The organism is Erwinia sp. HR93, assembly GCF_034555055.1.
Lineage (GTDB): Bacteria > Pseudomonadota > Gammaproteobacteria > Enterobacterales > Enterobacteriaceae > Apirhabdus > Apirhabdus apintestini.
In genome coordinates this window covers 2,874,943-3,336,315 of sequence record NZ_JAXUDP010000001.1, presented here as the reverse complement: position 1 = coordinate 3,336,315, position 461,373 = coordinate 2,874,943, and the positions used below count along the sequence as shown (strand labels likewise).

Annotated in this window: 401 protein-coding genes, 5 tRNA genes, 1 other RNA gene, 17 pseudogenes and 2 other annotated features (2 of these 426 cut by a window edge); of the genes and pseudogenes, 188 read left to right on the top strand and 236 right to left on the bottom strand. The window is 51.3% G+C overall.

Going from position 1 to position 461,373, the window contains the following annotated elements; all coding sequences use genetic code 11:
• The 5 genes in view from prfA to kdsA are tightly spaced (at most 46 nt apart) and all read left to right on the top strand, a layout consistent with a single transcriptional unit that may run on beyond the window.
• Nucleotides 1-129, top strand: partial view of a peptide chain release factor 1 gene (gene prfA / locus SFA31_RS15565; RefSeq protein WP_322838804.1) — the end only. It extends 954 nt beyond the left edge of the window; 129 of the gene's 1,083 nt are visible here — the last part of the coding sequence; the start codon falls outside the window, past its left edge; it ends in the stop codon at nucleotides 127-129.
• The gene (gene prmC / locus SFA31_RS15560) at nucleotides 129-971 is read left to right on the top strand and encodes a peptide chain release factor N(5)-glutamine methyltransferase (protein ID WP_322838803.1); all 843 of its coding nucleotides are present in this window, start codon (nucleotides 129-131) and stop codon (nucleotides 969-971) included. Before prfA ends, prmC begins: the two co-directional genes overlap by 1 nt.
• Nucleotides 972-974: 3 nt before the next feature.
• On the top strand, nucleotides 975-1,364 hold the full coding sequence (sirB2, locus tag SFA31_RS15555) for an invasion regulator SirB2 (protein WP_322838802.1): 390 nt from the start codon (nucleotides 975-977) through the stop codon (nucleotides 1,362-1,364).
• 2 nt (nucleotides 1,365-1,366) lie between these two features.
• Entirely contained in the window at nucleotides 1,367-2,176 is an 810-nt protein-coding gene (gene sirB1, locus SFA31_RS15550) for an invasion regulator SirB1 (RefSeq protein WP_322838801.1), read from the top strand.
• 46 nt (nucleotides 2,177-2,222) lie between these two features.
• Nucleotides 2,223-3,077, top strand: coding sequence for a 3-deoxy-8-phosphooctulonate synthase (gene kdsA / locus SFA31_RS15545; protein ID WP_322838800.1), 855 nt, complete (start codon nucleotides 2,223-2,225; stop codon nucleotides 3,075-3,077).
• 627 nt (nucleotides 3,078-3,704) lie between these two features.
• On the opposite strand, the gene chaA is transcribed toward kdsA, so the two are convergent.
• Entirely contained in the window at nucleotides 3,705-4,808 is a 1,104-nt protein-coding gene (gene chaA / locus SFA31_RS15540) for a sodium-potassium/proton antiporter ChaA (RefSeq protein WP_322838799.1), read from the bottom strand.
• A gap of 297 nt (nucleotides 4,809-5,105) precedes the next feature.
• Here chaA and chaB point away from each other — a divergent pair, with 297 nt between their 5' ends.
• A complete protein-coding gene (gene chaB / locus SFA31_RS15535) occupies nucleotides 5,106-5,333 on the top strand; it encodes a putative cation transport regulator ChaB (protein WP_322838798.1) in 228 nt (75 codons plus the stop codon).
• Between the two features lie 33 nt (nucleotides 5,334-5,366).
• On the opposite strand, the gene SFA31_RS15530 is transcribed toward chaB, so the two are convergent.
• The gene (locus tag SFA31_RS15530; protein WP_322838797.1) at nucleotides 5,367-5,720 is read right to left on the bottom strand and encodes a DsrE/DsrF/TusD sulfur relay family protein; all 354 of its coding nucleotides are present in this window, start codon (nucleotides 5,718-5,720) and stop codon (nucleotides 5,367-5,369) included.
• Nucleotides 5,721-5,983: 263 nt separating this feature from the next.
• On the opposite strand from SFA31_RS15530, the gene SFA31_RS15525 reads away from it, so the two are divergent.
• Nucleotides 5,984-7,426: a YchO/YchP family invasin gene (locus tag SFA31_RS15525; RefSeq protein ID WP_322838796.1), complete on the top strand. Its 1,443-nt coding sequence runs from the start codon at nucleotides 5,984-5,986 to the stop codon at nucleotides 7,424-7,426.
• On the opposite strand, the gene narL is transcribed toward SFA31_RS15525, so the two are convergent.
• Together narL and narX are read right to left on the bottom strand one after the other, a co-directional pair.
• Complete coding sequence (gene narL, locus SFA31_RS15520) at nucleotides 7,423-8,073, bottom strand: two-component system response regulator NarL (protein ID WP_322838795.1); 651 nt, start codon at nucleotides 8,071-8,073, stop codon at nucleotides 7,423-7,425. The genes SFA31_RS15525 and narL overlap by 4 nt on opposite strands.
• Complete coding sequence (gene narX, locus SFA31_RS15515; protein ID WP_322838794.1) at nucleotides 8,066-9,847, bottom strand: nitrate/nitrite two-component system sensor histidine kinase NarX; 1,782 nt, start codon at nucleotides 9,845-9,847, stop codon at nucleotides 8,066-8,068. The genes narL and narX overlap by 8 nt, the downstream gene beginning before the upstream one ends.
• Before the next feature lie 309 nt (nucleotides 9,848-10,156).
• Here narX and SFA31_RS15510 point away from each other — a divergent pair, with 309 nt between their 5' ends.
• The 5 genes from SFA31_RS15510 (at nucleotide 10,157) to narI (SFA31_RS15490) (ending at nucleotide 18,591) form a co-directional block, all read left to right on the top strand.
• A complete protein-coding gene (locus SFA31_RS15510) occupies nucleotides 10,157-11,554 on the top strand; it encodes a NarK family nitrate/nitrite MFS transporter (protein ID WP_322838793.1) in 1,398 nt (465 codons plus the stop codon).
• Nucleotides 11,555-11,928: 374 nt separating this feature from the next.
• Nucleotides 11,929-15,675 carry a nitrate reductase subunit alpha gene (locus SFA31_RS15505; protein ID WP_322838792.1) on the top strand — a complete coding sequence of 1,249 codons (3,747 nt, stop codon included), beginning with the start codon at nucleotides 11,929-11,931 and terminating at the stop codon, nucleotides 15,673-15,675.
• The gene (gene narH / locus SFA31_RS15500; protein WP_322838791.1) at nucleotides 15,672-17,207 is read left to right on the top strand and encodes a nitrate reductase subunit beta; all 1,536 of its coding nucleotides are present in this window, start codon (nucleotides 15,672-15,674) and stop codon (nucleotides 17,205-17,207) included. Before SFA31_RS15505 ends, narH (SFA31_RS15500) begins: the two co-directional genes overlap by 4 nt.
• Nucleotides 17,204-17,914: a nitrate reductase molybdenum cofactor assembly chaperone gene (gene narJ, locus SFA31_RS15495; RefSeq protein ID WP_322838790.1), complete on the top strand. Its 711-nt coding sequence runs from the start codon at nucleotides 17,204-17,206 to the stop codon at nucleotides 17,912-17,914. Before narH (SFA31_RS15500) ends, narJ (SFA31_RS15495) begins: the two co-directional genes overlap by 4 nt.
• Nucleotides 17,914-18,591 (top strand): respiratory nitrate reductase subunit gamma, encoded by a 678-nt coding sequence (gene narI, locus SFA31_RS15490; RefSeq protein WP_322838789.1) that lies wholly within the window; start codon nucleotides 17,914-17,916, stop codon nucleotides 18,589-18,591. Before narJ (SFA31_RS15495) ends, narI (SFA31_RS15490) begins: the two co-directional genes overlap by 1 nt.
• Nucleotides 18,592-18,861: 270 nt before the next feature.
• Here the strand turns inward: narI (SFA31_RS15490) and SFA31_RS15485 are convergent, their stop codons facing one another.
• Nucleotides 18,862-20,112, bottom strand: coding sequence for a NupC/NupG family nucleoside CNT transporter (locus tag SFA31_RS15485; protein WP_322839394.1), 1,251 nt, complete (start codon nucleotides 20,110-20,112; stop codon nucleotides 18,862-18,864).
• A gap of 105 nt (nucleotides 20,113-20,217) precedes the next feature.
• The gene (gene rihB / locus SFA31_RS15480; protein WP_322838788.1) at nucleotides 20,218-21,150 is read right to left on the bottom strand and encodes a ribosylpyrimidine nucleosidase; all 933 of its coding nucleotides are present in this window, start codon (nucleotides 21,148-21,150) and stop codon (nucleotides 20,218-20,220) included.
• Between the two features lie 132 nt (nucleotides 21,151-21,282).
• Here rihB and yeiL point away from each other — a divergent pair, with 132 nt between their 5' ends.
• A complete protein-coding gene (gene yeiL, locus SFA31_RS15475; protein ID WP_322838787.1) occupies nucleotides 21,283-21,975 on the top strand; it encodes a transcriptional regulator YeiL in 693 nt (230 codons plus the stop codon).
• Between the two features lie 269 nt (nucleotides 21,976-22,244).
• Here the strand turns inward: yeiL and SFA31_RS15470 are convergent.
• The 3 genes from SFA31_RS15470 to SFA31_RS15460 form a co-directional block, all read right to left on the bottom strand.
• A tRNA-Tyr gene (locus tag SFA31_RS15470) sits at nucleotides 22,245-22,329 on the bottom strand.
• Between the two features lie 156 nt (nucleotides 22,330-22,485).
• Complete coding sequence (purU, locus tag SFA31_RS15465; RefSeq protein ID WP_322838786.1) at nucleotides 22,486-23,328, bottom strand: formyltetrahydrofolate deformylase; 843 nt, start codon at nucleotides 23,326-23,328, stop codon at nucleotides 22,486-22,488.
• A 45-nt stretch (nucleotides 23,329-23,373) separates the two neighbouring features.
• Nucleotides 23,374-23,832, bottom strand: coding sequence for a YchJ family protein (locus SFA31_RS15460; RefSeq protein ID WP_322838785.1), 459 nt, complete (start codon nucleotides 23,830-23,832; stop codon nucleotides 23,374-23,376).
• Nucleotides 23,833-23,932: 100 nt separating this feature from the next.
• Here SFA31_RS15460 and rssA point away from each other — a divergent pair, with 100 nt between their 5' ends.
• The 5 genes from rssA to SFA31_RS15435 all read left to right on the top strand — a co-directional run bounded on the left by rssA (nucleotide 23,933) and on the right by SFA31_RS15435 (nucleotide 28,802).
• A complete protein-coding gene (rssA, locus tag SFA31_RS15455) occupies nucleotides 23,933-24,808 on the top strand; it encodes a patatin-like phospholipase RssA (protein ID WP_322838784.1) in 876 nt (291 codons plus the stop codon).
• Nucleotides 24,809-24,892: 84 nt separating this feature from the next.
• Nucleotides 24,893-25,912, top strand: a complete 1,020-nt coding sequence (gene rssB, locus SFA31_RS15450; protein ID WP_322838783.1) for a two-component system response regulator RssB — start codon at nucleotides 24,893-24,895, stop codon at nucleotides 25,910-25,912.
• Between the two features lie 199 nt (nucleotides 25,913-26,111).
• Nucleotides 26,112-27,017: a UTP--glucose-1-phosphate uridylyltransferase GalU gene (gene galU, locus SFA31_RS15445; RefSeq protein ID WP_322838782.1), complete on the top strand. Its 906-nt coding sequence runs from the start codon at nucleotides 26,112-26,114 to the stop codon at nucleotides 27,015-27,017.
• Nucleotides 27,018-27,042: 25 nt separating this feature from the next.
• Nucleotides 27,043-28,386, top strand: coding sequence for a UDP-glucose/GDP-mannose dehydrogenase family protein (locus SFA31_RS15440; protein ID WP_322838781.1), 1,344 nt, complete (start codon nucleotides 27,043-27,045; stop codon nucleotides 28,384-28,386).
• A gap of 152 nt (nucleotides 28,387-28,538) precedes the next feature.
• Complete coding sequence (locus SFA31_RS15435; RefSeq protein WP_322838780.1) at nucleotides 28,539-28,802, top strand: hypothetical protein; 264 nt, start codon at nucleotides 28,539-28,541, stop codon at nucleotides 28,800-28,802.
• On the opposite strand, the gene hns is transcribed toward SFA31_RS15435, so the two are convergent.
• A complete protein-coding gene (hns, locus tag SFA31_RS15430) occupies nucleotides 28,792-29,205 on the bottom strand; it encodes a histone-like nucleoid-structuring protein H-NS (protein ID WP_322838779.1) in 414 nt (137 codons plus the stop codon). The two genes, SFA31_RS15435 and hns, sit on opposite strands and share 11 nt — an antisense overlap.
• Before the next feature lie 539 nt (nucleotides 29,206-29,744).
• Here hns and tdk point away from each other — a divergent pair.
• A complete protein-coding gene (tdk, locus tag SFA31_RS15425) occupies nucleotides 29,745-30,359 on the top strand; it encodes a thymidine kinase (RefSeq protein ID WP_322838778.1) in 615 nt (204 codons plus the stop codon).
• A 1,546-nt stretch (nucleotides 30,360-31,905) separates the two neighbouring features.
• Here tdk and adhE read toward each other — a convergent pair.
• On the bottom strand, nucleotides 31,906-34,584 hold the full coding sequence (adhE, locus tag SFA31_RS15420; RefSeq protein WP_322838777.1) for a bifunctional acetaldehyde-CoA/alcohol dehydrogenase: 2,679 nt from the start codon (nucleotides 34,582-34,584) through the stop codon (nucleotides 31,906-31,908).
• 433 nt (nucleotides 34,585-35,017) lie between these two features.
• Between adhE and SFA31_RS15415 the strand changes: the two genes are divergently transcribed.
• From SFA31_RS15415 to oppF, 6 genes and pseudogenes are all read left to right on the top strand, one after another.
• Nucleotides 35,018-35,653, top strand: coding sequence for a YchE family NAAT transporter (locus SFA31_RS15415; RefSeq protein ID WP_322838776.1), 636 nt, complete (start codon nucleotides 35,018-35,020; stop codon nucleotides 35,651-35,653).
• A gap of 562 nt (nucleotides 35,654-36,215) precedes the next feature.
• Nucleotides 36,216-37,838 (top strand): oligopeptide ABC transporter substrate-binding protein OppA, encoded by a 1,623-nt coding sequence (gene oppA / locus SFA31_RS15410; protein WP_322839393.1) that lies wholly within the window; start codon nucleotides 36,216-36,218, stop codon nucleotides 37,836-37,838.
• 59 nt (nucleotides 37,839-37,897) lie between these two features.
• Complete coding sequence (oppB, locus tag SFA31_RS15405; RefSeq protein WP_322838775.1) at nucleotides 37,898-38,818, top strand: oligopeptide ABC transporter permease OppB; 921 nt, start codon at nucleotides 37,898-37,900, stop codon at nucleotides 38,816-38,818.
• 16 nt (nucleotides 38,819-38,834) lie between these two features.
• Nucleotides 38,835-39,743 (top strand): oligopeptide ABC transporter permease OppC, encoded by a 909-nt coding sequence (oppC, locus tag SFA31_RS15400; RefSeq protein WP_322838774.1) that lies wholly within the window; start codon nucleotides 38,835-38,837, stop codon nucleotides 39,741-39,743.
• 12 nt (nucleotides 39,744-39,755) lie between these two features.
• Nucleotides 39,756-40,744 (top strand): annotated as a pseudogene (locus SFA31_RS15395) (ABC transporter ATP-binding protein).
• Nucleotides 40,741-41,739 carry a murein tripeptide/oligopeptide ABC transporter ATP binding protein OppF gene (gene oppF, locus SFA31_RS15390; RefSeq protein ID WP_322838773.1) on the top strand — a complete coding sequence of 333 codons (999 nt, stop codon included), beginning with the start codon at nucleotides 40,741-40,743 and terminating at the stop codon, nucleotides 41,737-41,739. The pseudogene SFA31_RS15395 and the gene oppF overlap by 4 nt, the downstream one beginning before the upstream one ends.
• Nucleotides 41,740-42,104: 365 nt before the next feature.
• Here oppF and SFA31_RS15385 read toward each other — a convergent pair whose 3' ends face one another.
• On the bottom strand, nucleotides 42,105-42,440 hold the full coding sequence (locus SFA31_RS15385; protein WP_322838772.1) for an HI1450 family dsDNA-mimic protein: 336 nt from the start codon (nucleotides 42,438-42,440) through the stop codon (nucleotides 42,105-42,107).
• A 41-nt stretch (nucleotides 42,441-42,481) separates the two neighbouring features.
• Nucleotides 42,482-43,942: a cardiolipin synthase gene (cls, locus tag SFA31_RS15380; RefSeq protein ID WP_322838771.1), complete on the bottom strand. Its 1,461-nt coding sequence runs from the start codon at nucleotides 43,940-43,942 to the stop codon at nucleotides 42,482-42,484.
• Nucleotides 43,943-44,084: 142 nt separating this feature from the next.
• On the opposite strand from cls, the gene SFA31_RS15375 reads away from it, so the two are divergent.
• Nucleotides 44,085-44,258: a YciY family protein gene (locus tag SFA31_RS15375; protein ID WP_322838770.1), complete on the top strand. Its 174-nt coding sequence runs from the start codon at nucleotides 44,085-44,087 to the stop codon at nucleotides 44,256-44,258.
• Between the two features lie 222 nt (nucleotides 44,259-44,480).
• On the opposite strand, the gene SFA31_RS15370 is transcribed toward SFA31_RS15375, so the two are convergent.
• Entirely contained in the window at nucleotides 44,481-44,777 is a 297-nt protein-coding gene (locus SFA31_RS15370) for a YciI family protein (protein ID WP_322838769.1), read from the bottom strand.
• Between the two features lie 203 nt (nucleotides 44,778-44,980).
• Here SFA31_RS15370 and SFA31_RS15365 point away from each other — a divergent pair, with 203 nt between their 5' ends.
• Nucleotides 44,981-45,709, top strand: a complete 729-nt coding sequence (locus SFA31_RS15365; RefSeq protein WP_322838768.1) for an energy transducer TonB — start codon at nucleotides 44,981-44,983, stop codon at nucleotides 45,707-45,709.
• 71 nt (nucleotides 45,710-45,780) lie between these two features.
• Here the strand turns inward: SFA31_RS15365 and yciA are convergent, their stop codons facing one another.
• From yciA to SFA31_RS15350, 3 genes are all read right to left on the bottom strand, one after another.
• Nucleotides 45,781-46,185: an acyl-CoA thioester hydrolase YciA gene (yciA, locus tag SFA31_RS15360; RefSeq protein ID WP_322838767.1), complete on the bottom strand. Its 405-nt coding sequence runs from the start codon at nucleotides 46,183-46,185 to the stop codon at nucleotides 45,781-45,783.
• Nucleotides 46,186-46,419: 234 nt separating this feature from the next.
• Nucleotides 46,420-46,956 (bottom strand): septation protein A, encoded by a 537-nt coding sequence (locus SFA31_RS15355; RefSeq protein ID WP_322838766.1) that lies wholly within the window; start codon nucleotides 46,954-46,956, stop codon nucleotides 46,420-46,422.
• Between the two features lie 59 nt (nucleotides 46,957-47,015).
• Nucleotides 47,016-47,762, bottom strand: a complete 747-nt coding sequence (locus SFA31_RS15350) for a YciC family protein (RefSeq protein ID WP_322838765.1) — start codon at nucleotides 47,760-47,762, stop codon at nucleotides 47,016-47,018.
• Between the two features lie 705 nt (nucleotides 47,763-48,467).
• Here SFA31_RS15350 and ompW point away from each other — a divergent pair.
• Nucleotides 48,468-49,100, top strand: coding sequence for an outer membrane protein OmpW (gene ompW / locus SFA31_RS15345; RefSeq protein ID WP_322838764.1), 633 nt, complete (start codon nucleotides 48,468-48,470; stop codon nucleotides 49,098-49,100).
• A 208-nt stretch (nucleotides 49,101-49,308) separates the two neighbouring features.
• On the opposite strand, the gene SFA31_RS15340 is transcribed toward ompW, so the two are convergent.
• The 6 genes from SFA31_RS15340 to SFA31_RS15315 form a co-directional block, all read right to left on the bottom strand.
• Complete coding sequence (locus tag SFA31_RS15340) at nucleotides 49,309-49,644, bottom strand: hypothetical protein (protein WP_322838763.1); 336 nt, start codon at nucleotides 49,642-49,644, stop codon at nucleotides 49,309-49,311.
• Nucleotides 49,645-49,941: 297 nt separating this feature from the next.
• The gene (gene trpA, locus SFA31_RS15335; RefSeq protein WP_322839392.1) at nucleotides 49,942-50,748 is read right to left on the bottom strand and encodes a tryptophan synthase subunit alpha; all 807 of its coding nucleotides are present in this window, start codon (nucleotides 50,746-50,748) and stop codon (nucleotides 49,942-49,944) included.
• On the bottom strand, nucleotides 50,748-51,941 hold the full coding sequence (trpB, locus tag SFA31_RS15330) for a tryptophan synthase subunit beta (RefSeq protein WP_322838762.1): 1,194 nt from the start codon (nucleotides 51,939-51,941) through the stop codon (nucleotides 50,748-50,750). Before trpB ends, trpA begins: the two co-directional genes overlap by 1 nt.
• Before the next feature lie 10 nt (nucleotides 51,942-51,951).
• A complete protein-coding gene (gene trpCF, locus SFA31_RS15325; RefSeq protein WP_322838761.1) occupies nucleotides 51,952-53,313 on the bottom strand; it encodes a bifunctional indole-3-glycerol-phosphate synthase TrpC/phosphoribosylanthranilate isomerase TrpF in 1,362 nt (453 codons plus the stop codon).
• Between the two features lie 4 nt (nucleotides 53,314-53,317).
• Nucleotides 53,318-54,913: a bifunctional anthranilate synthase glutamate amidotransferase component TrpG/anthranilate phosphoribosyltransferase TrpD gene (gene trpD, locus SFA31_RS15320; RefSeq protein WP_322838760.1), complete on the bottom strand. Its 1,596-nt coding sequence runs from the start codon at nucleotides 54,911-54,913 to the stop codon at nucleotides 53,318-53,320.
• Nucleotides 54,913-56,475: an anthranilate synthase component 1 gene (locus tag SFA31_RS15315; RefSeq protein WP_322838759.1), complete on the bottom strand. Its 1,563-nt coding sequence runs from the start codon at nucleotides 56,473-56,475 to the stop codon at nucleotides 54,913-54,915. Before SFA31_RS15315 ends, trpD begins: the two co-directional genes overlap by 1 nt.
• A gap of 28 nt (nucleotides 56,476-56,503) precedes the next feature.
• Nucleotides 56,504-56,597 (bottom strand) — a sequence feature (Trp leader region).
• 153 nt (nucleotides 56,598-56,750) lie between these two features.
• On the opposite strand from SFA31_RS15315, the gene rnm reads away from it, so the two are divergent.
• The 7 genes from rnm (at nucleotide 56,751) to SFA31_RS15280 (ending at nucleotide 62,819) form a co-directional block, all read left to right on the top strand.
• The gene (gene rnm / locus SFA31_RS15310) at nucleotides 56,751-57,629 is read left to right on the top strand and encodes an RNase RNM (protein WP_322838758.1); all 879 of its coding nucleotides are present in this window, start codon (nucleotides 56,751-56,753) and stop codon (nucleotides 57,627-57,629) included.
• The gene (locus tag SFA31_RS15305; RefSeq protein ID WP_322838757.1) at nucleotides 57,626-58,246 is read left to right on the top strand and encodes an L-threonylcarbamoyladenylate synthase; all 621 of its coding nucleotides are present in this window, start codon (nucleotides 57,626-57,628) and stop codon (nucleotides 58,244-58,246) included. The genes rnm and SFA31_RS15305 overlap by 4 nt, the downstream gene beginning before the upstream one ends.
• Before the next feature lie 216 nt (nucleotides 58,247-58,462).
• A complete protein-coding gene (locus SFA31_RS15300; protein WP_416208359.1) occupies nucleotides 58,463-59,764 on the top strand; it encodes a carbohydrate porin in 1,302 nt (433 codons plus the stop codon).
• A 344-nt stretch (nucleotides 59,765-60,108) separates the two neighbouring features.
• A complete protein-coding gene (locus SFA31_RS15295) occupies nucleotides 60,109-60,318 on the top strand; it encodes a hypothetical protein (RefSeq protein ID WP_322838755.1) in 210 nt (69 codons plus the stop codon).
• A gap of 162 nt (nucleotides 60,319-60,480) precedes the next feature.
• Nucleotides 60,481-61,461 carry a vitamin B12 ABC transporter permease BtuC gene (gene btuC / locus SFA31_RS15290; protein WP_322838754.1) on the top strand — a complete coding sequence of 327 codons (981 nt, stop codon included), beginning with the start codon at nucleotides 60,481-60,483 and terminating at the stop codon, nucleotides 61,459-61,461.
• Nucleotides 61,462-61,537: 76 nt separating this feature from the next.
• Nucleotides 61,538-62,284, top strand: a complete 747-nt coding sequence (gene btuD / locus SFA31_RS15285; protein ID WP_322838753.1) for a vitamin B12 ABC transporter ATP-binding protein BtuD — start codon at nucleotides 61,538-61,540, stop codon at nucleotides 62,282-62,284.
• A 70-nt stretch (nucleotides 62,285-62,354) separates the two neighbouring features.
• Nucleotides 62,355-62,819, top strand: coding sequence for a C40 family peptidase (locus SFA31_RS15280; protein WP_322838752.1), 465 nt, complete (start codon nucleotides 62,355-62,357; stop codon nucleotides 62,817-62,819).
• Nucleotides 62,820-63,209: 390 nt separating this feature from the next.
• Here SFA31_RS15280 and SFA31_RS15275 read toward each other — a convergent pair whose 3' ends face one another.
• Nucleotides 63,210-64,259 carry a 3-deoxy-7-phosphoheptulonate synthase gene (locus SFA31_RS15275; RefSeq protein WP_322838751.1) on the bottom strand — a complete coding sequence of 350 codons (1,050 nt, stop codon included), beginning with the start codon at nucleotides 64,257-64,259 and terminating at the stop codon, nucleotides 63,210-63,212.
• A 163-nt stretch (nucleotides 64,260-64,422) separates the two neighbouring features.
• A complete protein-coding gene (locus tag SFA31_RS15270) occupies nucleotides 64,423-65,256 on the bottom strand; it encodes a pyruvate, water dikinase regulatory protein (protein WP_322838750.1) in 834 nt (277 codons plus the stop codon).
• A 319-nt stretch (nucleotides 65,257-65,575) separates the two neighbouring features.
• Between SFA31_RS15270 and ppsA the strand changes: the two genes are divergently transcribed.
• Entirely contained in the window at nucleotides 65,576-67,954 is a 2,379-nt protein-coding gene (ppsA, locus tag SFA31_RS15265) for a phosphoenolpyruvate synthase (RefSeq protein ID WP_322838749.1), read from the top strand.
• A 322-nt stretch (nucleotides 67,955-68,276) separates the two neighbouring features.
• On the opposite strand, the gene rprA is transcribed toward ppsA, so the two are convergent.
• Together rprA and ydiK are read right to left on the bottom strand one after the other, a co-directional pair.
• An RNA gene (gene rprA / locus SFA31_RS15260) (antisense sRNA RprA) lies at nucleotides 68,277-68,384 on the bottom strand.
• Between the two features lie 204 nt (nucleotides 68,385-68,588).
• On the bottom strand, nucleotides 68,589-69,707 hold the full coding sequence (ydiK, locus tag SFA31_RS15255) for an AI-2E family transporter YdiK (RefSeq protein ID WP_322838748.1): 1,119 nt from the start codon (nucleotides 69,705-69,707) through the stop codon (nucleotides 68,589-68,591).
• A gap of 208 nt (nucleotides 69,708-69,915) precedes the next feature.
• Here ydiK and SFA31_RS15250 point away from each other — a divergent pair, with 208 nt between their 5' ends.
• Nucleotides 69,916-72,972, top strand: a complete 3,057-nt coding sequence (locus SFA31_RS15250) for an FAD-binding and (Fe-S)-binding domain-containing protein (protein ID WP_322838747.1) — start codon at nucleotides 69,916-69,918, stop codon at nucleotides 72,970-72,972.
• On the top strand, nucleotides 72,969-73,379 hold the full coding sequence (menI, locus tag SFA31_RS15245; RefSeq protein WP_322838746.1) for a 1,4-dihydroxy-2-naphthoyl-CoA hydrolase: 411 nt from the start codon (nucleotides 72,969-72,971) through the stop codon (nucleotides 73,377-73,379). Before SFA31_RS15250 ends, menI begins: the two co-directional genes overlap by 4 nt.
• 43 nt (nucleotides 73,380-73,422) lie before the next feature.
• Here the strand turns inward: menI and SFA31_RS15240 are convergent, their stop codons facing one another.
• From SFA31_RS15240 to SFA31_RS15230, 3 genes are read right to left on the bottom strand one after another with little or no spacing between them, the layout of a single operon-like run.
• Nucleotides 73,423-74,589, bottom strand: a complete 1,167-nt coding sequence (locus SFA31_RS15240; protein ID WP_322838745.1) for a DUF4056 domain-containing protein — start codon at nucleotides 74,587-74,589, stop codon at nucleotides 73,423-73,425.
• Entirely contained in the window at nucleotides 74,586-75,725 is a 1,140-nt protein-coding gene (locus SFA31_RS15235) for a BamA/TamA family outer membrane protein (protein ID WP_322838744.1), read from the bottom strand. Before SFA31_RS15235 ends, SFA31_RS15240 begins: the two co-directional genes overlap by 4 nt.
• Complete coding sequence (locus SFA31_RS15230; RefSeq protein ID WP_322838743.1) at nucleotides 75,725-76,822, bottom strand: hypothetical protein; 1,098 nt, start codon at nucleotides 76,820-76,822, stop codon at nucleotides 75,725-75,727. The genes SFA31_RS15235 and SFA31_RS15230 overlap by 1 nt, the downstream gene beginning before the upstream one ends.
• A gap of 818 nt (nucleotides 76,823-77,640) precedes the next feature.
• Between SFA31_RS15230 and SFA31_RS15225 the strand changes: the two genes are divergently transcribed.
• On the top strand, nucleotides 77,641-78,675 hold the full coding sequence (locus SFA31_RS15225; protein WP_322838742.1) for a L,D-transpeptidase family protein: 1,035 nt from the start codon (nucleotides 77,641-77,643) through the stop codon (nucleotides 78,673-78,675).
• 59 nt (nucleotides 78,676-78,734) lie between these two features.
• On the opposite strand, the gene SFA31_RS15220 is transcribed toward SFA31_RS15225, so the two are convergent.
• Both SFA31_RS15220 and pykF read right to left on the bottom strand, forming a co-directional pair.
• A complete protein-coding gene (locus SFA31_RS15220) occupies nucleotides 78,735-78,971 on the bottom strand; it encodes a major outer membrane lipoprotein (RefSeq protein ID WP_002908860.1) in 237 nt (78 codons plus the stop codon).
• Between the two features lie 415 nt (nucleotides 78,972-79,386).
• Nucleotides 79,387-80,799: a pyruvate kinase PykF gene (gene pykF, locus SFA31_RS15215; protein ID WP_322838741.1), complete on the bottom strand. Its 1,413-nt coding sequence runs from the start codon at nucleotides 80,797-80,799 to the stop codon at nucleotides 79,387-79,389.
• A gap of 1,529 nt (nucleotides 80,800-82,328) precedes the next feature.
• Between pykF and tssL the strand changes: the two genes are divergently transcribed.
• Together tssL and SFA31_RS15205 are read left to right on the top strand one after the other, a co-directional pair.
• Nucleotides 82,329-82,967 (top strand): type VI secretion system protein TssL, short form, encoded by a 639-nt coding sequence (tssL, locus tag SFA31_RS15210; protein WP_416208337.1) that lies wholly within the window; start codon nucleotides 82,329-82,331, stop codon nucleotides 82,965-82,967.
• Entirely contained in the window at nucleotides 82,968-84,671 is a 1,704-nt protein-coding gene (locus SFA31_RS15205) for an OmpA family protein (RefSeq protein WP_322838739.1), read from the top strand.
• Nucleotides 84,672-84,887: 216 nt separating this feature from the next.
• Here the strand turns inward: SFA31_RS15205 and SFA31_RS15200 are convergent.
• The 3 genes from SFA31_RS15200 to mdtK all read right to left on the bottom strand — a co-directional run bounded on the left by SFA31_RS15200 (nucleotide 84,888) and on the right by mdtK (nucleotide 86,661).
• A tRNA-Val gene (locus SFA31_RS15200) sits at nucleotides 84,888-84,964 on the bottom strand.
• 3 nt (nucleotides 84,965-84,967) lie between these two features.
• A tRNA-Val gene (locus SFA31_RS15195) sits at nucleotides 84,968-85,044 on the bottom strand.
• Nucleotides 85,045-85,287: 243 nt separating this feature from the next.
• Nucleotides 85,288-86,661, bottom strand: a complete 1,374-nt coding sequence (gene mdtK / locus SFA31_RS15190) for an MdtK family multidrug efflux MATE transporter (protein ID WP_322838738.1) — start codon at nucleotides 86,659-86,661, stop codon at nucleotides 85,288-85,290.
• Between the two features lie 205 nt (nucleotides 86,662-86,866).
• On the opposite strand from mdtK, the gene SFA31_RS15185 reads away from it, so the two are divergent.
• Entirely contained in the window at nucleotides 86,867-87,520 is a 654-nt protein-coding gene (locus SFA31_RS15185; protein ID WP_322838737.1) for a riboflavin synthase subunit alpha, read from the top strand.
• A 153-nt stretch (nucleotides 87,521-87,673) separates the two neighbouring features.
• On the opposite strand, the pseudogene cfa reads toward SFA31_RS15185, so the two are convergent.
• Nucleotides 87,674-88,822, bottom strand: a pseudogene (gene cfa / locus SFA31_RS15180) (cyclopropane fatty acyl phospholipid synthase).
• Nucleotides 88,823-89,123: 301 nt separating this feature from the next.
• Nucleotides 89,124-90,314, bottom strand: a complete 1,191-nt coding sequence (punC, locus tag SFA31_RS15175) for a purine nucleoside transporter PunC (RefSeq protein WP_322838736.1) — start codon at nucleotides 90,312-90,314, stop codon at nucleotides 89,124-89,126.
• Nucleotides 90,315-90,434: 120 nt separating this feature from the next.
• Between punC and punR the strand changes: the two genes are divergently transcribed.
• On the top strand, nucleotides 90,435-91,343 hold the full coding sequence (punR, locus tag SFA31_RS15170) for a DNA-binding transcriptional activator PunR (RefSeq protein WP_322838735.1): 909 nt from the start codon (nucleotides 90,435-90,437) through the stop codon (nucleotides 91,341-91,343).
• Nucleotides 91,344-91,360: 17 nt separating this feature from the next.
• Here punR and purR read toward each other — a convergent pair whose 3' ends face one another.
• Nucleotides 91,361-92,389, bottom strand: coding sequence for an HTH-type transcriptional repressor PurR (gene purR / locus SFA31_RS15165; protein WP_322838734.1), 1,029 nt, complete (start codon nucleotides 92,387-92,389; stop codon nucleotides 91,361-91,363).
• Nucleotides 92,390-92,659: 270 nt separating this feature from the next.
• On the opposite strand from purR, the gene SFA31_RS15160 reads away from it, so the two are divergent.
• Both SFA31_RS15160 and SFA31_RS15155 read left to right on the top strand, forming a co-directional pair.
• On the top strand, nucleotides 92,660-92,749 hold the full coding sequence (locus SFA31_RS15160; protein WP_322838733.1) for a YnhF family membrane protein: 90 nt from the start codon (nucleotides 92,660-92,662) through the stop codon (nucleotides 92,747-92,749).
• 263 nt (nucleotides 92,750-93,012) lie between these two features.
• Nucleotides 93,013-94,178: pseudogene (locus tag SFA31_RS15155) on the top strand (MFS transporter).
• A gap of 22 nt (nucleotides 94,179-94,200) precedes the next feature.
• Here the strand turns inward: SFA31_RS15155 and SFA31_RS15150 are convergent.
• Nucleotides 94,201-94,944 (bottom strand): C40 family peptidase, encoded by a 744-nt coding sequence (locus tag SFA31_RS15150; RefSeq protein ID WP_322838732.1) that lies wholly within the window; start codon nucleotides 94,942-94,944, stop codon nucleotides 94,201-94,203.
• 311 nt (nucleotides 94,945-95,255) lie between these two features.
• Between SFA31_RS15150 and SFA31_RS15145 the strand changes: the two genes are divergently transcribed.
• Complete coding sequence (locus tag SFA31_RS15145; RefSeq protein ID WP_322838731.1) at nucleotides 95,256-95,603, top strand: Grx4 family monothiol glutaredoxin; 348 nt, start codon at nucleotides 95,256-95,258, stop codon at nucleotides 95,601-95,603.
• 109 nt (nucleotides 95,604-95,712) lie between these two features.
• On the opposite strand, the gene rnt is transcribed toward SFA31_RS15145, so the two are convergent.
• The 4 genes from rnt to SFA31_RS15125 all read right to left on the bottom strand — a co-directional run bounded on the left by rnt (nucleotide 95,713) and on the right by SFA31_RS15125 (nucleotide 98,723).
• Nucleotides 95,713-96,360: a ribonuclease T gene (gene rnt / locus SFA31_RS15140; protein ID WP_322838730.1), complete on the bottom strand. Its 648-nt coding sequence runs from the start codon at nucleotides 96,358-96,360 to the stop codon at nucleotides 95,713-95,715.
• A gap of 92 nt (nucleotides 96,361-96,452) precedes the next feature.
• Nucleotides 96,453-96,860, bottom strand: coding sequence for a lactoylglutathione lyase (gloA, locus tag SFA31_RS15135; protein ID WP_322838729.1), 408 nt, complete (start codon nucleotides 96,858-96,860; stop codon nucleotides 96,453-96,455).
• A 91-nt stretch (nucleotides 96,861-96,951) separates the two neighbouring features.
• Nucleotides 96,952-98,049, bottom strand: a complete 1,098-nt coding sequence (locus SFA31_RS15130; protein ID WP_322838728.1) for an alkene reductase — start codon at nucleotides 98,047-98,049, stop codon at nucleotides 96,952-96,954.
• 77 nt (nucleotides 98,050-98,126) lie between these two features.
• Nucleotides 98,127-98,723, bottom strand: a complete 597-nt coding sequence (locus tag SFA31_RS15125) for a TetR/AcrR family transcriptional regulator (protein WP_416208336.1) — start codon at nucleotides 98,721-98,723, stop codon at nucleotides 98,127-98,129.
• 450 nt (nucleotides 98,724-99,173) lie between these two features.
• Here SFA31_RS15125 and SFA31_RS15120 point away from each other — a divergent pair, with 450 nt between their 5' ends.
• The 3 genes from SFA31_RS15120 to sodC all read left to right on the top strand — a co-directional run bounded on the left by SFA31_RS15120 (nucleotide 99,174) and on the right by sodC (nucleotide 101,081).
• Nucleotides 99,174-99,419, top strand: a complete 246-nt coding sequence (locus SFA31_RS15120; protein WP_322838727.1) for a DUF1289 domain-containing protein — start codon at nucleotides 99,174-99,176, stop codon at nucleotides 99,417-99,419.
• 125 nt (nucleotides 99,420-99,544) lie between these two features.
• Entirely contained in the window at nucleotides 99,545-100,438 is an 894-nt protein-coding gene (locus SFA31_RS15115) for an aldo/keto reductase family oxidoreductase (protein ID WP_322838726.1), read from the top strand.
• A 121-nt stretch (nucleotides 100,439-100,559) separates the two neighbouring features.
• A complete protein-coding gene (gene sodC / locus SFA31_RS15110; protein WP_322838725.1) occupies nucleotides 100,560-101,081 on the top strand; it encodes a superoxide dismutase [Cu-Zn] SodC in 522 nt (173 codons plus the stop codon).
• Here sodC and SFA31_RS15105 read toward each other — a convergent pair.
• From SFA31_RS15105 to SFA31_RS15095, 3 genes are read right to left on the bottom strand one after another with little or no spacing between them, the layout of a single operon-like run.
• A complete protein-coding gene (locus SFA31_RS15105; RefSeq protein WP_322838724.1) occupies nucleotides 101,071-103,107 on the bottom strand; it encodes an FUSC family protein in 2,037 nt (678 codons plus the stop codon). The two genes, sodC and SFA31_RS15105, sit on opposite strands and share 11 nt — an antisense overlap.
• Nucleotides 103,108-103,110: 3 nt before the next feature.
• Nucleotides 103,111-103,968 (bottom strand): HlyD family secretion protein, encoded by an 858-nt coding sequence (locus SFA31_RS15100; RefSeq protein ID WP_322838723.1) that lies wholly within the window; start codon nucleotides 103,966-103,968, stop codon nucleotides 103,111-103,113.
• Nucleotides 103,969-103,972: 4 nt separating this feature from the next.
• A complete protein-coding gene (locus SFA31_RS15095) occupies nucleotides 103,973-104,206 on the bottom strand; it encodes a DUF1656 domain-containing protein (RefSeq protein ID WP_322838722.1) in 234 nt (77 codons plus the stop codon).
• A 177-nt stretch (nucleotides 104,207-104,383) separates the two neighbouring features.
• On the opposite strand from SFA31_RS15095, the gene slyA reads away from it, so the two are divergent.
• On the top strand, nucleotides 104,384-104,818 hold the full coding sequence (slyA, locus tag SFA31_RS15090; RefSeq protein ID WP_322838721.1) for a transcriptional regulator SlyA: 435 nt from the start codon (nucleotides 104,384-104,386) through the stop codon (nucleotides 104,816-104,818).
• Nucleotides 104,819-105,055: 237 nt separating this feature from the next.
• On the opposite strand, the gene SFA31_RS15085 is transcribed toward slyA, so the two are convergent.
• Nucleotides 105,056-105,523, bottom strand: coding sequence for a glycine zipper 2TM domain-containing protein (locus SFA31_RS15085; RefSeq protein ID WP_322838720.1), 468 nt, complete (start codon nucleotides 105,521-105,523; stop codon nucleotides 105,056-105,058).
• Between the two features lie 275 nt (nucleotides 105,524-105,798).
• Between SFA31_RS15085 and anmK the strand changes: the two genes are divergently transcribed.
• From anmK to pdxY, 5 genes are all read left to right on the top strand, one after another.
• On the top strand, nucleotides 105,799-106,914 hold the full coding sequence (gene anmK / locus SFA31_RS15080; protein ID WP_322838719.1) for an anhydro-N-acetylmuramic acid kinase: 1,116 nt from the start codon (nucleotides 105,799-105,801) through the stop codon (nucleotides 106,912-106,914).
• Between the two features lie 149 nt (nucleotides 106,915-107,063).
• Nucleotides 107,064-107,393: a C-type lysozyme inhibitor gene (gene mliC, locus SFA31_RS15075; RefSeq protein ID WP_322838718.1), complete on the top strand. Its 330-nt coding sequence runs from the start codon at nucleotides 107,064-107,066 to the stop codon at nucleotides 107,391-107,393.
• 64 nt (nucleotides 107,394-107,457) lie between these two features.
• Entirely contained in the window at nucleotides 107,458-108,114 is a 657-nt protein-coding gene (gene pdxH, locus SFA31_RS15070; RefSeq protein WP_322838717.1) for a pyridoxamine 5'-phosphate oxidase, read from the top strand.
• A 136-nt stretch (nucleotides 108,115-108,250) separates the two neighbouring features.
• The gene (gene tyrS, locus SFA31_RS15065; protein ID WP_322839390.1) at nucleotides 108,251-109,525 is read left to right on the top strand and encodes a tyrosine--tRNA ligase; all 1,275 of its coding nucleotides are present in this window, start codon (nucleotides 108,251-108,253) and stop codon (nucleotides 109,523-109,525) included.
• Nucleotides 109,526-109,600: 75 nt separating this feature from the next.
• Nucleotides 109,601-110,464: a pyridoxal kinase PdxY gene (gene pdxY, locus SFA31_RS15060; protein WP_322838716.1), complete on the top strand. Its 864-nt coding sequence runs from the start codon at nucleotides 109,601-109,603 to the stop codon at nucleotides 110,462-110,464.
• A gap of 230 nt (nucleotides 110,465-110,694) precedes the next feature.
• On the opposite strand, the gene gstA is transcribed toward pdxY, so the two are convergent.
• The 10 genes from gstA to SFA31_RS15010 all read right to left on the bottom strand — a co-directional run bounded on the left by gstA (nucleotide 110,695) and on the right by SFA31_RS15010 (nucleotide 120,273).
• A complete protein-coding gene (gene gstA, locus SFA31_RS15055; protein ID WP_322838715.1) occupies nucleotides 110,695-111,297 on the bottom strand; it encodes a glutathione transferase GstA in 603 nt (200 codons plus the stop codon).
• 242 nt (nucleotides 111,298-111,539) lie between these two features.
• The gene (gene dtpA / locus SFA31_RS15050; protein WP_322838714.1) at nucleotides 111,540-113,048 is read right to left on the bottom strand and encodes a dipeptide/tripeptide permease DtpA; all 1,509 of its coding nucleotides are present in this window, start codon (nucleotides 113,046-113,048) and stop codon (nucleotides 111,540-111,542) included.
• A 553-nt stretch (nucleotides 113,049-113,601) separates the two neighbouring features.
• Nucleotides 113,602-114,237 (bottom strand): endonuclease III, encoded by a 636-nt coding sequence (nth, locus tag SFA31_RS15045; protein ID WP_322838713.1) that lies wholly within the window; start codon nucleotides 114,235-114,237, stop codon nucleotides 113,602-113,604.
• Nucleotides 114,234-114,932: an electron transport complex subunit E gene (locus SFA31_RS15040; RefSeq protein WP_322838712.1), complete on the bottom strand. Its 699-nt coding sequence runs from the start codon at nucleotides 114,930-114,932 to the stop codon at nucleotides 114,234-114,236. The genes nth and SFA31_RS15040 overlap by 4 nt, the downstream gene beginning before the upstream one ends.
• Complete coding sequence (gene rsxG / locus SFA31_RS15035; protein WP_322838711.1) at nucleotides 114,929-115,555, bottom strand: electron transport complex subunit RsxG; 627 nt, start codon at nucleotides 115,553-115,555, stop codon at nucleotides 114,929-114,931. The genes SFA31_RS15040 and rsxG overlap by 4 nt, the downstream gene beginning before the upstream one ends.
• 9 nt (nucleotides 115,556-115,564) lie before the next feature.
• A complete protein-coding gene (rsxD, locus tag SFA31_RS15030) occupies nucleotides 115,565-116,617 on the bottom strand; it encodes an electron transport complex subunit RsxD (RefSeq protein ID WP_322838710.1) in 1,053 nt (350 codons plus the stop codon).
• A complete protein-coding gene (gene rsxC, locus SFA31_RS15025; protein WP_322838709.1) occupies nucleotides 116,618-118,606 on the bottom strand; it encodes an electron transport complex subunit RsxC in 1,989 nt (662 codons plus the stop codon).
• Complete coding sequence (rsxB, locus tag SFA31_RS15020; RefSeq protein WP_322838708.1) at nucleotides 118,599-119,177, bottom strand: electron transport complex subunit RsxB; 579 nt, start codon at nucleotides 119,175-119,177, stop codon at nucleotides 118,599-118,601. The genes rsxC and rsxB overlap by 8 nt, the downstream gene beginning before the upstream one ends.
• The gene (gene rsxA / locus SFA31_RS15015) at nucleotides 119,177-119,758 is read right to left on the bottom strand and encodes an electron transport complex subunit RsxA (protein WP_322838707.1); all 582 of its coding nucleotides are present in this window, start codon (nucleotides 119,756-119,758) and stop codon (nucleotides 119,177-119,179) included. Before rsxA ends, rsxB begins: the two co-directional genes overlap by 1 nt.
• Before the next feature lie 74 nt (nucleotides 119,759-119,832).
• On the bottom strand, nucleotides 119,833-120,273 hold the full coding sequence (locus SFA31_RS15010; RefSeq protein WP_322838706.1) for a DUF2569 domain-containing protein: 441 nt from the start codon (nucleotides 120,271-120,273) through the stop codon (nucleotides 119,833-119,835).
• A 423-nt stretch (nucleotides 120,274-120,696) separates the two neighbouring features.
• Here SFA31_RS15010 and SFA31_RS15005 point away from each other — a divergent pair, with 423 nt between their 5' ends.
• Nucleotides 120,697-121,737 carry an oxidoreductase gene (locus SFA31_RS15005; RefSeq protein WP_322838705.1) on the top strand — a complete coding sequence of 347 codons (1,041 nt, stop codon included), beginning with the start codon at nucleotides 120,697-120,699 and terminating at the stop codon, nucleotides 121,735-121,737.
• Between the two features lie 108 nt (nucleotides 121,738-121,845).
• Here the strand turns inward: SFA31_RS15005 and add are convergent, their stop codons facing one another.
• Complete coding sequence (add, locus tag SFA31_RS15000; RefSeq protein ID WP_322838704.1) at nucleotides 121,846-122,847, bottom strand: adenosine deaminase; 1,002 nt, start codon at nucleotides 122,845-122,847, stop codon at nucleotides 121,846-121,848.
• Nucleotides 122,848-123,536: 689 nt separating this feature from the next.
• On the opposite strand from add, the pseudogene tnpA (SFA31_RS14995) reads away from it, so the two are divergent.
• Nucleotides 123,537-123,975 (top strand): annotated as a pseudogene (gene tnpA, locus SFA31_RS14995) (IS200/IS605 family transposase).
• 390 nt (nucleotides 123,976-124,365) lie between these two features.
• Here tnpA (SFA31_RS14995) and SFA31_RS14990 read toward each other — a convergent pair.
• The gene (locus SFA31_RS14990; protein ID WP_322838703.1) at nucleotides 124,366-125,547 is read right to left on the bottom strand and encodes a MalY/PatB family protein; all 1,182 of its coding nucleotides are present in this window, start codon (nucleotides 125,545-125,547) and stop codon (nucleotides 124,366-124,368) included.
• A 46-nt stretch (nucleotides 125,548-125,593) separates the two neighbouring features.
• Nucleotides 125,594-127,183 (bottom strand): maltose/glucose-specific PTS transporter subunit IIBC, encoded by a 1,590-nt coding sequence (gene malX / locus SFA31_RS14985; protein WP_322838702.1) that lies wholly within the window; start codon nucleotides 127,181-127,183, stop codon nucleotides 125,594-125,596.
• Nucleotides 127,184-127,356: 173 nt separating this feature from the next.
• Here malX and malI point away from each other — a divergent pair, with 173 nt between their 5' ends.
• A complete protein-coding gene (malI, locus tag SFA31_RS14980) occupies nucleotides 127,357-128,388 on the top strand; it encodes a Mal regulon transcriptional regulator MalI (protein ID WP_322838701.1) in 1,032 nt (343 codons plus the stop codon).
• Nucleotides 128,389-128,418: 30 nt separating this feature from the next.
• On the opposite strand, the gene SFA31_RS14975 is transcribed toward malI, so the two are convergent.
• Nucleotides 128,419-129,954, bottom strand: a complete 1,536-nt coding sequence (locus SFA31_RS14975) for a YdgA family protein (RefSeq protein ID WP_322838700.1) — start codon at nucleotides 129,952-129,954, stop codon at nucleotides 128,419-128,421.
• Between the two features lie 141 nt (nucleotides 129,955-130,095).
• Nucleotides 130,096-131,274, bottom strand: a complete 1,179-nt coding sequence (gene manA, locus SFA31_RS14970; protein ID WP_322838699.1) for a mannose-6-phosphate isomerase — start codon at nucleotides 131,272-131,274, stop codon at nucleotides 130,096-130,098.
• A gap of 349 nt (nucleotides 131,275-131,623) precedes the next feature.
• On the opposite strand from manA, the gene fumA reads away from it, so the two are divergent.
• Together fumA and fumC are read left to right on the top strand one after the other, a co-directional pair.
• Complete coding sequence (gene fumA / locus SFA31_RS14965; RefSeq protein WP_322838698.1) at nucleotides 131,624-133,270, top strand: class I fumarate hydratase FumA; 1,647 nt, start codon at nucleotides 131,624-131,626, stop codon at nucleotides 133,268-133,270.
• A gap of 155 nt (nucleotides 133,271-133,425) precedes the next feature.
• Nucleotides 133,426-134,826, top strand: coding sequence for a class II fumarate hydratase (gene fumC, locus SFA31_RS14960; protein WP_322838697.1), 1,401 nt, complete (start codon nucleotides 133,426-133,428; stop codon nucleotides 134,824-134,826).
• Here fumC and tus read toward each other — a convergent pair.
• The 4 genes from tus to ydgH all read right to left on the bottom strand — a co-directional run bounded on the left by tus (nucleotide 134,823) and on the right by ydgH (nucleotide 139,579).
• Entirely contained in the window at nucleotides 134,823-135,761 is a 939-nt protein-coding gene (gene tus / locus SFA31_RS14955; RefSeq protein WP_322838696.1) for a DNA replication terminus site-binding protein, read from the bottom strand. The genes fumC and tus overlap by 4 nt on opposite strands.
• Before the next feature lie 408 nt (nucleotides 135,762-136,169).
• The gene (gene folM, locus SFA31_RS14950; RefSeq protein WP_416208358.1) at nucleotides 136,170-136,898 is read right to left on the bottom strand and encodes a dihydromonapterin reductase; all 729 of its coding nucleotides are present in this window, start codon (nucleotides 136,896-136,898) and stop codon (nucleotides 136,170-136,172) included.
• A gap of 14 nt (nucleotides 136,899-136,912) precedes the next feature.
• Nucleotides 136,913-138,295, bottom strand: a complete 1,383-nt coding sequence (locus SFA31_RS14945) for an amino acid permease (RefSeq protein ID WP_322838694.1) — start codon at nucleotides 138,293-138,295, stop codon at nucleotides 136,913-136,915.
• Between the two features lie 333 nt (nucleotides 138,296-138,628).
• Nucleotides 138,629-139,579 carry a DUF1471 family protein YdgH gene (gene ydgH, locus SFA31_RS14940; protein ID WP_322838693.1) on the bottom strand — a complete coding sequence of 317 codons (951 nt, stop codon included), beginning with the start codon at nucleotides 139,577-139,579 and terminating at the stop codon, nucleotides 138,629-138,631.
• A 501-nt stretch (nucleotides 139,580-140,080) separates the two neighbouring features.
• Between ydgH and pntA the strand changes: the two genes are divergently transcribed.
• Together pntA and pntB are read left to right on the top strand one after the other, a co-directional pair.
• The gene (gene pntA / locus SFA31_RS14935) at nucleotides 140,081-141,616 is read left to right on the top strand and encodes a Re/Si-specific NAD(P)(+) transhydrogenase subunit alpha (RefSeq protein WP_322839389.1); all 1,536 of its coding nucleotides are present in this window, start codon (nucleotides 140,081-140,083) and stop codon (nucleotides 141,614-141,616) included.
• An 8-nt stretch (nucleotides 141,617-141,624) separates the two neighbouring features.
• Entirely contained in the window at nucleotides 141,625-143,013 is a 1,389-nt protein-coding gene (pntB, locus tag SFA31_RS14930; RefSeq protein WP_322838692.1) for a Re/Si-specific NAD(P)(+) transhydrogenase subunit beta, read from the top strand.
• A 52-nt stretch (nucleotides 143,014-143,065) separates the two neighbouring features.
• On the opposite strand, the gene uspE is transcribed toward pntB, so the two are convergent.
• The 3 genes from uspE to ogt all read right to left on the bottom strand — a co-directional run bounded on the left by uspE (nucleotide 143,066) and on the right by ogt (nucleotide 145,540).
• Nucleotides 143,066-143,995 (bottom strand): universal stress protein UspE, encoded by a 930-nt coding sequence (gene uspE, locus SFA31_RS14925; RefSeq protein WP_322838691.1) that lies wholly within the window; start codon nucleotides 143,993-143,995, stop codon nucleotides 143,066-143,068.
• Nucleotides 143,996-144,122: 127 nt separating this feature from the next.
• Nucleotides 144,123-144,875 carry a fumarate/nitrate reduction transcriptional regulator Fnr gene (gene fnr, locus SFA31_RS14920; protein WP_322838690.1) on the bottom strand — a complete coding sequence of 251 codons (753 nt, stop codon included), beginning with the start codon at nucleotides 144,873-144,875 and terminating at the stop codon, nucleotides 144,123-144,125.
• Between the two features lie 149 nt (nucleotides 144,876-145,024).
• Nucleotides 145,025-145,540, bottom strand: a complete 516-nt coding sequence (gene ogt / locus SFA31_RS14915; protein ID WP_322838689.1) for a methylated-DNA--[protein]-cysteine S-methyltransferase — start codon at nucleotides 145,538-145,540, stop codon at nucleotides 145,025-145,027.
• A gap of 326 nt (nucleotides 145,541-145,866) precedes the next feature.
• Between ogt and SFA31_RS14910 the strand changes: the two genes are divergently transcribed.
• Together SFA31_RS14910 and smrA are read left to right on the top strand one after the other, a co-directional pair.
• Nucleotides 145,867-146,217: a hypothetical protein gene (locus tag SFA31_RS14910; protein WP_322838688.1), complete on the top strand. Its 351-nt coding sequence runs from the start codon at nucleotides 145,867-145,869 to the stop codon at nucleotides 146,215-146,217.
• Nucleotides 146,218-146,294: 77 nt separating this feature from the next.
• Complete coding sequence (gene smrA, locus SFA31_RS14905) at nucleotides 146,295-146,870, top strand: DNA endonuclease SmrA (RefSeq protein ID WP_322838687.1); 576 nt, start codon at nucleotides 146,295-146,297, stop codon at nucleotides 146,868-146,870.
• Nucleotides 146,871-147,052: 182 nt separating this feature from the next.
• Here smrA and SFA31_RS14900 read toward each other — a convergent pair whose 3' ends face one another.
• On the bottom strand, nucleotides 147,053-147,724 hold the full coding sequence (locus tag SFA31_RS14900) for a glycosyltransferase family 25 protein (protein ID WP_322838686.1): 672 nt from the start codon (nucleotides 147,722-147,724) through the stop codon (nucleotides 147,053-147,055).
• Nucleotides 147,725-148,244: 520 nt separating this feature from the next.
• Between SFA31_RS14900 and SFA31_RS14895 the strand changes: the two genes are divergently transcribed.
• The 3 genes from SFA31_RS14895 (at nucleotide 148,245) to mdtI (ending at nucleotide 150,376) form a co-directional block, all read left to right on the top strand.
• Nucleotides 148,245-149,066, top strand: a complete 822-nt coding sequence (locus tag SFA31_RS14895) for a Cof-type HAD-IIB family hydrolase (RefSeq protein ID WP_322838685.1) — start codon at nucleotides 148,245-148,247, stop codon at nucleotides 149,064-149,066.
• 634 nt (nucleotides 149,067-149,700) lie between these two features.
• The gene (gene mdtJ, locus SFA31_RS14890; RefSeq protein ID WP_322838684.1) at nucleotides 149,701-150,060 is read left to right on the top strand and encodes a multidrug/spermidine efflux SMR transporter subunit MdtJ; all 360 of its coding nucleotides are present in this window, start codon (nucleotides 149,701-149,703) and stop codon (nucleotides 150,058-150,060) included.
• Nucleotides 150,047-150,376 (top strand): multidrug/spermidine efflux SMR transporter subunit MdtI, encoded by a 330-nt coding sequence (gene mdtI, locus SFA31_RS14885; RefSeq protein WP_322838683.1) that lies wholly within the window; start codon nucleotides 150,047-150,049, stop codon nucleotides 150,374-150,376. Before mdtJ ends, mdtI begins: the two co-directional genes overlap by 14 nt.
• Nucleotides 150,377-150,390: 14 nt before the next feature.
• Here mdtI and SFA31_RS14880 read toward each other — a convergent pair whose 3' ends face one another.
• The 3 genes from SFA31_RS14880 to SFA31_RS14870 form a co-directional block, all read right to left on the bottom strand.
• Nucleotides 150,391-151,230: a serine protease gene (locus SFA31_RS14880; protein ID WP_322838682.1), complete on the bottom strand. Its 840-nt coding sequence runs from the start codon at nucleotides 151,228-151,230 to the stop codon at nucleotides 150,391-150,393.
• Nucleotides 151,231-151,925: 695 nt separating this feature from the next.
• Entirely contained in the window at nucleotides 151,926-153,155 is a 1,230-nt protein-coding gene (locus SFA31_RS14875) for an amino acid permease (protein WP_322838681.1), read from the bottom strand.
• A 122-nt stretch (nucleotides 153,156-153,277) separates the two neighbouring features.
• Nucleotides 153,278-154,504 carry an MFS transporter gene (locus SFA31_RS14870; RefSeq protein ID WP_416208335.1) on the bottom strand — a complete coding sequence of 409 codons (1,227 nt, stop codon included), beginning with the start codon at nucleotides 154,502-154,504 and terminating at the stop codon, nucleotides 153,278-153,280.
• A gap of 106 nt (nucleotides 154,505-154,610) precedes the next feature.
• Here SFA31_RS14870 and SFA31_RS14865 point away from each other — a divergent pair, with 106 nt between their 5' ends.
• The 3 genes from SFA31_RS14865 (at nucleotide 154,611) to bioD (ending at nucleotide 157,671) form a co-directional block, all read left to right on the top strand.
• Entirely contained in the window at nucleotides 154,611-155,534 is a 924-nt protein-coding gene (locus tag SFA31_RS14865) for a LysR family transcriptional regulator (protein WP_322838680.1), read from the top strand.
• Nucleotides 155,535-155,610: 76 nt separating this feature from the next.
• Nucleotides 155,611-156,840 carry an ROK family protein gene (locus tag SFA31_RS14860; RefSeq protein WP_322838679.1) on the top strand — a complete coding sequence of 410 codons (1,230 nt, stop codon included), beginning with the start codon at nucleotides 155,611-155,613 and terminating at the stop codon, nucleotides 156,838-156,840.
• 126 nt (nucleotides 156,841-156,966) lie between these two features.
• Complete coding sequence (gene bioD / locus SFA31_RS14855; protein ID WP_322838678.1) at nucleotides 156,967-157,671, top strand: dethiobiotin synthase; 705 nt, start codon at nucleotides 156,967-156,969, stop codon at nucleotides 157,669-157,671.
• Nucleotides 157,672-158,048: 377 nt separating this feature from the next.
• Here the strand turns inward: bioD and osmV are convergent, their stop codons facing one another.
• From osmV to SFA31_RS14810, 9 genes are all read right to left on the bottom strand, one after another.
• The gene (gene osmV, locus SFA31_RS14850) at nucleotides 158,049-159,194 is read right to left on the bottom strand and encodes an osmoprotectant ABC transporter ATP-binding protein OsmV (RefSeq protein ID WP_322838677.1); all 1,146 of its coding nucleotides are present in this window, start codon (nucleotides 159,192-159,194) and stop codon (nucleotides 158,049-158,051) included.
• A gap of 62 nt (nucleotides 159,195-159,256) precedes the next feature.
• Complete coding sequence (gene osmW / locus SFA31_RS14845) at nucleotides 159,257-159,895, bottom strand: osmoprotectant ABC transporter permease OsmW (RefSeq protein WP_322838676.1); 639 nt, start codon at nucleotides 159,893-159,895, stop codon at nucleotides 159,257-159,259.
• Between the two features lie 9 nt (nucleotides 159,896-159,904).
• Entirely contained in the window at nucleotides 159,905-160,780 is an 876-nt protein-coding gene (gene osmX, locus SFA31_RS14840; RefSeq protein WP_322839387.1) for an osmoprotectant ABC transporter substrate-binding protein OsmX, read from the bottom strand.
• A gap of 49 nt (nucleotides 160,781-160,829) precedes the next feature.
• Nucleotides 160,830-161,540: an osmoprotectant ABC transporter permease OsmY gene (gene osmY, locus SFA31_RS14835; protein WP_322838675.1), complete on the bottom strand. Its 711-nt coding sequence runs from the start codon at nucleotides 161,538-161,540 to the stop codon at nucleotides 160,830-160,832.
• Nucleotides 161,541-161,856: 316 nt separating this feature from the next.
• Nucleotides 161,857-162,486 carry a Tat proofreading chaperone DmsD gene (gene dmsD / locus SFA31_RS14830; RefSeq protein WP_322838674.1) on the bottom strand — a complete coding sequence of 210 codons (630 nt, stop codon included), beginning with the start codon at nucleotides 162,484-162,486 and terminating at the stop codon, nucleotides 161,857-161,859.
• 73 nt (nucleotides 162,487-162,559) lie between these two features.
• Complete coding sequence (ynfE, locus tag SFA31_RS14825) at nucleotides 162,560-164,998, bottom strand: selenate/tellurate reductase subunit YnfE (RefSeq protein ID WP_322838673.1); 2,439 nt, start codon at nucleotides 164,996-164,998, stop codon at nucleotides 162,560-162,562.
• A gap of 225 nt (nucleotides 164,999-165,223) precedes the next feature.
• Nucleotides 165,224-165,505 carry a DUF1161 domain-containing protein gene (locus tag SFA31_RS14820; RefSeq protein WP_322838672.1) on the bottom strand — a complete coding sequence of 94 codons (282 nt, stop codon included), beginning with the start codon at nucleotides 165,503-165,505 and terminating at the stop codon, nucleotides 165,224-165,226.
• Between the two features lie 116 nt (nucleotides 165,506-165,621).
• Nucleotides 165,622-166,182 (bottom strand): spermidine N1-acetyltransferase, encoded by a 561-nt coding sequence (gene speG / locus SFA31_RS14815; RefSeq protein ID WP_322838671.1) that lies wholly within the window; start codon nucleotides 166,180-166,182, stop codon nucleotides 165,622-165,624.
• Nucleotides 166,183-166,227: 45 nt separating this feature from the next.
• Entirely contained in the window at nucleotides 166,228-166,575 is a 348-nt protein-coding gene (locus SFA31_RS14810) for a DUF1283 family protein (protein ID WP_322838670.1), read from the bottom strand.
• A 321-nt stretch (nucleotides 166,576-166,896) separates the two neighbouring features.
• On the opposite strand from SFA31_RS14810, the gene manD reads away from it, so the two are divergent.
• The 4 genes from manD to SFA31_RS14790 all read left to right on the top strand — a co-directional run bounded on the left by manD (nucleotide 166,897) and on the right by SFA31_RS14790 (nucleotide 172,553).
• Nucleotides 166,897-168,111, top strand: coding sequence for a D-mannonate dehydratase ManD (manD, locus tag SFA31_RS14805; RefSeq protein WP_322838669.1), 1,215 nt, complete (start codon nucleotides 166,897-166,899; stop codon nucleotides 168,109-168,111).
• 269 nt (nucleotides 168,112-168,380) lie between these two features.
• Nucleotides 168,381-169,388 (top strand): Zn-dependent oxidoreductase, encoded by a 1,008-nt coding sequence (locus tag SFA31_RS14800; RefSeq protein WP_322838668.1) that lies wholly within the window; start codon nucleotides 168,381-168,383, stop codon nucleotides 169,386-169,388.
• 195 nt (nucleotides 169,389-169,583) lie between these two features.
• Nucleotides 169,584-170,972, top strand: coding sequence for an MFS transporter (locus SFA31_RS14795; RefSeq protein ID WP_322838667.1), 1,389 nt, complete (start codon nucleotides 169,584-169,586; stop codon nucleotides 170,970-170,972).
• A 114-nt stretch (nucleotides 170,973-171,086) separates the two neighbouring features.
• The gene (locus SFA31_RS14790) at nucleotides 171,087-172,553 is read left to right on the top strand and encodes a fructuronate reductase (RefSeq protein ID WP_322839386.1); all 1,467 of its coding nucleotides are present in this window, start codon (nucleotides 171,087-171,089) and stop codon (nucleotides 172,551-172,553) included.
• A 169-nt stretch (nucleotides 172,554-172,722) separates the two neighbouring features.
• Here SFA31_RS14790 and SFA31_RS14785 read toward each other — a convergent pair whose 3' ends face one another.
• The gene (locus tag SFA31_RS14785; RefSeq protein ID WP_322838666.1) at nucleotides 172,723-173,406 is read right to left on the bottom strand and encodes a GntR family transcriptional regulator; all 684 of its coding nucleotides are present in this window, start codon (nucleotides 173,404-173,406) and stop codon (nucleotides 172,723-172,725) included.
• Nucleotides 173,407-173,489: 83 nt separating this feature from the next.
• A complete protein-coding gene (gene ydfG / locus SFA31_RS14780; RefSeq protein WP_322838665.1) occupies nucleotides 173,490-174,239 on the bottom strand; it encodes a bifunctional NADP-dependent 3-hydroxy acid dehydrogenase/3-hydroxypropionate dehydrogenase YdfG in 750 nt (249 codons plus the stop codon).
• A gap of 166 nt (nucleotides 174,240-174,405) precedes the next feature.
• Between ydfG and dcp the strand changes: the two genes are divergently transcribed.
• Nucleotides 174,406-176,448, top strand: coding sequence for a peptidyl-dipeptidase Dcp (gene dcp / locus SFA31_RS14775; protein ID WP_322838664.1), 2,043 nt, complete (start codon nucleotides 174,406-174,408; stop codon nucleotides 176,446-176,448).
• Between the two features lie 271 nt (nucleotides 176,449-176,719).
• On the opposite strand, the gene dsbG is transcribed toward dcp, so the two are convergent.
• Nucleotides 176,720-177,490: a thiol:disulfide interchange protein DsbG gene (gene dsbG, locus SFA31_RS14770; RefSeq protein ID WP_416208334.1), complete on the bottom strand. Its 771-nt coding sequence runs from the start codon at nucleotides 177,488-177,490 to the stop codon at nucleotides 176,720-176,722.
• 307 nt (nucleotides 177,491-177,797) lie between these two features.
• On the opposite strand from dsbG, the gene SFA31_RS14765 reads away from it, so the two are divergent.
• Nucleotides 177,798-178,385, top strand: a complete 588-nt coding sequence (locus SFA31_RS14765; protein ID WP_322838663.1) for a TIGR00730 family Rossman fold protein — start codon at nucleotides 177,798-177,800, stop codon at nucleotides 178,383-178,385.
• Nucleotides 178,378-178,791: an NUDIX domain-containing protein gene (locus tag SFA31_RS14760; RefSeq protein ID WP_322838662.1), complete on the top strand. Its 414-nt coding sequence runs from the start codon at nucleotides 178,378-178,380 to the stop codon at nucleotides 178,789-178,791. The genes SFA31_RS14765 and SFA31_RS14760 overlap by 8 nt, the downstream gene beginning before the upstream one ends.
• A 135-nt stretch (nucleotides 178,792-178,926) precedes the next feature.
• Here SFA31_RS14760 and SFA31_RS14755 read toward each other — a convergent pair.
• A pseudogene (locus SFA31_RS14755) lies at nucleotides 178,927-179,055 on the bottom strand (helix-turn-helix domain-containing protein); the annotation flags it as partial.
• A 98-nt stretch (nucleotides 179,056-179,153) separates the two neighbouring features.
• On the opposite strand from SFA31_RS14755, the pseudogene SFA31_RS14750 reads away from it, so the two are divergent.
• The 3 genes and pseudogenes from SFA31_RS14750 to proP form a co-directional block, all read left to right on the top strand.
• A pseudogene (locus SFA31_RS14750) lies at nucleotides 179,154-179,438 on the top strand (hypothetical protein); the annotation flags it as partial.
• 93 nt (nucleotides 179,439-179,531) lie between these two features.
• Nucleotides 179,532-179,912 (top strand): annotated as a pseudogene (locus SFA31_RS14745) (Tn3 family transposase); the annotation flags it as partial.
• An 817-nt stretch (nucleotides 179,913-180,729) separates the two neighbouring features.
• Nucleotides 180,730-182,235: a glycine betaine/L-proline transporter ProP gene (proP, locus tag SFA31_RS14740; RefSeq protein WP_322838661.1), complete on the top strand. Its 1,506-nt coding sequence runs from the start codon at nucleotides 180,730-180,732 to the stop codon at nucleotides 182,233-182,235.
• 52 nt (nucleotides 182,236-182,287) lie between these two features.
• Here proP and SFA31_RS14735 read toward each other — a convergent pair whose 3' ends face one another.
• Nucleotides 182,288-182,503 carry a KTSC domain-containing protein gene (locus SFA31_RS14735; RefSeq protein WP_322839384.1) on the bottom strand — a complete coding sequence of 72 codons (216 nt, stop codon included), beginning with the start codon at nucleotides 182,501-182,503 and terminating at the stop codon, nucleotides 182,288-182,290.
• A 162-nt stretch (nucleotides 182,504-182,665) separates the two neighbouring features.
• Here SFA31_RS14735 and SFA31_RS14730 point away from each other — a divergent pair, with 162 nt between their 5' ends.
• On the top strand, nucleotides 182,666-182,848 hold the full coding sequence (locus SFA31_RS14730) for a hypothetical protein (protein ID WP_322838660.1): 183 nt from the start codon (nucleotides 182,666-182,668) through the stop codon (nucleotides 182,846-182,848).
• Between the two features lie 44 nt (nucleotides 182,849-182,892).
• Here SFA31_RS14730 and ydfZ read toward each other — a convergent pair whose 3' ends face one another.
• The gene (ydfZ, locus tag SFA31_RS14725) at nucleotides 182,893-183,096 is read right to left on the bottom strand and encodes a putative selenium delivery protein YdfZ (RefSeq protein ID WP_322838659.1); all 204 of its coding nucleotides are present in this window, start codon (nucleotides 183,094-183,096) and stop codon (nucleotides 182,893-182,895) included.
• A gap of 201 nt (nucleotides 183,097-183,297) precedes the next feature.
• Here ydfZ and SFA31_RS14720 point away from each other — a divergent pair, with 201 nt between their 5' ends.
• Nucleotides 183,298-184,932, top strand: a complete 1,635-nt coding sequence (locus SFA31_RS14720) for an ABC1 kinase family protein (protein WP_322838658.1) — start codon at nucleotides 183,298-183,300, stop codon at nucleotides 184,930-184,932.
• A gap of 332 nt (nucleotides 184,933-185,264) precedes the next feature.
• Here the strand turns inward: SFA31_RS14720 and SFA31_RS14715 are convergent, their stop codons facing one another.
• From SFA31_RS14715 to ptrR, 5 genes are all read right to left on the bottom strand, one after another.
• Nucleotides 185,265-186,176, bottom strand: a complete 912-nt coding sequence (locus SFA31_RS14715) for a DMT family transporter (RefSeq protein ID WP_322838657.1) — start codon at nucleotides 186,174-186,176, stop codon at nucleotides 185,265-185,267.
• 364 nt (nucleotides 186,177-186,540) lie between these two features.
• A complete protein-coding gene (gene marA, locus SFA31_RS14710) occupies nucleotides 186,541-186,933 on the bottom strand; it encodes an MDR efflux pump AcrAB transcriptional activator MarA (RefSeq protein ID WP_322839383.1) in 393 nt (130 codons plus the stop codon).
• Nucleotides 186,934-186,958: 25 nt separating this feature from the next.
• The gene (locus SFA31_RS14705; RefSeq protein ID WP_322838656.1) at nucleotides 186,959-187,396 is read right to left on the bottom strand and encodes a MarR family transcriptional regulator; all 438 of its coding nucleotides are present in this window, start codon (nucleotides 187,394-187,396) and stop codon (nucleotides 186,959-186,961) included.
• 657 nt (nucleotides 187,397-188,053) lie between these two features.
• Entirely contained in the window at nucleotides 188,054-189,265 is a 1,212-nt protein-coding gene (locus SFA31_RS14700) for a sugar transporter (RefSeq protein WP_322838655.1), read from the bottom strand.
• A gap of 373 nt (nucleotides 189,266-189,638) precedes the next feature.
• Nucleotides 189,639-190,508: a putrescine utilization regulator PtrR gene (ptrR, locus tag SFA31_RS14695; RefSeq protein WP_322838654.1), complete on the bottom strand. Its 870-nt coding sequence runs from the start codon at nucleotides 190,506-190,508 to the stop codon at nucleotides 189,639-189,641.
• 98 nt (nucleotides 190,509-190,606) lie between these two features.
• Between ptrR and SFA31_RS14690 the strand changes: the two genes are divergently transcribed.
• From SFA31_RS14690 to SFA31_RS14680, 3 genes are all read left to right on the top strand, one after another.
• On the top strand, nucleotides 190,607-192,004 hold the full coding sequence (locus SFA31_RS14690; protein WP_322838653.1) for an aldehyde dehydrogenase family protein: 1,398 nt from the start codon (nucleotides 190,607-190,609) through the stop codon (nucleotides 192,002-192,004).
• A gap of 29 nt (nucleotides 192,005-192,033) precedes the next feature.
• Entirely contained in the window at nucleotides 192,034-192,990 is a 957-nt protein-coding gene (gene glsB, locus SFA31_RS14685; protein ID WP_416208333.1) for a glutaminase B, read from the top strand.
• 193 nt (nucleotides 192,991-193,183) lie between these two features.
• Entirely contained in the window at nucleotides 193,184-193,552 is a 369-nt protein-coding gene (locus SFA31_RS14680) for a DUF4186 domain-containing protein (RefSeq protein WP_322838651.1), read from the top strand.
• 585 nt (nucleotides 193,553-194,137) lie between these two features.
• Here the strand turns inward: SFA31_RS14680 and SFA31_RS14675 are convergent.
• From SFA31_RS14675 to SFA31_RS14650, 6 genes and pseudogenes are all read right to left on the bottom strand, one after another.
• Nucleotides 194,138-194,409, bottom strand: a pseudogene (locus SFA31_RS14675) (arylsulfatase regulator).
• Between the two features lie 56 nt (nucleotides 194,410-194,465).
• Entirely contained in the window at nucleotides 194,466-194,945 is a 480-nt protein-coding gene (locus SFA31_RS14670) for an Hcp family type VI secretion system effector (protein ID WP_322838650.1), read from the bottom strand.
• 46 nt (nucleotides 194,946-194,991) lie between these two features.
• Nucleotides 194,992-195,180 (bottom strand): hypothetical protein, encoded by a 189-nt coding sequence (locus tag SFA31_RS14665; RefSeq protein WP_322838649.1) that lies wholly within the window; start codon nucleotides 195,178-195,180, stop codon nucleotides 194,992-194,994.
• A 2-nt stretch (nucleotides 195,181-195,182) separates the two neighbouring features.
• The gene (locus SFA31_RS14660; RefSeq protein WP_322838648.1) at nucleotides 195,183-195,875 is read right to left on the bottom strand and encodes a hypothetical protein; all 693 of its coding nucleotides are present in this window, start codon (nucleotides 195,873-195,875) and stop codon (nucleotides 195,183-195,185) included.
• A gap of 39 nt (nucleotides 195,876-195,914) precedes the next feature.
• Nucleotides 195,915-196,272, bottom strand: a pseudogene (locus tag SFA31_RS14655) (recombinase family protein); the annotation flags it as partial.
• A 217-nt stretch (nucleotides 196,273-196,489) separates the two neighbouring features.
• Nucleotides 196,490-196,996: an Rrf2 family transcriptional regulator gene (locus SFA31_RS14650; protein ID WP_322838647.1), complete on the bottom strand. Its 507-nt coding sequence runs from the start codon at nucleotides 196,994-196,996 to the stop codon at nucleotides 196,490-196,492.
• A 177-nt stretch (nucleotides 196,997-197,173) separates the two neighbouring features.
• Between SFA31_RS14650 and SFA31_RS14645 the strand changes: the two genes are divergently transcribed.
• Entirely contained in the window at nucleotides 197,174-198,391 is a 1,218-nt protein-coding gene (locus tag SFA31_RS14645; protein WP_322838646.1) for an NAD(P)/FAD-dependent oxidoreductase, read from the top strand.
• A 42-nt stretch (nucleotides 198,392-198,433) separates the two neighbouring features.
• Here SFA31_RS14645 and SFA31_RS14640 read toward each other — a convergent pair whose 3' ends face one another.
• Nucleotides 198,434-198,772, bottom strand: a complete 339-nt coding sequence (locus tag SFA31_RS14640; RefSeq protein WP_322838645.1) for a RamA family antibiotic efflux transcriptional regulator — start codon at nucleotides 198,770-198,772, stop codon at nucleotides 198,434-198,436.
• A gap of 214 nt (nucleotides 198,773-198,986) precedes the next feature.
• On the opposite strand from SFA31_RS14640, the gene SFA31_RS14635 reads away from it, so the two are divergent.
• A complete protein-coding gene (locus SFA31_RS14635) occupies nucleotides 198,987-199,517 on the top strand; it encodes a TetR/AcrR family transcriptional regulator (protein WP_322838644.1) in 531 nt (176 codons plus the stop codon).
• A pseudogene (locus SFA31_RS14630) lies at nucleotides 199,450-200,777 on the top strand (glycoside hydrolase family 10 protein). The gene SFA31_RS14635 and the pseudogene SFA31_RS14630 overlap by 68 nt, the downstream one beginning before the upstream one ends.
• Before the next feature lie 388 nt (nucleotides 200,778-201,165).
• Here the strand turns inward: SFA31_RS14630 and SFA31_RS14625 are convergent.
• From SFA31_RS14625 to SFA31_RS14615, 3 genes are all read right to left on the bottom strand, one after another.
• Entirely contained in the window at nucleotides 201,166-202,011 is an 846-nt protein-coding gene (locus SFA31_RS14625; protein ID WP_322838643.1) for an arylamine N-acetyltransferase, read from the bottom strand.
• A gap of 92 nt (nucleotides 202,012-202,103) precedes the next feature.
• Nucleotides 202,104-202,886: an alpha/beta hydrolase gene (locus tag SFA31_RS14620; protein ID WP_322838642.1), complete on the bottom strand. Its 783-nt coding sequence runs from the start codon at nucleotides 202,884-202,886 to the stop codon at nucleotides 202,104-202,106.
• 16 nt (nucleotides 202,887-202,902) lie between these two features.
• Nucleotides 202,903-203,472, bottom strand: coding sequence for a 3-oxoacyl-[acyl-carrier-protein] synthase III C-terminal domain-containing protein (locus SFA31_RS14615; RefSeq protein WP_322838641.1), 570 nt, complete (start codon nucleotides 203,470-203,472; stop codon nucleotides 202,903-202,905).
• Between SFA31_RS14615 and SFA31_RS14610 the strand changes: the two genes are divergently transcribed.
• Nucleotides 203,380-203,805, top strand: coding sequence for a RidA family protein (locus SFA31_RS14610; protein WP_322839382.1), 426 nt, complete (start codon nucleotides 203,380-203,382; stop codon nucleotides 203,803-203,805). The genes SFA31_RS14615 and SFA31_RS14610 overlap by 93 nt on opposite strands.
• A gap of 183 nt (nucleotides 203,806-203,988) precedes the next feature.
• Here the strand turns inward: SFA31_RS14610 and SFA31_RS14605 are convergent, their stop codons facing one another.
• On the bottom strand, nucleotides 203,989-204,213 hold the full coding sequence (locus SFA31_RS14605) for a YdcH family protein (protein ID WP_322838640.1): 225 nt from the start codon (nucleotides 204,211-204,213) through the stop codon (nucleotides 203,989-203,991).
• Between the two features lie 270 nt (nucleotides 204,214-204,483).
• Here SFA31_RS14605 and nfsB point away from each other — a divergent pair, with 270 nt between their 5' ends.
• The 3 genes from nfsB (at nucleotide 204,484) to SFA31_RS14590 (ending at nucleotide 210,446) form a co-directional block, all read left to right on the top strand.
• The gene (gene nfsB, locus SFA31_RS14600) at nucleotides 204,484-205,128 is read left to right on the top strand and encodes an oxygen-insensitive NAD(P)H nitroreductase (RefSeq protein ID WP_322838639.1); all 645 of its coding nucleotides are present in this window, start codon (nucleotides 204,484-204,486) and stop codon (nucleotides 205,126-205,128) included.
• Nucleotides 205,129-205,531: 403 nt separating this feature from the next.
• Nucleotides 205,532-207,016, top strand: coding sequence for an L-asparagine permease (gene ansP / locus SFA31_RS14595; protein ID WP_322838638.1), 1,485 nt, complete (start codon nucleotides 205,532-205,534; stop codon nucleotides 207,014-207,016).
• 400 nt (nucleotides 207,017-207,416) lie between these two features.
• Nucleotides 207,417-210,446: a S8 family serine peptidase gene (locus tag SFA31_RS14590; RefSeq protein ID WP_322838637.1), complete on the top strand. Its 3,030-nt coding sequence runs from the start codon at nucleotides 207,417-207,419 to the stop codon at nucleotides 210,444-210,446.
• 36 nt (nucleotides 210,447-210,482) lie between these two features.
• Here the strand turns inward: SFA31_RS14590 and SFA31_RS14585 are convergent, their stop codons facing one another.
• Both SFA31_RS14585 and SFA31_RS19115 read right to left on the bottom strand, forming a co-directional pair.
• Entirely contained in the window at nucleotides 210,483-210,827 is a 345-nt protein-coding gene (locus SFA31_RS14585; RefSeq protein ID WP_322838636.1) for a hypothetical protein, read from the bottom strand.
• A 23-nt stretch (nucleotides 210,828-210,850) separates the two neighbouring features.
• Nucleotides 210,851-211,147: an ATP-binding cassette domain-containing protein gene (locus SFA31_RS19115; RefSeq protein ID WP_416208357.1), complete on the bottom strand. Its 297-nt coding sequence runs from the start codon at nucleotides 211,145-211,147 to the stop codon at nucleotides 210,851-210,853.
• A 486-nt stretch (nucleotides 211,148-211,633) separates the two neighbouring features.
• Here SFA31_RS19115 and SFA31_RS14580 point away from each other — a divergent pair, with 486 nt between their 5' ends.
• The 9 genes and pseudogenes from SFA31_RS14580 to SFA31_RS14540 all read left to right on the top strand — a co-directional run.
• On the top strand, nucleotides 211,634-213,025 hold the full coding sequence (locus tag SFA31_RS14580) for a NarK family nitrate/nitrite MFS transporter (RefSeq protein ID WP_322838635.1): 1,392 nt from the start codon (nucleotides 211,634-211,636) through the stop codon (nucleotides 213,023-213,025).
• A 103-nt stretch (nucleotides 213,026-213,128) separates the two neighbouring features.
• Nucleotides 213,129-216,869, top strand: coding sequence for a nitrate reductase subunit alpha (locus SFA31_RS14575; RefSeq protein ID WP_322838634.1), 3,741 nt, complete (start codon nucleotides 213,129-213,131; stop codon nucleotides 216,867-216,869).
• Nucleotides 216,866-218,410 (top strand): nitrate reductase subunit beta, encoded by a 1,545-nt coding sequence (gene narH, locus SFA31_RS14570; RefSeq protein WP_322838633.1) that lies wholly within the window; start codon nucleotides 216,866-216,868, stop codon nucleotides 218,408-218,410. Before SFA31_RS14575 ends, narH (SFA31_RS14570) begins: the two co-directional genes overlap by 4 nt.
• The gene (narJ, locus tag SFA31_RS14565; RefSeq protein WP_322838632.1) at nucleotides 218,410-219,105 is read left to right on the top strand and encodes a nitrate reductase molybdenum cofactor assembly chaperone; all 696 of its coding nucleotides are present in this window, start codon (nucleotides 218,410-218,412) and stop codon (nucleotides 219,103-219,105) included. Before narH (SFA31_RS14570) ends, narJ (SFA31_RS14565) begins: the two co-directional genes overlap by 1 nt.
• Nucleotides 219,105-219,782 (top strand): respiratory nitrate reductase subunit gamma, encoded by a 678-nt coding sequence (gene narI / locus SFA31_RS14560; protein ID WP_322839381.1) that lies wholly within the window; start codon nucleotides 219,105-219,107, stop codon nucleotides 219,780-219,782. The genes narJ (SFA31_RS14565) and narI (SFA31_RS14560) overlap by 1 nt, the downstream gene beginning before the upstream one ends.
• An 878-nt stretch (nucleotides 219,783-220,660) precedes the next feature.
• Nucleotides 220,661-220,924: a hypothetical protein gene (locus SFA31_RS14555; protein ID WP_322838631.1), complete on the top strand. Its 264-nt coding sequence runs from the start codon at nucleotides 220,661-220,663 to the stop codon at nucleotides 220,922-220,924.
• Between the two features lie 221 nt (nucleotides 220,925-221,145).
• Nucleotides 221,146-222,795, top strand: a complete 1,650-nt coding sequence (locus SFA31_RS14550) for an alpha,alpha-trehalase (RefSeq protein WP_322838630.1) — start codon at nucleotides 221,146-221,148, stop codon at nucleotides 222,793-222,795.
• A 252-nt stretch (nucleotides 222,796-223,047) separates the two neighbouring features.
• Nucleotides 223,048-223,587, top strand: a complete 540-nt coding sequence (locus tag SFA31_RS14545; RefSeq protein ID WP_322838629.1) for an Ail/Lom family outer membrane beta-barrel protein — start codon at nucleotides 223,048-223,050, stop codon at nucleotides 223,585-223,587.
• Nucleotides 223,588-223,772: 185 nt separating this feature from the next.
• A pseudogene (locus SFA31_RS14540) lies at nucleotides 223,773-224,545 on the top strand (IS3 family transposase); the annotation flags it as partial.
• Nucleotides 224,546-224,948: 403 nt separating this feature from the next.
• Here SFA31_RS14540 and SFA31_RS14535 read toward each other — a convergent pair.
• From SFA31_RS14535 to SFA31_RS14520, 4 genes are all read right to left on the bottom strand, one after another.
• Entirely contained in the window at nucleotides 224,949-226,529 is a 1,581-nt protein-coding gene (locus SFA31_RS14535; protein WP_322838628.1) for a methyl-accepting chemotaxis protein, read from the bottom strand.
• A 289-nt stretch (nucleotides 226,530-226,818) separates the two neighbouring features.
• Nucleotides 226,819-227,856, bottom strand: a complete 1,038-nt coding sequence (locus SFA31_RS14530) for an NADP-dependent oxidoreductase (RefSeq protein ID WP_322838627.1) — start codon at nucleotides 227,854-227,856, stop codon at nucleotides 226,819-226,821.
• A gap of 743 nt (nucleotides 227,857-228,599) precedes the next feature.
• Nucleotides 228,600-229,436: an ergot alkaloid biosynthesis protein gene (locus SFA31_RS14525; protein ID WP_322838626.1), complete on the bottom strand. Its 837-nt coding sequence runs from the start codon at nucleotides 229,434-229,436 to the stop codon at nucleotides 228,600-228,602.
• Nucleotides 229,429-229,890 carry a nuclear transport factor 2 family protein gene (locus tag SFA31_RS14520; RefSeq protein WP_322838625.1) on the bottom strand — a complete coding sequence of 154 codons (462 nt, stop codon included), beginning with the start codon at nucleotides 229,888-229,890 and terminating at the stop codon, nucleotides 229,429-229,431. The genes SFA31_RS14525 and SFA31_RS14520 overlap by 8 nt, the downstream gene beginning before the upstream one ends.
• Nucleotides 229,891-229,953: 63 nt before the next feature.
• Here SFA31_RS14520 and SFA31_RS14515 point away from each other — a divergent pair, with 63 nt between their 5' ends.
• From SFA31_RS14515 to SFA31_RS14510, 3 genes and pseudogenes are all read left to right on the top strand, one after another.
• A complete protein-coding gene (locus tag SFA31_RS14515) occupies nucleotides 229,954-230,568 on the top strand; it encodes a TetR/AcrR family transcriptional regulator (protein ID WP_322838624.1) in 615 nt (204 codons plus the stop codon).
• A gap of 289 nt (nucleotides 230,569-230,857) precedes the next feature.
• A pseudogene (locus SFA31_RS19110) lies at nucleotides 230,858-231,315 on the top strand (DDE-type integrase/transposase/recombinase); the annotation flags it as partial.
• A gap of 178 nt (nucleotides 231,316-231,493) precedes the next feature.
• Nucleotides 231,494-232,027: an N-acetyltransferase family protein gene (locus SFA31_RS14510; RefSeq protein WP_322838623.1), complete on the top strand. Its 534-nt coding sequence runs from the start codon at nucleotides 231,494-231,496 to the stop codon at nucleotides 232,025-232,027.
• Between the two features lie 343 nt (nucleotides 232,028-232,370).
• Here the strand turns inward: SFA31_RS14510 and SFA31_RS14505 are convergent, their stop codons facing one another.
• The 6 genes from SFA31_RS14505 to tehA all read right to left on the bottom strand — a co-directional run bounded on the left by SFA31_RS14505 (nucleotide 232,371) and on the right by tehA (nucleotide 239,601).
• Nucleotides 232,371-233,474 carry a mechanosensitive ion channel family protein gene (locus SFA31_RS14505; RefSeq protein ID WP_322838622.1) on the bottom strand — a complete coding sequence of 368 codons (1,104 nt, stop codon included), beginning with the start codon at nucleotides 233,472-233,474 and terminating at the stop codon, nucleotides 232,371-232,373.
• 240 nt (nucleotides 233,475-233,714) lie between these two features.
• Nucleotides 233,715-233,960 (bottom strand): DUF2526 family protein, encoded by a 246-nt coding sequence (locus SFA31_RS14500; RefSeq protein WP_322838621.1) that lies wholly within the window; start codon nucleotides 233,958-233,960, stop codon nucleotides 233,715-233,717.
• 374 nt (nucleotides 233,961-234,334) lie between these two features.
• Entirely contained in the window at nucleotides 234,335-234,901 is a 567-nt protein-coding gene (locus SFA31_RS14495; protein ID WP_322838620.1) for a GNAT family N-acetyltransferase, read from the bottom strand.
• Between the two features lie 34 nt (nucleotides 234,902-234,935).
• Entirely contained in the window at nucleotides 234,936-236,912 is a 1,977-nt protein-coding gene (locus tag SFA31_RS14490) for a U32 family peptidase (protein WP_322838619.1), read from the bottom strand.
• A gap of 1,072 nt (nucleotides 236,913-237,984) precedes the next feature.
• On the bottom strand, nucleotides 237,985-238,575 hold the full coding sequence (gene tehB / locus SFA31_RS14485; RefSeq protein WP_322838618.1) for a tellurite resistance methyltransferase TehB: 591 nt from the start codon (nucleotides 238,573-238,575) through the stop codon (nucleotides 237,985-237,987).
• A gap of 3 nt (nucleotides 238,576-238,578) precedes the next feature.
• Complete coding sequence (tehA, locus tag SFA31_RS14480) at nucleotides 238,579-239,601, bottom strand: dicarboxylate transporter/tellurite-resistance protein TehA (RefSeq protein WP_322838617.1); 1,023 nt, start codon at nucleotides 239,599-239,601, stop codon at nucleotides 238,579-238,581.
• 130 nt (nucleotides 239,602-239,731) lie between these two features.
• Here tehA and ydcK point away from each other — a divergent pair, with 130 nt between their 5' ends.
• Complete coding sequence (gene ydcK / locus SFA31_RS14475) at nucleotides 239,732-240,709, top strand: YdcK family protein (RefSeq protein WP_322838616.1); 978 nt, start codon at nucleotides 239,732-239,734, stop codon at nucleotides 240,707-240,709.
• Here the strand turns inward: ydcK and SFA31_RS14470 are convergent.
• From SFA31_RS14470 to SFA31_RS14455, 4 genes are all read right to left on the bottom strand, one after another.
• The gene (locus tag SFA31_RS14470) at nucleotides 240,694-240,912 is read right to left on the bottom strand and encodes a hypothetical protein (RefSeq protein WP_322838615.1); all 219 of its coding nucleotides are present in this window, start codon (nucleotides 240,910-240,912) and stop codon (nucleotides 240,694-240,696) included. The genes ydcK and SFA31_RS14470 overlap by 16 nt on opposite strands.
• Nucleotides 240,913-240,940: 28 nt before the next feature.
• A complete protein-coding gene (rimL, locus tag SFA31_RS14465) occupies nucleotides 240,941-241,513 on the bottom strand; it encodes a 50S ribosomal protein L7/L12-serine acetyltransferase (RefSeq protein ID WP_322838614.1) in 573 nt (190 codons plus the stop codon).
• Nucleotides 241,514-241,686: 173 nt separating this feature from the next.
• Nucleotides 241,687-243,345 (bottom strand): glucan biosynthesis protein, encoded by a 1,659-nt coding sequence (locus SFA31_RS14460; RefSeq protein ID WP_322838613.1) that lies wholly within the window; start codon nucleotides 243,343-243,345, stop codon nucleotides 241,687-241,689.
• A 517-nt stretch (nucleotides 243,346-243,862) separates the two neighbouring features.
• Nucleotides 243,863-244,804 (bottom strand): amidohydrolase family protein, encoded by a 942-nt coding sequence (locus SFA31_RS14455; RefSeq protein WP_322838612.1) that lies wholly within the window; start codon nucleotides 244,802-244,804, stop codon nucleotides 243,863-243,865.
• Nucleotides 244,805-244,921: 117 nt separating this feature from the next.
• On the opposite strand from SFA31_RS14455, the gene SFA31_RS14450 reads away from it, so the two are divergent.
• Both SFA31_RS14450 and SFA31_RS14445 read left to right on the top strand, forming a co-directional pair.
• The gene (locus tag SFA31_RS14450; RefSeq protein ID WP_322838611.1) at nucleotides 244,922-245,824 is read left to right on the top strand and encodes a LysR substrate-binding domain-containing protein; all 903 of its coding nucleotides are present in this window, start codon (nucleotides 244,922-244,924) and stop codon (nucleotides 245,822-245,824) included.
• Between the two features lie 98 nt (nucleotides 245,825-245,922).
• A complete protein-coding gene (locus SFA31_RS14445) occupies nucleotides 245,923-246,246 on the top strand; it encodes a hypothetical protein (protein ID WP_322838610.1) in 324 nt (107 codons plus the stop codon).
• Here the strand turns inward: SFA31_RS14445 and SFA31_RS14440 are convergent.
• Nucleotides 246,235-247,755: a carboxylesterase/lipase family protein gene (locus tag SFA31_RS14440; RefSeq protein ID WP_322838609.1), complete on the bottom strand. Its 1,521-nt coding sequence runs from the start codon at nucleotides 247,753-247,755 to the stop codon at nucleotides 246,235-246,237. The two genes, SFA31_RS14445 and SFA31_RS14440, sit on opposite strands and share 12 nt — an antisense overlap.
• 41 nt (nucleotides 247,756-247,796) lie before the next feature.
• A complete protein-coding gene (locus SFA31_RS14435) occupies nucleotides 247,797-249,131 on the bottom strand; it encodes a VOC family protein (protein WP_322838608.1) in 1,335 nt (444 codons plus the stop codon).
• A 425-nt stretch (nucleotides 249,132-249,556) separates the two neighbouring features.
• On the opposite strand from SFA31_RS14435, the gene SFA31_RS14430 reads away from it, so the two are divergent.
• Complete coding sequence (locus tag SFA31_RS14430) at nucleotides 249,557-250,480, top strand: LysR substrate-binding domain-containing protein (RefSeq protein ID WP_322838607.1); 924 nt, start codon at nucleotides 249,557-249,559, stop codon at nucleotides 250,478-250,480.
• A 529-nt stretch (nucleotides 250,481-251,009) separates the two neighbouring features.
• Nucleotides 251,010-251,300 carry a DUF1471 domain-containing protein gene (locus SFA31_RS14425; protein ID WP_322839380.1) on the top strand — a complete coding sequence of 97 codons (291 nt, stop codon included), beginning with the start codon at nucleotides 251,010-251,012 and terminating at the stop codon, nucleotides 251,298-251,300.
• 191 nt (nucleotides 251,301-251,491) lie between these two features.
• On the opposite strand, the gene SFA31_RS14420 is transcribed toward SFA31_RS14425, so the two are convergent.
• On the bottom strand, nucleotides 251,492-252,610 hold the full coding sequence (locus tag SFA31_RS14420) for an S-(hydroxymethyl)glutathione dehydrogenase/class III alcohol dehydrogenase (RefSeq protein ID WP_322838606.1): 1,119 nt from the start codon (nucleotides 252,608-252,610) through the stop codon (nucleotides 251,492-251,494).
• A gap of 579 nt (nucleotides 252,611-253,189) precedes the next feature.
• Between SFA31_RS14420 and SFA31_RS14415 the strand changes: the two genes are divergently transcribed.
• The gene (locus SFA31_RS14415; protein ID WP_322838605.1) at nucleotides 253,190-253,402 is read left to right on the top strand and encodes a hypothetical protein; all 213 of its coding nucleotides are present in this window, start codon (nucleotides 253,190-253,192) and stop codon (nucleotides 253,400-253,402) included.
• 86 nt (nucleotides 253,403-253,488) lie between these two features.
• Here SFA31_RS14415 and SFA31_RS19105 read toward each other — a convergent pair whose 3' ends face one another.
• From SFA31_RS19105 to hrpA, 4 genes are all read right to left on the bottom strand, one after another.
• Complete coding sequence (locus tag SFA31_RS19105; RefSeq protein ID WP_416208332.1) at nucleotides 253,489-254,010, bottom strand: TetR-like C-terminal domain-containing protein; 522 nt, start codon at nucleotides 254,008-254,010, stop codon at nucleotides 253,489-253,491.
• Between the two features lie 290 nt (nucleotides 254,011-254,300).
• Nucleotides 254,301-255,743: an aldehyde dehydrogenase gene (gene aldA / locus SFA31_RS14410; RefSeq protein ID WP_322838604.1), complete on the bottom strand. Its 1,443-nt coding sequence runs from the start codon at nucleotides 255,741-255,743 to the stop codon at nucleotides 254,301-254,303.
• Between the two features lie 211 nt (nucleotides 255,744-255,954).
• Nucleotides 255,955-256,758, bottom strand: coding sequence for a YdcF family protein (locus tag SFA31_RS14405; protein WP_322838603.1), 804 nt, complete (start codon nucleotides 256,756-256,758; stop codon nucleotides 255,955-255,957).
• A gap of 279 nt (nucleotides 256,759-257,037) precedes the next feature.
• Nucleotides 257,038-260,937 (bottom strand): ATP-dependent RNA helicase HrpA, encoded by a 3,900-nt coding sequence (hrpA, locus tag SFA31_RS14400; RefSeq protein WP_322838602.1) that lies wholly within the window; start codon nucleotides 260,935-260,937, stop codon nucleotides 257,038-257,040.
• Between the two features lie 203 nt (nucleotides 260,938-261,140).
• Between hrpA and SFA31_RS14395 the strand changes: the two genes are divergently transcribed.
• The gene (locus tag SFA31_RS14395; RefSeq protein WP_322838601.1) at nucleotides 261,141-261,746 is read left to right on the top strand and encodes an FMN-dependent NADH-azoreductase; all 606 of its coding nucleotides are present in this window, start codon (nucleotides 261,141-261,143) and stop codon (nucleotides 261,744-261,746) included.
• Nucleotides 261,747-261,873: 127 nt separating this feature from the next.
• On the opposite strand, the pseudogene SFA31_RS14390 reads toward SFA31_RS14395, so the two are convergent.
• The 5 genes and pseudogenes from SFA31_RS14390 to SFA31_RS14370 all read right to left on the bottom strand — a co-directional run bounded on the left by SFA31_RS14390 (nucleotide 261,874) and on the right by SFA31_RS14370 (nucleotide 266,901).
• A pseudogene (locus SFA31_RS14390) lies at nucleotides 261,874-262,301 on the bottom strand (transposase).
• Nucleotides 262,302-262,728: 427 nt separating this feature from the next.
• A complete protein-coding gene (locus tag SFA31_RS14385) occupies nucleotides 262,729-263,178 on the bottom strand; it encodes a hypothetical protein (RefSeq protein ID WP_322838600.1) in 450 nt (149 codons plus the stop codon).
• 553 nt (nucleotides 263,179-263,731) lie between these two features.
• The gene (locus SFA31_RS14380; RefSeq protein WP_322838599.1) at nucleotides 263,732-264,061 is read right to left on the bottom strand and encodes a YdbL family protein; all 330 of its coding nucleotides are present in this window, start codon (nucleotides 264,059-264,061) and stop codon (nucleotides 263,732-263,734) included.
• Between the two features lie 9 nt (nucleotides 264,062-264,070).
• A complete protein-coding gene (locus SFA31_RS14375; RefSeq protein ID WP_322838598.1) occupies nucleotides 264,071-264,262 on the bottom strand; it encodes a YnbE family lipoprotein in 192 nt (63 codons plus the stop codon).
• Nucleotides 264,259-266,901: a YdbH family protein gene (locus SFA31_RS14370; protein WP_322838597.1), complete on the bottom strand. Its 2,643-nt coding sequence runs from the start codon at nucleotides 266,899-266,901 to the stop codon at nucleotides 264,259-264,261. The genes SFA31_RS14375 and SFA31_RS14370 overlap by 4 nt, the downstream gene beginning before the upstream one ends.
• A 322-nt stretch (nucleotides 266,902-267,223) precedes the next feature.
• On the opposite strand from SFA31_RS14370, the gene SFA31_RS14365 reads away from it, so the two are divergent.
• Both SFA31_RS14365 and hslJ read left to right on the top strand, forming a co-directional pair.
• Nucleotides 267,224-268,213 (top strand): 2-hydroxyacid dehydrogenase, encoded by a 990-nt coding sequence (locus SFA31_RS14365; protein ID WP_322838596.1) that lies wholly within the window; start codon nucleotides 267,224-267,226, stop codon nucleotides 268,211-268,213.
• Between the two features lie 239 nt (nucleotides 268,214-268,452).
• A complete protein-coding gene (gene hslJ / locus SFA31_RS14360; RefSeq protein WP_322838595.1) occupies nucleotides 268,453-268,887 on the top strand; it encodes a heat shock protein HslJ in 435 nt (144 codons plus the stop codon).
• Here the strand turns inward: hslJ and SFA31_RS14355 are convergent.
• Nucleotides 268,881-269,150, bottom strand: a complete 270-nt coding sequence (locus SFA31_RS14355) for a DUF333 domain-containing protein (RefSeq protein WP_322838594.1) — start codon at nucleotides 269,148-269,150, stop codon at nucleotides 268,881-268,883. The two genes, hslJ and SFA31_RS14355, sit on opposite strands and share 7 nt — an antisense overlap.
• A 309-nt stretch (nucleotides 269,151-269,459) precedes the next feature.
• On the opposite strand from SFA31_RS14355, the gene nifJ reads away from it, so the two are divergent.
• Nucleotides 269,460-272,990, top strand: a complete 3,531-nt coding sequence (gene nifJ, locus SFA31_RS14350) for a pyruvate:ferredoxin (flavodoxin) oxidoreductase (RefSeq protein ID WP_322838593.1) — start codon at nucleotides 269,460-269,462, stop codon at nucleotides 272,988-272,990.
• A gap of 174 nt (nucleotides 272,991-273,164) precedes the next feature.
• Here the strand turns inward: nifJ and SFA31_RS14345 are convergent, their stop codons facing one another.
• Complete coding sequence (locus SFA31_RS14345) at nucleotides 273,165-274,484, bottom strand: APC family permease (protein WP_322838592.1); 1,320 nt, start codon at nucleotides 274,482-274,484, stop codon at nucleotides 273,165-273,167.
• Nucleotides 274,485-274,867: 383 nt separating this feature from the next.
• Here SFA31_RS14345 and SFA31_RS14340 point away from each other — a divergent pair, with 383 nt between their 5' ends.
• On the top strand, nucleotides 274,868-276,187 hold the full coding sequence (locus SFA31_RS14340) for a serine hydrolase (RefSeq protein ID WP_322838591.1): 1,320 nt from the start codon (nucleotides 274,868-274,870) through the stop codon (nucleotides 276,185-276,187).
• 368 nt (nucleotides 276,188-276,555) lie between these two features.
• Here the strand turns inward: SFA31_RS14340 and SFA31_RS14335 are convergent, their stop codons facing one another.
• Together SFA31_RS14335 and SFA31_RS14330 are read right to left on the bottom strand one after the other, a co-directional pair.
• On the bottom strand, nucleotides 276,556-276,741 hold the full coding sequence (locus tag SFA31_RS14335) for a hypothetical protein (RefSeq protein ID WP_322838590.1): 186 nt from the start codon (nucleotides 276,739-276,741) through the stop codon (nucleotides 276,556-276,558).
• 290 nt (nucleotides 276,742-277,031) lie between these two features.
• Nucleotides 277,032-277,760, bottom strand: a complete 729-nt coding sequence (locus SFA31_RS14330) for a CatB-related O-acetyltransferase (protein ID WP_322838589.1) — start codon at nucleotides 277,758-277,760, stop codon at nucleotides 277,032-277,034.
• 890 nt (nucleotides 277,761-278,650) lie between these two features.
• Here SFA31_RS14330 and ttcA point away from each other — a divergent pair.
• Complete coding sequence (ttcA, locus tag SFA31_RS14325; protein WP_322838588.1) at nucleotides 278,651-279,589, top strand: tRNA 2-thiocytidine(32) synthetase TtcA; 939 nt, start codon at nucleotides 278,651-278,653, stop codon at nucleotides 279,587-279,589.
• A 96-nt stretch (nucleotides 279,590-279,685) separates the two neighbouring features.
• Here ttcA and SFA31_RS14320 read toward each other — a convergent pair whose 3' ends face one another.
• From SFA31_RS14320 to SFA31_RS14305, 4 genes are all read right to left on the bottom strand, one after another.
• Nucleotides 279,686-279,814, bottom strand: coding sequence for a hypothetical protein (locus SFA31_RS14320; protein ID WP_322838587.1), 129 nt, complete (start codon nucleotides 279,812-279,814; stop codon nucleotides 279,686-279,688).
• Between the two features lie 292 nt (nucleotides 279,815-280,106).
• Entirely contained in the window at nucleotides 280,107-281,090 is a 984-nt protein-coding gene (gene zntB, locus SFA31_RS14315; protein ID WP_322838586.1) for a zinc transporter ZntB, read from the bottom strand.
• A 106-nt stretch (nucleotides 281,091-281,196) separates the two neighbouring features.
• Nucleotides 281,197-281,463, bottom strand: a complete 267-nt coding sequence (locus tag SFA31_RS14310; protein WP_322838585.1) for a DksA/TraR family C4-type zinc finger protein — start codon at nucleotides 281,461-281,463, stop codon at nucleotides 281,197-281,199.
• Nucleotides 281,464-282,023: 560 nt separating this feature from the next.
• The gene (locus SFA31_RS14305; RefSeq protein ID WP_322838584.1) at nucleotides 282,024-282,272 is read right to left on the bottom strand and encodes a GlsB/YeaQ/YmgE family stress response membrane protein; all 249 of its coding nucleotides are present in this window, start codon (nucleotides 282,270-282,272) and stop codon (nucleotides 282,024-282,026) included.
• 519 nt (nucleotides 282,273-282,791) lie between these two features.
• Between SFA31_RS14305 and SFA31_RS14300 the strand changes: the two genes are divergently transcribed.
• The gene (locus SFA31_RS14300; RefSeq protein ID WP_322838583.1) at nucleotides 282,792-283,238 is read left to right on the top strand and encodes an ECs1072 family phage-associated protein; all 447 of its coding nucleotides are present in this window, start codon (nucleotides 282,792-282,794) and stop codon (nucleotides 283,236-283,238) included.
• A gap of 201 nt (nucleotides 283,239-283,439) precedes the next feature.
• Here SFA31_RS14300 and SFA31_RS14295 read toward each other — a convergent pair whose 3' ends face one another.
• On the bottom strand, nucleotides 283,440-285,074 hold the full coding sequence (locus tag SFA31_RS14295) for a peptide ABC transporter substrate-binding protein (protein ID WP_322838582.1): 1,635 nt from the start codon (nucleotides 285,072-285,074) through the stop codon (nucleotides 283,440-283,442).
• A gap of 358 nt (nucleotides 285,075-285,432) precedes the next feature.
• Complete coding sequence (gene ycjG, locus SFA31_RS14290; protein WP_322838581.1) at nucleotides 285,433-286,395, bottom strand: L-Ala-D/L-Glu epimerase; 963 nt, start codon at nucleotides 286,393-286,395, stop codon at nucleotides 285,433-285,435.
• Nucleotides 286,396-286,518: 123 nt separating this feature from the next.
• On the opposite strand from ycjG, the gene tpx reads away from it, so the two are divergent.
• From tpx to SFA31_RS14275, 3 genes are all read left to right on the top strand, one after another.
• Nucleotides 286,519-287,025 (top strand): thiol peroxidase, encoded by a 507-nt coding sequence (tpx, locus tag SFA31_RS14285; protein WP_322838580.1) that lies wholly within the window; start codon nucleotides 286,519-286,521, stop codon nucleotides 287,023-287,025.
• A gap of 257 nt (nucleotides 287,026-287,282) precedes the next feature.
• Nucleotides 287,283-288,983: a ShlB/FhaC/HecB family hemolysin secretion/activation protein gene (locus SFA31_RS14280; RefSeq protein ID WP_322838579.1), complete on the top strand. Its 1,701-nt coding sequence runs from the start codon at nucleotides 287,283-287,285 to the stop codon at nucleotides 288,981-288,983.
• 64 nt (nucleotides 288,984-289,047) lie between these two features.
• Nucleotides 289,048-290,448 carry a filamentous hemagglutinin N-terminal domain-containing protein gene (locus SFA31_RS14275; RefSeq protein ID WP_322838578.1) on the top strand — a complete coding sequence of 467 codons (1,401 nt, stop codon included), beginning with the start codon at nucleotides 289,048-289,050 and terminating at the stop codon, nucleotides 290,446-290,448.
• A 44-nt stretch (nucleotides 290,449-290,492) separates the two neighbouring features.
• Here the strand turns inward: SFA31_RS14275 and tyrR are convergent, their stop codons facing one another.
• From tyrR to pspA, 7 genes are all read right to left on the bottom strand, one after another.
• Nucleotides 290,493-292,040 (bottom strand): transcriptional regulator TyrR, encoded by a 1,548-nt coding sequence (tyrR, locus tag SFA31_RS14270; protein ID WP_322838577.1) that lies wholly within the window; start codon nucleotides 292,038-292,040, stop codon nucleotides 290,493-290,495.
• A gap of 141 nt (nucleotides 292,041-292,181) precedes the next feature.
• Nucleotides 292,182-293,243: a TIGR01620 family protein gene (locus SFA31_RS14265; RefSeq protein WP_322838576.1), complete on the bottom strand. Its 1,062-nt coding sequence runs from the start codon at nucleotides 293,241-293,243 to the stop codon at nucleotides 292,182-292,184.
• Nucleotides 293,240-294,637: a YcjX family protein gene (locus SFA31_RS14260; protein WP_322838575.1), complete on the bottom strand. Its 1,398-nt coding sequence runs from the start codon at nucleotides 294,635-294,637 to the stop codon at nucleotides 293,240-293,242. The genes SFA31_RS14265 and SFA31_RS14260 overlap by 4 nt, the downstream gene beginning before the upstream one ends.
• 273 nt (nucleotides 294,638-294,910) lie before the next feature.
• A complete protein-coding gene (gene pspD / locus SFA31_RS14255) occupies nucleotides 294,911-295,144 on the bottom strand; it encodes a phage shock protein PspD (protein ID WP_322838574.1) in 234 nt (77 codons plus the stop codon).
• 26 nt (nucleotides 295,145-295,170) lie between these two features.
• The gene (pspC, locus tag SFA31_RS14250) at nucleotides 295,171-295,521 is read right to left on the bottom strand and encodes an envelope stress response membrane protein PspC (RefSeq protein WP_322838573.1); all 351 of its coding nucleotides are present in this window, start codon (nucleotides 295,519-295,521) and stop codon (nucleotides 295,171-295,173) included.
• Nucleotides 295,521-295,748 (bottom strand): envelope stress response membrane protein PspB, encoded by a 228-nt coding sequence (gene pspB / locus SFA31_RS14245; protein WP_322838572.1) that lies wholly within the window; start codon nucleotides 295,746-295,748, stop codon nucleotides 295,521-295,523. Before pspB ends, pspC begins: the two co-directional genes overlap by 1 nt.
• A gap of 51 nt (nucleotides 295,749-295,799) precedes the next feature.
• A complete protein-coding gene (gene pspA, locus SFA31_RS14240) occupies nucleotides 295,800-296,468 on the bottom strand; it encodes a phage shock protein PspA (protein WP_322838571.1) in 669 nt (222 codons plus the stop codon).
• Nucleotides 296,469-296,624: 156 nt separating this feature from the next.
• On the opposite strand from pspA, the gene pspF reads away from it, so the two are divergent.
• Nucleotides 296,625-297,617 carry a phage shock protein operon transcriptional activator gene (gene pspF, locus SFA31_RS14235; protein ID WP_322838570.1) on the top strand — a complete coding sequence of 331 codons (993 nt, stop codon included), beginning with the start codon at nucleotides 296,625-296,627 and terminating at the stop codon, nucleotides 297,615-297,617.
• A gap of 501 nt (nucleotides 297,618-298,118) precedes the next feature.
• Here pspF and SFA31_RS14230 read toward each other — a convergent pair.
• Entirely contained in the window at nucleotides 298,119-298,322 is a 204-nt protein-coding gene (locus SFA31_RS14230; RefSeq protein ID WP_322838569.1) for a hypothetical protein, read from the bottom strand.
• A complete protein-coding gene (locus tag SFA31_RS14225) occupies nucleotides 298,322-298,498 on the bottom strand; it encodes a hypothetical protein (RefSeq protein ID WP_322838568.1) in 177 nt (58 codons plus the stop codon). The genes SFA31_RS14230 and SFA31_RS14225 overlap by 1 nt, the downstream gene beginning before the upstream one ends.
• Nucleotides 298,499-299,336: 838 nt before the next feature.
• On the opposite strand from SFA31_RS14225, the gene sapA reads away from it, so the two are divergent.
• From sapA to osmB, 8 genes are all read left to right on the top strand, one after another.
• Nucleotides 299,337-300,977 (top strand): ABC transporter substrate-binding protein SapA, encoded by a 1,641-nt coding sequence (gene sapA, locus SFA31_RS14220; RefSeq protein ID WP_322838567.1) that lies wholly within the window; start codon nucleotides 299,337-299,339, stop codon nucleotides 300,975-300,977.
• Nucleotides 300,974-301,939: a putrescine export ABC transporter permease SapB gene (gene sapB / locus SFA31_RS14215; RefSeq protein ID WP_322838566.1), complete on the top strand. Its 966-nt coding sequence runs from the start codon at nucleotides 300,974-300,976 to the stop codon at nucleotides 301,937-301,939. The genes sapA and sapB overlap by 4 nt, the downstream gene beginning before the upstream one ends.
• The gene (gene sapC / locus SFA31_RS14210; protein WP_322838565.1) at nucleotides 301,926-302,816 is read left to right on the top strand and encodes a putrescine export ABC transporter permease SapC; all 891 of its coding nucleotides are present in this window, start codon (nucleotides 301,926-301,928) and stop codon (nucleotides 302,814-302,816) included. The genes sapB and sapC overlap by 14 nt, the downstream gene beginning before the upstream one ends.
• Nucleotides 302,816-303,808 (top strand): putrescine export ABC transporter ATP-binding protein SapD, encoded by a 993-nt coding sequence (sapD, locus tag SFA31_RS14205; RefSeq protein ID WP_322838564.1) that lies wholly within the window; start codon nucleotides 302,816-302,818, stop codon nucleotides 303,806-303,808. Before sapC ends, sapD begins: the two co-directional genes overlap by 1 nt.
• Before the next feature lies 1 nt (nucleotide 303,809).
• Nucleotides 303,810-304,616 carry a putrescine export ABC transporter ATP-binding protein SapF gene (sapF, locus tag SFA31_RS14200; protein WP_322838563.1) on the top strand — a complete coding sequence of 269 codons (807 nt, stop codon included), beginning with the start codon at nucleotides 303,810-303,812 and terminating at the stop codon, nucleotides 304,614-304,616.
• A 408-nt stretch (nucleotides 304,617-305,024) separates the two neighbouring features.
• The gene (fabI, locus tag SFA31_RS14195) at nucleotides 305,025-305,813 is read left to right on the top strand and encodes an enoyl-ACP reductase FabI (protein ID WP_322838562.1); all 789 of its coding nucleotides are present in this window, start codon (nucleotides 305,025-305,027) and stop codon (nucleotides 305,811-305,813) included.
• A 748-nt stretch (nucleotides 305,814-306,561) separates the two neighbouring features.
• Nucleotides 306,562-308,490, top strand: a complete 1,929-nt coding sequence (locus tag SFA31_RS14190; RefSeq protein WP_322838561.1) for an exoribonuclease II — start codon at nucleotides 306,562-306,564, stop codon at nucleotides 308,488-308,490.
• Between the two features lie 355 nt (nucleotides 308,491-308,845).
• Entirely contained in the window at nucleotides 308,846-309,061 is a 216-nt protein-coding gene (osmB, locus tag SFA31_RS14185; protein ID WP_322838560.1) for an osmotically-inducible lipoprotein OsmB, read from the top strand.
• 138 nt (nucleotides 309,062-309,199) lie between these two features.
• On the opposite strand, the gene yciH is transcribed toward osmB, so the two are convergent.
• The 5 genes from yciH to pgpB form a co-directional block, all read right to left on the bottom strand.
• Nucleotides 309,200-309,529 carry a stress response translation initiation inhibitor YciH gene (gene yciH / locus SFA31_RS14180; protein ID WP_322838559.1) on the bottom strand — a complete coding sequence of 110 codons (330 nt, stop codon included), beginning with the start codon at nucleotides 309,527-309,529 and terminating at the stop codon, nucleotides 309,200-309,202.
• A gap of 1 nt (nucleotide 309,530) precedes the next feature.
• A complete protein-coding gene (gene pyrF / locus SFA31_RS14175; protein WP_322838558.1) occupies nucleotides 309,531-310,262 on the bottom strand; it encodes an orotidine-5'-phosphate decarboxylase in 732 nt (243 codons plus the stop codon).
• Nucleotides 310,263-310,421: 159 nt separating this feature from the next.
• On the bottom strand, nucleotides 310,422-311,591 hold the full coding sequence (lapB, locus tag SFA31_RS14170; protein ID WP_322838557.1) for a lipopolysaccharide assembly protein LapB: 1,170 nt from the start codon (nucleotides 311,589-311,591) through the stop codon (nucleotides 310,422-310,424).
• A gap of 6 nt (nucleotides 311,592-311,597) precedes the next feature.
• A complete protein-coding gene (locus SFA31_RS14165) occupies nucleotides 311,598-311,897 on the bottom strand; it encodes a LapA family protein (RefSeq protein ID WP_322838556.1) in 300 nt (99 codons plus the stop codon).
• A 144-nt stretch (nucleotides 311,898-312,041) separates the two neighbouring features.
• Nucleotides 312,042-312,809: a phosphatidylglycerophosphatase B gene (gene pgpB / locus SFA31_RS14160; protein ID WP_322838555.1), complete on the bottom strand. Its 768-nt coding sequence runs from the start codon at nucleotides 312,807-312,809 to the stop codon at nucleotides 312,042-312,044.
• 207 nt (nucleotides 312,810-313,016) lie between these two features.
• On the opposite strand from pgpB, the gene ribA reads away from it, so the two are divergent.
• Nucleotides 313,017-313,607 (top strand): GTP cyclohydrolase II, encoded by a 591-nt coding sequence (gene ribA / locus SFA31_RS14155; RefSeq protein WP_322838554.1) that lies wholly within the window; start codon nucleotides 313,017-313,019, stop codon nucleotides 313,605-313,607.
• 226 nt (nucleotides 313,608-313,833) lie between these two features.
• On the opposite strand, the gene acnA is transcribed toward ribA, so the two are convergent.
• The 5 genes from acnA to topA all read right to left on the bottom strand — a co-directional run bounded on the left by acnA (nucleotide 313,834) and on the right by topA (nucleotide 321,319).
• Nucleotides 313,834-316,512, bottom strand: a complete 2,679-nt coding sequence (gene acnA, locus SFA31_RS14150) for an aconitate hydratase AcnA (RefSeq protein WP_322838553.1) — start codon at nucleotides 316,510-316,512, stop codon at nucleotides 313,834-313,836.
• A 137-nt stretch (nucleotides 316,513-316,649) separates the two neighbouring features.
• Nucleotides 316,650-316,745: a small membrane protein YmiC gene (gene ymiC / locus SFA31_RS14145; RefSeq protein ID WP_322838552.1), complete on the bottom strand. Its 96-nt coding sequence runs from the start codon at nucleotides 316,743-316,745 to the stop codon at nucleotides 316,650-316,652.
• A gap of 161 nt (nucleotides 316,746-316,906) precedes the next feature.
• Nucleotides 316,907-317,035, bottom strand: a complete 129-nt coding sequence (locus SFA31_RS14140; RefSeq protein ID WP_322838551.1) for a YmiA family putative membrane protein — start codon at nucleotides 317,033-317,035, stop codon at nucleotides 316,907-316,909.
• Nucleotides 317,036-317,340: 305 nt separating this feature from the next.
• Nucleotides 317,341-318,315, bottom strand: a complete 975-nt coding sequence (gene cysB, locus SFA31_RS14135; RefSeq protein WP_322838550.1) for an HTH-type transcriptional regulator CysB — start codon at nucleotides 318,313-318,315, stop codon at nucleotides 317,341-317,343.
• A gap of 406 nt (nucleotides 318,316-318,721) precedes the next feature.
• Complete coding sequence (gene topA, locus SFA31_RS14130) at nucleotides 318,722-321,319, bottom strand: type I DNA topoisomerase (RefSeq protein ID WP_322838549.1); 2,598 nt, start codon at nucleotides 321,317-321,319, stop codon at nucleotides 318,722-318,724.
• 381 nt (nucleotides 321,320-321,700) lie between these two features.
• On the opposite strand from topA, the gene SFA31_RS14125 reads away from it, so the two are divergent.
• Nucleotides 321,701-321,952 carry a YciN family protein gene (locus SFA31_RS14125; RefSeq protein ID WP_322838548.1) on the top strand — a complete coding sequence of 84 codons (252 nt, stop codon included), beginning with the start codon at nucleotides 321,701-321,703 and terminating at the stop codon, nucleotides 321,950-321,952.
• A 613-nt stretch (nucleotides 321,953-322,565) separates the two neighbouring features.
• Here the strand turns inward: SFA31_RS14125 and sohB are convergent.
• Nucleotides 322,566-323,615, bottom strand: a complete 1,050-nt coding sequence (gene sohB, locus SFA31_RS14120; RefSeq protein WP_322838547.1) for a protease SohB — start codon at nucleotides 323,613-323,615, stop codon at nucleotides 322,566-322,568.
• A 252-nt stretch (nucleotides 323,616-323,867) separates the two neighbouring features.
• On the opposite strand from sohB, the gene SFA31_RS14115 reads away from it, so the two are divergent.
• On the top strand, nucleotides 323,868-324,629 hold the full coding sequence (locus tag SFA31_RS14115) for a YciK family oxidoreductase (protein ID WP_322839379.1): 762 nt from the start codon (nucleotides 323,868-323,870) through the stop codon (nucleotides 324,627-324,629).
• Nucleotides 324,626-325,216, top strand: coding sequence for a cob(I)yrinic acid a,c-diamide adenosyltransferase (gene cobO, locus SFA31_RS14110; RefSeq protein ID WP_322838546.1), 591 nt, complete (start codon nucleotides 324,626-324,628; stop codon nucleotides 325,214-325,216). The genes SFA31_RS14115 and cobO overlap by 4 nt, the downstream gene beginning before the upstream one ends.
• Before the next feature lie 85 nt (nucleotides 325,217-325,301).
• On the opposite strand, the gene rluB is transcribed toward cobO, so the two are convergent.
• Nucleotides 325,302-326,189 (bottom strand): 23S rRNA pseudouridine(2605) synthase RluB, encoded by an 888-nt coding sequence (gene rluB, locus SFA31_RS14105; protein ID WP_322838545.1) that lies wholly within the window; start codon nucleotides 326,187-326,189, stop codon nucleotides 325,302-325,304.
• Nucleotides 326,190-326,710: 521 nt separating this feature from the next.
• Between rluB and SFA31_RS14100 the strand changes: the two genes are divergently transcribed.
• Nucleotides 326,711-327,130, top strand: a complete 420-nt coding sequence (locus SFA31_RS14100; protein WP_322838544.1) for a hypothetical protein — start codon at nucleotides 326,711-326,713, stop codon at nucleotides 327,128-327,130.
• Nucleotides 327,131-328,422: 1,292 nt separating this feature from the next.
• On the opposite strand, the pseudogene tnpA (SFA31_RS14095) reads toward SFA31_RS14100, so the two are convergent.
• The 10 genes and pseudogenes from tnpA (SFA31_RS14095) to SFA31_RS14050 all read right to left on the bottom strand — a co-directional run bounded on the left by tnpA (SFA31_RS14095) (nucleotide 328,423) and on the right by SFA31_RS14050 (nucleotide 337,842).
• A pseudogene (tnpA, locus tag SFA31_RS14095) lies at nucleotides 328,423-328,868 on the bottom strand (IS200/IS605 family transposase).
• 320 nt (nucleotides 328,869-329,188) lie between these two features.
• Nucleotides 329,189-329,488, bottom strand: a complete 300-nt coding sequence (ihfA, locus tag SFA31_RS14090; RefSeq protein ID WP_322838543.1) for an integration host factor subunit alpha — start codon at nucleotides 329,486-329,488, stop codon at nucleotides 329,189-329,191.
• Nucleotides 329,489-329,492: 4 nt separating this feature from the next.
• Nucleotides 329,493-331,880 carry a phenylalanine--tRNA ligase subunit beta gene (gene pheT, locus SFA31_RS14085; protein WP_322838542.1) on the bottom strand — a complete coding sequence of 796 codons (2,388 nt, stop codon included), beginning with the start codon at nucleotides 331,878-331,880 and terminating at the stop codon, nucleotides 329,493-329,495.
• Nucleotides 331,881-331,895: 15 nt separating this feature from the next.
• A complete protein-coding gene (pheS, locus tag SFA31_RS14080; RefSeq protein ID WP_322838541.1) occupies nucleotides 331,896-332,879 on the bottom strand; it encodes a phenylalanine--tRNA ligase subunit alpha in 984 nt (327 codons plus the stop codon).
• Between the two features lie 61 nt (nucleotides 332,880-332,940).
• Nucleotides 332,941-333,062, bottom strand: a sequence feature (Phe leader region).
• A complete protein-coding gene (gene pheM / locus SFA31_RS14075; protein ID WP_322839378.1) occupies nucleotides 333,013-333,057 on the bottom strand; it encodes a pheST operon leader peptide PheM in 45 nt (14 codons plus the stop codon). (Overlaps the previous feature by 45 nt.)
• Before the next feature lie 220 nt (nucleotides 333,063-333,282).
• The gene (gene rplT / locus SFA31_RS14070; protein ID WP_017372915.1) at nucleotides 333,283-333,639 is read right to left on the bottom strand and encodes a 50S ribosomal protein L20; all 357 of its coding nucleotides are present in this window, start codon (nucleotides 333,637-333,639) and stop codon (nucleotides 333,283-333,285) included.
• Between the two features lie 135 nt (nucleotides 333,640-333,774).
• Nucleotides 333,775-333,972 carry a 50S ribosomal protein L35 gene (gene rpmI / locus SFA31_RS14065; protein WP_001124225.1) on the bottom strand — a complete coding sequence of 66 codons (198 nt, stop codon included), beginning with the start codon at nucleotides 333,970-333,972 and terminating at the stop codon, nucleotides 333,775-333,777.
• A 104-nt stretch (nucleotides 333,973-334,076) separates the two neighbouring features.
• Complete coding sequence (gene infC, locus SFA31_RS14060) at nucleotides 334,077-334,616, bottom strand: translation initiation factor IF-3 (protein ID WP_322839377.1); 540 nt, start codon at nucleotides 334,614-334,616, stop codon at nucleotides 334,077-334,079.
• Between the two features lie 3 nt (nucleotides 334,617-334,619).
• Entirely contained in the window at nucleotides 334,620-336,548 is a 1,929-nt protein-coding gene (thrS, locus tag SFA31_RS14055) for a threonine--tRNA ligase (RefSeq protein WP_322838540.1), read from the bottom strand.
• An 853-nt stretch (nucleotides 336,549-337,401) separates the two neighbouring features.
• Entirely contained in the window at nucleotides 337,402-337,842 is a 441-nt protein-coding gene (locus SFA31_RS14050) for a cupin domain-containing protein (RefSeq protein WP_322838539.1), read from the bottom strand.
• A 798-nt stretch (nucleotides 337,843-338,640) separates the two neighbouring features.
• Between SFA31_RS14050 and SFA31_RS14045 the strand changes: the two genes are divergently transcribed.
• The gene (locus SFA31_RS14045) at nucleotides 338,641-339,501 is read left to right on the top strand and encodes a fructosamine kinase family protein (protein WP_322838538.1); all 861 of its coding nucleotides are present in this window, start codon (nucleotides 338,641-338,643) and stop codon (nucleotides 339,499-339,501) included.
• Nucleotides 339,502-339,750: 249 nt separating this feature from the next.
• On the opposite strand, the gene SFA31_RS14040 is transcribed toward SFA31_RS14045, so the two are convergent.
• Nucleotides 339,751-340,287, bottom strand: a complete 537-nt coding sequence (locus SFA31_RS14040) for a YniB family protein (protein ID WP_322838537.1) — start codon at nucleotides 340,285-340,287, stop codon at nucleotides 339,751-339,753.
• 160 nt (nucleotides 340,288-340,447) lie between these two features.
• On the opposite strand from SFA31_RS14040, the gene hxpB reads away from it, so the two are divergent.
• The 3 genes from hxpB (at nucleotide 340,448) to SFA31_RS14025 (ending at nucleotide 343,386) form a co-directional block, all read left to right on the top strand.
• Complete coding sequence (gene hxpB / locus SFA31_RS14035) at nucleotides 340,448-341,125, top strand: hexitol phosphatase HxpB (protein ID WP_322838536.1); 678 nt, start codon at nucleotides 340,448-340,450, stop codon at nucleotides 341,123-341,125.
• 146 nt (nucleotides 341,126-341,271) lie between these two features.
• Complete coding sequence (locus SFA31_RS14030) at nucleotides 341,272-341,859, top strand: metal-dependent hydrolase (protein ID WP_322838535.1); 588 nt, start codon at nucleotides 341,272-341,274, stop codon at nucleotides 341,857-341,859.
• A 135-nt stretch (nucleotides 341,860-341,994) separates the two neighbouring features.
• On the top strand, nucleotides 341,995-343,386 hold the full coding sequence (locus tag SFA31_RS14025; protein WP_322838534.1) for an L-cystine transporter: 1,392 nt from the start codon (nucleotides 341,995-341,997) through the stop codon (nucleotides 343,384-343,386).
• Nucleotides 343,387-343,895: 509 nt separating this feature from the next.
• On the opposite strand, the gene cedA is transcribed toward SFA31_RS14025, so the two are convergent.
• Nucleotides 343,896-344,129 (bottom strand): cell division activator CedA, encoded by a 234-nt coding sequence (gene cedA, locus SFA31_RS14020; protein ID WP_322838533.1) that lies wholly within the window; start codon nucleotides 344,127-344,129, stop codon nucleotides 343,896-343,898.
• 346 nt (nucleotides 344,130-344,475) lie between these two features.
• Here cedA and SFA31_RS14015 point away from each other — a divergent pair, with 346 nt between their 5' ends.
• Nucleotides 344,476-345,309, top strand: coding sequence for a methyltransferase domain-containing protein (locus tag SFA31_RS14015; RefSeq protein WP_322838532.1), 834 nt, complete (start codon nucleotides 344,476-344,478; stop codon nucleotides 345,307-345,309).
• A 312-nt stretch (nucleotides 345,310-345,621) separates the two neighbouring features.
• On the opposite strand, the gene osmE is transcribed toward SFA31_RS14015, so the two are convergent.
• Nucleotides 345,622-345,969 (bottom strand): osmotically-inducible lipoprotein OsmE, encoded by a 348-nt coding sequence (gene osmE / locus SFA31_RS14010; protein ID WP_322838531.1) that lies wholly within the window; start codon nucleotides 345,967-345,969, stop codon nucleotides 345,622-345,624.
• Between the two features lie 308 nt (nucleotides 345,970-346,277).
• Here osmE and nadE point away from each other — a divergent pair, with 308 nt between their 5' ends.
• The gene (gene nadE / locus SFA31_RS14005; RefSeq protein ID WP_322838530.1) at nucleotides 346,278-347,105 is read left to right on the top strand and encodes an ammonia-dependent NAD(+) synthetase; all 828 of its coding nucleotides are present in this window, start codon (nucleotides 346,278-346,280) and stop codon (nucleotides 347,103-347,105) included.
• 25 nt (nucleotides 347,106-347,130) lie between these two features.
• Nucleotides 347,131-348,027 (top strand): aromatic amino acid DMT transporter YddG, encoded by an 897-nt coding sequence (yddG, locus tag SFA31_RS14000; protein WP_322838529.1) that lies wholly within the window; start codon nucleotides 347,131-347,133, stop codon nucleotides 348,025-348,027.
• A gap of 583 nt (nucleotides 348,028-348,610) precedes the next feature.
• Here the strand turns inward: yddG and spy are convergent.
• The 3 genes from spy to SFA31_RS13985 all read right to left on the bottom strand — a co-directional run bounded on the left by spy (nucleotide 348,611) and on the right by SFA31_RS13985 (nucleotide 351,238).
• Entirely contained in the window at nucleotides 348,611-349,081 is a 471-nt protein-coding gene (gene spy, locus SFA31_RS13995; RefSeq protein WP_322838528.1) for an ATP-independent periplasmic protein-refolding chaperone Spy, read from the bottom strand.
• A 592-nt stretch (nucleotides 349,082-349,673) separates the two neighbouring features.
• Nucleotides 349,674-350,699 carry an arginine N-succinyltransferase gene (gene astA, locus SFA31_RS13990; RefSeq protein ID WP_322838527.1) on the bottom strand — a complete coding sequence of 342 codons (1,026 nt, stop codon included), beginning with the start codon at nucleotides 350,697-350,699 and terminating at the stop codon, nucleotides 349,674-349,676.
• Complete coding sequence (locus tag SFA31_RS13985) at nucleotides 350,696-351,238, bottom strand: hypothetical protein (protein ID WP_322838526.1); 543 nt, start codon at nucleotides 351,236-351,238, stop codon at nucleotides 350,696-350,698. Before SFA31_RS13985 ends, astA begins: the two co-directional genes overlap by 4 nt.
• A 366-nt stretch (nucleotides 351,239-351,604) precedes the next feature.
• Between SFA31_RS13985 and xthA the strand changes: the two genes are divergently transcribed.
• The 6 genes from xthA (at nucleotide 351,605) to SFA31_RS13955 (ending at nucleotide 358,001) form a co-directional block, all read left to right on the top strand.
• Entirely contained in the window at nucleotides 351,605-352,411 is an 807-nt protein-coding gene (xthA, locus tag SFA31_RS13980) for an exodeoxyribonuclease III (protein ID WP_322838525.1), read from the top strand.
• A 7-nt stretch (nucleotides 352,412-352,418) separates the two neighbouring features.
• Nucleotides 352,419-353,093, top strand: coding sequence for a TVP38/TMEM64 family protein (locus tag SFA31_RS13975; protein ID WP_322838524.1), 675 nt, complete (start codon nucleotides 352,419-352,421; stop codon nucleotides 353,091-353,093).
• Nucleotides 353,094-353,104: 11 nt separating this feature from the next.
• Nucleotides 353,105-354,265, top strand: coding sequence for an ABC transporter substrate-binding protein (locus tag SFA31_RS13970; protein ID WP_322838523.1), 1,161 nt, complete (start codon nucleotides 353,105-353,107; stop codon nucleotides 354,263-354,265).
• Entirely contained in the window at nucleotides 354,238-355,773 is a 1,536-nt protein-coding gene (locus SFA31_RS13965) for an ABC transporter permease subunit (protein ID WP_322838522.1), read from the top strand. Before SFA31_RS13970 ends, SFA31_RS13965 begins: the two co-directional genes overlap by 28 nt.
• Before the next feature lie 223 nt (nucleotides 355,774-355,996).
• The gene (locus SFA31_RS13960) at nucleotides 355,997-356,629 is read left to right on the top strand and encodes an ATP-binding cassette domain-containing protein (RefSeq protein ID WP_322838521.1); all 633 of its coding nucleotides are present in this window, start codon (nucleotides 355,997-355,999) and stop codon (nucleotides 356,627-356,629) included.
• 73 nt (nucleotides 356,630-356,702) lie between these two features.
• The gene (locus SFA31_RS13955; protein WP_322839376.1) at nucleotides 356,703-358,001 is read left to right on the top strand and encodes a sulfurtransferase; all 1,299 of its coding nucleotides are present in this window, start codon (nucleotides 356,703-356,705) and stop codon (nucleotides 357,999-358,001) included.
• A 401-nt stretch (nucleotides 358,002-358,402) separates the two neighbouring features.
• Here the strand turns inward: SFA31_RS13955 and SFA31_RS13950 are convergent, their stop codons facing one another.
• The 3 genes from SFA31_RS13950 to SFA31_RS13940 form a co-directional block, all read right to left on the bottom strand.
• Nucleotides 358,403-358,738 carry a hypothetical protein gene (locus SFA31_RS13950; protein ID WP_322838520.1) on the bottom strand — a complete coding sequence of 112 codons (336 nt, stop codon included), beginning with the start codon at nucleotides 358,736-358,738 and terminating at the stop codon, nucleotides 358,403-358,405.
• A 125-nt stretch (nucleotides 358,739-358,863) separates the two neighbouring features.
• Nucleotides 358,864-359,481 (bottom strand): CDP-alcohol phosphatidyltransferase family protein, encoded by a 618-nt coding sequence (locus tag SFA31_RS13945; protein ID WP_322838519.1) that lies wholly within the window; start codon nucleotides 359,479-359,481, stop codon nucleotides 358,864-358,866.
• Entirely contained in the window at nucleotides 359,474-360,040 is a 567-nt protein-coding gene (locus SFA31_RS13940) for a carboxymuconolactone decarboxylase family protein (protein ID WP_322838518.1), read from the bottom strand. Before SFA31_RS13940 ends, SFA31_RS13945 begins: the two co-directional genes overlap by 8 nt.
• Before the next feature lie 78 nt (nucleotides 360,041-360,118).
• Here SFA31_RS13940 and SFA31_RS13935 point away from each other — a divergent pair, with 78 nt between their 5' ends.
• Nucleotides 360,119-360,520, top strand: a complete 402-nt coding sequence (locus SFA31_RS13935; RefSeq protein WP_322839375.1) for a pyrimidine (deoxy)nucleoside triphosphate diphosphatase — start codon at nucleotides 360,119-360,121, stop codon at nucleotides 360,518-360,520.
• 170 nt (nucleotides 360,521-360,690) lie between these two features.
• Here SFA31_RS13935 and SFA31_RS13930 read toward each other — a convergent pair whose 3' ends face one another.
• The 4 genes from SFA31_RS13930 to SFA31_RS13915 form a co-directional block, all read right to left on the bottom strand.
• Nucleotides 360,691-360,978 (bottom strand): DUF1496 domain-containing protein, encoded by a 288-nt coding sequence (locus tag SFA31_RS13930; RefSeq protein ID WP_322838517.1) that lies wholly within the window; start codon nucleotides 360,976-360,978, stop codon nucleotides 360,691-360,693.
• 151 nt (nucleotides 360,979-361,129) lie between these two features.
• The gene (locus SFA31_RS13925; RefSeq protein ID WP_322838516.1) at nucleotides 361,130-363,100 is read right to left on the bottom strand and encodes a DNA topoisomerase III; all 1,971 of its coding nucleotides are present in this window, start codon (nucleotides 363,098-363,100) and stop codon (nucleotides 361,130-361,132) included.
• Nucleotides 363,101-363,104: 4 nt separating this feature from the next.
• Nucleotides 363,105-364,148 carry a selenide, water dikinase SelD gene (gene selD / locus SFA31_RS13920; RefSeq protein WP_322838515.1) on the bottom strand — a complete coding sequence of 348 codons (1,044 nt, stop codon included), beginning with the start codon at nucleotides 364,146-364,148 and terminating at the stop codon, nucleotides 363,105-363,107.
• Nucleotides 364,149-364,271: 123 nt separating this feature from the next.
• On the bottom strand, nucleotides 364,272-364,823 hold the full coding sequence (locus tag SFA31_RS13915; RefSeq protein ID WP_322838514.1) for an NAD(P)H nitroreductase: 552 nt from the start codon (nucleotides 364,821-364,823) through the stop codon (nucleotides 364,272-364,274).
• 169 nt (nucleotides 364,824-364,992) lie between these two features.
• Here SFA31_RS13915 and sppA point away from each other — a divergent pair, with 169 nt between their 5' ends.
• The 3 genes from sppA (at nucleotide 364,993) to pncA (ending at nucleotide 368,755) form a co-directional block, all read left to right on the top strand.
• The gene (gene sppA, locus SFA31_RS13910) at nucleotides 364,993-366,846 is read left to right on the top strand and encodes a signal peptide peptidase SppA (protein WP_322838513.1); all 1,854 of its coding nucleotides are present in this window, start codon (nucleotides 364,993-364,995) and stop codon (nucleotides 366,844-366,846) included.
• A gap of 241 nt (nucleotides 366,847-367,087) precedes the next feature.
• Nucleotides 367,088-368,104, top strand: a complete 1,017-nt coding sequence (ansA, locus tag SFA31_RS13905; protein ID WP_322838512.1) for an asparaginase — start codon at nucleotides 367,088-367,090, stop codon at nucleotides 368,102-368,104.
• Between the two features lie 6 nt (nucleotides 368,105-368,110).
• The gene (gene pncA / locus SFA31_RS13900) at nucleotides 368,111-368,755 is read left to right on the top strand and encodes a bifunctional nicotinamidase/pyrazinamidase (protein ID WP_322838511.1); all 645 of its coding nucleotides are present in this window, start codon (nucleotides 368,111-368,113) and stop codon (nucleotides 368,753-368,755) included.
• A 351-nt stretch (nucleotides 368,756-369,106) separates the two neighbouring features.
• Here the strand turns inward: pncA and SFA31_RS13895 are convergent, their stop codons facing one another.
• A complete protein-coding gene (locus SFA31_RS13895; RefSeq protein ID WP_322838510.1) occupies nucleotides 369,107-369,385 on the bottom strand; it encodes a YeaC family protein in 279 nt (92 codons plus the stop codon).
• 39 nt (nucleotides 369,386-369,424) lie between these two features.
• Nucleotides 369,425-369,841: a peptide-methionine (R)-S-oxide reductase MsrB gene (gene msrB / locus SFA31_RS13890; RefSeq protein ID WP_322838509.1), complete on the bottom strand. Its 417-nt coding sequence runs from the start codon at nucleotides 369,839-369,841 to the stop codon at nucleotides 369,425-369,427.
• A 341-nt stretch (nucleotides 369,842-370,182) separates the two neighbouring features.
• Between msrB and gapA the strand changes: the two genes are divergently transcribed.
• Nucleotides 370,183-371,178 (top strand): glyceraldehyde-3-phosphate dehydrogenase, encoded by a 996-nt coding sequence (gapA, locus tag SFA31_RS13885; RefSeq protein WP_322838508.1) that lies wholly within the window; start codon nucleotides 370,183-370,185, stop codon nucleotides 371,176-371,178.
• A 124-nt stretch (nucleotides 371,179-371,302) separates the two neighbouring features.
• Entirely contained in the window at nucleotides 371,303-372,190 is an 888-nt protein-coding gene (locus SFA31_RS13880; RefSeq protein WP_322838507.1) for a D-hexose-6-phosphate mutarotase, read from the top strand.
• 168 nt (nucleotides 372,191-372,358) lie between these two features.
• Here SFA31_RS13880 and SFA31_RS13875 read toward each other — a convergent pair.
• Nucleotides 372,359-373,098, bottom strand: a pseudogene (locus SFA31_RS13875) (MipA/OmpV family protein).
• 390 nt (nucleotides 373,099-373,488) lie between these two features.
• On the opposite strand from SFA31_RS13875, the gene yeaG reads away from it, so the two are divergent.
• Both yeaG and SFA31_RS13865 read left to right on the top strand, forming a co-directional pair.
• Nucleotides 373,489-375,423, top strand: a complete 1,935-nt coding sequence (gene yeaG, locus SFA31_RS13870) for a protein kinase YeaG (protein WP_322838506.1) — start codon at nucleotides 373,489-373,491, stop codon at nucleotides 375,421-375,423.
• 78 nt (nucleotides 375,424-375,501) lie between these two features.
• A complete protein-coding gene (locus SFA31_RS13865) occupies nucleotides 375,502-376,785 on the top strand; it encodes a YeaH/YhbH family protein (RefSeq protein WP_322838505.1) in 1,284 nt (427 codons plus the stop codon).
• Nucleotides 376,786-376,841: 56 nt separating this feature from the next.
• On the opposite strand, the pseudogene SFA31_RS13860 reads toward SFA31_RS13865, so the two are convergent.
• A pseudogene (locus SFA31_RS13860) lies at nucleotides 376,842-377,665 on the bottom strand (AraC family transcriptional regulator).
• Between the two features lie 98 nt (nucleotides 377,666-377,763).
• Here SFA31_RS13860 and SFA31_RS13855 point away from each other — a divergent pair.
• Both SFA31_RS13855 and SFA31_RS13850 read left to right on the top strand, forming a co-directional pair.
• Nucleotides 377,764-378,960: an MFS transporter gene (locus SFA31_RS13855; protein WP_322838504.1), complete on the top strand. Its 1,197-nt coding sequence runs from the start codon at nucleotides 377,764-377,766 to the stop codon at nucleotides 378,958-378,960.
• A gap of 270 nt (nucleotides 378,961-379,230) precedes the next feature.
• Nucleotides 379,231-379,578, top strand: a complete 348-nt coding sequence (locus SFA31_RS13850) for a DUF488 domain-containing protein (RefSeq protein WP_322838503.1) — start codon at nucleotides 379,231-379,233, stop codon at nucleotides 379,576-379,578.
• Nucleotides 379,579-379,823: 245 nt separating this feature from the next.
• On the opposite strand, the gene SFA31_RS13845 is transcribed toward SFA31_RS13850, so the two are convergent.
• Nucleotides 379,824-380,147: a hypothetical protein gene (locus tag SFA31_RS13845; RefSeq protein WP_322838502.1), complete on the bottom strand. Its 324-nt coding sequence runs from the start codon at nucleotides 380,145-380,147 to the stop codon at nucleotides 379,824-379,826.
• 842 nt (nucleotides 380,148-380,989) lie between these two features.
• On the opposite strand from SFA31_RS13845, the gene SFA31_RS13840 reads away from it, so the two are divergent.
• Complete coding sequence (locus SFA31_RS13840; protein WP_322838501.1) at nucleotides 380,990-381,685, top strand: DUF1120 domain-containing protein; 696 nt, start codon at nucleotides 380,990-380,992, stop codon at nucleotides 381,683-381,685.
• Between the two features lie 382 nt (nucleotides 381,686-382,067).
• On the opposite strand, the gene SFA31_RS13835 is transcribed toward SFA31_RS13840, so the two are convergent.
• The 4 genes from SFA31_RS13835 to icd form a co-directional block, all read right to left on the bottom strand.
• A complete protein-coding gene (locus SFA31_RS13835) occupies nucleotides 382,068-383,336 on the bottom strand; it encodes a Y-family DNA polymerase (protein WP_322838500.1) in 1,269 nt (422 codons plus the stop codon).
• 2 nt (nucleotides 383,337-383,338) lie between these two features.
• A complete protein-coding gene (gene umuD, locus SFA31_RS13830) occupies nucleotides 383,339-383,758 on the bottom strand; it encodes a translesion error-prone DNA polymerase V autoproteolytic subunit (protein ID WP_322838499.1) in 420 nt (139 codons plus the stop codon).
• Between the two features lie 856 nt (nucleotides 383,759-384,614).
• Complete coding sequence (locus SFA31_RS13825; protein WP_322838498.1) at nucleotides 384,615-384,761, bottom strand: hypothetical protein; 147 nt, start codon at nucleotides 384,759-384,761, stop codon at nucleotides 384,615-384,617.
• Between the two features lie 517 nt (nucleotides 384,762-385,278).
• Nucleotides 385,279-386,529 (bottom strand): NADP-dependent isocitrate dehydrogenase, encoded by a 1,251-nt coding sequence (gene icd / locus SFA31_RS13820; protein ID WP_322838497.1) that lies wholly within the window; start codon nucleotides 386,527-386,529, stop codon nucleotides 385,279-385,281.
• A gap of 115 nt (nucleotides 386,530-386,644) precedes the next feature.
• Here icd and rluE point away from each other — a divergent pair, with 115 nt between their 5' ends.
• From rluE to SFA31_RS13775, 9 genes are all read left to right on the top strand, one after another.
• The gene (gene rluE / locus SFA31_RS13815; protein ID WP_322838496.1) at nucleotides 386,645-387,310 is read left to right on the top strand and encodes a 23S rRNA pseudouridine(2457) synthase RluE; all 666 of its coding nucleotides are present in this window, start codon (nucleotides 386,645-386,647) and stop codon (nucleotides 387,308-387,310) included.
• The gene (locus tag SFA31_RS13810; protein ID WP_322838495.1) at nucleotides 387,307-387,648 is read left to right on the top strand and encodes a lysozyme inhibitor LprI family protein; all 342 of its coding nucleotides are present in this window, start codon (nucleotides 387,307-387,309) and stop codon (nucleotides 387,646-387,648) included. Before rluE ends, SFA31_RS13810 begins: the two co-directional genes overlap by 4 nt.
• A 238-nt stretch (nucleotides 387,649-387,886) precedes the next feature.
• Nucleotides 387,887-388,345, top strand: coding sequence for an NUDIX hydrolase (locus SFA31_RS13805; RefSeq protein WP_322838494.1), 459 nt, complete (start codon nucleotides 387,887-387,889; stop codon nucleotides 388,343-388,345).
• 57 nt (nucleotides 388,346-388,402) lie between these two features.
• Entirely contained in the window at nucleotides 388,403-389,503 is a 1,101-nt protein-coding gene (gene mnmA, locus SFA31_RS13800; protein ID WP_322838493.1) for a tRNA 2-thiouridine(34) synthase MnmA, read from the top strand.
• A 27-nt stretch (nucleotides 389,504-389,530) separates the two neighbouring features.
• Entirely contained in the window at nucleotides 389,531-390,160 is a 630-nt protein-coding gene (gene hflD / locus SFA31_RS13795) for a high frequency lysogenization protein HflD (RefSeq protein ID WP_322838492.1), read from the top strand.
• 18 nt (nucleotides 390,161-390,178) lie between these two features.
• Entirely contained in the window at nucleotides 390,179-391,549 is a 1,371-nt protein-coding gene (gene purB / locus SFA31_RS13790; protein WP_322838491.1) for an adenylosuccinate lyase, read from the top strand.
• A gap of 315 nt (nucleotides 391,550-391,864) precedes the next feature.
• Nucleotides 391,865-392,536, top strand: a complete 672-nt coding sequence (gene phoP, locus SFA31_RS13785; RefSeq protein WP_322838490.1) for a two-component system response regulator PhoP — start codon at nucleotides 391,865-391,867, stop codon at nucleotides 392,534-392,536.
• The gene (gene phoQ, locus SFA31_RS13780) at nucleotides 392,537-393,997 is read left to right on the top strand and encodes a two-component system sensor histidine kinase PhoQ (RefSeq protein WP_322838489.1); all 1,461 of its coding nucleotides are present in this window, start codon (nucleotides 392,537-392,539) and stop codon (nucleotides 393,995-393,997) included. It begins immediately after the preceding gene.
• Between the two features lie 287 nt (nucleotides 393,998-394,284).
• Nucleotides 394,285-395,406, top strand: coding sequence for a cupin domain-containing protein (locus SFA31_RS13775; RefSeq protein ID WP_322838488.1), 1,122 nt, complete (start codon nucleotides 394,285-394,287; stop codon nucleotides 395,404-395,406).
• A 492-nt stretch (nucleotides 395,407-395,898) separates the two neighbouring features.
• On the opposite strand, the gene pepT is transcribed toward SFA31_RS13775, so the two are convergent.
• On the bottom strand, nucleotides 395,899-397,131 hold the full coding sequence (gene pepT / locus SFA31_RS13770; RefSeq protein WP_322838487.1) for a peptidase T: 1,233 nt from the start codon (nucleotides 397,129-397,131) through the stop codon (nucleotides 395,899-395,901).
• 329 nt (nucleotides 397,132-397,460) lie between these two features.
• Here pepT and potA point away from each other — a divergent pair, with 329 nt between their 5' ends.
• From potA to potD, 4 genes are all read left to right on the top strand, one after another.
• Complete coding sequence (gene potA / locus SFA31_RS13765; RefSeq protein ID WP_322838486.1) at nucleotides 397,461-398,597, top strand: spermidine/putrescine ABC transporter ATP-binding protein PotA; 1,137 nt, start codon at nucleotides 397,461-397,463, stop codon at nucleotides 398,595-398,597.
• The gene (potB, locus tag SFA31_RS13760) at nucleotides 398,581-399,438 is read left to right on the top strand and encodes a spermidine/putrescine ABC transporter permease PotB (protein WP_322838485.1); all 858 of its coding nucleotides are present in this window, start codon (nucleotides 398,581-398,583) and stop codon (nucleotides 399,436-399,438) included. The genes potA and potB overlap by 17 nt, the downstream gene beginning before the upstream one ends.
• Complete coding sequence (gene potC / locus SFA31_RS13755) at nucleotides 399,435-400,247, top strand: spermidine/putrescine ABC transporter permease PotC (RefSeq protein WP_322839374.1); 813 nt, start codon at nucleotides 399,435-399,437, stop codon at nucleotides 400,245-400,247. Before potB ends, potC begins: the two co-directional genes overlap by 4 nt.
• A gap of 78 nt (nucleotides 400,248-400,325) precedes the next feature.
• Nucleotides 400,326-401,375, top strand: coding sequence for a spermidine/putrescine ABC transporter substrate-binding protein PotD (gene potD, locus SFA31_RS13750; RefSeq protein ID WP_322838484.1), 1,050 nt, complete (start codon nucleotides 400,326-400,328; stop codon nucleotides 401,373-401,375).
• Between the two features lie 84 nt (nucleotides 401,376-401,459).
• Here the strand turns inward: potD and SFA31_RS13745 are convergent, their stop codons facing one another.
• The 6 genes from SFA31_RS13745 to lolC all read right to left on the bottom strand — a co-directional run bounded on the left by SFA31_RS13745 (nucleotide 401,460) and on the right by lolC (nucleotide 406,772).
• Nucleotides 401,460-401,699: a DUF2164 family protein gene (locus tag SFA31_RS13745; RefSeq protein WP_322838483.1), complete on the bottom strand. Its 240-nt coding sequence runs from the start codon at nucleotides 401,697-401,699 to the stop codon at nucleotides 401,460-401,462.
• Between the two features lie 155 nt (nucleotides 401,700-401,854).
• Entirely contained in the window at nucleotides 401,855-402,688 is an 834-nt protein-coding gene (gene cobB / locus SFA31_RS13740; protein WP_322839373.1) for a Sir2 family NAD+-dependent deacetylase, read from the bottom strand.
• Nucleotides 402,689-402,703: 15 nt separating this feature from the next.
• Entirely contained in the window at nucleotides 402,704-403,615 is a 912-nt protein-coding gene (gene nagK, locus SFA31_RS13735; RefSeq protein WP_322838482.1) for an N-acetylglucosamine kinase, read from the bottom strand.
• 16 nt (nucleotides 403,616-403,631) lie between these two features.
• A complete protein-coding gene (gene lolE / locus SFA31_RS13730; RefSeq protein WP_322838481.1) occupies nucleotides 403,632-404,876 on the bottom strand; it encodes a lipoprotein-releasing ABC transporter permease subunit LolE in 1,245 nt (414 codons plus the stop codon).
• Complete coding sequence (gene lolD, locus SFA31_RS13725) at nucleotides 404,876-405,580, bottom strand: lipoprotein-releasing ABC transporter ATP-binding protein LolD (protein ID WP_322838480.1); 705 nt, start codon at nucleotides 405,578-405,580, stop codon at nucleotides 404,876-404,878. Before lolD ends, lolE begins: the two co-directional genes overlap by 1 nt.
• Nucleotides 405,573-406,772: a lipoprotein-releasing ABC transporter permease subunit LolC gene (gene lolC, locus SFA31_RS13720; protein WP_322838479.1), complete on the bottom strand. Its 1,200-nt coding sequence runs from the start codon at nucleotides 406,770-406,772 to the stop codon at nucleotides 405,573-405,575. The genes lolD and lolC overlap by 8 nt, the downstream gene beginning before the upstream one ends.
• Before the next feature lie 305 nt (nucleotides 406,773-407,077).
• On the opposite strand from lolC, the gene SFA31_RS13715 reads away from it, so the two are divergent.
• Nucleotides 407,078-408,142, top strand: a complete 1,065-nt coding sequence (locus tag SFA31_RS13715; protein ID WP_322838478.1) for an acyltransferase family protein — start codon at nucleotides 407,078-407,080, stop codon at nucleotides 408,140-408,142.
• Between the two features lie 245 nt (nucleotides 408,143-408,387).
• Entirely contained in the window at nucleotides 408,388-411,834 is a 3,447-nt protein-coding gene (mfd, locus tag SFA31_RS13710) for a transcription-repair coupling factor (protein WP_322838477.1), read from the top strand.
• Between the two features lie 505 nt (nucleotides 411,835-412,339).
• Here the strand turns inward: mfd and SFA31_RS13705 are convergent.
• The 22 genes and pseudogenes from SFA31_RS13705 to yceD all read right to left on the bottom strand — a co-directional run bounded on the left by SFA31_RS13705 (nucleotide 412,340) and on the right by yceD (nucleotide 431,166).
• Entirely contained in the window at nucleotides 412,340-412,879 is a 540-nt protein-coding gene (locus SFA31_RS13705; RefSeq protein ID WP_322838476.1) for a glycine zipper 2TM domain-containing protein, read from the bottom strand.
• A gap of 283 nt (nucleotides 412,880-413,162) precedes the next feature.
• Complete coding sequence (locus SFA31_RS13700) at nucleotides 413,163-414,455, bottom strand: NAD(P)/FAD-dependent oxidoreductase (protein WP_416208331.1); 1,293 nt, start codon at nucleotides 414,453-414,455, stop codon at nucleotides 413,163-413,165.
• Between the two features lie 422 nt (nucleotides 414,456-414,877).
• Nucleotides 414,878-415,420, bottom strand: coding sequence for an alpha/beta hydrolase YcfP (gene ycfP / locus SFA31_RS13695; protein ID WP_322838474.1), 543 nt, complete (start codon nucleotides 415,418-415,420; stop codon nucleotides 414,878-414,880).
• Between the two features lie 46 nt (nucleotides 415,421-415,466).
• The gene (gene nagZ / locus SFA31_RS13690) at nucleotides 415,467-416,480 is read right to left on the bottom strand and encodes a beta-N-acetylhexosaminidase (RefSeq protein ID WP_322839372.1); all 1,014 of its coding nucleotides are present in this window, start codon (nucleotides 416,478-416,480) and stop codon (nucleotides 415,467-415,469) included.
• 14 nt (nucleotides 416,481-416,494) lie between these two features.
• Nucleotides 416,495-417,331 (bottom strand): thiamine kinase, encoded by an 837-nt coding sequence (gene thiK, locus SFA31_RS13685; protein ID WP_322838473.1) that lies wholly within the window; start codon nucleotides 417,329-417,331, stop codon nucleotides 416,495-416,497.
• A complete protein-coding gene (gene lpoB / locus SFA31_RS13680) occupies nucleotides 417,312-417,941 on the bottom strand; it encodes a penicillin-binding protein activator LpoB (protein WP_322838472.1) in 630 nt (209 codons plus the stop codon). The genes thiK and lpoB overlap by 20 nt, the downstream gene beginning before the upstream one ends.
• A 10-nt stretch (nucleotides 417,942-417,951) precedes the next feature.
• Nucleotides 417,952-418,326: a YcfL family protein gene (locus SFA31_RS13675; RefSeq protein WP_322838471.1), complete on the bottom strand. Its 375-nt coding sequence runs from the start codon at nucleotides 418,324-418,326 to the stop codon at nucleotides 417,952-417,954.
• A gap of 1 nt (nucleotide 418,327) precedes the next feature.
• Nucleotides 418,328-418,690: a purine nucleoside phosphoramidase gene (gene hinT, locus SFA31_RS13670; protein ID WP_322838470.1), complete on the bottom strand. Its 363-nt coding sequence runs from the start codon at nucleotides 418,688-418,690 to the stop codon at nucleotides 418,328-418,330.
• Nucleotides 418,691-418,837: 147 nt separating this feature from the next.
• Nucleotides 418,838-420,270: pseudogene (ptsG, locus tag SFA31_RS13665) on the bottom strand (PTS glucose transporter subunit IIBC).
• A 296-nt stretch (nucleotides 420,271-420,566) separates the two neighbouring features.
• Nucleotides 420,567-421,355, bottom strand: a complete 789-nt coding sequence (locus tag SFA31_RS13660; protein ID WP_322838469.1) for a metal-dependent hydrolase — start codon at nucleotides 421,353-421,355, stop codon at nucleotides 420,567-420,569.
• Nucleotides 421,356-421,369: 14 nt separating this feature from the next.
• Nucleotides 421,370-422,377 (bottom strand): DNA polymerase III subunit delta', encoded by a 1,008-nt coding sequence (gene holB / locus SFA31_RS13655; RefSeq protein ID WP_322838468.1) that lies wholly within the window; start codon nucleotides 422,375-422,377, stop codon nucleotides 421,370-421,372.
• The gene (gene tmk / locus SFA31_RS13650; protein ID WP_322838467.1) at nucleotides 422,377-423,015 is read right to left on the bottom strand and encodes a dTMP kinase; all 639 of its coding nucleotides are present in this window, start codon (nucleotides 423,013-423,015) and stop codon (nucleotides 422,377-422,379) included. The genes holB and tmk overlap by 1 nt, the downstream gene beginning before the upstream one ends.
• Complete coding sequence (gene yceG / locus SFA31_RS13645; protein ID WP_322838466.1) at nucleotides 423,005-424,027, bottom strand: cell division protein YceG; 1,023 nt, start codon at nucleotides 424,025-424,027, stop codon at nucleotides 423,005-423,007. Before yceG ends, tmk begins: the two co-directional genes overlap by 11 nt.
• A 10-nt stretch (nucleotides 424,028-424,037) precedes the next feature.
• Nucleotides 424,038-424,838 carry an aminodeoxychorismate lyase gene (gene pabC, locus SFA31_RS13640; RefSeq protein ID WP_322838465.1) on the bottom strand — a complete coding sequence of 267 codons (801 nt, stop codon included), beginning with the start codon at nucleotides 424,836-424,838 and terminating at the stop codon, nucleotides 424,038-424,040.
• 94 nt (nucleotides 424,839-424,932) lie between these two features.
• The gene (fabF, locus tag SFA31_RS13635) at nucleotides 424,933-426,174 is read right to left on the bottom strand and encodes a beta-ketoacyl-ACP synthase II (protein WP_322838464.1); all 1,242 of its coding nucleotides are present in this window, start codon (nucleotides 426,172-426,174) and stop codon (nucleotides 424,933-424,935) included.
• Nucleotides 426,175-426,259: 85 nt separating this feature from the next.
• Nucleotides 426,260-426,496: an acyl carrier protein gene (acpP, locus tag SFA31_RS13630; RefSeq protein ID WP_322838463.1), complete on the bottom strand. Its 237-nt coding sequence runs from the start codon at nucleotides 426,494-426,496 to the stop codon at nucleotides 426,260-426,262.
• Between the two features lie 154 nt (nucleotides 426,497-426,650).
• The gene (gene fabG / locus SFA31_RS13625) at nucleotides 426,651-427,385 is read right to left on the bottom strand and encodes a 3-oxoacyl-ACP reductase FabG (RefSeq protein ID WP_322838462.1); all 735 of its coding nucleotides are present in this window, start codon (nucleotides 427,383-427,385) and stop codon (nucleotides 426,651-426,653) included.
• 8 nt (nucleotides 427,386-427,393) lie between these two features.
• Nucleotides 427,394-428,329, bottom strand: coding sequence for an ACP S-malonyltransferase (fabD, locus tag SFA31_RS13620; protein WP_322839371.1), 936 nt, complete (start codon nucleotides 428,327-428,329; stop codon nucleotides 427,394-427,396).
• Between the two features lie 20 nt (nucleotides 428,330-428,349).
• Nucleotides 428,350-429,303, bottom strand: coding sequence for a beta-ketoacyl-ACP synthase III (locus tag SFA31_RS13615; RefSeq protein WP_322838461.1), 954 nt, complete (start codon nucleotides 429,301-429,303; stop codon nucleotides 428,350-428,352).
• A 71-nt stretch (nucleotides 429,304-429,374) separates the two neighbouring features.
• Nucleotides 429,375-430,445, bottom strand: a complete 1,071-nt coding sequence (gene plsX, locus SFA31_RS13610) for a phosphate acyltransferase PlsX (protein ID WP_322838460.1) — start codon at nucleotides 430,443-430,445, stop codon at nucleotides 429,375-429,377.
• Nucleotides 430,446-430,457: 12 nt separating this feature from the next.
• Nucleotides 430,458-430,628, bottom strand: a complete 171-nt coding sequence (rpmF, locus tag SFA31_RS13605) for a 50S ribosomal protein L32 (RefSeq protein ID WP_322838459.1) — start codon at nucleotides 430,626-430,628, stop codon at nucleotides 430,458-430,460.
• Between the two features lie 16 nt (nucleotides 430,629-430,644).
• A complete protein-coding gene (gene yceD, locus SFA31_RS13600) occupies nucleotides 430,645-431,166 on the bottom strand; it encodes a 23S rRNA accumulation protein YceD (protein ID WP_322838458.1) in 522 nt (173 codons plus the stop codon).
• Nucleotides 431,167-431,306: 140 nt separating this feature from the next.
• Here yceD and SFA31_RS13595 point away from each other — a divergent pair, with 140 nt between their 5' ends.
• The gene (locus SFA31_RS13595; protein WP_322838457.1) at nucleotides 431,307-431,894 is read left to right on the top strand and encodes a nucleoside triphosphate pyrophosphatase; all 588 of its coding nucleotides are present in this window, start codon (nucleotides 431,307-431,309) and stop codon (nucleotides 431,892-431,894) included.
• Here the strand turns inward: SFA31_RS13595 and rluC are convergent.
• Entirely contained in the window at nucleotides 431,891-432,856 is a 966-nt protein-coding gene (gene rluC / locus SFA31_RS13590; protein ID WP_322838456.1) for a 23S rRNA pseudouridine(955/2504/2580) synthase RluC, read from the bottom strand. The two genes, SFA31_RS13595 and rluC, sit on opposite strands and share 4 nt — an antisense overlap.
• 577 nt (nucleotides 432,857-433,433) lie before the next feature.
• On the opposite strand from rluC, the gene rne reads away from it, so the two are divergent.
• The gene (rne, locus tag SFA31_RS13585; RefSeq protein ID WP_322838455.1) at nucleotides 433,434-436,670 is read left to right on the top strand and encodes a ribonuclease E; all 3,237 of its coding nucleotides are present in this window, start codon (nucleotides 433,434-433,436) and stop codon (nucleotides 436,668-436,670) included.
• A gap of 653 nt (nucleotides 436,671-437,323) precedes the next feature.
• Here rne and murJ read toward each other — a convergent pair.
• Together murJ and rimJ are read right to left on the bottom strand one after the other, a co-directional pair.
• Entirely contained in the window at nucleotides 437,324-438,865 is a 1,542-nt protein-coding gene (gene murJ, locus SFA31_RS13580) for a murein biosynthesis integral membrane protein MurJ (protein WP_322838454.1), read from the bottom strand.
• A gap of 185 nt (nucleotides 438,866-439,050) precedes the next feature.
• Nucleotides 439,051-439,635: a ribosomal protein S5-alanine N-acetyltransferase gene (rimJ, locus tag SFA31_RS13575; protein ID WP_322839370.1), complete on the bottom strand. Its 585-nt coding sequence runs from the start codon at nucleotides 439,633-439,635 to the stop codon at nucleotides 439,051-439,053.
• Nucleotides 439,636-439,910: 275 nt separating this feature from the next.
• Here rimJ and grxB point away from each other — a divergent pair, with 275 nt between their 5' ends.
• The 10 genes from grxB to SFA31_RS13525 all read left to right on the top strand — a co-directional run bounded on the left by grxB (nucleotide 439,911) and on the right by SFA31_RS13525 (nucleotide 448,043).
• Nucleotides 439,911-440,558: a glutaredoxin 2 gene (grxB, locus tag SFA31_RS13570; protein ID WP_322838453.1), complete on the top strand. Its 648-nt coding sequence runs from the start codon at nucleotides 439,911-439,913 to the stop codon at nucleotides 440,556-440,558.
• Nucleotides 440,559-440,670: 112 nt separating this feature from the next.
• Nucleotides 440,671-441,231 carry a lipoprotein gene (locus SFA31_RS13565; protein WP_322838452.1) on the top strand — a complete coding sequence of 187 codons (561 nt, stop codon included), beginning with the start codon at nucleotides 440,671-440,673 and terminating at the stop codon, nucleotides 441,229-441,231.
• Between the two features lie 126 nt (nucleotides 441,232-441,357).
• Nucleotides 441,358-442,410, top strand: a complete 1,053-nt coding sequence (pyrC, locus tag SFA31_RS13560) for a dihydroorotase (protein WP_322838451.1) — start codon at nucleotides 441,358-441,360, stop codon at nucleotides 442,408-442,410.
• A gap of 100 nt (nucleotides 442,411-442,510) precedes the next feature.
• On the top strand, nucleotides 442,511-442,753 hold the full coding sequence (dinI, locus tag SFA31_RS13555; protein ID WP_322838450.1) for a DNA damage-inducible protein I: 243 nt from the start codon (nucleotides 442,511-442,513) through the stop codon (nucleotides 442,751-442,753).
• A 251-nt stretch (nucleotides 442,754-443,004) separates the two neighbouring features.
• Nucleotides 443,005-443,259, top strand: coding sequence for a biofilm formation regulator BssS (bssS, locus tag SFA31_RS13550; protein ID WP_322838449.1), 255 nt, complete (start codon nucleotides 443,005-443,007; stop codon nucleotides 443,257-443,259).
• A gap of 345 nt (nucleotides 443,260-443,604) precedes the next feature.
• Nucleotides 443,605-444,726 (top strand): N-methyl-L-tryptophan oxidase, encoded by a 1,122-nt coding sequence (gene solA / locus SFA31_RS13545; protein WP_322838448.1) that lies wholly within the window; start codon nucleotides 443,605-443,607, stop codon nucleotides 444,724-444,726.
• A 421-nt stretch (nucleotides 444,727-445,147) separates the two neighbouring features.
• A complete protein-coding gene (locus SFA31_RS13540; protein WP_322838447.1) occupies nucleotides 445,148-445,693 on the top strand; it encodes a cytochrome b in 546 nt (181 codons plus the stop codon).
• Between the two features lie 22 nt (nucleotides 445,694-445,715).
• Nucleotides 445,716-446,288, top strand: coding sequence for a YceI family protein (locus tag SFA31_RS13535; RefSeq protein WP_322838446.1), 573 nt, complete (start codon nucleotides 445,716-445,718; stop codon nucleotides 446,286-446,288).
• Between the two features lie 310 nt (nucleotides 446,289-446,598).
• Nucleotides 446,599-447,519 carry a Kdo(2)-lipid IV(A) acyltransferase gene (locus SFA31_RS13530; protein ID WP_322838445.1) on the top strand — a complete coding sequence of 307 codons (921 nt, stop codon included), beginning with the start codon at nucleotides 446,599-446,601 and terminating at the stop codon, nucleotides 447,517-447,519.
• A gap of 161 nt (nucleotides 447,520-447,680) precedes the next feature.
• Complete coding sequence (locus SFA31_RS13525) at nucleotides 447,681-448,043, top strand: MysB family protein (RefSeq protein ID WP_322838444.1); 363 nt, start codon at nucleotides 447,681-447,683, stop codon at nucleotides 448,041-448,043.
• Between the two features lie 16 nt (nucleotides 448,044-448,059).
• Here SFA31_RS13525 and SFA31_RS13520 read toward each other — a convergent pair whose 3' ends face one another.
• The 3 genes from SFA31_RS13520 to mdoG all read right to left on the bottom strand — a co-directional run bounded on the left by SFA31_RS13520 (nucleotide 448,060) and on the right by mdoG (nucleotide 452,496).
• Nucleotides 448,060-448,287 (bottom strand): YceK/YidQ family lipoprotein, encoded by a 228-nt coding sequence (locus SFA31_RS13520; RefSeq protein WP_322838443.1) that lies wholly within the window; start codon nucleotides 448,285-448,287, stop codon nucleotides 448,060-448,062.
• A 149-nt stretch (nucleotides 448,288-448,436) separates the two neighbouring features.
• Nucleotides 448,437-450,968 carry a glucans biosynthesis glucosyltransferase MdoH gene (mdoH, locus tag SFA31_RS13515; RefSeq protein ID WP_322839369.1) on the bottom strand — a complete coding sequence of 844 codons (2,532 nt, stop codon included), beginning with the start codon at nucleotides 450,966-450,968 and terminating at the stop codon, nucleotides 448,437-448,439.
• A complete protein-coding gene (gene mdoG, locus SFA31_RS13510; protein WP_322839368.1) occupies nucleotides 450,961-452,496 on the bottom strand; it encodes a glucans biosynthesis protein MdoG in 1,536 nt (511 codons plus the stop codon). Before mdoG ends, mdoH begins: the two co-directional genes overlap by 8 nt.
• A 273-nt stretch (nucleotides 452,497-452,769) precedes the next feature.
• On the opposite strand from mdoG, the gene mdoC reads away from it, so the two are divergent.
• Nucleotides 452,770-453,918 carry a glucans biosynthesis protein MdoC gene (gene mdoC, locus SFA31_RS13505; RefSeq protein ID WP_322838442.1) on the top strand — a complete coding sequence of 383 codons (1,149 nt, stop codon included), beginning with the start codon at nucleotides 452,770-452,772 and terminating at the stop codon, nucleotides 453,916-453,918.
• Nucleotides 453,919-453,947: 29 nt separating this feature from the next.
• Here the strand turns inward: mdoC and SFA31_RS13500 are convergent, their stop codons facing one another.
• The 4 genes from SFA31_RS13500 to ghrA all read right to left on the bottom strand — a co-directional run bounded on the left by SFA31_RS13500 (nucleotide 453,948) and on the right by ghrA (nucleotide 457,979).
• The gene (locus tag SFA31_RS13500; protein ID WP_322838441.1) at nucleotides 453,948-455,444 is read right to left on the bottom strand and encodes a phospholipase D family protein; all 1,497 of its coding nucleotides are present in this window, start codon (nucleotides 455,442-455,444) and stop codon (nucleotides 453,948-453,950) included.
• 196 nt (nucleotides 455,445-455,640) lie between these two features.
• Complete coding sequence (locus SFA31_RS13495) at nucleotides 455,641-456,207, bottom strand: molecular chaperone (RefSeq protein WP_322838440.1); 567 nt, start codon at nucleotides 456,205-456,207, stop codon at nucleotides 455,641-455,643.
• Between the two features lie 11 nt (nucleotides 456,208-456,218).
• Nucleotides 456,219-456,962 (bottom strand): phosphatase, encoded by a 744-nt coding sequence (locus SFA31_RS13490; protein WP_322838439.1) that lies wholly within the window; start codon nucleotides 456,960-456,962, stop codon nucleotides 456,219-456,221.
• Nucleotides 456,963-457,040: 78 nt separating this feature from the next.
• The gene (gene ghrA / locus SFA31_RS13485; RefSeq protein WP_322838438.1) at nucleotides 457,041-457,979 is read right to left on the bottom strand and encodes a glyoxylate/hydroxypyruvate reductase GhrA; all 939 of its coding nucleotides are present in this window, start codon (nucleotides 457,977-457,979) and stop codon (nucleotides 457,041-457,043) included.
• Nucleotides 457,980-458,477: 498 nt separating this feature from the next.
• Here ghrA and SFA31_RS13480 point away from each other — a divergent pair.
• Nucleotides 458,478-458,565: transfer RNA gene (locus tag SFA31_RS13480), tRNA-Ser, on the top strand.
• 422 nt (nucleotides 458,566-458,987) lie between these two features.
• A tRNA-Ser gene (locus SFA31_RS13475) sits at nucleotides 458,988-459,075 on the top strand.
• Nucleotides 459,076-459,211: 136 nt separating this feature from the next.
• Here SFA31_RS13475 and phoH read toward each other — a convergent pair.
• Nucleotides 459,212-460,003: a phosphate starvation-inducible protein PhoH gene (gene phoH, locus SFA31_RS13470; RefSeq protein WP_322838437.1), complete on the bottom strand. Its 792-nt coding sequence runs from the start codon at nucleotides 460,001-460,003 to the stop codon at nucleotides 459,212-459,214.
• Nucleotides 460,004-460,520: 517 nt separating this feature from the next.
• Nucleotides 460,521-461,373, bottom strand: partial view of a sodium/proline symporter PutP gene (gene putP, locus SFA31_RS13465; protein ID WP_322838436.1) — the 3' portion only. Its footprint extends 656 nt past the window's final position; 853 of the gene's 1,509 nt are visible here — the last part of the coding sequence; its start codon lies beyond the right edge, outside the window; the stop codon is at nucleotides 460,521-460,523.

Genomic DNA, 461,373 nt, shown 5'->3' with positions numbered 1-461,373 from the left:
GATCATCGTATTAACCTGACGCTATACCGGTTAGATGAAGCGATGGAAGGCAAACTGGATATGCTGATAGAGCCTATTGTGCAGGAGTATCAGGCCGATCAGCTGGCGGCGCTGGCCGGTCAGGAGTAATGGATTATCAATCCTGGCTGCGTCAGGCGGCGCAGCGGCTGACGCACAGCGACAGTCCCCGACGCGATGCGGAGATACTGCTGGCGCATGTGTCGGGAAAGGCGCGCACTTTCATTCTGGCGTTCGGAGAGACGGTACTTAAGCCTGACGATCTTGCGCTGCTGGAGGCGTTACTCATCCGGCGGGAAGCCGGAGAGCCCGTTGCGTATTTAACCGGTGAGCGCGAATTTTGGTCGCTGCCGCTAAGCGTTTCGCCAGCCACGCTTATTCCGCGTCCGGATACCGAGTGTCTGGTTGAACAGGCGCTATTGCGCCTGCCCGCGCGCCCTTGTCGTATTCTGGAGCCAGGGACCGGCACTGGCGCAATTGCGCTGGCGTTAGCCAGCGAACGTCCGGACTGTGCGATTTTGGCCTGCGATCGGGTTCCTGAAGCGGTAGCGCTGGCGCGGCATAATGCCCACAAACTTGGGCTAAACAATGTTCAGGTTATTCAGAGCGACTGGTTTAGCGCCATTAGCCAAAGCGACTTTGATCTGGTGATTAGCAATCCGCCGTATATTGACGCTCGCGATCGGCACCTGACGTTAGGCGATGTGCGCTTTGAGCCGCACAGCGCTTTGGTTGCCGCGGAAGAAGGGCTTGCGGATTTACGCGTGCTGATTGATGAAGCCAGAGCGTATCTAAAGTCAGGCGGCTGGTTGCTTTTGGAACACGGCTGGACTCAGGGGAAAGCGGTGCGCGCGTTATTTCGGCAGGCGGGATATGAGCAGGTAGAAACTTATCGCGACTATGGCCACAATGAGCGCCTGAGTATCGGGCAATTTAGGTTTCAACAGAGGTAGAATATGGGCGCATATGCGGCGATTAAACATCTGCATATCCTGACCGTGGTAATTTCAGTTTCACTTTTCGTGCTGCGCTATTGGTGGCAGTATCGCGCTTCGCCCGTCGGACAAAAGCGCTGGGTGCGCATTGTGCCACATATCAATGATACCGTTTTGCTGTTAAGCGGCGCGGCGTTGATGACAATTGCGCGCTTTTGGCCGTTTACGCCGCAGGGGGCGTGGCTGACTGAAAAACTGTTTGGCGTTATTATCTACATCGTTTTGGGCTTTATTGCGCTGGGGCGACGCCCGCGCAGTCAGCAAATCCGCTGGTTCGCGTTTCTGCTGGGATTGGTGGTGTTGTACGTCATCATTAAGCTCGCCACCACAAAAATACCGTTACTGGGGTAAGTATGGAGTCGTTGGCCGATTTCGAATTCAATCAGGCGCCGCTGTGCGAGGGCATGATTTTAGTTTCTCAGCTTATTCGTGAGGATTTTCCGACACAGCACGTTCGTAGCCAGCTTGAACAATTAGCGCGGCTCGCCAGGGAAGAGATCTGTGAAGGATTACATCATGATGTTCAACTGGAGAAACTGTTGGCGCTGTTTTACGGCGAATGGGGCTTTCGCGATGCAGACGGCGTTTATCGTCTTTCCGATGCGCTCTGGCTCGATGAAGTCCTGAAAAAACGGCAGGGCAGCGCTGTGTCGCTGGGGGCTATTTTGCTGTGGGTGGCAGAACGTCTGGGGATCCCGCTTATGCCGGTTATTTTTCCGACTCAGCTTATCCTGCGCGCAGACTGGATGGACGGCGAGATGTGGCTAATTAATCCATTTAACGGCGATACGCTGGATGAGCATACGCTTGAAGTGTGGCTTAAAGGGAATATTGGGCCTGCGGCACAGCTTTACGATGAAGATTTAGATGAAACGGACAATGCGGGCGTTATTCGTAAACTTCTGGATACGCTGAAAACGTCGTTAATGGAAGAGCAGCAAATGGAAATGGCGCTGCGAGCCAGCGAAGTTTTATTGCAATTTAACCCGGAAGATCCGTATGAAATTCGCGATCGCGGTTTGATTTACGCGCAGCTTGACTGTGAGCATGTTGCGCTCAGTGACTTAAGCTATTTTGTTGAGCACTGCCCGGAAGATCCTATCAGCGAAATGATTAAAGCGCAGATACATTCTATTTCACATAAACAGATTACGCTGCACTAAGCAGCCGGGCGCGGCCCGTTTCCAATTTGATCAGTAAGGCGGACGTATGAAACAGAAAGTGGTTAGCATTGGCGACATTCAGGTGGCGAACGACCTGCCATTTGTGCTGTTTGGCGGCATGAATGTACTTGAATCACGTGAACTGGCAATGCGAGTTTGCGAGCATTATGTCAATGTGACGGACAAGCTGGGAATACCTTACGTATTTAAGGCGTCTTTTGATAAGGCTAACCGTTCTTCTATTCACTCATACCGCGGCCCGGGTCTGGAAGAGGGGCTAAAAATCTTTCAGGCGCTAAAAGACGCTTTCGGCGTCAAAATTATTACAGATGTTCATGAGCCGCAGCAGGCAGCGCCGGTGGCAGAAGTCGTCGATGTTATCCAGCTCCCCGCTTTTCTCGCGCGCCAAACCGACCTGGTGGAAGCCATGGCAAAAACCGGGGCGGTGATAAACGTGAAGAAGCCTCAGTTCGTCAGCCCCGGTCAAATGGGTAACATCGTGGATAAATTCCATGAGGGCGGTAATGACAAGGTGATTCTGTGCGATCGCGGTAGTAACTTCGGCTATGACAACTTGGTGGTTGATATGCTGGGCTTTGGCGTGATGAAAAAAGCGACCCACAATGCGCCGGTTATTTTTGACGTCACTCATGCGCTGCAGTGCCGGGATCCGTTTGGCGAAGCGTCCGGTGGCCGCCGCGCCCAGGTAGGGGAGCTGGCGCGTGCCGGTATGGCCGTTGGCATTGCCGGGCTGTTTATCGAAGCGCATCCCGATCCATTACACGCGAAATGTGACGGTCCTTCCGCGCTGCCGCTGGATAAACTGGAGCCATTCCTGCTACAAATGAAAGCGATTGACGATCTGGTAAAAAGCTTTCCGGCACTGGATACCAGCAGCTAACCCTGGCCGATATGCGTTGCCAAAATGAAAAGGAGCCGATGGCTCCTTTTTTGCTGTTCCATGCAAAGGCCACAGCCGCAGCCTGATGCTGGCTAACTTTGTTAAAGGCTGGCCTGAACGAACTCTGACTGCCTTCCTGGTAACGGATGATATTCATTGAATAAATTTTAATGAACGTGCCTGCCTGATGGCATGACCTGATTTATGACGCCTGGGGTTTACTTCACTGGCTGTTAAACCCGTGATGGACTGTAAGAAGATACCGGGTAATTAGCATAACCTTGACGGCTGTCGTACCCGTAGCGCTTCGGGGGCATGTATAGGTAATAAGGTGATGATATATTCGGCCCATTTGCCAGGCTCGGCTAATATTTCTTAACCTCGGAACCCATCTATATCAGTGCGGCGGTTCTTCGTTTATTTAGCTCTGGCTTTTTGCATGTTAAAAAAAACAGAGGGTTGGATTAAAGATATGTAGTGACAACGTCACGCGCAATAGTGTGTGGATTGTTGGTAAAACCATGGGGCAAACCAGTAAGGTACTCAAATAGTCAGAAGCCATATCGGCTGTAGCAAAGGCAAGGGGCGACCTCCACGCGGTAGCGGGAGGTCTGGAGCAATAATTCGTCAGGCAAAAATTGTCATGAGGTAAGCGGCAAACAGCGCCAGATGCGCTGCGCCGTTCAGGACATTGGTTCTTCCGGTAGAGAATGCGATTTGGCATAGCATAAGCGCAGAGAGCATGACAACAATCTCAGAGGTATTTAGCGCAAACTGCAGGGTATTGCCGGTGATAATCGCGATAATGGTGACCGTGGGCACGGTTAACGAAATCGTGGCCAGCACCGAGCCGAAAAACAGATTCATTGCCCGCTGCGCCTGATTATTCATTACGGCACGAATTGCGCCTAGCCCTTCCGGTGAAAGTATTAGCAGTGCTATCAGGAAACCTGAGAAAGCGGCGGGAGCATGTAGCCTGTTCAGTAACCCTTCAAGCGGCACTGCGTTCATTTTGGTCACGGCAATAACGGCAACCAAATGTACAATCAGCCATATCGCATGCCAGGCGCTACTGTGGGCAGACGGCTTACCGTGGTGCGGGTCGTCGTCGTCGGCTTCATCTTCATGCTCATACACAAACAGGCTTTGGTGAGTCCGCGTCTGAATGAGTAAGAAAATACCGTACATGGCGGCGGAAATCGCGGCAACTAACAGCGACTGCCCGATGGTAAAGTTGCCGCCCGGCAATGTTGCCGGGAAAACCAGCACGATAACAGCGAGCGGAAACAGTGCGATAAGATATTGCTTGATGCCATACAGATTGACGTACTGCGTGGCAAATTTTCGCCCCCCCATCAGGAGTGCGAAGCCAACCAGTCCGCCGGTTACAATAAGAATAATGGAGTATAGGGTATCGCGCATTAGCGTTGGTGCGGCTCCGCCCGTTGCCATGAGGGCGGAGATAAGACTTACTTCCAGAATCACGACAGACAGACTCAGAATGAGCGATCCAAACGGTTCCCCCAGCCGATGCGCCAGCACATCGGCGTGGCGCACAACGCTAAAAGCGCTGCTTAAGATACCAATAAGCGCTAAAAGGTTAATTCCGATAAGCATCGCCATCGACTGACTGGAGCTCCAAAATAGCAGCACCGTTAGTGCGGCGATCGGGAAGATAAGCGATGTTTCCTTGTGACGAGTTTTCACCGCTTCCGCGGGCGCTTTTGTCATTCTGTATGCTCCATAATATCGGTGTTTGGCTTATACCATTATCAAGATGAGTGATTATCACATCACCTTAGCAAAAGAAGCTATTTCTTGCGACATTTTTACGAATATTTACCGCATACGGCAGTTGAATAATATGAGGCTCTGATAATGTCCTCTTATCCTGATTTTATACTTTATTAACATTTAGTTGCAGAATTGATTTTCTAAATTTTGCCAGACGCTGGCGCCAGGCGTTCTCGCTGACCATACTAACTCTTATGGCGCTATTACTAGTGAATCAGGCTCAGGAGAATAAGTATGCCGTACCGCTCAACCCAGCAGCTTCCGGATGGAGTCAAACATGTTCTGCCCGCTCACGCGCAGGAAATTTATAAAGAGGCGTTTAACAGCGCATGGGAAGAATATAAGGATAAGTCTGCGCGGCGGGATGACGCCAGCAGGGAAGAAACCGCGCATCGGGTTGCCTGGGGCGCGGTAAAGCAAGTTTATGAAAAAGGCGATGACGGTAAATGGCATTCCCGTTAGCCTGAGCGCCGTGTAATGGGCGAGGGCAGTGAGTTAGAATGTCAGCACTTTATCAGCTTCTAGTGTCCAGGCTGCCAGTTCTGTTAACGTGCCGATTGTTACACCGTCAATTAACGGCAGGGCGCTCACGCCGCGCGCATCGGCGCATGTCTTACACACTTTTACTGGAATGTTCTGGGCAGTAAGTATTTCCAGCATTTGCTGAATATTATATCCTTCATGAGGCGTCTGGCCGTTCAGCCCGGCAGTCACTGCATCTGACATTAAAAATAGTCGTAATGTTAGCGCGGTATCCTGCTCACGTAGTGCGATTGCGAGACGCAGGCTATTAAATAGTGCTTCGCTGCCGTAGGCTGCGCCATTGGCGATAATAACCATATTTTGCATGTTAACTCCTGTTTAACGTGGGCGATATATAAGGCAAAGGGAAGGATGAGTATAAGCCGCCTTGCCGGGCGTCACCAGACGGCAGGAGGCGTGAGGTGCGGTATAACCCGGTTTAACCCGATATGGATTAAGCTTTATCACTTACTGATTAACAGTGCGCTAACCCATTGTGTTTTCAGAGAGATGTACCCTGGCTGTACGGGAGAGAATGATATACTGGATGGAAGTTTATTCACCTGAAATCCTGATATCTTAATGACGTAATGCCCTATTTTTATCGATTAATCGCCGTGTGCGCTGCTTTATTAAACGCTTCCCCCTGCGGCGCTATTCAGCCTGCGACTTTTATTCAGGAAGCGGAAAATCCCTTTGACAACGACGGCGATAATCTGCCCGATCTCGGCTATGCGCCGGTACAGCGTTCCGACGCGTTAGAAAATAGGCTGGCGACAATGGCAAAAGCCTTTGGTGAAGCCAGTATGAAAAAAAGCGATCTCGATACCAGCGACAGAGCTCGTCAGTTTGCCTTTACACATCTTCGTGATGTATTAGCCAGCCATATTACATCCGGCGCGAAGTCATTACTTTCGCCGCTAGGTAAAGCTGATGTTGCGCTGCAAATGGATCAGGAGGGTAATTTTAACGGTAGCCGGGGGTCATTGTTTACGCCATTACTGGATAATGAAAAGGTGCTTACCTGGAGCCAGGTCGGTGTGAGCCAGCGTACACAAGGGTTAGTTGGAAATATCGGCCTCGGGCAGCGCTGGGTTGCGGGAGACTGGCTGCTCGGTTACAACACTTTTTATGACAGCACGTTACGCGATAATTTGCAGCGGGCGGGATTCGGCGCCGAGGCCTGGGGCGAATATTTACGCCTCTCTGCGAATTATTATCAACCGCTAAACGACTGGCAGCTGAGCGAATATACCCAGGAACGGCGCAGTGCGCGCGGCTACGACGTCACGGCCCTGGCGTGGCTACCCTTTTACCGCCATATCCAGACGAGTCTGAGCCTTGAGCAATATTTTGGCGACAGCGTCGATTTGTTTAATAACGGCGCTGGCGCGCGCGATCCCATGGCCGTGAAATTGGGGGTAAATTACACGCCGGTCCCACTCTTGACCTTTACTGCCATGCACAAACAGGGCGAAAACGGTGATACGCAGGATAACCTGGGGCTGAAATTCAACTATCGCTTTGGCGTTCCGCTCTCAAAGCAGTTATCGGCAGATGAAGTCGCGGCAGCAAGCTCCCTGCGCGGCAGCCGCTATGATGCGGTAACGCGCTCAGCGACGCCGGTTGTTTCACTGCGTAAAACTAAAACGTTATCGGTCTATTTGGCAACGCCGCCCTGGCAGCTAAACTCCGGCGAAACGGTGGCGCTGAAAATTCAGGTACGCTCACGCTTCGGGATCCGGCAAATTTCCTGGGAAGGCGACACTCAAACGTTAAGCCTGACCGCACCCGCGAAAACAAATAACCCTGACGGCTGGACCGTTATTATGCCTGTGTGGCGTGATGAAGCCGGTGAGAAAAATAGCTGGCGGCTGGCGGTAACCGTTGAGGATGGGGAGGGGCAGCGTGTGACGTCTAACTGGATAACGCTGCGGCTTGATGAACCTCTGCGGGCTTTCCCAAAAGAAGATACCCGCTGGCAGTTAATTCCCGGTAGCGACGAATTAACGGGTTACCGGGACGTGGACTAAAAAATACGCTCCTGGTGAACCCAAACCGCGGCTTCAACCCGTGATTTTAGCTTCATCTTTTTCAGCAAATGCTTAACGTGAACTTTAACCGTACTTTCGGTGATATCCAGCCGACGGGCGATCATTTTGTTAGGCAAACCCTGAGCGATTAACTTAAGAATATCTCGCTCGCGCGGGGTAAGCAGAGAGACGTCGCGGTCGGAGGTTGAACGATTGGCACGCAGGCTGGCAGCCAGTACTGGCGTTAACGTTTCGCTTAACACCATTTCCCCAGCCGCAGCTTGCTGTAGCGCCTTAAGCAGCTCTTCAGGCTCCATATCTTTAAGCAGGTAGCCGTCGGCACCGCGTTTTAACGCGGTAACGACGTCCTCTTCGTGATTGGAAACGCTAAACACGACGATACGACCAGACAGGGTTTTCTCACGCAGCCTGTCGAGCGTTTCAAGGCCGTTCATACCGGGCATGTTCAAATCCAGCAGAATCAGATCCGGATCGAGGCTCTCCGCCATTTCCACACCCTGTTCGCCGTTGCCGGCCTCACCCACGACCCGGATGTCCGGTGCCATGCTGATAAGCTGCTTGACGCCGGTGCGCAGCATGGGGTGATCGTCAATCAGCAAGATGGTTGCTGCGTCCTGATTACTCATTTTTTGCTCCTGTAACGGAAGAGGTTTGAGGTCCGGGAATAAAGTCCACGATGACTTCAGTTCCCCCGCCATCGCGTGGCCGAACCTGGCAACTGCCTTTCAGGCTGTGCGCGCGGTCACGCATAATAATTAGACCATAGTGATTGCTGCGCTCACCGTTACCGGTAATCCCACAGCCGTTGTCCCATATTATAAGGCGTACCTGACCACCTTCCTGTGATACGGATATGCCTGCCGCGCTTGCGTGCGCGTGTTTAAACGTATTGTTAAGCGCTTCGCGCGCAATTTGAACCAAGTGGATAGCCTGATTTCCCGGCACACAGCGTGGGGGCAGCCGATAATCCAGCGTAACCGGAAAACCAAGACGTGCGGAAAACTCCTGACTGCTTGATTCAAGGGCAGGGCGCAGGCCCGGCTCTGTCAACTGCAGGCGAAATGTGGTGAGCAATTCGCGTAGCTGACGCCATGATGTATTCAACTCACCGCGGATTTGACTTAGAAGCTCGCGGCTGGACGCTGGGATTGTGTCTCCCTGCATTTGCAGGCAGCTTACCTGCATTTTCATACAGGAGAGCGATTGTGCGATGGAGTCGTGCAACTCACGGGCGATTGCCGCACGTTCTTCCATAACAATCAGCTGCTGCTGGCGCTCATTCTGTCGCTCCAGCGCCAGCGTCGTAGTGAGCAGTTCTATTAGCGTTTCTAGCATTTGCTGCTGATCGTTATTTAACGTATTTCCAATCGGAAGCTGGGCTAAAATCAGGCCGTATTGAGTATGGCTATCCGTCAGGCGCCACTTCAGCGAGGTGCGCTCTTCTAGCGATGATACAATTTCTTTACCCTGATGATGATAATCGTTATCCGGGCGAAGCGTGTATTCCTGATAATTTTCTTCATCATTATGTTCGTAAACCCGCAGCTCAATATCACGCAGGGGAGTGAGTTGTTGCAAGTCGTTAAGCACTGGGGTGACGCGTTGGGTAAATGTGGCGGGTGAATGAAGATGGCGACTTGATTGATATAAGAAAGACAGCATTTGATTGGTACGCTCAAGCCCCCGGGTTTTCTCCATTACGCGCTGTTCCAGAACCGCGTAGCTTTCGGCCAGTTCTGTCGACATGGTATTAAGGGCGCTGGCGAGCGTCGCCATTTCATCGCGTCCACTCAGTTTTACCTGATAGCTAAAATTACGGCGCCCAATGGCGTTAGCCATAGAGAGTAATTTTTTCCAGGGCTGTAGCAGGCGCTTACGAAGCCATATCACCGTGAAAATCAGCAGCAAGCCCATAAAGACGATCATGACCTGTTGCAGTATGACAATACGCTGAATGCGCTGCTCGGTTGTTTTATCGAAAGAAGAGACCAGGCTGTCGATTTGATTAACGAAGACGGTTATTTTATTTCTGACTTCATCTCTGTCGCGAGCGCGCTTAAGCGCCGGTGCCAATACGCCGCGCCAGTAATCACTTAGTGCGTTAAGCTGGCGAATCTGACCGTCCCGCTCCGCTGCGCGGCGCAGTTCACCGCTGTCCGCTGTGCGCGACATCTCTTCGAACAGACCTGCATCTTGTGGGCCAATCGGCACCGTGGCCAGCAACCGATAACTTTGCATACGCAGCGAGCCTGCTTTGTTGATCGCGTGAGCGCTGCCGCGAATACCCTGGCCGAGCCATCCGGCGGTACCCAGCCCGGTGACGCCGAGTGCGGCAAGTAGAAATACAACCAGTGCGAGTTGATTGGCAAGAGTGAGCGGGGTAAAGTCGCGTCTGAGCATGGCGTGTGTGCTCCGGTTGATTGAGGGCAGGCCGGTCGGAGTATTCTTAAACATCCCCGGGAGTATACCCATACCTACAAAGTACTACTCCTTAATTGCCAATGGTGGCATAAGGTAATCCTGTAAGTCATGGAAAAAGGCCAGTGTCGTGAAAGAAAACGGCTTTTTCCGGTCAACTTTCTACCCATTAAGGGTCATGGTGTATTTTTGAGCGCCGGAAAGAGCGCTTATCCCTTGATTTGCATCAACTTCACTTCATTCGTTGCGCCTATCGTGGCGACAGATATTCCTAATAATTTCGAGGTGTGTATGTCTCAGCCTGCCGTTACCACCAGGTCATCCGGCGCAATGATTACCGACTGGCAACCAGAAGATGCCGCATTCTGGCAGTCTCGCGGTCATCGTATCGCAAGTCGTAACCTGTGGATTTCAGTTCCATGTTTACTTCTGGCGTTCTGCGTCTGGATTTTATTTAGCACGGTTGCCGTTTACCTCAATCGCGCGGGGTTTAACTTTACCACCGACCAGTTATTCATGCTGACGGCGCTGCCGTCCGTATCGGGGGCACTGCTGCGCGTACCGTACTCCTTTATGGTACCGCTGGTCGGCGGTCGCCGCTGGACCGCATTGAGCACCGGGATCCTAATTATTCCCTGTGTCTGGCTTGGATATGCGGTGCAGGATACCAGCACGCCTTTCCAGACCTTCATCATCATTGCTCTATTATGCGGCTTTGCCGGTGCTAACTTTGCTTCCAGTATGGCAAATATCAGCTTCTTTTTCCCAAAACAGAAGCAGGGCGGAGCGCTGGGGATTAACGGCGGCTTAGGCAATATGGGCGTGAGCGTGATGCAGCTGGTTGCACCGCTGGCTATCTCAATGTCTATTTTTGCATTTGCCGGGGGTGGTCAGGGCGTTACGCTGGAAGACGGTTCTCGCCTTTATCTGGAAAATGCCGCATGGGTTTGGGTCATTCCGCTGGCAATTTTTACTCTTGCAGCATGGTTTGGTATGAATGACCTTGCGACCTCAAAAGCATCATTAAAAGAGCAGTTGCCGGTGCTGAAACGGGGCCATCTGTGGATAATGAGCCTGCTCTATCTGGCTACTTTTGGCTCATTTATCGGTTTTTCAGCAGGGTTTGCGATGCTGTCTAAAACGCAGTTCCCTGAGGTCAGCGTCATGCAATTTGCCTTCTTTGGTCCGTTCGTCGGCGCGCTGGCGCGTTCCGCTGGCGGGGCTATTTCTGACCGCTTTGGTGGGACGAAAGTTACGCTGATAAACTTTATATGTATGGCTGTTTTCAGCGCACTGCTATTCCTTACGCTGCCAGGTGCCGGCAATAGCGGTAATTTCACCGCGTTTTTTGGCGTTTTCCTGCTGTTATTCCTGACGGCGGGTCTGGGCAGTGGCTCAACCTTCCAGATGATTTCCGTTATTTTCCGTAAGATTACGATGGAGAGCGTCAAAGCAGCCGGTGGAAGCGATGAGCAGGCAACGCGTGAAGCGGCGACGGATACGGCGGCGGCGCTTGGATTTATTTCGGCGATCGGTGCGATCGGCGGATTCTTTATCCCGAAAGCATTCGGTACTTCCCTGGAGTTAACCGGTTCCCCGGCCGGCGCCATGAAAATATTTCTAGTGTTTTACATTGTCTGCGTCATCGTGACGTGGGCCGTGTATGGACGCAAAGCGAAAAATAAATAATTTCTGTTATATAGCGCGGCTTTTGCCGCGCTTTTTTATGTCTGCAAATAGTTACAACATACTAAAAATTATGCGTGATTTCATACCGCTAACGTATGCGCTCTTAACAACAATACAGAAATACCCCTAAATACCTAAGATTGAAAAAATGGCTTACTAAAATAAAGTAATTTCAATTTTAAATCATATATTTCAATTAGTTAATTGGGTTATTTGGCTACCACTTAGGTGGTAGTGTGTTTGGCGGGGCATTAAGACATACCCGAAGGCGTTGATCGTCATCAATTCCACTAAACGTCGCGCGCGCTAACGTGCGGGCCAATCCAGCCATGCCGATTTATGAGAGCCTCAGGCTCCACATCAGGAGACTTCCGATGAGCAAATTTCTTGACCGGTTTCGTTACTTCAAACAGAAGGGCGAAACCTTTGCCGATGGTCACGGCCAGACGCTAACGACCAATAGGGATTGGGAAGAGGGGTACCGCCAACGTTGGCAGCACGATAAAGTCGTGCGTTCCACCCACGGCGTTAACTGTACAGGCTCATGTAGCTGGAAGATCTTCGTAAAAAATGGATTAGTCACTTGGGAAATGCAGCAGACGGATTATCCCCGCACTCGCCCTGATATGCCTAATCATGAACCGCGCGGCTGCCCACGCGGTGCCAGCTATTCCTGGTATTTGTATAGCGCAAATCGCCTAAAATATCCGTTAATGCGTAAGCGTTTGATTAAGCTATGGCGTGATGCGAAGACGCGCCACAGCGATCCCGTAGACGCCTGGGCGTCAATTGTCGAAGACACCGCTAAAGCAAAAAGCTATAAACAGGCGCGCGGTCGCGGAGGGTTTGTGCGCTCCTCCTGGCAGGAAGTGAATGAGCTGATTGCCGCTTCTAACGTCTACACGGCTAAAACATACGGGCCGGACCGTATCGCCGGCTTTTCTCCGATCCCGGCGATGTCGATGGTTTCTTACGCCTCCGGCGCTCGCTATCTTTCGCTGATTGGTGGTATTTGCCTGAGCTTCTACGACTGGTATTGCGATCTGCCGCCCGCGTCGCCAATGACCTGGGGTGAGCAGACCGACGTACCTGAATCCGCAGACTGGTATAACTCCAGCTACATAATGGCATGGGGTTCCAACGTACCGCAGACCCGCACACCGGACGCCCACTTCTTTACAGAAGTTCGCTACAAAGGGACTAAAACGGTTGCCATCACGCCAGATTATGCGGAAATCGCTAAACTCTGCGATCTGTGGCTTGCGCCGAAGCAGGGAACCGACAGCGCAATGGCGCTGGCGATGGGACACGTGATGCTACGTGAGTTTCATCTGGACAACCCGAGCCAATATTTTACTGACTACGTCCGTCGCTACACGGATATGCCGATGCTGGTCATGCTTGATGAGCGCGATGGCTATCATGTCCCAGGTCGCATGCTGCGCGCTGCCGATCTTGTGGATGCCCTCGGCCAGGAAAACAACCCAGAATGGAAAACGGTTGCCTGCGATGAGCGCAGCGGTGATTTAGTCGCGCCGCAGGGCTCCATTGGTTTCCGCTGGGGAGAAAAAGGCAAATGGAACCTGGAACAGCGCGATGGCGCTTCAGGTAACGATACTGAGCTGCGCCTGAGCTTACTGGGAAGCCATGATGAAGTCGCTGAAGTCGCGTTCCCTTACTTCGGCGGAGAAGGCACCGAGCATTTTAATCGCGTCGAGCTGGAAAATGTGCTGATGCATAAACTGCCGACTAAGCGCCTGACGCTGGCCGACGGCAGTAGCGCGCTGGTGGCAACGGTATATGACCTCACACTGGCAAACTACGGTCTGGACCGCGGTTTGGATGACGCCAACTGCGCCAGCAGCTATGACGATATCAAGGCTTACACGCCCGCATGGGCTGAGCAAATTACCGGCGTTTCCCGCCAGCAGATAATTCGTACCGCCCGCGAGTTCGCGGTAAACGCGGATAAAACGCACGGCCGCTCAATGATTATCGTCGGCGCGGGGCTGAACCACTGGTATCACCTCGACATGAATTATCGCGGCCTGATCAACATGCTGATTTTCTGCGGTTGTATCGGCCAGAGCGGAGGCGGCTGGGCGCACTATGTTGGCCAGGAGAAATTGCGTCCGCAAACCGGCTGGCAGCCGCTGGCGTTTGCACTGGACTGGCAGCGGCCGCCGCGTCACATGAACAGTACCTCTTTCTTCTATAACCATTCCAGCCAGTGGCGCTATGAGACGCTGACGGCGCAGGAATTGCTGTCGCCGCTGGCGGATAAATCCCGCTATACCGGGCATCTGGTTGACTTCAACGTGCGCGCTGAGCGCATGGGCTGGCTGCCGTCCGCGCCGCAGTTAAACACTAACCCACTGCATATCAAAGCAGCGGCGGAAGCGGCAGGCATGTCGCCGGCGGAATACACGGCGAGCGCGCTGAAATCCGGCAATATCCGCTTTGCTTCTGAGCAGCCGGATGAAGGCGGCAACCATCCGCGGAATCTGTTTGTCTGGCGCTCAAACCTGCTCGGTTCTTCCGGTAAGGGCCATGAGTATATGCTGAAATACCTGCTGGGTACCGACCACGGTATTCAGGGGAAAGATTTAGGGCAGCAGGGCGGCGTAATGCCGGAAGAAGTGGAATGGAAAGATAATGGTCTGGAAGGAAAACTGGACCTGGTTGTGACGCTGGATTTCCGTCTGTCCAGTACCTGCCTGTATTCAGACATCGTGCTGCCAACCGCGACCTGGTATGAAAAAGACGACATGAATACCTCGGATATGCATCCGTTTATTCATCCACTGTCTGCCGCGGTCGATCCCGCCTGGGAGTCTAAAAGCGACTGGGAAATCTATAAAGGCATTGCGAAGAAATTCTCAGAAGTCTGCGTGGGGCATCTGGGCAAAGAAACCGACGTGGTTACGCTGCCAATCCAGCACGACTCCGCCAGCGAACTTGCACAGCCGCTGAGCGTGCAGGACTGGAAAAAAGGTGAGTGCGACCTGATACCAGGTAAAACGGCGCCGCATTTAATGGTGGTGGAACGCGATTATCCAGCAACCTATGAGCGCTTTACTTCCATTGGTCCGCTGTTGGAAAAAATCGGTAACGGCGGTAAAGGCATCGCCTGGAACACCCAGAGCGAGATGGACCTGCTGCGTAAGCTGAATTACGAGAAAGCGGATGGCCCCGCGAAAGGGCAGCCGATGTTAAATAGTGCGATTGATGCGGCTGAGATGATTCTGACGCTGGCGCCGGAAACCAATGGCCAGGTTGCGGTTAAAGCCTGGTCAGCGCTGAGTGAGTTCACCGGGCGCGATCACACGCATCTGGCTCGTCCTAAGGAAGAGGAGAAGATCCGCTTCCGCGATATTCAGGCACAGCCGCGTAAAATTATCTCTAGCCCGACCTGGTCAGGCCTGGAAGATGAACACGTTTCTTATAACGCCTGTTATACCAACGTACATGAGCTTATTCCGTGGCGCACGCTTTCCGGTCGCCAGCAGTTGTATCAAGACCATCCGTGGATGCGCGATTTTGGCGAGAGCCTGTTGGTTTATCGTCCGCCCATCGACACCCGTTCCGTAAAAGCGGTTATGGGCAACAAATCGAACGGCAACCCTGAAAAGGCGCTTAACTTCCTGACGCCGCACCAAAAGTGGGGGATCCACTCGACCTACAGCGACAACCTGATGATGCTGACGCTGTCGCGCGGCGGGCCGATTGTGTGGATGAGCGAGGTAGATGCAAAAGAGCTTGGTATTGCTGATAACGACTGGATTGAAGTCTTTAACAGCAACGGCGCATTAACCGCTCGTGCGGTGGTGAGCCAGCGTGTACCGGCGGGAATGACCATGATGTATCACGCTCAGGAACGTATCGTGAACTTGCCGGGTTCTGAAATTACCGGCCAGCGCGGCGGTATCCACAATTCGGTAACGCGTATTAGCCCGAAACCGACGCATATGATTGGCGGTTATGCCCAGTTAGCGTATGGCTTTAACTATTACGGCACGGTGGGTTCAAACCGCGATGAATTCGTAGTGGTACGTAAAATGAAAAATATTGACTGGTTGGATGGCGAAGGCAACGACCAGAAACAGGAGAGCGTAAAATGAAAATTCGTTCACAAGTTGGCATGGTGCTGAATCTGGACAAGTGCATCGGATGCCATACCTGTTCGGTCACCTGTAAAAACGTCTGGACCAGCCGAGAAGGTACTGAATACGCCTGGTTTAACAACGTTGAAACTAAGCCCGGCGTTGGTTTCCCGAACGACTGGGAAAATCAGGAAAAATGGAAAGGCGGCTGGATCCGTAAAATCAACGGCAAACTCACGCCGCGCATGGGTAACCGCGCCATGCTGCTGGGTAAAATTTTCGCCAACCCGCATTTACCCGGCATTGACGATTACTATGAGCCGTTTGATTTTGATTATCAGCACCTGCACGGCGCGCCGGAAGGAAAGCATCAGCCGATTGCGCGTCCGCGTTCGCTAATAACCGGCAAACGAATGGATAAAGTTACCGCCGGGCCAAACTGGGAAGACGATTTAGGCGGTGAGTTTGACAAACTGTCTCGCGATCGGAACTTCCAGAATATCCAGAAGGCGATGTACGGCCAGTTTGAAAACACCTTCATGATGTATTTGCCGCGCCTGTGCGAACACTGCCTGAACCCGGCATGTGTCGCGACGTGCCCGAGCGGTGCCATCTATAAGCGTGAAGAAGACGGCATTGTTCTTATCGATCAGGATAAGTGCCGTGGATGGCGTATGTGCATCACTGGCTGCCCGTACAAGAAGATTTACTTTAACTGGAAGAGTGGGAAGTCAGAAAAATGTATTTTCTGCTATCCGCGTATTGAGGCCGGCATGCCGACCGTATGTTCTGAAAGCTGCGTTGGGCGTATCCGCTATCTGGGCGTATTGCTGTATGACGCGGACGCGATTGAGAATGCGGCCAGTACGGAAAGCGAAAAAGATCTGTATCAGCGCCAGCTTGACGTGTTCCTTGACCCGAACGATCCGCAAGTCATTGCGCAGGCGCTGAAAGACGGTGTGCCACAAAGCGTTATCGATGCGGCTCAACAATCGCCGGTCTATAAAATGGCGATGGAGTGGAAGCTGGCGCTGCCGCTGCATCCCGAATACCGTACCCTGCCGATGGTCTGGTACGTGCCGCCGTTATCGCCAATCCAGTCAGCCGCTGACGCAGGCGAATTGCCGCACAGCGGCATACTGCCGGACGTTGAGAGCCTGCGCATTCCGGTGCAGTATCTGGCTAACCTGCTGACTGCCGGAGACGTTGAGCCAGTCCTGCTGGCGCTGAAACGTATGCTGGCGATGCGCCACTTCAAGCGCGCAGAAACGGTGGATGGCGTTATGGATACCCGTGCGCTGGAAGAAGTTGGATTAACTCAGGCCCAGGCACAGGAGATGTATCGCTACCTGGCCATTGCGAACTATGAAGATCGCTTTGTAGTCCCGACCAGCCATCGTGAACTGGCGCATGATGCATTCCCTGAGCGCAATGGCTGTGGATTCAGCTTTGGCGACGGCTGCCACGGTTCTGATAGCAAATTCAACCTGTTTAACAGCCGCCGTATTGATGCCGTTGACGTAACGGTAAAAACGGAGCCGCATGCATGATTGAGCTACGAGTCCTCTCCCGGTTACTGGAGTATCCGGATACTGAGCTTGTACAGCATCGGCAGGAGATGTCAGACGCGCTTAGCGCGTCTGATGTGCTGGATGCGGGCGAGGTAAATCGAGTCTGTGCCTTCATAAACGAACTGCTAACGCGGGATGTACTGGATATTCAGGCGGAGTATAGCGAATTGTTTGACAGAGGGCGTGCTACTTCACTGCTGCTGTTTGAGCACGTGCACGGCGAGTCGCGCGATCGCGGGCAGGCAATGGTCGATTTAATGGCCCAGTACGAGAGTGCAGGGCTACACCTGGACAGCCGTGAACTGCCGGACCATTTGCCACTGTATCTGGAATATCTGGCGCAGTTGCCGGAAGCCGAAGCGCGCGCCGGTTTAACGGACATCGCACCGATCCTGGCGCTGCTGAGCGCGCGGTTAAAGCAGCGTGAAAGCCGCTATGCGGTGTTGTTCGATCTCCTGCTATCGCTTGGGCACAGCGCCGTAGACGCGACGAAAGTCGGTGAGCAAATTGCCAGCGAGTCGCGCGACGATACCCCACAGGCGCTGGACGCCGTATGGGAAGAGGAGCAAGTGAAGTTCCTTGCGGACAATGGATGCGCTGAGTCTGATATCACCGCGCATCAGCGTCGTTTTGCGGGGGCCGTTGCGCCACAGTATCTGAATATTACTTCCGGGGGACAGCAATAATGCAATTCCTGAACATGTTCTTTTTCGATATCTATCCATACATTGCCGGGACTGTCTTTCTGGTAGGGAGCTGGCTGCGCTACGATTATGGGCAATATAGCTGGCGTGCCGCTTCCAGCCAGATGCTGGATCGTAAAGGGATGAATCTGGCTTCCAATCTGTTTCACATCGGGATATTGGGTATCTTTGCCGGGCACTTTTTAGGCATGCTGACGCCGCACTGGATGTACGAGGCCTTTCTTCCGATTGAGGTGAAACAAAAAATGGCGATGTTCGCCGGCGGTGCCAGCGGCGTGCTGTGCTTGGTTGGCGGGCTGCTATTGCTTAAACGGCGTCTGTTCAGCCCGCGGGTGCGGGCAACGACTACCGGTGCAGATATCCTGATCCTGACATTGTTAGTCATTCAGTGTGCGTTAGGTCTGCTGACGATACCGTTTTCGGCCCAGCATATGGACGGCAGTGAAATGATGAAGCTGGTGGGATGGGCGCAATCAGTAGTGACTTTCCACGGTGGTGCATCTACTTATCTGGAAGGCGTCGCGCCGATATTCCGCGTGCACCTGGTGCTAGGAATGACGCTGTTCCTGTTATTTCCGTTCTCGCGGCTGGTGCATATCTGGAGCGTACCGGTTGAGTATCTGACTCGGAAATATCAGCTGGTTCGCGCGCGTCGCTAACCGCCGTTTTTGCGTAACAATCTGTGAAACCCGATCTACACGATCGGGTTTTTTATTGTCAGCCAAAAATCATGTGGTTCACCGTGGCTGGCAACCGTCTGGCTCTGTTCTGGTTGCTTTGTATCCGTTATCAATAAGAAACGCCTGGCGATGGGCAATTTCTGTATTCTGGCGGTATTAATTGCCGGGCAGATGCGCTTTATTGAGGGCTGACAGTAAGACGCCTGTAATCTGGAGAATGGTCGATTGAGTCTGGTAGCCCGCCGGAATTCACCCAATACCGATAAAAAAACCTGCGATAGTGGCGCTCATTAAGTTAGAAAGCGTTGCCGCAATCAGGGCGCGCACGCCCAGGCGCGCTATTTCAGAGGTACGCTCTGGCGCTACCGCTGAAAACGTACCGACGACTACGCCAATCGAACCAACGTTTGCAAATCCGCACAGAGCGAATGAGATAATGGCGATGGTTTTACCGCTGAGCGCGTTCGTCTCAACCAAATAGGGGGCAAAATTGATATAGGCTACAAACTCATTCACCACTAGTTTTTGCCCAATCAGGCTGCCCGCCAGCGTCGCATCCTGCCAGTCAACGCCCATCATCCACGCCAGCGGAGCCAGTATATAACCGAAGATACCTTGTAGACTGATGCCACCGTAGCCAAACCAGCCGCCCACGCCGCTTAGTATCCCGTTCAGCATGGCGATAATGCCGACGAAAGCAAGCACTACCGTCGCCAACCCGGCGGCAATTTTTAGTCCGGTCATGGCGCCGGTTGCAGCGGCTTCAATCAGGCTGCGGGCGGGAACCTCATTGAAGGAAAGCTCATTAAATTTTACCCGTGAGATTTCCATCGCCGGGCTTAGCAGACGGGCAAACAGAATGCCACCGGGGATCGCCATTAGGGACGCTGCCAACAGATATTCGATAGGAACACCCAGGCCGGCATACCCTAGCATCGTTGAGCCTGCAATAGAGGCCATACCGCTACAAATAACGGTAAAAAGTTCGTTACGGTTCAGGCGATTAATAAATGGTTTAACGATGGCCGGAATTTCATTCTGCCCCAGGAAGATCGTGGTGACGGCCACGAAAGATTCAATTTTACTGATTTTTAGTGCGCGCTGGAAAATACCACCCAATATGCGGATGATACCCCCCATCACGCCCATGTAATAAAGTGCACTTACCAGCGCGGTGATAAAGATAATTGCGGGTAAAACATGAAAGGCAAAAACAAATCCCGCGCCATTAAATACCTTATTCATTTGCGGCCCGGCTAGCGGCCCGAAAATAAATGCGCTGCCTGCGTCGCTATAAGCCAGGGTCTGATTCACGCCATAAGCGATTTTTTCTGCAAGCCATTTCCCCGCAGGCAAATACAGGATGGCACCGCCAATAGCGATTTGGATTAACAGCGCTGCCCCCGTGGTACGCAGGCTAATATGTTTTTTATTGGCTGAGAGCAGAAATGCAATCGCCAGTAAAACCATCATACCCAGAACACTTCTTATTATATCCATCATGATGTCCGTTGCTGTCAGCCCAATCTGTAGCGCCATATGAGCAGCGGTATACTGCTCATAGTGTTAAATATGCCCCGGCGGGGCACTTTACCTGGCGCCGGGTTAGTGGTACATGCGCACGCACTCTTCCACCAAATCCCAAAACCATGGGACATCCAGCGTGATGCCCACTTTTGTGTTGGCCGGTTTGCCTAGCACGCCGAGGACATCGCACACGGTGCGGCCATAGCAAGGGCCGCTATTGACGTCTATCTCGACATACATATCCTGAACGTTAAAGGCACCGGGATTAATCAAATAAGCGACGCAGGTTGCGTCATGGACCGGCCCGCCTTCAAGGCCATAATTGGCATACTGGGTTTTTAGCGTGAAATTCATGATGGCGCTAAAGAGCTTGCCCGCAGGACCACCGGCGTTATCCATACGTGAAATAATATTTGGGGTACAAACTGTCTGGTGGGTTAAGTCGAGGCCCATCATCACCAGCGGTGCACCGGATGTGAATACCACGCGCGCGGCCTCCGGGTCAGCAAAAATATTAAACTCGGCAGAGGGCGTGAAATTACCCGTTCCATAAGCGCCGCCCATTAATACTATTTCGCGGATTTTCGGGATAATTTGGGGCTGCATGCGCATTGCGACCGCAATATTAGTTAGCGGTCCGGTGGGTACCAGCGTAATGTCTCCATCGCTGGCCATTAGGGTATCGATAATAAAATTAATTGCGTGTTGAGACTGTGCTTTGCGGGTTAGTGGTGCAAACACCGGTCCGTCCAGTCCGGTTTCACCGTGAATGTTATCGGCAATAATTTGTTGGCGCATAATGGGCTTCGGCATGCCGGAATACACGGGCGTATCAATATTCAGCGCCTGACAGACGTGTAAGCCATTCACCAGCGTTTTATCCAGTGTCTGATTCCCTGCCACGATAGTGATACCGAGCAGGTTAATGGAGGGATGCCGGGCGGCCAGCATAATGGCGATGGCGTCATCATGCCCGGGATCGCAATCCAGAATAATTTTGCGAGCTGTCATATCTTTTCTCCTCAGGGATTTTATTTCACTGATTTTATTGTATAAATTGCTCTACAGGCTGCGTGCTGCTGATTACCATACCAGTGGCCGGGCGAGGTAAAGTATGAGAAATCTCATTGCGAGAAAAGAGTGATGAAGGAAATTCAAAATAAGATCTTGAAACAAAAGCTCATTACAGAATCTGACTACGTTGGGCAATTTGCTACAGATGTGATGTGCCACACACATTTGTTCCAGATTCTGGCAGGGGACTTTGTAGTACGTGAAGGGAATTTGCCCGCCTATCTGTTTTATCTGGCAAAGGGGCGTGCCAAACTGTATGTCACGCTGGCGAATGGCCGCATTGCGCTGGTGGATTTTTTAAGCGCGCCTTGTTTTATTGGGGAGATAGAGGTGCTTGACGATATGCATCAATCGCGGGCAGTACAGGCGATTGAAGAGTGCTGGTGTCTGGCGCTGCCGATAAAACAGTGCCGCGCACAATTGCTGGATGACGCATTATTTTTGCGCCACGTTTGCCTGGGACTGGTGAAGAAGAATATCCGTAATATTGTCACCTCAACGCGTAATCAATCTTTTCCGCTGATAAATCGCCTGGCAGCGTTTATTTTATTGACGCAGAATGCAGAGGTGTATAAAGAGAAACACACTCAGGTAGCAGAGTACCTTGGGGTAACTTATCGCCATTTACTGTATGTGTTTGCGAAGCTTGGCGAACAGGGAATTTTAAGCAGGCAAAAAGAAGGTTACCTGATAAAAAATCGCGCGGCGCTAACCGCCTTAGCCCGTGAAATGGAGCCAGGCGGAATACCACGGCAACGCTAACGTCAGGGGAAAGTTACCGCCTGGCGTGAGGGCAATATTGCCTCCACCGTAATATTCGGTTAACGCTATTTTGTTTTCGGCATTATACCGTACCTGCGTTTAGCTGGAGCAGAGCTCAGATCCTTAATGCCGGTGGTGAAATCACTTCAGGCACCGGTAGAAACACATGAAAACGGCGATGACGGTATAAATAATTAGGGGATATTGAAGTAAATAATTGGCAGAAGGGGACATTCGCTATCCATTTCACCCGTAAACCCGGCGTGAAATGGTGGTGGGGGAAGGATTCGAACCTTCGAAGTCGATGACGGCAGATTTACAGTCTGCTCCCTTTGGCCGCTCGGGAACCCCACCACTGGCCTTAACTGCTTCCTGTTAGAAGCGGGACGCATCATACCAAATGAAACGTCCCTGTAAAGCCCCTAATTCGATGCGTAATGCTGTTTGCGTACTTTTTACGCGTAATGTCTGAAGGTTAGACAAACGCGCGCCGCAGGCAAATCCGGGAAGTCACAGCACAATGGTCCGGTTGCCGTACACGAAAACGCGCTGCGCCAGTACCATCCAAAGCGCCCGGCTGAGTACATTCTTTTCGACGTCGCGACCGGCGCGCATCATATCCTCAGCGGTATAGCGGTGATCGACATGAATTACATCCTGCGTGATGATGGGGCCTTCATCCAGATTGTCATTGACATAGTGCGCCGTGGCGCCGATAAGCTTGACGCCACGCTCATAGGCCTGGTGATAGGGACGAGCGCCAATAAACGCCGGCAGGAAAGAGTGGTGAATATTAATGATTTGATTAGGAAAACGTGCCACAAACTCAGGTGTTAGTACGCGCATATATTTTGCCAATACCACATAATCCGGCTGATGGGCTTCAATGGCTTCCGCCATGCGGAGATCGTGCTCTTCGCGAGTAAGCCCTTCATGGCTAACCAGTTCGAAAGGTATATCAAAACGCTCAACCAGCGTACGCAGCGTATCATGGTTGCCGATAACCGCCGCAATTTCCATTTCCAGCCCGCCAAAGCAGGCTTTCATTAATAGGTCGCCCAGACAGTGAGCTTCTTTCGTTACCAGAATGACCACCCGGCGTCGCCCGGCGGGGTTCAGCTCGCGCACTGAACCTTCAGGCAAGGCTCCGTCGAGATCGGCAAGGAAGGTTTCATCGTTAAAGAATCCCTCAAGTTCCGTGCGCATAAAAAAGCGCCCGGTACGGTGATCGACGAACTCATTGTTTTGCACAATATTCAATTCGTGTTTGTAGCAAATATTAGTAATACGTGCGATGAGCCCCTTTTGATCGGGACAGAGAGTGCGCAATATTTTACGTTGTGTAGCTTGCATTGCCGACGATATTCCTGTTGTAAGCTGATATATGCGCCAGGGACTTTAGCACCCGCAGCACTTTTTAAATTTTTTACCCGATGCGCACGGGCACGGGTCATTACGTCCAAAGATAGGGCGTATGCCATCGATGTAATACCAGCGCCCATTTTCACGGAGAAAACGCGAGCGTTCAATGATAGCGCCAGGCGTACCTTTATCTTGATAGCGGGCGACAAAACTGACGAAACCTTCGTCTTTCTCTGAGGATTCGCAGGACTCGAATAGCGTTAATCCTAACCATTGCGTGGTGGTAAAACCCGCGTCGAGATCGGCGCGCAGACGCTCTGGCTGACATTGCGGATGCCAGCTTTGAATAAGCCATTCTGCATCGTGCATGACAAATGCCGTATAGCGGCTGCGCATGAGTTGTGACGGGGCCTGCGGTAAGCGCTCTCCGCTTAGGTAAGGCCGGCAACATAAGCTATAATCCATTCCGCTGCCACAGGGACAAAGTTGCGACACGGCGTCTCCAGAGTAAGAACAATCAGGCGGCTATGTTAACTGAGCGCAGTAGTTAACGTCACGCTGCGTTTTACCGCCGGGGAAGTAAAACCGAGGCCCGATGAGAAAGAGTAAAATTGGACTGGCGCCGAGGCCGGGCGCCGCCAAAGGCTGCGCCCACAAGGCTGCGATTAATGCGCTGATGCAAGTGGGGATAAAATCTGACATTAAAGCGGGTTGCTCCGCGGGTGCGCGAGTCGGTGCCGCTTATGCCTGTGACCAACTAACATCGCGGGAAAGCTGGGGTAGAGCGTTCCGCTATCGGAATGCATGGCTCTTGATGAATGCTTTCCGGCAGTGCGCAGGCCCGCTGCGCGAAGCGCGCGTATTTAACCAACTCCATCTGCTCGCGTCCCTCGCGTCTGTTGGAGCGATTAAGCGCTTTGGCACCGCGGCGGAAAATTTGAGCATCGAAGGTGAATTTTGGTTAAAAAAAAGGGATTTGCATATGGCTGTGCGGTCGCCGTGCAGCATGCCGGGAGCGCTCGCGTCGGCACTCCATAACGGCTACCCTCTGGTTGACGGCGCTGCGGTAAGTCCGATATCGCTGACGCGCGCGCCAGGGGCCGATATTGTAATTGCCGATGATTTACAGCACGATGCGTATCTCAAGCAGCAAAAGCCGTTGTCAGAGGCATCGCTTCGGGGATCTTTGCCTGACGCTGGCCGGCGTAAACTCCTGCGTGGTTTGGTTACCGGCAGAGCAACCCTGCCGTCAACGGCAATGGAAATCATGCGCCCTTCCATACAGGTGCTGGAAAACCGAGTAAAGCGCAATCGAATGGCAGAGAGCCCGCCGGATATTTTACTGCAACCCTATTGTCCACAAATATCCACGCTGGATTTTCATCGCGCAGAGGAGGCGATTAACGCCGGGACGCTGACGGTTGATAAACGTCGGGATGAATTTCTGCCTTTAGTTCACGTCAATGACTAAACAGAACAATCTTCGGGCAAATCCGACAGGCGCCTGCGGTTATTGCATGCCAATATATATCTATTGTGGGTTTGGGGAGCGAATATGACACAGCCTTTGGTCGGAAAACAGATTCTGATAGTGGAGGATGAGTACGTTTTTCGCTCACTCATTGAAAGTTATTTGCGCTCTCTCGGCGCGGAAATTCGTCTGGCAGCGGATGGCGTTGAGGCACTGGAAAGAATGTCGTCAGGATCGCCGCCGGATTTGTTGATTTGCGATCTTGATATGCCGCGGATGAATGGCCTGATATTGGTGGAAACGTTACGTAACCACGGAAACCAAACCCCAATTCTGGTGATATCGGCAACGGACAAAATGTCGGATATCGCGAGTGCGCTGCGGCTTGGCGTTCAGGACGTATTGCTCAAACCCATCGGTGATTTAAACCGGCTGCGTGAAACCGTACTGGCCTGTATTTATCCCGGTTTCTTTAATTCTCGGGTTGAGCAGGAGGAGAATCTGTTTCAGGACTGGGATGCGTTGGTAAGCGATCCGCAGGCGGCGGTGCAATTATTACAACAACTCCAGCCGCCCATTTCGCAAGAAATTAATGGCTGTAAAATTAATTACCGCCAGCTTATTGCTGCAGATAAACCGGGCCTGGTGCTGGATATCGCCCCGCTTTCAGAGAACGATCTGGCCTTTTATTGTCTGGATGTTACGCGTGCCGGGGATAACGGGGTGCTGGCCGCGTTATTACTGCGGGCATTATTTAATGGCTTGGTGCAGGAACAGCTTGCCGGCCGTGCACAAAGTCTGCCCGAGTTGGGCGTATTATTAAAACAGGTTAACCAGTTATTAAGGCAGGCTAATTTACAGGGGCAGTTTCCTTTATTAGTTGGTTATTATCATAGCGGTTTAGAAAATCTCATTTTAGTTTCTGCAGGGCTTAACGCGACGTTAAATATGCAGAATGGGCAAACTATTCAAGTGAGCAACGGTGTTCCACTTGGGACATTAGGAAATGCTTATCTTAATCAAATTAGCCAACACAGCAATGCGTGGGAGTGCCAAATCTGGGGGCCTGGTGGACGATTGCGCCTTATGCTGAGCGCAGAATAAACGATTGATTATCTAACCTTTGAATATTTTTTATCACGCCAAATCGCGGTGGTAATATCTATAAAACCGTATTCGTATTTTTCTTAATTTACCAACGGCTCGGGTGTTTGGGCAATGATTTCGTTTTTAAGCTGATATACTCGACCCCGATTTTAATTGACTAACAGGCATTATGCCTGAACGGTCCAGGAGAATTTCAATGGCTGCTCTAAATTCAAAAGTGAGAAAAGCGGTGATCCCGGTTGCGGGATTAGGGACTCGAATGCTGCCTGCAACAAAGGCCATTCCTAAAGAGATGCTGCCGCTGGTGGATAAGCCGTTAATTCAGTACGTCGTCAATGAATGCATTGCCGCCGGAATTACGGAAATAGTACTGGTTACCCACTCTTCTAAAAATTCAATTGAAAACCATTTTGATACCAGTTTTGAACTGGAGGCTATGCTGGAAAAACGCGTGAAACGCCAGCTGTTAGCTGAAGTTCAGTCAATCTGCCCGCCGCACGTCACTATTATGCAAGTGCGCCAGGGGTTGGCGAAAGGATTAGGCCACGCGGTGTTATGCGCCCATCCCGTGGTGGGTAATGAGCCCGTCGCCGTTATCCTGCCTGACGTGATTCTGGATGAATATGAATCTGATTTGAGCCGCGATAACCTGGCTGAAATGATCCAGCGCTTTAATGACACCGGTCATAGCCAGATCATGGTGGAGCCCGTCGCAGATGTTACGGCTTACGGCGTCGTAGATTGTAAAGGCGAAAAGCTGCAGCCTGGTGACAGCGTGCCAATGGTCGGTATTGTCGAAAAACCGAAGGCATCGGAGGCGCCGTCTAATCTCGCGGTTGTCGGGCGCTATGTACTAAGCGCAGATATCTGGCCTCTGCTGGCCAAAACACCGCCAGGCGCTGGCGATGAAATCCAGCTTACCGACTCTATCGCGATGCTTATGGATAAAGAAGCCGTTGAGGCATATCACATGAAAGGGAAAAGTCACGATTGTGGTAACAAGCTCGGATATATGCAGGCCTTTGTGGAGTATGGGATCCGCCATGACAGCCTGGGCCCCGATTTTAAAGCCTGGCTGGCGGAAAACCTGGGCGAGAAATAAACATTTATTGCAACCGGGATAAGCTATGAAAGTGGCGGTATTTGGCATTGGCTACGTAGGACTCGTGCAGGCCGCTGTGCTCGCTGAAGTCGGTCATGATGTGATGTGCATTGATGTCGATGAAGCCAAAGTAGAGAATCTAAAGAAAGGGAATATCCCTATTTATGAGCCGGGACTGACGCCCCTCGTGGCTAAAAATTACGAGGAAGGGCGGCTGCGTTTCAGTACTAATGCGCATGAAGGGGTTGAGCATGGGATGATGCAGTTTATTGCCGTTGGTACTCCCCCTGATGAGGACGGCTCTGCGGATTTGAAATACGTCACCGCCGTGGCGCGGACCATTGCTGAACATATGAGTTCGCATAAAGTGATCCTGGATAAATCAACGGTACCCGTCGGGACTGCGGATAAAGTGCGAAATGTCATAGACGAGACGCTAAAGGCGCGCGGTGTGGAGATCCCCTTTGATGTTGTCTCCAACCCCGAGTTTTTAAAAGAAGGTGCTGCGGTGGCCGATTGCAAACGCCCTGAGCGTATTGTTATCGGCACCGACAATGAAGACGTGGTGGTGGATCTATTACGGGAGCTATATGAACCGTTTAACCGCAATCACGACCGCATGATTTTCATGGATATTAGAAGCGCTGAACTCACTAAATATGCGGCTAATTGCATGCTGGCGACGAAAATCAGCTTTATGAATGAAGTTGCCAATTTGGCTGAGTATCTTGGCGCGGATATTGAAAAGGTGCGCCAGGGTATTGGCTCTGATTCTCGTATCGGTTATCACTTTATTTATGCAGGCTGTGGTTACGGCGGCTCCTGTTTCCCTAAAGATGTTCAGGCGCTAATTCGTACCGCTGAACAGATAGGCTATAAACCACGCTTATTAAAAGCGGTAGAAGATATTAATAACGACCAGAAGCTAAAACTGCCTCAGTATATCACCCGGCATTTTGGTGAGGATTTACGCGGTAAAACTTTTGCTTTGTGGGGGCTTTCATTTAAACCTAATACGGACGATATGCGTGAAGCATCAAGCCGGGTATTAATGGAAGAGCTATGGAAACGCGGCGCCTGCGTTCAGGCTTACGATCCTGAAGCAATGGATGAAACGCAGCGTATATATGGTCATCGCGATGACTTACGTCTGGCGGGAACAAAAGAGGCGGCTTTACATAAGGCGGATGCGCTGATTATTTGTACCGAGTGGCAAAGCTTTCGGGCGCCAGATTTAACGTTCATCCAGCAGGCGTTAAATCAGCCGGTAATATTTGATGGCCGCAATCTGTTTGATCCTGAGCGCTTGAAGCGCCGTGGATTTACTTATTATGCGATTGGGCGGGGCGCATCGTTACTTAACGCCTGATTAATATTTTCTTTCTGTCAAGCCATCTCACCGCAATTTCGGGATGGCTTTTTATGTCTTGTACGCCATTATCTGACGTAGTCTTAAGGCAAATCGATAGCCAGTAAAAAGATATGGAGATTAACCACTACCTCTCATACTTCTGATAGCGCGTGGATAAACACCTCTGTGGCAGCGTATACGCTTTTACAGATAGCGGCGTTGGGGTAGGCGGAATTGTAGAGCAAGGAAAGGCAGAATTTTGCCGTAATACGTATTCTAATAACCGACGAACACGGCTTGCTGCATTGAGATACAAAGAAACTTTAGCCAGAGGGATTAAAAGGGGTGAGATAATATTCTTATATATTGAATGGATTGAATATGTAAATAAAAAACCCGCCGAAGCGGGGTTTTTTAAGGGGCTTATTCTTTAATAAGGAAATCGTCTAGTGATTTACCTTGTTCTTCCAGCGCCTTTTTGATTACTGCCGGAGTGCGGCCCTGGCCAGTCCAGGTTTTGCTTTCACCGTTCTCATCAATATAGCTATATTTTGCAGGACGGGCGGCGCGTTTAGATTTGGTTCCGGTTTTTGTCCCACCCATTGCATTTAACAGGTCGTTAGGGTCAATACCGTCAGCAATAAGCATTTCACGATATTGTTGTAGTTTACGGTTACGCTCTTCAATTTCTGCAGCAGCGGCGCTTTCTTCTTCACGACGCTCATTAACAACGACTTCCAGTTTTTCCAGCATTTCTTCCAGAGTTTCCAGAGTACATTCTCTGGCCTGCGCACGAAGAGTACGGATGTTGTTCAGAATTTTAAGTGCTTCGCTCATTGTAGTAATCTCGAACTTATATTGGGGTGGTTTGTTTGACTAATAATAGAGCCTTAATTGTAGTTCTGCAATAGGGTGAAATGTGTGGATTGAAAAATGTCATGTTATTTCCCCGGTTTTAATATTCCTTTAAGTTAAATTGGCTTGAACTATCTCACAGAAAAACTGTTGCAAATCAATTTTTCTACATTATAGAAGAGAAAGAAAATGTATGAGAAAGAGAAACATGTGTTTATTTAGTGATTCTAGTGAGATTAAGCGTTTAACTAACATTGTTTTTAGTAGCAGAATCTGAGGGTTATATAATAATTAATGTTCAAGTCAGCGCAGGGATTAGCCGGTTAATGCATTAATCCTCGGTATAACCGCTCTTTTCTGGTTAAAAGTCTTCTTACCCTCTGCCGGGAAATCATTCGCGCTGGCTTATATATAGGGAAAGTCGCCGGCCAAACGTATATTGTTAGCGATATACGAGTTAATGGATATGCTACAATCATTACCTTTCGTTATTACGCTACTCTAGTTGGGGTTTTTCTGCGATGGCGCAGCTCTATTTTTACTACTCTGCAATGAATGCGGGGAAATCAACCGCATTACTTCAGTCATCATACAACTATCAGGAACGCGGAATGCGTACTTTGGTATACACCGCCGAAATAGATAATCGTTTTGGCGCAGGCAAAGTGAGTTCCCGTATTGGACTTTCTTTGCCTGCCAGGTTGTATAATCCACAGACACCGTTACTGGAAGATATAAAAACAATACACGATCAAGAAACTATTCATTGCGTATTGGTAGATGAGAGCCAGTTTTTGACGCGTCAGCAGGTATACGACCTTTCTGAAGTCGTCGATAAACTGGATATTCCCGTTTTATGCTATGGGCTGCGTACAGACTTTCGTGGAGAACTCTTTACCGGCAGTCAATATCTTTTGGCATGGTCTGATAAGTTGGTTGAATTAAAAACAGTTTGTTTCTGTGGGCGCAAGGCCGGAATGGTGCTGCGATTGAATCAGGACGGGAAACCTTATGAACAAGGAGAACAAGTGGTTATTGGCGGTAATGAGCGTTATGTTTCAGTATGCCGTAAACATTATAAAGATGCGCTGAATCAGGGTTCCTTAAAAGATATTCAGGCATCGGCTCGGGGGTGATTCTATGGCTGCCTCTATTTTGCACTGGATTTTGCCCTATCGGGAGAGTTAATTGCGTAAAGCGCTGTTTCCCACATTAACAGCGCTGATAATGTCTAAATCCAACAAAGAACGAATAACCCTTCATTATAGTGATGAAAAATAATGCTTCTTTCCTGAGTCCTGAATAAGTTTCTATTATCTGTTTTTGTCATCAACGGAAGATGTGATGTATGACGGAGCCGCGCGATTAATAAAATGGCGAATAGTTGATTCAGTCGGGATGTCCGGTTTAAGTATCATCATAGAACCTTATAACAAGTATGGTTATAAGGCGCTAAGGGAAGCATCAGTACAGGCTTGAGCTCGATATAGATTAATAGTTTCATCAGGAAAGATAAAACCAGTGTCATGGAAAATATGAATAACTGATGAGAATTATAATTTAATGAGTTTTTAATTTGTTGGTTTTTGACTCTGACTGGTAATTCGCTTTCCCTTTCAGGCTTTCTGCCGCCAGACCAGTGTCGGTTGCGATACGCGCAGCTTTGCGAACCGCAGTTTATGGCATAACGCGATTATCTTTATTACGGTGGCTTAGCGAGCGGTACAGGGCTGTTACGACGTATTTTGATGCACGGGGTTCAGCGAGCGCCTGCTGCTATGAGAACTGACCTGTCAGACGGCATGCCATAAAAAGTTTCAGGGGCAGGGTGAGGGCCATAGCCGGCTTACATCAAAAGAGCATACCAAGTAGGGCTCCAATGAAAAAGCGGCTAACACCACGCCCATTATTCAGCCAACTTTCGCGTTAACGCACGCTATCGTGCTTAACGGGTTCTTTCTACCAAAGCCGTCTTTCATATCGAGTTATAAGGCTGTGCCTAAATGTTTAAAAAGAGATATTGGACGTTTTGCCCGCTCGCGTTCTAAAAGTAGATCAGCAGCAAAATCTATTGATAGTCAGCCATTTCTGAAGATAGTGATTTCTCGTAGAGGTTCAAAATCGCCTCCTGTCAACGTTGCGCTAATTTTGTTCCAGAGCCGCATATTAAAATATCGTGAGTGGCATCGGGCGTTACTCTATAAAAGGAATCGGAGAGCGGGGAATCACCGGGCCTTCAACGCGTAAATTTCCGTTAATGGTAAAACCTGCTTTTATAGAGGAGGCGCCGATTGCGGCAGGTAACCGCTCACGGCGCGTAAATGATTAGCGATATTTCCATGGGGTGCCCGGCGTTTAGATTTAACGGCTCAACTTTGGCACCGCTTACTCAAAACCCCGGGTCGTCGCTAAACGTTTCACGAAGTGGTGTTCAGGAGCTCAATACAAGCTTCTGGGGGGACCAGCGCTCCGGGAAGTGGCAATATCCTGTGTGCAGGGAAGCTTTAGGTTCTGGCTATAGTGATTTTTTTCTTCGCTATTAGAATAACAAAATGAATTTTAGTATCGCCAGGCAGTATCCGAGCGGGCAGGTCATTACGCTTACGGGATAGGTTTTATAAAAAGGAATAAAAAAGGCCACCTCCTCGGGAGGTGGCCTCAGCCGGGGTTTAGTTTATCTTATTAAGCTGTTTTTTTACTCTTTTTGTCCGCTTTGGCAGGCGCAGCCACGGGCCTGGAGGCTGTGTCGATGCCTTCGTTATATTCACGGCCGTAGTAGGTATCGAGTAAGATTTGCTTCAGTTCAGCGATTAGCGGATAACGCGGGTTAGCCCCGGTGCACTGATCGTCAAACGCATCTTCCGACAGTTTATCTACCTGCGCCAGGAAATCGGCTTCCTGAACGCCAGCTTCGCGAATTGATTTCGGGATCCCCAGATCTGCTTTAAGGGCATCCAGCCACGCCAGCAATTTCTCGATTTTAGCGGCGGTGCGATCGCCTGGTGCGCCTAAACCGAGGTGGTCGGCAATTTCAGCGTAACGACGACGCGCCTGCGGGCGATCGTACTGACTGAATGCGGTCTGCTTAGTCGGATTGTCATTTGCGTTATAGCGGATGACATTACAGATAAGCAGCGCGTTTGCCAGACCGTGAGGAATATGGAACTGAGAGCCTAGTTTATGGGCCATAGAATGGCATACGCCCAGGAAGGCGTTTGCGAAGGCAATGCCGGCAATGGTTGCTGCGCTGTGTACGCGTTCACGGGCTACCGGGTTTTTCGCACCTTCGTGATAAGAAGCCGGCAAATATTCTTTCAGCAATTTCAGCGCCTGCAGTGCCTGACCGTCAGAAAATTCTGAGGCCAATACAGAGACATAGGCTTCAAGCGCATGGGTTACCGCGTCCAGTCCGCCGAAGGCGCACAGGGATTTTGGCATATCCATCACCAGATTAGCGTCAACAATCGCCATATCGGGAGTCAGTGCATAATCCGCCAGCGGATATTTTTGGCCGGTGGTATCGTCGGTAACAACGGCAAACGGAGTCACCTCTGAGCCCGTTCCGGATGTCGTTGTTACTGCGATCATCTTGGCTTTTACGCCCATTTTCGGGAATTTATAGATACGTTTGCGAATATCCATAAAGCGCAGAGCCAGTTCTTCGAAATGGGTTTCCGGGTGCTCATACATTACCCACATGATTTTCGCAGCATCCATCGGGGAGCCGCCGCCCAGCGCGATAATGACGTCTGGCTTGAAGGAGTTCGCCAGCTCGGCCCCTTTACGCACCACGCTCAGCGTAGGATCGGCTTCAACCTCAAAGAATACTTCCGTTTCCACGCCCGCGGCTTTCAGCACGGAAGTGATTTGATCGGCATAGCCATTATTAAATAAGAAGCGGTCAGTCACAATCATTGCACGTTTATGGCCGTCGGAAACGACCTCATCCAGCGCAATGGGTAAGGACCCGCGACGGAAGTAGATAGATTTAGGAAGTTTATGCCACAGCATATTCTCTGCTCGCTTAGCCACGGTTTTCTTATTGATAAGATGTTTCGGCCCGACGTTTTCGGAAATAGAGTTGCCGCCCCATGAACCGCAGCCCAGCGTTAAAGATGGCGCCAGTTTGAAGTTATACAAGTCGCCTATCCCGCCCTGGGAAGCCGGGGTATTAATCAAAATACGCGCCGTTTTCATCTTATCGCCGAAATAGGTAATGCGGGACTGCTGGTTATCCTGATCGGTATACAGGCAAGATGTGTGACCAATGCCCCCCATCGCAACCAGTTTTTCGGCTTTATCAACTGCATCTTCAAAATCTTTAGCGCGGTACATAGCGAGCGTAGGCGACAGTTTTTCATGTGCAAAAGGCTCGCTGTCATCCACCAGTTTAACTTCGCCAATCAAAATTTTCGTGCTGGCCGGTACATTAATACCTGCCATTTCGGCAATTTTAACCGCCGGTTGGCCGACAATGGCTGCGTTTAACGCGCCGTTTTTCAGGATGATGTCCTGCACGGTCTTTAACTCTTTACCCTGCAGCAGATAGCCACCGTGTGTGGCAAAACGCTCGCGCACCGCATCGTAGACTGAGTCAACGACAACCACGGATTGTTCTGAGGCACAGATAACACCGTTATCAAACGTTTTAGACATCAAAATAGAGGCCACGGCGCGCTTAATGTCGGCGCTCTCATCGATAACGACCGGGGTATTTCCGGCGCCAACGCCGATGGCCGGTTTACCTGAACTGTAAGCCGCTTTTACCATTCCCGGGCCGCCGGTAGCCAGAATAAGATTGATATCCGGGTGGTGCATCAGAGCATTAGACAGTTCTACAGAAGGCTCATCTATCCAGCCGATAATGTCTTTTGGCGCGCCCGCGGCGATGGCGGCCTGCAGTACGATATCCGCCGCTTTATTCGTGGCATTTTTAGCGCGCGGGTGCGGGGAGAAAATAATGCCATTACGGGTTTTAAGGCTAATAAGAGATTTAAATATCGCCGTAGAGGTCGGGTTGGTTGTCGGAACGATGCCGCAGATAATACCGGTTGGTTCGGCGATAGTGATGGTACCGAAAGTTTCATCTTCATCCAGAATGCCGCAGGTTTTCTCATCCTTATAGGCGTTATAGATATATTCGGACGCAAAGTGGTTTTTAATCACTTTATCTTCCACAATCCCCATGCCCGACTCGGCAACGGCCATTTTCGCCAGCGGTATGCGCGCGTCTGCTGCAGCCAGCGCTGCAGCGCGGAAAATTTTATCAACTTGTTCCTGAGTGAAGTTGGCGTATTCACGCTGGGCTTTTTTGACGCGCTCAACCAGAGCGTTCAGTTCAGCGATGTTTGTAACGGCCATAATACTCTCCTGATGAATGTTAAACTCTTTTACTAAATCAGCTGCCACTACCTAGAGTATAGCCATCGATTCTGCCGGGGCAGGCGATGGCGGGCGCCAATTAATTTACTAAAAGAGCCTTATCGGCCTCTTTTTTACCGAAGTCAGAGTTTTTGCTGCTGTCGATAAGGTTACTCACTTGTGAGTAATTGTTTTGTGATGCACTTCAAATATACGCGATGCTGACACCATTCAGCAAGGCTTTTTGTTTATTTTTTGCACTAAGTGCACGCATTAAGTGGTATTCATCAGGAGTGAGGGGCTGTGACATCTGAAGAGAATAATTGGTCGTAATCCGCTTTTTCCCAGAGATAAAATAGAGAAAGGAAATGACATAAGCCCTTTTTTTCAATTACATTGTGCGTGTTTCACCATTTATTCGGAGCGTCGAACGGTGTTCGATATAGCGACCTATTTTAAGTTTTTCATTGGGCTTTTTGCGCTGGTAAATCCGGTGGGTATCATCCCGGTTTTTATCAGTATGACCAGCTACCAAAGCGCGCAGGCCCGGCATCGCACCAATCTAACCGCTAACCTCTCTGTTGCTATTATTCTCTGGAGTTCGCTATTTCTGGGGGATGCTATATTGCAGTTGTTCGGCATTTCTATTGACTCTTTTCGCATAGCAGGGGGGATTTTGGTGGTGTCGATTGCCATGTCGATGATCAGTGGCAAACTGGGAGAGGACAAACAAAACAATCAGGAAAAATCAGAAACGGCTATCCGCGAAAACGTTGGCGTGGTTCCTTTAGCTTTGCCGCTAATGGCGGGGCCGGGCGCTATCAGTTCAACCATCGTTTGGGGAACGCGATATCATAACTGGCCTCATTTGCTAGGTTTTGCGACTGCAATCGCAGTCTTCGCAGCGTGTTGCTGGCTGCTATTTCGCATAGCGCCATGGCTGGTACGCCTTCTCGGTCAGACCGGCATTAATGTCGTAACGCGCATTATGGGTCTTTTACTTATGGCTTTGGGCATCGAGTTTATTGTCACTGGAATAAAAGGTATTTTTCCAGGGTTGCTCAGTTAACGAATATGCGGCGATGTGGCCGCCCAGCCATTTTTGCTCAGAAAAGATTGTCCAAAATTAGGTTTTTATAATCTTCCTTTTTTAACGCCCGTCACCAGCATATTCTCCGCATAAATCGGTCAGCCATTAGATCGGATATCTGCAAAAAAGTATTTGTTAAATTTATTGTGTTGTTTTCACTCTTCTTGTTTGTAAATCATTGTCAATTTTAGGTTTCATTGTATTGATTTTTATGGTTAATTTCTAGGTGATGGCTTTACGGTTTGCTGAAAAAGCTGATTATGGGGAAATAATTAACAAAATTGAAAAATAGATTGGCGTGTTTACGATGCTTTTGGTAGCTTCCGATAAAGATGCTTTTGTATTTTAGGCTAACAATTTTCCATGTAGCAAAATTAAAAACCTATTCATGCGTAACTTTAAGAGATAAATGTTGCGATGGGTAGGGCCATCGGCTGGCTATACATTTTCATCTGGCGCTGAAAATAAAAATGTATACAAACACAACTAGCTCGTTAATCGTGAAAATAATAATGAATGGAGCATCTATATCATGAAGTTTATTACTAACATCACTCCCGTTGCCGCCGTTCTGTTAAGCGTCGCGCAGTTTAGCGCCCAGTCTCAGGCCGCAGAGATCCCTGCAGGCACTGCCCTGGCGCAAAAGCAAACGCTGGTTCGTAATAACGGCTCCGAAGTGCAATCTCTCGATCCGCATAAAATTGAGGGCGTGCCTGAGTCTAATATCAGCCGGGATTTATTTGAAGGGCTGATAATCTCGGATACGCAAGGCCATCCCATCCCCGGGGTTGCTCAGAAGTGGGAGAATGACGGCTTTAAAGTTTGGACATTCCATCTACGCCCTGAGGCAAAATGGTCAAACGGCGAGCCCGTCACTGCCCAGGATTTTGTATACGCCTGGCAGCGTTTAGCCGACCCCGCAACCGCATCGCCTTATGCGAGCTACCTGCAATATGGGCACATTGAGAACGTTGATGCGGTAATTGCCGGAAAAATGAAGCCCTCAACGCTGGGCGTTAAAGCGCTGGATGCGCATACGCTTCAGGTGACGCTCAGCGAGCCGGTGCCTTATTTCTATAAATTACTGATCCATCCTTCCATGTCGCCAGTGCCAAAATTGGCGATTGAAAAATTCGGTGAAAAATGGACGCAGCCTGCCAATATCATCACTAATGGCGCCTATACCCTGAAAGATTGGGTTGTGAACGAACGGATTGTGCTGACCCGTAGCCCAGCTTACTGGGATAACGCACGCACGGTAATTGAACAGGTTACGTGGCTGCCTATTGCTTCGGAAGTTACCGATGTTAACCGCTATCGCAGCGGCGAAATTGATGTTACCAACAATTATTTGCCGGTCGAAATGTTCCAGATGTTGAAAAAAACGCTGCCTAAGGAGCTGCGCGTTACTCCCTATATGTGTTCGTATTATTTTGAGATTAATAATAAGAAGCCGCCGTTTAATGATGTGCGGGTGCGTACGGCACTCAAGTTAGGGCTTGATCGCGACATTATCGTGAATAAAGTTAAAAATCAGGGTGACTTGCCCGCCTATGGCTATACGCCACCTTACGCAGACGGTGCGAAATGGACCGTGCCGGAATGGTTTAACTGGAGCCAGCAGAAACGTAATGAAGAAGGGCGCAAACTGCTGAGTGCCGCAGGGTTCGATAAGGTAAAACCGCTTACCGTTCATCTGCTATATAACACGTCCGATCTGCATAAAAAAATGGCCATCGCTACCGCGGCTATCTGGAAGAAAAATCTGGGCATCGACGTAAAACTAGTCAATCAGGAATGGAAAACATTTTTGGATACCCGGCATCAGGGGAATTTTGACGTTGCGCGTGCTGGGTGGTGCGCGGATTACAACGAGCCTTCTTCATTTTTGAACACCATGCTGTCAGATAGCTCGAATAATACAGCGCATTATGCCAGTAAGGCGTTTGATACACTGCTGACTAAAACGCTTCAGACCACTGACGATGGTGAACGCACCGCGTTATATAATCAGGCCGAGCAGCAATTGGATAAAGATTCAGCAATAGTGCCCGTTTACTATTACGTAAATACCCGGTTAGTTAAACCCTGGGTAGGGGGCTATACCGGTAAAGATGCATTAGATAATACTTATACCAAAGACATGTACATTATTAAGCATTAATTAATAGCGGCCTGCGGGGTGATATTTTGCCGCGTAGGCCGCAATAAAAGGCGTAAGCAATGTTGAAATTTATATTACGGCGCATACTTGAAGCCATTCCGACGCTCTTTATTTTGATTACTCTCTCATTTTTTATGATGCGCCTTGCGCCGGGAAGCCCCTTTACCGGTGAGCGTAATTTACCACCTGAAGTGATGGCAAACATTGAGGCTAAGTATCATCTTAATGATCCCATTCTGACGCAGTATGCCAGTTATCTGAAGCAACTGGCGCACGGTGATTTCGGCCCTTCTTTTAAATACAAAGACTATTCGGTAAATGATTTAGTCGGCGCAGCCTTTCCGGTGTCGGCGAAGCTGGGCTTTGCCGCATTTTTGGTGGCCGTGGTATTGGGAATAAGTGCAGGCACGCTGGCAGCGTTAAAACAAAATAGTCTATGGGATTATTTGGTCATGAGCTTTGCCATGACCGGTGTGGTTATTCCGGCGTTTGTCGTAGCGCCGCTATTAGTATTAATTTTTGCTATTACATTGGGCTGGCTACCGGGCGGAGGATGGAACGGCGGTGCGGCAAAATTCATGATACTGCCAACGATTGCACTGTCGCTGGCTTATATTGCCAGTATTGCGCGCATAATGCGTGGCTCCATGATTGAAATATTACACTCACATTTTATTCGTACCGCCCGCGCAAAGGGGTTACCCGCATGGCGCATTATTTTGCGCCATGCGCTACGCCCAGCGCTGTTACCGGTACTGTCCTATATGGGGCCGGCGTTTGTCGGCATTATTACCGGTTCAATGGTGATTGAAACGATTTACGGTTTACCGGGGATTGGACAACTTTTTGTCAATGGGGCGCTGAATCGTGATTATTCGTTAGTTCTGAGTCTGACAATTTTGGTTGGGGCGCTGACGATTTTATTCAATGCGATTGTTGATGTGTTATATGCACTGATCGATCCCAAAATTCGCTACTAAGTAAGGGCGTATCACTATGAGATTGACGAATAATAACAGCGCCGCACTGGAACACTTAAATGAACGACTGGACGTAGAGGGGCGCAGCCTATGGCAGGATGCGCGCCGGCGTTTCATACATAACCGCGCTGCGTTAATCAGCCTGGTGACGCTAATAGTGATTGCTGCCTTTGTGATTATCGCGCCATTTTTGTCGCCGTTTACCTATGACGATACCGACTGGATGATGATGTCGGCCGCGCCTGATAGTGCATCGGGCCACTATTTTGGTACGGACTCTTCGGGGCGCGATCTGCTGGTGCGCGTGGCTATCGGTGGGCGTATTTCACTGATGGTCGGAATTGCGGCCGCGCTGGTGGCTATTCTCCTTGGTACGCTGTATGGCGCACTTTCAGGTTATCTGGGGGGGCGCATTGATGCGGTGATGATGCGCACGCTTGAAATTTTGAACGCATTTCCTTTTATGTTTTTTGTGATTTTGCTGGTGACATTCTTTGGTCAGAACATTTTCCTGATTTTTGTCGCTATCGGCGCGGTGTCCTGGCTGGATATGGCGCGCATCGTTCGTGGGCAAACGCTGAGTTTAAAAGGTAAGGAGTTTATTGAGGCGGCGCGGGTGAGCGGCGTTGCGACCCGAGGCATTGTGTTACGCCATATTGTGCCGAACGTATTGGGCGTAGTGGTGGTGTACGCCTCATTATTAGTGCCGGGGATGATCTTGTTTGAATCTTTTCTTAGCTTTCTCGGGTTAGGGACGCAGGAGCCGCTTAGTAGCTGGGGGGCATTATTAAGCAATGGTGCAAACTCGATGGAAGTTTCCCCGTGGCTATTGCTGTTTCCGGCCGGCTTTCTGGTTGTCACACTTTTCTGTTTTAACTTTATTGGCGATGGCCTGCGCGATGCGCTGGACCCGAAAGACCGCTAAAGGAGCGCGTAAATGACAGGCAACAATAGCGGGAGCCCGCTTCTTGAGGTGACAGATTTAAGCGTTACATTCTCGACGCCGGATGGTGATGTGACGGCGGTTAACGATCTTAATTTTACGCTGCGAGCAGGGGAAACGCTGGGGATTGTCGGTGAGTCCGGCTCCGGGAAATCCCAGACGGCGTTTGCGCTAATGGGGTTACTGGCGAATAACGGGCGTGCCGCAGGCTCGGCGCGCTTTAACGGTAAAGATATCCTGAATCTGCCGGAAAAAAGATGAATAAGATCCGGGCAGAGCAAATTGCCATGATTTTTCAGGACCCGATGACGTCGTTAAATCCCTATATGCGCATCGGCGATCAGCTTATTGAAGTGTTAATGCTACATAAAAAAATGAGCAAAACGCAGGCTTTTAGTGAAGCGGTACATATGCTTGATGCCGTAAAAATGCCGGAAGCGCGTAAGCGAATGCGCATGTTCCCACACGAGTTTTCCGGCGGAATGCGGCAGCGGGTGATGATTGCGATGGCGCTGCTTTGTCGCCCTAAACTATTAATTGCCGATGAGCCGACAACGGCGCTGGATGTCACGGTACAGGCGCAAATAATTAAGCTATTAAATGAGTTACAGAATGAGTTTAATACTGCAATCGTCATGATTACCCATGATTTGGGGGTAGTTGCCGGTATCTGCAATAAAGTGTTAGTCATGTACGCCGGGCGTACAATGGAATATGGCAGCGCGCGCGATATTTTTTATCAGCCGACGCATCCCTATTCGCAGGGCCTGTTGAGCGCCATTCCACGTCTTGATAATGATGACGAGGCGCTGCTGACTATCCCAGGTAATCCGCCTAATCTGCTGCGCCTTCCTCAGGGCTGTCCTTTCCGGCCACGCTGTCCGTATGAAATGAACTGCTGCCAACAAACGCCGCCGCTGGAGGCATTTGCCGCAGGGCGGTTACGCGCCTGCTTTCGGCCGCTGGAGGAATACGCATCATGACCGCAGAGCGTAAAGTCTTACTGGAAGTTGCTGATTTAAAAGTTCACTTTCCTGTCAGCGACGGGCGCCGCTGGTTTTGGCAGCCGCTACCTACCCTTAAAGCCGTTGATGGCGTAACGCTGAGATTGTATGAGGGAGAAACGCTGGGGATTGTCGGTGAATCGGGCTGTGGAAAATCGACGCTCGCCAGGGCGCTAATTGGGTTGGTGAAAGCGACAAGCGGCCGGGTGGCCTGGCTTGGGCAGGAACTTATGCATCTGGACGCCCGGGCGTGGCGCGGAGTACGGCGCGATATACAAATGATTTTTCAGGATCCGCTGGCGTCGCTGGACCCCCGAATGACCATCGGCGATATTATTGCCGAACCGCTGCGGACTTATCATCCGCGCATGCCTCGCCGTGAGATAACGGAGCGCGTGAAAACGATGATGGCACGAGTTGGGCTGTTGCCCAACTTAATCAACCGCTATCCTCACGAGTTCTCCGGTGGGCAGTGCCAGCGTATTGGCATCGCACGAGCGCTAATCCTTGAGCCGAAGCTGGTTATCTGCGATGAACCGGTTTCGGCGCTGGATGTGTCTATTCAGGCGCAGGTGGTGAATTTATTGCGTGAGTTGCAGCAGGAGATGGGGCTGTCGCTGATTTTTATCGCCCACGATCTGGCGGTGGTGAAACATATTTCCGATCGCGTTCTGGTGATGTATTTAGGTCATGCCGTAGAGCTTGGGACTTACGACGAAGTTTATCAACGTCCGCTGCATCCCTACACCCAGGCGCTGATGTCGGCCGTTCCCGTTCCCGACCCTGATATTGAGCGAGATAAACGCATTGCGCTACTGGAAGGTGAATTACCGTCACCGATCCATCCGCCATCCGGCTGTGTTTTTCGCACCCGCTGTCCCCAGGCCGGCGTAGAGTGCGCGCAAACCGCGCCGCTGCTGGAAGGGAGCTTTCAGCATGCCGTCTCCTGCCTGAAGGTGGACCCGTTATCGTGACGTCGGCATCGCCGCGTGGGCGCAGTGTTATACATCCTGCGGCGGTGGGTATTTAATACGGCTGCGGTAGCCTTGGTGTTTCCTTTATCCGTTTATCGGGTAAAAGAGCGGGCGCTTCGGCGCTCGAATGAAAAGCAGTGGGAACCAGGAGGTGCCCGGGCAGCGAAATGGCTATACGCGCTGGCTGGTGATACAGCGTTACAGATGGTGCGGAGCACCGGAGTTTTATCGGGCCAAGCCTTACTTTGCGGTTGGTAACAGAAGCTGAACCGGGCTAAGACTACGCGGTAAATTCACCTGGTAAAATCAATACAGTGTACGAACTGAGTAATTACCTGGCAGTATCGTACACGGTCAAATCGGCCTCAGGCCTCTTCTCGCCACAGGATATGACATAGCTTGTGGCTTTTCTCCCGGCATAGCAGCACGCGAGCGAAAACGTCGTTGATGTCGCCGCCGTCCTCATCGGCAAGCCCAATCACGACTTCTGCGAAGAAGTCCGGATTTAACTCATAATCCACGTGCTCTGCCCACTCGGGAGACGGATCAAATAGTTCAGCGCCGCCGCGCTCTTCAAATTGCAGATTAAATAATAGGATATCGGCCGGTTCCAGATTATCCGGCGCCAGTTCCAGAAAAATATCATAGGCCTGTTCCAGCGTTTCATCTTCGCTCAGGCGATTATTTAGATCCATGTCCATACTGTTAACCGTCTAATTCGTATGTGGGAGTGGCGCTCGTTTTACAGCAATGGGCTAAAGAAGTAAAACAGTCGCTCGACTATTCGCTGCCAGAGCGGGCGTTTTAACCAGCGCGTTTCATCTACCTGCCGTGAGTGGGAAATATAATCATCCTGGACCGTCGCCAAATCGGCGCCGAAACCGTCGTCGTCAATAACCAGCGTAATTTCGAAGTTTAGCCATAAGCTGCGCATATCCAGGTTAACGGTACCCACCAGGCTCAACTGCCCGTCGACGAGTACGCTCTTTGTATGCAATAAACCGCCTTCAAACTGATAGATTTTTACCCCGGCGAGCAGCAATTCGGTAAAAAATGCGCGGCTGGCCCAGCCGACCAAAATAGAGTCATTTTTACGCGGAATAATAATACTAACGTCTACTCCACGCTGAGCTGCGGTGCATATTGCGTGCAGCAGATCGTCGCTGGGCACGAAGTAGGGCGTGGTCATGATAAGGCTTTCTGTGGCGGCATAAACCGATGTTAGTAACGCCTGGTGAATCAAGTCCTCAGGAAAACCCGGCCCGGATGCGATAGTCTGGATGGTATGCCCGCTGGCCTGCTCAAACGGCATTAGGTTGGTGTCCGGCGGCGGCGGTAAAATACGCTTCCCGGTTTCGATTTCCCAGTCGCAGGAATAAATAATGCCCATTGAGGTGGCGACCGGCCCCTCCATGCGTGCCATTAAATCGACCCACTGGCCTACGCCGGCACTTTGTTTGAAGTAGCGTGGGTCGACCATATTCATACTGCCGGTGTAGGCGATGTAATTATCAATCATGACCATTTTCCGATGCTGGCGCAGGTCCATACGCCGTAAAAAAACGCGCATCAGGTTCACTTTTAGGGCTTCGACCACTTCAACGCCGGCGTTGCGCATCATATTCACCCAGGGGCTTCGAAAAAACGCAACGCTTCCTGCGGAGTCCAGCATCAACCGGCAGTGCACGCCGCGACGCGCCGCCGCCATCAGGGATTCTGCGACTTTATCCGCTAGCCCGCCGGGCTGCCATATATAAAACACCATCTCAATGTTATGGCGCGCAAGCTGGATATCGCGAATCATTGCCTGCATAACATCTTCAGAACTGGTCAAAAGCTGTAATTGATTTCCTTTGACCTCGCCGATACCCTGCCGGCGTTCACAAAGCTGAAACAGTGCACGAGCGACATCGCTATTTTCGGTAGCGAAAATGGGTTTACAGGTCTTCAGCTCCTGCAGCCATTTTGCTGTGGAAGGCCACATCGCTCGCGCTCGCTCCGCGCGACGTTTGCCAAGGTGTAGCTCCCCTAGCGACAAATAGGCGACAATACCGACCAGCGGCAAAATATAAATAATCAGCAACCATGCCATGGCGGAAGGAACTGCACGGCGTTTCATCAAAATACGCAATGTCACGCCGGCAATTAACAACCAGTAGCCTAAAATGATCAGCCAACTCACGACGGTGTAGAAGGTGGTCATAGTTTAAAATCCTTTCGAAAGCGGTCGTTAAGAGTGTACGCACAACGTCGGCGTCAGGAAACCTAAACCATGCCTTAAAACGGCTGGTTTGGTGGATTAAACGGATTATAATGAGCCGTCATGACACAAAAGAGTATAAATAATGAGACGTAGTCGAACAGAAGTGGGGCGCTGGCGGATGGTGCGGCAGTCTCAGCGGCGCAAAACGCGCTGGCTTGAGGCGCAGTCACGGCGCAATATGCGTATCCATGCTATCAGAAAGTGTTTGGTCTCACGACAGCGTTTAACGCTGCTATTTGCCATCCACGATGATTAGGCCGATGCCAGAGTGGGAATAACCGCAGCTCTGGCACACCCTTATAAGCCTTTGCTTCACGCGCATTCCCCTGGTTTCTCATATCGTTATCATGCTTCATGCGCCTGTAGGATACTTTACTTTTTATCGCCAAAGTCCGGCCCGGAAGATTTGCTAACGCGGGGGCAGTGCACAGAGGAGGCGGAAAGCGTAAAACTTGATGCTGCTTTTCCGCCAGTATATTCAGAAGGTACGGCGAAAGGGTTTAACTGATACTTGCCGATACACGCCCGCGGCCAGATAGGGATCGTCCTGCGCCCATCGTTCGGCCTGTTCCAGAGTTTCAAATTCAGCCACGATCAGTGAACCTGTAAACCCGGCGGCACCGGGGTCATTACTGTCAACGGCCGGAAGCGGCCCGGCGGCGAGTAATCGTCCTTCATCCCGGAGCAGCTGAAGGCGAGCCAGATGGGCTGGACGCGCGGCCTGGCGCTTCTCCAGCGAATCTGCATTATCCTCTGCATAAATGACATACAGCACGGGGAACTCCTTGTGTAGGGTAAAATTGCGCTTACGTTATGTGAAACCGCGTGAGCGTGCAACGGAAAGATAACATGCCAGACATACATCTTTCGCTGAAGCGGTAAAAACTACGGTGCAGAGTCAGTTAATTGGCAACGGTTGTTGAATATGATTGCTATTTGCATTTAAAATCACGTTCCTGCTTTTCGTTCGGGATAACTATGACCGCAATGACTTTTGACTCACCTCGCCGTTTTCCCTGGCCTGCACTCTTGTCCGTAGCGCTACATGGTGCTTTGGTGGCAGGGCTTTTATATATTTCAGTGCATCAGCCCATTGAAATAGCGGTGCCGTCGCCAAAGGCCATTAGCGTAACGATGGTTTCCCCACAGGCGTTAGAGCCACCGCAGCCGGCGCCTGAGCCGGTGGCAGAGCAAAAAACAGAGCCACAGCCTGCGCCGGAACCGCCTAAAGAAGCGCCCGTCGTGATTCATAAACCTCAGCCAAAGCCGCGACCTAAGCCCAAACCGAAGCCTGAAGCTGAGAAAAAAGTAGCAACGCCGCGCCCGGTACGAAGAGAACCGCCTAAAGCGGCCTCACCGTTTAGCCAGAGTACGCCGGCCGCCAGCACGCCAGCGCAGCAAACTGCGCCGGTGAATGCGCCTGCGGCCACAGTGTCGGCTGGTCCGAAGGCGCTGCGCCGCAATCAGCCTCAGTATCCTGCCCGTGCCTATGCGCTGCACATGGAGGGGAAGGTGAGAGTGAAATTTGATGTCGCAAGGGACGGTAGCGTGGAAAATATCGAGATCCTATCGGCAAAACCCGCCAACATGTTTGAACGAGAAGTGAAACAAGCAATGCGGCGCTGGCGCTATGAGTCTGGGAAACCGGGAAAGGGATTAATTGTGAATATTGTGTTCCGCATTAACGGCGGAGCCAGTATGCAATAGTCGGCACACGTTCGCACTGCACGCATTTTACGTTAATAACGCCGCCGGTAAGGTAATTGCCGGCGGTTTTTTTATGCCTGAACGGGAGGCAAAGGACGGGGCCGACCTTCATTGTCTACGGCCACGTAGATAAATTCGGCTTCCGTGGCCTTATAGCGCTGACCGACCGGCTCCGTTGACACCTTTTTCACCCACACTTCAATATTGATAGTAATCGACGTTCTACCGCGCTTAACGCAGCGGGCGTAGCAGCACACCACGTCACCAACGACAACCGGCTTAAGAAACGTCATGCCGTCAACCCGCACGGTAACTACGCGGCCAAGGGCAATTTCTTTGGCCAGAATAGCGCCACCCATATCCATCTGCGCCATTAGCCATCCCCCAAAAATATCGCCGTTGGCGTTGGTATCAGCGGGCATTGCCAGCGTGCGTAACACGAGATCGCCCTGTGGCAATAAAGGATTTGTCATCATGTCTTCCTGAATAAAGTGACTTTTGCAGCGGCGAAGTATATCCAGAAGAGGGGTAAAGCGTGAAGCAGGCGTTGGCGTGAATAGCGGAGATTCACAGCGAGAAAGCCATAATTGTTTAAATGCCCATAGCCCGTACCATAATGCAATAAACCCTAATCGGGTGAGAAATAGTGACGGCGGTTTATATCCAGGGGAAGAGGTTGTGAATGGGCGGCGATAGCCGCCCGAAAGGCATTATTTATTTTCGTGAGGCATATGGCGATACATATAAGCGCCACTGAGTACGGTAAATAATAGCGTCAGCGCCGTAAGCCCGAAGACTTTAAAATTTACCCAAATATTTTGCGGTAACCAAAACGCTACATAAATATTAGCAATCCCGCAGGCAAGGAAGAACAGCGCCCAGGCAACGTTAAGGCGCTTCCAGGCTGTTTCCGGGAGCGAAATCTCTTTGCCCAGCATACTTTGAATGAGGTTTTTCTTTAGCAGCCACTGACTGATGAGCAACGCCGCTGCAAAAAGACCGTAAATCGCCGTCACTTTCCATTTTATAAATTCATCGGTATGGAAAAATAGCGTTAGCCCGCCAAAAACGGCGACCAAAATAAAGGTGATAAGCGTCATCTTTTCAACTTTACGATACTTATACCAGCTAAAAATGAGCGCCAGCGCGGTAGCAACGATCAGCGCTGCGGTCGCGGTATAAATATCGTAAATCTTATAAAAAGCGAAAAAAACGATGAGCGGAAGAAAGTCGAGCAGTTGCTTCATAATCAATTCCATTGCAGAGGGATGCCCGACTATAACGCGTTGTCGGACATCCGAAAAGGTTACTGGCGTATCAGCATATACAGTCGATATAAATAGACAATCAGCGCGGCAGAGACCAGATTACTGAGCGTATTAAGGAGAATAGATGCGATAGTGGGATTCGCTGAATTGAGCAATGAAGAGGCGAAAACCAGTAATAACAGCTTTACCAACAGCCAGCCGCCGACGGCGGGAGCGACCAGCCGTATGTTATCCCACGCCAGGCGCAGGCTAAAGCGCATGGCGGTGAATATGCCTGATTTGTTTTTAAACAGAATAACCGGTGCCAGTGACAGCAGGATAGTCAAAATTATGCCTGGAACGATGACCAGCATAAATCCAAGCTGTACGATAAACATTGTTAACAATATCAAAATGAATAAGCGCGGTAGCTGCGGCGCGGCGGCGCCCAGCGCACGCAGCGCGCTTACCCGATGGCCGCCGGATATGAGAGCGATAAGCGCTAACATACCGCCGATAAGCAGCGTATTGCCAATAAGCGCAGAGAATGTGGAAGCCGCAGAGGCACGCAGCAGCACCTGTTGCTGCTCAGGCGTCATATTTTGCACCATCTCAAATAGCCCGCTGCTGCCGGAGAGATTATCCACATTATTAAGAAGCGCAAGCTGCTCCTCACCGGGCGTAAACGCGTGCCCTAATACAAGTGTAATGAAGGTACATAACAGAGCGATCAGCAAAATGGTGATGAACTGATTGCGAAAGAAATTACCCGCGTCACGGTAAACGGATCCCGCCGTGATAGACATGCATACTCCTTTGGGGCTGATCTGAATGATACTGTGCGGATTGTACCCTGAAACACGTGGTGTAGCACCAGGCAAACGGCTTAAGGCCCGCAATGTAAAGGCGCGTCGTGGTTTTTGATAAAGATGGTATAGGCCGCCTTCCGCGTTAGTTTGAGCAAAAAAATGAATCTCTGATGAGACCGATTTTTTTCAAAAAATAATGGGTTACCTAAAACCCAATCCTTGATCAAGTTCGGATGCCAGCGGCTCAGAGCGTATTTTATCTCGCCGCACGGAGGCGGCAATTCAGGTGTAGCAATAAGCCCTGAAGTGAGCGGCATTATGCACTGAGCTATCAGGAAAAATAACGCGTTCTGCACAGAGCTTACCAAAGCGAACCTGCTGTGCGTGGGTAACTCCGCTAATGGGTGCATATTTGCCCGGTAAGGGCAGGTATTCGTGAAGGCTGTCTTCTGAGGCATTCCCGGCAAAACCGAGGTCGCTAAAACCGATAGCAGATAATCTGTGACAGAAAATATGAAACTGGAGCTTTAATCAAAAATGCGGTTTATCAGTAAACTCGTTAATCTTAATTCAGATCATATTTAAAATTAATTTGGATCATGGAATGTGAAAATAGCCACTAAAGTGTGAGCAATTTACATCCAATGTTACTTCCTTATAGGTATATTCCGATTGGCGAATACCATAATAAGGAAAGGGATAATGAAGAAGATTGCAGCAGCGCTTTTAGCGGTAAGTTGTTTTTCCAGCAGCGTGGTTGCGCACGAAGCGGGAGAGTTTTTCTTCCGCGTGGGAAGTGCGACCGTCCGCCCAAATGAAAGCTCAAATAACGTATTGGGTATGGGCAGCTTTAACGTTGATAACAATACGCAGCCGGGTTTTACTTTCACTTATATGGCGACCGATAATATCGGCGTTGAATTACTGGCGGCTACGCCTTTTAAACATAAAGTGGGGTTAGGGCCAACCGGTGATTTAGCAACGGTCCACCATTTGCCGCCAACATTAATGGCGCAATGGTATTTCGGCGATGCGGGCAGTACTTTTCGCCCCTATTTAGGCGTTGGCGTTAACTACACCATGTTCTTCGATAATAAATTTAACGACACGGGTAAAGAGAGTGGGTTGAGCGATTTAAGCCTGAAAAACTCCTGGGGAGTGGCCGGTCAGGCCGGCGTTGACTATCTGATTGATAAAAACTGGTTGATTAACGCCTCAGTGTGGTACATGGATATTGATACCGAAGTCAAATTCAAGGCAGGTGGAGCGCGTCAGAGTATCAGTACTCAGCTTGATCCATGGGTCTTTATGTTCTCAGCCGGTTACCGTTTCTAACGCTGAATATTCACCAGGTTATAAGGCCAGCTAAGCTGGCCTTTATTTTATCCGTTGTAAATATTCTTTATTCAGTGACTTTTGAAGCAAAAGTGCCGGCGAGATAGCAAAAGTACGCAGGCTTTTTTAGCCTTATGGCATGAATATTTGCAGACAAGATTTATGCGCCCGGAATTAAGAAACTAACGCTAAAGCACGCAGAAAACCCTTAATGATATGAAACTGTAACCACGCCGGTAGTACGCGAGTTATCAAGCCACTCCATCTCGGTTGTGCCTCTGTTACCCGGCAGCGGCTGGGGTGAATACGCCTTTGTCGCAATTTGGGCCGTTTTTATCTGGTGCTGACTGTCAAAACAAGAGATGTGAATATTGTTTTGCCGTGGGGCAACCGCACAGCCATCTTCAACGATTTCTCCGCTGAAATAAATTATCCCGCTTGCAGCGCTATGGGTTTGAGCAAATAAAGAAGGGGAGATAAAAAAACCGATGCCGCCGATTACCGCAGCGACAAGTTTAGGGGTAAGAAAACTAACGTTAAGCATAACATCCTCTCTATTATTATTAATCGGCCTGTCATGCGTACGCACCTCGCCGGGAGCGCTATCGTTTTGCGGTTTACCGTTAAAACCATTCCTTTTATTCCGCCTGAGTCCTTTCTTTATTTATATAAATCGCAGCGTGTAGCGATCGGGCCAGACAGGCGAACGCATGTTAATGGTGATAGGAAAAGGCAATCGCAGAAATAGGCAGAGTTTTTTTAAGAGATGATGAAAAAGAGCACAACCAATGAACAAAAAGAGCGAAACAGCCGGTAAAGGCGGCTTCGCTGTAGTGTAGTGCTAGTCGCGGGTTGCCGCTTTCATACGCTGAACAAATTGCGTTAATTCTGTAAGCATTTGCTGGGGCTGTTCAAGATGCCTTTCAACCCGTTTTACTACCGCCGAGCCGGAAATTGCCCCGGCGGCGCCGGCTGCTAACGCGGCGCGCACTTGCGCTGGTTCTGAGATACCAAAACCCTGTAGTGCAGGGGGCGCCTGATATTCCGCTAGCTTTTCAATTAAATGGTGCAGCGGCTGGCTGGCTTTATTCTCGGCGCCGGTTACGCCAGCCCGGGAAAGTAAATAGGTATAGCCACGGCCATGGGAAGCCAACAAACGTAGCAGTTCATCGTCAGCATTTGGCGGACAGATAAAAATCGGCGCTACCCCACTGCGCAGCGCGGCCTGATGGAACGGAGCCGATTCTTCAAGGGGAACATCGGCAATCAGTACGGAATCTACGCCGACCCGTGCGCACTGGGCGTAAAAATTATCGATGCCGCGGTTCCACACCAGATTGGCATACATCAACAGGCCTATCGGCAATTCAGGATACTTCTGGCGGACAAGCGCCAGCATCTCAAAACACTGCGCCGGCGTAACCCCAGCGGCGAAGGCGCGAAGTGTGGCATTTTGAATCGTCGGGCCATCCGCCAGCGGATCGGAAAATGGGATGCCTAGCTCCAGCGCGTCGGCGCCGCCGGCAACCAGCGCGTCGATAATCTGTAGCGACCGCTCTGGCGATGGATCGCCCAGAGTGACAAACGGAACAAATGCGCCTTCCTGGCGGTCTTTAAGCCGTTTGAATAGTTGCTCATAACGTTCCATCACATCGCTCCCCTGGCTTTCAAAATATCGTGAACGGTAAAAATATCTTTGTCGCCACGTCCGGATAAATTTACTACCAAAACCTGCTCTTTTTCCGGCGCTTCGCGCATCATTTTTAGGGCGTAAGCCAGCGCGTGGGAGGATTCCAGCGCCGGGATAATGCCCTCATGGCGACACAGCTGTTGGAAGGCTTCCAGCGCTTCGTCATCGGTAATAGAAACATAGTCCGCGCGCCCTGTGCTGTTCAGCCAGGCATGCTGCGGCCCAACGGAGGGAAAGTCCAGCCCTGCGGAAACGGAGTAAGATTCTTCGATTTGGCCTTCTTCCGTTTGCATCATGGGGGCTTTCATACCGAAGTAAATCCCGGTACGGCCATGCTTAAGCGGCGCGCCGTGTTCACCCGTTTCAATGCCGTGGCCTGCCGGCTCGACGCCAATCAGGCGAACATCTGCATCATCGATAAAATCGGCGAACATCCCAATGGCGTTAGAGCCGCCGCCAACGCAGGCGATAACCGCATCCGGCAAACGGCCTTCGCGTTCCAGCAGCTGTTTTTTGGTTTCTTCGCCAATCATGCGCTGGAATTCCCGAACAATAGTGGGGAAGGGATGTGGGCCAGCGGCGGTGCCCAGCATATAATGCGCATTTTCGTAGCTGCCGGACCAGTCGCGCAGTGCTTCGTTACACGCGTCTTTCAGCGTGGCAGAACCGCTGTATACCGGGATTACCTCGGCCCCCATAAGGCGCATACGGAAAACATTGGGCGACTGTCGCTCAACGTCCTTAGCGCCCATATAGATACGGCACTTCAGACCGAGCAGCGCGCAGGCGAGCGCAGAGGCCACGCCGTGCTGGCCCGCGCCCGTTTCAGCGATAATTTCTGTCTTGCCCATTCGCTTCGCCAATAGCGCCTGGCCCAGAACCTGGTTTGTTTTATGCGCGCCGCCGTGGAGTAAATCTTCACGTTTGAGATACAGCGTGGAACGGGTTCCGCTCGTAAGATTACGGCAGCGGGTTAACGCGGTGGGGCGCCCCGCATAGTTCTTCAGTAAATCGGAAAACTGCGTCTGAAACTCCGGATCGCGTTGTGCGTGTACGAACGCGGCTTCCAGTTCTCGCAGCGCAGGCATGAGTATCTGCGGCACATACATGCCGCCAAATTCACCAAACCATGGGTTGAGTAACGTTTTCATCGTCATTTCCTTAGTAGGCCCGCAGCGTCTGGAAAACCGCGGTAATCTTTTGGGTATCCTTCACGCCTGGCGCTGACTCTACGCCAGAGTTGAAATCCAGGCCGACGCAGCCGGCATTGGCCGCATCCACGCAGTTGTCTGCGCTGAGTCCGCCTGCGAGCATCACATTACTTAGTTCTGCATCCGCCAGCAGCGACCAGTTAAAACGCTGACCGGTACCGCCCTGACCGTTATCAAGAACATAACGGTCAACGTGTCGCAGCGTTCGCGCTGGCAGCGAATGTGAAACGCTCAGCGCTTTCCAGATTTGCACTTCAGGCGGCAGCGCTTCACGCAGCGCATCAATAGCGCTCTGATTTTCTGTTCCGTGAAGCTGAACGGCGTAAAGATTCAGCCCGCCCGCGTACTCAGCGATGACCTCGGGTGTGGCGTTACGGAATACCCCGACATAGCGCAGCGGCGCGCCGTTAATTACCGCCTGCGCCGCCTCTTGCGTCAGGGCGCGGGGAGATTCAGGCACAAAAATCAGGCCACCGTAGATAGCCCCCGCCTGATGCGCGGCGCGGGCATCTTCTGGTCGCGTGAGTCCACAAACTTTGTTGTCGCCCAGCAGCACGCGGCGCACCGCCATTTCCAGGTCTGGCTCGCTCATCAGCGCGGAGCCTATTAAAAAACCGTTGGCGAACCGGCTTAATTCACGAATTTGCGCGTGGCGATGAATACCGGATTCGCTGATGACAGTGACATTGTGTCCCAGACGCGGTGCAAAGCGACGCGTACGATCCAGATCGATTGAGAGATCGCGCAGATCGCGATTGTTAATGCCAACCACTTTGGCTTCAAGGCGAATGGCGCGCTCCAGTTCATCCTCGGTGCTCACCTCCGTTAATACGCCCATGCCCAGACTATGGGCGACGGCGGCAAGCTGGCGATACTGGTCGTCATCCAACACGGAAAGCATCAGCAGACAGGCGTCAGCCTGGTAGTGCCGGGCCAGATAAATTTGGTATGGGTCAATAATAAAGTCTTTGCACAATACCGGCTGGGGGATCGCGCGGCTGACCGCGGGCAAATAGTCAAAACTGCCCTGAAAATATTTCTCGTCCGTCAAAACCGACACGGCGGCGGCGTAACGCTGATAAACGCCGGCGATTTGCACAGGATCGAAATCCTCGCGAATAAGGCCTTTTGACGGCGAGGCTTTTTTACATTCCAGGATAAACGCGGTGCGCGTTCCCTGCAGCGCGTGATAAAAATTACGCGAACTGACGACAATCGTATTTTGAAACGACGCCAGCGGCTGCTGCGCTTTACGGGCTTCCACCCATAGGCGTTTATCTGCAACGATTTGAGCTAATACAGTACCTTGCATAAGATTATCCTCTTGCGGCAAGTGCGGTAACGCAATCAAAAGCGGTGCCGCTACGGAGCACATCGAGAATCTGTCGCACATTTGCTTTTAAATCTTCCTGCCCGTGCAGGCGCATTAGCATAGCGACATTTGCCGCAACGGCGGCTTCATGGGCGGCCTCACCTTTACCTTGTAATAAGCGCGTGAGGATGTCACGGTTTTCTTCCGGCGTGCCGCCAGCCAGTTGATCCTGATGGTAGGGCGTTAATCCAAAATCAGCGGCGGTTAGTTGATAGCTGTGAATTTCCCCCTGGTTGAGTTCCGCGACCACGGTGGGGGCATGTAGCGATACTTCGTCCATGCCGCCGCTGTGGACGACCGCAGCGCGGCGATAACCCAGCATTCGCAGCGTTTCGGCCACGGGTAATACCAGCTCCGGGCTGTAAACGCCAATGAGCGCCAGCGGCGGATGCGCTGGATTAATCAACGGCCCAAGGACATTAAACAGCGTGCGCGTTTTAAGCTGTTGGCGTACCGGCATGGCGTGGCGAAATCCCGTATGGTATTTCGGTGCGAATAAAAAGCAGATCCCCAGTTCGTCAAGCGCGGTGCGCGATCGTTCTGCATTCATATCCAGATTAATACCAAAAGCGGCCAGCAAATCAGATGACCCGGACTTACTGGATACGCTGCGGTTGCCGTGTTTCGCTACTTTAAGCCCGCAGGCGGCCGCAACGAAGGCGCTGGCCGTGGATATATTGATACTGTTGCTCCCGTCGCCGCCGGTGCCAACAATGTCAGCGAAGTCGTATTCGGGGCGAGGAAACGGTAGCGCATTTTCCAGCAGGGCCGTCGCCGCGCCGGCGATTTCATGGGGATGTTCGCCGCGGACTTTCATACTGACCAGCGCTGCGGCGAGCTGTTCCGGTTTAACTTCGCCGCGCACGACGGCGGAAAACAGACGGTGACTTTCCGGCTGTGTGAGGGTCTGAGCCTGATAAAGCTTTTCCAGAATCGGTTGTAACGTATTGGCTGGCTCCAGTTTCTGTAACGCCCAGCCGATGGTCTGATCCAGCAGGAGCGCTCCCTGCGGGGTTAAAATGGACTCCGGGTGAAACTGAAATCCGCAAACGCGATCGGCATCGTGACGTACTGCCATGACCATGCCGTTCACGTGCGCGCTAATCGTAAGCCCGGCGGGAATATCGCTCCCAACCAGCGAATGATAGCGGGCGACGGGAAAAGGATTTGGCAATCCGGCAAACATCGCCTGTGCATCATGCTCAATATGGGAGGCTTTACCGTGCAAAATCTCACCGGCCTGCCCGACATAGCCGCCATAGGCTTCGACGATGGCCTGATGTCCCAGACAAATGCCAATGATCGGCAGCTTGCCGCGCAGGCGGGTCAGCAATTCTGGCATACAGCCCGCTTCAGACGGGGCGCCCGGCCCGGGAGACAGCATCAGCACCGGGTTTTCCATGGTACTTAGCCGGTCGATCAGCGTTTGTGCCGGTACGCGGTTGCGGTAAATGACCACGTTATGCCCATTGGCGCGTAGCTGATCCGCAAGGTTCCAGGTAAACGAGTCGATGTTGTCGAGCAGCAAAATATCGGCCATTAGAATATCTCCTGTGCGCCGTGCGCTTTAGCAATAGCGCGCAGCACTGCGCGAGCTTTATTGCGGGTTTCATCGGCTTCCGCCTGCGGAATAGAGTCCAACACCACACCTGCGCCAGCCTGTACCGTGGCGATGCCGTCTTCAACAAAGGCGGAGCGAATAACGATGCACGTATCGAGATCGCCATGCCCGGTAAAATAACCTACCGCACCGCCGTAGCTGCCGCGCCGCGTACCTTCTTCCTCCGCGATGAGCTGCATGGCGCGGACTTTAGGGGCGCCGCTGAGCGTGCCCATATTCATACAGGCCCGATAGGCGTGCAGTACGTCCAGATCGCGGCGTAGCTCGCCTACCACGCGGGACACCAGATGCATCACGAATGAATAGCGGTCAACCTTCGTCAGGTCGGCGACATAGCGCGTTCCCGGGGTACAAATACGCGCCAAATCGTTGCGTGCCAGATCGACCAGCATTAAGTGTTCAGAAAGTTCTTTATGGTCAGTGCGCATTTCTAATTCGATGCGGCTGTCCAGGTCGTTATCTAATGAGCCGTCCGGCCGACGACCGCGCGGACGAGTGCCGGCGATGGGATAAATTTCAATCTGGCGGCTGCGGGCGTCATATTTAAGAGAACTCTCCGGCGAGGCACCAAACAGCGTGAACGCTTCATCCTGCATAAAAAACATATACGGGCTGGGGTTGCTCTTTTTAAGCACATCATAAGCAGCGAGCGGTGAAGGGCAGGGTATGGAGAAGCGGCGCGACGGGACGACCTGAAAAATTTCTCCGGCGCGAATCGCTTTTTGCAGGCGGCGCACGGTGCTGCCGAAGGCATCATCGCTTTGATTGCATTCACATGGCATCTGCGAAAGAGCAGTAACAGGCAGCGTTGCCGGCGGCTCATTCAGTTTTTGGCGCAGTTCTGAGACGCGCCCGATGAGACGCGCTCTTTCCTGTTCGTCGGGGGTAAACAGGCTGGCCTGGATGCGCGTGCTTCTGGTCTGATGGTCGATAATCAATAGCGTTTCGGCCAGATAAAAACAGAAGTCCGGGCAAACATCATCAGAAGCCAGCGTTGGGAGATCCTCAAAACCCGCCACCAGGTCATAGGCAAAAAGCCCCCCGAAGAACATGGCTTCGCGTTCCTGCTCCGGTAAGGTGACGAGCGTCTGCAACAGACGAAAAGCATCGAATACGGATGGGGAGCACAGGCGCGCGTCCTCATCGAGGAGCTGGCTGGCGGCAGGGAAGGATAGAATCCGCGCGCTGGCCCGTTTTTCATTGATGATGCCGCAGGGCAAAGCGTTGTCCAGCAATGTCAGCAGGGCAAGCCCGTTACCGGAAAACGCTTCAAGCGTTACGCGGTCATTGCGGGCGGTAATACGCAGCGCGCTGTCGACTAACAGCAAGCTTTTCAGGTTGTCTTTACTGTCGATGTCCGCGGATTCAAGGAGCAGGGTCGCCGGACGATCGGCACAGATTTGATGAAATAGAGCGGTGGGGTTTTCCCGATAGATTGCGTTATCCGCAATGATTTCCAGCGCTGGTTTAGCTATAAACATTTTACTTGCCGCCTGAATCAGAGTGTTCAAAAAAAAGCCCGCTTGATGGCGGGCCAGATATTCGTGTGCAGTACGCAGACATGCAGCATGGCCCGAAATCAGGTCATGCGCCACCAACGATTAACGGTAAAAGATTGAGTAATCATAACGAATATCCTGCGAGGTGAACTTGTGTACTAGTTAACTGGTTCGTAACGGGAATGTCAATAGCGATTTTTTATTATTCTCTGGTTATCATGGCGCGGCGATAATGCATTCCGCGACCGGGAGACGCTGTGAAAGAGACCGAAGCTGCACTGATGTTTGACTTACATAGTCATACTACCGCTTCAGATGGCATGCTCACACCCGATGCACTGGTAGCACGGGCCGTTGAGCAGCAGGTTGATGTGTTGGCCATTACCGATCACGACACGGTAGACGGCGTGAATGCAGCGCGAGAGGCGATTGAGCAGGCGTCACTGCCATTACATCTGGTGAGCGGCGTAGAGATGTCGACATTATGGGAAAACCAGGAGATCCATATTGTCGGCTTAAACATTGATATCGGGCACCCTGCGTTAACGGCGTTTTTGCAGCATCAGCAAGGGCTGCGTCACCAGCGTGCCCGGGATATAGCAGCCCGGCTGGAAAAAGCACGCATACCTGGCGCCTGGGAAGGGGCATTGCGATATGCCGGGCAGGGTGCGATCACGCGAGGGCATTTTGCCCGTTTTCTGGTGGAGGATGGACGTGCGAATTCAATGGCAGATGTATTCCGGCACTATCTCGCACGCGGTAAAACGGGTTATGTCCCTGCGCAATGGTGTACAATAGAGCAGGCTATTCACGTTATTCATTTGGCAGGCGGGCAGGCCGTGATAGCCCATCCGGGGCGCTATCGTTTATCGGCAAAATGGCTAAAACGCCTGCTGGCGCATTTTTCTGAGGCCGGCGGTGACGCTATGGAAATCGCTCAATGCCAGCAGGCGCCGGGCGAACGGCAGCAATTATCGCTGTACGCCCGCCAGTTTTCGCTGCGGGCATCACAAGGGTCTGATTTTCACCAGCCCTGCGCGTGGATTGAGCTGGGGCGGCGCCTGGCGCTTCCAGAGGGGGTAATTCCCGTATGGCAAGACTGGGCCTGGGCCAAACATATTAAGAGGGCGGTATGAGCCAGTTTTTTTATATCCATCAGGACAACCCACAGCCGCGACTCATTACTCAGGCGGTGGAAATTGTACGCAAAGGCGGCGTAATTGTTTATCCAACCGATTCCGGGTATGCGCTGGGCTGTCAGTTAGAAAATAAGCATGCGATGGAGCGGATTTGTCGCATCCGTCAACTGGACAGTAACCACAATTTTACCCTGATGTGTCGCGATCTTTCCGAGCTTTCCACCTATGCCTGGGTCGATAATATTGCGTTTCGGTTAATCAAAAATAATACGCCGGGTAATTACACGTTCATATTAAAAGGCACGAAGGATGTTCCGCGCCGCTTATTGCAGGAGAAACGGAAAACTATCGGACTGCGCGTGCCGTCTAACCCAATAGCGCTGGCGCTGCTGGAGGCGCTGGCGGAACCCATGCTGTCGACATCGTTAATGCTGCCAGACAGCGAGTTCACTGAGTCCGATCCGGAAGAGATAAAAGACAGGCTGGAAAAGCAGGTTGATTTAATTATCAACGGCGGCTATTTGGGGCAGCAACCGACAACCGTTATCGATTTAACTGAAGATACGCCGGTGATTATCCGCGAAGGGCAAGGCGACGTATCGCCATTTCTTTAGTCAATTAAGCTTAGTTCACCTTAAAAGGCGCTGTATAATGCGCCTTTTTGTTTTCTTGATCTCATTTTTCTGCAAAAGTTCCCTCTAATTTATTTAGCCGCACGAATCCGTAACTAAGGCATTCCTTAGGCCTCGTACACTCGATTTTCAGGTTTAAAAACTGTTAAAAGAAAAAATATGAAACATTTAATGGCAGTGACGAAAAGAAACGGCGGTATGGCGCTTAGCGCACTGTGCCTGGCTCTATTTGCTGGCAACAGCATGGCGGCGGGAGAGCCTCTTAGCTACGACTCTCCGTGGATGTTTGGCGACTGGGGCGGAACCCGCAGCGCCCTGATAGACGATGGGGTGGATTTCCAGCTCAACTACACCATGGAGGCTGCGTCTAACTGGGGCGGTGGCTATCACAGCTCGACGACCGCACGCTATTCCGACCAGTGGGCATTTGGTGTCAATCTCGACCTTGAGAAGTTATTGAACTGGCAGGACACTGAATTCCAAATGACCATCACCAACCGTGACGGTCAGAATTTATCCGACCAGGTTGCCGACCCGCGTACTGGCACACTTTCTTCAGTGCAGGAAGTTTATGGTCGCGGGCAAACCTGGCGTTTGACTCAGTTCTGGCTGCGTAAAGGCTTTTTCGATGACACGCTGGACGTGAAGGCGGGTCGCGTTACCGTAGGCGAAGACTTCGATAATTTTGACAGTAAATTCCAGAATCTGGCATTCGGCAGCGGGCAGGCGGGTAACTGGCGTGGCGACCACTGGTACAACTGGCCGGTGTCGCAGTGGGGCGGTCGCGTAAAACTCAACCTGACGCCGGATGTATTCCTGCAGGTCGGTTTTTATAACCAAAATCCTTATAACTATGCGCGCGGCGATGGTTTCCGCCTTGAATTTAACCCGACGCAGGGCAACCTGGTGCCGGTAGAATTGGGCTGGAAGCCGACGCTGGGAGCGGATAAATTACCGGGCAACTATCGCATCGGCTATTACTATTCATCGGTTAACGATAATGTTTACGATAGCTGGCGCAACGACGGTTTCCACAATACGAAGCATGCCTACGGTGGCTATATTCTCGCCCAGCAGCAGCTTACCAGCCAGGGCGGTAGCGCGGATCGCGGTTTGACGCTGACTTTACAGGCAGTGATGAACGACCACAGGACATCGAAAACGGATAATTATCAGGCGATCGCACTCACCTGGAAAGGGCCGTTCGATGCGCGTCCTGAAGATGAAATCGGCGTTGGCGCGGCGCGTATTCACGTAAACTCCGACTATACCCGCATGCTGCGGGCAGAAAACCGTGCGAATGGCGAAGTGGATTATCATAGCCCTACGTACCTGCCGATTCAGGAAGGGGCAGAGTACAACTATGAAGTTTACTATAACGTCCATGTAACTAACTGGCTCCAGCTGCGGCCTAATCTGCAATACGTATCGGCGCCGGGCGCGGTGAGTAAAGTCGACAACGCCTTTGTGGGCGGTCTCAGCGCTAATCTGAGTTTCTGATAGCCCTTAACCGCTATCAAAGCCGGCTGGCGTAAAATTACTCATGGATATACCTGCATATCGTCGCTGCTCAAATAGCGTTAAAGACGGTATGCAGGGTTAGCTGCCGCTTCATTGTAATAACCCGCTAACGTTAGGGCTGGATAAACCATCGGCAAGCGCAGCCTGGCGCTCATCTATACATAAAAGCGCCTAATCTTACAGACGTTGCCTTTCCCCCGCTTTGACACGCCGGAATTCTGTGACTATACCCAGCTATTAGGGAGTATGTTTGTTTGCCCCCTGCCTGAGCGCGCAGCCGCGTTATATCCGGCTCGCGAATTATTTATTCACGGAGTATGACTATGACAACCACAGACAGAGAACTTATTAATTTTTCTGAAGATCATGAATTGAATTCGCTATTACGCAAATTAGGGAAAAAGCAGTCACAGGCTAACCGCGCCGTGTTACAGGAAGAAGGGAAGAAGCTGAAAGCCTCTTCGGGAAAGCGTGTATTAACGCATGCGGAATTTGAAGCACATTTAACCTCTTCTGGCGCATCTCTGGAGTAATGAACGCTAAAGCCGCGTTTATTCGGAGATATTCTGGTAACGCTGCTTATTACCGCAGCAGAGTTGATAATATAGCGACTCTGCATTGCTGATTTTTTCTTTTCCCCCACCGCAACTCTCCGTAAAATCATGCGACAACTCGATAAATGTGATGAGTCCTGCATGCTTTCATTTATTTCCCGCCAGCGTCGCTATGAATATCGTTGGCTCTGGGGGCTCGCTCTGGCGCTGTGCGTCTCCACCGGCTTAAGCTTATGCGTGGGCGAAATCTGGATCGGGCCGACGCGCTGGCTTAGCGCCGAAGGGCGCCTGTTTGTCGGGGAACTGCGGCTGCCGCGGACGCTGGCTGTCGCGCTGGCTGGAGCCGCGCTGGCCGTGACAGGCGCGGTGATGCAGGCGTTATTTGCCAACCCGCTGGCTGAGCCCGGCCTTTTGGGCGTTACGAACGGCGCTGGCCTGGCGCTGGTGGCGGGCATTTTACTGGGACACGGGGAAACGCCCGACTGGATGCTGGGGCTATTTGCCATCGGCGGTGCGCTGGTGATTACTGCTCTGCTGCTGCATTTTGCTCTGCGCTACGCCTCCATAAGCCGTCTGCTGCTGTGCGGTGTGGCGCTGGGAATTGTGTGCAGCGCCGCCATGACCTGGGCCGTGTACTTCTCAACTGCGGTAGACCTGCGTCAATTGATGTACTGGATGATGGGCGGTTTTGGCGGTATCAGCTGGGGACAAGGCTGGCTGATGGCGCTGTTGGTTCCGGGTATCATCTGGCTCACCCGCTGCGGTGATGAACTCAACCTGCTGGCTCTTGGCGCCGCTACTGCGCGCCAGCTTGGGCTGCCGCTGTGGCTGTGGCGCAATTTACTGGTTGCCGTCACCGGCTGGCTGGTAGGGATCGGCGTGGCGCTCGCCGGTGCGATAGGGTTTATCGGGCTTATCGTTCCTCACGCGCTGCGTCTGTGCGGGCTTAGCGATTATCGCGTTTTACTGCCCGGCAGCGCGCTTGCCGGCGCGACGCTGTTAACGCTGGCCGATATCGTTGCGCGCCGCGCGCCGGGCGTAGGTGAATTGCCGATAGGCGTCGTTACCTCCACTCTTGGTGCGCCTCTATTCATATGGCTATTATTGCGTGGACAGAAATGACGACGTCCGGGTATTTATTGTGCCGCTTTCCCGCCGTATCGGTATCGGAAAACGGCGCCAGCTTATTTGAGGTTCAATGCCAATAATACTGCGCCTGCGCCAGGCAAGTTACATACCGCGCCTGCTGTCGCTGAACGGGGAAATTCACCGGGGCGAGTGTGTGCACCTTGTCGGCCCTAATGGCGCGGGGAAAAGTACTCTGCTGGCCTTGATGGCAGGAATGCTGCGCGGGAGCGGGCAGCTTGATTTCGCCGGTTCCCCGCTGCACGTGTGGGAGCCCGCCGCGCTGGCACGCCGTCGCGCCTGGGTGACGCAACAGCATACGCCGCCGTTTTCCATGCCGCTGTGGCGCTATCTTCAGCACCATCAGGCCATACCGGATGACCAGAGGCTGGAATCAGTAGCGCATCGATTTAGTTTGCAAAATAAATGGCAGTGCCACGTATCGGCGCTGTCCGGCGGTGAATGGCAGCGCGCCAGGCTCTGCGCGGCCTTGCTGCAAATCGAGGCGCCGCATGAGGGGAATCTGTTACTGCTGGATGAGCCGCTTAATAACCTGGATATCGCTCAGCAGCAGGCGCTGGCTCAGGCGCTATCCGCTCATCGCGCGGTCGGCGGGAGCGTAGTGCTATGCAGCCACGATTTGAATTACAGCCTGCATCACGCGGACAGAGTCTGGTTATTACAACAGGGTCGCTGCCTGATTCAGGGGCGCGCCGCAGAAGTACTTACTCCGGCGCGCCTGGAGTCAGTTTACAAGGTGCCGTTCCGGCTACTCGAGGCGGACGGAGAGCGCATTTTATTACCTGCGCCTGTGTTTTGAAGCTCTTGCACCCTGTTCAAGGAGCAGGCTACAGTAGCGGCATAATAGACGGAATGAAGGAGCAAGCCGAATGCGGCAGTGGTTATTTATTATCGCGGTATTAGTACTGGCAGGGTGTAGCCATCATCGCGCGCCGCCGCCGAATGCTCGCCTCTCTGATTCAATTATGGTACTTGCCCAGCTTAACGAGCAGCTTGCCCACTGGCATGGCACTCCTTACCGCTATGGCGGCATGAGCCGCCGCGGGGTCGATTGCTCCGGTTTTGTCGCGTTAACGTTTAGCCAGCGGTTCGCTCTACAATTGCCGCGCGAGACGCGCGCCCAGGCGGAATACGGCACCCGGATCGACAGAGAAGATCTTCTGCCCGGCGATTTGCTCTTTTTTAAAACCGGGCGCGGTGATAATGGCCTGCACGTAGGCATTTACGATAGCGACAATCAATTTATTCATGCCTCTACCAGCCGTGGCGTTATCCGCTCTTCGCTGGATAATGAATACTGGCGCGATACCTTTTGGCAGGCGCGGCGGATTTAGTGAACGCGGTTAGCTCCTGAAAGCAGTGCGTATACAAGACGCTGACCTGAGCGCCGCAGAAGACGGCAATCTTCAACTGAAGGTCGTGGGGGGCGCGAATAATGATTGTCGTTACTTTTCAACTTCTCTGGGAGATAACATTTTGTTCGTCCGGAAGGAATGGCTATTTTTACTGCACAATCAACTTTAAATAAATTGGCTTCGTCAAAAGCGGCATCAGACGCTAACCAGAAATTACGGCGTAGAAGCTGGTGGGTAACGGGTTGAGACGATATCTCGCTGTGGGGGAAAATCTGACAAAACCGAACGCCGTTTTTCTGGCTTGTTAGACGCGGGATATAACGCCGCCTCTGCCAGGGGCGGCGTTGAAATTATCGCGGTTGCCGTGGGTCAGGCAAAGCGGCTGTCCACGGCGCTGGCAAGCGAGGCCAGCAGTACTTCACTTTGCTCCCAGCCCAGGCACGGGTCGGTGATTGATTGTCCGTACGTCGGCAAAACGCCAGGCATTATTGCCTGTTGCCCTTCCTGCAGAAAGCTTTCCACCATCACACCGGCTATGGCCTGAGAGCCGCTGCGGATTTGCTGGCATATGTCTTCGCAAACCTCAAGCTGGCGGCGATGCTGTTTCTGGCAATTACCGTGGCTGAAATCAACGACGAGGCGCTCCGGCAGCGAAAAGGCTCGCAGTGCGCTACAGGCGGCGGCGAGATCGCTGGCGTGGTAATTAGGCGTTATGCCACCGCGCATAATAATGTGTCCCCACGGGTTGCCGCTGGTTTGATAGGCGGTCATTTGCCCCTGTTTATCCGGGGAGAGAAACAGATGTCCGGCGCGGGCGGCGCGGATGGCATCAATGGCAATGCGCGTATTGCCGTCCGTGCCGTTTTTAAATCCAATCGGGCAGGAGAGCGCGGACGCCATTTCACGATGTACCTGGCTTTCCGTAGTGCGTGCGCCAATCGCGCCCCAGCTTATCAAATCGGCAATATACTGCCCGATCACCATATCCAGAAATTCTGTTGCAGTAGGAACGCCGAGCAAATTGATGTTTAGCAGCAGGCGCCGCGCCAGCTCCAGCCCTTGATTGATACGAAAACTACCGTTGAGATCGGGATCGGAGATGAGCCCCTTCCAGCCAACGACGGTGCGGGGTTTTTCAAAATAGGTGCGCATCACAATTTCAAGACGCGAACGGTAACGCTCGCGCATTGCGCCTATGCGGCGGGCATATTCCAGCGCAGCGTCAGGATCGTGGATTGAACAGGGGCCAATAATGACTAATAAACGCTTATCTTTACCGTCGAGGATGCGTTCGATGCGGTGGCGAGAGGCGTTAATATGGTCGGCCAGCTCGGTACTAACCGAATAGCGCTGCGCCAACTCGCCTGGGGTGATGAGCTTATCGATGCGCGTAGTGCGCATTCCATCAGTGTTGTTCATTATAAGGGCAATCCCGAAATTGAATAGCTTCGCGCCGGCACCGGGCCGGGAAGTGATGACGATCACAATAAACCAATTTGTGCTGAATTTAAACTCAACCAAAGGGGCATGTGTTGATTTCGGGAGAGCGTAACATATTAAAGTGCGCCATTGAACTAGTTTTCTAGTACATGCGGCGACTGAGACCTGCGATATCCATAATTTTAGTGGCGATTTCTTCAACGGAATAATTGGTGCTATTGAGATAGCGCACATTATATCTGCGATACAGCGCCTCGACTTCTGCAACTTCCAGGCGACACTGGCGCAGTGAGGCATAGCGGCTATTTTCCCGTCGCTCTTCGCGGATAGCCGCCAGGCGCTCCGGATCGATAGTCAGGCCGAATAATTTGTGCTGTAACGGTTTCAGAGCGGCCGGTAACTGTATGTTATCCATATCATCTGCAATGAAAGGATAATTGGCGGCGCGGATGCCGTACTGCATCGCCAGATATAAGCTGGTGGGCGTTTTACCGCAGCGCGATACGCCTAATAAAATAATCTGCGCCCGATCGAGGTTGCGCAGAGAAACGCCGTCATCGTGAGCAAGCGTGTAATCAATGGCCGCAATACGCGCGTCGTAACGGTTAAGATTGCCCGGCGTCAGCCCATGGGTGCGATGCGCTATCGGCGTCGGGTCCAGCCGTAGCTCCTGCTGCAGCGGCCCCACCAGCGTCTGCACAATATCCTGACAAAATCCTGCACTTTGCAAAATGATGGCGCGTATTTCCGGTAATACAATTGAGAAAAAAACCAGCGGCCGTTCGCCGGTTTGCTGCCAGATGGCGTCGATCTGCTCTTTCACCGCCCGGGCGCGGCTTTCCGTTTCTACAAACGGCAGGGTAATACTGTTAATCGCCACAGGGAATTGTGACATCACGGCGTGGCCTAATACTTCGGCGGTAATCGCCGTACCGTCGGAAATATAGAAAACATGGCGATCGACAGCAGCATCCATAGATATATTCCTCAATGATAATCGGTAAACCAGAATGGAAAAGCAGCAACTGAAACTAGCCTGGTTTAATGGGAGGCTGAAATAAAGTTTTATTTTCCAATACGCAAAATTTTCTCATTCATATATTGCTATAGGCGTAGATATTTTAAGGTTTTATTGAATAATCATGAGGTTATGGTAATTACGGAATCTATCCGAAAAAATTATATTTTTTAGTTGCTTGAACGATTCACCGTTTTTACTGCGTAAACAAATATGCCAGGCTAATAAAGAATTATCGCAATTCTGTGTCCATTCATATTCAAAAAGGATTGTTTCGATGTCCAATAACGGCTCGTCGCCGCTGGTGCTTTGGTATAACCAACTCGGCATGAATGATGTAGACAGGGTCGGGGGGAAAAATGCTTCCCTCGGTGAAATGATTACTAATCTCTCTGACTTGGGGGTTTCCGTACCCAACGGATTTGCCACTACCGCAGAGGCGTTCAATCAGTTTTTGGATAGTCGCGGCGTTAATGAGCGCATTTATGCGCTGCTGGATAATACGAATATTGATGATGTTGATGAGCTTGCCCGCGCCGGGGCTCAAATTCGTCAATGGATTATTGACACGCCTTTTCAGCCCGCGCTGGAAGAGGCCATCCGCGATGCCTATCACCAGCTTTCAGCCGATGATGCACAGGCGTCGTTTGCCGTACGCTCATCCGCGACCGCTGAAGATATGCCGGATGCGTCTTTTGCCGGGCAGCAGGAAACCTTTCTGAACGTGCAGGGGCTTGATGCCGTGATGATTGCGGTTAAGCACGTTTTTGCGTCGCTATTTAATGACAGAGCCATCTCTTATCGCGTACATCAGGGGTATGATCACCGCGGCGTAGCGCTCTCTGCAGGGGTCCAGCGCATGGTGCGCTCAGATTTAGCCTCATCGGGCGTAATGTTTTCCATTGATACCGAGTCGGGATTCGACCAGGTTGTGTTTATCACCGGCGCCTGGGGGCTGGGCGAAATGGTGGTTCAGGGCGCAGTCAATCCGGATGAATTTTATGTGCATAAACCGACGCTTTCCGCCGGGCGCCCGGCTATTGTGCGGCGCACAATGGGCTCGAAGAAAATTCGTATGGTGTATGCGGATAATCAGGAGCACGGTAAGCAGGTGCGTATCGAAGATGTTGCTCAGGAGGAGCGCGATCGCTTTTGCCTGAACAACGAGGAAATTCAGGCGCTGGCTACCCAGGCTATCCAAATTGAGAAGCATTATGGGCGCCCGATGGATATTGAATGGGCGAAAGATGGGCATACCGGGCAGCTTTTTATCGTACAGGCTAGACCGGAAACGGTGCGTTCTCGCGGGCAGGTAATGGAGCGCTATACCTTAAACGCGCAGGGCAAAGTTATCGCTGAAGGGCGCGCTATCGGGCATCGCATCGGTGCCGGTCCGGTGAAGGTTATCCATAATATTAGCGAGATGAACCGTATCCAGGCGGGAGATGTTTTGGTCACGGATATGACCGACCCCGACTGGGAGCCGATTATGAAGAAAGCCGCGGCGATCGTAACCAATCGCGGCGGGCGAACCTGCCATGCGGCAATTATTGCCCGTGAACTGGGTATTCCCGCCGTAGTAGGCTGTGGCGATGCGACTGAGCGGATGCAGGACGGACAGGCGGTCACGGTCTCCTGCGCTGAAGGGGATACTGGCTATGTATATGCAGAAAATTTGGACTTCAGCGTACAAAGTTCGAACGTGGAAAGCCTGCCGGAACTGCCGCTGAAGATTATGATGAATGTCGGTAATCCGGATCGCGCCTTTGATTTCGCCTGCCTGCCAAATGAGGGCGTGGGACTGGCGCGCCTTGAATTTATTATTAACCGTATGATTGGCGTGCATCCGCGCGCGCTACTGGAGTTTGAACAGCAAGAACCGGCCCTGCAGGCTCAAATTCAGGAGATGATAAAAGGGTATGATTCGCCGGTAGAATATTACATTGCGCGCCTGACTGAGGGCATTGCCACCTTAGGGGCTGCGTTCTGGCCGAAGCGTGTGATTGTCCGCCTGTCTGACTTTAAATCAAATGAGTATGCCAACCTGGTTGGCGGCGAGCGCTATGAGCCGGCAGAAGAGAATCCTATGCTGGGTTTTCGCGGTGCCGGGCGCTATGTTTCAGAAAGCTTCCGCGACTGCTTTGCGCTGGAGTGCGAGGCGGTGAAACGCGTGCGTAATGAGATGGGGCTTACCAACGTTGAGGTCATGGTGCCGTTTGTGCGCACGGTCGACCAGGCTCAGGCGGTAGTAGCAGAGCTGGCAAAGCAGGGGCTGAAACGCGGCGAGAACGGCCTGAAAGTCATCATGATGTGTGAAATCCCTTCTAATGCGCTGCTGGCAGATCAGTTTCTGGAGCATTTTGACGGGTTTTCCATCGGTTCAAATGATATGACGCAGCTTGCGTTAGGCCTGGACCGGGATTCCGGAGTCGTTTCTGAGCTCTTCGATGAGCGTAATTCCGCCGTGAAGGCGCTGCTATCAATGGCGATTAAAGCGGCAAAACGCCAGGGTAAGTATGTGGGAATTTGCGGGCAAGGGCCGTCCGATCACGAGGATTTTGCAGCGTGGTTGATGGAAGAAGGAATTGATAGTTTGTCACTCAACCCAGATACCGTTGTGCGGACCTGGCTGAAGCTTGCTGAAATGCGCGCGTAACCTGCTTGCTGCCTTTCCGCTGTTACAAACCAGCCCTCTGGGCTGGTTTTTTTACTCCAATGAAAAGATGTTCAGGTTTTGGATTTAATTGAATAAATTACTTTTCTAACCGCAGGCCGAAGGCTGGCTTGTTGATGCATTTTCCATCGGTTTGAATGATATGACACAGCTTGTATGAGGTGCGTTTTTCATTCTGAGCCATCTGTGATTAATGACGCTGTATGCAGCAATATAGGCATTAAGATTATTTACAGGGCAGGGTATCAGCGTTAAGCGTGAATTTCACGTGACGTTGTCACAGAAAATTGTCGCTAAATGCAGGATAAAAAAAAGCCCATCGTGGGAGATGGGCAAAGACTACACACAGCAATTCGTTGTTTCACTCAGGGGATTTCCATGCTTATAAATCAAGGTGTTGATTCATAACCGTGTTATCGATGATAGCGAGGAGAAATGAAAGCGTCGATCGGATTCCTCCCAATAGTTAAAGAATAATGAAGATTTTAGCAGGAAATACGTATACAAAAGGTAAAATTATCGGTAATAGCGCTTAAAAATAGGAATTTTGATAAGTTTTATTAATAAATTCGGGCCCGCGATGGGCCCGTTAATGAAGGCAGAGCGCAACGCGCCCTTATAGGGCGGTTGTTGTCACATCAGGTTCGTCAAGCTGTTCAACGGCTTCTTCAGGGGTTTCTGTCGGCGTTGGAATTTCATGTACCCACACGGAATAGATGCGCCAGGACACAGCCAGAACTACCGGGCCGATAAACAGACCTATCATACCAAAGGCAAACATGCCGCCAATGACGCCTGACAGAATAAGCACTAGCGGTAAGTCGGCGCCCATACGAATAAGCATTGGGCGAATAACGTTATCCATCATTCCAACTACGCAGCTCCAGACTAATAAAACAGTTCCCCATGTCGTATCACCGGACCAGTAAAGCCAGATGATGGCTGGAACTAACACGGGAAGCGGGCCGAGTTGCACCAGGCAGCTCAGGATCATGGCTACGGCAAGCAGTGTGGCATAAGGAATGCCGGAAACCGCCAGCCCTATCCCACCCAAAATGCCCTGAACCAGCGCGGTTACTACTACGCCGAGCGCAACGGCGCGGATGGCCTGAGCGGCTAATACCACCGCGGCATCGCCGCGCTGTGACGCTAACCGATAGCCGAAATGGCGGAATCCAAGCGCAACGCGCTCGCCGCGCCAGTAGAGCAAAATGCTAAACAGTAGCATCAGGCCGCAGTGCATCAGAAATCGCCCAACGTGTGCCGCCTGGCCAAGGAACCAGGTCGTAGTCGTCCCGACATAGGGGCGCACTTTTTCCATCATTGCGCTGCCACCGCTATTAACCAGCGTATGCCAGCTACTATAAAGTTTAGATCCTACCAGCGGTATCGAGTTCAACCATTCCAGCTGTGGCAATGCAAGATGGCCGGCAGTGGCCCATTTTACGAGGGGAGCGCTGTTTTCAACGAAACTATTCACCAGCAACGCAATGGGAAGCACAAACAGCAGCAGTAATAAAAGCGTCATTACCAGCACGGCCAGGGCGCGTTTCCCCCATAGCAAACGCTGTAGCCGTAACATCATTGGCCAGGTGGCGATAACAACGGTCCCAGCCCAGGCAAAGCCTAAAATAAAAGGGCGCACTACCCAAAAGCAGGCGACGATCATTATTAAAAGAAAGAGAACGGACAGCAATATCTGCGTGACGTCCACGGATTGTCGATTTTTTTCCATACCACTTACCATTAACTTGAGCGCCACACTCTGGCGCAGAGAACTTTATCCAGTCGGATGTGTTTAATGATGATGTATTTCAGGCAGATTGCACAGAAAGTTTGCTTCACAATACTGACGACGGATAACAAAAAAATATGATACAACACGAAGATACAACGCAAACAAGAACTTCACACTTCAACTCTCTAAATGGACCGGGCAGGCAATGATCCCACAAATTTCTCAGGCGCCGGGCCTGTTACAGGCGGTGCTTGATTTTTTACAGGAACTGGAGCAGCAAGGATTTACCGGTGACGCCACAACGCGCTACGCCGAAAGGCTGACTATGGCGACGGATAATAGCGTATACCAGCTATTACCCGATGCTGTGCTTTTCCCTCGTTCAACGGCGGACGTCGCACTAGTGGCGCGCATTGCCGACGATGCGCGCTTTCAGTGCCTGGCTTTTACGCCGCGCGGTGGCGGAACGGGCACCAACGGACAGGCGCTTAACCACGGTATAGTGGTCGATATGTCGCGCTATATGAATAGGATTATTGAGATTAATCCTGAAGAAGGCTGGGTACGCGTGGAAGCTGGCGTGATTAAAGATCAATTAAACCTGTCTCTGCGCCCGTACGGTTTTTTCTTCTCACCGGAGCTATCAACCAGCAACCGCGCTACGCTTGGTGGAATGATCAATACGGATGCATCCGGGCAGGGTTCTTTGGTGTACGGTAAAACGTCCGATCATGTATTGGGAGTACGCGCCGTGCTGCTAGGCGGCGAAATACTTGATACTCGCCAGATGCCCGCCGCGCTGGCACGGGTGCTCGGCAAAGAAAATACGCAGACCGGGCGAATATATCGAACGGTATTTGATCGTTGCCAGGCGCAGCGCTCACTGATTCTTGAAAAATTTCCGCAGCTAAACCGTTTTCTAACCGGCTACGATCTTCGACACGTTTTTAATGAGGATATGACCCAGTTTGATCTGACGCGCATTCTCACCGGTTCTGAAGGCACGCTGGCATTTATTACCGAAGCGCGGCTGAATATTACGCCGATACCTAAGGTGCGCCGCCTGGTGAATGTGAAATATGACTCGTTCGATGCCGCGCTGCGCAGCGCGCCTTTCATGGTTGATGCCGCCGCGCTTTCCGTAGAAACCATTGACTCCACGGTACTTAATCTCGCGCGCGAGGACATCGTCTGGCATTCGGTGCGGGAACATATCTCGGACGTGCCGGGAAAAACCATGGCCGGATTAAATATCGTCGAGTTCGCTGGCGATGATGAGGTGCAGATAGATGCACGGGTATCCGCATTATGCGCCCGGCTGGATGCCGGCATCGCGAGCCAGGAAAGCGGGATCATTGGCTGGCAGTTGTGTCGCGATATTGCGAGCATTGAACGTATATATGCTATGCGCAAAAAAGCCGTTGGTCTGTTAGGCAATGCGCCAGGTCAGGCAAAACCAATTCCTTTTGTGGAAGACACTTGCGTACCGCCGCAGCATTTAGCCGATTATATTACCGAATTCCGGGCGCTGCTGGACCAACATGGTTTGAATTACGGTATGTTCGGGCACGTTGACGCCGGGGTTTTGCACGTGCGCCCGGCGCTGGATATGTGCGATCCACGGCAAGAAGCGCTGTTAACGCAAATTTCGGATGCGGTAGTGGCGCTAACGGCTAAATATGGCGGATTACTGTGGGGGGAACACGGCAAAGGGTTTCGTGCGCAGTATAGCCCGGCTTTTTTTGGTGAGACGCTGTATGCGGAACTGCGGGAAATTAAAGCGGCTTTTGATCCCTATAATCGGCTTAACCCCGGGAAAATCTGCCCGCCTGCGGGAATAGATACACCAATGTGGCAGGTCGATGCGATTAAACGCGGCACCTACGATCGGCAAATTCCCGGAGCGGTACGCAATGCCTGGCGCGGCGCGATGACCTGTAATGGCAACGGACTATGTTTCAATTTTGATGTTCGCAGCCCCATGTGCCCATCGATGAAAATCACCCGTGAACGGGTACATTCGCCCAAAGGCCGCGCCGGGTTGATCCGCGAATGGCTGCGGCTGCTGGCAGAAGAGGGCGTTAACCCAGTTCAGCTGGAACAGGCGCTGGCGCATCAAAAAACCAGCCTGCGTCATTTGATCAAGCGGGTGCGTAATACCTGGTATGCGCGCAGAGGGGAGTATGATTTCTCTCATGAAGTTAAAATTGCAATGTCGGGTTGCCTGGCTTGTAAAGCCTGCTCTACGCAGTGTCCGGTAAAAATCGACGTGCCGGAGTTTCGTGCGCGCTTTCTGCAGCTTTATCATACGCGCTATTTGCGGCCGCTACGCGATCGCGTTGTGGCCAACGTTGAAAGCTATGCGCCTTTGATGGCGCGCGCGCCGCGCGCGTTTAATGCCGTGCTTTCTCAGCCGTGGGTGCGCCATTTCACGGCGCGCCGCATTGGTATGGTGGATTTACCTGCATTATCGGTGCCTTCGCTGCAGCGGCAACTGGTCAAACATCCCAGTGCGAATATGACGCTAGAGCAATTAGAAAGGCTAAGTTCGCAAGAGCGCAGTCGGACCTTACTTATCGTGCAGGATCCGTTTACCAGCTATTATGATGCGCCCGTGGTGGCTGATTTCGTCGCCCTGGCGGATAAGCTCGGCTGGCGCCCCGTACTACTTCCTTTTTCACCCAACGGTAAAGCCGCGCATATTAAAGGATTTTTACAGCAATTCGCTAAAACGGCCCGTAAAACCGCAGATTTTCTTAATCGCATCGCCAGGCTGGGGATGCCGATGGCCGGCGTGGATCCTGCGTTGGTGCTATGTTATCGCGATGAATATCGTCAGGCGCTGGGCGAGGCGCGCGGTGATTTCCAGGTCCAGCTGGCACAGGAATGGCTGCTGTCTGCTCTGGCGGAGCGTTCGCGGCAAACGGCAGGAGGGGAACCCTGGTATTTGTTTGGCCACTGCACCGAATCGACGGCGCTTCCCGATACGGGAAAGCAGTGGGCTGAGATTTTTGCCCGCTGCGGCGCTGTCCTGGAAAATGTCCAGGTTGGCTGCTGTGGAATGGCAGGCACATATGGCCATGAGGCGCAGCATCTTCAGAACTCATTGGGGATTTATGCGCTTTCCTGGCATCAGGCGCTGCAGCGATTGCCGCGCGACCGCTGCCTTGCAAGCGGCTACTCATGCCGCAGCCAGGTAAAACGTACGGAGGGCAACGGCATTCGCCATCCTTTACAGGCTTTACTGGAGATTTTGACATGATTTGGCGGCGAGAAATTACCCTTGAGGCCCTGAACGCGCTTGGCAGCGATAATATGGTCGGGCACGTTGATATTCGGTTTGAACGCATTGATGCGCAAACGCTGGAAGCCAGCATGCCGGTTGATTATCGCACCCGCCAGCCGTTTGGCTTATTGCACGGTGGCGCATCGGTGGTTCTGGCGGAAACGCTTGGGTCGGTTGCAGGTTGGTTGAGTACGGAAGGGGAACAAAAAGTGGTTGGGCTTGAGATTAACGCCAATCATATACGCCCGGTTCATGAGGGGCGCGTGCGCGGCGTTTGCCGCGCCATTCACGTGGGGCGCCGTCACCAGGTATGGCAAATTGATATTTTCAATGCGCAAAATGAAATGTGCTGTACTACGCGATTAACCACGGCGGTGATTTAGGCTTATGCGCTGAAAGGCGGGGCGCAGGTTTCGAAGCTGCGCTTTACTTAGCTTCCGTACAGCCTTTGCCCGCCTTCGACATCATACTCAACGTAAAGTCATCGCTTTTGTGGGCAAACGCGGCCAGAGTGGGAAAGTCTGCCCAGTGGTAAAACTGCGCTGGCGGCGGCAGGGCTTTCATATGGCGTGAGGGGAAAAGGCGCAGTTCCCCCGCTTTATCAAGGTCCAGGCCCGCGACGGAGGCGGGTAAAGACAGTAATACAGGAGGGCTTCGCTCGCCCGGCACGGACGTTGGCAAGCGACTATTGCCGACAAAATAGTTGCGATATAAAACCAAAAACTTATCTGGCACCGCGCGTTTACTGCACCACCATACTCCATCCAGCATATCGAACTGAAAGCGGGTCAGCCTTGCGGGCTGTGCGCCTAATTGCCTGAGCGCGGCAGGTAAGGCTTTTGACAGCGCCGCATTAAATTCCCCCTTTGACGCGCCTTCGCCGCTAAGAAGCAAAGAGGCGGATAGCCGGGCACCTAACAAATTAGAGTAGAGATCTTCCGGTGAAAATGCAGAAATTTCCTCAGAGAAACCAGGCACAGAGCGGAAACCGTACCACTGAGCTATTTCATGCCAGGCGGCAACCTGGAATGCGATATGCGCTGATATCCATACTGCCAGCGTATAAGCCTGCGCGGCGTCTTCCGGAATAGCAAAAGGAAAAAAGATAATCTGGCGCTGCGCCAGCTCATCATCAAGCCGTAGGGTAAAAGCCTTGCCAAGGCGTGGATAGAGCTGGCTGAACAAGTAGAATGTCATGTCCGCCGTATCGCGCACGTGGGCAATATCAATAAAGCCCCCTCGCTGTGTATACAAAATACCGTTTTTTTCCTGGCTCATCCCGGCAATTTGTCTGGCAGCGCCCAGCAGGCTGTCATTATAGGCATGATGACCCAGGCTTTCTGTGTCAACGACATTATTAACCCGATACAAAGGTACAGGAATAAACCCCAGTTTGGCTTTCAGGTTGTAACCAAATGCACAGCAGGGGCGGAGCCCGCCTGGGGCTGACAGAGGGGCTGTGACGGGCCAGGCTTGTGTAGCCTGAAGTTGAGGGACGGCAGCAAGAGCGGCTTCTGTCGTGAGAGCCTGAAGACTTAAAGGAAATATCAACAGTGCCAGAGCAAGCGTCCGACCGGTATTCGAAAAAATCAAAATGCCTCCCCGGCCTGGAAATAAAATCCGCTGCTGTTTTTCCCAAGGCCATAATCGAGACGGACATTGAAGCCGGGTTTGAAGGTGAAGCGATATCCGGTGCCGACGGTAGGGAGCCAGGGGTTTCGCGTTAGTCCGTGCCATCTCGATGCCATGGTGCCTGCTCCTGCCCAGAGTACATATCCATGCCGCCAGTTAAGTTTCTGACGATATTCGAGCTGAGTACTGAGCGTATTACGATCCCGGTAACGCCCTTCGTAGTATCCGCGCATTCTGTGGCTGTTTCCCAGCGATGGTAGTTGATTCCAGGGAACGTTTCCCTGTGTAAATGCGCCGTTAGTCTCCCAGGCTAATTCACGCATGTTGCCCAGCGCGAAATAGCTTCTCAATTGGGCTTCATAGCGTTCAAAGCGGCTATCGCTGCCGGTGTCCGGTGAAAAATGGGCATAGCCAAGCTGAGCTAACACGCCATGGCGCGGATTAGGAATGAAATCGCGCGTGTCATAGCGCAGGCTGGTAGCAAACCCGCTACTGAACACGCTCTCACCAGCGCGTTCATCGGTAATGGTGTGTTTTTGTTTATGCTGAATGCGCGCGGCGTGCATCGAGGCTAAAGACCAGCCTAAACCAAGCCAACTATTCGGCGCGAACTCAGTTAGCCATTCCGGATGCAGGGCAAATGTTTTATCCGTATATTGTTGACGCCGATGATTATCCCGCGCGGAGGAAAACCCTGAACCCCAGTACCATGTCGGTGTGTTATTCAGGCTGCCACTAATAAAAAAACGCTGCCTGTCCCCGGCAAGAAAAGTGTGATTATCAAGCGTTAGTCCAAAGGCACCGGTAGAGCTGGCGTAAGTGTTTAACGTCACCGTAGAGTTTTGACTGACAGAATCTTTGGGCGAGGGGCGATAAAGACCAACTACGGCGGCACCAAGGCCTATCCCAAGCTCCGGGGTATAAAAAGGCCCGGGCATGACTCCCCAGTCAATACCTTTTGAAGCATCAAATTTACCATCAGCGCCAAGGGAATTTAGCCATGAATCGATTTGCTGATGAGAGGGAAGCGCCGCGTGGCTATAACAGGAAAATGCGCTGACGAAAATCACCAGCGCATTGAAGTGCACTCGCGTCATTAGAAACGGAACTCGCCGGAAACAAAGACGCTATTACGTTTCGCAAAACCCACTTCAGTCGTGACATTAAAGTGGCGGGTAATTTCGTACTGCGCGCCGACCAGCATATTCCACTGGGACTGGAGGTGCTGTTTTACGTTAAAGCGCCCTTTGTTTTCACCATTAGCAATATTCATTAGGCCGCTTAATTCAGCAGGCATGGTCAAATCGTTAAGGTCGCCCTTAAAAGTCTGCTGAATGTCCTGATACATAGTGCCAACCCACAGGTTGAGATGACCGGGAGCAAGATGTAAGCGCGATGCACCGGGTGTCGTAAAGCGGTATCCGATGCGCGGGGAAACGGTTAAAGCATCAATACTGCCATCAAGAACATCAAAGTGGGTTTGGGTATAATTTAAATCGACTAAGCCGAACCAGTTATCATAACCGCTTGTTAAAACGGTACCGACCCCATAAGTCGTGCCCTTAAATTTAAGCGTAAAGTTAAGGTCCTTTAATTGCCCGCTTTCGTACATATTGTGAACGGCACCGGCAATAATTTTACCCATAAAATCGCCGCTGGGTATGCTATCCGGGTTAGAGTCCACTGAAACGTGAGATACTGAGCTGCCGCGCGTTTTACCTACCAAAGCGTAAACATTCATAAACGGTAATACCCAGGCGTCCAGTTTTACCGTGCGCGTTTTGCTTTTTTCGCGGGTTTTCCCGACTTTAATATCAAATAAATCGGAGGGCAGATTATAGCTGTCCCAGCCCAGCCCGGAAAATCGAATGCTATCGACGTTAATATCCTGACGCATATTCATATAGTTAATATTAATGCCGAAAGGTTCCGGGAGTTCATAACCCATTGCGCGGGCTTTAGCCCCCCAAAAAGGCAATAACGTATCGTTCTGCGTCGGTATTGAATTATTCGCCGCTGTTTTTTGCGCTGCTGCGCCCACGGCTTCAAAAGATTGCGTCGGCTCTGATTTATTTTTCAGTGCACTATAGGAGAACGACTCCGGTTCTGGGGTGGCTGCCAGGCTGGCCGAAGAATAAGCAACTATGCCCAGTAGCGTAAATGACAGGCAGGCCGAAAGAGGTTTCACGTTCATGTAGGAGTTATCGCCATTTTCTTTGATGAGTGCATTGCGCATGGAGGATGCAAAGACGGGGATTATATTCGGAATAAATACGATAGACACGGCATATTGTGCTGATATAAGCCAAGGCTAAATGCGATTAACTAAAATCGTGTATTCTCCATTTTCATAAACTTTATTTTTACTTATTATATAAATCATTATTACCTTTATTTTTCATTTTCCGTGTCGATCAAACTATTTTATTATCGCGAATGTGTTCTTAATATCCGAAGGTTGTCGTGTTTTGTGAAGAATTATACGAGCACGCGATTAGCCACTAAGTGCCCCGCCAGAACCTTATTGATCCTTTATCCCTTATCCCTTTAACAAATTATGGCAGTGCTTAAGTAACAGGGAATGGTCTTTGGCGTTAATTATTTGCGCTAAGCGCGCTGACGCGAGCTGAACCAATTTATTGTCTGCTGATTACTGGCGTAAAGGCAGCGCGATCGCTATGCAAAGGAAGCGTATCCGACAAACATAAGCAATCTGTTGATGGGGATGAGCCTTGAGAATAAGTGGGAAACTATTCATGGGCGAAAATGACGATGTAGGGAGCAGGTTTATCAAGACCGCCGTTAGGCCCTGGACAGGCGCCTTATTGATAGCATGGCGAGTCATTCGCCTATTTCTTCCCCGTCAGGGTCGTATGTTTCACTGCCCGACTGTGGCTAATTAAGCGTTTATGCCTAAACTTCAAAGAACACTTGTATGGTGTTAACGGCTGCGTAAGCGGTCTTTTGCCTTTCAGCATTCCGGTTGATTCCGGTGAACACAGGAATGTCAATATGAAAAGCGCGACTTCTCTTCTTATCCCCATGACGTTTTGTTCGCTGATGTTTAGCACTACGGCACTGGCCGTCGAATATCCATTGCCGCCGCCGGGTAGTCGGCTGATTGGGCAGAATATCTCTTATGTTGTTCCTGAGGATGGTTACAGCCTGGCTGATATCGCTGCTCGCTATCAGACCGGCGTGCTGTTGATGTTAGAAGCGAATAATACCGTCGACCCCTGGCTGCCTAAGCCAGGGAGTACACTGACCATTCCAGCGCAGATGCTGCTGCCTGATACTCCACGCGAAGGGATTGTTATTAATCTGGCGGAACTACGGCTGTATTATTATCCGCCCGGGAGCGGGCGAGTAGATGTCTATCCAATCGGCATCGGTCAATTGGGCAGAGAAACACCGGTGATGGTGACGCGCATTAGTCAGAAAATCCCCAATCCAACGTGGACCCCAACGGCTAATATACGCGCTCGTTCTCTTGCTCAGGGAATTAAACTCCCTGCGGTTGTCCCTGCAGGGCCGAACAATCCACTGGGTCGCTATGCGTTGCGCCTGGAGCAGGGCGGTGGCGAGTATCTGATTCATGGCACAAATGTGGCGCGCAGCGTGGGCCTGCGAGTGAGTTCTGGCTGTATACGGCTGCGCAGTGCGGACATAAAAGCGCTTTTTTCCAGAGTTGCCGCCGGTACCCGTGTGCAAATTATCAATGAACCTATTAAATACTCCGCCGAGCCAAACGGGCGGCGCTACATTGAGGTACATCAGCCGCTTTCAAGTAACGACTGGGAAAATCCGCAGACAGTCCCTCTGGCCCCGAGCGCTTCTTTTCAGCGCTTTTTAGCGGCAGCAGATATTAATAAGGCGGAAATGGATGCCGTTTTGAGGCGCAGAGCAGGGTATCCCGTACCCGTGACGGTTAACAGTGGCTCTGTGCCGCTATATGAGAATGCGAAGAGAGAGTCACGGCAGCCAGGGCTGGTGGAAGCAAAACAGGATGGGGATCGGTTAACCGGAAATAATGATGGTTTGCTGTAGAGCTGTTGATACAACAAAAAAATGGCGCATTGAATGCGCCATTTTTATTACCCAAACTCTTACTTACGGTAAGAGTGAGCCTGGTTGTCCAGACGCTGGTTAGCGCGAGCTGCATCGTCTTTAGCAGCCTGAACGTCAGAACGCATAGCGTTAACGTCGTTGCTCAGCTGGTCAACTTTAGCGTTCAGAGTCTGAACGTCAGAAGACAGTTGATCGATTTTAGCGTTGCTTGAGCAACCAGCCAGCAGAGTAGAACCCAGAATTACCGCGCCCAGTACCAGTTTAGTACGATTCATTATAAATACCCTCTAGATTGAGTTAATCTCCATGTAACGTTACAAGTATTACACAAAGTTTTTTCGGTTGAGAATATTTTTTTGTTGGGATTAAGCTTAAATTTGACCGTTCGCTCAAAGAAGCAGCGACTTGCCTCAAAATGTTCAAAAATCAATATGAAAACCACTAATGTTAATCGGATTCATCTTAACTTTTCGGGCGTTAAATAGCCAATTCCGATTGGCGTTTTGTTGAATACAGGCTACAGAAAAGTAAAATGTGGCTGGAACTGGATGACCGGAAAGCGGCTTTTTCTTAACGCGTGTTAATAAATACTCTGACCGGAGCGCTCGCTAAAGCTATGCGGGATCGGGATATAGTACCAGGCATTCATATTGAAAAGGCGCCCGATTGAGCGCCTTAACAGTGTAAAAATTACAGTACGTGTACCGATGACGTGTTAGTTGTACCACTTGGTACCAGCGCGCCTGAAACCATTACTACTACGTCGCCTTTGTGCGCCAGCCCGCTCTCCAGCGCCGCAGCCTTACCTAAATGATAAAAATCGTCGGTCGAGGCGATTTTTTTCACCAGCAGAGGAACAACGCCTTTGCTAAGCAGCAATTGACGACAGGTGATTTCATTCGTCGTCAGCGCTAAAATTGTGGCATTAGGGAAGTATTTGCGTACGGATTTCGCTGACTTGCCTCCTTCAGTGGCAACAACGATAAGCGGTGCTTCCAGTTTTTCCGCCGTTTCAACCGCGCCGCGGCAAACAGCCTCGGTGATGCGCATTTTACGTCCGTCGTGGTTATACTCAAGGCGGCTGCTCATGACTCGATCGGTACGTTCGCAAATCGTTGCCATAATTGACACAGATTCCAGCGGATATTTCCCTTTGGCAGACTCTCCGGAAAGCATCACGGCATCGGTACCGTCTAAAATGGCATTCGCGACATCGCCGGCTTCAGCGCGCGTTGGGCGCGGGTTTTTAATCATCGAATCCAGCATCTGCGTAGCGGTAATCACGATTTTGCGGGCGCGAACGCATTTTTCAATCATCATTTTCTGCGCGAAGATAACTTCTTCAACGGGGATTTCTACACCAAGGTCGCCGCGGGCCACCATAATACCATCCGACGCTTCCAGAATTTCGTCGAAATTATTAAGACCTTCCTGGTTTTCGATTTTGGAAATGATTTTAATATGTTCGCCGCCGTGGGCTTTCAGATGTTCGCGTATTTCAACTACATCAGAGCGTTTACGAATAAAGGATGCGGCAACAAAATCGACGCCCTGCTCACAGCCAAAAATTAAGTCTTTTTTATCCTTTTCTGCCAGGGCGGGCAAAGCAATCGAGACGCCGGGTAAATTTACCCCTTTATTTTCGCCAAGATCGCCATTGTTAAGTACTTTACAAGTGACGTTATTGCCTTCTATAGACGTCACTTCCATCCCAATCAGTCCATCATCCACAAGAACCGTATTACCGATAGAGAGATCGCTGGTTAGCCCTTCATAAGTAACGGCAACTTTCTCTGTGTTACCCACTACTGATTTATCGGTGGTGAAGGTGAAGGTTTGTCCCGCTTTTAGCGACACATCTTTACCACCTTCCAGCTTCATTGTCCGTATTTCCGGTCCTTTAGTGTCGAGAAGTATCGCTGCATTATGTCCTGTGTTAGCCACTACGTTGCGCAGATTTTTTATGCGCTGGCCATGTTCTTCATAGTCCCCGTGAGAGAAGTTTAAACGCATGACATTCATGCCTGCGTCGAGCAGCCGGGTTAACATCTCTTCGGATTCGGTTTTCGGACCAATGGTGCAAACAATTTTCGTCTTTTTCATGACAGTCTTAATCTTTAGTTGTGAAGGATGAGGAAGGGTAGCGCCGATTCGCCCAGACATTGCCGCGACGCCAGAATCTGTGTTGCGTGGGGGATGAATGCCACACACTCAAGGATAGGTGACATAAATAAAGCGTGCAGAAGAATATGTTCATCAATTTAGAAGATAATGAACAATATCGTCGCTGCGTTGAGTGCGTGCTGTTCAATATGCTGAAACCATTCAAGTTCACACTTTGCGTAGTATACGCCAATTTTAACGAGAAAAGGAATGGAAAACCACCCGCGTGCAAAGTACTGCGCTCTTGCTCTCATACTGACATGTATATGAAAAATAAACTGACACAGATAAATCCCCCGTGAATGCAGCAGCCTATAAGTCAAGGGCCTAAGAAGAGGGGATATATGCGTTAGGTGAATCATTTTTTTTATGTCTTTTTCTGTGAAAATATACGGGTAGGCGGCATTGTTAGTGCGAATTTTTGTTTAAAAACTAACAATAGCCATGGCCTTCTTCAGAGTAAGGGGAAATATAAAAGTTCTTGCATAATGAAGATTCAAACATCTTGTCGTGGCAATCAATCCTCTGTATTTTAAGGCCATAAAGTTTTCGATAGAGCATTTAACCTAATTATCGATTATTATCGCTCTACATATCAGGATCCCGAGTTGTAAGTTTATTCACTATATCTAATATTCAGATTATTCGAAATCAACCTAAGAATGACGCCCGGTTTTCTATTAGTGTAGTTTTCGAGAAAATCGTATAATTTGTACTTTGCTTACTCTAATCGCATTAGCGTCGCTATGAGTTGACGGGAGTAGATGCCTGCGCAACCCTTGCTTTAAGGGATTTTAAGACTCCTTACGTTAGAGGTGGTAATTTATTTATTAATATCAATAAGTTGCTTGGTTATTAAATGGTTTGATATTAGCCTGATCTTCCTGAAGTGGCGGATAAGGCTTATCCATGTAAAAATGCATATAGGTATTATCTGTATAACGCTGGCAGTTATCTGCAAATAATCATTGATGCTTGCATTAAAAATGATGTATTCCTTTACCTGATATAACATTCTTTGGCGAAATATCTGAAATAGTAGCAGGGCTGCAGTTTGGTGACATAGCGTGCGTATAACAATATGTTTAAGTTATTGTCTGATAGGGTGTAATGTTCTTACTAAAAATAATAAGAATTTTCTCGGCTAATTTGCGACGTTATTGATATATGTCTGGTGCAAGGTAGACTGTGAATAATCTTGTAAATCCTGCACTAATCAATATTTTCAGATTTCGCGTCATATTCATTTCGGGAATATATTTAGCAGGTGATGATTTTTCGCAAGGAGCAAAGGCACAGCGCGATGGTAATTTACGCTACTCATTACAATAACCTTTATTCAGAACGTGTCAGTTCGGTAGCGACGGCCTTAGTGTATACAAAGCGTTCAGACGAAGGGCGGGCAGATTCGGCTCGGCCTGGTTTCTTATTTCTTGTCGGTCGGGCGGCTGTTATCTATGGATAATCAGATGCCCAACATCGATCACCTGTTCTGGCCGCTGTGGTTGATGGTCAGCCAGCTTCGAAATGGTCAGGTGATTGAAAACGGAGATGCTTTGTATCAGCGAGCCTGCCTGTGGATTGAGGAGGGCAGGACCCGACTGACCGAAGCCGGCGTTAGTAAAGGTAGCGTTGAGCGAATGATTTATACCCTTTGTATTTTATTGGATGAGAGCGTCCTTAGCCGTAAACACTTCGACAGTGGCACTGAGAGGTGGCGGCGAGCACCGCTTCAGGTCAGATTTTTTAGCACGCTGTATGCCGGAGAAGCGCTGTGGGAGCGTATTAAAAAAGATCTGCATACACCGCAGCCGGATGTCGCTTTTTTAACCTGTTTTGCACGCGCGCTGGCGCTGGGATTTGTAGGGAATTACCGCGAGAGAGGCGATGAACGTCGTGAAGATGTAATTAAAGCACTCAGCGAACATGTTTCCCCTTTTGCAATGGCTACTTCACTGCCGGAAATGCGAAAACCTCAGCGTGTGCGTACCGGTAGGATACTTTGGTGGGGGGGATGGCTTTTGGGCGGGGTTGTTATCACAGGCTCCTGGCTTTTTTTTACATCAATGCTGCAGCAGTTGGTGTCACAATTCACAGGATTGAAGTAAATGCGAGCGGTGGGTCGGGTTTGGCCGGGGCTATTGAGTTTAATACTGGCGCTTTGCTTATTATGGCTTTTTATGCCATTAACCTGGCGGTCGCGAGTATTTTTAAGTGCACTTATTTTAGCGAGCACGTTTGGGTATACCCTGTGGTATTGGCTACGATTACACCGGCATTATGAAGCTGTTTCTGACATAGAAGAAAAACATTTCCCACCGGATTCTTACGCGGGTGCGGTGGTTTTAGTCTGTGGGGATAGCGCTCTTTTATTCGGTAACGCTCACTCACATGAGACGGCGCAGGGCTGGTATTTACATATACGCACCCCTGAAATGCTGCTATTGACCGTCCAGCGTTTGGCGCTGTCGCGGCCTGCGCTGCTGTGGCGAGTATCAGTAATGATTGCGGCGATACCTGAGTGCCACCGCGACGGTGAGCGCTATATGCAAACTATTCGACGCTGGCATCGCGCAATCTCACAGTGTCACAACTGGTTACCCGACACACCGCCCGTTTGGGGCTGCTGCTATCTAAATCCTCCTGATATTGAATATTGCAGCGACAGGCGCTGGTTCACATTGCACTATGAGCGGCAGGAGATGCATATCTGGAACGATAATCAGGGCAATATTTCTCTTCAGGACTGGAGTGCTCAACCCATCTCTCGGCAGTCTCGTTTTAGCCAGGCGCTGTGGTTGAATAATGGGTTACGTTGGGCGGAGCGGAGAATATTTTCCGTGTTAAAAAATGAGGGGCAAAATACCAATAATCTGGTGCCTGTTCTCTGGACCTGGCATTTGTCTCCTTTTGTGGCGTTACTTGATAATGACTGGCAGCGAGAAGTAGCCGCAATTACATCATTAACGCCAAATTTGCCCGATACCGAACGGAAAATGTTACCGTTTCCCGATGCGCTATTGCCTCTGTTGCCCCAAAATTCAGGGCTTTCTTTTATTGAACGGCAGTGCAGTATGGCCGGTATTATACTCGTCAGTTTTATATTACTGGCGATGTTGACCTCTTTTATAAATAACCAGCGTCTGGTGCAACATATATATCAGCATCTCTTGGTTTATCAGCGACTAAGCGGCACGCCGTCTCAGCCCAATTTATCTGTACAGAAACAGTTGCAGAGTGATATACGCATACTTGAGTCCTGGCAGCGGGAAGGTGTGCCCGTGAAATATGCACTGGGTATGTATCAGGGAGATAAACTTTTACCCATCTTACGTCTTGCCGTTAAACGCTGGGCATCATCGCCGCCCGTTCAGGCTGAGCCTAAAAGAGTACGCTTAAGCGGGATGGCGCTATTTGAGGCAGGTAAAACCGAGCTGAAATCGGGTTCAGCCAGTATTCTTAACGATGCGCTGTTTGATATTAAGGCGCGTAAAGGGTGGCTTATTGTAGTGTCAGGGTATACGGATAATACTGGAAATGAACGCCTTAATCAGTTGCTCTCACTTCGGCGCGCAAGGGCTGTGCGCGACTGGATGATATCCAATAGTAATATTCCCGCCTCGTGTTTTGCCGCTCAGGGTCTAGGCTCGGCGAGCCCAATAGCGTCGAATGACTCAGCGGCGGGGCGTGCTGAAAATCGACGTATAGAGATTACGTTAATACGCCAGACGGGTGCCTGCCAGACTATAGGTGCAGAGCAGGGAAGTGAAGAGAAAATGAACCCATCGCTGCTACAGATCAATCACGCTTAAATGATTTTCTAAGCTCTGTACACTAACTGACAGTTCAGGAGGAGCTCGAACTCATTGAGTCCATCATTGCCAGCCAGATAGTCGGTGTGATTAAAGAAAGCATATAGTCGGCACGTGGGCAATATGAACCTGCGCTGTTTTTTTTAAGGTAGCGTAGAAAAATGAGATTGTCAGGGTGCATATTGAGACATGAGCGGTATTAACCGCTATAAGAAATGGTGCGTCCGAGTGGACTCGAACCACCGACCCCCACCATGTCAAGGTGGTGCTCTAACCAACTGAGCTACGGACGCACATGGTGCGTTCAATTGGACTCGAACCAACGACCCCCACCATGTCAAGGTGGTGCTCTAACCAACTGAGCTATGAACGCATTGCCGCCGATGGCAGCGGGACGAATATTAACGACACACAGAGCGCCTGGCAAGGGAAAATTCGCTGTTTTATCTCTTATTTCGCGTGACTGCTGGGCTTATGAGCAGTCTGCTGCAAAACTAGTCGCGCGAGTTATTGGATGCAAGGGATAGCCATTTAACGACGGGTGATAATGAAGTCGTTAAATGGCTACCTGAATAAGTAAGACCCACCGTTTAATAAAAACGGTGGGTAATAATAGCTAGCGAGCCGCGCGCTGGAGGATGGCCGTGGATGGCTGACGCTGGAGCCAGCGGATCCGCAGAGCCATCATGGCCGCTGCGGCGCTGAGTCCAATAATAAATCCGGTCCAGAATCCCGCAGGCCCCATACGCGGCACTAAAATATCGGTAAGGGCCAGAATATATCCGCTGGGTAAGCCCAGCACCCAGTAAGCCGTGAAAGTGATAAAAAAGATGGCGCGCGTATCTTTGTAACCCCGCAGTACCCCGCTGCCAATTACCTGAATAGAGTCGGAAATCTGATAAAGCGCGGCCAACAGCATCAGCTGAGCCGCCAGGTGAACTACGGCGGGGTTGTCATTATATAAAAGGGCGATTGGTTCACGCATAAGCGCTGTAAATAGAGCCGTCATCATCGCCATACCAATGCCTACGCCTATACCGGTCCAGGCGGAGATCCGCGCTTCCAGCGTAGAGCCTCGGCCAAGACAAAAACCAACCCGAATGGTAACGGCCGCACCCAGTGACATCGGGAGAACAAACATAAGAGAGCTAAAATTCAGTGCGATTTGATGACCGGCAACATCGATAATGCCCAGCGGCGAAACCAATAGCGCGACAACGGCGAAAAGCGTTACTTCAAAAAAGAGCGCCAGCGCTACGGGAAGGCCAAGTTGAATTAAACGATGCATCATTGGCCAGTTAGGGCGTCCAACGCGGCTGGTGTTGCGAATATCGCGCATAGACGGCGCGCGTTTAATCCAAATAAACATGCTAAAGAACATGACCCAATATACAGACCCGGTAGCCACGCCACAGCCAACGCCGCCAAGTTCAGGCATACCAAAATGGCCATAGATAAAGATATAGTTAACGGGAATATTAACTATCAGGCCTATAAAACCCATCACCATCCCCGGTTTAGTTTTTGCGAGCCCTTCGCATTGATTTCGGGCAACCTGAAAGAAAAGATAGCCGGGCGCGCCCCAAAGTAGGGCGCGTAGATAGCCTACCGCGATATCAGCCAGCTTCGGGTCGATATTGTGCATTGAGCGAATAATATAACCCGCGTTCCATAATACAATCATGATGATGAGACTAACAAAGCCGGCCAGCCAAAATCCCTGCCGCACCTGTGGCGCAATACGTTCCCGACGCCCAGAACCATTTAGTTGGGCGATGACCGGCGTCAGAGCCAGAAGTAGGCCATGCCCAAACAAAATAGCCGGCAGCCAGATAGAAGTTCCGATGGCGACCGCCGCCATATCCGTTGCGCTGTAGCCACCGGCCATTACAGTATCCGCAAAGCCCATGGCCGTTTGCGCCACCTGAGCCAGGATAACGGGAATGGCCAACGCTAATAATTGACGCGCTTCAGCGACAAACTTTTGCACGAAACACCTTTATATTGTTGTTCTACAGGAGACAAAAAGGCCGCCGGAAGGGGCAGCCTGATAAACGCCTAAAATATAGGCTGTTTATTGTAACGAACCTGACCAATTTCGCCAGCGAAATCTAAAGCCGTAGCACGACACTGGCAACCGCCTTTTCCACCTGTTATCTTGCCCCTATCAGAGAGATGTGGGGTGAGGGTATCGCATGTTTACAGGTATTGTTCAGGGCACTGCTGAAGTCGTGTCTATAAAAGAAAAAAATAATTTTCGAACTCATATCATTGAGTTGCCCGATGCACTCATTCAGGGGCTGGAGACCGGCGCATCCGTTGCCCACAACGGCTGTTGCTTAACGGTGACTGAAATAACGGGTAATCGCGTTAGTTTCGATCTTATGAAAGAAACGCTGCGCATTACGAATTTAGGTGATATCCAGGTGGGCGACCGGGTGAATATTGAGCGGGCGGCTAAATTCGGAGATGAAATTGGCGGTCATTTAGTGTCCGGGCATATTATTACCACGGCAGAAATTGTGAAGATTTTAACCTCAGAGAATAATCGTCAGATTTGGTTTAAACCGGCCGATCTCGAACAAATGAAATATATTCTCTATAAAGGATTCATCGCCATTGATGGAATTAGCCTGACGGTAGGAGAGGTCACCCGCGGCCGTTTTTGTGTGCATTTAATTCCGGAAACATTAATACGTACTACGCTGGGAGCAAAAAAACTCGGGCAGCGAGTGAACATTGAGATTGATCCGCAAACTCAGGCCATTGTGAATACCGTTGAGCGGGTACTGGAACACCGTGAGGCGCAGGTGCGGGAAGCGGCGAATAACGACGTAGTTCAGCCTTAATTTTTTATCGCAAGCTGACAATATTGCAGGCCGGCATCGCGAAATGTGTTTATGACCTAAGATGCCGGGTAAGTAGAGATGCTGGCCGGAGATCCGTTTTAGTTAATATGATGGATGAGCGTTTAACGCAGGGTTATTCGCTCATCACAAAAACTAACGCGGTACGCGCAGCCCGTCTTCAATACCCCGGGTAAAAACGACTTGCCACAGCTGTATATCTCGCGCACGAAACGCACCGGCACACGCATTGAGATAGTAACTAAACATCCGCTTAAAGCGGGGGGAGTAATTATCTTCAATTTCCGGCCATGCTTTCAGAAAACGGGCATGCTAGGCCATTAATGTTTTGTCGTAATCGGCGCCGAAATTGTGCCAGTCTTCCATTACTAGCCGGCCTTCGCTCGCCTGTGCAATATGCTGTACGGAAGGCAGACAGCCGTTGGGGAAAATATATTTATTAATCCAGGGGTCGACGTTATGATCGGTTCTGTTTGAACCTATAGTGTGTAACAGAAATAGCCCACTGGGTTTCAGGTTGCGATCGACAACAGTAAAATAGTCGTCATAATTTTTAGGCCCTACGTGCTCGAACATACCAACGGAAACAATGCGGTCGAATTGTTCGTTGAGATCGCGATAATCCTGAAGCAGGATCGTAACATCAAGGCCTTCGCAGCGGGCCTGAGCCATTTTCTGCTGCTCCGCTGAAATAGTGACTCCGAAAACAGAAACCCCATAGTTACGCGCTGCAAACTCAGCCAGCCCGCCCCAGCCGCAGCCGATATCCAGTAGCGTCATGCCCGGCTTAAGCTGAAGCTTTTCACAAATCATCTTCAATTTAGCCTGCTGTGCGTCTTCCAGATTCTCCGCATCCTTCCAGTAACCGCAGGAGTATTGCATATAGGGGTCAAGCATGCGGCTGAATAAGTCATTGCCTAAATCGTAGTGTTCTTTACCCACTATCCAGGCGCGCTTACGTGACTGAAGATTCATCAGGCGTGCCGTGGCAATACGCAGTGTATCTTTTAGATGATGCGGTAATTGGTTCTCCAGACCGGCGCGTAAAACTTTCGAAAAGAAGATATCGAGCCTGTCGCATTCCCACCAGCCGTCCATATAGCTTTCACCCAGCCCAAGAGATCCTTCTTGTAATACGCGCTTGAAAAAGTGTGGGTTTGTCACACGAATATCAAAAGGGGAAGGACCATTGATTGTGATACCAGCCCGGCTTAACATCTCATTTGCTATACGGTACCACTCATTTTTTTGTATGCCGGTTTCTTCTATACATGATGAACTCATAGCTTCTCCATCACCTTATGTGATCAGATCCATCAAACAGCCTGAACGCTATTCAATAGCGTAGACGCTCATTGGGGCTTGTGAGAAATCCCACGGAAAATTCCGCGCGCCTGATATTCGACGTAAAAAGAGAAGAGAGAATTCTCCCTTGCCGGAAGGCCTTTAAAGGCAAAATATAAAAGCTTTCGCTTCTGTTACTACATAATATTTATGATATTTATACAGATCCGCAACAGTATATTCCTCTGCTATAAGCGATTCAATAGAAAATTGTTAGCATGCTAATGGGATTAAGGGGTCTTTATATACTGTCGGGCTTACGCTTGATTTCGCAATATTTGCCCGAACGGCGCATTTTATAGCCCCAAAAGGCGAGAATTACCGTACACCCCATTACTTCGGTAGTCGTCAGCATGGCGTGCTCAACACCGCTGGATACCAGCAGGCTGGCAGCAAAGCATAATCCCAACTGTAAGGTATTTTGTAAGGCGGCAGCGCGCCCGGCTGCCTGAGAAAAGGGACGAAGCGCTGCCGCGACGGCAATGGGATATATTGCACCGTTAGCGACGGCGACGATACAGAAGGGAATTAACAAGAGTGTCAGAGTGGCATGGCCCGATAATGCAACGCCTAATGTCCCGAAGACGCCTATCGCATAGACCGACAGTAACCATGGAAGGAGTTTATCGCCTGACACGCGCAATAAAACGCTACGACAGCCGTAACCCCCCACCAGAAAAGCGATGGTTTGAGGAACATAGCTGAGACCAGTGACCGCTGGCCCATAGCCCAGATCGTGTAATAAAAACGGCGAGCCGGTTAACCAGGCGAAGAAACTGGCCGAACAGGCGGCATAAATTAAAACATTACCCCGATATTCAGGATGCTTTAACAGCGTGGGGTAGCGGATGGTCGATGCTGGCCTATTGCCACGTTTGCCTGCCGCAGTTCGTAATGTCAGCGCGGGCAGCATCAATATAAGGGTAATCGCAAACAGCACCAGAAAGATAGCGCGCCAGTCAAAATGCACCAGCAGCCAGCTTCCTAGCAGCGGCGCCAGGGCCGGGGAGAGTGCGACCAGCGGCATTATTGTTGCGAAAATGCGGTTGGCCTGGCTCGCTGGATAGCGGTCTGCGACCAATGCCTGCCAGCTTACGGTTGCCGCACACACACCTACGGCCTGCACAAAACGTAATACGAGCAACTCCTTCGCTGTTTCAATCCATAGTATCCCAAGACAGCCTGTGGCGAAGAGTGTCAAGCCGGTCAGTAATATCGGTCGTCTGCCAAAACGATCGGAAAGCGGCCCCCAGGCAAGCTGAGCAATGGCAAACCCGGCCAGAAACAGACTTAATGAAGCGCTGATTTCTCCTGGCGATGAATTCAACTCTTGCTGCATTGTGGCGAAAGCGGGCAGGTACATATCCGTGGCTAAAAAGCCCAGCACGCTCAGGCCGGCAAGCCAGGCCAGAAATCCTTTGGGTGGTTGCATAACATTCTCAATTTTGGTCTAAAGCTTAACGCAATGAATGCCCGAGAGTGTAAGGAGTGGTTTTCTCCTTGTAAAACGCTAATATTTGCCAGATGCGTTCAAATATTTTGCAGGCAAATTATGTGGTCGGAATATACCCTTGATGTGCTGGATAGCGTTGCCCGTACCGGGAGTTTCAGCGGGGCAGCCCAGGAATTGCATCGGGTACCTTCAGCAATTAGTTATACGGTTCGTCAGCTTGAATCATGGCTGGCTACGCCTCTGTTTATACGCCGGCATCGCGATGTGGAACTCACGGCAGCGGGCGTTTATTTTCTTAAAGAGGGGCGTTCTGTTATCAAAAAAATGCAGGCAACGCGTCTGCAGTGTCAGCAAATCGCCAACGGCTGGCGCGGTCGTCTTTCCATTGCGGTAGATAATATTGTTAAACCTGCGCGAACCCGCCAGTTAGTGCTGGATTTTTATCGGCATTTTCCCGATGTAGAACTGTGTTTGTCGAAGGAGGTTTTCAATGGCGTTTGGGATGCGCTGGCGGATGAACGCGTTGAAGTGGCTATTGGTGCCACTCAGGCGGTCCCCGTTGGAGGGCGCTATGCGTTCCGTGATATGGGAGCACTGCGCTGGCGATGCGTAGTTTCTCATCTTCATCCTTTGGCACACTCAAGGCAAAAACTCAGTGATGAACAGCTTCGACCGTGGCCGTCACTGGTACTGGAAGATACTTCGCGGACATTGCCGAAACGCGTGACGTGGCTATTAGATAACCAGCGGCGTATCGTCGTGCCCGACTGGGCATCGGCGGCAGATTGTATCAATGCCGGGCTGTGTACTGGAATGGTTCCTGCCCATATGGCGCAGCCGTGGATTGAGAGCGGGGACTGGCGCGTTTTGCAACTGGAAAACCCCTTCCCGGATGCGGCTTGCTGTGTAAGCTGGCGGCAGGATAATCCGTCTCCGGCCCTGAACTGGCTATTAGCCTATCTGGGCGATAGTGAGACATTAAATCACGAATGGCTACGGGAGCCCTGAATAGAGCTCCGGAATCGTTACTGGCGGCGATAATCGCGGAAGGGACCATCGGCCACAGAACGGCGTTCTACCAGCCGTGGATGCACTTCAATTGTCTTTGATTGTTCGCGTTTATTAATAATGCGATCGAGCAGCATATTAAATGCCGTTTCGCCCAAAGAGTCTTTTGGCTGATGCACCGTGGTCAGCGCGGGCGTAAAGTAGCGGGCGTTGCGGACGTTATCATAACCAATAATGGAAATATCCTGTGGAACACGCAATCCCATTTCATCCGCCGCGCAGATGGCGCCCATTGCCATAATGTCGCCACCGCAGAATATTGCGGTGGGGCGCTGCGGTTTTGAAAGAATTTGCTGCATTGCCCGATAGCCGGACTCTGGTTCAAAATCACCTTGCACAATCCAGTCTTCATTCACTGTGATTTGAGCCTCTTCCAGCGCCTTCATAAATCCAGCTAGCCTCCCGGCACCGGTGTTACGATGCAGGGAGCCGGGGATCGCGCCAATATCGCGATGCCCGCGTTCAATTAAATAGCGCCCGGCTATATAACCGCCAGAGAAGGAGTTATCGACGACGGAGTCAGTAAAGTCGGCTTTGGCTTCGCCCCAGTCCATGACCACCATTGGAATATGACGATACTCTTCAAGCGTTGCGAGTAAGGGATGTGGGTATTCGGAGCACATAACCAATAGTCCATCGACGCGCTTTTGCGCCATCATAGATAAGTAAGCCCGCTGTTTTTCCAAATTATTCCAGGCGTTACCCAGAATAAGCGTGTAGCCTTTGGCAAAGCAGTTTTTTTCCACGCCTTCAATGATTTCAGCGAAATAAGGCGCTTCACTGCTGGTGGCAAGCAGACCTATTGTTTTCGTGTGATTCACTTTCAGGCTGCGCGCTACGGCGCTGGGGGAATAATGCAGTTCTTTAATTGCTGTCCAAACCGCGTTTCGCGTCTCTTCTGCAACGAAGCGAGTTTTGTTAATTACGTGAGATACGGTAGTGGTGGAAACGTTTGCGCGCTTAGCGACATCTTTAATGGTGGCCATCAGGCGTTTCTCCCAGCCATAGCGTATTCTCCTGAAAATGGGGTTAAACGTTTGCTAAGCCTGATTTACACCGAATAGCAGATATCACGGAAGTTCAGGCGAAGGAAACAGGGAATCAACAAATAATTAGCGGAGGATTTTGTCCGATCTATAGCAAAAGGGGAAGAGGCAAATTGCGCAACCGATGAATTCCAGTAAGATTTACGCTATTTTTATGGGGAATAGCGTAATAGACGCTGAAATAAGAGAATAACCAAAGGAGCTGACAATATGAACGCTGAATTAAAATACGCATTAATTACGACCATAGCCGCATTAGGCGTTATCGTCATTGGTGCGTTAACTGCCGTTACTCATTAATTATTGACCAGGCCAGTGAGCGTTGCCGCTGGCCCGGTCATTGTTCATTCACTGCGCGCACAGCTATTTTTTTGAAATAGCTGTCTCCCGAGTTCCTCAATATTATTGCCGCTTATGCAATACTGTTTTGTCGCTTACAACTCTTTAACTTTTCTGTATGCCCTGACATCATATGCGCGACATAGCGACGATGTCGCCTAAATCATCAACGTGTTGGGGCTATAAATTTCACTTCAGCGCCTGATACATCCAGAGAGTCAATCATGAAATTAAATTATCCTTTGCTGGCGCTTGCCGTCGGCGCATTTGGCATTGGAACAACTGAATTTTCTCCAATGGGCCTGTTGCCCACTATCGCGGAAGGCGTCGGGGTTTCTATTCCAGTTGCAGGAATGCTGATTAGCGCATATGCCATTGGAGTTATGTTTGGCGCGCCGCTGATGACGTTACTTCTATCTCACAGAGCCAGGCGCAGCGCGCTGCTATTTCTAATGGGGATTTTCACCCTTGGGAACATACTGTCAGCGATTGCGCCGAATTATACGCTGCTGTTGATTTCGCGCATTATCACCAGTTTGAATCATGGGGCATTTTTTGGTTTAGGTTCAGTGGTGGCTGCCGGTCTTGTGGCAAAAGAAAAACAGGGAAGCGCGGTGGCGACCATGTTTATGGGGCTGACGATTGCAAATATTGGCGGGGTACCAGCAGCAACGTGGCTAGGGAATACGATAGGCTGGCGAATGTCTTTTCTGGCAACCGCAGGATTGGGCGTATTGGCGATGATAGGCCTGTGGGTCTCTCTGCCTAAGGGAGGAGAAGGGGTGAGGCCTGATGTGCGACGCGAGCTTGCAGTCATGCTGCGCCCGCAGGTGCTAACCGCGCTGCTCACTACGGTATTAGGCGCAGGGGCGATGTTTACGCTGTATACCTATATCGCTCCGGTCTTACAGCGAGTGACTCACGCCAGCGCAGGATTTATTACTGGTATGTTAGTACTCATTGGTATTGGTTTTTCTTTAGGGGCGGCGCTTGGAGGAAAATTCTCTGACAGGTCGATTGCAGGCACGTTAAAAGCATTTCTATTACTGTTATGATCATTATGTCGGTAATCCCATGGCTGGCTAAAACAGAAATTGGGGCCGCGGTAGCAATGGTTATATGGGGAACCGCAACCTTTGCCGTGGTGCCACCGCTGCAAATGCGCGTAATGCAAGTTGCACATGAGGCGCCGGGGCTTGCTTCTTCTGTCAATATTGGCGCATTTAATCTGGGCAATGCTTTAGGCGCAGTGGCTGGTGGTGCCGTTATTTCTCAGGGGTTGGGTTATAGCTTTGTTCCGGTTGCGGGGGCGATTATTGCCGCGCTGGCATTATCCCTGGTTATTTTCTCCGGCAGGTGTGAGTCGTCGAAAGCCGCATGGGTGGAGTAACAGGAACGCGAAAATGGTGGGGTTAGCGTAGCGTATGCGGCATCATCACTCTGCGCGCACCGACATAGTGCTGTTGCCAATAATTCTCATTGAGCGAAGTTATGCGGATATCTTTGCCCGTGCGCGGTGACTGAATAAACTTACCGTTACCGAGATACACGCCAACGTGATCGGCGGCTCCTCGCCCCTGAATACGAAAGAAAACCAGATCGCCACGCTGAAGTTCAGACTGGGCGATAAAAGGGGCGTCGCGTAAATGGTACATTTCGTTGGCAGTGCGTGGGATGGGGATCTTTAACAGATCTTTATAGGCGTAATACACTAAGCCACTACAGTCGAAGCCGGTTAGTGGGGAAGCGCCCCCCCAGCGATAAGGCTTACCGAGCTGCCGCATCAGCGTTGCCATTGCTTTTTCCCGGGCTAGCACTACCCGAGCCTTGTGTGCACTGGCGATACTGTTTTCCTGGATGCTTTCCTCAATGCAACTGTTACCGCTGCAAAGCGCTGGCGCTGTTTCTGCCCTTATATGTTGATTTTTGGGAAGATGCGTAAGGCGAGATGAATGACCTTTAGGCATTGAGGATAAGTTACGCGTCAGGCGCGACTTCGTTTTTTGCTGTAATGGTTTAATGTCATGAACGGAACGTAATGAATACGTTTTTGGAGGGAGAGTCCGGGTATTTTTACTTGCCTGAGCCTTGTGAGGCAGCGCGCCCGCAATAAAAAGGGCTACTAAAGTAAACGTGAGGCGTTTTTTTCCTGCCACCCGGGGCTCTCCTGCGATATTCAGGGTTAACTTAGACTTTACCTGTCAGACAATCCGGCAATTCTAATGCAGAATATTTATTCAGGTGAACATTCTTTTGTATCGAAACGCAACGGAGAGGACATTTTCAGAAAAGTAAAGCAGTTAACAACTCTTTGATTACAATAAAATTCATAATAATTAACTTACATGAAGACTTGAATAACACTTTATCGTGAGTGGATACCCTTACAAAAACGGGTGTTTTCTGGCGTTGCCTGAATGGCTACAATATACGGCTAATGCCGCAAGAAGCTTGAGGAAGCATAGCAATGAGCGAGACTATCGAAAAGATCCAGCGCCAAATCGAAGAGAACCCTATTTTACTGTATATGAAAGGTTCGCCCAAATTACCGAGCTGCGGTTTTTCTGCTCAGGCGGTTCAGGCACTTGCCGCATGCGGTGAGCGCTTTGCCTACGTGGATATCCTGCAAAACCCTGACATTCGCGCCGAACTGCCTAATTATGCCAACTGGCCGACCTTCCCGCAGTTGTGGGTGGATGGTGAATTGGTTGGGGGCTGCGATATTATTATTGAAATGTATCAGCGCGGCGAACTACAGGCGCTGATTAAAGACGCTGCGGCGAAGTACAACACCGAGACGCCTGACGCGCAATAAAACTATTGGCTAATGTTGATTTACAAACGCAGCCCCAGCAGGGCTGCGTTTGCTATAGTTCTAACCCACCGTCAGCGCGCTGACGATACTCCCTAAAAACTCGAATCTGTCAGGATTCCTCAGGCTGCGGTAGCGGCCAGCCACCCAGACGCTTCCAGCGATTAACTATTTCGCAAAACAATTCTGCGGTACGTTCTGTGTCATAAAGTGCCGAATGCGCCTGGCTTGCATCAAAAGAAATTCCTGCCGAAATACAGGCTTTTGCCAGCACGGTTTGCCCCAGTGCCAGCCCGCTAAGCGCGGCGGTGTCAAAAGTTGCAAATGGGTGAAACGGGTTGCGTTTTAGGCCCGCGCGTTCGGCCGCTGCCATAGTAAAACCGTGATCGAATGTTGCGTTATGCGCAACAATGATAGCGCGATTGCAGCTTGCATCTTTCATACCTTTGCGTACGGCTTTAAAGATAGCGTGCAGCGCCTCGTATTCGGTAACCGCGCCGCGCAGCGGATTATGTGGGTCAATACCATTAAATGCCAGAGCGTCCTGATCAAGGATGGCGCCTTCAAAAGGTGCAACGTGAAAGTGCAGCGTCTCATCAGGCGATAGCCAGCCGTTCTCATCCATTTTTAACGTGACGGCGGCGATTTCGAGCAGGGCATTGGTCTTAGCGTGAAAACCAGCGGTTTCTACATCGATGACGACGGGGTAGAAACCGCGAAAGCGATCGCAAAGCGCGGCACGTTGAGCATTATCTGGCATGGGAATCTCTTGTAACGAAAAAACGGCGGATATTATGGCAAATTTTATAATGAGTTGCAGCATGCGAGGGAATAATCCCCCGCTGATATTAATTAATTACCCAGACCTTTCCCGGCGTCCTTTTCTTCAATCAACTCAATTTTATAGCCGTCAGGATCTTCTACAAACGCAATTATCGTTGCGCCACCTTTGACCGGACCAGCTTCGCGGGTAACATTACCGCCATTCTGGTGAATGCGCTCACAGGCTTCAGCCGCGTTATCGACGCTAATAGCGATATGGCCATAAGCATTACCTAAATCGTAGCTATCGACGCCCCAGTTATAGGTGAGTTCCAGCACCGTTTCTTCACTTTCGGCACCATAGCCCACGAAAGCGAGAGAATATTTATATTCAGTATTTTCACTGGTACGCAGTAGTTTCATCCCCAAAATATGCGTGTAGAAATGGATAGATCGCTGTAAGTCACCGACACGTAACATTGTATGAAGAAGCCGCATAAATTCCTCTTAAAATAATAAGTTAGATCATGAGTTATCTGTCATTGTACAGTATAGCGGCGCTGGCGCGCCGCTATCAATGCGTACAATCTTAGAGCGTTGGATAATCGATATATCCCTCTTCGCCACCGCCGTAAAAAGTCTCCGGGCGCGGTGAGTTCAGAGGAGCGTTATGATGCAGGCGATTAACCAGATCGGGGTTAGCGATGTAAGTACGCCCAAAGGCAACAGCATCGATATAGCCTTTATCCAGTAACGTTTGGGCTTTCTCCTGCGTATACGAACCCGCACCGATAATCACGCCGCTGTATTGTTGACGTATTTGCTGACGGAAAGCATCTGAATAAGGTTGGCCACCAGCCCAGTCAGGCTCAGAAATGTGTAAGTACGCCAGGCCGCGTTTACTAAGCTCCTTAATAAGCCATAGCGCCGCCTCTTCCTGCCCCTCGCTGTTATCGATACCATTGAACGGGCCCAGCGGGGAAATGCGGATGCCGATACGATCGGCAGACCATGCTGCAATTGATGCATCTACAACTTCCAGCGTCAGCCGCGCACGGGCTTCAACGCTACCGCCATAATCATCAGTGCGTTTATTCGCTGCAGGTGACATAAACTGATCTAATAAATAGCCATGGGCTGCATGCAGCTCTACCAGATCGAAATTGGCCTCGCGCGCATTGCAAACCGCCTGAGCAAAGTCATGAATAATTCCTGGAATTTCTTCGCGTTCCAGCGCTCGGGGAATATCGGTATCGACGCGCACGGCTTTACCGTCTTTATCGCGAAGCGTTGTTCGCGTTGGTGCCTGAATCGCGGAGGGGGCGACCGGAGCCTGTCCGCCCGGCTGTAAACTGGAGTGAGAAATGCGCCCGGTGTGCCATAACTGTACGGCTATGCGGCCGCCTTCAGCGTGTACCCCCCGCGTTATTTGCTGCCAGGCGGCTATTTGTTCTGCGCTGTGCAGGCCGGGTGCGCCGGCATAGCCTTTCGCCTGTGCGGATATCTGTGTGGCTTCGCTAATGATCAATCCTGCGCTTGCTCGCTGGCGATAATATTCCGCCATGAGCGGGGTTGGGATATCGCCCGGTTCGATGCTCCGAAGGCGAGTTAATGGAGCCATGAAAATACGATTTGGCACGGTGATAGCGCCAATGCGCAGCGGCGTAAATAGTATTTGGGTTGTCATCGTAACTCCTTTAATCATCCAGTGAGTGGTTAGCTGAAACGTGTGAAATCGAGGCAGACTTCAGATAAGGAATATGGCTAAGCAATGGGCGAGGGCAGCATACGTGCGACGTGCGATATGGCTTCATCCAGCGCTTTACTATTTCGAAATATTTTTGTTTGCAAACAGGCGCCAAGCCACAGGGCATGGAATACGTGTGCCAAGGCGTAAGGGGTATCGGGCAATGTAAAACATCTCATCTGTACGCCGCGAATAAGCGCTTCTGACAGTATCGTGATGAGCTGTGCGGCTCCATCCTGTAACGTTGCGCGCATCTCGTCTGAGAGATCGCATACTTCAGCCGACAGTTTTACGGTTAAACATTCTCCACAGGGATTGAGCGGGGTGAAATTTTTGCGCTGCAGACTGTACCATTCCAGAATCAAATCACGCATATTGCGGTCGCGGCGCGTAAAATGTGCTGTCAGGTGCGCGTTTGATTTATCGTTGTATCGCCTGAGTAATGCGACGCCAAAAGCCTCTTTTGACTGGAAGTAATGATAAAACGATCCCTTTGGTACACCCGCCTGATGTAATAATTTACTTAACCCCATGCCGGTAAAGCCCAGCTTCAGACTAAGTTCCTCACCAATATCTAACAAATGATCGCGGGTTGAATGTTCGGTTTTTTGCATTATAGAGACAATGTAATAGACCGGTCGGTCTAGGGCAAGTGAAAATGTTATTTTTTTGTACCATCATGTTTAAAAAGCATTAGGAAAACGAGTGAGTTTTATATCTCGTAATCAAAGAGGACTAGATAAGATCAATTGCACAGGCAAGCGTTAAGAAAAGCACTCAGATTTTTCTACAACTCAGCGTTGACGAAGAGCCTCAGGCCCTAAGCTTTGGATTAGAGCGACGCTTTAATACTTATTGTATTGATGAGATCTTATTGTAGATATTTTATTAAATGGAATTTAAAAAAAATGAGATATATGTGTTTTCATTAATAGTAAGGTGTGCTCCCGGGAAAGGCTTCCTTACTTTCCCGTCAATGAAGTGAGCGGCATTCTGTGCTCAGCTTGCAAGAGCGGAAATAAAGGGCTTGAATGATATATATACGTTGGCAGGAGGTGAAATGAATGCCGGAACAATTGGAGTTTTTCCCAATCCCCAGCCCCTGCCGCGGTATTTGTCAATCCGATGAACGGGGCTACTGCCGCGGTTGTATGCGCAATCGGGAAGAGCGTTTTCAGTGGCAAAGCATGAGCGACGCACAAAAATATCACGTTTTGCGTCTTTGTCGCCAGCGTTGGGCTAGACGGTTGCGCGCTGAAAAAGCTGCCTCAACGCGTGAAGAAGAACCGACGCAATCCTCGCTGTTTTAGTTTTATTCTAAATATATATTTTTAACCTAATCCTGAGATCTTTCACGCATTTACGACTTTTGTAGCTGCCTCTGCGCGGCTTAGCTGGATATACTGCACCTTAGTTTATTCAGGAGATAGTCGTCATGCAGCGTATTGGTATCGCTCCGCAAGGTCCTGTGTTCTCACGCATGGTTATGGGTTACTGGCGCTTGATGGACTGGGGAAAATCAGCGCGACAATTAGTGGATTTCATCACCGAGCATCTGGAATTAGGCATAACAACGGTCGATCATGCAGATATTTATGGCGATTACCGCTGTGAAGCGGCATTTGGCGAAGCGCTAAAGCTAGCTCCGGCGCTCAGAGAACGCTTAGAGATTGTCACTAAATGCGGTATCGCAACGTTGTCGAAACCGGGTAATACCATAGGTCACTACATCACTACGCGGCAGCATATTATACAAAGCGTTGAATCGTCTTTATCCCGGCTGGCGACGGATAATATTAATTTGCTGTTAATTCATCGCCCCGATCCGTTAATGGATGCCGATGAGGTTGCAGACGCGTTTGTCTCTTTGCGCCAGAGCGGTAAAGTACGCCATTTTGGTGTATCGAATTTTTCTCCTGCCCAGTTTTCGCTACTTCAATCCCGCCTGCCTTTTGGGTTAGTGACTAATCAGGTTGAGATTTCTCCCCTGTGTCAGGATCCGCTGTTGGACGGTACCCTTGATTTGATGCAGCAATTGCGGGTTCATCCTATGGCCTGGTCGTGTCTGGGAGGCGGGCGTCTGTTTAGCGCCCCAGAATATATCACTCTGCGTTCGGAACTGGAGCAGATCGGGCAAGAATTGGATGCTAAATCTATTGAGCAGGTGGTGTATGCCTGGGTAATGCGTTTACCGTCACAGCCTTTGCCAATTATTGGCTCAGGTAATAGTAGCCGTGTTCGGGCCGGGGCAGCCGCGATAGATCTAACCCTTACCCGTGAGCAGTGGTTCCGTATCCGCAGGGCCGCACTGGGATACGATGTACCTTAATATCTGGATGCGTTCACGGGCAAAATAAGCGCGGTGGGATAATATTAATACGAAGGTAGCGTACTTATTGGTTTTCGTCGCAAAGATAGCGTAATGCAATATCTTTAATGAAGGAGTGAGTATGAAATATGTTCTGTCAACTTTTGCTTTACTGGTAGCCTGCGGTAGCGCGCATGCCGCCAGTGAAGAGATTAAGATGAATATGGTCACCGCGCAGGGCATTGGCCAGGAAATTGGTAGCGTTAAAATTGAAGAAACATCGGCAGGGTTGACGTTTACACCAGATTTAAAAGCATTGCCTGCGGGTAAACATGGGTTTCATATTCACGCTGAAGGGAGCTGTGAGCCTAAATCCATCAAAGGAAAAACGGTTGCTGCCGGCGCGGCTGGTGGTCATTTTGATCCACTCAATACCGGAAAGCATCTTGGCCCGCAGGGCAATGGGCATTTAGGTGATTTACCGGCGCTGTTGGTTAATGAGCAGGGCAGAGCGACGGCGCCCGTTGTCGCACCACGTCTCAAAAAACTTGAGCAAATTGAAGGGCTGGCTTTAATGGTTCATGTAGGCGGAGACAATATGTCCGATCATCCTAAACCACTGGGCGGTGGCGGCGAGCGCTTTGCCTGTGGCGTTATCCATTAATCGGGCTTTGAGTATCAGGAATTACCACGGCATGCTCCAGCTGCTGTAACGAACAGTATAAGCGCCAGATTATCCCTGCTAAATCGCGGGCCGCGGGGTTATGATGGCGCGATAATGTATCGCAGATAAGCTGAAGCTCTGCCAGCGATTGTTCCAGAGGCCTTTGGCGCACGCCTTTTTCGCTCATGATATTACGTAGAGTAGCAATACAGACATCTCTTACCTGCGATAGCGGATCTGACCGTGTTTCCCAATCGCGTAACTGCCAGACTACGTGAGTACAGTTGAGTAGTACAACCCCCCAACGCAATAACCAGCGGCGGGTAAGCTCGTCTTTACTATTACTTAATTGACTGATGTGGTGATAAACCAGTGACTCGAAATTACCTTCGCTGCGCTGAGGGCGCCGACTGAGTTGATCTATAAATGCCCGGCGAATGGCGCGGATATGGCGACGGCCTTTACGCTTATCTGAGCTGGGGCGCAGAACTGAAAATGCTACCCAACAAAGGGCCACTCCGACAACTTTGGAAAGATTCTCGTTTAAATAGCTGGCAAAGTCATACTCCGGTGGATTAGTAACCGAAATAAACGACCCCATAAATACAATCAATTGTCCCCATAGCCCGGCGTATTTTTTATGCTGTAATTTGAGTAATTGCATTGTCGTGAGCAGTGGGAAAAGGAAGATTAAGAACTGCCATAGCTCACTTATTTGTACCATAAGGCCAAATTTAACAACAAAACTAAACAACGACAGCAATAGCAGGGTTCTTAGCAGCATATTGACGGACCCCACGGGCGACGGTGAGGCGGAATAGAGAACGCAACAAATTGCGGCAAGCGTCATGGCCGCATCGCCGGTTTCCCAGGTAGTAGCGATGGTCCATGCACCTGTGACTACAATCACGCAGAAAGTGCGAAAAGCGCTCCAGCTATTCTCTGCATTATCCGTATGGCGGGCAAGAGAAGGGGCGCCGGGCGGCGTTAAGTCGGTCACCGGCGTTGCATTCTCAAGCCGATTAAGCCAGCGGCTACTATCAAGATATAGCCAGCAGAAATAACGTAGCCTTAACCAAAAAGCGCGATGGCGGTAATCATCTGCATTATCCGGATCCGGCGCGAGCCGTTGCAATAGGCGTGCGATACTGTATTTATTTGCATCAGGCCGGGTTAATTCCTGCGTGAGTTCAGTTAACAGCGGGGCTATGGAGGCCGGTGCATCGGGCCAGTTATGCAATAAACGCCTGACGCTTGAGATAATACTAGTGAGTCGTAATTGTTGATGCAGCAAATAGTTAAGCAGCGCATTTTGCTGGCGGAAACGATAATGGCTCCAGAATGCCTGAATGCGCAGTAAATTCATGGTGAGGATCTGCCCGATGATATTTTCATGGGCAGAACGGATAGCATCCGACGTTTGCGGTTGCCATAGTAGGGCTGCATGATCTAATAAGCGATTATGCATATTGCGCAATGCTGTGATGAGCGCTGAGCCATCAGAGGTACTGGGCAGGACCATCATCATGAAACCACCGCTCAGGATACCGACAATAACTTCACAGACGCGTGATTGCGCAATATTCCAAAGCTCAGTTGTTTCAGTCGTATTGACCAGGGGAAATGCGATAATTGCCGCAGTGTATCCCGCCAGAGCAAATGCATAGGCGGCATTATTTTGATACTGGCTTGAAATCCATGTACAAAGCGCCAGCCAAAAAGCCATCGAAAATGTGAATAACCAAGGGTCATTTAAGGTATGTCCGGCAATAATTAGCGAGGCGGTAGCACCTATCAGACTCCCGGCGATGCGCCCGAGACTCTTACTAATAACGCCGCCGACGGTCGGAAAGCTGACCACTGCCGCAGAGGTCATTGCCCAATACGGTTCATCCAGTTCCAGCGCATAGGCGATACTCAGAGCGAGACACATTGCAATACTGTTGCGTAGCGCATAGCGCCACTGTCCGCTCGTCGCTTTACCCCATGGCATATTGCGCCATTCCAGCCAGTTTAAATTCACCATAATCTAACGCTGAATAGAAACGGTACAGGTGGTGCCGGATACCAGCGTCATTGAATCAGGAATTCGCTCAAGGTTAATGCGTACCGGTACGCGCTGCGCAAGCCTGACCCAGGGAACGTTGGGTTTGATATCCGCAACCAGACGGCTATCGGTCTCGACGCTTTGATCGTAAATGGCTCTGCCAATGCTTTCTACCTGGCCCGTTAGTTTTTGATGGCCGCTATATAAAACGATATTGGCACGGGCTCCCGGGTGAATGTTGCGCAGTTTGGTCTCTTCAAAATAGCCAATGACGTAAAATGAGTGACTGTCAACCAGCGCGAAAACCGGTTGCCCGCTGCTGGCATAGTTGCCCGCGCGCGCAGAAAGGTTGGTGACCCAACCGTCAACGGTCGCGCGAACCGTCGTCTGTTCAAGCTGCCAGCGAGCCCTATCGAGGGAAGCCTGAGCTTCTTTTACGCTCGCCTGGGTGGCACGCACATTAATATCAGCGGTATCCATATCTTCGGCGGAAATATAATTATGCGGAAGGTGATGGCGGCGACTGGCTTCATTTTTGGCTTTTGCCAAATCGGCTTCGGCTCTGGCTAATTGTGCTTCAGCATTGAGTACCGCAATTTGATAAGGTGTTTTATCAATAGTGAACAGCGTATTTCCTGCGCGAACGTACTGATTATCTTTTACCATCAGCGCTGTAATCGTACCGGAGACCTGCGGTGCGACGCTTACTTGTTCTGCGCGGACTTTTCCATCGCGAGTCCAGGGTGATTGCATATAGTAATTCCACAGTAACCAGCCGGCGGTTACTGCAAAAGCCACCACGAATAGCGTGGAGAAATATTTTATTGTTTTAAAGTTCATAGTGTCATAAGATCAAAATAATCAAAGCGAAACAAATAGACAGCATAAATAAAGAAAGATCCATTAAAGTTGGGTGCCAGATTTCCCCGGAATACATCCAGTCGCGCAGCAGGCGATGAATAAATAACCAGAAGAAAAAGCCCAGCAGTACGGCTTTAAATAACGGTGGGAAATAGATAGAAGAGCCGGCGATAAGATCCTGAAGCGGCATACCAGAAGGTGAAAGCAGGTCGCTCATGCAAGATAATCCTTTAAAATAAGTATCATGACTGCCGTTTCCTGACTCATGGTTGTAGAATACTACTATCGTGCATGGTGTAACATGGATGAAACGAGGTTTTCGTACACTGAAATAGCGTGAAGGTAGTCTAGTGTGGCTGTAATAACTTAGCAAGATAATTATAAGGAGAGGAAATTGGAATCGCCTTTAGGATCCGATTTATCGCGGCTAGTGCGCATCTGGCGAGCGCTCATTGATGATCGCCTGAAGCCTCTGGCGTTAACGCAAACCCATTGGGTGACGTTACACAACATCCATCAATTACCTCCTGAGCAATCACAAATTCAGTTGGCTAAGGCTATTGGGATAGAACAACCCTCTTTGGTTAGAACATTAGATCAGATCGAAGAGAAAGGGCTCATTTCCCGTCATACCTGCGCCAACGATCGCCGCGCTAAGCGCATCAAATTAACTGAAAAAGCTGAACCTATCATTGATGAGATGGAGCGGGTTATCGCAAAAACTCGCAGAGAGATTTTGGCGGGTATTACGCCCCAGGAAGAGTCGCTATTAATTAATTTAATTGCGAGACTGGAACAAAACATCAACCAGCTTCGGTCGCGAGACTAATTCTGTCAGGGTCGATGCGTTGGCATTTTGTTTCGCCCCAGCATAGGGTACTGCGTATCACTCTGCCTCATAAACCAGCCAGAAAGCATGGGAATGGGTAAATAATCGCGCTGTCGCGAGCCCGTTAAAAGTGGCTCAGATAGCTTATATAGACCCGTAGCCATTACGCGCGCGATTAGAAGATAAATACTGCTCGTTGACATGACGGCGCACAGGTCGCCGCCATGAAAGCGTGGATTAGCGAGGTGAAACGGTAACCTGACTACCGTTACTGGCGATTGCAACGCGCTGACCAACGGCAAAGCGACTGTCGGTTTGTTTCTGAACCACCATGATTGTATTACCATCGTCGCGGCGGATCTCAAGTTCAACGCCCTGCGTTTTATTCACCGCCCCCTGAACCTGCTGGCCCGCAACGCCGCCAGCGATAGCCCCGGCCGCTGTAGCCAGCGAACGCCCCGCGCCGCCGCCGACGGTATTACCCAGGAAGCCGCCTAATACTGCGCCGCCAATGGTCCCAATAATATTTTCATCGTTGCCTGCCTGAATTTTTATCGGGCGCACGTGAACAATGGTTCCGTAAGCGACGCTTTGCATCTGCTTAGCTTCAGAAGCGCTGTAAACATCCCCTGAAAGCGTACTTGTATTAGCGCAACCCACCAGCGTTAATCCCACCAGGGATACAACCAGCACACGTGAAATCATGTATGAATCTCCTGTTCACAATCAATGCCCTCAAGGGCATCCCTCATTCTTATAGTATATGGCATCCGGGCGCTTTTGTTCATGCACTTGTCGGGGCACATAATAAAAATAGTAAAAATGCCCGACTTAACCACAGCTAAACGCGGGGTAGGAATTAAGTAGATTAGGATAACTCCGCGTTTTCCCGGGTGAAGATGAATGATTGATAGCGCAGATCTGCAGTTTATGGTGGAGTAGTTAACTGCATTAAGATTGTTTGGTAGAAGGACGCTGAGATGAAATCAGGGCGCTACATTGGAGTTATGTCGGGAACCAGCCTCGACGGTGTGGACGTGGTATTAGCAGCAATTGATGAGCATAAAGTGCTTCAGCAGGCAAGTTACTCCCACCCATTTCCCGCCAATCTTCGACGAGATGTGTTGGCTATTTGCCAGGGACAGAATCTCACTTTATCTCAGTTAGGGCAGCTGGATGTTCGGCTTGGGCGCCTCTTTGCCCAGGCCATAAATGAGCTAATGTTGCGCGAGGATTTAAAGCCGGGGGATGTGGTAGCAGTTGGCTGTCATGGGCAAACGGTATGGCATGAACCTGCGGGTGAGGCGCCGCATACCATGCAAATTGGCGACAACAATCAAATTGTCGCGTTGACCGGGGTTACTGTGGTGGGGGATTTTCGCCGGCGTGACATGGCGCTGGGGGGGCAAGGCGCTCCGCTGGTGCCTGCCTTTCATCAGGCGGTATTAGCGCATCCTTCAGAGCGTCGCATGATATTGAATATCGGGGGGATCGCGAATCTTTCTTTGTTGCTCCCCGGCAAGCCAACCACCGGTTTTGATACCGGGCCTGGCAATATGCTGATGGACGCATGGATTGGGCTTCATTGCGATTTAGCTTTCGATAAAGATGCCGCCTGGGCACGGGGCGGGAGCGTAATAACGTCTTTATTACAGCATATGCTTTCCGACCCTTATTTTGCGGCACCAGCGCCTAAAAGTACGGGGCGGGAATACTTTAACCTGGCCTGGCTGGAACGGCAGCTTGCCCAGTTTAGCGGAATAACGCCGCAGGATATCCAGGCGACGCTGGTGGAATTAACAGCGGTTACCGTTGCGGAACAAGTGCTTTTAAGCGGCGGCTGTGAGCGGCTGATGGTGTGTGGCGGGGGAGCGCGTAATCCGCTACTTATGGCGAGGATTGCACATTTATTGCCAGGAATCGAAGTCACAACCACCGATGAATTAGGCATTGACGGCGATAATATGGAAGCGCTGGCTTTTGCGTGGCTTGCTGCCCGCACATTATCTGGGTTGCCGGGTAATTTGCCGTCGGTGACCGGCGCCAGTCACGCTTGCCTGTTAGGCGCTATTTACCCGGCGGATGCCGGAGAGTAGCGCAGGATTAGTTACGGCAAATCGCATGAAATGCAGAGGGTATCGCGCAGAATCAGAGTTAACTGAAATGCGTACCGATCTCTGGTCTTTACACTACCCGGTAAAGCGAGACCGCTCGCTGCAATGTTAAACGCCCCAGGATATGAATAATGAAAAAACTGTTTATCTTACTACTGCCGTGCATGCTGGCGGGATGCAGCTACTACAATTCACTCTACAGCGCGATGCAGGACCGGTTCCAAACCGACACGCTGGAATATCAATGTGATGAAAAACCATTGACCGTGAAGCTTAATAACGCGCGCCAGGAGGTTCGTTTTTTATACGAAAATGACATGTTAGCTCTGAAACAGGGGATGTCCGCTTCTGGCACGCGCTATACAGATGGCGTCTATGTTTTCTGGTCTAAAGGTAATGAAGCAACCGTCTATCGGCACGATACCGTTGTCCTTCATAATTGCCGGCTACAGAGTTCATAACATTGAGATTTTGCGGATAGCAGCGCACAATAATCATCTTGTGTGAATGCCTTGAAGAATCGCAATGTCTGATACTCTTAACGAACAGAAAATTGCTCAGCTTCGCCGCGAATATCTTCGCGGCGGGCTGCGTCGACGTGACCTGACCGATTCACCGCTGCCGCTTTTTGAACGCTGGCTTGCTCAAGCCTGCGAAGCGCGCCTGTCTGACCCAACCGCAATGGTTGTGGCAACCGTAGACGCTCTGGGCCAGCCTTATCAGAGAATCGTCTTGCTCAAGCATTATGATGAACGGGGTATGGTTTTTTATACCAACCTCGGCAGCCGTAAAGCGCAGCAGTTAGCGGGTAATCCACGTATCAGCCTGCATTTCCCGTGGCACTCATTAGACCGCCAGGTCATGATTCAGGGGCACGTTGAGCCGCTGTCCACCGTTGAAGTCATCAAATATTTTAACAGCCGGCCGCGCGATAGTCAGGTTGCCGCGTGGGTATCTCAGCAGTCCAGCCGCATTTCTGCGCGAGGGATACTTGAAAGTAAATTCCTCGAGCTAAAGCAGAAATTTAGTAAAGGCGAAATTCCGTTGCCCAGCTTTTGGGGCGGATATCGCGTCATCATCGAACAAATGGAGTTTTGGCAGGGCGGAGCGAACCGGCTACACGATCGTTTTTTATACCAACGCGATAATGATGGTTGGAAAATCGACAGACTGGCCCCCTAAAAATCGTGAAATGTTGCGTCAGACGCTGGTATTGCTGATATCAGCGTTTTATTCTATGCCTCCCCTGAATTTCTTCCGCAATGCATGCGGAAAACCGTGTACCGGTTAAGGTGCAGTTGGTCTATACATGGAGAATTTGATGGCGAGCAATCTGATCCAGCAATTGCAAGAGCGGGGCCTCGTTGCCCAGGTGACGGACGAGGAAGCGTTAGCAGAGCGACTGGCGCAGGGGCCAATCGCCCTCTATTGCGGCTTTGATCCTACGGCCGATAGCTTGCACCTGGGCCATCTGGTTCCGCTTCTGTGCCTGAAACGCTTCCAGCAGGCAGGTCACAAACCCGTCGCGCTGGTTGGTGGCGCAACCGGGCTTATCGGTGACCCGAGCTTCAAAGCCACCGAACGTAAACTCAATACTCAGGATACCGTTCAGGAATGGGTTGAGAAAATACGCCGCCAGGTGGCGCCGTTTCTTGATTTCGACTGCGGGGAAAACTCAGCGATAGCCGCCAATAATTACGATTGGTTTGGCGGAATGAGCGTATTGACGTTTTTGCGTGATATTGGGAAACATTTCTCTGTTAATCAGATGATTAACAAAGAAGCAGTTAAACAACGCCTGAATCGCGATGATGTAGGGATCTCATTTACAGAGTTTTCATATAATTTGCTGCAGGGATACGACTTCGCCTGTTTGAATCAGCAGCATGGCGTCGTGTTACAAATCGGTGGCTCCGATCAGTGGGGCAATATTGTTTCGGGCATCGACCTCACGCGTCGCCTGCATCAAAACCAGGCTTTTGGCCTGACAGTGCCGCTGATTACTAAGTCCGATGGAACAAAATTCGGTAAAACGGAAGGTGGCGCAGTCTGGCTGGATCCGAAAAAAACCAGCCCGTTCAAGTTTTATCAATTTTGGATAAATACCGCGGATGCCGATGTGTATCGCTTCCTGAAATTCTTCACTTTCATGAGCATTGATGCGATTAATGCGCTGGAAGAAGAGGACAAAAATAGCGGCGGCGCTCCGCGCGCACAATATGTTCTGGCGGAAGAAGTGACCCGTCTGGTTCACGGAGAGGAAGGACTGGCAGCGGCACAGCGCATAACCCGCAGTTTGTTTAATGGAAACCTGGCTGATTTAACCGAGGCAGACTTTGAGCAGCTCGCGCAGGATGGCATCCCGATGATCGCGCTAGATAACGATGCGGATTTACAGCAGGCGCTGGTTGACGCTGAATTACAGCCATCTCGCGGCCAGGCGCGAAAAGCGATTACTCAGAGCGCGATCACCATTAATGGAGAAAAAGTGAGCGACCCAGAGTATGCGTTTAGCGATGCCGATCGCCTGTTTGGGCGCTACACGCTGCTGCGCCGGGGTAAGAAAAACTATTGTTTAGTGTGCTGGAAATAACGGCGCTGGTTAACCGGGGCGTGGTGTATTCCACGCCCTTTCTTTTGGGGAAGGGATACGTCGTTGGAGCTCTCCGTGAAAAACATTCTCTCAATACAGTCTCACGTGGTTTTCGGGCACGCCGGCAATAGCGCCGCTGAGTTTCCAATGCGACGTTTGGGCGCGAATGTGTGGCCGCTAAATACTGTGCAATTTTCTAACCATACACAGTATGGCCGCTGGACCGGCTGTGTTATGCCACCGGAGCATCTCAGCGACATCGCCGCAGGCATTGATGATATTGATCAACTTAAACGCTGTGATGCCGTACTAAGCGGTTATTTAGGATCGGCGGAGCAGGGGGAGCATATTCTGAACATAGTTCAGCGCGTTAAACGCGTTAATCCTCAGGCAATATGGTTTTGCGACCCGGTGATGGGGCATCCTGAAAAAGGGTGCATTGTAGCCCCGGGGGTAGCGGAGTTTCATACGCGTTATGCACTGCCCGCATGCGATATTATCGCGCCTAATTTGATTGAGCTGGAAATGCTAAGCGGAAGGGCGGTTCATAGCGTGCAGGAAGCAATCCAGGCGGCGCGCTCGCTGATTGCAAAAGGGCCACACACCGTATTAGTGAAGCACCTTGCGCGGGCGGGTGAACGCCAGGATTGCTTTGAAATGCTGCTGGTTACCGATAGCCAGGCCTGGCATATTGCCCGTCCGCTGGTGGATTTCGATATGCGGCAGCCCGTGGGCGTAGGAGATGTTACCAGCGGGCTGCTATTAGTTCTGTTATTGCAAGGCAAAACCCCGAAAGAAGCCCTGGAGCATGTTACCGCCGCAGTTTATGCGCTGATGGTTGTAACGCGCAATATGCAGGAATATGAGTTGCAGGTCGTCGCGGCGCAGTCGCAAATAGCACAGCCCGAGGAGTGGTTTAGCGCTATACCCTGCGGCTAAATAACTACGGATAGAAAAGCAGTAAACTGGCCTGTGGCTTGTTCTCTGTAGCCGTACGGCAAGGAGTTTGATGACTCAGATATCCGAAAATACCTATGCCGCTCTCCATATAAGCATTTGTGCTTCACTATCTGAGCTGCGCGATTACACAGCGGTCGACATCTGGATATTAGCTCGTCAGCATATTAACTAGCGGCGCTGCCTGGCCCTAAAAGGCAGCGCCTACGCAACTATAGCCCTTCTGCGCTTAAGGCGGTCTGTACTGACGGTCGCGCTTTCATTCGTGCCATAAACTCATCGAGATGAGTAAGCCCCGTCATGTTCAGTTTAAGCGCATAAGCCCAGCGCAGCACGGTAAACAGATAAGCATCGGCTATAGTAAAACGCTGCCCTGTTAGCCACTGTTTATCGGCCAGTTCTTCATTGACATAGCTCAGCTTCTGTTCGAGAGCCTGACGTGCGATAGGTTTCATCGCTTCCGGCGTGTCCGGGCGGAATAAAGGCACGAATCCTTTATGCAGTTCGCTTGAAATAAAGCTCAGCCATTCCAGAGTGTGGTAACGCGTTAGACTATTAGTGGGGGCCAGCAGCTGCCGGTCCGGCACTTTATCTGCTAAGTATTGTACGATGGCAACGCCTTCGGTCAGTAATGTACCGTCATCAAGTTCCAGTGCCGGTACCTGGCCTTTAGGATTAATTTTCAGATAGTCATCGCCGTTTTCTGTCCGCTTACTGGCAAGATCAACCTTAACCAGCGTAAAGTCTTGTCCCGTTTCGCGCAGCACAATATGAGGAGAGAGAGAACAGGCGCCGGCTTTGTAGTACAGTTTCATTGGTAACTCCTTTCACGTACGAATGATAACGTTAAACCGGGCCTATTAGACATCGCGCTACAATTCACAAACAAAACGTTACGCAGTGGTACATAGCGTAAACGGGCTCAGAATCGGTCTCAAGCCATCTGCGAATCATCTAATATGCCTGGCCAGTCAGACTGTTATGGTAGACCTCATGCAAATAAAAAAAAAGCCGCCAGCGGGGCGCGCGGCGGCTTTAATGTGCTTTTAATATCGGTTTATGCGGTAACTTCTTTCGCCTCACCGGCCGGCGGTTCATTCTCCTGCGTCATGCGATTCAGCAGCGGCGCTGTGAAAAGCATCAGCACGGCAATGACGCCGGTAGTGATACCGATTTGCAGGAAAACATGGCCATACACGCCCAGAGAAACCAGCGGGTCGGTAACGTCGTCCGGTACCGCCATCAAATTGGCGACTTTACCTGCGATGAGCGCCGCGCCGGCGGAGGTCAGGAACCAGCTACCCATAATAAAGCCCATCAGTCGCTGAGGCACCAGTTGAGCAACCATTGCCAGACCGAGACCGGAAATCATTAATTCACCAACGCTCTGCAGCGCATAGCTCAGGATCAGCCAGTTAACGGAGACAATGCCCGCATCCGTGGCAAACCTTGCCCCCAGAGGCAGCACTAAAAACGCACAGGAGCATAGCACCATACCGAAGGCAAATTTATGCGGCATCGGCATGCGGTCGCCCATCTTGTTATAAATCGCCGCAAGAATCGGGCTGGCAACCATGATCCAGAATGGATTCAGCGCCTGATACTGCTCCGGCTCAAAAGCAATACCCAGAATAGAATGCTCAACGTTGCGGATAGCAAAGAAGTTAAGAGAAGTCGGCATCTGGCTGTACAGCACATAAAACAGGATAGCTTCAACCATCAGAACAAACGCGACAATCATTTTGCGGCGCGCCGTACCAGTCAGCGCAAATGTTTCGCGAGCGAACATAATAACTATCACCAATGCCACCAGCGACAGCGCGATACGGGCTATATCCTGATTATGCAGCAGCCAGGTGGCAATCGCGACCAGCACCGCAACGCCCGCCAGCGTGGCGAACAGTTTCCCCATGTGTACGGGAGCAAAATCTGGTTTTGAGCCGTATTGTTTAACCCAGCCGCGGCAGAACAAAAAGTTAACGACGGTTATCAGCATGCCCACTACGCTTAAAGCAAAGGCCACGCTCCAGCCGAACTTCGTGGCCAGCCAGGGCGTTGCCAGCATGGAGAATAAAGAGCCCACATTAATGGACATGTAGTACATCGTAAAGGCACCATCCAGACGCGGATCGTCCTTCTCATAGCAGGTAGAAAGCAAAGCTGAGGGGTTTGCTTTAAATAGCCCGTTACCGACGGCAATTGTTGCCATACCCGCATAGACGATAGCTGCATTGTGGCCGGACCACGCGACCAGCGCGTATCCCAACGCCAAAACGATAGCGCCTAACAGGATGACGCGTTTTGTTCCCAGAACTTTATCGCCCAGCCAGCCGCCGACGGCGACCAGACCATACACTAACGCGCTGAATGAAGAGAAAAGCGTAATAGAGTCGGCTTCAGACATACCCAGTTGCTTTACCAGATAGACTGCCATAATGCCCTGTAGGCCATAGAAGCCAAAACGTTCCCAAAGCTCAATGGAGAAAATTAGATAGAACGATCTTGGTTGTTTGAAAGCGTTCATGCTGACGCTTTTTTCTGTTGGTTTGTTGCTTGCTGTTGACACGTATACCTCTTTTATTGCTACCCAGGTCAGTGGGGCTGTCTGTGATGTGCAACCTGTAAGGCTGGCACCATTCTTGTTATATGCGGCGGGAGAATTGACAAGTAATGTTCCTTATCCGAGCCGTTCAGGCAAGGCTTTTGTCATACTCTGTTACATTTAAACTTTCTGGAACAAAACTCGGTCAGGACAAATGTTATTCAGCGTTAAATTTTATGAATAGCTTTTCTGGTGATTTTTTATCTCATTACCGACGCTAATAGCACATAATTAGTTATATGTTCTGCTTTTTAACTAAAAGTGTGGATTATCAGACCAGATATTGCGTGTTCATCAGTTTGATGTATGGGGGTATCATGAAAATTCTTAATAACGACAAGGCGTTAGGCATTGAATAAATCTGCAAAATTAGTGAAATGTTATCAATATGTTTACCGCAGCGAACTTATGGAAAATTCCCGTCCTGGCCGAATGATTTATCACTTTTGACGATGTCACCCTGCCAGCGCAGGCGATTTATAACGCATAATTATGCCCGCTGAAGGGCGAGTGGGGCCTAATTATCCGTTTTCTCTTTAAACTCGCATAAATCTTCAATCAGGCAGGAACCACAGCGGGGCTTGCGAGCGATGCAAGTATATCTTCCGTGTAAAATCAGCCAATGATGGCAATCCACTTTAAATTCTGCCGGTACCACCTTCAGCAGTTTCTCTTCGACCTGCTCGACATTGTTACCCGGCGCGAAGCGGGTGCGATTACACACGCGAAAAATATGCGTATCGACGGCAATTGTTGGCCAACCAAAAGCAGTATTAAGCACCACATTGGCAGTTTTACGCCCCACGCCGGGTAATGCCTCCAGCGCGGCCCTATCTTCAGGGACTACGCCGCCGTGTTTTTCCAGCAAGAGACGGCAGGTCTTAATAACGTTCTCAGCTTTGCTGTTAAACAACCCAATCGTCTTGATGTAGTTCTTTACGCCGTCGACGCCCAGTGCAAGCAGTGCTTCTGGCGTATTAGCTACCGGGAACATTTTTGCGGTCGCTTTATTGACGCTGACGTCTGTGGCCTGAGCCGAAAGCAGCACGGCAATCAGGAGTTCGAAAGGGGTAGTGAAGTTTAACTCCGTGGTGGGATGAGGATTGGCATCCCGCAGGCGGGTCAAGATTTCTCTGCGCTTAGCGTTATTCATGAGGCTTTCTCTGGATTCCTTTCGTTTATGATGCATTGGGTGCGAGCACGGCGGCGCTTCATTTTCTCGTCAATCAGATACTTAACGGCCAGCATGATACCCAATCCGATAAATGCCCCAGGAGGTAACATGGCCAATAAAAACGGCGTATCGGTGTGAAAAACCTCAATGCGTAGCACGCGCGCCCAACTGCCAAGAAGGCCATCGGCACCGTCGAAAAGCGTACCGTTACCGATAATTTCACGCAAACAGCCGAGGACAAACATCGCGCCAGTAGCGCCAAGGCCTATCGCGAAACCGTCGAGCGCCGACGCGGGGAGACTATTTTTGGCAGCAAAACTTTCCGCGCGTCCCACCACAATACAGTTTGTCACTATCAACGGGATGAAAATACCCAGCGACTGATATAAACCAAAGGCCCACGCATTAATCAGCATTTGTACAATGCTCACCACGGCGGCGATAATCATGACATAAATTGGAATACGCACCGCAGGCGGCATCCAGCGCCGGAATACGGAAATGAAACTATTGGTCAGCGTTAATACCAGCGTGGTTGCTAATCCTAATCCTAACGCATTGGTGGCGGTAGAGGTGACTGCCAGTAACGGGCACAGTCCCAGAAGCTGGACCAGCGCGGAGTTATTTCTCCATAAACCGTCAATGATAATTGTTTTTGTCTGGCTCTGGCTCATGACGCGCCTCCGCAGGTGGGCAGTGAAGAAAGCTGTGTAGGAAGCGTTTGTGCGAACAGCCCCGCGCGTTTTATAGCGTTTACTACCGCCCGTGGTGTTATCGTGGCACCGGTAAATTGATCAAACTGACCGCCGTCCTTTTTCACCGCCCAGTGGGCGTCCTGCTCGCTGGTAATATGCTGCCCGGAGAAACCGGCGATCCACTGGCTAAGTCGCAGTTCTATTTTATCCCCTAAACCTGGCGTTTCATGATGCTGCGTAACGCGTGCGCCGAGAATAGTACCGGTAAAATTAGCGCCAACCAGTAACTGAATAGCGCCGGAATAGCCGTTAGGTGCGGTTGCTTCCATAATCACGCCGTTATCTTTATTCTCTTTTTGGGTAAGATAAATACGATGCGTACCTGGCCCCAGCAGCGGGTTAGCCACCAGATAACAGCGCCTGCGAGGGAGATTATCGTAATATTGCGGCTCAATAATCTGATCGAAAAGCAGCTGCTGCTGACGTGCGTTTTGCGTGGCTATCGTCCCCTGGGTAAGCGCATGGACGATAGCCGTAAACCCGGTAGTGAGCGCGGCGAAAATCGCCAGCGTTACGCCATGTTTTCGCATAGTGTTTAACATTACTTTTCCTCAGCGATGGCCGTAAACCCGGGGACGGGTGTAATAATCGATAAGGGGGACCGTGATATTGGCGAGTAGTACTGCAAACGCGACGCCATCAGGATAGCCGCCCCATGTCCGTATTAGCCAGACCAATAACCCGGCCAGCGCGCCGAAAATAAGGCGCCCGCGCGGCGTTGTGGCTGCGGTAACCGGATCGGTCAAAATGAAGAATGCGCCGAGCATGGATGCGCCGGAAAATAAATGTACCAGCGGTGGCGCGCAGAGTTCCGGATTAACGCGCCACCCAAGCGCCGAACATACCCAAAGAGTGAGTAAAAAAGCGACGGGAATGTGCCAGCGGATAGCGCCGCGCCAAAGTAGCAGCAGGCCACCGGCCAGATAAGCGACATTCACCCACTGCCAGCCAATACCTGCCAGCACGCCGCCATAAATGGGTAATTGCAATACGTTACTCGATGGCATGCCCGCATGCAGACCGGTTTTAAATGTATCCAGCGGCGTGGCCTGACTAACCCCATCGACGCCCATACGCAGCGCATCCATCGTCAGCCCGCCGTCCGTGTGACCATAAAAGATAGTAGACAGCGTTTCCGTAAAGCCGACAGGCGTCATTGCAAGCGTAGCGGGAGGCAGCCAGCCGGTCATCTGTATTGGGAACGAAATCAGCAATACAACATATCCAACCATCGCGGGATTAAACGGGTTATTTCCTAAACCGCCGTAAAGCTGTTTGGCAATAATAATGGCAAACAGGGTACCTGAAATAACTATCCACCACGGCGCCAGCGGAGGAATACTCACGCCCAGCAGCAGGCCGGTAAGCAGCGCCGAATAATCTTTTAGCGTTGCTATAACGGCGCGTCTACGTAACGCCAGGGATAACGCCTCTGCAGCCAGCGCGCCGCAGGCTGCCAGTGTAACTTGGAGCAGCGTTCCCCAGCCGAACCAGACTATTTGCAGCGCAATACCGGGAAGGGTAGCGATAATAACCCACAGCATGATGCGATCGGTACGCCGTTGATTATGGGTATAAGGTGAACTGGGGCTTCTGAAAACCATCTATTCCTCATGTGCGGCGGGTGAAGTATGAGTATGCGCCTTTGCAGACGTGCCTGAACCCTCAGTGGCGTGTGTGTGCAGGGCGTTCTGCTTAGCCTCCGCGGCGGCTTTACGCGCTTTGGCGCGGGCGATAGCGGCCTCAGCGGCGGCTCTGTGCGGGTCGTTCAGTGCGGCGGCGTCTTCTGTCTGAGTCGGTTGGGTAGCCGGCCCGGTGGCGGTTTTACGCGCTTTGGCGCGAGCGATTGCGGCCTCAACGGCGGCCCTGCGCGGGTCGTTCAGTGCGGCACTGTTTTCTGACTGAGCCGGTTGGGTAGCCGGCCCGGAGGCGGTTTTACGCGCTTTGGCGCGAGCGATTGCGGCCTCAGCGGCGCCGCTACGCGACTCACTTTGTATCGCGGTATGGATAGTACTATTGTCTACCTGCGTCAGATTTTCACCTGAAACGTTACCGGGGGAGGCGCCTTCGGTGCCGCGAGTTTTAGCCTTAACCCGCGCCAGTGCGGCCTGAATAGCATCACGATCGCTCGCTGAGGGTTGCACTGCGGCCTGCCGGTGACGGGCCTGGCGCAGCGCTTTTTCACGTTCCAGGCGCGCGCCGCGCGCTTCAAAGCGCGCCTTCGCCTCGGTTGCCCGGCGAGCATCTTCCTGTAGTTCGCGAAGCGCGGCTTTTTCCTGGCGAAAATAGTGCACTAAAGGAATATCACTGGGGCAAACCCATGCGCAGGCGCCGCATTCAATGCAATCATTGAGCTGATGCGAGCTGGCTTTGTCATGCTGCTGCCCTTTGCTGAACCAATATAGCTGCTGCGGCAGTAGCTCAGCCGGGCAAACCTCGGCGCAGGCGCTGCAGCGAATACAGCTTTTCTCCTCGGTTGGCTGGCCCAGCTCATTTTCTGCGGCAGCCAGCAGGCAGTTGGTCAGTTTCGTTACAGGGGCATCCAGTGAAGGTAGGGTAAATCCCATTAGTGGACCCCCCATGATGACTCCGGATTTTTGAGCTGGGCGGTAGCCCGCATATTCCAGCAAATGGCGGATGGGAGTACCTAAGCGCGTCCATACGTTTCCCGGCCGGGAAATGGCTTCGCCTGTTAATGTCACGACCCGCTCTGTTAATGGCTCTGCGTCGATAATTGCGCGCTTGATAGCAAACGCCGTGCCGACGTTTTGCATTAATACCCCAATATCCGATGAACGTCCGCCGTGCGGGACCTGTTTGCCGGTCAAAATCTGGGTAAGCTGTTTTGCACCGCCGGAAGGATATTTGGTCGGGATCGCCCGTAGCTTAATATCCTGAGTATCCTGTAGCACCGCGCGCAGCATAGAAATCGCCCGCGGCTTATTATCTTCAATCGCGAGCAGCGTCTCGCGTGGCTGAAGGATATATGCGAGGATGCGAATACCCTCAGCGATTTGCGCGGCGCAATCCTGCATCAGACGGTCATCGGCGGTGATATAGGGTTCACATTCTGCGCCGTTGATAATCAGGGTTTGGATTTTCCCTGCGCCGCCCTGGATTTTGGCGCCAGTAGGGAAACCCGCTCCGCCTAATCCGGCAATACCAAACTGCTGGATGCGTGCAATGAGCGCTTCGCGCGGATGCGCGCGATAGTTTTCCCAGCGCTCATAGCGGTAACAGGCATCTTCGCCGTCGGCTTCCAGTATAATGCACGGTACGTCAAGCCCCGAAGGGTGCGCATCCGGATAGGGTTTAATTGCGGTAACCACGCCGGAGGAAGGTGCGTGTACCGGTAGCATGCGTCCGCTTCCGCGCGTCAGCGGCTGTCCACGCAAAACACGCTCGCCCGGGTTTACGCACACAGCGCCTTCTTCTCCCAAATGCTGCTTCAGCGGAATCATAAAATGTGAAGGCAGCGGCGCCTGGCGCAGAGGGATCGCGCTGGAGCGCTGCTTCATCTCCGGTGGATGAATACCACCGTGGAAATCCCACAGGCCTTGCTGCTTTGCGCGCGAAAAAAGAAACTTAAACATGTTGCCCCACAGACAGCTCTCGTACAGGGATCGCGTGAGTTTCCCACTTCCAGGTCTCTGGCGTGACGGGGGCGGGAATAAGTGAAATGCAGTGCGTCGGGCAGGGGGCAATGCAAAGATTGCAGCCGGTACATAAATCGCTGAGAACGGTGTGCATCGCGCGGGATGCGCCCACAATTGCGTCGACCGGACAGGCCTGAATGCATTTGGTACAACCGATACACTGGCTTTCATCAATGATAGCCAGCATGCGTACCGGCGCATTGAGCGCATTATCTTCTCCCGTCGGCAGAGGCTCCACGTTTAATAGAGCTGCTATTTTCTGCATTACCGGTTCGCCGCCGGGGGCGCAAAGATTAATATTCGCGCCGTTATTGCCCACCGCTTCTGCGTAGGGGCGGCAGCCAGGATAGCCACACTGTGCGCACTGGCTTTGGGGAAGCAGCGCTTCAATTTTATCAACAATGGGATCTTCGGCTATCGCAAAACGACGTGACGCATAGCCAAGCAGAAGACCAAAAACCAGCGCCAGCAGCGTCAGAACTAAAACGGCGATTAATATGATGGACATTAGAATTTTACCAGACCACTGAAGCCCATAAACGCCAAAGACATCAGTCCTGCGGTAATCAGCGCGATAGCGTTACCTTTGAACGGCGTCGGAACGTCGGCCACCGCTAGTCGTTCCCGGATTGAGGCAAACAGAACCATCACCAGTGAAAAACCGACGGCGGCGGAAAATCCGTATAGGGCAGACTCCAGAAAACGATGGTTTAGGTTAATGCTCAACAGTGCAACGCCCAGTACGGCGCAATTGGTGGTAATTAGCGGCAGAAAGATCCCCAGCAGGCGATACAGCGCGGGGCTGGTTTTACGTACCACCATTTCAGTAAATTGCACCACTACGGCAATCACCAGAATGAAAGCCATCGTGCGCAGATAAATAAGATCCAGCGGCACCAGTAAAAGATGGTCGATAAGCCAGGCACAAATGGTTGCCAGCGTCATCACGAATGTAGTGGCCAGCCCCATACCAATCGCTGTCTCTAGTTTCTTTGAGACACCCATAAAAGGACACAGCCCGAGAAACTTCACTAATACGAAGTTGTTAACCAGCACGGTACCGATAAATAACAGCAAATAGTCAGACATAATCGACCTGAATCAGAAGAGGCGCCTATTATCAGGCAATCTGCCGATAGCGACAACCCGTTAGTCTGTAAGGTTTACAGGCGCGTTAATGTTTGTTTTACGCGTATTGCGCGCCGAAAGTAGGGGGCGAATAATGCAGCCGCCAGCAGTGAGTACAGCAATTGTCGCAGCGCCAGCGCATCGATAACGGGTGTAAACGCGAACGTTTTCAAGGCCAGCAAAATATTTATCAGCAACCAGATAATATAATGTTTGCGCACCACGGCGCGCCGTTTAAAAAAAGCGGTGGTGAGCCAGAGCGTGTAAAGCCACATTGCCAGCGTACTCAACAGTGAAAAATACCAAAGCGCGACGCGGGCGGCGCTTTGCATACCCAGCAAGTGATGGGTATGAGGGCTGGTAAGCGCGATGCCAAACAACGCCAGTGTAATCGTGATACTAAAAAGCGTAAGCAGGAGCCAGGCGAGCGGTGCGAGAAGCCAGCCGCCAATGCGCAGCGGATTTGATGTGGTCATAAGGCCTACCTCCGGATAGCATCAGGGAAAAGCGGGACGAGTGCCGGGCAGGGATTATAAGAAAAATTGCGCTGATTGCCATCGCTGATTGTGACTCGGCCCTCGGGGATTTTACCGCTGCCGCGCTGCTTGCACAGGCAATCACCTTCCACAAGCTTAATTTACCGCTGGCGTACGGCCGACGCAGGATACATAAAGCCCGGCGCGCCTGGCCTGGAGATATCTGAAAGGTAGCGCATTGCGACGCTGCATATAACGATTATCTGCATCTGAATCGATATCCTCTGCAGCGCCATTACTGCAAGACTGCGGGTAACTGCGGCGAGATAAAAAGGTTATGAGGCTTAGGGAGACTATATTTACGGTTGTGAACCCGCGGCAATTGATGGGAAAATGCCGTTTCAACTGATGCGAGGAGGAGCAATGAGCGACAGCATTCGAGTAGGTCTCATCGGATATGGGTATGCCAGTAAAACGTTCCATGCTCCACTGATTGACGGTACGCCAGGCCTGGAGCTAGCGGCTATTACCAGCAGCGATGCCGGTAAGGTCACGGCCGACTGGCCGCAAATGCGGGTTATCGCCAGCCCGCAGGCGCTAATTACCGATCCTGCAATCGACCTTATTGTTATCCCAACCCCCAATGATACGCATTTTCCGCTGGCGAAAGCCGCGCTGGAGGCGGGTAAACATGTGGTGGTTGATAAACCCTTTACCGTGACGTTGTCACAGGCACGCGAACTGGATGCCCTGGCTAAAAGCCGGGGATTACTGCTTTCCGTGTTTCATAATCGGCGTTGGGATAGCGACTTTCTGACGTTAAAAACGCTGATTACCGAAGGCACTCTTGGTGAAGTTGCTTATTTGGAATCGCACTTTGATCGTTTTCGCCCTCAGGTGCGTGACCGCTGGCGCGAGCAATCGGGTATCGGAAGCGGTATCTGGTACGATCTGGCGCCGCATTTGATCGATCAGGCACTGGTGCTTTTTGGTCTGCCGGTCAGCCTGTATGTGGATTTGGCCCAGCAGCGGCCCGGCGCTAAAACGACCGACTATTTCCACGCGGTATTGAACTATCCCCAGCGCCGCGTGGTGTTGCATGCCAGCATGCTGGTGGCCGCTCAGTCGGCGCGTTTCATTGCTCACGGCACGCGCGGGAGTTATGTGAAATATGGATTAGACCCTCAGGAAGATCGCCTGAAGGCGGGCGAACGACCGCCCCTGGAGGACTGGGGTTATGATATGCGTGACGGCATGTTAACGCTCGCCCAGGGCGATATCATGGCGGAGCAGCCGGTACTTTCGCTACCCGGTAATTACCCGGCGTACTATGCTGGCGTGCGCGATGCGCTGAACGGACAGGCAGAAAACCCGGTACCGGCGAGCCAGGCGATTCGGGTCATGGAAATTATTGAACTGGGCATTGAATCTGCTAAACACCGGGCAGTGCTGAATCTTATCTAACTGAGCGGTTTAAGCGAGGCCGCGGCTGTTCCTCTCTCCGCGGCTTCCGTTCAGTTTAATGCGATACCTGCTGAATATATCGCCTGATTAAACACCGGTCTCACAGGCTTAATGCACGGCGCTTATTTTTTCGCGCAGCGCCTGTTTCTCCGCGGGCGTCATAAAAGCGATTTCCATACTATTGGCCTGCGCCTGCCTGATTTGCTCCGGGGAGAGGCCGGCCTGCGGCGCCGCGTGCTGATATTCATGCTGAATATCTACGCCCTGAACCGACGGATCGTCGGTATTAATCGTGGCCAGAATGCCGTGTTCAAGGAACAGGCGCAGTGGATGATGCGCCAGCGAACTGACGGTGCTGGTTTGAATATTTGATGTCAGGCAGGATTCAATACCAATACGCCGATCGGCCAGAAAATCCATTAGCGCAGGATCTTCAATCGCTTTCACGCCGTGCCCGATACGCTCCGCGCCCAGCTCACGTATGGCCTGCCAGATGCTTTCCGGCCCTGCGGCTTCGCCGGCGTGCACGGTGATATGCCACCCGGCGTCGCGCGCCCGATTGAAATGGTCGAGGAACAGGCTACCCGGAAAGCCTAATTCATCACCCGCGAGGTCGAGCGCGGTAATGTTATTCCGATGCGCCAGCAAGGCGTTCAGTTCTTCTTTACAGGCAGCTTCACCATAGGTACGGCTTAAGATGCCGGTTAACCGCGCCTGAAGGCCCAGCTCGCGGCATCCTTGCGCGACGCCGTCAATCACTGCTTCAACCACGCCGGCAATCGGAAGACGGTGCGCCATAGCCATGTAGCGCGGGGAGAAGCGTAACTCGACGTAATGCAGGCCCTGAGCTACGGCATCTTCGACATTTTCATAGGCAACGCGACGGCAGGCCTCCAGTGAACCAAGAACCTTAACCCCCCAGTCCAGTCTGGCTAAGAAGCTGACCAAATCCGGCTGCGTTTCGGTGACCTGAACGTACGGGCGCAGGGCGCTGAGCGTGTCAGCCGGTAACGGGAGGGCGAATTGACGGCCTAATTCAAGAATCGTTTGCGCACGAATATTGCCGTCCAGATGACGATGAAGATCGAGCAGCGGTAAGGTGTGGTCCATATTGCACTCCTGAGGTTAGCTTCTGGCCCGTTGCGTCGCTGGTATTATTGAATCAGCGGGGTTAACGAACTGTGTGTGGCACCGACGCATTTAAGATGTCGTAGCATAACAAAGTCTCAATCTGCGTAAATACCAGCGAATAATTGCCTGGATACGTTTTGAAATATAATTTTTCATATTGGAACAACTTGAATAAGTAATAGCATTGCTTTCTAAGCAATTGTTGTATCGGAGTATTATTTTCAACTTACTAATTTTTAAAGAAATTTAAACAGTCATTTAAAAACTGGGCGCTGGATATTAAGGCGAAGAATCGTTTATAGTACGCAAACGGAGAATCAGGGTATTACTCAGGTTCGCCCAATACGCGATGACACAGCATGCTGTAGTGGTTGCGTTTCTGGAAGAACAATCATGCCAAAGGATCGCAGGCGCGCTCTGCCGAAAGGGGGGAGCGAAGAATAGACCGTTTCAGCGCTTTATTTTTCGTGGGTAACGTCAATCGGCCCCGTGTTTGCCATGCAATTAGATAGCCGCCTCATTCACCAGCCTTCGGGCTGGTTTTTTATTCTTAACTAAAAACTACGTCCTGTGGACGTTGTTATCGACTCGGTTTTGGCTCTGCCTGTAAAAACCCCCCACGCCAAAATCCCTGCCTGTTATCCCCACAACCGATAGGGAAATTAAACATGAGCAGGTTTCAAAGAGCTTCCCACCTACTGTGGCATTGTCAATATCATATAGTCTGGACGCCTGAGTGCCGTTTCAGAATACTCAAAGGCAATGTTGGGAAGGAAGTGTATCGACAGATAGGGATACTCAGTGAGCAGTTAAAGCGCCAACTTATTGAATTAAACGACCAGTTAGAGCATGTGCATCTTCTGGTGAAAATACCGCCGAGGTTGTTAGGTATCAGAAGTGATGGGCCATCTGAAGGGCAGGACAGCAATAAGGCTCTTCAGTAAGTTTCCCTGCTTACTAAGCATACGCTATGGGGAAATCACTTCCGGGCAAAAGGGATGCCGCGTAGACAGCGCAGGTGTGAATGCAGAAATGATGCGTAAATACGTCAAGTATCAGGAAAAGCATGAAGTGGATGATAACAGCTATCGCTACATGAAGCGTTGAAGGGAAGGCTCCATGAGCCCGAACTCAGAGCGCCGCTTTGGGGCGTAAGCAAAACCGCCTTCTATGAAGGCAGATGTTTACTTTTGTTTTCAAGCAATATGCCCGTGTCGGTGTCGGTAATCGTCAACCAGGCAGAGGCGTAGCGTTATTGCAGCTAACGCAGCTGACAAATCGGGCATATCTTCCAGCCATTAAAAGGCTAAACCCTTTATGTATGGCCGACGCGTCAATTTTCCGTAGCGCTGCACCATGATATTAGATTGATTGTCATGTGTTAGGGGGAGCGCGGCGCAAGGGTATATAAGAGGGCGTTTACATTTATTGCGCCAACCGCCGGCGCAAACGCGTTCTGCTGCGGCTTGGGAGCGGCAGATGTACCGCTCCCGATAATTATGCGCCGGCGCGTAGGGTATGAATCCCGGCGATAAGCCTGCGCACGCCATCTTCCAGTTTACTGCGCGGGCAGCCTGCATTCAGGCGCACGAAGCCGCTGCCTTCAGGGCCGTAGGTATATCCGGGCATTATCGCCACTTTTTGCTCTGCTATCAGGATGGTCTGGAGTTGATGCTCATCCAGTTTCAGAGGGCGTAAATCAAGCCATGCCAGATAGGTTGCCGCAGGCGGCTGCCACCTCAGCTCAGGAAATTCAGTATTTAATGTTTCGGCGACCCAGCGCAGATTCTCTTCCAGATAACCACGCAATGCATCCAGCCAGGGCGCTCCATGACGATAAGCGGCAATATGGGCGACCAGCGCAAGCACCGCCGGAGATGATAATCCGTCGCGTCCTTTTAATGCATTGAGGTAATTCGCTCGCTCATCATCGCTGCTTATCATCCCGTAGGCTCCGGTCAGCGCCGGAATATTGAAGCTTTTAGACCCGGAAGTGAATAGCGCCCAGTCGCCTCGACCCACTTGGGTCCAGGGAATATGCTGGCGGCCGTTCCATACCATATCCATATGAATTTCATCGCTAATGACCCGAACACCGTGCCGTTCGCAAAGCTGCGCCATAGTATCCAGCTCTTCGCGGGTCCAGACTTTCCCCGTTGGATTATGCGGGCTGCAAAGCAGTAAAATCCGACAGCGCGGGCGGGATAGCAGAGTTTCAAGATTATCCATATCGCACAGCCATTCGTCGCCCCTCAGATATAACGGGGCGCTCAGCGCGTTGCGATCATTTCCGGCAATGGCCTTATAGAATGCATCGTAGGCAGGGGTATGAATAACGATTTCGTCTCCCGGCTCGCTCCACTGACGAATAAGCTGTGAAATCATATAGATAACGGAGGGGCCATAGACCAGCGTTTGTTCATTGATGTCGGTGGCGAATCGTTCACGATACCAGTGGGCTATTGCGCCGGTGAATTCAGGATTTTGCCAGCGGCTATATCCGAGCACGCCGTGCTGCAAACGTTGCTGGATCGCGGTGAGTATGCACGGCGCGGTAGGAAAATCCATATCGGAGATAGTAAATGGCAGTAAATCGGCGGCGCCAAAGCGATCGGCGACATAATCCCACTGCGTACACCAGGTGCCGTGTCGGTCTGTGGTTTTAGAAAAGTCAAACATATAACCTCGCAATACCTCCCCTGCGTTGCCGCAGGGGAGAAATAAATCAGGCCTCAACGCTATTCATGAGCTGAGCCATTTCATCTTTAACGGACTGAACCTGAGGGCCAATCACAACCTGGAGATTGTGCTGGTTAAGCTGCACTACGCCGATTGCCCGTAGAGCCTTCAGCGCCGCGCTGTCTACTTTATCCATTTCTTTAACCGACAGACGCAGTCGGGTGATGCAGTTGTCCAGATTGGTGATGTTTTCCGCGCCGCCCAGTGCATCCAGCATTGCCGGCACATTATAGCCAGACTTACCGGTGGGAGCCGCGTTTACCTGTGCAGCCGCGGCAGGTTCGATATCACGTCCCGGCGTTTTCAGGTTGAAGCGTAAAATAGCGAAGCGGAACAGTGCGTAGTAGACCACGAACCAGATTACGGCCACTACCGGCACCATATACCATTTGGTTGACAGGCCATGCAGGATGCCAAAGACCACGAAGTCGATAATATTGCCATCGGTATTCCCGATTGTGACACCCAGCACCGCCATCATGGTAAACCCAAGGCCAGTTAAGATCGCATGCAGGACATAGAGAACCGGAGCAACGAACAGGAATAAAAATTCCAGGGGTTCTGTCGTGCCGCCGACCACGCAGGCTATCACACCGGAGATAAGCAGCCCTTTGACTTTATGACGATTTTCAGGTCGTGCACAGTGGTACATGGCTAACGCAGCGCCGGGCAGGCCGCCGAGAAAGGACGGCATTTTACCCTGAGAAAGAAAACGCGTGGCGCTCTCGGAAAATCCGTGGGTTGTCGGGCAGCTTAACTGTGCCTGGAAGATGGTCAGCGCGCCGCTGACGCTATGACCACAGACGTCCAGCGTACCGCCTGCGTCGGTAAAACGAATCAGGGCAACTAAAATATGATGCAGCCCAAACGGCAGTAACAGGCGCTCACCGGTGCCGAAAATCATAGGGCCGAAATCGCCAGCGCCGTTAATCATATGCCCGAGCATGGCGATGCCTTTGGCGAAGGTTGGCCAAATTAGCGGAATAATCAGCCCAACAACGCCCAGTACCAGGGTAGTAATGATGGGAACAAACCGCGTGCCGCCAAAAAATGCCAGCGCATCCGGCAGTCGTACCGCATGAAAGCGCTCGTGCAGTAAAAAGACCACAATACCGACGATAACCGCGCCGAGGATGCCGGTATCAATCGACTGGATCCCCAAAATAAATTGAATATTATTGGCTTTTAAAATTGCGGCATCAGTGGTGGGCAGAATCCCTTTCGCCGTTAACCAAAAATTGATCGCGAGATTCATTACCGCGTAGCCAACGAATCCGGCAAATGCTGCAACGCCTTTATTTTCTCGCGCCAGTCCTAATGGAATGGCAATACAGAACATCACGGGCAGAAAGCTAAACGCAAAGGAACCTATCTTGCTCATCCACGTAAAGAGTAACTGCAGCGGGGTGTTATCGAGGAACGGCAGCAGTGTAATTACATCATGGCTGCTTAGCGAACTGCCGATGCCAAGTATAATGCCGCAGAAAGACAGCAGCGCGACCGGCAGCATGAACGTTTTTCCCAGGCTCTGGAAAAATTCCCAGAGGGTGATTTTTTGCGGTGAATTTGTCGCCATACACGACTCCCTGATGGTTCGAAAAGAGGTTTCCGATAAATTATGGCGCCGAGGATAAAACGTTTTACCTAGTTTTATTGCGTACTCAGTCACAGATTTAAAGCTATATGGCAGGCTTAATAGCGCCTAATAGATAAAACGTTTTATCTCTCACAAAATGCGAGTTCGGACAGATGGCGTCAAGCAGGCGAATTACGATTAACGACGTGGCGGAAGCAGCGGGAGTTTCTGTTAGCACTGTCTCGCTGGTACTTAGCGGCAAGGGGCGGATATCCAGCGCCACCGGGCAGCGAGTAAACGATGCGGTTGCCCGACTGGGGTTTGTGCGTAACCATCAGGCCGCCGCCCTGCGCGGCGGACAAAGCGGTGCAATTGGCCTGATTGTTCGCGATTTAAGCCATCCGTTCTACGCCGATTTGGCGGCAGGACTCAGTGAGGCGCTGGAGCAACAGGGGCGCATGCTGTTTCTGACCCAAAGCGGCAGCGGTGGTCAGTACCGCCAGCGCTGTTTCGATAGCCTGCTGGCTCAGGGCGTTGATGGTATCGTTATCGCCGGAGGCGGTGATGACGGCGGCCTGCTGCGCGCGCAGGCAGAACAACATCAAATACCGCTTATCTTTGCTTCTCGCGCGGCCTATCCGGATGAAACAGAAGCAGTGCGGCCGGATAATATGCAGGCGGCGCGTTTACTCACCGAACATCTTATTTCACGCGGACATCAGCGCATTGCCTGGCTTGGTGGGCGGAGCGCGTCGCTTACGCGCGCCGAAAGGCTAGGCGGATTTTGCGCAACACTGATGCAGTACGGGCTGCCATTTCATAGTGAATGGGTTTTAGAATGCGAAGCAACGCAGCGCGACGCTGCACGCCAGGTTGTGGCGCTGTTGCGGCATAATCCCACCATTACCGCAATTATTTGTCACGACAGTATCGCTGCGACGGGGGCATGGTTTGGGCTACTGCGCGCAGGGCGCTATAGCGGCGAAGGCGGAATGGAGAGCTATTTTGACAGTCAGATAGCGCTTGCGGCGTTTGCCGGCGTGCCTGAAGCGGCTTTAGATGATATTCCAGTAACCTGGGCGACGGCGCCAGCGCGCGATATTGGCCGCAGTGCGGCTGCGCATATTTTACAGTGGGGTAATGATAGAGCTAAAACGCCGGGATGCCATACGGTCCCGGCGCGTTTAGTACTGCATCAGGGATAGCGCTCCCGATGCATTAAGTTTGCATATCCATTAACGCAGGGGCAGGACAGGCGTTGGGGTTTCAGGGGTATTGGCTTCCGGCGCGAGCTGCGGTCCCGGTGCCAGGTTTAGGCCAAACATGCCGAGGAAATCGCTCAGCGTCATAGCCTGCCCGTTGAGCGTGACGTTGCCATCCGCATAGTGCAACGTGCTACCGATAGTCTCATTCTCTGTAGTGGTCAGGCGGAACATTTGCCCCATGGCTGCAACGCCCTGTACCTGCTGAGACGCCAGTTTACTGGCCTGATCGCCCTGATAACCTTCCAGTTTTGCGACGCTGGTCATCAGTTCGGTCGCCATCGGCATGGGAATAGACAGTTTGCCATCAATGGTATTAACGACATTTGCAAAGCTGTCCTGCGGGGTTTGCGGCTGTTGCTGCTGCGGCGCTTTTAAGCCCACCGTCAGATTTAACGCGCTTTCGCCTTTATCGTTCTTCCAGCTAAGTGGCTCAATAGTAATCACCGGGTTGCCCTTCAATAGTACCGGCAGGTTATCGCGCAGGATTGCCATCGCTTTTTCCTGTTGAGCCTGAGGATCCTCTGCGAGTTTCGGATCCGCCATCAGGACACCAACCTGCGCATTGTAACGCTGGGTGAACTGATGCAGGGCGTCGCCGTCAAGGTGAGACACCTTAAGGGTCATTTTTCCCTGGCCGAGATTTTGATTTTGCAGATGCAGCGCATCTAGCGTGTAATCAAGCTGGGCGTTAAGATGTTTGCCGTCGCTATCGGGGGTAGTATGGCCGCCGATAGTAAGCCCTTTCAGCAACGCGATTTCTTTGCCTTCCAGTGCGATAGTTAGCTTTTCCAGCGCAATTTTCTGCTCGCCCACGCGCTCTTTAAATTTGGAAACAGTGGTATTGCCTTCACTTTTCAGGCCACTAAATGCAAGCTGAACCTGCTGCCCATACTCATTTTTCGTTGTGAACTGACCGCTGCCGGTTTCGCCGCTCACTTTAACAGCGTCCGCGTCGCTATCCACGTGCGTAGAAATAGTGGCTCCGCTGAAAGTAAGTTTATTGTCGCCCTGCGCCCAGTTGATAGGGCGGAGCGCGATATCCGATGCATTAGCGCCGCTATAGCCCACGCGGGTTTCTGCATCAAGGAAGGAACGTCCGCCGCTCATTTCGAACAGCTTTTTACTGGTGTCATTATTATGCAGCTGCGTATGAATCGAGGCCATCGCGGGCACCAGGTTCGCTTTCTTAAGCTGAGCAAACGGGAAGGGGCCGTGATCGACATTTTCATCCAAAACTACGCTTTGCCCGGGTTTCAGCCAGCTATTTTTTGCGACAGGATCGGGCGTGATGACAAGCTGCAATTGACTTGAAAAAACGCCCCGGTGATAGTTTTCGTAAGCCAGCTTTAACCCCGCTGCGGGAGCTAATTGCTGCATTTGTTGGTTCGCTTCGGTTACGGCCTGCGAGATGTGTTGCTCTAACTGTTTGCCGGTATACCAGGCACCGGCGCTCCATACTACGCCCAGCGCCACAATAACCCCAACGGCCACCAGAGATTTTTTCATAACAGATTCCCTATTGAACCAGGCGCAAGGCCTGGTGAAAAATTTCAACATATGCCCGGTATTAGCTTAGCAATGCTGTTCCTAAAATGCGGTATTGCGCGATAAATTCACGCCAGCGTTTTTACTTATCGATGCGCTGATTTAGCGCAGCAGGTTATATACGCGGGCGAGGCGACCTTTCCCGCTAACATTTACCGGCGATTCACTGGCGGCGATAAACGCTGATTCCCCCGCGGCAAGCTGTACGCGATTTTGCCCGCGCGCGATAGTCACTTCGCCCTCTATACAGAACAATATTGCGGCGCTCTGCTGCGACAGCGCCGTTTCTTGAGCGTTTAAATCGTGCAGTGAAAATGCAAAATCGTCTACTGGAATGGGGAAGTCCAGTTCCGATCCGCGCCGCTCTGGCCGGGTAAGTAAGGTGCCGGCTTCCCGTGGCGTGAATTTTACATTCGCAACCAGTTCTGGAATATCGATATATTTAGGCGTCAAACCTGCGCGCAGCACGTTATCTGAGTTCGCCATCACCTCCAGCGCCACGCCCTGCAGATAAGCATGCGGTGTTTCAGCAAACAGAAACATGGCTTCCCCTGGCGCTAGCCTTACCACGTTTAGCAGTAGTGGAGAGAACAGGCCGCTGTCCTCGGGATAAAATTGTGCAATCGTGCGGATAGTGTCCCAGGGTTCGCCGCTTTCGCGCTCAAGCGCCGCGTAAAGAACGCCCAGCGCGCGGTGTTTTTCATCGCCCTGCATATTCAGAAGTTCGGCAAACAGGGTACGCAGGCTTTCGGTATCAGGATGAGCAAGATAGCTTGCAATGGCCGGGTGGGCGCCAGCAACGCGCTGCAATAACGACACGCTATCTGAAAAAGTCCGAAACGCATTCATCGCCAGAAACGGCGTTAGGGCGAAAACCAGTTCCGGCTTGTGATTGGGATCTTTGTAGTTGCGCTGCGGCGCGTCGAGGGGAATACCGGCGGCGTTTTCCCGCGCAAAGCCCGCTTCAGACGCCGTTTTATTTGGATGAACCTGAATTGAGAGCGGCTGATCGGCACAAAGGACTTTAAATAGAAAAGGTAATTCGCCAAAGCGCTCGGCAACGGCGCCTCCCAGTAGAGTGCGGGGATCGGCGTCAATGATATCGCGCAGTGCGCGGGTCTCGCCGTTGGGGAGCTTAATTCTGGAGCTACTTTTGGGATGTGCGCCCATCCAAAGCTCGGCCATAGGTTGCCCCTGTGGATTCGCGATGCCGTAAAGCTCGGTTAGCGCCGTTTTACTGCCCCAGCCGTAATGCTGAACGTTATTGATCAATTTCTGCATGATATATGCCCTGTGAAGATAAAATCGGTTTTTGGCGCCCTAATTATCAGGCGAAAAGCTATCAGGCGTATGGGTTACGTAAACTGAACCTGGACTCTGCGCGAATGGGTATACTATCCCCCGTTTGTGCCCGGTCCGCGTTCAGCTTATTGTTATTGCGCCTGCCCTAACACCCTCTTATTAAATCAATTATTTGCCATGAAGTAACCCTGAAGGATAAAAAGTCGTATTAGTCTCAGTTTTTGTTAAATAAATGTGTACCATATTGTGAATATCGTGCGTCAAAGGGCTGGGCGTGGCGTAAAAGACATCATAATTAACAAAAACTGATGCTGAAAGTGAGAACACAATGTCGAATAAACCATTCTATTATCAGGTGCCGTTTCCGTTGAAGCAGGATGAGACGGATTATTACCTGCTTACCCGTGAGCATGTGTCCATATCAGAATTTGAAGGGCAGGAAATTCTCAAAATAGAGCCTGCAGGCCTTACGCGCCTGGCCCAACAGGCGTTTCACGACGCATCTTTTATGCTGCGCCCGGCGCATCAGCGCCAGGTCGCCGCCATTCTTGACGATCCGCAGGCCAGTGATAATGACCGCTACGTGGCTTTGCAATTCTTACGCAACTCTGACATTGCGGCCAAAGGCGTACTGCCAACCTGCCAGGATACCGGTACGGCAATTATCGTTGGGAAAAAAGGGCAGCGCGTCTGGACCGGCGGTGGCGATGAAGCGGCGCTGTCGCGTGGAGTCTACAACACCTTCATCGAAGATAATCTGCGCTATTCACAAAATGCCGCGTTAGATATGTATAGCGAAGTGAACACAGGTACAAATTTGCCGGCGCAAATTGATTTATTTAGCGTCGACGGCGCGGAATACCATTTTTTATGTATCGCCAAAGGCGGCGGTTCAGCGAATAAAACTTACCTGTATCAGGAAACCCGCGCGTTACTGACGCCCGGTAAGCTGAAAAATTATCTGGTCGATAAAATGCGCACCCTTGGGACGGCGGCTTGCCCGCCTTATCATATTGCTTTTGTGATTGGCGGTACGTCGGCTGAAATGAATTTGAAGACCGTCAAACTGGCATCAACAAAATATTATGACGGACTGCCGCAGGAAGGAAATGAACACGGGCAGGCATTTCGCGATATCACGCTGGAGGCCGAATTGTTGGAAGAGGCGCGTAATTTAGGGCTGGGAGCGCAGTTTGGCGGTAAATATTTTGCCCATGACATTCGCGTGATACGCCTGCCGCGCCACGGTGCCTCTTGCCCCGTAGGGATGGGCGTTTCCTGCTCTGCTGACCGGAACATCAAAGCCAAAATTAACCGCGAGGGAATTTGGATTGAACGACTGGAACACAATCCCGGGCAATACATCCCTGAGGCGCATCGGCTGGCAGGCGAAGGCGAAGCGGTACGCGTTGACCTCAATCGTCCCATGCCTGAGATTTTGGCTCAGCTTTCACAGTATCCGGTATCGACGCGGTTATCTTTGAGCGGCACCATCATTGTGGCGCGGGATATCGCGCACGCGAAGTTAAAAGAGCGGCTGGACAGCGGCGAACCCTTACCGCAGTACATGAAGGATCATCCGGTTTATTATGCCGGGCCAGCGAAAACCCCGGAAGGATACGCGTCCGGATCGCTGGGGCCAACCACCGCCGGGCGAATGGATTCATATGTGGATCTCCTTCAGGCCAACGGCGGCAGCATGATTATGCTGGCGAAGGGCAATCGTAGCCAGCAGGTGACCGCAGCATGTAACAAACACGGAGGCTTTTATCTGGGCAGTATCGGCGGCCCGGCCGCGGTTTTGGCCCAGCAAAGTATTCGCAGCCTGGAGTGTATTGCCTATCCCGAACTGGGAATGGAAGCCATCTGGAAAATTGAGGTTGAAGATTTTCCCGCCTTTATTTTGATTGATGATAAAGGGAATGATTTCTTTCAGCAGATCCAGGCTTCCCAGTGCAATGGCTGCGCAAAATAAGCGAATATGCCGCTCTCAGGAGCGGCATTCGGCCTGAACGACTTTCTCACTCGCTCCCTATTTTCCGCCAATAACGCACTAAGCAATAAACCGCTTTTATCAGCTTTTCCATACTCAGTTATCAATAATTAACCCTATTTACAGGAGTGGAGAGCATGAGCGTGAGCCGTACTGAAAAAGATTCGATGGGGCATATTGACGTACCCGCAGACCGGTTATGGGGGGCGCAGACTCAGCGCTCGCTGGAACACTTTCGCATCTCCGGAGAAAAAATGCCGGCCGCATTGATCCACGCGCTGGCGCAGGTGAAGCGGGCGAGCGCGCAGGTAAATATGGCGCTTTCTCTACTGCCAGAGTTACAGGGTAACGCAATCATCCAGGCGGCAGATGAGGTGCTGGCAGGAAAACATGCGCAGGAGTTTCCGTTAGTAATATGGCAAACGGGTTCTGGCACGCAAAGTAATATGAACATGAACGAAGTATTGGCAAACCGCGCCAGCGAACTTTTAGGCGGTGAACGGGGCGAAGCGCGGCGGGTACATCCAAACGACGATGTGAATAAAAGCCAGAGTTCTAATGACGTTTTTCCCACCGCGATGCACGTGGCGGCGGTGACGGCGCTGCGGGAGCAGCTTTTACCCGCGCTGGCGACGCTGACGCAAACGCTTAAAGCAAAATCTGACGCTTTTAGCGACATTGTTAAAATTGGACGCACGCATTTACAGGATGCGACGCCGCTGACGCTGGGGCAGGAAATCTCCGGTTGGGCGGCGATGCTTGAGCACAACCGCCGCCATATTGAATCCCAGTTGCCGCATTTGTATGAACTGGCGCTGGGAGGTACGGCGGTAGGCACCGGGCTGAATGCGCCCGAGGGATATGCCGGGCAGGTAGCGCAGACGCTGGCAGCGCTGTGCGGATATCCTTTTATCACCGCTCCGAATAAATTTGAGGCGCTGGCCGGCTGCGATGCGCTGTTACAGGCGCATGGCGCCTTAAAAGGGCTGGCGGCATCGCTGATGAAAATCGCCAATGATGTGCGCTGGCTGGCTTCCGGCCCCCGCTGCGGGATTGGCGAACTTCTTATTCCGGAAAATGAGCCGGGGAGCTCGATAATGCCCGGAAAGGTGAACCCAACCCAGTGCGAGGCGGTGACCATGCTTTGCTGCCAGGTGTTTGGCAATGATGTTGCGATTAATATTGGCGGGGCGTCCGGTAATTTTGAATTAAACGTATTTCGTCCAATGGTTATACATAATTTCCTCCAGAGCGTGCGCTTGCTGGCCGATGGAATGCGCAGCTTTAATGAGCACTGCGCTGAAGGTATTGAACCCAACCGCGATAAAATATCCCGGCTGGTAAATGATTCACTGATGTTAGTGACCGCGCTTAATCCGCATATTGGCTACGATAAAGCGGCGCAAATTGCTAAAAAAGCCCACAAAGAGGGGACTTCACTGCGTGAGGCAGCGCTGGCGTCGGGGCTGGTCAGCGGCGAGCAGTTCGATGACTGGGTGCGCCCGGAACGCATGACGGGAAAATTGGCTGGTCGCTAATCATCCACCCGCCATAGGTGCAGACGTGGAATGAGTAGCGATAGCGGCTGGGGCTGGGGGCGATGCCGGTAATGTATATTCTGCGCGTCGTAGTCCGCCAGCTCGCCGATATCCGGTAGGCTGGTGCCCTGGCGGCAAATAACCAGCAGCGGTGAAGGGCAGGCGTATTGTTTCTGGCGCTGAGTATGGGAATACCATACGCGCGCCAGCGGTTGTACTTTGACCGGCCTGCGTATCTTCAGGCGAGCATGCTCAGGGAGCGCGGCAATATCATTGTATTCTTGCGTTACCTGGGCTAACCATTGTTCACGCGTCAGCGGCGCCGCGGCGCGCCCGGCATTTAATGTTTTTTTTAGCATGGCCAGGACTTCACTGCGCGTGAAGTTTTTCACAACCTGTTTATTTGCCCAGCCGAAGCGCAGTGTGGCGGGCTGTTCAATTAACGTTATCTGACGGTAGGCGCTGAGGGTGATAAGGCCAGGCACGTGGCGATGTACCCATTCAAAACGCTGTGCCGTGGTTAACGCTGAATCCACGGTAATGATTTGCGCCAGCCGCCGCTTTAGTGCGTTAATTATTTCTACGTGCTGACGTATGCGCGCCTGCCGTGGAGCGTCTACTTCGTAACATAGCGCTCCCGGGAGCCTTACGGCTGCCTTGCTGCTGGTTTGCTCCGATTGCTGTTGTATAAACAGTCGGGTGAAATGGCGTAATGCCAATGTTTCCGCTTCTCGTCCTGAATACGGGTGGACGGGAATATAAGATAGCGGGGCGTGCTCAGCGCCTTTTTCAACCGGCGGCAGCGCAAAGACGCGCGCGTTTCGCAATGACAGATCTTCGCACTCATGGGTGAACGCGGTGAGTGCATGTTCCAGATGGCGGGCAGTCTCAGTCAATTGTTGTGGAAGGTCGTATTGCATCGCTAAACTATCCATAATTAGTTACAACATACTTTTAGCATGCTATTGCTTCAGGTGCCAGCCAAAGTGCCTAAAAAGGTCAGGCAAGGAAAACAAAATCGATAATATTGTGACGTTGTCACGAAGAATCTTTGGTACGAAGAGCAAAATATCGGCCACATACCTGAATCAGTACTATCGGCTTTGCTTGCGTAGAGCGTTTCAGCTAAACGCGCCTCCCCGATGGCCCCGTCTTTGCGTTAATTTGTCCATGTATTACGGCCTGCTATCGCAGGCTCTAATTTTCAGCCATCTTAGCATGGCTCCGTGCAACCGGGTAAATGGCCCAGGATATCGCTGCGTTAGCGGGTGGAATGCCCGTTCCATTTATTAATATCAAAGAAGAGTGCTCCAAAATGCGAGCGGGTTACATCATTGTCAGACTCAGGAGCGTAAATTCCGTCCACCGTCAACGGGGAAGGTTCTGCCGGTGACAAATTGGCTTGCCATCAGATAATCAACCAGTCCAATAATTTCCTGCACACCCGGCGTAACTCCCATGAGTGATTTGCTCACAGCCCGCTGATTCGAGGCGGCATCAGCGGGCTCATTAGGGAGAATGAGCCCGGGAGCAATTGCATTTACCTTCACATAGGGCGCAAATTTACGTGCGAATGAGCGCGTCATATTATCGAGAGCGGCCTTACTGGCCGCATAGGCGATGTGCTTTTCACTGCCGCGCTCAGCGACATAATCGGTCAAGTGGATGATATCGCCGCCGGCAACACCTTGTTCGCACAGCAGAGGAGCCAGCCGATGATTGAGTAAATAGGGGGCGTGAACGTGGATGCGCAGCATCTCTTCAAGAGTGGTAATAAGCGGCTTATCGGGAGCTTCAGCCTGCCACGTGCTGGCATTATGAATGAGTGCGCGCAATCCGCGGCAGCGGTGAGTCACTTCTGCGGCAAAAGCCTCAATGCTGGCCTCCTGAGAAAAATCGGCCTGCAGGCAGCAGGCGTCCAGCGCTTCCAGGTTATCAATCTCTGCGTTTCGGGTGCGGTAACTGATGAGAAGCGGTAAATCTCGGGCAAGAATGTGGTGGGCCAGCGCCAGACCAATCCGGCGACCAGCGCCGGTTATTACCACGGGGAACACCGAGCGTTCCACACTTATCCTTATTTACCGAATTAATGCATTAGAATCCATGTAGCCGGTATTGCGGCGCATAGCATGAGAAAAATAGCGGCTTTTTCCTGAAAATTTAATTGCTTATCGTGTTGATGCGTGCGGCGTGCATACAGGAATACCAGCAGCCCTGGCGCGTAAAGTACCACGGACAGTAACAGATGCATGGGACCGGACGCATAAAGCAGCCACAGGCCGTAAAGGCTGGCTCCTATCCCAACGGCCTTTTGTAACGGGCGATGTGCGATTTTAATTAAAAAGGCGCCGACCAGAAAATAAGGCACCAGTATCATTTCAGATGCGATAGTTAACAGGGTGCCGTAGTCAGAATTAGTTAACCAGATAAGCACCAGGCATACCTGTACACTGATATTGGTTAGCCACAGTGAGGCTGAGGGGGCGTTATTATGATTTTGGCGCGCAAAAATGCGAGGGAATGCCTTATGCATGGCGGCCAGCAGCGGCACTTCCGCTGCCATGATTGTCCAGCTAAGGTAGGCGCCGCAGACGGAGACAATAAGACCGGCGGCGATAATTACCTCTCCCCAGGGGCCCATCATTGAGACCAGCAGGCCGGCCATGGACGGATTGCGCATTTGCGCCAGTTCTGCGCGTGGTACAACGCCGAGCGAGAGAAGGGTCACTAATAGATAGGTGGTTAGCGCGGCGCAGACGGCCAGTATAGTTGCGCGGCCTACGTCTTTTTTATGCTGCGCCCGGGAAGAAACTACCACGGCACCTTCTACGCCAATAAATACCCATAGCGTAATCAACATCGTGTTTTTAACCTGCGCCCAGACGGGTTCACCCAATGCTACGCCGCGAAAATCCAGCTTAAACGTAGGGAGATGAAAGGCCAGAATAGCCAGGATAACAAACAGGCCGAGTGGGAGTAATTTTGCCAGCGTCGCAACCAGGTTAATACCGGCTGCGGTTTGCACACCGCGTAAAACCAGCCAGTGCACAATCCACAGCAGGACGCTGGCGCCCAGTATCGCCTGCCAGGTATTTCCGTCACCAAAGATTCTTAGCGAGGGCGTATCAGTAAAGAAACTGAGAGCAGAAAAGACGATAACCAGATAGGAAACATTCGCGATAACGGCGCACAGCCAGTAGCCCCACGCGGAGCAAAAACCGACCAGCTCACCAAAGCCCTCCCGCGCGTAGGTAAAAATACCGCCGTCGAGATCGGGGCGAATTCGCGTTAATAGCAGCATCGCCAGCGATAATAAAAGAATGCCAATGCCAGTAATCGCCCAGCCTATTAATAATGCAGCCGGTGCAGCGACCTGCGCCATATTTTGCGGCAGGCTGAATACGCCCGCACCCAGCATGGAGCTAAGAACCAGTGCGGTGAGGGCGGAAAGCCCGAGCTTCTTTTCCATTAAATTTCCATAAGTAAGGCTGTATTTGACGCCGTGGCTTTAGCGTCAGAAGCAAATGTATTGCAGGTTCCTGTAAATATGAATGCAATGCGCTGATGCCTGTCCCTGCGCCGTGATTTGCTTCACTTACCCTAAATAAAAGGAGCTTAAAAAACGAGCCAAGTGAATATCTGGAATAACGCTAATTTACGGGCGGTGTATACAGGCAGTTTGCCATAAACCGGCCGATTTTACGGAGTGCATGGAGCGCTTGCAATGCGTTAATAAAAGAGAATACGTCGACTGGTAATAAAGTGGGCAGCATAGCGCTGCCCAAACCTGGAATCAGAATTTTTATTTATACAAATCGGCGCTAACGGTCATATTACCGCCGCGCTCCTGCCACTGGCGCGTAATATGGTAGTATTTCGCGCCTTTTTTCGCCGCACGTTTGGCAACCTGATATGAAACATCGGTCATGCTTGAATAATGGCCGGTGAATTTTACGCTATCAAATGGCACCATTTGCGCGGCGGCTATTTTATTTACTTCCTGAATCGCGGTGCCATCCGGCAGCGTGACGGTATAGCGGCCGCCTTTTGACGACTGCGTTTCAAAAAAACGCCCCACGCTGGCGCTGGGGGAACTTGAAGAGGCGACGCCTGGGATCTCTACTTTTTTCGCCTGTGCGCCGCCGGAGGCTAAAGCCGCACGCCCGGCGTCTGAATCTGCCGGAATAATTGCATCAGGCGCTTGCACGACCCGTTTCTTCGCATCTGCTTTATAAATAAATGCCGTAATCCGCTGATTGCCCCCCGATGAATTGGCATCTACCTGGCGAACGATAAAGAAGGAGGCTGCGCCTTTTTTCTTTGCTTCTTTAGTGATGGCATCCGTAACGTCTGGCTGACTACGGAAAAAACCCTGCACGGTGACGGTATCGAAAGGTTCCAGCGCATAGGCCTGCGCTTTCGGTAATTCTACGATGCCGTTGACAACGTGATTAGATTCGGGCTGGGCTTTAGGCGCATTTTCGTGATAGAGATCGGCTACCACCCGCCAGTTGCCGCTGTTGCCGTAATCGCTGGTGTCCTGAATGTAAAATGCGGCGGCTCCCTGGTTATCTGCGCGGCGAGAAACGGCTTTTGCCGCATCGCCCAGCGCATTGAACCGCCCGGTAATCGTAATGCGATCGAAAGGTTTCAGTGAGGCTGCCTGTTCCGGCGTGAGTTCCGTTGCCGCATAAACAGATGTGGCCATGACGGAAAGCAGAGCCGACGCGAGAAGAGTATTCTTAAGCTTCATACAGTTGATCCTTCGCCTTGCGCAATATTGGAAACGGAATAGCGTAAATTGTCATTTCGGTCAGGCGCTGATTATGGCACTGAATTAACGCGATTGTCTGCTAACCGCGAGGCTTTTTCGCCGCAAATCTCTTTTCTTTTTTCTTCGGGAGAAGCGATGATACGCAGCGTTCACAGCAAGGCTAAATAATAGGCGCTATTTTTTATTTTTCATGCGATTAGCGCAATCTACGATTCTCAGTAGCGCCGGTAATAAGGTCTAATGCGTGTGCGACCAATTCCTGCGCGGGCTTTATTTTCCAGGGATGGGAATTTACTTTTGCTAAGAACGCAAAAATTACCTGAATCCTGATGTAGATCACAGGCGTTATTTTCAGTAGGTTATAGAAAGTCATAACAAAGTCGTTTCCTCGTGGGTAAAGTACCGGTGCGTTTATTACGTATCCGTTTTACTCTGGATTCACTCAGGCACCATCACCAATTATCGATGGAAGGGAAGATTATGCGTATTGGGGTACCAGGAGAGCGGTTAACCGGTGAAACCCGGGTTGCGGCAACGCCGAAAACCGTCGAACAACTGCTAAAGTTGGGATTTGAGATCGTCGTTGAGCGAGGCGCAGGTAAACTGGCAAGCTTCGACGATGATGCGTTTATTAACGCTGGCGCGACGCTATGCGACAAGAATGATGTCTGGCAATCCGACGTAATTTTAAAAGTTAACGCTCCGCTTGATGAAGAAATTGAGTTACTGCGCGAAGGAAGTACGTTAATTAGCTTTATTTGGCCTGCACAAAATGCGGCGCTGATGGAAAAACTGGCGGCGCGCAACGTTACCGTAATGGCAATGGACTCGGTGCCGCGCATTTCACGCGCGCAGTCACTGGACGCATTGAGCTCAATGGCGAACATTGCCGGTTATCGCGCAATTGTGGAAGCTGCGCATGAATTTGGCCGTTTTTTCAATGGGCAAATCACCGCGGCGGGGAAAGTTCCACCGGCAAAAGTGATGGTAATTGGCGCGGGCGTTGCCGGGCTAGCCGCAATTGGAGCGGCGGGGAGCCTTGGCGCCATCGTCCGTGCGTTTGATACGCGGCCTGAAGTTAAAGAACAAGTTCAGAGTATGGGCGCTGAGTTTCTCGAACTTGACGTTGAAGAAGAAGCAGGCAGCGGTGACGGTTATGCAAAAGTGATGTCCGAGGCCTTTATTAAGGCAGAAATGGCGCTGTTCGCCGCCCAGGCGAAAGAGGTCGATATCATCGTGACCACCGCGCTGATCCCAGGGAAACCCGCACCCAAACTGATTACGCGCGAGATGGTGGATAGCATGCATCCCGGTAGCGTCGTGGTGGATTTGGCGGCGCAGAATGGCGGGAACTGCGAATATACCGTGCCGGGGGAAATCTTTACCACCCCGAACGGCGTGAAGATTATCGGTTATACCGACCTTGCCGGACGCTTGCCGACGCAGGCTTCACAGCTATATGGCACTAACCTGGTTAATTTACTCAAGTTACTCTGTAAAGAAAAAGACGGCGCCATTCACGTTGATTTTGATGATGTTGTCGTTCGAGGCGTTACGGTAATTCGTGACGGTGACGTTACCTGGCCAGCACCGCCGATTCAGGTTTCCGCCCAGCCTAAGGCGACGGCCAAGGTCGCGCCGCGCGAACCGGTCGAACCGCCGAAACCTGCATCACCGTGGCGTAAATACGCGCTTATCGCGCTGGCCATTATTCTTTTTGGCTGGCTGGCGGATGCGGCTCCCAAAGAATTTCTCGGTCACTTTACGGTGTTTGCTTTAGCCTGCGTTGTTGGCTACTACGTTGTGTGGAATGTATCTCATGCGCTACACACGCCGCTAATGTCAGTCACTAATGCGATTTCCGGTATTATCGTGGTTGGTGCACTACTGCAAATTGGACACGGTGGCTGGGTTAGTTTTTTCAGTTTTATCGCCGTACTGATTGCCAGTATTAATATTTTCGGTGGCTTCACCGTTACTCAGCGCATGCTGAAAATGTTCCGGAAGAACGCATAGGGGGAGCTATGTCTGGTGGATTAGTAACTGCGGCCTATATTGTTGCCGCAATCCTGTTTATTTTCAGCCTTGCCGGTCTGTCTAAGCACGAGACCTCTAAACAAGGGAATTTATTTGGTGTCGCAGGGATGGCTATTGCGTTAATCGCCACCATCTTTGGGCCTGACGCCGGCCACATCGGCTGGATTATTGTGGCGATGGTGATTGGCGGTGCAATTGGCATACGGCTGGCGCGTAAAGTCGAAATGACTGAAATGCCTGAACTGGTTGCTATATTACACAGCTTTGTCGGGCTGGCGGCGGTATTGGTCGGTTTTAACAGCTATATCGACCATGCGCCGGGAATGTTACCGGTGATGGAAAATATCCATCTCACCGAGGTATTCCTGGGGATTTTCATCGGTGCAGTGACATTTACCGGATCTATTGTCGCTTTCGGTAAACTACACGGGAAAATCTCGTCTAAACCCTTGATGTTACCAAACCGTCATAAACTTAACCTTGCCGCGCTGATCGTCTCTTTTTTACTGCTGGTGGTGTTTGTACGCAGTGAAAGTATCGGGATGCAGGTGCTGGTAATGCTGGTGATGACGGTAATCGCGCTTGCCTTCGGCTGGCATTTAGTCGCCTCTATCGGTGGTGCTGACATGCCGGTGGTGGTGTCTATGCTGAACTCCTATTCCGGTTGGGCGGCGGCGGCGGCAGGCTTCATGCTGAGCAATGATCTGTTGATTGTGACCGGCGCGCTGGTTGGTTCTTCAGGGGCGATTCTGTCTTATATTATGTGTAAGGCGATGAACCGCTCATTTATTAGCGTGATTGCCGGCGGTTTCGGGAATGACAGTGCAGTTTCTTCGGGTGAGGAAGAAACCGGTGAATATCGGGAAATTAGCGCTGAAGAAACGGCTGAGCTACTGAAAAGCGCTGGCTCGGTTATTATTACTCCAGGGTATGGGATGGCTGTCGCGCAGGCGCAGTATCCGGTAGCGGATATCACGGAAAAATTACGGGCGCGTGGGGTTAAAGTTCGTTTCGGTATTCACCCGGTTGCTGGTCGCCTGCCAGGTCATATGAATGTATTGCTGGCAGAAGCAAAAGTGCCGTATGACATCGTACTTGAAATGGATGAGATCAATGATGATTTTGCCGAGACCGATGTCGTACTGGTGATAGGTGCCAACGATACCGTTAACCCGGCAGCCCAGGACGATCCTGCCAGCCCCATTGCCGGCATGCCCGTGCTTGAAGTATGGAAGGCGCAAAACGTCGTTGTTTTTAAACGCTCGATGAATACCGGCTACGCTGGAGTGCAAAACCCGCTGTTCTTCAAAGAGAATACGCAGATGTTGTTTGGTGATGCGAAAGATAGCGTTGAAAGTATTTTACGCGCGCTTTAAATGCTGATGCATTATGTTGTGCAAAGGCCATCATTCATGATGGCCTTTTTTGTTAATCGTCATCAACATCGTCAAGTTCGATGGGGGACTGGTAGTCATCCGGTTTGATGACCAGCAGATCGCAGCGCAGATGATCGATAACCTGTTCTGCTGTATTGCCAAGAAACGCCGCTGAGATTCCGGTACGCCCAACGGTGCCAAGCACTACGATCCCCGCCTGTAAATGCTCTGCCAAATCGGGAACAACTTCTTCAGGCAACCCTTTCTCAACGTGCGTCGTGTTTTCGCCAATACCAAATTTTTGGCGCAGTGCTTTCATGGCTAGCAGATGCTGGCCGCGGATAGCATCGTTATAAACGCTGGGATCAAAATCGGGAAGCTCAATAGCAATATTGATTGGCGTAACGGGATAGGCGCCTACTAAGTGTACGGCCGTGTGATTGACCTGTTCGGCAAGGTGCTGCGTTTCGCGCACTAACTTTTCGTTTAACGCATTATGGTACTCTTCATCGCTGGCCAGGTTAACGGCGACCAGGGCTTTACCGCCTTCCGGCCAGGGTTGATCTTTCACCATCCAGACCGGGCAGGGGCATTTACGCAATAAGTGCCAGTCGGTTGGCGTAAAAATCACGGCTTCCAGCCTGTCATGCTGGTGTGCCATTTTAAGTATCAAGTCATGTTGGTGGCTTAATACTTCCTGAATAATGGCCTCAAAGGGACGATTATGCCATATCACTTTGATTTCGATTGGAATACCTGCGTCAATGTAGTGGGCCGTACGCTGCGCGATAACGCCTTTACGCATTGCAGTACGTTCATCCGGCGACAATAACGTAGTCATTTCATAGGAAAAATCATAGATAGGCAGAAATGCTTTAATCCTGCCGCCAATCCGTTGATGCAGGTACACTGCACGCCGAAGGGCAGGTTGGTCATCCTGGTTTGCGTCGATTACGACCAGCATGTTTTGATACTTCGCCATACAGGGTCTCCTTACAACTGTTAAGCACAGTCTGTTCAGTAAGATTAACCTATATAACGAAAATGAAACAGTCTGGAAACTTCTGCCGGATCAATAAATCAGAAAATTTATTAACCGGCAGAAACGGTCAGGCAACGCTGCGCGCCTGGCCTGCAAGCTGGGACAGCATCTCGCTGTTTTCAATAGTGATGTATTTGCCTTTTACTGCGAGCATTCCGCTCTTTTGGAAGCGCCCCAGCAGGCGGCTAATAGTTTCAACCGTCAGGCCCAGATAATTGCCAATATCGCCACGGGTCATCGTCAGGCGAAATTCGCGCGGTGAGAAGCCACGCTGCGCAAAGCGGCGCGACAGATTATAAATAAAAGCAGCCAGGCGCTCTTCCGCATTCTTTTTGGAAAGCAGCAGGATCATATCCTGATCGCCTTTGATTTCGCCGCTCATTAACCGCATCATTTGTTGCCGCAAATTAGGCATTTTACCGGATAAATCATCCAGAGTTTCAAATGGGATTTCACAAACCATCGATGTTTCCAGTGCCTGGGCGAAGCTCGGATGATGATTGGTCCCGATAGCATCAAACCCCACTAAATCGCCGGCCAGGTGAAAACCGGTGATTTGCTCATCACCCTGTTCAGTGATGGTATAACTCTTGATGGTGCCAGAACGAATCGCGTATAGCGATTTTAACTCATCACCCGCTTTAAATAGGGTTTGCCCCTTCTGGATGGGCTTTTTACGCTCGATGATATTATCAAGCTGATCGAGCTCATGTTCATTCAGCGTGAACGGGATGCATAATTGGCTGATGCTGCAATCCTGGCAATGGATGGCACAACCGCCAGACTGAATGCGTCGGATAATGCGCTTTTCTGGGATCATAAGTATGCTCAGGCCTTAATTGATATGCGTCAATTTTAACATCTTTTTGCTTTACAGGTAAGAGTGGAAAACGAGCAAAAAGCGTGCACCTGACATTTTTCTCATTCTTTAGCAGGTTAGCTTCGTAAATATTCTTAGCCAGTAAGAGGTTATAGCAATAGATATCCTTCGTGGCGTAATAGCCACTCTTTTCGTGCAATGCCTCCCGCATAGCCTGTCATGGTACCGTTACTACCGATGACCCGATGACAGGGAACAACGATACTAATGGGATTCGCGCCGTTGGCAGCACCCACGGCGCGCGCAGCGCCTGGGCGCCCAAGCTGAGAGGCCAACTCGCCGTAGTGCATAACCTGTCCGCAGGGGATGGTGCGCAGCGCTCGCCAGACTTCACGCTGAAATTCGGTACCGGCTGTTGCCGTTGGCAGTGTCTCAATAATATGCAAATCACCGGAAAAATAATGTTGAAGCTTTACGCTTAACTCACCCGGGTTTCGACATAAACGCCGTTCGTAGCCTGAAGCGCGATAGTGAATATCCAGTGATTGCGCCATACGATGTCCATATTCTTCCCACTCAACGGCACGTAAATTGAACGCTTCATCGCACAAAATGCATAACGTTCCCATTGGGGTATCAATTTTATCTTCGAGGAGCGTAAGCAACTGATGTGTCCTTGTTTTTGCAATATCCGGAGGGCATAAGATAACACATCGCTTATTCCTGAAACCAGCGCAGGCTGCGTTGCAGCAAAACGAAATATGCGATCTATTTTCATGTTTAATGCTTAAAAGTGTTTCACGCGGGAAGAGATGTTCAGGGCGGGCTTTAGCTATGTTAAGATACCGTCACTTCTGCTCAATACAGTTATCGTCGAGCGTAAGTTATGCTGTTTTAGCGCGCAAAAAAATGAATGCTGATTAAGCAAAAGCGCGCAATTAATCTTTAGTTTTGCTTTCTTTTTACCCCTTAGGAATCGTGGGGCTTTATTATGTTGACAAATACATACCGCAATCAAATTCGTCTGCGTGGCTGGTCTGATCTAGAGCGGCGTTATCGGCTACCGATCATTATTTTTGTTTTATCCTTAATCGGGGCATTGGGCTGGTCAGCGTTTTATCATTACACGCTATTTATACAGGCGGATAGCGCGCGTGCAGCAGCCTTAACCAAAGCGCAAATGCAGGAAAAGACCATTCACGAACTGCTGCATCGCCAGCAGGTGCTTAGCGGGCAGGAGCAACAGCAGGCCAGGGAGTTGGCTGATGCCCGTGCCACAATTCGCCGCCTTCAGACTGAGTACGATAACTCACACTCTATGGCCGAACATTCTGCGCTGTAACGGTATTTAAAGCGGCTCTCGACGGTAACGCGCTATGTTTATATGGTATAGCGCGACGAATACTGGAGATAACACCGATGTCCCTGGACGATAAAACCGAGTTCCTTCATGCCATGGAGGAGAATGACGTCACTCCCTTAACAGCATGTTCCACAAACGTGTATTGGGCAAAAACCGTGCCATCGTCCAGGCGTTCGCGCACAGATATACGGCAATTAGATAATTTTCTTACTACAGGTTTTCTGGATATTGTTGCACTGGATACGCCGTTATTTTTTTACCGTGAAGGTGTGCAAATTGGAGTTCAGGATAAATTGCGCCTGGGTAAATATCCTCGGGAAGCTAGCCTGAATCTCATTCGACTTACGGTCGAAGAGTGTCGCCAGCATCTGTTTGAATTTATTCGCCGTAGCTATGCGGATGGGAAGCGTAATCTACTGATTATTCATGGGCGAGGGCGTAATTCACAGTCTCACGCAAATATTGTGCGTAGTTATCTGGCACGCTGGCTGCCAGAATTTGAGGAGATTCAGGCGTTTTGCTGCGCTCAGCCAAGGCACGGTGGAGAAGGTGCCTGCTATGTGGCGCTGAAGAAATCCCCGCAGGCAAAACTGGATAACCGTGAACGTCATGCTACCCGGCGCCGTATCTGACATTCTATGTGATAGCCCTGGCGGATGGCTGAATATGCAGCGTTCGCGGCCGCGAAATTTGGAATAGTATTCTGCACTAAGTTTACAGCAATAAACTATTTGTACCATTTGGACAGCATAAAAGATGCTATTAGAATAGTATAATTGTTTATAATGAATTAGCGCTGAGGAACAATATATTATTAATAAGAGCCAAAGCGTTTAATCTCACTAATAGGTCTGTAAAAATGTCTTTTTCTGTCCACCTCTACTTTTTCAATGTCGCTCATACTGGTATGTTGATAACCAATACATGGATATATGCCATACCAATTATCTTTGGACATTAGCTTCATCCAATTAGTATCAATGCCGGCCTTATTCCGCTTCTCGCCATTCTCAAGAAGGTACACAGACTGACCATAATTATGTAATAGTTTTTGATAATAATGACGTTGGACAATATAACTATTTGCCAGATAGGCAAATTCAACTTTATATGTATAATCCATTCTCTCTTTGATAATAAAATAACTTGCCGACAAAAATGCCACATCCCAATTTATATTTTGCAAATTCCTAAAGAAAGTATTCGTTCTTTCAGAAATATCCGGGTCGGTATTAAACATCATATCGTCTTCAAGGATGAGCACGTTCTTCCATTGATTGATTTGCGCCATCACTAATGCGCTGAGATGTGATTTGGCACAACCGAGGGCACCATTGGTATCCTCAATCGCTGCAAAACGGATGATTTTATCTTCGGGAACCCCGACTCTTTTTAATTCTGCTTCAATATGCTTTCTGCGATCTACTCGCTTTTCCAGATTAATATAAATAATTTTATCAATAAAATCCCATTGTATCATTTTCATTACCCTTCCATAAAATATGGTAGTTTAAACGAGTGTGCGGGGAAGTAGAGCGATAATGATTGTAATGGTTATATTTTGAGATTTATGCCCGTTAGCTTCATCTCGGCATAATGATGGCTACACAATATTACTAGATTACTAGATTACTAGATTACTAGATTACTAGATTACTAGATTACTAGATTACTAGTGGGAGAGGGTGTCGCCTTTCTAATATAGAATGGTTTTCTGCAGCTATTATGCCAGGCTGAATATATTGTTTGGTGAATAAACGAGGGTGTTTCTTATCATAATTTATTTGATTAAATAGCGAGGGGTAATTTTATATTAGAAATATAGGTTCAGTGATATAACTCATATTTCTAATGCTGCAATCTATTCAAAGTTTAGGTTACAGCCCGTTTTACCGTATGTAAGCCGCCTGCGAAATAAGTAAACAGCCTGTTATTTAATCCCGATGCCCAGATTGCTATACTGCGGTTTCGCGCTAAGTCAAAGGCAGCTAAAAGAAAGAGGGGCTATGAAAGTTAAACTTATCGCAGTGGATATGGACGGTACTTTTCTGAATGACCGGAAGCAGTACGACAAACAGCGTTTTCTTGAGCAATATGCAGCATTGAAAGCACAGGGTATTAAATTTGTGGTTGCCAGCGGTAATCAGTATTACCAGCTCGTTTCTTTTTTCCCTGAGATTCGGCATGAAATTGCTTTTGTTGCTGAAAATGGCGCGTTAATTTACGACAACGATATCCAACTCTGGCATGCAGAGTTGACCCATCAGCAATACCTTTCGGTCCTGAAAGCACTGGCAGAGTTCCCAGAAATTAATTATGTCGCCTGTGGCCTGAAAATCGCTTACGCTCACGCTAATGTGCCTCAGGCATTTCGCGATGTAATGCAACGGCACTATCATCGTCTGGCGTATTGCGAAGATCTTACCCAAGTGGATGATATTATTTTAAAATTCGCGCTGAGCCTGCCAGATGCGGATATACCTGAATTGGTCCAGCGATTGCACCACGCGCTTGATGGAATAGTTAAGCCGGTGACCAGTGGGTTTGGCTTTGTAGACCTGATTATTCCGGGCGCCCATAAAGCAGGCGGTATACAGAGGCTATTGGCTCGCTGGAATATTTCTGCGCAGGAGTGCGTCGCCGTTGGCGATAGTGCAAATGATATCGAAATGCTTTCTTTCGTTGGCTATCCTTTTGCCATGGAAAACGCGGTGAGTGATGTAAAAGCCGTCGCGCGTTACCAAACCTCATCTAATAATGATGATGGGGTGCTGCGTATTATCGATAAGATCCTGCATCAGGAGCCGCCATTTCAGACAGAACGGTAAGCGTAAATGGTGCAGGGGCTCACGGTGCCCGGCACCACCTTTACATAACCCAATTATTCAGAACTGCTAATGCATAGGATATTTATTACGCACATGTTCTCATGATTAAGGTACCGGCCATTAATCGTATTCAGCCTCATTTTTTCAATTATGAAAAATATAAAGAATATTGCTAGTGAGTAATTAAACGCCAGGTGAAGCCATTATGGCTGATTATTATAGCGTTGGATAATATTGACATCTGGTTTAAATAAAGCGGTTACTAAAAATTATTGATTAAACAGGGTGTAATAAGGGGCCAACAGTAAAGTAGTACAAAGCTATTGGTATAAATAGTGGTATATGATAAAACACATCGCGTGTGTAGCTATCGGAGACTCTTTTTCCGCAGTGATGAGAAGCAAGGGCGGAGAAAATTAATCTGCATTATGAGCGAATTATATAGCGATTTTCGTTATTCCTGGGTTTATGTTCCTCTTTCAATACGCCTTCTTGTTGGTGAACAACACTGGCGCACCGCGCTTTAGCCCCCATAGAAATAGTACTTTTAGCGCTTTAAACAGCGCGACTTTTCTGGCACGTATGTTTAAACAGCGACTACGTGATGGTTTAACTATTTCTCATTGAGTTAAAAATGCGTTACTGGATAATGTTAGGCTTGGCTATCTTAACTGAGGTTACCGGCACTCTTTCTATGAAATGGGCTAGCGAAAGTGTGAGGATGGACAGCTATGTATTTATGTTGTTTATGATTACGCTCTCTTACCTATTCCTGTCTTTTGCAATTAAACATATTGATCTTGGCGTTGCTTATGCGCTGTGGGAGGGTATAGGGATCACCGTTATCACTCTTTTTAGCGTATTATTTTTTAATGAAGCCTTATCATTATTAAAGGTTATTGGGTTAACCGTGTTAATTACCGGAATTATACTGATAAAAACCGGTATCAGAAAAAATAAAAATCAGCAAGGCAACCGCTATGTCGCTACTTGAATGGACACATGTTTTCTGGCTGATCTTAGCCGTCGTGCTGGAAATTATTGCCAATATTTTACTGAAGTTCTCTGACGGATTTCGCCGCTGGCTGCCCGGAATATTGTCACTGCTGAGCGTACTGTGTGCCTTTAGCGCGCTGGCGCAGGCGGTAAAAGGTATCGAGCTTTCGGTTGCCTACGCGCTGTGGGGAGGGTTTGGCGTTGCGGCCACCGTAGGTGCCGGTTGGGTTATGTTCGACCAGCGCCTGAACTGGAAAGGCTGGGCAGGGCTTATATTACTGGCTAGTGGAATGTTTTTGCTTAACCTGGCGTAATTTTTATGTAGCGGCTACTGAGCCGCTTTTGTCTTTTGCGCCGGTGCCAGCTCTGCAAGCTTATCGCGAAAAGCGGTAACTGCAATCGCTCGGTTATCCGCGCGCTCGCGATCGGAGGCGGCGGGCGCTGAACTTTGGATGGCTATTAATTGCCATCCTGCGTCGGTTTGCAACAGCAGGGGGGAACCGCTGTCTCCCGGAAGAGTATCGCAGCGGTGAGACAAAACATTTTGCTGCGGCCAGCCGGTTACCTGGCAATTTCGGTGGGTATACAGGGTGGTTAAATGATCTTCCGGATAGCCTGACTGAGTGACTTGCCTGTCGGCGGTTTTCAGCGCTTGCGTCAGCGCATTTTTATCGCCGTGGAATAAATTCAGCGGCGTGATACCCGAGGGTGCATATTGCAAAACAATGATACCAAAATCCCAGGCCGCTGCGGCAGGCGTTACTATCCAGCCATCACCGTCCGCTTTGAGTTTTTGTTTCAGGGTGTTAGAAACATAGCCTTGAATCGCATGTATTTCATATAACCACTCACCATTTTGGGCAATGAAGCGCAGCGCTACGGCTTTATCCGGGCGCCCACGCGGCGGCGTAAGCAGACAATGTCCGGCCGTTAGCGCCATATTGGCGGCAATTAGCGTCGCGGTACATAAATTACCGCTGGCGGTTTCAAGTTGTCCTATCGCATTCCATGGCGTGAGCATCGGCTTATCTACCGGTTCGCGGTCATCCTGACCAAAAAAAAGCGTTGTTATTTCGGCATTGGAGATCGTATTGGCCGTATCGGCAGCGAGGCTGCTTTGTGACAATAGATACAGAGCGCCCAGAACTACCGCAGTGGTTTTGCGCATATGACTCTCGGGAATAGCGTAGTGAATATTATCTCTGGGATACTATAGTCGGGAAGTGCGGAAAGTGGGAGTAAAATCAGCGCGCTATGCTACCGCTACCGGGAATAACTGCCAACAAACCCACATATGCCTGGCAGCGCCTGCGGAGCCTTAAAGCGGCGATAACGTCGCAGCAGCATAATACCGACGCCGTATTATTTTATTTGTACCGCCCGGTACCAGAATACAACATATCTGTTCATACGGTGGTCAGGCAGTGGGTTAAGCCATTTTATTAGCAGAATCTTTCAGCGTGATTTTTATGTGATATTTGACAGCCTGCGCCTTTTGAACTGCCTGTTTTGCGTGACGCTATTTTTAGCGCGCGGGCCTATTCAGTGTTTATATTGTACTGCGGTTTTAATCGGCGCCAAGGCAGTCTTATCTCAATCGAATGCCTTTGCAGCCCATCATTGTGGCGGTGAGCCGCGCGAATGTTTTTTCTATTACCGTATTGTCATCGTTATAAGGCATCGCACTTTTAAAAGAAGCGTGTCTGAATATATGCATCAGCCCTGTGACTTTTCGTAAGTATTTGGTATCGGCGTGTAACGAAATATATGGCAGGTGTAGGTATTAGGTGCTTAAAAAGTGTAGCCCAATGGCGAAAAGCGTCATTATCAGCAGCGCGCCAGCCACGCGCCGCTGAAGGAAAGTTATCCGGTGAAGATAACCGAAACACAAAGCAGACCGACAATCAGTGTTATCAGATTGCCTGGCGAGCGCCACGGCTTCAGCGCCGGGAAAATAAATGTAGCCAATGTTGGCATAATGAACAAAATAACGGCAATCATTGGCCCGCTTATTGCTGAAATCATTGAAATAGCATTTGGATTTATACAGCAAACGGTAAAAGTAATGGCCGATACGCCCATAATTGAAAGTGCGCGATTAAACGCACGGCTCTTTATGATGCCAGCGCGGTTTAACGTTGACTGCAGCATGGCTGTTGCTCCCTCAATCACGCCGAAGTAAGTCCCCAGGAACGATTTCGACATCGCGATAATGGCGACCACAATGCCGGATATTCCCAGCCATTTCGGCGCGGCTGGCATTGCAGAAAGGGCGGAAAGAATAGTCACTCCACTTTCTTTAGCATTCTGAATATTATCGGCAGGGATGGCCAGCAGACAACTAAACACAAAAAACAGCACGCTCAGGCAAATAACCAGGTAAGCGACCTTCATGATTTTTTTGCAGTTTGCCATGGCGTTCTCGCCGTAACGCTCTCGTCGGTCAATCGCGAAGGTTGAAATAATCGGTGTATGACTGAATGCAAACACCATAACTGGAATAGAGATCCAAATTTCATGCAGAGTATGTGGCGTAACCGTCAGTTGCTGCACAAAGGGGGCCACCTGCCAGCTACCGGTTAGCCAGACGGATAAAAACAGGAAATAAGCGATAAGAGGAAATACCAGAAACCCCATTACTTTAATAGTAATATGGCGCCCGGTCAGGAAAATCAGATTAAGCAAAGCAACGACAATGAAGCTCACCAGGATGCGAATACCCGTAGAGATAGCCATATGCCTGGCAAGCTGTTCTGTAAGCGAATTGGTAATCGCGACGGCATAAATCAATATGACCACGAAGAAAGCGACAAAATAGAGCGCATTCAGCGCCTGGCCAATTTTAGGGCCATAATAGTGCTTCATGGCGGCGGTAATGCCTTCTCCCCGCGGAGCGCCGGAAGTAAGAATGAACTGACACAAAGCCCGATGAGGCCAATACGTTAGCGGCCATGCAACCAGCGTGGTGATAAGTAAAACCATTGCACCCGCAGAACCTAACTGAACAGGTAAAAACAGCGTACCTGCTCCTACAGCCGTACCATATAAAGCAAAACTCCACAGAGTTTCGTCTTTCGTCCAAAATTTCGACATTATCTAAAGTTTAACCGTTAAGACCCAACAAATTGTCGGGCAATTTACCATAATTTCGCAATAATTTCCGGTCTATCTGTTCGCCGGAGCAGGTGCTAATCAGGGATATCGAGCGCTATATTTTACACCTTGCGGAGAGTGAGCCGGCGTCCGGCTAACAGTGCGGCAATCAGCAGGGCTGCGATAAAAGCCGCGACGCCGTGCCAGCCATATTTGTGCCAGAACACCCCGCCGCAGGTACCCGCAAGGCTGGACCCCATATAGTAACTGAACAGATATAACGATGAGGCCTGCCCCTTCGCGCGTCGGGCACGGGTGCCTATCCAGCTACTGGCAACGGAATGAGCGCCGAAAAAACCGGTGGTAAACAGCAGCATTCCGGCACAGATAACCCACAGCGATTGAGGCAGCGTAAGTATCAGACCGAGCAGCATCAGACCGGTGAAAAGTAAAATAATCGGCCCGCGGCCATATTGCGCACTTAGTGTACCGGCCTTTGGCGAACTCCACGTTCCGGTGAGATAAGCGACTGAAAGCAAACCCACCACCGCCTGGCTGACGTGCCAGGGGGCCTGCATAAGGCGATATCCGATGTAATTGAATAATGTGACGAATGCGCCCATCAATAAAAAACCTTCGACAAAGAGTAACGGCAAGCCGCCGTCGCGCCAGTGCAGCCGGAAATTAATAAACAGAGTACGCGGTCGTAATGGTGTGGGGCGAAAGTGGCGTGAGACCGGCAATATTTTCCAAAACATAAAAGCTGCGGCCAGTGAAAAACAGGCGATGATGGCGAGCGCTGCACGCCAGCCAAAAAAATCGGTAACGACACCGCTAAGCAGGCGTCCGCTCATGCCGCCGATAGAGTTACCGCTGATATAAAGCCCCATAGAAAACGCGACAACGCTGGGATGCATCTCTTCGCTCAGGTAGGTCATTCCAACGGCAGCGACACCGCTCAGCGCAAGTCCGGTTAATGCGCGCGTAATTAAAATGCCTTCCCAGGCGCTCATAAGTGTGGAAAGCAGGGCGCAGCCAGAAGCAAGCAGCAGAGCTGCTACCATTACGGGCTTGCGTCCCATAGCATCAGAAACAGGGCCGGTGAAAAGCATGCCCGCTGCCAGAAAGGCGGTAGTGACCGAAAGCGATACGCTGGCGCCCGCTGGCGTAATATTAAATTCGTATGATAACACCGGCAAAATGGGCTGTACGCAATATATAAGTGCGAAAGTGGCCAGACCGGCGGAAAATAGCGCCAGCGTCACGCGCATAAAGGCAGGCTGCCCGCGTTTTATATAATTGGAGGCGGAAGGGCGTGCGGCCGACTTCGCTAAAGTTGAGCGGTTCACGAATAATTCCCTGATAAAAAAGGTGAACGGAGGGGCTGACAATAGAATAAAAAGCGATAATTATTCTGTCTAATATATTACTCATCTCAAATAAGACGTTTTACAAATGAATATTGAGCTGCGCCACTTGCGTTATTTTGTCGCCGTTGCGGAAGAGCTGCATTTTGGGCGCGCGGCTATTCGGCTAAATATTTCCCAACCTCCTCTTAGCCAGCAAATTAAATTTCTTGAGCAGACTATCGGCGCACGTCTCTTCACGCGCACGAATCGTCGCGTTAGTTTAACCGTAGCCGGGCAGCATTTCTTAATTGATGCGCGCCAAATTCTGGGGTTGGTGGGGGCTGCCGCTGCCCGCGCCGGGAGGTTGCATCACGGTGAGAGCGGAGAGCTGCGGCTGGGTTTTACCTCATCAGCGCCGTTCATTCGGCCCATTTCGCAGGCGCTTTCGTCATTTCGCCGCAACTTTCCGGACGTGCATATTCAGACGCGTGAAATGAACACGCGTGCGCAAATAGCGCCGCTCCATGATGAAGAGCTGGACTTAGGCATAATGCGCAATACCACTCTACCCGATAGCCTTGCATGGGAACTTATCTTACGTGAGCCCTTGCTTGCGATGCTGCCTTCTACGCATCCGCTGGCGCGAAGCAATACCGTTTCGCTGGCGGCCCTGGTAAAAGAGCCTTTTGTTTTTTTTGACCCACGCGTTGGAACCGGCTTATATGATGACATTCTTGGCCTGTTGCATCGCTATGGCTATACGCCGTTTATCACTCAGGAGGTGGGTGAAGCAATGACAATTATTGGCCTGGTGGGCGCCGGGCTTGGTGTTTCTATTTTGCCTGCCTCTTTTGGACGAGTGGGATTAAAGGATGTGGTTTGGTTGCCTATCCTTGAACCGGACGCAGTCTCTGAATTGTGGCTTGTTTGGCCGCGCTACCGCGAAATGCCTGCCGTAGCGAAGCGCTTTGCCGCTCTGCTAACCGCTGAAACCGTAAGGGAATGTGCGGTGAATCACAAGCCGAAATAAAAAAATGCACCTGCCGCCGTGTCATTAGCAGATGACCTGTATATTATTTCGAAGCGTGAAAATAAGGGAGTCGGACGTGGTGGCCGAAAGTCAGCCGGGACATATTGATCAGATTAAGCAAACGAATGCCGGGATGGTATATCACCTGATCGACACTTTAGGGCCAGTATCGCGCATCGATCTTTCCAGATTTACTCAACTGGCACCTGCCAGTATTACTAAAATTGTCCGTGAAATGCTGGATGCTCATTTAGTTCAGGAAACCGAAATCCCGGAATCCGGGGCTCGGGGCCGACCGGCAACGGGGTTGAATGTCGCCACCGCAGGCTGGCACTATCTGGCGGTGCGTCTGGGGCGCGGCGATATTGCGCTGGCATTACATGATTTGAGCGGGGCGGTGGTTATCGCCGAAATCGAGGCTCTGTCACCTGATATCCCTGAACAAGCATCCTCATTGTTATCGCGCATCGTACGTAGTATCGATAATTTCTTTACTCGCAATCAATCAATGCTTGAACGCCTGACGGCGGTGGCCATTACTCTCCCGGGAATTGTTGATACGGGGCGGGGCATTGTGCGCCGGATGCCTTTATATGAAGGGGTTCACGATATGCCGCTGCGCGCTACTCTTGAGGAGCATATTGGCGTTTCCGTATTTATCCAGCATGACATTAGCGCCTGGACTCTTGCAGAGTCGATGTTTGGTGCGGCGAAAGGCGCCAGCGACGTTATTCAGCTTGTGATTGACGATAATGTGGGAGCGGGGGTGATCACCGATGGTCGGCTGCTGCACGCCGGGAGTAGTAGCCTGGTGGAGATAGGCCATACTCAGGTCGATACTTATGGCAGGCGCTGTTATTGTGGGAATAATGGCTGTCTTGAGACCATTGCCAGCGTTGAAAGCATTCTGGAACTTGCGCGACAGCGAATGTCTCATTCGATGCGTTCTCTGTTGCATGAGCGCCCATTGTCTATTGCTTCACTTTGCGATGCCGCACTGAACGGGGACAGGCTGGCTTGCGATATTATCTCCGGAGTAGGCACCAGCGTCGGGCGCATCCTGGCCATTATGGTTAATTTATTTAATCCTCAAAAAGTACTTATCGGTTCTCCGTTGAATCAGGCTGCTTCAATTTTATATCCGGTTATTCACGACTGTGTCCGACGTCAGGCGCTGCCAGCCTATAGCCAGGACATCCAACTTGTCGGTACGCGCTTTAATAATCAGGGCCGGATGGCCGCCGCGGCGCTGATTAAGGACGCTTTGTATAACGGAACGTTATTAATTCGTTTGCTGCAAGGCTAACATTTTTACATATTTCCAAGAAAGCTTGCGCTATCTCAAACCGGCTATAACGCTCTTCTTTTAGACTTCCGTCGCTGAATTATTTTGTTTTTTGATATTTTCAGGTCTCAACGGCCGGAGTGCTTTATGCTTAAGCGTTTCTTTATTACGGGAACGGATACCGCAGTGGGGAAAACTGTGGTGTCTCGTGCACTACTTCAGACGCTGGCCGCTGACGGCGAATGCGTCGTAGGGTATAAGCCGGTAGCGAAAGGAAGTCAGCAGACGGAAGAAGGACTGCGCAATAAAGATGCGCTGGTTTTACAAAGCGTTTCTTCGCTGGCCCTGCCTTATGAAGCCATTAACCCCGTCGCATTTAGCGAGCAGGAAAGCAGCGTGGCGCATAGTTGTCCCATTAATTATGGTCTGCTGTCTGAAGGGTTGGCCAAACTAGACATGCAGGCAGACTGCGTTGTCGTTGAAGGAACGGGCGGCTGGCGTAGCCTGATGAATGACTTACGCCCATTATCTGACTGGGTAGTACAGGAACAGCTCCCGGTATTGCTGGTGGTCGGTATTCAGGAAGGCTGTATTAATCATGCGCTGCTCACGGCGCAGGCAATTGCCAGCGATGGCCTCCCGCTATTAGGGTGGGTGGCAAATCGAATTAATCCCGGGCTTGCGCACTATGCGGAAATAATTGACGTTCTGAGTAAAAAATTAAGCGCGCCATTATTAGGGGAGTTACCTTATCTACCGCGCCCTGAACAGCGTGATTTAGCCCAATATTTATATCAGGACATTCTTTATCGTGCGTTGGGTCGCATGCCGGCAGCAAACCAGGCAATATAAAATCCTGAGGCACTATTCCTTCGAGACTGAATATAGTTATAAGAAGGAATAGCGCTCTTTCGTGTAAGCTAAGCTCTCTTATTGGGTTCGATGAACCGTTGCATACTGACTAAAGCTATCTTTCTTTACGTTGTGGATTCAATCCAGCTTACCTATCTATTCAACGGCCTGATGAGGCGTTTGGCATTGCCTTATCCTGAGCGGTTGATTCGCTCTGCTGATATTACCTGGTACAACCTTTCAAAGACAAAGACAAAGACAAAGACAAAAGGTAATGCCGTTTTTCAACGCTATTAAATAGCGAATACCGCACTGGGCATCAAAAACCTGTCTTTTGGGTGCCGCCTGCGCGCTTCCATCGCACAGGCAAAGGGAGGTTATCCTTGGGAAATATTTAAGGCCCGGCGCGTGCGCCCTGAACTTAAATAATCCGCAATGTAGTCTTGAGAAATCTCACCGCTGTAACGCCCGTCTTCATCCACAATAGGCATCCATACCGTATTATGTTGATACAACTTCGATAACACCACGCGTAGATTTTCTTCGGCCTTGCCGGTCACCCGGAAGGGATGTAAAAGGTCGGCGCAGACGCCACTGGCGCTGCGCGCCTCGCGGCGTTTAACGTATCCCAAGGGTTTCTCATCATTGTCGACTACAGTGATGGCCCGGATATCATTATCATCCATAAGCATAAAGGCTTCAGCCAGAGACATTTGCGCTTTGGCTGTAATCGTTGGTTGACTGTCTGTAACGTCGCTGGCTTGCACTAACAGTAAGCGCTTCAGGGTGCGATCCTGTCCAACGAAAGAGCCGACAAATTCGTTAGCAGGCTTCGCCAGCAATTCATCCGGGCTGGCGCACTGTATGATTTTCCCTTTACGAAATACGGCAATTCGATCGCCCAGCTTAAGTGCTTCATCAATATCATGGCTTACTAGCATGACGGTTTTCTTTAGCTGACGCTGCATATCCAGAAACTCATTCTGGATCACTTCCCGATTTATCGGGTCGACGGCACCAAAGGGTTCATCCATTAACAGCACCGGCGGATCGGCGGCCAGCGCCCGAATCACTCCGATGCGCTGCTGTTGGCCCCCGGAAAGCTCTTTTGGATAGCGGTTCAAATAATGTTTGGGATCGAGCGCCACCATGCTCATTAACTCGCGCGCCCGTTCCCGACAGCGTTTTTTATCCCAACCCAGCATGCGCGGTACGACGGTAATGTTTTCTTCGATGGTCATATTTGGAAATAGACCGATTTGCTGAATAACATAACCAATATTGCGCCGTAGCGTAACGGTATCCAGCTCGCTGGTGTTCTGACCATTGATCATTATCGTTCCGCTTGTGGGGGCGATAAGCCGATTTATCATTTTTAGAGTAGTGGTTTTGCCGCAGCCGGAAGGGCCGAGTAGTACGCACATTTCACCCTCTGGCACATTAAGGCTAACGTCATCGACGGCGTTAAAACTCTGACCGCCTTTTTGAGTGAACTGACGGGTTAGGTGTTCCAGTTTAATCATTCTCGTCTCCGAACATGCATTACCGCAATCAGATGGCGGTTATAAAAAATTTTCAGTATTGCTTACCAGCGCATGAGCGCTTTTTGCACGCCGTGCAAAAGCCAGTCGAGGATGATGGCTAGCAGACAGATGAGAACGGCGCCGGCGATCAGCATGCGTACATCGCTGCCGCTGATACCATTAAGTAACAGCAGGCCGAGCCCGCCGGCGCCGATTACGGCCGCGATAGCCATCACGCCGATATTCATGACTACCGCGGTGCGGATCCCTCCAAAAATAACCGGCATTGCAAGAGGGATCTCAACCCAGCGCAGACGCTGCCAGAACGTCATGCCAATGCCCCGGCCCGCCTCACGAAGTTCGGGAGGTAAATTATCAATAGCGGTGAAAGTATTGCGCACGATGGGCAGCAGTGAATAAAGAAAAACGGCGGTGACCGCAGGTAAAACGCCAATGCCCTGGCCAATCAGCGAGAACAGCGGGATCATCAAGCCAAACAATGCGATAGAAGGAATTGTCAGTACAACAGTTACCAGCCCCAAAACAGGAGATGACAACCATTTGTAGCGCACGATTAAAATGCCAAGCGGGACGCCAATAACAATAGCCAGCCCCACGGCGATAGCGACCAGCAGTAAATGTTGAAGCGTTAACGAGGCCAGATAGCCCGCGTTATCAGCCATATAGTGCAGGGTATCCATAACCTCTCCTTAAAGTAGCCCTTTTTGGTGCAGAAAAGCCTGAGCTACCTGCTGCGGCGAGCGATGCTGAATATCGACTTCTGCATTAAGCGTCGAAATCGTGTCGTTATTTAGCAGGGCTGACAAAGTATTTAGCGCTTCGGCCAGGCCTGGGTGCGTCTCAAGTATTTCTTTACGTACTACTGGTGTTACCGCATAGCTCGGGAAAAAGTTTTTATCGTCTTTGAGAACTTTCAGATCGAAGCCTTTTACGCGTCCATCGGTGGTGTAGATTAGCCCGGCATCGACAAAACCATCGCGAATGGCGTTGTATACCAGACCGGGATCCATTTGTCTGAGTTGCGGCCGGTCGAGTGACATTTGGTAGGCCTTCTGCAATGGTTTCATACCATCGCTTCGCCCGGCGAATTCCAGGTCAAGCCCCAGCAACCAATTATTATCGGGGTCAGTTTGGCGGATATGTTCAATCTTACTGACCATTTCTGACATAGTATGGATATTTTCCGCCTCCGCGCGTTTACGCTGCATGGCGAACGCATAAGTGTTATTCATATCGGCAGGATTAAGCCAAACCAGCCCTTTTTTAGCATCGAGCTTTTTCACCGTGGTATAGCTTTGCTCTGGCGTCATACGCTTATTTATATGGTTAAAAATAATTAGCGAGGTGCCCGTATATTCCCATGTGATATCGATTTGTTTGTTCAGCATCGCATTGCGCGAAATGACGGCAGCGATGTTGGTACGCGGCTCAACCTGAAACCCTTTTTTTCTCAGGTAAAGCGCGGTCATCGCTGACAGAATATGCTGTTCTGTAAAGCTTTTTGTTGCCAGTACCAGCGGCGCAGCGGATGCGGGAATAACGGCAGCGATTGCGACAAGCGCCATGACCGATTGCAGGATAACTCGGTGGAAAAATGGCATTAAGAATTCTCCATCAGGACGTATGTGGGCTTAACCAGCGCCCCAGGGTGGCGAGAAATATATCGAGGATTAATGCAAATATCGCCGTTGCCGCTGCGCCTAAAATTAGAGTGGGAAAATCGTTCAGATAGATGCCCGGAAAAATAAGCTCACCGTAACTGTTGGCACCAATAAGAAACGCCAGCGGCGCCGTGCCAACATTAATCGCAGTTGCAATGCGGATCCCGGAAAGAATAACCGGCCATGCATTAGGGAGTTCCACCTGCCAAAGACGCTGCTGGCGCGTCATGCCAATACCTTTGGCCGCCTCAAGTAATGAAGCAGGTACCGAACACAGCCCGGCGTAGGTGTTACGCACGATAGGAAGAAGGGAGGCTAAAAACAGCGCGGCAATTGCTGGCTTATCGCCAATACCGATAATTACCATTGCCAGAGCGAGAACGGCCAGCGGAGGCAACGTGTTGCCAATATTAAAAAGTTGCATCACATATTCAGCCCAGCGCCGGGCAAACGGCCGGCTGAGTAATATACCGCTAGGTAGGCCAACCAGCAGCGCCAGCGCCATTGAGCTGAAGACTAATAGCATATGGCGCTGACCCAAATACAGCAGATCGACCTTACGCGCTTTTAGCGTATCTGCTCCAATGCCCCAGAAAAGTAATGCTGCTGCAGCAATAATGATCAATGTGATAAATAAAGTGCGCTTTAATAGCGTTGAGGGCATGCCCGTTATCTCCTTTTATTCTATAAATCGCAGCCGCAGTGTTGAACCAAAAGACAGCAATACCGGGCGCGCACAAAGGGTGTGCTGCCTTCAACATGCGGTGCGCTCGCGCCATAAGATACACAGACGCTATTGACCTATAGCAAGGGATGGCTGACTCTTCCAGTTTGAGGCGCACATTTACGCTGGCGCTGAGTGCGATGAACGGACTTGCGGCTTCGCTGGAATGGGGCAGTAGGTAGGTATGACTAAAGGTAATCTTAAATGCACGTCAGGATAGTGACGTGGTCACTTCTGACGTGCGTTGAACCTGCAACTATTCGCGATATAAAGGCTTGTCAGGGACCGGAATAAGCAACTCTTTTCGCCATTCCGCCAGCGTTAAACGCGCCAGTTCTCCCACGCCTTGCCAGAATGGATGCTCCGCTCCCTTTATAAAACAGGCAAGAAAACGCTCGCTCCAGGGAAATAAATGCCAGGCCAGTAGTTCATCGACGCGGTTGAATTGCTGTTCTTCCGCAAGCCATGCGGCAAGCATTAGCAGTAAACCGAAATGATCTTCCGGCTCATTAAGGTTCCCGTGATGCGAGATTCCATGCTGCTGCATCCATTCGCGCAGCGCAAGCGTCGAATCACCAAAGAGAACGCTTTCGCGGTCCAGCCATACCGATCCCCACGGTGGAGATGGTAAAGCCCAGGGACCAATAAACAAGCGCTGATATGCCTGAGAAAGCGTTTCGTTTGGCTGATTTTGCTGTGCCAGCAACGTGGAAATGTGAGGTAGATCGGACGATGGTATCGGCCATTCAGTTTCCCAGTCGGCGGTTTTCAGCATCTCAATGACAGGTGTGACGTTGTCACTTGTTGGTTCAAAGTAAAATAGTGCTCCGAGAACCCGCCCGGTGAGTGCAATAGTTTGATATCTGGTGAGATGAGCTGTGTGCATAACATTCCCTTCATGGCGGTTTGTACCGCCATGTCAATCAAAGAAGGCAGGTTGAATCTGCCATTAAGTAATATTAAATTTTTTCGATTTCAACAAGATTTGTATGCTGTGGGTTACCTTTAGCCAGCGGTGAAGTACGGTGGGTGGTCAGCGTATTCATACAGGCACCATGGTCGATGCGATCGCCATCCATATTGGCGCTATGCCAGGCGCCCTGGCCCATCGCGGTAACTCCCGGCATGATTCGCGGCGTTACTTTTGCCGACAGCCGCACTTCACCGCGCCCGTTAAATACGCGCACCATATCACCGCTATTAATATTACGCTTTTGGGCATCCAGCGGGTTAAGCCACACTTCCTGGCGACAGGCTTCCTGAAGAATATCTATGTTGCCATAGGTGGAGTGGGTGCGCGCTTTATAATGGAAGCCGAACATTTGTAGCGGGTATTGGCTACGCTCTGGTGCATCCCATCCTTCGAAGGTTGAGGCATAAACCGGGAGCGGGCTAATCACTTCGTCATTTTCAAGCTGCCATGCAGCCGCGATGTCTGCCAGCCTTTGCGAATAAATTTCAATTTTACCTGATGGGGTTTTCAGCGGATTTGCCTGCGGATCTTCGCGGAATTTGCGATAAGCGACAAAATGCCCAGCCGGATCCCGACGTTTGTAGATGCCCATTTTACGTAATTCTTCATAGGTGGGCAGGTCTGCGTCGCGCGCGCGCATCTTCGCATACAGATGCTGTAGCCATTCGCGCTGGGTGCGGCCCTCAGTGAATTTTTGATACACATCCGGGCCTAATCGCCGCGCCACTTCACTCATTATCCAGTAAATAGGGCGGCGCTCGAACTTCGGCGTAGTAGCAGGCTGGATAAAAATCAGATAGCCCATATTACCGGCGTAATCGTTGGGGATGATATCTTCCTGTTCAACGGTCATCAGGTCAGGCAGCAGAAGATCGGCGTAACGCGCTGACGAGGTCATAAAGTTTTCAATGACAACAATGGTTTCGCACAGCGACTCATCCTGAAGGATTTCATGAGTGCGATTGATGTCAGAGTGCTGGTTAATAAGCGTATTGCCAGCGTAGTTCCAGATGAATTTAATCGGCGCCGACAGTTTATCCGCCCCCCGAACTCCATCGCGCGTTGCCGTCATTTCTGTTCCACGAGCGATAGCGTCAGTCCAGCTAAAGCAGGAGATGCTGGTTTTCACCGGGTTTTCCAGTACCGGCATGCGCTCAATAGTCATATTATAGGTAGACTCACGAGCGCCGCTATTGCCGCCGTTAATCCCAACATTGCCGGTTAAAATGGGTAGCATTGCGATTGCGCGTGATGTCAGTTCACCGTTGGCCTGACGCTGGGGCCCCCAGCCCTGGCTAATATAAGCGGGCTTAGCTGTACCTATCTCGCGCGCCAGTTTAATAATGCTGTCGACCGGAATGCCCGTGATGTGAGAGGCCCATTCAGGGTTTTTCTCAATGCCATCGTCACCCTGGCCAAGTATCCAGGCTTTATAATGACCATTTTTAGGCGCGCCTTCTGGCAGCGTTTTCTCATCATAGCCAATGCAATAGGTATCGAGGAAAGGCTGGTCGACGAGATTTTCTTTGATAAGCACCCAGGCAAGGCCGGCGACCAGAGCTGCATCGGTGCCGGGACGGATGGGGATCCATTCGTCCTCACGTCCCGCTGCGGTATCCGTATAACGGGGGTCAATAACTATCATTCGGGCGTTTGAACGCTCGCGCGCCTGTTCTAGGTAATAAGTAATACCGCCGCCGCTCATACGCGTTTCAGCCGGGTTGTTGCCGAACATAACTACCAGCTTCGAGTTTTCAATATCGGAGGTGCTGTTTCCATCGTTACTGCCGTAGGTGTATGGCATCGCGCAGGCGATTTGGGCGGTGCTGTAGGTACCATAGTGGCTGAGAAAGCCCCCGTAGCAGTTCATCATACGTGCCACTAATGAAGCATAGGGCGATGAGCGGGTGATATTCCCCCCCACGACGCCGGAGGAATAGTTGATATACACGGATTCATTGCCGTGGCGTTCAACTGTTTTTTGCAGCCGGCTGGTCAATATATCCAGCGCTTCATCCCAGGAAATACGCTCAAATTTTCCTTCCCCGCGTTTACCAACGCGCTTCATAGGATAGTTCAAACGTTCAGGATGATTAATGCGACGTCGGATTGAGCGGCCTCGCAGGCAGGCTCGAACCTGATGGTTACCGTAGATATCCTCGCCGGTGTTATCCGTTTCGACATGCCAGACTTCATTATTACGAACATGCAGACGCAGCGCGCAACGGCTGCCGCAGTTTACTGAACAGGCGCCCCAGACAATTTTATCTTCTCCGGCTGTCAGCGCATTACTAACGGCCGCTGCCGCGCGCCGCATACCGAAAGGTAAAGGTAAAGTTTGTGCAGCAATCGCCAGGCCGCTCAGCGTACTGGTTTTCATAAATGTGCGGCGACTAATTCCGCTCTGGTGTTGGGATGATGACATAATTAACTCCGCGCAATTGGCTTCCAGCTTCCCGCCGGGAAGCATCTGCTGTTTTTATATAAAGGCGACTGATGCAGATTCAGTCTGTACTTACTTATAGCGCGGAAGTATTACTCACTTGGGAGTATCAGTTTTTAACGTTCGTCAATGTTGCGTACGTTTTATCGATGAAATAGAGCTTAATGAAAGAAAAGTGTGGGAAGAGGGGCGCTATCGCCCCACGGGTTAAGGCGATACAGCCTCGTCAGTTTCAGCTGCAGAAGAATCAGACTGACGAATATATAAAATTTTTTGCGTATCGTTTGCACAATGGCCAACGACCTGTCCACGGGTATTCTGCAAACGATCGCTTGGAACTATGGTCAGCGTGAAGTCTGACTCAGGTACGCCGTTTCGAATAATTTGCTGTTCAATTTTCGATTTTAGCCGCTCACAGGAGTTCTGTGTCGCCAGAACCGGGGAGGTGGTTAACAATAATAATGTACTTGTCCAAATAATGTGTTTCATTGTCGCTCCTTTCAATCCCGATTGAAGCAGGCAGAATAGCATATTGGTGACGCCAGGCTCTTGTTAGTTACGACAGTTTACCCCGCGGTGCAAATCGGCAGCTAACCGGATGCGGCTTATTGTGCCGTAGGCTTGAGCAGCGAAGAGCCTGAGGTTTTATGGCGCTCCAGATACTGATGTTGGAAAATACACATACGAATAGTATTTCGGTACTCTCCGTTAATAAAAAACTCGTGAATTAGCTCACCTTCAACCATAAATCCCAGCTTCTGATAAATATGAATAGCTTTCGCATTTTCTTTATCAACAATGAGATACAGCTTATAGAGGTTAAGTACTGTAAATCCATAATCCATAGCCAGCTTCGCCGCCCGTGTGGCTAAGCCTTTGCCCTGATGCTCGGGGGAAATAATTATCTGAAACTCCGCGCGCCGGTGAACATGGTTAATTTCAACCAGTTCGACCAGACCGGCTTTTTCGCCCTGGCACTCAACGACAAAGCGACGCTCACTTTGGTCGTGAATATGCTTGTCATATAAATCTGACAGTTCGACAAAGGCTTCATAAGGCTCTTCAAACCAATAGCGCATTACGCTGGCATTGTTATCCAGTTGATGGACAAAACGCAGATCTTCACGCTCCAGCGGACGTAGTTTGACGCTTATCGTTTCGCTCATAGCCGCTCCACTTTGGCGCTTCGAAGGTACGAAGCGCCGTATAACTTAAGGATGAATTGTACGTCCGGTAGATCGATCGAGGCAGCGCAACGTGTCAGGTTCCCAATAGGCATTAACGTTGGCGCTTTTCAGGCAATTATCGCGCGCGTCAAAGGCGGTGTCGGTCTTATCCCACTCTTTTTCAGTGCGGCGATTGACCTTGCGACGCAGGCTGCGGGTATCGTCCCACTGTTCTTTCTCCATTGCGGCATGCTGGCGACTAAGCGCATTGTCACCGGACTCAATAACCAGACGATCGGTTTTCGCCTGCGCCGGCACGCCCATTAACACAGAAGCAGCAAAAGATACCGGCAGCAATATCATCGTCAGGCGACGGGAAAATGACGAGATCATAATGATTTCCTTATATAGATGAATTCCACTGCGCCACATTTTACCTGATTTCAGAATACAGGCCATGCGGCGGCGTATTTTTCTTTACCGCGTTGAATAAAAAGAGAGGTTGAGCGTAGGGCAATTTGCAAATTTATATAGACATTATGAAAGAGTGTGATTTAAGTGGAATTTTTAAATTATGAATACTTGTATGGTAGATGGCGTCGCGCTATTTTACTTTAACCTGCCTTGACGCTAATAAGTGCTATGGGAGCCTGTCACCGGTTGGGTTGGTTTCAAATCTATGCGGCTGTTAATCGCTTCGTTAAGGATAGATATATGAAAATTATCAAGGCTGACGTTTTTGTCACATGCCCCGGGCGTAACTTTGTCACACTTAAAATAACCACTGAAGACGGCATCACGGGGCTTGGTGATGCAACACTGAATGGTCGTGAACTTTCCGTTGCCGCATATCTTAAAGAGCATCTTTGTCCGCAGCTTATTGGGCGAGACGCACGGCGCATTGAAGATATCTGGCAGTTCTTTTATAAAGGTGCCTATTGGCGACGCGGTCCGGTGACGATGTCGGCGATATCCGCTATTGATATGGCGTTATGGGACATAAAAGGCAAAGCTGCCAATATGCCGCTATATCAGCTCCTGGGAGGAGCGTCGCGAGAGGGCGTAATGGTTTATTGCCATACCACCGGGCACACCATTAATGATGTCCTTGAAGATTATGCAAGACATAAAGAGCAGGGCTTTAAGGCTATCCGCGTTCAATGTGGCGTGCCCGGAATGCAAACTACTTATGGGATGGCCAAAGTAAAAGGAGAAGCCTATGAACCAGCGACAAAAGGCCTGTGGCCAGAAGAGCAGCTATGGTCAACGGAGAAATACCTCGATTTTACCCCTAAATTATTCGCCGCGGTGCGCGAACGCTTTGGGTTTGATGAGCATTTATTGCATGACATGCATCATCGCCTAACGCCGATTGAAGCGGCGCGCTTTGGCAAAAGTATTGAAGAATATCGACTGTTTTGGATGGAAGACCCAACGCCTGCAGAAAATCAGGCCTGTTTTCGTTTAATTCGCCAGCATACCGTGACACCGATTGCCGTGGGCGAAGTTTTTAATAGTATCTGGGATTGCAAGCAGTTAATAGAAGAACAATTGATAGATTATATTCGCACCACAATTACTCACGCCGGAGGGATCACCGGCATGCGGCGCATTGCAGATTTTGCTGCGTTATATCAGGTTCGCACCGGTTCGCACGGGCCTTCTGATCTATCACCGATATGTCACGCAGCGGCGCTGCATTTCGATCTCTGGGTACCAAATTTCGGCGTTCAGGAATATATGGGATACTCCGAAGCGATGCTCGAAGTGTTCCCTCATAGCTGGCGCTTTGAAAAGGGATATATGCATCCCGGAGAAAAACCTGGGTTAGGTATTGAGTTTGACGAAAAAATTGCCGCTAAATATCCCTACGATCCTGCTTATTTACCCGTGGCTCGCCTTGAAGATGGTACGCTGTGGAATTGGTAATGCGAATAATGATATCACTGGGATTATAATAGTATTAATAAGCTCAAGAATTGATTGTATGATTATTATTGTTTGATGGAATAATTATGTTTCATTATTGATATGCATTATCAAACTCAACGGATGGGAGTTATGAAATGTAATTATATTAATAATCAATAATGAGGTGGGATTCTTTTAATATTAATGACTCAATATCTCGAGAGATTAATGGACGCGTAGTTTAATTAACTCAATTACGCAAAAATCTATTTCAGGAAAAATAAATTATGAAAAGCATTGTAATCCAGCAGCCAGGAAAGCTGGTTATAGAAGAGCGTCCTTTGCCTGCTCCCGGTCCTGGAGAAGTCAGGGTTCGTGTAAAACGAGCCGGTATTTGCGGTTCCGATGTTCATATTTTTCACGGGCATAATCCCTTTGCCAAATATCCACGCACGATCGGACATGAGTTTTTTGGACATATTGATGCCGTAGGTGAGGGAGTTGATATATCGCGTACGGGAGAACGTATCGTAGGCGACCCGGTAATAAGCTGCGGTCATTGCTATCCCTGCCGCATTGGAAAACCAAATGTTTGTCGGGAGCTACAGGTAATTGGCGTGCACAGAGACGGGGGGTTTAGTGAATATGTAACATTACCTGCGCAAAATGCGTGGTGCGTACCCGAGGGTATTTCTGACGATGAAGCTGCGATGGTTGAGCCATTCACCATTGCTGCGAATATTTGTAGCCAGATGAGCCCTGCGGAGCTTGATATTGCACTGGTTTATGGCGCGGGCCCAATGGGGCTGACTATTATTCAGGCACTACGTGGAGTCTATGGCGTACGGGAAATTATTGTTGCCGACAAAATCGATGAACGACTGGCCATGGCGAAGCATAACGGTGCCGATCGCATTATTAACAATGCTCATACCGATCTTAGCCAGCAACTTGCGGGAGTAATGCCAACACTCATTATCGATGCCGCCTGCCATCCGGCGATTTTGCCAGAGGCTATCGCGCTGGCCTCTCCGGCCGGGCGTATTGGTATTTTGGGTTTTTCTGATGCGCCGTGCACAATTACTCAGCAGGCTATTACCAGTAAAGAACTCAGTCTGTTTAGTTCAAGACTGAATAGCCGCCGCTTTCCAATGGTTATCGAATGGATGAAACGACGTAATATTGATGCGCTTAAACTCATTACTCATCACTATGCTTTTCAGGACGTGATGAACGCAATGGACGTTTTTGAAAATAACCCTAAAGAATGCTGTAAGGTATTACTGGAATTTTAACCAAAATTATTTTGATTGTTCCTGCCAGGTAATCATTTATTAATATTATTAGGTTTGGGTAATAAATGAATGCTTTGAAAAACATTGTGGGAAGAATAATAAAGATTGGTTCTCAATAAATTCGGGCCCGAAGCGATAAGTTGAGTGGTCTTAACCATCGGGCGCTTATAATGACACTACAATAGTGAGCGACAGATGAATAATATCCCCGATAATATAAATGAACAGACAAGGAATACAGGCGATCTAATCCGGGCTGCAGTTTCAGGCTGGCTTGGTACCGCACTTGAATTCATGGACTTCCAGCTTTATTCGTTGGGGGCTGCGCTGGTTTTCCATGAAATATTTTTCCCTGAACAGACGGCGGCGATGGCGTTAATTTTAGCAATGGGTACCTATGGAGCCGGATATATAGCGCGAATTGTTGGCGCTTTTATATTTGGCAGAATGGGGGATACCATTGGGCGTAAGAAAGTATTATTTATCACTATAACCATGATGGGCATTTGCACTACTCTTATTGGCGTGCTCCCCACCTATGCACAGATAGGTATTTTGGCGCCAGTGCTATTGGTAACACTACGTATTATTCAGGGACTGGGTGCAGGTGCAGAGATATCAGGAGCTGGTACTATGCTGGCTGAATATGCGCCGCACGGAAAGCGCGGCATTATTTCTTCGCTAGTGGCTATGGGCACAAATTGCGGTACGTTAACCGCCACGGGAATATGGGCTGTCATGTTTTTTATGCTAGATAAGTCCCAGTTATTGGCATGGGGCTGGCGCGTGCCGTTTCTGTGCAGTGCCATTGTAATGGTATTTGCTATTTGGCTGCGCCTAAACTTAAAAGAAAGCCCTGTTTTTGAACAAACACAGGGGCAACCGTTAGAGAACACCGCCGCTGCAGCGGAAAAGAGTATGTTGCGCAGTAAATCCTTTTGGCTGGCCACGGGCCTGCGCTTTGGACAGGCGGGTAACTCTGGGTTAATCCAGACTTTTCTTGCTGGCTATTTGGTTCAGACGCTGCTCTTTGATAAACGTATCCCCACCGATGCGCTAATGATAAGCTCTGCAATCGGTTTTCTCTCTATTCCGGTTATGGGCTGGCTTTCCGATAAATTTGGTCGACGCTTGCCCTATATTATTCTGAACTTCCTGTCCATTATTCTCGCGTACCCCATGATTGCTATTTTGGTCGATAACAGTATGCCAGTTAGCGTAATTATGCTCTGTATCATTGTTATTCATAATATCGCAGTGCTAGGTTTGTTTGCCTTAGAAAACATAACGATGGCGGAAATGTTCGGTTCCCGAAATCGTTTCACACGCATGGCTATCTCTAAAGAAGCAGGCGGATTAATCGCCGTAGGGTTTGGCCCTCTTCTCGCAGGCATATTTTGTAATATGACTGGCGCCTGGTGGCCAATCGCTGCCATGATCGCAGTTTATTCCTGCATAGGGTTGCTGGCCGCTGTGTTGATGCCAGAAGTGAGCGATCGCGACCTGAGCCTGTTACACGATGCGGCAGATGCCAGTTCAGCCTCATCGGCACGCACTCCCGTAGTGCGCGGCGCCGTATCCTGAGTAAGAGAATTGCAAAGCGCGCCAGCTTGCTTTGATTTTTAACAGTAATTTCGCGCGTGATATCAGGATATAGTCTCTATTGGCATGGAAAATAAATTGAGAAGGATAACAATGATGCAAAATAAATTCAGCGCTGCAAAAGCAGTGCAGCCCACTTATGACCGCAATTGTCTGAAGCCACGCATTGTACATCTTGGTTTTGGCGCTTTTCATCGTGCTCATCAGGCTGTGTTTGCAGATATTCTCGCCTCACAGCACGCCAGCGATTGGGGATATTGTGAAGTTAATCTGATTGGCGGTGAGCGCCAAATTGAAGATATCAGACGCCAGGATAATCTGTTCAGCGTATCAGAAATGGCGCCCGGCGCCTGGAATAGTCGAATCGTTGGCGTGGTAAAACAGGCGCTCCATGCCGACATTGACGGGATTGCCACCGTACTGCAAGCCATGACTCAACCGGAGGTGGCAATTGTATCAATGACGGTAACGGAAAAAGGGTATTGCCATGCCCCTTCGACCGGGAAACTGGTGTCCGATCACCCGTTAATACAGGCCGATCTTGAAAACCCTGACACCCCCCGCAGCGTGCCGGGTGTCATTGTCGCGGCGTTACGCAAGCGGCGCGAAGCGGGGCTGGCGCCCTTTAGCGTGATGTCCTGCGATAACATGCCTGAAAATGGCCACGTGGCGAGAAATGTTGTTATTGGTTTTGCCAGATTATTAGACCCGGCGCTTGCTGACTGGATTGATGCATCCGTAACATTTCCTTCAACGATGGTGGACCGCATCGTTCCCGCGGTGACGCCAGAAACCCTGGATGCAATAGCGCAGCATATTGGGGTTGACGATCCTGCGGGAGTCGCCTGTGAACCATTCCGGCAATGGGTGATTGAGGATAATTTTGCCGCTGGACGACCGCGTTGGGAACTTGCTGGCGCTGAACTGGTGGACGACGTGCTCCCCTGGGAGGAAATGAAACTGCGTATGTTAAACGGCAGTCATTCGTTCCTTGCCTATTTAGGATATCTGGCAGGCTATGCGCATATCAATGAGTGCATGGAGGATAGCTGTTTCCGCGAGGCGGCCCGGGCGTTAATGCTTAATGAACAGGCTCCCACTTTACGTGTGCGCGGCGTAGATTTAACCCAGTACGCAGACTCGCTGATAACGCGCTATAGCAACCCTGAACTTAAACACCGAACCTGGCAAATAGCCATGGACGGTAGTCAAAAATTGCCCCAGCGCATGCTGGATTCGGTGCGCTGGCATTTAGCCCATCAGAAACCCTTTCCGCTATTGGCATTAGGCATTGCTGGATGGATGCGCTACGTGGGGGGAATCGATGAGCAGGGGAATCGTATTGATGTGAGCGATCCGTTATTATCCGTGATAACGCAAAGCGTTAGCGGGAGCAAAGACGGCGAGGATCGCGTTAACGCGCTACTGGCAATAAACGCTATTTTTGGTGATGATTTACCTCTTAACGCCCATTTTGTTCAAGCGGTGCAGGAGGCGTATCAACGCCTCCTGGCGCAGGGTGCAAAAGCAGCGGTTGCTTATAGCGTCCGTCATGCTGAATAAAGCATAAGCAGGGAGCCGTACGCTCCCTGGACTCTTCTTATCATAATAAAAATAATGGCTGGCCTTAGTAATAACCACTTTCCCGGAAAGTTTAACACTTAAATAACGCCTGCGTATTTTGACAGCGGTAGATACGTTTAACCTGTCGTTTTCTTACGCGTAGCGCCTGTTATTCTTCACAAAACCAGTGTGTATTTTCTTGCCTGATAAGCAGCATAGACTCACTAATTTCGTGCAAGTGGCGATGCATTGCAGTATCAGCGGCCTCAATATTGCGCTGCTCAAGAGCGTCAAAAATAGCGTAGTGTTGCCGCAGCAGCATCTCCGGTGGTGAAACATTTTTTAAACTCATATAGCGCACGCGATCGATGGCCGCCTTTATATTTTCTACCGTTTCCCATGCCAGTTGGCAGTCGGCTATTTGTGCTAAAGCCTGATGGAAGGCGTCGTCCAGAGCGAAGAAATCATTATGCTGGTGGCGGCTAACCGCATTTTGCTGCTGATGCAGATTTTGCTCTAAGTCCCACAGTGCTTCATCGTCAATGTAGTCGATAGCGCGTTTAACCACGGCGCGTTCAATGGCATCCCGAATAAAACAGCCATTTTGTACCTGGGAGATCGCTATCTTCGTAACATAACTGCCGCGCTGCGGGCGTATCTGAATTAGGCCATTCTCCGCAAGCTTAATGAAAGCTTCACGTACCGGCTGACGTGAAACCTCAAAACGTGCGGCTATTTCTTTTTCCGACAGCGGCGTTCCTGGAGCAATCAGACATTGCACTATGTCCCTGCGCAGGATGCGATAAATCTGTTGGTTGACGGGCTGGACGGGATTTAGGGATTCGGCACTCATGGATTGTTTATCGGGTAATGGGTAACCTCTTAAATTTACCATACTTTTAGGATGCCGCCCATTTTACAACGGGCGGCGAATCCTCAGACCTCACGCTGAACGGTAAGGCCAGCCCAGCTCTGACTCACAGGCATCATTTCCAGCGTATTGATATTGACATGTGCCGGCAGAGTAGCGACCCACCAGACGGCTTCACACACATCCTGTGGTGTTAACGCATTCGCCTTGTGATAGGTTTGCTGTACTTTTTCCTCATCGCCCTTAAAACGCACCGCTGAGAACTCGGTACCACCGACCAGGCCGGGTTCAATATCGGTAATGCGGATGGCGGTACCCTGTAAATCAGTACGTAAATTAAGGCTAAACTGCCGCACGAATGCTTTGGTTGCGCCATAAACATTGGCTCCTGCGTAAGGCCAGTTCCCTGCGGTCGAACCCATATTAATAATATGCCCACGATTACGCTCGACCATACCCGGCAAAATAGCGCGCGTCATCCAGACGAGGCCTTTATTATTGGTATCAATCATGGTTTCCCAGTCATCGACGTTGGCCTGGTGTGCCGGTGCAAGCCCCAAAGCCAGTCCTGCATTGTTGACCAGAATATCGATATCTTTCCAGGCAGCGGGTAATGTCGACAGAGCATCATCAATAGCGGCCCGATTACGTACATCCAGCGGCAGAGGAAACAGACTGTTTCCTAATTGATCTTTTAGCATCTGTAATTTTTCTTCACGCCGCCCGGCGGCGATGACCCGATGCCCACTCTCCACAAAACGACGGGCAATACTCTCGCCAAAACCGGAAGTTGCGCCGGTAACCAATACAATCATGGCTGTGTTCCTTAAAAGGGTTTTATCGTGGCGATACCTTAACATGCAAGCCCGGGCAGGAGCGATGAGTTAGACCACAGGATGAGAACGGCGCAATCGACAATATAGCTTTTAGCGTAAGCTATGACACACTTGAACGCATACGCGTTGAACAGCAGAGGAAATAATGAGCGCTGATAACCCCTTTTTCCAGACAAGTACGCTGCCTTATGAGGCGCCCCGTTTTGATGACATAGAACTGCGGCATTATCGACCGGCCTTTGATAAGGCTATCCGCCTAAAACGAGAAGAGCTTGCCGTCATTATCAGTGATGTACGGCCGCCGGATTTCGAGAATACCTGCCTTGCGCTGGAACTTAGTGGACGCATGCTCTCTCGCGTAAGCGCAGTGTTTTATGCTATGTCGGCCGCGCATACAAACGATACTATTCAAGGGCTGGAGGAGGGCATTTCCGCTGAGCTGGCCGCGCTGAATGATGATATTTATCTTAATGATGTGCTGTATGCGCGTCTGCACAGCGTATGGCTACAGCGCGATTACCTGATGATAGATGAGGAATCATTACGTCTGCTGGATATTTATCACCAGCGCTTTGTGTTAGCAGGTGCCGGGTTAAGTACAGAAAATAAAGAAGCGCTGAGGGCGCTTAATACTACGGCAGCGCGTCTGATGAGCCGCTTTAATCGTAGCCTTTTGGTGGCGATGAAAACAGGAGGCATTGCGGTTAATGAGCCTGCAAGTCTTGAGGGGCTTAGTGATATCAGCCGGGCTGCAGCGGCGCAGGCAGCCCGAGATAAAGGCGAGACAGGCTGGTATTTAACCCTAATGAATACCACGCAGCAGCCCGCATTGCAGGAATTAAGCCATCGTCCAACCCGTGAGCGACTGTTTTACGCCAGTTTGCAGCGCTGTGAGCGGGCAGATAGTCATGATACGCGCGATATTGTGCTGCAATTGGCACATATCAGAGCACGGCAGGCCGCATTACTGGGATATGACTGTTACGCAAGCTGGAGCATCGCCGATCAAATGGCAAAAACGCGTCAGGCCGCACTGGATTTCATGCGAGGAATTGTTCCGGCGGCTACGGCGCGTTTCAACGCCGAGCTGGCTGAGATTCAGGATGCTATCCGTCTTGATGGCTTTAACTTTCAGGCATCAGGTTGGGACTGGCTGTATTACTCGGAGCGGGTACGTCAGCGTCGCTATGCGCTGGATGAAGCTCAAATCCGGCCCTATTTTGAATTAAATCGCGTTTTGACTGATGGTGTATTTTACTGCGCTGAAGAGTTATACGGCGTGAGCTTTGTTGAGCGATTTGATTTACCGGTTTATCAGGAAGATGTGCGCGTCTGGGAGGTTTTCGACGAGAACGGATGCGGTATAGCGTTATTTTATGGTGACTTTTTTGCCCGTGACAGCAAAAGCGGGGGCGCCTGGATGGGGAACTTTATCGAGCAGTCAACGCTCTTTCAGCAGCGCCCTGTGATATATAATGTGTGCAATTTTGCACCTGTGCCAAAAGGAAAACCAGCGCTATTATCATGGGATGATACTGTCACGCTATTTCATGAGTTTGGGCATGCGCTACACGGTATATTTGCTCGCCAGCGTTATGCATCGCTCTCCGGCACCAATACACCGCGCGATTTCGTCGAATTTCCTTCACAAATTAATGAATATTGGGCCAGTTATCCGGAGGTATTTACCCATTACGCGCGTCATTATCAGGATGGTTCAGCTATGCCTCAAGCGCTGCGTGAGAAGCTATTTGACGCCGCTTTATTTAATAAAGGCTATGACATGACGGAGCTTCTGGCGGCAGCGATACTGGATATGCGTTGGCACAGTCTGTCAGCCGGTGATGTTATCAATGACGTAAATACCTTCGAAAACGCAGTTCTCTCTGAAGAAGCATTAGCGATAAAAGCCGTGCCTCCACGCTATCGCAGCAGTTATTTTTCCCATATTTGGGGCGGCGGCTACGCTGCCGGATATTATGCCTATTTATGGACTCAAATGCTGGCTGACGATGGATTTAAATGGTTTGAAGAGCAGGGAGGGTTAACCCGAGATAACGGCCGACGTTTTCAGGAGGCGATACTTTCCAAAGGTAACAGCGCTGAGCTTTCAGAGGCTTACAGAAAATGGCGCGGACGCGCGCCGGATATTACGGCAATGCTGCGCAGGCGCGGGTTAGACCAGTAAGTGTCGGATTTAAAATTATCAGGCGAGCCAGATATCATTATTGTCTGGCTCGTTCATAATTTGGACTCAACGGCCACGATATTTATCGGGTTTAAAAGATTAACTTAAGGGCAATACATAAGATGATATTCCATCGCAAATGAAAGTTTAAAAATCACGCTTATATATCTAAGGTTTATTAGCCATTAAAATAAGAAATCTCAATTTAGTATTATAGTAGGTACAATTATTTACTAATAGGTGGCGCTATTACGGCGCCTTGTTCCAAAGATTATTCCCCTACCATCCGGTCAAATTGTTTGTCTTCTGGTAATCCGATGCTTTGCTGTAAGGCGCTATTTTCATCTAAATAATAAATTGCTGGCGTAGCCTTTCCGCCCAGCTCATCCATAAGTTGTTGGTGATATTGTAATTGATGATAGATTTTTGCCGGTGTGACCTCGGGGAACGGTGGCCGTTTTTTTCCATTACTACGTTCGAAATCTCGCCACGCGCTAACGGGGTCGACTGCATTGAGTATCGCAGCCGCGTAGCGGCCACTTTTCGGGCGGATCACGCCAACCAGTATCGTTCTCAGGCGCACCTTTCCAGTATTTACCCAGGGCTGAACCTTTAGCCAGAATTGATGGCAATATGGGCAAAATGGATCTGCAAACACAACCAGCGTGCGCGGGGCATCAGGCTTACCTTCCTCTATTGCCGGAGTTTGTTGTAGCCGTTGCCACATCCTGCGACCTTCTGGAATATACAATTCCTTCTCAAATAAATTCTCGCTTAGATTTTTCCCTTCTTCATCATACATATAGCCTGAAATGGCGTGCTTGCCATCAGGGGTAAGATAGATAGTGACGCCCATCCCCTGATATCGTCCCAACCAGCCTTTCATTCCGCCGGGCGCAGTAAAAGGCTTGAGAATTTCAATTCCTTGTTCCTGAATACGCTTTATTGGAGCAGGCAGCGCAGTTTCGGCAAATGCAGGAAAAGCCAGCCACGTGCAGCATAGGGCGACGGTAAGGTTTGTTGTATGCACAGCCATGCGCATTTTATTTTCCTCCAGACTGTTGACGGCTACTTTTTTTGCTACGGAAGAGTATGACGTGCAATGTATAAATTATCATGGGGTCCGTCTGGAAAACGGAAAATATCTGACGCTAAGCCTGTTTTTTGAGCTGATATGACGGGCAGCTATAGCTATGAGCGAAGCTCGGCTGTTTGGTCTTCAAATCATTTGCCTTCTTTTACTGAAAAATAGCACTCATCCACTTTCCTGCGAGGGGCGGGGGAGATGTTAAGATGTGTCTCCCTGAATCTCCCGTTGCGGGGATTTGTTCATTTTTTGAGGAGAAAATATGCATACCGTGGGCGTATTCTGTGGTTCTTCTGAAGGCTGTACACCAGCGTACATGGAGGCTGCTCGCCATGTTGGTAGATGTTTAGCTGAACAGAATATAAATATCGTTTATGGTGGCGGGCGCGTTGGTTTAATGGGGGCGATAGCCGACTCAGCTCTCGCATATGGTGGTCATGTAACGGGTGTTATTCCAAAATCCTTGTTGGAACGTGAAATTGCCCACACCGGGTTGTCCGAGCTGCAGGTGGTGGATAATATGCACCAGAGAAAATCTGTGATGGCAGAATTAGCATCCTGTTTTATCGCATTACCCGGTGGTGCAGGAACCGCTGAAGAGATATTTGAACAGTGGACCTGGGGCCAATTAGGAATACATGATAAACCCTGTGCGTTTCTGAACGTTAATCACTTTTACAATCCTCTAAGAGTGATGGTACATCAGATGGTAAGTGAAGGTTTTATGAAACAGGATTATGCCGATATGCTTCTTTTTTCTGAGAGTTTGCACGATATTATCGAGTTTTTTAAAACCTATATACCACCTGTTTCAAAATGGACAACGTGGAACGGAAATCGCCATGCTTGAGCAAAAAACGATTCATATTGCTGCTGCGGTCATGATGGATGACAAAGGGCGATTGCTTCTGGTCAGGAAGAGGGGCACCGTGTATTTTATGCAACCCGGCGGGAAAATTGAGCCAGGAGAAGATGCTCGCTCAGCACTGATTCGGGAACTCAGGGAAGAGCTTAATCTTGAACTATCACAAGAAGAGCTTACCCCGCTTGGCGAATTCACAGATAGCGCTGCTAACGAACCCGGATATCTGCTTCATGCCTGCATGTTCAGCATGGAAAGGCGCATTCAGGATGTGAAGCCTGCTGCTGAAATTGAGGAAATTCTCTGGCTATCTCCTTCCAATATCTCATCCAATCAGCTGGCACCGCTAACATTAAACAAAATTGTCCCACACGTATGGCCATCGATACCGTAGGCAATCTGTTGCCCGGTTTTATATAGCCACCGCTACCATCATTTAGAAGGTGGCTATGATGATAAGAGTCCCTTACCAATGACCCCTACCTTCCGCTATTGGCACATAGCAGACCGTCCGGCTGGGAACTCAGGGTCATTGCTGTCCTGCCTTTACTGCCTGCCTGATGGTATTAAATTCCCGCGCGATGGCGTTGATACCGATCCCGGCGTTAATCCGTGCAATCACCGTAGTTTTCTGTTGTTCATTCAGTACTGAAGGGCGTTCTTCTGGCGCGAATGTGTTTTTTGAGTGAACATAACCTCGCGCTTATTAATAAACACCGCAGTCTCGAAAACCGTTAAGTCTTTGTTGTTTTCTGCTATTTACGAGGGCCAGGGTTTCCTCCCGACAAGAATGCGTCCCCTCACGATGGGGGTGTTTCCCGGCTTGCGGCTCATTTGAAACTTCAGCCTGATTTGTGGGCCGAGTATGCATCAAGAAAGGTTACCCGCTGGGGATATCTGGCTGAACTCTATCGCCACCTGAAATTATCCCTTTCAGCCAGGGCTGTAAAAAACCTGCATTCGCCATCTTTATCCCCGCGCCATGCGGACAGACAGCGTTTTTTTACTTGCCGAAGAAACGCTCTCCTGGCTACACAATAAATGTCATCGATGACATCGAGTGAACTCTGGCCGAAGCAACTACTACGCTGGCAGGCTGACCGCGCAGCTTGAACCGGAACATAGTCTCACGATCCATCACAGCGCCGATGTGTACAGGCGGGGCTGAATAAAGGTGAAGCCCGCAATGCCCTTGCGCGAGCGGCCTTTATGCACCGGCTGGGTGAAACCAGAGATCGTGGACTGGAGAATTAGAGCTATCGTGCCAGCGGACTAATGTTGCTATCTACGGCAATATCACTGTGGAATACGGTATATATAGAAAAAGCCATAGATTCCCTGAGACGAAGAGGGATCCCGATTAATGAGCAACTGATTTCTCATCTGTCGCCGCTGGGATGGAAAAATATTAACCTGAGCGGAGATTACATCTGGCGAACTAATCTTAAGCTGCGGCAGGGGAAATACCGCCCGTTACGCTCAGTGGATAGTGAGCTGCGCAAAAAACAGGCTTAGTGTAGGATATTTTCCGTTTCCAGGCGCCCCTTATCATGCAGAAACAGTAGCGACAGAGCTTTTATATCGATGGCTATAATAACGATACCGGTGGTCGTAAAGGAAATAATCTTATTGGATAAAATATTATTGATTGTCAGTCGCTATTTATTGAAATTGTATTGATATCTCAAAGGCAATTTCGGCTGTAATTTTCACGCTATCGCGGCGCGGGGAAAGTCACTTTATATCGTTAAATATGTGCGAATCGATTATGGTCAGAATGATAATTGCGCGTACCGCGTTACCTTTTAATAACAGCTTTTGGAGAAAAAACGCTCGTCAAGCGATATTTTTTTGTAAGCCTAATATTGGCCAGTTTATTTACATTTGTGCCTTTTCGCTTATCCCTTGTTATTTCGGGGCTCCAGCGTTGGACTGTGCGTTTTATTTAGCGAAAAACGCCCGACATTTAGAGAGAATTTTCGGCTGAATTTACACCAATTTAGCCTACGAAATGAGGGCTTTCGGTTGACGCGGCGTGAAAAATCAGGCTTTATGTAAATAATTGTGTGATCATAATCACGCATCCCGACAGTGAGAAATACCTATTTATCTGTCCAGGATGAGGTGAACAAAAGCGTATAGCAGACGGATTGGTATTTTAAAATCTGCTACGCTTAGGCAGGAGAAGTAAGCGTTCGATCCCTCCAGCGTTAAGCGGGTGGAGAATAAAAAAGGTAGGAATCGCATCTTTCGTTGCTGGTATCACATTAGGCTACGTACGATTCCGCTTTTGACAGGATCACTCGGATGAGTGCGACAACAGAGGATGAACATGAAGTTAAGAAGGAAAAAGGTTAAACCCATCACCCTGAGTGATGTAACCATCATTGATGATGCAAAATTACGTAAAGCTATAACCGGCGCGTCGCTGGGTAACGCCATGGAGTGGTTTGATTTCGGCGTTTATGGCTTTGTTGCCTATGCATTGGGTAAAGTATTTTTCCCCGGAGCCGATCCCGGTGTGCAAATGATAGCGGCACTGGCGACATTTTCAGTACCGTTTCTCATACGCCCATTAGGCGGCCTGTTTTTTGGCATGCTCGGCGATAAGTATGGGCGCCAACGAATTTTAGTTGTCACTATTATTATTATGTCGATCAGTACATTTTGTATTGGTCTGATCCCATCATTTGCCAGTATAGGTATTTGGGCACCCGTATTACTTTTGCTGTGTAAAATGGCGCAAGGGTTCTCCGTGGGCGGGGAATATACGGGGGCATCTATCTTCGTTGCTGAATTCTCCCCGGATCGGAAACGTGGATTCATGGGAAGCTGGCTCGACTTTGGCTCTATTGCTGGTTTTGTATTTGGTGCCGGCGTCGTCGTCTTAATCTCAACCATTGTTGGTGAAGAAAACTTTATGGCATGGGGCTGGCGCCTGCCTTTCTTCCTCGCATTACCGTTGGGTATTATTGGTCTTTATTTACGTCGTGCGCTGGAAGAGACCCCTGCATTTCAACAACACGTTGATAAGCTGGAGCAGGGCGATCGTGAAGGTTTGCAGGATGGTCCTAAGGTTTCGTTTAAAGATATTGCCACTAAACACTGGCGTAGCTTGCTGACCTGTATTGGCCTGGTTATCACAACTAACGTCACCTACTATATTCTGCTGACATATATGCCGAGTTATTTATCCCATAACCTGCATTATTCAGAAGATCACGGCGTGCTTATTATTATCGCCATTATGATAGGGATGCTATTTGTTCAGCCGGTAATGGGACTATTAAGCGATCGCTTTGGCCGTCGTCCGTTTGTGATTTGCGGTAGCACTGCGTTAATTTTACTTGCTGTACCAGCGTTTATGCTAATCAACAGCGGTGTAACTGGGTTAATTTTTGCTGGATTACTCATGCTGGCAGTAATTTTAAACTCTTTTACAGGCGTGATGGCATCGTCTTTGCCAGCAATGTTCCCAACTCATATTCGCTATAGCGCACTGGCTAGCGCGTTTAATATCTCTGTACTCGTTGCCGGTTTAACGCCGACTATCGCCGCATGGCTGGTAGAATCCACGGAAAACCTGATGATGCCTGGTTATTACCTTATGGTGATGGGCGTGATTGGATTAATCACGGGTATTTGCATGAAAGAAACCGCGAATAAGCCATTGAAGGGCGCAACGCCTGCGGCCTCTGATATTAATGAAGCGCGTGAAATTTTGCGCGAACATCATGATAATATCGAGCATAAAATCGATGACCTTGATCGCGAAATCGCCGAGCTGGAAGAAAAACGTACGCTTCTGGTTCAGCAACATCCGCGTATTAATGAATAACGACTAGCGTTCTCAAGCGCCCCCGCTAACCAGCAGGGGCGCTAAATTTTTTTTAACATACCCGATATCCGACAAATTTTCCTACAATCACACCATCATAAAAACGCCCCTTCGAAACAACGCTCAAAAATGTGATGAATAGATGTTCAGGAATATTTTGATAGCGCCAGGTTTCCCCATTTTTAATGAAGACAATTTCCAGCTCTCGGGAGCGTCTGTCATAACCTATCGCCGCAATGCGGGAAGAGGCTACACGATGTCTTTTTATCGTGCTCATATCGACCTCAATGTGAAAATAAATTAAGTGTAGTGTGAGTAGGATGACAACATGTAATGTAACCCCCCTAAATTAACGCTCCGTCCTGGTAAACTATCTGAAGATGCTAAAGATGAAGAGCGCCAGCACGAGCGCTGTACTCAGGAATCATTGATGAAGGACTATTTCATTATTGCGATGCTTACTTTAGCTACCGGCTGGCGCTGGAGCCTGCCGATATGCGGGCTACTGTGCGTTTGGTGTATCCGACGCAGAAAGATTATTGCGAGCTGTATGTCGACGGTCCTTTTTGTCTGGACAGCAATCGTCGCCTGGGAAGTTGAGAAATACCTGTGAATGCCCCAGGACGCGGGATTCTCTGGCGCGGGCCTGGACGGTGATTAATGCAACCCCAAGCGAATGAGCTCGACGGGCAGATAGTTACCTTTAACGCTCCCAACCTCAATGGAGGCCGCGCGCCTTACTGGTTCTGCCGTCAGTCCTTCTGCGTGGATAGCAGTATTAACGCCAGTCTTTTCGCTGCCGTTAATTAATACACGGCTTCCAATGGTGATGGGGTTACGATTTCGGTCATAAGTCATCATTACATTTCCCCTTAGAATAATGAAACCATCGAGGATATGTTGAATATTTTGCCTCACTCACTATCGTATATTTTGGCCTTCATCTAACAATAAAACCGGCTGCGGCAAAGATAATCTGGGGTATAACTACCTTCGAAAAATCGTATCGGTGATACACTCAATTTGCTGGAACAACGCGCTGGCTTCAGGAGCGATAGACGCATGATAAAAATGGTGCTTGTGACGGCCCGGGACAGGGCTCGCCTTACGGAAATTACGGGCGTATTGGTGCGTTATGGTCTACAGGATATTGCGCATCTGTTTGGTCTGAGTTCGTTCGTCAATCGTCTTCGCGGGCATAATCAAGAGAGTAGACAGCGCAGCACGCCCGTGCGTCTACGTCAGGCGCTGGAAACCCTGGGGCCGACCTTTATCAAGCTAGGGCAAATTTTAGCGACGCGCACTGATTTACTCGATCCGGCATGGACAGAAGAGCTGGAGAAACTACACAGTCAAGCTGCTGTGTTACCCTGGGAGGAAATGGCTGGGCAGGTAAAACACTACCTGAAAGATGCCCCTGAGAATATTTTTGCCAGCTTTGATAGTACTCCTCTCGCGGCCGCTTCAATGGCGCAAGTCTACCGCGCCCGTTTACATAGCGGTGAAGACGTGATCGTTAAAGTTCTGCGGCCCGGAATGCAAAAAACGATACGCGCCGATTTGCGTCTCCTGACTTATATTGCCGGCGCACTGGAAGCACAAAGTGCAAACCTGGCACGCTATCATCCTCGTCAGATAATCCAGTTTTTAGCCACCGCGTTGAACCACGAGCTTGATTTGACTCAGGAAGCCAGCAATTGTGAGCGCATCGCGCAGAACTTTGCTTCTTCTCCACGAGTCATAATTCCTCGTATATACCAGCAGTGGACTTCTACCGGGTTGCTGGTTCAGTCTTATTTGCCCGGATACAGTCCAGATGAGATTGCCTGCGAACCCGAATTGAATGGTGCGATATTGGCACGCGAGGGAGCTCGTGCCTTTATGCAAATGGTGCTGCAGCATCGCTTATACCATGCCGACCCACATCCCGGGAATGTGATGGCGCTTACCGGAAACCAAATTGGTTTTATTGATTTTGGCATGGTTGGACGCGTGAGTATGCGGCGACGCGATCAATTACTGGAGCTCCTTGATGCAATTGCCCGGCGTGACAGCGAAGGAATCATTAATGTACTAATTGAATGGGCTGATGCGGGGGAGTTGGGCATATATCATTACGAGATGGCTGCGCAAAACTTTCTTGATAAGCAGGGGGAGGCTCCGATTAAACTCGGGAAGGCGTTAACGGATTTGTTGGCCATGGTGCGAGAATTTCAGTTAACGCTGCCCTCTGATTTAGCGCTGCTATTTAAAGCATTAATAACTGCAGACGGCGTTCTACATCGTCTCGATCTCCATTTTGATATCGTGGCTACGCTGCGGCCAGTGCTGAAAAGTATGATCGGGCAGCGCTATAAGCCGCAAAATATACAGCGACAGTGGCAGCGCATCAGTGTACAAACGCTTAACGCGGGTACAGCACTTCCGCAAACGCTGCGATTATTTCTTCACCGTCTGCGCAGTGGAAAAATGCACGGCGAATTGCATATTACGAATATTGATAAACTTAGCCGCGCGATGGAGCGCGCAGCGGTAACGCTGGCGATCGCTATTGTGACCGCTGCATTTGCTATAGGTATTACGCCCTGGCTGATGCAAATAGGGTGGCGCATTTTAGGAATCCCTGTATTTCCCTCGCTGGGGCTGGCTATCTGCGCGCTTGGCATTGCCCTGTTGGTGATACGATTACGACGTTGAGTAGGGTTCTCGGGAACGATAGCGCTAACGTTTAACTCTGGTTAATATTGATACTGCTAGAGTGTGCGGGTAATCATCGGTAACGTTACGATGGTTATCCCCCAATAATAAATACCTCTCGTTTAAATGATGAGGCATCCATGCAGGTTTATACCGTCAGCGAAGCTGGCGGTTTTTTTTATACTTGTATAGTTACAACATACTTAATGTTGTATCATAAAACACCACAATCACACCATCGCCAAAACACTCAGCCACCTACACTAAAAAGACAGGCTATGAAACGAATAGAGAGAGGCTGAAAACAGTATTAATGAATCAGCCATATGGCATTAATTCTGCGTTACTGCAGCCCTGCTTTTGGATAATTTAATATTACGTGAGGCCAGCGTGATAAAAATACCTAATCCTAAAGGTAGGATCAGTAACATAGAATAAAAGGAGATTGCATAGCCATAGACATAAGATTCCAGACTAACAGCAATCACAGGAAATATAAGGAAAACTAATGAGGCCTGAAAAGCGCTGGCTTGCTGCTGGAGAAAGAAATAGCAAAGAATACCGAACACTCCGGCAAATGCACCTAAATACGCTGCGGATAACCATGATTGTAGAGAAAAAGTAGTTAATTGTGGTGTTTCAATGCACCATCCTGCCATAGTAAGAATGATTCCTGCGCACAGGCAGGGCAGTGCATTAAAAGTAATAACAGATACAGAACAGCTTCTTTTCTTACATAGCGTATAAATAATCGCATGTATGGCTACTGCTGCGACTAAAGCGATAACACCTTGCCAGTGGGTCCCATTTTGCGCAGATGATTCATTGAGTAAGATCCCTGCCAGCGCAGCGAGAGCTATGGTTAATCCTATAATTTGATAAATATTCGTCTTTTCTTTTAGAAAAAAAATAGACGCGATAAGAACAGCTACTGGCATATTTGCAAAAATAATGGCTGCCAGCCCAGAGCTGACAAATTTCTCACCGTAAATCATTAAAGTAAAAGGAATGGAGAAGTAAAATAGACAAATAAATATTTGGAAAGTCCTTTGCCCACTAGGGAAAAGTAAAGGCGTATTAGTGATTCGTGCGATAATAACCAATAGTGGCGCAGCAAAAATAAACCTAATACCGGTGGCAAAAATAGGCGGGATTGTCTCCACGGTGAGACGCATTGCCAGCCAGGTTGTCCCCCAGGTCAATGAAACTATAATAAATAATATTAGTATCGTGAATCGCCGCATAATTCCCCCCTTAAAAAAGACTAATATAACTTTTTCCGGTGAGAAAATTATCGCTTTGCATGGCCGTAAGCCTGCAATGGTTGGAAATTATTACTATAAATATCAATTTTTATAGAAAAAAATTCTATTGTTAGCCTTGCAAAAGAAGAATACCCCCTTTGCTGGAAGACACTTCGCCGGATACTTTTTCTACACTGCGTGATCGCAGCAATATCTAATATTTTGTCAGATACAGAAAACCAATAATTTTATTAAAATCTCAGGTCGTCTTTTAAAGAAGAAATACTGCCCTTACGCGCATCCCGTCAGGGCATCTTAGTATTGCGGCTTAAATACTTTCCCAATAACGCAGGCGATGAAAACATTAACTGCCATAGTTATCATAACGATTTATAGGATGTAGATACTTCGCTTCGCCATGTATATTTGTCACACGAAATTTATGAGGCGGAACCGAGAAATAGTTTTTAAAAGTTCGGGTTAGGGTTTGCTGAGACTCAAATCCATAGCGCTCAGCCAAATAAAGAATAGGCTCATTACTCTCTTTTAACTTTTGGGCTATTTCCGTTAATTTACGCTGACGAATATATTGCCCTAATGAGTGACCAGTTTCTTTCTTAAACATCCTCTGCAAATGCCATTTAGAATATCCTGAACGCTCAGAAACCGTATCCAGCGAAAGCGGGGATTCAAGATTATCTTCAATCCAGTCCAGTATACTATGGATAGTTACTGCATCATTATTACGTCTGGACATCATCTCACCTCATTTTCATTCTATTTTACGGTAGAACCTTCTTGAGCAGGCCTTCAAGCTGGGCAACTTCCACCGCCGTTAAATTCTTTGTTAATTCACGATGTAAGTCTTGCCCAATAAGTTCATGGCAACGCTTACATAGATCCGCGCCCTCAGGCGTCAGCATTATGAGAAATCCCCGGCCATCCAGAGGATTTGGCTGACGGGTTATCCAGCCTTTACAGTGAAGTCTTTCGAACATCCTGGTTAGCGCACCCGGATCGACTGATAAGCGTTTCCTTAACTCCGCCGGAGTAATCCCATTTTCACAGCGAATTGCGCTCAATACTTTAAATTGGGGAGGCGTAACATCAAGCGGGGAAAGATAGTCATTTAATAAGCGATCTTTAAACTGATTCACCATAAAAATCAGGCGCCCCAGGGGGATTAGTTGATTGAACAAATCGCTTGAATCGCTATGCATTTCTTATTGCCCAGGCAATCATATTAATTTCGCCTGATACTATTTCACAAGAAAGTATATGTCAATCTTACTTGAAATGTGATGACACAAGATGCCAAAACCACATCTTGTCATACATTTATCGCGCTAATAATAAGTATAATTATATGGTTTTCATCTAATATATATTCACATAACAGTCGTTTATGCCACAAAACCAACCGTGTTGCGCCTATTTCTTAAAATATTCAAATGGCGAATACCTTATGGATAAGCTGACGGTAAAAAGCCGCGTTCTTAGTTAATAAAGGGCAGAAATAACGCTGGATGATGTTCCAGTTTCAGAAAGGCTGGCTTATTAAACAGATTCCGCCGTTTCTGCCATACTTTTTATTAAAGTCCGTTGCCCGTTGAACTGACAACAAAACCGAACGATCTAAAGTAATATCATCGGCAAGCGCGGCAAAAACTGTGCATGCCCATTTCTATTAGGCTTTGAGACTTTATGGGCTGATAGGTACAGGCAACTATATTTCTGAGCGGCCAGGCGATGGTCACCCTCTCTCAGCCGGGCAGACCGGCTGGCACATCCGCTCACGATGGCTATCCGGGGTAAGAGATAGCGCCTGAGTTTGACCAGATTCTCAAACCCAGGCACAGAGTGAGGTGTGAGGAAGGTTATACGCCTGACTTTGGTCGGGGTTGGAATTCTTGCCCTAACGTCGGCCAGCGCCGGAACATAGCAATCGACAGAATAAGGGCAACTGCAGCTGGTATGGCGCCCCAGTAGCCAATATCCGCCATCGACAGATGCAGGCTTATCTGGTTGCCTAATAGTGCGCCAGCGCCGATACCAATATTAAATATTCCTGAAAAAAGTGACATGGCCAAATCCGTTGCATCAGAGGCCAATATTAATACCTTTACCTGCAATCCGAGTGTGATAATCATGGTACACATTCCCCAGAATACACTAAGCGCAACGAGATAATCACTGCCACCGCTGGCTGCGGGATAGAGCATTAATAAACTGAGCGTTAGCAATCCAATTGCGGCACTGACGAGGAGAGAAGCATGCTGGTTACCCAGCCGGCTAAAGATAAAGCTGCCGATAATTCCCGCACCTCCTAGCACCAGCAGTAATAAAGTAGCGAATTCAGCGCTTAAGCGGGCAATCTGGAGAATAAAAGGTTCGATATAGCTGTAGGCGGTATAATGTGCCGTTACAGCAGTGGCTAATAAGATATAAACGCTTAACAAAGCGGGCCGGCGCGCAAGTATCGGTAAGCTCTTTAAAGAACCAGAGTGCTCGCTGGGTAAGCGCGGCAAAAGCTTTATTAGAGAAAGCATGGTGAAAAGGGCGGCGATGCCGATAACCAAAAACGTAGTTCGCCAGCCAAAGTATTGGCCTATGGTGCGCCCAAGCGGCAAACCCAATACCATCGCCAGCGAAGTGCCTGTAGCAATTAAACTCATCGCCTGTGCACGTTTTCCGGCGGGTGCCATACGCACTGCCAGTGACACCGTAATCGACCAGAAAATGGCATGCGCGAAAGCAACGCCCGTGCGGCTAATCACCAGAATAGTAAAATTCCAGGCAACAAAAGAAAGAAGATGGCTAACGATAAATACCGCGAACAGCGCCAGCAATAATTTACGACGCTCAATACGTGCAGTCATCAGCATAAAAGGGAGCGATGCCAACGCCACAACCCAGGCATAAATTGTGATCATTATGCCGGTTTTTGCCGTTTGCATACCGAAACTTGCTGCAATATCAGACAGCAACCCTACAGGAATAAATTCCGTAGTATTAAAGATAAAAGCGGCGATGGATAACATCACCACACGCAGCCACGCAACTTTGCGCGAAACAGGATTTATCGTCATTAAAGGTGCTACGCCACGGCAATTGGAGAAGAAGTTGCCGGGATCTTAAGGCCAGGCACGCGCCTAGTACAATTGTTTAGTACAAAAAATCTTTTTTTTCCTTATAAATGGGAATGATTCCATATACCTAATCATGGGTGATTTAAATATTTTCTTTTAATTCAATATATTGAGAGTAGAATATTTAAAACAAACCTCTATAAATTCTTACTTTATGTGCAATTGATACTTAAATTAACCAGGAGGTACTATGACGGGCAGGCAGTAGAATGTAACTATTAAGATTATTAAATACCAGGTTACAACGTCACACATATGCTGGCCTGGCCAACATATAACTGAGCACTCAGCGCAACTCTTAGACAGGAATATTTTATTCTGGCGTGAAGTTTATCGGCAATATGCTTATGAAACTGTCAAGCTGCGGAGTTTTTTCACCACGACGCCAAACCAGCCAGGTTGTTAGATTCTGCCAGGGCGCTCCCAGAGGCCAACAGGACACCTGCTGGCAACCCGGCATACTTTCGAGCATGCTCCGCGGCATCATAGCCAGCCCGGCACCTGCAATCACGCAGGCTAACATCCCATGATAAGATTCCATCTCATGAATATGACCCGGAACAGCATCATTGGCCTGAAACCAACGTTCAAAATGCCGCCGGTAAGAGCAGTTGGCCCGAAAAGCATAAAGATTTTCACCATTCACATTTTGAGCGTTCAGAATTGGTGGGTGGCTTTTCGCTGCGATAACAACCATTTCTTCGTCAAAAACCGGGATACCTTCCAGCGCAGGATGCAGCAGCGGGCCATCGACAAAGGCCGCGCTAAGCGCGCCATCAAGCACACCGTCAAACATTTCTCCGGAAGGGCCGGTGCAAAGATCGAGTTGAATCCCCGAATAGCGCTGATTAAATTCAGCAAGGATAGTCGGAATCCTCACGGCGGCGGTACTTTCCAGCGCACCCAGTATCAACTTTCCCATATTCGCTTCGCCGCTGATGGCCGCGCGTGCATGCTCAACCAGCGCAATAATTTGTCGGCTATAGAGTAGAAAATTATGGCCTGCGGGCGATAAACGTAATCGCTGCTTTTCACGAATAAAGAGCGCTACGCCTAAATCTGTTTCCAGTTGGCGCAGCCGGGTCGTGAGATTGGAGGGAACCCGGTGAATCTTCTGCGCCGCCGCACTAATACTACCGGCGTCCGCGACGGCGTTAAATATTTCCAGTTGCACCAGATCCATGTTTTCTCACTTCATGAAAAACTTTTTTCCAATTATTCACTTTTCATACTAAATGGGCAAGAGTACTGTCGGTTCAAATCACTCCAGCTGAGAAGAAAATGAATCCATCTCCTAAAACCCATGCCATATCACGTAATCCTGCAACCGGCGAAGTGCTTAACGCTTATCCCTGGGCCAGCGCCGCGCACATCAATAATGTTCTCGCGCGTGCGCATCAAGGCTATCAGCACTGGCGAGGCGTCAACATAGAACGGCGAATGGAAAAACTGTATGCGATTGCGCATCTACTGGAAGCGCAGCAGGATATCCTGGCGCACTGCATTTGCCGCGAAATGGGGAAGCCTGTTCAACAAGCGCGGGCCGAAGTACAAAAATGTGTGCAGCTGTGCCGCTGGTATGCAAAGTTTGGACCGGCGATGCTGGAGCCACAACCAACGCAGGTTGAAAATCAGCGGGCATACGTGGCATTTCGGCCCCTCGGGACAATACTTGCCGTAATGCCATGGAATTTCCCGCTGTGGCAAGTGATGCGCGGCGCAGTCCCCATTCTGCTGGCCGGCAATGGATACTTATTAAAACCTGCGCCATCGGTCATGGGATGCGCTGAGTTAATCGCAGCAATCATGCATCAGGCCGGGGTGCCTGAAGGCGTATTTTCTATTGTTAACGCTGAACCGAAAGGCGTAAGCCAGATGATTAATGACCCTCGCATTGCTGCGGTCACGGTAACTGGCAGCGTCAAGGCCGGCGCGGCGATAGGCGCCCAGGCCAGTAACGCTTTGAAAAAATGCGTACTGGAGCTTGGCGGCAGCGATCCCTTTATCGTGCTCAATGATGCCAATTTGGACGAGGCCGTACAGGCCGCCATCGCCGGGCGCTTTCAAAACACCGGCCAGGTCTGCGCGGCAGCCAAGCGCTTCATTCTGGAACAGGGGATTGCCGATCGCTTTACGGAACAATTTGTCGCTGCGGTGCGCCACTTGCGCGTCGGCAATCCTGAAATTGAAGATAATGATATTGGCCCTCTCGCGCGCGAAGATTTACGTGATGAACTGCATCATCAGGTCCAGTCGACTCTGGCGCAGGGGGCTTTATTATTAACCGGCGGTGAAAAAATAACCGGAAACGGTTTCTATTATGCGCCGACGGTTCTTGGCAACGTCACGGCAACAATGACGGCATTTCGTGAAGAATTATTCGGGCCGGTCGCCGCGTTAAGCGTAGCGCGGGACGCGGAGCACGCGCTGGCGCTCGCCAATGACAGTGACTTCGGCCTATCCGCCACGCTCTTTTGCGCCAATGAAAAGCTGGCGCTATCTATGGCTGAGCGCCTTGAGTGCGGCGGGGTTTTTATTAACGGCTATAGCGCAAGCGATCCCCGCGTACCTTTTGGCGGGGTGAAAAAGAGCGGTTTTGGGCGCGAGCTTTCTCATTTCGGGCTGCATGAATTTTGTAATATACAGACGGTATGGATGGACCGGGGCAGACGCTCGTAGAGAAGCCGCGAGCTAGCGAGTATACTGCGATGCGAATTATCCGTGTGAGTGGAGTCAACGTGGCAGGGCAGTTAAACAATCAGTTGCTGGACGCAATACTGGAACAGGTCAGGCCGCTTATAGGCCGGGGGCAGGTAGCAAACTATATCCCGGCGCTGGCGTCAGTGCCTGCCGAAAAACTGGGAATTGCCGTCTGTACAGTCGACGGACAAACCTGGCAAGCTGGCGATGCACACGAGCGCTTTTCTATTCAGTCGATTTCAAAGGTACTGAGCCTGGTGCTGGCAATGACGCTTTACAATGAAGCGGAAATCTGGCGCCGGGTGGGTAAAGATCCCTCCGGGCAGCCCTTTAACTCACTGGTTCAGTTAGAGCTTGAGCACGGCAAACCGCGTAATCCATTTATTAACGCTGGCGCGCTGGTTGTCTGCGATATGCTGCAAAGCCGGCTAAGCGCACCGCGCCAGCGTATGCTTGAAGTGGTGCGCCGGTTAAGTCAGCAATCCGACATTAGTTATAATGCCAGCGTGGCACGCTCGGAGCTGGAGCATTCTGCGCGCAATGCCGCAATCGCGTGGTTAATGAAGTCATTCAGTAATTTTGACAATAATGTTAATGATGTCCTGCTTAACTATTTTCATTATTGCGCGCTTGAAATGAGCTGCGTGGAGCTGGCGCGAACCTTTTTATTCCTCGCCAATCAGGGGCGTGCGCCCGACGAGGGAGACATCGTGATAACCCAACAACAGACCAGGCAAATTAATGCCTTAATGGCAACAAGCGGGATGTATGAAAATTCGGGTGAGTTTGCCTGGCGCGTTGGGATGCCGGGGAAATCGGGCGTAGGGGGAGGGATAGTCGCTATTATTCCCCATGAAATGTCTATTGCCGTCTGGAGCCCGGAACTGGATGCAGCAGGAAATTCGCTAGCAGGTATCGCAGCGCTGGAGCGGCTTGCGGATAATATTGGGCGCTCAATTTTCTAAAGAAAGTTAGCGCTCAGTGAGAAAAACAGCAGCATACCTGTACCAGTAATGGCGGCGCCGATGGCACACATTATTGTACCAATAACAATAAATTCGCGAACTTGTCTGACATCCATGTCATTCTCCTTTTGCTCGTCACTTTAATATAGTCGTATTCAACACAGGCTCAATCGCCATTAAGAAGTCAAATCCGATGAAAAAGAAAGAGACTGATACCGACCTATTATTTACGCGACTTGCGAAATCACGATTTCGCTCTCGTTTTTGTCTGGGCCAGAAAGAGAGACAATACTGCATTGACAAAGGTCCGGAAGTGATTTCGCAGCACGCCATCGATTTTATTGCCCGGCGCCTGGCGCCGGCGCTGCCTGCGAATGATGGAAAGCAAACCCCAATGCGCGGCCATCCGGTATTTATCGCCCAGCATGCAACCGCCACCTGCTGCCGAGGATGCCTCGCTAAGTGGCACGGTATTGAACAGGCGAGGGCGTTAACACCCAATGAACAGGAATATATTCACGCGGTTATCTGGCGCTGGTTGTTGATGCAGATGAATGATTAAGGGCCGTAATTTTTATTTATAACATTCTTTAAATGATTAAGTGGAAATTAGAGAACATTTTTATTATTTTGAAAAGGCCGCGAGAAAATAGAGTTTGTATATGTGGATGTGGCATTGATTATAATTTCCTGACTTTACATCTATTTTCCCATTCAATAAAGGCCAGCGCGAGAGCTGCTCTGGATGTTTCTCTTTTACTAGAGCCTCATAACCGTTAAGCAGAGCCTGGAAATGCATTTGCAAGTCATTCATTATTATTTACCTTATGAGAGCAATAATTTACTACTTGTTTTCGATTTTTGTTGTCTCAGGAATGAGTCATCAAACGGTGTTTTTATGTTGCCATCGGATAGTAGCCAGTTGATGGCCAGTGTCAACGATTCACGCCAGATTTCGGCATACTTATCTTTGATGCGCATAATGTATATTATGTTAAATGCAGTGTATGCAATAATATCGCAGGTTCATGCTTTAGCCTTAAAGCCATGCTTCCTTTGAGTGCGCTACGTTTTCTTCTCACCTTCTCCCCCACTAAGTTATTTGGGGTTCTACGCCGGAACCGCCGAAATTTCCGGCCCGTAGTTTTTAGTGATCTTTCGGCACCTCAATGACTCCATCGGCAATGCCCTGAACCAGCCTTTCCATCCATTGTGCAAAGCGAAAATATCCAGGGTATTGAGGCAAATGTAGTCCATCTGGACTTTTGAAGCGCTGTCCATCACCCGTTTAAAGACTTCCATATAGTCATAGCAGCCCTGCAATAACTGGGCATCACCATTTTCTGTCAGAGGAAATCGACAGGAATAATCATGAACTATCTTCGCCAACTGTCGTTGTTCAGCAGTTAAGTCGACCATTTTATCTCCTCGTTAGTACCAGAGGAGGTATTTGCCTCCTCTGATTCCCTTAGTTATCAGGCACAGCAACGATCGTTCCATGAATCACGATAGATGACATTTCCTTCCGTATACTTCCAGGTGATCGCCTCATAACGTAATTCGAGCGTTTCAAGGTGAGTGCTACTCATACCGTTAGGAGCCAAATATGGGGCAACTGTTGTGAACTTGACGTTTTCCAGAATGATATTGAAATACTCGGCCTCGATACCTGATTCCAGAATACGGTACATCTTGATTGTTGCCTTCTTCATGGTTCGGCCTTCGCAGACAGCGCGGTACAGGAGTGGTGTTGTCTGATCAAATTCTTTCACTATCGTGATCGGGCGGTGAACGCGCGTTCCGGTAAGTTTTCCCCAACTCGGATCAACGGGAATAGTGACACCGTGGGAAAATGATTTTAACTCGATAGAGCCCAGACGCAGTGGCATTAGACAACTGCCAACAATCGGCGATCCATTTTCATCTTCAAGCCATAAGTGTGCGGGAGTAGACATGTAATTTCCTTATCAGTGAGTATTAAGTATTGGGATAGTCAGCGCTTCACCATTTCACATAACGACCAAAAATAATCATTACTGCTATGAAGAAAACACCGATTGGCCAGACTGGACTTCCGGGGAAAAAATGAGCCTGAGCCAAGGCAAAAACGATGGTTAACGCTGTTGGGCCGTAGACCGAAAAGAAGAACCGCCCCTGCCACCGTAAAAAACGTTTGATATACGTCATCATGGCTATTGGATCATCCTGCTGATGATGCCCACAATGTCATTATCTGATGCCCATTGCGCTTCGATAGCGCCCGCCTTTTGGAACACAGGCTCAATGAGGAAATACAGCATTTCCAGCCCTTGTGCATAGAGCGCAGAATAATAGGCGGGAAATTGAATATGCAGTCGATGAGCAGTGTCTGCAGCTTTCTGTACAACTCCATAAACCCCGACTGCAGCAATACCACGGGAAGCCCATGTACCAGCAAGAGCACTTATTTCAAGGCTGAGGTTTAACCCAATGCGAACGCTGCTGGCGACCGCTAACGTAAACCCGGCACTGGTGAGAGAGCTGGCAGCGATATGGATATTCACGACCATCAGGCACTGCTTGATGTGTTCTATCTGCTCAGATGTTCTGTATTTAAAAATTTCTTCGAAGTAGATCCGAAGCATGTCATAGATCACATCACCGTGGGGTATTACCTTATAGACGGCATCCCTGAAACGGATATCTTCTGTCTTTTGCTGCTGGCAAACATCGTTATATTCATCGGTGAAACAGGAGGTGTAATACAGCAGACGGGTCGCCCCTTTCCCTAACGTATCAACTTGATTTATGACCTGCTGACCGACGGCAGAAACTGCATGGTCGAGCTTTAATGCGAGAATCCTGTTAGCCTGTAGGTAACTGATGACTTCATTGTTGTTGTACATAATCGCTCCATGCTAATTTTCATTAAATCCAGTTTTTCATTATTTCCCACGGGAAAGCGTCCGGTAAACAGTTGGCCGAGAAACGGAAAATAATTCAGTCAGATCGCTGATAGAGTACTCGCCACTTTCATGCATCCGGCAGAGCTCTTTCTGCTGTTTTTCTGACAGCTTCGGCTGCTTCCCCCGCAGTCCGGGCGATGGCTATCCTTTCGCGGGTACGCAGCCGTATCAGATCGCCTTCAAACTCAGCAAAGGTCGCCAGCACGTTGAAGAACATTTTGCCCATCGGATCTACCGGGTCATAGATGCTCGTACCGAGAGCCAGTTTCACGCCACGAGCCTGTAGTGCATCGACAATTTCCCGTGCATCCGGAACTGAACGGGCCAGCCTGTCCAGATTTCCTGTTTCGGGCATAAAATAGCCAGACTGACAGTGGCTCTCTGGAACTGGCTGCGCCGTTGATAGCGCGAAATAGCCTATCAGTAGCGAAAATAACGTGAAATTTTTAACGACCCTTTTGCTCGCATCACCATCCTCCATATATGTATTAAAACGTTTCAACTTTATTTAGCACCTGCGTAACAAAACGCAGGCTCAAAGCCTGGCAATAGCGCTATCCCGATCGGCGCTGGGTTAACCACTCTGAAATCTGTATGGGATAGCTATCCGGCACTTTTTTCAGCATGCGCCGCGTCAAGCTGAGGATCGTATGCCGCGCGAGGGATTCATACATTTGACGCTGTGCTTCATCCATAACAAGCCTCACGCTGCACGGCGTATCGCACGCCCATACCGGAATTACGCTGTCAAAAACCGCCATACGCTGGCGTACTTCACGGCAGTCAAAAAGCGTTTTATTCTCATCAATTGCCAGAGCAACGTCACGAATCGTAATTTCTGCCGGCGAACGCGCCAACTGATACCCGCCGTTTCGCCCTTCAAGACTGCTGACCAACCCGGCTTTTGCCAGTCGCGTAAACACTTTACCCAAGTAATCGTAAGGCATGCCGTGTAGCTCAGCGATTTCTCTGACGCTCATTTCTCGGCCATTGCCGCTATCGTCCACCATGCACATCAAGCTGTGGATCGCATATTCCACACCGGAACTAAAAAAACTCATAGCGCTGTCTCAGTCTCAGAGCGATTTAATTGGCTTTATGGTAGCACAGGCTCTTCCAGATAAATAAACCTTAATAAATCAATATGATAAGCTTATTTCGTGATAAATGCTTTGCGAGCAATAACTAGGATTGTTATAGTCGCAGTATTGTTTTTCAACAACGACAAGGATGCAATTATGAATCAGCACATTGTTATCATTGGCTCCGGTTTTGCCGGGTTATGGTCGGCGCTGAGCGCCGCGCGCCTGCTGGTCCAGCATCAACGCGAGGATATTACCGTTACAATGTTGGCACCACAGCCAGTATTAACAATGCGTCCTCGGTTGTATGAAGCGAACCCTGCTGCGCTGGATTTTCCTCTTTCCCGATTACTTGAAGCCTGTGGTGTGCGCTTTATTGGCGGTGCGGCAACTAAAATAGATACACAAAATCAGTGTATTCACTATTTACCCAGCGCAGAAAAGATAGAAAAAACGCTACCGTTTACGCGCGTAATTTTGGCTAGCGGAAGCGTATTAAACCGCAATAATATCCCCGGTGCGCAGGAATTCGCTTTCGATATCAATGATATTGATAGCGCCAGACGCCTGGAAGATCATCTGCATACTCTGGCGGCTCAGCCTGCGTCCCCCGGTCGGGATACCGTAGTCATTTGCGGCGGCGGTTTGACGGGCGTTGAACTTGCGCTGGAGCTGCCTTCCCGTTTACGGAAACTGTTTGGCGAACAGGCTCTTCCCCGCATCATCGTCGTTGATTCCGGCAAACGCATCGGCGCCGCATTTAGTGAAGAATTAGGGAATATTATTGCAACGGCAAGCCAGTGCCAGTCCGTCGAGTGGCGCTCAGAGTGTAGGGTTACACATATTGATAGCCACGGCGTTGAACTATCTGATGGCAGCAACATAGCGTGCTTTACTTCCGTAATTACCGCCGGCGTTAACGCTAGCCCTCTGGCCGGCCAAATTAATGCCAAACGCGATGCTCAGGGGCGCTTGTTTGTTAATGACATGCTGTGCGTTGAAGGCGAGTCCTCCGTGTATGCCGCCGGAGATATTGCGCATGCGCACTGTGATGACAGCGGGCATACCGCATTGATGAGCTGCCAGCACGCGATACCTATGGGAAAATTTGCGGGCTATAACGCTGTCGCCTCTTTACTTCACATTAGCCCACTTCCCTATCGCCAGCCTGATTATGTCACCTGCGTTGATTTAGGCGAATGGGGCGCGGTTTATACAGAAACCTGGCAACAGCGCGTGTGTATGACGCGACAGGAAGCGAAACAGCTTAAACAAACCATTACTCATGAATTAATCGCTCCGCCACAGGATAGAACACAGGCTTTCTCTCTGGCCGATCCGCTGGCGCAGTTTGTCGAAATGACGCAGGAATAAACCGCTAATTAATTTGATGAATAAACCGGGATATCAACCGGTTTATTCATGCAGGCAGGCTTCTTTCCGATAAGCTCCGGGTGGAAGATGATAGGTGCGAGTAAAGATCCGCGTAAAGGTTTGCTGTGAATCGAAGCCATACTTCAACCCGATATCAAAAACTTTGGCGTTAGTGGTGCGTAAATCGCGAGCAGCAAGGCGTAATTTCCGTAGCCGAATGTAACGCGCCAGGCTCTCACCGGTGTACTGCAAAAATAAACGCTGCAGGTGCCACTTTGAATATCCGGCGTGGCGCGCGATATCGTCAATGCGGAGCGGCTGATGCAAATTATTGTCTATCCATTCTATTAGTGTCTCAATGACCTGCGCGGGTATATTCATCACCCTCTCCTGTTATTATCAAACTGTACCGCTAGCCAGTGTTTCCAATGCGCCCATCTATACATCAAAATGAAATAACACTATCATTGCTTCATGAGTGAGCAAGCACTCATTATAAAGAGCAATAGTGCATCGTCAATATGCTTTTTATCTGCAATGCGTGTTATAAACGCTATCGCAAATTTAGGCCAAAACAATTGTGGAGAGAAATCGGGTGGCACGACCTAAGAGTGAAGATAAACGCATAGCATTACTTCAGGCGGCAACGGTAGCTATCGCACAGGCCGGCATAAGCGCTTCCACCGCCTCTATTGCCCGCAGCGCCGGCGTTGCTGAAGGTACCCTTTTTCGCTACTTCGCCACTAAAGATGACTTACTCAATGCACTCTACATTTGGCTAAAACATGATTTAGGCAGCATTATTTTACAGCAGGTGGATTTTGAAGCCGCCTCGCCAAAACAGCAGTTGAATTCAGTGTGGGATAACTACATTGATTGGGGAATTACCCATCCGTTAGCCAATGCCTGCATGCGACATCTTGCCGTTAGCGGAAAAATCACCCAAGAAACTGAGCAGCAAGTTGCTAATATGTTCCCCGAGTTAGACCGGCTTTGTGAATCACGCATCCGCCCTATTTTTCGCGAGCCGCCGCTGCGAGCATTTCTCAGGATGTGGCATGCGGCAGACAACAAAATGGACTGGCATTGTTTTATTAATCAGCCTGTGCTGGCTAAGCGGTTGTAAAGAGCCGAAGAAACAGCCTCCGGCGCCGCCCGCGAATAATGATTCGCCGCACATAGTGTCAACGCCAATGCGCGGTGTGTGGCTGGCAACCGTTTATGGCCTGGACTGGCCACCGCAAAGCTCGCTTGCGTTACCCGACGCCGAACGTATCCAGCAGCAGCAAAAGGAACTAACAGATAAGCTGGATAATATGGTGCGCCTGGGAATTAATACCGTTTTCTTTCAAATTAAACCTGACGCCAGCGCGCTTTATCATTCGGCGCTGCTCCCCTGGTCTGCCACGTTGACGGGAACTCTGGGTAAAAACCCCGGATACGATCCACTGGCTTTTATGTTAACAGAAGCACATCGGCGCGGCTTGAAGGTGCATGCCTGGTTAAACCCGTATCGGGTTTCCATGGATACCCGGCCAGCAACAATTACGGCCCTGGCAGCGCCAAATAATAGCGGGCCTGACAACGTATATCGCAGCCACCCGGGGTGGATACGAACAGCAAGCCATCGTTTCGTACTCGACCCAGGGGTTCCCGAAGTTAGGGCATGGATAGCGCACATTGTGAGTGAAGTAACGCAGAACTATTCGATAGATGGTATTCAGTTCGATGACTATTTCTATTATGAAACGCCCGACTCGCACCTGAACGATGACGCAACATTCAGGCAATACGGACAGCCATTCAGCAGCAAAGCCGAATGGCGCCGGAACAATACGCTGCAATTAATTCGTGAAGTGAGAGCTGCCGTACACGCCGTAAAGCCAAAAGTTGATTTCGGTATTAGCCCGGCCGGGATTTGGCGCAATGCTGACGCATCGCCGTTCGGGTCAACCACGCGCGGTGGAAATACCGCATACGATGATGGCTATGCGGATACGCGCCAATGGGTACAGGAAGGGCTGCTGGATTATATTGCCCCCCAAATATACTGCCAGTCACGCGCAGCGTGGCCAGATACGATACGCTGGTTGATTGGTGGGCGCGATTAACCGCACCGACGCATACCCGGCTATATATTGGCGTCGCGCTATATAAAATCGACAGCCCGCCGCAAAATGAACCTCAGTGGCAGGAAGAGAACGGTATTGAAGAATTGAAACGGCAGCTGGATCTCAATGAAAAGCCTGGAATTGACGGCACAATTTTGTTTCGTGAAGCCTACCTTCACTCTCCAAGACTTTTTCCGGCAGTGGAATATTTACGCACTCGTTGGCAAAAGAACGCTACGGAAATGCGCCCTGCATCTCACCCTTTCCAAAAATAATATACGCCGCTAATAAATAGCGCGACAGCATTCCCGATTCTTAGCGATGAGGGAATGCTGTTATTAGCGTTAATAGCAAAAACTCCAGCGGTATATCGAGAAGTATCGCCAGCAACGCTGGCGCTGGCTATGAGATAAACCGCGCTGATGGCGTCTTTACGAGGAATCAGTAATCTGTCGCCGCAGACAATAGACAGCTTCGAATAAAAATTATTAGAATCAATAACCTGAAAAGAAAATATGCGGAGTTATTTTCAAACCAGCGCGATGGTTAATTCGGGAGATAATTAAAAATATAAGTATGTTGTAACTAATAAAAGATATTCTCATTCATAGTGACGGGCCCTAATACTGATAAGGCCTGCTAACAATGAGTTAACGCAATATTTTAGCGCGTTCCTGACGATAATAGATGCGTCATAACACGGCCTAGTTCGTCTGACGCAATGCCATATTGTGACGATGTCACGTTTATTTTGAAGATATCCTGCAGACATCGCCATAGCGCAATGTGATTAGGCAAAGTACAAACGTGCGTTTCACCTGAAGCAAGTTGCTTCGTCAGGCGATAATTAAGCAACCTATATTGCCCTCCTTCCAGGGTATAGCGACTGGCCAACAAGTGATGGCGGAAATGAGATGTGGGCCAGGTCGCGACATAATGATTTGCCATTTGGAAATCACTTAGATACTGCTGCTGCTCATCAAATTGATAAAGCGGCGCCCACTTATTTCTATCGAGAACGGAGAGCAGCCAGCCATCCTGATTTTGCGATAAACGCCACGAGCCACACCGCGTCGTCTGAATGATATCCGCTTGCAATAGCAGTGGCTCACAGGGTGTTTGGCCGCCAAAACCTACATCGACAAGCCAGGCGTCTTCATTGAGGATGACGCGCAGTAATTGATGCGTGCGCGCAGGCATCGCCTGAGGTCTGGAAATTAAAACGCGCGCCGCTAACGACGTTACCTGAAACCCAAAAGCCTGTAATGCCTGGTAAAATAAACCATTAAGCTCATAGCAATACCCTCCGCGCCCTGCCTCAATCAGCTTACGTATTAATGCGTCCTTATCTACTCCAATAGTCCTCTCAAAAAGAACGTCCAGATTTTCAAAGGGAATATTACAGCAATGAAAATGCTGTAACCGACGCAGAGACTGAATATCCGGGGCGATAAGCTCGCCAACAGGCCAACCTATTCGTAGTAAATAGCGCCCAGTATCTAACCCCATTTCCACGTCCTCTTTTATATCCTGCCAGTATCAGCGTATGGCAGCACTTAATCCAAAACCATAATTCAGCATATTTAGGATCCCCTACCTTCTCAAATATTTTCCGCAAAAAAAGAGCGTAAATGCTGATTTACTACCAGTGGGTTTTCAACATTACTAATATGGGCTGCCTTGGGAATAGTGATATGCTGACAACCAAGGCGATGAGCTAACCGCACGCCTTCTGCCGGAGGCCGGGGAATATCATATTCTCCCGTCATTACCAGAGACGGGCAGGCAATTTCCCGCAAAATAGAAAGCCTATCCTGACGACCAAAAATAATTCGCCCAAGGGGGACGATGCTTTCACGTAATACGGCGGTGGGTAACTTGCATAGGCTTTGGTAGAGATCTTTTCTTAAAGTATCAGCATTCTGTGTATAAAAAAGGGAAACCAAATATTCACACATTTCAGGCGGGATCTTTCCTAACCTGACAATAGTGTCGAGATTTCGAAAATAAACCTCATGCGTTTCTGCCGGCTCTGCACCCAAGTCTGTATCCATAAGCACCAGAGCTTTCACTGCTTTCGGATATCGATAGGCTAATTCAGCGCCCCACATTCCACCGACGGATAATCCGACAATCGCAAATTCATTAATACCTAAACGTTGCATCAACTCATAATGATCTTCCGCCAGTGCGGTAAGTGAAGTACATGTTTCAGGGAGTCGGGGTGAATCTCCGTGCCCCCATAAGTCGGGGATAATAACTCGATAATCACTGGACAGTGCCTCTATTTGCGGAGCCCACATTGATTTAGAAAATAAATAGCTATGCCCAAGGATAATTGGGAAACCTTGTCCTTTATCATAATAGGTCATTAACTTCTTCATATTTCACCCCGTATTTTCAGCAAGTGGTTACCAGATTCATTTCCGTTGTGACGCCGGGCCCAAACCCTGCAATAATTCCTCTTTTATTCTTTTCCGACGTAATGTCTTCACACATGCGACGATAAGTGTCCAGCACGACAGAGCTTGAAATATTTCCGCAGTTCATCAGGGTTTCAAAACTATATTTAAACTTATCCAAGGGAACGTTAATTGTTTTTGCAATATTTTCCAGAATTCTAGGACCGCCGGCATGAATAATATAGAAATCCAGCTTATCTATCTCCCATTCCTGAGTTTTTGCAAAGTTCTCCATTATCGGCGCTAATGACAGCATCGCACCCGGTACGCGCTTATCGAGACGAAAATGGAAGCCTGTATCTTCAATATCGTAACTAATCCATGATTCGCTATCGGGAACCAGGTAGCTAGAATTTGAGGTGAGTTTTAATCCGCTACTGGTATTTTCGCTAGTAACCACCGCAGCCGTTACTGCATCTCCAAACAGGCCATCTATGAGCAGGCTACTAATACTTGTATCCGTAGGCTGATAGCTAAGGGAGCAAAACTCACAGCTCACAATGAGCACATTACTTCATCCTGGATAACACGCGGCGCGGGGCTACTCTTCACTTCCCATGCACCAATGCATCCTGATGGGACTATGTCAACTGACAATATTGAAAATCAATTAATTCTCATGTTTACTAACCTACAAAAAACGCTGGAGGCTGCGGAAAGTAGTAATGATAATGTATTACAAATAATAATTTATTTAACGGACCCAGAGTACAGTAAAGCGCTTAATGAAATCTACCCACAATTTTTCGCCCCCCCCTATCCTAATCGTTCAACTATTATTGTGGAACGCATGCCAGTACCGGGTATGAAAGTGAAATTAACGGCTACTGCGTTAGCATAGTACTGGCTAAAAATATGCCATGCGATAAGTAACTTTCAGCGCTGAGGGATTAATTTATACATTCAATATTCTGTTTGTTTAAAAAATGTTGGGATATAACCCCCCCCCCTTTTTAAACGCACTAAGGCAGGAATATCTTTTCCTGCCTTTGAATTAACCGATTAATTATCGAGGTTTACCGTATCACGCCAGATTATTATCTTCCTCTTTTAATAATCGATAAAGTTCATCCTTAATTTTTAGTTTCTCTTTTTTCATCGCCGCGACGTGTTCGTCGTATCCGCGTCCATCGGATTGCTCCAGCCGCGCGATGTCATGATCGAGACGGTTATGCTTATCAAATAGGGCCCGAAAACGCGGATGGCTTTCTTTTAGTTTACCTATTAGCTCTCGATATTCAGGAAACATAGCTACAACTCCTTGTTGAGATAACTTCTGTATAACAAGGGTTATCACGTCAATCGCACGCTGTCACGTCGGAACATAGAAAATGTGCGAACGATCATACTGATTCAGCCCTCCCGCTCCCCTATAAAATGCGGATACGTGCGCTTAAGCATTACGCGGGTGTTAACATAGCGCTGGACGGGTAAAATAACGACAGCTTCTATGACCAACGCTACGCTGGCAGCGTCCTCAAAAAACCCGGCCACCATTAACAGTGAAAGGAATGCCATAATGAATATTGAAAGCATTGTTCGCACACGCTACACCAGCAAAGCCTATGATCCAATGCGCCCGCTTAGCGCGGAACAACGTCAGCAGTTGCTCGATTTACTGCGCTTTAGCCCCTCATCCGTTAATTCACAGCCCTGGCATTTCTTTATTATTGAGAGCGCCGACGCGAAGGCGCGGGTGAAGCCCGCCTTTGGTGATTTGAACGGGGGAAAAGTACAGAACGCGGCGCTCACCGTCATCTTCGCCACTCGCACGCACATCGACGAAGCGCACCTGAATACCCTGTTAACTCAGGAGCAACAGGATGGACGTTTCATTAACGACGAAGTAAAAGCATCTCAGGATAAAGGCCGCCGTTACTTTGTTAATCTGAATAGCGGTAGCGAACGTCAGCAGCAAGAGTGGATGGCACGCCAGGCTTATATCTCCCTTGGTTTTCTGCTACTGGGCGCGGCAACGTTAGGGCTTAACGCTACGCCGGTTGAAGGTTTCGACCCGCAGCTTCTGGATGAAATACTGGAACTTAAACAACAGGGGTACCGTAGCGTGGTTGCGGCTACGGTCGGGTATAGCAGCGAACAGGACTTTAACGCAGGTCTTCCTAAGTCACGGCTGCCCCAAGATAGCGTGATAACGCTGCTCTGAAAAAACTGAATCGGGCGGCAGAGATCCACTCTGCCGCTCTGCGGGCACCCGCTCGACATTAGCGCGGCGTTAAAATCATCGGCGCAGAGCCGCAATATCAAAGAAATTACCTATACATTTACTCAACAACCAAATCATACCTCTAAATTTCCGCTTACTAACAGTGGTTTTAACCATGTGACATCGCATTTCTCTCTAAAATAACGAACTTTGTTCCTATATTTAGCCTCTGAATTTTGCGTCAGCGCGCATTTGCGGTTAGGATGCTTCGCCGTATTACATGTCTTAATTAACACGGTTTCTCTGAGTAGTCCCATCGTGACTCCTGCCATCAAAAAAATAGTTAACGGCAGGAACACCGCGAGTGCGCCTCAGGTTCGGACAGGAACTTCTAGGAAAACGCATGAAACTGACAAAACATAAAGCGGAACAACACGCGGCGCGTCGCCGCTGGCTCAACGCGCATGACGCCGGTTATAGCAAGGCTATGGATAATCGCCACGTCCAAATGATAGCGATTGGAGGGGCAATAGGAACCGGGCTATTCCTTGGTGCCGGTGCCCGTCTGCAAGCCGCTGGCCCTGCACTGGCGTTAATCTATCTAGTGTGTGGAATTTTCTCCTTTTTTATTCTCCGCGCCCTCGGCGAGCTGGTGCTGCACCGCCCATCCAGCGGTAGTTTTGTCTCATATGCCCGCGAATTCCTCGGTGAGAAAGCCGCCTATGTGGCAGGCTGGATGTATTTTGTAAACTGGGCGATGACCGGCATTGTTGATATCACCGCCGTTGCGCTTTATATGCACTATTGGGGTTCATTTGGTGATATACCTCAGTGGGTTTTCGCCCTTGGTGCCCTGTGCCTCGTCGGCACCATGAACATGATAGGCGTCCGCTGGTTCGCTGAAATGGAGTTCTGGTTCGCGCTAATTAAAGTGCTGACTATCGTGATTTTTCTCATCGTTGGCGTCGTGTTTCTCGGCACCGGAAAGCCGCTGGATGGAAACATGACAGGTTTTCATCTCATCACTGATAACGGCGGCATATTCCCTCATGGGCTACTCCCCGCGCTGGTTCTGATACAGGGCGTAGTTTTTGCGTTCGCCGCTATTGAGCTGGTCGGCACCGCCGCGGGCGAATGCAAAAATCCAGAAACGATGGTCCCTAAGGCTATCAACAGTGTTATCTGGCGTATCGGCCTGTTCTATGTGGGCTCGATCCTGCTCTTGGTGTTGCTGCTGCCCTGGAATGCCTATCAGGCCGGTCAAAGCCCCTTCGTCACTTTCTTCTCAAAACTCGGCGTGCCTTACATTGGCAGCATTATGAATATCGTGGTGCTCACGGCGGCGCTTTCCAGCCTGAACTCCGGGTTATACTCCACCGGCCGCATTTTGCGCTCCATGTCCATGGGCGGCTCGGCGCCGGCGTTCATGTCCAAAATGAGTCGCCAACAGGTCCCTTACGCCGGTATTCTGGCGACTATCGGTATCTATATTATCGGCGTGTTCCTGAACTACCTGGTGCCGTCCCGGGTGTTTGAAATAGTGCTCAATATTGCCTCTCTCGGGATTATTTCCTCGTGGGCTTTTATTGTGGTTTGTCAGCTACGATTGAGAAAAGCAATAAAAGAAGGCCGCGCGACGGATATCCACTTCAAGCTGCCCGGTGCGCCGTTCACTTCGTGGCTCACCCTATTGTTCCTGCTGTCCGTACTGGTATTAATGGCGTTCGATTATCCGAACGGCACCTACACCATCGCGGCAATTCCGGTACTGGCGCTGGTGTTAATCGCAGGCTGGTACGGAGTGCGTAAACGCGTCAATATTGTCGCAAACACCGCACAGCCAGAGCCTGCGCAGGAAATCTCACAGCGCACTGATACGCAACCTTAAACGTACACCTGAATGCGCCCGCCGGGCGCATTCAGCTCTTCTTCGATATACAATCGTATTACTGTTAATCCTTCTGTCCGCCGCCCGCCATTTATTGCATCGATATTAATAGCTTTTTCAAAAACAGACTCAGAGCCATTTTCTTATTTTGAAAGAAATACGCAAATAATCACACCAGAGCGATGCTGACTGTTTTATTCTGCTGCTCATCAAATATCACTAGATTCCTCAAACACTGAATTATTGCCCTTACTTTTAATAGATAATCACTTCCCTGAAGCTAACCATGAGGTACCTCTGCAATCAGATTAATTATATACCTTACTGAAAACCCATATGAATAAATACAAGGCGATCAAAGTGTATCAATCATCATTTTAATTTGTCAATAGGAAGCGCCATGATGAAAATAATGGGATCGTATAGATTTCAGTTTCCAAAGAAAATATTTCCTCTGTTATTATTAATCGCGTCATCTCCCGCAGGCGCCGAATCAACAATAGAAACTAATCTGGCAGAGCGTATAAAAGATAGTGAATTTAACGCGCTGTGGGGCCTGGGCGCTATTGGCGCAGACTATGCCTATGCCGCAGGCTATACGGGGAAAGGCATTGCGATTGGTGTGTTGGACGAAGCCGTCTTTTTTCATCCTGAATTTAATGGCAAGCTGCAGGTTTTCTCACTTGAAAATGAAAACTTTAACTATTCTGATTATCCGGATGGAACCCTCGAAATTGGTACGCATGGTACCCACGTAGCCGGTATCGCTGCGGCCAAGCGCGACGGAATAGGCATGCACGGCGTTGCCTATGATGCAGATATCATCGCGGCCAAATATTTACAAACTAGCGTCGATCATTCTGAACAGATAATTAATAGCAAAGCGAGGATTATTAATAATAGTTGGGGCCCTTCACCAGATATTAATACAGACAGCAATGGCAACCCTATAAAAAGACCCAACGGTACCTGGGATTACGAGCAGGTTACCCTACAGGATAATATCGACACTTACGGCCCTTATCTGCCTGATATAGAGGCCATGAGTCGCAGCCCAATCCCCTTTAAATATAATTATGCTAACAGCGCTCCCGCAATGCTGCGGGCGGCCAGAGCCAATAAACTTATTGTATTCGCCGCCGGCAATGAAAATAATTATAACGTTCCTTTAGGGGAATCTTCTCTTCCCTATTTCTTTCCAGATATTTTATCTCACTATTTAGTGGTTACTAATCTAACCCCACAGAATGAATTAGCGGCATCCTCAACCTCCTGTGGCTACGCGGCAAGTTACTGTATCTCAGCCCCAGGCACGGACATTCTGAGTACAGCCGGCTGGCTCATCTCCCCTGACGGCGGTCCCATTACTCAGCAGGCGCTGGATAATGACGAACTGGCTCTGCAGTATGGCTACATGACCATGTCGGGAACCTCCATGGCCGCGCCTGTCGTTAGCGGCGCCGCAGCTGTACTCATGCAGCGATTTCCTTATATGACCACGGCCCAAATAGCGGCGGTGCTTAAAACTACGGCAACCGATTTAGGCGAGCCTGGCTTAGACGCCCGCTACGGCTGGGGGAAATTAAATCTTAGAGCCGCAATTAACGGCCCGGGGATGTTTGTCACCCAGGAAGACATCCCGTCTGCTTTCTATATTGATGGCTCTTATCAGGACCGGTTATTTATTGCCAATATTCCCGGCTACGGTGCTATCGTTGAGGCCAACACGCCAGCGGCACGCACCTGTAACAGCGTTGAATGCGCGTATGACATTTGGAGCAACGCTATTTCCGGCCACGGCGGGCTTCTCAAAACGGGTAAGGGAACGCTGGAACTTACCGGTAACAGTAATTATCACGGCCCTACCCTGGTCAACCAAGGCACACTGGCGATCAACGGTGGTATCACCTCTCACGTCACCGTGCAAAGTGGCGGCACGTTACAGGGTAACGGAAGTATTGGTGCCCTCAGTGTATTAGCCGGCGGGCGCATTGCGCCCAAAAGTGATGCCACGCTTCACGTTGCGCAAAATATCAACTTCGAGCCGGGCTCCCGTTACCGCGTGGCCGTTAGCCGGGCAGGACATAGCAGCCGCCTTGAAAGCGCGGGGGCTGCCGCTATTAACGGTGGCGATGTCGCTATATCGTTAGATAATAGCGCCAATCTCCTTTCATTTGAGGATGTTCAGTCATTATCTCATCGTTCATTTACCATTCTTTCCGCCCGTCAGGGTATTAGCGGCCACTTCAGCGCCGTTCTTCCTTATTATCTTTTTATTGGCGCCGGGCTGGCCTACACGCCCGAGATCATCACGGTAAATATAGGACGCAACGCCACGCCGTTTGCCTTCGTTGCCGCAACGAAAAATGAACGCGCGGTCGCCAGTGCGGCAGATAAATTGCCGGCCGGACATCCGGTTTACGAAAGCATACTGATGAATAGTTCCACGGCCGCGGCGCGCCGGGCATTTAGCCAGTTGTCCGGTGAGCTGCATGCAGCCACTGCCTCTGCGTTATTAGATAACGCCGGTATAGTGCGCGATACGCTTAACGCACGCTTGCGTCACAGGCAGAGTCTTAGCGACGCTTCCGAAGTCCGTGAGAATGACGGCGGTGCCTGGGTTCAAATAACCGGTGATAAAAATCACGTTTCTGGTACGCATAACGCTTCCGGTTTCAAATCATCCACCAGCGGCATTTTACTCGGTATTGATACGGGCGAAAAAGAAAACGGATATCTGGGACTGGCCACTGGGTATACGCACAGCGTTATACGCAGCGGCCAGCGGGGGCACGCGAAAAGCGATAACTATCATGCGGGCATCTATGCGGGCAAACGGCTAGATAACGTGCTGCTACGTGCGGGGATTGCTAACACATGGCACCGCATTGATACCACGCGTTCGGTAAATTATGCGGCCCAAGCGGATAGTCTGGCCGCCGGTTATAGTGCCAGCACGCATCAGCTATTTGTAGAAACAGGCTATGCGCCTGATGCAGACCGGAGCAGTCTGGAGCCCTTCGCCCGCCTCGCCTGGGCCGATTTTGTCAGCCAAAGCGTGCATGAACGCGGCGGGTCGGCCGCACTGCGTGCGGGAAAACAAAGCATGGAAACCACACTATCTACGATTGGAGTACGGGCTGGCAGGCAGTGGTCATATGACAAAGGGCGATCGCTAGCCCTGCATGGCGAACTTGGCTGGCAGCATCGTTACAATTCGCTGCGGCGCGATAAAACGCTTAATTTTACGCAGGCAACCTCGCCCTTTACCGTGGATAGCGTGGCGGCGGCGCGAGACGGCGCGCGGTTAGCGATAGAAGCCCTTACCACACTGGGTACTCGCGCCTCAGTCAGCCTGAGTTATCACAGCGGTTTTTCCGCCAGGCACCAAAGCAATGCTCTTCAGGCCGGAGTACAGCTACAGTTTTAACGTTTTGGGAGGCATTGCCTCCCTTTCTCCTTCCCGTCAGTGCATCCATCTACCGCAGCGGAGACTGAAAGTAACGGCCAGTAACAGCTGCGGCGGCTGGGCCAGCCGGCTATTCTTTCTGCTTTTAATAACCCGCGCCGTTTCTGTACTGCGATGCCCACATTGAGGCGTAGTAACCGCCGGCCTGAGTAGATTTGCATGCGAGCCTCTTTCAACTCCCGGCCCTTTTTCAAGCACCGGAATTTCATCCGCATCCATCACGCAGGAAATCCGGTGGGCGATGATTAATGTCGTGCGATCAGCGCTGATTTCACGAAGAATGGTCTGGCTCTCCCGCTCAGTGGCGGTATCCAGCGCGCCTGCCACTTCGTCAAATATCATAATGTTAGGGCGTTTAAGAAAGCTTAAGCCCCCGTGTCCAATTTGACTGTCATCGCCATCGGGTAGCCGCTAGATAAAGCTATCGATGCGGGCCAGCCTGACCGCCCTTTTAATCTCCTTAATAATGGTGCAAGGCCGACCATAGGTAATACTGTATTTAATCGGCGTATTGAAAAAGACGATATCCTGAGGAACGATATCCAGGGCTGCGTAACATTCCGAACGTCATAGCCATCGATGCGCACGCTTCCTGTTGTGACATCAAAGAAACGATAGAGAAACTTCGAAAGCGTCGATTTACCGGCCCCTGTTGCGCCCATTACGGCAATTTTACCAGTTACAGGCTTCAATAGCGCCGTCGCGCCTATTACGCGCGAGATAACACTTCTCACCGCGCAGCCAGTCACGTTTACTCTCGCACGCAACTGACGACGGCAGTAACGATTTACCCCTGATTTCTGAATACAGACTGACCGCTCCACCTCGCTTTTTTCACAAATCTGATAGCGCCCGGCCCACCGCTATATAGTGAGTTATATATCCAAAAACTATACCAGCGTCGCATCGTTACAATTAGTAACAATTAACGCACTGTTAATAATGAAGCTTTAGCATCCCGCTCCGGTTTTTTATCTACGCTTTTAAAATCACCCTACAGTGCAAACCGTGGAAAATGCAGCGCTCCTTATTACACTGACAGTTGCATCTCCTTTTTCCAGCTATTTTATCTATAACGTATGAATAATCTGCTGTAACTCTATGTTTCTTTTACGGGATTCATTTTTTAGGTACATGTGAGGATCGTTATGTCTCAAATCAATGATAAAAATAACCGCTATTTATTGAGCGATTGGCGACCAGAAAACCCTGCTTTCTGGGAAAGTAAAGGGAAACACATCGCCCGACGCAACCTGTGGATTTCAGTTGCCTGTTTACTATTAGCGTTTTGCGTATGGATGTTATTTAGCGCCGTTGCGGTCAATCTTAATAAGATTGGATTTCAATTCACCACCGATCAATTATTTATGTTGACGGCCCTGCCCGCTCTTTCGGGTGCCATTTTACGCGTCCCCTATTCGTTTATGGTCCCCATGCTGGGCGGGCGTATGTGGACGGTTATGAGTACCGTTATTCTCATCATCCCGTGCGTCTGGCTAAGTTTCGCAATGCAAAATACCGCCACGCCGTACTGGGTGTTTATTATTATCGCGCTGCTGTGTGGCTTTGCTGGCGCCAACTTTGCCTCCAGCATGGGTAATATCAGCTTCTTTTATCCCAAGGAACATCAGGGCAGCGCGTTAGGGGTTAACGGCGGTTTGGGTAACCTCGGCGTGAGCGTTATGCAACTGGTGGCACCGATAGTGGTTACCCTACCGGTGTTTGCCTTTTTCGGCGTTGATGGCGTTACGCAAGCTGATGGCTCAACGCTGTGGTTGCCGAATGCAAGCCTAATCTGGGTGCCACTATTGCTGCTTGCCACTCTTGCCGCCTGGTTTGGAATGAATGATATCGCCAGCTCAAAAGCGTCGGTGGCCGAACAGCTTCCGGTGCTTAAACGCCTTCATATGTGGCTTCTGAGCCTACTGTATCTGGCGACCTTCGGCTCGTTTATTGGCTTCTCCGCCGGTTTTGCCATGCTGGCTAAAACTCAGTTCCCTGAAGTAGAAATCCTTAAGCTGGCTTTTTTTGGCCCCTTCCTTGGCGCTCTGGCGCGCTCAGTCGGCGGCATGCTCTCCGATAAGCTGGGCGGAGTCCGCGTTACTCTGGTGAATTTCATTTTTATGGCTGTCTTCAGCGGGCTGCTTTTCCTAACGCTGCCCAACGCTAACGGCGGCGGTAATTTTATTGCCTTCTATGCGGTATTTATGGGGCTATTTCTCACCGCCGGCCTCGGCAGCGGTTCAACGTTTCAGATGATAGCCGTCATCTTTCGGCGCCTGACGCTGGAGCGCGTAAAACAGCGAGGCGGTAGTGAAGAAGAAGCCCAGCATGAAGCGGTTACCGACACCGCCGCCGCGTTAGGCTTTATCTCCGCTATCGGCGCTATCGGCGGTTTTTTCATTCCTAAAGCCTTCGGCAGCTCGCTGGCGATGACAGGATCGCCGGTCGGTGCGATGAAGATTTTTCTGGTGTTCTACATCGCCTGTGTACTGATTACCTGGCTGGTTTACGGTAGAAAAACGCTGAATACCCGCTAATTGATGCACAAAACTCAAGTTTCACGTTAGCCCACAGAAGTGGGCTTTAAGCAATTTGCTGAGCAACGACAAGGAAATGAAATTCCTCGTCAGGAGAAATGTCATGAGTAAACTTCTTGATAGGTTTCGCTACTTTAAACAAAAAGGCGATACCTTTTCCGGGGATCACGGGCAGGTACTGACTACCAACCGCGATTGGGAAGATAGCTACCGTCAGCGCTGGCAGTTCGACAAAATCGTGCGTTCCACCCACGGCGTCAACTGCACCGGCTCCTGTAGCTGGAAGATTTATGTTAAAAATGGGCTGGTCACCTGGGAGACGCAGCAAACTGACTATCCGCGAACCCGCCCGGATCTGCCGAACCATGAACCGCGCGGCTGCCCGCGCGGTGCCAGCTACTCCTGGTATTTGTACAGCGCCAACCGCCTGAAATACCCGCTGGTGCGTAAACGCCTTATTGCCCTGTGGCGCGAAGCGCTTGCAGCCCACAGCGACCCCGTTGCAGCGTGGGCATCGATTCAGGACGATCCGGCAAAGACCAAAAGCTATAAAGAGATCCGCGGGCGCGGCGGATTTGTGCGTTCGAGCTGGAAAGAACTCAATCAGTTGATTGCCGCCGCCAATGTATGGACCATCAAAAAATATGGCCCGGATCGCGTCGCCGGTTTTTCTCCCATCCCGGCTATGTCGATGGTTTCTTACGCCGCCGGCACCCGCTATCTTTCTTTATTGGGCGGCACCTGTCTGAGCTTCTACGACTGGTACTGCGATTTACCCCCCGCCTCGCCGATGACCTGGGGTGAACAAACCGATGTGCCGGAATCCGCTGACTGGTACAACTCCAGCTATATTATCGCCTGGGGCTCGAATGTCCCCCAGACCCGCACCCCGGATGCACACTTTTTCACTGAAGTACGCTACAAAGGCACAAAAACCATCGCGATTACGCCCGATTATTCGGAAGTGGCGAAATTATGCGACCAGTGGCTGGCCCCAAAACAGGGTACAGATGCCGCGCTGGCGCTGGCGATGGGCCACGTAATTTTGAATGAATTCCACGTTAAAAACCCCAGCGACTATTTTATCAACTACGCGCGCCGGTATACCGATATGCCGATGCTGGTACTGCTGGAACAGCACGCAGATGGCTTTTGGCAGCCGGGACGAATGGTGCGCGCCAGCGACCTGGTGGACGGGCTGGGAGAAGCCAACAACCCGGAGTGGAAAACCGTTGCCTATAACAGCGACGGCGAACTGGTCGCGCCGAACGGCTCTATCGGTTTCCGCTGGGGAGAAAAAGGCAAATGGAACCTGGAATCGCTGGCAAATGGCAAAGAAATCGAGCTGCGCCTGAGCCTGATTGAAGACGCGGATGAACGGGTTACCGTCGGGTTCCCCTGGTTTGGCGGCTATAACAACCCCCACTTCCCGAGCGTGGAAATGGACCCTATTACCCTGCATCAGCTACCGGTAAAAACGCTCACCCTCGCCGATGGTAGCCAGGGGCGCGTAGTCAGCGTCTACGATCTGGTGCTGGCGAATTACGGTATCGACCGCGGTCTGGACGACGCTAACGCCGCTCAGGATTACCAGCAAATTAAGGCATACACGCCCGCCTGGGCGGAAAAAATCACCGGCGTTCCGGCGCATCACATTGAGCAAATCGCCCGCGAGTTTGCCGATACGGCGAATAAAACCCACGGACGCTCTATGATAATCCTCGGTGCCGGCGTCAACCACTGGTACCACATGGACATGAACTACCGCGGTATGATTAACATGCTGGTGTTCTGCGGCTGCGTTGGTCAGAGCGGCGGCGGCTGGGCGCACTATGTAGGCCAGGAAAAACTACGCCCGCAAAACGGCTGGCTACCGCTGGCGTTTGCCCTCGACTGGAATCGCCCACCGCGCCAAATGAACAGCACCTCCTTCTTCTATAACCATGCCAGCCAGTGGCGCTACGAGAAACTGACGGCGCAGGAGTTACTCTCTCCGCTGGCCGATAGCAGCAAATACAGCGGGCATCTGATTGATTTTAACGTGCGCGCGGAGCGTATGGGCTGGCTGCCCTCAGCGCCTCAGCTTAACGTCAACCCGCTAACTATTGCCGCAGAGGCGCAAAAAGCGGGGCTTTCGGCAGCAGAGTACACGGTTAATCAACTCAATAGCGGCGAGATGCGCTTCGCCTGTGAACAACCCGATAATGGCAGTAATCACCCGCGAAACCTGTTTGTCTGGCGCTCTAACCTGCTCGGTTCCTCAGGGAAAGGCCATGAATATATGCTCAAGTATCTGCTGGGGACTCAGAGCGGTATTCAGGGAAAAGATCTCGGCAGTACCGACCACGTGAAACCTGAAGAAGTGGAATGGCAAACTGCCGCAATCGAAGGCAAGCTGGATCTGCTGGTGACGCTCGATTTCCGCATGTCGAGCACCTGTTTGTTCTCCGATATCGTATTGCCGACTGCCACCTGGTATGAAAAAGACGACATGAATACCTCGGATATGCATCCGTTTATTCACCCGCTGTCTGCCGCCGTCGATCCCGCATGGGAATCCAGAAGCGACTGGGAAATTTACAAAGGCATCGCCAAGAGCTTTTCCGAAATCTGCGTCGGCCATCTTGGCGAAGAAACCGACGTAGTGCTGCATCCGCTACAGCATGATTCTCAGGGCGAGCTGGCTCAACCGTTCGGCGTGCAGGACTGGCGCAAAGGCGAATGTCCGCTTATCCCCGGGAAAACGGCGCCGAATATTGTGGCTGTTACTCGGGATTATCCGGCGACCTATGAGCGCTTTACCTCGCTTGGCCCACTAATGGAGAAACTTGGCAACGGCAGCAAAGGCATTAACTGGAAGACGGAACAAGAGGTCGAGCTACTTGGTAAGCTGAATTACCGCAAAACGGAAGGCCCGGCGGCCGGACGCCCGCAGATTAATTCAGCCATTGACGCCTCTGAGGTGATCCTGACTCTGGCACCGGAAACCAACGGTCAGGTGGCGGTCAGAGCCTGGGAAGCCCTCGGCGAGATAACCGGGCGCGATCATACGCATCTGGCGCTGCCAAAAGAAGACGAAAAAATTCGCTTCCGCGATATTCAGGCCCAGCCGCGTAAAATTATCTCTAGCCCCACCTGGTCCGGGCTGGAAGATGAACACGTTTCTTATAATGCCGGTTATACCAACGTGCATGAACTGATCCCGTGGCGCACCGTGTCAGGCCGCCAGCAGCTCTACCAGGACCACCCGTGGATGCGCGATTTCGGCGAAAGTCTCGTCACGTGGCGCCCGCCGGTGGATACCCGCAGCGTTGAAAACATGCTTAATGTGAAGCCGAACGGCCACCCGGAAAAAGCGCTTAACTTCCTGACGCCGCACCAAAAATGGGGCATTCACTCCACCTATAGCGAAAACCTGCTCATGCTCACCATGTCGCGCGGCGGCCCCATTGTATGGATGAGTGAAGTTGACGCGAAAGAACTCGGCATCGCCGATAACGACTGGATTGAGGCCTATAACGCCAACGGCGCCCTGACGGCGCGCGCAGTAGTTAGCCAGCGCGTTCCGTCTGGCATGACCATGATGTACCACGCGCAGGAGCGCCTGATGAACATACCCGGCTCCGAGATTACCGGACTGCGCGGAGGTATCCATAACTCCGTCACCCGGGTATGCCCAAAACCCACGCATATGATAGGCGGCTATGCGCAGTTGGCTTACGCCTTTAACTACTACGGTACCGTCGGCTCCAACCGCGATGAGTTCATTGTGATACGTAAAATGAAAAACGTGAACTGGCTGGATGACGAAGGTATGGATCAGGTACAGGAGAGCAAATCATGAAAATACGTTCACAGGTCGGCATGGTGCTCAACCTCGACAAATGCATCGGCTGCCACACTTGCTCTGTGACCTGCAAAAATGTGTGGTCCAGTCGCGAAGGCATGGAATACGCCTGGTTCAATAACGTTGAGACCAAACCCGGCATCGGTTATCCCAAGAATTGGGAAGATCAGGAAAAATGGCAGGGCGGCTGGATCCGTAAAATTAACGGTAAATTGCAGCCCCGCCTCGGTGGCAAAGTGGGCATATTGGCCAATATTTTCGCCAACCCGGTATTACCGCAAATTGATGACTATTACGAGCCATTTACTTACGACTACAAAACGCTGCATAACGCGCCGGAAGGAAAACACCTGCCGACGGCGCGCCCCCGCTCGCTGTTAACCGGTAAGCGCATGGAAAAAGTGGAATGGGGGCCAAACTGGGAAGAACTGCTGGGCGGAGAATTTGAAAAGCGCGCGCAGGACCGTAACTTTGAAGCCATGCAAAAAGAGATGTACGGGCAGTTCGAAAATACCTTCATGATGTATCTGCCCCGCCTGTGCGAACACTGCCTGAATCCTAGCTGCGTGGCATCCTGCCCCAGCGGCGCAATTTATAAGCGTGAAGAAGACGGCATCGTGCTTATCGATCAGGATAAATGTCGCGGCTGGCGCATGTGCATCAGCGGTTGCCCTTATAAAAAAATCTACTTTAACTGGAAAAGCGGAAAGTCAGAAAAATGCATTTTCTGCTACCCGCGTATTGAATCCGGACAGCCGACGGTTTGCTCCGAAACCTGCGTTGGGCGCATTCGTTACCTTGGCGTGCTGCTCTACGACGCGGATCGCATTGAAGAAGCCGCCAGCACGGAGCATGAAACCGATCTCTACGAGCGTCAGTGCGACGTGTTCCTTAACCCACACGATCCGGCGGTCATCGAAGAAGCATTAAAACAGGGTATTCCACAAAACGTCATCGATGCAGCCCAGCAGTCGCCGGTCTATAAAATGGCGATGGACTGGAAACTGGCGCTGCCGCTGCATCCTGAATATCGTACCCTGCCAATGGTTTGGTACGTGCCCCCCCTGTCGCCGATTCAGTCTATCGCCGACGCCGGCGGATTGCCGCATAACGGCAGTATTTTGCCAGCGGTAGAAAGCCTGCGTATTCCGGTGCAGTATCTGGCGAATATGCTCAGCGCTGGCGACACTGGCCCGGTACTGCGCGCCTTAAAACGCATGATGGCAATGCGCCATTACATGCGCTCGCAAACGGTAGAAGGCGTTACTGATACACGAGCGCTGGAAGAAGTGGGCCTGAGCGTCGCTCAGGTAGAAGAAATGTATCGCTACCTGGCCATCGCCAATTATGAAGACCGCTTCGTTATCCCAACCAGCCACCGTGAAATGGCAGAAGATGCCTTCCCGGAGCGCAACGGCTGCGGCTTCACCTTTGGCGACGGTTGCCACGGCTCAGATACCAAATTCAATTTGTTCAACAGTAGCCGCATTGATGCCATCAATATCACAGAAGTGACCGACAAGGCGGAGGGTGAATAATGCAGGCGCTAAAAGTCATTGGTCTGCTGCTGGAATACCCCGACGAGCAGGTATGGAAATGCCGGGCAGAACTTATAGCTCTGGTGGCGCAGGATGCGCCGGAATTAATGCCATTTACTACAGATTATCTTGCCGGCGCGCTGCTGGACAGACAGGCGGAATGGTGTGAAGTCTTCGAACGCGGTCGGGCCACATCGCTACTCCTGTTTGAACACGTTCACGCGGAATCGCGCGATCGCGGTCAGGCGATGGTGGATTTGCTAACGCAATATGAACAGGCGGGGTTGCAATTAGACTGCCGTGAACTGCCTGATTATCTACCGCTTTATCTGGAATACCTCAGTACCCGCATTGATGCTGAGGCGCGCCAGGGGCTGCTGGACGTCGCGCCGATACTTGCTTTACTCGGTGCGCGCTTAATGCAGCGCGAAGCGCCATGGGCCGCTCTATTTGATACACTGCTGCGCCTTGCAGGCAGCTCGCCAAGAAGTGACAATGTCACGCAGCAGGTTGCTAAAGAAACGCGCGACGATACGCCAAAAGCGCTGGACGCGGTGTGGGAAGAGGAACAGGTTAAATTCATCGAGGATAGCGGCGCGTCCTGCAGTTCCTCGCCGTTACAACAGCACCAGCGGCGCTTTAGCCAAAGCCCGGCGCCGCAATATCTGGATCTCTCTGCGGGAGGCCCCAAATGATGCAATATTTGAATGTCTTTTTTTACGATATTTATCCCTATCTATGCGGAACGGTATTCCTGCTCGGAAGCTGGGTACGCTACGATTATGGGCAGTACACCTGGCGGGCTTCATCCAGTCAAATGCTGGATAAAAAAGGGTTCCGGCTGGCCTCTAACCTATTCCACATTGGTATCCTCGGCATTTTTGTCGGCCATTTTTTGGGCATGCTGACACCGCACTGGATGTATCAGGCGTTCCTGCCCGTGTCGGTTAAACAACAAATGGCGATGTGGCTGGGTGGGATTTGCGGGGTACTTACGCTAATAGGTGGGTTACTACTTTTAAAACGACGGCTATTTAACCCGCGCGTGCGCGCCTCTTCCAGCACGGCGGATATCCTGATCCTGTCTCTTTTAATGATCCAGTGCGCGCTGGGGTTAGGTACCATCCCCTTCTCTGCCCAGCATACGGATGGCAGCGAAATGCTTAAACTGGTGAATTGGGCGCAGGCTGTGGTCACTTTTCACGGCGGCGCTTCAGCCCACCTGGACGGCGTCGCCTATATTTTTCGCGTGCATCTGGCATTGGGAATGACACTTTTCCTGCTGTTCCCGTTTACCCGCCTGGTACATATTTGGAGCGCGCCGGTGGAATACGTTACGCGTCGCTACCAGCTCGTTCGCTCACGTCGCTGACGCGATATCCTAAATCAATACCTCTTTTCATCGCGCGGCGGGCATTGAAAACCCGCCGCATTTTTATAGCGTCATCGATAGTATATCGGCGCAGCGAAAATATTCTGCATAAATAGCCGGTGCTCCGCTTACTGATTGCCTTTTTTGATAATGCTATAAACACCGCTCAGAATAGCCCTGATTTTCGCTTTGTAAGTAATTACATCCATTCTCTATCGGAATAGAAAAATAGACTATAACAAGTCACTACGGCTAAATACAACCTATCACGTTTTTAACTATCCTTTTGTTAGGGAAACTCCATTGGTCATTACAGATTATTTATGCCCTATAAAAGAGAGAAAGCGCACGTCGCGTTGTTAACGGAAATAACTATTACGCTTTAACTCCATTTTTATCTTTAAAGTCATACAATTAAACAAACCGGATTATTATCACAACGTTATTTCTCGTATTCATTAGTTTTTTTCATCAGCAATAATGTAAAAAACTCAATTTCCTCTTGCAGCCCCCCTTTTATCTTTGACACCATGTTCGCGTTTAAAACAAACGTGCAGCGACTCTATTTAACGCTATGTTTATTATGTGCCTGTTAATACAGCTTCTGGCTGAGAGTACACCTCTTATTCTCATAGTTTATTGAATAATCTGATAATTATTCATTGCCCCATTTAACGGGCAGTGCAGGTATCAACCGTGAACCACCGTGCGTAATAAGCACAATATATTCAGATCTGTGAATATATGTAGCTCCTTACAAATAGCATAGCCAGGAAAATTGGCTATATTCCTAAGGTATTTTCGTGTTTGCTGGCCTTCTGTTGATGTAATGAATTGCAGAACACGTTGACCTATTTATCACTCAACAGGAGGCCACTATGGCTATCCCGCAATACCGTTTCGATGCGATTGAAACGGACGATGTCGATCTTGATGCAGAGAATCTCGCCTATGCCCTAAGCGCGGCTATCGGGGTTTTAGCGTCCTGTATCGCCGGAAACTCACAGCAGCGTAAAGAAGAAATATTGCGCAAATTCGATATCGCCGTGAAGAAAAACGAAGATGAGGACTGTCATACGGAGCTTGCCTGGCTTGCGCAGTCCACAAAACTGACGCTGCTTGGCAACAATGAGTCCTCCTGATAAGCCCACCGCGATGACTGACTTCAGGCGTTGGCGTTTTATTCGCTGATGGCCGTGGGAGCGTATGTTACCTTCGGCCATAAAACTCAGAATTATCGGGGCCAAGAAAGCGTGAGCTTGCGCACACTTTGTTCTCTGCGATCGAAACAAGTGTCTACGCTTAAACAATGTAAAACCTCAAATACTATTTTTACCAACGATATCCGGAGGTGCCTATCGCCATGACCAACCACAAATTCAATGTGGCTGAGTTAATGGAATTCGGCGTTGAAGATGAATTGAGCTATGAGTTAGACCCCTGTGAACTTAAGCTCAAAGAGATGCGCGATGCTGAACCCGAACCGGAAGGCATTGAGGGGCTCCCTGCTTCGGACGCGCTAACGCCGGCGGATCGTTATCTGGAACTGTTTGAACACGTGCAGGCGGCACGCATTTTTGCCGATAGTAAAACCTTCCCTGACTGCGCGCCGCGCCTCGATCCGCTGGATGTCCTTATCCGGTACCGCCGTATGCGCCACCGTCCGGAATTCGACTTGCGTCAGTTTGTCGAGCAGCACTTTTGGCTGCCTGAGGCACAGAAGCAAAACTATGTTTCCGATCCTGAAATGTCGCTCAAAGAACACATTGACAGCCTGTGGCCGGTGCTGACCCGTGAACCTCACGATCATATTCCGTGGTCTTCACTGCTGGCGCTGCCCCAGGCCTATATCGTGCCCGGCGGGCGCTTTGGCGAAACTTATTACTGGGATTCTTACTTTACGATGCTGGGGCTTGCTGAAAGCGGACGCGACGATTTACTGCGCTGTATGGCCGATAATTTCGCATGGATGATTGAAACCTACGGTCATATCCCTAACGGCAACCGGACCTATTATCTGAGCCGTTCTCAGCCGCCTGTATTCGCGCTGATGGTCGAGCTGTTTGAAGAAGACGGCGTGCGCGGCGCCCGGCGCTATCTGGATCACCTGCGCCAGGAATACGCTTTTTGGATGGACGGCGCCGAATCGCTGACCCTGAATCAGGCTTACCGGCACGCAGTGCGTATGCCGGACGGCAGCCTGCTTAACCGCTATTGGGACGATCGCGACACGCCCCGCGACGAATCCTGGCGCGAAGATGTCGAAACCGCCCGTCGCTCCAGGCGCCCGGCGAATGAAGTATATCGAGACCTGCGCGCAGGAGCCGCCTCCGGCTGGGACTATTCATCGCGCTGGCTGCGCAATACCGATCGTCTCGCCAGCATTCGGACCACCCAATTTATTCCGGTCGATCTTAATGCATTGCTGTACAAACTGGAGAACACGATAGCAAATATCTCTGCGCTCAACGGCGAAAAAGACGAGCAGGCGCGTTTCCATGCCAAAGCGTCCGCGCGTCGCGACGCCATGACGCGCTATTTGTGGGACGATGAAAAAGGCTGCTATCGCGATTACGACTGGCGCCGTCAGCAGCCGGCGCTGTTTTCAGCGGCCAGTATTGTGCCGCTGTACGTTGAGTTAGCCACTCCCGATCAGGCGCGCCGCGTCGCGGACGCCGTGCGCACGCGTTTGCTCACCCCCGGCGGCATCCTGGCAACAGAATATGATACCGGCGAGCAGTGGGATAAACCAAACGGCTGGGCGCCGCTGCAGTGGATGGCTATTCAGGGGCTGAAACGCTACGGGCACGATCTGTTGGGCGACGAAATCGCCCGCCGCTGGTTGAAAACCGTTAACCTGGTTTATCAACAGCGTCACAAACTTATTGAAAAATATCATATTGCCGACAGTAGTCCGCACGAAGGCGGCGGCGGCGAATATCCGCTTCAAGATGGATTTGGCTGGACCAACGGCGTTGTGCGGCGGTTAATCGGCCTGTATGGCGAACCATAATCATCACCGCTTTGCCTGCGCGGCGCGCTCCGCGCAGGCCTCTCTCCTTCTTTTCCCTCAATCTGCTTTCTCTTATAGCTATCGGCAGCGCTTTCTGCTGAAAGTAACGTCGTCGCTAACTTCAACCTTAAGTCAATAGACCGCCTGTCGCTAAACGCTCGTCACGAAATGGCAAAACGTAAGGACGCGCCTGCGCGCAAAATGAAATCGCAGCAGGACGCTGCGTTAATAAAAAAGCAAAAGGCGACCACTATGAAAAAGATTCTCCCATTATCCGCACTGACCCTTGCCATGACATTAGGCGCATTTTCTGGCGCAGCTCAGGCCGCAGCCGGTGACAGCAGCGTTGCTGTCAACTATGCCCAAAGCCACTTTAACCACACACACGGCGATGATGCGAAAGGCGCCCAGATTCAATATCGTTATGAAACTGACGATGAGTGGGGAGTGATGGGTGCGGTTACCTATACCGGGGCAACCTTCGACGATAGCGCTTCGCACGGCGTGGGACGAGGCCATGGCGATCACCATTACTTCTCACTTAAAGCCGGCCCTACTTACCGTATTAACGACTGGGCCAGCGTGTACGGCGATATAGGCTACGGTTATGCGCGCAGCAAATACAATACGCCAGTGCGACACACCACCAGCAGCGACTCGATGTTTATCTACGGTGCCGGATTACAATTTAACCCCTATCAGGATTGGGTTATCGATGCAGGCTATGAATACGGTACGGCGGGCGATATTCAGGTAGGAACCTGGAACCTTGGCGTTGGCTATCGTTTCTAATACTGCGTGATACCTTCCAGAACCAGGCTGCCTTCATACTGAAGGCGGCTTTTTATCCCTTTAGACGGTATTTTCCCCATAAGAAAGCCAGTACCGGACTATTGCACTTAATATCATAGTAATACCCCATGTTACCTCTTTGAATGCCGCTTTTTTAACTGACAGTAAAAGTCCACTGGGTGAAAAGCCCCAAAAAGCCAAACGGCAAGCGGGCTGTATTACGCAGTCAGATTCTGGAACGACATCACATCAGCCATGGCTCTGCTGGCGCAAGAAGTATCGCCACTATGGCAACAACCCTTGAAGGCTTCAGAATGGGGCGCTGGCTTGCTGGCAGGCTCATGAAAGAACCGGGACGGGTGAGTTGTCAGCAACCCACCCACCGGTATAAATGTGGTGGTCATGAACACATCCCTATCCCAAATCACCCTGAGCGACAGTTCGCAGTGACAGAGCCTAATCAGGTGCGGCGATGTGACGTATATCCGGGCAGGCACTGGGCTTACCTCGCCGTTGTGCTCGATTTGTTCGCCAGAAAACCGGCAGGCCAGCAATGTCATTCTCACCGGACAGCAGGCTAACCATCAAAGCGCTGGAAATGGCGTGGGAAACCCGAGGTAAACCAGCAGGAGTGATGTTCCACAGTGACCAGGATAGCCACTACACAAGCAGGCAGTTACTGTAGCTACTGTGGCGTTACCGGATCAGGCAAAGTATGAGCCGACGTGGAAACCGCCGGGACAACAGCCCGATGGAACACTTCTTTAGAAGTCTGAAAAACGAGTGGGTGCCAGTGACAGGCTATATAAACTTTAGCGAAGCAGCTCATGCGATCGCAGACTATATCGTCCGGTATTACAGTTCGCCAAGGCCGCATGACGATAACGGTGGATTACCCCCAAACGAATCGGAAAACCGATACTGGAAAAACGCTAAAGCCGTGGCCAGTTTTAGTTGACCACTTCAGTTTTACCATGGCATAGCACATGCGAGAATTTACCGATGATTAAGTCCTTATCAAGTGTGTACAACCTATTCAGATTTTCCCATGAGTTGCATGGCTGACAGGGCCAAATACTGAATGCCACGTCCTGGGATGTCGCTTTAAATTAGCAGTAAAAATCCGCCTTCATAGAAGGCGGCATTGCTTTGATGCCCCAGAGGGGCATACCAAATTCCTTAAAAAAAGTCTCTGCCAGTCTTATGAGATTTAAATCCCAAAACAGCAAGGCAAAGCCAAACCTGTTGATGACCACGTTCACAGGGCGTGGCTTTAAATTGGCAATAAAAAGCGGCCCTTCTGTTACCAAAAGGGCCGCTGGCACTCTATCTATAGTGATATTACGAACTACTTCGTTACATCACAGCGCGGATGCGAGGTATGACTCTTGTTGTGTACCGCTCTCGCTAAGCCTGAATGCGGCTACCGCGTCGGTAAGATGATGTACCTGCTCTTCCAGCGAACCGGAGGCGGCAGCGGATTTTTGTACCAGTACCGTATTTTGCTGGGTGACGCTGTCCATTTCCGTCACGGCTTTTTCAATCTGGCTAATGCCGCTGCTTTGCTCATTCGATGCGGTAGAAATATGCTCCATCAACACATTTACCTGGCTGACCGAAGCGATAATGGCGCTCATAGCCTCAACGGAACGGCTGACCTGATCGGAACCGGTATTAATATTGGTGGCGGACTCAGAAATCAGGCCTTCAATCTCTTTGGCTGCAACCGCACTTCGCTGCGCGAGGTTGCGAACTTCTGCGGCAACAACCGCGAAACCACGCCCCTGCTCGCCTGCCCGCGCGGCTTCTACCGCGGCGTTTAGCGCCAAAATATTGGTCTGAAATGCAATGCCATTAATAACCGAAGTGATCTCTTCAATTTTCCTCGAACTGTCGCTTATTCGCTCCATCGAGACAATAACTTCTTTAGAAACCCGCTCTCCGGTCCGGGCATTATCTACAGCTTCATTGGTGAGGCGGCAAGCCTTAAATACATTACTGGTATTTTGTTTAACCGTGGCACCCAACTGCTCCATACTGGCGGCGGTTTCAGTCAGCGCCGCGGCCTGCTGCTCGGTACGCGAAGCAAGATCGCTATTTCCAACGGCAATTTCCTGCGAGGCCTGTGATACCATACCGGTCGCATTACGCACTCTGGCAATAATCTCCGCCAGCGAATAGCGCATTTGCTCCATAGTGCCAATCAGCTCTTTTATTTCACTGCTGGCGCTGATATTAGTCGGCACCTGTTTATCCAGGCTGCCTTCCGCTATCTGGCTGCAATAATTTTTTGCTTCTCCCAGCGGGTTAAGCACATAGCGCTTCAAAAATAGCAGGATAGCAATTGCCACGGCCAGAAACAGTCCGCCAAACACAATCAGCAGGCAAACACCGGTAATAAAATGATTCTGCGCGTCGCTATTCAGCGCCTTCGCATACGCTTCATGCCGCGCGAGAACGCGGTCCAGAACAATCTCATACTGCCGGTCCAGGCGCGCCACATTAGGGATCAGGCTTTTAAAACGTAGCTGATCGTTATCTGCTGCGGCATCAAGCAGCGGCTGAATAGCCTGCTGGCGATAAGCCAGATACGCCTTGCGATAGGCATTCTTATCGGCCGTTTCCCCTGCCAGCTCCGGCGCGTCAATGTAAGCCTGGAAGGCCGCATCGGCTTTTTCCGCCGCGAGTTTCACCCCGTCCAGCGTAGCTTTGGTCCGTAAATCATTACTCTCCATTTCTTTCATATATTCCATCACACGCACGCGCAGAGTACGGCTGTGGTTGATGGGATCGATAATAGACAGCACAACGCGGATCTCTTTATTCACCGTATTCAACGATTGATTACTGCGAGACAGTAGCCAAATACTGACAATAACACTGGTGAAAAAAAGCACAAACAGCACAAACATAACAAACAGCGAGGATTTTTTTAGTGACATAGAGGCATCCCTGACGGAGTAAGAGTCAATGACACTATCGGCCAGAAGCCCATTTTTCTGAGATGATTACCCTGTAAAGTTTCTTAAAAACAGGTAATTGTCATTAATTGCTGTAATTATGCGTGCCCTATCACGGTAAAAATAAATTCACACCCAGCCAAATCTATTATGCCCGACCAGCGGTTAGCATTGAGAAAGTGGTCATATTCAGCACCTAATCGCCACAATACGCACCTGCTGACGCGACGCGCCAGCAGAACTGCATTAGCGTCACTTCATGATTTGCCGATCAGGATGACACATCATCCGGCCCTACGCGCACAACGACTTTACCAAAGTTGTTGCCTTCCAGTAGTCCTGTGAAAGCCTGAGGCGCCTGCGCCAATCCTTCGATAACCTGCTCCCGATAATGAATTTTCCCCTGGTGCAGCAGCGGGCGCATTCCGGTCAAAAATTCCGCGTGACGTTCACCGTAGTCAAGCCCAATGATAAACCCCTGAATACGAAGCCTCTTTTTCAGAATAGCGCTCATTAGCTGCGGCAGCCTATCCGGCCCGCCCGATAGCGCGATCGCATTGTAACCGGATACCAGCCCACACACCGGAATACGTGCGTTCGCATTCAGCAGCGGCAGCACCGCATCAAAAACCTTACCGCCAACATTTTCGTAATAGATATCAATGCCCCGTGGGCACGCCTGCTGCAACCGTTGAGCAAAATCACCGGCGCGATGGTCGAGGCAGGCCTCAAAGCCCAGCGTTTCCTGCGCATAACGACATTTTTGTGCTCCCCCGGCCACCCCAACCACCCGACATCCCTTTAGCCTGGCCAACTGACCAACGGTAGCGCCTACCGGGCCGGTAGCAGCTGCAACCACCAGCGTCTCTCCCGGTTTTGGCTGGCCAATATCGTGCAATCCCATCCAGGCGGTAAAGCCCGGCATACCCAGTATTCCGAGATACCATGAGCGCGGTTGCGATGCGTCATCCAGTTTCATCAGCCCCTGTCCATCTGATATGGCGTAGGTCTGCCAGCCGGAGTATGCCAGCACCCATTCCCCTGGCTGATAATCAGGATGTCGGGATAATTCTATCCGGCAAATCGTGCCTCCGGGCATCGTAGCGCCAATAGCCAGCGGCGGCGCGTACGACGGTTCGTCGCTCATTCGCCCGCGCATATAAGGGTCCAGCGACAGCCAGATCGTGCGCATTAACACTTCTCCCTCTTCCGGTTCAGGGCACGGCTCGGTTTCCAGCCGGAAGTTTTGTGGCAATGGCACTCCATGGGGTCGGGATGCCAGTACCCAGCGCTGGTTTTCAGTATGCATCTATACCTCCTGTATCTCATTATCACTTAACGCCTGCTCACCGGGCGTTAGGGTTAAAATCCGCCTGGGACAGCGTCCGTGCTCGTATGGCCTCCATGAAGAGATTCAGCTTCCCATACATTCCAAGTAGCCAACTGCGCCAGGCAAAATTTAGTCATATATCTTTTAGCATAGGGCGAATAACGGCGCTGTTGCTCCGCGATCCACGCTCAGCTGATTTCATGCTGCAGGTCTTTGGTTACGGCTCTGGCCAAATAAGCGAGAGTGTGTACGGTACGAAGAGGCACGGCAGTAGCGGCGAATGCCCCAGGCACAGGCGCTACAGGCAGGCATGCGCTCAACAGGGACTCGAAGCCGCTGGCTAACGCTGTTAGCCGTATTTTCGAGATAGCGCTGCCAGCCGTTATTGGTGGTGAGGAGAAGTTTAGCGGGACGGAGTATATACATGGCACAGAGTATAGAGCGGAGCTTCGTTCATGCAAATTTCCGAAGCTGCGCTGCAGACGCGCTATATCCACAATCGACCAGAATGTTCTGGCTACAAATTCACGATATCTGGCATCCCAGCAGGGATTTTTTTATCGCCATATTTACGCATTCGTTAATATCTGACGCACCGGTCACCGCTTGGCTAAGGTTCGATTATCTCAAAATCACATGAAGTACCCTTGTAGAAACTCACTGCGCAGCACATAATGAAAATATCTATAACTCAATGATATTATTAAATTAAAACTTTAATTTCAGGTTAGCCAACTCTGCCGCGTGCGTTTAATAAATTGCGCCATGCTATTAGGCTCTTTGCCCGTCAGCTTTTTAACATTCTCGCTAAGACGATCTTCACCGCCCTGCGCAACATCACGATCCATAGCAGCCAACAGCTGCGCATAATCTGCATCCAGGCCAGATAACTGATAGCGGGCCGCCATTTGCTCAACTGTTAATGGGACATACTCAACGCTGAATCCCAGATCAGCAGAAAGAAGTTCTGCGACCTCGCCGTAGGAAAGCGTCTTTGGCCCGGTCAGAATAAAATCGTTATTTGGCGCTTCGGATGCCAATAGCGCGGTAACCGCCGAGCGGGCGATATCTTCTGCATCGATAAATCCAATCCGCCCGTTTTCCGTGGCCGAATAGATTTTACCCTCATTTTTGATTGTTGCCTGGTGGTGCTGTTCGGACAAATTCTGCATAAACCAGGTCGGTCGTAATACACACCATTCAGGCGCATGTTGGCGCAGAAAAGCATGGGTTTGCCCCATTAACGGGCCACCTTCTGGCAATGATGAAGCACTTAACAGAACAAAACGCTTCACTCCCTGGGCCAGCGCTTGCTCCAGCACCGGCCGCACGATGGCACGGTGGTCGCTGGAATGCGTGGGGGAAACCAGGTAAATGCTCGATATCCCGGTAAAAACGCTGTCTGAACAGGGTTTCTCCCAGTCAAAATAGCGATCCTTTGCCTGCTTTGGATGGCGGGTTGCAAGCTGAAAATCTATGCCTTTTTCTTCCAGTTGACGGGCCACACGTTTACCCGTTTTCCCCGTGCCACCAATCAATAACACGCGTGGATCAGTCATCTTTTACACCTTTCATTATTTGAGATATGTCCCCTGCTCCGCCCACGGCCTGCAGCATCACCAGCGGGTTCCAGTAATCCCGCCAACGCTTGATAAAACCATTGCGTAACGTTAGTACGCAAACATAATGCTGATCGTAGCGACGACCTGTTGCTATACCTGTGCCCTGACAACTTATTTCGAGTACCGCCTGCTGACCTCCCTCACCAACAACGGCATTTTCCAGGCTCATCGACGCTATTGAAATTAATTGAGCTATCTTCGGCAGGTAATCACCGAGTGCGGCCTTACCTGAAATATGCGACGGCCCATCGGGTAATGCATAAGGTAACTCAAACAGAATATCTTCAGTCATCATCGACATCAGCGTATCGTTATCCGCATTGAGGTAGCTGCCGATTGCCTGGTGCACCACCGCCGTCAATTCCGGAAAATAGTCAATCTCGCAGGACATTATGGTTTACTCCTCTTGAATGGAACGATATTGTTTCATCCAAAAATAATGAGGGAAGGTTGAATGGAACGCAAGAGTATCGACGAAAATAAAAAACGTAAACCGTCGGGAGCTGCGGTTATTCAGGCGTCTCTTACCCGGGCCCTTTACAAAGCGTTATTTGAGGAATGGGCGAGCCATGGCTATACAGGGATCCGCTTGGATCGCGTGGCATCCCGCGCGGGGGCCGGGAAAGCCGCCATATACCGCCGCTGGGTTTCGAAAAGAGAATTTGCAGCGGAGGCAATAGCTGAGGCTGGTTTGCTGCTGGCAAGCGTTGAAGATTGCGGCTCGCTGGAAAAGGACATCTCTGCCTTTCTCATGAAGTTACGGGCAACATTCCGCCATCCGTTAGTTCGGCGGATCCTGCCAGATATGCACGCCGAGCGCACCAGGAACGGCGAGCTTGCAAATATTCTTACTGAGCTTGCTGACCGTCGCCGCAAAATAGGCGTCGCGATATTTGAACGTGCCATTGCACGGGGGGAATTATCTGCGGATTTGGATATTGAAAATGCACTGAGCCTGCTACCCGCTATGCTTTATTGGGAGATTGTGGTGCTGGGAAAACCCGTTAGCCGTAAAAAAATAGAGCAGCAGGTCGAAAATATTACTCTTCTTCTCAAACACGGCAGGTGAAGAGCCGTTAATTCAATCTCAATTAAATTTGTTCGCAGGCATCAGATATATTTTTTAATGCGTGATGTGTAACGTTTTACTGATACTGATTAAAAATTTTACACGCGGCGGGCGCCCGGCCGCGAACACCACAGTAGTGTTTTAAGCCACTACAACGGTTCGAAAGATTACCGCCACTGACAATCAGCGCGATTAAGATGATAATTAGCCAGGAAATAGAGGTAAGGAGCGAATTTAATATTTCGCGTAAGTGTTAATTTAATACCGCGTAATTAAGCCTCGTGAATAATTGCGCTGGTATTGGCGCTACCCTTTCTATTTCTGCCCGTGACATATTGATAAAACCAACGTGATGGTCAAAGGCCGCCGGCAGCAGAAGCCGCACCGTTGATTTTATCTCTCCCGCGTCGTAACAGCAAAACCGTCGTCTCCCGCCCTCTGGATAAAATCCTCAACAACGTGAGAAGCGGCAACCCCACTGTTTATCAATATGGATAAGCGCCCACCTAAGGCGCGCTTGCTGTGCTCAAACGCGAAGGGCGACGCCCGTCTAACGTTGAACACCGTTCGGAATAACGCCGGTGAATGCGATCGTGACAAACTAAAAAGACACCAGAAGCCACGGACTAAAATCCACGAAAACGGCTTACGCCATAACCAAAGGTATTGAGGTAATGCATGTATTACGTAAAGGCTGGTCCCTCAGCGTTTAATTATGCCGCCCGGCCGGGCGAAATGCGTTTGTAAGCAGAATTTTAAAATGTACGGCGTTTGAATAAGGCAAAGTGCTACCTCATCGCAAACGTTACAACCGTATCCGAATAACCGCGTATAGATGACAACGGCATTATGCGTTTCAAAATCGCTTGCCGTAGCGGGCAGGCTTTCGGTAATACTGTATCGCCATAGTCAATAAGGAGCCGTTATGAAGATTCGCCACGCTGCGCTACAGGATGCCGCCGCTATCGCCGCTATTTATAATCACGCCGTATTACATACTGACACTATTTGGAGTGAGCAAGCGGTGGACAGTGATAATCGCAGTACCTGGATAACGCAGCGCCAGAGCGACGGTTATCCGGTGCTGATTTATGCCGATGAAGCGGGAAACGTCGCGGGTTATGCTTCCTACGGCGCCTGGCGCGCATTTGATGGATTTCGCTATACCGTTGAGCATTCCGTTTACGTGCATCCTGATCATCAGGGAAAAGGCGCCGGACGCGCGCTGCTGACACAGATTATCGCAGAGGCGCGCCAGGCCGGGATGCACATGATGGTGGCAGGTATAACGGCCACTAATCAGCCTTCACTGCATTTACACCGCTCGCTGGGGTTTACTGAAACGGCGCATATGCCGCAGGTGGGAGCTAAATTTGGGCGCTGGCTCGATTTAACGTTTATGCAGTTGAAGCTGGACGAGTCGCGCGCACCTGGCGATGAGAAAAATGCGAAGAGATAGCAAGTATTAATTCAAAAACGCTTCAGGGCAGCAAACGTTGATGAGACATTAACCCGTGCGGCGATCGGCCTGAGTTACGCCAGCCGCCGCCTGGAATTCCACTGCGGGAATAACCCCAGCCAGGAGCGGCGTTATCGTTAATGGGTAGCGCGCTGCGAGCGCCTCTCACTGATTGCACCTGTCCAAAACAGGTTCTTGCCATGGCGCTACCGGTTTTCAGATACAGGCTTCAATACCCCGGCCTCTGCGAAGCGAAAAGCGGCGCCCCACTATCGCCGCCGGTGGCTGAGAATAAGCGAACACAGCCAGCGGTGTAATCAGAAAATCTTCTCTTCAGCGACAGTCAACCAGCCGGTACTCCACTATCGCTACCGGCTGGCCGGGCAGCAGCGGACTCTGGCGGGCTGACGCTGAGGTTGGGCACCGCCAGCCGGATATGCTGCTCTGCCAGCGTTTCCATCAGGCGAATGTTTATCTCCTGCTGCAAGTCCATATATTTATTGTAATCAGCGGTGCTGACGATATACACCACCTCAAATGTCAGCCTGTCGCTATCGAAAGCAGAGAAGTGGGCGCGATCGAACTGCGTGTCGCCAACATCGTTAACGATCAGCTTCACTATCTCACCAATCTTTCGCAGTTTCTCCGGCGGCGTATTAATAGCAATTCCAAACGTAAACACCACTCGCCGGGTTTGCATACGCTTATAGTTATGGATGGTTTGCTGAAGCAGGATCGCATTTCCACAAACAATTTGTTCCCCGCTCAGGCTGCGAATACGCGTGGTTTTCAGCCCGATATGTTCAATTGTGCCGGAGACATCGTTAAATACGATGAAGTCCCCTATTTCAAAAGGTTTATCAAACCCTATCGCCAGCGATGCGAAGATATCACTCAATACCGTCTGTACCGCCAGCGCAATGGCAATCCCCCCTACGCCAAGGCTTGCGACCAGCGCCGTAATATCCACGCCAACATTGCCAAGGATGGACAATAGCATCATGGCCCAGACCAGCACGCGCAGCATCACCGTTAAAATAATCAGCGTGACCGGATTACGATAGCCTCCGCCCGGGCTTTGCATTACCTGCGCCATCCAGGAAGTGATGGCCCGGTCAAACCATATAGCAACCTGCACCGCGAGCACTAAAAACCAGGCGTGTGCGATGATGCCAGCGAGCGCAGGCGGCAGCGCCGCAAAGCGCAGGCTAATTAAAAAAGCAGCGATAAAAATGAGCGCGCGGTTGGTATGGTTAAGTACATCGAAGGCGATAAAGCGCCAGCGCCCGCTGTCTGCACGGGTTTCCAAAGCTTTACGGATGACGCTTAAAACTTTCGTCATCATTCCCCAGGCTGCAAGCGCTATCGCAAGCACCAGCGCCACGCGGGTCCAAAACGGCACTGAGGTTAACAGAGGCAATATGTTCATTTTTTCAATGATGGTCACAGGCTCTCCCCCTTTTTGCACTAAACCCACCAGTGTAGCATTTCAGAGGATGAGACCCGAGCGGCCCCGGTTTTACAGTATTTCCCGGCAGCGATTTTTACGCGAATTTAGCGAAAAGATATTGCTTTAAGCGGTAGGCTAAAAGATGACATTACAGGCAACCGGCGTTAACCACAGCGCCGGAAGATGCGGCAGCCAGCGCGGATTGGTGCCAAAGCCAATCCGCGTTATATCGCACTATTACAGGATTTTTCCACCGCGGGTAAGCTGCTCACTTCGTACGTGTTCCGATTCTTCCTTCGCTTCCCGGGCGTGGCGGTCGCGATGGGTAATCGCAATTCTTAATTTCTGTTGTAGCGCGTAGCGCGTTTCTTGAGATAGCCCGGCGTCTTCACCAAGCTCGACCAGCAGCATATTCATAGGCGCAATCACGCCTTTCTGAATAACGGCTTCCACCCGCTGCGTCATCTCATCCAAATCGGACATAGTCTCTCCTCGTAAGCGATATCGCCGCCAAAATGCGGCCTGAATAGTTCTATTCTATCATTGCATTTTTACCTGCGCCGTAAGCCTGTTTACCGCGCTCAATTTCATGTCTGAGTTTTATCGCCAAAATCATTGATGGATTATTGTGTAATGTCACCCAATGCGTTTGTGTTAGAGGCTTCAGGCGCACCCGCCGGATGCGAATCGATCGCTATAAACCAGACCTAAAGGCGGTTCCCGCTCCCCCTCTTTTTTGGCCTGTCTTTACCAAAGATAAAAAGCTGGCATACGCGGCCCTTTTTAAGAATCGCCCGCATCATTGTGACAACGTCACCAAGTTAATATCCGTCTTTTAACTCATACGTTATGTGGCATTATTTCGCCCCGTCGGGGCGAATAGTCTTAAACGAAGAAGTAGCTGAAAAGCGATATAAACAGTGAAGGCTTAAGGGATCATTTACCGGCAAGCGCGGATGCGCAAAATCTCGCTCATAATGCATGCCGATTTTTTCCATCACCCGCAGAGAGGGTTTATTCACGCTGGCGGTAAAGGCAATAATACTGCTCAACCCAAAATCGGGCTCAGCAATCTGCAAAACTCGCGCGGCGGCTTCCGTCGCTATTCCCTGCCCCTGGAAACGCCACGCCAATCGCCACGCTATCTCTACGGCCGGCGCAAACGGCAGCGTCAGGTCCACCTGCTGTAAACCGACTATTCCAATAACTTCGCCGCTATCTTTCGCTTCTACAATCCACAGACCATAGCCGTCACGCGCCATTTGGCTGCGAATACGTTCCGCCAGCGCATGGCTTTGTGCCTGTGACAAAACCGCAGGAAAATAGCGCATTACCCGCGCATCTGCGTTGATGGCGGCAAAGGGAATCATATCGGAATCGCGCCACGTCCGAAGATATAAACGCGGCGTTGAATATAGGTTCATGGCTCTCCCCGTACGGCGTCCGGCAAACGCCGGACTACCGCTGTGCTTTCGCTTTTCGGCCTGGAAGCGTCGACATCAATGCCTCCGGCGAGATACTCGCGACAATGCTCCCCGGTAGCGGCATTTTAAGGATATGCGGTTTGATTTTCCCCATCACGTGCATTTCACAGGGTTTGCAGTCAAACTTCAGCGTCAATACTTCATCCTGATGTACCAGTTGCATTGGCGTCGCGCGGATCCCCTTCACGCCTTTAGCCTGCTTTGGACACAAATTAAACGCAAAACGCAGGCAGTGTTTAGTGATCATGACCGGCACTTCACCTTTCTCTTCGTGCGCTTCGTAGGCAGATTCAATCAGCGATACGCCGTGGCGCTGATAGAACTGGCGCGCTTTTCCATTGTAGACATTGGCCAGGAAAGAAAGGTGGGTCTGCGGCCACACCGGCGGCGGTGAGGTTTCCTGTTTGCGCAGCGCGCGCGGCCAGGCGGCCAGGCGCGCTGCATCCAGAAGTTCCAGCGTTTCACGCCGGAGCTGATTCAACAGACCGTTAGGCACAAACGGCAGCTCCGCGCCGAGAATATCAATATTATGCGACCGAAACACGGTCTGCCCCATTTTCGACAGCCCCGCCGTCAGATTTTCGCGCGCTTTTTCCACATCGCGCGCCGCGTCAAACTGCCCGTCCAGCGTATGCGTCACGCTTACGCCCTCTTCACTCTGCGCAGTTAATTGCAGCCGCGTACCGCTCTGCCATTCAAATATAAGCGAGACCGCCACGCGCCGTTCACTGGACGTTTTTAGCAGCGCCTGCTGCCAGTTGTGGTCGAGATTGCGATTAATCGGCTGCGGTAAACGCAGCGTAGCCATGGCCGGTGGCAGTGGGTTGGTGCTTAAACGCCAGCGCCCGTTGCCTTTGTCTTGCGCGACATTGACCCGAAAGCCCGCCACTTCGCGCTTAATCATGACATTCAGACCATCGCCGTTGGAGAACGGCTCCGGTGAGACAATTTCAACCCAGTCTTTTCCCTGTGCCACCAGTTCGCCCACCGGCAGCCCGACAAACGTCGGCGAATCAAAAGCCCCGATTTCCCCCTGCCGCCCGTGCACAAAGTAATCGGTACTGCCGCGATGGAAAGTTTTATCCGGTGAAGGCACAAAAAAGTGTTCGGTATGCCCGAGCGAAGCGCGACGCAGCGCGCCATCGCTGGCGTCGATAATCGCATCCAGCCGCTGGCGATACCACGCCGTAATGTTTTTGACATAGCTCATGTCTTTATAGCGCCCTTCGATTTTGAAAGAGCGCACGCCGGCATCGATAAGCGATTCCAGATTCGCCGTCTGATTATTGTCCTTCATGGAGAGCAGGTGTTTTTCCCAGGCCACCACGCGGCCGTGCTCATCTTTTAATGTGTATGGCAGGCGGCAGGCCTGCGAGCAATCGCCCCGGTTGGCGCTGCGCCCGGTCTGGGCGTGTGAAATGTAGCACTGCCCGGAATACGCCACGCACAGCGCGCCGTGGATAAAAAACTCCAGCGTCGCATCGCACTGCTGATGAATCGCCTGTATTTGCGCCAGACTAAGCTCACGGGCCAGAACTATCTGTGAAAATCCCGCCGCGGCGAGAAATGCCGCCTTTTCAACGCTGCGTATATCGCACTGCGTGCTGGCGTGGAGATCGATGGGGGGGATATCCAGCTCCAGAATCCCCATATCCTGCACAATCAGCGCATCCACGCCCGCCTCGTAGATGTCGTGGATTAAGCGCTGCGCCGGCTCCAGCTCTGCGTCATGCAAAATGGTATTAAGCGTAACAAACACTTTCGCGCCATAGCGATGCGCAAACGGCACCAGCCCGGCGATATCGCTCAGGCTATTGCCGGCATTATGACGCGCCCCGAAGCCAGGCCCACCGATGTATATCGCGTCGGCGCCGTGGCGAATCGCCTCGCGGGCAATATCGGCATCGCGAGCCGGGCTAAGAAGTTCAAGTGCGTTGGCGTGCTGGCGCATACGGTGTATCCATGTCGGTCGAAAAGCGGCTATTGTAGTCAGAATACCCGTAAATCAGAACTGCTTTCGCAGCGTAAAAAGGGAAGCACAGGATTGATACTGTATTTAGATAATATCATTGGCGGCAAATATTGAAGCATGGCTGGCTGGGGAATTTTATCAGGCTCACCGGAAAGCACAGGTTTTGAGCCAGCTTCATACCGGAACACCACAGTCATGCTCTTAAAGGTTGGCTCAGGTTTCCTTTCCGGGTGTTTCTTCCGAAGGTACTCGTAACCCCGCGCATTTCCTGCCGAACTTTCATCGTAAGTGCCAATGAAGCAGCCTTAAACCAGATTACCGTCGTCATTAAGAGAAAAAGGTGCGCGGAAATAATCCTGATTTCTTTGTCGTTCACGCAATTGACTGACCATGCCCCAGATGCCATTTCTCTTCATCATAGAGTACGTCTTATTTCTTATAGCGCCTGCGTTCGCAGGGCTTGCTACAAATCGGTGATTAACCTCTCATCGCCAATTCGAGCTATGAGAGCGTGAAGTTGAGCGCACTGGCCATATGTCAGGTAATTGATTCGTAAAACAGTTCGCCGGTGGCGTGGCGTGGCGTGGCGTGGCGTGGCGTGGCGTGGCGTGGCGTGGCGTGGCGAGAGAATAAACTGAGTATTAGCCAGTGCCAAATTTTCCGGTAAGCGCCATATCATGCAGGGGTGCACATCCGTTTCCCTCTGGCTACATGTATTGCTGCGGGTTTTCCGTCTATAAAATAAATCAATTATTCAGATAACAGCGAAGTTTGGCAGTCTTTAATGGAAAATCGCGTTAAATAGCGCCAAGAGCGATGAACAATCACTTGCGCAGCTTTGAATGGTATTTCCCATTTCGCCGGGAATTTTGTGTGCGGTCAATGCTCCGTGCGTGGACTCACAGAACAGTCGGTATATTTATTATTATGCGGCTCACCGCCGCGTCGTCCTGCCCGCATACTCGCCCGCAGAAATAATAGTGATATTGATAACCTTCGGCGCAATCGCCGGGCGTTCGCGGTGCCCGGCTCAAAAGAAGCCGCTGCGCCGCTACATTTTACGTGCCAGCAGCGTGGCAAAACGCAGCCTGATACGGTTGCCGTTTTCATCGGTGCGGTGCAGCTCGCCGGGGTCTTCGTTGTATTTCACTGTTTCCCAGTTTGCGTAGTAGTTAGACAACTCCCCGGCCCGAAAGGCGAACGGGAATCCGACGCGGCAGGGATAATCGTCGGTATCCATCGCTGCGACAATCAGGTTATAACCGCCTGTGCGCGTCGCTCGCTGCATATTTGCAATTAGCCCCGGAATGGCCTGCGGCTGGAGAAACATCATCACCACCGTTGAGAGAATAATGTCGTATTCACCGTCAAAATGCAGGGTATTTAAATCTGCGATATCCGCGCTTAGCGTCGTTATTCCCTCCGCCTGCGCAATACGCCGGACATTCTCAATGCTGGACTCATTGCGATCCAACGCGGTAACGTCATAACCCCGGGCCGCCAGATACAGGCTATTACGCCCATTTCCGCAGCCCAGGTCGAGCGCTTTCCCCTGCGACGGCAGGTATTGCATCGCGTTAAGGACTTCGGAGTGCGTCTGCGTCAGACCGTATTTTTCGGTAAAATAATGTTCATCTCGCATTCATTAATGCTCCTCTTGTGTTTCATCTACAGGCCCGCGCTCGCGCATCAACAGCCTGCCTTGCGCCAGCAATATTAGGGTCCGTATTATAAGTACGCCGATGACCGTATTCGAAAAAATAAACAGCGCCGGGGCCAGCCAGCGGTAAATATCATTGGGATAGGCAGCAACTAAATGCAGCGAGGTAGTCGCCAGCGCCGATACCCCAAATGAAAAGCTCCAGAACGCCACGCTGAACGGCATAGCAAGATACCATGACGCCAGACGCAGCATAAATAACAGTTGTAATAGCCCATAACCAAACAGCAGGCAGGCAAGAGTATCCCCTACGCCGCCGTTCACGCTTAGCCACGCGCTGCAGGCTACCAGCGCAGGCGCGAGCTGAATACCTATAGACGCGCGCGACGACTCTGGCATTGCGCCATCATTACGCAGACGCTGTAAAATCGCCGGTTCCAGGCTGAGCCAGGAAAACAGGCCGGCTCCGAGAAACAGCACGCCGGCTTCACGCCAGCCTAATACACCGCAGGCCATTGCGCTAATGAAGTTACAGGCCACGGTAGGCAAATATAACCCCGGCGTGGTGGCTTCCTTTGGATGATTGCCGCGCCATAACCCCGCGCTTTGCCAGGCGGCGTAAAGAAGCTGCACCGCCGCGCCCGTCACAAATAAACCGACTGCCAGCGGGCGCAGCCAGGGCAGCACGCCTATCGCGACCAGCATCGTAGTGGCTGGCGCCAGGCTGACAAAACTGCTTTGCACTGGATTATGCATTTCCGCACGCACTGACCATGGATGGCGCACCAGTCGCCATAAAAATGCACTCATGAGAAATAGCCATAGCGCGATAGCCGTGCCTACCAGGAATTCTCCGGGCCAGCGTGGTATAGCCCAGACCGTAGGCGCATAGCGCCACGCTAACCCCATACCGATAATACCCAGGACCATACCAAAATAGCCGGCAGGTAATTTTAGAATGCAGCGTTGTACCGTAAGTCGGGGTTCGCCTGTAGGTTGATAATGCATTATGTTTAAATCTTAAAATATATTTGAAATGCATTTTATGAGATTTGCCTGAGAGATGCCACCCTCGCGCCTCAGGAATCGGGATCTTTGCTACGGTTAATAAAGCACCCTGAAATTACAGAGAGCAGCCATGCCTAAATTTCGCCTTTGCGAACCCGCTCGTCCTTTTGTGATAAAGGAAGCAGATACGACGCATACTCGCTGGCTGCGCCAGATTGAAGCGCTCGTCGATTTCGCCGATGTGCGCGCCGGCGAGCGCGGCGGCTGGCTGGAAGACACTACGCAGCTGAGCCAACAAGGCAACTGCTGGTTATATGATACCAGCGCGCTGCTTTATGGCGGCGCGCGCGTTTCCGGCGAAGCGCGTATCTGCGGCGCGAGTATTATCAGCCACGGCGCGCAAATAGACGGTGAGGCCAGTATCGACGATTCGTATATCAGTCATCACGCCCACGTTACCGGGCAGGCCAGCGTGCGCGCCTCACAGGTTTCCGGGGAGTGCGTGATTAGCGATGTGGCGCGAATAAGTGACAGCCACGTGCGGGCATGCCAGGGTTTTACCGATGATACACATTTGCGTCTGCGCATTGCGGACCGCGCCAGCGTTTACGCCTCCAGAATTGTGCATCAGGCCCAAATTTACGGCAGCGCGCTGGTGAGCTACGCCTTTGTCGAGCATCGTGCAGCCATCTTCGATCATGCAATCATTGAAGGCAACGAAATCAACGATGTATGGATTTGTGACTGCGCGCAGGTTTGCGAGCGGGCGCAAATCATCGCCGGGCGCGGCGAGGGGGAAAGTCCGACTTTGCGCTATAGCGCCCGCGTGTGTGGCTGTGCTCGCGTATACGGAGACTGCGTATTAAAACACCACGTTGTGGTTGGGGACTACGCAGTGCTAAGCGGCGGCCCATTATTACTGGACGATCGGGTCGAGGTTAGCGGCAATGCCTGCGTACGTGGCAGCGTCACGCTGGATGATCAAATCCGCGTATGCGATCGCGTTAATGTAGTAAACGTAGATAGCGAAACGCTGCATATTCACGGAAATAAAGTGTTCACCGATGAGCAGTACATTACGCGCATGCCATTTTATGGGATTGTCTGAAGCGCGATGGCTATCAGGAGCAGCGGCATCCATGCTTCCCATGAGGTGGGGAACTGACTAAACTTTGTGAGCAGGGTTCGCCGGGGCCGCTCACCGACGGGTATCTGCCGTAACACCATGCGCAATGTCATTGGCAGCACGCCCGGCAGCGTGATTCCAGGCCAATTATCCTGCCGCTTGCACGCTTTGGCGGCGGTGGACATTATACCGACTTTCATTCATTGATTTGTGTTATGCCCGATCCGCTTCACTATCGATAATCCGCGCATAAATATTCTGATCGTGAAATCTTCCGTTTAGAAACTCCGCCTGTTTTAGGCGGCCTTCCAGCGAAAAACCATTGCGCAGCGCTACGCGATTACTCGCCTCATTGGCAACGATGCAGCGTATAACAAAGCGGCGCACCGCGCCTTCCTGCGCATATTTTTGCATCACTGCCTGTAGCGCGCGTGAAATAATCCCCTGCCCCTGGGCCGCTTGTGCCAGCCAGTAGCCGATATAAGCCGCTTTATTCGCGTGCTCAATCACGTTTAACGAAAAAACGCCGACCAGCACACTATCGTGCAGGATCATAAACATCTTGCTGAAATTACGATGATGCAGGAAATAATTCCCACGTAGCGTTTTGAGCGTGTCTTCTTTATCGACAACGTGCTGCGGCCAATCCATTGCCTGCTGTAGCCAGGCTTTATTACTTATGATCAGGGCGTACAGCGGTTCAAGAAAATTCTCGTTCACCGACGCTAAACGCAGGCGTGCGTCAATCTCCAGGGTTTCATCCTGCCAGCTATGAGTTTGTGTCACCCTCTCTCCTTACTCGCTGCGCAACGGTAAAATTCACCCTAATAAAAGGTGACCGGTATTTCGCCCCGCCGGGGCAAATTATCTTTAGCTACGTAATAGCGTCGCTAAAATGATGAAAACCGCATTTATCAATGCGGCTTCATGGATTATCAGGCTGGTACAAATGCCGTTGGCTAGCGCATTTGGCGATCGTCAACGTATTTACGCTGCTCCGGCGCCGGCGGGAAATACTGGTACAACCATGTTTCGCTGAGCGTCTCCCCCTGGCTACGCAGGTACATTCGCATTTCAACCGGTGCGGTGCCGCTGTCCGTTGGGTACCAGTCAAACAGAATACGGTATCCGTTGAGCGGCGCCACATAAAGTATCTCAAGCTGGCGTGCTTCACCGGACGATAAAGTAATAACAGGCTCAATGCCTTTATCGGCAAAAGACGTTAGCGCGCCATCGACAAAATCTACGGAGAACCGGCGCGCCCATTTTTCAGGGTAGTGTTCACCGGGCGCCCAGCCTTCAGGGAAGCCGCCCATGCCAGTTCGGGTCGCATGCACACGCGCCAGCGGCGTGTGCACCGGCGGCAGTGCGCTCCAGTACAGTCGATATTTAAAGGCTAATTCGTCGCCTTCCTGAATGGGTTTTTCCGGCTGCCAGAAGCACACAATATTATCGAGCGTTTCACCGGTAGTCGGTATTTCCAGCAAGTTAACCGCCCCTTTCCCCCATGCGCTGCGCGGCTCCACCCATAAGCTGGGCCGTTTATCATACCAGCCAAGAACATCCTGATAGTTTTCAAAATGATGATCGCTTTGTACCAAACCAAAGCCTTTCGGATTCTCATCGTCAAACGCGTTAAATTGCAGTTTCTGTGGGTTATTTAACGGGCGACATACCCACTCGCCGTTACCGCGCCACATTGCCAGGCGATCGGAATCATGTATTTGCGGATGAATGGTATCGCACATACGCCGCTCATTGGTACCACAGCTAAACATACTGGTCATCGGCGCGATGCCAACCTGCTTAATCGCCTTGCGCGCAAACAGATGATTCTCGATATCCATCACCACGCGCTTCTTCTCGCAGTGAATCGTAAATTTATACGCGCCGGTCACGCTCGGGCCGTCAAGCAGTGCATAAACCACAAACGTGGTCGAATCTGCCGCCGGGGTTTCAAACCAAAACGCGGTAAAATCCGGAAACTCCTCGGTGCCGTCGGTGAAGGTATTCACGGCCAGGCCTCGCGCCGATAGCCCATACTGACCGGTATCATCCACGGCGCGAAAATAACTGGCGCCTAAAAAAGAGACAACGTCGCGCTGCGCCAGCAATGGAGCTTTGAATGCGCGAAAGCCGGCAAAACCCAGGTCCGGCTGGGCGGCTAGCTGACGCGTATCTACGCCAGCATCGTGATAGTTAAAAAGCTCGGGGCGAAAATGGATTTCCCGCGCCTGATGTGAGGACGGATCGAGGGAAAACATGCGCACGCGGCGTTTAAACCCCATGCCCATATGAAAGAACTGTACATCTAACTGGCGCCCGGAGAGCGTATTCCACAGCGAATGACCGGCGTCATACTGAATACTGTTATATGCCTGAGGCGTTAGCTGCGTCAGCGTCTCTGGCAGCGGGCGCGGAGCGCCGCGCCAGTTTGCCTTCGCCAGCAGAGCGGCCTTTTTCTGTAAATGTTCAAAATCAAAGGGGCGTGAATCACCATCGGCGATACCGTCATCATCATCCGCCCATGCGGTTTGTGAGAACAGGCCAGCAAGGCCCGGCGTGCCGCAGGCTGCGGCAAGAGCCATAGAGGCTTTAAGAAAACGTCTGCGGTTCATGCCTGAGTATGAGTCCTATGGTTGAAATATTTTACGCCGCCTGACGGAAGCGGCAATAAATAATGCCTCAGGTATGACTCCGCATGCCAGACAAAATTCATTGAAAAGCGGTGAGTTTCGCCGTTTTTGCCTCTTTAGCGCGCCCGCCACGCCCGAATAAAAAATCGGACCAGCGATAATCTGCAAAAGATGAATAAACGGAACACGCGGATTTCTCAGCCGCTATTGTCTCTGCTTCTTTTGCTGCGGGTTTCATTCTTTTTGCCAGACGTTGTTAATCTCGGCACGAGGCCGCGCTGCCTGCAAACTATTATTAGCAAATAGTATGTTGTAACTAATAAAACAATACCGAAGATTTAATCATTTCTTGCCGCGCGTTTTGTCGTGAAACGCTCACCCATGCCTGAAAGCGCCTGCCTGCCCGAAACACTTTCCAATACGGTGCGCCTGCAATGCAAATGATGAACCGATAACGCAGGGACCAACGATTCATCATTTACACGCGGCGGCGCGTAAATTATTTCATTAAACGAGGGAATAAGATTAAGGCGCTATCCCGATTCACCTGCGCCCGCAGCTCCCCCTGAAAACCATCAAAAGCGTCTAGCTGAGCGGTGAAAGAAGCGCCTACGCTCGCCGGCGCATACGGATAATCACTGCCGTATAGCACGTGTCCTGGCCGGGCAAAGGCTAATAGCGCCGTCAGGGAGATAGATCCACAGGAAAGCGCTGTATCAAAATAAAAACGGCGCAAATCATCGCGTATCACCTCTGCAGATAACTCAGCGTTGAGGCCAGGCAGCAGTTCAGCATAGCGTTCACAGGCATAAGGCAAAAAACCGCCCGCGTGCGATAAAATCACCTTCATACGCGTATAACGGCGCATTACGCCATTGATGGTCATGTGTAACGCGGTTCGCGTGGTGTCAGCCGGGAAATCGGTGAGCGGCGCGGGCATGCCGTCCAGCGGTGTCATTGGCGGTTTAAACGGGTGGATGAATACTACGCACGCCCGGCTATCCAGCGCCTGCCACAGCGGTTCAAAGCGCGCATCGCCCAGATAAATGCCGTCATAGTTGGTCATAAGCACCACGCCATCGGCATGCAGATCGTTCAGGGCATAATCCAGTTCTCGCAGCGCTGCATCAATGTCCGGCAGCGGCAGCGTAACGAAATTGCCAAAGCGTTGCGGATTGCCGTGAACGATTTCAGCGGCGTAATCATTAATCCGGCGCGCCATCTCTGAGCGCGCCGCGCCCTGCCATCCGGATAGCCCCGGCGCGGTCAGCGATAAGATCCCACAGCCTATCTGCAGATCATCCATAAAGCGTATCGCTGAGGCAGGCGACCATTCGGGACTCTTCCAGCCGGAAGGATCTCCACCGTGCAGGGGCAGCGCCTCGGCCCAAAATGGCGGCACAATATGCTGATGAACATCAATACGGTTGTAGGTACTCATGCGCTCTCCTTTTTATCATGATTCCAGTTCATTACCGCATCACGATAAACAACTCTGCCCAGGCCGGCTAATAGCTTATTATCATCGGCTGATAACCGTGAGTTATGGACGTGCATCATGGAATTAAGGCACCTGCGTTATTTCATCGCAGCCGCTCAGGAGCGTCATTTTGGCAATGCCGCCCGTCGGCTGAATATCGTTCAGCCAGCGCTGAGTAAGCAAATTCAAGACTTAGAAGGCCAAATTGGCGCGCCGTTATTCGATCGCCGTAAGCGAGGCGTTGAGTTAACCGAGGCGGGCAAGCGTTTTTATGAAGAAGCATTAAAAATACTGGCCCAGACCGATTACGCGGTGGAAAGCGCTCGTCAGGCGGCGAGCGGCGCCAGCGGTATGTTACGTCTCGGATTTTCCGGCAACGCTTTTTTTGCCAATGTGATTTCCGCGCCGCTGCGCGCGTTTCGGTTGTGCTACCCGGATGTACGCCTGACGCTAAAAGAGTTACCTACCGGTCAGCAACTCCAGGCGCTACAGGACGCGACGCTGGATGTGGCAGTAATGCCGTGCTTCAGCCGCCATCCCCCGCAGGGGATTATCACGCACCGTTTGCGCCGCTGGCGCTGGATAGTTGGCGTCGGCGATAACCATCCGCTGGCACACCGCGCCACGCTTACCGCCGCCAGTCTTATTCATGAGCGATTTATTATTTACGGAGACAGTAAAGATAATCATGGCCAAATAAATGCGCTAACCCACCTGCTGGGCCAAACGCCTTTTATTACAGACATAGCGGACAGTACTGTCACCACATTAACACTCATCTCCGCAGGCTATGGCATCGCCCTGCTTCCGGCGTCTTTTCTTTCTCTGAACGCGCCGGGTGTCATCTATAAGGCGCTGCCAGAATTTGAGGCGCAGGCAGAACTCAATATCTATTACCGGCAGACGACGGAGCGCGCAACGGTGGAAAACTTTCTCGCCACGATGCGCAGCATCGGCGACTTCAACCTTCCCGATGACTGACCAGCGGCGCCGCACTTTTGCACGAAGCTTTGCGTTTACCCTCGGCGCAGACGATTTGCCGGATTTTACGCAGCGCCTTTATGCCAATGAGCTATCTTATGCTAACGCGCATTTTGAGGATAACCTGGCGTTATCCTTTAGCCATGAACAAGATTGAAGGAAGACAGAGTATCAGCCATCGCCATCGTACCAGTGCGCGTGGTCAGATAATCGGGAAAGTGCGTCATCCGGGGCGCGAAACACAGCGGACATTGAGAGTTATTCAAGCTCACAAAATACAATATTCATCCAACGCATCGGCAAAGAACTTTCTATCCTTAAAAACAGCCTGGCTCAAAGCGTTTCAGGCCTATTCACGCATCCGCACCGCCTTACCAATAAGATTCGGCGCCAGCAAAAAACGCCGGTCATTAATCAAGTGAAACGTGATGGCGCATCACTCGTCTAAAAAGCCGCGCGCGAGCGCGCATAAAGCGCCTTTCCAGTTTAAAACCGGCGCACCGCCGTACTCCAATCCGCAATACTCCATCGTGCCCGGGCCCGGACGCAGGCCAGCGCAGTGGTCCATCCAGTATCGTCGCCTGACCCGGTCTCCAGCGGGCAAAAGCAGTCCAGTAGTCCGCCACCTGCCCGGCAAACACCCGATCGCTGGCCTCGGCGCAGTCATTCACCGGCGGCGTAAGGGCAAGATTATCGAAAACATAGGGGATTTCATTGCCATGCCAGGCGCCGTGCGGGTAGCGTTCCCGTTCACCGGCGGCCACGTAATCGAACCAGTATCGCCAGCATGCCACTTTCCTGCGCCGGCAGGCCTGCATAACAATGTATCCCATCGTGGTAAACGCCATGTCGCGGCACACCTGGCGCCCTAGTTCGGCATCGTTACGCACGCCTGGGTACAGCATGCGGATTAACCCCAGCCCCAGGCGGCGCTCGCGGCGCATTCGCTGGATTTGCTGCGCCAGGTCGATACCAAAAAAATTCATTACGCTGGCTTCATCGCTATTGCTGCCTATCATCACCGGGACTGGATGTTGGCGCGCCGCCATAAAACAGCGCATCATGCTTTGAGGAAGTACGCGATCTCCGCATATTGGTACCGGTCCCATGGTAAATGGCATGCCAGCGGCGCACAGCGCATCGGCAGGTAATTTACGCAGCGTGGCGGCATCAGAATCAATGCCCGCCCCCAGATGACGCACCGCAGCCATACATCGCGCCTGCGCTTTTTCCGCACTTTCGTCTTCCAGCGTGTAGGCACTCTGAACAATGGCTTTATCAAATAATCCGCGCCCCAGCGGCGATGCGAGTAATGAGAGTACGCTGCGCCCCCCCGCCGACTCGCCAAACAGCGTGACATTACGCGGATCGCCGCCAAAGCGGGCGATATTTTTCCGCACCCAATATAAAGCGGCAATTTGATCGAGCAGACCAAAATTCCAGGTTTCTCCTGAAATATCCTCACCTTGCAGTGCGGGATGTGCAAAAAAACCCAGCAGCCCCAGCCGATAATTGACGGTTACGACCACCGCGCCACGCCGGGCCAGCGCCCGTCCGTCATACGGAGCGAGACCGCCGGAGCCGAGCGTGAAACTGCCGCCGTGCAGCCACACCATTACCGGAAGCGCCGCATCTGCGCTGACCTCTGCCGGTGCCCACACATTCAGCCACAGGCAGTCTTCGTCAAAAGTGCCGGGATCGCCGCCTGCGATATCACGGCAGGTTTGCGCATCCTGCCAGGCCGCCGCGCCGAATCGGTCAGCTACCCGCACGCCCTCCCACGGTATAACGGGCTGAGGCGCCCGCCAGCGCCTATCGCCTGTGGGCGGAGCAGCGTAGGGTATACCACGCCAGACGGCGATATCGTCGTCGCGTGTACCTATAAGTTGGCCATCAGGAAGTGTGATTATCGGAGTGCGCGGTGATTCCATATTAGCGTCCAGTTTTCTAACACCCCGCAAGCTTACCGCGTTTATAGCAGACCGCAACGTCGTTTGCTCTTATCCTCCTGTTCCTGATACAGCGCGAACGAAGAGAAGAGCGGCGCGCCCAGCGCCTGTTCGAAAACGTCCTGACTGGCACTACGTGGGTTTAACTCATCACCAGGCGCCACATGAAGGTTCAGCGGCCCTCTTATTGGAAGAAAGTCCTCATACTTAACGGGACGGGCAATAACCCAACCGCGTGCGATATAACGCTCAGGATCGACGCCAGGGCGTATCGCGTGACGATATGCTTCACCCGCAGGCGTCAGTTGATAACGAAAATAGCCTAGTTTTTCGCGCCGCAGGGCGTCTTCGCTATCGGGAAAGCGGAGAAAAACATCGCCCAGCCGGAGCTGATGCCCCAGATTGTCCTGCCCTACGCCGGCTTTTAATAACAGGGATTCATACAACGCGCGTCCCTTAAGCGTAAGCGCCATCCCACGCTGTTCGATTTTGCCATAGCGCGCAATGTGGTGCCCTTCACGCCCACAGGTGAAGGTAATATGTTCCGCCTGCGCCCGGAACCCGGTTTGACGCAGCAGAATGGGCACACTACGGCGCGGCGGGCCTTCAATAATAGCACCGGGGGTGATACCAAACTCAGGCATTAAGGCCTGTATTCTGTCGATATCCAGCGTGCGTGGGGTGAGATGGTGAATATGACAGCCGGGGAAACAAACCGCATCGGCCATAAGATAATGCACGCGCAACAGAGCTTCATAGGTTTTGGCATCCACGATTGCCCGGCGGTGCCAGCGGAAAATTGCCAGCGCCTCGGTAATAAACATCTCTGCCTGTGCGGCGGTAAGGCCTTGCTGAGCATCACAGATATCAAGCAGCTCACGGCAGCGAGACGAAAAGATATTTCGCGCCGCCACCAGCGCTCTTACGCGCCGCCGCAGGGGGTCATCAGAAATAAATTCCGGGCGCAGTAGAGAAACCACTATTCGAAAAGGATTGCGTGCCAGCGCCCTTTCATCCAGCGGCCGGAACGCGGTCGCATGGGCGGGAATCCCGGCCAATGCAAGATCGTAATAGTCCACCGGGTGCATACCCATAACCAAAAATAAGCGGCGCAATGTCGCAAGCTCAGCGGCGCTTCCCGCGTGAATTGCGCCGTGATGCTCTACGTTCAGACAGGCCAGCTCCCCTGCATTGGCCAGCTTCTGATGCAGCGCAGGGCTACTCTCAAGCAGCGCAAAATTAACCTCTGAAACCAGTTCCAGCAGCGTAGCGTACTGCGGAATTTCCCGCTGATACATTGCCGACAGCGCCAGTACAAATGTTTCACGTATCTCATCGGGCGACACAATATTCGCCATAATCGTTACCTCTGATGGCCTGGAACGCCTTGAGCCAGGCTGTTTTCAAGGATAGAAAGTTCTTCGCCGATGCGTTGGGTGAATATTGTATTTTGTGAGCCTGAACAACCCTCAATGTCCGCTGTGTTTCGCGCCCCAGGCAACGCACTTTCCCGATTATCCGGCCACGCGCGCTGGCACGATGGCGATGGCTGACACTCTGTCTTCCTTCAAGCTTGTTCATTGATAAAGGATAACGCCAGGTTATCCTCAACGTTTCCTTATGTTTTCATCAGATGGGCGGCTGAACCGCGTTAGCACAAAGGCGTAAACGCTGAGTCCACCTGTCGGCATATGTTAGTAATGTTAAATTTATTTTGCTATCAGGTTATCAAAATTGATTGGGTTAACTTGTCTGCCGCCAGTGAATGTTTTTACTATGGGTTATGGAAAAACAGACTCTTTTTAGCCAGCGCATTCGCCTGCGGCATCTCCACACGTTTGTCGCCGTTGCCCAACAGGGAACGCTGGGGCGTGCAGCGGAAACCTTACATTTAAGCCAGCCCGCGCTATCAAAAACGCTTAATGAGCTTGAGCAGCTTACCGGTGCGCGCCTCTTTGAGCGCGGGCGGTTGGGAGCCCAGTTGACGCTGGTCGGCGAACAATTTTTAACCCATGCGGTCAGAGTACTGGACGCACTCAATCACGCCGGGCTGTCGCTGAACCGCCGTGAAGAACAGCAGTGCGATGTCGTGCGCATCGGCGCACTTCCCACCGCGGCGCTGGGGCTGCTACCCGGGACGATTGGCCATTTTCACCGCCAGCAAAAAGACGTCACAGTACAAATCGCCACTATGAACAATACGATGCTGCTGGCAGGCCTGAAGGCCGCGGAAATTGATATTGGGATTGGCCGCATGTCCGACCCGGAGCTCATGTGCGGTTTGCATTATGAATTACTGTTCATGGAGTCTTTAAAGTTAGTGGTGCATCCTGCCCACCCATTACTGAGCGCCAACGTTACGCTGAGCCGGGTTATGGAATGGCCGGTGGTCCTCTCCCCTCAGGGAACCGTTCCCCGTCGACAGGCAGAAGCGCTACTGGCGGCCCAAAGCTGCACGCTGCCTGATGCCTGCGTAGAAACCCTGTCCGCCTCTTTATCGCGCCAGCTGGCTATCGAGCATAATTATGTGTGGTTTGTGCCTTCAGGCGCGGTGCGGGAAGATTTACGGGAAGGCAAGCTTAGCGTATTACCCGTCTCAACGCCGGACAGCGCAGAGCCTATCGGTATCCTGACCCGCGTTGACACCCCGCTTTCCCACGGCGCGCTGGCAATTATTGCCTGTATACGGCAGACGCAGTCACGTTAATATTCATGTAAGTAAGAAAGATCAAAAATAAGCCTCGCAGGAGGGGCTCAGGCTTCCTGCCAATAAAGCGTAAGATAAAGCCCAGCATCTGCGGCTGTTTTCCGCCGCGCGTTGAGACATAACAGAGGAAACTGTCTTTACCCAAACCGATTAGACATAACCAACCGCAATGGGCAGCCCCTGCTAAAATGCGTCGTAACAAGGGAATGACGGCGAGCACACGTTACAGGCAATGAGGTGCGGCGAACGCGCCCGTCTGCAGACGTTTAAGCGACATACCACCAGCGATATATAGCCCCATTAAACTGGCCGGCAGGCCGAGTGCATTTATACAGGATTACGGCTGGAAACCGTTGGATGAGATCAATCTCGCATCATTAAGACTTATCCAATGGAAATCAATATACATCCCATAATCAATCTGTTAATAATATATCGCCGATGAAAAAGCGTTTTTTTAACGTCTGGACTACACTTGGTAAGCCCGGTCATCCTGACCACAAACACAACCAAACAAGGATGCTTTATGATGAAAAAAATCGCCTTAATTGCTTCACTTCTGGTTTCCATGACCTCTCTGAGCAGCTTCGCTGCCGACCAAATTTCCCGCGAAGAAGCGAAGCACTTTAACCTAACCTCTCTGGGTAATGTGAATGTTTCTGCTACCGGCGGTACTATCTCTTCCCCCAGTGATTTGCACGATAAACTTTCAAAACTGGCCGATGAGAAAGGCGGTGAATATTACGTTATCATCGCGGCCCGCGAGCACGGGCCGAACTTCGAAGCCGTGGCGGAAGTCTTTAAAAAAGGTGAGAAATAAGCACATCTTTATTGTTTAATTTTTCATCACCATAACTCCCGCGCATTAGTTTGATGGGAGTGACAAGCCTGAAACAACGCGCGTTTGTTTCAGGCTTTTTTCTGTTTTCTCTTCGCGCGTTGTCGCTTGCTTTGCACCAGCCTGTATCTCTTTTTACACGGAAAGAAAACTAAGCGACCGCCATACGTACATTATTCCTCAGCGAAATGAATCACGGTACGGATGGATTTACCTTGATGCATTAATTCAAACGCTTCGTTAATCCGCGTCAGCGGCAGGCGATGCGTAATAAAGGGATCGAGGCGAATTCTCCCGCTCATGGCATCGCGCACCATCCCCGGAAGCTGCGTGCGCCCTTTTACCCCGCCAAACGCTGAACCGCGCCAGACCCGGCCGGTAACCAACTGAAAAGGACGAGTGCGAATTTCCTGGCCTGCCCCGGCCACGCCAATGATCACACTTTCGCCCCAGCCTTTGTGGCAACACTCCAGCGCGGCGCGCATTACATCAACATTTCCGATACATTCAAAACTGAAATCGACGCCGCCGTCGGTCATGTCGACAATCACCTCCTGCACCGGCTTCTCGGAGTCTTTCGGGTTCACGCAGTCGGTAGCACCCATTTCACGCGCCAGCGCAAACTTCTCAGGATTGGTATCAATCGCGATGATCCGCCCGGCGCGGGCCTGGACGGCCCCCTGAATAACCGCCAACCCGATCCCCCCCAAACCGAACACTGCCACCGTATCGCCTGGCTGAACTTTTGCCGTATTGTGTACGGCCCCGATACCGGTTGTGACACCACAGCCCAACAGACAGACTTTATCCAGCGGAGCGGCTCCATCCACTTTTGCCAGCGAGACTTCCGCTACCACCGTATATTCACTGAAGGTGCTGGTGCCCATATAGTGATATATCGGCTGCCCGTTATAAGAGAACCGCGTGGTGCCATCTGGCATTAACCCTTTGCCCTGGGTTTCACGCACCGCCTGACACAGGTTAGTTTTCCCGGAGAGGCAAAACTTACATTTTCCGCATTCGGCGGTATAAAGCGGGATAACCCGGTCACCGGGTTTTACACTGGTGACTCCCTCACCGACGTCCACCACGATACCGCCACCTTCATGACCCAATACCGCGGGAAACACGCCTTCAGGATCGTCGCCCGATAGCGTAAAGGCGTCGGTATGGCAAACGCCAGTGTGCGTGATTTTAACCAGCACCTCACCTTTTTGCGGCGGCGCCACGTCGATTTCCACTATCTCCAGAGGTTTTCCTGGCCCAAATGCTACAGCCGCACGTGATTTCATACTGTCTCCGCTTTTACCATATCTGCAGTGAGGTCGGGAAATGTCCGACGCGATAGGCGTATGCTTGACCAGCCGGCGGTCGCCGTCAACCTGTTTACGTTCATCGCCAATAACAAGCGACAGAATTTAACAATACCCATTGATATGCTTATTTTTATGACACGGATAACAATTATTAGCATGACTTATTAATTATGGTGTACCGGTGCCGATATCACTTACAGAAGGATCTTCCTTCTGCAGTAATACCTCATGTGCCTTTGTGGGGAGCGACGCTCCATTCGCCTCCCCACTTTTTTAATCTTTTTCTCAAATATCCCTCAAGCCTTTCTCCCAAAAGCCGATAATAATATTGCTACAATTGTTGGATCTTATGTACCCAGTTCATTTCGGGAGACGTTTCCTAGCCGTCTCCCGCTTTTTTTTGTGTCTTTCTTCTAAATAACTCACCGGGTAATATCTTTCTTTCTCACTCTCTAATTTAAATGGCGCTTAAGAAACTCACTGGTCTGGCGCGCGTGATTATGTATCCACACGCTGCAGAACGAATGGCGCGTTGGCAGGAAGGAAAGCAGGCAGATGCCACTTATTTATAGCGTTGTCGCTATCGGCGCGAGCGTTTTATTTATGCTAAGTTTTTTGTGTGCCATCTATCTCTATTTGAAAGAAAAAGAGGGGCAATTCACCTGCCTGCTGGTGGCATTATTGATGGCATTCATCGCTTTCTATAGCGCCAGCGGCTATGTAAAGAGCGTACTGCAACAGCAGGGAATAGACGCGCTTTCTTATTAATTCCCCCGCGCGAATTCTTTATCTCTGCGCGACGTTAATCAGCGAAATCACCGCTCTCCGCCGTGCGCACCAGGCAAAAGTTTTTGTTATTTCACATTTTGGGATTCCATTTCGCAACACACCTGAATCCGGAGCTGAACCGTAAATACCACGCAGGCTCTTTTAAACGCCGTGCCGGATGCGAAAAGGAAAGGCGGGCTCAGTAATCGCTCTACCGGAAATAGCCTCTGGCACGGTTCACCTGCCGTGTTTGAGAAGAAGAGTAATATTTTCGCCCCGCTGCTCCATTTTTTTACGGCTAACGGATTTCCCAGCACCACAATCTCCCAATAAAGCATAGCGGGTAGCCTCAGTGCATTTTCAATATCCAAACCCGCAGATAATTCCCCCCGTGCAATGGCACGTTCAAATATCGCGACGCCTATTTTGCGGCGACGGTCAGCAAGCTCAGTAAGAATATTTGCAAGCTCGCCGTTCCTGGTGCGCTCGGAATGCCTATCTGGCAGGATCCGCCGAACTAACGGATGGCGGAATATTGCCCGTAACTTCATGAGAAAGGCAGAGACGTCCTTATCGATACACGGGTCGGTTTGTAGGTTGCCGGACATCGGGCAGCTGCAGTTAGTCGATCGCTATCGCTTTTTGTAGGCTGGAGATACATAAAAAAAACCGGCGCCGTGGCGCCGGGAAATAATAAAAGCACTAAAAGGGTACGGAACAACGCCATATTCCTGTCGTCAGTATTCAGCGTCAATGCCTGCTATCAGAAGCCGGAACGCGGTGCGAGCCTTAGTCCAGGCGCTTTTTTCGCCGCGCCGGGGATTTTACACGCCCACCTGCGGCAAACCTATCTCACAGCCCTCTGCCACGACGACTATGACCGCTTTCGATTCAGCGATTAATGCTGCTGTAAATAAACCACCTGAGTTTGAATAAACTCGTGCAGGCCGTGCTTACCGTCTGCTCCACCGATCCCGGATTTACGCCATCCTGCGTGAAATCCCTGCATCGCCTCGAAATTTTCACGATTAACATAGGTTTCACCAAACTTCAGCCCGCTTATGGCCCGCAGCGCGACATTCAGATCCCGGGTATAAATCGCTGAGGTCAGACCATATTCGCTGTCATTTGCCATCGCTATCGCGTCTTCCAGCGTATCGAATACCGCCACCGGCAGCACAGGCCCAAAGACTTCTTCATGCATAATGGCCATCGACTGAGTAACATCCAGCAGGAGCGTTGGCGGCCAGAAATATCCGCGCCCTTTTGGCGCTTCACCGCCTAAAGCCAGCGTCGCTCCCTCTTCCACCGCGCGCGCCACTTTTTCCCGCACCCGATCGCGCGCCTCGGCGCTTATCAAAGGCCCCATTGCAATATCACCGCCCCGGGCCGGGTCGCCGTATTCCAGCTGCGTCAGGGCTTCCCGCAGGCGCTCAACAAATTCTGGATACGCCTCGCGCTGCACATACACGCGCTCCGCACAGTTGCACACCTGGTCGCTATTGATTACGCGAGAATCGACAATCGCCCTCACCGCTAAATCAAGGTCAGCATCGGCCATCACAATAGCCGGCGCTTTTCCGCCCAGTTCCAGACTGACATTTGTGATGTTCTGCGCCGCCGCTGCCATAATTTTTGCACCTGACCCCACGCTGCCGGTCATACTAATTAGCGCGATATCCGGATGCGACGCCAACGCATGGCCCACGGTTTCCCCCCGACCAAAAACCAGATTAAACACCCCCGCCGGTAGCCCTACTTCATGCACGATTTCGCTAAACGCCACCGCATTTCCCGGCGTCAGTTCGCTGGGTTTGATAACCACGGTATTTCCGGTAATCAACGCCGGAGCCATTTTTCGGGCAATGAGGAAAAAAGGGAAATTCCACGGCAAAATACCGGCTACCACGCCCAGCGCGCGTTTGAATACCAGAATTTGCTCTCCGGGGCGATCGCTTTGCACTATTTCGCCTTCGTAGCGCCGCGCCCATTCGGCCATATAGTCGATATAGTCGGCGGTAAATGCGACTTCCACCTCTGCGAGCGCCTGGGTTTTACCTCCTTCAGCAACGATAATGGCGGCGATATCCGCCGCACGCTGACGAATACCCGAAGCGATTTTGCGCAGCCATCCTGCGCGCTCGATAGCGGGCAGCGCTTCCCAGCCGGGCTGCGCCCGCTGCGCCGCCGCAACCGCGCGCTGTACTTCCTGCTCCCCCGCATCCGGCACGCGCGCAATCAGCACCTCAGTCGCCGGATTAACCACATCCAGCCAGGCGTCTCCCTGCCAGTGTTGAAAGGCACCATTGATATACATCGGTTGATAGACCAGCTCGCCCATGCGGCTTCTCCTCCAGCGTTATGTGAGTGACTCTTCAATAGAAGGTAAATATATTGTTAAAACAATAAAAGGCGAGTCTTCAACGCCAAAGTCGGCAGCAAAAAACTGTGAGGTAGCTGGGAAAAATGGGGGTTCTCAGGAAAATAACGGGCGCCGATGCGCCCTAAAGATGACCGTTTGGGGTATTTAAAACCTGAACGGTCAAAAAATCTTACTTTACGCTTCTCTCCTGTAACCGCGACATTACCTGGGGATCGTCTCGAACGGTTATCCACGCCTGTTCAATAGCTTCGGGAATCTCTACATGTTCAATAAAATCGCGCCCTGACGGCCCGTAGCCGCTGGCATCATCGCGCAGGCGCGGGATCTCCCCCAGCACCAGCGACAGATAGCGGTCTACCGCCCATTGCCCGGCATCGCCATGAGTAAAATGTACGCTGCGTTCGGTGTTATAAAGCTCCGGCACAATTCCGGGGTAACTTAGCCAGCGCGGCGTTTTGTTATCTCCCCGCCATACGCGCGCGAACGTCGCTACCGTCCGGCGCTGCATAGTCGGGTCCTGCATAATAACCGCGCTGCGCGGGAAAATGCCTTGCTGCTGACATAACGTGCGGGTAAAAGCGGCATTTTCTCCACAGTTGGTTGAGTGTGATTCGATGTAAATATCCTGTTCTGGGATCTGCCAGCGCTGATGCGCAATATCCGCGATAATCTCTGCTTCACTGCGCCCGGTGGTGGGCAGCGCGCTGTAGCGGGGATGCAGCGCAACGGCGCGGTATAAAAAGGGCGTAGAGTGGCCAATGCCGCCACTAATAATCAGCGGGCGCGCGTTCTCAGCAGCCAGACGGCAGGCCGCTTCAATGGTGGGGATAACCGCATTGCCTGCAAGAATAATCACATCTCCCTGGGTAGAAATTTGGGGATTGTCGCCGAGATCATTCTGCGCCAGCCAGCGTCCAAGGCAATTCACGGCATCCAGCGTCCGCGGCGCTAGCGGCGGAAAAGGAATCGTCATGTTTGCATTCTCCACAAAAAAACTGATTGATATTAACCGCCTGCCCCAGGCCCCAGATGCGGGATGAAGTCCTAAAACCTACAGTCGCTCGACGAACCCATAGATGCGCTTCGCGCTGGGCTGGCTACCGGCATCACCAGAGCGATGCCCTGATATGCGCGGATGCCAAAACGCTTCCTTCAATCACGCCCTGCAGGCCACTTCACTAATATGCGAGTGTATATTGGCAATACTCCTAACATTTAGCGCGCCGCGCGCCGCAGGTGGTTTGCCCCTGTGCTACTCTGCCACCTGCTCCATCGCCTGCAGTATTCGCTTATCAGAGATAGGATAAGGAGTACCCAATTGCTGAGCAAAATAACTCACGCGCAGCTCTTCTATCATCCAGCGAATAGCCTGCACATCTTCATCTTCGCGCCGTTTAATGGGCAGTTTATTTAACCACTGCCGCCAGGCCTGCTGCACCTGCTCCACCTTCAGCAACTGCGCGCGATCGCGATGCGGGTCGATCGCCATTTTTTCCAGGCGTTTCTCAATCGCCTGCAAATAGCGCAGCGTATCACCGAGGCGCTGCCAGCCATTGCCGGTAACAAATCCCCGGTATACCAGCCCGGCCATTTGCGCTTTAACATCCGATAAACCCAGCGCCATGCTCATATCAACGCGCCCTTTGAGACGTTTATTAATGCTAAACACTGCGCTAAGAATCCGCTCTACCTGCCGCGCTATCTCCACAACGGTATCGTTTAAATTCGCACGCACGTGTTCATGCAGGCGAGCGAACGCCTCCTCCTGGTAAACCACGCCCCCCGCCTCGGCAACCAGCTTATCAACGCCGCAGGCGATGCAGTCATCAATCAGGTCGAGAACTTTACCGTAGGGATTGAAATAAAGGCCCAGCTTCGCTTTATTGGGCAACTTTTCATGTAAATACTTAATCGGCGACGGAATATTAAGCAGCAGTAGCCGGCGCAAACCGCGCCACATGGCCTGCTGCTGTTCGTGCGGGTTATCGAAAAGCTTAATCCCCACGCTTTCTTTTTCATCCACCAGCGCGGGCCAGGCTTTCACGTTGTATCCACCGCGCTTTTGCTCGTAGTTTTGCGGCAGCGTGCCGAAACTCCAAATATGCAGCCCGCTCTGCTCAATGCCGTCATCCGCAACCGATGAGAGCGTTTCCTGAACCTTATTTTTCAGCGCCGCCCGCAGCGCCGAAAGATCCTTTCCTTCACGCAGCGGGCGATGGCGCTCATCCGTCACTCGAAATGTCATTTTCAGATGATCGGGAACCAAATCCCACTGCCAGGCATCGCGCTCAACGCTAACCCCGGTCATCCGGCGCAGCTCGCGCTCCAGGCTGTCCAGCAGCGGCTGTGCCAGCGGTTCTGTGCGCCCTAAGAACGCTTCGGCGTAGTTCGGTGCCGGCACAAAATTGCGCCGCAGCGGCTTCGGTAGCGATTTTATTAGCGCAATAATTAATTCCCGGCGCATTCCCGGCACCTGCCATTCGAAGCCTGCATCATCTACCTGATTGAGCAGCGGAAGCGGAATGTGCAGAGTCACGCCGTCGGCGTCCGCGCCAGGTTCAAATTGGTAGCTCAGGCGCAGTTTCAGATTTCCCTGCTGCCAGAAGTTAGGATAATCCAGTCGGCTGACCTGGCCTGCCCCTTCTTTGATAAGCATGCTTTTCTCAAAATTGAGCAGATCCGGGGTCTCACGCGACACGGTTTTCCACCAGTTATCAAAATGGCGCGCCGAGACAACATCATGGGCAATACGTCTATCGTAAAAATCAAATAAAGCGTCGTCGTCCACCAAAATATCGCGCCGACGCGAGCGGTGCTCCAGGTCCTCTATTTCCGTGCGTAATTTCTGGTTTTCTTTGAAAAACGCGTGGCGAGTCTGCCAGTCACCCTCTACCAGCGCGTGCCGGATAAATAATTCGCGGCAAAGCGTCGGATCGATACGGCCGTAGTTAACCTTACGCGCGGCCACAATCGGCAGTCCATACAGCGTGACTTTTTCACTCGCCATCACGGCGCCCTGCGCACGCTCCCAGTGAGGCTCGCTGTATGAGCGTTTAATGAGATGTCGGGCCAGCGGTTCTATCCATTCGGGTTCGATACGCGCCGCCACGCGCCCCCACAGGCGAGTGGTTTCCACCAGTTCGGCAACCATGGTCCATTTAGGCGTTTTTTTGAATAATCCAGAGCCGGGGAATATGGCAAAACGCGCGCCGCGCGCGCCGCTGTATTCCTGTTTTTCGGCGTCTTTCATACCAATGTGCGACAGCAGCCCGCTTAATAGCGCACAGTGCACCGCCCGGAAATCCGCCGCTTCGCCGTTGACCGGAACGCCTAATTCTTTAATCACCTGCCGCAGTTGCGTATAAATATCCTGCCACTCGCGCACGCGCAAATAATTCAGGTAATCAACGCGACACTGACGCCGAAACTGGTTACCAGATAGCGCCTTTTGCTGCTCCTGCAGGTAATTCCAAAGGTTAACCCACGCCAGAAAATCGGAACCAGCGTCCTGAAAACGCCGATGTTTTTCATCCGCCGCCTGGCGCTTTTCCTGCGGGCGTTCGCGCGGGTCCTGAATTGAAAGCGCGGCGGCGATTATCATGGTTTCACGCACGCAGCCGTACTTTTGCGCTTCCAAAACCATTCGCGCCAGACGCGGGTCTACGGGCAGCCGCGACAGATTTCGCCCAAGATCCGTTAATTGATAGCCCGCGCCCCGCTCGTCGGTGTGCAGCGCACCAAGCTCTTCCAGCAGGCGCACGCCGTCCTGAATATTGCGTTTGTCTGGCGCTTCAACAAAGGGAAAAGCTTCAATATCGCCGAGCCCGAGCGCCGTCATCTGCAAAATGACCGACGCCAGGTTAGTGCGCAGAATTTCCGGATCGGTAAATTCCGGGCGCGATAAAAAGTCAGCCTCCGAATATAAACGAATGCAGATCCCTTCGCTCACGCGACCACAGCGCCCTTTGCGCTGATTCGCTGAGGCCTGCGATATGGGCTCAATCGGCAAGCGCTGCACTTTGGTGCGGAAGCTGTAACGGCTAATGCGCGCCGTGCCGGGATCAATCACATATTTAATGCCAGGCACCGTTAAAGAGGTTTCCGCAACGTTGGTTGCCAGCACAATACGCCGCCCGCCGTGCGGCTGAAACACGCGATTCTGCTCGCTATTCGAAAGGCGGGCATAAAGCGGTAGAATTTCCGTATGGCGCAAATTCAGTTTGGTTAATCCTTCGGCGGTATCGCGAATTTCCCGCTCGCCGCTCATAAAGATCAGTATATCGCCGGGTCCCTCGCGTCCAAGCTCGTCAACCGCATCGAAAATCGCCTGTAATTGGTCGCGTTCAACGTCATCCGCATCCTCAACAATGGGACGCCAGCGAACTTCCACCGGATAAGTTCGCCCGGAAACTTCTATCACCGGCGCATGGTTAAAGTGGCGAGAGAAACGCTGGGGATCGATGGTAGCCGATGTAATAATAACCTTGAGGTCGGGGCGCCGCGGCAGAAGCTCTTTCAGATAGCCAAGCAGAAAGTCGATATTCAGACTGCGCTCATGCGCTTCATCAATGATTATCGTGTCATACTGCATAAGCAGCCTGTCCTGCTGGATTTCCGCCAGCAGAATGCCATCGGTCATTAGTTTTACCCGCGTGTTATCACCCACGCTATCGGTAAAACGCACTTTATATCCTACACAATCGCCAATCTCGCTGCCGAGTTCTTCGGCTATTCGGCTGGCTACCGTGCGTGCAGCCAGCCGTCGCGGCTGCGTATGGCCAATCAGGCCTTTTACGCCCCGCCCCAGCTCCATACAAATTTTGGGAAGCTGCGTTGTTTTACCTGAGCCGGTTTCGCCGGCGACAATGGTTACCTGGTTATCGCGTATAGCCTGCAGAATGTGCTGTTTTTTCTGACTGACCGGCAGGTTTTCCGGGTAGACAATGGTCGGGCTGGCGGCAATACGCCGCTCTACTTTTGCAGCCGCTACCTCGATCTCCCCCGCCAGCGCCTCGTACAACGCGCGCCGGGATTCAGTATTTTTCACCTTTTTGGCACCGTGCAGGCGGCGCGAAAAACGAACTTTATCGCGCAGCATAAGTGAATCCAGGCGCGTCGTCAGGCTGTCGAAAGGGTTTTCTTGCTTTTCCATGTGGCTTTCAGGGCAGCCGCGCTGCCGGACGTTAAGAATAGAATGAAATGACGTGCAGTTTATCATAGTGGCCGCTGGCGCGCTTTGTTCAATAAATTCGAATATAGATTTCGATATATTGCGCTATCTCTGCGGCACGATAATGAATACTCTGTTGCTCATGCAATGGAACACCATTCGAGACAACCGAATAAGGAATCGCAATGAGTAAAGTTTTAGTTTTGAAATCCAGTATCCTGGCCGGCTATTCGCAGTCCAGCCAGCTTTCTGACTATTTTATTGAACAGTGGCGCGAAGCTCACCCAAACGACACGATTACCGTGCGCGATCTTGCCGCTGAGCCTATTCCGGTGCTGGATGGCGAACTGGTGGGTGCTATGCGCCCGAGCGATGCGCCACTCAGCCCGCGCCAGCGGGAGGCGCTGGCACTTTCCGATGCGCTTATCGCAGAGCTGAAAGCCCATGATGTTATTGTGCTTAACGCGCCGATGTATAACTTCACGATCCCAACGCAGCTTAAAAATTATTTTGACATGATAGCGCGCGCTGGCGTGACGTTCCGCTATACCGAAAATGGGCCTGAAGGGCTGATAACGGGCAAACGGGCTCTGGTTATTTCAAGCCGCGGCGGGCTTCACAAGGATAGTCCTTCAGATATGCTCACTCCTTATGTGAAGCTGTTCCTGGGTTTTATCGGCATTACTGATGTGAATTTTGTGTTCGCCGAGGGCGTGGCTATGGGGCCGGAAATCGCGGGTAAGGCACAGCATGACGCTAAAACCGCGCTTAACGCAATTATCGCCGGATGAGATTCCCTTTTTACTAAGGAGCAGGGAATGCTCCGGGAATAAGCTCCCTCTCTCCCACTGATTTGCGGCGTCTGCTGGCCGAATAGTAAAAGCCATCTGCCTTTTAGGTGGCTTTAATACAGCCCACCTAAAAGGGGCTTACATACCCCCCTTCCAGTCCCGGCTGCATTTGCCTTGCTTCTTTGGCTACCCTGTCTGGTAGCGCATATATCTGCGGAGTAATTCTTCGCATGCTGCCGCTGAGTTTACAACATACCCTCTTTGCCGGAATTGATTGCCCCAACGCTTGCGCATTCTGAGATAAGGAAGCCTCGCAAACCGTCCGATAGCCGTTCGCACTTTCATAAATCCCGCGAGTTCCAAGGCACCTAAACCCGGCGGCGCTCTGACTATGACCTATCTGCACATTTAGCTCAAAGACTGTGCACTTTTCATATTGCTGTAGATCTAAATGCTGCGGTAAAGCTCTTTACCGGGGCTGCCTTTGAGGATTTTGTATCCGTATTTTGGTGTCCATACGAGATAGGACCGGCAGCGTGGCAAGATGATCCATATCTGCTCATGCTATTGTCCCCTTGATTTGCCGGTAACAAACCGCGGCAGTATTTAGCAGAGCGTTCTCCGGGCATAGCCCCACATGAACCGTCGTCGCTTCCCCAAGAGGTGATTTAAGATTGAGAATCAATAAGGGAAACGTTTGGTTTCCTTTATTGATAATACAGAGAAGGAATTATATTCATATTAATTAGCGTTTTCGCTGTGTAATAAATAGTCATCTCCGCTAACGCTATCTCACCGTGCAGCGCTACTTTAATGCCAATCGGTGATTAAAAACTCATTAGTCCCTATGAGCACCGTCTGAATTATGCTTAACGCTATCGAATCACGCTCCCCTGCGACTAAACGTGATTTTTATTAATGCGGCCAACAGGGAAAATTCTCAATGCATTTTTTCTGAATACCCGCTTATTTTAATACTGTGTTATTTAATGCGATGCTGGGCTAGCGCCAGTTGATTATAGCGATATAACGTTTCATCAACGATAGCCGTTGCCATGACCAGAGGGCCGTTCCAGTCAATAAAATCTATATAGTGATCAATAATCGCTATAATTCTATTCACCAACACCAGATTTCCTTTTTCAGGCCGCACACCTTCAGGCACCATTACGCGTATACCCAATGCTAGCCGTCGGCTAAGCAGAAAATGGCGGGGAATAGAGTTTGAGCATTGCGTATGCGCTTGCGCATTCTCACTCTCTGCCCTTTTTGCATTCGGATAACCCGCCAGGATGCCAGCAGCGTCATAAATATCTATTTCTGTATGTTTTGCAAACTGCTCAATAAATATTAGATTGAATAATTCGGAGGAGCTCAGATGAGAAAAACCAGCATAAAAGTAATTAGACGGTTTCTTTTCTAACATATCCATATGCTTCATCCTTTAATAAATCGCTTTCAAGCATCATACCGACGCGATATTCATCACACCAGATTTAAACCACCGCCATTTTTCTGAAAAAACCACGCCATTTTCTGGTTATGAACGAATTTTCAGTAAAGTTATTTAAAGAAATATTGGAGTGCTGGGCAATTTCTCTATTCAGCAAGAGATATCCCCCTGTCTCTGCGGCATAGAAAGTGGGAGGTTATCCAATAATTGTTTTAAATAATTTATAAAAGTGATGTTCAGAAATACAAATAGGCTCAATCCCATTACATTTAATTTTCGGCTATTTGAGTTAATTGGCAATTTCAATTCTGTTCATTAAAAGCCGTTCTTTAAAGGCGAAACCCTGCCCACACACGGCTAATTTAACCGGGATCGTTTACGCCCGTTTTGCATAACGCGGGTTAATGCGATAGATATGGAACAGCCTTTCAGGCACCCGATCGGCAGGGACTGCTCAGACACGCGTAGCGTTTGATAACGCTATACGCCCGCGCTCTTATAGCTTTACTGACGCCGGGTTTCATGGCTGAGATTATTTACGCAACCACTGACCGTTAATACCGCGCACATATTCTCCCGCTTTGGCGCGGGCCACCAGCTTCTGCCCGGCAAGCCGCGCGACGTCATCCGGCTTCAGATGATTTTCCATCGCCAGTTGGTGATAACTGGCGGTTCGTGCCTGGTTAATTTTCTGCACTAACGCCAGGCTTTCCGCGTCTTGTTTTACTGGCGCTATATAGCCGCTGAGCGTTTCGCCTACCCGCCCCTGAGTTCGGGCCTCATCCAGCGTCAGCGCATACAGGGGCGTGCTAAATAAACTAAAAAATACGGCGCTAAAGAGTAAAGAACGACCCTTTTTCATCATTCACCTTTAAAAGAGATCGCTGCGATCGTGCAGCAGTTTTTCAACGTCTTTATCCACTTTCACGTGAATTTCATGCTCTATTTTCACGTTCATATTGATAGTAATTGGCTCTTTCGGTGCCGCAACCTCAATACGCGGCGTGCACCCCGCCATCCCCATAAGCGCGACAACAGTCCCGATCATGCACCGCTGTTTCATGGTGACTCCTTACAGATATACCTCTGGCAGTGCGTCGTGGGCACCGACATGTTTTGTTCCAGCCAGGACTGGAGATTGTCGCCGAAGCGCAGGCTGCGCCAGAGCGTAAACACATTTTCACCGTGCTGGTAATTTAATTTAACGGTGGCTTCTTTCTCACCAACGCGGCTCACGCCGGTAAGGGTTGCCCGCAGGGTCAATAGCCCTAAATTATCCAGCGTAATATGCGTCCATGAGTGCGAAATTTCCATATATCGTAGCCAGTTGATGGCTGACCCGGCGGCCATATTATCGCGCACAATAGCATCCACCGTATCTTTATCCAGCCTCAATGTTAAGGGCCCTGGATTATTCAGCCAGCCATCTTTAATTATCCATTTTGGATGGTTCAACCAGAGCGGTAGCGCGCCGTTAATGCGCCCAGAGAGAGTAAACTGTTTGGGATTGATAGCGCTAATAAGTTCGCTGGAGGAGATATTTTCAACCCTGAGTAACGCTGCATCGTGCTGCGGCATGCGAAGCTGGCGCAACTCAAGCCTTCCGTCCAGCGCATCAACGCTGACATCGCTCAGCCACAGCGGCGCGTTTTCGCGCCACGGATAGCTGCCCTGAAGCGAGGCCTGGACATTTTTCGCCACCACCTGGCTTTGAACCTCGGCGATATGTAGCCGCACCGGGCCGCGGGTTCCCAGGTTCCAGATGCCTTCCCGATAGCGAAACGGCAGAATAAAATCTACGCCGTTAATTTGGTTGTCCGGCAGCCAGGCGCTGCCGTTTTTCACCACTCCGTGGCCGCCGGCTTCAAAGCCCTGGCTCTGCGCCGCAGAAAACGCTATCTGAGCGTAAAACTCACCGTCCTTCAGCGCCAGCTTCCAGTCCGTAGGCAGCAGCGGCTGAAATACCGTCAGCGGCTGACGCGGCCACCAGGCCTCCCCGCGCAGCCGCTCTCCATCCCAACGCCCTTGCAGGCGTATCGGCCCAATACTTTGTGCCTGTAGATCGCCTTTGAACAGAAACCATGTCGGATCCCGGCCCTGAACTGAAAAATGCATTTGCGACGGCGGCAGCGTGCTGCCTTCACCAAATATCGTGTTCTGCGCGTTAAGAATGAAGGCGCCTTTAAGTAAAGGCGCGGCGCTGTCTCGCTGCCAGATGACAGGCTCAGTCAGCGCCAGACGCGGTTGATTCATCGTCATAGCGCCGTAGGTCAGACTATCGAAGCCTGTCGATAGCGACAGTAGTTTAATGGCATTGTCGCGCCACTCGCCGTGGCCCTTAACATCCCAACGCGCCTGCATTGGCGTAAAGCGTCCGTCTCCCCAATAGCGCCACTGCCAAAGTCCGCTATCGGGTAAAAACTGGTGGGCCTTCCCATCCAGGTGCAGCGTGAAATTACCGAGCGCGTTTTCATGCGCTCGCAGGATAGCCTGCAGGCGACCATCCACGCCGCGCTGGGTTAATCGGACACCGGCAAGAGGCCAGCGAATTTCATCAATGTTTAAAGCATCAATTAATCTGCCGCGCGACCGTAACAGCGCGCCCGGTTCAAATTGCAGCTGCGGATCGTTAAGCGGGCCGCTTAGGGTGGCAGGCAGCGACCCGTAAAAGATCATCTGGCCCTGTTTCGCTTCGCCGGTAAGCCGCAGCGGCATCGCGCTTTGCGCCATACTTAATTGCCCAGGGCCGAAGGACAATACTGCGTTGCCTTTTCCGGCGCGCCCGGTCGTTAGCACGTTAAGACGGCCCGTTATCCGCGCCCGTTCAAAACCGCGGCGCCAGTCGTCGATAGTTATCCTAAGGCGCCCGCTTAAAGGAAATCCCGCATAGGGCCAGTTCCAGCGGCCATCGCTAAATTTTAGCGCCGCCGGCGTCGCCTCCCAGGGAAGATCGAGTAAAGGATCGCTGATTTCGGGTGCAAACACTAAAAACTGGCCCCGATTGTCTCGCCAGTTAACTTCCACATCCGCGCCCTGAGGCCCTGCAGGCAGCGGCGGTAACTGGAAATGCGCTGTAACCCGGCCGCTATCGGGCAGGCCGCCGGGCATAAGCGGCAGCGTGATATTGCCCGTCAATGACACCGGCGCCATATCTTTGATGATTTGAGCCTGCAGGCGATCAACGGTGAGTTGACGCCCGGTGATACGCGCGCCCAGAGCGACATGCTCGCCCTGGAAATCAATGCGCTGTTGCCATGGTGTGAGATCCAGCGCCAGAGCACCGCGATAATCTCCCCAGGGCTTCACCGTCAGCGTATCTACTGTTACCCATGACCGGGGCAACATTCGCTGCCAGTCGACCAGACTACGGGCAGAGCCTGCAGAGTCAGATGCCGGAAGCTGGCTAAAACAGGTTGAATCCAGCGTCAGGGCTTCTACGTGCAGTCGCCAGCGGCTGGGGTGGCTCAGACGCGCCTGTTTTACCTCGGCCAGCACGCAGTCGCCGGTCAAATAGCGTAATTCGGGCAAAATCAGCGTGCGATGGTGAACGCGCGGGCCGCTGCTTATCGCGATACGCGTTCCCTGTGGCAGCCATAATCCTGCCAGCGTCGGTAACCAGTGGGCAACCGTTAACAGCAAAGTAAGCGGTAATAATATCAGCAGCAGCAGGAGCGCAATCGCAGCTTTGTATTTACCCTTCATGGGTCCGTATCGTTTGACTGGAGCCTGCTTTGCAGGCGTTGTTATCGCAGGCACTCCAGCCAGCCGGCGTATCAAAACGCGGCGCTGACGGAAGAATTTTCACCGCCATCCTGGTTTGCCTGAACCTATTAGCAGGAGCGTTATCGCTAACTCTGTTCTCAGTAGTATCACGTAACCTATTCAATATTCTTACACATTTGCCATAACTCGTGAAGCCATCCCTGCCGCAACCCTTTGTCTACACTAATACAACAGGCCACGCACAATATGCTGTCGTGCTCATGCCATATACAAAATTGGTCCGGATGACGGGAGAAGAATCATGAAACTTGCGGTATACAGCACTAAGCAATATGACAAGAAATATTTAGCGCAGGTTAATAAAGAATACGACTTTGATATTGAGTTTTTTGACTTTCTGCTTAGCGTAAAAACCGCCAGGACTGCGCACGAATGTGAGGCCGTTTGCCTGTTTGTCAACGATGACGGCAGCCGCCCGGTGCTGGAAGAACTAAAGCGTATTGGCGTGAAGTATATCGCCCTGCGCTGCGCCGGGTTTAACAATGTCGATCTCGATGCGGCAAAAGCGCTGGGGCTGCGCGTAGTTCGCGTACCGGCATATTCGCCCGAAGCCGTCGCAGAACACGCCATCGGTATGATGATGTGCCTGAATCGGCGGATTCATCGCGCCTGGCAGCGTACCCGCGATGCAAATTTTTCGCTGGAAGGCTTAACAGGATTTACCATGCATGGGAAAACAGCAGGCGTTATCGGAACCGGAAAAATAGGTCTTGCTGCTTTGCGTATTTTAAAAGGTTTCGGATTACGGCTTTTAGCCTTCGATCCGTGGCCTGCCGACGCCGCTCTGGCGCTTGGCGTAGAGTACGTCGACCTTGCCACGCTATATGCCCGGTCCGATATTATTACGCTGCATTGCCCATTGACGGAGCAGAATTATCACCTGCTCGATGCTGCGGCCTTTGCGCAAATGAAAGACGGCGTGATGGTGATTAATACCAGCCGCGGCGCGCTTATTGACTCTCAGGCCGCCATCGATGCGCTCAAATCGCAAAAAATTGGCGCCCTTGGGATGGATGTTTATGAAAACGAGCGCGATCTTTTTTTTGAGGATAAATCCAACGATGTCATTCAGGACGATGTCTTTCGCAGACTTTCAGCCTGTCATAATGTGTTATTTACCGGTCACCAGGCCTTTTTAACCGCCGAAGCATTGACTGCAATTGCTCAAACTACACTGAATAATTTACGCCAGCTCGCCGCAGGGAAAGAATGCCCCAATACCCTGGTCTAAACGCCTTTGCAATTTTCAGATTTAACTCAAAGACCTGGCCCGGTGCCGCTGACACACTGACGCGGCACAGTCAGCAATAAAATTTAGCCTGTGTGACGGTGTGGCGCATTCCGCCATTTCACTGAAGTATTAAATTTCACACCGGCACCCCGTATAATTATTATGAGCGCCGCACGTAATCGCCTGCTACACCGCAGGCAGCGCGGCCGCGCATAGTTTTCAGGCTCTTTGGAGAAAAAATGAAAAAAATTACCGCATTATTGTTTGCCGCCGCGACCGTTACCGGTTGCGCCAATACTCATAGCACCGGCGATGTGGACGCCGCGAAACTTCAGCATCATCGCTATGTGCTGGAAAGCGTGAACGGCCAGGCGCTTAAGCAAGACGGCAAACCGGGTCGCCAGCCGGAATTAAATTTTGGCGAGAATCTGCACGTCTCCGGGGCTATGTGTAACCGCTTTATGGGCCAGGGAAAACTCACTGGCAATACCCTAAAAGTGGACGGCATGGCAATGACTCGGATGATGTGCGTTGACCCGACGCTTAACGAACTGGATGGCACAATCAATAAAATGCTGTCTGCCGGAGCCAATGTCAGCATTGCGCAGAATCAGCTCACTCTGACTCAGGGCGACACCACGCTTGTGTACAAGTTAGCAGACCTGGTTCAATAAACGCCGCAGTTGCCGGACGCCAGCGCACGCTCGCTGCAGCGCTTTCCGTTCGGCAACGCGCACATTCCCACCGCGGCGCCGTCAAGCTGGCGTGCTACCGAAAGTTGGCCGCCTATCATGGCGCAGTTGGCTTGGCCTCTGTCGGACATAGCCGCGCGCATCCCGGGCGTAACGTGCGCCGCCGTTGCCTGCTGCGGTGGTTCACTGCTACAGGCGCTTAATAAACAGGCCAGCGCACCAATAAAAAGAATCCCTGCTCGCATTGCGTTATCTCCCCAAAGTCATTGTGCATAAAATCGACTGAATCATAGGCTAGCCTTATGGGGAGCGTCGACCTTTTACCCTGGCTATTCATGTTCTGAAACACTTTTTATGCCAATATCTGATTTTAGAACGCTTCTAGTGACACCGTCACACGATGACGCATCTTTATTTCTATCACGCGCTTTTACGCTTCGGCAGGACACAAAAGTGAACATGCCTTTCCTATAGGACTGTTAAACTACTAGCAAAGGTGTTTCTCTGCGTCAGTTCCACTGGCGCCGTTTTCTGAGCAATGCAAGGGCCGCTTTATGATTACACTTGACGGCAACGCCGCCGTTGCCTCAGTGGCGTTTCGCACTAGCGAAATTATCGCCATTTATCCCATTACGCCCAGTTCTACTATGGCAGAACAGGCCGATGCCTGGTCTGGCAATGGCGTAAAAAATATCTGGGGTGATACGCCTCAGGTGGTTGAAATGCAGTCTGAGGGCGGCGCCATTGCCACGGTGCACGGCGCGCTGCAGACCGGTTCGCTTTCGACGACGTTTACGTCATCTCAGGGATTATTGTTAATGATCCCGACGCTCTATAAGCTGGCGGGGCAACTGATGCCTTTTGTCCTGCACGTCGCGGCGCGTACCGTTGCAACGCACGCGCTCTCGATTTTCGGCGACCATTCTGACGTAATGGCCGTTCGTCAAACCGGATGTGCCATGCTGTGCGCCAGCAGCGTTCAGGAAGCCCAGGATTTTGCGTTAATTTCGCAAATGGCATCGCTAAACAGCCGGGTCCCTTTTATTCATTTCTTTGACGGTTTTCGCACTTCGCATGAAATTAATAAAATCATGCCGCTGTCAGACGATACCCTGCGTGAATTAATGCCGCAAACGGCTATCGACGCGCACCGCGCCCGGGCATTAAACCCGGAACATCCAACTATTCGCGGCACATCAGCCAACCCGGATACCTATTTCCAGTCTCGTGAAGCAACCAACCCCTGGTATAACGCGGTTGAAAATTACGTTGAACAGGCAATGGACGACTTTGCCGCAGCGACCGGTCGCCAGTATCGCCCATTTGAATATTATGGCCACCCGCAGGCTGAACGCGTCATGGTATTAATGGGTTCGGCCATCGGCACCTGTGAGGAAGTCGTGGAACACCTGCTTGCTCAGGGTGAAAAAGTGGGCGTGCTAAAAGTGCGGCTATTTCGGCCATTCTCCGCCCGGCGCCTGCTGGCAGAATTACCGCAAAGCGCGCGCAGTATCGCCGTTCTGGATAGAACTAAAGAACCTGGCGCGCTTGCTGAGCCGCTTTATCTGGATGTGATGACCGCGCTGGCTGAAGCGTTTTCGTGCGGGGAACGGGAAATTATGCCGCGCGTAATCGGCGGCCGCTATGGTCTGTCGTCTAAAGAATTCGGTCCAGAATGTGCCCTTGCGGTATTCAACGAATTACGCGCTGAAAGCCCCAAACCACGCTTTACGGTTGGGATTTATGACGACGTGACGAATTTATCCCTGCCCCTGCCAGAGAACACCCTGCACTCCGGCGCAAAACTGGAAGCGCTTTTTTACGGGCTGGGTAGCGATGGCACCGTCTCTGCCACCAAAAACAATATTAAAATTATCGGCAATGCTACCCCCTGGTACGCGCAGGGCTACTTTGTTTACGATTCCAAAAAGGCAGGCGGACTGACGGTGTCGCATTTACGCGTCAGCGAACATCCTATTCGTTCCGCTTATCTGGTCCATCAGGCCGATTTCGTCGCCTGCCACCAGCTTCAATTTATTGATAAATATCAGATGGTGGAGCACCTGCGCCCGGGCGGAATTTTCCTGCTTAACTCCCCGTATGAGCCTGACGAAGTATGGGCGCGTCTACCCCAGGAAATGCAGGCAGAACTGCGGGCAAGAAAGGCGCAATTCTGGGTCATTAATGCAACGCGCATTGCCCGTGAATGCCAGCTAGGCGCCCGTATTAATACCGTAATGCAGATGGCGTTTTTCCACCTTACCGGGATAATGCCCGGTGACAGCGCCCTGCAGGAACTTCAGGGCGCTGCAGCGCGGAGTTACAGCAGCAAAGGCCAGGAGCTGGTTGAGCGTAACTGGCAGGCGCTGGCGCTGGCGCGCGAATCATTAAGCCAAATAGCGCTTGGTGAAGTTTGTGCCGACAGTCATCATATGCCGCCGGTGGTCGCAGATGCGGCTCCGGACTTTGTTAAAACGGTGACCGCAGCGATGCTCGCCGGGCTCGGCGATGCGCTGCCGGTTTCCGCTCTGCCGCCTGATGGCACCTGGCCGACGGGCACCACGCGCTGGGAAAAACGCAATATCGCTGAAGAAATCCCCATCTGGAAACCGGATATTTGTACCCAGTGTAATCACTGCGTCGCCGCCTGCCCTCACGCCGCCATTCGCGCCAAAGTCGTCGAACCTGAAGCGATGGAAAACACACCCGCATCGTTACAATCACTGGATGTTAAATCCCGGGATATGCGCGGCCAGAAATACGTGCTTCAGGTCGCACCGGAAGACTGTACCGGTTGTAACCTGTGCGTGGAGGTTTGCCCGGCCAAAGACCGGCAGGATCCGAGTATTAAAGCAATTAATATGATGTCCCGGCTGGAGCACGTTGAAGAAGAGAAAGTTAATTATGCTTACTTCCTCGATCTGCCGGAAATGGACCGCAGTAAGCTTGAGCGTATTGATATCCGCACCTCGCAGCTTATTACGCCGCTATTTGAGTATTCCGGCGCCTGCTCGGGCTGCGGAGAAACGCCGTACATTAAACTGCTGACCCAGTTGTGGGGCGATCGTATGCTGGTCGCGAACGCCACGGGATGTTCATCAATTTACGGCGGTAACCTGCCCTCTACGCCGTGGACAACCGATAAACACGGGCGCGGTCCGGCATGGGCGAATTCGCTGTTTGAAGATAATGCGGAGTTCGGGCTGGGTTTCCGTCTGTCTACCGATCTGCACAAATCGCGCGTACAGCGCCTGCTTGAGGCTACGGCGAGCGAGCTTCCAGCGGATATCGTTGAGGCGCTGCGCACCGCCGACGTTCCCGTTGAAGCGCGGCGCAGCCAAATCGCCCGCCTGCGTGAAGCGCTAAGTACCATTGACTCACCGCAGGCGCGTGAGCTGGCCAGCGATGCTGATGCCCTGATAGATAAGTCTATCTGGCTTATCGGCGGCGACGGCTGGGCTTATGATATTGGCTACGGCGGCCTTGACCATGTTCTGAGTTTGTCAGAAAACGTGAATGTCCTGGTGCTGGATACGCAGTGTTACGCCAATACCGGCGGCCAGGCATCCAAGGCGACGCCGCTCGGCGCCGTGATGAAATTTGCCGGCGAAGGCAAGCGTAAAGCGCGGAAAGATTTGGGCGTGAATGTCATGATGTATGGCCATGTTTACGTCGCGCAAATTTCAATCGGCGCCCAGTTAAATCAGGCCGTGAAGGCCATTCAGGAGGCCGAAGCATGGCCCGGGCCGTCGCTCATTATCGCCTATAGCCCCTGCGTGGAACACGGTTACGATTTGGCGCTAAGTCACGATCAGATGCGCCAGCTCACCGCGACCGGATTCTGGCCGCTATATCGCTACGATCCGCGCCGGGCAGAAACTGGAAAACCGCCGCTGTCGCTCGACTCACGCCCGCCTTCTGCCGCACTGGAAGAGACGCTGATGCATGAGCAGCGCTTCCGGCGCCTGAATGTTCAGCAGCCGGAAATTGCGGAGCAGCTGTGGAAAGACGCCGCTGCAGACCTGCAAAAACGTTATGATTTCCTTGCAATGCTGGCCGGGAAAACAGAAAAAACCGCCGAATAGGGATAACGTTTGGATTAATATCTGGCGCCCGTTTACGGGCGCTTTTTTTATGAGCGATGTCAAGGCATTGCACCTTGAATTACCACGCCCCCCATTAAACCCCCCGTAAGCCGCACGCCAAAGCGCAGGTGCTTGCAACTCTCCCTTCAGGCGCAGCATCGATATGTTTTACGACTACCTGTCTGCCGTTTTACGGCGATACAGAAGCAGCAGCCCGATAGCCAGCCAAATGCCGCCCGCCGCCAGCGCCGTCAGATGCATATGAAGTAGCACCGGCAGTAGTACCAAAATACCGATAACCGGCATTGCGCCGCAGGCAACGAGGGCAGCACTATCCCGCCGACGCTGTTTCACTAAAAAATAGCCAATCACCGCAGCGTGCAACAATATAAATCCGCAAATGGCACCTACATCAACGAAAGACACGAGCAGTGACAGGCCATCGCTCAGTAAGGCGGCAAACACCGCCAGTAAGGCGTTCACACACGCGGCCGCCAACACCGCCGCAGCCGGGAGGCCGCTACGGCCCTGAATCTGACTTAAGCGGGCGGGCAATGTTCCTTCTCGTGACATACTGAATAATAAACGCCCGGCTGCGGCCTGGCCTATCATGGCTGAAAACGCAGCGCCAATCGCTTTAATTCCCGCCAGCGCCTCACCAAGCCAGGGCGCGATAGCGTCGCTGACCATGACATAGAAGGCCTTTCCCTGTAATTCCGGCTGCAGCCTCAGTGTCTCGCTGTCCCAGGTACTAAGTAACGCACCCAGCCACGTTTGGGCAATAAACAATCCGCCAGCCAGTATCAGGCACCACAGCGTAGCCTTACCGGGTTTATCCTTACCGCCCTGATTTTCTTCCGCGAAAGTTGAAATGGCGTCAAAGCCCAGATAAGAAAGCACGGCTACAGATACGCCGCCGAACACCGCAGCCTGGCTGAGGCCACCATCGCCGGTGAAAGGGGACCAGAGCGGCCGCTGAATACCCTGATGCCAGATAACCAACAGTCCACCGAGCAACACCAGGGCAAGTACAATGACCTCCACGACAAGAACCGTCATTGTAATGCGCCGCGTTTTTTGCAAGCCGGTCAGATTTAACGCCGTTGTGATAATCACTGCAGCCAGCGTCCAGCCCCATATCGGAATAGCCGGTATGAGCGCATTAAGCGAAATCCCGCTAAATAAGTAAGCTACAGCGGGAATAAAAAGATAGTCGAGCAAAATAACCCAGCCCGCAATAAACCCGGCAGACGCACCAATTCCGACGCGCGCATAGGCATAGACCGCCCCGGCGCTTGGAACCACACGCGACATAAGCGCATAAGACCAGGCCGTAAACCCCATCACGATTGTGGCAATCAAATAGACCAGCGGCACCACCCCGCCGCTTTGCGCATCGAGTGTACCAAACAGCCCAACCGGCGCTGCCGGCCCGATGAAAAGCAACCCAAGAATGACTAAATCACGCATACGTAAAGAACGAGCCAGTGCCATTGTGTGTTCCGCCGTTCGTTTTAAAGCGCTGCTCCAGTTTTATTTTGAACAGCAATCATTGCTGGCATTCAGTATGGTTTCCCGCCAGCAACTTCACGCTATCAAAGCCGATAAAATCGGGAAAGCATCTTTTGTCAATTTTTATCTAAATGCGATGCGAGGCGGAAAAATGGGCAGAAAAGCCTTATTCCACGCGCTTTCCCGAGAATCTTCATTAGGCTTTGCCGCACCGAGGCTAACAGTTTGCAGCAATTTTAAACAAGTGGGGGGAATCCCCCCGCTCGCTGTCGCAGCGTTTCAGCCGTTTTGATTTACAGTCTTCTTTTATCCGGCTTGACCGAAATATTTCAGTCACCAATTCACACATGAACAAGGGAAACGTTATGCGTAAACTGAAAACAGAAATGTGTCTTCTCGCCTTATGTCTGGGCGTTACGTTGCAGGCTGGTGCCGCACAAACCAGCGCCACGGAATGCCCGGTACCCGAGCTATCAACCTGCCCTGCGCCATTGGATAAACAGCTCCCCGATGTGAAAGATATGCTGACCTGGAATCAACAGCAGCGCGTTATCGGTTTTCGCAGCGATTATCGCTCTTATGAAGGCGATGTATTTAAAGCCGGTAAAGGTACACCGATCCCGGTACAAAAACGTAGTCTGGATAGCGCCACCTATAACTTCCACGGCCACAAATATAACCTCAACGATTATATCAAGCGTAATAGCGTAACCGGGATGATGGTTATTAAAGACGGTAAGGTCGCGTGGGATTATTACGGCAGCGGTAATACCAAAACCACGCTGTGGACATCACGTTCAGTCGGGAAATCGGTAGTTTCAACGCTGGTTGGCGCGGCGTTAAAAGAAGGTACAATCGCGTCGCTGGATGACGAGATTGTGAAATATAACCCGGACGTCCGCGGTACGGCCTGGGAACACGTTACCGTACGCCAGCTCCTCCAGCATACTTCCGGCGTTGAATGGAATGAGGATTATACTAATCCGAAGTCCGACTTTGCGCAGTTGACTCAGTGTGAAGCCAACGACGACACCTACGATTGCGTAAATAAGCTGATTAAAGACCCGGCGCGCAAGGCCTACGCTAAGCCTGGCGAAGCATGGTCCTATTCTTCCGGCGGCGCCTGGCTGTTGGGCGATACGCTAGAGAAGGCGACCGGAAAATCCCTGGCGCAAAATCTGCAAGAAAAAATCTGGCAACCTTACGGCATGATGCACGATGGCGTATGGCACAGCTATGAGAAAGGTAAACACGATGTCGGCGCGCACGGTTTCAACGCTACGCTTGAAGACTGGGGTAAATTCGGTCTGTTCATTATGAACAACGGCGTGCTGCCAGACGGCACCCAAGTTCTGCCGGATAACTGGGTACAGGATGCCCGTACCTGGAATACCGCCGATAAATCAGTCACCGCTGCGCACCCGGATGGTAGCTACGGCTATGAATGGTGGAACAACAGCGTGCCGGCTAACGCCGCCAAAGACGTTGGTCCTCAGCACGGAATGGAAAGCAAAGATACGATGTGGGCGCTTGGGATTTACGGCCAGATGATTGTCGTTAACCCGAAAGAGAAACTGGTTATCGTGCAGTGGTCTACCTGGCCAAAAGCAGAACCTTCTTTCAGCGCACAGCCGCTGGAATCAGCGTTGATGTTTAATGCGATCGCCAATACGCTGAAAAAATAATACGTTATCAGCATTGGCCCAGGCCTGGAGCTCGCTCCAGGCCTTTTTTATTGCCAACTGAAAACCACGTCCTGTGGGCGTGGTCATCAACAGGTTCTGGCTCTGCCCTGTTGTTTTGGGCTTTAAATCTCATAAGTCTGGCAGAGACTTTTTTTAAGGAATTTGGTATGCCCCTCTGGGGCATCAAAACAATAACGCCTTCTATGGCGGCGGATTTTTACTGTCGACGGTGAAATCTACCGCTGCTCCGGCTAGCTTCGCTGCCCGTTTTATATTGTTATTTGCCAGCGTGCGAGACTTAGCGTATTCATCGCACCAGATATAAATCCTATTTTATTTATATAGTACGCGTGTACCTGCTTTGAAAATTAACAGTCAATAACCCTATGCCGGCGTTTATTAATTTCGCTCCAATCTCCGTCCGGCGGCGGCGGCCCGTTATAAGGAACATTAATTACACACTTGCGTGCCGGTTTAATGGCCTTTTGCTGAGGGGAATGGCTGTGGCAAGCCGTCAGCAAAAGAACCAGCATCATGACGCTTTTTTTGTCCATTGAGTACGCCCTTTCATTTAATAAACAGTGGATAAACAAGCCCAGCCTGCTCTAACGACACCTACAGTGCCAGAATGAGTCTGGCTCCCGCGTTATCCTTTGTGTCATAAGGCTAAACGGGATTTTAGTCACTGTAAACGTAGGTTGTTTATTGATGTTTATATGCAAGTAAGTTCTAATTCCACGTGCACAGGAAGATATTTCTGACCGCTCTCAGGCCATGACGCCACCGACGGCAGCTAGCGCCAGCGTAATACCCGGATGTCAGGCATTATAATTTACACATTTAATTAAAGTTCGTTAAGGCTCTTTCCTATATTGAATGTCATATATTTTGCGGTGGAAACATTACCCCGTTCGATATCATCCGATAAATTACGAATAAAATAACTGATATCGTCACAGTGCTGATTATCAGGTAAATCCACAAATCGGTAATTCCACCACTGTAATCTTATAAGTTCAGAAATAATGTCCTGAGGAAAACGGTATTTTATGACTTTTGCCGGAACTCCTGCCACGATGGAATACGGAGGAACATTTTTGGTTACAACCGAGTTAGCCGCAATTACCGCTCCGTCACCAATGATAATATTTCCTTTTAATACAGCATCATCCCCAATCCAGACATCATTTCCTATTTCCGGATATCCAATGCACGTAGCGTAGGGTTTTATCTGCCATTCTTTCCCCATTATCGCGGCGATATGCGTAAAATCATTGCGATACGTCAGCGTGCTGGTAGTGAAGCGATCAAGAGGATGCTGCCCTCCCATCACTTTTACGCCGCCCGCGATACTGCAATAACGCCCTATCTTCACTCCGTTCGGCAAATAACAGGCTGGCTGTGAAAAAGCACCGACAGAGCAAAAGCTGCCGGCGGGCATTCGGGCGTACTCTTCAACGTACACTTCACCTTTAATTCTTATTTTATCTCCACGCCTGAAGATATATCTATTACGTGGTCGGTAAACGCCTTTTACCCGTCCGCCGTGTCTAAGCCAGATATGATGGTCCATAAGAAATTCGTCGTGGCTCTTTTTCCATCTAAAAATATACTCTTTGCCGGAAGGTACCATCTCAACCTCAAAAATATGTTTTACTCTAATGCAGTTACCTGGCCAATTTAATGGAATCAGACCTTCGTCTTATCGCATCGATTTTCGTTGCATTAAATTATTATTACTGAGTGCATTCCACAGCCACTTGCCGCTATGGCCAGTATTAACGATACTCAATGTCGCTAATAATACAGGGTTAAATCACGGCCTTGAAACAAGCTTATAGGCATTAATTGTAATACATGCATGATAATTTATTTCACGATTGCGTTACGATATTAATCTGCCAGTCTGACAGCGCGCGGCTGAACAGGTTCAATATAGTGATTTAAACTCAACGTACGGTGATTTTTGCGGCATTGCTACTATTTCAGCAGATCTCAACTGCTGGCTAAATCTCATATCCCATTACTGGTTGCCTACATAGACAAACACGCAGTGGGATATCAGTATAAATTCAATCCCCTTCGGGCCAGGATTTAAAAGCCTATAAAGTCAAAACTAGCGCGTATTCGCTTCGGCATCGTCCTACGGCCAGAAAAATGCGCACGTTGCGGCAAAATATGCGCCGACATAAGTATAAGCACATCAACCAGTGCAAAACATGCTGGCATTCGGCGCCGTAATCCGTACCATAGCCGGCATGATTCACTCATCAGAGCCATCCTATTAGCCACACCTTTTATGGTCCGCGCTGGCCATCGATGCCAGCATTACCGTTTGCGGGTCTGTAAGGTAAAGATGATACCCGAGAAAAGCGCCGGGCTGTTAAGCTCAATACACCTAACGCCATTGCGTCGGCATACCGCCTGTCAACATGCCAGTTTCAGCTTCAGAGATAGTGTAAAATGCAATTAGATCAAAGCAGTACTCAAAAAGAAAAATATAACCTCAATAAACTGCAAAAGCGGCTACGTCGCAACGTCGGCGAAGCAATCGCCGATTTCGGCATGATAGAAGAAGGCGATCGTATTATGGTTTGCCTTTCTGGCGGGAAAGACAGTTATACCATGCTGGAGATCTTGCGTAATCTTCAACAAAGCGCGCCGGTCAACTTTACTCTGGTCGCCGTTAATCTGGATCAGAAGCAGCCGGGCTTTCCGGAGCACGTGCTACCGGAGTACCTTAATGCACTGGGCGTTGAATATAAGATTGTTGAAGAAAATACCTACGGAATCGTTAAGGAAAAGATTCCAGAGGGAAAAACGACCTGCTCTTTATGTTCGCGTTTACGACGCGGAATTCTATATCGAACCGCCAGTGAATTGGGTGCGACTAAAATCGCCCTTGGCCACCATCGGGATGATATTCTGCAGACCCTGTTTTTGAACATGTTTTACGGCGGAAAAATGAAAGGGATGCCGCCAAAACTGATGAGCGACGACGGCAAACATATTGTGATCCGCCCGCTGGCGTACTGTCGGGAAAAAGATATCGAACGCTTTGCCGCGGCAAAAGCTTTTCCCATCATTCCTTGTAACCTGTGCGGATCTCAGCCAAATTTACAGCGCCAGGTCATTGGCGAAATGCTTCGTGACTGGGATAAGCGCTATCCCGGGCGCATAGAAACAATGTTTAGCGCAATGCAAAATATTGTCCCCTCACATTTGTGCGACGGCGATCTTTTTAATTTCAGAGAGATAACCCACGGTAGTGACGTTATCGAAGGCGGTGACCTGGCTTTTGATCGCGAAGACATTCCTGCACAACCCGTTGGCTGGCGCAAAGAGCAATCTGATGATGAACCGGCCTACGTTCAGCGGCTGGATATAATCGAAATTAAATAAGCCCCCGCTCTTTCTCCATGAATACGGCTGCAACGCCGCTTAGCATTCGGGCAAATAGCTCTCAAAGACGCCAGCCGGCCGGCAGGCGTCTCTCCCTCATTTTGCATACGGCGGCGGATCGAGAATAGGATCGGGATCTATCGGTGGTTCCGGTATGGGCTGCGGATGTGGGATAGGCTCTGGAATTGGTACCGGATCGGTCGGTATAGGGTCACTCATTTGCATTAACATAGCTCCTCCCGCGATTATCATCAGTTAAGCTGTATTAAGCATAGGAGCTGGAACGTCATTGAGGCAAAAAAAAGCCGACTTTTTAAACAAAGCCGGCGTCGTACGAATCAATTGTGCTATGCAGTAATTCAAAAAAAGGAAGTAAGACAATATGGAGCACAACGTCCATCGCTTGACGTTGCATTCACCTGCATTGGGATATTGCCGCGAAGCCCCGCCAGGCTTATTGACCCCGATCAGTTTTTCACGATTTTCCACCCCTAAAGTGGCAGGTAATCCTATAGTTTTACAGCCATTTACCCCGCCGTAACCACCAGATAACACCGACCATGAGCGCAACCAGCACTATACAGAAGACCCCAAAGCCATAGTGCCACACGCTGCCCGGGATCCCCCCCAAATTCACGCCAAATAAACCGGTGAGCAATGTGCTGGGCAGGAATACCATTGCCATCACGGACATCATATAAGAGCGACGAGCCAGCGACTCCTGGGTTATCTGTGCGATTTCGTCAGCCATTACGCCGGTGCGCGCAATGCAGGCATCGATTTCATCTAACCCTCGCCCCAGCCTGTCGGCAATATCCTGCATGCGCCGCCGTTCATCTTCATCCATCCAGCCTAGCCGTTCACTGGCAAGCCTGGCGTAAACGTCACGCTGCGGAGCCATATAGCGACGCATAACAATAAGTTGTTTACGAATTAATGCCAGCGCACCGCGCGGCGGTACCTGCTGGTCGAGAAGGTCATCCTCAAGATCCATTATCTTGTCATGCAGGCCTTCTATAAACTCGCTGGCGCGATCGGTTAACGCATCGCAGACTTCAACCAGCCAGCTACCGCTAGTTTTTGGCCCCGAGCCTTCATTAAGATCGTTTATCACATCATCCAGCGCCAGCACTTTGCGGCGGCGCGTTGTTACAATCAGATGTGCGTCAATATACAGCCTTAACGCCACCAGGTTTTCAGGGCGCTCATTCGTGCTGGCATTAATACAGCGTAGCGTGATTAGTGTTCCTTCCCCCTGGCGGGAAACACGTGGGCGATTACTTTCTCCAGCCAGCGCATCACGGGCACCGGAAGGAATTAACGGGGTACTGGCCAGCCAGTCCGCGCTTTCAGGCTGCGTGTAATCCAGATGAAGCCAGCAGGGATGTACAGCATCAATGACATCGTCCTGAGCCAACTCTCTGGCGCTGCCGTCGCCGTTCAGACGCCAGGCAAAAACGGCATCAGGCACGCGTAGCTGCTCTCCGCTGATATTATCCACTGTCCCCCCTTACAGCTAAGAATCGTGGTATTAGTCTAGCTTTCTCAGTGGGTTAAGCAACTATTAACACCAATATTCATTGCAGGAGTTGATTTGCGAGAAAAGTTTAACGCAACTGACTGTCTTTAGAACCACGCCGGTTATAGCCAGAAAAACGGGCCTGCTGTTTGTCCAGCGTCTCCTGACATTTAACGCACAGCCGTACACCCGGTATCGCCACGCGCCGTGCTTCAGGGATAGTTTCACCGCATTCATCGCAATATAGGAGGCTTTCCCCTTTAGGAATAGCGCTCCGCGCGCGCGATACCGCATCCTGAACCGTGCTCTCAATTTGGTCATGCACCGCCCCGTCAGAGGCCCAGCCGGAAGCCATAGCATCTTCTCCTGTACATAAAATCAACAATATTATTATGGGGGCGCTGCTTTCTTATTCAACCTGTTTTGAAGAATATTTCTGAACCAGCAAACATATGCGTATGCAGAGAGGGGAGAGGGGAAAATAGAAATCACAACCAAAAGGCGCTCTACTGAGCATTCATTTAGCCTGCGAATTATCATTGTAATATTATGAGTAAACCGCACTATAGTGATGACACTTGACCAACGCCACATGTGTGCCTGTTACTGCATCAAACTAAAATTACAGGCGCAAACCCTTCAGCCTATTATTTTTATAACTAATTTCTTCTTTATTTATACGGATGATGAGCTAATTTCATAACCGCGTGATTACCTGTGAATGAGCGTGCCAAATAGTGACGGTGTAAGTTCACAAACGGGCGTATAGCAAATAAATAAGTGAATACCCTGGCATGCGAAGGGTTTTAGCGCACTGCTCGCGTAATGCAAATATTAGCGGAGAAACGTCATTACAGGCGTGCAGAAAACAAAAAACCCGGCACAGACCGGGTTTTTAATAAACGCAGAGTATTATTAACTACGCACTTTGCGATAGATGACCAGGACCACCAGCGCGCCGATAACGGCAACAATAAAGCTTCCGAAATTAAAGCCATCCACTTTACCAAAGCCCAGTAGCGTGCTTATCCAGCCGCCGACGACCGCACCGATAATTCCCAGCACAACGGTCATGATAAAACCACCGCCGTCTTTGCCAGGCATGATCCATTTAGCCAAAATACCCGCAATTAAACCAAAGATAATCCAGGAAAGAATACCCACTGTTTCCTCACTTCATTTTCCATTTACATCAACAGGGTTAAACGCAGTTTTCACTACGTTAATGTGAACGTTAGCACAGCATACGCAGAACGCCAATTGCTAATGCTCCGCTAAAGCCACTCAGATAGTACTTTCCACTTATTTGGATGCAAAATAACCTATAAGATAGGATATAAGAATAATTTACCAGTAAAATAACCTAACATTTAGGTCTCCAGCAACAGGTTAATCGACTATTCGCTTTTGCATTCCAGGTGTTACCGCCTCTCACGTTATGCTTTCCTAAAATAGCGAATTCCAGAATATATGATTTCTAAAAATGCCTGATTCACTCCCTTTTTCTATTCACTCTTCCACTTTTCGGGTATTGATTTTACCGAATATTTTTACCTAAACCGGTTATTTGCGCTGAATCACACGCTACGTTTTCAATAATGTTTGGACTTAGAGAATATCTGGCAACAATTAACGCCATCTGCTATCGTAAGCTTGCCGTTAACCATGCAAAAAAGAGGGAATATGAATAACTATTCAGGACTTTTACAGGTTATAAAATTGCGGGTGTGTAAAAATAACAGAATTGCAGAAAATACACTGAATAATAAAGACGACCAGGCCTATGCGGTCTGGCACCGAATTGCGCAAATCTATACACTTGAATGCGTGCTGCATGAATACCGTAAAACAAACGCTACGCGCTTTGTGCCACTGGAGAACGAAAAAGCCCTACACCACATGATATTGAGTAAAACTAACTGGATACTTTCAGAGATTAAATCGCTGTCATTTAATGAATGTATTTTTGTTATTGCTGATAAGCTTACAAAAGAGCATATGTCGCCTGAGGCCTTCCAGTACATAGATTCTCTGGGCCTGCCTGCCTGTAGCTACCCGCTGGATGATTTTTCAGAAGCAGACTGGGCGCCGGGCGAAAACGCCGCTTTTTTTAAAACGCTTGTCGCTTAATTGTTATTTAACTCTGGTGCGGCATCCTTTATCTAAATAACGATTACGGATGCCGCGCGTTCGGCCTGCCACCTGACCTTGTATAATTTCAGCATGAATAACGGCGCGCAGGCCAGAAAACAGTCAGTCGCTTAATTCCAGCGCTGCGTTTGAGTAATGCCATTATTTGCTAAAGGTGCCTTTAATTGACGGCATCCACGCCTAACGCCGCCCCCCATCATGCTTGATCACGTAGAGCATTCTGCTATAGGCCACATCTTCTGGGTTATCAATAGGATATCCGCGAACCCAGGGCTTGATGAGTCTCGCGTTAGTATATTGATAAATAGGTGCCACTGGCGCCCGGCTGAGTAAAATATTCTCGGCGATGTTATAGGCCCGATTACGCGCTGCATCCAGGCTTTCACTACCGGCTTTCGCCAGCGCAGCATCATAGGCATCATCATGAAAACGCGCGATATTACCGCTGTGGCTGGAGGTTAATAGGGATAAAAAGCTGGATGCCTCATTGTAATCACCAACCCAGGAAGCGCGTATCACATCAAAATCGCCGCTATTACGACTATCGAGGTAAGTTTTCCACTCCTGGTTGCGAAGCTTTACGCGAACACCTAGATTTTTCTTCCACATTGAGGCTACGGCAATCGCAATCTTTTGATGGTTCTCAGAAGTGTTATACAGCAGTGATAACTCAAGCGGGCGCTGCGGTCCGTATCCTGCGGCCTGGAGTAACGTTTTTGCCTGCGCGTTCAGTTCAGCCTGCGGCGTCGTCTCCAGCGGTGAACGCTCTGGCGAAAAACCCGCGGTAACATCGGGCGTGAAATGCCAGGCTGGCTTTTCGCCGGTACCTAAGACTTTTTGCGCAACAATGCGCCGGTCAATCGACATGGTTAATGCCTGGCGTACCCGCACATCCGCAGTTGGCCCCTTTTGGGTATTAAATGCATAATAATAGGTTCCCAACTGAGGCGGTGTGTGGACCTGCCGGGGGATTTCTTTCAATAACTTATGGTAGAGGTTTTTCGGAAACGACTCGGTAATGTCAATATCACCTGCCAGGTAGCGTTTAGTTGCCGCCGACTCTTGGTTCACGGGCACAAAAGTGACGCGCTGCAGGACTGTTTTTGCATTGTCCCAATACTGCCGATTGGGCGTCAGGACCAACTTTTCATTTACCACGCGTTCACGCAATACAAATGCGCCGTTCCCGACGAGCTGCCCCGGCGCTGTCCAGCTTTGACCAAAGCGCGCCAGGTTCGATTCCCTCACAGGAAACAGTGCCGCATTGGCTGCCAGAGAGGGAAACCAGGGTACAGGCCGTTCCAGCTGAACGCGTAGCGTCGTATTATCCAGCGCGCTAACGCCCAGGCTTTCCAACGCCATATTGCCTTTCGCGATCGCGAAAGCATTTTTAATGCCCGCCAGCGCAGCAAACCATGCAAACGGCGAGGCGGTCTGTGGATTAACCAATCGGCGCCAGCTATAAACGAAATCCTGTGCTGTCACCGGAGAGCCATCCGACCAGCGCGCATCTTTACGCAGTTTAAAAGTCCAGATACGGAAATTATTGCTATGCCAGCTTTCAGCAACGCCCGGCGCAGGCTTTCCGTGGGCATCTTCATTGACCAGGCCTTCAAATAAATCGCGAATCACCTGAATTTCCGGCAATCCTACCGCCTTAGCCGGGTCCAGGGAGACGGGTTCATCTTTTAAATGCCTAACCACATCCTGCCGCGCATCCAAAACTACCCCGGCGGGAAGCTCGGCCGCAAGGCTAAGAGGCTGCCAAAAAATAATTAATGTTATAACGCAGGAAGAGAGAATATATGGCTTCATAGCGCGCCTTAAGCCTTTATTGCCGCAGCGAAAAGAGAGCGCTAATAACAACAGACAATGCCCGTAAAATCAATTAATGGCATCAAGGCTGGCGGCTTTTGTCATCCCGGATACTTCATAAAAAACGACGTTAATCATATTCAGCCGTTAATGTAACCCTGTTTGTTGAAAGACAGCGGGAGTAATGCGCAGGAAGCGCGCTATCGACGCGCCAGAATTCAGGATCTTCTGTTCAAATCACCTGCTTTTAGCACTTTTTCTCACTGTATGGAAAGCCACCGGCATCAACACAGGTACACATTGAAAAATATCGGGCACCAGCGGGAAAAGCCTTTACTGGCGCCGGTATTCAGGCGTTTTATACTCTAACCAATCCCGAAGGAAATAACAGCGGCGGCTCGACATCTACTTCAAGCCAGCCAGGCCCGTCAATATCAAGATAATCGGCCCAGGGCGCCAGCGGTAACGACGCAGCGGCGCAGCGCGAGGTACAGGGCCCCGTACTCACTTTAATGCGCAACTCCCGTTCACGCGCGGCGTAGGCTAACGCCAGCGCTTCCGTCAGGCCACCGCATTTGCCAAGTGAAATATCAATGGCTTCGTAGCGTCCTTCCAGCGCCTTTAGGCTACCGCGCGAGTGGCAGCTGGCATCGGCGCATATTGGCAGAGGATGCACAAAGCACTCCAGCGCCGCGTCATCGAAGGCCCCCAGCGGCTGAATTAATAATGCGACGTGGAGATCGGCCAGCAGCTGGCAGCGCGCGGCAAGCCCTTCCGCACGCCAGGATTCCCGTGCGTCGACCAGCAGCGTGGCATCGGGCACCGCTTCACGTATAGCAACCATTCTTTCGCTAATCAGGCGTTCATCGAGCTGGACACATAGCGCGCGCCGCCCCGCCTGCCAATAGCGCGCCGCCTGTTCTGCCATGATAGACGGAGTGTCAGGTAACAACGTCTTCGCCAGCGGGTACTCTCCACGCTCACATTCAAGGTATTCAACGAGCGTCATATTTTTTTTACGCGCCGCCAAATCCCACAGCGCGCAATCAATTACGGCACGGGCCGCGCCTGGAGGCAATATTTGCTGCAGGCGCTCGCGTGCCAGCCCTTTCTCGATATCGGGTAAGATAACGCCAATTTGCGCCATCACCGATGCACAGCTCTCTCCAAAGCGCCGGTTCGGCGCCGCTTCGCCGCAGGCGAGTATCCCGTCTTCTTCAATCTCCATTACCACGAGATCTACCTCACGTTCATCCTCGCCAGGCGCCAAACCAGCCTTGCGCAGCGGCCAGGTCTCCCGGAAAATACGCACACGCCTCATTACTCTTCCCCCACTGCGTTTTTCTGAGTATAAACATCATTGTTTTCACATTTTGGTATTAATTGATTAAATGTTGGAATACACTGATGAACGCGTTAAACATGTGTAAACAGGAAGATAATTATGGCTCAATCTGTACATTTCCAGGGCAACCCTGTCTCCGTCGCCGGCAGTTTTCCTCAAACCGGCAGCACCGTAAAGCCCTTCACCCTGGTGTCCAGCGATCTGTCCGACGTTTCGCTGACGCAATTTGCAGGCAAGCGTAAGGTCCTGAATATTTTCCCCAGCGTCGATACCGGCGTATGCGCCACTTCAGTACGTAAATTTAACCAACTTGCGGCCCAGATGAACAACACCGTCGTGCTGTGTATTTCCGCCGACCTGCCCTTCGCGCAGGCGCGTTTTTGCGGTGCCGAGGGGCTTGAAAACGTGGTTATGCTCTCTACGCTGCGCAATCCAGAGTTTCTGCATGATTATGGCGTTGCTATTGAAGACGGCGCGCTCAGAAGTTTGGCTGCGCGCTCAGTTTTGGTTCTTGATGAAGATAACCGCGTGATATTCAGCCAACTGGTGGATGAAATCACCCACGAACCGGATTACGACGGTGCGCTGGCAGCGTTAAAAGCCTAATCGAAATGCGTGCGGCACATTGAGGCCGCACCAATAATACTTAGCGCCACGTCTTATTTAACTGATACTCCAGTCTACTTTCTTCATTCGCTATTTAAACCCGCCTCTTGATTAAATTATTATTACCTTCATTGTTTTCTTTTAATAATCTATCGATAATGAGCAATTTCACATAAAAATAAGTGACGCCTTATTCCCATTAAACATACAATCTATAAACAATAAAATAAACTTATTTAATTAAAAAATAAACTTTAATGTTTTTTTTAAAAATAAAACGCTATCAGATATTTTTCATACATGGAGTATTACTTAGTAACATCTGGGTAACCTCTATTAGCCACGCTGCATCTGCAAATGAAGCCATTAATCAGGTTGAGCAGGATAAAGCTCGTAAAAAAGCGCTAACTCCAGACAGTACGGCCTTAAATTCTCGACGTTTCTTTCATAAAGATATCGAGGTTATTATTCCGACTGAGACGCCCTGTTTTACGATAAATGGAATTTCTATCGAAAACAATAATCAATATTTTAAAACACAATTCTTACAACCTATATTAAGGCAGGTAGAAAACCACTGCCTTGGAAAAGAAGGCATCCATAATTTAGTTGATGCTCTTCAGAATTCACTCATCACTCAGGGGTTTATTACCTCACGTATTTATATTCCAAACCAGGATCTGCGGGATAGGCATCTTATATTGCAATTGCAACCGGGCATCATTGGGAACATCAGATTATCAGCACCGGGCGCGCGTCGCATCACTTTTGCGAATACACTGGCCTTCAAGCACAACGATATTCTTAACCTGCGTGATTTAGAGCAAACCTCAGCGAATTTACAGCGCATACCCGGTAGCTCCGCTAAAATACATCTTCTGCCCGGCGCCCGAGAGGGAGAAAGCGATATTGTTCTCAGCCGCACTCAGGAGAAAGACTGGCAGCTCACCGGCTGGCTTAACGACGCAGGCAGCCGCTATAGCGGGCGCTATAACGCCGGTACCGCGCTCTACCTATATAACCCAACGACGCTGAATGATATGGCCTACGTTTCTGTTGGTCACGACCTGTTATATCACAATGGCGATAAAGGAAATAAAAACGCCAGCCTGTGGTACTCCATCCCCTGGGAGTACTGGTGGCTGGAACTTTATGCCAGTCGCAGTCAGTATCACCAGCCACTTAAAGGCGGCTATTTTCAGTGGCGTTATCAAACCCGATATCGATATTACAGCGCTGAACTTAGTCGCACGCTTTCGCACACGGCAAATCAGACCACCAGCGCCGGGGTAAAAATTTTTAGGGGCACCTCGCGCGCCAGCCTTGAAGGCACCGACCTGCAGGTAATGCGTAAAGAAAATCCGGGCTGGAAAATTACCTTCCAGCATCAGCATCGTTTTCCAAATGCAGGCACATTAACCACTCTTGGCTTTCAAAATAGGCTTCCCTGGCTGGAACACGACTCCACGCCAGAGCGGCGGGCTGGGTTTATTAGTCGCCAGGCGCGTATTATTACTTTTAATACTCAGGCGTTAATTAATTTATCCGGTTCCTTGGCGCAATTTAGTTATGCACCGGAATTTAATTTACAGATTTCTCCGGATAGATTAACGATGCAAAATAAATTTTCTATCGGAAATCGCTGGACCGTTCGCGGCTTTGATGGCGAGAGAAATATGACTCAAAATCAGGGATGGTACTGGCGTAATACGCTTAACTGGAATATCCCGGAAAGCCAACAGCAACTTTATTTAGGACTGGACGTTGGCCGTATTATTAGTAATAGCGATGATGGTTATTCCGGAAGAGTATTAGCGGGAAGCACAATAGGATTACGCGGTGAGAAGTGGCAAACCCATTATGATATTTTTGCAGGTGCGCCATTAATAAAACCATCAACATTTATTAATGATGACCTCGTACTCGGTTTTTCTTTGCAATGGAACCTCAGGAGGTAAATAAATACTATACAGCATCAGGATGTAACATGGCGTTTATATAATTAATTAAAGGAATAATATTATGTTCAAATTTAAAAAAAACTGGCTAATGCTAATTAGCATTATCAGCACCACCGCGGCGTTTGCCGATCCCATCAGTTATATACACGGCAGCGGCGCCACCGTAGTTGATGTTAATGCCCCGAATGCCAGCGGCCTATCGCACAACCAGTATCAGAATTTTAATGTCTCTGGAAAAGGGCTTATTCTGAATAATAGTGACACAACCAGCGTTACCCATGTCGGGAACGTTGCCGGAAACCGTAATATGGCCGCTGGCCCTGCCAGCGTCATTCTGAATGAAGTTGTTTCCAGCAATCGCAGTATGCTCAATGGCTTTATTGAAGTCGCCGGACAAAAAGCCGATGTTATTGTTGCAAACCCTAACGGCATTACCTGCTCCGGATGTAGTTTCGTAAATGCCGGCAACGCTACGCTAACTACCGGGGCCGTGGTTAAAAATGCCGATGGTTCGCTAAAAGGGCTGGAAGTGCGTAGCGGCGATATCCTTATCGATAATGGTGGGTTGAACAACGCGAAAAACTATGCCGCGATACTGGCAAAAGCTATCAAGATTAACGGAGTGGTGCAGGCCGGTGCCGTACGCGCTTCCGCAGGACAGTTTGATTACGACACCTCAACGGGCGCCGTAACATCGCTTAATAAAGACGGCTGGGAATTATTTGGCCCGCAATACGCCATTGATGTGACACAGCTTGGCGGTATTAGCGCCAACAGCATCGAACTGATCGGCAATGACATCGGCCTTGGCGTGCATAACAAAGGTAAACTAGCGGCCACTAACGATATCCGCATTACCAGCAGCGGCGTGCTTATGAATGAAGGCGCGATTGAGGGTCCTGGCGTGCTGGTCCAAAGCTCCGGCGGCGGATTAACAAATCAGGGAACGATTACCGCAGGCATGCTGGTGGTACAAGGGATCAACACCTCTGATATTGGCGCAGTGACGAATAACGGCGTGATCCAAACCAATCAGGCGGATATCTCAGCAGGCCAGTTTACTCAGAGTAAAAAAGGTGAATTAAGCGCGTCGAGCCTGGCTAAAGTCGGTGCTCAAAGCTTTACCAACGCGGGTAAGATCCAGGGCACACAGGTGGATATCGTCAGCAGCAGCGACCTGAATAACTCTGGCGTCATTGCCGCTGCGGCCTTACTTAACGCTTCTGCCCTGAATAATATGAACAACAGCGGTATGATGGGCTCAAACGGTACGGCTAATCTTATCGCCGGCAACAAACTGGCCAATAAAGGAAGCTGCTTCCTGTGGTCTTGTACCTCAGGTACGCTTCAGGCGGAAACCATTAATATTGTTGCCCCAAACATGAAAGAAATTAATGAGATAGGTGGACAAATCATCACAAATTCGCTGCATTTCAATAATCAAAACATCCCGCTTAAATAAGCGGACTTCCCGGCGTCTGGCATAGGCCGGCGCCGGTTTTGTCGCTATGCGTCACCGCCTCGACGCTGCCCTAGCCCGTACTCACGCAGTTTATTGGCAATTGCGGTATGCGATACCCCAAGGCGTTTCGCGAGCTTACGCGTGCTTGGATAAGCGCGATAAAGCTGAACCAGCACCGATCGCTCAAAACGGCGAGTGATATCATCCAGCGAACCTTCCAGCGCTTCATCCCCCACGCTCAGCGCCGCCGAGTCAAAATCCGGCAGCGGCAAATCCTGGGCACGCAGTTCAAAACCCTCAAGCTGCGTCAGCGCGCTGTAAATCGCATTCTTAAGCTGACGCACATTCCCAGGCCAGCCGTAACGCGTCAGAGTCGCAGCGAGAGAGGCACCCAATTTCGGGCGCGCCATGCCCTGCTCGTCAGCAAAGCGCGCCACAAAAAGTTCCGTTAGTGGCATAATATCCTGTAGGCGGTCCCGCAGCGGCGGCAAATTCAGCGTCAGAACATTAAGGCGATAGTAGAGATCCTCGCGGAACACTCCTTTTTGTACCAGATCCACCAGATTCTTTTGTGTCGCACAAATGACGCGCACATCTACGTGAATTTCCCGGTCTTCACCCACGCGGCGAAAGGTACCGTCGTTCAAAAAACGCAGCAGTTTAGTCTGCATGCGCGGCGACATCTCACCAATTTCATCCAGTAAAACCGAACCTCCGTTCGCTTGTTCAAAAAAACCTTTCTTACCATCCGGCGCGTGGCCGAATAATTCGCTTTCAACGGCATCTTCCGGAATAGACGCGCAGTTCAGCGCAAGCCAGGGCTGCTGCGCGCGCGGGCTGGCCAAATGGCAGGCATGCGCCAGTAAATCTTTGCCCGTGCCCGTATCGCCAACAATGAGCAGCGGCGCGCTTAAAGAGGCGATTTTCCGCGCCTGCTCTACCACGTGGCGCATTTTGGGGCTTACCGCCACGATTTGGCTGAATGCCTCTACATCCACCGCGTTGAGCTCCTGAAGCTGGCGCCCCATTTTGGCCGTCGAGCGCAGCATCACTACCGCGCCTATCGGTGCGGCAACGCCCTCTTCATCTTCCAGCCGCACCGGCGTGACTTCCATCAGGAAGTTCTGCCCGCCAATAGCAACGTGATGGGTACAGGAGTGCTGCGGCTCTTCCTCCAGCCAGCGGACAAAGTTAAAGCCGCTAATCAGCGCCCCCGCATTTTGCCCGGACAACCGCTCAGCGGGCTGCGCGAATAGCGCACGGCAGGCCGGATTAACCCGCTCAATACGGCTCTTCGTGTCCAGAGAGAAAACCGGCTCGGGCAGTGCCTCAAGCAGCGCGCTTAAAGCGCGGTGCTCTCGTTCGGAAGGCATCCAGGCAATGGTTCGTACATCAATAACATCGGGAATACGACGAATTTCAGCCATTAAACTGCTGAACGTCGCGAAATCAAGCGAAGAAAAATTAAGATAGATAATGCGCCCAACGGGATCGATATCAATACCGCGCAAATCGATTCCGCGCAGCACCAGTAAATCGAGCAGCTCACGGGTCAGGCCGAGTCGGTCCTGACAAAACACTTCCAGACGCATGGGTGATATGTACTCCGCAAAGACGACAACGAGCCGGAATAATACCTCAGATAGCGGCGCCTCAGAAGCAGTCTGTCAACAATTATTGACAGTTGCGGAAAACACCGGCGCCGCCGTAGGCCAATTATCAGAGACCAAAACTCATGAAACCGACCGTTTACCTTTCTGTACGCTTTCTTTTAATCGGCTCAGTAACTGGCGTCGAAAATCACCCAGCTTCGGTTTATCATCCTCAAGCCAGGGCAGCGGACGACACAGGGCCATCGCTTTAATCCCCAGCCGGGCGGTCAATAAGCCAGCCCCAATGCCCTGCGCCGCTCTTGTCGACAGGCGTGCCGCGATATCCTGAGACATCCAATCCATGCCGATTTCCCGCACCAGCTCGCTGGCGCCAGCAAAAGCAATATTCAGTAACACAAGGCGAAATAAGCGAATGCGGCTGTAATATCCCAACTCGATACCGTACAGCGCGGCAATGCGGTTAATCAGGCGGATGTTGCGCCATGCAATAAACGCCATATCCACCAGCGCGAGGGGGCTGACGGCAATCATTAACGTGGACTCTGCCGCTGAGCGGCTAATTTCGCGGCGCGCCAGGGCGTCTAACACCGGCTGAACGATGCGCGCATACAGCGCCACTATTTCCCGGTCGCTGTGTGTTTCATGAATCGCCGCATGCCAGCGCTGGAGCGCCGGATGCCCTTGTTCAATTCCAGCCTGAGCGGCCAGTTTTTCACAAAACGCGCGCCCGTGCCCTACGCTATGGCTGTGCAATAGCGCTCTGGCCTCATCGCGCTCTGCGGCTCGTTCCCGCAGGCGCCAGAGCCGCCGCCACTCGCCCAGCATGGAACCTGCCCCGGCAATCACAATTAATCCGCCGGCAACGCAGCCTCCCACAGCGACCCAGTCATGAGTCACCCACGCGCGGTGCGCCCACTGCACGCCCTGTGCAGCAACGCTTAATCCAAACAGCGCAAGGCCTGCAATGGCCATACGACGCCATAAACTGCGTCTGGGGCGCAGCGCCCTGTCTAACATCGCCTCTACCTGCTCCTCGTCACTCGGCCCGGCTTCTTCAGGGCTGAGAGCAACGAATTTCTCCGCCTGCGGCTCGCTAAATGCCAGAGCGGCTTTAAACTGTTCTGCCTGCGGCGCGTCCAGCGGGCGGCCAAAATCGCGGCGCGGTTTAAGCGGCTCGTTCATCGCAATTTATCTCCTATCAAAAACTCCAGCGCGGCGTCCAGTCGAATATGCGGCAGAGGGGCGTCTACATCAGTCACCGGCGGACGGAATTGCTCAAACTGAAACCCCTGACGTTCCCAGAATGCGCTGCCGGGCAAACGCGCGGGTACCTCCCCAGGATAGACCGTCAGCGGCGCACCGTCGCGCAACCGCTCACCGCGCAGCGCCGGAATCGACTCACCCTGTACATCTATCAGACCACTGCGCGTCGCCTGTACGGATGCCAGCCCTACGCAGTCCATCGTTATTCCCTCAAACGCCGCGTTTTGCCAGGCGTCCTGCACAAGCTGCTGAAGCAGAGCGACCAGATTCGCATGCTGATCGACGGTCACATGATCCGCCTTGGTCGCCGCAAATAGTAACTTATCGATAACCGGCGCAAACAGGCGTCGAAACAGGGTGCGCTGGCCGTAATGGAAACTTTGCATTAGCTGCGTTAGCGCGAGCCGCATATCATTAAACGCCTGCGGGCCGCTATTTAACGGCTGCAGGCAGTCAACCAGCACGATTTGGCGGTCAAAGCGTAAAAAATGTTCGCGATAAAATTTCTTCACGACGTTATCGCAATAATAGCGATACCGCGCGCGCAGCATCCCGAAGTTAGTATGATTGCCCGCCTGCGCCAGCGCGGACTCACCGTAACGCTCAACGTCCGGCCACGGGAAGAATTGCAGCGCCGGCGCGCCGGCCATTTCGCCTGGCAATACAAATCGCCCCGGCTGGATGAAGTGCAGACCCTGAGTTTTACACTGGCGAAGATAGTCGGTCCAGCCGTCGGCGATAGCGGCAAGCCGATTTTCATCGGCGGGCGCCAGCGGGTCCAAATCGGCACAAAGCGCGCGCCAGTTTTGCGCCAGGGCCGCGCGTTCCCCGTGCAGCAGCCCCGTCATTTGACGCGACCAGCTTAGATAGTCCTGCGCCAGCATCGGCAAATCGAGAAGCCATTCGCCGGGATAATCCACGATCTCCAGCCACAGCGTCGAAGTTTCTTTGAAATGGCGCATCAGGGAATCGTTAGAGCGATAGCGCAGCGCAAGGCGCATCTCACTCACGCCGCGTGTGGGAGTAGGCCACGCCGGCGGCGTGCCATAAAGGTGCGCCAGCCCTTCATCATAGGTAAAACGCGCGATACCCAAATCGCGCTGGGGCACGCGTTTTACCCCTAACATCCTTTCTTCACGCACCGCGCTGAACAGCGGCAGGCGCGCGCCGGCGTGAATATTCAATAACTGATTTACCATGCCGGTAATAAAGGCCGTTTTACCGCTACGGCTCAGGCCAGTGACCGCAATGCGTAAATGGCGATCCATACCGCGATTCATCAGCGATTTAAGTTCATTTTGGATCCGTTTCATAACACTCCTGTGTCATCGCATTTGTTGCGGATTACATTTTCTCGCAGCGGCGTGCCCTCGGATGGAAGGCTCAGGCATGTGCTTAACGCGGCGTTTTGAGTAAAAGCCTACACGCAGTGCCGCTGGATTTCGAGTGCCTTTGAAAACGAATGTAAGAAGTAAAATAGAAAAGAGTCAGCTGGTTACAGAGCCATAAATCGCTTGCTACGGCCTTAAGCCAGACTCACTACGCGCCGGCCGAGAATGGCTAACGCGTATTGAGCGACAGCGGGATTAACGCGGCGTATCCGGGTTAAAGCGCCGGTTAAGCCTGCGCGCAAGGCGAACTAAAGCGGGTTCTAGTAGTATCCCCAGCGCGAGCTTCAGCGGACGGCGCGCCACGGATTTCACCGCCCACCCGGCAACGCCAGCCGGACCATAGCGCAGCGCCGTCAGTATGGCGAATTTTCCAACCGTTATCGCCACCGGCTTCGCCCGCCGCAGCGAGCGCTGGAAGTGTTGTTTCACAATGTACTCCTTTCGGTTATGCAGGCTTAGAGCTGGCGAAACCGACTGCGTAGTGAAAACGCATCCGACGTAATATAGCGTTCCATCCGGCGCAGCCGCCGCTCGCTTTGCGCCAGCGCGGCGTCTACGTCATTCAGCGATACGCCGGGCGATTGCCCCGGCATCTCTTCACCGGGCATAGGATCCAGCGCAAAACTTAAAATGATGTACGCCGTTATCGTTAAAAAGAACAGACCAAAAATGAGCGACAGGATGACGATGAGCCGCACCAGTTTCACCGGCACGCCAAGGTACTGTGCAATACCGGCACATACGCCTTTTAATATCCCGCGCTGAGGGATACGCCACAATTTGCGCCCGGAAAACAGTATCGCCATTATTCTTCCCTCCACCCCGGATGCTCTGCATCCAGAATGTGTTCCAGAGCCTGAATACGATCCTGCATCCGCTGCGCCTCGCTGTCTAACTGCGCCAGTCGCTGACGTTCGCTGTCCGCCAGCGGTGCGCCGCGTTCTGCCCGGTTGCTGTAATGCAGCCAGAGCCAAATCGGAGCCACGAATAGTACAAAAATCGTTAGCGGAATAGCCAGAAAAAGCGCGCTCATGCAAACTCCTTATAACGTATAACGTGCGCCGCCGCCCGCGCCGCAAAAAAATTAGGCATCATCACGCTGAACTTTAGCTTTCAGGGCCGCCAGCTGTGCGCTGATTTCATCGTCCGCTTTTAGCTCAGCAAATTGCTGCTCCAGGCTTTTCGCTTTACCAAAACGCTGGCTTTCAGCTTCGGCTTCCATATGATCGATACGCCGTTCAAACGACTCAAAGCGCGCCATTGCTTCATCCAGTTTACCGCTATCCAGCTGGCGGCGAACGTCTCGGGATGAGCTTGCGGCCTGATGGCGCAGGGTAAGTGCCTGCTGGCGCGCGCGCGTCTCGCTCAATTTGTTTTCTAGCTCGCCGATTTCCTGTTTCATACGCGCAAGTGATTCATCCACCAGCGTTAATTCGTGCTGTAGCGTGGACATCAGGTCCGTGAGTTTTTGTTTCTCAATTAACGCGGCGCGCGCCAGGTCTTCATTGTCTTTACGCAGCGCCAGCTCCGCTTTTTCCTGCCATTCGGCTTCGCGCGTTTGCGCCTGCTCAATGCGGCGGCTAAGCTGCTTTTTCTCCGCCAGCGCGCGCGCAGAGGTAGAACGCACTTCAACCAGCGTATCCTCCATTTCCTGGATCATCAGACGCACCAGCTTTTGCGGATCTTCAGCTCTTTCGAGCAGCGCATTGATGTTAGCGTTAACGATATCAGCAAAGCGTGAAAAAATACCCATAATTCAATCCTCTGTTAACCACTTTTACGGTTTTCTCCCGTCACGGTATAGATATATGCATTAAGCGTGCCAAATTTTTAATATACTGTTTTATAACATTTAAATAAATTTTACCTGCATAAGGAAATTCGTTAAAGTGGCGTCATTGACTAATAAATGGTTTATTTAATCATGCCAGAATTTAAAGATAATCTACTGGGGGCAGATAACAGTTTCCTGGAAGTCCTGGAACAGGTCTCCCGCCTTGCCGCGCTGGATAAGCCCGTGCTTATCCTTGGTGAACGTGGAACGGGTAAGGAGTTGATCGCCCACCGTTTGCATTATCTTTCCCCACGCTGGCAGGCGCCTTTTATTTCACTTAATTGTGCCGCGCTAAATGAAAGTTTGCTCGATTCGGAATTATTTGGCCATGAGGCTGGCGCCTTTACCGGCGCGCAAAAACGCCATCAAGGGCGTTTTGAACGCGCCGACGGCGGTACCTTATTTTTAGACGAGCTGGCCACGGCGCCAATGATGGTGCAGGAAAAACTGCTGCGCGTTATTGAATACGGCGAGCTGGAGCGCGTAGGCGGCTCGCAACCGCTGCAGGTTAATGTGCGCCTGGTGTGCGCCACCAATGCTTTTCTGCCAAAGCTTGCGGAAGAAGGCACATTTCGCGCCGATCTGCTGGACCGGCTGGCGTTCGAAGTAGTTAACCTCCCGCCCCTGCGCCAGCGCCCTGGCGATATCATGCTGCTTGCCGAGCAGTTCGCCATTCAGATGTGTCGCGAACTCGGGCTATCGCTGTTTGTGGGTTTTGATGATACCGCGTGCAGCACGCTGCAGGCGTATAGCTGGCCGGGAAACGTTCGGGAATTAAAAAATGTGGTCGAGCGCTCAGTCTGGCGCCACGGCGATAACCCGCGCCCGGTGAAGAACATTATTTTGAATCCGTTCCAGCCTGCGGACGACCGCCAAACACTTTCTGTCTCTTCCCCGGCGCAGCCAGCGCTGCCGCTCGATCTACGCCATTTTCAGTCGCAGCAGGAAAAAACGCTGGTGGAGCGCAGCCTGAGCGAAGCCAAATTCAATCAAAAGCACGCCGCGCAGCGCCTGGGGTTAACTTACCATCAGTTCCGGGCGCTACTAAAGAAGCATAATATTAGCTGACAGGGATTATTCCGCCCGCTGGCGTCCCGCATACGCCAGATTATCCTGTGCGGCAGGAGCCGGGTATTTTGCCAAGTGTTTCACAGCAACTGAAAAGACACAACGCCTGGCTGCATATCGCTGCCTGTTCACCCGTGAATACATATAACGCTGGGCTATCAATACGCATAACAGCCATCCCAACAACTTTGCTCCAAGTGTGCCCCTAAAAAGATCCCGATAACCCTGTGTGCATTCTGATAAAAACCACAGGCAGACCTATTACCAAACCGCTCTCACGCGGGGTGCCCCATTAAAACGTTTAATCCCGAAGATAGTTTTAAGCCTGCGCGCGTCGCAGCGCCGGGATCGATCGGCGCATCATTAAACCATCGCTCGGGTTATGCACTATACAACGCTTCGGTTCCCCCCCCACTCATACAATTATTACATAACCGCCGTGAGGCTGGTGCTGCAGCATAAAGGCGAAATCCTCACTGGCCATGAGCGGCTGGCCCTGTTTCATACGGGTTTCGCCAAAAAGCCCGCACGCCGTCTCGCGCAGGCGCGCATTCGCTGCAGCATCATTAACATCGGGCCGCCGTGACTGGAAGCCACGGTGATCCAGGCATTGAAACCGGCGGCCTGCACTTCGGCAATTGCGGTGATACGCTGCAGCACTCGCGCACGCGCCGCTTCATCCAGCGTGCGCACGCTGAGCTTCATTACCGCTTTTCATTAATAATATTCGCTGCGTCTGCGGCCTGAAGAGTGCCGATGGTAACGCTGCCACATTGAGCGGCGACACGCTGCGGGAAACGATGGTTTGTAATATAGCGGCCGACCACGGTGGCATCTACGGCCGTTTCCGGCGCTGTCGCGCCCGCCTTTACCGATAACATCAATCTGCGGGGCATCCGCAGAGGCCATCACTGGACCATCGTAGAAATAAAAATGATTAAGGGATTTTCCCGGCATATTGGGCCGTGCATATAAGGGCGTCGCAGTGGGAAATGCTCAAACAAACCGTCTTCGATCATTTTGCGCCCGCCGGTTAATGCTTCTTCTGCCGGTTGAAAATAAGCTGGAGCGTACCGCTGAACCGCCGGGTGCGAGATAAGTATTGTGCGGCGCACAGCGGTATTTCGTATGGCCACCGTGACCGCAGCCGTGAAAGCGCTCCTGCGTACAACTTGCCCAGTCTTTAGCGCTATTTTCCTGCGTTGGTAAAGCGTCCTTATCGGCCCAAATGCCTAATCGCCGCGCCCCGCTTTCTGCTGGTAAGATGGCGACATGACCAGTTTTGCCAATCTGGCGATAGCCTGATAACCCTAACATTCCAGCAGTTGCGCATAGGGTGGCCGGTTTGATGCTCTTCAACCCTCAGATCCGGTTGCGCATGTAGCCAATGACGCAGAGCAATAAATTCCGCTCCTGCGCGCGCAGCGCATCGATAATCAACTGATACACAGCGCTCCCTGCAAAAAAGTGAGTTAGAACGGTTACGATGATTGTATATCGCCGCCCGCCGTGAAAGATGGCTTTCTGCCGTCATTTCACCCACTCTTGCTGCGCGAAACCTTCGTTCCCACAATAACCGGGAATGGCTTTGCCGGTGCTTGTGTCGTTTAGCGGTCTCTGCCGATATTGCTGACAATTACACCAAACAGCGGTGCAGGCTTTGGGAAGCGGGACAGAGTACGATACACTTTACCGATTACGGTCAACTCACTCACTCTTATGCGCACATTCGTTTTTTCACTGCTGCTAACGCTCGGCGTATCGGGCGGCGCGTTACAGGCGGCTCCGCTGAAGGATAATGCAGATATTCACCAAAGCGGGTTCGTGTACTGCGTCAGCGGCCAGATAAGTACGTTCAATCCTCAGCAGGCAAGCGGCGGGCTGACCGTCGATACCCTGGCAGCGCAGCTATATGACCGCCTTCTGGATGTCGACCCCTATACTTATCGCCTGATGCCGGAACTGGCCGAGCGCTGGGAAGTTTTGGATAACGGAGCAACCTATCGTTTTTATTTACGTCACGGAATTCAGTTCCAGGCAACGCCCTGGTTTTCACCAACGCGTTCACTCAACGCCGATGACGTGGTGTTTAGTTTTCAGCGCATTTTTAATCGCCAGCACCCCTGGCATTTTGTTAACGGCAGCAGTTATCCCTATTTCGATAGCCTGCAGTTTGCCGACAGCGTAAAAAGCGTACGCAAAATCGGCAGCCACATCGTCGAATTCCAGTTAAAGAAACCTGACGCGTCTTTCTTGTGGCATTTGGCCACGCACTACGCTTCTGTTTTGTCCGCCGAATACGCTGATAAACTCACCAAAGAAGACCGCGAAGAGCGGCTGGACAGACTGCCGGTCGGCACCGGACCTTTTCAGCTAAGCGAGTATCGCGCCGGCCAATACATACGGCTGGTGCGCCATCCGCGTTACTGGCGCGGCGTCCCGCGCATGCCACAGGTGGTAATTGATTTAGGCTCTGGCGGTACCGGGCGTTTATCAAAACTGTTAACCGGTGAGTGCGACGTTTTGGCCTGGCCTGCCGCCAGCCAACTGACCATTTTGCGCGACGATCCGCGCCTGAGGCTTTCCCTTCGCCCCGGCATGAACATTGCCTATCTGGCATTTAATACGAATAAACCGCCGTTAAACCGACCGGAAGTTCGCCACGCGCTGGCGCTGGCAATTAATAACCAGCGTCTGATGCAGTCGATTTATTACGGCACGGCGGAAACCGCCGCCTCAATTTTACCGCGCGCGTCTTGGGCCTATGATAATGAGGCGCAGATTACCGAATACGATCCTCAAAAAGCGCAGGCGCAGTTAAAAGCGCTGGGTATCAGCGGGCTGCATTTGCAATTGTGGGTGCCTACCAGTTCCCAGCCGTGGAATCCCAGCCCCCTGAAAACGGCGGAGTTATTACAGGCCGATATGGCGCGCATCGGCGTTAAAGTCACGATTATTCCGGTAGAAGGACGCTTTCAGGAGGCGCGCCTGATGGATATGAGCCACGACCTAACGCTTACGGGCTGGGCGACGGACAGTAACGATCCGGACAGTTTTTTCCGCCCAATGCTGAGCTGCGCCGCAATACGTTCTCAGACCAATTACGCACACTGGTGCCGCAACGATTTCGACACGCTGCTGCAAAAAGCGCTACGCTCTCAGCAGCTCGCTTCGCGCATCGAAACTTATGCTCAGGCTCAGGCTATTCTGGCACGTGAACTGCCGGTACTTCCGCTGTCATCATCCCTGCGCTTACTGGCTTATCGCTATGATATTAAAGGCCTTGTGCTTAGCCCGTTCGGCAATGCGTCATTCGCAGGCGTTTTCCGCGACGCCGGCGCTGAGGATCCCAAACTATGATTATCTTTACGTTACGACGCCTGCTGCTGCTGCTGGTGACGCTCTTCTTTTTAAGCCTGGTGAGTTTTAGCCTGAGCTATTTCACGCCGCACGCTCCGCTGCAGGGAGCCTCTGTTTTTAACGCCTGGTGGTTTTGGTTCAAGGGTATCTTACACTGGGATTTCGGGGTATCCAGTATTAATGGGCAGTCGATCAACGAACAGCTACACCAGGTTTTCCCCGCTACGCTGGAGCTGTGCTTTTTTGCCTTTGTGCTGGCGCTGATGCTGGGCATCCCGCTTGGTATGCTGGCCGGCGTGCTGCGTGAGAAATGGCAGGATAAGTTAATTTCCGCGCTGGCGCTGCTCGGGTTTTCGATCCCGGTATTTTGGCTGGCGCTGCTACTGACGCTGTTCTTTTCCCTGACGCTAGGCTGGTTCCCCGTCTCCGGGCGCTTTGATCTGCTGTATGAAGTCAAACACGTTACCGGTTTTGCGTTGATTGATGCCTGGCGCTCTCACTCCGCCTGGCGGCATGAAATGATTATCAGCGCGCTGCATCATATGGTGCTTCCTATTCTGACGCTGGCCGTTGCCCCCACTACCGAAGTGATTCGCCTGATGCGCAATAGCACCACCGAAGTGGTGGGTGAAAATTACATTAAGGCCGCAGAAACGCGCGGCCTGTCGCGCTTCACTATTTTACGTCGTCATGTATTACATAACGCGCTACCGCCGGTCATTACGCGGCTGGGCCTGCAGTTTTCTACTATGTTAACGCTCGCGATGATAACCGAAATGGTTTTTAGCTGGCCAGGCGTTGGGCGCTGGTTAATTAATGCCGTGCGGCAGCAAGACTACGCGGCTATCTCAGCGGGAGTCATGTCTATTGGTACGCTGGTGATTGTGGTGAACGTCATTTCGGAAATTCTGGGTGCCATGGCGACCCCGTTAAAACATAAGGAATGGTATGCCCTACGATAGCGTTTATAACGAAAAGCGGCCGCCGGGCGCGCTGCGCACCGTGTGGCGGAAATTTTACGGCGACGTTGGCGCAATGGTTGGGCTTTACGGCTGTGGCATACTGTTAATTCTGTGCGCGTTCGGCAGTTTGCTGGCACCCTACGGCACAGATCAACAGTTTCTTGGCTTTCAGCTTCTGCCGCCGTCGTGGTCACACTACGGGGATGTCTCATTTTTTCTCGGTACCGACGATTTGGGGCGCGATGTGCTGAGCCGCTTATTAAGCGGCGCGCTGCCCACGATCGGCAGCGCGTTTCTCGCCACCTCCGGCGCTACGCTGTGTGGCCTGCTGCTGGGTATTGTCGCCGGTGCCACCCACGGGCTGCGCTCTGCGGTGATGAACCACATTCTGGACACCCTGCTGTCCATTCCTTCGCTATTGCTGGCAATCATTGTCGTTGCGTTCGCAGGCCCGCAGCTCAGCCACGCGGTTTTTGCCGTCTGGCTGGCGCTACTGCCGCGCATGGTGCGCTCCGTTTACTTTATGGTGCATGATGAGCTGGAAAAAGAGTATGTTGTCGCAGCCCGGCTCGACGGTGCATCAACGCTTAATATCCTGCTGTTTGCGGTGCTGCCTAATACGGCACCGACGCTGGTTAATGACGTGACTCGCGCGCTGTCAATGGCCATTCTGGATATCGCCGCGCTCGGTTTTTTGGATCTTGGCGCACAGCTCCCCTCCTCCGAATGGGGAGCGATGCTGGGCGATACGCTTGATTTGGTATACGTCGCTCCCTGGACCGTTATGTTACCCGGCGCCGCGCTCATGATAAGCGTATTACTGGTTAATCTACTCGGTGACGGGCTGCGCCGTGCGATTGTGGCTGGAGTGGAATAATGCCGTTACTGGATATTCGTAATCTGACGATTGAGTTCCGCACCGCCGAGGGCTGGGTGAAAGCGGTCGATCGCGTTAGCATGACGTTAAATGAGGGGGAAATTCGCGGGCTGGTGGGCGAATCCGGCTCCGGGAAAAGCGTTATTGCGAAAGCTATCTGCGGCGTCACCCGCGATAACTGGCGCGTTAGCGCCGATCGCATGCGCTTTGATGATATTGACCTGCTGCGCCTGTCACCGCGCCAGCGCCGCCGCCTGGTTGGGCATAATGTTTCAATGATTTTTCAGGAACCGCAGTCGTGCCTGGATCCCTCGGAGCGTATTGGTCGCCAGTTGGTGCAAAATATTCCCGGCTGGACATATAAAGGCCGCTGGTGGCAGCGATTCAGATGGCGCCGACGTCGGGCTATTGAATTGCTGCACCGCGTCGGCATCAAAGATCACCGGGACGCAATGCGCAGTTACCCATATGAGCTTACGGACGGAGAGTGCCAGAAGGTGATGATAGCCATCGCGCTGGCCAATCAGCCGCGTCTCCTGATAGCCGATGAACCCACCAATGCGATGGAGCCCACTACCCAGGCACAGATATTTCGCCTGCTGAGCCGACTAAATCAAAACAATAACACGACTATTTTGCTAATTAGCCACGATCTCCAGATGCTAAGTAAATGGGCCGACAGAATCAATGTGATGTATTGCGGACAGACGGTTGAGACAGCGCCCAGCGAAGAGCTTATCGTAACGCCGCATCATCCTTATACCCAGGCACTAATCCGCGCAATCCCTGACTTCGGGAATGCAATGCCGCATAAAAGCCGCCTGAATACCCTGCCTGGCGCAATCCCACTGTTAGAGCAATTACCCATGGGTTGCCGCCTCGGCCCTCGCTGCCCTTATGCCCAGCGGGAATGTATTGTGGCCCCACGCCTGACGGGGGCAAAAAATCACCTTTATGCCTGCCATTTCCCGTTGAACATTGAGAGGGAATAACGTGGTTGAAACGCTTCTTGAAGTACGCAACCTGAGTAAAACTTTTCGCTATCGCACCGGCTGGTTTCATCGTCAAACCGTCGATGCGGTAAAACCGCTAAGCTTTACCTTACGTGAGCGCCAGACGCTGGCTATCATTGGTGAAAACGGTTCAGGCAAATCGACGCTGGCAAAAATGCTGGCAGGCGTTATTGCGCCGACGTCCGGCGAACTGGTTATCGACGATCGCCCGCTGCGTTACGGTGATTATTCGTTTCGCAGTAAACAGATCCGCATGATTTTCCAGGACCCGGCGACCTCGCTCGATCCGCGCCAGCGCGTTTCACAAATTCTGGATATTCCACTGCGCCTGAATACCGAACTGGAGCCGAAGGCCCGCCGTGAACAGATCGTCGAGACGCTGCGTATGGTGGGGCTGCTTCCCGATCACGCTAGCTACTATCCCCACATGCTGGCGCCCGGCCAGAAACAGCGCCTGGGACTGGCTCGCGCGCTCATTCTGCGCCCTAAAGTGATTATCGCCGACGAGGCGCTGGCGTCGCTGGATATGTCCATGCGTTCTCAGTTAATAAACCTGATGCTTGAATTACAGGAAAAACAGGGGATTTCATACATTTATGTCACACAGCATCTTGGAATGATGAAGCATATCAGCGATTTAGTTATGGTGATGCATGAAGGTGAGGTTGTCGAGCGAGGCAGCACCGCCGACGTGCTTGCTTCACCTTTGCATGAACTCACAAAGCGCCTTATCGCCGGCCACTTTGGTGAAGCGCTTACCGCAGATGCGTGGCGTAAAGATCGCTAATATTAACGCACCGATTAGGCGCACAGCCTTTATTGATGGCGTGCCTGAATGCTTTTGCGATCGCTGCAGGTGATTATGTATTTCAGCGCGGGTTTATCAGCACGCTTCCTGAATCTGAGTCGCACTAACTGGCGCGACCAGCAGGAAAAGGGTCGACACGGTACGGTTGCTGTAGGGTATAATCGGCGCCTGTTTTTACGGCTATTGACTAACCATCTGCTTCTGGCGGGCTGCGCAGTTTTACAGGCCTGATTGATCTATTGCGAAATACGGCGTATCACTTGACGCGCGTTATTCGCAAGCGGCCATTATCAGTATGTAAAATGATATCCCGCGGCCTCCGGTATCGGGTTAGTTAGCGCCAGTTTGCAAGAATAAAATGAGTAACAACTATAAGGATTAACTGCTATGGGTTTTCTTACCGGTAAGCGCATTCTGATTACGGGCGTTGCCAGCAACCGCTCCATCGCCTATGGTATCGCACAGGCTATGCATCGCGAAGGCGCAGAACTGGCCTTTACTTATCAGAATGACAAACTGAAAGGCCGCGTAGAGGAGTTCGCCGCAGCGCTGGACTCTAAGCTGGTTTTTGAGTGCGACGTCGCGGAAGACGCAAGCATTGAGGCGTTATTTGCCGAACTGGGCAAACAGTGGCCCAACTTCGACGGTTTTGTCCATTCTATCGGGTTTGCTCCGGCAGACCAGCTAGACGGCGATTATGTCAACGCAGTCACTCGTGACGGGTTTAAAATCGCTCACGATATTAGTTCATACAGTTTTGTCGCTATGGCGAAGGCCTGTCGCAGCATGCTGAATCAAAACGCCGCGCTCCTGACGCTTTCCTATCTGGGCGCCGAGCGCGCAATCCCTAACTATAACGTTATGGGACTGGCAAAGGCCTCTCTGGAAGCGAATGTTCGCTATATGGCTAACGCTATGGGTCCGGACGGCGTGCGCGTTAACGCTATCTCGGCCGGCCCGATCCGTACACTGGCCGCGTCCGGCATCAAAGATTTTCGTAAAATGCTGGCTCACTGTGAAGCCGTCACGCCAATTCGCCGCACCGTGACTATTGAAGACGTTGGTAATTCGGCAGCATTCCTGTGTTCCGATTTATCCGCCGGAGTGTCTGGCGAAGTTCTGCACGTTGACGGCGGATTTAGCATTGCCGCCATGAACGAGCTGGAACTGAAATAGCCCCATCTGCTGCCAGCAGGCAGAACGTTCAGACGGGCGCCTACAGGCGCCTGTTTTTATACTGCCGGCGCTGATTACTACCTCAGGCGATAAATCACCGCCGTCTTAGTGCCTATCCCGTAGAGATGGCCTTTTACGTTTTTAGCGCTGCCTCCTTCTCTGTCTTTACTTTCTTCTTCTGCCTGTGGCCTCTTTCTCTGCTGGCTTGTTACCTGTACAGGTTAAGGCAGCAGCTTCCAGCGCCTCTCTTCAGACGATATTTAAACCGACGGTAAAAATATTTTTTACGCGCGCTTTCATAGACGCAACTAAAAATAGTTTATCGCCGCGATATTCAGCTGGCTGCCTGTGAAATATCTACCATTGCATTATTAACCGCTCGCCTATATTACGCATTTTACTGAAAGTCGGCCCGCAGCGAGTAAAATCTGCTGATGACGCTGCTCAGGGAACAAAGCGCTTTGGTTGCATCTCACGGTAAGACATAAAAACGAATAAGAGCGGTTGCTGCCGGATATCAATTTCATACAAGTAACAACGCTTACTGAGCCAGCCAGACAAGCCCGCACGCCTTAAATATTCTTTCTGACTGCATCCAGATAATTATGATTATCTCTTCGTGCGCTCATACGGGAATACGGGTATCCCGCTCAAATCTCACCTCGTTTTTACATAAACTTCACTTGCTGCAACTGGCGGATTCGCGTAAAACTGTCAGCCGCTCTTTTGGCCACGAAAACGCAAACCTATGTTTCAGGATAATCCGCTGCTTGCGCAGCTTAAACAGCAATTACACTCCCAAACGCCGCGCGCTGAAGGGGTAGTCAAAGGCACGGAAAAAGGCTTTGGTTTCCTCGAAGTCGAAGCAAATAAAAGCTACTTTATTCCGCCTCCGCAAATGAAAAAGGTCATGCACGGTGACCGCATTATTGCCTCTATCCACACCGATAAAGATCGTGAAATTGCAGAGCCTGAGGAGCTGGTCACTCCTTTTCTGACCCGCTTTGTCGGGCGGGTGCAAAAAAAAGATGACCGCTACGCTATTTTACCTGACCACCCTTTATTAAAAGACGCAATTGCCTGCCGCCCGGATCGGGGCCTGGCACATGAATTTCAGGACGGCGACTGGGCCGTAGCAGAAATGCGCCGCCATCCGCTGAAGGGCGATCGCAGTTTTTATGCTGAATTAACGCATTATATTACCCACGGCGATGATTGCTTTGCTCCCTGGTGGGTGACGCTTGCGCGCCATAACCTTGAGCGTGAAGCCCCGAACGGCGTGTCAGTCGAAATGATGGATGAAGGTCTGCCGCGTGAAGATTTAACCGCCCTGCCCTTTGTAACTATTGATAGCGCCAGTACTGAAGATATGGATGATGCGCTGGTGGTTGAACAAAAAGGCGACGCGCTGATTTTGACCGTTGCCATCGCCGATCCCACCGCGTGGATCGCCGCCGGCAGTAAATTAGACGGTATCGCCCGGGTTCGCGCATTCACCAACTATCTGCCGGGGTTCAATATCCCAATGCTGCCGCGCGAATTATCGGACGACCTCTGTTCTCTGCGCCCGAATGTGCGCCGCCCGGTGCTGGCCTGCCGTATGCGCATTGAAAAAGACGGGACGCTGAATGAGGATATCCACTTTTTTGCTGCGGAAATCGAATCTAAAGCAAAACTGGTCTACGATAACGTGTCCGATTGGCTGGAGAAGCAAGGCGACTGGCAGCCGGATAACGACACAATTGCTGAACAAATTACGCTGCTGAATGAAGTCTGTCAGCGTCGCAGCGCGTGGCGTCAGACGCATGCGCTGGTATTTAAAGACCGTCCAGACTATCGCTTCGTGTTGGGTGAAAAAGGCGAAGTATTGGATATTATTGCCGAACCGCGCCGTATCGCGAACCGCATAGTTGAAGAAGCAATGATTGCAGCCAATGTTTGCGCCGCAATCACGCTGCGCGACAAACTCGGATTTGGCATTTATAACCTACACGCAGGTTTCGATCCTACTAACATTGAGCAGCTAACTGCAATGCTGGAAAGCCACGGTCTGCATGCCGATCCCGCGGAGGTCCAGACCTTATCCGGTTTTTGCAAACTGCGCCGTGAAATAGATGCTCAGCCAAGCGGTTTTCTTGATAGTCGCATCCGCCGCTTCCAGTCCTACGCGGAAATTGGCACCTCACCGGGTCCTCATTTTGGATTAGGTTTAGAAGCCTATGCAACCTGGACGTCGCCGATACGTAAATACGGCGATATGGTTAATCATCGCTTACTGAAAGCGTTAATTAAGGGTGAACAACCACCGCGTCCCGAAGATGAAACTATCGCGCAAATGAGCGAGCGTCGGCGTTTTAATCGGATGGCTGAACGCGACGTTGGAGACTGGCTATACGCGCGCTTCTTGCAGGATAAAGCAGGAACCGATACGCGCTATGCTGCGGAAATTATCGATATCAGCCGTGGTGGGATGCGCGTTCGCCTCGTAGATAATGGCGCAGTGGCGTTTATTCCTGCCCCCTTCCTGCATGCGGTTCGCGATGAGCTGGTTTGCAGTCAGGAAACGGGTACCGTGCAAATTAAGGGCGAAAGCGTTTACAAAGTTACTGAGGTTATTGACATAACTATCGCTGAAGTGCGCATGGAAACGCGTAGCATAATCGCCCGCCCGGCCTAATCCCCCCGTTAAATCTAGCGCAGTGCCAATGCTGCGCCTCTATTAGCCTTTAGCCTTTAGCCTTTAGCCTTTAGCTTTATATCGTCTGAGCTTATTCAGTCATATTTTCAGCGCGTTGCACGCTGAAAATGCCGACCTGATACGTTACGACACTGTAACAATTAAGATTCTTTTACCTGTCTAAATATTTTGTATCACTTAGAATAGTATTTAGCGATATAACAGGTAGTGATAATCACTGGGGTGATTTATTGGCTGTATCGCAGCTTCGTTCACAAAGACGCTTTAAGTTGCCAATTAGCCGTTATACTTAGTGGGTGTCTTTCTGTGAATCTTAATTCAGGAGAAAGTATTTATGACATTTAATAACAAAAAAATCGCTGCTGCCGTTTTGGCTGTAACTCTGGCAATGTCTCTCAGCGCCTGTAGTCACTGGTCGAAACGCGACCGTAACACGGCAATCGGTGCCGGTGCAGGCGCCATTGGCGGCTCTGTCCTGACCGATGGCAGCACGCTTGGCACTCTCGGCGGTGCAGCGGTCGGCGGTATTATCGGTCACCAGGTGCACTGATACGGCTGAAATAGACGCTTTTTTGCGGGCCTGGTGGTCTTCAACCGACCCGCTTAATTCCTCCCGGACCAGCGGCCTTTACTACGTTATCAGCCCCACCCGACATTAACTTTCGTAAGCCCAAATCCCTGACAGTAATCATCCCCCCGCCAGTTTGGCTTTCATTCCTTTTTCTTCCAGCAGGCTTTTAATAAGTTCTCGTTTATCCCCCTGGATTTCAATAACTCCATCTTTAATCGCCCCCCCGCAGCCGCATTTTTTCTTTAATTCAGCAGCAATTTTTGCGATTACGTCATCATCCGCATCAATCCCGGATATCACACAAACCCCCTTCCCTTTACGACCACTGGTTTGGCGCTGAATGCGAACAATACCATCGCCCTTTGGGCGTGCTTTAGGCTGCTCAGGTTCAGCAATCCGCCCCGTGGCAGTGGAATACACCAGTCGGCTGTTGTCATCTTTGGCCATTCTATTCTCCGTTAATTTCCGCCAGAATCTGCTGCAACGCCGCGGCAGGGTTGGCGGCCAGGGTAATGGGACGCCCGATCACCATATAATCCACGCCCGCCTGACGAGCCTGGTGCGGTGTCATCACTCTGCGCTGATCGAATGCGTCAGCGCCTTGAGGGCGTATGCCGGGCGTAACCAGTTGAAACTCAGCACCAAAGGTCTGCTTAAATTTTTTCGCTTCCTGCGCCGAGCACACTACCCCATCCAGCCCACAGGATTTCGTCAATGCAGCAAGGCGCTCAGCGTATGTGGCAGGCTCTACATCGAGTCCTACGTCGCGCAAATCGCTTGCTTCCATGCTGGTAAGTACCGTGACAGCAATCAATAGTGGAGCTTCTTTCCCATATGGCTGCAGGGCATCACGCGCGGCCTGCATCATACGCTTGCCGCCGCTGGCGTGTACATTTACCATCCAAACGCCAAGTTCAGCGGCAGAGGCTACCGCGCGCGCCGTTGTATTGGGAATATCGTGAAATTTCAAATCAAGGAAAACCTGGAAACCACGCTGCTGCACATCGCGGATCAGGGATGGACCAAAGCGTGTAAACATCTCTTTGCCAATTTTAAGGCGGCAGGATTGGGGATCGATACTATCGATGAATGATAATGCCTGCCGAGAATCCTGATAATCGAGAGCCACAATAATGGGTGTTTCAGCACGGGATAAGGTAGATGTGACATCAGACTGCATGGCGCTTCCTTTTTAACTGGCGCCTGAGGGCGCGAAAAAAGACAAACGGCTCGCATTCTACCCATCACAACCTAAAAAGAACAGCACACAAGGCGCGTCAGACCGCGCATTTTTAATAGATATTTAAGTATGTTGTAACTAAGTAGCGTTTTTTAAAAACTACTGCCCATCTAAGCCGCGAATGGGTTTCACCGTAGACCATGCCCGACAGGACGGGCAGTGCCAGTACATTGTAAAGGCGGTGAATCCGCACTTTTGGCAGCGATAGCGCGGCTTAGTACGAAGCTGTTCACCAACCATCTCCCGCAGCGCTGCCAGGCTCTCTTTCGCCCGCCCTTCTTCTGCTTCGCTCAACTGATAATCCATCAAGCGATGAAAAACTCGCGTCGTGGGATGTTGCCGCAGACGGTGTGTGATAAATTCCTGAGCGCTTTCAATACCTTTATGTTGCTCAATAACTTCTGCCAGCATCAATTCCGCCGTAGCGCCGGTATCCTCTTCAACACAGCGACGTAGATACGCCTCCCAAACCCCGGGTTTGCCTAGTTGTTGATAACATATTTGCAGCATTTCCAGCGTTTCGCTAACCAACTCCTTGTCCTGTTCAATAACTTGCTGAAGATAGTCGGCGGCGTGAGGATAATCGCCCTTTTCCATCAGAATACGGCCACGCATAATGGATATCCGCGCGCTACTGCCATCTGCTGAAGCGCCTTTTTTCAGTAAGACCAGCGCGCGGTCAAAGTCGTCATTGCCCATAGCCTGCAGCGCCAATTCACAGTAAAAATGCGCAATTTCAACGCGCTGTGCGCTTTTGCCAAGTTTGACCAGACGCTCGGCGATATCGATGGCCTTTTGCCAGTCGCTGGTTGCCTGATAAATAGTCAATAACTGCTGCAGGGCGCTGAGACGGAAATCCTCTTCATTGGTCAACTGGCTAAACATCTCTTCCGCCCGGTCATAGAGACCTGCAGCCATATAATCACGCCCTAATTGTTGCACTGCCAACAGGCGCTGATCGTAAGAAAGCGAAGCGCTTTCCATAAGCGACTGATGAATGCGAATCGCGCGATCGACTTCGCCACGAGAACGGAACAGATTACCCAGCGTCAAATGTGCCTCAACGGTGCCCGTATCTTCCTTGAGCATGTCCAGGAACAGGTCGACGGCTTTATCCTGTTGGTTGGATAGCAGAAAGTTCACGCCGGTAACATATTCACGTGATAATCGATTCGCTTCCTGCTGTTTATCCTGGTGCGCACTTCTGCGCCCCATATACCAGCCATAAGCGGCAGCAACGGGTAATAACAGGAACAGCAACTCAAGCATGCGTAATTATTCCTGAACTGTTGGCGTGGCGGCTGGCGCATCAGCAGGAAGCAGTTTCTGTTCAAGGCGCTTAATTTTGCGCTCCGCACGAACCAAAGAAAGCCGCACTTTCAGCCAAAAAAGCCCGCAAATAAGCCATCCGATAATGAAACCCGCGCCAAATAGCGTTGCCAGGAGTGTCGAAATACGATATTCGCCCTGCGCCAGCAGATAATTAAAAAAGACCCGCCCGTCGTTTTGCGCGCCGAGCGTGACTGAAATAATAAAAATGGCGAGCAGTATTAAGAAAATAAGTAAATATTTCACATCACTTCCCGTATGTCGTTGTTATCGATAATCGTCTGTCCAGCCCTGAACCCTACGCTATAAATTACCATTTCCCTCCCGCTGGGGAAATGAAAAGCGCTAACCTTAGCGTAATTTATGGGGATTATTCCGGTTTTTACAAGGCTATTCTCCTGATTGACTGCGCGAGGCAATCTCCCGTTGCTCTTCTCGTGGCGGTGCAAGCGACCCACACCAGCGCTGGGTTAACCAGCAGGCAAATGTCACTAACAACCAGGAAATTAGCGCTGCCACTATTAGGTCGCGCGGCCAGTGCATACCTAATACCATTCTGCTGGCCATCACGCCGCCTGCCCACAGCATTAATATCCCAACTAATACAATTCGACGCCGCGGCCACAGCAGCCCCACGCCCAATAGCGCCCAGCTTGCTGCAAATAGAGTGTGTCCGGATGGAAAGGCAAATCCGGTCTCTTTACGCCAGTGGTTGCGCAACCATACCGGCAGATGAGTATCCCCCTGAAGCTGCTTGTCTACTATCGCACCGCGCATTTTGCGGTCCATGTGATAAAACTGCGCTGTTTTAATACCGTGACTTTTCTCAAGCCAGACCACGAAAGGTCTCGGTTCTTGAACGCGTTGTTTAATAAATGATTTCACTGTTTGCCCGCAAATAATCGCTACGGATAAAATCGCAAATAGCATTAAAGCGGCTTTAAGACGAAATCGCAGGCACCATATAAAGACGATAAACAGTATAAAGTGGGTCATAATACCCCACGGGCGAGTCACCGTTTCTGTCAGCCAGAATAAGCCTTTTAACCCCAAAAATGCCGTTTCCGGGCGCCATTCCCAGCCGCTCAGGATGGTCACTACAGGCAATATCAGTAGCAATAGCATACCAATAGTAGTGCGCTTTGCGATCGACAGCATATAGACTCCTTGCCGGTATATTATTTCAAGGATAACTGAAAATAGGCATTTCGGGGAAAGTGGCTATGCCCCACGCGCGCAACAATAGCGTCCTTTTCGCAATGAGGCGCATCTGCCCGCGTTGTGGCAAAATAACCGATAATAACGACATACGGCCGGTATACCGGCGGGCACCGTTAGGTGTTGATTGAGTATCTGGAGAATCACATGCAGCTTAAACGAGTGGCAGAAGCGAATCTGCCAACCCCCTGGGGCGATTTCCTGATGGTGGGCTTTGAGGAGCTGGCCACTGGCCAGGATCATGTTGCGCTAGTCTATGGTGACGTTGTCGGAAGCGAGCCGGTGCTGTCGCGCATCCATTCCGAATGTTTGACAGGCGATGCGTTGTTTAGTTTACGCTGCGACTGCGGCTTTCAACTAGAAGCTGCGCTATCTCATATTGCTGAAGAAGGCCGCGGAATTCTTCTTTACCATCGTCAGGAAGGACGCAACATCGGTTTACTGAATAAAATTCGTGCCTATGCGCTGCAGGATCAGGGCTACGATACGGTGGAAGCCAACCATCAGCTGGGCTTCGCCGCCGATGAGCGCGATTTTACGCTGTGCGCCGACATGTTTAAGCTGCTGGGAGTAGATGAAGTCAGGTTGTTAACCAATAACCCGCGCAAAGTCGAGATTATGACAGAGGCAGGCATCAATATTGTAGAGCGCGTGCCGCTCATTGTCGGACGCAACCCGAAAAATGCCCACTATCTGGATACGAAAGCTGAGAAGATGGGACATCTTTTATCGGAATAACTCGCCCCGGTTTTGTGACACCGTAACCCAAACGGTTATCTGTATGACACTTCTGTCTTCAGCCTGAAAGGCGTGTGCTATCCAGCTGAAGCCTGTAGCTGTGAAAATATTTACCCATACAAAACTGCACCCTACTCGTTGAGGATCCAACTTTTGGGGATGCAGTTTCGATATGGCGGTTTGTATAACAACGCTAAACGCCGTCAGTACTATGGTTATTCGGCGGCTAAGGCACCAGCATATTACGGATTACATAGTGTAAAATACCGTCATGCTGGTAATAGGTCAGTTCATTTGCGGTATCGATGCGGCAGCGGCAATCTATGGTGCGTCGGGTACCATCCGTATCAGTAAGCGTCACGCTCACCGTTGCACCGGGCGACAGTTCAGCGAGTCTGGGGATTTCAATACCTTCTTCACCGGTAAGCTTTAAGGTTTTACGATCCACGCCCTGCGGGAATTCCAGGGGCAATATTCCCATGCCGATGAGATTAGAGCGATGAATACGTTCAAAAGATTCAGCTATCACCGCTCGCACGCCAAGCAGCCGCGGCCCCTTCGCCGCCCAGTCGCGGCTCGATCCTGAACCATATTCTTTACCGGCAATGACTATCAGCGGCGTGGCCTCTTCCTGATAAGCCTTTGCAGCATCATAAATAGACATTATTTTATTTTCCGGCAATTTGCGCGTCATACCGCCTTCAGTACCCGGCACCATTTCATTACGAATACGAATGTTGGCGAAGGTCCCGCACATCATCACTTCATGGTTTCCGCGCCGGGAGCCATAGGAGTTAAACTCCTCGCGCGGCACGCCTTGCGACTGAAGATATAGCCCGGCGGGGCTATCGGGTTTAATATTTCCCGCAGGTGAAATATGATCCGTTGTTACCGAATCCCCCAGTATCGCCAGTATTCGCGCCTCATGAATATCCTTCACCGGGCGCGGTTCACGCTCCATGTCGTCAAAAAAAGGCGTCTGACGGATATACGTTGAATCATTCTGCCAGTCGTACGTTTTGGACCCGGCAACCTCAATTGCAGCCCATTCGGGCGTGCCGGTAAAGACCTCAGCATACTCGTTACCAAACATATCGCTGGATACCAGCGCTACGGCCTCGGCGATTTCACGTGCGGACGGCCAGATATCCTTAAGCCACACCGGATTCCCTGCGCTATCTTTGCCAAGCGGCTCTTTCGCAAGGTTAATCTTCATATTACCGGCCAGCGCATAGGCTACCACCAGCGGCGGCGATGCCAGCCAGTTTGTTTTTACCAGCGGATGGATGCGCCCTTCAAAGTTACGGTTCCCGGATAGTACCGCGCCTACGGTAAGGTCACCCTGGCGAATAGCGTCTTCAATCGGCGCGGGTAGCGGCCCGGAATTACCGATACAGGTTGTGCAACCATAGCCGACTAAATTAAATCCTAGGGCGTCCAGAGCCGGCGTGAGACCTGCTTTCTCCAGGTAATCAGACACCACTTTCGATCCTGGCGCCAGAGAAGCTTTTACCCACGGCTGACGCTGCAACCCGCGCTCTACGGCTTTTTTAGCCAGTAAACCTGCCGCCATAAGTACGCTGGGATTAGAGGTATTGGTGCACGACGTTATCGCAGCAATGGCAACCGCGCCGTCCGGCAGAGCATAGTTTTTCCCCTCAAGGGTATATGGCACCGGCAAATGCGCTTCGGCCGCAGAGTTAATTGCCAGCTCCAGGCTCGCCTGAAAAGCCTCGGGTACCGCACTAAGCGCTACCCTATCCTGCGGACGTTTGGGCCCCGCCAGGCTCGCCTCCACATCATTCATATCCAGCGTCAGGGTGCTGGTAAATATCGGTTCATCGCCGCTATTTCGCCACAGCCCCTGAGTCTTGGTATACGCTTCCACCAGCGCGATATGCCCGGCATCACGACCGGTTAAACGCATATATTCCAGGGTAACCGCATCTACCGGGAAAAAGCCGCAGGTCGCGCCGTATTCCGGTGCCATATTCGCAATGGTTGCGCGATCGGCCAGCGGCAGATCGTCCAGGCCATCGCCGTAAAACTCAACGAATTTGCCAACCACACCGTGCTGGCGCAGCATTTGCGTCACGGTTAAGACCAGATCCGTTGCGGTAATCCCCTCGCGCAGCTTTCCGGTGAGACGAAAGCCTACCACATCAGGGATGAGCATCGACACCGGTTGCCCCAGCATCGCTGCTTCTGCCTCAATTCCGCCAACGCCCCATCCCAATACGCCCAGCCCGTTAATCATTGTGGTGTGAGAATCGGTGCCAACCAAGGTATCGGGCCAGGCAAACCATTCGCTATCAATACATTCACTCCAGACCGTTTTACCGAGATACTCCAGGTTAACCTGATGGCAAATCCCGGTGCCGGGCGGTACTACGCGAAAACGGCTGAACGCCTGCTGCCCCCAGCGCAGAAAGGCGTAGCGCTCATGGTTACGCGCCATTTCCAGACGCACATTTTCTTCAAAAGCTTTATCATCGCCAAAACGATCGACGGTCACTGAATGGTCGATAACTAAATCAACCGGCGAGAGCGGATTAACCCGCTCTACTTCTCCGCCGAGGCGCTTTACCGCCTCGCGCATCGCCGCCAAATCGACAACGGCGGGTACGCCGGTGAAGTCTTGCATCAATACGCGCGCCGGGCGATAGGCAATCTCGCGAACGGCATGTGCCTTCTCTTGCCAGCCCACCAGCGCATCAATATCTTCACGCGTAACGGATTCTCCGTCCTCCCAGCGCAGAAGATTTTCCATTAACACTTTTAATGACTTGGGAAGCCGGGCAATTTTATCAGGGGCACCCACCGCGCGCGGCAGGCTGTAATAGTGATAGGTCTTATTGTTTACCTGTAACGTGTCCTTACAGGCGTGGCGTAGGGTTGACGACATAGCTCCTCCAGTGCCCAGAAAAAGCGATTACCGGACTTTTCTTCCGGTTTGCTTTTAAAGATAACACAAAAGGAATGTAACGATTTGATAACAACCCAAAATGCTAAACGCGATATTAACAGGAAAGCCGGCGTTGCTTAGCGGCAAAGCAGCCAGATTATTTGAAGCCAGAACGCCATGGAAACGCTAAAAGCGCCCATCCATGACCAATATTTCATTCGCTGTGTATTCATGGTTACCACCCGGTTCTTATATTCGAGCCTGGAAATTACCCGTTTTTTATTTCCAGCATAAGCGCGCTGGGGCAGAGTAATAATTGCGGTCAAGTTACTTTCCCGCGTGGGCGATCCTGCGCCCCAAATTCCTTGCTTCTTTCTTTTAAAAGCGCGGCGCATTAACCCCAAAAATGCCAGGCCAATAAGCCAATGACGCACCAGAACAGCGTTGAAACGATAAATACCGTCAACCATGCTTTACGTTTAATATCAGTACCTGATGGAGGCGCTTCCCTGTTTGATGACATTGCCGACCTCGCGTCATTGATGTTGCTTATCATTTTCTTCTTACTGATTGTTATCATTGATGACCAATGGGATAAATCCTAAATAAACTGTGTGTGAAAAGCCAGAGTCTTTACGCACATTTTCGCGTAATTAATTCAATCTTTTGACATGAAATAAATTATTGAGGGTCCGGATTTGCGGTGTTGATAATTATTATCTATGGCGGCCAAAGTTAGCAAAGCCCCAATAAAAAAGCCTGTGTTCCGCTACAGGCTTTTCACTCGAAATAAACCCCATCTGGCCATGGAATATCGAACCGAATGCGCTATTTTGCCGGTAATTTGATATCGCGAAACATCATTTCTATCTCATCATTAGACCGTAAGGCCACAGCGGTATCCACGACATCGCGAGTAAGATGGGGGGCGAATCGGTGAATAAAATCATACATATAGCTACGGAGAAACGTGCTGCGACGAAAACCAATTTTAGTCGTGCTATGACTAAAGATGGGGCCAGCATCGATGCGTATAAGGTCGGGGTCGGATACCGGATCTACCGCCATACTGGCGATGACGCCTACCCCTAACCCCAGCCGCACATACGTCTTAATGACATCGGCATCCGTGGCTGTAAAAACAATATGCGGCGCCAGGCCCGCGCGATTAAACGCCGTATCCAGCTCAGAACGCCCGGTAAATCCAAAGGTATAAGTCACAATTGGGTACTCGGCCAGTTCCTCAATAGTTACCTGTTCCCGCTGCGCCAGAGGATGATCGGGAAGTACTACCACGGCCCGATTCCAGTGATAGCACGGGAGCATAATTAAATCATCATAGAGATGAAGCGCTTCCGTTGCGATGGCGAAATCCGCATTTCCTTTTGAAACCGCTTCGGCGATTTGCGTTGGGGAGCCCTGATGCATATGGAGCGATACGCGCGGATAGCGCTCAATGAATCCCTTAATCACGTGCGGCAGCGCATAGCGCGCCTGTGTATGGGTGGTGGCGACATACAGCGATCCCCGGTCAGGCCAGGTATGCTCACCGGCAACGGCTTTAATCGCATCGACTTTCGAAAGAACCTCCCTGGCAATGCGAATAATTTCTTCTCCCGCCGGTGTAACCTGGGTTAAGTGTTTACCGCTACGGGCAAAAATCTGTACGCCAAGCTCATCTTCGAGCATCCGTACCTGCTTACTTATCCCGGGCTGAGAGGTATAAAGCCCTTCCGCGGTAGAGGATACATTAAGGTTGTGATTAACTACCTCAACGATATAGCGAAGCTGTTGCAATTTCATGAATCACCACTTAATACAAAATTATGTGCGTAACGCTATATATGCTGGTAACGCGGTGCGGGAATTCACTATATCACTTATATCTATTTTGTATAGAAGCTAATAGAAAAGCCAACTGAGTTATATGTCCCACGATGCCATAGCCACCGCGCTAAAAGGCGCAATTATTCAGGTACAACAAAGCTGCCAATAATATTTTTATATGATAATGGGTTAATGCTATTACCAGAAAAATCACCGGAGGAATACTGCTATTATTCCTTTCAAATATTCATAGCATGCCCAGAATATAAAGATTTTCTTGCGACAACCTTGTATTCATTATTCTACTTCTTTTTATTACGTATACCGGAGCAGACAGTAAAAAGCCGGGATATCCCGGCTTTTTATGCATAACACTTTGACGTTATTTTTTCCCTTCAACCCATTTTCCGTCGATAAAGAAAGCAGACCAGCCGGTTGCCTTCCCTTCTTTTTCCGCCGAGACGTATTGCTGCTTCGTTTTGCGGCTGAAACGCACAATAGTCGGATTACCTTCAGGGTCCTGCTGCGGCGCATCCGCCAGATAGCGCAACTTCTCCGGTAGGCGATCGCGAAATCTGTGCAGTTCTTCCACTTTCGGCGCACGGGTTTCACGCGATTTAGGGAATGTGTTCGCCGCAAGGAAAATGCCTGCCGCGCCGTCGCGCAGGACAAAATAGGCGTCGGATTTCTCACACGGGAGTTCCGGTAGCGGTACCGGTTCTTCTTTTGGCGGTGCCACTTCACCATTACGCAAAATTTTACGGGTGTTTTTGCACGCCTCATTGGTGCAGCCCATATATTTCCCAAAGCGGCCCACTTTGAGATGCATCTCCGCACCGCACTTGTCACATTCCACTATCGGGCCATCATAGCCCTTAATGCGGAATTCCCCTGCTTCAATTTCATAACCGTCACAGGTTGGATTATTGCCGCAAACGTGTAGTTTACGTTTTGGGTCAATGAGATAGCTATCCATGGCGGTACCGCACTTCGCACAGCGGCGCTTAGCGCGCAGCGCATTAGTTTCCGCGTCATCGCCTTCCAGTACGTTAAGCACTTCGTTTTCCGGCACCAAATTGATCGTCGTTTTACAGCGTTCCTTCGGCGCCAGCGCATAGCCAGAGCAACCCAAAAAGACACCGGTGCTGGCGGTGCGAATCCCCATCTTACGGCCACACGTCGGGCAATCGATACTGGTCAGCACCATTTGGTTTGGACGCATTCCGCCTTCTTCGGGATCTTTGCTGGCAGTATCCAGTTGCTGGCTAAAATCTGCAAAGAAGCTGTCCAGCACGCTACGCCAGGCTTTCTCATGCTTCGCTACGCCGTCAAGGCTATCTTCCATCTGCGCGGTGAAGTCATAATTCATCAGCTCGCGGAAATTTTCTTCCAGGCGATCGGTTACGATCTCACCCATTTTTTCCGCATAGAAACGGCGGTTTTCTACATGGACATAGCCACGATCCTGAATGGTTGAGATGATAGAAGCATAGGTTGAAGGGCGTCCAATGCCGCGTTTTTCAAGATCTTTAACCAGAGATGCCTCACTAAAACGCGCCGGCGGCTTAGTAAAATGCTGAGCTGGCAGCAAAGCGACCAGCGACAGTGCATCACCCTTGTTTACCGCTGGCAAAGTACGATCCTCATCGCCTTTACGCAGTGCGGGCATCACTTTTGTCCAGCCATCAAAACGCAGCGTTCGTCCCCGCGCCTTGAGGCGGAAATCACCGGCCACCACGGTAAGCGTTGTCGAATCATACTTCGCCGGGGTCATCTGACAAGCGACAAACTGACGCCAAATAAGCTGATACAGCTTTTGAGCATCGGCTTCCATGTCTTTTAATGTGTCAGCCAGCACGCTGACATCGGAGGGACGAATCGCTTCGTGAGCCTCCTGTGAATTATCTTTACTCGCGTACTGATTTGCGGCCTCTGGCAGATATTTAACGCCAAAATTATCTTTTATATAGTCACGCGCCATCGTCAGCGCATCTTGACTCAGATTCGTCGAATCGGTACGCATATAGGTAATATGGCCGGCTTCATAAAGACGCTGCGCTAACATCATCGTCTTTTTCACGCCAAATCCCATACGGGTACTGGCCGCCTGCTGCAGCGTTGAAGTAATAAACGGCGCGCCAGGTTTGCTACTGGTGGGTTTATCTTCACGCTCCTGAATGCTGTAGCGCGCCTTTTCAAGCAGCGATACGGCCGCGTGGGTTTCATCGCGCGTTACCGGTCTGAACGGCTTATCATGACGATGCGTAACCTGCACTGAGAGTGCTTCACCGCCGGGCGTCGTCAAATCAGCATCGATTTCCCAATATTCCTCAGGAACAAACGCTTTAATTTCCCGCTCACGTTCAACAACCAGACGCACGGCCACTGACTGTACGCGCCCGGCAGAAAGGCCACGCGCAATTTTCTTCCACAGTAGCGGCGAAACCATATAGCCAACCACGCGGTCCATAAAGCGCCGTGCCTGCTGCGCATTCACGCGATCGAGATTCAGTTCACCCGGCTTTTCAAATGCCTGGCGAATCGCATTCTTGGTAATCTCATTAAAAACGACCCGGCTATAGCGTTTGTCATCCCCGCCGATGACTTCACGTAAATGCCAGGCAATAGCCTCTCCTTCGCGATCAAGGTCGGTTGCGAGATAGATGTGATCGGCTTTTTCCGCCAGCGATTTTAGCTCCGCGACAACCTTCTCTTTACCGGGCAATATCTCATAGTGAGCGTCCCAGTTATGCCATGGGTCAATCCCCATACGGTTAACCAACGCGCTGCGCTCATCTTTTTTAACCTTTTTTGTCGTCTTTGTGGAGGCAGAGTCAGCGCTCTTCTTCTGCGTTGAGCCACTGGTTGGCAGATCGCGGATATGCCCTACGCTGGATTTCACCACATAGTCGCTACCGAGATATTTGTTAATCGTTTTGGCTTTTGCCGGTGACTCCACGATAACCAGAGCTTTACCCATATTCACCTTTACCTAATTTTGTTTCATCCAGGAATACGCCATTTATCATCCCCTCGCGACTGACAATGCGTTTTATATTGCAGCAGCAGGAATGAAGATCAACCCTGTCGCCCAATAAATCCAGTGTCATCCTTAGCGCGCTGCGGGAACTGACGCCGTGCATCAGTGCGCAACAGCAAGGCGGAGATTTGCCTGAATGTCAAGAAATTCTATCGCCCACTATGCGAAAGCGCACACTGTACCTGATAAAATTTGATACGCAACTTTATTAGCATGCAATACGACATAGTGCTAATGCCGCCGCCGCGGTCATTCTATGATGTTATTTGCGCTTTTTAGAGACGCAGGCGTAAACTACGCACAAATTGTGAGGAGAATACTATGCTAAATGAGACTCAACCCGTAGATCGCAATACCTTACTGGCTGAAGCGAATAAAATTATCCGCGAACATGAGGATTATATTGCCGGTATGCAGGCAACGGACGTCGTTCAACAAAATGGTATCCTGGTTTTCCGGGGCGAATATTTTCTTGATGAGCAGGGTTTACCTACCCTAAAAAGTACCGCGGCTTTTAATATGTTTAAACACGTCACTCATTTATTATCTGAAAAATATCATCTCGCAGAATAATCATATGCGGTTAATTTACGGGCATCGGCCGGGCGCTCATAGCTGAGAAAGCATATATCTCCCGCCCGGCTTTTCTTCCCGAGGTTTTTGCCCAGTGACAAACTATTTTGGCCCTGAATTAAGCAGCAATAAGCGAGATTTCCCCCTGAAAGAGAATTAACGGACGCGTTTAACGCCTGAGCCTTTAATCTATTTCATTAATCACCGATCGGGCCAGGCAGAATTCGTTAATATCCCGCAGCTGATATTTTGCCAGGCCAGAATTAATCGCCTAACGCTGGCAGAGGTTTCGAATACTGACATAGCATCAGGCCAAGCCATAAGGCACCTACCTTCCTTAGTTACGCAAAAATTAATCCCGGAGCGGAGCGCTGGGTGAATTTACAATCTCATAAATAAATGCGGAGATTATTTACGACGGCAGCGTACGGAAATGATATTAATTTACACAATCGCCTTCATGATGAAAACTCCGGTAAATAACGCGGATTATTGATAACTGCGGCAGGCGTGATTTACGCACGCCTACCGCGGTTCTTCAGCAATAATATGTACCTGCGATCGTGGTTTTTAGCTCTTAAACACCCATACAAAACGTGTTCGGCAAAGCCGCTTACGGCATTGGGCGTTCGCCGCGCTGCCACCAGCGCAAAAGAAGGCGATCGGCGCCTTCTGTCGCTCCCTGAGTGAAGCGTTCAATCATTTTTTTACGCTGTAGATAGCGCACACTGACGACGTCATAGCGCTGTAATCGCTCAATTAACCAGTCATCACTGGTTGTTGTCTCATCAATAAGCCCCTTTTCAAGCGCCTGAGTACCGTACCAGTATTCTCCGGTAGCCACCGCTTCTACATCCAGCGACGGGCGCATATCATGCACAAACGCTTTGAACAATTGATGGGTGTCGTTCAGGTTTTCCCGGAACTTCTCTCTCCCTTCCGGCGTGTTCTCGCCAAACAGTGTTAGCGTTCTCTTATACGCTCCGGCGGTATGCAGCTCTACATCAATATCATTTCGCTTCAGCAGTCGGTGAAAGTTTGGTACCTGCGCCACAACGCCGATGGAACCAATAATAGCGAACGGTGCAGCCACAATTCGACTGGCAACGCAGGCCATCATATAACCACCGCTCGCAGCAACTTTATCAACGGCAACGGTAAGAGAGATGTTTCTGGCCCGCAGGCGCTGTAATTGCGATGCCGCCAACCCATACCCATGGACAACGCCGCCCGGGCTTTCCAGCCTTAACAGAACCTCATCCTGTGGTTTAACCACGGCCAGTACCGCAGTTATCTCTTCACGCAACCCGGCTACCTCGTGCGCATCCATACTCCCTTTGAAATCGAGCACATACAGGGTAGATTTCCCCGTATTTTGCACGGCTTCTTTTTTAGCTTTCGCTTTTGCCGCTTTCGCCTCTTGTTTCTGCCGTTGCTTTAGCGCTTTAGCCCGAGCCTTTTGCTGATATTCATCCAGAAGAGCATGCTCAAGCGTTTCCCGCATCTCTTCATATTGCTCATTCAGGCGCATAATGTGTAGCTCACCGCGCTGTGCTTTTTTACGGCGGGCGACATTCGTCACAATCATAACTACCGCACCGATAGCCACTACCACAGTGACAACTCGCGCCAAAAACAGGCCGTATTCGATTATCAAATTCACGTTTGGGTCCTATGACGTTGGTGTTTCAAAGCTTTATTGTAACGTTCAACGTTAGATGCGCCCATCAGAAAGACGGCGAAGGTTTGATAAAGAGTCAAATATTTACAAAATGTTAACCCTGCCGGGGACAGGCAATACTCCGATTGAAACACCCTGCAAAATCAGGCATAAAAACTTAATAACGTAATGAATATTCAGCAATCTCATAATTCGTTGATTGACAGCCCCTAAATTAGACAGGAGCCGCCCGTGTTGCATTACCAACCTAAATCCACATTACTGGATAACCGTATTATCCTGGTCACTGGTGCCAGTGATGGCATTGGCCGTGAAGCGGCGATAACCTACGCCCGTTACGGTGCCAGTGTCATTCTCCTTGGACGTAACGAAGAGAAGCTTCACGCCGTTATAGAGGAAATAACGAAAATCGGGGGGAACCTCGCGCGCGGATTTGTTCTGGATTATGACAGTGCCGATGCCGCTGCCTGCCAGCGCCTGGGCGAACAACTCGCCGCTGCCGTTCCGCGTCTTGACGGTGTGCTCCATAACGCCGGCGCGTTGGGTGATATCGCCCCTATGATCCAGCAAAAACCCGAGGTATGGGCTCAGGTTATGCATATCAATGTCAATGTCACATTCTGGCTGACACAGGCGCTCCTGCCGCTGCTGTTAAAATCTGAAGCCGCATCCCTGGTCTTTACCAGTTCCAGCGTTGGCCATCAGGGGCGCGCAGGCTGGGGGGCATATTCTGTCTCAAAATTTGCAACGGAAGGGATGATGCAGGTACTGGCCGACGAATATCGCCACAAAAATTTGCGCGTCAATACAGTAAATCCTGGCGGGACGCGAACTAAAATGCGCGCCAGTGCGTTTCCCTCTGAAGATCCTCATCGCCTTAAAACACCACAAGAGTTGATGCCTCTCTATCTCTGGCTTATGGGTGACGACAGTCGACGTAAAACGGGTATGTGTTTTGACGCTCAGCCGCACCGTAAGCCAGGCATAGCCGAATGAACGATCGGCGCCATAAAGAACGCCAGCAGCGGCTTAAACAGGAAGTTGATGCGCGTATTGCTGCTGCTAGTCAGGAGCGAGGGCTGCTGATGGTGTTTACCGGCAACGGTAAGGGCAAAACCACCGCCGCTTTCGGTACGGTGACGCGCGCCGTAGGCCATGGTTTAAAAGCCGGCGTTATTCAGTTTATTAAGGGCTCCTGGCCCAATGGAGAACGGCAGTTACTGGAGCCCGCAGGAGTAGAGTTCCAAACGATGGCGACGGGGTTCACCTGGGAGACACAAAACCGTGAAACGGACACTACCGCCTGCATGGAAACCTGGCAACACGCCAGGCGGATGTTATCCAGCGCCGAGCTTAGCCTTGTAGTGCTGGATGAAATTACCTACATGATAACCTATGGTTATTTGCCGCTGGAAACACTGACGCAGGCGCTCAACGTCCGTCCGGCACATCAAAGCGTTATTCTTACCGGGCGAGGCTGTCATCGCTCCCTGCTTGAAATGGCCGATACTGTCAGTGAGATAAGGCCGGTTAAACACGCCTTCGATGCCGGTATTAAAGCTCAGCGGGGCATCGATTATTAAAAAGCCCGCGTACAGCGGGCAAATCAAAATAGTCATGGGGCCACGATACCGGGCAACTATCCCTAAAATCGGGATTACCTGTAACTTATCCGCCCCGCGAATTGCGCCGCCCACTGCTTTTTGACGTACTGACCCGAGCATGACGCTTCACCGCCCGGCGGATCTGGTTTGCTTTGGTGCGACGCCTGTCTTTTTCAACGGCAACTTTACTGGTGGTTTCTGGCGCCAGCTCTACCATCCCACGCAAATAATTCGTTTGCGCTAAATCGAGTTCCGTCCAGCCACCGCGCGGCAAACCCTTCGGAAGGGCAATATCGCCGTAGCGCACGCGAATCAAGCGGCTAACCTGGACGCCTACCGCCTCCCACAGGCGACGAACCTCGCGATTCCGCCCTTCCGTCAACGTAACGTTATACCACTGATTAATACCTTCACCGCCGCTATAACGCAGGGTCTTAAACGCCGCCGGGCCATCTTCCAGTTGGATGCCGCGTGTCAATTGGCGCAGCTTAGCTTCCTCAATTTCACCAAAGATGCGTACCGCATACTCGCGCTCTACCTCCCGGCTAGGATGCATTAGCCGATTTGCCAATTCACCGTCGGTAGTAAACAATAATAAACCACAGGTGTTTACATCAAGGCGACCGACGGCAATCCAGCGAGCACCATGTAGTTTCGGTAATCGGTCGAATACGGTTGGCCGCCCTTCGGGATCGCTGCGGGTACAAAGCTCGCCCTCAGGTTTGTAATAAGCCAGAACGCGGCATACGGCATCATTTGCCGCTTTTAGCGACACAAGGTGCCCATCAATCCTGATTTTTTGCGTTGACGTTAAAATAAGGCGATCGCCCAGCGTAGAGACTTTGCCATCTACACTGACCCGCCCTGCCGCTATCATTGATTCTATTTCGCGGCGGGAGCCATGACCTGCACGCGCCAGTATTTTTTGTAGTTTTTCGCTCTTGTCGTTCATTGAGGCACCTCGGGTGTCGCCTTCACAGGCGTCTGAATGATAACTTATTTTTCAATGAGTTATCAAAATGATTGGCCGGCTATTATACCGATTTTCAGAATAGATGTAACCCGTTTTATCAAAGCCTGCCAAATAGCAAAATTCTTCCTGCTATTCAAGCGAAATAGGTGATTACTCAGATAAAAGCGAGGTGCCCCTCTATCCCGAGATCTAATAAGAAATTGGGTAGCCTTTCATTTCAAGAAATATCACTTTCTAACAGCGCCAAACACAGATATTTGCCAGCGCTATCACTCTTTTATTGGCTGTAATAAATAATAAACATGTAATGAGAAATAGACTCATTAATAATAGGTCTGTGGAAAAAACCACCTTCTTGAATATTTATCTTTAGCGAAATGCCGCATTTATCATAGATAAGATATTTCCAATTCACACTTTTTCTGGTATACACATTGCGCGCCATATGGCCCGGATTAAGCCTATAATTATTGAAACACCAGGATAGCAGAATGAATAACGTGCCAACCAAAATTACTCTCGCACTGACAATAGGGCTCACCCTGAGCGCCTGCCAGAGCCATACCACAGCCTTCCCGGCCCCGGCGCCAAAGATAGTAATGCAGCCGCAGGCTGATAATACGCCGACTTCGCCAGAAAAAGCTAGCCTGGTAAGAAACGTTTCGGATATCGAGAAATGTCGCACCCAGCTTAATGAGCTACAGTTTTATAACAAAAAAGCCTATATTGCCGGGAAACTAAAATTAAATAAAATTACCAAAACTCAGACTATGATCAATGCCAGTTCAGGCAAAGCCTCTGATGAAACAATCCACTATATTGCATATTTAAATAATTTATCGTTGAACGAAACTTGCAAAAAGATTGAAAAAGATCTGAATGCAGGCATGCTGCGCAAAGCCCTCGCTGCTAGCCTGTAAACACACGGCATCTCTTCGCATTTCATGACCTTACTGGCGACGCAGGGATTGCCCGCCATCGATCCTTTCCGGCTTTGCTGGCTATATTGTTCATTTTAAAAATAAATTCATTGTTATTAACTCACTTATCCTATAATAAGACAATACTGTTTTATTTATTTCATGTCTAAATTTATCTTTTAGTAATGCACTTTCTTAATTGCAAAATACTCACCTCATGTGCATTATATATATCAATATATTGTAAGCATCTTATTTTCTCCGCTCAAAAAAAATAGCGTGCACATTATTTATCGCTATATATTCAATACATTAACAGTTGATTTTATCTCTGGCATAAAGTAGTGCTAAAATAGCCATAATCCACTTGCCGGTAGAATATTTCCTTTACGTCATAAATATTCTCTGAATACCAGAGATGGCCTACAGGCGCCAGTTTAGGCGCAGCAAAGGCTCTCATATAAGGCCAGTAGCGATACTATACGCGGATAGCGATCGTGAGATTTTTATAATTACTGGTAACTCTTCAAAGCAGGTTTTAGCATGGCTATTTAAAGCCTAGGGTCTGGGTTACGTATAATCCCATCCGTTTTACAGATGGCTGTTCATGCGCGACTGTGAAAATCCGCTTTCATAAAAGGCGGCGTTGCTTTGCCGCTCCACAGAGGGTTACCCCCTGCGCCAACCCGCAGGGCTTTCGCTTCACATTCCATTCAGGCTTAATTGATTCTCTTCTTGTTCATGCTTCTCTTGGTACTTTACGCAGTTGCGGATCATTTCTGCATTCATACCTGGAGCAGCCGCGCCGTATCCCTTTGCCCAAAAATGATTGCCCCGCAGTATATACTTCAACTACAGGAATTTATTGAACTGACGATATCGCTGCTCTGCCTTTAAAGTACCCTATCACTTCCGATGCTGACAATTTCATCGGGATCTTTACCAGCAAATGCACACGGCCTAACTAAATATTTAGCTCCGCAATTTCAATATAAAGCTGCTGACTTAATATCCCTATATGCCTGTAAATCGTCTTCCTACATTATTCTTCAGTATTTGAAATCGGCAACCAGGCTGATATTAGCAATGCCAAGACTTATATGATGTTTATTCGAGCCTACTCAGAGTGAATCTTTGTCAATTATCGGGATAACCGATTCGACTTTTCCTATGGATAATGGCCGCCGAGGCCAAAACGCCGGTAACCACGTCCTTAAGTGATTATCATGAAGTAAAAAGCCGCCTGCATAGCAGATGGCTTTGACACAGCCACCGAAAAGGGAAATTAAACATTACCCTTTCAACCCTGGCTGTATTTTTCTTTCTGCTTTCTCTTTGACTTTCTTATCCTGATATCATACATGCCTGCGGAGTATTGCTTCGTTTGCTCTCGCTGAGCCCACAAATCCCCTCTTTGCAGGGTTTAATTGCCCCAACGGTTACGCTTTCTGAGATAAGGCAATTTCGCAAACAGTCTGATAGACGTTCGCTCTTTCACAAATTCCGTGATTTCCAAAGCACTTAAACCTGGCGGTGCTCTGACTACCAGATTCATATGACCTACCGGCACATTTAACTCCACAACCGTGAATTTCTTCATGTTGCAGTGAAGGTTAATACTACGGTAAAGCACTTTACCAAGGCTGGCTTTGAGGGTTCTGTATCTGTACGTCGATGTCCATACGAGATAATGCTGACAGGGATAGAATACGTGGCAAACGATTTTATATCTGCTCATGCTATTGCCCCTTGATTTGCCGGTAATAAATCGAGCCAGTATTTAGCAGAACATGCTACGAGCATAGCCCCCTATGAACGATAGCCACCTCCGACAGAAGGCAGTTTAAAATTTTGCCAATAAAATAAAGGCGATATTGATCCCCCCAAAGGGGTGCATCAAATCCCTTAAAAAAGAAGCCTCGACCAGTCTTGTGAAATTTAAATCCCAAAACAATAATAAGACAAAGCCAAAACCTGTTAATGATCGCGCCTACAGGACGTGGTTTTCAGTTGGCAATAAAAAAGGGTGCCGAAGCACCCTTTTAGGTTCTTGCCAGACTAGTTAGTTTTAGGCGTCGCGCTTTCAACCCGGCTTTTCAGCTTTTGCCCCGGCCGAAAAGTCACCACACGGCGCGCCGTAATGGGGATGTCCTCGCCCGTCTTCGGGTTACGCCCGGGACGTTGGTTTTTATCGCGCAAGTCAAAATTACCAAAACCAGAGAGCTTGACCTGCTCACCGTTTTCCAGAGCACGACGGATCTCTTCAAAAAACAGCTCGACCAGCTCTTTGGCATCCCGTTTGCTAAGCCCTAGCTTCTCAAACAGGTACTCTGACATTTCAGCTTTTGTTAGCGCCATAGGTTCAATCCCTCAATGATGCCTGGAATCGTTCTTTTAATGCCGCAACGCATTTAGCAACGGTGGCGGCAATCTCCTCTTCTTCCAGTGTACGGCTGGTATCCTGAAGGATTAGGCTAATAGCCAGGCTCTTATAGCCCTCCGCTACACCCTTACCGCGGTACACATCGAATAAGTTTACGCCAACTATCTGATTTGCGCCAACTTTCTTACATTCATTTAAAATATCCACCGCAGGCACATTTTCAGCTACCAGAACGGCGATATCACGGCGGTTCGCAGGGAACCGGGAAATCTCCTGCGCCTCTGGGATCCGGCGCATCGTAAGCGGTTCCTGAAGCAGCTCAAACACCAGCGTGCGGCCATTCAGCCCCAGCTTACGCTCCAGCTCTGGATGCACAACGCCCATGAAACCTATGCATTTATCGTCCAGATAAAGCGCGGCGCTTTGTCCTGGATGTAAGGCAGGATTAGACTGTACGCGAAATTCAATTTCAGATAATTCTCCCGTTAACTCTAGCACGGATTCCAAATCCCCCTTGAGGTCATAGAAATCGACGCTATTTTTCGCAAGATCCCAATGCTCTTCGTAGCGGTTGCCGCATATAACGCCGCTAAGAACGGGTTCCTGCCGAATTCCCATCTCAGCGTTCGCATCCGGAATAAAGCGTAGCCCGCTTTCAAACAAACGAACTCTTCCCTGCTGACGATTTTGATTATAGACCGTCGTCCCTAGCAGCCCCGCCCACAGCGATAGGCGCATAGCCGACATCTCGCTGGATATTGGGTTGGGCAATAGTAATGCTTCTTCCTGTGGGTGCAGTAAACGTTGAACTTTCGGATCAACAAAGCTGTAGGTGATAACTTCCTGATAGCCTTTATCCACTAACATGCTTTTTATACGCTTCAGGGAAAGACGCGCCTCAAGGTGATCGCCCATAACCAACGCAGCCTGCACCGGCCGGTTTGGAATGTTATCGTAACCGTAAATCCGGGCGACCTCTTCCACCAAATCTTCTTCGATAGCCATATCGAAGCGCCAGGAGGGAGCTACGGTCTGCCATTCCTTATTCCCTTCAGTAACGGTAAATCCAAGACGCTGCAAGATATCCATTACCTGTGCATCAGGTATTTCATGGCCAAGCAGTTTGTCGAGCTTGCTGCGACGTAAAACGATGTTCGCAGGGACGGGTAAATCGGCTTTACTGGTGGCGTCAATAATGGGGCCGGCCAGGCCTCCACAAATATCTACCAACAGATGCGTTGCGCGCTCCATGGCTTTATATTGCAGGGCCGGATCTACGCCGCGCTCATAGCGATGGGATGCATCAGTATGCAAACCGTGACGGCGCGCGCGGCCAGTAATCGCCAGCGGGTTGAAGAAAGCGCACTCTAGCAGAATATTTTGCGTCGCTGCGCTGACACCAGAGTATTCGCCGCCAAAAATACCGCCCATCGCAAGCGCCCGCTGGCTATCGGCGATGACTAATGTGTCATCCATCAATTTAGCTTCATTGCCATCCAGCAGCGTCAGCGTTTCACCATTTTTGGCCATGCGTACAATAATTTCGCCGTCAATACGGTCGAGATCAAATGCATGCATTGGCTGCCCCAGCTCCAGTAAGACATAATTCGTCACATCAACCACAGCATCGATAGAACGAATACCGCAGCGACGCAGTTTTTCTTTCATCCATAATGGTGTAGGTGCAGCAATATTAATCCCTTTTATTACTCGACCAAGATAGCGCGGGCAGGCATTGGGGGCATCAACGCGAATAGGCACTATATCGTCAATCGTCGCTGGCACAGCGATGATTTCTGGTTCAGTCAGGGGCAACTGGTTGAGGACGGCAACATCGCGTGCGACGCCGATTATCCCTAAGCAGTCTGCCCGGTTTGGTGTCACGCTGATTTCAAGCGCGTTATCATCAAGTTTCAGATAGTTGCGGATATCGACTCCAACCGGTGCATCGCAGGGCAACTCAATAATCCCGCTATGATCGTCAGTAATGCCGAGTTCTGAAAATGAGCACAGCATGCCTTCAGAGGGTTCACCGCGTAGTTTAGCTGCCTTAATTTTAAAATCGCCCGGAAGCACTGCGCCGGCAGTCGCCACCGCGACTTTAAGGCCCTTACGGCAGTTTGGTGCACCGCAAACGATATCAAGCAGCCGCTCACCGCCAGTATCAACTTTCGTTACCCGCAGCTTGTCTGCATTGGGGTGCTGTGCGCACTCAACAACTTCACCGACAAATACGCCGTGGAAGCTGCCCGCTACCGGTTCAACGCCGTCCACCTCAAGACCTGACATCGTGATTTGCCCGGCAAGTTCATCGCTATTTATGGCCGGATTTACCCATTCGCGTAACCACAGTTCACTGAATTTCATTGGAGTAACCTGCCCTTATTTAAACTGTTTGAGGAAACGTAAATCATTTTCGAAGAAGGCGCGTAAATCCGTGACGCCATAGCGCAGCATGGTAAAGCGCTCCATACCCATTCCGAAGGCAAAACCGGAATAGATTTCCGGATCGATGCCGACATTACGCAAAACATTAGGATGCACCATGCCGCAGCCAAGCACTTCCAGCCATTTCCCATTTTTCCCCATAACATCCACTTCGGCGGAGGGCTCTGTAAAGGGGAAATAGGATGGGCGGAAACGCACCTGGAGATCTTCTTCGAAAAAGTTGCGCAGGAAGTCGTGTAAAGTCCCCTTCAGGTTAGTGAAATTGATATTGGTATCGACTATCAATCCTTCCATCTGGTGGAACATTGGGGTATGAGTCTGGTCGTAATCGTTTCGGTATACGCGGCCGGGTGCAATAATACGGATCGGAGGCTGGTTACCTGCCATAGTGCGGATTTGCACGCCAGAAGTCTGGGTGCGCAATAAGCGCTTCGCATCAAACCAAAAGGTATCATGGTCAGCACGGGCCGGATGGTGCCCGGGAATATTCAGCGCATCAAAATTATGATAGTCATCTTCAATTTCCGGCCCCGTCGCCACGGTAAATCCTAACTCGCCAAAAAAAGTTTCAATGCGGTCGATCGTTCGTGTAACCGGATGTAAGCCGCCATTTTCGATACGTCGGCCAGGCAGAGAGACATCCAGCGTTTCAGCCGCGAGACGCGCATTTAATGCCGCATTTTCCAGCATTTCTTTACGCGCATTTAGCGCCTGCTGAACGGCTTCTTTTGCCTGATTAATAACCGCCCCTGCCGCCGGACGCTCTTCTGGCGGCAGCTCGCGCAGTGTGGTCATCTGGAGGGTCAGGTGCCCTTTTTTGCCCAAGTATTCAACGCGAACGTTATCTAACGCCGCGGCATCCTGGGACTCGTTTATGGCTGCCGTTGCGCGGGCAACCAGCTCTGCGAGTTGTGACATGATGTTCCTCTTATGCCAGCGCATACGCCAGCGTCATGGTCTGAAGGCAAACGATTTACGATAAAAAAAGGCCTCCTAAAAGGAGGCCTTTAGCGTATTTTCCGTTTCTTTTCTTACGCAGAAAGCCCCCGAATCAGGTGCGAAAGTAAAAAAAGAAGCGGAAAATAGCAGCATTCATGCTTGCGGTTACCTTATTGCTGTAAAATTTATTGTTTATATTGAACGAGTTAAACTGGAAAAGTCAACGAATATGCGCCCAGGTAACTCAATATCTATTCTGCACTCCACCGTTAGCCTGATGACCGCGAGGTTTAAAAACGTGCCGGAATAACTTGCTGTTCTGACGATATCTGGTGACAGGTGCAAAAGCAAAAGAGGGAGCACGCTCCCTCTTAAACCTGACTTATGCCAGCGCTGCTTTCGCTTTTTCAACCAGCGCTGTAAAAGCCACTTTGTCGAATACGGCGATGTCGGCCAAAATCTTACGATCAATTTCAACAGAGGCTTTTTTCAGGCCATTGATGAATTTGCTGTAAGACAAGCCATTCTGGCGAGCAGCGGCGTTGATACGTGCAATCCATAACTGACGGAACTGACGCTTACGCTGACGACGGTCACGGTAAGCATACTGACCTGCTTTGATAACAGCCTGAAAGGCAACGCGGTACACGCGAGAACGCGCGCCGTAGTAACCTTTAGCTTGTTTCAAAATTTTCTTATGACGAGCACGTGCAATCACACCACGTTTTACGCGAGCCATTTACTCTCTCCTGTATCTATTCTGTTTCCTCTCCCTTACGCGAAAGCGCGCTTATCAGTTACGGATAAACCGATGTGCACTGAACAAAACCCGCGATAGCGTAAAACAGAGGCTAAAAAAGTGAAAAACGCAGTGTTATGCGTACGGCAGGCACGCAATGACCAGACCCAAATCGCCTTTAGAAACCATTGCTTTCGGGCGCAGGTGACGTTTACGTTTAGTTGCTTTCTTAGTCAGAATGTGACGCAGGTTAGCGTGCTTATGCTTAAAGCCACCTTTACCGGTTTTTTTGAAGCGCTTAGCAGCACCGCGTACGGTCTTAATTTTTGGCATGTTTAATACTTCCACTTCGCATTGTTAATAAACGAAATACGGGCGAACGCCCGAAGCTTACGCGTTAAAACGTAAAGCTTCGGGATACGCTACTTGAAGGCCCGTTATTTCTTCTTAGGAGCGAGCACCATGATCATCTGGCGACCTTCGATCCTCGATGGGAACGATTCGACTACCGCCAGTTCACTCAGATCGTCTTTGACGCGGTTAAGCACCTCCATACCGATCTGTTGGTGGGCCATTTCACGCCCGCGAAAACGCAGGGTGATTTTGGCCTTATCGCCTTCTTCGAGAAAGCGAATCAGGCTGCGGAGTTTTACCTGATAGTCGCCTTCGTCGGTACCAGGACGGAATTTAATTTCCTTAACCTGGATAACTTTTTGCTTTTTCTTCTGTTCTTTAGAAGATTTGCTCTTTTCATAGAGGAACTTGCCGTAATCCATAATACGGCATACGGGCGGCTCGGCATTGGGGCTGATCTCGACTAAATCGACACCGGCTTCCTCAGCCTTTTCAAGAGCTTCTCTCAGGCTGACAATACCAATTTGCTCGCCATCTATACCTGTTAAGCGAACCTCTTGAGCGCGGATTTCGCCGTTAATGCGATTAGGACGCGCGGTTTGAACTCGTTTTCCGCCTTTAATACCTTATTCCTCCAGTTGATGAAGACTGCGGCTTCTAATCTCTTGCAGCAGTTTTTCAATAACGTCGTTAACGTCCATACTGCCAAGGTCTTTACCACGGCGAGTACGTACCGCCACTTTGCCAGCTTCGACTTCTTTGTCACCGCAAACCAGCATATAAGGGACACGACGTAAAGTATGCTCGCGGATTTTAAAGCCAATCTTCTCGTTTCTCAAGTCCGCTTTTACGCGGATGCCTGCAGCCTGCAATTTACGCACCAGTTCCTGGACATATTCAGACTGCGAGTCGGTAATATTCATTACCACCGCCTGCACCGGAGCAAGCCACGTTGGGAAGAACCCGGCGAACTCTTCGGTCAAAATACCAATAAAGCGTTCCATGGACCCCAGAATAGCACGGTGAATCATCACCGGCACCTGACGTTCATTATTTTCACCGACATAGGACGCACTCAGGCGCGCCGGAAGCGAGAAATCAAGCTGTACGGTACCACATTGCCATGCTCTGTCTAAGCAATCGTGGAGCGTAAACTCAATTTTAGGCCCATAGAATGCGCCCTCACCGGGTTGATATTCAAAGGGAATCTCGTTTTCTTTCAGAGCCGCAGCAAGGTCGGTTTCCGCACGATCCCACATTTCGTCAGAGCCAATGCGCTTTTCCGGTCGGGTTGATAACTTCACGACGATTTTTTCAAATCCGAAGGTGCTATACATATCATAGACCATACGGATGCAGCTATTGACTTCATCGCGAACCTGATCTTCGGTACAGAAAATATGCGCATCATCCTGAGTGAACCCGCGCACGCGCATCAGCCCGTGCAAAGCGCCAGAAGGCTCATTACGATGGCAACTGCCAAACTCCGCCATACGCAAAGGAAGATCCCGATAAGATTTTAACCCCTGATTAAAAATTTGTACGTGGCCCGGGCAGTTCATCGGTTTGATGCAATATTCCCGGTTTTCGGAAGACGTAGTAAACATCGCGTCTTTATAATTATCCCAGTGACCGGTTTTTTCCCACAGCACGCGATCCATCATAAATGGACCTTTAACTTCCTGATATTGATACTCTTTCAGTTTAGTGCGCACAAAGGTTTCTAGCTCACGAAAGATAGTCCAGCCGTCATTGTGCCAAAAGACCATTCCCGGCGCTTCTTCCTGCATGTGGTAAAGATCTAACTGCTTACCAATCTTACGATGATCACGCTTTGACGCCTCTTCCAGGCGCTGTAGATACGCTTTTAACTGTTTTTTATCCGCCCACGCAGTGCCATAAATACGCTGCAGCATTTTATTGTTGCTGTCGCCGCGCCAGTAAGCCCCCGCCGTTTTCATTAATTTAAAATGGTGGCAGAAACGCATATTCGGCACATGAGGCCCGCGGCACATGTCGATATATTCTTCGTGGTGATATAGCCCGGGCTTATCATCATGGCTAATATTTTCATCCAGGATGGCAACTTTATAGATTTCTCCACGTGCGGCAAAAGTTGCACGTGCTTCATCCCAGCTCACTTTTTTCTTTATAACATCGTAATTTTTCTCGGCCAGCTCGTGCATCCGTTTTTCGAGTCGGTCAAGATCTTCCTGCGTCAACGTATGCTCGATATCTACGTCATAGTAAAAACCGTTATCGATTACCGGGCCGATTGCCATTTTGGTATCCGGCCACAGCTGCTTGATGGCGTGACCTAACAAATGAGCGCAAGAGTGGCGAATAATCTCCAGCCCTTCGTCGTCTTTTGCAGTAATAATGGCAAGATTTGCATCCTGCTCAATTAAATCGCAGGCATCGACCAAATCGCCGTTCACGCGCCCGGCAATGCAGGCTTTTCCAAGGCCAGGACCAATATCTGTCGCAATGTCCATAGGGCTAACAGCTTTATCATAAGTACGCTGGCTACCGTCAGGAAGAGTAATAACTGGCATTCATAAATCCTTATTTGCAGTGGTGAGCCACACGCAAGCTCACATACAAAAATGTAAATTCATCTATACCGTTCTCTTGTTACCTCACCAACTATTGCGAGTGCAAACAAAAGAACGCAAAGTCCTTACCTGCGCGCTCTAATAGCACAGGCATCGGAGCACTTTACCACAATACGGTCACGCTGTCGCGCTGACAAAACCTGATATAATTCCGAGCATAGCCTGAAAATTATAATGAATCTCTTTCCAGTCATATCCCACTATTTACTTCACAGTGAATTATATATCGCTTAACGTCACACTCGCTCAAGAAATTAACTCGTGAATTTCACCAATACGTAGTTATAGAACCAACTTTATTATTCCAGTCGCTACGCTCCGGTGACCGAATGTCGACAATCATTGTGCTTAAATACAAACTTCACGCTAAATAAAATAGCCCCTCTGAAAATATTAATCATGTCAGACATAGAGTTAAAAAACCATCTATAGCAAGTTACCAAATGGTGAGCTAATCTTACCACAGCCTTTATCCTGAGGAATACCAGCCTTGTTCTATTCACTCCCTTTCTACAGCCGATATTTTAATTACTCCAGCATCCATAAATTCCACTTCAAACAACATAGCGATACTTCGATGAAGTAATAAAAAATAATAGTCGTCCGCAGAAAGCCAATTAAAGCAGAGTTTAAACCCGTAGGCAATTTAATCACCGTTAATACTCTAAATTTTCGTGTGCGTCAGGCCTGAAAACGTATTGCATTAAACTCACTTGTCAAAAGCGCCGGGAGAACCCGCTTTTAATCCCCAACGCTCATTTAACGATTTATAAATATTGTCCAATATTTAATGCTAGTTGGCCGGTGTGGACAAAGGAATTCCCTTCTTGCCCGCATAAAACACTATCAGTGTAGCCCCTGATGCTCCGCTGTAGCCACGGTGAGCGCTGTCAACCATTTCAGGAAGCACTTCACCAGACTGTAATGTTTTTCTCTCACCCGTTGCCTTTTTTTCAACGGTAAGCGTTCCATTTTGCACATAGGCCGCATTGGGAATGGCATGCTGATGCCAACTAAGACTTGAGTTAGGTGGTATTGTAATTTTCAACACCGACAGTTGCGGGGTGCCATCCGGATAGGTTTTATATAATGTGCCATCCCATGATGACTCCGTTTCAAGAAGTTTCTCGACCGTCGCTGGCGCACTATCTGTACGCTGAGCAAATGTACCCGATGAAAGCAAAAATAAACTAACGGCCGTACAGACAGACAAATATTGTGTAGTCAAACGCATACTCACTCCATAGATAGTTAAAACAAATTTACCCACCAGAAATTAACCGCATGCATAGCCCGAAACACAATCATTTTTTATAAAAAACCATCTTCCTACTATTTTTATCTTATAAAAGCATCACATTCCTTCAGTTGCCTTAATAACGCACTCATGAAAATATTTTAATGGTATTGGCGAAAAATCGCTCAGTTAAATTGAAGCCCATTATAAACATACCAACCAGAAAGTATCCGCAACAAAACGCTCAGTCAGAAATCAATTCTCCTGCCGCCTTATGTCATTAACAATCTATGAGTTCCATAGAGTCTTACTCAGATTAAAAATAGATGAAACATAATCAATTAAGACAGAGCATTTCATTATATCCATCCTGCTGGAATGAAAACGTTATTCAACTACAACTCCACAACTTATCCCTCACGCTACGAAAAAATACAAATACTCATCCCCTATAATAACTTTAAAATAGCGACAGTAATAATAGTCTCGTTGGCTAGGTGCTTAACCTCGGGATAAATAATTGCTAATCACAGATATACTGCCGCATAACCCAGGGGCATTACCAGGGAGCGGCTGCCTATATAATGATGCGCGTTATCGTTTACTCCATATTTGCAGGATAGTTCGCTCTATATGACCCACCAATCTCTTCCTCCCGGATGATACTGGCATCCATACTCAATAGCAGCAGCCTGCAGAGGGAATCGCTATCTAAGGTTGTGAGCTAACGCGTAGCCTTACGGCGAACTTTCACGTTAAGCTGATGATTACTTGATTTCCGCTGGAGCAATCGCGATGTGGCAGACAATTCATAACCTGTTATGTGAACAGTTCGGCGACGGTCAAATCACACAGCGCGTTGCGCTGCCCGGCGGAGAAATCCATGCCGCGTGGAAAATCACTTTTGCAGGCCGGCCTATCTTTATAAAGAGCGATGATCGAGAGATGCTTTCATGCTTTACCGAGGAAGCGGATCAGCTTGCGCTGTTAGCACGCAGCGCGAGCGTATGCGTGCCTGGCGTACTGGGCACGGGAAGCGCCCGAGACGCCAGTTTTTTGCTTCTCGACTATTTCCCCCCGCGCCCGCTGGATGCACCCAATGCTTTCTTATTTGGTCAGCAACTTGCCCAATTGCATCAGTGGAGCGAACAACCGCAATTTGGGCTGGATTTTGATAATCATATTGCAACCGTACCGCAGCCAAACGGCTGGCAGCGGCGCTGGGCAGCCTTTTTTGCCGAACAGCGTATCGGCTGGCAACTCGAACTGGCCGCGGAAAAAGGGCTTACCTATGGTGATATTGACGCGATTGTTGAAGAGATCCAACAGCGCCTGAGCGGACACCAGCCTCAGCCCTCGTTGTTGCATGGGGATTTGTGGTCAGGAAACTGCGCACTCGGGCCAAAAGGCCCGTTTATATTCGATCCGGCCTGCTACTGGGGCGACCGTGAGTGTGATTTAGCAATGTTACCGCTACACGAAGCGTTATCTTCTCAAATTTATAATGGATATCAAACCGTCTCGCCTCTCCCCGCCGGTTACCTCTCCCGGCAGTCGATTTATCGCCTCTACACACTTTTAAACCGGGCAACACTGTTTGGCGGCGACCATTTGCTTATTGCCCAGCAAACTCTGGATAAGGTGCTATCAACCTGACGGCCATTGATGAAAAAGTAGAGGCGTATGATAACCCTATATACGCCCTGGGCACTTAAATTCTGCGCTTGCAGTGCCCAGGCCGGAAGATACGTATCGCTTCCTGTGGATTCACAGCCGCTATAATTTGCGGCTATGGCGTGGCTATACCATTCATTCAGGCTGCATAATATTACGGGTATCAACTATCTGAATTTTATTTCAGCGATATAAATACATCGTGGGCGCCATGCGGCGCCCCACGTTAATTCACAGAAAACCCAGCAAACTAAAAAAGAAATAGCCCAAAATAATTAATACAATCGGCAAGATATAAAGTGGAAAAAATTGAACCAAAATAGTGTGGCGCGGAACCGCTATACGCGCGATGAGCTGTTCGCGGGTGAGCCCCTCGGCCCCCTTCGCCTGTTCAAGAATAAGTTGGTCGGCCACCCCTTCCCGCAGAAACCGAACCTGGCGCGACATACGCGCTCCGCTGGCCTGCAGCGCCAGCCCAACAAAAATAAGGATATAAATCACCCAAAAAAGCAGATTCAGGCCATGGTGAAACTCTGGCTGCAGCGAATGCTGCCAAAAAACATTTAAAAAAGGCGTGTTAAATTTCACCATTTCAATCATCACATGCGCAAAATCCATTAATACCGCATCAATACCCGGTTTCTTTTCACTGTGTTGATACATAAATTTCAGTAGCGAAACCAATGTCGATATCAGCGCCGGTATAAAAATCACCCACCCTGCAATTCGTTTAATAATGGCAATGCGTCCCGCTTGTTGGTACGTCATATTCTCCCCTTTTGCTACTGACGCGCTATAAAGCGTTAAGTCTACCTTCTCCCTGTATTTTTCGCCTGGTTTTTGCGTTTCGCCCGCCAAAAGGCTGGCATATACGCTTAATCCAGGCTATTGATAATGGCTTCTTTTTACAGGCACAGCAGGAGTAAGAATGGCAGGTCAGCAACAGGTCGTCACCGCGGCAATCTTTGACATGGACGGGCTACTTATCGATTCCGAACCCCTTTGGGATCGCGCAGAGCTGGAAGTCATGGCCAGTCTGGGCGTCGATATTACCCGCCGCAATGAGTTACCGGATACGCTGGGGCTGCGCATCGATTTGGTCGTTGATCTATGGTTTTCTCAGCAACCCTGGCAAAGGGTTTCATGCGCACAGGCAACCCAGCGCATTATTGCACGCGCTATCGCGCTGGTTGAAGAAGAGCGACCGCTGCTTCCCGGCGTTAAAGAGGCTATTGCGCTATGCCAGGCGCAGGGAATGAAAATAGGCCTAGCATCGGCCTCTCCGCTGCATATGCTGGAAAAAGTACTCACGCTTTTTAATTTGCGCGACAGCTTCGATACTCTTGCTTCGGCAGAACACCTTCCGTGCAGTAAACCTCATCCTCAGGTCTATTTAAACGCGGCGGCCCAGCTTGGCGTCGATCCCCTGCGTTGCGTCACTTTTGAGGATTCAGTTAACGGCATGATAGCGACCAAGGCCGCCCGGATGCGCTCAATTGTTGTGCCTGCGATTGAAAACCGAAACGACGCGCGCTGGGCGCTGGCAGATGAAAAACTGCACAGCCTGACCGAACTACGCGCCTGGCATATGCAACCCACTGCGTAAATACTTTGGCGGCAGCGCAATTTGTCGCCATTCCCCCCCTGCCACCTAAAATTTCTCCCTAAAATCTTAACGTGACATTGTCACACTCTTTATTCCCGCCGCCGATTATCTTATACTGGATATATTACCAGTAAGCAGGTTAAATCATGACGGCGGAAGGTCATCTACTCTTTGCAATATCCAGTGCGGTATTTGCTAAAAACGCGGCACTAACCCCCATATTGGCCCGCGGAGACTGGTGGCATATTCTGTCAGCAGCGGTACTTTCCTGCCTGCTTCCGGATATCGATCATCCGAAATCATTTTTAGGGCAGCGCATTCCGTGGCTCTCTCATCCAATAGCGCGCGCGTTCGGCCACCGGGGATTTACCCATAGCCTACTCGCGGTCTTTGCCGCACTGACCCTGTGCTACCTTAAAGTTCCTGATAGCTGGCTACTGCCCGCGGATGCGCTTCAGGGGTTAGTCCTGGGCTATCTCAGCCATATTGCCGCCGACATGCTTACGCCCGCAGGCGTACCGTTACTGTGGCCCTGTCGCTGGCGCTTTCGCCTGCCCGTCATTGCCCCGCGCGGTGGAAATTTGATTGAACGTTGCATTAGCGCTGCGTTACTGGCATTTGCTCTCTGGATGCCCGCCTCGCTTTCAGAAAAGGGAGTCATCCACTGGTCAACGCTGGCGATTGCTCAGCTACAGGTGCGCTTTACCCATTTGATTGATACGCACTCTTTTTGACCGCCGCCTTAATCCAAAATGGAATAAAGCATTCCTTTTGAATATAAGTTGGCATATACCAATTCTGTTAAGCTTGTCACATATAAAGGTCGTTTGAATCAGGCCTGTACAACAAAGTAATCGGGAGTGTCGGGGATGAATTTTCCATTAATCGCGAATGTCGTGGTATTCGCTATCCTGCTGTTGGTCCTGGCACGGATGCATCGCCGCCAATGGAGTCTGGCTAAAAAAGTGTTAGTCGGGCTTGGTTTTGGCGTCGTATTTGGCCTGGCGTTACAGCTTATTTATGGGGCCGGTAATAGTACGCTTAAAACATCAGTTACTTGGTTTGATATCGTTGGCAACGGCTATGTACAACTTTTACAGATGATTGTCATGCCGCTGGTATTCGCCTGCATTCTGAGCGCAGTAGCTCGCCTGCATAATGCATCTTCGCTGGGTAAAATCAGCGTTCTCACCATTGGCACACTACTATTTACTACGCTGATTGCGGCGCTGGTAGGCGTACTGGTAACCAATCTTTTTGGCCTAACCGCTGAAGGGCTGGTACAGGGCGGCGCTGAGAGTGCGCGTCTTAACACCTTACAGACACAGTATGTCGGTAAAGTAGCGGACTTAACGGTGCCACAGCTAATTCTTTCTTTCATTCCTAAAAATCCGTTCGCTGACTTAACCGGCGGCAGCCCGACGTCCATTATTAGCGTTGTCATCTTCGCAGCCTTTTTAGGCGTCGCCGCGCTGAAGTTACTCAAAGACGACGTCGCCAAAGGTGAACGCGTTCTGCTGGCTATTGATACTCTGCAAAGCTGGGTAATGAAATTGGTGCGGCTCGTCATGCAGCTTACGCCGTATGGCGTGCTGGCGTTAATGACTAAGGTAGTTGCTGAATCTAACCTACATGAAATTATCAAACTCGGCGGCTTTGTGGTTGCGTCTTACCTTGGGCTTGCCATTATGTTCGCCGTGCATGCGCTGCTATTATCGCTGGTTGGTGTAAACCCAACTCATTATTTCCGTAAGGTATGGCCTGTGCTGACCTTTGCGTTTACCAGCCGCTCCAGCGCCGCCAGCATTCCATTAAATGTCGAGGCGCAAACCCAACGTCTGGGCGTGCCTGAATCAATCGCCAGTTTTTCTTCTTCATTTGGCGCAACTATCGGGCAAAACGGCTGTGCAGGGCTTTATCCTGCCATGCTGGCCGTGATGGTAGCTCCAACGGTAGGTATTAACCCATTAGATCCCGTATGGATAGCAACGCTGGTTGGCATCGTCACCGTTAGTTCTGCCGGCGTTGCCGGCGTCGGCGGCGGAGCGACCTTTGCCGCGCTGATTGTGTTACCCGCAATGGGGCTACCGGTGACGCTTGTCGCGCTGCTGATCTCCGTTGAACCGCTAATAGATATGGGTCGCACCGCGCTTAATGTCAACGGCGCGATGACCGCAGGGACCATCACCAGCCAGTTATTACGCCAGACTGATAAAGAGCGGCTTCACAGTAACGATGAAGTTGAACTCGCCCATCGTTAACGGCGGGTTAGGTAAAAACGGGCACGAATATGCCCGTTTTTTTACTGTCTAAAATTGTGCCCGTGAACAGAGCACACTATAGAATCTAGCCCGCTGAATAGTTTTGATTTAAAACGCGCTAAAACGGCGTGTCTTCCTGCCCATCTCCATCATAATATTCATATTCCGGAAAGCCACGCATCTGTGCGCGGGAAACCATTCGTTCGCGCCAGGTCCTAATGAATCGATTATCCCGATGCGGGTTAATCTAACTTTTTGTTAATCTTAATAAAGAAAATTTTCATGTTAAATAGCCACACTCTCGGTAGCCAACCCGACTTCAGGCTACCGAAGCCATGAAAGTGGATTCTTATTATTTCCGGAGCAGCTTATTAGCACAGACTGGAAAATTATCCATTATTGGCGCTGTTCCGTTCAACAATATCGGAATAATACCTGATACGGCCTAATGCAAAAGCCGATGTTAATTACGGTTACCTGGCGTGATATCGGGCGGCATCGTGTTTACGTTAAATCTCAGCGTCCTGCCGCACCTGATCGGCCCAGCGCTGAGCGGCCTGGGGAACATCAAAGCGTGGAGAACGGCAAAACCGGTTATCCAGCAACACAAAGGCGACAAACTTTCCGCGCAGCGCCCATACATCACGGAACTCATCCAGCCGGCGGGCATGCTCCGGCGGTGCCGGCTCTACGCGCGGCGTGTAGGTAACGATATCCCGGTTGCGCTGTCGCAATGTTTTCATAAATAATATCAATCCCCAGCAGGTTAACGCTCTGCTTATAATACCGGAATCTCCGGGACTCCGTCGCGCTTCCGTTGCTATAAAATCTGATCTCTATTCCCACAAAATAATGGCGTAATGCACATATGCACAGCGCGTGTAGCGCTGAGGGCCGGGTACCACGAGCAAATCGTCCAGATTTCCATATGCACCAAGCGAGCTCTGGGTGTTAAGCGGGACATTGCTTTGCCTGATTGCGCTATCAGGAAACAACACCCGAAAATAGAGAGATATTCAATCGATAGTTATCCCAACGGGTTCGCTACCCTTTACGGTGACATAAACCGATACGGCATCCATAAAGCTGATGAAAAACGACGAATGTATTATTTGTAATACTAAAACAATGCCTTATTTTAATAAGGAACGATACAACATTCCCAATGCGGAAGAACTCACCCGCGAACTGGTTCCGGTAGAATTTCACCGCTGTCCTTGCTGTGGATTTGTAATTTCAAAAACCCATCAAAACCTGACCGCAGCGCAATGGGGAGAAATAAACAGCGATTTTCATCATGATAATGAAAATAACGATCGTAAAAACCTGGGTTTTAATCAACCCCCATTTGTCGAGCAGGCATTTATGATTGAGCTGCTGGCGCGAAATAATCTTATTGATGATAGCGCCATTCTCGATTATGCCTCTGGTTATGGCAGACTCAGCCATATACTAAAAAAATATTATGGTCGTGAAATTAAATGTTACGACAAATACATTAAAAGCCTAGAACAACACTATATTGATGACCTCAAAGCGGGATCGTGGTCGCTGGTAATCAACTCCGCTATGTTTGAACATATACTTACCCGCAGAGATCTGGATGCCGTTAACGAACTTATTGCTCACAGCGGCGCGCTTTTCGTTCACACGGTGATAGTTGAAGAGGTTCCGCAGGATCCCAATTGGTTTTATCTCGACATTCCCGTACACACTGCCGTGCATACGAATAAAAGCATGAGTTTACTTATGGAGCAATGGGGATTCAACTCATCAATCTATAGCCCGAAAAGCAAATCATGGGTGCTATTACGTCAGAATTATGAAGACATCAAACCTATTGTAGAGAGCATTAACCGTGAACTACAAACATCCTGGCTTTGGGGTAAGCAGGGGTTTATGGATTACTGGAAAACGTGCTAAACCGCGGTGATAAAAATCTTCACGATCGGCCATGCGCTTAATTAGGGCATTGAAGAAATAAACGATGGGAAATACAGACGTTTATTAAATAAGTCTGCGCAGATAATAACTGGCATATTGGCTGGCGAAAATCATTTATCTATGCAAGATAGGGAAAATTACACCAGTAACTCACTGAGCATATTGAAAAGCACCTCTGAAAGAATATAACCTAAACCCCACTTATCTACATTCCCGCCTTATTTTTCAATAAAGCGGGAATTATTATAGCAGCGACTATTTTGACTCTCTGTCACTGGTAATCATATTTCATCAAAATACTTTCTTTTGCGGAGTTTGCGGGTCAGTATCGTATTCCGCACAGGTTTGATAACCTGAATTTACTACGTGGCCGGTATCATCCAGCGCGACAAAATAGGTCTCAATTTTCTGGCCACGCTGCCCCAGAATATAGGTCTGGCAGGTACCACGCGCATGAACCATCGATACTTCAGAGGAAGGTTGACCGGCAATCTGGCGCACTTGCTCACGCGTCATACCTTTTTTCACATCTTTCACTACAGGCTGGGTAAATTGATCTTTGGTACGATCATATGCGGTACATCCTGCCAGCATAGTCAGTACTGCCGCTGTAGCCATCACTCCTGCGAACTTATTCATTTTTTATCCTCATGTTATCTCAGCGATCGCTTATAGCCTGGAATATAATTCAGGTTTTTTCAAGCTGTTAACAACGCTTATATGCTGATATCCGCTGCCAGTATTCAGTATATAGGGTATATATTTGGCGATAGTTCCGCTAAAAATCCCGGGCGTGGAGCAGAAAAATAAAAATCAGCGAACGGTGTTATTTCTATTTTCATTACCCACAGACACAGGGTGCAACTTGTTGTTTTCCGCAGCCCAGGGTACTTTAAAACCCATTGTTATCCGCCCATTGCGGGCACCCGAATCATATGGAGACATGCATGTCCCTTCAGCGCGAAATAATTCAGGCATTAGGCGTACAGCCGGTTATCAACGCTCAGCAAGAGATTCGCCGCAGCGTCGATTTTTTAAAGCAATATTTACAGCGCTATCCATTCTTAAAAACGCTGGTATTAGGCATTAGCGGAGGCCAGGACTCCACGCTTGCGGGGAAATTATGCCAACAGGCCATCGCGGAGCTGCGTACAGAAACCGGCAATGCCGACTATCAGTTTATTGCCGTGCGCCTGCCGTTTGGCGTGCAGGCGGATGAGCAAGACTGCCAGGACGCCATCGCCTTCATTCAACCCGACCGCGTGCTCAGCGTTAATATTAAACCCGCGGTGCTGGCCAGCGAAGAGTCGCTGCGCGAAGCTGGTGTAATAATGAGTGATTTCGTGCGCGGCAATGAAAAAGCGCGTGAACGAATGAAGGTCCAGTACAGCATTGCCGGCATGACGCATGGCGTTGTGGTTGGCACCGATCACGCCGCCGAGGCGCTTACCGGTTTCTTCACTAAATATGGCGACGGTGGCACGGACATCAACCCGCTGTATCGTTTAAATAAGCGTCAGGGGAAACAATTACTGGAGCAGCTCGGATGCCCGGAGCATCTCTACAATAAGGCACCTACGGCAGACCTGGAAGACGATCGCCCCGCCCTTCCTGACGAAGCGGCGCTTGGCGTCAGCTATACGGCGATAGATGATTATCTGGAAGGTAAATCTCTGGACGCAGCGACCAGCGGCGTCATTGAAAACTGGTATCGGAAAACAGAACATAAGCGCCGCCCTCCCATTACCGTTTTTGATGACTTCTGGAAAGTCTGACCGTGGCACCCTTTGGTAAACGGTAATGAATACAGCCGCATCCGCGCGCGCCACGCTGACGGGCATTATCGCCATATTACTCTGGAGCACATCGGTCGGCCTGCTGCGCAGCCTCGCTGAGCACTTCGGTCCACTACTCAGCGCCGCATTAGTGTATAGTACCAGCGCCCTCTTTCTTTGCTTGAGCCGCGGCCTGCCGAGGCTGCGTGCATTCTCCCGCCGCTACCTTATTATCGGCGGCGCGCTGTTTATTAGCTACGAAACCGCACTGGCATTAGCAATAGGCCTGGCTCATAGCCGATCTCAGTCGCTAGAACTTGGCATGATTAATTATCTTTGGCCAAGTCTGACGGTAGTAATGGCGCTCTGGATTAACGCCCAGCGCTATTCATGGTTGCTTTGGCCCGGGTTATTACTGGCGCTGGCCGGGGTTCTGCGCGTACTGGGCGGCGACAACGGATTTTCTTTATCCGGTCTGTGGCAAAACGTGCAGGATAACCCTGTCGCCTATCTTTTGGCGCTCTGTGCCGCCATAGTTTGGGCCCTCTACTGTAATTTGACCCGCCGCTGGGCCAAAGGGCAAAACGCCGTCTCGCTCTTTTTCTGTCTGACCGCGCTTACACTGTGGTGCGCAGTGCTTTGGCAAGCGCCAAACATTCCGCACCCGGCTTTTACCTTCACCTCTACCTTACAGTTACTGTTTATGGGGCTATCAACTGCTCTGGCCTACTCCGCCTGGAATCATGGCATCCAGCAAGGCAATATGACGCTTCTGGCCACCGCCTCTTACTTTACTCCGGTGCTGTCTGCACTGGCCTCCAGCTTATGGTTACAATTAACGCCCGGCTTTGCCTTCTGGCAAGGCGTGTGCCTGGTTGTCGCAGGCTCGCTGCTCTGCTGGAGGGGTACGCAAATGCGCTAACCGGGCTAACCTTTCTCATGAAATGGTAGTTTGGGTAGTTTGGGCAGTTTGGGCAGTTTGGGCAGTTTGGGCAGTTTGGGCAGTTTGGGCAGTTTGGGCAGTTTGAGCAGTTTGAGCAGCGTATGGTGACTATCTCAAATAATCGGCATAAACCTTCATTAATCCGCGAGCATTTAAAAATGCCCGCCGCTTACGGCCTCACCGAGATTTGGCATAAATAAGAACAACTGTATTAAAAGCGGGGCGGCCAGTGTTTATTCTCCGGAACTCACCGCTGTAGGGGTGCAATACCAGTATTTTTAAGTCACTTGTTTATTGTCGGTAACTCTTTTAGAAAGAATTAATATATTCACTGACAGAAGAAACTGCGGAAACAAATAGCACATTATTCTAATAACTGAAATGCGTTGAATGGACTCAAAGAAACGTCACCTTTTTATCAGCGCTAAACCGTAAGAATACGGTAGTGTTAACACCTACGTTTTACCCTATAAAAAATATTTTGTAAGCAGTTAAGCTATTCTGGCTTCACGGCAGCAAATTAAAAACCCCCTCCAGTACGGAAGGGGCTACCGGGGAGCGATTAATTAGCAGCTTCGTGCTTTGTATGGGGCTGAGTCATATGCTTAGTAAAATTATCATTGAACTGTTTTTTCTGCTCTGGCGTCAGAATTTCATAAATTTTATGCTGTGTTTCCAGCATAGAAAGCATACGCGCTTTATGCTGAGCGGCATTTTTATCAATAAGCGCTTCCGCTTTTGTGCGATCGAAGCTGTCGCTAATCACGAGATTATGCATTTCGCTACGCTCATTCATGGAAGGCCGCGGCAGGTTCTGACGCTCTGCTTTCATAATATCCTGCACCTGCTGCTTTTGCGCATCGGTAAGATTCAGGTTTTTCAGCATCATACTTCCATGATGACGCGGCCCGTGTTTATGATGCTGCGTTTTCAATACCTGCGTCTCAGAAGTCGAAGTCTGATCGGCATGGGCCAGAGTAACGGTGCCCAGTGACATAGCGGAAGCGATTAACAGTGTAGTAAATTTACGCATATTTTTATCCTTTCAGTGATGCCCGCCAGGCTTCAACATATTGGCGTGAGTTTTGTTTACCCGAAGATATTGCCCCGGACCGGTCACCCAATGCCTTAATGATGAACACCCTTTGTGGGGAATATTCAGCGATGTACTTACATCGCGTTGTCGAAAATAAGTGTACGGCGCAGTGAGTCAATTAATTATAGCGCCCGTAAAGCTGTGAAAGGATAAAAATTAAAAAAGAAGCAATAATGAAGAAAATAAGAATATAGTAGGATTAAATTGCTAAAAAAAATAAAAATAACGCTCACTCTGTAGAAATTATGGAGAGTCTATAATAACCGATAAATAAAATAAAGCGCTGTCACCAGGAATTATCTGTGTTCGCTCAACGTTTTTGTTTTAAATTTTTGCCACCCCCATCCGTCGGTTAAAGTTACTACGGGTTGCCCGCCAGCGCCGCTGTATACTAATCCCACTTCCGGTCGAAAAGGTAACCCAACCACAGGCATCCTCAATCAGTCGTGTCTCACGGTATATCGCTCGCCCCCGCGCCAAAAGTCGCCCGAAAACACGCTCTCACTTCAACCAATGAACAATAATGCTATTACGTTGGTATATTGAGCGGAATAAGGCGCACCCGTTCCCCCGGCTGGCACAATAGCGCCTGCAAATTAGACGCAGCTAACGTCGCGTGATTTTCATCTATTTTTGCATGAGCCAAAATGGCGCGGAAATCCTGCCAGCGCTCATTGGCAACCAGATATAACGGCCATTTACCTTCTGGCAGCCTCCCCGCTCGCACCGTTTTCAATTGGCTATTGCGAACGCTATAAATATCCCGCACGCTGCAGCCCAGCATCGGTCCGCCATCAAAGATATCGATATAACCACCGAATCGAAACCCTTCCTTTTCCAGCATCGCCCGCGCCGGCGCGGTATGCGGATGGACTTGCCCGATAGCCGCCCGTGCATCAGCGGGTAGAAAAGCACTGTAAATAGGATAGCGAGGCATAAGCTGTGCAATAACGTTTTTTTGGCCACTTGCGGATAGATTATCCGCTTGAGTAAAGTCCACCGGGAAAAAATGCCGCCCCACCCCGTTCCAGAAGGGGGAATAGCCCCGATCGTCACTCACGCCGCGCATTTGTGCAACAATCCTCCCATCAAAGATATCCGGAAATGCCGCAATAAAAAGAAAGCGCGCCCTCGATAACAAATAACCGTTTCCGGCTCGCCGCCATTCCGGCGCTAAAAATAGCGTGCATATTTCACTGCTTCCCGCCTGCTCCTGGCACAGTCGTAGAGTCTGCTGCACATTATGTATATTTAGCGCTTCAGAGGTATGGCTAACCGAATCTACCCGATAGTGGTGCCACGGCTCGGTTAACCCCACAGCTGCCTCAATTGCGCTGATACCCGGCACGTGCCCATCCTCAGTATTTTCCAGCACGAAAACGAACCCTTGCTCGCTTCTCGGTACCGCGTGTCTCCACGCCCGCCGCGCCCTGGCTACCCGGGCTCTGAGCGCGTCTTCATCCGCTGGCAGCGATGTCAGACCACTGCCCGTCTTTTCCGCCAGTGCCATCAGCGCCGGGACATCCTTTAACTCAACGGGTCTCATAATTATCATGCGCCGCCTCCGGCGCTTAAGCGCGACATGCTATGAACAATAATCTTTATCGCCCTATTAAGACCCATAAGAACCAAACCGATATGCCACCTCACGGCATTAATATCTAAAGCACCGGGCGAGCGAGCCATTCCCGGAGCGCAGCGGCAGAGGTATCGCATGCATGCGCGTTTCCATCGGGAGAGGCTATTGAATAATTTGGAATGCAGGTGCAGCGCCGTGAAATCGCGACACATGAAAAGGTGGCAAATGCCAGCATTCGGCTTCTCCTTAGCGATTAGCCGCTGGCGACCGCCATCAACCTGAGAATAGGGGCTGTGCGCCTGCGGGCGCCACAATTGCTCTCCGGGCCTTATCAACCAATAGCACCGCACATTATTTGCCCCCTGCATAGCCGCGGCATCGGCCATCGCAATAAATAGTGAGTTTCCCACGGCTATCCCCATTGCACCGGTTTCGCCGAGCGAAGCAAGCCCGACCGCTCTATATATCGGAACAACCCGACGCAGTGGATTCTGAAGAGTCATGGAATAAGCCATCGCGTTCTCCTGCAGGGGAACAGTTAAGCATAGGGTGAAGCACCTGCCCTTTCTGACTGTAGATGGATATTCGACTCCCGGCCAGTGTCAACGCGCCAAACCGTTTCACCGCGACTTTCCATCCGCGTTTTCATCCACATCAAACTGGTAAGCAGCGCTCTGCCGGCGTAGATGGGAGCTTTTGGTGCCCGATAACAGCCAGACAACCTATAAACCATTACCGCTACGCCGCAGCTCTCACTTTTACAGATGCCCCTGCGGAAGTTGCCCTGCCATTGATGCGAAACGCGACGCGCTTTCCAGGCGCAACAAAAGGCGTTTTCTGGTACTATCGCGTCACAATTCAACCGGCACAGTGGCTGCACTATGAAATTCATCTCTTTTAATATCAATGGGCTGCGGGCAAGGCCGCATCAACTGGCAGCCATTGTTGAACAGCATCAGCCTGATGTTATCGGTCTTCAGGAGACGAAAGTCCATGACGATATGTTCCCGCTGGACATCGTCGCCGGGCTGGGCTATCACGTGTTCTATCACGGTCAAAAAGGCCACTACGGCGTGGCGCTGCTCACCAAAGCTGAGCCGCTCATGGTACAGCGCGGCTTCCCAGGCGATGATGCCGATGCCCAGCGCCGGATTATTATGGCGCAGGTGCCTTCCGAGTTTGGCACGCTGACGGTGATTAACGGTTATTTCCCTCAGGGCGAAAGTCGGGATCATCCGACAAAGTTTCCTGCCAAATCTAAATTCTATCAGGATCTGCAACAGTATCTGGATACCCACCTGTCCTGCGATAAACCGGTGCTGATTATGGGTGATATGAACATTAGCCCTACGGATAGCGATATCGGTATCGGCGAAGAAAACCGTAAGCGCTGGCTGCGCACGGGTAAATGTTCTTTTCTGCCCGAAGAGCGCGAATGGATGACGCGCCTTCTTGACTGGGGGCTGGTGGATACATTTCGCAGCGCCCACCCGGAAGAACAAAACCGTTTTTCATGGTTTGATTACCGCTCGAAGGGATTTGATGATAACCGCGGGCTGCGTATCGACCTGCTGTTAGCCAGCCGTGCTCTGGCGCCACACTGCGTTGACACCGGTATTGATTATGCTATCCGCGGCATGGAAAAACCCTCCGACCACGCCCCTATCTGGGCAACGTTTAAAAACTAACCCGCACATGAACAGTAAAAAAATTGGGCTGGCGATAATACTGTTTATCGCCACGGTCGGCGCGCTGGCGCTAATGCCGCCTGGCGCGCTCACGCTGCGGGCACTGCACAATTATCAGGCGCTGCTAACGCAGTGGCTGGCACAGCATCCGTTCAGCGGCCCGGCGCTTTTTTTTGCGATCTATGTAGCGACTATCGCACTTTCTATTCCCATCGCGCTCGTTCTGACGCTGCTGGCCGGGGCCGTTTTCCCCTACTGGCAAAGTGTTCTATTAGTGTCATTTGCCTCTACGCTCGGCTCACTGCTGGCCATGTTAGCCAGCCGTTATCTATTATCCGAGTGGATAATGTCACGCTTTCCTCAGGCCATGGCGGCGGTAAATCGGGGCATAAAAAAAGACGGCGCATTTTATCTGCTGGCACTGCGCCTGACGCCACTATTTCCATTTTTCTTAGTAAACTTACTCGCCGGGTTAACGCGGCTTAGCGCACTTCGTTTCTGGTGGATAAGCCAGCTCGGGATGCTGCCGGCAACGCTAATCTATCTGAACGCGGGCCGGCAGCTGCGCCAGCTTCGCGCTTTAAACGATATCCTTTCACCGGGTATGCTGCTGGCACTGACGCTTATCGGCATTCTGCCACTGGCGTCGCGCTGGTTATTGCGCCGCTTTACGTCTTCATAAGGACAGCCTCCATGCGCACACTCACTTTTGCCTTATTATCAGGGCTACTTATTGGCAGCCATGCGGTGGCTTCCACGGAAAGCTGGACGCAGCTTAAACACGAGGCCAGCGGGCAAACCGTCTGGTTCAATGCCTGGGGCGGCGATCCGGCGGTTAACCGTTATCTGGAATGGGTGCGCGCAGAGGTTGGGCGCCACTATGCAATCGATCTGCGCATTGTACACCTCGCAGATGCGGCAGATGCGGTGCGGCGCATTGGCACTGAAGTTCAGGCTGGCAGGACGCACAATGGCTCTATCGATCTACTGTGGGTGAACGGTGAGAATTTTCACGCTCTGAAAGCGCGTAACCTGGTGACAAAGGGCTGGGCAGAATCGCTTCCCAACTGGCGCTACGTGGATACTCTAAAACCTGTGCGTGAAGATTTTTCGATACCGACCGACGGCGCGGAAGCGCCATGGGGCAGCGCTCAGCTCACTTTTATTGCCCGGCACAGCCAGCTTCCCACCCCACCGACGACGCCAGAGCAATTCCTGACGCTGGCGAAATCACATCCCGGTACAATGACTTATCCACGCCCCCCGGACTTTACCGGTACCGCTTTCCTGGAACAGCTCCTGCTTGCACTGACCGACCAGCCGCAGGCGCTAAAAAAACCGCCTTCGACGGTATCTTTCGCCAGCGTAACGGCGCCGCTGTGGCGCTACCTTGACAGGCTACATCCCTGGTTATGGCGCAAAGGCACAGATTTCCCACCCTCTCCTGCGCGCATGGACACCCTGCTTTCCGCGGGCGCATTGCGAGTATCAATGACATTTAACCCACTGCACGCGCAGCAAAAGCGCCTGACCGGCGATTTACCCGCAGACAGCTACAGCTTTGGTTTTACCGGCGGCATGATTGGCAATATACATTTTGTCACGATACCGTCTAACGCCCGGGCTGCGGCAGGTGCGCAGGTGGTAGCTAATTTTTTATTATCACCCGCAGCCCAGCGCCGCAAAGCGGATCCGGCCTGGTGGGGCGATCCCAGCGTTTTAACAGAAGACGTGCTGCAACCGGCGAATAAAACTGTGCAAGGGACCCACATCGTTCCGGTGCTGGCGGAGCCGCATGCCGCATGGATTAACGCCCTGGAGCAGGAATGGCTGCGCCGTTACGGTACGCATTAGGCCTGCTGGTTTGCTGCGCGATCGGGAGCATTTACGCACCGCTGATCCCGGCGGCTAATCTCCTATTCAGCGCCCTGAGACACCCCGATGCCTGGCTATCACTAAGCCGCGATGTGCAATTTCTTCAGGCGCTGGCGGCAACGCTAACGTCTACGCTGGCAGGCGTCGGCGGTGCGCTGGTAATAACGCTGTGCGCTATCGCTACGCTCTGGCCATCGCGCCGCTGGCGGCGGCTGGTGTCGGCTCTGCCAGTCATGCTCGCCGTTCCCCATATCGCTTTTGCCAGCGGTGTATTACTGCTAGCGGGGGACGGCGGTTGGTTATACCGCCTGCTCCCCTGGCTACCTCCCGTCAGCGATCGCTATGGCATCGGGCTGGGCCTGACTATCGCGATAAAAGAAAGCGCATTTTTGCTTTGGATAGCTTACGCAATCCTGAATGAAGGCCGTCTGGCAGAAAAAGTCATCACTCTGCAATCTCTGGGCTACGGGCGAGGACAGTGCTTTCGGGCACTGGTGCTGCGCGTGGTGGTTCCTTCATTGACGCTGGCGCTCACCGCAACGCTTGCATGGACGCTTTCCACCGTCGATGTCGCGCTAGTGATAGGGCCCGGCAATCCGCCCACGCTGGCGGTGCTTGCCTGGCAGTGGCTCAATCAGGGCGATAGTATAGAGCAGCAGAAAGGCGCGCTTGCCAGCCTACTATTGACGGCGCTGACGGCGTGTCTCATGGCGCTGGGCTGGCTCATCTGGCACCGGCTACGCCATCGCGTATTTACTCCAGACGGCGAGCGGCGCCCTACGCATTATGCGGTAACCGGCAGCCTGCTGGCCTGGAGCATTCCGAGTGCGGGTATCCTGTGCGTTGCGCTGCTGGCTGCCATCGCCAGCGAGGCAGTCCCATCTATGCCAACGGTAATAATCTCGCTAGGGCTGGCGCTCGGCGGCAGCTTCTTTGGCGCCGTTATCTGCCTGCTTTGGCTGGAATGGGGGCTATCGCGTGTGACATGGCTCCTGTATTTACCGCTGGTGCTGCCCGCGCTTCCCCTGGCGGCCGGACAATATCAACTGGCGCTGATAATACAGCAGGATGGAACACTGTTAAGCGTACTCTGGGGGCATTTATTATGGATTATCCCGTGGATGCTCTTTATTCTGTCTCCCGCCTGGCAGGCTATCGATCCCCGGGCGATTACCCTTGCGAGAACCCTTGGCTGGAGCCGGAGCGCAATTTTCCGGCGCGTGAAGTGCCCACAGCTAATAAGACCCATTTTGGCCGCTCTTGGCGTCGGATTCTCCGTTAGCATCGCACAGTATTTGCCGACGCTCTGGCTCGGTGCCGGTCGCGTGGCGACACTTACCAGCGAGGCCGTAGCGCTCAGCAGTAGCGGCATTCCACGTCTGCTGGCCGCGCAGGCGCTGTGGCAGCTTTTACTCCCGGGCGCGTTTTTTTTCCTTATCGCGCTATTGATGCGTATTACCGGGCGCTGGCGTCAGGGGTTACGCTAATGAGAATGAGGGACACACACCCGGCGCGCGCTGCGGCACGCAGAATGGTTTCTGTTGCAGGGCGCGTTTTCAATGACGATAGCAACGGTGGCCGTTAACCCGTCTCCGGATAAAACTCTTGCGCCATACGCGCTATACCCGTCCCGGATAACGCCGGGCCGGGTGTTTTTCTTCAGCATAACGATGATGCCGCCCGTGAAGGCGCTTTTAAGAGGTGCAGTGAATGTTGATGGTTAACGCAATGACGCTGGCGCACCGCGGCGTACCTCTGCTTAATAATGTGAGTTTTTCCGTGGCACCGGGAGAAGTACTGACCCTGACCGGCGCCTCCGGCAGCGGTAAATCAACGCTTTTTAACTGGATGATCGGCGCACTCCCCGATGCTTTTCAGGCCTGCGGCGAGCTGTGGCTCAATGACAGACGTTGTGATAACTCCCCCACAGAACGCCGCGGCATCGGCATCCTGTTTCAGGACCCGCTGTTGTTCGACGCCTGGAGCGTCGGCCAGAATCTAATGATGGCGATACCGGCAGGCGGAACGCGTCATGCGCGCCGGAAACTGGCCGAGCAGGCACTGACGCGCGCCGACCTTGCGGGATTTTATCATCGCGATCCCGCCACGCTTTCCGGTGGACAGCGCGCGCGCGTAAGTTTGCTGCGGGCGCTGCTGGCTCGCCCGCAGGCACTACTTATGGATGAACCGTTCAGCCGGTTGGATGTGCCGCTACGCCGCCAGTTCCGCCGCTGGGTTTATCAGGAACTTCATGACTGCAACATTCCTGCGGTATTGGTTACGCATGACCGGGAAGACTGCCCGCCGGGGGGGCGCTGCCTGGCCCTGGAAACATGGCGTTAGCCCGTTTCAGCGCAAAGTTTTTTCCTTTTAAGGCAGCTAAGATACGCACTCCTTTTTTATAACGGACCTGATGATGAAACGTGTTTCTCAATTGGCCGCATTTGCTCTGCTATTAGGGCTTGCTTCCTCAACGCCTGCCAGCGCCCAGACGCTATCAGGCCTCACCGTCGAACAATTGCACACACAGCGCGGCGTCGCCATTGATACCCGCCAAAGCGCATTTTATAACGGCTGGCCCCAGCGGCCCGGCGGCGCTCAGGGGCATGAGGCCGGCGCGCTGAATTTATCCGCTAGCTGGCTAAGCCGGATGGATGATAACGCGCTGCGCACCTGGGCTCAGCGCCATGCCATTACCCGCAGTACGCCGCTGGCACTTTATGGCGACAAGGCGGATACCTCCGCTATCGCCGGGCGCCTTGACGCCGCAGGATTTAGCTCACTCCATTTGCTCAGCGACGCCCTTACGCAGCCTCAGCGCCTGCAAAAATTAGCTCACGTCGAGCAAATGGTTTATACCGCCTGGATTTCAGCACTGCAAAAAGGCGAGCCCGTGGCGGGGAAACCGGCCGGTAACTGGAAAATCGCCGAAGTCGGCTGGGGCAAACCGAAGCTGTATCTGCTGGGCCATATTCCCGGCGCTGACTATATCGACACCAATGAGGTAGAGCAGGAGCCGCTCTGGAACACCGTCACGCCTGAGCAACTGCGGGCAATGCTGGCAAAACACGGTATTCGCCACGACACCACGGTGATCCTTTATGGTCGCCACGTATACGCCGCCGCGCGCGTAGCGCAAATTCTGCTCTATGCCGGGGTGCGCGATGTGCGCCTGCTGGACGGCGGCTGGCAAAGCTGGGCTGATGCGAATCTGCCGGTAGCGCGCGGATTTCCTCCGGAAATCACGCCCGCAGCAGATTTTGGTGCGCCCATACCTGCACAGCCTCAGTTCATGGTGGATACAGCGCAGGCGCGGCAATTGCTGCGCCGCAGCGATGCTTCTTTGGTCAGTATTCGCTCGTGGCCGGAGTTCATCGGCACCACCAGCGGTTACAGCTATATCAAACCCAAAGGCGACATCGCCGGTGCCCGCTGGGGACACGGCGGCAGCGACTCAACGCATATGGAAGATTTTCATAATCCAGACGGCACCATGGTGGCCGCTGACGATATTGCCGCGATGTGGAAACAGTGGAACATTGAACCTCATCAACGGGTCGCCTTTTACTGCGGCACCGGATGGCGGGCCGCAGAAACGTTTATGTATGCCCGTGCCATGGGCTGGCAGCATATCGCGCTGTACGACGGCGGCTGGTATGAATGGAGTAGCGATCCTAAAAATCCGATAGCCACCGGTGAGCGCTCCCCGGAATAAACGCATTAATATATCGGCATACGCCCGTGCGGTAGCGCGCTTTAAAAGTTGAATATTCAATGATTAGGGTGCGTTTTACCGCCCGGGCGTTTTTTGTCTTGGGGGTTAAATCGGGCCGATTACCGAGTGGCTGACAGGGCTTCTTCTCTTTACCGCGCAGGGCAGAGCGTGACCTTTAGGCCGACGGCTCAGGCGTGTCGCCGTGCGCCGTACAACGCGCATTCGCCAGCGCCAATCGCCGCCGCGCCCTTCTCACCTATTTTCTCTAGCCCGTAGCGCATTTGCCACCCTCAAAACCATAATGCGATAGACAGCTGCTATTCAGCATTCATCTCCCGCTGGACACGGCGTGACATCGTCGCCGGGTAATATTTCACAGCGCTGACGCGCGCCCGGGAGCATCAATCATTAACCGGTGCAAAATCATCAATGGACTCACCAAAGCTGTTCAGATAGGCGCGGTAGCGGACTTTTAACGCCCCGCCATCAGAAAACTCATAGGTGCCCAGACACTGCAGCCCATCCGAACCGCGCGTCTCAGTGACCTGATCGTAAATATTCGTCACCACAATTCCGGAGTGTTTCGTCTCCAGAATCGCATTGTAGGCTTTCATCAGATCCTGACGGATTTGAGGATGATTACATTCTATATCATTAAAATCTGTTGCCTGGGCGCTAAACGCTGCCGCATACCACAACAGTGTGGCCGCTATTCCGGCGCGCAATCTTGTATCCATACATTCTCCACACGGTCTATAAGCAGACTTATATCGTACTGGCTCCCATATAAACCTTCACCCGCTAACTCACGTTTTATTGATATCATCGCACTCGCCTGACGCCTTTATCCTGTAACGCCCTATCAGGCACGCAGCGCTTTTAATGTGCGATATCCGCCCCATATCCGATTCACTGTGGTTATCCAGCACAGCGCGCCAAAGCACCATGCCAGCAGCGGGAAGTACATGGGAAACAGGCAGCTTAGGACGAATAATAATAGCGTTTCACTCCCCTCAGTCAGCCCGCCCAAATAGTATAAGGATTTATGTCCATAGCCTGGGTTGGTTATTTTATGTTTTGCCGCCAGCGCGGCAAAGGCCAAAAAGCTGCTGCCGGTGCCAATAAACGAAAACAATAACCACGCGCCGGGCAGCGCATTCTGCTGCGGCGCAGCCAGAATAAAACCGAATGGCACCAGTCCGTAAAACACGAAATCTAGCGTGATATCTAAAAAACCTCCCGCATCGGATAACCCCCGCCGCCGCGCCAGCGCGCCGTCAAGACCATCAAACAAACGATTCAATAGTATTGCCAGCAGCGCAGGCAAATAGCCGCCCAGCGCGAGGGCCGGCAGCGATAGCGCTCCGATAATAAACCCCAGCATTGAAATTCTGTCCGGCGAGATGCCCGGACGGTCAAGCCAGACGGCCAGCCGGTTCAGCAGCGGTTTTACTGGCGGATGAAGATAACGATCAAGCACGCGGCGGCACCTCCGTTTGACATAAACCCTGTGCCGGGATATCCAGAGCAGCATTGTAGCGAGCTGAAAGATTCTGGAAAGCAATTAGCGCCGTCAGCTCGCAAATAGCCTCGGCAGAATAATAGCGCAACAGCGTTTCCTTTATCTCACCGTCGACAGCGGGCGGCGTAGCCGTCATGCCCTCAGCGTAGGCAAGCGCGGCGCGTTCGGCATTAGAGAACAGCGCTGATTCGCGCCAGTGCGCCACGGCTAACACTTTATCTATTGAGCCGCTTCGCTGCGCCAGGCGCAAACTGTTAGCATCAACGCAGAATGCGCAGCGGCATTGGCGGGAGACCTGCGTCATAATAAGCGCCCGCAGCTCGGGAGCCAGCCGCGCGCGGCGACGTTCCAGATAGCCAACAAACAGCGCAATCAACCAGAATAACCCCGGCGTTCGCCCCCACCAGCGCGTGGGATTGAGTACTTCGCCATAATGCTTTTTCTGCATTGCCGCGATAAGTTTCAGGCTGAAAGGGAGCCGCTTCAGTGGCGCAATCCACGGATGGTCATTCTGCATACGAGTTCCTGCAACGCTTTTCATAGAAAGATTCGGCGACGATAATAGGCCACAACAGGAGGATACGCATTGATGTTTATAAAAGAAAAGCTGGATGTCGTCGCCGCAATTATCGAACGTCAGGGGAAAATACTGCTTGCCAGGCGCCCAATGAGCGCCGATCAGCCCGGTAAATGGGAGTTTGCAGGCGGAAAACTCGAAGCAGGCGAAACTCAGCCGCAGGCTGTCACGCGCGAATTGCGTGAAGAACTGGCAATTCAGGCCCGCCCCGGTCGATTTATCGCTAGTCACTGCTGCAATATTGCCGGGCGTGAAGTGTGCCTGCACGCGTGGCACGTTACACATTTCACCGGCGAACCGACGGCCCGATTCCACGCTGCGCTACACTGGTGTACGCCAGAAGAGGCGCGGGATTTTGACCTCGCCCCCGCCGATGTTCCCTTACTGGAAGCGTTTATCGCCAGGCCGCCGCATCGGTAAAATGCGGCCCCGGCAGCGGGCAATTCGCGCTGGTTCAGCGCACTGCGCTATTTTTTGTTTTTCCCTCCGCGCTGGACAAATCTATGTCAACGCGCACCGTCACCCTGTAAACCGGCTTTTCTATCGCAAAACCGCGCTAAATAGCAAACGCATGGCGGCCTTAATGACCCTTAAGGCTGTTCGGTAAGGCGCTGCCACACCGGCGGTTTATTACCCACCACGCGATCGTCTTTCCGGCACTGTAAAAGCACGCCTTCCATTTTGATGACCGCACCTTCTGAATAATAGCGGTCCTGGTAGACGCAGCACTGAAGGCAAGAGGTCGCGTGACGCTGGGAAGGCGCAAAAGCCTCAGGCGGAACGTCAACGTCAATGCGCGGATGGACAATCTGCGTCGCCTGCGCGCCGGACAATGACAGCGCGCAAAGTGCCAGCGTTGTAAATACTGTTTTAATCATATCTAACTCTCCTAATAGCCATTCGCTATACCCACGTTCGGCATCGCACAGACCGTGCCTGGACACGCTCACCAACTGGCGCAACGCTGCAGACCTGGCCCCGCCTGGCGGTGCGATGGTACGGAAAAAGCCACGACCACCTACGTTGATATCACAAATTATCGGCCACGGCGCCGGTTAACTTAAGCGCGCTCTGCGGCTGCGCTTTTGCTTTACGCGGCCTTTTCTTCACGCCGCTTTTGCTGGCACCGTGCAAAGGCGCCGGCGCAATAAGCCCCCGGAACTGGCGTACCGGCGTATTACGCGCCTGGTGGATTAATTCATGCAGGGTTTGCACCAGCGGCTGCATAAAATCCTGATAGCGCTGCTGCCTTTCACTAATCTGCGTAAGCATCGACTCCCAGTGCGCGGTCATATCAGGCCGCCCGGCCATTTCTGGCAGCGCGTGGATCAAAGCGCGCCCGGCTTCGGTGGAGTGAATATAGCGCCCCTGCTTAATCAAAAAACCGCGCCGAAATAGCAGTTCAATGATCCCGGCACGCGTGGCTTCGGTTCCCAGTCCATCCGTGGCGCGTAGCACCTTTTTCAGCGACTTATCCTGGACAAAACGGGCAATCCCGGTCATGGCGGAAAGCAGCGTCGCATCCGTAAAATGACGTGGCGGCTGCGTCTGGCGCTCTACCACCTCGCCGCGCTCACACAGCAACGCATCGCCTCTTGCTACCACCGGTAACGCCGCGCCGTCATTCTCTTCATCGCGCTCCTTCGCCCCTAGTAGTGTGCGCCACCCGGCCTCGGCCAGAAAACGCGCTTTCGCTAAAAAGCGCCCACCGGCGATGAGCAGGTCGATGGTGCATTTACGGTAAACGGCGTCCGGGCAAAACTGCATTAAGTACTGGCGCGCAATAAGCAGATAAATATTGCGCTCATTTTCATTAAGCCGCACTGCGCTACTGCGCGCGGTCGGAATTATCGCATGATGCGCATCCACTTTTTTATCATCCCAGCAGCGATTGCGGCGCGCCGTGTCCACCGCCGGTTGGGGCAATAACTCCGGGGAGTGAACGCCAATGGCGTTAATCACCGCCTGGCGGCCGGCAAAATGTTCCTCGGGAAGATAGCGGCTGTCCGAACGAGGATAGGTAATGAGCTTGTGCGTTTCATAAAGTTTTTGGCAGATATCAAGCACATTCTGCGCGCTTAACCCGTAGCGTTTCGCGGCCTCAATCTGCAGGCTGGATAATGAAAACGGCAGCGGCGCGACTTCAGTTTCCCGCTTATCGTTATACGCAGTCACCTGGGCAGGCTGGCCGCTGATGCGCGCAACTACATGGTCAGCCAAAGAGCGGTGCAGCAAGCGCCCTTCCTCATCCTGATAAGGCTCACAGGCATCGCTGGGCTGCCACAGCGCGGTGAAGCGCTCTCCGGCGGGCGTGATGATGTGCGCCTTTACTTCGAAATAATCCCGAGGCACGAAGTCGGCAATCTCTTCATCGCGACGTACCACCAGTCCAAGGACCGGCGTCTGGACGCGCCCTACTGATAATACGCCCTGATAGCCGGCATTGCGGCCTAAAAGCGTCCACGCGCGGGTCATGTTAATACCGTACAGCCAGTCGGCGCGCGCGCGCGCCAGCGCCGAAACGCACAGCGGGATGAATTCGGTATTATCCCGCAGCTTTGCAATCGCTCGTTCAACCGCCTGCGGGTTAAGGTCGTTAATCAGGCAGCGTTTAACCTGACGCCGTTTTTCCGGCACCAGCGCCAGATAATCCAGCACTTCATCCACTAACAGTTGCCCTTCGCGATCCGGGTCACCCGCGTGTACTATCTCACCGGCTTCGCCGAGCAATTTTTTAATGACATTAAGCTGTTTAGCGACCGATGCTTTCGGCTGTAAACGCCATTTTTCCGGCACCACCGGCAGGTCAGCCAGGTTCCAGCGAGCGTAGCGTGGGTCATAGGCATCCGGCTGCGCCTGCTCCAGCAAATGCCCGACGCACCAGGTGACGACCTGGCCTCCTCCGCATTCAATATAGCCATCGGCGCGTCGATGAGGCTTTGGGAGTACATCGGCGATCGCGCGCCCCAGACTGGGTTTTTCGGCGATAAAAAGGCGCATTGCGTCAGCGGATCTCAATCATAGGCTGCCCGGCGCGCGCTTCGCGCAGTTTACCGACCAGGGTCAGCGTCAGCCCCAGTTTCTCCGCTTCGCTAAGCACCCGGGCTTCACCTTCAGGCGCAATGGCCAGCAGTAGCCCTCCGGATGTTTGCGGATCGCAGAGTAAGTCGCGCCAGGCGTCCGGCATCTCCCCCATAAGATGGCCGTAGCTGGCAAAATTACGCCCGGTTCCGCCAGGCACGCAGCCCTGTGCGATGTACTCTTCCACGCCCGGCAGTTTCGGCACACTGGCATAATCAATCACCGCCTGCACGCCGGCGCCCTGGCACATTTCACTCAGATGCCCTAATAAGCCGAAACCGGTAACATCAGTCATCGCCAGTACACCATCCAGCGCTGCAAGCGCCGCGCCGGCCTTGTTCATTTGGCACATCGTTCGCGTTGCAATACCCACATGCTCAGGTTTCAGACGCGACTTTTTCCCGGCGGTAGTGAGCACGCCGATGCCCAGCGGTTTGGTCAGATAAAGCTTACATCCCGCGCGGGCGGTGCTGTTTTTCTTAATATGCGCGGTGGGCACAATACCGGTGACCGCCAGCCCGAAGATAGGCTCCGGCGCATCAATCGAATGGCCGCCCGCCAGCGCTATTCCTGCCTCCTGGCAGGCGGCGCGTCCGCCTTCCACCACCTGGCGCGCGATTTCCGGCGCCAGTTTATCCACCGGCCAGCCGAGGATAGCAATCGCCATAATTGGCCGCCCCCCCATCGCATAAATATCGCTTATTGCATTGGTTGCCGCGATGCGCCCAAAATCAAAGGGATCGTCGACAATCGGCATAAAGAAATCCGTCGTGCTAATGACACTGGTGCCGTTACCCAGATCGTAAACCGCCGCATCATCGCGCGTTTCATTCCCCACAAGGAGGTGAGGATCGAAGAATTTTTCCTGCTCACTGTGCAGGATTGTCTCCAAAACCTGCGGGGAAATTTTACAGCCGCAGCCAGCGCCGTGGCTGTACTGGGTCAGGCGGATTGAGGGATCGCTCATGGAAATTCTCCTGTCATTAGCAACGGCCCTTATGGTAGCGCCAGAATGACGGCGTAGTAAGTGCGGCTATCCGATTTCAGATGCTTTTGCTTATAAAGCGGACAGCCGCCTGCGGGAGAAGCGTTAAAAGCGGCGGATGAAGGGGGTCATGTCCGGCACGCTTACCGTGGTCGAGGCTTTAAGCTGCGGCGTACCGAGATACAGAAATCCCACGATTTTATCCTGTTCGCGGCAGTCAAATCCCGCGCGCACCTGAGGATCGTCGGTCCATATTCCCGAGCGCCAGATACCGTTAAACCCCTGGGCCGCCGCCGCCATTTGCATCGCCATTACGGCACAGCCCGCGCTTAGTTCCTGCTCCCAAATGGGCACTTTGTGGTGCGTTTCACAGTGCGCCACCACCGTAATGATGAGCGGTGCACGAAATGGTGCGGTACGCGCTTTCTCCTGCGCCTTTTCATCCAGATTTCTCGCCTGGGCGGCCTGCTGCAGCAGCGCACTAAACCGGGCCAGCCCGTCACCTTCAATAAGGAAAAAGCGCCAGGGCTGCAGTGTGCCGTGATCCGGCGCACGCATGCCGGCCCGTAAAATATTCTCCAGCGCTTCGCCCGTCGGCGCGGGCTCCGCAAGGCGAGAAGCGCTGCGGCGATTAATCAGTAGTTCCAGTGCATCCATCTGTTAACCCCTGTTGAACAAAATATTTTCAAAATTAACACAGCGCGGGATTTTGTTACAGCCTCGCAGGCGATTCCTGCTGACAATCCCGCGCGGTGTATTTAGGATATCAGGATCCTGCCCGTCAGCTCCTGCGGCTGCGGCAATCCCTTCAGGCAATGGAGAAAACATGCGCACTATTTGGCGAGCAATCGCCGGCTTTTTTAAGTGGAGCTGGCGTCTGCTGAATTTTATCAGGGAGTTTGTACTCAACCTGTTTTTGATTTTTTTAGTTTTGGTTGGCGTCGGCATTTGGGCGCAGTTCAGCAATAACCAGAGCGAACCAGAGGCGCACGGGGCGCTTTTATTGAATATTACCGGCGTAGTGGTAGATAAGCCTGCGGTGAGCAATAAGCTGAGTATCGTTGGGCGCCAGCTATTCGGGGCAAGCTCCGATCCGCTACAGGAGAATTCGCTGTTTGATATCGTCGATGCAATCCGTCAGGCAAAAAGCGATAACAATATTACCGGCATCGTACTGGATTTAAAAAACTTTGCCGGTGCCGATCAGCCTTCAATGCGCTATATCGGCAAGGCGCTGCAAGAGTTTCGCGACAGCGGCAAGCCGGTCTATGCCAGCGGCGATAATTACAGTCAGGGCCAGTACTACCTGGCCAGTTTCGCTAATAAAATCTGGCTGTCGCCGCAGGGGAGCGTCGATTTACACGGTTTTGCGACTAACGGCCTGTACTACAAATCCCTGCTCGATAAATTAAAAGTCTCTACGCATATTTTCCGCGTCGGCACCTATAAGTCGGCGGTTGAGCCCTACCTGCGGGACAATATGTCCGATGCCGCTCGTGAAGCAGATAGCCGCTGGGTAGGCGAGCTGTGGCAAAACTACCTGGACACCGTTGCTGCCAACCGACGTATTACCGCTCAGCAGGTTTTCCCTGGCGCACAGGGGCTGCTGGCGGGACTCACGCGTACCGGCGGCGATACCGCGCAATACGCGCTGGAGAATAAGCTGGTGGATGAACTGGCGAGCGCCGCAGACGTGGACCAGGCGCTCATCAAAAAATTCGGCTGGAATGAAAAAGAGAAAGATTATCGCGCCGTGAGTTTATACGACTATACGGTGAAAAAGCCGGCCTCGAAGGGCGATACTATTGCCGTTATTTTCGCCAGCGGCGCCATTATGGACGGCGAAGAAACGTCAGGCAATGTGGGCGGTGACACCACCGCGGCGCAAATCCGTAAAGCCCGGCTGGATAACAGCGTGAAAGCGATTGTACTGCGGGTGAATAGCCCCGGCGGCAGCGTCAGCGCATCGGAGACTATCCGCGAAGAGCTGGCAGCGGCCCGCGCGGCCGGTAAGCCTATTGTGGTATCGATGGGCGGAATGGCAGCGTCTGGCGGCTACTGGATTTCCACTCCGGCAAGCTACATTATGGCCAGCCCAACCACGCTCACCGGCTCTATCGGCATTTTCGGTATTATTAATACGCTGGAAAACTCACTGGACAGCGTTGGTGTGCACACGGACGGCGTTTCTACCTCGCCGCTGGCAGACGTTAGTTTGACAAAAGCGCTGCCGCAGGAAGTGCAACAAATGATGCAGCTTAGTATCGAAAACGGCTACCAGCGTTTTATCAAACTGGTGGCAGACGCGCGCCATAAAACCCCGCAGCAAATCGATGAGATTGCGCAGGGCCACGTCTGGACCGGTCAGGATGCCAAAAATAATGGTCTGGTAGATAGCCTGGGCGATTTTGACGACGCGCTGAAAAAAGCGGCAGAGCTGGCAAAACTGAAAAGCTGGCACCGGGATTTTTATCAAGAAGACCCTGGCGTGCTGGACCTGCTGTTTAGCAATCTGAACGCTTCGGTTAGCGCTATGCTGCCGCAGGCTATTCGCGTATGGCTGCCTGCCCCGGTAGCGCAAACCGCCGAAGCGCTGAAGGCTGAAAACGAAAAGCTTTCCGTGCTGAATGACCCTCGCCATCGCTACGCGCTGTGTTTACGCTGCGCTAACGTACGCTAAATTACCGTTGCCCGCCAGGGCGATGGCATGCATATAAAAAAACGCCCGCCCGTCGGGCGTTTTTTATGTCGGTTATTTATTGGAAATATTATGGCGCGGGCAGAACGCAGCAATTTAGCATCGTGCGTAACGTATAACTGCGATAGCTGAATCCTCTTTTAGATAACTTTCCCCGCTATGGCTGCCGGGATATCTGGAAATAGGTATACTGCGCGCTTTAATTGCAGCCCAGAGTGAACTCATGAAGAAATCTATTTACGTCGCTTATACGGGCGGCACTATCGGTATGCAGCGTTCAGAACAGGGATATATTCCCGTTTCCGGACATCTCCAGCGTCAGCTTGCCCTGATGCCGGAGTTTCATCGCCCGGAAATGCCGGCATTTACTATCCATGAATATCAGCCGTTAATGGATTCTTCAGATATGACGCCCGATGACTGGCAGCATATTGCCGATGATATTCAGGCTCACTATGACGACTATGACGGTTTCGTTATTCTTCACGGCACGGATACCATGGCATTCACCGCTTCCGCACTCTCTTTTATGCTGGAAAACCTTGGCAAACCGGTAATCGTGACCGGGTCACAAATTCCGCTGGCTGAACTGCGCTCCGATGGACAGACAAATTTGCTGAATGCGCTGTATGTTGCGGCAAATCATCCCATAAATGAAGTGACGCTATTTTTTAATAACCGCCTGTATCGCGGGAATCGGACCACAAAAGCACACGCCGACGGTTTTGACGCTTTTGCATCGCCTAATTTGCCGGTGCTTCTTGAAGCCGGTATTCACATTCGTCGCCTGGCGACGCCCGCCGCGCCGACTGGCACCGGCCAGCTTATTGTGCATCGGATCACCCCACAGCCTATCGGCGTGGTGACGCTTTATCCGGGGATTTCCGCCGATGTAGTGCGAAATTTTTTACGCCAGCCGGTGCGCGCATTAATTTTACGTTCTTACGGCGTTGGCAATGCGCCCCAGCACGCGGAATTTTTAGAGGAACTACGGGCGGCCAGCGCGCGCGGCATCGTGGTTATCAATCTGACGCAGTGTATTTCCGGGCGCGTGAATATGGGGGGCTATGCCACTGGAAACGCGCTGGCGCATGCAGGCGTGGTCGGCGGCGCTGACATGACGGTGGAAGCCGCATTAACAAAGCTCCATTATTTATTAAGCCAGTCGCTGGATGCTCCGACAATCCGCGCGGCGATGGCACAAAATTTACGCGGCGAATTGAGCGTTGATGAGGAATAGCACGACATGACACACGATGAGGCGCTTTTACTGGTCGATCTGCAAAACGATTTTTGCGATGGCGGCGCGCTGGCGGTTCCCGACGCCGACTCGGCGATAGGCGTCGCCGGTCAATTAATGGCGCGCTGCCAGCATCAAGGTATCCCCGTGGTGGCTAGCCTCGACTGGCATCCTGTGCAACACGGCAGTTTCGCCAGCGTTCAGGGTGCTACCCCCTTTACCGAAGGCAAGCTTGATGGATTACCGCAAACCTGGTGGCCCGATCACTGCGTGCAGGGAACGCCCGGCGCCCGGCTACATTCAGCTTTACAGCAATCCTTAATTGCCGCGACCTTCCCCAAAGGCGAAGATCCGAATATTGATAGTTACAGCGCTTTTTTCGACAACGGCCATCGGCAGGAAACTGCGCTGCACGGCTGGCTGCAGCAGCATGCTATCCGGCATCTTACGGTGACAGGCCTCGCCACCGACTATTGCGTAAAATATACCGTGCTCGACGCCCTGCGCCTGGGCTATCAGGTTACGGTTATTCCCGAAGGCTGCCGGGGGGTTAATCTTGCCCCGCAGGATAGTAAACTGGCGTTTGAGGAGATGGAAAGCGCCGGTGCGCACCTGCTTGCCCTGCACGCATGGCTTAATAAGTACGACTGAATTATCGCCGGACTTTACCGGTGAGCGCATAAACATGGCCGGCATCGGAAAGCGTATTTGCACCAGAACTCCGGCACAGCAAAAACGATTCCTCTTATGCGGAAACAGCCCTGATGCCGGGCCCAAAAAGCGCTAACGCCGCTATTTTTAAGGCCATATGCCTGTCTATGCCTTCAGGTCAGTATTCAAATCCCGCCCGGCGCCCGCAGTGGGCGCCGGTTTTTGCACTGACGCCGCCGGATGCTCAGAGGCATCATATTTTATAACAAACGATAGTGACATTTATCGCGCATCCCGGTCAGTTTTGCGTCCGCGCGTCAACGTGTTTTCCTATTCTTTTACCTGCGCGCGTTATTCAACTTTTATACGCGCAATGGACCCCGGCGAAACGCCCAGCTCCTCCTGAAGTTCGCGTTTGCTTTTCATTACAATTTGGCCATCGGTATCAATGGTCATATGCTGCGGCGCACGGTTATGTTTTGCCTGCCACAGCATCACAAGCTGAAGCGTATTTGCTTTTTGCTCTGCGGTAAGCGCCACGCCGTCTGGCCATTTACCCAATTCTACCGCAGTGGAAAGACGCTGATAGACTTCCGGCGTCATCTGCCCAAGGATGTCATCCAGTTCCATAGTAAATCCTTATGTAAAATCGCTTGCTGAATCGATTTTTCAGCCTATAATTTTAGTATCGGAAGCGGGGTCATCAAAACTCAGCGATACAGAGTTAACGCAGTAGCGTTCCCCGCCCGGCTTAGGGCCATCCGGAAACACGTGGCCAAGATGCGCATCGCAGCGCCGACAGCGGATCTCAACGCGCGACATACCGTGCGATGAGTCTTCCAGATAGCGAATTGCCTCCGGGTTTACGGGCGCATAAAAACTGGGCCAGCCGCAGCCAGAGTCATATTTAGTAATAGATGAAAACAGCGGTGCATCGCATACCAGGCAATGATAAATACCATCGCGTTTGTTATTGAGCAATCGGCCGCTGAACGGCGGTTCGGTTCCCCGCTGTTGCGTAACATAATATTGTAATTCGGACAGCTCGCGCTTGCCGTCGCCTGTAGGGTGATGATTATCGTTCATTAACGGAGCTCCGGGTTAACGAAGGTCTGAAGTTAAGCCCAAATTCTAACAAAACATTAACAGCACGACGCAAACTTTTGTTCTAAACTCGTGCGTTAACGGCGGACCCGGTTTTGTTTGTGACCCTGCTCACACTTTGCCAGTCCGGATTTTGAAAAGCCCCGCACCGCCCCCATATGGAGAGGCAGCAGAAAGGAAAAGTGCAGGCAAAATCATGGCGTAAGGGCGGATTTACGGATTGATTTGTCGCAATGATTGACACGATTCCGCTTGACGCTGCGCAAGGTTTTTGTAATTTTACATCCAACCTTTTATTCACTAACAAATAGCTGGTGGAATATATGACTATCAAAGTAGGTATCAACGGTTTTGGCCGTATCGGTCGCATTGTTTTCCGTGCTGCTCAGAAACGTTCTGACATTGAGATTGTTGCAATCAACGATCTGTTAGACGCTGACTACATGGCTTACATGCTGAAGTATGACTCCACCCACGGCCGCTTCGATGGCACCGTTGAAGTGAAAGACGGTCATTTAGTTGTAAACGGTAAAAAAATCCGTGTTACCGCTGAACGCGATCCGGCTAATCTGAAGTGGAACGAAGTAGGCGTTGACGTTGTTGCTGAAGCAACCGGTCTGTTCCTGACTGACGAAACCGCACGTAAGCACATCACCGCCGGCGCGAAGAAAGTCGTGATGACCGGCCCGTCTAAAGACAATACGCCGATGTTTGTTAAAGGCGCAAACTTTGACAAATATGAAGGCCAGGACATCGTGTCTAACGCCTCCTGCACTACTAACTGCCTGGCTCCGCTGGCGAAAGTTATCAACGACAACTTCGGTATCATCGAAGGTCTGATGACTACCGTTCACGCGACCACTGCTACCCAGAAAACCGTTGATGGCCCGTCTCACAAAGACTGGCGCGGCGGCCGTGGCGCGGCTCAGAACATCATTCCGTCATCTACCGGTGCGGCCAAAGCCGTTGGTAAAGTACTGCCGGAACTGAACGGTAAACTGACCGGTATGGCATTCCGCGTTCCTACGCCGAACGTTTCCGTTGTTGACCTGACCGTTCGTCTGGAAAAAGCAGCGTCTTACGAAGAAATCAAGAAAGCAATCAAAGCAGCCTCTGAAGGCGTAATGAAAGGCGTTCTGGGTTATACCGAAGACGACGTTGTTTCTACCGATTTCAACGGCGAAGTTTGCACTTCCGTGTTCGATGCTAAAGCCGGTATCGCACTGAACGACAACTTTGTGAAACTGGTTTCCTGGTACGACAACGAAACTGGCTACTCAAATAAAGTTCTGGATCTGATTGCCCACATCTCTAAATAAGAGACTACGCGCTCAGAGCAATAAAAGGTGACTTCGGTCACCTTTTTTTTTAGCTGCAAACAGATACGCTCAACCCGCGTACCTTCATCCTAAAATGTTGCTTTATTGACAGAGGAATGTGTCTATGATTTCCCGGATTTTTAATCAGCCCATTGATGAAGCGCTGTCATCTGCCCTCTCAATACGCCGCCTTGATGATTTAGATGTGGTGGTGGTTGACCACTCGGCTGTTCGCGCCAGTATCGCTTTGCAAGGCGCACACCTGCTTTCCTGGCAGCCCGCCGGGGAAGACGACGTTTTGTGGCTAAGTGCCCAAACGCCTTTTGCTCACGGAAAAGCGATTCGCGGGGGCGTGCCGATTTGCTGGCCGTGGTTTGGCCCGGCGCAGCAGGCAGACCTTCCTGCCCACGGTTTCGCGCGTAATCTCCCCTGGCAACTCAGCGCTCATCAGCAGGACGAGGACGGCGTAGTGCTCACCTTCGAACTGCAGTCCAGCGATGAAACGCGCCGCATGTGGCCTCACGATTTTACGCTGTATGCCCGCTTCAGGCTGGGGAAACGCTGTGAAATCGAGCTGGAAGCCCACGGAGAGTTTGAAACGACCGCCGCGCTTCACAGCTACTTTCAGGTAGGGGATATTAATACAGTGAAAGTCAGCGGATTAGGCGCGCGCTATCTGGATAAAGTCGCCGGAGGCGAAGGCCAACTCGACAACGGTATACAAACTTTCCCCGATCGTACTGACAGAGTGTATTTATCTCCTGAAGACTGTAGCCTGCTTCAGGATTCCACGCTGCAGCGCACGCTGGAAATCACCCACCATTATCATACTAACGTGGTCGGCTGGAATCCTGGGCCCGCACTTTCTGTGAGCATGGCAGACGTTCCCGATGATGGATACCGGCATTTTGTTTGCGTTGAAACTGCGGCCGTCACCGTGCCGCAAACGGCAAAAGAATCCAGCCCGTCGCGGCTTGGCGTCACGCTGCGCGTGCTGCATAGGCCGCGTTAATCACGCCTGCGGCTTTAACGTTAAGCACCTATGTGGCACTGACTATTTTGTGTGCTATGCGCTTATGGCCTGAGCCCCTTTTCTTCAATGGATGCCTGATCGTAATAAAATACAAAGGGGCCATATGGCCCCTTCAGGAAACGGTTATATCGCCGCTGGCGATAACCATCAGAAACTGTAATTTACGCCGGTTAACAGCACGCCGGTCCACGTTCTGTCGACCATCGGGCTGTCTTTTACTTCGTCTCCCAGGCGGATGTAGCGCCCCATTCCGTAAATGCTCCAGCTTTTGTCAAGCTTGTAGTTTACGGAGAGTTCTACGTAGGGGTTCCAGTCGCTGTCTGCTTTATAGCGATCCATACCGCTGCGCGCCGCTTCATGACCGCTGACGCCGTAATAGTATCGGTTCTGGTTTTCACTGCTCCAGACCGCACCAATCCCTGGGGTGATAGTCAAACCGCCCGCAGAATAGCTATAGAGCCAGCCCAAGTCCCAAATGACGCCGTTGCTTTCTCCCAGTACATCACCGCCCAGCGCGGTTCGCAGAAAGCCATACTGTGTGAAGTGCGCGTAGGAAAGCCCCGCCATCATCGTGGAGCGCCGATAGTCCAGGCGACGCATCGCGTGGTCGCCGCTATCTTTAGGCCGCATATGCAGCGGGTTGTACCAGGCGGTAACCGCAAGCTTATCGGTCTTATCATTCCAGAGATAGTAACCGGCGCTAAACCCGCGGAAATAGAAATCTTTCCCCTCATAGCCTACAACCGGCACCGGCGAGGTTTTCGTATTAATGCCACGATAAGGGTAGTTTTCCATATACGCCGCCGCGCCCAGCTCCCTTCGGCATATGCGGTATTGACCGCAGCCGCAGCCACTGCCGCCAGTGCGAGAAGTTTGAATTTGGTCACAATATACTCAATCCTTTTATTAAAAATAATTACCTATAAGAGCGTTACCGAATGTCCCACTCTTTCACCATTTTACATAGTTTAATTACGGAATCCTGCACTTAATATGGCAACGCCCGGCCATTTTGTCTGTCTTTTTCATCGCCAGCGACTTTATCGGAACGCTGAGTATTTGATATTTCTCTGTTCCCGACTTGCAGCGACATGCAAGTTTTATAAATACATCTACGCTTAACCATAAGACGCAATGAAACTCTGTACGCGCTGGCGCTACTAATAACAACACGCTAAGCCTGCGCGGCGTACGCACAAAATTGTCTTCCGGGAGCCTCAACAATACCTATGAACGGCTCTTACTCCCTGTGCTAAAAAATGAAAGGATGGCATACCATGAATATATTCGATCACTATCGCCAGCGCTACGAAGCTGCCAAGGACGAAGAGTTCACACTGCAGGAATTTCTTGCCGTTTGCCGGCAGGATCGCAGTGCCTATGCCAACGCCGCCGAGCGGTTATTGATGGCCATCGGCGCGCCGGAAATGGTCGATACCGCCCAGGAACCGCGCCTATCACGTCTATTTTCAAACCGGGTTGTTGCCCGCTATCCCGCATTTAAAGAATTTTACGGCATGGAAGACGCCATTGAACAAATCGTCTCTTATCTAAAACACGCCGCGCAGGGTCTGGAAGAGAAAAAACAAATTCTATACCTGTTAGGCCCGGTGGGCGGCGGTAAATCATCTCTTGCCGAGCGGCTTAAAGCGCTGATGCAAAAGGTCCCTATTTATGTACTCAGCGCCAACGGCGAGCGCAGCCCGGTGAACGATCATCCCCTGTGCCTGTTTAACCCTCAGGAGGATGCGCAGATTCTGGAGCAGGAATATGGCATTCCGCGCCGCTACTTAGGGACTATCATGTCGCCCTGGGCGGCGAAGCGCCTGCACGAATTCGGCGGCGATATTACCAAATTCAGCGTAGTTAAAGTTTGGCCGTCGATCCTGGAGCAAATCGCCATCGCCAAAACCGAACCCGGCGATGAAAACAACCAGGATATCTCCGCGCTGGTCGGGAAAGTGGATATTCGTAAACTGGAAAACCATGCCCAGAACGATCCGGATGCTTATGGTTACTCAGGCGCTCTGTGCCGGGCTAACCAGGGCATTATGGAATTCGTCGAAATGTTTAAAGCACCGATTAAGGTGCTGCATCCGCTGCTGACAGCCACTCAGGAAGGTAACTACAACGGCACCGAAGGCATCTCCGCGCTGCCGTTCAACGGGATTATTCTGGCGCACTCCAACGAATCCGAATGGGTGCAATTCCGCAATAATAAAAATAATGAGGCCTTTCTCGATCGCGTCTATATTGTCAAAGTGCCTTACTGCCTGCGTATTTCCGAAGAAATGCACATCTATGAGAAGCTGCTCGATCACAGCGAGCTGACGCATGCCTCATGCGCCCCCGGCACGCTGGAAACGCTGGCGCGTTTCTCTATTCTCTCGCGTTTGAAAGACCCGGAAAACTCAAGCATTTATTCCAAAATGCGCGTTTATGACGGCGAAAGCCTGAAAGATACCGATCCGAAAGCGAAGTCGTATCAAGAATACCGTGACTACGCCGGCGTAGATGAAGGCATGAACGGCCTGTCGACCCGCTTTGCGTTCAAAATATTGTCCCGGGTGTTTAACTTCGATCACACCGAGGTGGCGGCAAACCCGGTGCATCTCTTCTTCGTGCTTGAGCAACAAATTGAACGGGAACAGTTTCCTCAGGAGCAGGCTGAGCGCTATCTCGAACACCTGAAAGGTTATCTTATCCCGAAATACGCTGAGTTTATTGGGAAAGAGATCCAAACGGCTTATCTCGAATCCTATTCAGAATACGGGCAAAACATCTTTGACCGCTATGTCACTTATGCAGATTTCTGGATTCAGGATCAGGAATATCGCGATCCGGATACCGGCCAGCTTTTCGACCGGGAAGCGCTCAACGCAGAGCTGGAAAAAATTGAAAAACCTGCCGGTATTAGCAACCCGAAAGATTTTCGTAATGAAATCGTTAATTTCGTTTTGCGCGCCCGGGCAAATAATAATGGCCGCAATCCCAACTGGACTAGCTACGAAAAACTTCGCACCGTTATTGAGAAGAAAATGTTCTCGAATACGGAAGAGCTGCTGCCAGTGATTTCGTTTAACGCGAAAACCTCTACCGATGAGCAGAAAAAGCACGACGATTTTGTCGATCGTATGATGGAAAAAGGCTATACCCGCAAGCAGGTGCGGCTACTGTGCGAATGGTATCTCCGCGTGCGTAAATCATCATAACCATCACCCAATATGGCCACCGGTCGCGCGCAGGCGCGACCCTGTTCCGGGACACGACTGCAGCAGTCAGGGGGAATTATGACCTGGTTTATCGACAGGCGCCTGAACGGCAAAAATAAGAGCGCGGTCAATCGTCAGCGCTTTTTACGACGCTATAAAGCACAAATTAAACAGTCTATCTCCGGCGCTATTAATAAACGCTCGGTGACCGACATTGACAGCGGCGAATCTGTCTCTATTCCACATGGTGATATCAGTGAGCCTATTTTCCATCAGGGACACGGCGGAATGCGCCATCGCGTACATCCGGGCAACGATCATTTCGTCCAGAACGATCGGGTAGAGCGCCCGCAGGGGGGCGGGGGCGGTTCCGGCAGCGGCCAGGGGCAGGCCAGCCAGGATGGCGAAGGTCAGGATGAGTTTGTGTTTCAGATTTCCAAAGACGAATATCTGGATCTGCTGTTTGAAGATTTGGCCCTGCCCAATCTGCAAAAAAATCAGCAGCGGCAGCTAGTGGAGTTTAAAACCCATCGCTCCGGTTTTACCTCAAACGGCGTGCCGGCCAATATTAGCGTGGTGCGCTCTTTACAAAATTCGCTGGCGCGCAGAACGGCAATGACCGCGGCGCGGCGCCGTGAATTACGTGAACTGGAAGCAAACCTGGAGCAGCTTGCCCGCAGCGAACCGGCCCAGCTTCTGGAAGAAGAGCGCCTGCGCAAAGAGATAAACGACCTGCGCGAGCGCATCGCCCGGGTTCCGTTTATCGATACCTTTGACCTGCGCTACAAAAACTATGAAAAACGCCCTGAACCTTCCAGCCAGGCGGTAATGTTTTGTTTAATGGACGTCTCTGGCTCGATGGATCAGGCGACAAAAGAGATGGCCAAAAGGTTTTATATTCTGCTCTATCTGTTCCTGAGTCGGACGTATAAAAATGTGGATGTGGTGTATATCCGCCACCATACCCAGGCCAAAGAAGTAGATGAACATGAGTTCTTCTATTCTCAGGAAACCGGCGGCACCATCGTCTCCAGCGCGTTAAAACTGATGGATGAAGTGATTACGGCACGCTATAACCCCGCACAGTGGAATATTTATGCGGCCCAGGCGTCCGACGGGGATAACTGGGCCGATGACTCCCCGCTGTGCCACGATATTCTGGCGAAAAAGATCCTGCCGGTAGTGCGCTATTATAGCTACATCGAAATTACCCGGCGCGCGCATCAAACCCTGTGGCGAGAGTATGAACATTTGCAGTCATCTTTCGATAACTTCGCCATCCAGCATATTCGCGAGCAGGAGGATATCTACCCCGTATTTCGCGAATTGTTTCGCACCCAGGTGCACGAATCGGCGCGTTAAACGCGCTATTTTCCCGGTGAGGCGCGCTCGCCGGGGTTTTCAGGCCTCTTACTTTTTTAATTACCCGGGCTGGCGGCGATATGACAGAATGATATTTCTGACGTCAATGCTTCCAGATAGCGCCCCGGCGTTACGCCCAGCCCATTTTTAAACATGGTGATAAAGGCCGTGGTGGAATCATAGCCGAGTTCCTGCGCAACCTGCTGTACCGCTCGCCCTTCAATAAGGCGCCGTAATGCCAAAATTAACAGAAGCTGATGTCGCCATTGCCTAAAGTTTAACCCGGTTTCACGAATAATCAGCCGCGACAGGCTGCGTTCGCTCATGGCCAGCCTTGCCGCCCACTGCGCTAATGTGCGCCGGTTTTCCGGCTCGTGCGCCATCCCGGCGACAATAATCTGGATTTTGGGATGCCCGGAGACCGGCAGGTGCAAATGTTCGGCGGGCTGCTGCGGGAGTTCGTCAAACAGTACCTGCACCAGACGCCGGGTTTTCGGTTCCGCCAGCTTCGCAATACCCCGCTCGGCCAGCGATAAAATGAGTTCTCTCACCAGCGGCGAAACGCGCAGCGTACAGCAGCGCGTTGGCATGGCCAGTGCCCCTGGCGCGATAAATAAAAAGCAAATCTGCGCGTTGGCGGTTACCCGGTTCATATGCGCATCCCGCCCGGGATCCACACCGCATGCTGGGGCGGTACTATCCACATAGCGCCCTCTACTTCGCAGGTAACGCCGCCGTGCAAAGCCAGAATAAGCTGCCCTTTACGATGCTGATGGCGCGCAACCTCGCTGCCGAATGCCTGCATCTGAATATGAAATGCCACGGCGGGATTGTCACCGCTATCGGGATCGTAACCCTCCAGCGCCAAATCATTATGCATAAAATTGTCCGAATTCAGCTATAGACTGTCATTTTAGCTTATTTCTCCTATCCAGGCTGCGCGCTATCCTACTTGCTCTGACAGGAGATAGCGTATTTATGAATAAACAGGCTGTAACGCGCGCGCCGTCGCGCGGATTAATGTTGTTGGGTATTTTGGCCATCGCCACGGTATTACGCGTCACATTTACCAGTATTGCGCCTTTGCTCGACGATATACGCACCGTCTTCCAACTAAGCACCGCGCAGACCGGTTTCCTGACCACGCTTCCGCTGCTGGCGTTCGCCGTTGTTTCGCCCCTCGCCGCCCGGCTGGCTCGCGGCCTCGGTATTGAGCGCAGCTTACTCGTGGCGCTAATCGCCGTAGGCATCGGTATTGGTCTGCGTTCGGCCGGTACGGAAAATATGCTATGGCTGGGAACGCTGATCATTGGCTGCGGCATCGCGCTGGGTAATGTTCTGCTGCCCGCATTGATTAAGCGCGACTTTGCCGATCGGGTCGCACGAATTACCGGCGCCTATTCATTAACCATGGGCATCGCTGCAGCAATCGGCTCCGCGCTGATGGTGCCCGTTGCGGCTCACGGTGGCTGGCAGCAGGCTCTGCTGGTACTGCTGTTTTTTCCGCTTGCTGCGCTACTGCTATGGCTGCCCCAGGTACGCCGACACATTCCGGCAGGCGTCGCTTCAGCAAACCTGGCCCAGGGGCGAGGTCTGTGGCGCTCTTCCCTCGCATGGCAGGTTACGCTATTTTTAGGGCTAAATTCGCTGGTTTACTATGTGGTTATCGGCTGGCTGCCGTCTATTTTGGTCAGTAATGGGTTTAGCCCGGAGCACGCGGGCTCGCTTCATGGTTTATTGCAGCTAGCAACTGCGGCACCGGGGCTATTTATTGGCGTTGTGCTGGCGCGTTTAAACGATCAGCGCGCAATTGCCGCCGCGACGGCCTTATTGAGCGCAATCAGTATGCTGGGCCTTTGGCTTGCTCCAGCCCTGGCCCCGGTGTGGGTTACGCTGTTCGGCTTCGGGGCCGGCGCCACGATGATTCTGGGTCTGACGTTTATTGGCCTGCGGGCCAGTTCCGCGCATCAGGCCGCCGCGCTATCGGGAATGGCGCAAAGTATCGGCTATCTGTTAGCAGCCTTTGGCCCGCCGTTGATAGGCAAGCTGCATGATATCTCCGGCCACTGGAGCATACCGCTTGGCACTATCGTGCTATTTTCGCTGGTGATGGCCGGGTTTGGCGTGGGGGCCGGGCGCAATCGTGAAATTGACACTATTAAGCATCGCCCCTGAGCGCATTTTTTTTGGCGGTGCATCACGCCGCCACCGTTCTTCCCGCGGTATAAATACGCCCGCATCTTCTTAAGCCTGCTCCCGCCGTCGCGACTATTTCCCCTCCGCCTGCCGCGCCCTGAGGTTCTCTGCTCATTCGCATCATGGCACGATCCGACTGGCCGCTACGGCGCTCCTCACAAATTAAAATTGAACGCGTTATACTGCTATGCATCGGCGAAGCAACCGCACGCGCAAGCAACCTTTCTATAACCTAAAGCAGGAGATTCCATGATTCAGTGTAAACGGGTATACGATCCCGCAAATAAAAACGACGGCTACCGTGTACTGATAGACCGGCTCTGGCCGCGCGGCATACGTAAAGAAGCGCTGGTTTTTGATGAATGGTGCAAAGCCGTTGCCCCCTCCGCTGAGTTGCGTAAGGCACTGCATAGCGAAACTATCGACTTTGCCGCTTTTCAGCATCAGTATCAGGAAGAATTGAAAAAGGCACCTCAGGAAGTCGCACGTCTGGCGCAAAAAGCGCAGGAAGGCACGCTGACTCTGCTGTACGCGGCGCGTGATACTACGCAAAATCACGCGCTGGTGCTGGCTGACTATTTACGCCAGGCGCTGTGATGTCACTCCCGGCCTGTGCAAACCAATAAGGCCTCCCCGCCGATAAGAGCAATAATGCCCGCTTTTTTACAACGACACCGCTTTTGCCGCTACATTTTGGCTTTCAGCCCGCGTCAGGACAATGTTCTAAACTTAAGCACCTGATTCTAAAATTACGCTTTACGGATAATCTCCAGTCGCAGGGCGTGCATATTAATGCCGCAGGCGCGGCAACTTAGTGGCACGCAGCCCACAAACGGGCGCGTTTAGCGGATATCGTGATGGTTTGCTCTCTCCAGATACCTGCACGGGGATGGAAATGAAGACTGGATTGGTAATAAATGCGCCGCGCGTACAAACGCAAACCCGGGCTTACCGTCAAACGCCACGATATTCTCCCCGGTTACCAGCCACAGCGCGCTGGAGCTTGTGCCCGACAGCGCGGTAAGCATTCCGTTAACAGGATTTATAAAGCGCTGCCCCGGCCGAAACAATCCAAACAAATTGACGCTTTTGCCAATATTAATACGCCCACCGGGGGTTCGCGCGCCGATGATTAACGCCTGGCTTCCGGGTATGAGTTGAGGCATATAGCTTCCACGGTGATAATCCATTTGATTTACTGCCTACTTTAACAGCGCACGTGAATTAAGAGTAATCTTAATTATATGTGTCACCCGGTTTTCACCTGCCCCTCGCGCCCGCGTCTCCGATGGTACATAAGCCGGCCATTCTTTTGAGCGATAAATGATAGAGATAACCGGTAGCAATACCGTTAATCAGCGCTTACCGTGCACAAAATTAACCAGTAAAGCACCAAATCCCCTGTGTTTGACTTTCTAATTTTTAAGTGGTTACGATTGCAAGCTATTTTATTGGACAGGCTAACAGCATATTTTGCATTTAAAGTAAGCCAGGCTCCCTACGATTACCATAAATTCCAGCAATGTTCAGATATCCTTTTACCGCGATACTCAGAGTAAAGCACCGACAATACGTTTATCCGCATCAATTGCCTGTATACATTCTGCCTGCGTAAAGAACAGTAAAAATAGCGATTATTTATTAATGCGAAGCTTTTCGCCATTATTGTAAAAATTATGCCGCTCACTGAACTGTAAAACATCAGCACTTCTTCTATATTTCATTATTTCCATTGTTTTATTTCCAGCCTCTTCGTCATCAGTTAATGCAACAAGCTATCATTAACCTTAACGGATAATAACTTTAATACTGCCGCAAGAAATGGGAAAAGCATACAAAAAGTGGATTATGGTAAATGACTTATCTTAAAACATAAGAGTGTCTATTTTAGAAGTTTATTTCATCCAGTAATATTTTCATCCCGTTACGAGACGTGGCAGATTATTCATAGCGAGTTAGTTCATAGAGTTATTAATGGAATACCCACAGTAATCACAGGAATTTGTAGATGAAAAAGAACGGAACCATCCTTATCGCTGCCTCACTGGCTGTTATTATCAATAGTGCCTTCGCCGCGGACAGCATCGATTTGAAAGTTATCGGCACTATTGAACCCAGCGCCTGTATCCCCACGCTCACCGGTGGCGCAATCATCGATTACGGCACCATCAAAAATAGCGCAATCGCCAAAGATGACTACACTGCACTACCGGTAAAAACCCTAACATTCTCGATTAATTGCCAGGCGCCGACTAAGGTAGCGCTGAAATCTACCGATTTGCAAAAAGAAAGCGCGGTGATCCCCGTTGGTCAGACCGGCCTTGACGGAAAAACCTATACTGACGCGTCATATTATATTGCCGGGCTTGGGGCCGATAATGGGAAAAACGTAGGCGGCTATGGAATGATTATGGTCGGCAGCGACATTACTATTGATGGAACTATTACTCCCGGCATTATATTTTCCGGAGATAATGGTGCTATGTGGGGTGGTGGTACATCGCAATTAGGGGCATGGATGAGTGCCGGCAGCTATAATTATATTTACAGTTTTTCCAATGATGGTGAAAAAACACCGCTAGCGCTGACCACACTAACTGGAACGTTAAAAACTCAGGCCTATATAAATAAAGGCTCAGAGCTTGATTTAACGCAGGCCGTTCATTTGAACGGACAAACCACGATTGATCTCTATTATTTGTAGTTTTTTTCCTACGCATTCCTGTAGGGCCGAGGGCATCATATGCCCTCCTTTTTAACATTCATGAGAATATCCAACACGCTTAATATTCTGGTCAGGCAATCGAATAATATCAGATAAGATGCCTTTGATTTTACTAAGAGGTACTTTCATTAGATACTTTGCATAAGCATTTATCTTAATATTATTTCGATGTCATTTCCGAACACACATCAGGTACTGGATTAAAAAGCTAATTTCACTTTTAAACGAATTATTATCCTGGGCTCTCTATCACCAGAGTCGTCTCATTACGCATTGAGCCGCCTGCGTGCTATAGATTTAGCAAAATGAGCGACGTATTCTAAGGTTCCAGCTTACTTATTATTCAGGATAGCCGCTTCTTTTAGCGCGCGATGGGTAAATCAGACAGCCGCGTCGTATAGCGCGGAGATAGCATTTCCCGCTTCATTCCCCAGGCTGGCTGCAGCCCCTGCCCGGCAAAATACAATGACCCTCGCCCATTTTTCTCGTTAATCTGATCCAGCACCGCCATTAACCGGGCGCTATTTTCTCGCGGCGCCGCTTCATCAAAAAGATTAAGCTGTGCTACGCCCTGGCTAAAAAAGTCGCCCAGCATAACGCCCGCCTTCATATAACGATAACCGTCACGCCAGATGTTTTCGAGGCAGCGTATCGCCGCATTGATAATATCTCTGCTGTCCTGAGTCGGCGTCATCAGCGTTATCGATGCGCTATTGCCATAATAAGGGGCATTGAGCGTGAAGGGGCTGGTTTTCACAAAGACGGAAATATAGCGACAAAACTGATGCTCACCGCGTAATTTTTCGGCCGCGCGAGCGGCATAACTACACACTGCCTGACGCATATCCTCGTAATGTATGATACGTTCGCCGAAGCTTCTGCTACAGACAATCTCCTGTTTTACCGGCGCAAACTCTTCAATTTCCAGACACGACTCGCCGCGCAGCTCCCGGACGGTTCTTTCCAGCACGACATTAAAATGCCGCCGGATTAGCCGGGTATCGGCCTCGGCCAGCTGTAGCGCGGTTTTAATTCCCAGCGCGTCGAGCCTTCTCGCAATTTTACGCCCAACGCCCCATACTTCCTCAATGGGCGTCAGGGACATCAGTTTGCGCTGATGCACGACATTCGATAAATCCACCACTCCGCCCGTTTTCTGTTGCCACTTTTTAGCGGCATGATTTGCAAGCTTTGCCAGCGTTTTGGTTTGCGCTATTCCTACGCCAATAGTGAGATGAGTACGCTGTCGCACGCTGGCGCGAATTTCGCGGCCAAACTCGCGCAAATTTCGGCAGTGGTTTATGCCAGACAGATCGCAAAAAGCTTCGTCGATACTGTAGATTTCACAGTGCGGCATCAGTTCCTCCAGCGTGCCCATCACCCGGCTACTCATATCCGCATACAGTTCATAATTCGAACTAAAGCAGGCAATGCCATATTTTCGGAAAGTCTCTTTTTGCTTAAAAAAGGGCGCCCCCATCTGCACGCCAAGGGCTTTCGCCTCCGCGCTAAGCGCAATAACGCAGCCATCGTTATTAGAGAGCACCGCAACGGGTTTACCCTGTAAATCAGGGCGGAATACCGTCTCACAGCTGGCGTAAAAGCTATTCACATCACACAGTGCGAACATTATCAGCCCAGCGATTTCACAACGTAAGTAACCACGCCGAATACGGTCAGGTCATTCTCATTCATCAGCGGGATAGGCTTATAGTGCGGATTCATTGGTATAAGCTGAATCTCGGGATGGAGCTGCAATTTTTTAACCGTAAACCCGCCGTCGAGCGCTGCGACAATAATGTCCCCCTGTTTTGCGGTACGAGCGCTATCGACAATAAGCAGATCCCCATCACCGATACCTGCATCAATCATTGAATCACCGGCCGCCCGCACCAGATAGGTAGCGAAGGGATGGCTTATCATTAACTCATTGAGGTCGATTCTCTTCTCGACATAATCCTGCGCAGGGCTGGGAAAACCGCAGCAGACAAGATCGCTATAAAGCGGTAAAGGATTCTCTTTTTGTAAGCCAATAGATGTAAGAAACTGCATAATAGCCACCCATAAATACTGTGTATATTTACAGTATTTATGGTTCCTGCATTTCTATCAATAGCCTATTTACGCATGTTGCCTAACCGCCTGCCACAGCTGAAAATTTAGTTTCTGGCGTTAGAGCGTACGTTGAGAAATATCATGAACGGAAGAAGTAACGCAAAGATGGCGGAATATGCAAAAGCCGCAGCGGCAGAAGTATGCACCGGACCGCTAAGCGCCTAATAGTGCCAAAAAAGAAAGCCTTCTGGCATAGGGAAGACACCCTATGCCGGTAATTTGCTTTTGCTGCTTAGCCTGAGGTAGATACCTTTGTGCTAGTTCAGCCTCAACCTCGGAGTAAAAATAATCATCAACTGATATAGAATGCTTTAATATCAAACCGAATGAAATTACTGCACTACTATTTTATCCCCGATTCTTTAACTAATCTCTATTCACGATAGCTAAGCGCTATAATCTGACAAGATTTAATTTGCGCGTATTTTTTTGAGAAATACTGATAATAATATAATTGCCCGCTGTATCTTATGACATACTACAACAGCACCTAGTTTATTAATTAATAAATATTTAAAAAATTACAAGTAAGTTTAATACAGTTACACATCATTATTTTATTGCATATTAATCATAAAATAAAAGCACTAATACTTGGTTGATTCAAGGAAGACCGAACACACATAAACCATTACATCCCCAAAATATATCAATGCCTTATTATCACCTAATAAAATTACTAAGCAAAAAATTATCTCTCTATTAAAACAGATATAAAATATTTATCTACAGATAAATAGGCCACATCGGAGTGGCCTTTTTTATTCTATTTAATAATTCAGTATATCGTTAATTAACCCCTGCCAGTCTTTTTACCTAAATAACCTTGCACCCAGAATCCGCCACCGCCCTTAGGCTTTCCATATATGATACCCCAGCCGCCAGCTACAGATTCCATTTCTTTTTTTGTCAATACTCTCATTGCGGTTTTCTTGTTCATTACTAATACTCCTTCTTCATAGATTCTCTATTAATAGGTCATATTTCCATGCCACCTATAAGGAATATTAATATATTCTTAACTGGTGTGTTTTTTGCGGCCTTTATCTCAATTTTTACCGATACTGATATAATAGCAAAAACATCCATAAGATATAATCAGAAAATAATTATATATATGACATAGAAAAATAAATTGTTTTAATAAATACAAGTAAGGAAGAATAATAAATATACTAGTAATGTAGTACCAATAAAAACCATTCTGAATGATATCATTTATTACATTATTAATGATTTTTCACTAACCTGCAATTTTACTATTATTCTTTCTCCAAAAAAAAGTGTATATACGGTTGGTCAATAATGTTTTTTAATTAAAGGCAAAGCAAATATAAGAGCCGCAGCTTTAATTGGATTTTTATATGCAGCTTTAGATAAATTTTTGCAAAAAGAATTAGAGAAAAAAGCCAACATAAACTTCACATCTATGTTGGCTATATATTACAAAGGTGGTGTTACATATTCGCGATAATCGCGTCGCCGAACTCTGAGCATTTCAGCAGTTTAGCGCCTTCCATCTGCCGCTCAAAATCATAGGTCACGGTTTTATTTGCGATTGCGCCTTCCATGCCTTTAACAATCAGGTCGGCGGCTTCGAACCATTCCATGTGGCGCAACATCATCTCTGCGGAGAGAATAATAGAACCGGGGTTCACTTTATCCTGGCCTGCGTACTTGGGGGCCGTCCCGTGCGTTGCTTCAAATAGCGCGCACTCGTCGCCAATATTGGCGCCAGGCGCGATGCCAATGCCGCCTACCTGCGCTGCCAGCGCATCGGAGATGTAGTCGCCGTTCAGGTTCATACAGGCAATCACGTCATATTCCGCCGGGCGCAGCAAGATCTGCTGTAAAAACGCATCCGCAATGACATCTTTAATAACGATTTGTTTACCGGTATTGGGGTTTTTCACACTCACCCAAGGTCCGCCGTCTATTAGCTCGCCGCCGAACTCTTCGCGCGCCAACTGATAGCCCCAGTCTTTGAAGGCACCTTCGGTAAACTTCATGATATTGCCTTTATGCACCAGCGTAACTGAGTCGCGATCGTTGGTGATTGCGTACTCAATTGCCGCGCGCACCAGGCGCTTCGTGCCTTCCTCCGAGCAGGGTTTCACGCCGATGCCGCAATGTTCCGGGAAGCGAATTTTCTTCACGCCCATTTCATTACGCAGGAAAGCGATAACTTTATCCGCTTCCGGGGAGTCGGCTTTCCATTCAATACCCGCGTAGATATCCTCTGAGTTTTCACGGAAAATCACCATATCCGTAAGCTCAGGATGTTTTACCGGGCTTGGCGTGCCCTGATAATAACGTACCGGGCGCAGGCAAATATAAAGATCCAGCTCCTGGCGCAGGGCCACATTTAGCGAGCGGATCCCGCCGCCAACCGGCGTAGTCAGCGGTCCTTTAATCGCCACGTGATATTTGCGAATAAGATCCAGCGTTTCCGGCGGCAGCCAGACATCCTGACCGTAAACCCGCGTGGATTTCTCGCCGGTGAAAATCTCCATCCAGACAATTTTCCGCTCGCCGTTATACGCTTTTTCCACGGCGGCGTTCACTACATTGAGCATAGCTGGCGTAACATCTACGCCAATGCCATCGCCCTCAATGTAAGGAATTATGGGGTTGTTCGGCACATTCAGCTTGCCGTCTTGTAGGGTAATTTTCTGACCTTCCGCCGGAACAACTACTTTGCTTTCCATTCACTTCTCCTTCGAGCGCTTCTGGTTATTACCATTTTTGTTAAATATTTGTAATTAGCGTGTCAATACTACCCGAATCTATGGGTCCATGAAAGACCGCTGTGATTCCGCTATAATGCGAAAATCACTGATACCTGAAAACACTATGCGCCCAACTTCCACGTTAAATTCTAAAATTAAGCGTTTCAGCACCAAAAAATCAGCGCCCAGGCGAAAACCGACCGGCCCCAGACAAATTGTGCTGTTTAATAAACCTTACGACGTGCTGCCTCAGTTTACCGATGAGGCCGGGCGGCAAACGCTGAAGGCATTTATCCCACTTCCTGATATCTACGCCGCCGGTCGGCTCGACCGCGACAGTGAAGGTTTGCTGGTACTAACCAATGACGGCGCGCTCCAGGCCGCGCTTACGCAGCCGGGCAAACGCACGGGGAAAGTCTATTTCGTTCAGGTGGAAGGTATCCCCGACGCGCAGGCCATCGCGGCGCTGCAGCGCGGCATAACGCTTAATGACGGCCCTACGCTTCCTGCCGGGGTTGAACTTACTGAAGAGCCGGCCTGGCTCTGGCCGCGCACGCCGCCGGTGCGCGAGCGTAAAACGGTGCCTACTGCCTGGTTAAAAATTACCCTTTACGAAGGGCGAAATCGACAAGTCAGACGCATGACCGCTCACGTGGGTTATCCTACGCTGCGTCTTATTCGTTACTCGCTTGGCCCCTTTACGCTCGCTGATTTACAAAGCGGCGCGTGGCGCCATGCCTTACCGGAGGAGTTACTATGAAATACGGTACCATCCTGCTGCTCGTCGCCACTGCATTTAGCGTCAGCGCCGCGCAGGCGGCCAGTTTTAGCTGTGAAAAACCGCAGCATGCGGATGAAAAAACCATTTGCGCCCATCGGGATCTCAACGATAAAGATGTCGAAATGGCTACGCAATATCGCTTTCTAAAGGGTCTGTTTGCCATGGGCGGACGCGGCGCGTTTCAGGATCAGCAGCAGGCCTGGCTAAAACAGCGGCGCGCCTGCGCTACCGATACCCGCTGTCTGAACCAGCGCTATGATGAACGGTTAAAGCAAATGGCCGATGTTTATGGCCGCATCAACCGGCCACTGTTTTAAAGGCTTGTTAATCGTATGCAGTGATGACACCGGGGCGCCCGGCGTTTATCCACTGATATTGCTGACACTACCCGCCGCGCAGAATTTAACGCCAGCGCCTTACTCTGCTACGTGGGCCTATCAGGCGATGCGGCAACCGCTACATAAGCTTGCCTGAATGCGCCCTCCTGCGCGACTGTGATTTCGCGCTCGTCATCGGTAAGTGCGTTTGTCGGGCTGGCCTTAAGGACATTAGCCAATGTTTAAACCTCATGTCACCGTCGCCTGCGTAGTGCAGGCCGAAGGACAGTTTTTAGTCGTCGAAGAAACTATTAACGGCAAGGCGCTGTGGAACCAGCCGGCCGGCCATCTTGAAGCCAATGAAACGCTTTACCAGGCCGCCCGGCGCGAACTGTGGGAAGAAACCGGTATCGAGGCCGACCCGCAAAGTTTCCTGCGCATGCATCAATGGATAGCGCCTGACGGTACGCCCTTTTTGCGCTTCCTGTTCGCCATCGATTTACCGAACAAAGTGGCAACAACGCCGCACGATGAGGATATTGACCGCTGCCTGTGGCTACCGGCCCAGGATATCTTAACCGCGTCTCACTTACGCTCACCGCTGGTAGCAGAAAGCCTGCGCTGCTATCACCAGGCGCAGCGGTGGCCGCTTTCAATACTTGACGCATTTAACTGGCCTTTCGCGGGGGATGCCTGAGGCGGCAACGCGTGCTAGAATACGCCGCCTTTGACGTTCAATACGCGAGCCTTTTCCATGTCTGCCAGTACTAAAAAAGCGATCGTCGGCATGTCCGGCGGCGTCGACTCTTCGGTTTCCGCCTGGCTGCTGTTACAGCAGGGATATCAGGTGGAAGGTCTGTTCATGAAAAACTGGGAAGAGGACGACGGTGAAGAGTACTGCACCGCCGCCGCCGATCTGGCGGACGCCCAGGCCGTCTGCGATAAGCTGGGTATCCCGCTGCACACCGTCAACTTCGCAGCGGAATACTGGGATAACGTCTTCGAACATTTTCTGGCTGAATATAAAGCCGGCCGCACGCCGAACCCGGATATTCTGTGCAATAAAGAAATTAAATTTAAAGCGTTTCTTGAGTTTGCCGCAGAAGACCTTGGGGCAGACTATATTGCGACGGGTCACTATGTACGCCGACAGGATATCGCAGGTAAAAGCCGCCTGCTGCGCGGAATAGATGCCAATAAAGACCAAAGCTACTTTTTATATACCCTGAGCCACGAGCAATTAGCCCAGAGCCTGTTTCCGGTAGGCGAACTGGAAAAGCCCGAGGTGCGCCGCATTGCGGAAGAGCTAGGGCTGGCCACGGCGAAGAAAAAAGACTCTACCGGTATTTGTTTTATCGGCGAGCGCAAATTCCGCGAGTTTCTCGGGCGCTACCTTCCGGCGCAGCCTGGCCCGATTATCACCGTTGACGGTGAGACGTTAGGCGAGCATCAGGGTCTGATGTACCACACGCTTGGCCAGCGTAAAGGGCTGGGTATCGGCGGCACCAAAGAAGGCAGCGAAGACCCCTGGTATGTGGTAGATAAAGATATGGCGCATAATGCGCTGATTGTCGCACAGGGTCACGACCATCCTCGCCTGATGTCCCGCGGGCTAATTGCACAGCAGTTACACTGGGTGAGCCGTGAACCGCTTACCGCTCCGCTGCGCTGTACGGTAAAAACCCGATATCGTCAGGAAGATATTTCCTGCCTGTTAACGCCCGCAGGCGACGATCGCATCGAGGTACAGTTCGATGTTCCGGTCGCGGCGGTAACGCCCGGCCAGTCTGCGGTGTTCTACCTCGACGAGATCTGTCTTGGCGGTGGCGTCATTGAAGAGCGCATCCCGCTATAATGCCCTTATCATCTGGAAGGAATTGCCGTGACCAAAAACTATTATGACATTACGCTGGCGCTGGCGGGCGTGTGTCAATCCGCGCGTCTGGTCCAGCAATTGGCGCATCAGGGGCACTGTGACGCCGACGCACTGCACACTTCTTTAAATAGCGTTATAGACCAGCATCCCGGCTCTACGCTGGGCGTGTTCGGCGACAGCGAGCGCAATCTGAAAACCGGACTTGAAATGCTGCCGGGCATTCTTAACGCCAGCCATCGCCAGGGGTTAAACGATGAGCTCACCCGCTATGTTCTAAGCCTGACCGTACTGGAGCGAAAACTGTCAGCCAACCAGAGCGCGCTGAATACGCTTGGTGAACGCATTGCCGGGCTGCAGCGTCAGCTCGAACACTTCGAGCTGGAATCAGAAACGCTGGTAAGCGCAATGGCGGGCATTTATGTGGATGTGATTAGCACGCTCGGCCCCCGTATCCAGGTTACCGGTTCCCCTGCCGTGCTGCAAAGTCCACAAGTGCAGGCGCGCGTTCGCGCAGCGCTCCTTGCGGGTATTCGTGCCGCCGTTCTCTGGCGCCAGGTGGGCGGCAGCCGCCTGCAGCTGATGTTTTCCCGTCAACGCCTGATAGCTCAGGCCAAACAAATTCTGAACCATTGCTAATTTCTCAGGAGCAACCCGATGGAATTATCTTCACTGACCGCCGTCTCCCCTATTGACGGGCGCTATGGCGATAAAGTCAGCCCGCTGCGCGCCATATTTAGCGAATTCGGCCTACTGAAATTCCGAGTCCAGGTTGAAGTTCGCTGGCTGCAAAAACTGGCCGCTGAAAGCGCTATTGCGGAAGTCCCCGCTTTGGATGGCAGCGCAAACGATTTCCTTGAGACGCTGGTGAGTGAGTTTTCAGAACAGGATGCCGCGCGAATAAAAGTCATTGAGCGCACCACTAACCATGACGTAAAAGCCGTCGAATACTTTCTCAAAGAAAAAGTCGCCGCCGTTCCTTCTCTGCACGCCGTGTCAGAATTTATCCATTTTGCCTGCACGTCGGAAGACATTAATAATCTTTCTCATGCGCTGATGCTGGACACCGCACGCCGCGAAATAGTGCTGCCTGAATGGCAGCGGATTATCGCCGCCGTGAAGGCGCTGGCGCACGATTACCGGGATATTCCGCTGCTTTCACGCACGCACGGCCAGCCGGCTACGCCCTCTACCGTCGGGAAAGAGATGGCAAACGTCGCCTGGCGCCTTGAGCGCCAGCGTCGTCAGTTAGAGCAGGTAGAGATCATGGGCAAAATTAACGGCGCGGTGGGTAATTATAACGCCCATATAGCGGCTTACCCGGAGGTAGACTGGCATCAATTTAGCGAACGGTTTGTCACTTCGCTGGGAGTGGTCTGGAACCCCTATACCACGCAAATTGAGCCGCATGATTATATCGCCGAGCTTTTTGACTGCATCGCGCGTTTCAACACCATCCTTATCGATTTCGACAGGGATATCTGGGGCTATATCGCCCTGAATCACTTTAAACAAAAGACCATCGCAGGCGAAATTGGCTCTTCGACGATGCCGCATAAAGTCAATCCCATTGATTTTGAGAACTCGGAAGGCAACCTTGGGCTGGCAAATGCGGTATTACAGCACCTGGCCTGCAAATTACCGGTATCCCGCTGGCAGCGCGATCTGACGGACTCAACGGTCCTGCGTAATCTGGGCGTTGGGCTGGGCTACGCGCACATTGCCTACCAGTCGACGCTGAAAGGCATTAGTAAGCTTGAAGTTAACCGCGAGCGTTTACTGGCGGAGCTGGACAACAACTGGGAAGTACTCGCCGAACCAATTCAAACCGTAATGCGCCGCTACGGCATTGAAAAGCCGTATGAAAAACTGAAGGAACTCACGCGCGGTAAACGCGTCAGCGCCGCAGACATTCAGCGCTTTATTGATGAGCTGGCGCTGCCGGAGGAAGAAAAAGTGCGGCTGAAGGCCATGACGCCCGCCAATTATTTAGGGCGTGCTGTTCAGATGGTGGATGATTTACCGTAAGCCAATCCTTGGCCGTCCACCTGAGGCGGCCCGTTTATTACCGCTTAAAAAACGCCCGGTGGCACCGCTATCAGCGGCGAGCAGGGCTGATTATCATTCACTCATCAAAAGCGCCGAAGGCATCCCCCTCCACCCAATTACTGTGTTAGTAAAATGGGCGGCAACGAATTCTTATCAGATCTGTGTTATGGATAGGCATGCGGAATATGCGCCGCTCGCTGCAATACTGAAATGTACGTTTAGCTACTGTTTATCGCGATAGAATGCAAAATCGCGATAAACTAAGGGATATTCACGTTTTCAAAAGAGGTTTTCATGCGGGTTCTGGTCGTTGAAGATAATGCGCTGCTGCGCCATCATTTGCAGGTTCAACTGCGGGAACTGGGCCACCAGGTCGATGCGGCAGAAGATGCGAAAGAGGCCGACTATTTTCTGCAGGAACATATGCCTGATATCGCTATCGTCGATTTAGGGTTACCCGATGAAGACGGAATGTCACTAATACGCCGCTGGCGCGGCCACGAAGTGTCAGTGCCGGTACTGGTCTTAACCGCCCGGGAAGGCTGGCAGGATAAAGTCGAGGTACTCGGCGCCGGGGCCGACGATTATGTAACTAAGCCCTTCCACCTGGAAGAAGTAGTTGCTCGTATGCAGGCTCTGCTACGGCGCAACAGCGGCCTGGCCTCACAGCTTATCACTATCCCCCCTTTCCAGGTGGATCTATCCCGCCGGGAGCTGACTATCGGCGAACAGCTAATTAAACTCACCGCCTTTGAATACACCATTATCGAAACGCTCATTCGCAACGCCGGGAAAGTCGTCAGTAAAGATTCACTGATGCTACAGCTTTATCCGGACGCCGAACTGCGCGAAAGCCACACTATCGATGTTTTAATGGGGCGCCTGCGTAAGAAAATTCAGGCCGAATATGCCGATGACGTGATTACCACGGTGCGCGGTCAGGGTTATCGCTTTGATTTGCGCTAAATGAGACGCCTGGCAAAATTTCAGCCGCTTTCGCTGCGCGTCCGTTTTTTACTGGCGACTGCGGCGGTGGTTTTAGTGTTGTCGCTCGCCTATGGACTGGTCGCCCTGGTCGGTTATAGCGTGAGCTTTGATAAAACCACTTTTCGGCTACTGCGCGGCGAAAGTAATCTCTTCTATACGCTGGCTAAGTGGGAAAATGGGCATATCAATGTGGAAATACCGGAAAATCTTGATCGCCAAAGCCCTACTCTGACGCTTATTTACGACGATCGCGGCCAACTACTCTGGCAGCAGCGCAGCGTTCCGGGCGTGATAAAAGCTATCCGGCGCGAGTGGCTCAATAATAACGGGTTTCATGAGCTGGAAGCGCGCTACACCATCAGCAGCGAACTACTGGGTGGTAACCGCTCCCTCCAGCGACAGCTTAAAGAATTTCGCGAAGATGAGGGCGACGATGAAATGACGCACTCGGTGGCCGTGAATCGCTATCCGGCCACCGCATCCATGCCAGCGCTAACTATCGCCGTGGTTGATATCATTCCTATTGAGCTGAAACGCTCTTACATGGTCTGGAACTGGTTTATTTATGTGCTGGTCGCCAATTTGTTGCTGGTGGTTCCTCTACTCTGGGTAGCGGCCTGGTGGAGCCTGCACCCTATTGAGGCGCTGGCACGCGAAGTCCACGAACTGGAAACGCACGATCGCGACACGCTGAACCCCACCACAACCCGTGAATTAGTAAGCCTAGTCAGCAATCTGAACCGTCTACTGCGCACCGAGCGTGAGCGCTATGATAAATACCGCACTACCCTGACAGATTTGACGCACAGCTTAAAAACTCCGCTGGCGGTATTACAAAGCACACTGCGCTCTCTGCGCACCGGCAAACTGGACGTCGAACACGCTGAGCCACAGATGCTGGAACAGATAAGCCGTATCTCACAACAAATCGGCTACTACCTGCATCGCGCCAGTATTCGCACCGATAATGCAATGTTAAGCCGCGAGTTACATCCAGTCGCTCCGCTTCTCGATAGCCTGACTTCCGCACTTAACAAAGTCTATCAGCGCAAAGGCGTGGTTATCTCGCTGGATATTTCGCCAGAAATTGCGTTTATCGGCGAAAAAAACGATCTAATGGAGGTTATCGGTAATGTGCTGGATAACGCCTGTAAATACTGCCTTGAGTTTGTCGAAGTTTCCGCTAACCAACAGGACGACACCCTACATCTGATAGTAGAGGATGACGGCCCGGGAATACCCGAAAGCCAGAGAATGCGCGTATTCGATCGCGGCCAGCGTGCCGATACGCTGCGCCCCGGTCAGGGGATCGGATTATCCGTTGCCCGGGACATCGTAGCCCAATATAACGGGCGCATTCTAACCGCAGATAGCCCGCTGGGCGGCGCGCGGATGGAGATTATTTTCGCCCGTCAGACGCTGAGCAACGATGAGAATTAGCGCTCAAAGCGTTGCGCCAAACGCCTCACAAGCCGTCTGACTTCGTTTTCGGAGCGGTAAATCAAAAAATAGTAGGCCTGACCCTACTCCTGTGCCGACGCGCCGCGGGAGTAGTTTTCAGTTAGCGATAAAATCATTTAATCCCATCTAACTTTACCGCGCCGTTTTATCAGGACGAACGCCCGTTCCGGCGCTAGAATAAAGGAATTCTCCGCCTGGTATACCGACGCCAATCCCGGTCGCAATATCGGCTTCTTTCTCGCTTTACCGCCATGATGGAAAATGACATGGAATATCACTTAGAACTGAATTGGCCCGAATTTATTCAACGCTACTGGCAAAAACGCCCGGTAGTATTAAAACGCGGTTTCCCCAATTTTGTCGACCCGCTCTCTCCGGATGAGCTGGCGGGGCTGGCGATGGAAAGCGAGGTGGATAGCCGCCTGGTCAGCCACCTCGATGGCGCCTGGCAGGTAAGTCACGGGCCGTTTAAAAGTTACGATCATCTTGGCGAAAGCAACTGGTCCATTCTGGTACAGGCCGTCAATCACTGGCATGAACCTACCGCTGCGCTGATGCGTCCGTTCCGTATGCTGCCGGACTGGCGCGTGGACGATTTGATGATTTCGTTTTCGGTCCCCGGCGGCGGCGTAGGGCCTCATATCGATCAATATGACGTTTTTATCATTCAGGGGATCGGCCGCCGTCGCTGGCGGGTAGGGGAAAAAGCGCCGATGAAACAACACTGCCCGCACCCCGATTTACTGCAGGTCGCGCCCTTTAGCGCTATTATCGATGAAGAGCTGGAGTCCGGCGATATTCTGTATATTCCCCCCGGTTTCCCGCACGAAGGCTATTCGCTGGAAAATTCGATGAACTATTCCGTGGGCTTTCGGGCGCCGAGCGGCCGTGAACTTATCAGCGGCTTTGCTGACTACGTTTTACAGCAGGAACTGGGCGGCCAGCGCTATAGCGATCCCGATATTCCAGCCCGGGAGCATCCGGCGGATATTCTGCCACAGGAGCTGGAAAAAGCGCGCGCAATGATGCTGGCGCTAATAGACGATCCGCAGCAGTTTCGCGCATGGTTCGGCGAATTTATCAGCCAGACGCGCCACGAACTGGATATCGCACCGCCGGAACCGCCCTATCAGCCCGATGAAATTTATGACGCGCTGCGCCAGGGCGACACGCTGAACCGCCTGGGCGGGCTGCGGGTGCTGCGTATTGATGAGACGATATATATTAATGGCGAAAAGTTAGACAGCCCGCACCGTTTGGCGCTGTTTGCGCTGGCGGAGCACCTGCAGCTTGATGCGCAAAAGCTGGGCGATGCGCTGGAAGATCCCTCATTTCTCGCCATGTTAACCGAGCTCATCAATAGCGGTTACTGGTATTTTGCTGGTTGATGACGCTGGCGCGCCCGGCCGTTAAATGCATGCCCGGGCGCCTTTCCCTACACCGCCTGCTAACCCCTGGCACCCTCCTGCCTGAAAATCCACGCAGGCGGCCTCTACGGGCCGCGTTCTGGTTAGCACCCCTTGCTCAGCCTGGATTTAACAGGCTTATCTGACAGGCACGTATTTTTAAGTTAGCGGTATCCGAAGCCACCTGGTAAAAACCAGGCGCTGAGTTGCGCCTCCAGGGCGCATAAACGCGGACGCGCAACAATCTTAAACAGAAGAACAGCGGCAGCATTTACGGTCATCCGGCCACCGATGCATCTTAAAAGGCATTTTACATTAAAGAGGTTTTTTCACCGCGCCAGGGTAAACGGCGCAGGCCAGCGAGTGGAGTAACGGTGCACCGGTTATACGGCCGGGCACGAGTTGATAAAAGGGGTAATATGCGACCGGCTACGCCAACACCTGCGCCGCACTCCCCGCCGTGCTGCCCTGGCGCTAACGCCGGCCCTGGGCCGCCGTCAGTTCGGCAATACGCATAATGACGGCTACCGCTTTTTCCATGCCGTCCAGCGTCACGAACTCGTGCTTGCCGTGATAGTTATAGCCACCGGTAAACAGATTTGGGCACGGCAACCCCCGGAAAGAGAGCTGCGCGCCGTCGGTGCCGCCGCGAATGGGCTTAAGTTGAGGCTCAATGCCGCAGTCACGCATCGCCTGCTGCGCAATCTCCAGCACATAAGGATGCTCAGTTACTTTATCGCGCATATTGTAATAGTTATCTTCAATCACCAGCTCAATATAGCAATCCCGATGTAATCCTTTACCGACGCGTTTCGCCACATCCATCATGTGTTTTTTACGCGCTTCAAATAGCGTGCGGTCAAAATCACGAATAATGTAGTGCATTTCCGCTTTTTCGACGCTGCCCTTCATACTGGCAAGGTGATAAAACCCCATATGCCCGTCTGTGCGCTCCGGGGTTTCATCCACCGGGATCTCTGCATGGATACGGGTTGCCAGAGAAAGCGCGTTCACCATTACGCCCTTCGCCGTGCCAGGATGCACATTATTCCCAACAATTTTGATGGTGACGGATGCTGCGTTAAAGTTTTCATACTCCAGCTCACCGACCCCGCCGCCGTCTACCGTGTAGGCCCAGCGGGCATCGAAACCGGCTACGTCGAAATGATGTACGCCTTTGCCCACTTCCTCATCCGGAGTAAACGCCACCCGAATATCACCGTGGGGAATATCATTTTCTTTTAATAGCGCCAGTGCGGTCATAATTTCGGCAATTCCGGCTTTATCATCGGCACCAAGCAGCGTTTTGCCGTCAGTGGTGATAAGCGTATGGCCCAAAAGCTGGTGCAGCACAGGAAACATCACTGGCGACAGCACTTCATCGCCAATACCCAGCGCAATATCGCCGCCGCGATAGTTTTCCACTATCTGCGGGTTAACGTGCTTTCCGCTAAAATCCGGCGCGGTATCTACGTGGGCAATAAAGCCTATCGGCGGCACGGACATCGCTATATTCGCAGGCAGCGTCGCCGTCAAAATGCCGTGCTCGCTCAGCGTTATCTGCTCCAGACCCAATTCATTAAGCTGTGCTTTTAAGAGTTCTAACAGTTTCCACTGTCCCTCAGTACTCGGCACATGCCTGACATTCGGCCTGGACTGCGTATCCAGTGCGACATATTGTAAGAAGCGATCGAGTAATTTATCCATCCATCCGTCCTCAGTGTGAGCGCTCCATTATCAGTAACCTCTGCGTAACAAATATTGCGTCAAGTCACTTTTAAGTTTGCAACAGCGAAATTATTTCCTTCATTCATTACTGCGCGCTGTTTACAATTAAAGCGACCGTTAAAGTATCAGGCTCCATACAGCTTAGCCGCTCGCGCTGTGAATGCGCGGTGGGCATTGGCGATTAGTGCAGATTGCCGTAGAATGCCGCTCTTCAGGCCGTATGAAACAACAGGTTAACGTATGGCCTTTCGGACCCTGAGGGGGGTAAGCCACACACCCTGCGCCGGGAAGTCACCCGACGCGTCGATATGGGACAAAGTAAAAAATTGACAATTAAGACAGGTTCACATTTACCGCTGGTGCATCTATCAGAAATCGGTAAAAGTTTTGATAACAAAACGGTGATTTCCGACCTTTCCCTGACCATTAATCACGGCGAATTTTTAACGCTTCTCGGGCCTTCCGGCTGTGGGAAAACCACGGTTTTGCGGCTGATTGCAGGCCTTGAAAGCGCCGACAGCGGAACGATTACGCTGGATAATCAAGATATCACCCACGTTCCCGCCGAGCATCGCCATGTTAATACCGTCTTTCAAAGCTATGCCCTGTTTCCGCATATGACGGTTTTCGACAATGTGGCGTTCGGGCTACGCATGCAGAAAACGCCGGCGGCGGAAATTACGCCGCGCGTCGAAGAAGCATTAAAAATGGTGCAACTCGGCGAATATGCGGAGCGTAAACCTCACCAGCTTTCCGGCGGTCAGCAGCAGCGCGTTGCTATCGCTCGCGCCGTGGTGAATAAGCCGCGTCTGTTACTGCTGGACGAATCGCTCTCCGCCCTGGACTACAAATTGCGTAAACAGATGCAAAACGAGCTGAAGGCGCTGCAGCGTAAGCTCGGTATCACCTTTGTTTTCGTCACGCACGATCAGGAAGAAGCGCTAACGATGTCCGATCGCATCGTAGTTATGCGCAACGGGCGTATTGAACAGGACGGCACGCCGCGCGAAATTTACGAAGAGCCTAAAAATTTGTTCGTCGCCAGTTTCATCGGTGAAATCAATATTTTTGAGGCGACGGTTATCGAACGGCTGGATGCGCAGCGGGTACGCGCCCGCGTAGAGGGCCGGGAATGCAACATTAACGTTGGCTTTGCGGTTACGCCGGGGCAGCGTCTGAAGGTTCTTCTGCGCCCCGAGGACCTGCGCGTTGAAGAGATAAACCACAGCGCGGAAGCCGACGGGCTTATCGGCTATGTGCGCGAGCGTAATTATAAAGGCATGACGCTGGAATCCAGCGTCGAACTGGAAAACGGAAAACTGGTGATGGTCAGCGAATTCTTTAACGAAGACGATCCTGACTTCGACCACTCGCTGGATCAAAAAATGTCCGTGACCTGGGTTGAGAGCTGGGAGGTCGTCCTCACTGATGAACAGCTCGCATAAATTCCAGAATGTGGTTATCGCCGCCGTGGTTGGCTGGCTGGTAGTGTTCGTTTTTTTACCGAATCTGATGATAATCGGCACCAGTTTCCTGACGCGGGATGATGCGAATTTTGTAAAACTGGTCTTCACGCTGGATAACTATTCGCGCCTGTTGGATCCGCTGTATGCGGAAGTGCTAATGCATTCGCTGAATCTGGCGCTAATGGCGACCTTCGCCTGCCTGCTGCTCGGCTATCCTTTCGCCTGGTTTCTGGCGCATCTGCCCCAGAAAGTGCGTCCATTGATGCTCTTTTTACTGATAGTTCCTTTCTGGACCAACTCGCTGATCCGTATTTATGGGCTAAAGATTTTTCTTAGCACCCGCGGCTACATGAATACGTTTCTGATGTGGCTTGGGGTGATTGATACGCCGGTACGCATTATGTACACGCCGTCGGCGGTGATTATCGGCCTGGTCTATATTCTGCTGCCGTTTATGGTTTTACCGCTCTACTCCAGCATTGAAAAGCTTGATAAACCGCTGCTGGAGGCCGCGCGCGACCTCGGTGCCAGCAAGCTACAAACTTTTTTACGCATTATTATTCCACTCACTATGCCGGGTATCATCGCCGGCTGCCTGCTGGTAATGCTGCCAGCGATGGGGCTATTTTTTGTCTCCGACCTCATGGGTGGGGCCAAAAACCTGCTTATCGGCAACGTTATCAAAAGCCAGTTCCTGAATATCCGCGACTGGCCGTTCGGCGCTGCTACCAGTATTACCTTAACGCTGGTGATGGGCCTGATGCTGCTGGTGTACTGGCGCGCTTCGCGCTTACTGAATAAGAAGGTGGAGCTGGAATAATGGGACGTTTGCTGCGCGGCGGCTTTATGTGCGCCATTTATGCATTTTTATATATCCCCATCGTTATTCTTATTGTGAACTCCTTTAACGCGTCGCGTTTCGGGATTAACTGGCAGGGATTCAGTACGCAGTGGTATCGGCTGCTGATGAACAATGACAGCCTGCTGCAGGCGGCACAGCACTCGCTGACCATGGCGGTCGTCTCTGCCACATTCTCTACGCTGATTGGGGCGCTAACCGCCGTAGCCCTGTACCGCTATCGCTTTCGCGGTAAGGCGTTTGTGAGCGGCATGCTCTTTGTGGTGATGATGTCGCCGGATATCGTAATGGCTATCTCACTGTTAGTGCTGTTTATGGTATGGGGCATTCAGCTGGGGTTCTGGTCGCTGCTGTTTTCGCATATTACGTTTTGCCTGCCTTTTGTGGTGGTGTCCGTGTATTCACGCCTGAAAGGCTTTGATGTGCGAATGCTTGAAGCCGCCAAAGACCTGGGGGCCAGCGAACTCACTATCCTCGGCAAAATTATCTTGCCGCTGGCGATGCCTGCGGTTGCCGCCGGATGGCTGCTAAGTTTTACGCTTTCGATGGACGACGTTGTGGTGTCATCGTTTGTCACCGGGCCGGGCTATGAGATCCTGCCGCTCAAAATATACTCCATGGTGAAGGTAGGCGTATCGCCGGAAGTCAACGCGCTGGCGACCATTTTAATGGCGCTGTCACTGGCACTGGTGATTATCAGCCAGCTAATTGCCCGAGATAAAACCAAAAGTCAGGCGCGCAGGGCCGCGTCTCAGGCTAACGCACGGTAAACTCAATCGCGCCCTCTTCGCAGGGCAAGGCATCATCACACAATCTGGCCCATGGCCAGACGGCAACGAGGAAGTCGCATGAAAACATGGTCACGTCGCTTACTGGCGGCCAGCGCTTTGGTTTTTGGGATGGCCGCGGCGCATGCCGACGACGGCAAAACGCTGTATTTCTATAACTGGACCGAATACGTACCGCCGGGGCTTCTTGAGCAGTTCACCAAAGAGACGGGAATCAAAGTCATTTATTCGACCTATGAGTCGAATGAAACTATGTACGCCAAGCTGAAAACCTATAAAGAAGGCGCCTACGATTTAGTAGTGCCCTCTACGTATTACGTGGCCAAAATGCGTAATGAAGGCATGCTACAGAAAATTGATAAAAGCAAACTCAGCAATTTCCATAATCTGGATCCCGCGATGCTGAATAAACCCTTCGATCCGAGTAATGACTATTCTATTCCCTATATCTGGGGCGCTACCGCTATTGGCGTGAATGAAGATGCCCTCGACCCGGCAAGCGTTACCCGCTGGGCCGACCTTTGGAAACCGGAATATAAAAATAGTCTGCTCCTTACCGACGACGCGCGGGAAGTCTTCCAGATGGCGCTATTAAAACTGGGTTATTCCGGTAATACCACCGATCCGAAACAAATCGAAGCGGCCTATCACGAACTGCAAAAACTGATGCCCAACGTGGCGGCGTTCAACTCCGATAACCCTGCGAACCCTTATATGGAAGGCGAAGTCAATCTTGGGATGGTGTGGAACGGCTCGGCCTGGGTGGCACGCACTCAGGCCGGTACACCGCTTGAAATTGTATGGCCGCAGGAAGGCGGTATTTTCTGGATGGACAGCCTGGCTATTCCCGCTAATGCTAAAAACGTCGATGGCGCGTTAAAGCTCATTAATTTCCTGTTACGCCCGGAAGTGGCGAAACAGGTGGCGGAAACCATCGGTTATCCGACGCCGAATCTCGCAGCGCGTAAGCTGCTGGCGCCTGAAGTCGCTAATGATAAATCGCTCTACCCGGACGCTACAATTATTGAAAAAGGTGAATGGCAGAATGATGTCGGCGCGGCCAGCGCGCTGTATGAATCTTACTACCAGAAGTTGAAAGCCGGGCGGTAAACCGTCCGTATTTGTCTTAATGCCACCGGTAACGCGCCGGTGGCATTGACCCTCACCGCCGCAGTTTTCAAAAGAGATTTAGCGCTACATCATCCGCTTAGCGTCCAGCTCCATTTCCAGCCGCTCGCTGATGTCTCTGAGCGCTCGCTGCGCGTCTTCCAGCGCCTGGTTATAAATGGCCGGCATCACTTTTTCTGCCAGCGAATCAAGGAAGGACTCCGCCTCAAACTGCCCCATCGGCAAATCGTGCGTATCCTGCATATAGTCGATAATAAAGGCGACTATCGCGTTATAGTCGGCCCGGTCAGGTTTAAACGCGCTCACAGCGTTATCCTTATAATGAATATTGTTACATCCGGCATATTTGCTAAGGCCGGTTTGGCGCTAAACCGCGCGCTAAAAACACGATATGCATTGAATAGGTGAGGATATCGGACACTGCCCGACATCCCATCGCGAATAAAAGAGATAACATGGTGCTAAGTATTTGTGGCCTCGGCCAGCAGAGTGTCAATAAACGCCGGTACTACCTCGCTCGCAGGACCATAATGTTTTTCGCTGAACTCGCTGCCCACCTGGCTTGGGGCCAGATTAAGCTCCACGGTGTGCGCCCCCTGCAGTTTCGCTTCGTGTACAAAACCCGCCGCCGGGTAAACGTGCCCGGAGGTGCCTATCGCGATAAAAATATCGGCGGCGCCGATCGCCTGATAGATTTCATCCATTCCAATCGGCATTTCACCAAACCACACCACGTGCGGTCTCAGCCGGGCGGGAAACTGACAGCAGTGGCAGCGTTCATCAACTGCAACATCGTCAGCGCGTTCCAGTACCTGACCGCTGCGCGAACAGCGCACTTTCAACAGTTCACCGTGCATATGAATAACGTTGCGGCTACCGGCGCGTTCATGGAGATTATCAATATTTTGCGTTACCAGCAGAAAGCGATCGCCCAGCGCGGCTTCAAGTTTAACCAGCGCCTGATGAGCGGCATTCGGGATAATTTCCGGCTGCTGAAGCTGGCGGCGACGGGCATTATAAAACTGCTGCACCAGCCCCGGATCGCGCTCGAACCCTTCTGGCGTGGCAACATCCTCTACCCGATGTTCCTCCCACAGCCCGTCTGCGGCGCGAAATGTCTGGATCCCCGACTCGGCAGAGATACCCGCACCGGTAAGCACCACCACTCTGGGTAACGGCATGTCTTCACCTCCTGCCTGACCGTCACGGAAAAAGATACGCTGTCGCAGCCGCTCCCGTAACTGGCGTTTATTTTTTCTGAAACGGCTTAAGCGATGCAGGCGACGTGATTGTATGACCATCTTCGATTGCTACTCCGTCAGATGAAGGAAAGCGGCGCCGCGCATACCGCCAGCGTCGCCGTGGCGCGCGAGCGCTATGCGCGGAATGCGCGCCGCAGGCAACAGCACAGAGGCCAGGTTCTCGGGCAGCGCCTGCGCCAGCCAGGAAAACCGGGATAACCCTCCGCCTAATACCACAATGTCCGGATCGAACGCGGTCAGGAGATTACCCAGACACACGGCCAGCAGCGCGAGATAGCGGGCGACGTGCCGGCGGGCCTGCGCCTCGCCCTGCTCCCATGCAGTAATAATCGTCGGCGCGTCCAGCGCCTGCTGGTAGAAATGCTGGTATAGCCAGGCAAAACCGCGCCCTGAAAGGTAATTTTCCATGCAGCCGCGCTGACCGCAGGCGCAGTGGATCAGGGGAATATCAGCTCCGAGGATCTCCAGCGCATCAACGGGTAAGCGCATATGACCAAATTCAGCGCACAGACCGTTATATCCGCTAACGATGCGCCCATTCACCACCAGCCCGCCGCCCATCCCGGTGCCTAAAATAAGCCCCATCACAACCGGGGCGCTGCGAAATTCGTCGTCCCAGGCTTCGGATAGCGCGAAACAATTCGCATCGTTTTCAATGCGCACCTCGCGCGTTAGCAATCGGCTTAAATCCTCTGCCAGCGGGTGCCCGCTCGCAGCAGGCAGGTTTGCCGCGTAGAGCAGCCCCTGCGCGGTGCGCGGCGTGCCGGGTATCCCGATCCCCACGCTCCCCGCTTCACCGTATTGCGCATCCATTTCTGTAACCAGCCGAATAATCGCCTGAATAAAACGGTGATAGTCATCATGCGGCGTGGCGATACGCCGCTCCTGAAGCAACTGTCGCTGCGAGTTATATACTCCAAGCGCGATTTTGCTGCCGCCGATATCAAAACCGTAGTACATCCTTCCCCCGCTGCGCTTACTGGCCGCTTAAAACGCGGGCGGGATCGATATTGCTGGCACGCCTCGCAGGATACCAGCTCGCAAGCAGACTCAGTGCCAGAGCGGTACCAAGGACGTAGACCACGTCCATCCAGTGCAACTCTGAAGGTAGAAAATCAATAAAATAGATTTTACCGGATAAGAAATGATGGCCGGATATACGCTCAATGAGCGCGATAATATCCGTCAGGCGCCAGGCGGCGAAGACGCCGATCGCAGCGCCAATGACGCTGCCAAACAGACCGGCCATCAGCCCATACCAGATAAACACGGCGCGGATAAGCCCGTCTTTTGCCCCCAGCGTGCGCAGCACCGCGATGTCACTGCTTTTATCCTTCACGGCCATCACCAGCGTCGAAACAATATTGAAACAGGCGACGCCGATAACTAACACCATCGCTAAATACATAATGGCGCGGATCATTTGAATATCGCGATACATATATCCATAGGTGCCAATCCAGCTTTTAATATAGACGTAAGCGTTAGTCACTTCTCCGGCAGCCCGCACGCGCTGATTTGCTTTAAATACGTCATCCACTTTAACGGCGATACCTGTGACACTGTCACCCATACCGAGGTATTGCTGCGCATCCTGCAGCGGTATCATGGCGAAATTATGGTCGAGTTGGCCGCTAAGCTGCAAAATACCCTGAACCTGCATACGCACTCGCTTTGGCTGGCGCAAATCGTGTCCGGCATCGGTATTCGGGATCATGATGGAGATCCAGTCGCCGCGCTTTACCTTGAGCGACTGCGCCACGCCGCCGCCGATGATAATTTGCTGCGCACCGGCGTGGAAACCGCCCCAGGCGCCGTCTTGTACAAAGCGCGGCAGCGTGCTCAGTCGCAGTTCCTGTTCAGGGGAAACGCCCTTTACCTGGATAGCGCGCATATTCGCGCCGCTTTCCACCAGCCCGGTAAAGTTTACGTACGGTGCCGCCGCTTCAATGCCGCTGACTTTCTCTATGCGAGAAAGCGTATCGCGCCAGCCTGAAAACGGCTGATTAACCGGTTCTATCTCCCCATGCGGCACCACCGCGAGGATGCGGTTATTCAGCTCGCGCTCAAAACCGTTCATCGCGCTTAGCCCGACGATAAGCACCGCCACGCCCAGTGCAATGCCTATTGTGGAAATCACGGAGATAAGCGATACCATTCCGCCGCGCCGCCGCCCGCGGCTAAAGCGCAGGCCAATCAACAGGGAAAGAGGCGCGGCCATTACCGTGCCTCCGCAAACGGCGCTGCACCGCTAAGCTGCCCGTCACGCATTTCCAGACGCTGGGTCATACGCTGCGCCAGGTGCAAATCGTGGGTAACAACCAGGAACGCGGTACCTTGTTTTTCGTTGAGAAGGCCCAGTAGGTTAAAAATGGCGTCCGCATTGCGCGCATCCAGGTTGCCGGTGGGTTCATCCGCCAGCACCAAACGCGGGTTATTCACGAGCGCGCGCGCGATAGCCACGCGCTGGCGCTCTCCGCCGGAAAGTTCAGAGGGGCGATGCCCGGCCCGATGCTCTAAGCCGACCGCCGCCAGCATTTCCTGCGCGCGCGCGGTAATCTGCGCCCCCTTCTGGCGCCCAATCAACAGCGGCATGGCGACGTTTTCCAGCGCGGTGAAATCCGGCAGCAGGTGGTGGAACTGATAGATAAAACCAAGTTCCCGGTTACGCAGATCCGCTTTCTCAGCCCCGCTCATGCCGCTTAGCGAGCGCCCGTCAAAAATGACATCGCCGGACGTGGGAGTATCCAGGCCGCCGAGCAAATGCAGCAGGGTGCTTTTCCCCGAGCCAGAGCTCCCGACAATCGCCATCATATCGCCGCGCTGTACGCTAAAGCTGACATCATGCAGGACATCCGTTTTCACGTTGCCTTCCTGATAACGTTTGCACAATTTATCGCACTGTAGCAGGACAGAGTTACTCATAGCGTAAAGCCTCGGCGGGTTGAGTGGCGGCAGCGCGCCAGGACGGATAAAACGTAGAAAGTAGTGCCACCAGCATCGCCGCAGCGGCAATCGCAACCACCTGCAGCGGCTCAATGGCTACCGGCAGCGAGGCGCCATCGAGTGCGGCGCCGATAGCCGGCGCCAGCGTATTCAACTGACTGGCCAGAATAACACCCAGCACCGCGCCTAATAGCGCGCCGATAATACCGGCGCTGGCGCCCTGCACCATAAAGACTGCCATAATCTGGCGGCGGGTTAACCCCTGAGTCTGTAAAATAGCCACCTCGCCCTGCTTTTCCATCACCATTAATCCCAGTGAAGTAATGATGTTAAATGCAGCGACGGCGACTATCAGGCTCAGCAGCAGCCCCATCATGTTTTTTTCCATTTTGACGGCCTGGAATAACTCGCCTTTGCGTTCACGCCAGTCTTTCAAAACCGTGCCCTGCGGGCGCGCCTGCTCGGATAGCACGTCTACCGCCAGCGGATTGTTCAGATACAAACGCCAGCCGGTAATGTTACCTGCGGGATAGCGCATTAAGCGCGAGGCGTCCTGGATATTGACCAGCATCTGGTAACTGTCCACTTCGCTATTCGCCGCGAAGGTTCCAATAACGGTAAACAGGCGCTGGCTCGGTAAGCGCCCCATTGGCGTAAACTGGCTGGCGGAGGGCACCATCAGGCGAATGGTATCGCCACGGCGCACGCCCAACTGGCTGGCTAGCTGTTCACCTAAAATTACATTGTACTGGCCGCCAGCTAACGCGCGCTGCTCCACATTCGTCAGATAAGGCGTGAGCGGATCACGGCGTGCGGGATCGATTCCCAGCATGACGCCAACCGCTACGCTGCGCGCGCTTTGCAGTACCACATCGCCGGTAGTAAGCGGCGCGGTCGCTGAAACGCCCTGCAGTTTTAGATTATCGGCAGGAAAGCGCCGGGGGTCGATAGAGCCGGAATCAGAGGTGATGAGAGCCTGAGGCATTAAACCCAGGATGGTATTTTGTAATTCACGCTCAAACCCGTTCATCACTGACAGCACCGTAACCAGCGCCATTACGCCAAGCGTAATGCCGATAGTGGAGAGCCATGAGACGAAACGACCAAAGCGGTCTGCTGCGCGCCCGCGCATATAACGCAGGCCAATGAATAACGCCACTGGTTGATACATGAAGTTCGTGTAACCGCGTTTTGGCAAATTGAAGGGAAGTATATCCACGATACCGTAACAGGTAAATGAATTATAACGTTTTTTTAAAGTCTTACCCAGCAGAAAGGCAATTGCAAATCAATAAGATAAGTGCCTTCTCCGCTCATTTTAACCCAGGAATGTTTAATAATTCCGCCTTAACATCAGCCTGATCTTTTTCCTAAATTTACCAAAAACCGATAAAAACAGACAAATGGAGTAAAACCTCAGCCATAGTTTTCCCAGGATCAACGCTCTTTTACCGTTAAACCAACCGCTGGATGAGTATGAAAAATAAGCATCTCTGGATAAACCAGATTAAGGGAATGTGTATCTGCCTGGTGGTGATTTATCACTCGGTTATCACATTTTATCCACATATTATCTCTTCACTTCAGGGGCATGCTGTCTATCTCGCCAAGCTCTGGATTTATGGCAATTTATATCTGGCGCCGTTTCGGATGCCGGTTTTCTTCTTTATTTCAGGCTTCCTGATTACGCGTTATATGAGTCAGGTGCCCTGGCGCGGGTGCGTCAATAAACGCGTGTGGAATATCGTATGGGTGTTTCTTTTATGGGGTCTGCTGCAATGGCTGTTTATTAGCCATATTAATCACTGGTTCTCAGACCCCGTCACGCACAATCCTGCCTCCAATGCCGCCTATGCGGCAACGCCCGGCCAGTTTATTCACAGCATGCTGACCGCCAGCACCAGCCTGTGGTATCTCTACGCCCTGGTGATTTACTTCGTTATCTGCAAACTGCTCTACGTCCACAAACGCTGGGCATTGCCTCTGCTTATCGCCGTAAGTATCGCAATTAACTTTTTGCCGCTGCCGTACTGGGGCATGAACAGCGTGGTGCGTAACGCGCCGTATTATGCGCTGGGAGCGTGGTACGGCGCACAATTGGTTGAAATGATGAAGTTATGGCAAATTCGACGCAGTCTGATTTTGCTGACGGGCGCCGGGCTGGCGGCGGCGGTGCTCTATGCCATGAACGTTAATCTTCCGCTCTCAATGCTGTCGATATTGCTTATCATGAAAGCGTTTTATAAGTTCGAGCAGAAAACGGGCAGCCATCCGCATTCGCTGTTCAATGTGATTGGCACCAATACCATCGCCATCTATACCACGCACCGAATTTTAATTGAGGCGATGAGTCTGGTAGCCATTAGCTTATTCCGGCACCACCGTCTCCCCGGCGCGGTACACTATATCGTATTGTTTGGTTATCCCTTAATGAGTCTTGGGATTTGTACTCTGTTCGGGCTTATCATGCGCCGCCTTTCCCACAGTCTGGCGGGCGATATGCTCTTTACGCCGCCGCGCGAGCTGGTTACCGAGCGGTAAGGGCTTTTCTCCTCGCACCGGTACCGACAGAGCGGTAATTCAGTGCTACTGTCGGTATCATGCGCCTGCACCTCCCCTTTCTATCACCTTGTATTGTGCACGGCGCAATTGCCGCCACCCGCGCTGCCGCTTCACGCAGCGCATTACAGTAGTTGCCAATAAGATACGTTCGGGGATAATAATGCACTCAGGTTTTCACACCATTCATCTCACTCGCGCGCAGTGCGGGTAACAGCAGAGCGTCTATGTCTGAACAAAATCGATACAGCCTGCCCACAGCCGCAGGCGAACAGCGCCAGCTTGGCGAACTAACGGGCGCGGCCTGCGCCTGTGAAGTGGCAGAAATCGCAGAACGTCATCAGGGGCCGGTGGTTCTGATTGCCCCGGACATGCAAAACGCCCTGCGCCTTGAAGATGAAATCAAACAATTTACTCAGGAGTTAGTTACCCATCTTGCCGACTGGGAAACGCTTCCATACGACAGTTTCTCACCGCATCAGGATATTGTTTCCGCCCGCCTTGCCACGCTCTATCAACTGCCATCCATGCGCCGCGGCGTACTGATTTTACCGGTGAATACGCTGATGCAGCGCGTATGCCCGCATAATTACCTGCACGGCCACGCACTGGTAATGCGTAAAGGTCAGCGCCTGTCGCGCGACACATTACGCGAGCGGCTGGAGCAGGCCGGCTATCGGCATGTTGACCAGGTCATGGAGCACGGCGAATACGCGACGCGCGGCGCACTTCTGGACCTGTGGCCGATGGGCAGCGAACAGCCGTTTCGGCTGGACTTTTTCGACGACGAGCTGGATAGCCTGCGCCTGTTCGACGCCGACAGCCAGCGAACTCAGGAAGAGGTTGAGGCCATTAATTTGTTGCCTGCGCACGAATTTCCGACGGATAAAACTGCCATTGAGCTATTTCGCAGCCAGTGGCGCGATCGCTTTGATGTGCGGCGCGATGCGGAGCATCTCTATCAGCAGGTCAGTAAAGGCACGCTGCCGACGGGCATTGAATACTGGCAACCGCTGTTTTTCGCCGAGCCTTTATCGGCGCTGTTTAGTTACCTTCCGGCTAATTCTTTGCTGATTAATACCGGCGACCTTCAGGATAGCGCAACGCGGTTCTGGCAGGACGTGAATACCCGGTTCGAAAACCGGCGCGTCGACCCTATGCGTCCGCTTCTGGAACCTGATACGCTCTGGCTGCCCCCGGAAACGCTATACCGTGAGCTAAAAAACTGGCCGCGCGTGCAGTTAAAAACGGAAACGCTGCCGAACAAAGCCGCCAACGTTAACCTTGGCTATCGGCCACTACCAAATTTAGCCGTTGAACCGCAGCAAAAAGCGCCGCTGGATAACCTGCGCCGCTTTCTCGACGCCTTTGACGGTTCAGTTATTTTCTCCGTAGAGAGCGAGGGGCGGCGTGAAGCGCTCGGCGAGCTGCTGGCACGCATTAAAGTCGCGCCCAAACGGCTATTGCAGCTCGAAGATGCACGGCCAGGGGTATCCGGATTGATGATTGGCGCCAGCGAACACGGGTTTATTGATGAACCCCGCAGGCGGGCGCTAATTTGCGAAAGCGATATGCTGGGCGAGCGCGTCGCGCGCCGACGCCAGGAGAACCGCCGCACCATTAATCCGGATACGCTGATCCGTAACCTGGCCGAACTGCATCCCGGGCAGCCGGTGGTGCATCTGGAGCACGGCGTGGGTCGCTATGCTGGCCTGACAACGCTTGAAACAGGCGGCGTCACCGGAGAATACCTTATGCTCATCTATGCGGGCGATGCAAAGCTGTATGTGCCGGTCTCGTCATTGCATCTTATTAGCCGTTACGCGGGCGGTGCGGAAGAAAACGCCCCGCTGCATAAGCTGGGCGGCGATGCCTGGAGCAAAGCCCGGCAAAAAGCGGCGGAAAAAGTACGCGATGTCGCCGCCGAGTTACTGGATATTTATGCGCGCCGCGCCGCCCGTGCCGGCTTTGCGTTTCGACACGATAAAGAGCAGTACCAGCGCTTTTGCGACGGCTTTCCTTTTGAAACCACGCCGGACCAGGCGCGCGCAATTAACGCGGTGCTGAGCGATATGTGTCAGCCGCTGGCGATGGACCGGCTGGTGTGCGGCGACGTCGGTTTCGGCAAAACTGAGGTGGCGATGCGCGCGGCGTTTCTCGCCGTAGAAAATACGAAACAGGTCGCGGTGCTGGTGCCCACCACGCTACTGGCGCAGCAGCACTATGATAATTTTCTCGATCGCTTCGCCAACTGGCCGGTTCGCATTGAGATGCTTTCCCGCTTTCGCAGTGCAAAAGAACAAAATCAGATTCTTGAACAGGCGGCCGAAGGCAAGATTGATATTCTGATTGGCACGCATAAATTACTGACCAGTGGGCTAAAGTGGCGCGATTTAGGGCTACTGATCGTCGACGAAGAGCACCGGTTTGGCGTGCGCCATAAAGAACGCATTAAGGCGATGCGCGCCGACGTCGATATTCTGACGCTAACCGCGACCCCTATTCCGCGCACCCTGAATATGGCCATGAGCGGCATGCGCGATCTGTCGATTATTGCCACGCCGCCGGCGCGGCGGCTGGCGGTAAAAACCTTCGTGCGCGAATATGACAGCCTGGTGGTGCGTGAGGCTATCCTGCGTGAGACTCTGCGCGGCGGGCAGGTTTATTATTTATACAATGACGTCGAGAATATTCAAAAAGCGGCGGAAAGGCTCGCAGAGCTGGTACCAGAGGCGCGCATCGCCGTTGGCCACGGGCAGATGCGCGAACGCGAACTGGAACGCGTGATGAATGATTTCCACCACCAGCGCTTTAATGTGCTGGTTTGCACCACCATTATAGAAACCGGCATCGATATTCCGACGGCCAATACCATTATTATTGAGCGGGCCGATCATTTCGGGCTGGCACAGCTTCACCAATTGCGCGGGCGCGTGGGGCGTTCGCATCATCAGGCCTATGCCTGGCTGTTGACCCCGCATCCTAAAGCGATGACCACCGACGCACAAAAGCGGCTGGAAGCGATCGCCTCACTTGAAGATCTCGGCGCCGGTTTCGCACTGGCGACTCACGATCTGGAAATCCGCGGAGCCGGCGAGCTATTAGGCGAAGGGCAAAGCGGACAAATGGAGAGTATCGGCTTCTCTTTGTATATGGAGCTGCTGGAAAACGCGGTCGATGCGCTGAAAGAAGGTCGGGAGCCGTCACTTGACGATCTCACCAGCCAGCAAACCGAGGTTGAATTGCGCATGCCGTCCCTGCTACCGCAGGATTTTATCCCGGATGTTAATACGCGTCTCTCCTTCTATAAGCGCATCGCCAGCGCCAAAGATGACGCAGAACTCAACGAAATTAAGGTCGAATTGATCGACCGTTTCGGCACCCTTCCGGATGCCGCCCGTAATCTGCTGGATATTGCCCGGCTGCGGCAGCGGGCACAGTCGCTCGGCGTACGAAAACTTGAGGCGAACGATAAAGGCGGGGTTATCGAGTTCAATGAAAAGAATCACATCGATCCTGCGTGGCTGATTGGTTTACTGCAACAAGAACCCCAGCGCTACAGGCTGGATGGGCCAACCCGCCTGCGTTTTACCCAAGAGTTGGCGGAGCGGAAAATTCGGCTCGACTGGGTGCAGAGTTTCCTCAATCAACTGGAAGTAAATGCGATAGCCTGACGCTGCTGGATTGCCTGACTTAAAAAACCCCTTATCGGCAGGTACCTGCCGATAAGGGGTTTTGCATTTCATCTGAAAGAATATACGCCACGGGCTGAAAACGCCCCGCCGCCGGTGAAGAAGTAGATTGCCGGTACAGGCAGGTATTCACGATATTACGCCACCTCACCAAAATGCGGGCTTTATCGCCCCGCGATACGCCTTAATTGGACATGGTGAAGTGTGGAGTATAGATAAATCGTTGAACGGCATGACTCACCTGCCGATATACGGTTACGGCCACGAAAAACCGGCCCTGATTATGTTTCTGAAACAGTGAGCATACCAATCTCGCGATAGCATTATGCGGCTGCTCGCTATCGCGATGGTCGTCCTGCCACTGGCCCTGGAGTGGCGAATATTCACCTTCTTATTTATTTTTATATTTATAAACAAAAACTAGCGGTAAAAAAATGGCGATTTTAAGGTGAAATTCCAACACATGTGAAAGCGCCGACTATTTCACTCAGGCAGACTGATCCAGTTTTAGCTGCCCGTTTTTGTTAAGCGGTATTTGGCTGCCAGGATCGTTATCCATCCGGATTTTCCCGGTGCGGTTCCCTATTTTATAGGTGACATCGTAACCCACGCGCTTTTGCGTCTTATCATAAACGGTACGGCACCGGCGCTGCGCCGAGGAGCGGGTATCATTATCTTGCATCGCACCCTGAATTTGATTACCGGCGTAACCCCCGCCCAGCGCCCCTGCGACGGTCGCAACATCTTTGCCCCTACCGCCGCCAAACTGGTGCCCGATAACACCGCCAGCCACGGCCCCAAGTGCGGAACCAATTAAGCGATTTTCATCCTGCACCGGCGCCCGGTGCGCAACGGTAACATTTCGACAAACATTACGCGGGGTTTTTATCGTTTCATTAATCGGTTTCGCGGATACCACCTGCGCATACTGGGGAGCCGGACTAAAAACATCAAGCCCGGCCACTGCGGCTACGCCCAGCGCCGCCGCGGCACCAATACCGATACCCGCCAACATTGATTTATTCACACAACCTCCTTCGCACAGTGTCATTGAACAATTCTGCAACATCATTAACACGCTCACCAATCAGAAACAGGATGAAAAATGCAGAATCATGCGTTAACAAAGGGTATTTAGGAGTACTCCCACTTTCACTGTGGAGTGCGAATAGATATCAGCTGCCCCTATAAAGTTGATTGTCGGGCGCTTTCTTGCGACTAATAATGACATAAATGAAGAATTGAGCGCAGAGAGAGAGATTGAACGTGGGGCGAAAATATGCGCCCCGGAAGGGCGCATATCGCGGTTATTAATGCAATTTTAATCGCGGGCGGATCACCCGGTTAATACTGCCGACCAGTATCATGAGGGCGGTTTTAAAATAACCGTGCAGCGCAACCTGATGCATACGATAAAGAGAAACATACACTAATCTCGCCATTCTGCCTTCAACCATCATAGAGCCACGCATCAGGTTGCCCATCAGGCTGCCTACGGTTGAAAAACGCGATAGCGAGACCAGAGAACCGTGATCCTTATACAGATAGCTTTTGAGTGCCCTTCCCCTACGCTGCGCTAAAATATTGTGCAATACGCACGACGCCATTTGATGAGCCGCCTGCGCGCGGGGCGGGACAAACCCGCCTTCCGGGCGTGGGCAAGACGCGCAGTCGCCAATGGCGAAAATAGTCGCGTCGCGCGTGGTTTGTAGCGTCGGCTCAACCATAAGCTGGTTAATACGGTTGGTTTCCAGCCCGCCAATTTCTTTCATAAAATCAGGCGCTTTAATGCCTGCCGCCCATACCATGAGGTCGGCCTGAATAAATTCACCGTCTTTGGTATTTAATCCATCGGCCTGCGCGCTGGTCACCATGGTTTGGGTTAACACCCGTACGCCAAGCTGCGTTAACTCACTGTGCGCCGCGTTTGAGATACGGGGCGGCAGCGCCGGGAGAATGCGCTCACCGGCCTCAATTAGGGTCACATTAAGCGCCTCGCTGGTCAGGCCTTTATAGCCATAACTGTGCAGCTGTTTCACCGCATTATATAACTCCGCAGAAAGCTCTACGCCGGTTGCACCACCGCCAACGATTGCAATATTGACCTTTCCGCCAGCGCTCGCGTTCGCCGAATATTTTAAAAACAAATTCAGCATCTGCTGATGAAAGCGTTTGGCCTGGTGTGGATTATCAAGAAAAATGCAGTTTTCTTTAACGCCAGGAGTATTGAAATCATTCGATGTGCTCCCCAGCGCCATCACCAGCGTATCGTAGCTCAGGTAACGTTCGGGCACGAGCACATCGCCCTTTTCATCGCGCAGCGCGGCGAGAGTGACCGTTTTCTGCTCCCGGTTAATATCCATCACTGAACCGAGCTGAAACTGGAAGTGATGGTGACGGGCATGCGCGAGATAACTCAGCGCATCTACGCCTTCATCCAGCGATCCGGTTGCGACTTCATGTAGCAGCGGTTTCCACAGGTGACTATTATTTCTGTCAACCAGCGTAATTTCCGCTTTTTTAGAACGTCCTAATTTTTTTCCAAGCTGTGTCGCCAGTTCAAGGCCACCCGCACCGCCGCCGACGATAACGATTTTCTGCATTGCCGTACCCAATGTAAGCACCTCTTTAATTCATACGTCGCCCCGAAAAAGTGGGGCCAAAATATTTTTATTAACACTCATTTATCATGGCTGAAACGATAAACCCGATAAGAATATCATGAATGGCATATTGGTCATACCAAAATTGATATGAATCAATTTTCACCAAGATCGTGCGAAGGCGCAGAATGATTTTTTGTATATGAAGCAAAAAAGAGGGTTGCCAGACGAAGCATTGCGCTGGCGCTCGCTGCGTTTTATCACTGTAAAACGGCGCTGCTCCGGAGCGATTAATACGCGCCGGTTTTGCCCGCGATGAAGGGACGGTGTGTTAAGAGAGGAAGCGCATACGCAATGACGCCGACAGCGATTCACATATCACGACTCGCCTGCCGGATCGTCTTATTTGAAGTGGGGGAGAGCTATCCCAGCGTTTTAAACGCTTTAATGCGCTGTAAATGCGGCGAGATATTTTTGAATTTATGCGTTTGCTCTTCATCCCAGATTATCTCATAGAAAGGATGCAGCACTTTCGCGGTACTTTGGCTGTCCAGCGCCTCATCCTGCCGGGACAAAATCGTCATACAGCGATCGCGGTTTTTCTCGCGGAAGTTTTCCACGCATTTCGTGGCGATATCCAAATACTCTTCCGGGCGATCGATTTTGCCTTCCATATTTTCATAAGGAAATAAATTAGGATTAAAAATCACCTGCCGCATATCGCACAGAAAACCAATGCGCTCGGCCCAGTAGCCGCCAAGCCCAACGCCACAAATTAACGGGCGGTCATCGATATTGAGCTGCAGCATCTTATCTACTTCCCGTAAAAGATGCTGCATATCGTGTTTTGGGTGCAGCGTGCTATAGCTTATCAACCTGACGTCGGGATCGATAAACTGGAGCTGCAATACCTTTTCATGGTTGCCCGGGCTGTTTGAGTCAAAACCGTGTAGATAGATTATCATTACATCCTCACTGCATCAGAACATCATCCAGATAGTACTTTGTGCGTCACTGTGCTGATTTACAGGCCTGCCAGCGCACATTGAGTTCGGTCAAGTCGCGATTAACCTGCTTCCAGCGCGGCGAATCCATGAGCGCCTGACGCGTCAAAGAACCAGTATGGTACAGTTTCGCAACGCGCGGCGCGCTCTGCGGCGCAAGACTATCCAGTATCTCAATCGCACCGCTACGATTATTACAGACTAACGCCATATCACACCCGGCCTCAAGCGCGGCCCGCGCGCGCGCCGGATAGCCGCCCATGATTGCCGCGCCTTCCATCGATAAATCATCGGAGAAAATCACGCCGTCAAAACCCAGCTCCGAGCGTAATACTGTCTTAAGCCAGTAGGGAGAAGCGCTGGCCGGACGAGCATCGGCATCGTGATAAATAACGTGCGCCGGCATTATCGCATCCAGCTTATTCTGGGCAATCAGCGCCTGAAACACCGCCATATCGCGTTGACGAATTTCTGACAGCGGGCGCGAGTCGTACGGTGTCTCTTTATGAGAATCTGCGCTCACCGCACCGTGTCCGGGGAAATGTTTGCCGGTGCTTTTCATGCCCGCGCTGCGCATTCCATCAATGGCGCTACCCGCAAGCTGAACCACGTATTTCGGGTCATCGTGCCAGGCCCGTTCGCCAATGGCGGCGCTAACGTGGCCAACGTCCAATACGGGCGCAAAACTAATATCAATGTCCATGGCTATCATTTCACTGGCCATTAGCCACCCAGCCTCACGCGCCAATTGCACGCCCTGCTCCAAGCCCAAAAGCGCAGCAAAGGACTGCGCGGCAGGCAGTGCGGTAAACCCTTCACGAAAACGCTGTACGCGCCCCCCTTCCTGGTCGACCGCTACCACCAGACGCTGCCGCGACGCCTCGCGGATCTGGCGCACCAGCTCACGTAACTGCTGAGGATCGTGGTAATTACGGGTAAAGAGGATCAACCCGCCAACCAGCGGATGCTGTAAAATTTCCCGATCTTCAGCGCTAAGCTCATAGCCCGCGACGTCAAGCATTATCGGCCCTACACTCACGTGTTTCTCTCCTCATTGCGCAGCTGCTGCCAGGCAGCATCTGCCAGTTGAATAAATTGATGCTCGCCGGTTTGATGCCAGCGGCCTTCATACCACGACGCGCCCAGTACCAGCCCCCAGGGCCGCCAGCGGCGAATTTGCGCGCTTAGCGTCGTTTCATTCAGCCGAGCCAGGCTTGCATAATGCGAAACGAGCTTATTATTTGTCGACTCATCGCCACAGTCCGCCAGCGCCAGCTCAAGGGCGATATCACCGTCCCCGGCATACTCCCAGTCGATGAGCTGCAAATGTGCCCCGTTGCTAATAATATTTCCGGCGTGAATATCCATATGCAGCGGTGCCAGGCGCAGCGGATGCGGCTCGCCGCGCGCCTGTAGGCGATGAAGCCAGCGCAGCCATTGCTGCGAGCGCCGCGCCGGTGCCGCCAGCAGCCACCAGCGCTCAAGTAACCCTGTAAGATTTACCGCCCAGCCGAATGGAGGTAACTGGTGTAAATCACGTAATATCCGGGCCAGGGCGGAAATAGGGGTAATAATGGGCGATACGCTACCGGGTAGCCAGCTTGTCAGCAACCAGTCGCGGTTTAACCCTATCGGGCGCGGAGCGATTCCCTGCGGCAGATGCGATAGCGCCCTGTACTGGCGCGCCAGCGATACCCCAGGGAGCGCTTCTGCAGAGCGGCAGCGCGCAGCCAGCGTTACGGAATCAATCGTCAGGCGATAACTACAGCCGCTCAACCCCTGCATACCAGATATAACACCGGCGGCCCTGGCCGCCGGAAAATGCTGAGTAATTAAGCGCTGCAGCGAGGCATTACTGGATCCGTTCAACATCGCCTTTGCCCGACCAGACAATTTCTCCGGTCTGCACCGTCATTAATTGCATCTGCAGGGCGGGCGCGTTGACGTTTCCGCTAACGCTGCTGTACAGCACATAGTGCGCTCCGACGTTACGGGCAATGCCAATCGCCTTACTGCGGCTACCAAGACTATCCTCAGGAGAAAGGCCTAACTGCTGCTTCGCCAGCGTTAATTGCTGCGCGCCCACCAGCGTGAATGTACCGTTATTCGCCAGCGCTTCGGTAAGCGCTTCGGTCGCCTTCCCCGCCTGTAAGCTGCCGTTGGTGCGGTTATTCACGCTATCTACCAGCAAAACGCTGCCGCTGGAAACACCCTGCGCGTGGAGCATTTTAGCCACCAGCGGCTGTATCGCACCGCTCCAGTTAAACGCTTTCTCTTTCGGTTGCGCCGGCGTTTCAGGCTCAGTAATCGGCCCCGGCTGCTTCGGCACTTCCGGTACGGTCTCATTCGGCGGCGGTACGGGCTGTTCCGGCGCGGGTTTAACCTCATCAACCGGGGCGGGTTTCTCTCCATTGATTCCACACCCGACTAATACCAGCGCGAGAGCGCCGACGGTGACGTAACGATGAATTTCCTTAATCAACTTTTACCCCTCACAGCCAAAGAGAGAGGCGCACGTGACGCGCCCCCATAAAATTACCGCTGGACATTAATGCTACGCTGCGGTGCGCCGGCACCGTTATGCTGCGCGCCTGCTCCAGCGGGTGCATCTCCAGCCCTTTTCCGTCATACCAATAGAAGCGATAATTAACCTGGATATCCCGCCCGCGTTCATTATAGAGGTGCGAAATGGCTACCGGCTGAAGATCGCTGCGGGAAAATGCGGGTTTATCCGCAGTGATACCGGCAGCCAGCAATGTCGATTCCATTACCAGCGTTTGCCCGTCGTTAACGGGAATTACCGCCGTTGAGGATGAGCATCCGGTTAATAACCCGGCGATAACGCCAGATAACAGAAAAAGGCGCATATTATACATCGTCTTCGCACGCAAGGAGCGGCCCGAGAGGTCTCCCTCCAAGCAGATGCATGTGGATATGATAAACTTCCTGGCCCGCATGGCGGTTGCAGTTAACCACCAGACGATACCCTTCTTCTGCGATACCTTCCTGCTGCGCGATTTTCGCGGCGGCAATCATCATACGCCCCAGCGCCTGCTCATGCTCCGGCTGTACATCGTTTACCGTAGGAATAAGCGTATTCGGCACGATCAAGATGTGCGTAGGCGCCTGCGGAGAGATATCCCGAAAGGCGGTCACCAAATCATCCTGATACACAATATCGGCGGAAATTTCGCGGCGAATAATTTTGCTAAAAATTGTCTCTTCGGCCATGACTGAGTCCTTAAACATAAACCTGAAACGAGTATGAGCGAGATGTAGCTTTTCTTTCAACCTTCCAGCGCAATTCTTTAATTAAATGCGGTTCTTTAAAACAAAAAAGGGTGCCGAAGCACCCTTTTATTTACTCCCCGTCACTCATTAACTGTTACGGATAAATTCATCCATTTCAGTTTTCAGATTATCTGAACGGGTACCAAAAATAGCCTGAACGCCGGAACCTGCAACGACAACGCCCGCCGCACCCAACCCTTTCAGCCCGGCCTGGTCTACTTTAGACACATCGGCAACGCTAACGCGCAAACGTGTGATACAGGCATCAAGGTTAGTGATGTTCTCTTTACCGCCGAAAGCGGCAACCAGCGCTGGCGCCATCGTCCCACCTGCGGTAGTGACGCTTTCCGTAGCCGTATCTTCGCGGCCTGGCGTTTTCAGGTTAAACATATTGATGACAACGCGGAAGATAACATAGTACAGCAGCGCGTACACAATACCGACAATCGGGAATAACCACAGTTTGCTGCTGTTGCCGCTCAGTACGATAAAGTCGATCAGCCCGTGGGAGAAACTGGTGCCGTCGCGCATACCGAGCAGAATACAGATAGGGAATGCCAGCCCCGCGAGGATTGCGTGGATCAGATACAAAATCGGCGCCACAAACATGAAGGAGAACTCGATAGGTTCAGTAATCCCCGTCAGGAAGGAGGTTAGCGCGGCTGAAACCATTATTCCGCCAACTTTTGCGCGATTTTCAGGCTTAGCTGAATGCCAAATAGCAATCGCCGCCGCCGGCAAACCATACATTTTAAACAAGAAACCACCGGACAGTTTACCCGCCGTAGGATCGCCCGCCATGTAACGCGGAATATCGCCGTGGAACACCTGCCCCGCTGAGTTGACATATTCGCCAATTTGCATCTGGAACGGCACATTCCAGATATGATGCAAGCCGAATGGCACCAGGCAACGTTCAATAAACCCATAAATGCCGAAAGCGACTACCGGGTTTTGGTAAGCGGCCCACTGCGAGAAGGTCTGGATAGCGGTACCGATAGGCGGCCAGATAAAGGACAGTACGATACCGAAAAGAATAGCCGTCAGGCCGGAAATAATCGGCACAAAACGCTTACCGGCAAAAAACCCAAGATATTCCGGGAGCTTGATGCGGTAAAAGCGGTTAAACATATAGGCCGCAATCGCACCGGCAATAATTCCGCCAAGAACGCCGGTATCCGCCAGGTGTTTGGCTGCAATCTCTTCCGGCGACAGGTGCAGCACCAGCGGTGCGACCACCGCCATGGTTTTCACCATAATGCCGTAGGCTACGACTGCGGCCAGCCCGGAAACGCCGTCATTATTGGTAAAGCCAGCGCCACGCCAATAGCAAAAATTAATGGCATATTGGCAAACACTGAACCGCCCGCCTCGGCCATCACATGTGAGACTACCGCGGGTAGCCAGCTGAAGTTAGCGGAACCGACGCCCAGCAGGATACCTGCAATGGGCAACACGGAAACCGGCAGCATCAGCGATTTACCCACCTTTTGCAGGTTAGCAAATGCATTTTTAAACATAGTTGAGAGAGCTCCTGAGTATTTGTGCTTTTTTTATCTTTTGCACGCCGCGGGGAGAACGGCGTTTAATGCAAGGCGTCTGAGCGCCTTTTATTTATTACGCAGAGTAAAATAAATCAGAGATATATTACTTGATAGCTATCACGTTTCAGCAAAGGGCGGTTTAAAAAGCGTAATTAACGTTAATAATCTATTTATAAGCGCCCGATAACCCGCATAAACAGCCTGTTTCAGGCGCTAAACTTTACCTTCTCCGCCCATTAATTACGAGCAGTAAAATAATTATAATATCGGAATTATTGTAGACGTTCAGGCTCGACGGGGAAAAGATCGCCGAAATTCTGCGTTGTCACGCGCGCCAGTTCCTCAAGGCTTACCCCTTTCAGCGTTGCCATATATTCCGCTACATCACGTGCCCATGCTGGCTGGTTTGCTTTGCCCCGATGCGGCACGGGTGCCAGCCACGGTGAATCTGTCTCAATCAATAGGCGATCCAGCGGCACATAGCGCGCGGCCTCGCGCAGCGCCTGCGCATTCCGGAAGGTCACTATCCCTGAAAAAGAAATATAAAAGCCGAGATCCAATAGTTTCTCCGCCGTTTGCTTATCCTCAGTAAAGCAGTGTAGTACACCGCCGCACTCTGTCACGCGCTCCTCCCGCAGAATAGCCAGCGTATCTTCACGCGCATCGCGGGTATGAACGATTATCGGTTTTTTTAACTCTCGCCCCACCTGAATATGTTGACGGAACGCGGTTTGCTGGCGCGCTTTATTTTCCGGCTCATAGTAATAATCAAGCCCGGTTTCACCCAGAGCGATAACGCCTGGCTCCGCCGCCAGACGGCGTAAATCTTCTATATCAAACGCCTCTCCCTGGTCCAGCGGATGAACGCCGCAGGAAAAAGCAACATTTTTCCGATCGCCGATGAATTGACGCATCGCCTGATATCCCGACAGCGTCGTCGCCACGGCAAGCATAAACTTAACGTCCCTCGCCGCCGCTTTGGCCAGTACGTCATCGACGCTTTGATGTTCCGTTTCATAATCCAGCCCGTCCAAATGGCAGTGTGAATCCACTAAAAACATAGCGTTTCTCTTCTTTATAAGTGCGATAACGACAGTGCACGCCCAGGGCGCCTGTCATTTTCCCAGCTCAACAGCATTTCGAATAAAAGTAATTCGCGATTAACGCCGGAAATAGCGCTCAATTGTTCCCGGCAGTGAAACAGTTTAGTGAGTGAAGTTTGTAGTACCGGCTGCGCTGCGCTTTGTGCAATTTGTGCCACCAGTGCCGTATAATCCACATTGGCGATCCACCTTCCGGCATGATGTTGCCATTTGATGCCATCCAGTAACAGTGAACCCAGCCAGCGCAGTATCTCCGGCGCGTTATCCTGGTTGAGAATTTTAAGTAGCGGTAGCCAGGCGCCGCTTTGCAAAGCCAGCTCCACGCCCGCGCACAGCTTTTGGCGCAGTTCCCAGCGCTCCGAAGTTAAAAGTTCCAGCGCGGCGGCCGGCGCGCCGTCGCAAAGCCGCAGTGCCGCGCGATGTAGCTCTGCCGATAAGCCGTTTTCCCGCCCCAGCCAGACCACGGAAAAAGTTTCATCGGGCGGGGCAAGATGGTAGCAAAAACAGCGGCTGCGCAGGGTCGCCAATAGTCGCTCTGGCTCCCGGCAGCTTAGAAAAAACCAGCATTCTTCCGGCGGTTCTTCCAGTGTTTTCAATAGTGCATTAGCCGCCGCTTCGGTCAGGCGCTCCGTTTCGGGGATCCATACGACCTTAGCCCCCCCCATGCGGGAGCGATCGTAGAGTTTCTCCATCGCGTCGCGTACCGCATCAACGCCGAGGCTGGTTTTCCCCTTTTCCGGTGCGATAACCCGGTAATCAGGGTGCGTTCCTGCCTGCATCAGGCGGCAGCTATGGCAATGCCCGCAGCTTTTATTTTCTTCCGGTTGCCGACACATTAACCAGCGGCTCAGCGCGTAAATAAGCGCATCAGCGCCCATCCCTTCCTGCGCCTGCACCAGCAGCGCATGATGGCCTTTGCCCTGCCGATAGCCACTAATGAGTTTTTCAAATGCCGGACGCAGCCATGGGTACCAGCGCATTACGCCTGCCCCTGAAACCAGCGTGTAATCACAGCACGGATATTCGCCGAGACGTCTTCCAGCGGCTGCATGGCATCAACCGTAATTATCCGTGAATCCTGCTGCGCAAGGCTGAGGTAGCGCGCCCGGGTTCGGTTAAAAAAGTCGAGCGATTCCTGTTCTATCCGGTCAAGCGCGCCGCGCGCGCGCGCGCGCCTGAGGCCAACGTCAGGCATAACATCAAGGTAGAGCGTTAAGTCTGGCGCGAAATTGCCTAACACCGCGGTACGCAGCGTTTGCAATAACTGTGCGTCAAACCCGCGCCCGCCGCCCTGATAGGCCTGGGTCGATAGGTCATGACGATCGCCGATGACCCAGGCGCCGCGCGTTAAGGAAGGCTTGATGACCGTTTCTACTAACTGGACGCGCGCCGCGTAAAACAGCAGCAGTTCGGCTTTATCCGTTACGTGCTCTTCATCCGTGGCGTTTACCTCTAACATCAAATCGCGCAGTTTTTCAGCCAGCGGCGTACCGCCCGGCTCGCGGGTAAAGACCATCTCTTTCACACCGAGCTCGCTCAGCGTCTCGACCACCTTATCGCGCGCGGTGGTTTTACCTGCGCCTTCAAGGCCTTCGATAACAATAAATTTACTGTTCATTTTTATCCCTGAGCGTTTGCAAATAATCTCGTACCGCCCGGTTATGGTCGCGCAGATTGGTGTTGAAGGTATGTCCTCCTTTTCCATCGGCGACAAAATACAAAAATGCGGTTTTGGCTGGATGCGCCGCCGCCCGCAGAGAGGCTAAACCCGGGATCGCTATTGGCCCCGGGGGCATGCCGCTAATAATATAGGTATTATACGGCGTCGGGGTTTCAAGATCGCGCCGAGTCAGGCGTCCAGTGTAATTATCCCCAAGCCCATAAATAACGGTAGGATCGGTCTGCAGCCGCATGCCGGTACGCAACCGGTTAATAAATACCGATGCAACGCGATCGCGTTCGACGGCAACCGCCGTCTCTTTTTCAATGATTGACGCCATGGTTAACAGCGCATTCTTATCTTTATAAGGCAGATTTTTATCACGCGCATTCCACTCATCGTTTACAGCGTTAACCATACGGCGATGGGCGCGCTTTAACAAAGAGACGTCGCTGGTACCCGCGGTATAAAGCCAGGTGTCTGGCCAGAACCAGCCTTCCAGCGGCGAACTGTCATCCCACTGCAGTGATTTTGCTACGGTCGCATAACTGTCATCGCTTAACGTATGCTTTATCCAGGGGGAGGCGCGCAGCTGTTTTAGCCAGTCGCTCAGCCGCATACCTTCAATAAAGCGCATGGGAAACTGGGCCTCTTTCCCCGATGCGAAAAGCGTCATCATATCTGCAACGCGCATTTTGGGCGTAAGGCGATAGGTGCCCGCTTTAAAGTTGGTAAGCCCGGGGTGAAGATATAATAACCATTGAAAGACGCGCGGCTGCCTGATAAGCCTGGCTTTATAAAGCTGTTGCGCCAGAGCGATGCGCCTGGTCCCCGAAGCGACGGTAAAATAGGTATCCTGTTGTATCGATAAATGCGCATTCGCCAACCGGTTTACCTTCCATAACCCGGCTGCCAGCGCAAGCCCCACTACAATGATGAAAATTAAAACAACCCGCCGTAATATCTTCATAACTTATCGGTTACTCACATTTTGGGGCCAAAAACTGGTACAACGCGCGCGAGGAATAACGCCAACAGGACGCCTGCCGGACGGGCAGTATCGGCATTAATGCATTGCAGATGAAGACTTCTTCTGCCTCCTGCAATGCTTCTAACGGTGCTCGTACCTGCTGCGCGTGCCACGGTGAATTAGCCAGTAATCGCAATATACGTTGCCGCATTGTGCCGTCAACGCCCGCTCTATCGAGCCGTGGGGTATAGACGTTTTTCCCTTTGCGCCAAAATAAATTAGCCGCACAGCATTCCGTAAGGTGCCCCTCAGTGTCAAGAACCAGTGCTTCATCAGCCTGTATCTGGTCAAGATGTTTACGAATCAGTATCTGTTCCAGGCGGTTTAAGTGTTTTATACCAGCAAGCCAGGGATTACAGCCAAGTGGAACGGGAACCGGCATTAATAGTGCTCCACGCTCAGATAAATCAGCATAATGCGTCGGTGCAGAAAATAACCTCAACATCCTGACGGACTCCCCGCAGCCGCTGGTGCCGTAGCCGCGCCCACCGCTACCGCGGCATATAACCACTTTCAGCGTGGCTTTACGCTCTGCCTGTGCCAGGCTGGTTATATCCTGCAATAGCGTCTGACGCTCAGGCATTGGGATGTCCAGCCGCCGGCATCCTTCTTCCAGCCGCCGCATATGGTCATCCAGAAAGCGGACATCACCGTCAATAACGCGTGCGGAGGTAAAACATCCATCCCCAAACTGTAAGCCCCGCTCAACCAGCGCTATGTTATCTCGCCATTCGCCATTAATTAACCACATTAGGGACTCCGGGTCAGCGCTCAGGCTTTATTTCGGGAAAGGAACATTGAGCAAGAATAAGAAGGGCCCGTGAATACGGGCCCTGTGGCATCAGTTACAGCTTCTTAAAAATAAGAGAGCCGTTAGTTCCGCCAAAACCGAAGGAGTTGCACAATGCATACTCCATACCGGAAACCTGGCGCGCCTCATGAGGAACGAAGTCGAGATCGCATCCCTCATCAGGATTATCCAGGTTAATAGTTGGCGGTACGGCCTGGTCGCGCAGCGCAAGAATCGAATAAATGGATTCTACAGCGCCAGCGGCTCCCAGCAGATGCCCGGTCATTGATTTCGTCGAACTAACCAGCACGCGTTTTGCATCTGCACCAAACACCGCTTTCACGGCCTGAGCTTCCGCTTTGTCGCCCGCCGCCGTAGACGTACCGTGTGCATTGACGTAGCCGATTTCACCAGCATTGAGACCCGCATCACGCAGAGCGTGTTGCATCGCAAGCTGAGCACCCGCGCCATTTTCCGGCGGCGAAGTCATATGATACGCATCGCTGCTCATACCAAAACCGACCAGCTCTGCGTATATTTTCGCGCCGCGCTTCTTCGCATGCTCGTACTCTTCCAGCACCAATATGCCAGCGCCATCGCCCAATACGAAACCGTCGCGATCTTTATCCCATGGACGGCTTGCCGCCTGAGGATTATCGTTACGGGTTGATAGTGCACGCGCAGCGCCAAAGCCACCGACGCCCAATTGGGTGCTGCCTTTTTCCGCACCGCCAGCCAGCATGACATCAGCATCACCGTAAGCGATAATACGCGCGGCATGGCCGATATTATGCACACCAGAAGTGCAGGCAGTCGCGATAGAAATACTCGGACCGCGCAAACCAAACATAATACTAAGGTGCCCGGCAACCATATTGACTATCGTAGACGGCACGAAGAATGGGCTAATTTTCCGGGGGCCGCCGCTCATTAAGGCGGTGTGGTTCTCTTCGATAAGACCCAGGCCGCCGATACCGGAACCAATGGCTGCACCAATGCGCGGCGCATTTTCTTCCGTTACTTCAAGCCCGGAATCATGCATTGCCTGAACGCCAGCAATAATTCCATATTGAATGAAAACATCCATTTTACGCTGTTCTTTGCGCGAAATGATGTCATCACAGTTAAAGTCCTTTACTAAGCCAGCAAATTTGGTTGCATAGGCGCTAGTATCGAAATGGTCGATAAGGCTGATGCCGCTCTGACCGGCAAGCAGAGTTTCCCAGTTTGACTCTACAGAATTGCCGACAGGAGACAACATGCCAAGTCCGGTCACAACTACACGACGCTTAGACACGTTCGTCCTCCAGGGAGGGAAAATGATACAAGTGGGACAAAAAGATAAAACTCAGGCGGTCGAGTGACCGCCTGGAGATGTTCACTTACGCCTGGTGACCGTTGATGTAATCAATGGCAGCCTGTACGGTAGTGATTTTCTCTGCTTCTTCGTCCGGAATCTCAGTATCAAACTCTTCTTCCAGAGCCATTACCAGCTCAACGGTGTCAAGAGAATCAGCGCCCAGGTCTTCAACGAAGTTAGCATTATTAGTAACTTCTTCCTGTTTAACGCCCAGCTGCTCGCCAATGATTTTCTTAACGCGTTCTTCGATAGTGCTCATACTCTTAAATTTCCTATCAAAACTCGCTTTCGCGATGGTTTTCGTAGTGTATAAAATGTTGAAAAAGTTGCAACCAAATCCCGGCTTATCTAACCACGATTTTACGCTATTTTGCGGGCAGTTGCCCAAATAACGCAAATAAAATTATTTGTGGTTAAACCATGTACATTCCGCCGTTGACGTGTAGCGTTTCACCTGTAATGTACGCTGCAGCGTCAGACGCCAGGAATGTTACCGCATTTGCGATTTCTTTTGCATCGCCAAGGCGGCCTGCCGGTACCTGAGACAGAATACCTGCACGCTGATCGTCAGACAGCGTACGCGTCATGTCCGTTTCAATAAATCCCGGAGCCACAACGTTTACAGTAATGCCGCGCGACGCCACTTCACGCGCCAGCGACTTACTAAAACCAATCAGACCTGCTTTTGCCGCAGCATAGTTAGCCTGACCGGCATTCCCCATGGTACCTACCACGGAGCCGATCGTGATAATGCGACCATGACGCTTCTTCATCATAGCGCGCATTACCGCTTTCGACAGTCGGAAAACTGATGACAAATTGGTATCAATTATCTCATTCCACTCGTCATCTTTCATACGCATAAGCAAGTTATCGCGCGTAATTCCCGCATTATTGACCAAAATATCCACGTCTCCAAACTCGGCGCGAATGCTTTCCAGTACGGATTCCACAGAGGCTGCGTCTGTTACATTCAGCGTCATCCCCTTACCGTGGGAACCCAAATAATCGCTAATGGCCTGCGCGCCGCTTTCACTAGTAGCTGTGCCTATCACTTTAGCGCCATGCGCTACCAGCGATTCTGCAATAGCGCGCCCAATCCCACGGCTGGCGCCGGTTACCAGCGCGACTTTTCCTTCAAAGCTCATGGTCGTCCTCATGATAATTGTTCAAGCGCGGTCGAAAATGCGCCTGGTTCATTAATAGCCGATGCGCTTAGCGTATCAACAATACGCTTTGTCAAACCCGTGAGTACTTTTCCGGGACCGACTTCGTATAGTTGTTCAATCCCCTGCGAGGACATCCACTGAACGGTGCGCGTCCACTGTACCGGACTGTAGAGCTGGCGCACCAGCGCATCGCGAATTGCATCCGGTCCCGTTTCTCCTGTCACATCAACGTTATTGATGACAGGCACGGTCGGCGCATTAAAAGTTACTGTTTTCAGCTCAGTCGCGAGCTTATCAGCAGCAGGTTTCATCAGCGCGCAGTGCGAAGGCACACTCACCGGTAAAGGAAGCGCACGTTTTGCGCCTGCCGCTTTACATGCGGCTCCCGCGCGCTCAACGGCTTCTTTATGTCCGGCAATAACAACCTGGCCGGGCGAGTTAAAATTCACCGGAGAAACTACCTGCTCCTGGGCGGCCTCCGCGCAGGCTCGGGAAACGGCTTCATCATCAAGGCCAATAATCGCAGCCATAGCACCGGTACCTTCCGGCACCGCCTCTTGCATCAATTTACCGCGCAGTTCCACTAAACGCACCGCATCTGCAAATGCGATGACGCCTGCGCAAACCAGCGCCGAATATTCACCAAGGCTATGCCCTGCCATTAACGTCGGCGTTTTTCCACCTTTCTGCTGCCATAAACGCCACAGTGCGACAGAGGCGGTTAACAGGGCTGGCTGGGTTTGCCATGTTTTATTAAGTTCTTCCGCTGGCCCTTGCTGAACCAAAGCCCATAAATCATAACCAAGTGCGGCAGAGGCCTCACGAAATGTCTCTTCAATCACCGGGTTTTCTGCCGCCAGCTCTGACAACATGCCGACAGACTGGGAACCCTGCCCCGGGAAGACAAATGCAAATTGCGTCATCATAGTATTCATTCCTGTCATCAAAAACGAACCAGCGCGGAGCCCCAGGTAAAGCCGCCGCCAAAAGCCTCCAGCAGGACTAACTGCCCGCGCTGGATACGCCCGTCACGCACCGCTTCATCAAAGGCGGCGGGAACAGAAGCTGCTGAAGTATTGCCATGGCGATCGAGCGTAACAACCACTTTATCCATCGGCATTCCCAGCTTCTTCGCGGTTGCGCTAATAATACGTAGATTAGCCTGATGCGGTACAAGCCAATCCAAAGCACTGCGCTCCAGATGATTAGCTGCGAGGGTTTCATCCACAATGTGCGCCAGTTCAGTAACCGCAACTTTAAAGACCTCATTGCCTGCCATAGTGAGCCACGTCGGATTTTCAGGATGAACGCGGTCCTGATGAGGCAGCGTCAATAATGAACCGTAGCTACCGTCTGCATGCAGATGCGTTGAGATAATACCTGGCTCGTTCGATGCGCAGAGCACAACGGCGCCTGCACCATCACCAAATAGAATGATGGTGCCACGGTCGTCTGGATCCAGGGTGCGAGCAAGAACATCCGCGCCAATCACCAGCGCCTTTTTTGCCGCGCCGTTTTTGACATATTGATCGGCGATGCTCAATGCGTAGGTAAACCCCGCACATGCGGCCGCGACGTCAAAGGCCGGACAGCCTTTTATTTCAAGCATTGCCTGAATTTGACATGCCGCGCTCGGAAAAGCATGCGTGGAAGAGGTAGTGGCTACGATGATTAAATCTATCTCATCTTTTGCTACTCCGGCCATCTCCAGCGCGCGCAGCGCGGCCTGATGCCCCATAGTAGAAACGGTTTCATTCGGCGCAGCAATGCGACGCTCCCGGATCCCCGTCCGCGTGACGATCCACTCGTCAGAGGTTTCCACTATTTTTTCCAGGTCGGCGTTAGTCCGCACTTGCTCGGGCAAATAGCTGCCCGTACCAATAATCTTCGTATACATGTACGCTCAGTCACTCTTGGGAAAAGTACCCATATCTTCCGCTAAAGACATTACACAAAATCGGTATCGCCTCAGCCTCCGCTTTTCGCATCGTCACCGATGCGCGGCTCAACGCCATCTGGGTATACAGATTTCAGGCGAGCGGCTATCCGCTGTGGAACCTGCCGCTGCACCGCCTGCACTGCCTGTTCGATAGCGACCGTAAACGCTCGCTGATTAGCCGCACCATGACTTTTAATCACCGTGCCGCGCAATCCTAACAGACAGGCACCATTATACTGGTCGGGGTTGAGGTGACTGAATCGCCTCAACAACCGTTTTTGTAGCCATTTTTTTAAGAAAATTAGCCACCATGACTGCTTCTTACCCTCTCGCTGAGTTTTTAACAGCGACAGGAACATTCTGACGACGCCTTCCATGGTCTTTAAGGTGACGTTGCCAACAAACCCGTCACACACGAGAACGTCTGTTTTGCCGGTCAGTAGTTCATTGGCTTCAAGATAGCCGATAAAATTCAACGCAGGCAGCGTTTTTAAGATAGCCGCCGCATCGCGAATACTGTCCAAACCTTTACTTTGTTCTTCACCAATATTCAAAAGCGCCACGCGTGGACGCTCGATTTCCAATACGTCCTCCGCCATCACCGCACCCATAATGGCAAACTGGGCAAGCATCGTGGCATCACAGGCAACATTCGCGCCTAAATCCAGCACCACTGTTTTCCCTTGCCGCTGATGCGGAAGCACCGACATCAAAGCCGGACGCAGGATACCGTCAAGCGGTTTGAGTAACAACTTGGCAAGCCCCATCAGTGCACCGGTATTTCCCGCACTGACGCAGGCCTGCGCCCGCCCTTCTTTCACTAGCTCTAGCGCGATACGCATCGACGTACCATGGCTACGGCGTAAGGCCTGTGATGGGCGCATATCGCTTGCCACAACGGATTCTGCTTCAATAATTTGCAGACGAGCGCGTTGTTCAAAATCAGCTCTGGCAAGCAGCGGCGTAATAGCGTCGGGAGAACCGACTAAAAGGAGGTGAAGCTGAGGATTATCGCTAAGTGCCTGCAGAGCAGCAGGCACCGTCACGGCGGGGCCAAAATCCCCGCCCATGACATCTAACGCCAGGGTTAGACGCGTCAAGATCGTCCCGAATTACTTCGTGATAACCTTGCGGCCACGGTAGTAACCGTCGGCGGTGATGTGATGACGCAGGTGGGTTTCACCAGACGTTTTATCGACAGACAGGCTGGCAGTGGTCAGTGCATCATGTGAACGACGCATACCACGCTTGGAACGGGTTGGTTTATTCTGTTGTACGGCCATGGACCTTACTCCTCAATTACTTACGCTTTAAACTGGCTAATACGGCAAATGGATTTGGTTTCTTTGCCTCTTCAGGCAACTCACCAAAAACCATGTCCGCGTCGGACACTTCACAGTGTTCAGAATCATGCACCGGAACCACCGGCAGGGAAAGAATAATTTCATCCTCTACCATCGCCAGCAGATCGATTTCACCGAATTCGTTAACCTCAATCGGCTCATACGCATCCGGTAACGCTTCAGCCTGCTCGTCGGAACGCACAGGGCTAAAACAATACGTCGTGTGGACCTGATGCGAAAACGCTTTACCGCAGCGCTGACATTCAAGTGAAACCAAAACCCGCGTATCACCGGTTAAAACGGCAAGACGTTGGTTATCGATAGCGAATGACATCGCACATTCTACATCACTGTCCACGCTGACAACAGACTCGGCAACGCGCGCAACCTGATCGGGCGTATATACACCTTGATAATCGAGGCGTTTTTGCGCGGTCCGAACCGGATCTAAAGTCAGGGGTAATTTAACCTTTTGCATAGGGCGCGCATATTAACGTCGTAATTCACCGGAGTCAAAGAAAAAGCGGCGCCCGCGCTGCCTTATTAACATTCATTCACACTGCTGCATCTCAAACGGTTAACATAGCCACACTTAATAACGTTACAGGCTCGATTATTATGCTTCCGCTTGTTCTCGCTTCGACGTCGTTATATCGCAAAACTTTGCTCGAAAAACTTGGGATTCCCTTCACTAGCGACGCGCCGGATATCGATGAATCGCCATTGCCTGATGAGCAGGCTCATCACTTAGTCACTCGCCTTGCAAAAGCAAAGGCGCAGGCTTTGGCGCTGCGTTATCCCCGCCATTTAATTATCGGCTCCGATCAGGTCTGCGTCCTGAATAATGCTATCACAGGTAAACCCCATACTCCTGAGCGCGCGGTGGCGCAGCTTCGCGAAGCAAGCGGACAGCGCGTGACGTTCTACACCGGGCTTGCACTCTATAATAGTGCCACTGCGAACATGCAGTGCATTAGCGAACCGACGGAGGTGCTATTTCGCGCCCTCACTGACCGGGAGATAGCGCATTATATTGCCCGAGAACAGCCGCTGGACTGCGCGGGAAGTTTTAAGTGCGAAGGGCTTGGGATTGCCCTGTTTAAGCGTATTATCAGCCGGGATCCAAATACACTAATAGGCCTGCCGCTGATTGCGCTATGCGAAATGTTCGCCGCTGAAGGTGTTAATCCGTTAACAGATCGCTAAATTTTCCCCTGGCTGTCACGCCGTAATGCTTTCAGACAGTGCGCTAGCGTGGCGTCCATTGGCGCTTCAATCCGCAGCGTTTCTCCCGTTTTAGGATGCGCGAAGCGCAGCGCGGCAGCGTGAAGAAACAGCCGATTTAGTCCTGTTCCAGCCAATTGACTATCGAACGCCCGATCGCCATAGCGATCGTCAAACGCTATCGGGTGCCCGGCATGCAGGGTATGGACTCGTATCTGATGTGTCCGGCCAGTAATCGGGCTACAGCGTATCAGCGTGGCAAAAGCGTAGCGTTCCTCTATTTTAAAGCGTGTTTCAGAGGGCTTACCTTCGCTGTTGACTCGCACAATCCGCTCGCCGCTTTGTAAAATATTCTTTAATAGCGGCGCCTGCACGGCCTTCACGTGAGATTGCCACTGCCCGCGCACCAGCGCCAGATAATCCTTTTGCATATTCTTGTCACGCAACTGCTCGTGCAGCGAACGCAAAGCCGAACGTTTCTTTGCCACCAGCAGAACCCCTGAAGTATCGCGGTCGAGCCGATGTACCAACTCCAAAAAGCGAGCTTCGGGGCGCAGTGCACGCAATCCCTCGATGACGCCAAAACTGAGCCCGCTACCGCCGTGAACCGCCGTGCCTGAAGGCTTGTTAAGCACCAGAATATGGTCGTCTTCGTAGATAATGGCGTCATTCAGCGCAGCGACTTTGTCCAGATGCGGCGACAGCGCTTCTTCTTCGCGTTCCGCAACCCGCACCGGCGGAATTCGCACCTCATCCCCCGCCAGCAGTTTATATTCCGGTTTTACGCGCTTTTTATTTACCCGCACTTCGCCTTTACGCAAAATGCGATATATCATACTTTTCGGCACGCCTTTCAGGCGGGTGCGCAAAAAATTATCAATTCGCTGCCCTGCTTCATCTGCAGAAACAGCGACTATCTTTACAGAAGGAGTCGTAATTTTCATGGTCGGCGATTCTAAAGATGTCATCTCATTCACGCTACTTTTTTCGTACCAGCGACCTATAAACACCGGGCTTATAGCTGATGAGGTGAAGCATTTTTGAATGTTATTCCAGCAACAACATTTTTCAGGTTAAAAAACTGTGAGAAAGCCTAAGATAAATGGCAAAAGGTCGCTTGCTATAATCAGGTTAGCAGTGGAATAATGTTAGAGTTTCCGCATTCATGCGTTATGCATTGTTAAACGCAAAATGTTAAGAAATTGTTGTTTTGCCTGAACGTTTATCTGCGCAGCAATGGCGTAAGACGTAAATACACTCTCAGGCAGTTAGCGGGCTGCGGGTAGCAGACCCTACCGGTACACGGAATCATCTCTGGCGAATTCAATTCCAGGCTGTTCCCAGGACTAATTGCACTGCTTCTCCGGTTGAGAAACAGGCTACCGATACTTTGCGCCTCTATGCGAGCGACAACCGGGAGGTTGACGGCTACGCGACCAGTCACGAGGCCATCGGTTCAAATCCGGTAAGATAAATGCGCCCGCCGCTCTATCACCAATGTAAGATAATGAGTTAGTTACGATGAAAAGAATGTTAATTAACGCAACTCAACAGGAAGAGTTGCGCGTCGCACTGGTAGATGGGCAGCGACTGTATGACCTAGATATTGAGAGCCCGGGCCATGAGCAGAAAAAAGCAAACATCTATAAAGGAAAAATTACCCGCATTGAACCCAGTCTCGAAGCCGCGTTTGTTGATTATGGCGCCGAGCGCCACGGCTTCCTTCCCTTAAAAGAAATCGCCCGAGAATATTTCCCTAACGGCTACAACGCACATGGCCGTCCCAACATCAAAGATGTCCTGCGCGAAGGCCAGGAAGTTATTGTCCAGATTGATAAAGAAGAGCGTGGCAATAAAGGCGCTGCGCTGACAACGTTTATTAGCCTCGCGGGCAGCTATCTGGTGCTGATGCCAAACAACCCCCGTGCAGGCGGTATTTCGCGCCGCATTGAAGGCGACGACCGCACTGAATTAAAAGAAGCGATGGCTTCGCTGGAAGTGCCTGACGGCATGGGGCTCATCGTTCGTACCGCCGGGGTTGGTAAATCAGCCGAAGCGCTGCAGTGGGATCTTAGTTTCCGCCTTAAACACTGGGAAGCAATTCAGAAGGCCGCTGAAAGCCGCCCTGCGCCGTTTTTGATCCATCAGGAAAGCAATGTTATTGTTCGCGCCTTCCGCGATTACCTTCGTCAGGATATCGGTGAAATTTTAATTGATAATCCTAAAATTCTTGAACTAGCGCGTCAGCATATCGCAGCACTTGGTCGCCCCGATTTCAGTAGTAAAATTAAGCTTTATAGCGGCGAGATCCCGCTGTTTAGCCATTATCAAATTGAATCGCAGATTGAATCCGCGTTCCAGCGCGAAGTGCGTCTTCCTTCCGGTGGCTCTATCGTTATCGATACGACTGAGGCATTGACCGCTATTGATATCAACTCAGCGCGTGCAACGCGCGGTGGCGATATTGAAGAGACAGCCTTTAACACCAATCTGGAAGCCGCAGATGAAATTGCGCGCCAGTTAAGGCTACGCGATTTAGGCGGCCTGATCGTTATCGATTTTATCGACATGACCCCAGTGCGCCATCAGCGTGCGGTAGAAAACCGCCTGCGTGAAGCCGTCCGTCAGGACAGAGCGCGCATTCAAATAAGTCATATTTCGCGCTTCGGGCTGCTTGAGATGTCGCGCCAGCGCTTGAGCCCGTCGCTAGGCGAGTCCAGCCATCACGTCTGCCCGCGCTGTAGCGGCACCGGTACCATTCGCGATAACGAATCGCTCTCCCTTTCTATTTTGCGCCTCATAGAAGAAGAAGCGCTGAAAGAAAATACTAAAGAAGTCCATGCCATTGTTCCGGTACCTGTCGCCTCTTATTTGCTTAACGAGAAACGCGAAGCCGTCAACGCGATAGAAACGCGTCAAAACGGCGTACGCTGCGTCATTGTCCCTAACGATCAAATGCAAACCCCGCATTATTCCGTACTGCGCGTGCGCAAAGGCGAAGAAACTCAGGCTCTGAGTTACATGCTGCCGAAGCTGCATGAAGAAACGATGGCGATGACGGCTGATGAAGAGCCTGCGGAGCGCCGTCGTCCGGAGCAGCCCGCGCTGGCAACCTTCGCAATGCCTGAAGTTCCGCCGATGCCGGCCGAACCAGCGGCTACGCAGGGAACTAAAGCAACCGGCCCGGCACCTCAGAATGCGATACAAAAACCCGGGCTGGTGAGCCGACTGCTCTCAGCGCTGAAAAAAGCCTTTGCCGGTGATGCCACACCTGTAGAACAGGAAATCAAGGCGCCAGAAACAACGAAGCGCAGCGATAACCGACAGGATCGCCGCAGCAGCGGTGGCCGCCGCCAAAATGGCCGCCGCGATCGTACTGAGCGCCCAGACCGCCAAAATCGAGACGGCAGCCGTAATAATGAAACGCGTGAAAATCGTGAAGATAATCGTCGCCAACGTCGCCAGCAGCAAAACGTTCAGCAGGAATCTATCGCCACGACCCCCGCGAATGAGGCGGAAAATAAACCCCGGGAGCCGCGTCGTGAACGCAATCGCCGCCGAGGAGATGAACGGCGCCAGACTCAGCAGGAAGTTAAACATCAGCAAGATAGCGACACATTTAAGGAAAAAGCACCTCACGAAGAAGCGACCTCTCGCGAAGAGCATGCGCCTCAGGTTATGCCGCGCCGCAAACCGCGTCAGCTAGCGCAAAAAGTCCGCATCGAAAGCTACGATGATGCTCCAGCCGAGGTTATCTCAGCGCCAGCCCGCGCGGAAGCGGCGGTAGAAATAACGGATACGCAGCCCGCTCAGGCCATGCTTCCCACCGTGGTTGATAATGTGGCCGAAAAAACGTCGGACATCGCCCAGGAAAGCCAGGAAGATACCGGTGACGCTCGCACTGAGAATGCAGGTATGCCGCGCCGCTCTCGCCGTTCCCCGCGCCATCTGCGCGTCAGCGGCCAGCGCCGGCGCCGTTATCGTGACGAACGCTATCCGACACAGTCAGCCATGCCCATTGAATATGGCTGTGCGTCCCCTGAGCTGGCGTCAGGTAAAGTGTGTATCACCTATCCTGTAACGCGCCCTCAGCACTCCGGGGCTGTCACTGATGAGCATCAACCAGTGAATGAACCAACTGCTGTTCACCCTACTGAATCGCAGCGGGAAGATATTGCACAGTCGGCCGCAATAGAAAAACCGATCGTCGCCACGACGCATCCGGAAGTCATTAGCGCTCCCGTGAATGAAGAACCTCAGTTCATAGCGCAAAGCGATGAAAAGGCAGCTCAGCAGACAGTAGAACAGGCCCACACGGCCCAGACTCCTGTCGCAGCAGAGGCAAAGGCAGATACCGCAGAAGTTGCGCCAGAAGCCACGGCAGAAACTGCGCAGGAATACACTGCGCAAGAGCAAGCGCTCCCCGTAGAACTGCCGGTGGCGGTTGAGCCTTCTGCCGAACAGCCCGTGAAGGCACTCCCGGCTGAGTCTAAGGCGGAACTGAACGAACCTGAAACAGCGCCGATCCAGCCCGCGGTACAGGAATCAGTTAATACCGAACGGGCTGCTCACACCTCGGCTGGCTACGCCAGCGCGCCAATGGTGCGCGCACCGGCCCCTCAGTGGGAACCGGAACCGGCGCGCCACAGCGACTGGGTGCGTCCGGCCTTTATTTTCACAGGTAAAGGTTCGGCCGGTGGACATAGCGCGACGCATCAATTCTCTGCGCCGCCAACCCGCCCTCAGTCAGCAGAATAAGATTTTAATTAGTCGTCTCACTCAAAGCCGGTCAACTGACCGGCTTTTTACTTATCAGTAATCCCCCCTCTACGAACCCGATAATTACCTTGCTTTCGATAGAGAGCCAGCGTCGACGATAGTCTTTTCCTCACGAGTGCATCGGTATCCCTGGAACGCACGGATAAAACTCGCAGTTATCAGACTAGCGCTCCTCTCAGTAACGAGTACCGAAAACGCCACTGTCTCAAACCGGGAACGGGCAGGATCGAAACAACGCGGGGCCGGTAATATCATCAGCCGGTTTGCATAATTTGATTACCGAAGATAAAGCGGATGGTATTTCGCTCGCGGTGCGCCTTCGGAAATAGTAGGCCGCACGGCCTGCAGCCTGATAAATCTGCCAGCGTCACTGCCAGCGTGAGCGAACGCGCGGCCCAATCACACCGCAGGTAGTTAAGCCGAAGTCGTGCGTCGGGCAAAAACACCGCCCCCAGTCATGTTAAGCCGGCAGCGCAACCGCTAGCGTTATCGCACATGAATCATACTGAACGGATAGAGCACCGACTACGCGCGCCTTCTGAAATAGCGGGCCGCACGGCCTGCAGCCTGATAAATATGACAGCGTCACTGCCAGTGTGAGCGAATACATAGCCCAATTACACCGCAGATAGTTAAGCCGACGTCGTGCGTCGGGCAAAATGGCGGGGCCGAAATCCCAGCGCGCCCAGCGTGATAAAGTAGGCAGCAGACCCGGCCAGCACAACGCTCACCAGGCGTAGCAAACGGAAAGGCATCGTTCCGGTACTCCATTCAGGCATAAAATGAAGCACGCCGATTAACACCGCCGCCATCACTGCCACAGCAATAATCAAACGAGTTAAAAACAGCCTCCAGCCTGGCTGTGGCGTAAAAATCTGGCGCTTACGGAGCTGCCAGAATAATAATGCCGCATTCAGACATGCTGCCAGCCCGATTGAAAGCGACAGGCCGGCATGGCGCAGCGGCCCTATGAATGCCAAATTCATAAGCTGAGTCATAATGAGCGTTACTATGGCAATTTTCACTGGCGTTTTAATATCCTGCCGCGAATAAAAGCCTGGAGCCAATACCTTAACCACAATCAGGCCAATTAACCCCACGGAGTAGGCAATCAGCGCCCGCTGGGTCATAAGCGCATCAAATGCTGAAAACTTTCCATATTGAAATAAAGACACCGTCAATGGCTGTGCGAGAATACCGAGGGCAACGGCGCTTGGTAGCGCCAGCAGGAAACAGAGACGTAACCCCCAATCCATAAGGCGGTTGTATTCCTCACGATCGCCGCTGGCAAAGCTGCGCGACAACGACGGCAGCAAGATAGTCCCTAATGCTACTCCCAGCACGCCGGAAGGAAATTCCATTAATCGGTCAGCGTAATACATCCATGAGACCGAGCCTGACACTAAAAACGATGCAAAAATCGTATTAATGATTAATGAAATCTGACTAACGGAAACCCCCAGAATCGCTGGCCCCATTTGGCGCATGACCCGCAGCGCCCCGGCATTATTAAAACTGACGCGCGGCAAGACCAGCATCCCTATCTTCTTCAGATGGGGCAATTGATAAAAAAGCTGCAAAACCCCGCCCACCGTTACCGCCCACGCCAGCGCAAGTACCGGCGGATGAAAATAGGGCGCGGCAAAGAGCGCAAATCCAATCATGCTGATATTCAGCAGCGTGGGCGCAAAGGCAGGAATTGAGAACCGATTCCATGTATTGAGTATTGCGCCAACCAGTGAGGCGAGTGAAATCAGCAAAATATACGGAAATGTAATACGAAGTAGCTGCGTCGTAAGGGTAAATTTGTCCACCGTATCGGCAAACCCCTGCGCAGTAACCATAATAACCCAAGGTGCCGCTATCATCCCAAGAACGGTGACGATAGATAACGCGAGCGTCAGCAGACCGCTCACATAGGCTATAAATACGCGCGTGGCCTCTTCACCTTCCTTACTTTTATATTCTGCAAGGATAGGCACAAACGCCTGAGAAAAGGCGCCTTCGGCAAAAATACGACGCAACAGGTTTGGCAACTTGAATGCGACAAAAAAGGCGTCTGTTGCCATGCCGGCCCCGAAAATGCGCGCCACGATAGCGTCGCGGGCAAACCCCAGCACGCGAGAAAACATCGTCATTGAGCTGACCGCAGCCAGCGATTTTAATAAATTCATTAACCGCTTCCATCATCGCCCGGACGACGGCATCCGTGAGCCTGCGCCTGGCATCTGTTTTATACAGAACGTGCAACTATGAAAAGCGCTTAGTCTACTCAACCCGGGCAGAAATACTACCGCGAGTTGTTACAGGCGGTAATTCACGGCGATTTCACGGGAAGAATGCAGGATACCGCATACAATTAACGGCCTGGCCGCCATGCAGAGGTGGTAAGCGACGTTAATATATGATCGCGCCAGACGCCATCAATCAGCAGATAATTCTTTGCGTACCCTTCTTTCTCAAACCCCAGCCTGGAGAGAAGATCCCCGCTGCGCTGATTGTGAGGCATATAGTTAGCCATAATTCGATGAATATGCTGGCTACGCTGCATATAGCGGATTGCCGCGCTAAGCGCCTCAAACATCAACCCCTTCCCCTGGCAGGCCTCACCCAGCGAATATCCCAAATAACAGGCGTGAAACGCGCCGCGCACCACGTTTGAAAAATTAGCCACGCCGAGTATCTCGCGTTCATTAGGGTCAAAAAGCGCAAAATAAAAGGCGCTGCCCTGTCGGTGCATCTCATTTATCATAGTTAACCGCGCCTGCCAGCCGGATGGATAACAGTGACTTTCATCGCGAATGGGTTCCCATGGCTTAAGAAAATGGCGGTTTTCCGTATAGTAATCGGCTAGGCGCCAGGCATCCCGCTCGTGCACCAGACGTACGATAAGCCTGTCAGTCACCAACCTGATTTGAGGCGCGTTATTACGATAGCCAAACATAACCTGTATTTTGCTCCTTCCTTTTATTTCTGGCAGCGTCGCCCATAACTGTAGTACCGATAGCAGAAACATTGCGTCGTGCGGGCGTACCGTCAAACAATCATAACAGACGGCGCTCAACCGCACGTTGACGATAAATTTCACGGGTAGCCGCATGATTAGAGGCTATCTGGGGGATATATTAGATAATTGCTCACTTCTGTTTTTAGTCCGGGTTTGCTGGCCCGACAATTGTCTTCCATACTGCAGGGAGGCCTATGTCGAGGAGGAGAACCGTGAAGCTTTATATTTACGATCACTGCCCTTTCTGCGTTAAAGCCCGTATGATCTTCGGGTTAAAAAATCTCCCGGTAACGCTGAAAACCCTGTTAAACGACGATGAAGAAACGCCCGTACGCCTGATTGGCAAAAAAATGGTGCCCATTTTGCAGTTAGATGATGGCCGCTGCATGGCTGAAAGTATGGATATTGTTCATTATGTCGATGCGCTGGACGGCAAACCATTACTTACCGGGCCGCGTAGCCCCCAGCTGGAAGCGTGGCTGCGCCGCGTTGACGGTTACGTAAATCGCCTGCTCTTGCCACGCTTTGCAACGGCACCGTTTGACGAGTTCACGACGCCGGAGGCGCGCGCCGGTTTCAGGCAAAGAAAAGAAGCGATAATTGGCGATTTTGAACAACATCTCGCGCATTCAGCGGGGCTTATTAAGAAAATTAGCGACGATTTACGCACTCTCGATCCGCTGATTAAACAGCCTAATGCAGTTAACGGCGAACTTTCCGACGACGATTTTCAACTGTTTCCCCTGCTGCGAAGCCTGTCCCTGGTCGCTGGTATAAGCTATCCCGCCCGCGTAGCGGATTATCGCGATAATATGGCTAAACAAACGCAAATTACGCTACTGACGTCTATTGCACGTTAATCCAGGCCCCTTTACCGGGGCTTTCAGCTTTTTCTGCTAGTCCTTCTCTTAAACGCGCGGGATAATACTTTAATGTTAGTAGCGACGCTATGAGTACCTAAGAGAGTAACTAATGAAGAAAATTATAATGGCTGCTGCGCTTGCTGTCAGCACACTGCTTGTCGGCTGTAATCAGTTAACCTCGTGGACCGTGAATGAGCAGGAAATTAACCAGGCGCTGGAAAAACGTAACCAATTTGCAAAAGATATCGGCCTGCCCGGGATAGCCGACGCGCATATCGTTCTAAAACATTTAAAAAGCCAGATTGGGCGCAGTGAACCGAATAAAGTCACGCTCAGCGGCGATGCCGATCTCACGATGAATTCACTGTTCGGTAATCAAAATGCCACCATGCAGCTTACGCTAAAAGCGCTGCCGGCTTTTAATAAAGAGCAAGGGGCGATTTATCTTCAGGAAATGGAGATTGTCGATGCCAGTATTAAACCTGAAAAAATGCAGTCCGTGCTGCAAACCATCGTGCCTTATCTTAACCAGTCGTTACGCAATTACTTCAATAAAAAACCCGCCTATGTTTTGAGTGAAGATAGCAGCAAAGGCGAGGCGCTGGCGAAGAAATACGCCAAAGGAATTGAAGTTAAACCCGGGCAAATCGTTATTCCCTTTACCGACTAACATTACTAAAAGGCTCCTCTCCGATTATTTTCGCAGGAGGGGAGTGCATTGCACTGCATTTCTGCTTATGCTTTGTGCCCGGCCCCTTTTGTTTGATGACATAATTCCAAGCCGGAGCATTCACCCATGACCACTTCTGTTCAGGAAATACACCTTCGACGCCCGGATGACTGGCACCTGCATCTTCGCGACGGCCATCTGATGCATAGCGTTCTCCCCTGGACCAGCGGCGTGTTTGCACGCGCGATCGTTATGCCTAATTTAACGCCGCCTGTCGTCAGCGTCGAAGCAGCTATCGCCTACCGGCGGCGCATTTTAGCCGCCGTGCCGCCTCATCATGCATTCACCCCCTTAATGACCTGCTATCTGACGGACTCTTTGGCACCAGAGACGCTCAGGCGCGGTTTCAACGAGGGGGTGTTCACTGCAGCAAAGCTTTATCCGGCCAATGCGACCACCAATTCACAGCACGGCGTGACCAGCATAGACACAATAGCGCCACTTCTGGAACAAATGGAGCGGCTGGACATGCCGCTTCTGATACACGGTGAAGTCACGCATGCCGATATTGACATTTTCGATCGTGAAGCGCGTTTTATCGATTCGGTGATGGAACCACTGCGCCGGCGATATCCAGCGCTCAGAATAGTATTTGAGCATATTACGACTCAGGAAGCGGCGTGGTATGTTCGCGATGGCGATTCACGCCTGGCGGCAACCGTTACGCCTCAGCATTTAATGTTTAATCGCAACCATATGCTGTCCGGCGGTATTCGCCCCCACCTCTATTGTCTGCCCGTTTTAAAGCGGAACATCCATCAACGGGCGCTAAGAGAGTTAGTCGCCAGCGGCTGCGAGCGCGTGTTTTTAGGCACGGACTCCGCGCCCCACTCCCGCGCGCGTAAAGAATCAAGCTGCGGCTGCGCCGGCTGCTTTAATGCCCCAGCGGCTCTTGGAGCGTATGCATCCGTTTTCGAAGAACTTAATGCGCTGGATAAGCTGGAGGCTTTTTGTTCGCTCAACGGCCCGCGCTTTTACGGTATGCCCGCCAATGAAGAGACCATTACACTGGTTCGTGCGCCGGAGACTATACCTGAGCGCCTTGAGCTACCCGGAGACGATACATTAATCCCCTTCCTTGCCGGAGAAACCTTAGCGTGGTCGATAAAATCTGAGTAAATTTCTTATTCAAAATAAGAAAACGCCGGTAATTTTCAGTATTGCCAGCCAAAAATAAATACTGTATAAAAATACAGTTATTTATTTTTGGGAACTCATTATGCGTATTGAAATTACCCTCGCCAAAGCAACGCCGCTCCCGCCGGGCGCCGTAGATGCGCTAAGCGAAGAGCTAACGCGACGTATTGAAGCGGCTTTTCCGGATATTCCCGGTCAGGTGCAGGTACGCTACGCCGCAGGCAACAATCTATCCGTGCTCGGTGCTTCCAGCGAAGACAAAGCGCGTATCAGCGAAATCCTTCAGGAAACCTGGGAAAGCGCCGACGACTGGTTTTATTCCTGACGCGATTTTGTGCCAGGGTTTACGGGCGTCGCCGCCCGTTTTTTACTCTTCATATAAACCACCGGCTTTTTTATCTCACCGCGCTATTACGCTATCGGAGGACGGGCCTCGCAGTAATAAAAAGGCAAATTCCCCCGTTGTTTAAACGAGATATTCTTAATATTATTTTTTTGATATAATTAATCTGCTTCACAATAAAATCGCATTAGCCTCAAAGTCCGTTGTCATTAAACACGTATTACGGGGGTATGATGAAGAATAATCATGAAGTGATTCAAACGCATCCCCTTGTAGGATGGGATATCAGTACTGTAGACAATTACGATGCGTTAATGCTCCGCCTGCACTATCTGACGGCAAATCAATCCACGCCAGATGAAACTGAAGTTGGCCAAACGCTATGGCTGACAACCGATGTCGCCCGGCAATTCATCTCCATTCTTGAGGCCGGGATCGCTAAAATTGAGTCAGGTGATTATCAGGATGATGTATTCAGAAAGCATTAACCTGCTATGACGCCGGGTTTCCATGATGAAGTATAAAAAAGCGCCTCTGGCGCTTTTTTATTACTGACAGAAAAGCATTTGCCTGCAGCTTCACACTACTTATCTGACTTTATCATATTGCTGCTGCGTTAAATTTGCCTAAACGGGCCGCGGGTTTTCAGTTGTCACTTCAGGTGAAAATTACTGCGTGTTTCAATAACGGGAAATACGTATCGTTATTAGTAGTAACTTTTTCGCTAACAGGCGAAAATAACGAATGGCGAATATAAAAAACACGCTGGCGCTTGAGAGTTGAAGCCCGGTTAATTACCCTGCTTATTTCACGCTAACATGCCCGGATAAAATATGGATTACGATTTAATTATTGTCGGGAGCGGCTCTATTGGCGCCGCGGCTGGCTATTACGCCACTCAGGCCGGGCTGCGCGTACTAATGATTGATAGCGCGCATCCGCCGCATCAGCAAGGCAGCCATCACGGTGAAACGCGCCTCATCAGGCACGCCTACGGCGAAGGTGAAAAATATGTCTCCCTGGCGTTAAGATCGCAAACGCTCTGGGATGAACTGCAGCAATTGAGTGAAAAACGTCTGTTCACTCAAACCGGTGTCCTCAATATTGGCCCGGCAGACAGTGTATTTTTAAGCAATGTTGCCCACAGCGCCAGCCAGTGGCAAATACCGCTGGAAAAAATGAATGCCCGCGAGTTAATGGCCCGCTGGCCGCAAATTCGCGTCCCTGAATATTTTATTGGCATGTTTGAACCCAACGGCGGGGTGCTCAACAGTGAAGATGCGGTCGCTTTATTTATTCGCCTGGCCTGTGAGGCAGGCTGTGCGCAGCTATTTAACTGCCCGGCAACGGCCATTCGACAAACGGAAAACGGCATCGAAGTCGATACAGCGGAAGGCTGCTGGCGCGGCGCGAAATTACTTCTCAGCGCCGGAACCTGGGCAGGAAAGTTGCTTCCATCACTGCCCATTACGCCTATCCGGAAAGTTTTCGCCTGGCATCAGGCGGACGGGCGCTTTAGTACCGAAAATCATTTTCCGGCATTTACCGCTGAACTTGAGAATGGCGACAGTTTTTACGGTTTCCCATCTCAAAACAACGCGCTAAAAATTGGCAAACATAGCGGCGGGCAGCCTATCAGTAGCCCTGAGCAACGCGCGCCTTTCGGCACAACAGTCAGTGATGGCAGCGAGGCATTTACTTTTTTAAGGCAAATTCTTCCTGGCACCGGCGTCTGTTTGCACGGAGAAGCCTGTAGTTATGATAATTCTCCTGATGGCGATTTTATCATCGATACCTTACCGCAAGCCCCTGACGCACTGGTCATCACCGGCCTTAGCGGGCACGGGTTTAAATTCGCACCGGCGCTAGGGGAAATCGCCTGCCGCTTTGCGCAGGGTCACTCCATAACCCCGGCGCTCGCCTCGTTCAGGCTATCACGCTTTAAGCAAGCCTGATGTCCTTCTTCCCGGATGCTAAGTAATTTCGGCCGCGCTGCGCGGCCCTGCCTGTCTGCTTCGTTATTTCGCCGAAAACCGCGCTACGCGTTATCAGATTTACCGTCTTTGGTGTCAGGTGCGCCGTCTCATTTTGCCCACTGGCGACAGGCCGGACGGGGTGTAGCGTTCTCTTTCATCACGCCTCCTCTTCCCAAATATACTGTGCCAATATCTGGATGACATCCTTGTAATTCCCACACTACCGGTGTCCTCAACGGCGCGACAACGTATATTATTTCAAGATTAAGGCGAAACTACCGGCGAGTTATTCAATTTTTTTGATATTAAAAAAACAAATGGTTTTATTGTTATATTTTTGTTGCATTTAAGTTTACTCCACGCCAGATTGGGGCTTCGCTTTACTTCGAGGCAACCTGAAATGCGCTGGCGAAATACGCAGGAAAAATACGGTTACATGACTGTCGCTTTGCACTGGACAACCGCTCTGTTGATATATGGAATGTTCGGACTGGGGTTGTGGATGGTCACACTGGGCTACTACGACAGCTGGTACCACACGGCGCCAGAACTCCATAAAAGCATTGGCGTAATACTATTTTTTATCATGCTGGCCCGAGTTATCTGGCGCAGCCTTTCTCCTTCAACGCCGTTAGAAACCCATTCACGCATGACGCAAATAGTCGCAATCGCGGCCCATCACCTCATGTATATGCTTATTTTTGCCGTTATGATAAGCGGATATCTCATCGCAACGGCTGACGGTAAACCTATCAGCGTTTTCGGCTGGTTTACTCTTCCGGCCCTGCTTAGCGGCGAAGGAGAACAGGCTGATATCGCAGGACGCGTACATCTCTGGCTGGCCTGGGGGCTTATTGGGCTTTCTGCGCTACACGCCCTTGCCGCGCTCAAACATCACTTTATCGACAAAGATGCCACGCTCAGCCGCATGCTGAGCAAATCGTGACCCTTTACTCTGGAGAATCACTATGAAAAAAAATTTTCGCATTTTGGCCCTTACTGCACTGCTCGCCACCAGCGCCTCTGCATTTGCCGCCGATTACAAAATCGACACGGAAGGCCAGCACGCTTTCGTTAATTTTCGTATCCAGCATTTAGGCTATAGTTGGCTTTATGGTACTTTCAAAGATTTTCAGGGCACCTTTAGTTTTGATGAAAAAGATCCCACGGCGGACAAAGTTAATGTTTCTATCGACACGGCCAGTATTGATACCAACCACGCAGAGCGTGATAAACACCTGCGCAGCGCCGATTTTCTGAATGTCAGTAAATATCCTCAGGCAACATTTACCTCAACGTCGGTGAAGAAAGCGCAAGATGCACTACAAATTGAAGGAAAATTTACGTTAAACGGCGTCACAAAGCCGCTGACACTACAGGCCAAACTCATGGGCAAAGGTGACGATCCGTGGGGCGGAAAACGCGCAGGCTTTGAAGCTAAAGGGAAAATTCATCTGAAAGACTTTAACATTAATAAAGATTTAGGGCCGGCCGCGCAGGATGCCGAACTGATTATTTCCGTCGAGGGTATCCAACAGTAACCCTCCCGCGCGGCTGCAGCAACTTTGACGCCGCGCGGGTAGTTATTCACACCCGGCTCACCACAACTATCACCCTACATAAACAGTGCGGGTGAAGGAGAGCATGCACGCGGCGCAGCCCCTACTCAGCGTAACCCTTAACATAATATTAAGGGCGTAATATCAGCGCGCCCGTTGCCCTTAATCGTTACCGGCGCATCCATGAATGTTATCCGGGAGAACACTCAGGCTGTCACTGGATTTTGGCGAACCCAAAAAAAATGTCACAATAGGCGTAAATGTAAGTTATTTTCCTGAATACAGGATCGTCATGACACAGTTACCACAGTTTTCTCGCGCACTATTACATCCCCGATACTGGCTGACCTGGCTGGGTATTGGCGTACTTTATCTCATCGTTCTACTCCCTTATCCGGTCATCTGGCAACTTGGGCGTATTTTAGGCCGCGCCGCCGGACATCTCATGAAAAAACGGGCGCACATAGCGCACCGAAATATTGAGCTTTGCTTCCCGGACATGCCTGAATCCGAGCGCCAGCAATTAGTCAAAAAAAATTTCGAATCTGTAGGAATGGGTCTGCTGGAAACCGGAATGGCCTGGTTCTGGCCCGACTGGCGCATTGAAAAATGGTTCGATGTCACGGGCTTCGATCCGGTCACAAAATTGTATGAAGAAAAGCGTGGCATTCTGCTTATCGGGGTGCATTTTCTTACCCTGGAGCTGGGTGCACGCATTTTTGGCATGCACGCGCCCGGCATTGGCGTTTATCGCCCCAACGATAATCCCTTACTCGACTGGCTGCAGACATGGGGCCGCATGCGCTCCAACAAGTCCATGATTAACCGAAAAGATTTGAAAGGTATGATCCGGGCGCTGAAGCAGGGCGACGTTATCTGGTATGCACCCGATCATGATTATGGTCCTCGTAACAGCGTCTTCGTGCCGTTTTTTGCCGTTGAACAGGCGGCAACGACTTCTGGCACCTGGATGCTGGCCAAAACGTCTAAAGCCAGCATTGTTCCTTTTGTTCCGCGCCGTAAGCCGAACGCGAAAGGATATGAGCTTATTATGCTTCCTCCGGAAGAAAACCCGCCGCTGGGCAGCCCTGAAGAGACCGCTATTTGGATGAATCATATTGTAGAGCGCTGTATTCTGATGGCGCCCGATCAATACATGTGGCTGCACCGTCGCTTTAAAACGCGCCCTGAAGGCGTCCCCTCACGCTATTAACCACTAAACACGGCCGACGTCTCGCCGGCCGTCATTCGCGCTTAGGGCTAAAAAATTGCCCTCTCATCTTTACTTTCCCAAACCTGGTCTATTCTTTTGAGAAATCGAGCGGTTATTTTTATCACTCATCACCAGTTCCACACTTGGATAGGGAGCAAATCATGACTATGTACGCCACTCTTGAAGAAGCCATTGACGCCGCGCGTGAAGCCTATAGCGCAGAGCAAGGAGAAGATGCCGAAGTTCAGCAGTTCAATATGCAAAAATATATTCTGCAGGATGGCGATATCATGTGGCAGGCCGAATTCCTCGCCGATGAAACCGACGCGGGCGAGTGCTTTGCTATGTTAAGCGGTGCCGCGGCGCAGAGCGTTTACGACGGTGATTTTGACGAAATCGAACTTGCTCAGGAATGGATAGAAGAAAATACGCTGCACGAATGGGATGAGGGCGAGTTTCAACTGGAGCCGCCTCTGGATACAGAAGAAGGACAGACCGCGGCCGATGAATGGGATGAGCGCTAAGCCGGCGGCTGGAACTTTACTCATAGGGTCCGTGATGCGCGTCTATCGGCAACAGTAAAGTATCGAAGATAAGTGAAAGCGGTAAATCCAAAATAGTGACATATCGCCAGGGCGTATCGCGTAAATCCCAGCGTACGCCCGGATAATACTGCCGCCCCTCACCCTGCCCTGGCAAAGTGCGGCTGATAATGCTGCCGCATCCGCTCAGGCTTAAAGCTACCATTATCATCAATAGTGTTTTCATTTTTTCTCGATATTCTTTATTTCCATAAAAAATGCCGGGACAGGCCGGCATTTTTTAACGTCACGATAAGATAAAGATTTTTCTCAGAATGTAAGTCGACCCCTCAGGGAAACTCGATACCGCCTTCTGCACGAAGGCGGATTTTTTAATTAATGCTGCTGCAATGCCTGTGGATTAAGCGCCAGCGTCTGATAATACTGCACCCAAGATGAGTATTTTTCAGGCGCTTGCCACACGCGATAGTGCAGGCGCGACATCGTAACAGGATCGCTTAATAACACCAGACGACGATCGCGGTGGAGCTTTTCAGGCGTCTCGTTTAATGCCTGCTCCACGTGCCTGTCACGCGCAATTTCCAGTACCTGACTGGCCCGGTGGCGCGCCGTGGCCATCGCCGTCGCCAGCGCATTCAGGGCCGGATTAAAGACCGCATGCATAAAACCGTCGTTCAGCGCGCGCGCGCGATTGAGCGCCAGATATTTATCCGTATCTATCAGCACCTGCGGCGGGGAATATTCCTCAGGGATCAGGAATAATTTCCAGCGGCGAGAACGCAGCCCTACCGTTGTGCGGCTTGAGATGACTGAAACAAACGGTGACAGGATCAGGGAGAAGACAATCGGCGCCAGCCAGAACAAAAAGCGTAAATCCAGCCACGCCATACCTACCGCCCATACTAAGCCTAATAGCATTTGCGAGCCGTGACGAATAAAGGCTTCGCTCCAGGGCGTGGAATCATCATCACGCTGCGGCGAATTCCATACCACTTCCCAGCCTAAAAATGCGCTGACGACAAACACCGTGTGAAAAAGCATACGCACCGGTGCCAGCAAAACCGAGAATAATACTTCCAGCAGCAGGGACAGCGTCACGCGGATAAATCCGCCGTAGGCTTTTGGTCCTTTACACCAGATTAAAATTACGCTCAGTAATTTAGGCAGGAACAGCAGCACCATCGTAGAAGCAAACAGCGCGATAGCCAGCTCCGGGCGCCACTGCGGCCACACAGGGAATAACTGGCGCGGCTGTAAAAAGTACTGTGGCTCCGTTAGCGCATGCACTACCTGTAGCGCGGTCGACAGCGCGAGGAACATAAACCAAAGCGGCGCCGACAGATAAGACATCACGCCGGTCAAAAATACCGCCCGATGAACCGGGTGCATGCCTTTAACCAGGAAAAGGCGGAAATTCATCAAGTTGCCATGACACCATCGGCGATCGCGCTTAAGTTCATCCAGCAAATTGGGCGGAAGCTCTTCATACGATCCGGGGAGATCGTACGCAATCCAGACTCCCCAACCCGCTCGACGCATCAGAGCGGCTTCAACAAAGTCATGCGACAAAATCGAACCGGCGAAGGAACCTTCTCCGGGCAACGGCGCCAGCGCGCAGTGCTCAATGAAAGGTTTCACGCGAATAATGGCATTATGCCCCCAGTAATGCGACTCTCCTAATTGCCAAAAGTGCAGCCCTGCGGTAAATAGAGGACCGTAAACGCGCGTCGCGAACTGCTGGCAGCGCGCGTAAAGCGTATCCATGCCGGAAGCTCGCGGAGAAGACTGGATAATCCCCGCGTTTGGATTCGCCTCCATCAGGCGTACCAGCTGTGTCAGGCAATCACCGGTCATTACCGAATCCGCATCCAGCACCACCATGTAGCTGTACTGGCTGCCCCAGCGACGGCAAAAATCATCAATATTGCCGCTTTTGCGCTTCATACGGCGGCGGCGGCGTCGATAAAAAATCTGCCCTTCACCCTGCACTTCAGCCACCAGCTCCATCCAGGCTTTCTGTTCAGCGACACAAATATCCGGATCGTAGCTATCGCTCAGGATGTACACATCAAAATGCTGCTGCTGCCCGGTTGCTTTTACAGACTCCCAGGTCGCCCGCAGACCGGCAAATACCCGGCTAACATCCTCATTACAGATAGGCATTATCAGTGCCGTACGGTGCGCAGGATTCAGCGGCTCATCGCCAACGGTTGAGGCCGAAATACTGTACTTATCCCGCCCCATCAGCAGTTGCAAAAAGCCCATCAGCGCGGTCCAAAAACCGGCGGAAATCCAGCAGAACAAAATGGCAAAAAGGATAAGAATGCCGCTTTGCAGGATATAAGGCAGCAGTTGCATAAAGGAGACCCAAACATCCTGCCCTATCATGTCGCCCGGATTAATTAACGCCCAGCCCTGATACGGCAGGATAGTTTTCATATACCAGGTGGCTACCACCGTTTGCGCCAGGGTCAGCACCAATAGGATATAGCGGCGGATAGTACCGACCATACGCCACTTCTGCTCGCTTATCTGTTCCGCCTTGGACATCACGTGGTGACGCGGCGAGACGGCGCGCCCGCGCAGGCGATCCCAAAAACGCCCGACCGGGTTGGTGCGCCAGGGCTCCGGCACCATTGATGAACGATGAGTTTCCGGCATCGCCCGTAATTGAGTACGCCCCTCTGCATCCTCAATGACCTGTTCGCCGCCCAGCGCATCTGGCCACGTACCCTCCAGCCGCGTTTTGACCGACCCTAAAGGGGAATCATCGTCGCGCGTATAGGCGTGCCCTTGCGCGTCAAGCGCCTGATGCAACACGTTTTCGTCCGCTGCCGCCAGCTCGGCTTTCCATTTATCGGAAAGCACGAGCGCGTCAACGTAGTTCTGCTTCGTCGATTTATTCATTGGCAGGTAACTGGTAGCTCCAGGTTTCACTTAGCGTTTTATCACCGTTAACCAGCGCAGCACGCATCTCGGTGGTTTTCTTCTCGTCTTTCACTTTAACCCTCAGCATCATACGCCAGCCTTTCGTTACCGGGTTGAAGCGCGCGCTATTTTCGACGATTTCGCCGTTGTCACCAATGCTGGCCTGAACGGCCACCGGTGCATCTTTTGGCAGTTTTTTCAACTGTGCGCCACTGTAGTCTACGATAAATGCAATGGTGCCATCCGGCTGGCGGGTTAAATTCGCCTGTTTCACATCACCCACGGAGCGACGGGTCTGCTGTACATAAGCACTTTCTGCATCGTGTAACTTATCTTCATCGCGGGTAAAGCGGATAGAGTACTTGAAATTCATCTCTTTACCCGGGGCAGGCAGTTGATCCGGCGTCCAGAAAGCGACGATATTATCGTTGGTTTCATCGTTGGTGGGGATTTCCACCAGCTCGACCCGCCCTTTCCCCCAGTCTCCTTCAGGCTGCACCCACGCGCTGGGGCGCAAATCATAACGGTCGTCTAAATCTTCATAACTATGGAAGTTACGGTTACGCTGTAATAAACCAAAGCCTTTAGGATTTTCCGTAGTAAAGGTACTGACCGCCAAATGTTTAGGATTGTTCAGAGGGCGCCAAATCCATTCACCGTTGCCCGCATGAATAGACAACCCGTTGGAATCATGCATTTCAGGGCGATAATTGGCGACGGGCGACGGCTGATTTGGCCCGAACAGGAACATGCTGGTGAGCGGAGCTACGCCAAGCTTGCCCACTTCATCACGCAAATAGATTTTTGACTGCACGTCGACAACCGAATCCTGGCCGGGACGGATAATAAAACGATAGGCGCCGGTAGCGCGGGGCGAATCCAGCAGCGCATACACTACCAGCCAGTTTGCTTTCGGCGCAGGACGCTCAATCCAGAACTCGCGAAAGCGCGGGAACTCTTCACCGGACGGCAGCGCCGTGTCTATCGCCAGGCCGCGTGCAGAAAGGCCATATACCTGCCCGGAGCCGATAATACGAAAATAGCTCGCGCCAAGCATACTGACTATTTCGTCATTCTTACCTTTATTATTGAGTGGATACAGCACTTTGAATCCGGCAAAACCCAGGTTTTTCACTGTGTCTTTGTCGTGTTTCACTTTGCCAAAATTGAAATAATCAGGCTTATATTTGATGCGATTGACCGATGAGGCCGTCACTTCATTAATTTTGACGGGCGTATCGAAATACATCCCTTGATGATAAAACTCAAGCTTAAATGGGGTCTTAAGTTTATTCCAGTAAGCTTTATCATGATTAAACTGGATTTGCTGATAATCCGCGTATTTCATATCGCGGAAAACGGAAGGCAAATTACTTTTAGGTGCCTCGTAACCTTTACCCGCCAGCGATTTTGCCTCTTTAGCGACGTCGTCAATCGAAAAAGCCCAAACCGAAGTGGTATAAAGGGACAGTATCACTGCAGCACCTAGCCAGCGCAGTTGTTTTATTTCTGGTTTATGTTTCATAAAAGTCAGCACATCCCCCTTTGTGTGCTAAATTCAATTCTATCCATTCTAATGGATACTTCGACTTTCCGACAACCAAATCACGGTCTGGTTCAGCGATAGGGTTTGTGTGTTAGCTACGAGAAGTCAAACGATTACGCTTTATTCACTTCTCCTGGAGACAGCCCGCCAGCGTTAGTGTAGGGTTAGCGCTTCAATTTAAACCGTACCGGACTTACGGATAAGGCGATTAGTCCGAGATTCTTCTGGAGTTATATGAGTAACGCACCGGCGCAACGCGAATTCTTCCTTGATTCGATCCGAGCCTGGCTCATGCTATTAGGCATTCCCTTTCATATTTCCCTGATCTATTCAAGCCATCAGTGGCATGTAAATAGTGCAGAACCCACGTGGTGGCTTACCCTGTTTAACGATTTCATTCATGCTTTTCGTATGCAGGTATTCTTTGTCATCTCCGGCTATTTTTCCTACATGCTTTATTTGCGCTATACGCGAGGGTATTGGTGGAAGGTCCGGGTTGAGCGCGTCGGCATTCCAATGCTAACGGCTATTCCATTATTGACGCTTCCGCAATTTCTTATGCTGCAATATGTCAGCGGCCAGGCATCAACGTGGCATCAACTCAGCTTTTACCAAAAATATAATACGCTGGTGTGGGAGTTAATTTCCCACCTGTGGTTTTTGCTGGTACTGGTGATATTTACAACCCTGGGATTGTTTATTTTTCAGAAAATAAAAAACAGTGCCAGGATGGCGATAAATAAACCGGCATCTATGCTGCGTCTGTCGGTGATTTTTTTGATTATCGGCCTTATGTGGAGCGTGTTTCGCCATACTCTCTTTATTCTGGCTCCCGGCCTGCTCAGCGACGGGCTATTTAATTTTGTAGTGATGCAAACGCTCTTCTATTTACCTTTCTTTATTTTGGGCGCTATAGCGTTTACGCGTCCGTCGGTAAAAGCGCTATTTACTCGCCCTTCCCCCGCCTGTTTTATCGGCGCAGCGCTGGCCTTTGTCGCCTATATTGCCAATCAGCGCTTCGGGCGCGGAGACGCCTGGCTATTTGAAACCGAAGGCGTCATTACCATGTTAATGGGGCTTTGGATGACCAATGTGGTATTTTCTCTCGGGCACCGCTTGCTTAACTCGCATTCACCGCGCGTCACTTACTTCGTTAACGCCTCTCTGTTTATTTATTTAGTACACCATCCGCTCACGCTCATTTTTGGCGCGTTCATTACGCCGCATATCGCCTCGAATACGCTCGGATTTTGCGCAGGATTAGTTTTTGTTATCGGGATTGCCATTATTTTATATGAGCTACACCTACGGGTGCCGCTGCTGCGGTTTTTGTTTTCCGGAAAACCTCAGAAAAAGCGCGCGCGTCCGGCCCCTACGGCCTGATGCTCCTTCCCCGCGCCCTGCGGGGAAAGCTACAGTAGCCACTCTACCGGCAAACGTGCGGCGATACGTACCATCGCACGCTGCCAAAAGCGCGTTTGCGGTTCCTTTTTAATTATGCGCTGTGCACCATTATGCTCATCAATCCAGTTAATTCGACCAAGCTTATCCAGCCGCAGTGCCCAGGCGGCTTCGGTGCGGTTGCGCGTGAAGCGCTGATGAATGTTTTGCGCCAGCTCATCGCTTTCAATGACAAATCCCATTTCGGTATTCAGCATCGCCGAGCGAGGATCGAAATTAAACGAGCCGATAAATACTTTTTCCCCGTCAACGCTAAATGTTTTGGCATGCAGGCTGGAACCGGAACTGCCGGTTAACCCGCGGTCGTGCTGCGTTACGCCATCACCGGACTGAGGTTTTAACTCATACAGCGCGATACCGTGACGCAATAATTTTTTGCGCCAGCGCGCATAGCCGGCGTGCACCACCGCGACGTCCGTCGCCGCCAGCGAATTAGTCAGAATCGCGATTTTTACGCCTTTGCGCGCCAGCGATAATAGTTGGGCAACGCCGGAGCGGGTGGGTACAAAATAGGCCAAAATAATATCGAACTGAGTACGGGGTTCACCAATAACGCGCAGCAGCCGCACGCCCAGCAAATTGCGCAGCCGGGCTTTGCCCTCGCCTTTACGCGGATCGTCACTCAGCAATCGCGCCTTAGCCCAAATCATGGATAAGGATCCGGACTCAAGCTGGCTCACAAAATGCGAGGTCCGTAAACGCTCCAGATACCGCCGTGCCATTGTCGAGTGCTGCTCCACCGGCAGCAGAGACAAACGTTGGCTAATTGCGTCATTATCGCTATTGAGCACGTGGGCTAACGTAGACACAGAGGCGCTGTTCCAATAGCGTTCAAAGTCTTCGCACACTTCAGCCACCACCGGCCCGCTTGCCAGTACGTCGAGGTCGGTAAACAGCGGCTGTTCACCGGCGCCGAAATACGCATCGCCGACGTTGCGCCCGCCAACAATGGTCACCTCACCGTCAACGGTAAAACTTTTATTATGCATACGGCGGTTGAGGCGCGCGAAGTCGGTCAGATAACCCAACGCCCGCAGCGTGCGAAAAGAAAAAGGGTTAAACAGACGAACGCTGATATTAGGCTGCGCATCCAGTAAACGCAGCACATCGTCCATGCCCTGCGTATTATTATCATCCAGTAAGATACGTACCCGAACGCCGCGCTCTGCCGCCGCTACCAGCGCGCTGAACAGCAGGCGCCCGGACATATCGTCCTCCCAGATATAGTACTGCACGTCCAGGGTGCGCTCAGCCACCTCCGCCAGAAGGTAGCGTGCCGCAAAGGCATCCAGACTATCGGGCAACGGGTGAAGCCCGCTAAGCCCTTTGTGGCTTGCCGTACCGGGTGCTACGGCGCGTCCAAGCCACGTCGCGTGTTCATTAGCAGAGGTTTCCCCGGCAGGTTCACGCCAGCAGGTGCCGCTCGCATCAGATATTTTTTCTATCATGGCAAATGAAGAGATCCGACTGACGCCCATCACAGGAGACGTCAGAAAATAAAGCCTATGTTCACAAACACCCCTGGCCTAAAATTAACTCCATATTAAACAGGCCAGGCCCGTATCATGGCGAAATGCTTCCGTCCCGACGCTCCTGCGCTGTGACACCGTTTAGTGGCCGCAAATAGCACTAAGTGGCATGACACTAATCCGCCGGTAATTCGTCGCCGTTTTCCTGAAGTTCTTCCCACATCGCATAGATAGCTTCCCGCGTTAACTGAGCCATCGTGCGCCAGAAAACCGTTTCCGCGTGCGCCTCAACTTTCCCCAGAAAGGAATCGCACCACGGCAATAACCAGTCGGCAAAGAGCGTATCGAGCGCCTCATCATCACGCTCACCGGCATTATCTTCAAGCCAGGAAGCCGCCAGCAGTAAAGCACCGAAATGATCGGCGGCACCGTCACCGGCAGGAATATGATATGAGGTGAGAAACTGGCGGAATTCGCTGTCATCTCGCTGCCCGACCCATGCGGAACGGAATGGCGACACGCGACATTCTTCGCCAACAAAAAGCATATTATACTCTGCGGCCAGCGCGTCACATTCGCTATTCTGGCGTAAACGCTCCAGTAATGCGGCCTGCTCCAGTGGCCATACGGGCGCCAGCTTATCCTCACGGATAAGATCATAAAGCGGTGCCAGCAGCGTATTCTGAGGATGACGATACCAAAGCGAGCCAAGAACGCGGCATACCATTGAAAATTCGTTCATTTCTTTCATTCTCATTGAAAAAGCGCGTTAAGTTCAGGATCGCAGGGCATGCCGCGCGAAGCCAGAAAATCCAGCAGCCGACGCGGCGATACGTTCAGAATACGATCTTCGGGGAAATTAACCTCATCCAGGATACGACGGCACTCGCTGAAGTCGCCCAGCGTAAACGCCGTATGCGAATCAGACCCCAGCGCCAGCCAGCCGCCGGCATCGCGCACCGCTTCGGCGATTGCCCGACAGTTAGGCTCGCTGCCTTTACGCGAGTGGCTAAAGGAGGAATTATTCAATTCAAGCGCAACCTGATAGTACGCTGCCGCTGCCGCAATCGCCGGAATATCCACGGGGAATTTAGGATTGCCGGGATGGCTAATAATATGTACATCGCCTCCCGCCATTGCGGCTATCATCGCCTCGGTATGAGCGACTGCATCACGCGGGGGAAAGACGGGTTCATGAAACCCGGCGATGATTAAATCCAGAGCGTCCAGCATCGGTCCGGTGCAGTCGATATCGCCAGCGGTATTTTTAATATTCGCTTCAATGCCCCGTAAAATACCTACACCGTCCACGACGCGCGGCCAAACGTGCATATTCATAAAATGCCAGTAATGCGGCGCATCGGCCATATCCGGGCCGTGATCGGTAATGGCGAAAAGCGTAATCCCTTTTTGTTTCGCCATCGTAATATAGTCATGAAGCGTGCTATAAGCGTGCGTACTGGCGACGGTGTGCATATGTAAGTCAACGGGGTACATCGATATCTCCTGTCTTTTTTTACAAGAATACCAGCAAACGCCCGGCGATTTTAGATCCCGCCGCGCTGCTACATCGCGTTAGTATCCCCGAACTCTGTCTATTTCGCCTGCGGGGCGCTCCCCGCGCTCGCGCCGCGCAATTATCTCTGCGATAAACGCAATAGCCTCTTCCTCAAGCGTCGCCGCCGCTACATGGGGAGTGATAGCGACTCGCGGATGCTGCCAGAGTGGGTTATCCGGCGGCAGCGGCTCACGGGCAAAAACGTCCAGCATCGCACCTTTAATATGACCACGATTTAACGCCGCCAGCAGATCGTCCTCCACCAGATGCGCCCCGCGGGCAAGGTTCATGACAAATGCACCCGCAGGAAGCTGCGCCAGCAGCGTCTCATTAATAAGACCGGCCGTTTCCGGCGTCGAAGGGAGCAGGTTAATCAGCACCCGCGTTGCCTGTAAAAAAGCGGGCAGTTCATCGGCGCCGGCAAAACTGGTTATTTTTACCCGCTTTTTACGACTTCGACTCCAGGTACGCACCGGAAACGCCCATTCGGCCAGGCTTTCTGCTACCCTGGTGCCTAAAACGCCGGCCCCCATCACGCCAACCGTAAACCCATCGCGCGCGTAGGGCGGCAGCGGTTCCCAGCGGGCCGTCTGCTGCGCAAGCCGATAATCATCAAAACGCCGAAACCAGTGCAGCGTTTGGCTGACCGCATACTCCTGCATCTGCCGTGCCATACCGGTGTCTTCCAGTCGATACAGCGGCACTTCCGGTAGTAACATTTCCGGGCACGTCGCCAGGCGCTGAAGTATGGCATCCACGCCGGCGCCGAGGATAAACACGCCTTTTAAAGGGCGCCGCTGCAGCATCTCCGGCGGTGGATCCCACACCAGCGCATAATCAGCATGCGCCACATCGCCCGGCGCCCAGGCACGCACCCGAGCCTGCGGTAGCGTCGCCGTTAATAATTCGCCCCAGCGGACGCAGTCAAAGCTGGGATGATAAAACAGGATGTCCATGTACGGCTCCCCTATGGGTAATGTTCCCGGCCGCGCCGGCATTTGAAAAGTGCCATAGCACGCTGGCACAGCTTGAGTCCTACAAACGACTCCTGGCGGCGAAAAGACTTAAAGCACCGGGCGCTGTGATAAACGTCCGGCAGGCCCGCGCGCAGAAAGCAGAGCGAATAGCAGGTAGCTAAAACATCAGGCGCGGTCAATGTGGCAATAGCAACCAGGATGGCCTAATGGACCGAGTGCTAAGTGAATGATGTTTATCACTTTAGCACAGAGCGCTCGCAGCGCCTGGAACGAACATTTACCCGTACGCTCTTTTTTCGCGAATAAAATGCGCCTGAATGCACACTAACCGCATGAATAACATAATGAAATGCTGTTTAATCCGCCAATCAGAGCAAACTTTAACTGAACGCGCCAGCATCGCTGAAATTTACATTGACGGGATTTATGCTTTCCCCTACATTAGCGCCCGTCCCGCCCGCAGGAATAAATCAGTTCGGTGAGGTGTCCGAGAGGCTGAAGGAGCACGCCTGGAAAGTGTGTATACGGCAACGTATCGAGGGTTCGAATCCCTCCCTCACCGCCATCTTTATGGCAGAGTCGCCTGGTGGGTTTAAAAAACGACTTTGTCTCACAAAAAGCCCGATTTATCGGGCTTTTTGTGTTCAACTAGCTCAACGCTTTTCCAGTGCACCAGCGTTAACCACGCCCAATACAGTGTTTGATACATTTTTATCCGTCCCATCGCCAGCGTTGTTACATCACCTGCTCGCACGCGGCCAATCTGCCCGGCTATAGCGATACATCGTTATGGCCTAAAATATCCGGTGTACACCCGCTGACATAGCGGTCAATAAGTACCTTACTTATCGCTGTAAAACCGCCCGCGCGCCTTTGCTGTTCAGAGCTTAGGCGAACGGCGCTAAATGCATAAAATTATCTTGACCGCTGAAACGCAACTCCCTATAGTGGCGCCCCGTTGCCCGGCAACGGGTAGCGAAACAATTCGGTGAGGTGTCCGAGAGGCTGAAGGAGCACGCCTGGAAAGTGTGTATACGGCAACGTATCGAGGGTTCGAATCCCTCCCTCACCGCCATTTTTAAATAAAAAAGCTCAGGTTCAGGCCTGAGCTTTTTTATTAGCTGCCGTTTACCGCTCCGGCGTAGTGTACTGCGCCGGGTTACAGCGAGAAGCCCGGCGCACCGGGTCTTCTCTGATGGTACCGCAGAGCGTCACTCATTATAGGCTTCAAGCGTGCGCTGGCACAGCGCTGAACGTACACAATCCTCTCGCCCAAATTGGACAATACCTATCATCGCATCCTCATTAAACCGCCTCAGCGCATCGCTTAATCCTGATGCTACGCCCGCGGGAAGATCGCACTGGGTTATATCGCCATTCACAATTACGGTCACATTTTCCCCCAGCCGCGTCAGGAACATTTTCATTTGCGCCGAAGTAACATTTTGCGCCTCGTCCAGTATCACCACCGCATTTTCGAAAGTCCGCCCTCGCATATAAGCAAACGGAGCAATTTCGACCTTACCAATCTCCGGGCGCAGGCAATACTGCATAAAAGACGCCCCGAGCCGACGAACCAGCACATCATAAACCGGGCGAAAATAGGGCGCGAACTTCTCTGCAATATCCCCCGGCAGAAAACCGAGATCTTCATCCGCCTGCAGTACCGGGCGCGTCACGATAATCCGCTCAACCTCTTTATGGATCAGCGCTTCTGCGGCTTTCGCCGCGCTGATGAAGGTCTTGCCACAGCCGGCTTCACCGGTAGCGAAGATAAGCTTTTTGGTTTCTATCGCCCGCAGATAATCCGCCTGCGCCGGATTCATGGCCTGCACGGGCGTGCTATCGCGATTATCCCGCGCCATGCCGATAGCTTCCACACCGCCCATATGAACCAAAGACGTAACCGACTCTTCTTCCCACTGTTTATGGCTGCGCGAATCACGTCTTAATAAACGTTTCGCTTCACGACGCGCTTTGACAACTGCTTTTTGTCTTCCCATAGCGAGTACCTTGACCAGTTAGTTTTTGCTACCCGCGCCGGATAAACCGGTGCGAATGTATGCACTCACGGGTAAGTCGGCTCCCTTAATAAGCCATCGTTAGTATTGCTGAATGAGAACAGCGGCGTTACGCGCCTGAGTAGAGGATAGGGAATAAAATGAGAGTGAAGTATTGAGACTATGAAATGGACGGCAAAGCCAGCCGGGCCAGAAGTAAAGCCCCGCAAGGGCTGACTGCACAATAAACGCCAGGAAAACACCATCTATGCCCCCTCTGAGTGACAACCACATCGATTGTCGGACGCTCACACTGCTGCCTTAATTATATCAAGAAATCAACATTTACCTCACCGCTTACCCAACCACGGATTTATTCGCTGCTGTGGGTAAATCCGTGCGCGTAAAACGGATGAATAAATTGCCCCGTTTTCCCAAAAGTAAGAACCAGAAACCGCTATTTGATGTTCTTCCCCGCGCCGGTGCCCAACATACTGGCGGCCCGGCGCCTGGAACAGCCTTACTTTGCCAGCCCTTTTTCCGGTGCCGGAGAAAGATAGTGGTCATTCGCCTGCGTGAATCGCGCGCGCATCTCAGGAGAAGGCGCCTTACCCAGCAGGCTGAAGCAAACAATACCGATGCTCGCAAAAATAAAGCCCGGAATGATTTCGTACAGATCAAACCAGGAGAAGTGTTTCCAGACAATCACCGTCACCGCGCCAATCAGCATGCCTGCCAGCGCGCCGCTGCGCGTCATACGCGGCCATATCACGGAAAACAACACTACCGGACCAAATGCGGCGCCAAAGCCCGCCCACGCATAGCTAACCAGCCCCAGTACGCGGTTTTCCGGGTTAGCGGCCAGCGCTATCGATACTAAAGCAACGACCAGTACCATAGCGCGCCCCACCCACACCAGTTCTCTCTGGCCGGCGTTTTTACGTAAGAAAGCTTTATACAGATCTTCCGTTATCGCACTGGAGCACACGAGAAGCTGGCAGCTCAGCGTAGACATCACCGCAGCCAGTATCGCCGACAGTAATACGCCGGCTATCCACGGATTGAATAATAACTGCGTCAGTTCAATAAAAACGCGCTCGCTATTTTGTGTTACCGCACCCGCCTGTGCCGGATGATCGGTAAACCAGGCGATGCCAAAGAACCCTACGGCAACCGCACCGGCCAGGCACAGCACCATCCAGGTCATGCTTATCCTTCGCGCATTAACGATAGTGTGATGTGAGTCTGCGGCCATAAAGCGCGCCAGAATATGCGGTTGCCCAAAATACCCAAGCCCCCAGCCCATTAGCGAGATGATGGCGACAAAATTTAACCCTTTGAGCATATCGAGGTTCTCTACGCTTTTCTGGCGG

Bases quoted from the DNA above. Each gene is read 5' to 3' on its own strand.
- SFA31_RS13525 (WP_322838444.1), top strand. From the start codon at position 447,681: ATGACTATGTACGCCACTCTTGAAGAAGCCATTGACGCCGCGCGTGAA.
- cedA (WP_322838533.1), bottom strand. From the start codon at position 344,129: ATGAAAACATTGCGACAGCGCAACCGGGATATCGTTACCTACACGCCG.
- SFA31_RS15205 (WP_322838739.1), top strand. From the start codon at position 82,968: ATGCGAGCGGTGGGTCGGGTTTGGCCGGGGCTATTGAGTTTAATACTG.
- osmX (WP_322839387.1), bottom strand. From the start codon at position 160,780: ATGGCGCTTGTCGCAATCGCTGCCGTTATTCCCGCATCCGCTGCGCCG.
- phoP (WP_322838490.1), top strand. From the start codon at position 391,865: ATGCGGGTTCTGGTCGTTGAAGATAATGCGCTGCTGCGCCATCATTTG.
- chaA (WP_322838799.1), bottom strand. From the start codon at position 4,808: ATGACAAAAGCGCCCGCGGAAGCGGTGAAAACTCGTCACAAGGAAACA.
- acnA (WP_322838553.1), bottom strand. From the start codon at position 316,512: ATGTCGTCAACCCTACGCCACGCCTGTAAGGACACGTTACAGGTAAAC.
- SFA31_RS15510 (WP_322838793.1), top strand. From the start codon at position 10,157: ATGTCTCAGCCTGCCGTTACCACCAGGTCATCCGGCGCAATGATTACC.
- SFA31_RS15095 (WP_322838722.1), bottom strand. From the start codon at position 104,206: ATGAGCGACCTGCTTTCACCTTCTGGTATGCCGCTTCAGGATCTTATC.
- SFA31_RS13825 (WP_322838498.1), bottom strand. From the start codon at position 384,761: ATGAACAAGAAAACCGCAATGAGAGTATTGACAAAAAAAGAAATGGAA.
- SFA31_RS15105 (WP_322838724.1), bottom strand. From the start codon at position 103,107: ATGGTGAATTTAAACTGGCTGGAATGGCGCAATATGCCATGGGGTAAA.
- purB (WP_322838491.1), top strand. From the start codon at position 390,179: ATGGAATTATCTTCACTGACCGCCGTCTCCCCTATTGACGGGCGCTAT.
- hrpA (WP_322838602.1), bottom strand. From the start codon at position 260,937: ATGGAAAAGCAAGAAAACCCTTTCGACAGCCTGACGACGCGCCTGGAT.
- SFA31_RS14445 (WP_322838610.1), top strand. From the start codon at position 245,923: ATGCTAACGCGCATTTTGAGGATAACCTGGCGTTATCCTTTAGCCATG.
- lolE (WP_322838481.1), bottom strand. From the start codon at position 404,876: ATGGCCGCGCCTCTTTCCCTGTTGATTGGCCTGCGCTTTAGCCGCGGG.
- rsxC (WP_322838709.1), bottom strand. From the start codon at position 118,606: ATGTTTAAGTTTCTTTTTTCGCGCGCAAAGCAGCAAGGCCTGTGGGAT.
- mdtI (WP_322838683.1), top strand. From the start codon at position 150,047: ATGTCGCTACTTGAATGGACACATGTTTTCTGGCTGATCTTAGCCGTC.
- rsxB (WP_322838708.1), bottom strand. From the start codon at position 119,177: ATGTCCATCATATTAATCGCCGTTTTAGTTCTGACGCTGCTGGCGCTG.
- SFA31_RS14550 (WP_322838630.1), top strand. From the start codon at position 221,146: ATGACCAACCACAAATTCAATGTGGCTGAGTTAATGGAATTCGGCGTT.
- SFA31_RS14260 (WP_322838575.1), bottom strand. From the start codon at position 294,637: ATGAAACGGATCCAAAATGAACTTAAATCGCTGATGAATCGCGGTATG.
- SFA31_RS13895 (WP_322838510.1), bottom strand. From the start codon at position 369,385: ATGGAACTGGATGACATCCTTGGGCAGATGACGCCGGAAGTCTATCAG.
- tehA (WP_322838617.1), bottom strand. From the start codon at position 239,601: ATGCATTATCAACCTACAGGCGAACCCCGACTTACGGTACAACGCTGC.
- ribA (WP_322838554.1), top strand. From the start codon at position 313,017: ATGCAGCTTAAACGAGTGGCAGAAGCGAATCTGCCAACCCCCTGGGGC.
- SFA31_RS15185 (WP_322838737.1), top strand. From the start codon at position 86,867: ATGTTTACAGGTATTGTTCAGGGCACTGCTGAAGTCGTGTCTATAAAA.
- SFA31_RS13775 (WP_322838488.1), top strand. From the start codon at position 394,285: ATGGAATATCACTTAGAACTGAATTGGCCCGAATTTATTCAACGCTAC.
- SFA31_RS14420 (WP_322838606.1), bottom strand. From the start codon at position 252,610: ATGAAATCACGTGCGGCTGTAGCATTTGGGCCAGGAAAACCTCTGGAG.
- SFA31_RS14435 (WP_322838608.1), bottom strand. From the start codon at position 249,131: ATGGCGAATATTGTGTCGCCCGATGAGATACGTGAAACATTTGTACTG.
- SFA31_RS14670 (WP_322838650.1), bottom strand. From the start codon at position 194,945: ATGTCTACTCCCGCACACTTATGGCTTGAAGATGAAAATGGATCGCCG.
- SFA31_RS14300 (WP_322838583.1), top strand. From the start codon at position 282,792: ATGAATAACTATTCAGGACTTTTACAGGTTATAAAATTGCGGGTGTGT.
- narI (WP_322839381.1), top strand. From the start codon at position 219,105: ATGCAATATTTGAATGTCTTTTTTTACGATATTTATCCCTATCTATGC.
- SFA31_RS13500 (WP_322838441.1), bottom strand. From the start codon at position 455,444: ATGATAGAAAAAATATCTGATGCGAGCGGCACCTGCTGGCGTGAACCT.
- malI (WP_322838701.1), top strand. From the start codon at position 127,357: ATGGCGTCAAGCAGGCGAATTACGATTAACGACGTGGCGGAAGCAGCG.
- SFA31_RS13855 (WP_322838504.1), top strand. From the start codon at position 377,764: ATGAATAAACAGGCTGTAACGCGCGCGCCGTCGCGCGGATTAATGTTG.
- SFA31_RS13960 (WP_322838521.1), top strand. From the start codon at position 355,997: ATGTTGATGGTTAACGCAATGACGCTGGCGCACCGCGGCGTACCTCTG.
- SFA31_RS13985 (WP_322838526.1), bottom strand. From the start codon at position 351,238: ATGGCTTATTCCATGACTCTTCAGAATCCACTGCGTCGGGTTGTTCCG.
- SFA31_RS15385 (WP_322838772.1), bottom strand. From the start codon at position 42,440: ATGGACATGGATCTAAATAATCGCCTGAGCGAAGATGAAACGCTGGAA.
- SFA31_RS14765 (WP_322838663.1), top strand. From the start codon at position 177,798: ATGCATACCGTGGGCGTATTCTGTGGTTCTTCTGAAGGCTGTACACCA.
- galU (WP_322838782.1), top strand. From the start codon at position 26,112: ATGGCTGCTCTAAATTCAAAAGTGAGAAAAGCGGTGATCCCGGTTGCG.
- SFA31_RS15235 (WP_322838744.1), bottom strand. From the start codon at position 75,725: ATGACGCGAGTGCACTTCAATGCGCTGGTGATTTTCGTCAGCGCATTT.
- SFA31_RS14425 (WP_322839380.1), top strand. From the start codon at position 251,010: ATGAAAAAAATCGCCTTAATTGCTTCACTTCTGGTTTCCATGACCTCT.
- lapB (WP_322838557.1), bottom strand. From the start codon at position 311,591: ATGCTTGAGTTGCTGTTCCTGTTATTACCCGTTGCTGCCGCTTATGGC.
- hslJ (WP_322838595.1), top strand. From the start codon at position 268,453: ATGAAAAAAATTACCGCATTATTGTTTGCCGCCGCGACCGTTACCGGT.
- osmB (WP_322838560.1), top strand. From the start codon at position 308,846: ATGACATTTAATAACAAAAAAATCGCTGCTGCCGTTTTGGCTGTAACT.
- sapC (WP_322838565.1), top strand. From the start codon at position 301,926: ATGCCCTACGATAGCGTTTATAACGAAAAGCGGCCGCCGGGCGCGCTG.
- yciA (WP_322838767.1), bottom strand. From the start codon at position 46,185: ATGATGACAAATCCTTTATTGCCACAGGGCGATCTCGTGTTACGCACG.
- SFA31_RS14660 (WP_322838648.1), bottom strand. From the start codon at position 195,875: ATGTACAACAACAATGAAGTCATCAGTTACCTACAGGCTAACAGGATT.
- manD (WP_322838669.1), top strand. From the start codon at position 166,897: ATGAAAATTATCAAGGCTGACGTTTTTGTCACATGCCCCGGGCGTAAC.
- SFA31_RS15440 (WP_322838781.1), top strand. From the start codon at position 27,043: ATGAAAGTGGCGGTATTTGGCATTGGCTACGTAGGACTCGTGCAGGCC.
- osmE (WP_322838531.1), bottom strand. From the start codon at position 345,969: ATGAATAAGTTCGCAGGAGTGATGGCTACAGCGGCAGTACTGACTATG.
- sapA (WP_322838567.1), top strand. From the start codon at position 299,337: ATGCGCACATTCGTTTTTTCACTGCTGCTAACGCTCGGCGTATCGGGC.
- SFA31_RS14715 (WP_322838657.1), bottom strand. From the start codon at position 186,176: ATGCGGCGATTCACGATACTAATATTATTTATTATAGTTTCATTGACC.
- manA (WP_322838699.1), bottom strand. From the start codon at position 131,274: ATGCAGAAATTGATCAATAACGTTCAGCATTACGGCTGGGGCAGTAAA.
- SFA31_RS14810 (WP_322838670.1), bottom strand. From the start codon at position 166,575: ATGATCTCGTCATTTTCCCGTCGCCTGACGATGATATTGCTGCCGGTA.
- astA (WP_322838527.1), bottom strand. From the start codon at position 350,699: ATGATAATTATGAGACCCGTTGAGTTAAAGGATGTCCCGGCGCTGATG.
- SFA31_RS14990 (WP_322838703.1), bottom strand. From the start codon at position 125,547: ATGTTTGACTTTTCTAAAACCACAGACCGACACGGCACCTGGTGTACG.
- SFA31_RS15340 (WP_322838763.1), bottom strand. From the start codon at position 49,644: ATGCTTAACGTTAGTTTTCTTACCCCTAAACTTGTCGCTGCGGTAATC.
- gapA (WP_322838508.1), top strand. From the start codon at position 370,183: ATGACTATCAAAGTAGGTATCAACGGTTTTGGCCGTATCGGTCGCATT.
- trpA (WP_322839392.1), bottom strand. From the start codon at position 50,748: ATGGAACGTTATGAGCAACTATTCAAACGGCTTAAAGACCGCCAGGAA.
- SFA31_RS14730 (WP_322838660.1), top strand. From the start codon at position 182,666: ATGAAGGACTATTTCATTATTGCGATGCTTACTTTAGCTACCGGCTGG.
- trpCF (WP_322838761.1), bottom strand. From the start codon at position 53,313: ATGCAAGGTACTGTATTAGCTCAAATCGTTGCAGATAAACGCCTATGG.
- SFA31_RS14355 (WP_322838594.1), bottom strand. From the start codon at position 269,150: ATGCGAGCAGGGATTCTTTTTATTGGTGCGCTGGCCTGTTTATTAAGC.
- SFA31_RS14720 (WP_322838658.1), top strand. From the start codon at position 183,298: ATGATAAAAATGGTGCTTGTGACGGCCCGGGACAGGGCTCGCCTTACG.
- SFA31_RS15375 (WP_322838770.1), top strand. From the start codon at position 44,085: ATGAGACGTAGTCGAACAGAAGTGGGGCGCTGGCGGATGGTGCGGCAG.
- SFA31_RS14945 (WP_322838694.1), bottom strand. From the start codon at position 138,295: ATGGAAAAGAAGCTCGGGCTTTCCGCCCTCACCGCACTGGTTCTTAGC.
- SFA31_RS15160 (WP_322838733.1), top strand. From the start codon at position 92,660: ATGAACGCTGAATTAAAATACGCATTAATTACGACCATAGCCGCATTA.
- uspE (WP_322838691.1), bottom strand. From the start codon at position 143,995: ATGGCGAAGTATCAAAACATGCTGGTCGTAATCGACGCAAACCAGGAT.
- btuD (WP_322838753.1), top strand. From the start codon at position 61,538: ATGCCAATAATACTGCGCCTGCGCCAGGCAAGTTACATACCGCGCCTG.
- SFA31_RS14590 (WP_322838637.1), top strand. From the start codon at position 207,417: ATGATGAAAATAATGGGATCGTATAGATTTCAGTTTCCAAAGAAAATA.
- SFA31_RS14045 (WP_322838538.1), top strand. From the start codon at position 338,641: ATGTGGCAGACAATTCATAACCTGTTATGTGAACAGTTCGGCGACGGT.
- solA (WP_322838448.1), top strand. From the start codon at position 443,605: ATGGATTACGATTTAATTATTGTCGGGAGCGGCTCTATTGGCGCCGCG.
- yceD (WP_322838458.1), bottom strand. From the start codon at position 431,166: ATGCAAAAGGTTAAATTACCCCTGACTTTAGATCCGGTTCGGACCGCG.
- SFA31_RS14345 (WP_322838592.1), bottom strand. From the start codon at position 274,484: ATGGCACTGGCTCGTTCTTTACGTATGCGTGATTTAGTCATTCTTGGG.
- punC (WP_322838736.1), bottom strand. From the start codon at position 90,314: ATGCAACCACCCAAAGGATTTCTGGCCTGGCTTGCCGGCCTGAGCGTG.
- narL (WP_322838795.1), bottom strand. From the start codon at position 8,073: ATGAGTAATCAGGACGCAGCAACCATCTTGCTGATTGACGATCACCCC.
- potA (WP_322838486.1), top strand. From the start codon at position 397,461: ATGGGACAAAGTAAAAAATTGACAATTAAGACAGGTTCACATTTACCG.
- tssL (WP_416208337.1), top strand. From the start codon at position 82,329: ATGCCCAACATCGATCACCTGTTCTGGCCGCTGTGGTTGATGGTCAGC.
- ghrA (WP_322838438.1), bottom strand. From the start codon at position 457,979: ATGGACATCCTGTTTTATCATCCCAGCTTTGACTGCGTCCGCTGGGGC.
- nth (WP_322838713.1), bottom strand. From the start codon at position 114,237: ATGAATAACGCTAAGCGCAGAGAAATCTTGACCCGCCTGCGGGATGCC.
- adhE (WP_322838777.1), bottom strand. From the start codon at position 34,584: ATGGCCGTTACAAACATCGCTGAACTGAACGCTCTGGTTGAGCGCGTC.
- ttcA (WP_322838588.1), top strand. From the start codon at position 278,651: ATGCAATTAGATCAAAGCAGTACTCAAAAAGAAAAATATAACCTCAAT.
- sirB1 (WP_322838801.1), top strand. From the start codon at position 1,367: ATGGAGTCGTTGGCCGATTTCGAATTCAATCAGGCGCCGCTGTGCGAG.
- SFA31_RS15120 (WP_322838727.1), top strand. From the start codon at position 99,174: ATGCCGGAACAATTGGAGTTTTTCCCAATCCCCAGCCCCTGCCGCGGT.
- SFA31_RS14895 (WP_322838685.1), top strand. From the start codon at position 148,245: ATGAAAGTTAAACTTATCGCAGTGGATATGGACGGTACTTTTCTGAAT.
- SFA31_RS14690 (WP_322838653.1), top strand. From the start codon at position 190,607: ATGAATCCATCTCCTAAAACCCATGCCATATCACGTAATCCTGCAACC.
- SFA31_RS14375 (WP_322838598.1), bottom strand. From the start codon at position 264,262: ATGAAACAGCGGTGCATGATCGGGACTGTTGTCGCGCTTATGGGGATG.
- SFA31_RS15315 (WP_322838759.1), bottom strand. From the start codon at position 56,475: ATGTTTATAGCTAAACCAGCGCTGGAAATCATTGCGGATAACGCAATC.
- prmC (WP_322838803.1), top strand. From the start codon at position 129: ATGGATTATCAATCCTGGCTGCGTCAGGCGGCGCAGCGGCTGACGCAC.
- fabD (WP_322839371.1), bottom strand. From the start codon at position 428,329: ATGACGCAATTTGCATTTGTCTTCCCGGGGCAGGGTTCCCAGTCTGTC.
- rluE (WP_322838496.1), top strand. From the start codon at position 386,645: ATGCGAAAATCACTGATACCTGAAAACACTATGCGCCCAACTTCCACG.
- tus (WP_322838696.1), bottom strand. From the start codon at position 135,761: ATGGATAGTTTAGCGATGCAATACGACCTTCCACAACAATTGACTGAG.
- SFA31_RS14460 (WP_322838613.1), bottom strand. From the start codon at position 243,345: ATGAACCGCAGACGTTTTCTTAAAGCCTCTATGGCTCTTGCCGCAGCC.
- yeaG (WP_322838506.1), top strand. From the start codon at position 373,489: ATGAATATATTCGATCACTATCGCCAGCGCTACGAAGCTGCCAAGGAC.
- SFA31_RS14700 (WP_322838655.1), bottom strand. From the start codon at position 189,265: ATGACGATAAATCCTGTTTCGCGCAAAGTTGCGTGGCTGCGTGTGGTG.
- glsB (WP_416208333.1), top strand. From the start codon at position 192,034: ATGCGAATTATCCGTGTGAGTGGAGTCAACGTGGCAGGGCAGTTAAAC.
- SFA31_RS14430 (WP_322838607.1), top strand. From the start codon at position 249,557: ATGGAAAAACAGACTCTTTTTAGCCAGCGCATTCGCCTGCGGCATCTC.
- SFA31_RS15525 (WP_322838796.1), top strand. From the start codon at position 5,984: ATGCCCTATTTTTATCGATTAATCGCCGTGTGCGCTGCTTTATTAAAC.
- umuD (WP_322838499.1), bottom strand. From the start codon at position 383,758: ATGCAGTTTCTTACATCTATTGGCTTACAAAAAGAGAATCCTTTACCG.
- SFA31_RS14645 (WP_322838646.1), top strand. From the start codon at position 197,174: ATGAATCAGCACATTGTTATCATTGGCTCCGGTTTTGCCGGGTTATGG.
- pgpB (WP_322838555.1), bottom strand. From the start codon at position 312,809: ATGCTGTCGATCGCAAAGCGCACTACTATTGGTATGCTATTGCTACTG.
- phoQ (WP_322838489.1), top strand. From the start codon at position 392,537: ATGAGACGCCTGGCAAAATTTCAGCCGCTTTCGCTGCGCGTCCGTTTT.
- SFA31_RS14510 (WP_322838623.1), top strand. From the start codon at position 231,494: ATGAAGATTCGCCACGCTGCGCTACAGGATGCCGCCGCTATCGCCGCT.
- SFA31_RS13490 (WP_322838439.1), bottom strand. From the start codon at position 456,962: ATGTACCCCGTTGACTTACATATGCACACCGTCGCCAGTACGCACGCT.
- rnt (WP_322838730.1), bottom strand. From the start codon at position 96,360: ATGCCAGATAATGCTCAACGTGCCGCGCTTTGCGATCGCTTTCGCGGT.
- SFA31_RS14280 (WP_322838579.1), top strand. From the start codon at position 287,283: ATGTTTTTTTTAAAAATAAAACGCTATCAGATATTTTTCATACATGGA.
- SFA31_RS14880 (WP_322838682.1), bottom strand. From the start codon at position 151,230: ATGCGCAAAACCACTGCGGTAGTTCTGGGCGCTCTGTATCTATTGTCA.
- tehB (WP_322838618.1), bottom strand. From the start codon at position 238,575: ATGCGAGATGAACATTATTTTACCGAAAAATACGGTCTGACGCAGACG.
- bssS (WP_322838449.1), top strand. From the start codon at position 443,005: ATGAAGAATAATCATGAAGTGATTCAAACGCATCCCCTTGTAGGATGG.
- SFA31_RS13810 (WP_322838495.1), top strand. From the start codon at position 387,307: ATGAAATACGGTACCATCCTGCTGCTCGTCGCCACTGCATTTAGCGTC.
- SFA31_RS13540 (WP_322838447.1), top strand. From the start codon at position 445,148: ATGCGCTGGCGAAATACGCAGGAAAAATACGGTTACATGACTGTCGCT.
- SFA31_RS14230 (WP_322838569.1), bottom strand. From the start codon at position 298,322: ATGAAGCTCAGCGTGCGCACGCTGGATGAAGCGGCGCGTGCGCGAGTG.
- narH (WP_322838791.1), top strand. From the start codon at position 15,672: ATGAAAATTCGTTCACAAGTTGGCATGGTGCTGAATCTGGACAAGTGC.
- SFA31_RS15350 (WP_322838765.1), bottom strand. From the start codon at position 47,762: ATGTCTATCACGGCGGGATCCGTTTACCGTGACGCGGGTAATTTCTTT.
- SFA31_RS13660 (WP_322838469.1), bottom strand. From the start codon at position 421,355: ATGTTTTTAGTGGATTCACACTGCCATTTGGACGGGCTGGATTATGAA.
- SFA31_RS14380 (WP_322838599.1), bottom strand. From the start codon at position 264,061: ATGAAAAAGGGTCGTTCTTTACTCTTTAGCGCCGTATTTTTTAGTTTA.
- pspB (WP_322838572.1), bottom strand. From the start codon at position 295,748: ATGAGCGCGCTTTTTCTGGCTATTCCGCTAACGATTTTTGTACTATTC.
- SFA31_RS14275 (WP_322838578.1), top strand. From the start codon at position 289,048: ATGTTCAAATTTAAAAAAAACTGGCTAATGCTAATTAGCATTATCAGC.
- SFA31_RS14620 (WP_322838642.1), bottom strand. From the start codon at position 202,886: ATGAAGAAGTTAATGACCTATTATGATAAAGGACAAGGTTTCCCAATT.
- murJ (WP_322838454.1), bottom strand. From the start codon at position 438,865: ATGAATTTATTAAAATCGCTGGCTGCGGTCAGCTCAATGACGATGTTT.
- gstA (WP_322838715.1), bottom strand. From the start codon at position 111,297: ATGAAACTGTACTACAAAGCCGGCGCCTGTTCTCTCTCTCCTCATATT.
- SFA31_RS14795 (WP_322838667.1), top strand. From the start codon at position 169,584: ATGAATAATATCCCCGATAATATAAATGAACAGACAAGGAATACAGGC.
- SFA31_RS14050 (WP_322838539.1), bottom strand. From the start codon at position 337,842: ATGCGTTTGACTACACAATATTTGTCTGTCTGTACGGCCGTTAGTTTA.
- xthA (WP_322838525.1), top strand. From the start codon at position 351,605: ATGAAATTCATCTCTTTTAATATCAATGGGCTGCGGGCAAGGCCGCAT.
- lolD (WP_322838480.1), bottom strand. From the start codon at position 405,580: ATGAGTAACTCTGTCCTGCTACAGTGCGATAAATTGTGCAAACGTTAT.
- bioD (WP_322838678.1), top strand. From the start codon at position 156,967: ATGCTTAAGCGTTTCTTTATTACGGGAACGGATACCGCAGTGGGGAAA.
- SFA31_RS14800 (WP_322838668.1), top strand. From the start codon at position 168,381: ATGAAAAGCATTGTAATCCAGCAGCCAGGAAAGCTGGTTATAGAAGAG.
- SFA31_RS13940 (WP_322838518.1), bottom strand. From the start codon at position 360,040: ATGCAGAATGACCATCCGTGGATTGCGCCACTGAAGCGGCTCCCTTTC.
- mdoH (WP_322839369.1), bottom strand. From the start codon at position 450,968: ATGAATAAATCGACGAAGCAGAACTACGTTGACGCGCTCGTGCTTTCC.
- SFA31_RS19115 (WP_416208357.1), bottom strand. From the start codon at position 211,147: ATGGGCGCAACAGGGGCCGGTAAATCGACGCTTTCGAAGTTTCTCTAT.
- ptrR (WP_322838654.1), bottom strand. From the start codon at position 190,508: ATGGATCTGGTGCAACTGGAAATATTTAACGCCGTCGCGGACGCCGGT.
- purR (WP_322838734.1), bottom strand. From the start codon at position 92,389: ATGGCCACCATTAAAGATGTCGCTAAGCGCGCAAACGTTTCCACCACT.
- tdk (WP_322838778.1), top strand. From the start codon at position 29,745: ATGGCGCAGCTCTATTTTTACTACTCTGCAATGAATGCGGGGAAATCA.
- SFA31_RS14680 (WP_322838651.1), top strand. From the start codon at position 193,184: ATGAAAAAGAAAGAGACTGATACCGACCTATTATTTACGCGACTTGCG.
- lolC (WP_322838479.1), bottom strand. From the start codon at position 406,772: ATGTATCAACCAGTGGCGTTATTCATTGGCCTGCGTTATATGCGCGGG.
- nfsB (WP_322838639.1), top strand. From the start codon at position 204,484: ATGAATATTGAAAGCATTGTTCGCACACGCTACACCAGCAAAGCCTAT.
- oppB (WP_322838775.1), top strand. From the start codon at position 37,898: ATGTTGAAATTTATATTACGGCGCATACTTGAAGCCATTCCGACGCTC.
- SFA31_RS15010 (WP_322838706.1), bottom strand. From the start codon at position 120,273: ATGACCACATCAAATCCGCTGCGCATTGGCGGCTGGCTTCTCGCACCG.
- pspA (WP_322838571.1), bottom strand. From the start codon at position 296,468: ATGGGTATTTTTTCACGCTTTGCTGATATCGTTAACGCTAACATCAAT.
- SFA31_RS15115 (WP_322838726.1), top strand. From the start codon at position 99,545: ATGCAGCGTATTGGTATCGCTCCGCAAGGTCCTGTGTTCTCACGCATG.
- SFA31_RS15505 (WP_322838792.1), top strand. From the start codon at position 11,929: ATGAGCAAATTTCTTGACCGGTTTCGTTACTTCAAACAGAAGGGCGAA.
- marA (WP_322839383.1), bottom strand. From the start codon at position 186,933: ATGTCCAGACGTAATAATGATGCAGTAACTATCCATAGTATACTGGAC.
- add (WP_322838704.1), bottom strand. From the start codon at position 122,847: ATGGACCACACCTTACCGCTGCTCGATCTTCATCGTCATCTGGACGGC.
- SFA31_RS14490 (WP_322838619.1), bottom strand. From the start codon at position 236,912: ATGCGCCAGCACGCCAACGCACTTGAACTTCTTAGCCCGGCTCGCGAT.
- SFA31_RS15130 (WP_322838728.1), bottom strand. From the start codon at position 98,049: ATGACAACCCAAATACTATTTACGCCGCTGCGCATTGGCGCTATCACC.
- SFA31_RS14470 (WP_322838615.1), bottom strand. From the start codon at position 240,912: ATGTCCACCGCCGCCAAAGCGTGCAAGCGGCAGGATAATTGGCCTGGA.
- phoH (WP_322838437.1), bottom strand. From the start codon at position 460,003: ATGGGAAGACAAAAAGCAGTTGTCAAAGCGCGTCGTGAAGCGAAACGT.
- ansA (WP_322838512.1), top strand. From the start codon at position 367,088: ATGAAGAAATCTATTTACGTCGCTTATACGGGCGGCACTATCGGTATG.
- rluB (WP_322838545.1), bottom strand. From the start codon at position 326,189: ATGAACGACAAGAGCGAAAAACTACAAAAAATACTGGCGCGTGCAGGT.
- btuC (WP_322838754.1), top strand. From the start codon at position 60,481: ATGCTTTCATTTATTTCCCGCCAGCGTCGCTATGAATATCGTTGGCTC.
- proP (WP_322838661.1), top strand. From the start codon at position 180,730: ATGAAGTTAAGAAGGAAAAAGGTTAAACCCATCACCCTGAGTGATGTA.
- yciH (WP_322838559.1), bottom strand. From the start codon at position 309,529: ATGGCCAAAGATGACAACAGCCGACTGGTGTATTCCACTGCCACGGGG.
- pykF (WP_322838741.1), bottom strand. From the start codon at position 80,799: ATGAAAAAGACGAAAATTGTTTGCACCATTGGTCCGAAAACCGAATCC.
- SFA31_RS14585 (WP_322838636.1), bottom strand. From the start codon at position 210,827: ATGATATTTGACGAAGTGGCAGGCGCGCTGGATACCGCCACTGAGCGG.
- SFA31_RS15085 (WP_322838720.1), bottom strand. From the start codon at position 105,523: ATGATTTCACGTGTGCTGGTTGTATCCCTGGTGGGATTAACGCTGGTG.
- SFA31_RS14535 (WP_322838628.1), bottom strand. From the start codon at position 226,529: ATGTCACTAAAAAAATCCTCGCTGTTTGTTATGTTTGTGCTGTTTGTG.
- SFA31_RS13805 (WP_322838494.1), top strand. From the start codon at position 387,887: ATGTTTAAACCTCATGTCACCGTCGCCTGCGTAGTGCAGGCCGAAGGA.
- ymiC (WP_322838552.1), bottom strand. From the start codon at position 316,745: ATGAATACACAGCGAATGAAATATTGGTCATGGATGGGCGCTTTTAGC.
- SFA31_RS14625 (WP_322838643.1), bottom strand. From the start codon at position 202,011: ATGGGGTTAGATACTGGGCGCTATTTACTACGAATAGGTTGGCCTGTT.
- SFA31_RS14500 (WP_322838621.1), bottom strand. From the start codon at position 233,960: ATGTCCGATTTGGATGAGATGACGCAGCGGGTGGAAGCCGTTATTCAG.
- trpD (WP_322838760.1), bottom strand. From the start codon at position 54,913: ATGGCCGATATTTTGCTGCTCGACAACATCGACTCGTTTACCTGGAAC.
- rluC (WP_322838456.1), bottom strand. From the start codon at position 432,856: ATGAAAATTACGACTCCTTCTGTAAAGATAGTCGCTGTTTCTGCAGAT.
- narI (WP_322838789.1), top strand. From the start codon at position 17,914: ATGCAATTCCTGAACATGTTCTTTTTCGATATCTATCCATACATTGCC.
- ansP (WP_322838638.1), top strand. From the start codon at position 205,532: ATGAAACTGACAAAACATAAAGCGGAACAACACGCGGCGCGTCGCCGC.
- trpB (WP_322838762.1), bottom strand. From the start codon at position 51,941: ATGAAAACGTTACTCAACCCATGGTTTGGTGAATTTGGCGGCATGTAT.
- ydfZ (WP_322838659.1), bottom strand. From the start codon at position 183,096: ATGATGACTTATGACCGAAATCGTAACCCCATCACCATTGGAAGCCGT.
- SFA31_RS14405 (WP_322838603.1), bottom strand. From the start codon at position 256,758: ATGACGATTCCTTTTCCGCCGCTAGCGCCGCGGACGCTGGATGCCGTG.
- SFA31_RS15355 (WP_322838766.1), bottom strand. From the start codon at position 46,956: ATGAAGCAACTGCTCGACTTTCTTCCGCTCATCGTTTTTTTCGCTTTT.
- rsxD (WP_322838710.1), bottom strand. From the start codon at position 116,617: ATGGTTTTCAGAAGCCCCAGTTCACCTTATACCCATAATCAACGGCGT.
- pncA (WP_322838511.1), top strand. From the start codon at position 368,111: ATGACACACGATGAGGCGCTTTTACTGGTCGATCTGCAAAACGATTTT.
- spy (WP_322838528.1), bottom strand. From the start codon at position 349,081: ATGCGTAAATTTACTACACTGTTAATCGCTTCCGCTATGTCACTGGGC.
- ihfA (WP_322838543.1), bottom strand. From the start codon at position 329,488: ATGGCGCTAACAAAAGCTGAAATGTCAGAGTACCTGTTTGAGAAGCTA.
- narX (WP_322838794.1), bottom strand. From the start codon at position 9,847: ATGCTCAGACGCGACTTTACCCCGCTCACTCTTGCCAATCAACTCGCA.
- ppsA (WP_322838749.1), top strand. From the start codon at position 65,576: ATGTCCAATAACGGCTCGTCGCCGCTGGTGCTTTGGTATAACCAACTC.
- pabC (WP_322838465.1), bottom strand. From the start codon at position 424,838: ATGTGGTTAATTAATGGCGAATGGCGAGATAACATAGCGCTGGTTGAG.
- SFA31_RS14545 (WP_322838629.1), top strand. From the start codon at position 223,048: ATGAAAAAGATTCTCCCATTATCCGCACTGACCCTTGCCATGACATTA.
- pspC (WP_322838573.1), bottom strand. From the start codon at position 295,521: ATGGCGATACTGTTTTCCGGGCGCAAATTGTGGCGTATCCCTCAGCGC.
- SFA31_RS15100 (WP_322838723.1), bottom strand. From the start codon at position 103,968: ATGAACTTTAAAACAATAAAATATTTCTCCACGCTATTCGTGGTGGCT.
- SFA31_RS15220 (WP_002908860.1), bottom strand. From the start codon at position 78,971: ATGAATCGTACTAAACTGGTACTGGGCGCGGTAATTCTGGGTTCTACT.
- SFA31_RS14335 (WP_322838590.1), bottom strand. From the start codon at position 276,741: ATGGACAAAAAAAGCGTCATGATGCTGGTTCTTTTGCTGACGGCTTGC.
- SFA31_RS13915 (WP_322838514.1), bottom strand. From the start codon at position 364,823: ATGGATGCACTGGAACTACTGATTAATCGCCGCAGCGCTTCTCGCCTT.
- rplT (WP_017372915.1), bottom strand. From the start codon at position 333,639: ATGGCTCGCGTAAAACGTGGTGTGATTGCACGTGCTCGTCATAAGAAA.
- SFA31_RS13835 (WP_322838500.1), bottom strand. From the start codon at position 383,336: ATGTTCGCACTGTGTGATGTGAATAGCTTTTACGCCAGCTGTGAGACG.
- fumC (WP_322838697.1), top strand. From the start codon at position 133,426: ATGAGCGTGAGCCGTACTGAAAAAGATTCGATGGGGCATATTGACGTA.
- rpmI (WP_001124225.1), bottom strand. From the start codon at position 333,972: ATGCCAAAAATTAAGACCGTACGCGGTGCTGCTAAGCGCTTCAAAAAA.
- SFA31_RS14025 (WP_322838534.1), top strand. From the start codon at position 341,995: ATGAATTTTCCATTAATCGCGAATGTCGTGGTATTCGCTATCCTGCTG.
- SFA31_RS13840 (WP_322838501.1), top strand. From the start codon at position 380,990: ATGAAAAAGAACGGAACCATCCTTATCGCTGCCTCACTGGCTGTTATT.
- rssB (WP_322838783.1), top strand. From the start codon at position 24,893: ATGACACAGCCTTTGGTCGGAAAACAGATTCTGATAGTGGAGGATGAG.
- SFA31_RS14705 (WP_322838656.1), bottom strand. From the start codon at position 187,396: ATGCATAGCGATTCAAGCGATTTGTTCAATCAACTAATCCCCCTGGGG.
- ycjG (WP_322838581.1), bottom strand. From the start codon at position 286,395: ATGAGGCGTGTGCGTATTTTCCGGGAGACCTGGCCGCTGCGCAAGGCT.
- smrA (WP_322838687.1), top strand. From the start codon at position 146,295: ATGTCCCTGGACGATAAAACCGAGTTCCTTCATGCCATGGAGGAGAAT.
- SFA31_RS15280 (WP_322838752.1), top strand. From the start codon at position 62,355: ATGCGGCAGTGGTTATTTATTATCGCGGTATTAGTACTGGCAGGGTGT.
- punR (WP_322838735.1), top strand. From the start codon at position 90,435: ATGTGGTCGGAATATACCCTTGATGTGCTGGATAGCGTTGCCCGTACC.
- SFA31_RS14320 (WP_322838587.1), bottom strand. From the start codon at position 279,814: ATGCAAATGAGTGACCCTATACCGACCGATCCGGTACCAATTCCAGAG.
- purU (WP_322838786.1), bottom strand. From the start codon at position 23,328: ATGCAAGCTACACAACGTAAAATATTGCGCACTCTCTGTCCCGATCAA.
- dinI (WP_322838450.1), top strand. From the start codon at position 442,511: ATGCGTATTGAAATTACCCTCGCCAAAGCAACGCCGCTCCCGCCGGGC.
- SFA31_RS14900 (WP_322838686.1), bottom strand. From the start codon at position 147,724: ATGAAAATGATACAATGGGATTTTATTGATAAAATTATTTATATTAAT.
- SFA31_RS14910 (WP_322838688.1), top strand. From the start codon at position 145,867: ATGTTGACAAATACATACCGCAATCAAATTCGTCTGCGTGGCTGGTCT.
- SFA31_RS15275 (WP_322838751.1), bottom strand. From the start codon at position 64,259: ATGAACAACACTGATGGAATGCGCACTACGCGCATCGATAAGCTCATC.
- SFA31_RS14520 (WP_322838625.1), bottom strand. From the start codon at position 229,890: ATGTCCTGCGAGATTGACTATTTTCCGGAATTGACGGCGGTGGTGCAC.
- fnr (WP_322838690.1), bottom strand. From the start codon at position 144,875: ATGATCCCAGAAAAGCGCATTATCCGACGCATTCAGTCTGGCGGTTGT.
- topA (WP_322838549.1), bottom strand. From the start codon at position 321,319: ATGGGTAAAGCTCTGGTTATCGTGGAGTCACCGGCAAAAGCCAAAACG.
- SFA31_RS14495 (WP_322838620.1), bottom strand. From the start codon at position 234,901: ATGAACCTATATTCAACGCCGCGTTTATATCTTCGGACGTGGCGCGAT.
- icd (WP_322838497.1), bottom strand. From the start codon at position 386,529: ATGGAAAGCAAAGTAGTTGTTCCGGCGGAAGGTCAGAAAATTACCCTA.
- ompW (WP_322838764.1), top strand. From the start codon at position 48,468: ATGAAGAAGATTGCAGCAGCGCTTTTAGCGGTAAGTTGTTTTTCCAGC.
- SFA31_RS13675 (WP_322838471.1), bottom strand. From the start codon at position 418,326: ATGCGCCTTTTTCTGTTATCTGGCGTTATCGCCGGGTTATTAACCGGA.
- pntB (WP_322838692.1), top strand. From the start codon at position 141,625: ATGTCTGGTGGATTAGTAACTGCGGCCTATATTGTTGCCGCAATCCTG.
- dmsD (WP_322838674.1), bottom strand. From the start codon at position 162,486: ATGCACACAGCTCATCTCACCAGATATCAAACTATTGCACTCACCGGG.
- yddG (WP_322838529.1), top strand. From the start codon at position 347,131: ATGAATACAGCCGCATCCGCGCGCGCCACGCTGACGGGCATTATCGCC.
- hxpB (WP_322838536.1), top strand. From the start codon at position 340,448: ATGGCAGGTCAGCAACAGGTCGTCACCGCGGCAATCTTTGACATGGAC.
- rsxG (WP_322838711.1), bottom strand. From the start codon at position 115,555: ATGTTAAACACTATGCGAAAACATGGCGTAACGCTGGCGATTTTCGCC.
- SFA31_RS14365 (WP_322838596.1), top strand. From the start codon at position 267,224: ATGAAACTTGCGGTATACAGCACTAAGCAATATGACAAGAAATATTTA.
- SFA31_RS13530 (WP_322838445.1), top strand. From the start codon at position 446,599: ATGACACAGTTACCACAGTTTTCTCGCGCACTATTACATCCCCGATAC.
- mdtJ (WP_322838684.1), top strand. From the start codon at position 149,701: ATGCGTTACTGGATAATGTTAGGCTTGGCTATCTTAACTGAGGTTACC.
- ydcK (WP_322838616.1), top strand. From the start codon at position 239,732: ATGCCTAAATTTCGCCTTTGCGAACCCGCTCGTCCTTTTGTGATAAAG.
- SFA31_RS15530 (WP_322838797.1), bottom strand. From the start codon at position 5,720: ATGCAAAATATGGTTATTATCGCCAATGGCGCAGCCTACGGCAGCGAA.
- SFA31_RS14340 (WP_322838591.1), top strand. From the start codon at position 274,868: ATGCGTAAACTGAAAACAGAAATGTGTCTTCTCGCCTTATGTCTGGGC.
- SFA31_RS14440 (WP_322838609.1), bottom strand. From the start codon at position 247,755: ATGGAATCACCGCGCACTCCGATAATCACACTTCCTGATGGCCAACTT.
- osmV (WP_322838677.1), bottom strand. From the start codon at position 159,194: ATGATTAAACTGGAACACCTAACCCGTCAGTTCACTCAAAAAGGCGGT.
- narJ (WP_322838632.1), top strand. From the start codon at position 218,410: ATGCAGGCGCTAAAAGTCATTGGTCTGCTGCTGGAATACCCCGACGAG.
- rssA (WP_322838784.1), top strand. From the start codon at position 23,933: ATGAGAAAGAGTAAAATTGGACTGGCGCCGAGGCCGGGCGCCGCCAAA.
- SFA31_RS15230 (WP_322838743.1), bottom strand. From the start codon at position 76,822: ATGAACGTGAAACCTCTTTCGGCCTGCCTGTCATTTACGCTACTGGGC.
- fabG (WP_322838462.1), bottom strand. From the start codon at position 427,385: ATGAGCTTTGAAGGAAAAGTCGCGCTGGTAACCGGCGCCAGCCGTGGG.
- SFA31_RS14265 (WP_322838576.1), bottom strand. From the start codon at position 293,243: ATGAACGAGCCGCTTAAACCGCGCCGCGATTTTGGCCGCCCGCTGGAC.
- SFA31_RS14140 (WP_322838551.1), bottom strand. From the start codon at position 317,035: ATGTCATCAAACAGGGAAGCGCCTCCATCAGGTACTGATATTAAACGT.
- SFA31_RS14525 (WP_322838626.1), bottom strand. From the start codon at position 229,436: ATGACTGATCCACGCGTGTTATTGATTGGTGGCACGGGGAAAACGGGT.
- SFA31_RS14295 (WP_322838582.1), bottom strand. From the start codon at position 285,074: ATGAAGCCATATATTCTCTCTTCCTGCGTTATAACATTAATTATTTTT.
- SFA31_RS14875 (WP_322838681.1), bottom strand. From the start codon at position 153,155: ATGTCGAAATTTTGGACGAAAGACGAAACTCTGTGGAGTTTTGCTTTA.
- tmk (WP_322838467.1), bottom strand. From the start codon at position 423,015: ATGAACAGTAAATTTATTGTTATCGAAGGCCTTGAAGGCGCAGGTAAA.
- aldA (WP_322838604.1), bottom strand. From the start codon at position 255,743: ATGGGCGAGCTGGTCTATCAACCGATGTATATCAATGGTGCCTTTCAA.
- SFA31_RS14650 (WP_322838647.1), bottom strand. From the start codon at position 196,996: ATGAGTTTTTTTAGTTCCGGTGTGGAATATGCGATCCACAGCTTGATG.
- ydiK (WP_322838748.1), bottom strand. From the start codon at position 69,707: ATGGAAAAAAATCGACAATCCGTGGACGTCACGCAGATATTGCTGTCC.
- yeiL (WP_322838787.1), top strand. From the start codon at position 21,283: ATGAAGGAAATTCAAAATAAGATCTTGAAACAAAAGCTCATTACAGAA.
- chaB (WP_322838798.1), top strand. From the start codon at position 5,106: ATGCCGTACCGCTCAACCCAGCAGCTTCCGGATGGAGTCAAACATGTT.
- tpx (WP_322838580.1), top strand. From the start codon at position 286,519: ATGGCTCAATCTGTACATTTCCAGGGCAACCCTGTCTCCGTCGCCGGC.
- SFA31_RS14865 (WP_322838680.1), top strand. From the start codon at position 154,611: ATGAATATTGAGCTGCGCCACTTGCGTTATTTTGTCGCCGTTGCGGAA.
- SFA31_RS13700 (WP_416208331.1), bottom strand. From the start codon at position 414,455: ATGCAGAAAATCGTTATCGTCGGCGGCGGTGCGGGTGGCCTTGAACTG.
- SFA31_RS15300 (WP_416208359.1), top strand. From the start codon at position 58,463: ATGGCGCTTAGCGCACTGTGCCTGGCTCTATTTGCTGGCAACAGCATG.
- ycfP (WP_322838474.1), bottom strand. From the start codon at position 415,420: ATGATAATCTATCTACACGGTTTTGACTCAAACAGCCCGGGCAACCAT.
- SFA31_RS15005 (WP_322838705.1), top strand. From the start codon at position 120,697: ATGAGCGACAGCATTCGAGTAGGTCTCATCGGATATGGGTATGCCAGT.
- speG (WP_322838671.1), bottom strand. From the start codon at position 166,182: ATGAGCGAAACGATAAGCGTCAAACTACGTCCGCTGGAGCGTGAAGAT.
- selD (WP_322838515.1), bottom strand. From the start codon at position 364,148: ATGAGCGATCCCTCAATCCGCCTGACCCAGTACAGCCACGGCGCTGGC.
- pheS (WP_322838541.1), bottom strand. From the start codon at position 332,879: ATGTCACAACTCGCAGAGCTGGTTGCCCGCGCAACGGCAGCCATAAAC.
- SFA31_RS13595 (WP_322838457.1), top strand. From the start codon at position 431,307: ATGCTTCCGCTTGTTCTCGCTTCGACGTCGTTATATCGCAAAACTTTG.
- SFA31_RS15125 (WP_416208336.1), bottom strand. From the start codon at position 98,723: ATGCAAAAAACCGAACATTCAACCCGCGATCATTTGTTAGATATTGGT.
- SFA31_RS14575 (WP_322838634.1), top strand. From the start codon at position 213,129: ATGAGTAAACTTCTTGATAGGTTTCGCTACTTTAAACAAAAAGGCGAT.
- SFA31_RS14975 (WP_322838700.1), bottom strand. From the start codon at position 129,954: ATGAAAAAATCTCTGGTGGCCGTTGGGGTTATTGTGGCGCTGGGCGTA.
- SFA31_RS15270 (WP_322838750.1), bottom strand. From the start codon at position 65,256: ATGGATGCTGCTGTCGATCGCCATGTTTTCTATATTTCCGACGGTACG.
- SFA31_RS13520 (WP_322838443.1), bottom strand. From the start codon at position 448,287: ATGAAAACACTATTGATGATAATGGTAGCTTTAAGCCTGAGCGGATGC.
- nagZ (WP_322839372.1), bottom strand. From the start codon at position 416,480: ATGCTTGACGTCGCGGGCTATGAGCTTAGCGCTGAAGATCGGGAAATT.
- mdoC (WP_322838442.1), top strand. From the start codon at position 452,770: ATGAGTAACGCACCGGCGCAACGCGAATTCTTCCTTGATTCGATCCGA.
- SFA31_RS13495 (WP_322838440.1), bottom strand. From the start codon at position 456,207: ATGAACGAATTTTCAATGGTATGCCGCGTTCTTGGCTCGCTTTGGTAT.
- SFA31_RS13880 (WP_322838507.1), top strand. From the start codon at position 371,303: ATGATTTCCCGGATTTTTAATCAGCCCATTGATGAAGCGCTGTCATCT.
- SFA31_RS13565 (WP_322838452.1), top strand. From the start codon at position 440,671: ATGAAGAAAATTATAATGGCTGCTGCGCTTGCTGTCAGCACACTGCTT.
- rihB (WP_322838788.1), bottom strand. From the start codon at position 21,150: ATGACAGCTCGCAAAATTATTCTGGATTGCGATCCCGGGCATGATGAC.
- SFA31_RS14665 (WP_322838649.1), bottom strand. From the start codon at position 195,180: ATGATGACGTATATCAAACGTTTTTTACGGTGGCAGGGGCGGTTCTTC.
- SFA31_RS14030 (WP_322838535.1), top strand. From the start codon at position 341,272: ATGACGGCGGAAGGTCATCTACTCTTTGCAATATCCAGTGCGGTATTT.
- pyrC (WP_322838451.1), top strand. From the start codon at position 441,358: ATGACCACTTCTGTTCAGGAAATACACCTTCGACGCCCGGATGACTGG.
- SFA31_RS15250 (WP_322838747.1), top strand. From the start codon at position 69,916: ATGATCCCACAAATTTCTCAGGCGCCGGGCCTGTTACAGGCGGTGCTT.
- yceG (WP_322838466.1), bottom strand. From the start codon at position 424,027: ATGAAGATATTACGGCGGGTTGTTTTAATTTTCATCATTGTAGTGGGG.
- potB (WP_322838485.1), top strand. From the start codon at position 398,581: ATGAACAGCTCGCATAAATTCCAGAATGTGGTTATCGCCGCCGTGGTT.
- SFA31_RS13925 (WP_322838516.1), bottom strand. From the start codon at position 363,100: ATGCGCCTTTTTATCGCCGAAAAACCCAGTCTGGGGCGCGCGATCGCC.
- narH (WP_322838633.1), top strand. From the start codon at position 216,866: ATGAAAATACGTTCACAGGTCGGCATGGTGCTCAACCTCGACAAATGC.
- SFA31_RS15365 (WP_322838768.1), top strand. From the start codon at position 44,981: ATGACCGCAATGACTTTTGACTCACCTCGCCGTTTTCCCTGGCCTGCA.
- rne (WP_322838455.1), top strand. From the start codon at position 433,434: ATGAAAAGAATGTTAATTAACGCAACTCAACAGGAAGAGTTGCGCGTC.
- osmY (WP_322838675.1), bottom strand. From the start codon at position 161,540: ATGCCCTCAACGCTATTAAAGCGCACTTTATTTATCACATTGATCATT.
- SFA31_RS14790 (WP_322839386.1), top strand. From the start codon at position 171,087: ATGCAAAATAAATTCAGCGCTGCAAAAGCAGTGCAGCCCACTTATGAC.
- sppA (WP_322838513.1), top strand. From the start codon at position 364,993: ATGCGCACTATTTGGCGAGCAATCGCCGGCTTTTTTAAGTGGAGCTGG.
- SFA31_RS13975 (WP_322838524.1), top strand. From the start codon at position 352,419: ATGAACAGTAAAAAAATTGGGCTGGCGATAATACTGTTTATCGCCACG.
- SFA31_RS13615 (WP_322838461.1), bottom strand. From the start codon at position 429,303: ATGTATACGAAGATTATTGGTACGGGCAGCTATTTGCCCGAGCAAGTG.
- SFA31_RS14395 (WP_322838601.1), top strand. From the start codon at position 261,141: ATGAGTAAAGTTTTAGTTTTGAAATCCAGTATCCTGGCCGGCTATTCG.
- SFA31_RS13850 (WP_322838503.1), top strand. From the start codon at position 379,231: ATGATTCAGTGTAAACGGGTATACGATCCCGCAAATAAAAACGACGGC.
- tyrR (WP_322838577.1), bottom strand. From the start codon at position 292,040: ATGCGTCTGGAAGTGTTTTGTCAGGACCGACTCGGCCTGACCCGTGAG.
- SFA31_RS19105 (WP_416208332.1), bottom strand. From the start codon at position 254,010: ATGTCCGGCAACCTACAAACCGACCCGTGTATCGATAAGGACGTCTCT.
- SFA31_RS13535 (WP_322838446.1), top strand. From the start codon at position 445,716: ATGAAAAAAAATTTTCGCATTTTGGCCCTTACTGCACTGCTCGCCACC.
- pepT (WP_322838487.1), bottom strand. From the start codon at position 397,131: ATGGATAAATTACTCGATCGCTTCTTACAATATGTCGCACTGGATACG.
- SFA31_RS14040 (WP_322838537.1), bottom strand. From the start codon at position 340,287: ATGACGTACCAACAAGCGGGACGCATTGCCATTATTAAACGAATTGCA.
- rsxA (WP_322838707.1), bottom strand. From the start codon at position 119,758: ATGTCTGACTATTTGCTGTTATTTATCGGTACCGTGCTGGTTAACAAC.
- SFA31_RS14125 (WP_322838548.1), top strand. From the start codon at position 321,701: ATGCTAAATGAGACTCAACCCGTAGATCGCAATACCTTACTGGCTGAA.
- nadE (WP_322838530.1), top strand. From the start codon at position 346,278: ATGTCCCTTCAGCGCGAAATAATTCAGGCATTAGGCGTACAGCCGGTT.
- malX (WP_322838702.1), bottom strand. From the start codon at position 127,183: ATGGCGACAAATTCACCGCAAAAAATCACCCTCTGGGAATTTTTCCAG.
- dsbG (WP_416208334.1), bottom strand. From the start codon at position 177,490: ATGCGCATGGCTGTGCATACAACAAACCTTACCGTCGCCCTATGCTGC.
- SFA31_RS14820 (WP_322838672.1), bottom strand. From the start codon at position 165,505: ATGAAACACATTATTTGGACAAGTACATTATTATTGTTAACCACCTCC.
- SFA31_RS14385 (WP_322838600.1), bottom strand. From the start codon at position 263,178: ATGGATATGTTAGAAAAGAAACCGTCTAATTACTTTTATGCTGGTTTT.
- ydgH (WP_322838693.1), bottom strand. From the start codon at position 139,579: ATGAAGCTTAAGAATACTCTTCTCGCGTCGGCTCTGCTTTCCGTCATG.
- nagK (WP_322838482.1), bottom strand. From the start codon at position 403,615: ATGTACTACGGTTTTGATATCGGCGGCAGCAAAATCGCGCTTGGAGTA.
- thiK (WP_322838473.1), bottom strand. From the start codon at position 417,331: ATGTTGAACGGATCCAGTAATGCCTCGCTGCAGCGCTTAATTACTCAG.
- SFA31_RS15145 (WP_322838731.1), top strand. From the start codon at position 95,256: ATGAGCGAGACTATCGAAAAGATCCAGCGCCAAATCGAAGAGAACCCT.
- menI (WP_322838746.1), top strand. From the start codon at position 72,969: ATGATTTGGCGGCGAGAAATTACCCTTGAGGCCCTGAACGCGCTTGGC.
- potD (WP_322838484.1), top strand. From the start codon at position 400,326: ATGAAAACATGGTCACGTCGCTTACTGGCGGCCAGCGCTTTGGTTTTT.
- ynfE (WP_322838673.1), bottom strand. From the start codon at position 164,998: ATGTCATCATCCCAACACCAGAGCGGAATTAGTCGCCGCACATTTATG.
- SFA31_RS13930 (WP_322838517.1), bottom strand. From the start codon at position 360,978: ATGATTAAAACAGTATTTACAACGCTGGCACTTTGCGCGCTGTCATTG.
- oppC (WP_322838774.1), top strand. From the start codon at position 38,835: ATGAGATTGACGAATAATAACAGCGCCGCACTGGAACACTTAAATGAA.
- SFA31_RS13970 (WP_322838523.1), top strand. From the start codon at position 353,105: ATGCGCACACTCACTTTTGCCTTATTATCAGGGCTACTTATTGGCAGC.
- SFA31_RS14310 (WP_322838585.1), bottom strand. From the start codon at position 281,463: ATGGCTTCCGGCTGGGCCTCTGACGGGGCGGTGCATGACCAAATTGAG.
- msrB (WP_322838509.1), bottom strand. From the start codon at position 369,841: ATGAACGATAATCATCACCCTACAGGCGACGGCAAGCGCGAGCTGTCC.
- kdsA (WP_322838800.1), top strand. From the start codon at position 2,223: ATGAAACAGAAAGTGGTTAGCATTGGCGACATTCAGGTGGCGAACGAC.
- SFA31_RS14605 (WP_322838640.1), bottom strand. From the start codon at position 204,213: ATGTTTCCTGAATATCGAGAGCTAATAGGTAAACTAAAAGAAAGCCAT.
- SFA31_RS14370 (WP_322838597.1), bottom strand. From the start codon at position 266,901: ATGAAGGGTAAATACAAAGCTGCGATTGCGCTCCTGCTGCTGCTGATA.
- rimJ (WP_322839370.1), bottom strand. From the start codon at position 439,635: ATGTTTGGCTATCGTAATAACGCGCCTCAAATCAGGTTGGTGACTGAC.
- sapD (WP_322838564.1), top strand. From the start codon at position 302,816: ATGCCGTTACTGGATATTCGTAATCTGACGATTGAGTTCCGCACCGCC.
- pdxH (WP_322838717.1), top strand. From the start codon at position 107,458: ATGTCTGATACTCTTAACGAACAGAAAATTGCTCAGCTTCGCCGCGAA.
- sodC (WP_322838725.1), top strand. From the start codon at position 100,560: ATGAAATATGTTCTGTCAACTTTTGCTTTACTGGTAGCCTGCGGTAGC.
- SFA31_RS14530 (WP_322838627.1), bottom strand. From the start codon at position 227,856: ATGCATACTGAAAACCAGCGCTGGGTACTGGCATCCCGACCCCATGGA.
- SFA31_RS13950 (WP_322838520.1), bottom strand. From the start codon at position 358,738: ATGGATACAAGATTGCGCGCCGGAATAGCGGCCACACTGTTGTGGTAT.
- SFA31_RS14450 (WP_322838611.1), top strand. From the start codon at position 244,922: ATGGAATTAAGGCACCTGCGTTATTTCATCGCAGCCGCTCAGGAGCGT.
- SFA31_RS15295 (WP_322838755.1), top strand. From the start codon at position 60,109: ATGACAACCACAGACAGAGAACTTATTAATTTTTCTGAAGATCATGAA.
- gloA (WP_322838729.1), bottom strand. From the start codon at position 96,860: ATGCGGCTTCTTCATACAATGTTACGTGTCGGTGACTTACAGCGATCT.
- nifJ (WP_322838593.1), top strand. From the start codon at position 269,460: ATGATTACACTTGACGGCAACGCCGCCGTTGCCTCAGTGGCGTTTCGC.
- SFA31_RS14455 (WP_322838612.1), bottom strand. From the start codon at position 244,804: ATGAGTACCTACAACCGTATTGATGTTCATCAGCATATTGTGCCGCCA.
- SFA31_RS14580 (WP_322838635.1), top strand. From the start codon at position 211,634: ATGTCTCAAATCAATGATAAAAATAACCGCTATTTATTGAGCGATTGG.
- SFA31_RS14225 (WP_322838568.1), bottom strand. From the start codon at position 298,498: ATGTTATCGGTAAAGGCGGGCGCGACAGCGCCGGAAACGGCCGTAGAT.
- SFA31_RS14555 (WP_322838631.1), top strand. From the start codon at position 220,661: ATGGCTATCCCGCAATACCGTTTCGATGCGATTGAAACGGACGATGTC.
- oppF (WP_322838773.1), top strand. From the start codon at position 40,741: ATGACCGCAGAGCGTAAAGTCTTACTGGAAGTTGCTGATTTAAAAGTT.
- SFA31_RS15305 (WP_322838757.1), top strand. From the start codon at position 57,626: ATGAGCCAGTTTTTTTATATCCATCAGGACAACCCACAGCCGCGACTC.
- SFA31_RS14785 (WP_322838666.1), bottom strand. From the start codon at position 173,406: ATGAGTGCCGAATCCCTAAATCCCGTCCAGCCCGTCAACCAACAGATT.
- cysB (WP_322838550.1), bottom strand. From the start codon at position 318,315: ATGAAATTGCAACAGCTTCGCTATATCGTTGAGGTAGTTAATCACAAC.
- SFA31_RS13865 (WP_322838505.1), top strand. From the start codon at position 375,502: ATGACCTGGTTTATCGACAGGCGCCTGAACGGCAAAAATAAGAGCGCG.
- SFA31_RS14515 (WP_322838624.1), top strand. From the start codon at position 229,954: ATGGAACGCAAGAGTATCGACGAAAATAAAAAACGTAAACCGTCGGGA.
- SFA31_RS13845 (WP_322838502.1), bottom strand. From the start codon at position 380,147: ATGCCTCAACTCATACCCGGAAGCCAGGCGTTAATCATCGGCGCGCGA.
- fabI (WP_322838562.1), top strand. From the start codon at position 305,025: ATGGGTTTTCTTACCGGTAAGCGCATTCTGATTACGGGCGTTGCCAGC.
- hinT (WP_322838470.1), bottom strand. From the start codon at position 418,690: ATGGCCGAAGAGACAATTTTTAGCAAAATTATTCGCCGCGAAATTTCC.
- SFA31_RS13715 (WP_322838478.1), top strand. From the start codon at position 407,078: ATGAAAAATAAGCATCTCTGGATAAACCAGATTAAGGGAATGTGTATC.
- mfd (WP_322838477.1), top strand. From the start codon at position 408,388: ATGTCTGAACAAAATCGATACAGCCTGCCCACAGCCGCAGGCGAACAG.
- cls (WP_322838771.1), bottom strand. From the start codon at position 43,942: ATGACCACCTTCTACACCGTCGTGAGTTGGCTGATCATTTTAGGCTAC.
- sirB2 (WP_322838802.1), top strand. From the start codon at position 975: ATGGGCGCATATGCGGCGATTAAACATCTGCATATCCTGACCGTGGTA.
- rpmF (WP_322838459.1), bottom strand. From the start codon at position 430,628: ATGGCCGTACAACAGAATAAACCAACCCGTTCCAAGCGTGGTATGCGT.
- SFA31_RS15225 (WP_322838742.1), top strand. From the start codon at position 77,641: ATGAAAAGCGCGACTTCTCTTCTTATCCCCATGACGTTTTGTTCGCTG.
- hns (WP_322838779.1), bottom strand. From the start codon at position 29,205: ATGAGCGAAGCACTTAAAATTCTGAACAACATCCGTACTCTTCGTGCG.
- pspF (WP_322838570.1), top strand. From the start codon at position 296,625: ATGGTTTATTTAATCATGCCAGAATTTAAAGATAATCTACTGGGGGCA.
- pntA (WP_322839389.1), top strand. From the start codon at position 140,081: ATGCGTATTGGGGTACCAGGAGAGCGGTTAACCGGTGAAACCCGGGTT.
- SFA31_RS14190 (WP_322838561.1), top strand. From the start codon at position 306,562: ATGTTTCAGGATAATCCGCTGCTTGCGCAGCTTAAACAGCAATTACAC.
- ydfG (WP_322838665.1), bottom strand. From the start codon at position 174,239: ATGATTGTATTGGTTACCGGCGCAACTTCCGGTTTTGGCGAGAGTATT.
- pheT (WP_322838542.1), bottom strand. From the start codon at position 331,880: ATGAAATTCAGTGAACTGTGGTTACGCGAATGGGTAAATCCGGCCATA.
- thrS (WP_322838540.1), bottom strand. From the start codon at position 336,548: ATGCCAGTTATTACTCTTCCTGACGGTAGCCAGCGTACTTATGATAAA.
- acpP (WP_322838463.1), bottom strand. From the start codon at position 426,496: ATGAGCACTATCGAAGAACGCGTTAAGAAAATCATTGGCGAGCAGCTG.
- fumA (WP_322838698.1), top strand. From the start codon at position 131,624: ATGTCGAATAAACCATTCTATTATCAGGTGCCGTTTCCGTTGAAGCAG.
- SFA31_RS14640 (WP_322838645.1), bottom strand. From the start codon at position 198,772: ATGAATATACCCGCGCAGGTCATTGAGACACTAATAGAATGGATAGAC.
- SFA31_RS14015 (WP_322838532.1), top strand. From the start codon at position 344,476: ATGAAAAACGACGAATGTATTATTTGTAATACTAAAACAATGCCTTAT.
- SFA31_RS14330 (WP_322838589.1), bottom strand. From the start codon at position 277,760: ATGGACCATCATATCTGGCTTAGACACGGCGGACGGGTAAAAGGCGTT.
- pyrF (WP_322838558.1), bottom strand. From the start codon at position 310,262: ATGCAGTCTGATGTCACATCTACCTTATCCCGTGCTGAAACACCCATT.
- holB (WP_322838468.1), bottom strand. From the start codon at position 422,377: ATGCGCTGGTACCCATGGCTGCGTCCGGCATTTGAAAAACTCATTAGT.
- sapB (WP_322838566.1), top strand. From the start codon at position 300,974: ATGATTATCTTTACGTTACGACGCCTGCTGCTGCTGCTGGTGACGCTC.
- cobO (WP_322838546.1), top strand. From the start codon at position 324,626: ATGAACGATCGGCGCCATAAAGAACGCCAGCAGCGGCTTAAACAGGAA.
- dcp (WP_322838664.1), top strand. From the start codon at position 174,406: ATGAGCGCTGATAACCCCTTTTTCCAGACAAGTACGCTGCCTTATGAG.
- anmK (WP_322838719.1), top strand. From the start codon at position 105,799: ATGAAATCAGGGCGCTACATTGGAGTTATGTCGGGAACCAGCCTCGAC.
- SFA31_RS14415 (WP_322838605.1), top strand. From the start codon at position 253,190: ATGCCACTTATTTATAGCGTTGTCGCTATCGGCGCGAGCGTTTTATTT.
- SFA31_RS15040 (WP_322838712.1), bottom strand. From the start codon at position 114,932: ATGAGCCAGAGCCAGACAAAAACAATTATCATTGACGGTTTATGGAGA.
- SFA31_RS13955 (WP_322839376.1), top strand. From the start codon at position 356,703: ATGAAACGTGTTTCTCAATTGGCCGCATTTGCTCTGCTATTAGGGCTT.
- narJ (WP_322838790.1), top strand. From the start codon at position 17,204: ATGATTGAGCTACGAGTCCTCTCCCGGTTACTGGAGTATCCGGATACT.
- SFA31_RS14760 (WP_322838662.1), top strand. From the start codon at position 178,378: ATGCTTGAGCAAAAAACGATTCATATTGCTGCTGCGGTCATGATGGAT.
- osmW (WP_322838676.1), bottom strand. From the start codon at position 159,895: ATGGATACCCTGCACTATATGGCTGATAACGCGGGCTATCTGGCCTCG.
- mliC (WP_322838718.1), top strand. From the start codon at position 107,064: ATGAAAAAACTGTTTATCTTACTACTGCCGTGCATGCTGGCGGGATGC.
- SFA31_RS13965 (WP_322838522.1), top strand. From the start codon at position 354,238: ATGGCTGCGCCGTTACGGTACGCATTAGGCCTGCTGGTTTGCTGCGCG.
- SFA31_RS15485 (WP_322839394.1), bottom strand. From the start codon at position 20,112: ATGGATATAATAAGAAGTGTTCTGGGTATGATGGTTTTACTGGCGATT.
- mnmA (WP_322838493.1), top strand. From the start codon at position 388,403: ATGTCTGCCAGTACTAAAAAAGCGATCGTCGGCATGTCCGGCGGCGTC.